The organism is Halomonas sp. M4R1S46, assembly GCF_025725685.1.
Taxonomy (GTDB): domain Bacteria; phylum Pseudomonadota; class Gammaproteobacteria; order Pseudomonadales; family Halomonadaceae; genus Halomonas.
In genome coordinates this window covers 3,334,174-3,785,711 of record NZ_CP107008.1, presented here as the reverse complement: position 1 = coordinate 3,785,711, position 451,538 = coordinate 3,334,174, and the positions used below count along the sequence as shown (strand labels likewise).

Here is a 451,538-nt window from a genome sequence, read left to right as displayed (position 1 = left end):
CCGCCTGGCTGGCCACCCACGCTGGCGACGCGCGCGCCGAGCGCAATCTCTACTTCGAGCACGCCGGCCTGGCCCTGGAAGCCGCCGCGAACGGCCTGGGGGTGGCGCTCGGCGATGCCCTGACCGCCTCGGAAGACCTGACGCGGGGGCGGCTGGTGCGCCCCTTCGCCGCGAGCGTGGGCTCGCTCGGCCAGTACGCGCTGGTCTGCGACCGCCAGCGCCTCGAGCGGACGGCGGTCGCGCATTTCATCGACTGGTGCGTCGAGCTTCTCGATACCCCTGAATTCCATTCAAGGGTGGCGCAATAATCGTCGTTGGTGCGTCGCGAGAGGCCGGGCCTAGCATCGGAATACCCCAACAACGAGAAAGAGGTGTTCCATGGCGCGCTTGCTGACCTCCCTGCCCAAGGTCGATGGTTTCCGGCTGCCCGGCGAGTTCGAACCCAAGGCCGGCTGCTGGCTGGGCTGGCCGGAGCGCCCGGACGTGTGGCGCAACGGTGGCAAGCCGGCGCAGTGGGTGTGGGTCGAGATCGCTTCCGCCATCGCCGAGAGCGAGCCGGTCACCGTCTGCGCCTCCGCCGCCCAGTTCGCCAACGCCCGGCGCCTGCTGCCGCCCTCGGTGCGGGTGGTGGAGATGACCTGCAACGATAGCTGGTTCCGCGACAGCGGGCCGGCCTTCGTGGTCAACGACGCGACCGGCGAGGTGCGCGGCGTGGACCTCGAGTTCAACGCCTACGGCGGCCTCGACGGCGGGCTGTACTTTCCCTGGGACAAGGACGACCAGATCGCCCGGAAGGTGCTCGAGATCGAGGGGCTGGACCGCTACCGGGCGCCGTTCATCGCCGAGATGGGCGGCATTCAGTCCGACGGCCAGGGCATCCTGCTGACCACCGAGCAGTGCCTGCTCAACCGCAACCGCAATGGTCATCTGGGCAAGGAAGCGGTCACCCGGCACCTCGAGAACTACCTTGGCGCCGAGCGGGTCATCTGGCTGCCGCGGGGCTGCAAGTTCGACGAGACCGACGGCCATATCGACGACCTAGCCTGCTTCGTGCGCCCCGGCGAGGTGCTGCTGCAGTGGACCGACGACCGCGACGACCCGCAGTGGGAGATCTACCAGGAGGCCTATGAGGTGCTGAAGAGCACCCGCGATGCCCGTGGCCGCGAGCTCACCGTGCACAAGATGCCCCAGCCGCGGGCCCTGGAGTGGACGGCCGAGGAGGCCGCAGGGCTGGACCAGGTCGACGGCACCCACCTGCGCCAGGCCGGCACCCGCATCTGCGCCTCCTACATCAACTACTACGCCGGCAACTCGGTGATCGTGGTGCCGCTGTTCGGCGACCCCAACGATCGCGTCGCCCAGGCCACCCTGGCCGAGCTGTTCCCCCGTCACCGCATCGTCGGCATCGAGGGCTCCCGCGAGATCCTGCTCGGTGGCGGCAACGTCGCCTGCATCACCATGCCCCAGTACGCCGCCCCGACGCCGACCGGCGGCTGAGCCGGCGCGCCCGGCCGTCGCCCCTCGTGCGGCGGCCGTGGCCTTCCCCCCCCAGCTCGACAGACGGCCCCAGCGGCCGCCGGTGTCCCGCCTGTGCGGGGCCGAGGGGGCCCCTGTGGCCGGAACCGACTCGACAACAACCAACAAGCGAGTGAGGTATCCACGATGACACAATCCACCACCGTCCCGGGCGAGACCCGGGGGCTCCCCCGCATCGGCGTCGACCATCCGTTGGCCATCGCCGCCGCCGTGGCGATCAGCTTCGTCGGCAATGCCGTGGTCATGGGCATGCCGCTGATGGTCGGGGCATGGGCCGACTTCCTGCACTTCGACGAGCAGCAGGTGGGCTGGCTGGCCTCGGCGGACCTGGGCGGCATGTTCCTGGCCTCGCTGGCCACCGCCGCCCTAGTGTCGCGCCTCAATCGGCGCCACCTGGCGCTGTTCGGCATCCTGGTGGCCATCGTCGGCAACTACTTGTCGACCCAGTATCAGGACTACCCGTCGCTGCTGGCGATGCGCGTGCTGGCGGGCTTCGGCGGCGGCATCTGCTACTCCACCGGCATCGCCTGCCTGGCCATCACCACCAAGACCGGGCGCAACTTCAGCATCATGATGTTCGGCCTGGTGGCGATCAACGCCATCGAGCTCTACACCATTCCCCACCTGACCGGGGCCTGGGGCATCGACGGCATCTTCCTGGCCTTCTGCGTGGCCTTCGCGCTGTGCCTGGCGGTGCTGCCCGCCCTCTACCCGCACACCCCGTCCGGCGCCGAGAAACCGACCGGCGAGCACGAAGCGGACACCGTCCCGCGCCTGCCGCGTCTACTGCCGTGGTGCTGCCTGCTGGCGGTATCGTGCTTCTATATCACCATCGGTTCGTTCTGGGCGTTCATCGAGCGCGCCGGGGTCGACGCCGGGCTGGGCGATGCCTTCATCGCCAACGTGCTGACCCTGGGCAACGTCTTCACCCTGGCCGGCTGCGTCGCGGCGGTATGGCTGAGCCGTCGCGCCGGCCAGTCGCGGGTACTGATGGCGGCGCTGGTCGGCATGGCCGGGGTGTTGGTGCTGCTGGCCGTGGAAATCTCCGCGACGACCTTCGTCATCGGTACCTTCGGCTTCTGCATCGCCTGGCTGTTCACCGACATCTTCCAGCTCGGCACCCTGAGCCATATCGACGCCTCGGGCCGCTATGCGGCGCTGGTGCCGGCCGCCCAGGGGCTCGCCCAGACCGCCGCCCCGGCGATCGCCGGCTTCCTGCTGGCCCGCGAGCTGGGGTATGGTGCGGTGATGCTGCTCGGCGCGGCGGGATCGCTGGCGGCGCTGTGCCTCTATGCCGTCGTCTACGCCCGGCTGGCGCCCGTGCTGGCCGACGCCGACTAGTCCCCGCGCGGCATGTCGCGCGAACGCCCCGGGGCCCAGGCTCCGGGGCGTTTTCCGTCCCTGGCGGCGTGGCTCAGGGCGTCGTGGCGAGGACCGGGTCGTCGCGGTAGAGCTCGGGGAACAGGCGTTCGAGGTTCGCCACCTTGGGCAGATCGTTGAACACGATGTAGGGCTGGTTCGGGTGGTGATAGGCGTAGTCCTGGTGGTAGGCCTCGGCCGGATAGAAGGCGTCCAGGGGGGAGAGCCGTGTGACGATCGGCCGATCGAAGGCACCCTCGGCGTCGAGCTGGTCGATGTAGGCCTGGGCGACGCGCCGCTGGGTCTCGTCGGCATAGAAGATCGCCGAGCGATACTGCGGGCCGATGTCCGGCCCCTGGCGGTTGAGCTGAGTCGGGTCATGGGCCACCGAGAAGAACACCTGCAGCAGTCGGGCATAGGAGATCTTCTCGGGATCGTAGGTGATGCGCACCGCTTCGGCGTGCCGGGTACGACCGGCGCTGACCCAGCGGTAGTCGGCGGTCCTGGCCGCCCCGCCGCTGTAGCCGGAGACCGCGTCGGTCACGCCGTCGAGGTGCTGGAACACCGCCTCGATGCCCCAGAAGCAGCCGCCGGCGAGCACCACGCTGTGCCGCTCATCGTCCGCGGGAGCGGGGCCGGTGGTGGCCGGCGGCGGCAGGGCGACGGCGCTGCCGGCGGCGTGACCGAGCGGTGAACCGGCGAAGACGACGCCAAGCGCCAGCGCGGTGCCCAGCCCGACGAGGGGCCGACGGGGCAGGGATGATGCGGGCATGGCAAGACTCCTGTGCTGGGGACCATGTCCCACGCTAGGCGCTCGGCCCGGCGAAAATCATCACGATTCGGTCACGCAGCGCGGACTCGCACTCAGCCGCCCTGCTGGCGGGAGACCAGCGCCACGTGGTCGAGGAACAGCCGGAACAGCTGGGACTGGCTCGAGAGATTGAGGCGCTGGTAGATGTGCTTGCGGTGGACCTTGACGGTGCCGTCGCTGATGTCGAGTTCCCGGGCCGCCGACTTGGTGGAGTGGCCGGCCAGCAGCAGGCGCACGATCTCCCGTTCCCGGGCCGTGAGGGCCTCCTGACCGAAGCTGTCGAAGGCGGCCTCCACCGGCTCGCGCTCGGCGAGCCGCTCCTGGAAGCGGTGGCCCTGCCACTTCCAGTACTCGCCGAGCAGCACCTCCAGCACCGGGGCGACATGGCGCAGCGCCTGCAGGCTGCGCCGCGTCAGCCGCGGGGCGTCCTCGCGAAAGCCCAGCGACACCACCATCACCACGTCGGCATCGACCCGGGCGAACAGGCCGAGCTCGTCGGTCAGGCCCAGGCCACGATAGTAGTGGTGGTAGTAGTCGCTGCTCTCGAAGCGGTCCGGGGCCAGTTCACGCAGGCGATAGACGCCACTCGCCAGGCCGTCGTGGACGGCCTTGAAGAAGGGGTCGAGCAGGTAGGCCTGGCTCAGGTAGCGCTCGATGCCCTGCTCGCGACGCTCCGGCGGGTAGTTGTCGTGGATCAGCAGCGGCCGGTGCTGGCCCTGGTAGGTGTTGACCAGGATGGTGTCGAAGCCGGCCAGCTCGTGGAGGGTCTGCTCCAGCAGGGTGGGGAAGCCGACCCCGCCGGCGGCCCGGGTGAGCTGGGCGAGACGCTGGTGCCAGGCCTGGCTGTCGGCCGTGGCGAGCAGGTCAGTGAGGTTCATGGGTAACGGCAGGCTCGAGTGGCGGATCGCCGACTCAGGGTACCACCGGCGGCGCGGCGGGTGACAAGGCACGCGCCGAGCTATGCTCGGGACGATGCGACCGCAAGGACGGGAGGGACATGCGTACGCTGTTGCTGGGCCTGGCGATCCTCGGCCTGCTGCTGGGCATCGGCCTCGACAAGGGCTGGTGGTCGATCCCGCCGGCCTGGAACCCCTGGGCGCCCCTGCGGGTGGCGGCGCCAGTGACGCCGGTGACCCGCTGGAAGCTGGCCCGCCTGGAGGACGATCCCCAGGCCTGTCGGGCCGTGCTGGCCGCGGTGCCCGACGCACGGCTGCGCTACACCGTCCTGGCGGACCATACGCCGGTCGCCGGCTGCCCCCTCACCGATGTCCTGCGCCTGCATCGCGCCGGGGTCGCGTTCGACGAAAGCTTCATCGCCAGCTGTCCGCTGGCCGTGAGCTGGTTGCTCTACGAGCGGCATCGCCTGCAGCCCGCCGCCCGGGAGGTGCTCGGTCAGTCGGTCGTGGCGGTGGAGCACGTCGGCAGCTTCGCCTGTCGCAACATCTACGGACGCGAGCAGGGACGCCGCAGCGACCATGCCGCCGCGGCCGCCCTGGATGTCGCGGCCTTCCGTCTCGGCGATGGACGACGCATCTCGGTGCGCCGGGACTGGGGCGACGAGCGGCCGGCCGGGCGCTTCCTGCGCCGGGCCCAGCAGGGGGCCTGCGGGCTGTTCGGCACCGTGCTCGGGCCAGACTACAACGCGGCGCATGCCGGCCATTTCCACCTCGGCCTGCGCGGGACGGGCGTCTGCCGCTAGGTCGGCCAGACCACATCACTGGCGGTGGCCGGCCTCTGGCCTCATCATGGGGGAATCCGCCACCGTCGCCTTAGTAGCGCTTTGTAGAGAGAGGAGCACCGACCACGCCATGCTGGGATTCCTGCAGGGGGCCGCCTACGGCCTGTTCCTTACGTGCCTGCCCTGGTGCCTGATCGGTCTGGCCAGGCCCCGGCTGGCCCTGCCCACCGAACACCCCACCCGCTGGCAGGTCGTCCTGCGCTACGCCTTCCTGGTGCCCTTCCTCAGCCTGCTGATGTGGCTGACCTCGCTGTGGGGCGGCTTCGATCCCAGCCTCCCGGGCTGGCTGGCGGGGCTGGTCGGCATCGCGGTGGAGATTCCGCTGGAGCGGCGCTGGCGGCGGTTCCGGGCGCGGCGCCACAAGCGCCGGCTCGAGGCGATGCTCGAGGCCGAGGCGAGCCGCCGGCGCGCCGAGGAGGTCCGGCAGGGGCGCGAGGCCGGGGTCGCCGAGCTCGACCCGGCGACCCCGCCGGCCGATGCCGACGAGGTGGTGCAGGCCCTGTGTCGTGCCAAGCGCGAGCTGCTCGAGGCGGGGCGCGAGGACCATGCCGCCCAGGTCGATCGTCTCTATAGCCGCTATCGCCATGTCCTGGGGGTGCTGGGGTCGCGCTTCGACAGCAGTGAGCTGGCCCATGAGCGGGCCCGCTCGCTGGTGGAGGAGGTCTGCCTGGGCGCGGTGGACAACCTCAATGCCATGGTGGCCCAGGCCCGGGGCGTGGCCGGCCTCGACGTCGACTTCGTGCGGCGCCGCCTCGGCCAGGAGGCCGACCGACTGACCGCCAACGAGACCAGCGCGCTGCGCCGGCGCCTGGCGTTGATCGAGGACACCGAGCGCTCGCTGCGTCGCCTCGCGGCCCGTAACGAAGCGGCGCTGACGGCGCTGGACGACACCAGCGTGGCGCTCTCGCGCATCGTCACCGACCGTCCCCGGGCCCGGGTCGGCGCCGACCAGGCCTGCGAGGAGCTGCGCCGCTTCATCGACGGGGCCGAGCGCTACAGCCGCCCCTCACGGTAGGGGCGCCCCCTCGCGAACAGGCCGTTCGCGCAGGGGTCCTAAGCTTTGACTGAGACGTAGAATCGGCAACCAGGGGAGTCCCATGCCATGACCGACGCGCCCAAGCCCGGCAGCCCGCTGTCGCTGCCACCGGTGGAACGCATCGCCGAGGAACTGGAAGGGGCCGAGGCGGCCGCGTCCCGCCACGAGGCCGAGGATCCCGAGCTGGCGGCCATGGCCGACGCCTTCGTCGCGGAGACCCTGGACGACCGGGGGGAGGGCGGGCCCAGCCGGCAGCGTCGCGCGGTGGACGAGATGGGCCTCGAGCTGCAGCAGCAGGCGGCCCGCCAGAGCGAGATGCTCAAGACGCCGCTGCGCCAGCTGGCCGAGCACGGCGAGGAGGGCGGCCCGGTGGCCAAGGCGCTGGTCGAGCTGCGCGAGCGCATGGGCGCCCTGGATCCTCGCCACCATCGCCTGACGCCGGGGCCCCTGGACCGGGTGCTGCGGCTGTTGCCCGGCGTGGGCAGCCGGCTGCAGCGCTACTTCCATCGCTTCGAGACCGCGCAGCAGGCCCTGGAGGCGATCATCGCCGACCTCGAGGGCGGGCGCGACATGCTGGCGCGCGATAACCTGACCCTCGCCGACGACCAGGAGGCCATGCGCCAGACCCTGGTGCAGCTGCAGCGCCAGGTCGCCCTGGGGCGGCTGATCGACCGACGTCTCGAGCGGGCATTGCCCGAGATCGTCGACGCGTCGCGGCGGGCCTTCGTCGAGGAGGAGCTGCTGTTCCCGCTGCGCCAGCGCATCCTCGACCTCCAGCAGCAGCAGGCGGTCTGCCAGCAGGGCGTGCTGGCCCTCGAGGTGATCATTCGCAACAACCGCGAGCTGATGCGTGGCGTGGACCGCGCCATCAACGTCACCGTCTCGGCCTTGAGTGTGGCGGCCACGGTGGCGCTGGCGCTGGCCAACCAGCGCCTGGTGCTGGATCGCATCGAGTCCCTCAATGCCGCCACCTCGGAGACCATCGCCGGAACCGCCCGCGCCCTGCGCCAGCAGGGCGTCGATATCCAGACCCGGGCGGCCTCGGCCAACCTGGACCTCGAGGCCCTGGAAGGGGCCTTCGCCGACGTCATGGCGGCAATCGAGGATCTCTCGCATTACCGCCGCGATGCCCTGCCCCGGCTGGCCGAACAGATCGACCGCCTGGAAGTGCTGTCCCGGGAGGGCCAGACGGCCATCGACCGGCTCGAGTGCGACGGCGGCGAGGCGGCCGAGCGGGCGTCCTGAGGCGACGGGCGCCCCTCACTTGAAGTGTGCGGCGGCCTCCCGGAAGGCCTTGCGCATCCGTTCCCAGGCCTCGTCGGTGCCCTTCTGCAGGTCCGACCAGGCGCCCTCGCCGGCGCGCTGCAGCTCGTCGAGGCGCTGGCGGGCCTCGTCGCGGCGGCGGCGCAGCCGCTCCAGGTCTTCCTGGTGGCGGGCCTGGGTCTGGGCACTGGCCTGTCGGGCCCGGGCCATCAGCTCGTCGATCTCGGCGTTCCACTCATCGAGGCTGGCCTTCAGGCGTTCGATGAACTCGTCTCGCTGGCTCATGCGGCTCTCCCGGTGTTGTCTCCCTCGCTTGTGCTGATCCTTGCGGCCCCGTCGAGTTCCCTCGGTGCCGGGTTCCGGCGGAGATCGCGGTCGTGCCAGTCCGCGTCTGGGCTATCCTGCGGAATGAGGATGGCGACAGCGCCGCCTCGGGGACGTTCCGGCCCTGCCGTGAATGGCCCGACATCCAGGCGGAGATCCGTGAGGAGGACGTCATGAGTAGCGAGGCCCGCAATGTCTTCGTGGTGGGGCTTAACGACTTCAACCGACAGCGTCTCGAGAGCCTGCGTGGCGCCGAGGCCTACCGCTTCCACGGTGTCATCGAGCCCGAGGCGGTCTACGATACCGAGGTCTTCGACATCGCCGCCATGCTGGACGAGGCGACTCGGCAGCTGGAGGCGTTCGAGGGCTCGGTGGATGCCATCGTCGGCTACATGGACTTTCCGGTCTCCACCATGCTGCCGATCCTCTGCGAGCGCTTCGGCACCCGCTCGACCTCCCTGGAGAGCCTGCTCAAGTGCGAGCACAAGTACTGGAGTCGCCGAGTGCAGAAGGAGGTCATTCCCGACTTCATCCCGGCCTTCACGGCCTTCGATCCCTTCGATGACGAGGCCCTGACCCGGATCGGCGAGGCGGGGCTCTACTTCCCCTTCTTCGTCAAGCCGATCAAGTCCTCGGGGTCGCGGCTGGGCTTTCGCATCGACACCCCCGAGGACTTCTACCACGCCATCGAGAGGCTGCGCGAGGACATCGGCCTGATCGCCGACCCCTTCAACACCGTGCTCGAGCATGCCCGGCTGCCGGAGGCGATCGCCGCCGTGGACGGCCACTTCTGCATGGCCGAGGAGATCATCGGGGGCTGGCAGTGCACCGTGGAGGGCTATGTCTTCGAGGGCGAGGTGGTCAGCTACGGGATCGTCGACTCGCTGCGCTACCCCCAGGTGCTGAGCTTCTTCCATTATCGCTACCCCTCGGGGCTGCCCGACCCCGTCCAGGACAAGATGCGCGAGCTCACCGACACGGTGATGCGCCATATCGGCTTCGACAACTCGGCCTTCAATATCGAGTACTTCTGGGACGAGGTGCAGGATCGCATCTGGCTGCTGGAGATCAACACTCGCATCTCCCAGTCGCACTGCAACCTCTTCGAGAAGGTCGACGGGGTCAGCAACCAGCAGGTCACCATCGACCTGGCGCTGGGCCGGCGGCCCGACATGCCGCATCGCCAGGGGGAGTATCCCTTCGCCGCCAAGTTCTTCTATCGGGTGTTCTTCGTCGACGCCCTGGTCACCCGGGTGCCCAGCGAGGCGGAGGTCGCCGAGCTGGAAGCGGCCTTCCCGGGCACCGTGATCGCCCTGCAGGTGGAGGCCGGGCAGCGGCTCTCGACGCTGCCCGAGCAGGACAGCTACAGCTATGCCCTGGCCTATGTGTGGATGGGGGCCGACACCGCGGAGCAACTGCTCGAGAACTACGACCGCCTGATCGCCAGGCTGGTCTTCGAGTTCGATGAGATCGAGGGCTGAAGGAGGAGGAGGACACGGATGCGCATCGTCGATGAGTTTCCCCGCCGGGTCCGGGAAGAGGAGACCTGGATCCCCATGGCGGACGGCACGCGGCTGGCGGCCCGGATCTGGCGGCCGGTGGACGCCGAGGATCACCCCGTGCCGGCGATCCTCGAGTACCTGCCCTATCGCAAGCGCGACCTGACCGCCGCCCGTGATGTCCAGAGCCACCCCTACTGGGCCGGGCACGGCTATGCCGGGGTGCGGGTCGATATCCGCGGCACCGGCGAATCGGACGGCGTGCTCACCGACGAGTACCTGCCCCAGGAGCTCGACGACGGCCTGGCGATCCTCGAGTGGCTGGCCGCCCAGCCCTGGTGTACCGGCGAGGTGGGCATGGTGGGCATCTCCTGGGGCGGCTTCAACGGCCTGCAGATCGCCGCCCTGCGTCCGCCCCAGCTCAAGGCGGTGATCACCCTGTGCTTCACCGATGACCGCTACGCCGACGATATCCACCACATGGGCGGCTGCCTGCTCGGCGACAACCTGTCCTGGGCCTCGACCATGTTCGACGGCAACGCTTGCCCGCCCGACCCCGAACTGGTGGGCGAGGGCTGGCGCGAGATGTGGCGGGAACGCCTCGACGGCAGCGGCCTGTGGCTGGCCCAGTGGCTGTCTCACCAGCGGCGTGACGCCTACTGGAAGCACGGCTCGGTGTGCGAGGACTACTCACGCATCCAGTGCCCGGTCTACGCCATCAGCGGTTGGGCCGACGGCTACTGCAATGCCGTCTTCCGGCTGCTCGCGGGCCTGTCGGTGCCGCGCAAGGGACTGGTCGGGCCCTGGGCCCACAAGTACCCCCACCTGGGCGTGCCCGGGCCGGCCATCGGTTTCCTGCAGGACGCGCTGCGCTGGTGGGACCACTGGCTCAAGGGCGAGGACACCGGGGTCATGGACGAGCCCATGCTGCGCGTGTGGATCCAGGAGTCGGTGCCGCCATCGGCCCGCTATGACGTGCGTCCGGGGCGCTGGATCAGCGAGCCGAGCTGGCCCTCCCCGAACATCCAGTCAAGCTCCTTCCGCCTCACCGTGGGGCATGACCTGCTGCCCGAGGCCGATGGCGTCGACGACGAGGCGGCATTGACGGTGCGTTCGCCGCTGTCGGTGGGGCTCTTCGCCGGCAAGTGGTGCTCCTACAACGCGCCGCCCGACCTGCCCCATGACCAGCGCGACGAGGACGGGGGCTGCCTGATCTTCCAGACGCCGCGCCTCGAGGCGCCGCTGGAGATCTGCGGCCAGCCGAGGGTCGAGCTGGAGCTCGAGGCCGACCAGCCGGTGGCCATGGTGGCACTGCGGCTCATCGACATCGCCGAGGACGATAAGGCCACGCGGGTCTCCTACGGGCTGCTCAACCTCACCCACCGGGATAGCGACGAGTTCCCCGAGCCGCTGGTGCCGGGGCAGCGCTATCGCGTGACGGTCTCGCTGAAGCATATCGCCCAGCAGTTCCCGGCGGGCCATGCCATCCGCCTGTCGGTGTCCACCAGCTACTGGCCGCTGGCGTGGCCGGCGCCCCGACCGGTGCGGCTGACCGTGATCCCCGGGCTCAGCCGGCTGATCCTGCCGGTCCGGGCCCCGCGCCCGGCGGAGGAGGCCGCCCTGCCGGCCTTCGGCGAGCCCGAGGGCGCGCCGCCGATCGCCAAGACCCTGATCCAGCCGACCCAGGAGAGCTGGTGCGTGATCCGCGACCTGGCCAACGACAAGACGACCCTCGAGGTGATCAACGACGAGGGCCGCTACCGCCTCGATGATATCGCTCTGGAGATCGCCGCCCGGGTCACCGAGCGCTACAGCTATGCCTATGGCAGCTACGACAGCGTCAGCGGCTGGACCGAGTGGGAGCGCAGCTTCCGCCGCGGCGACTGGGAGGTGCGTACCCTGACCCGGACCCTGATGACCAGCGATGAGGAGAGCTTCCGGCTGCGCGCCACCCTGGACGCCTGGGAGGGCGAGACCCGGATCTACGCGCGCACCTGGGACGAGACGATTCCCCGGGATCTGGTGTAGCCCCCCGAGATTGCCGACAGGGGGCTGATCCGGGGACAGGCCTTCGAGGGGGCGCTGTAAACCCATCCCTGGCGTAGGCCCCCTCTTCGGCCTGTCCCCGGCGCCTCTGTCCTCAGCCGGTACCAGACCCAGGTGACCAATGGCCGGGGAGAACCGCGGCTGCTATCTTGGCCTCCTTTCTCGACAGGGATGCCCCATGAGCGTGATGACCGCCGGCGCGACGCCCCAGACCTGGGCCTCGCGCAAGGAAATCCTCGGCTGGGCGATGTTCGACTTCGCCAACCAGGCCTATACCCTGCTGATCATCACCGTGGTGTTCGGCGAGCTGTTCACCACGGTGATCGTCGGCGACCGCGGCGACGGCTATCGGCTGGCCAACTTGCTGTGGAGCCTGGCGCTGGCGGTGAGCTACCTGCTGGTGGTGGTCACCGGCCCCCTATGTGGCGCGGTGATGGACTACCAGGCCGCCAAGAAGCGTTTCCTGTTCGTCAGCTACCTGGCCACCGTGGGCGCCACCGCCATGCTCTACTTCGTGGCGCCCGGCTACGTGTGGCTGGGGCTCATCCTGATCGTGGTGTCGAACTACGCCTATTCCCTGGGCGAGTCCTTCATCGCCGCCTTCCTGCCGGACCTGGGGCCGCCGGAGGCGCTGGGCCGCATCTCCGGCTTCGGCTGGGCGCTGGGCTACGTGGGCGGGCTGTTCGCCGCCGGCTTCACCCTGGTGGTGCTGGGCGAGGCCAGCGCCGAGAACTTCGAGCGCATCCGCTGGGTGGGGCCCTTCGCCGCGGCCTTCTTCCTGGTCACCGCCATCCCCACCTTCCTGTGGGTTCGGGAGCGCGGCACTCCCCAGCCGCCGGGCAAGGCCTACCGGGAGATCGCCTGGGAGCGGGTCTCGACGACCCTGCACGAGCTCCGGCGGTTCCGTGACCTGGCCACCTTCCTGGTCTCGCTGCTGTTCTCCATGGCCGGCGTCTACATCATCATCGCCTTCGCCTTCATCTACGGCGCCCAGGTGATCGGCTGGGACGAGTCCATCCGCAACATCATGTTCATCATCGTGCAGATCACCGCGGCCATCGGCGCCCTGGGCTTCGGTTTCATCCAGGATCGCATCGGCACCCGGGTCACCTACCTGATCACCCTGGCGCTGTGGGTGGCGGCGATCCTGGCCATCTGGGCCACGCCGCAACTCACCGCCTGGCTCAATGCCGGGCTGGGGCTCGGCTGGGAGGCCCAGCACCTGTTCCTGGTGGTGGGCTGCCTGGCGGGGCTCAGCCTGGGCTCCAGCCAATCCGCCAGCCGCGCCCTGGTGGGGCTGTTCTCCCCGCAGCGCAAGGCCGCCGAGTTCTTCGGCTTCTGGGGCCTGGCCAACAAGCTGGCCGGGGTGATCGGCATCATCGGGCTGGGCCTGCTGCAGTCGGTGGTCGGGCTGAAGGCCTCCATCCTGCTCTGCGCCGCGCTGTTCATCGTCGCCATCCTGATCTGCCTGGGCGTCAACCAGGCCCGCGGCCAGCAGGCGGCCAGGGACTGGGAGGCACGCAACGGCGCCTCCCAGTCCCCCTAGGCCGGGCGCGTCAGGGCGAAGCGGTCGGTGCAGCGGCTGTAGTCGGCGCCGGCCAGGCGGCCGATGGGGCGCAGGGTCTCGATATCCAGGTGGCGGCCGTTCCAGACCGCGGCGTCGGCATGGATAACCGTCACCTCGGCGAGCACCAGATTGCCGGCCATGGGCCGGTCGCCGAAGCGGATCACCTCGCGAACTCGACAGCCGAAGGCCACCGGGGCTTCCTCGATCCGCGGCACCCGCAGGTCGCCCAGGGGGGCCTTGGTCAGGCCGGCATGGGCAAACTCCTCCTCGCCCCGGGGCAGGCTGGCGCTGGTGGCGTTGAGGGCCTCGGCCAGGGCCTCCCCGCCGATGTGGACCACGCACTCCGCGACCTCGTCGAGATTGTGGATGGTGTCCTTGGCGGCCCCCTCGCCGTTGATCAGGGGAGAGAACGCCAGTATCGGCGGGTCGACGCTGGCCACGTTGAAGAACGAGAAGGGTGCCAGGTTGGCCCGGCCCGACGCGTCCACGGTGGCGACCCAGGCGATGGGACGTGGTGCGATCGCCCCGGAGAACAGCCGATACAGGGTGCCGGCGTCGAGGCCGTCGACGAAGAGGGGGGCATCGCTCATGGGGCGTGTCCTCGGCGTTGGGGAAGGGGCCTCATCCCAGCATGGGCAGGCGCGGGCGTCCAGTGGCATCATGCCAAAGGGGGACGCGACGGGGACGGCGAATGGGCGACGAGCGACACGGGGTGAGGCGCACCGGGCTTGGCATGATGCTGGTGTTCTGGGGGCTGTTCATCGGCCTCGGCAGCTGGTGGCTGCAGGACGTGCTGGTGCGTCGCGAGAACCCCAACGCCCACCTGGTCGATGCCGTGGCCGGCGATACCCTCGCCCTGGAGCGCAACGTCTCGGGCCACTTCGTGGCCACCGGCCGCATCAACGGCGAGCCGGTGCGCATGCTCCTCGATACCGGGGCCACCTACGTGGCCGTGCCCGCCGGCCTGGCCGACCGGCTGGGCCTGACCCCCGAGGGCTCGGCCTGGTTCTCCACCGCCAACGGCCGGGTGCGCGGCCAGCTCACTACCCTCGACGAGATCAGCCTCGGCGGCTTCACCGCCCGCGACGTGCGCGGCTCCATCAGCCCCGGTCTCGAGGAGGGCGGGGTGCTGCTGGGCATGAGCTTCCTCGGTCGCTTCGATATCGAGATTCGCGGCGAGCGGATGGTGTTGCGGCTGCCGCAGCGCGGTGAGGCGCCCTGACTGGCAGGCGGCCGTCGAGACGCTATGCTGGGAGCCGCATTCTCGATGTTGGAGGCCCCATGGCCGTGATCCTGCAGATCCACTTTCCCTTCCCGGGCCCCTTCGGCGAGGCGATGACGGATGCCCTGACGCCGCTGGCCCAGGGCATCAACCAGGAACCCGGCCTGCGCTGGAAGGTCTGGACCGAGTCGGCGGAGCGCCACCTGGCCGGCGGCGTCTACCTGTTCGATGATGCCGCCAGCGCCGAGGCCTACCTCGACAAGCACAGCGCGCGACTGGCCGACATGGGCATCGAGGGCATCCGCGCGGAGATCCTCGAGGTCAACGAGGGCCTGACGGCGATCAACCACGGGCCGCTCGGCGGCTGATCCTCCTGACCCGTCTCGACAAGGAGTCCGCTATGTCATGGATGAACACGCTCGGCCTGCGCTGGCCGATTCTTCAGGCCCCCATGGCCGGCGCCCAGGGCGTCGAGCTCGCGGCCGCCATCGCCGAGGCCGGGGGGCTCGGTGCCCTGCCGGCCGCGATGCTCGGACCGCAGGCGCTGGATGCGGCCCTGCATGACTACCGTGGCCGCACCTCGCGGCCCCTCAACGTCAATGCGTTCTGCCACCGCCTGCCGGTCCCCGATCCCGAGGCGCTGCAGCGCTGGCAGGCCGCGCTCGCGCCCTACTATGCGGAGTACGGACTGGAGGCGCCCGAGCCGCCGGCCGGCCCCGGGCGGCGGCCCTTCGACGATGCGGCCTGTGAGGTGCTGGAAGCTCATCGCCCCGCGGTGGTGAGCTTCCACTTCGGCCTGCCGGACCCCGAACTGCTGGCAAGGGTCAAGGCCTGGGGAGCCTGGGTACTCTCGAGCGCCACCACCGTGGAGGAAGCCCGCTGGCTGGAGGCCCATGGCGCCGATGCGATCATCGCCCAGGGCCTGGAAGCCGGCGGCCACCGGGGCATCTTCCTGAGCGAGGACCTCACCACTCAGGTCGGCACCCTGGCGTTGCTGCCCCAGGTGGTCGAGGCCGTCGACGTGCCGGTGATCGCCGCCGGCGGCATCGCCGGCCCGCGCAGCGTGGCGGCGGCGCTGGCCCTGGGCGCCTCGGCGGTGCAGGTGGGCACGGCCTTCCTGGCGTGCCCGGAGACCACCATCGGCGAGCTTCACCGGCAGGCCCTGACGTCGGACGAGGCCCGTCATACCGCCCTGACCAACCTCTACAGTGGCCGTCCGGCCCGCGGCATCGTCACCCGGCTGATGCGCGAGCTCGGTCCCCTGAGCGAGCTCGCGCCGGCCTTCCCCCTGGCCACGGCGGCCATCGCGCCGTTGCGGGCCGCCGCCGAGGCCGCCGGGCGCAGCGACTTCTCGCCGCTCTGGGCGGGGCAGGACACCAGCGGTTGCCGTGCGGTGCCGGCGGCCGAGCAGCTGCGTTGGCTGGCGGGGGAGTAGGGCTAACGCCGTCAGTCGTCGACAGGTCAATCCATACATACCTGGCCCCCCTCGACGACCTGTCCCCGGCGACTCTCGATGCGATTGTCCTGAGCGGATGAAGGCATACTCTGACGCTCGGGCGGCGGGCTGGTACCATGGATGCATGAACAGTGTCACGTCCGCCACCAGCGCCACGGCCTCCCTGGACGATCCCTTCTACTACCTGGCCAACTTCCAGTACGTGCTGGACTGGGTGGGCGGGCGCCATGGCGACCTGCTGAGCGACGCCGAGCGGGCCTTCCTCGATGCCTTCCCGCGCCTGCCGCGAGCCTCCCGGGCGTTGCTGGTGCGCATGGTGATGCGCAAGGGCGAGCACTTCCGGACCGCCCGGCTCGCCTACGCCGAGATCGGCGATACTGCCGGCGCCCTGGCGCCGCTGGTGGCGGCCGGCTGGGTGGATGCCGACCCGCTGCTGTCCCTCGACGAGCTGTTCCGCCAGCTGCGCCTGCCCGAGCTGCGCCAGGCCCTGGCCGGGGAGATCACCGCCGCCGGGCTGGCTGCGGGCAGCGCCAAGGCCGTGCTGCAGGCGGCGCTGGCGCCGCGGCTGACCGAGTCCCGATCGCTCAGCGACTGGTGGCCCGAGGTGCCCGACGAGGTGGTGCGGCTGGAGGTCATGGCGCTCTGCGACCGCCTGCGACTGATGTTCTTCGGCAACCTGCGCCAGGACTGGGCGGAGTTCGTGCTCGCCGAGCTCGGCCTGCAGCGCTTCGAGACGGTGCCCTTCGCCGCGGATTCCCGGGCCTTCCAGCGTCGGGACGAGGTCGACGCCTACCTGGCCCTGCACCGGCTCCGCGAGCGCCTCGACGACGGCGAGTGCCCGCTGGCCCTGGTGGCCGAGGTGCCGGGGCGGCCCGACAATCCCTGGCTGGCCGCCCGACGCGCCCGGCTGCTGTGGCACCTGGGCCGCGAGGCGGAGCGCCGGGGCGAGGAGGAGACGGCGCTGGGCTGCTACGCCGAGGCCGGCGCCGGCGAGGCGCGCATCCGCCGCTGGCGGCTGCTCGAGCGGCGCGGCGAGCATGCCCAGGCCCTGCAACTGGTCGAGGCGGCCGAGCAGGCGGGCGCGCTCGGCGAGCCGGAGGCGCAGGCCCTGGCGCGCCTGCGTCCGCGGCTGTGCCGCAAGCTGGGACGGCCGCTCCCGCCCGGGGCGCCGGAGCCCCGACCCGCGCGGCTGGACCTGCGGCTGGTGCCGGGACTCGGTGGCGTCGAGCGGACCGTGGCCGAGCATCTGGGGCACGACGCGGCGCCGGTGCACTATGTCGAGAACACCCTGGTTACCGGGCTCTTCGGACTGCTCTGCTGGGAGGCGATCTTCGCGCCGCTGCCCGGGGCCTTCTTCCATCCCTTCCACCATGGACCGGCGGACCTCGGCCGCGCGGACTTCGTGGCCCGGCGCCGCGCTCGCTTCGACGCCTGCCTGGCCGAACTCGACGACGGCCGTTACCGTGACACCATCCGGGCCCGCTGGCAGGCCAAGCAGGGCCTGGCCTCGCCCTTCGTGCACTGGGAGGCGCTGTCCGAGCCGTTGCTCGAGCAGGCACTGGCCTGCCTGCCGGCCGCTCACCTGCGGGCCTGCTTCGAGCGGCTGCTGGCCGATCCCCGGGCCAACCGCGCCGGCCTGCCGGACCTGATCCAGTTCTTCCCCCCGGCCGGACCCGACACGCCCCGCTACCGGCTGATCGAGGTCAAGGGCCCGGGAGACCGGCTGCAGGACAATCAGCGGCGCTGGCTGGCCTTCTTCCATGCTCACGACATTCCGGTGGCGGTGTGCCATGTCGCCTGGGAGACCCCATGAGCGGGGCGAATGCCACGCCGGGCTATCGCGTCGCCGTCCGTGCCCTGTGCGAGTTCACTGCTCGGGAGGGCGACCTGGACCATCGCTTCACCCCGGCGCCCAGCGCCCGGGAGGGCATCGAGGGCCATGCCCGGGTGACGGCTCGGCGCGGCGAGGGCTACGAGGCCGAGCTGCCGCTGGCCGGGCAGCGGGAAGGCCTGGCGGTGGCCGGTCGCGCCGATGGCTATGACCCGGCGGCCAACCGCCTGGAGGAGATCAAGACCCACCGCGGCAGCCTCGCGCGCATGGCCGACAACCAGCGCGCCCTGCACTGGGCCCAGGTGGAGGTCTACGGCGCCCTGCTGTGCGCCGCGCGGGGCCTGCCGCGGCTGACCCTGGCGCTGGTCTACCTGGACATCGCCAGCGGCCGCGAGACCGTGCTGACCCGGGAGGCCTCCGCCGCCGAGCTCGAGGCCGTCCTCGCGCGGCATTGCCGGGATTTCCTGGCCTGGGCCGAGCAGGAGGCGGCGCATCGCGACCACCGCGACACGGCGCTCGCGCGGCTCGCCTTCCCCCACGAAGCCTTCCGCCCCGGCCAGCGCCAGCTGGCCGAGGACGCCTACCGGGCCGCGGCCACCGGGCGCTGCCTGCTGGTGGAGGCGCCCACCGGCATCGGCAAGACCCTGGGGGCGCTGTATCCCACCCTTGCCGCCATGCCCCGCCAGGGGCTCGATCGCCTGGCCTTCCTGACCATGAAGACCCCGGGGCGGCGCCTGGCCCTGGATGCCCTGGCGGCCCTCGGCGCCGCCCAGGGCGAGGGCCGCCTGCCGCTGCGGGTGCTGGAGCTGGTGGCCCGGGACAAGGCCTGCGAGCATCCCGACCGGGCCTGCCACGGCGAGGCCTGCCCGCTGGCCGAGGGCTTCTACGACCGGCTGCCCGCGGCGCGCCGGGCGGCCGTGGCCCGCGGCTGGCTGGACCGGGCCGCGCTGCGCGAGGTGGCCCTCGCCCATCGGGTCTGCCCCTACTACCTGGGCCAGGAGCTGGCACGCTGGTGCGACGTGCTGGTGGGCGACGTCAACAACTACTTCGACGCCAGCGCCCTGATCCATGGCCTGGCCCGGGCCGACGGCATCCGGCTCGGCCTGCTGGTGGACGAGGCCCACAACCTGGTGGAGCGCGCCCGGGGCATGTACAGCGCCGAGCTCGACCAGCGGCGGCTCAACCGGCTGCGCAAGGCCGCCCCGCCCGCCCTGTCGCGGCCCCTGGGCCGCCTGGCCCGGCGCTGGCAGGCCCTGCTGCGCGAGGTCGACGACCGCGACTGGCAGGCCCTGGAGACCATGCCCCGGGGGCTGCTCGGGGCCCTGCAGCAGGCGGTCTCGGCGGTCACCGACTACCTGGGGGAGCATCCGGCGGGCGGCGAGGTGGCGCTGCAGGAGTTCCTCTTCGAGGCGCTGGCCTTCACCCGGCTGGCCGAGGCCTTCGGCGAGCACTCGCTGTGCGAGCTGCGTCGCCCGGGCCGCGGCCGGGCCGTGCTCGCCCTGCGCAACCTGGTGCCGGCGGACTTCCTGGCGCCGCGCTTCGCCACCGCCCACTCGGCGGTGCTGTTCTCGGCCACCCTGAGCCCGCCGGCCTACCACCGCGACCTGCTCGGCCTGCCCGGCGACACCGTCGCCCGCCGGGTGGCTGTGCCCTTCGCCGCCGAGCAGCTCGAGGTGCGGCTGCGTACCGACATCTCCACCCGCCTCCGGGACCGGGAGGCCTCGCTGACGCCCATCGTCGCCGAACTGGCCGACCAGTACCGGCGCCGCCCGGGCCACTACCTGGCCTTCTTCAGCAGCTTCGCCTACCTGGAGGCGGCGCTGGCGCGCCTGCGCGAGGCCTGGCCGGCGATCCCGGTGCGCGCCCAGCATCGTGGCATGGACGAGAGCGAGCGGGAGGCCTTCCTCGCGGGCTTCGACCCGGGGGGCGCGGGGATCGCCTTCGCGGTGCTCGGCGGCGCCTTCGCCGAGGGCATCGACCTGCCCGGGGAGCGGCTGATCGGGGCCTTCGTCGCCACCCTCGGCCTGCCGCCCTTCGACCCCCTCAACGAGGCCCTCAAGGCGCGCCTCCAGGCCCGCTTCGGCCGCGGTGACGACTACGCCTACCGGGTGCCGGGGATGATCAAGGTGGTCCAGGCCGCGGGCCGGGTGATCCGCGGCCCCGAGGATCGCGGCGTGGTGGTGTTGATGGACGACCGCTTCGCCCGCCGCGAGAACCGGGCGCTGCTCCCCGACTGGTGGCGGTTGCACTCGTGTGGCTCGGCCGCCGCCAGCGCGGGCCGATGAGGCGCCGCGGAAACCTAGAAGCGGGTTTCCCAGGTCTCCAGGACTCGCAGCCGCTCGTCGACCAGGTGGATCCGGCGCCACTTGTCGAAGGTCAGGCAGGGGTGGGAGACGCCGAAGGCGACGATGTCGCCGACCCGGACGTCGTCCGCGCCCTCGGGCAGGGCGATGAAGGTGTGCTGGTCCATCAGCCTGGTCACCCGCCAGCCGGCCACCGACAGCGGCGCCTCGACGTCGCCGCCTTCCCGATAGCGCACCAGCGGCTCGGGCGGCTGGTCGACGCCGATGTCGCGCTTGCCGAGCGCCACGATGGCGAGCCCCGGCTCCGGCAGCGACTGCACCTGGGCGTAGACCTCGAGCGCCGGGCGCAGGCCCTCGTGCAGGTCCGGGCGTCGTGACAGCACGCCGCGCTGGGCCTCGCGATAGATGCCGTGGTCATGCACCACGTAGCAGCCCGGGCGCAGCACCGGGGTGAAGCGCCCCTCCAGCCCGCCGTCGCGGAAGGCCTCGGCGATCAGGTCGTACCAGGCCGAGCCCGAGGCGGTGACGATCGGCGCCGCGACGCCCAGCAGCCCCTCCTTCTCCAGCCGCTGGACATCGGCCACCAGGCGCCCGGCATAGGCGCGGATGCCGGCCGCCGGGTCGTCGCCGTGGACCACGCCCTCGTAGCCCTCCAGGCCGGCCAGCGTCAGGCCCGGCCGCGCGGCGATCTCGCGGGCCAGCGCGAGGACCTCCTCGTCGCGGCGGCAGCCGCAGCGCCCGCCGTCCACGCCGACCTCGATCAGCACGGGAAGCGTCAGGCCGGCCTCGGTGAAGAACTCGCCCAGCTGGGCCACGTTGTCGTGTCCGTCCACGGTCACGTAGAGCTCGGCGCCGGCGCGGAGCAGTTCGGCGGCGATGGCCATGTTGGCGCGGCCGACGAGCTGGTTGGCCAGCAGCAGTCGCGTCGCGCCCTCGGCGAAGGCGGCGCGGCACTGGGGCAGGGTGGCCAGGGTGATGCCCCAGGCGCCGGCCTCGAGCTGGCGGCGAAACAGCGCCGGGGTCATGGTCGTCTTGCCGTGGGGCGCCAGTTCGGCCCGGTGACGGCGGGCGAAGTCCTGCATCCAGGCCAGGTTGTGGGCCAGCGGCGCCTCGTGGATGACGGCGGCGGGCAGGCTGACGTCGGCCAGCAGGTCGCGGCCGGTCTCCAGGGTGCCCTTGTGGCCGCCTTGCCAGGCGGGGGACGTCGTCGGCGATGCGTCGGCAGTGGGGTGAGTCATGCGGGGCTCCGGTGAAGGGCGGTGGGTCTCTATCATACGACCGCGATGGTCGACCCGGCGCGTCGTGGACTAGGTTCCTTGTCGGCAATGTTCATGGTTACTGTCAGAGGAAACGCCCCATGAGCCAATGGAGCGGCGTCCTTTCCGGCATCGCCACTCGGCTCAACGCCGCTCCGCGGGGCGCTCGGGGGCGGTGGTGGCGACGTCCTCGTCGGCCTCGAACAGTTCCTCGAGTTCCCGGGCGGCCTGCTGGATGGTCTGCATCTGCTGCTGCTTGTTGCCGAAGACCTCGAGCTGGCGCAGCAGCGCCCGCTCGTCGTGGGGACGGAAGGTGTCGATGGTGTGCTGGGCCTGGTCGCGGGGGATGCCCAGGCCGACCAGCACCTCCCGGGTCAGTTCCAGGCTCGCCGGCATCAGCTCGCGGATGATGTCGTTGACCCCGGCGCGCATCAGCAACTGGGCGTGATAGCGGTCCCGGGCCCGGGCATAGAGGCGCAGGTGGGGAAAGCGTCGCCGGACCCGCTGGACGATGCGCATCGAGGCCTCGATGTCCCCCACCGCCACCACCAGCACCCGGGCCTGGTCGGCGCCGGCGGCCTCGAGCAGGTCCAGCCGCGAGGCATCGCCGAAGTAGACCTCGTTGCCGTAGCGGCGCACGAACGCGACATGGTCGGCGTTGATGTCGAGGACCGTGTAGGGAATCTTCAGCCCCTGCAGGATGCGCCCCATGATCTGACCGAAGCGCCCGAAGCCGGCGATGATGATCTGCGGCGAGGTCTCCGGCGGGCGGTCGAAGTCGCGGCGCGGCCGACGGGTCTTGAACAGCGGGCGCACCAGCCGGGCATGGGCCAGGAAGAGCACCGGGGTGGCGGCCATGGACAGCGAGACCACCAGCACCAGCAGGCCGACCAGCGCCGGGTCCAGCAGGGCGGCGGCGCCGGCCGCGGTGAGCAGCACGAAGCCGAACTCGCCGCCCTGGGAGAGCAGCGCGCCGAGGTTCAGGCCGGCGCGCCAGCCCGTGCCGTAGGCCCGGGCCGCGGCCACCACGCTCAGCCACTTGGCCACCAGCAGCAGCGCCGTGAGGGCGAGGATCAGGCCCGGCCGCTCGGCCAGCAGGCCGATCTGGGCGGTCATGCCCACCGCCATGAAGAACAGCCCCAGCAGCAGCCCCCGGAAGGGCTCGATGTCCGCCTCGATGCTGTGGCGGTACTCCGAGTCGGCCAGCAGTACCCCGGCGATGAAGGCCCCCAGGGCCATGGACAGCCCGGCCAGCTCCATCAGCAGGGCGGCGCCGATCACCACCAGCAGGGCGGTGCCGGCGAACACCTCGCGGCTGCGGGTGGCGGCGGCGAAGCGGAACAGCGGCCTCAGCAGGTAGCGCCCGCCGACGATCAGCCCGGCGAAGGCGCCCACGGCCACCAGCACCTCGCCGAGCAGCGCGAACCAGCCGTCGGCCATGGGCGAGCCGGCGGCCAGCAGCGGGATGACGGCGAGGACCGGGATCGCCGCCAGGTCCTGGAACAGCAGCAGGGCGAAGGCATAGCGGCCGTGGCGGCTGGCGAGCTCGCCACGCTCGCCCAGCAGCTGCAGCACCAGGGGCGTGGAGCACAGCCCCAGGCTGAAGCCCACCACCAGGGCGGCGGAGGGCGCGAGGCCCAGGGCCAGGGCGCCGAGGGTGAGCACGAAGGTGGTCACCGCCACCTGCAGGCTGCCGAAGCCGAACACCGCCTTGCGCATCAGCTTGAGGCGGGCCGGCTTGAGTTCCAGGCCGATCACGAACAGCAGGAAGACGATGCCCACCTGGGAGAACTGCAGCACCGCCTCGGCATCCGGCACCAGGCCCAGCACCGAGGGACCGATGACCACGCCGGCGACCAGGTAGCCGAGTACCTCGCCGAGCCCCAGCCGCTTGACCAGCGGCACGATCAGCACGGCGGCGGCGAGAAAGATCAGGATGTTGTAGAGCAGGTCGATGGCCAAGGCGTCGTCCTTTCGTGGTCGAGTGATCACGCATACCCGAGGGGATCTTACCGCATGGGGCTGCCTCCCTCTCTCCGAACACGTTGCAATAAGCGGGCCATCTCACACCCCGCTCGGGGCTGGGGCGATCCGCGCTGCGGATGACGCGGATCGTTGGCTGGGCGAGAATGCCGGCAAGGCGGGGCGGCGTGCCCCGCGCTACAGGAGAGCCCCGATGCGACTCAACGCCGATTTCCAGGCACGCGTGGTGATCACGCCGGACCAGTATCGCTGGGTGGCCTCGCCCACGCCCGGTGTCGAGCGGATGATGCTCGATCGTGTCGGCGAGGAGGTGGCCCGGGCCACCTCCCTGGTGCGCTATGCGCCGAACAGCCGCTTTCCGCGCCACGAGCATGGCGGCGGCGAGGAGATCCTGGTGCTGGAAGGCGAGTTCGCCGACGAACATGGCACCTACCCGGCGGGCTGCTACCTGCGCAACCCCATCGGCACCTCCCATGCGCCCCGGGTCGGCGAGCAGGGCGCGACGATCTTCGTCAAGCTGCATCAGTTCGCGGCGGCGGACACCGCGCAGACGGTCATCGACACCCGGGTCGGCACCTGGCAACCGGGCCGGGGCAAGGGCGTCGAGGTGATGGCGCTGCACGACTTCGCGGGCGAGCACGTGGCCCTGGAGCGCTGGGCCCCGAACACCCGCTTGCCGCCCCGTGCCCATCCGGGCGGCGAGGAGATCCTGGTGCTCGAAGGCCGATTCCATGACGAGCATGGCGCCTACCCCGCCGGCAGCTGGCTGCGCCGCCCCCCTGGCCGCCGGCATAGTCCCTTCACCGGCGAGGACGGCGCGCTGCTCTACGTCAAGGCGGGCCACCTGCCGCCCGACTGAGGTGCCGGGGCGTGACGGGCGCCGGCAACTCGCCGACGGCCGCGATTGTGCGTTTCATGGCCGCTGTGCTACCCCTATGAGCGGCACTTCGTCGAAGGGAAACGGACAAGGAGGCATCTCATGGGTATCGAAGTCGGTGGCCTGCTGGGCCTGATCTGGCTGATCATCATCATCTGGGCCATCGTCAAGGTGGCCAAGAGCTCGGCGGGTGGCCTGGCCAAGCTGATCTGGATCCTGGTCCTGCTGTTCTTCCCGCTGGTCGGGTTGATCATCTGGTTGCTGTTCGGCCCCAAGGGCTAGCCGGGCTCAGCCTTCCTCATCGGCGGGGGCCTCGCGGTCCAGCAGGGTCGCGAGCGCCTGGCGATGCGCGTCCAGCCGGTATCGTCGTTTGCCCAGGTCCCGCCAGGGATCCGCCTTCTGGCCCAGGCGGCGCAGCAGGTTGCCTAGCGTCCAGTCCCGCGGAGCCGCGCCGCCCTCGACCTCCGACCATGACAAGGGCGTGGCTACCGGGGCGCCCTCCCGCGCGCGTACCGCATAGGGCGCCACCGCAGTGGCCCCGTAGGCGTTGCGCAGCACGTCCAGGAACAGCCGTCCGCGTCGCTGGGCCTTGCGCTGGGCCAGGGTATAGCGGGCCGGCTGGCGCCGGACCAGCACCCGGGCGACATCCCGGGCAAAGCCTCGCACGGCGTCGAACTCCTCGCCGCCGTCGAGTGGCACCACCACGTGGAAGCCCCGTGAGCCGGTCGTCTGCACCCAGGCAGTCATCGACAGTTCCGCCAGGAGGTCGCGCAGATCCAGGGCGGCGCGGCGCACCACGGCGGCATCCTCGGTGCCCTCGGGCGGGTCGAGGTCGAAGATCATCCGGTCGGGATGCTCGAGGTCGTCGGCCGGTGACAGGTACCGATGGGGCGTGATCATGGCCTGGTTCGCCAGGTAGACCAGGGCCGCCCGGGAGTCGATGAGCGGCGCCAGGAAGTGGCCTCCCTCGCGCTTGGGAAAGCGCACCCGTGGGATCCAGCCGGGGAAGTACGCCGGGGCATCCTTCTGGTAGAACCCCTCGCCGTCGAGGCCGTCGGGAAAGCGCTGCAGGCTGACCGGGTGATGGGCGAGGTGCGGCACCAGGGTGGCAGCGACCTTGTCGTAGTAGTCGATCAGGTCGCCCTTGGTCTGGCGGGTCCCGGGGAAGAGCACCTTGTCGCGGTGCGAGATCGCCAGGCTGTGCCCGTCGATGGTGATCGACTCGCCTGCCTCAGGCATCGTCCGTCCCCTCCTCGGCGGCGATCTCCTCCAGGGTGCGCCCACTGACGACCGAGGCGGGCTCGGTGGAGACGGGGTTGCGCCGCGCATCCGCGGCCTCATCGTCGATCTTGACCAGCAGCCAGTCCTTGCCCTTCTCCAGGCGGGTGTGGATCAGCGCATAGCCGCCGCGCAGCTTCTCGCCCTCCAGCCAGATCGTGGCGTGGCCGTCGGCGAGCTGCTCGGCGACCGAGGGCGCGTCCTCGCCCTCCTTGAGGTTGCGGTAGTGGCCGCGGTCCCAGATCAGCACGCGGCCGGCGCCGTACTGGCCCGCGGGGATGACCCCCTCGAAGTCGGCATAGGCGAGGGGGTGGTCCTCGGTGGGAATGGCCAGGCGCTTGACCCGCGGGTCGGTGGAGGGGCCCTTGGGCACCGCCCAGGACTTGAGCACCCCGTCCACCTCGAGGCGGAAGTCGTAGTGGAGGGTGGAGGCGGCGTGCTGCTGGATGACGAAGATCGGCCGGTCGTCGTCCCCGCCGCGGCGGGCCTCCTCGCCCATGGGTTCACGGGTCTGGCGCGGGTCGCGCTTCCGGCGGTAGCGGGCGAGCTTGTCATCGGACGAGGCCATGGCACTCGCTCCTCTCGGGACCTGTCTCCCTCAGTCTAGCGTGCGGGTGTCAGGGGCTGTCCCCTGGCTCGCCCCGCTCGCACTTGACGCAGTCGAGCGCCAGGCCGAGCCGCGAGCGCCGGCCTTCCGCGGTGGTCACCCAGGGGCGCTCGACCCAGGGCGGCTGGTGGCGGACGTGCTGGTTGTGGCCGCAGGCCAGCTCGGCCACCCAGTGGCCGTCGTCGTCGCGGTGATAGCCGATGATCGCCTGGCGCATGGTGAGCTCCTCAATCCTCCGGGGCGGCGTAGAGCCGCAGATGGCCCTCGACCACCGCCTCGATGTCGGCCAGGGTCGCCGCATCGAAGGCCGTCATGCCCAGGCGGCGCAGCAGGGGCTCCCGGCCCACCAGGAAGAACACGACCTGGCCGACCAGGGTGTGGGTCTCGAGGATCACGCGCCGGTCGTCGGGGGCGCGCTCGGTGAGCCGGCCGATCAGGCCGCTCAGGGTCGTCTGGACGACGGCGAACGCCCGTGCCTGGAGGATCTCGAAGGCCTCGCTGGGGTTGACCTGCTCGCGCATCACCAGCAGCAGCCACTGGCGGCAGTCGTCGTCCTCGGCGAAGGTGCGCACCATGCGCCGCACCACGACCCGCAGTTCGGCCAGGGCGGTGTCGCGGTCCGCGGGGGGCGGCGCCACCTCCTCGAGCGCCAGCCGCTGGCGCAGCTGATCGGCGATGTAGCCGGCCGCCGCCAGGTAGAGGCCGTGCTTGTTGTCGAAGTGATAGGCGATGGAGCCGATGTTGGCGCCAGCCTCCTCGGCCAGCATGCGGGTGGTGGTGGCCTTGTAGCCGTGCTCGCCGAACAGCCGGATGGCGGCCTGGATCAGCCGGGCACGGGTGTCGGTGGGCTCGGGTGTAGCGAGTCGGGCCATGACGTCAGGCTCCCCTGGGCGGTGCGCGGGTGTCGATGCCGAAGAAGTGGGTGTAGAGCACGGGGACCACGCCCAGGCTCATGATGGTCCCGACGCCGAGCCCGAAGGCCATGGCCCCGGCCATGCCGTAGAACAGCGGATCGCGGCCGATGATCAGCGGCAGGAAGCCGAGGATGGTGGTGATCGCCGACATCAGGATCGGTCGCAGGCGCCGCGCCGAGGCCTTGACCACGGCGTCACGTCCCGACAGCGCCGAATCCTGGCGCTCGATATCGATGCGGTCGATCAGCACGATGGCGTTGTTGATGATGATGCCGGCCAGGCTGTAGATGCCGAGCAGCACCATGAAGCCGAAGTTGGCCCGGGTGGCGAGCAGGCCCAGCGCCACGCCGACGATCACCAGCGGGATGGTGGCAACGATCACCAGGGGGCGCTTGAAGGAATTGAACTGGGCCACCAGCAGCACGAAGATCAGCCCGAGGCACAGCGGCAGGTTGGCCTGCAGGGCCGCCTGGCCCTCCCTGGATTCCACCACCACGCCGTCGAACTCGAGCCAGTGGCCCGGCGGCAGGGTGGCTTCCAGCGCGTCGAGGGATGTCGCCACCCGCGGCACCATGTCCTCGGCGGTGAGGCGCTGGTGGCGGCCCTCCACGGTGATGGTGCGCACCAGGTTCTCGCGGTCGATGCGGTAGTAGCCGTTGTCGAGTTCGATGTCCGCCACCTGGTTGAGGGGCACGCCGGGCCCGGGGGTGCCCAGCGGATAGACGGTGAGCGACTTGAGCCGGGCGATGCTCTGGCGATGCTCGTCGGCGTAGCGCAGCATCACGGGGATGATGTCGTCGCCCTCCCGGTAGTGGCTGAGGTGGTAGCCGTCGATGGCGCCGGTGAGCGACTGGGCGATGTCCTCGGAGGTGATGCCGGCGTTGCGCGCCCGGGCCTGGTCGACCTCGATGGTCAGCGACGGGATCCGTGCCTCCCAGCTCTGGCGCACGTCGCGAGCGCCGTCGAGGCCGCCCAGGATGGCCTCCACTTCCTGGGCGGCGGCGAACAGCACCTCCCGGTCCGGGCCCTTGACCTGTACCTGCAGCAGGGTGCTGTCCGAGGGGCCGAGGAACATCCGCGTGACCTGGGGCGAGAGGTCGGGGTGGCGGGTGGCCAGGTAGTCGCGGGTGGCGTGGATGACCGCCTCGACCCGGTCGCGGCCGGCCACGTTGAGGACCAGGAAGCCCTTGTTGGGGGAGGGGTCGATGGGCGTCAGCGAGAGCACGAAGCGCGGCCCGCCGAAGCCCGCGTAGGCGGCCACTCCGGTGACGTCGGCGGTCAGCGAGGGGGCCTCGAGCAGCTCGCGACTCAGTGCCTGGACCCGCCGGTCGGTGGCGTTCTCGGCGATGTCCGAGGGGAAGTCGAGGGTCACCAGCACCTGGTTGCGGTCCGAGTCCGGGAAGAACTTCTGGGGTACCAGCTGCATCATCGCCACCCCGGCCACCAGGGTCAGGGCCATGGCGGTCAGGAACAGCCCCCGGTGGTGCAGCATCCGGGCCAGCAGCCGGCCGTAGCGCCGCGATACCCAGCCGAAGGCCCGGTCGGAGAGGTTGGGGCCGCCGTCCGTGGGCTCCCCGGGCGCGGCGGCGCGGCGCGGCGCCTTGAGGAAGCGGTGGCACAATGCCGGGGTCACCGTCAGCGACAGGAACCAGGAGCTCAGCAGGGTGATGGCGATGACGATGGAGATCGAGCGGGTGTACTCGCCGGCGGCGTGCTCGGCGAGCATCAGCGGCAGGAACACCAGGATGGTGGTCAGGCTGGACGACAGCAGCGGCAGCGCCAGCTCGCCGCCGGTCTCCTTCAGCGCCTGATCGCGGCTGCTGCCCGCCTCCAGGCGGGTCTTGAAGTCTTCGGCCACGACGATGGCGTTGTCCACCAGCAGGCCGAGGGCGATGACCAGGGTGGCCAGGCTGGCGCGCTGCAGGGTGATGTCCATCAGGCCCATCACGGCGAGCGTCGCCAGCATCACCGTGGGGATGATCGAGCCGACGATCAGCCCGGTGCGCACGCCGAGGAAGAGGATCACCACCCCCAGCACGATGGCCAGCGTCTGTAGCACGCTCTGGGTCACCCCGTAGACGGCGTTGGCCACCTGCTCGGGCTGGAAGGTCATGATGTCCAGGCGATAGCCCGCCGGCAGGGTGGCGCGCAGCTCGTCCAGCCGCGTCCGGACGGCCCGGCCGTAGTCCAGCACGCTGCGGCCCTCGAGCATGGAGACGGCGAAGACGATGGCCGGCTCGCCGTTGAAGTAGGCCGGCTTGTCCACCGGGTCCTGGTAGCCGCGGCGGATCTCGCCCAGGTCGCGCAGGCGCAGGGTGCCGCCGTCGGGCAGCCGCAGCTCGGTGTCGCCCAGCGCCTCGAGGCTCGTGAACTCGCCGCTGACCTCCAGGGCCAGGCGCTGGTCCCCCGCCTCCAGCACGCCCCCCGGCGGGAAGATGTTGCGCCGCTGGATCTGGGCGGCCAGGTCGCCGGGGGTGAGACCGAGCTCGGCGAGGCGCGCCTCGGCGATGTCGATGAACACGCGCTGGCCCTGTAGGCCCAGCAGCTCCACCTTCTTGGTGCCCGGTACGCCGTAGAGGGCGGCGCGGACGTGCTCGGCGATCTCCTGCTGCTCGGCCTGGGGGAAGTCCTCGGCGGTGAGCGCCGCGGTGACCACCGCCACGTCGCCGAAGTCGTCATTGAACACCGGATCCCGGGTGCCGGCGGGCAGGGCGGGGCGCGCCGCCTCGACCTTCTGGCGTACCTCGTCCCAGATCTGTTCCAGGTCGAAGTAGCGGTCCTGGATCTCGACGTGGAGGATCGAGCGGCCGCGCATCGAGGTCGAGCGAATCTCCTCCACCTCGCCGACGGCACGGATGCTCTCCTCCAGGGGCTTGGTGATGTTCTCCTCCACCTGGGCGGCCGGCAGGCCGGGGAAGGCGGTGGTGACCACCGCCTCGCGCACGGTGATCGCCGGGTCCTCCCGGGCCGGCAGGGTGAAGTAGCTGTACAGGCCGAACAGCATGGCCAGCAGGGTGGCCAGGTAGAAGACGGGCCTTCGGCGGTAGGCGATCTGGCTCAGGTTCATGGCGGCCTCAGTTGTAGCGTTCCGGCCCCTCGCCGAGCAGGCTCACTGCCTGCCCGGCACCGACGAACTCGGCCCCGCGAGCCACGATGCGCTCGCCGGCGGCGAGGTCGCCGCGCACCAGGGCCCGGCCGTCGTCGATCGCCACCACCTCGATTTCGACCCGCTCCAGGCGGCTGGCCTCGGTGATGCGCAACACATGGGCCCGATCCTCTCCCGTGTAGACCAGGGCGGTGAGCGGTACCGGCAGGGTCGCGTCGGCGTCCGGCTCGGCCAGCGACAGCGCCACCTGGGCGGTCATCCCGGAGCGCAGGCCGGCGGGGGGAGCGTCCACGGCCAGGATCACCGGGTAGTCGTTGGAGGAGCGCGGCTGGGTGCCCAGGTGGCGCAGGGTGGCGGGGCTCGCGGCGCCGCCGAGTGCCGGGACGATGACCTCGTGGCGCGAACCTTCCTCGAGGGCGCCGACCAGGGTCTCGGGCACGCTGGTTTCCACCTCGAAGCCTTCCCGGTCGGAAATCACCTCGAGGATCGGCTGACTGGCGCCGACCCGTTCGGCGGGCTCGGCATGGCGCCGGCTCACCGAACCGTCGAAGGGCGCCTCCAGGGCGGTCAGCGTCAGGTCGCGCTCGGCCAGCTCCCGGGCCGCCTCGGCCGAGGCGTGGCGCGACTCGGCGGTGCCCATGGCGGCTCGGGCGGCGTCCAGCCGCGTCTCGCTGACGTAGCCCTTCTCGGCCAGGCTGGCCTGGCGGCGATAGTCCTGGCGCTTCTCGCGCAGCACGGCCTCGGCCTCGCGGAGTTCGGCGCGGCGCTGCCGGGCCACCAGGCGATAGCGCTCGTCGTCGAGTGCCGCCAGCACCTCGCCGGCGGCGAAGCGCTCGCCCACGTCCACAGTCAGGCGGCGGATCTCGCCGGGGATCTCGAAGCTCAGCGAGGTGCGTTCGGCGGCCTTGACCCGGCCCGAGAGGCGGGTGATGGCGGTCCCGTTGCCGGCCTGGATGACGTGGCTATCCACCACCGTGGGCGGCGGCTCGGAGGGTGGTCCAGCCTCCGGCGAGCAGCCCGTGGCCAGCCATGACAGGACGGCCAGCATCCCCCAGAGGGCCGAAAGGCGGTTGAACGGCATGGGCGCGCTCCTCGCATGCGATCGCCGGGCATCGGCATGCCCGAGGCGTTGCCGGCAGTGTATTAATCATTTGATTAAATCGCAATTCCGCCGGACATCGAGTCGCTCCCTGCCGAGGTGTTCCCCTCTAGCCGGGCCCGCCGCCGACGGTTGCCGGGCGCAACGACGGCGCCCCGCCCGGCAGGGCCGGGCGGGGCGTCTCCTTGAGGTCCCGGCCGCTTGCGCCGGGGGATGTCGTGTCGTCAGCTCGAGGCGGTCGGGCTGGTCGCGGGGGTGACGCCGGCCGCGCCCGCGGCCCCCAGGTCGGTGGCGATGGCCTCGTCCTGCGCCTGCCACAGTTCGCGCTCCGCCTCGCTGGCCCTGGGCGAGAACAGCCCGGTCTGCGCATAGATCAGCCCGATCACCGGCGACAGCCAGCAGGCGAAGGCCAGCGGGATGTACAGCAGGTTCTCGACATTGCCCTCGACGATGCCCAGCCCCAGCGCGCTGATCACGAAGGCCCCGCCGGCGTTCCAGGGAATCAGCGGGGAGACCAGGGTGCCGCCTTCCTCGATGGCCCGGGACAGGTTCAGGGTCGAGTAGCCCAGGCCCCGATAGGTGGGCGCGTACATGCGGCCGGGCAGGGCGATGGAGAGGTAGGGGTCGCCGGCGACCAGGTTGGTGGCGACCGAGGTCAGCACCGCCGAGGTCTGCACGCCCTTGAAGCTGCGCACCCGGGTCATGATGGCGCGGATGATCGCCTCCAGGCAGCCGGTCTTCTCCAGCGCGCCGCCGAAGCCCAGGGCGATGAGGATCAGCGAGATGGTCCACATCATCGATTGGATGCCGCCGCGGTTGAGCAGGCTGTCGATGGCGTCGATGCCGGTCTCGATCCCGTAGCCACTGTTGGCGTAGGTGAGCAGGTCATGCACGCCGACCCCTTGAGCGAGCATGGCGGTGACCGCCCCGGCCAGCACGCCGGCGAACAGCGAGGGGATGGGCGGCATGCGCTTGACGGCGAGCACGATCACCAGCAGCGCCGGCAGCAGCAGCCAGGGCGAGATGGTGAAGTTGGCCTCCAGTGCGGCGGTGATGGCCGTGATCTTGTCGAAGGAGGCGGCCTGGTCATCGATCAGGGTGAAGCCCGCCACCAGGTAGATGACGAAGGCGATCAGCATCGACGGGACCGTCGTCGGCATCATGTTCTTGATATGGGAGAAGACGTCGGTACCGGTGACGGCCGGGGCGAGGTTGGTGGTGTCCGACAGCGGCGAGACCTTGTCGCCGAAGAAGGCGCCCGAGACGACGGCGCCGGCGGTCCAGTACACCGGGATGTCGAAGCCCGCGCCGATGCCCATCAGCGCCAGGCCCACGGTGCCCACGGTGCCCCAGGAGGTCCCCAGCGAGACCGAGACCACCGAGCAGAGCAGCATGGCTGCGGCCAGGAAGATGGCCGGCGAGAGCAGCGTCAGGCCGTAGTAGATCAGGGTCGGCACGGTGCCGCTGGCGATCCACACGCCGATGATCATGCCCACGCAGATCAGCACGGACACCGAGGGCAGGGAGACGTGGATGACGTGGAAGACCCCTGCCTCGATATGCTTCCACTTGAACCCCAGCCTGATGCCCACCAGGGAGGTGATGGCCAGGCCGATGGCCAGGGGAATGTGCGGGGTGAAATCGCCGAAATAGAACAGCTGGATGCCGAGCACCAGCAGGGTCAGCACCACGGGGGTCAGGGCCAGTGCCAGACTGGGCTTTTGATACTGTATTGATGTTGTTGTGTCTTTCATGGGGTTGTCCTTCGGTGTGAAGTGCGCTTCGTGGCTTCTTGTTGGTCGTGACGCAGCGAACCGTTGCTTCGCGATCCTCCCTCGTTGCTTGGCGCCCGTGACTGGCGCGGTGTGATCGGTCATGGCCGGCGGTGGATGACCATCCCCTGTCCCGGGGGCCATTCCCGGCCAGAAGGCTGCCGTTCCCGCGAGGTGAGACGCCGAGCCTCACCTGGTGCGGCCTGGCGGTTCCTGCTGAAGCCTTCTAGCCTGATTGTTAGCCACTATGGCTAGGAATTGGCTCTAAAAAATCCTGCTGATATTTACCTTTGTCCTTCATGTGAGGTTCAGATAGGCAATATGGCTAGCAAGGAAGGGCAGCTGGATCGCATCGACCGACGCATTCTCCAGCAACTTCAGGAACATGGGCGACTGCCCATCGTGGAGCTGGCCGCTCGGGTGAATCTCACCAAGACGCCCTGTGCCCAGCGCGTGCGGCGGCTCGAGCAGGCCGGCATCATCCGCGGTTATCGGGCCGACCTGGACCCGCAGCAGTTGGGGGCAGGCCATGTGCTGGTGGTGCAGGTGACCCTGGACAAGACCAGCGAGGATGCCCTCGAGCAATTCAATCGCGCGGTGCGCCTGATTCCCGAGGTGCAGGCCTGCTACATGGTGGCGGGGAATTTCGATTACCTGCTGAAGGTGCGCACCCAGGACATCACGGAGTATCGAGCCGTGCTGGGCCAGCAGATCGGCAGATTGCCGAACGTGCACCAGACTCATTCCTATATCGTGATGGAACTCGTGAAGGACGACGTGACGGTACCGATATCCCTCGATACCCCGTCCCGGGCGGAGTGACACCCGGCGACTCGGGCGGCCGGGAACGACGCGGGCGTCACTGCCCGGCGGGGGCGATGCCGGCGTGCCCCTTGAGGGTTGCGCCCGGGCTCCGGGGCCGCCACCTTGAAGACGAGCGGCTCATCGGGAGGGGAGAGGATGCGACGGGAACGCGAGGGCCCGGAAGGGAGGGAGCGTCGCGGGCCGTCCGTGGTCGGCCTGCTGCTGCTGGTGAATGGCCTGAGCTTCCTGATCGAGATGGCCTTGCCGGGATGGATCTTCCCGCGCCTGGCCCTCTGGCCGCTGGGCCCGGTGCCGGCGGACCTGGCCCTGCCGCCGGACATGCCGCTGGGCGAGTTCCACCTCTGGCAGCTGCTGAGCTACGCCTTCCTCCACGGCAGCCTCTTCCACCTGGGCATCAACATGTTCGTGCTGTGGATGTTCGGCAGCCCGCTGGAGCGTGACTGGGGCAGCCAGCGCTTCGCCGCCTATTACGTCCTCTGCGTGCTGGCGGCGGGGGCGGTGCAGTTGGTGGTGGTATCGACGGGGGCGTACGCCCCCACGGTGGGGGCCTCGGGAGGCGTCTACGCGCTGCTGTTGGCCTTCGGCATGCGCTATCCGAACCAGTACATCCTGCTGCTGATCCCGCCGATCCCGATGAAGGCCAAGTACTTCGTGATCGTCATCGGCCTGGTCGAGCTGTGGTCCGGCATCGCCGGCACCCGCCAGGGCGTGGCCCACTTCGCCCATCTGGCGGGGATGGTGGCGGGGCTGGTCCTGATGCTCGCCTGGCGGCAGCGGCCCCCGCCCGTCGATCGTCGGCACGGGTAGTGGGCGTGCGAGCGGTGCTCGCCCGCCAGGCGCTCCGGGGCGGGGCCTCAGCGCCTCGCCGAGGCGGGTCGCAGGTCGACGCCCCCTTCCCTGCCCGTGAGGGGGTTGTCGGTCATCAGAGGATCAGCAGTTTCAACGGCATCCAGAGCCCCATGGCCAGCATGATCAGGTTTTCGGTCAAGGACACGAACCCCAGGGGAACGTTGCTGTTGCCTCCCACACAGGCACACTTCAGTTCGCGCTTGTCGATATACACGGCCTTGAAGACCGATATGGCGCCCACCGTGCCGATGAATAGTGCCAAGGGAGCGGCGAGCCAGATCAAGGCGCCTGCCAGCATCAGGATGCCGGCCAGGGTCTCGGCGAAGGGGTAGACGTAGCCATAGGGGACATGGCGCTGGGCGAGCAGGTCATAGTTGAGGAACATGGTGCTGAAGCTTTCGATGTCCTGCAGCTTCTGAAGCCCCAGCAGGGTCATGGCGGTGGCAACCGCATACTCCAGCATACGCAATGACACGAGGGTATCACTGGCCGTCCAGCTCACCGCCAGCCCGATCAGCAAGGCGGTCACGAAGATGGCGATGACCGGCTGATAGGTCGTGTCGCTCTCGCCGGGCACGCTCATCCCCAGGTACTCGCGAACCTCCTCATAGCCCCCCACGCGCTCTTCACCGATGTAGACCTGAGGGGTGGTGTCGACACCGGCTTCTTTCTTGAAGTCCTCGATGGCCTCGCGGGAGTCGAGCGTGTGATCGTCTACCCGGTAGCCCTTGCGCTTGAGCAGGTCCACGGTCTTCAGGCCGAACGGGCAGAGATGCTCGTCCGTCTTCATGCGGTACACGCGGGCCGTCTCATGCCGTGAGGACGGTGTTGAAGTGATGGTACTCATCGTCTCCACCTCCTGCGGTATCAAGAGGAAGCTCGGAGCATGCCGAATCCGAGTCCTTGCGCTCCCTGCCGGATGTGGTCATGGTCATCTTGTTGCTGCCAGCCTGGAACCTTTGTGCCACCCACGGGCCAAGCACGTCGCTTCATGATGTCCTGGATCTCGCCCTCCAGGTCAGGGACTCTGTCTCACCGGGCGTGAGGGTCACGGCAGGCCTCTGCCCACCGGGACCTCCTCGGCCCTGTCGAGTTCCTCAAGACCTCCGGGGCGGCCGCCCGGTCAGTGCGAGGGATGCCAGGCGGCAGATGGCTGACGGGTGAAGCGCACCGGCGGGCGATAGCGCTCCTCCCTGGACGCCTGCTCCGGTGCCGGGCGCACGTGCCAGCCTCGGCGGGTCGCCCAGGCCTTCAACTCGCGGTAGTCGAGCAACGGATGCTCCCGGGTATAGGGATTGGGGGACGACGAGGGAAAGGCGTTGGCCACATGGGGATAGTGGGCCAGGGCGACCCCGCCGCCATGGGCCGCCAGGGCGCGTTCCAGGGCCGATTGCCATGCCCGGGGGTCGCGATGGGTGGTGCGTTGGGTTGCATGCATCGGATTGCCCTCCATTGTGTCGCCTGGGACCAGGCGTCGCCCGGGCGGTGCGGCTGCCCGGAACCATGAAAAACGCCCCGCCCGGCGGAACCGGACGAGGCGTTATCATCGGGGTGGAAGCCGGCCGGCGTGAGCCCGGCTTCCGGCCGCGCGAGACCACTGGACGTGCCCGACGACAGGCTCCCGGGGAACGCGGTATCGATTCGCCGGTGTCATCATGCCAAGGCCTCCGCGTGTCGTCATGATCAATCCCAGCTCGGTGCGCCACCCACCTGGTAGTCGGTGACGCGGGTCTCGAAGAAGTTCTTCTCCTTGCGCAGGTCGATGATCTCGCTCATCCACGGGAAGGGATTCTCGGCGCCCGGGAACTGTTCCTTGAGGCCGATCTCCGCCAAGTTGGCCCGGGGCGGAGCGCAGCGGCAGGCCCCCTTCTGGGCAGCAGGCGAGTGCTTGGATGCGACCACGAGAGAGCTGCTGTCGGTGCATCACGCCGCCTGTGGCGTACCGTGGACGTGTATGCGGTTGCCCCCGGACGCCTTGCTGGCGTACATCGCTTGATCGGCGTGAGCGAAGAGGCTTTCGAAACTGTCGCCATGTTCGGGGTAGGAAGCCACCCCGATACTGATCGGTGATGCCTGTTCGTCCGGATCAGTGATCAGGCGATGTAACATCCTCACCGCGCCCCTGGCATCGGTGTCCGGCAGCATGATGACAAACTCGTCGCCACCATAGCGAGCCAGCAGATCGCTGCTGCGCGTGTGGTCCGTGAGCTGTTGGGCCAGGGCCGTGATGATGTGGTCTCCTGCCCCGTGGCCCTGTGTATCGTTGATGTCCTTGAGGCCATCCATGTCGATGACCACGATGCTGTAGGGGCGTCGTGACCGCTTGGCCATCGCGTGAATCGGCTGCACCAGGTCGTTGAAGGCGCGTCGGTTGAACAGGCCGGTCAGGGGATCCCGGCTGGCCATCTCGAGCAGCATGCGATTGGACACCTGGATCCCGTCGACCAGCGCCGATGTCAGGTAACCGACGATGAGGAAGGCGATAAGGTTGATGCTGACGAGGGACAGGTTTGACGGCGCCATGAGGCTCTGGTCGCCAAGCTCGAACAGCAGCAACACGCAGGCACCGATCACCATGACCTCCAGCATGGTGGCCAACACCCCTAGCGTCAGGGCACTGGTCACCACAGCCAGCAGGTAGAGGCTCGTGAGGGGCCCGGAGACCCCCTGGGTGCTGTGGAGAAACCAGGTGATGAAGCCAATCATGACCCAGGTATGGAGGGCCAACAGCCAACGGTGCCGGTTGCCAAAGAACTGCAGCCGGCTGGCGATCAGGCTAAAGCCGAAATAGAGCACCGTGGTGACCAGCAGCCAATGGCTATTCTCATCCGGGGCGCCAATGATCGCCAGGTAGAGGACGATCAGAGTGACGAGCAACCACTCGAGCTGGTGCAGCCCCGTCATGAAGCCCTGAAGCTGGATGCGCCGAGAGTCCCAGGAGAGCGGGGGGAGGGGGTCATTGCCCTTCATTGATTACCCTTCTTGTTGTTTTTCACTGTCAGCCCTGCAACGACCGGATCTCGAGTGAAAAACTCTCATGCGAGGGGCATGGAATCAATCTTTATGCCTCCTGGCGTGTGCGCCCAGGCGCGGGCATGAGGCCGGCGCCAGCGCTGGAGAGGGACTCGTGCGGTCCACGGCTATCGGCTCAGTGTGGGCGCTGCCGGCCCCCGGGGGGCTGGCGGGTGAAGCGCACCGGCGGGCGATAGCGCTCCTCCCCGGATGCCTGCTCCGGTGCCGGGCGCACGTGCCAGCCTCGGCGGGTCGCCCAGGCCTTCAACTCGCGGTAGTCGAGCAACGGATGCTCCCGGGTATAGGGATTGGGGGACGACGAGGGAAAGGCGTTGGCCACATGGGGATAGTGGGCCAGGGCGACCCCGCCGCCATGGGCCGCCAGGGCGCGGTCCAGGGCCGATTGCCATGCCCGGGGGTCGCGATGGGTGGTGCGTTGGGTTGCATGCATCGGATTGCCCTCCATTGTGTCGCCTGGGACCAGGCGTCGCCCGGGCGGTGCGGCTGCCCGGAACCATGAAAAACGCCCCGCCCGGCGGAACCGGACGAGGCGTTATCATCGGAATGGAAGCCGGCCGGCGTGAGCCCGGCTTCCGGCTGCGCGAGGCCACTGGACGTGCCCGACGACAGGCTCCCGGGGAACGCGGTATCGATTCGCCGGTGTCATCATGCCAAGGCCTCCGCGTGTCGTCATGATCAATCCCAGCTCAGTGCGCCACCCACCTGGTACTCGGTGACGCGGGTCTCGAAGAAGTTCTTCTCCTTGCGCAGGTCGATGATCTCGCTCATCCACGGGAAGGGGTTCTCGGCGCCCGGGAACTGCTCCTTGAGGCCGATCTGCGCCAGGCGGCGGTTGCAGATGAAGTGCAGGTACTCCTCCATGATCGCCGCGTTCATGCCCAGCACGCCACGGGGCATGGTGTCCCGGGCGTAGGCGATCTCGAGCTCGGTACCCTCGAGGATCATCTGGGTGACCTCGTCCTGGAATTCCGGCGTCCACAGGTGCGGGTTCTCGATCTTGATCTGGTTGATCATGTCGACGCCGAAGTTCAGGTGCATCGACTCGTCGCGCAGGATGTACTGGAACTGCTCGGCGACGCCGGTCATCTTGTTGCGCCGGCCCATGGACAGGATCTGGCTGAAGCCGCAGTAGAAGAAGATGCCTTCGGTGACGCAGTAGAAGGCGATCAGGTTGCGCAGCAGCTCCTGGTCGGTCTCCGGGGTGCCGGTGTGGAAGTCCGGGCGCGCCAGCGACTGGGTGTGCTTGAGGCTCCAGGCGGACTTGGCCGACACCGAGGGCACCTCGCGGTACATGTTGAAGACCTCGCCCTCGTCCATGCCCAGCGATTCCACGCAGTACTGGTAGGCGTGGGTGTGGATCGCCTCCTCGAAGGCCTGGCGCAGCAGGTACTGGCGGCACTCGGGGTTGGTGATCAAGCGGTAGACTGCCAGCACCAGGTTGTTGGCCACCAGCGAGTCGGCGGTGGAGAAGTAGCCCAGGCTGCGCTCGACGATGCGGCGCTCGTCTCCGGTGAGGCCGTCCGCGCTCTTCCACAGCGCGATGTCGGCGTTCATGTTCACTTCCTGGGGCATCCAGTGGTTGGCGCTGCCGTCCAGGTACTTCTGCCAGGCCCACTCGTACTTGAAGGGCACCAGCTGGTTGAGGTCGGCGCGGGCGTTGATCATGCGCTTGTCGTCGACGTCGATGCGCGCCGCCCCCACTTCCAGCTCTTCGAGGCCGGCGGCCACGTCGAGCTCCTCGAGGGACTGCTTGGCGCGGGCCACGCGGTCCTGGTCGGCGACCTGGTAGGCGCCGGCGCTGTCGCGGACCTCGGCGGCGGGCGCCTCGGCCTTGGGCGCGGCGGGCTGCGGTGCCGGCTGGGGGGCCTCGGCCGGCTGGTCGGCGACCGCGGTATCGTCTTCGTGGAACTCGTTCCAATCGATCATGAGTCGTCCTGTCCTGTTGCTGGTGGCGTCAACGCATGACACCGGTAGCTAAACTGTGCGGGCCCCGGGCAGCTCGTTGCCCGAAGCCCGGGGCCGGCGCGGAGCGCCGTTACTGGCAGGCCTCGCAGCCCAGCTCGTCCATGTCGCCCGCCGAGGGCGCCCGGGAGCCGCTGCCGCCCTTGCCCTGCAGGAAGTCGTCGATGCCCTTGGGCTCTCCATGCGCTGAGGGCTCCGGCTTCGGCTCCGGGGCGGCGGAGGGGGCCGGGCCCGCGCCGGGCGAGGCGTTGCTGACGGCGTTGAGGTTGCCGCGGTCCACGGTGGATTTCTCCACCGAGGTGGCGCCCAGGGCGCGCAGGTAGTAGGTGGTCTTGAGGCCGCGGAACCAGGCCATGCGATAGGTCACGTCCAGCTTCTTGCCGGAGACGCCCTTGATGTAGAGGTTCAGCGACTGCGCCTGGTCGATCCATTTCTGGCGACGAGCCGCGGCCTCCACCAGCCACTTGGGCTCCATCTCGAAGGCGGTGGCGTACTTGGCCTTGAGGTCGGCCGGGATACGGTCGATGGGCTGGACGCTGCCGTCGTAGTACTTGAGGTCGTTGATCATGACCTCGTCCCACAGGCCGCGGTCCTTGAGGTCGTTGACCATGTAGGCATTGACCACGGTGAACTCGCCCGACAGGTTCGACTTGACGAACAGGTTCTGGTAGGTCGGCTCGATCGACTGCGAGACGCCGCAGATGTTGGAGATGGTCGCCGTCGGGGCGATGGCCATGACGTTGGAGTTGCGCATGCCCTGGGCGGCGATCTTCTCGCGGATGCGCTCCCAGTCCTGGGTCGCGGAGGTGTCGACCTCGATGTACTTCTCGCCGCGCTCCTGCTTCAGCTTCTCGATGGAATCGATGGGCAGCACGCCCTGGTCCCACAGCGAGCCCTCGAAGCTCTGGTAGCGACCGCGCTCGGCGGCGAGGTCCGCGGAAGCCTCGATGGCGTGGTAGCTGACCAGCTCCATGGAGCGGTCGGCGAAGCTCACGGCTCCCTCGGAGGCGTAGGCGATATCCTGGGCGTAGAGGGCGTCCTGGAAGCCCATGATGCCCAGCCCCACCGGGCGATGCTTGAAGTTGGAGCGCTCCGCCTGGGGCACCGCGTAATAGTTGATGTCGATGACGTTGTCGAGCATGCGCACGGCGGTACGCACGGTCTTCCTGAGCTTGTCGCCGTCGAACTCACCGTCGGTGACGTGCTGGGCCAGGTTGACGGACCCCAGGTTGCACACCGCGATCTCGTCGGGCGAAGTGTTCAGGGTGATCTCGGTGCACAGGTTGGAGCTGTGGACCACGCCGGCGTGCTGCTGCGGGCTGCGCAGGTTGCACGGATCCTTGAAGGTGATCCAGGGGTGGCCGGTCTCGAACAGCATCGACAGCATCTTGCGCCACAGGTCCTTGGCCTTGACGCGCTTGAACAGCTTGAGCTGGCCGCTTCGGGTCATCTCCTCGTATTCCTGATAGCGCTTCTCGAAGGCGGCGCCGTACAGGTCGTGGAGGTCCGGGCAGGTGGCCGGCGAGAACAGGGTCCAGTCCTGGTCGTCGAAGACCCGCTTCATGAACAGGTCCGGCACCCAGTTGGCGGTGTTCATGTCGTGGGTGCGGCGACGGTCGTCACCGGTGTTCTTGCGCAGCTCGAGGAACTCCTCGATGTCGAGGTGCCAGCTTTCCAGATAGGCGCAGACGGCGCCCTTGCGCTTGCCGCCCTGGTTGACCGCCACGGCGGTGTCGTTGACCACCTTGAGGAAGGGGACCACGCCCTGGGACTTGCCGTTGGTGCCCTTGATGTAGGAGCCCAGCGCACGCACCGGCGTCCAGTCGTTGCCCAGGCCGCCGGCCCACTTGGAGAGCAGGGCGTTGTCGCGGATGGCGCTGTAGATGCTGTCCAGGTCATCCGGGACGGTGGTGAGGTAGCAGGAGGAGAGCTGGCTGCGCACCGTGCCCGAGTTGAACAGGGTCGGGGTGGAGGCCATGTAGTCGAAGCTGGAGAGCAGCTCGTAGAACTCGATGGCCCGCGCCTCGCGGTCGTCCTCGTTGAGCGCCAGGCCCATGGCGACGCGCATGAACATCACCTGGGGCAGCTCGTAGCGCACCTCGTCGCGGTGGATGAAGTAACGGTCGTAGAGGGTCTGCAGGCCCAGGTAGGTGAACTGGGCGTCGCGGGTGTGATCCAGGGCATCGCCCAGGCGCTCGAGGTCGAACTCGGCCAGTCGCGGGTCGAGCTGCTCGAACTCGATGCCCTTCTCGATGTAGGCCTGGAAGGCCGGCTTGTAGTAGTCGGCCATCTCCTGGTAGGTCGCCTCGTCGGCGATGCCCAGGAACGACAGCGCCTCGCGGCGCAGGTTGTCCTGCAGCAGACGGGCGGTGACGTAGGTGTAGTTGGGGTCCTTCTCCACCAGGGTGCGCGCGGTCATCATCAGCGCCTGGGAGACGCCGTCCACCGTCACGCCGTCGTAGAGGTTCTTCAGGGAGTCGTCGACGATCTTGCCCGGCTCGACGTTGGCCAGGCCCTCGCAGGCGTCGAAGACCAGGGTCTCGACCCGGCCCAGGTCCAGCGGGCGGGTGCTGCCGTCGACGGCGGTGACGTTGAGGGTCGGGTGCGGCTTCTCGATGTCGCCGCCGGCCTCGGCGCGGGCGCGGGCGTGCTCCTCGCGGTAGAGCACGTAGGCGCGGGCCACCTTCTGCTCGCCGGCGCGCATCAGCGCCAGTTCGACCTGGTCCTGGATGTCCTCGATGTGGACGGTGCCCCCGTCGGACATGCGACGCTGGAAGGCCTGGGCGATGCCCTCGGAGGCGCGCTGCACGAAGTCGCGCACGCGCGACGAGGTGGCGGCGTTGTCGCCCTCCACGGCGATGAAGGCCTTGCTCAGGGCAACGGCGATCTTGCCGGCATCGAAGGGCACCACATCGCCGGTGCGCTTGATGACACGCAGGGTCTGCGGTGCGGTAACGGAGACGGACGGACGGTCCGGAGTAGCGGTGGTATCCATGGCGCCGGGGTTCCCTACCTTGGTGTGTCGGGTGGTCGAAGGCCGCCGGACGGCGACGGTTGACAGCTATGAGAGTGGTTGCTATGGCACAGGATGTGGTGTCCTCGCCGAGGTCGAGCACAAGATAGTGTGCTTTTGCCCGGTCATCAAGTGGATAACTTGTGGATGAGCTGTGTCCTTCCGGGGGGCGATTTTGACCTTCCCGCCAGCCCGCATGGTTGGGCCTTTCACTGCATTGCAGCAGGGGGACGGGTGAGCGAAGCGGGGGGTTGTCGGGTATCCTTGAGCAACAAGCCGGTCGTACAGCGTGCCGGCGTCCCTGACCAACGGCCCGTCGAGGTAGGCAAAGAAGAATGGACGACAGCGTTGACCCCCACGAGCAGGATCATGTGCTGATCATCGAGGACGATGAGCGGCTGGCCGAGCTGACCCGCGACTACCTGGAGGCCAATGGCTTCCGGGTGACCCTGGAAGCCGATGGCGCCCATGGCGTCGAGCGGATCCTCACCCTGCAGCCGGACCTGGTGATCCTGGACCTGATGCTGCCCGGCGAGGACGGCCTGTCGATCTGCCGCCGGGTGCGCTCGGACTACCCCGGTCCGATCCTGATGCTGACCGCCCGCACCGATGACATGGATCAGGTGCTGGGCCTCGAGATGGGCGCCGACGACTATGTGCCCAAACCGGTCCAGCCGCGGGTGCTGCTGGCGCGCATGCGCGCCCTGTTGCGCCGCCGCGAGCCGAGTGCCGCGAGCGAGGAGTCGCGTCTGAGCTTCGGCGAGCTGGAGATCGACAACTCGACCCGCGAGGCCTTCCTGGCCGGCGAGCGCATCGACCTGACCAGTGCCGAGTTCGACCTGCTGTGGCTGCTGGCCTGCAACGCCGGCCGGGTGCTGACCCGCGAGGAGATCTTCTCTCAGCTGCGCGGCATCAGGTACGACGGCCAGGACCGCTCCATCGACGTCCGCGTCTCGCGCATCCGTCCCAAGATCGGTGACGATCCCAACCAGCCGCAGCGGATCAAGACGGTGCGCAGCAAGGGCTATCTGTTCGTCAAGGACATCTGATGCCTTCCCGCCTTCTGCCAAGGGCCCTGGCCGACAGCACCTTCCTGCGGGTCTATGTCCTCATGGCACTGGCGCTGGTGATGATCTTCGCCCTGGCGCTGCTGGCCATCACCGTGGTCGACAAGGTGCGCCGCCAGCACTACCAGGAGCAGCTGGCCGACGCGCCGATGACGCTGTTCACCGCCCAGCTGTCGGCCCTGCCTTCCGAAGAGCGAGGGGCCTGGCTGGTGCGCCTCGGCGAGCGGCTCGAGATCTCCATGACCCTCCACGACCTGGGCGACGTTCCCGTCGGCTACTTCGCGGGAGCGCGCCTCGAGGCCGGCCATACCCTGGCGCACCAGACGGAGGCCCAGGGCTGGCTGCTGCAACGCAAGCTGCCCGGGGAGCCCCGCCTGCTGCGGGTCGAGCTGGCCAGCCTGACCGAGCACCAGCTGGTGGAGCTGGCCGAACTGCTCGGCGACTGGTTGCTGGCCACCGAGCCGGCCCAGCGCCGGGACAAGCTCGCGATGCTGCAGAGCGCGGCGATCCAGCTGCATCTCTCCGATACCCCGCCCGAGGGCCTCGCGTCTACCCGGCTCGCCGAGCTGGGGGATACCGAGGTGGTGGTGCGCTTGCTGCCGCAGCGCTGGGCGATGTCGCTGTACCTGCGCCTGTCGGACGAGAACGGCGACATGCAGTGGGTGGAGGTGGGCCCCCTCCATGCCTTCGAGCCGCTGCCCGCCTCGCTGCTGCTGCTGCTGTTGATGATGCTGCTCGGCGTGCTGGCGGTGATCATCTACCTGATCGTGCGCAGCGTCGAGGCGCACATGTCACGGCTCGAGCTCGCCGCCACGCGGATCGCCGCGGGTCGCCTGGATACCCGGGTCAAGGTCGAGGGCAGCGACTTCGTGGGACGCCTGGGCATGGCCCTCAACGGCATGGCGGCCCAGGTGCAGTCGCTGCTGCGTGCCCAGCAGGACATGATCCGGGCGGTCTCCCACGAGCTGCGCACGCCGGTGGCGCGCATCCGCTTCGCGGTGCAGATGGTCGAGGACATGACCGACGACCCGGCGGTGCGCCGCCAGCTGCAGGGGGTGGATACCGATATCGCCGAGCTGGACGACCTGGTCGACGAGATCCTCACCTATGCGCGCCTCGGCAGCGAGGCGGCCAACGGGGCCGAGCTGAAGACCACACCGGTGGAGTGTCGGGTGATGGCGGAACGGGTCATCGAGGCGTTGCGTCCGCTGCATGGCCAGCTGGTCATCACCCTGACCCCGGGAGACGAGGTGGAGGCCGCGGTGGAGCCCCGCTACCTGCAGCGGGCCCTGCAGAACCTGGTGGCCAATGCCTGCCGCCATGCCCAGTCCCGGGTGATGATCCGGGTCCACGGCGAGCCGCGGCTGGTGCGGATCGACGTGGAGGATGACGGCCCCGGCGTGCCGGCGGCGGCGCGCAGCGAGATCTTCAAGCCCTTCGCCCGGCTCGACGACAGCCGCGCCCGGCGCTCCGGCGGCTATGGCCTGGGGCTGTCCATCGTGCAGAAGGTCATGGCCTGGCATGGCGGCAGCGTCATGGTGGATGCCAGCCCCACGCTTGGCGGCGCTCGCTTCACGCTGCTGCTGCCCCAGCGCGATCCCCACCCGGACGCCTGAGCCCGGGTCAGGCCGGCTTGATCCCCTCCAGCACCGCGAAGGAGGTCTCCCGGGCGGTGCGCAGGAAGTCCTCCATCCAGGGGGCCTCGCGGGTCTCCTCGCGGATCGCCGCGAACAGCGTGCTCCAGACCCCCGGCTCCCCCAGCGGCACCGCCTTCACGTAGTCCCGCTCGAGGTACTCGGTCAAGGCCCAGTTGGGCAGGGCGCAGACGCCGCGTCCGCTGGCCACCAGCTGCATCATCATGATGGTCAGCTCGGCGGTGCGCACCTCCTTGGGCCTGACCCCGGCCGGCTCGAGGAACTGGGTGAAGACATCCAGCCGCGCATGCTCCACCGGATAGGTGATCAGGGTCTCCTCGGCCAGGTCGGCGGGCACCACGAAGGGCCGGCCGGCCAGGGGGTGCTGGCGGGCCACGGCGAGCAGTCCCTCGTAGCGGAACAGCGGCTCGTAGTGCACCCCGGGCAACGGCTGGGGGTCGGCGGTGATCACCAGGTCGAGCTGTTCCCGGGCCAGGGCGGGCAGCGGCTCGAAGTGGTGGCCGCCGGGGATGTCGATCTCCACTTCCGGCCAGTGGTTGCGGAAGTGATCCACGGTGGGCATCAGCCACTGGAAGCAGCTGTGGCACTCGATGGCCATGTGCAGCCGGCCCTGCTCGTTGCCGGCCAGCCGCGCCAGGTCGCGCTCGGCCATGCGCACCTGGGGCAGGATCTGCTCGGCCAGCGTCAGCAGGCGCAGGCCGGCCCGGGTGAACTCCACCGGACGGGTCTTGCGCAGGAACAGCGGGCTGCCCAGCCGCTCCTCCAGGTCCTTGATCTGGTGGGAGAGGGCGGACTGGGTCAGGTGCACCCGTTCGGCGGCTTCCACCAGGGAGCCGGCGTCGCGCAGGGCGACCAGGGTGCGGAGGTGACGGAGTTCGAGCATGATCCTGAGCTTTGTTCATGTTGAAGATTAATAAGTTTAGTTTGATTCAGGAACGGTGGCTAGCGAGACTGTGTAGCATCATTCATGAAGACAGGGTTTTATCATGATATTGGCTCATGTGCTCGGGTATCCGCGCATCGGCGCCGACCGCGAGCTGAAGAAGGCCACCGAGGCCTACTGGAAGGGCGAGCGCGATCGCGAGGCCCTGGAAGCCGCGGGACGCGAGCTGCGCCATCGCCACTGGGCGGCGCAGCGCGAGGCCGGCCTGGACCTCGTCACCGTAGGCGACTTCGCCTTCTATGATCAGGTGCTCAATGTCTCCCTCCTGCTCGGGGCGGTGCCCGACCGCTTCGGCGCCGGGGACGAGCTGGCCCGCGGCGAGGTGGACCTGGACACCGCCTTCCGCATGGCGCGGGGCCGGGCGCCCAGTGGCGAGCCCGCCGCGGCCTGCGAGATGACCAAGTACTTCGATACCAACTACCACTACCTGGTCCCCGAACTGCACCCGGGCCAGCGCTTCCGCCTGGCCAGCTCGCGGCTGTTCGACGAGGTCGAGGAGGCGAAGGCCGACGGCCACGCGGTCAAGGTGGCGCTGACCGGCCCGCTGACCTGGCTGTGGCTGGGCAAGGCCCGCGGCGAGGCGGCCGAGACCTTCGACCGCCTGAGCCTGCTCGACGAGGTGCTCGAGGTCTACGGCCAGGTGCTCGCGCGGCTGGCCGACCAGGGCGTGAGCTGGGTGCAGCTCGACGAGCCGGCGCTGGTACAGGACCTGCCCCTGGCCTGGCAGCAGGCCTACGAGCGGGCCTATCACCGCCTCCAGGCGGCGCCGGTCAAGCTGCTGCTGTCGACCTATTTCGGCGGCCTGGGCGACAACCTGTCGCTGACCGTGGGCCTGCCCGTGGACGGCCTGCACCTGGACGCGGTGCGCGCGCCCGAGCAGGTCGAGGCCGTGGTCGACCGGCTGCTGCCCCACAAGGTGCTGTCGCTCGGGGTGATCGACGGGCGCAACGTCTGGCGGGCCGACCTGCCCGCGCTGCGCGAATGGCTGGCGCCGCTGGCGGCTCGGCTGGGCGAGCGGCTGTGGCTGGCGCCGAGTTGCTCGCTGCTGCATGTGCCGGTGGATCTGACCGCCGAGATCGAACTCGATGCCGAACTCAAGGGCTGGCTGGCCTTCGCCCGCCAGAAGCTCGACGAGACGGTGTTGCTGGGCCGGGCCCTGGACGCCCGCCTGACGGCCGGGGACGAGGCCCGCCTGGCCGAGACCGGCGAAGCGCTGGCCGCCCGGCGCGCCTCGCCGCGCATCCACCGTCCGGCGGTGGCCGAGCGCCTGGCCGCGGTGACCGCCGCCGACAGCGAGCGGGCCAGTCCCTACGACCGGCGGGCCCGGGCGCAGCGGCGTCACCTCGACCTGCCGCTGTTTCCCACCACCACCATCGGCTCCTTCCCGCAGACCGCGGAGATCCGCCAGGCGCGTCGCGCCCACAAGGCCGGCGAGCTCTCCGGCGCCGACTACGAGGCGCGCATGGAGGCCGAGATCGCCGCGGCGGTGGCCCGCCAGGAGGCGCTGGGGCTCGACATGCTGGTGCACGGCGAGGCCGAGCGCAACGACATGGTCGAGTATTTCGGCGAGCGGCTCGACGGCTTCGCCTTCACCCGCTTCGGCTGGGTGCAGAGCTACGGCTCGCGCTGCGTCAAGCCGCCGATCCTGTTCGGCGACGTGGCGCGCCCGGCGCCGATGACGGTTCGCTGGAGCCGCTACGCCCAGTCGCTCACCGAGCGGCCGATGAAGGGCATGCTCACCGGGCCGGTGACCATCCTGCAGTGGTCCTTCGTGCGCGACGACCAGCCCCGGGCGACGACCTGCCGGCAGATCGCCCTGGCGCTGCGCGACGAGGTGGCCGACCTGGAGGCCGCGGGGATCACCGCCATCCAGATCGACGAGCCGGCGCTGCGTGAGGGACTGCCGCTGCGCAGCGCCGAGTGGCAGGGCTATCTGGACTGGGCCGTGGACTGTTTCCGGCTCGCCGCCGCGGTGGCCGACGACACCACCCAGATCCACACCCATATGTGCTACTCGGAGTTCAACGACATCATCGCCGCCATCGCCGCCCTGGACGCCGATGTCATCACCATCGAGACCTCCCGCTCCGACATGGAGCTGCTCGATGCCTTCCGCGACTTCGACTATCCCAACGAGATCGGGCCGGGCGTCTACGACATCCATTCGCCCAACCTGCCCGAGGTCGACTGGATGGTGGCCCTGATGGACAAGGCCGCCGAGCGCATCGCCGTGGAGCGGCTGTGGGTCAACCCGGACTGCGGCCTCAAGACCCGCGGCTGGGCCGAGGTGGAACCGGCCCTGGCCAATATGGTCGAGGCGGCACGGATACTGCGTAAGCGTCACGGCTGAGCGGTGACGCCACGATGACGATAGCCGCCGGGCGGAGCGAAACCGCCCGGCGGCTGTTATTCTGTGGCGGGCCGCATCCGCCCTGTCGGGGATCGCCGACAGGGACCGGCCGCGCCGAGGAATCTCATCGTACAAGGAGTCATCCCCATGCCGCGTGTCCCGTCTCTGCTGATTGCCCTGCCGTTGCTGATGGCGCTGGGGCTGTCCGGCTGTGTCACCTACGTGAACGCGCCGGCGCCCGAGCCCGCTCCCGAGCCGCCGACGGCGTCCGACGACGGTGCCGAGGGCGAGGCCGCCCCCAAGGCGCCGCTGCTGCCCTCGTCGCTGTTCCCCGGCGAGGCGAACCGGCTGGTCGGCTGGCGCTGCACCCCGGCCCAGGATCTGGTCACCGCCGTCGTCGAGGAGGAGATGCGCCTGTGGTCCGCCCATGGCGCCGCGCGCCTCGAGCCGGCCGTGGTGGCCAGTGGCAGCCGCTATCAGCAGGGCGAGCTGAGTGTCTGGCTGAAGGGCGACGAGGCGCTGGTCGAGAGCCAGCGGGGCCGGTTGGACTGCCGGCAGGACATCGCCATGGACACCCTCACCCGGGACGGCCATCCCGGCGTGATGTTCCACGGCCGGGGCAACGAGCCGGGCTGGCGCATCCAGCTGGCCAACGACGTGCCCCGGATCGACATGTCCCTGGACTATGGCAACCGCCAGGTGACCCTGCCGTACCGGGTGACCACCCTGGACAATGGCGCCGGACGGGTGATCCTGGCCAGTGGCCAGGCGGCGCGCCCCTTCACCCTGCGCATCGAGGCCAAGGCCTGCTTCGACGACATGAGCGGCCAGCCCTGGCCGGCGCGGGTGACGCTGGCCCTGAACGACGAGGTCTATCGGGGCTGTGGCCAGGGGATCGCGCCTTGATTCGTTTTTATCGAAAGGAATGCGCAGTATTTTGCGCTTATCAACGATAAAAACGAACATATAATGGCGATCATTCCTTCGTTAACCCGGTAAGGAGATCGCCATGACCCGCGCCCTCGTTCTGACCTCTTCCATTCTCGCCGGCAACTCCCTGAGCCTGGCCGAGCACTTCCAGGCCGAGGCCGCCGGGGTGGACGGCCTCGAGGTGACCAGCCGTGACCTGGTGGCCGACGACCTGCCGCATCTGACCCAGCCGGAACTCGCCAGCTGGCAACTGCCGGCCGAGGAGCGCTCGGCCGCGCAGCGCGAGCTGGCGGCCCGCTCCGACGGCCTGATCGAGGAGCTGCTGGCCCACGACGTCCTGGTGCTGGCGGTGCCGCTCTACAACCTGGGCATCCCCTCCCAGCTGAAGGCCTGGTTCGACCGCGTGATGCGCGCCGGCAAGACCTTCCGCTACACCGAGAACGGCCCGCAGGGGCTGGTCGAGGGCAAGCGGGCGGTGATTCTCGCGGCCCGGGGCGGTCAGTACGCCGGCAGCGAACTCGACAGCCAGACGCCGCACCTCAAGCACATGCTGGGCCTGATGGGGATCCGCGAGGTGGACGTGGTGTTCGCCGAGGGGCTCGCCATGGGCGAGTCCCAGCGCGAGGCCGCGCTCGCGGAGGCCCGTCACGCCATCGGCGGCCTGGTCGAGCGCCTGGCCTGACTCGCCGTTCGCCGCAACGTCGAGGGGGTGGCCAGCGTGCCACCCCCTCGGCGTGTAGGGCGCGCCTGACCCTCAGCACCGGCCCGGGGCGCTGACGATCCACTGCCGGGGCACGAAGTGGCTGGTGCAGAGCATCGGCTCCGGCGACAGGATGCGCGCGCCCAGTCGGGCCAGGGCGGCTCGGTCGTCGCCTGGCGGCGTCGGCAGCTGGACGGTACGTGCCAGGGGCTGCCAGGCGCCGTCCTGGCGATGGGCGAGGGCGTAGCGGAAGGGATGGAAGCCCGGGAAGCCCAGCCGCAGGTCGGTGGCCACCAGGGTCTCCCGGCCGTCTTGCGTCTCGACCTCGTAGCGCAGGAAGGGACCGGCGAACCAGGCGAGGCGCCGTCCGGCCGGGGCGGCGAGCGCCACGCGGGCCAGGTCGGCGCCCCGGGCATAGGTCTCCGGTTCGGGAGGGTGGTCGCCATCGAACAGGCCGATCAGGGCCTCGTGGTAGTGGTCGCCCTCCACCACGGTGGCCCGCCACAACAGGGTGTTGAAGGGCGTGGGCTGCACCAGCCGGGGTGCCTCCTCCAGCCCCCGCTCGGCCAGCACCGGCGCGAGGCGCGACTCGACCAGGGTCCTGGCGCCCAGGGCGAAGACCAGGTAGGCGCAGGACAGCGCCAGCCCCCAGGCCGGCCCCCGACGGCGGCCGGTGGCCAGGGCCACGGCGATGCCCACCAGCAGCGGCAGCGAGTAGAGCGGGTCGATGATGAAGACGATGGGCCAGGCCACGGGCCGCAGGTCCAGCGGCCACCACAGCTGGGTGCCGTAGGTGGTCAGGGCATCGAGCAGCGGATGGGTCATCAGGCAGAGGCCGAAGAAGGCCGCCCAGCGGCGCAGGCCGATGTCCCGGGCCGGGGCGAGGCGTGTGGCGAGCAGCGTCAGCGCCGCGGCGAGTCCGCCCAGCACGAACAGCGAATGGCTGAAGCCCCGGTGCCGGGTGACGTTGGCCACCGCATCGCCGTAGTCGATCACCACGTCCAGGTCGGGCAGGGTGCCCAGTGCCGCGCCGAGCAGCACGGCCTTGCGCCCCAGGCGGCCACCCAGCACGGTGCCGCCGATCGCCGCGCCCAGGGCCGCCTGTGTCATCGAGTCCATGGTGTCCTCCCGTGGAGCGTCTCGTCGCTCAGGCCAGCGGCCGATCGGCCGGGGGCCGGGCCCAGGCGGGCCCGGCGGCGAGGATGCGGGCCTGCACCGGGCAGTCGTCGCGGTGGGCGCCGGGCAGGTAACCGGTGCTCATCAGGAACTCGCCGACGATCTCGGGGCCGGTGAAGCGAAAGGTGCGCCGGAACAGCTTGACCCAGTCGGCGTGGGGGCGAGGGTGATGCCGCTCGAGCCAGGCCCGGAAGCTGCCGTGCTCGGCCTGGAGGGCCCGGACCACCCCGGCGTTGTGGATGGCGGCATCGATCTTGAGTCGATTGCGGATGATGCCGGCATCGCCGAGCAGCCGCGCCCGGTCGGCGTCATCGAAGGCCGCCACGCGCGCCACCGAGAATCCGGCGAAGGCCTCGTGGAAGGCCTCGCGCTTCTTCAGTACCGTGAGCCACGACAGCCCCGCCTGGTTGATCTCCAGGATCAGCCGCTCGAAGAGGGTGTCGTCGTCGGCCACCGGGAAGCCGTACTCCTGGTCGTGGTAGGGGCCATGAAACGGATGGTCGGGGGCCAGGTCACAGTAGTGGCTCATCGGTCGTCACTCGTCGTCTCGGGATTGGCTTGTCGGCGGAGACTTGTCAGGATGCCCCGGTTCGTCCCCCCTGTGAACAAGGAGATCGTCATGCAATACCTGCACACCATGGTCCGGGTCAGCGACCTCGACGCCGCGTTGCACTTCTACTGCGACCTGCTCGGCCTGCAGGAGGTGCGCCGCAAGGACAGCGAGACGGGGCGCTTCACCCTGGTCTTCCTCGCCGCGCCCGCCGACGAGGCGCGTTCCACGGAGCTCCAGGCCCCGGAACTCGAACTGACCTGGAACTGGGATCCCGAGACCTACAGCGGCGGGCGCAACTTCGGCCACCTGGCCTATCGGGTGGATGACATCTATGCCCTCTGCGAGCACCTCCAGGCGAACGGGGTGACCATCAACCGCCCGCCGCGGGATGGCCACATGGCCTTCGTGAAGAGCCCCGACGGCATCTCGGTCGAGCTGCTGCAGGCCGGCGAGCCGCAGCCGCCGAAGGAGCCCTGGGCGTCCATGGACAACGTGGGGTCGTGGTGAGCCGTTGTGGCGATGGAGGGAGACGTGAGGGGTAAGGAGTGACGAGTGAGGCGACGGTTGCCGCCGGCGGGGAGCTCCGCCGGCGGCGTCGTCATTAGCAGTGCAGGAGGCGTCAGTTGGGGCGCACGGCCATGCGGCCGCTGCCCAGGAAGACCAGCGCCAGGGCCGAGAGGAAGAACATGCCTTGCAGTTCCAGCTGCCAGCCGCCGTTGTCGTTGATCATGAAGACCTCGCCGGTGTGCACCAGCAGGAAGGCCACCAGCATGTTGCCGGCCATCAGCAGCCCGGCGATGCGGGTCTGCCAGCCGACGATGGCCATGATCGGCGCCAGCACCTCGCCGATCAGCACCCCATAGGCCAGGAAGGAGGGCAGGCCGTAGCCCTGGAGCATCCCGCCGATCCAGTCGATGCTGGCCGGGTCGAGCAGCTTGGCCACGCCGTGGAAGAGTATCAGGCCGCCCACGGCGAGGCGCAGGATCAGCTTGCCGAGGGCATCGTTGTGAAGAGCATTGAGCATGAGAGGCGTCCTTGTCGATGGCGATAGTCCCAGCATTGTCCGAAAGACCGGCTTGGGGCAAGCTTGGGTCGCGATGACGTCACCCACTCCCGCTCAAGGAAGATCCCATGCGCCCGTCGTTCCGCCCTCTCCTGTCGTTGACCCTGCTCGCCCTGCTGCTGGCCGGCTGTGCCGGCGGACCGGCCCCGGTGACCGACCCCGCCGACAGCCTCTCCGGCCCGGTGGTGGGGCCGCGCTGGAACCTGCTGCTGGTGGGCACCAGCGACCGGCTCGACCTGCCGACCACGCCCTGGTTCGAGGTCGCCCCGGATGGGCGAGTCAGCGGCCATGATGGCTGCAACCGCTTCACCGGCAGCGTCGAGCTGGGGCCGAACAACCGCATCGAGTTTGGCGAGCTGGCCGCGACCCGCATGGCCTGCCCGCACATGGACCAGTCCGGCCAGGTGACCGCCATGCTCGATACCGCCTATCGTTACCTGATCGACCACGACCGGCTGGTGTTCTTCGGCCCCGACCAGCGGGTTTTGGGTGGCTTCCGCCGCGACGATTGACCCGGAACCGGCGCCGATACGACAAGGGCCCGCCTGTCCAGGCGGACCCTTGTCGCTACATAGGATGTGTAGGAAACGGCTGGTTTACAGGGCGGCGATCTTGTCGCGCTGCTCCACCAGCACCTGGCGGGTGGCCGCGAAGTCCGAAAGCTTGTCGCGCTCCTTCTGCACCACCGCCTCGGGGGCCTTGGCCACGAAGCTCTCGTTGCCGAGCTTCTTCTCGATGCCGCCGATCAGCTTGTCCTGCTTGTCGATCTCCTTGGCCAGGCGGGCGAGCTCCGCGTCCTTGTCGATCAGCCCGGCCATGGGCACCAGCACTTCCATGTCGCCCACCAGTTGCGTGGCCGACAGCGGCGCCTGCTCGGGATCCTCGAGCCAGTCGATGCGCTCGAGCTTGGCCAGCCTGGACAGGAACAGCCGGTTGGCCGCGAGGCGCTCGCGGTCGGCCTCGGAACCCTTGGCCAGCAGGACCTCCAGGGGCTTGCCCGGGGCGATGTTCATCTCGGCGCGGATGTTGCGCACCGCCACGATCACGCCCTTGAGCCACTCGATGTCGCGGGTCGCGGTCTCGTCGATCCGGTCCTCGTCGGCCACCGGCCAGGGCTGGGTCATGACGGAGTCGCCTTCCACCCCGGCCAGCGGCGCCACGCGCTGCCAGATCTCCTCGGTGATGTAGGGCATCATCGGGTGGGCCAGGCGCAGCACGGCCTCGAGCACCCGTACCAGGGTGCGGCGGGTGCCGCGCTTGGCCGCCTCGGAGGCCGTCTCGTCCCACAGCACCGGCTTGGAGAGCTCCAGGTACCAGTCGCAGTACTCGTTCCACACGAAGTCGTAGAGCGCCTGGGAGGCATGGTCGAAGCGGTATTCCTCCAGGGCACGGGTGACCTGGGCCTCGGTCTGCTGCAGCTGGGAGACGATCCAGCGGTCGGCCAGCGACAGCTCGACCTCGCCGGCCTGTCCGTCGAGAGTGGCGCCGCAGTCCTGGCCCTCGGCGTTCATCAGCACGTAGCGCGAGGCGTTCCACAGCTTGTTGCAGAAGTTGCGGTAGCCGTCGAGGCGGCCCATGTCGAACTTGATGTCGCGGCCGGTGGTGGCCTGGGACAGGAAGGTGTAGCGCAGCGCGTCGGTGCCGTGGGGCTCGATGCCGTCCGGGAACTCGCCGCGGGTGGCCTTGGCGATGGCCTTGGCCTTCTGCGGCTGCATCAGGCTGCCGGTGCGCTTCTCGACGAGGCTGTCCAGGTCGATGCCGTCGATCAGGTCGATCGGGTCGAGCACGTTGCCCTTGGACTTGGACATCTTGTGGCCCTGGCCGTCGCGCACCAGGCCGTGCACGTAGACCTGCTTGAAGGGCACCTCGCCGGTGAACTTCAGGGTCAGCATGATCATCCGCGCGACCCAGAAGAAGATGATGTCGAAGCCGGTGACCAGCACGCTGGAGGGGTGGAAGGTCGCGAGTTCGGGGGTGTTCTCGGGCCAGCCCAGGGTGCCGAAGGTCCACAGCCCGGAGCTGAACCAGGTGTCGAGCACGTCCTCGTCCTGGGTCAGGGCGACGTCATCGGCCAGGCCGTGCTTGGCGCGGGCTTCCTCGGCGGTGCGCGCCACGTAGACATTGCCCTCGCCGTCGTACCAGGCCGGGATGCGATGCCCCCACCACAGCTGGCGCGAGATGCACCAGTCCTGGAGGTCGCGCATCCAGGCGAAGTACATGTTCTCGTAGTTCTTGGGCACGAACTCGATGTCGCCGTTCTCCACCGCGGCGATGGCCGGCCCCGCCAGTTCCTCGACGGCCACGAACCACTGGTCGGTGAGCAGCGGCTCGATGACGTCGCCGGAGCGGTCGCCATAGGGCAGGGTGTTGTTGACCGTCTCGACCTGCTCGAGCAGGCCGGCGGCCTCCATGTCGGCGACGATGCGCTCGCGGGCCTCGAAGCGGCCAAGGCCCGCATAGGCGGTCGGCAGGCTGGGGTCGACGTCGGCCAGCGGGCGGCCCTGGAGGTCGAAGGCCTCGGCGCGCTCGAGGACGGCGGCATCCTGGGTGAAGACGTTGATCAGCGGCAGGCCACGGCGCTTGCCGACCTCGTAGTCGTTGAAGTCGTGGGCCGGGGTGATCTTCACGCAGCCGGAGCCCTTGTCCATGTCGGCATGCTCGTCGGCGACGATGGGGATGCGGCGACCCACCAGTGGCAGCATGACGAACTGGCCGACCAGCGAGGCGTAGCGCGGGTCCTCGGGGTTGACCGCCACGGCGCTGTCGCCCAGCAGGGTCTCGGGCCGGGTGGTGGCCACCACCAGGTGCTCCTCGCCGGCGTCGGTGGTCACGCCGTCGGCCAGCGGGTAGCGGAAGTGCCAGAACTGGCCCTGCTGGTCGCGGTTCTCCACCTCCAGGTCGGAGATGGCGGTGTGCAGGGTCGGGTCCCAGTTGACCAGGCGCTTGCCGCGGTAGATCAGGTCCTCTTCATAGAGGCGCACGAAGACTTCCTGCACGGCCTGGTAGAAGCCGTCGTCCATGGTGAAGCGCTCGCGGCTCCAGTCGACGCTGGCGCCCATGCGGCGCAGCTGGCGGGTGATATGGCCGCCGGACTCGTGCTTCCACTCCCAGACCTTGTCGATGAAGGCGTCGCGGCCCAGGTCGTGGCGGGTCTTGCCTTCCTCGGCGGCCACCTTGCGCTCCACCAGCATCTGGGTGGCGATGCCGGCGTGGTCGGTGCCCACCTGCCACAGGGTGTTGCGGCCCTGCATGCGCCGCCAGCGCGTCAGGGTGTCCATGATGGTGTCCTGGAAGGCATGGCCCATGTGCAGGCTGCCGGTGACGTTGGGCGGCGGGATCATGATGGAGAACGGCTCGCCTTCGCCTGTGGGGGCGAAGCGGTTGTCGGCTTCCCAGCGCTCGTACCAGCGGGATTCGATCTGCTCGGGTTGGTAGGTCTTGTCCATGGGGCTTCCGGGTCTTCAGGAGGTGGCGACGACGCGGCACGGCGAGCCGGCTCGGCTCGGCGGTGCGGGACGCGAAAAATGGGGACGATTATAGCCTGCCGGGCCGGTCGGCGTCATGGGCGCGGGGGTGGCCACTCGATCGTGGCGAGGGGCGCCGGGGACAGGTCGTAGAGGGGGTCTTTTGCCATGGATGGCAAAAGTAGCGCCCAGGGAGGGGTTCACAGCGCCCCCTCGTAGACCTGTCGACGGATCAGCCCCGAGCGGCTGGCCCCGAGATTGCTCTGGCATCAGCCGCCGGCGCGCAGATGGTGGGGGGTGACCGGATAGCCGCGCTTCTTGTAGGTCTGCCAGCACTCGCGCTTGGCGGTGAGCACGTCCTGGTGCTGGTTGATGATCTCGGCGACGCGCTCGAAGCGCGAGAACCACTCGGGAATCGCCGGATGCAGGTTGAGCATCGCCTGGACGCCGGCGTCGCCCGGCGGCGGCTCCTGCCAGCCGAGGGTCACCGGCACCGTCTCGGCCTGGTCGCTGCCGAGCAGGGCGTGGGGCAGGTAGGCATCGGGCCGGAAGGTCCACAGCTTGTCGTCCAGCTCCCGGGCCATGGCCTCGTCCTCGGCGTGCAGGTGCAGCCGGTAGCCCTTGCCCACGATGGTCTCGGCCAGCCGGCAGGCGAAGCCGAGGCGGGCCTCCAGGGTGGTCTCGGGGAGTATATAGAAGTCGATGCGGGTCATGGGGCCTCGAAGCCAGGCTGGCCTTTAAGGGCAATCAAGACAATGAGCACGGGGAGCGCTGATTTATGTCGCGAGCGAAGAGAGGCTGGCCGCCGCCGGAGCGCAGCCACCGGAGTGTAGCCTGCTACATGAGGATGGCGAGCACCGCCGGCGGCCAGGATATCGAGCCCAGCAATAAATCAGTGTTTCCCTACACCAGGCGGGTCAGCCAACCACGCGTGTCTTCACTGCGGCCGTACTGCAGGTCGAGCAGGCGGGTGCGCAGGCGCTTGGCGATCTCGTTGTCGCCCTCGGTGGCCAGGCGAATGGTGTCGTCCTCGGTGACCAGCTCGCCCACCGGGGTGATGACCGCGGCGGTGCCGCAGGCAAAGACCTCGATGATCTCGCCGGAGGCCGCCCCCTCGCGCCACTCGTCGATGCTGATCGGGCGCTCCTCGGGTGTCAGGCCCTCGTCGCGGGCCAGGGTCAGCACCGAGTCGCGGGTCACGCCCTCGAGGATGGTGTCGGTGAGGCGCGGGGTGACGATGCGGCCGTCGCGGAACACGAAGAACAGGTTCATGCCGCCGAGCTCCTCGACCCACTTGTTCTCGGCGGCGTCGAGGAAGGCCACCTGGCTGCAGTCGTGGGCCGCGGCTTCCTTCTGGGCCGCCAGGGAGGCGGCGTAGTTGCCGCCGCACTTGGCGAAGCCGGTGCCGCCGGGCGCGGCGCGCTTGTAGTGCGAGGACAGCCAGATGGAGACCGGCTTCACGCCGCCCTGGAAGTAGGCCGCGGCCGGCGAGGCGATGACGTAGTAGTCGACCTCGTGGGACGGGCGCACGCCGAGGAAGGTCTCGCTGGCGATCATGAAGGGCCGCAGGTAGAGGCTCGACTCGTCGGCCTCGCCGGCGGGGGTGGGCACCCAGGCCTGGTCCTGGGCCAGCAGGGCGCGCAGCGAGTCGATGAAGTCCTGGTCGGACAGTTCCGGCAGCGCCAGGCGACGCGCGCTGCGACGGAAGCGCTCGGCGTTCTTCTCGGGACGGAAGGTCCACACCGAGCCGTCGGCATGGCGATAGGCCTTCACGCCCTCGAAGATCTCCTGGCCGTAGTGCAGCACGGCGGCGGCGGGGTCCAGGGTCAGCGGGCCGTAGGGCCTCACCTCGTGGCCGTGCCAGCCGGCGTCCAGGGTCCAGCGCACATGGGCCATGTGGTCGGTGAAGTAGCGACCGAAGCCGGGGTTGGCGAGGATGTCATCCCGGATCGGGGCCACCGTGGCTTGGGTCGACGGCAGCACGGAAAAGCGTTCAATGGACACGGCAAGGGGTCTCCGCAACACACGAGGCGCATCGCGGCGCCTCGGGACGATACTGGAACACCGGGCCCGTGCGGGCCCGGTGCGTTCAAGTCGGCTTGTCACATGAAAAAGTCACCGCCGCGAAAAGGCAACACCTGCCGGCGGCGAAATCAGTCGTCGCCGGCCTCGACCCGGCTGTCGGCCTCCCGGTCCAGCAGGTACTGGGTGAGCAGGCTGACCGGCCGGCCGGTGGCCCCCTTCTGCTTGCCGGACTGCCAGGCGGTGCCGGCGATGTCCAGGTGTGCCCAGGGGAACTGGTCGGCGAAGCGCGAGAGGAAGCAGCCGGCGGTGATGGTGCCCGCCGGGCGGCCACCGATGTTGGCCAGGTCGGCGAAGTTGGACTCCAGCTGCTCCTGGTACTCGTCCCACAGCGGCAGGTGCCAGGCGCGGTCCCAGGCGGTCTCGCCGGCATCGAGCAGGTCCAGCGCCAGGTCGTCGTCGTTGGACAGCAGGCCGGTGGCGTGGTGGCCCAGGGCGATGATCGCCGCCCCGGTCAGGGTGGCGATGTCGACCACGCTGGCGGGCTCGAAGCGCTCGGCGTAGGTCAGGGCGTCGCACAGCACCAGGCGACCCTCGGCGTCGGTGTTGAGCACTTCCACCGACAGGCCCTTGAGGGTCTTGATGATGTCGCCGGGCTTGGTGGCGCGGCCGTCGGGCATGTTCTCGGCGCTGGCGACGATGGCCACCAGGTTGAGCTTCGGCTTGAGGGCGAGCACCGAGGTGACGGCGCCGAACACGCTGGCCGCCCCGCACATGTCGTACTTCATCTCGTCCATGGCCTCGCCGGGCTTGAGCGAGATGCCGCCGGAGTCGAAGGTGATGCCCTTGCCGACCAGCACGTGGGGCGCCTCCTCGGGATCCTCGGCGCCCTGGTAGGTCATGACGATCAGACGCGAGGGTTCCTCGCTACCACGGCCCACGGAAAGCAGCGAGTGGGCGCCGAGTTCCTCCAGGGCCGCCTCGTCGAGGATCTCGGCGCTCAGGGTGCCGCCGGAGTCGGCGGCCATCTGCTCGGCGCGAGCCGCCAGGTAGCGCGGTGTGCAGACGTTGCCGGGCAGGTTGCCCAGGGTGCGGGCCGCGTTGATGCCCTGGCCGATGCCGTCGCCGACCCGGGCGCCCTCGCGGGCCGCCTCGGCGTTGCCGCCCTCGCTGACCAGCAGGGTCACGCGGTCGAGTCTCGGCACCGGGCCGGGCTCGGACTTGAACTCGGTGAAGCGATAGACGGCACGGTGGGCCGCCTCGGCCACCATGCGGGCCTTCCAGTCGCAGGCGCGGTCGGGAACCGGGACGTCGGTGAAGGCCACGGCGGCATCATCCGCCGGCAGCGCCGCCAGGGCGGTGAAGGCGGCGTCCACGGCCTTGCGGAAGGCACCCTCCTGACACTTGTCCCGCGTGCCCAGGCCGACCAGCAGCAGGCGGTCGGCGTTCAGTCCGGGCGCGAAGGGAATCATCTGGACGTTGCCCAGCCTGGCGTTGAAGTCGTCGCGCTCGATCAGCTGGCCGATCAGCCGCTCGCTGGCGTCGTCGAGCTTGGCGGCGGCGGGCAGCAGATCGCCATCCTTGAACACCGGTACCACGAGGCAGGCCGTCTCGATCTTGGCGGGATTGGCCGTCTGAACTGGGAATTCCATGGTGTCTCCACAAGACAAGCGGTGGGGGATTCTGGATAATGCCGGCACGTTGCCGAGTCGTCCCAGTGTACCCCAGGAGCCAGCCGGACTTCACACCGAACTAGCGTGACGGCGGGGCGGCCCTTACGTCCGCGCCTCCACTCGAACGATCGACGCACGCGTCGCGACGGCCTGCGGCGACGATCGGTGACGTCCGACAGGCCCCGGGCGACGCCTCATTGCATGGAAGATGGCCGGGCCGGAGGGCCCCGGGCCGGGAGACAACGTTGATCATATTCCGCTACCTGACCCGCGAGATCCTGCAGACCATGGCCGCCGTGGCCGGGGTACTGCTGCTGGTGATCATGGGCAGTCGCTTCATCCGCTACTTCTCGACCGCGGCCGAGGGCGAGATCCCGGTCGACATCCTCGGCACCCTGATGCTCTACCACCTGCCGGGGTTCCTGGAGCTGATCCTGCCGCTGGCCTTCTTCCTGGGCCTCCTGCTGGCCTACGGCCAGCTCTACCTCAACAGCGAGATCACCGTGCTGGTCGCCTGCGGCACCAGCCCCAACCGGCTGCTGCAGGTGAGCCTGGTGCCCGCCACCCTCGTCGCCCTGCTGGTGGGGGTGTGCAGCCTGTGGCTGACCCCGGCCGGCGCCCTGCACAATGAGGTGCTGCTCGAGGAGCAGCGCAGCCAGCTCGACTTCACGGCCCTGTCTCCCGGGCGCTTCCAGGACTTCGGCGGCGGGCGTACCGCCTACACCGAGGCGCTGACCGACGACCAGAGCCGCATGCGGGAAGTCTTCATCAGCGAGCGCCAGCGACGCAGCGACGGCACTCCCCAGACCGTGGTGACCCGCGCCGGCGAAGGCTACCAGACCGTCGACGAGGACACCGGCAGCCGCTTCCTGGTGCTGGCCGACGGCGAGCGCTACAGCGTCGACCCGGGGCGGGCCCAGGCCGAGCGGCTGGCGTTCGGCACCTATGCCGTGCGCCTGTCGCGGGCCGCCCAGAATCCCGAGCTCGACTCGCCCGAGTATGCCACCACGGCGGCACTGCTCGCCGACGGCGACCCACCCGCCCAGGCCCAGCTGCAGTGGCGACTGGGCCTGCCGCTGATGGTCTTCATCCTGACCCTGCTGGCCATGCCGCTGTCGCGGGTCAACCCCCGCCAGGGACGCTTCGCCAAGCTGCTGCCGGCGATCTTCCTCTACGTGGCCTACCTGAGCCTGCTGCTGGCGGCGCTGGATGCCATCGCCCGGGGCGGCTGGCCCGTGGCGCTGGGCATGTGGCCGATCCATGCCGTCTTCCTGATCATCGGCCTGGGGATGACCCTGCAGGCCCAGCGCAAGGGGATGAGCGGATGATCGCCGACCGTCTCGACCGCTATATCGCACGCAATGTCCTGGGGGCCATCATCGTGGTCCAGGCGGTGCTGCTGGGCCTGGACCTGGTGATCACCTACATCAATGACCTGGGCGACGTGGAGGGCGACTACGGAGCCCTGCAGGTGCTGCTCTACCTGGTCTTCCGGCTGCCCTGGCGCTTCTACCAGTACGCCCCGGTGGGAGTGCTGATCGGCGCCCTGATCGGGCTCGGCAGCATGGCCTCGAGCAACGAGCTCACCGTGATGCGGGCCGCCGGGCGCTCGCTCACGCGGATCCTCTGGGGGGTGATGAAGCCGATCATCCTGGTGATCGCCGTGGTGCTGTTCGTCGCCGAGTTCGTCAGCCCGCGCACCGAGCAGTTCGCCAGCGCCTGGCGGCTGGAGAAGATGCAGGGCGAGGGGGCCGTGCTGACCGAGCGGGGCGGCTGGCAGCGCGAGGGCGACGATTTCTACCGGTTCGGTGCCATCCGCGCGGACCAGGTGGTGCTCGACCTGACCCGCTACCGCTTCGAGGGGCATGAGCTGCGCGAGGCCCTGAGCGCCCGGCGCGCGGTGTGGCGCGACGGCGGCTGGGTGCTCGAGGACGTGGCCGTGACGCGCTTCGAGGAGGGCCGCACCGAGGCGACCCACCAGGCGACCCGGCCCTGGAAGACCCAACTGACCCCGGCCGCGCTCGACCGCCTGCTGCGCGACGTGGAAACCCAGGCGCCCAGCGAACTGTGGGCCTATGCCCGCTACCTGCACGCCCAGGGCCAGCAGACCACCCAGCCGCTGCTGTACTTCTGGCAGAAGATGCTGATGCCGCTGACCATGGCCTCGCTGGTGCTGGTCGCCGCCTCCTTCGTGTTCGGGCCGCTGCGCAGCGTGGCCGCCGGGACCCGGGTGTTCTACGGCGTGATCACGGGCCTGGTCTTCAAGTACCTGCAGGACCTGCTGGGGCCGGCCTCCACGGTGTTCGGCTTCTCTCCCGCCTGGGCCGTGCTGGTGCCCACCCTGATCTGTGCCGGGCTGGGGCTCTACCTGCTCCGCCGCACCGGCTGACCCGGAGAGCCTCCATGCAGCGACGCTTCGATCACCTCGACGATGTCTGGCCCGCCGGCCTGGGGCGCCGCCTCGGCGCCATGCTCTATGATGGCCTGCTGGTGCTGGCCCTGTGGATCGTCATCACCGCCGGCCAGGTGGCGGTGACCCGGCTGGTGATCGGCCTGCCGCCGGAGCAGGTGGGGCTGGGCGCCGCCCAGGTGCTGTCGCTGCGCCTGCTGATGGCGTTATCGGCCTATGCCTTCTTCGCCTACTTCTGGATCCGTGGCGGCATGACGCTGGGCATGCAGGCCTGGCGACTGCGAGTCCAGACCCCCGATGGCCGGTCCATCACCCTGCTGCAGAGCCTGCAGCGCTTCCTCGTCGGGGCGCTGTCCTTCCTGCCCCTGGGGCTCGGCCACCTGTGGGTGCTGTTCGATGCCGAGAAGCGCAGCTGGTCGGACCTCGTCTCGGGAACGCGGGTGGTGGTGCTGCCCAAGGCCACGAAGCGGAAGCCCTGATGGGCGGCCGCCCTCGGCACCCATGGCTGCCTTCGCTGGCGACCTATATCGGCGCCTGCTGATCGAGATGAGAATTTTTCTCAGTCTATGGTTGCGATAGCCCTTGCGAATCATTTACATTCACTCTCATGAACAGCGTGAGGTGATGTCATGTACGTGTGTCTGTGCAAGGGAGTGACCGACAAGGAGATCCGTCGCAGCGTCGAGGACGGCGCGCGCAGCTGGCGGGACGTCCAGCGCGAGACGGGGTGCGGCACCCAGTGCGGCAAGTGCGGCTGCATGGGCAAGGGCATCGCCCGCGAGGCCATCAAGGAAGAGATGAGCATGGCCAACGAGGGCCTCGCCTACGCCGTGTGATGGCAATCGCTATCGTTTTGGTTGGCGTTATCAACACCTTGATTTTATTGCATTTTTCCTGAAATCGCCTAGACTGCCTCGAGGATATGGCGGCGCGCCCCTGCGCGTGCCAAGCTGAAGAGCGACCCTGACGAGTGCAATGAGGTGAAGTCATGAAAGGCGACAAGAAGGTCATCGAGTACCTAAATACCGCTCTTGGCAACGAACTGGTAGCCATCAACCAGTACTACCTGCACGCCAAGATGTTTCAGGACTGGGGCCTGGCGGCGCTGGGCAAGTTCGAGTACGAAGAGTCCATCGACGAGATGAAGCACGCCGACAAGCTGATCGAGCGGATCCTCTTCCTCGAGGGCGTCCCCAACCTGCAGGACTACGGCAAGCTGCTGATCGGCGAGGACACCCGCGAGATGCTCGAGTGTGACCTCAAGCTGGAGCAGAAGGGACGCGACGACTATATCGAGGCGATCGCCTACTGCGAATCGGTGCAGGACTACGTTACCCGCGATCTGTTCAAGTGCATCCTCGACGACGAGGAAGAGCACATCGACAAGCTCGAGACCGAACTCGGGCTGATCGGCAAGGTCGGCCTCGAGAACTATCTGCAGAAGCAGATGCACGCGGCGGAGTGACCCCCGCCGGTCGGCATCGCTTCCCTCACGAGGCGCCCCCGGGGCGCCTTCGTCGTGTGGCCCTCAGGAAAAGGCCTTCTCCAGGGCGAAGCGCGGCAGCGGTTCGCCCTGCACCTCGACGGTCTCCATGAACATCGACAGCGGTCGGACCCAGAGGCCGTAGTCGCCGTACAGGGCGCGGTAGGCCACCAGCGGCTCCTCGGTCTCGCTGTGGTGGGCCACGCCGATCACTTCGTAGAGCGGTCCCTTGTAGTGGCGGTAGATGCCGGGGACGGGATACTGCGCTTCCATCTGCGGACTCCTCGGGTCAGGGGGCGGCGGCGTCACGGGCCAGGCGGGCCAGGGTGCGCGAGGCGGCGACGAAGCCGAAGCTGCCGGTGACGAAGGTGGCGGCGCCGAAGCCCGAGGCGCAGTCGAGACGGGTGGCCTCGCCGGTGCCGGGCTTCTGCAGGCAGACCTCGCCGTCGGCGCCGGGGTAGACCAGCTGCTCGTCGGAATACACGCACTCCACCGAGAAGCGGCGCCTGGGGTTGCGGGAGAACCCATGGTCCCGGCGCAGGCGGGCGCGCACCTTGGCCAGCAGCGGGTCGTGCTCGGTGCGGGTGAGGTCGGCCACGCGGATGCGGGTGGGGTCGGTCTGGCCCCCGGCGGCGCCGGTGACGGTGATCGGCAGCTTGCGCCGCTTGCACCAGGCGATCAGCGCCGCCTTGGCCACCACGCTGTCGATGGCGTCGACCAGGTGGTCGGCGTCCTCGGGCAGGCGGTCGGCGAGATTGGTCGGGGTCACGAAGGCGCTGTCCGCCACCACCTCGATGCCCGGCTGGATGGCCCGGCAGCGTTCGGCCAGCACCTCCACCTTGGGACGGCCGATGGTGCCGTCCAGGGCATGCAGCTGACGGTTGACGTTGGAGACGCAGACATCGTCCAGGTCGATCAGGGTCAGCCGGCCGATTCCGGACCGTGCCAGGGCCTCCACGGCCCAGCTGCCCACGCCGCCCACGCCCACGACCACCACATGGGCGCGGCGGAAGCGCGCCAGGGCGCGGGCACCGTACAGGCGGCGGATGCCGCCGAAGCGCAGCTCGTGGTCGTCGGTGGCGTGGGGGGACGGGTGCAGCAGGGTATCGGTCATGGGCATCGGTGGCGTGTCAGGCGAGGGCGGGTGTGGCGTCCGGCCGCTGGTTCGCGGGCAGGTGGCCCGCCCAGCCGAAGCGCTGGAAGAGGGCGGTCATCGGGGCGTCCAGGGCGCAGCCCAGCGCCAGGCGGCGGCCGTCCGCGGGATGGTCGAAGGTCAGGCCCACGGCCGCGAGCAGCAGCCGGGCACAGTCCAGGTGCTCGGCGAAGAAGCGGTTGTGGTTGCCCTTGCCGTGCTTGGCGTCGCCGATGATCGGGTAGCCGCGGCGGGACAGGTGGCGACGGATCTGGTGGCGCCGACCGGTCAGGGGGCGGGCCTCCATCAGCGAGTAGCGGGCCCGGGGATAGCGGTCGACCTGCACCGGCAGCTCGACGCTGTCCAGCCGCCGCACCTCGGTGACCGCCTCCATGGCCGGCATCTCGGCCTTGGGCCGCCGGCCGTCCTCCTCGCGCAGCGCATAGTCGAGGCGGGCGGCGTCGGGGCCCACGCCGCGCACCACCGCCAGGTAGCGCTTCTCCACCCGGCGTTGCTCGAACGTCTCGGCCAGGCGCGTGGCCGTCTCCGGCGAGAGGGCGAAGATCATCAGCCCCGAGGTGGGGCGGTCGAGGCGGTGCACGGGGTAGACGCGCCGGCCGAGCTGGTCGCGCAGGGCCTGCAGCAGGACATGGCGCTCCCCGCGAGCCAGGGCGGTGCGATGCACCAGCAGGCCGGCCGGCTTGTGCACGGCGACCAGGTGCTCGTCGTGGTAGAGGATGGGCAGCGGTTCCGTCATGGCGCGCTCGAACGGCAGGTGACAACGAGGGCGCCATTGTCGCCGTCCCGGGGCCCGATGTCATCACGGATCTCGGCGGGGCCCACCATGGTCGGCTCGCACAGGCGGGGAAAATACGCGAAGCTGGAAGGCGCCGCTACATGGAGGTCGCCATGAGACACTCGCCCGCCTATCGCCTCGCCGCCACCATCCTGCATGGCTTCGACGAGTACCGGTCGCGATTCAAGGAGATCACCGCCGATGCCAGCCGCCGCTTCCGGGATGCGGCCTGGCGCGAGGCCCAGCTGGCCTCGGCGGAGCGGATCGATCTGTATGACGATAAGGTCCAGATCACCCTGGCGAGGCTCCGGCGGACCTTCGAGGAGGACCAGCTGGTGGACTTCGAGTCCTGGCGGGAGGCCCGTCGCCACTATGCCGACCTGATCAGCCAGCGGCTCGACTACGAGCTGGCCGAGACCTACTTCAACTCGATGTTCTGCTCGCTGTTCCATCATCGCCACATCCGCAACGACTGGATGTTCGTCTATCGCTCCCGAGCGTATGCCGCCCACCACTCCGGCCTCCAGCTGTGTCGGCGCCAGGCGGTGGGCGATGACTGGGAGCAGGCGCTGCGCTGGGCCCTGGCCGAGGCGCCCTTCGAGACGCCCTTCGAGGACCTGGAGCGAGACGCCGCCCTGGGCGGCGATTTCCTGCGTCGCCAGCTGCCCCCGGCGATCCTCGACGATCCCCAGGCCGAGATCGAGTTGATCAAGAGCGTCTTCTACCGCAACAAGGGCGCCTACCTGGTCGGCCGCATTCGCGGCGGCGGCGGGCAGGTGCCGCTGGTGCTGCCGGTGCTCCACGAGGCGGGCGACGGGCTCCACCTGGACACCGTGATCATCGAGCCCGACGAGGTCTCGATCATCTTCTCCTTCACCCGGGCCTACTTCCAGGTCAAGGTCGTGGTGCCCAGCGAGTTCGTCCACTACCTCCAGGAGGTGATGCCCGACAAGCCTCAGGGCGAGCTGTATGCCGCCATCGGTTTCTACAAGCAAGGCAAGACCGAGTTCTTCCGCGCCCTCAATGTCCAGGTGGCCAAGCGCGAGGACCAGTTCCTGATCGCCCCCGGGGTGCGCGGCATGGTCATGGCGGTGTTCGTGCTGCCGTCCTTCCGCACGGTGTTCAAGATCATCAAGGATCGCTTCGACCCCACCAAGGAGATGAGCCACGAGAACGTCCGCGAGAAGTACCGGCTGGTCAAGCGTCACGACCGGGTGGGGCGCATGGCCGATACCCAGGAGTTCTCGAACTTCATCGCCCGCCAGGACCACTTCGACCCGGAATGCCTGGCGCACCTGCTCGAGGTGGCACCCTCCACGGTCTACCTGCGCGGGGACAAGGTGATCATCGAGCACTGCTACACCGAGCGCATGATGACCCCCCTCAACCTCTACCTGCAGGACTGCGACGAGGCCGAGACGCGGGCGGTGCTCAAGGACTACGGCAATGCCATCAAGCAGCTCGCCGCGGCCAACATCTTCCCCGGCGACATGCTGCTGAAGAACTTCGGGGTGACCCGTCATGGCCGGGTGGTCTTCTACGACTACGACGAGATCTGCTATCTCACCGAGTGCAACTTCCGCCACATACCCGAGCCCCTGTACCCGGAGCAGGAGCTGGCCGACGAGCCCTGGTACTCGGTGGGGCCCAATGATGTTTTCCCCGAGGAATTCGGGCCCTTCCTGTTCGCCGACGTGCGCCTGCGCAAGCTGTTCTACACGCTGCACCCGGAGCTGTTCGACGCCGACTACTGGAAGGGGCTGCAGCAGGCCATCCGTGACGGTCGCGTCATCGACGTCTATCCGTACCGCAACAAGCAGCGCTTCAACGCCGACGCCGACAACGGCCTGGTCTACTAGCCCGAATAGGGCACCAAGTTGCTCGCGCCCTCACCCGCGGCTATCCCTCGCAGTGCCCATTCGGGCTGCGGGAGCCCCGTTTACCGGGCGACAACACACCCCCAATACACCCACGCCAGCTCTGCCGCCAGGGTATCCTCATGCCAGCGGGCGGCGTGGATGGGGCCGCGGCGGGCGAGTTCGGCCTTGAGCGCCGGCTCGCTCAGCACGCGGTTGACCTTGTCGGCGAAGTCGTCGTGGCGCTCCTCGGCGATCAGGCAGCCGGCGCCGTCCTCCAGCATGTCGCGAGTGCCCATTACCGCGGTGGAGACCACCGGGGTGCCCAGAGCCAGGGCTTCCAGCAGCACCAGCCCCTGGGTCTCCGTGCGTGACGCGAACACGAACACATCGGCGGCGCGGTAGGCCGCCTGCAGGGGGCCGTCGCGGTCGAGGTAGCCGAGAAAGATCACCGCCTCGCCAAGCCCCGCCTGCTGGGCCTGGCGGGCCAGCGCCGCCTGGGCCGGCCCTTCGCCGGTGATGATCAGCCGGGTGGCGGGGTGCTGGGCCAGCACCCGGGGTAGCATCTCGATCAGAAAGCCGATGTTCTTCTCGTTGGCCGCTCGGCCCACGAAGAGCAGCAGCCTGGCCTCCGATGGCAGGCCGTAGCAGTGGCGGAAATCGCTCGCTTCATGGGGATGGGTAAAGGTCTCCAGCGCCAGGCCGGTGGGGATGATCGCCATGGGCGTGGTGACGCCGTAGCGCTCCAGCGCCTCGCGCATGGCTCGGGAGGGCGCCACCAGGGCATCGAGCTGGTGGCACTGGCGCACCGAGAGGCGGCGGGCGGCGAAGCGCAGCCAGCGACGCGGCAGCCAGCGCACATAGTGGTGCAGGTACTCCTCGAAGAGGGTGTGGTAGGTGGCCACCACCGGAATGCCCAGCCGACGCCCCAGGGCGATGCCGGCGTAGTGGGCCACGAAGGGGGTGTGCACATGGATCAGGTCGAAGGCCTCCGCGGCGAGCTGCGGCGTCAAGGCCATCAGCTCGCGGTAGTGCATCATGCGATCCTCGGGATCGCCTGGCACGCCCCGCGAAGGGATGCGCAGCACCTCCGGCGCGTCGGTCTGCCCCAACGGGTAATCGGGGCAGATCAGGGTCACCGAGTGGCCCTGGTGCTCCAGGCCGCGGCGAAAGCTGGCGATGGAGGTGGAGACCCCGTTGATGCGTGGAAAGAACACATCCGAGACGATCAGGATTCTCAGAGGCCGAAGGCCTGCCTCGGAGGACGGCGTGCTCGTCAGCAGGGCGGTAGCGGCCAGTACCTGCCGGGATACCCGCTCGGCCTGGCCCTGCTGGGGCAGCGCATTGCTGCGAGCCCGCCGGGGCAGCGGCTCTACTTCCGCTGTGCTGAGCGGTTCGCGCGCGCGTCGGGGCATGCTAGGCGACCCTCTTGTGATATTCGGCCTTATGCTTGCGCGCGTTAGTGACGTTTTCGTGACCTCCCCCTGCAGCGCCCTGTGGGCACCGGCTTGGCTGTCATGGCGCGCTATGCTGAAAGCGACCGAGGCGCTTTGCTGCTCTCTCAACCCCAAGGAGAATGCCCATGTTGGATCTCATCTCCCATCCGGCGGGTCATGTCGTGGCGATGAACGCGGGCGGTGTCGTGACGGCCAGGGAACTGCAGCGCGCCATCGATGCCATCGAGGCCGCCAAGCGGGCCCATCCCAGGGTCAGCCTGGTGGTCGAGATCGACGGCCTTCGCTGGCTGACCCTGACCGCCTTGCTGAAGGATATCGGCTACGGTCTGACCCAGCTCGGCGATCTCGAGCACTACCACCGGGCCGCCGTGGTCACCGACCAGGAGTGGGTCAAGCATCTCACCCACCTGGAAGAGCGGCTGTTCAAGGCCGTGGAGGTCCGCACCTTTCCCAAGCGCGATCACGCCGCGGCCATGGCCTGGGCCGGTGAATTACCCAAGGGGGAGCACGAGGACCCCGAAGATGATGGCTACCACGGGGCCTGACCTTGCCGTGCCAGCTCGCCAACCAGGACGCCAGCCGTGGCTGGCGTCTTGCCGCTCAGCCGACACCGACTGTCTATCGAAGTCATCAAGCTCTAGCCGATGGCGAGACAAAGTCTATTGAACTAGGGTGGGTGGTATTGCCGTCAGCAAGCCGGCACGAAAGCGCAGGGTGTAGGGGTATAGGGAAGAGGGCATCAGTGACGCCTTGACCCATGACCGACCTCAGGACAATGCAGCAGTCATGTTCATCTGAGTCATGCAGTCGGCACGGCTATCGGTGAAATCCCGCCTGGCTATATACCTTATCTCATTGCATTTCATCGGGTTGGGGTGTGAGTGACGTGCGGTATGTCCCGAATGAATATGACGGTGCATTCGAGTCAATCAACGAACGTGCAGTCTAATGTCTGTTAGTCGATGGAGCTTACGCCTAGGCAGCTGAGGAGGAGGTGAAATAATGAAACTTACGCATTGCGATGGTAGCTGTCAGTGTGGAGCCGTAGCCTATGAAGTCGATGTAGACCTGGAGAACACCTTCACCTGCAACTGTTCTCGTTGCCAACGCATGGGCTTTGTATTGGCATTTACCTCGGTGGAAAATTTTCGGTTAATTTCTGGGGAAAAGACACTCACCGAGTACCTCTTTAACAAAAAGGCGATCCGTCACCTTTTCTGCAACATCTGCGGTGTTGAGAGTTTTGCCTATGGCGAGATGCCTGATGGGTCTCCAACGGTTGCCATAAACGTCAACTGCTTGTCTGGAGTAGATCCCAGAGCGCTGGATAGTCAGCATGTCGATGGTAAGAGCTTCTAGGCTTGGAGCACCGCCTAACAAGGCCAATCACAATCACCCATGCAAACAACGCGTGGGCTGGACCTCGACGTCGCTCGGCCTGTGTTGGCGGCGTTGGGCTCGAGAAGGTAGAGGGGAACGCTATGACAGAATCGCCAACTCCGCAAATCGTTACACGTGACCAGTGGGAGCGGGCTCGTGCTGAGCTGCTGGTCCGCGAGAAAGCGCACACGCGCGCTGGCGACCAACTGGCTGCGGCTCGGCGACGCCTGCCGATGACGCGGATGGAGCCGCTGACGGTGGTGGGTGCGGACGGTCCGGTCGCTCTGCACGAGGTGTTTGAAGGCCGGCGCATGTTGATCGTGTACCACTTCATGTGGAAGAGGAAGGGCTTGCCCCACCAGCAGTGCGAGGGCTGCACCCACACTCAGGCAGCGATGAACTCCGCCGTCTGCGCCTATCTGGCCGAGCGTGACGTGACCTACGCCGTCTTCAGCAGCGGTCCGTGGGACGAGATCGCCGCCTACCGAGACTTCATGGGCTGGACGACGCCGTGGTACTCGACCGCCGGTTCAGCGGAGGTGCTGGCGACCCGAGACGGTGGCGACGTGCGCTGCTACCTGCGGGGCGACGGCGATCAGGTGTTCCAGACGTATGAAACGACGTTGCGAGGGATCGAGGCCATGATGCCCACGCTGCAGTTGCTCGATCTCACGCCCTTCGGCCGGCAGGAGACCTGGGAGGACTCGCCCGACGGCTGGCCGCAGCAGGACCAGGCCGGATCGTGGTGGCGGCGTGACGGCCGGCCAGTTGCTCAGTGGACGCGTACCGACGTGCCGGTCGAAATAGAAACCAGTTGCTGCACTGGAAAGAGGCAATGACGCCGGACAATCAGATCATGTCGTCCGCAACGGGCGCGGGCAGGGACGGCTTCCAGTTCGTACCAGCCGCCCCATGGCATGGGCGTTAGGCATCATCACCTTCATGAAGGCTACCGGTTATGAGTGTTGAACTTGACCATGCGATCGTTCCGGTTCGGGATAGAAGGGCTGCGGCTGAGTTGCTCGCCTACCTTCTGGACGTTCCTTGGGCCGAGTCGGGGAATGGCCCCTTTTCTCCTGTTTACGTGAACGACGGACTGACCCTGGATTTCGACGAAGCACACGGCGCTTTCCCTGTGCAACACTATTGTTTTCGTGTGGGCGAGGAGGCGTTCGATGGGATCCTGGCCAGAATCAGGGCCAAGGGAATCGAGTACAGAAGTACCCCGCATGGTCCGGTAGATATGGAGATCAATACGCAGCATGGGGGCCGAATCGTGTATTGGAACGAACCTGACGACCATGTATGGGAAGTCTTGACGGTCAGCTATGCCCGGCAACCGCAGCAAGGCATACAAAGTGGTGCCTAACCAGGGCGCTGCATTCCGACGCTTGACCGCTTCCTTCCTTCGCTGCCGCTCCGGTCGGTCGCCGCCGAGCGCGGCTGAGCGCCGTCGTCGGGCGTCATTCACACCCAGAGCGCACCGGGCTGTCGATTACACGGTGTCTCGTTCGACTACTGGGTACTAGAAGGCAAACCAGAGGGATGACCTCATGCGAAGAGTGATTGTCGGCGCCATGGTGTCACTGGATGGCGTCATGCAGGCGCCTGGCGGGCCGCGAGAAGACCCGACCGGCGGATTCAGCTATGGCGGCTGGGTCGCGCCGCTGGCGGACGAGGTGTTCGGCGAAGAGATCGGCAGGATGTTCAGTCAGCGGTTCGACCTGCTGCTCGGGCGGAAGACGTACGAGATTTTCGCCGCGCACTGGCCGTATGCCGAGGAGGGACCCGATGATTCCATCGCCAGAACCTTCAATTCGATCAATAAGTACGTTGCGACCCGCAAGGGCCTGAATCTGACCTGGAAGGGTTCGGTGGCCCTCAGTGACGCGGCGGCCGATGTCGCGAGGCTGAAGCAGGAAGACGGACCAGCACTAGTCACTCAAGGCAGCACCGACCTGATTCGGACGCTGTTTGCGAGCGATCTCGTCGACGAGATCGATCTGTTCATATTCCCCGTCGTGCTCGGGAGAGGCAAGAAACTGTTCCATGATGACGGAAAGCCAGCGGGGTTAAAACTCGTCGCCAGTCGAGTGTCGCCCAACGGTATTGTGATCGCCCGGTATGTGCGTGACGGCGCGGTGAGAACCGGTGACTTCGCCATGGATCCCCCCACGCCGGCGGAAGTCGCACGGCGTGAGAAGCTGCAGCGAGAGGGTTAGCCCGAATATTGCACCAAGTTGCTCGCGCCGGAGTGCCGGACCACCTCGCTTGCCCCTTGATTCCACCGGTCTTTCTCCCTCACTCGACCGTACACCCCGGGACGGCACTCGATCGGGATAAAGCCTGTGAAACCAATTGGCTACGCGATCATCACGGCACCTGATGCAACATTCTGGCTAGCAGTCCGGGGCGAAAAGCCGATGGCAGTCGCCTTGGATGGGACTCATGGCCAGGGCGGCGCATACTAAGCCGCTACGCGGTTTGCCTGCCGCTGAGCGTCCACGTTTGGCATCAAGGGAGGCGCATTGACCATGATCGCATGCCTTGGCTGGGGCTCCCTCGTTTGGGATCCGAGAGAACTCGCCATTCAGCGTCAGTGGTTCGAAGATGGTCCACTCATTCACGTTGAATTCGCGCGGCAGTCTCGAGATGGACGAATCACTCTCGTCTTGACAGAGAGTGCAGGCTCGGTTCGTTCTTTATGGGCGCTCATGGATTCCACCCACCTGGCCTCCGCGAAGTCAGAGCTTCGCAAGCGAGAGGGAGTCCCGGAAAAGAACGAAGCAAAGCATATTGGCTCGTGGTCAGTCGGTCAGCCTGCTCCCGCATTGATCCCTGGTCTCGCCGAGTGGGCTTCATCTCACGGGATGGCTCACGTCATTTGGACGAACCTGCCCCCAACGTTCAACGGGGAAGAAAGAGTGCCTTCTTCTGACCAAGTGGTTCAGTATCTCGCCGGGCTCGTCGGCGCACAACGCGAAGTGGCCGAGCGTTATGTGCGTTTCACGCCAAGGCAGATTGACACCACCTATCGTCGTCGCATCGAAGCGACGCTTCAGTGGACGGCAATCGATGCAAGGCAGTAGTTGCACAGTGCTGCCGAACGAGTCGCTCCAGCGGGCCGGCCAAAAGCGGCGCTGTTGTCCGTCCGCTGAGCTTCAGCCTTTTCCCCGGAGGCCGATGTTGGGCCGTGGTCACTCATCTTCCTCGCCCCCTTCCTCGGCCCCCTCCCGCCAGGTCTCGGTCAGGCGATGGCCAAGCCGCAGCGTGTGCCAGAGGGCGTCAGCATCCTTGATGGATGGTGGGGCTACCTCGGCCTGAGGGGGCCTTCGCCGGGACGCTGGATCGCGTCCATCTGGGGGCAGGGACAGGGGCCACTCAACCGGTGGCCCTCAGGAGGTCGAGCAGATCGCCGTGTCGCTCGGGGTGGGCCACCAGCAGGCTGGCCCACTCGATGGGTGCCGGGTCGCCGGCAAGATCGGTGACCGTGCAGCCCGCCTCCCGGGCGATGACGATGCCAGCGGCGATGTCCCACAGGTCCACCTTGGCCCCCTGGGACCAGAAGGCATCGAAGCGGCCGAGGCCGGCATAGGCGACTTCGAGTGCCGCCGAGCCGGGGACTCGAATGCCCGCCACCCGGGGCATCAGGGTGGTGAGCTGGGCCAGGCTGGTCGGGCAGTCGCCCTTGGCGTGGTAGGGCAGGCAGGTGGCGAGCAGCATCTCGTGCAGGGCCCGCGCGGGCGGCGTCGTGATGCGCTGCGCGCCACGGTAGGCGCCCTGACCGCGCACCGCCCACAGCATCTCGTCCAGCAGCGGCTGATAGACCACGCCATGGGTGAGGGCGTCCCCCTCGGCCACGGCGATGGAGACCGAAAAGTGGGGTACCCGGTGCAGGAAGTTGTTGGTGCCGTCCAGCGGATCGATGATCACCGTGGTATCACCGGCCTGGGCCGGCGTGGCGCCGCTCTCCTCGCCGAGGAAGCCCACCTCGGGGTGGGCCCGACGCACGGTGTCGATGATGATACGCTCCGCCGCCCGGTCGTAGTGGGTCACGAAGTCGGAGGCGCCCTTGCTCTCGAAGTCGATGGCACCGGCGGCGTGGTAGCCCTCGCGCAGCAGCTCGCCGGCCACCCGGGCGGCGTGCTTGAGGGTCTCGATCAGGGTCGGCTGGGTCGGGTCGTTCATGCGCCCTCCTGGAGGTGTTGCCGGTAGCCCGGCTCTCGATGACGGATGGCAGGACGGTAGCGGTGAAAGGTGACGGCGGGACGTCAAGCGCATGTCGCTCGAGTGATGGAGCGGCAGGCCGGGCGCTGCGCTTTCTGGTCGCACTGGGGCCCGGAGTGGTAGTTTCAGGCAGTGGCAAGTCCTGGAAAGAGGGTAGCCGGTTCTGGAAAGTGAGTCGCTGGCGCCCGAGTGGCGAGAGGTGGTGAATGGTGGAGCAGCGTGCGCCGCATCTGGTGGTGCTTACCGGAGCGGGTATCAGCGCCGAGAGCGGCATCCAGACCTTCCGCGCCGCGGACGGCCTCTGGGCCGACCATCCCATCGAGGAGGTCGCCACCGCCGAGGCCTGGGACCGCGACCCCGAGCGCGTGCTGCGCTTCTATGACGCCCGCCGCGACCAGGTGCGCCGCGCCCGGCCCAACGCCGCCCACAAGGCCCTGGCGCAACTCGAGAGCCGCGGCTTCCGGGTCAGCGTGATCACCCAGAACATCGACGACCTCCACGAGCGGGCCGGCTCCCGCCGGGTGCTCCACCTGCACGGCGAGATCCTCATGGCCCGCTCCTCGGTGGACCCGCGCATGCGCTATCCGCTGCGCCGGGGCGGCATTCGCCTGGGGGATGTCTGCGACAAGGGCAGCCAGCTGCGCCCCGACGTGGTGTGGTTCGGTGAGGCGGTGCCACACTTCGCCGATGCCTGCGCGCTCGTCGCCGAGGCCGACCTGCTGCTGGTGGTGGGCACCTCGCTGGCCGTGATGCCGGCCGCCTCGCTGCTCCACCAGGCGCCCCTGGAGGCGCCCTGCGTGCTGGTCGACCCCGAGGCGGCGGCCCTGGCGCCACCGGGCGTGACGCGGATCAGCCGGCCCGCCGGCGAGGGGGTGCCACCGCTGGTGCGCCACTGGCAGCGCGAGGGACGGCTGTGGGTGCCGGAGACGCTGCTCGAGGCGCGCTGAGGCGCCGGTAGCCGCCCCGCAGGGCGTCGACATCCGGCGCGACCCGTGCCACCGCGAGCGGCCCTCGCCGGGGCGATCCGGGTCGGGCATGCTAGAATGCCCGACCCAGTCAGCGATGCTCCTAGATCATGAGTGATACCCGTGACCCGGCGGCCCCGCCCGCCGGCACCGACAGTGCCCACGTCCCCCCGGAGACCGTCGCGGAGTGCGACCCGGCCAGGGGGCTTTCCCGTGACCCCGCCAGCGGGCTCTCCCATGATCCCGCCACCGGTCATCCACGGCCACCGCGGCGGGAGTTCAAGGCCCGCGGCAGCTTCGTGACGCGCTGCGAGGGCTGCAACCTGCCGGCCCTCAACTGCCTGTGTCCCTATCGGGTCCAGGCCGGGAGCCGTGCCAGGGTGTGGCTGCTGACCCACCCCCTGGAGCATCACAAGCCCACCAATACCGGCCGGCTGATCCGCGACGTCCTCCCCGAGACCGAGGTCTTCACCTGGTACCGTACGGCCCCGGATGCGCGGCTGCTGGCACTGCTCGACGATGCCCGCTATGCCCCCTTCGTGATCTTCCCCGACGACCACGAGGACTATGCCCACCGGGTGGTGGGCATGGATCGCGTCATGGCCGAGGTGCACGCGGACAAGGTGCCGGTCTTTATCATCCTCGACGGCACCTGGCGCCAGGCGCGGCGGATCTTCCGCAAGAGCCCCTACCTGGCGTCGCTGCCGGTGTTGCCGCTGGCCACCGAGCGGCTGACCCGCTACCGCCTGCGCAAGCCGGCCTCCGCCGCCCACCTGTGCACCGTCGAGGTCGCCGTGGAGCTGCTCAGGCAGGCCGGCGACGCCGAGGCGGCGGGCATCCTCGACGACTACTTCGACGCCTTCAACGACAGCTACGCGGCCAGTCGCCGCCACGAGAAGCTCGAACAACCGACACCCGCCATGCGACGGCTGCAGGCAAGGGGCGCCTCAGCCGACTGAGGGCGGCCTCAGCCGATGTGCACCCGGCCCTCGGCATAGCGAAGGCCCTTCACCTTGCGCTTGGCGATCAGGTAGCCCAGCGAGATGGGGCCGACCCGCCCCAGCAGCATGGTCACGATCAGGGTCAGCTGGCCGGGGATCGACAGGTCAGGGGTAACGCCGCGGGTGAGCCCCACGGTCCCGAAGGCCGATACCGCCTCGAAGGCCAGGTCGAGGAAACGCTGCCCGGGCTCGGTGATCGTCAGGGCCAGCAGGCAGCCGAAGATCAGCAGCATGCCGGCCAGTGCCACGGCGACGGCCTCCATCACCGTTCCATCGGATAGCGAACGTCCGAAGGCCTCCGGCTTTACCCGACCGCGCAGGAAGGCGCGAGCAACCAGCAGCAGGACCACGAAGGTGGTGACCTTGATACCGCTGGCGGTGGAGCCGGAGCCGGCACCGATGAACATCCACAGCATGGTGAGCAGGGTAGAGGGCGCGGACAGGGCGCCGGTGTCCAGGGTGTTGAAGCCGGCCGTGCGGGGCGTGACGGCCTGGAACCAGGCGGCTTGCAGCTTGGCGCCGAGGGTCTCCAGCCGGCCCAGGGTGGCGGGATTATGCCACTCGAGCAGCAGCACGCTCGCCATGGCAACCAGGATCAGCCACAGCGTGGCGTGGAGCATGATCCGCGCATGCAGCGATATCCCGGTGCCCGGACGCCAGTTCGCCAGTTCGGCGATGACCACGAAGCCGAGCCCGCCGACGATGAACAACAGGCTGATCACGCCGTTGACCAGCGGGTCGGCCACTTCCTGCATCAAGCTGTCCGACCAGACGGAGAAACCGGCATTGTTGAAGGCCGAGATCGCGTGAAAGGCGCTGAGCCAGAGCCCCTTCGCGAGGCCATGGTCGGGCACCCAGGTGAGAGCCAGCAGCAGGGTGCCACACGCCTCCGCGATGAGGGCGAAGGCGATGACCAGTCGCACCATGTGGGCCAGCGCATCGAAGGAGGTATGGTCGAGGCTTTCGCTGATCAGTCGCTTCTGATGCAGTGGCAGTCGCACGCCGAGCAGGACCATCATCATGGCGGCACAGGTCATGAAGCCGAGACCACCGATCTGGATCAGCGCCAGCACCACCCCCTGACCGAACAGGGTGAGTGACGACGTGTCGATCACCCCCAGCCCGGTGACTGTCACCGCCGAGGTCGCGGTAAACAGGGCCTGATGCCAGGCCAGGGGCTGATGGGCGGCGATGGGCTGAAGCAGCAGCAGCGTGCCGACGCTGCTGAGCAGCAGGAAGCCCAGCAGCAGCAGCTCCGGCAGGGAGAAGGTGAGGACCGGCCCATGGGGAAGCCGTCGTATGGGGCGTCTCAGGCGCTCATGCATGCTCCCGCTCCCCGCGTCGCGTGACTCATGGTGGTATATGCCGGTCAGAGATGCCGGCCCAGGCTCCGCAGTTCCTCCAGTTCGCCCAGCAGCACCAGGCTGTCTCGTGGCTTCAGGGCAATATCGCTTCCCGGCGTGCGGATCAGTTCATTGCCCCGTTTGATGGCGATGACCGAGAGGCTCTTGGTGTTCCGGTTCAGGTCGCCCACCGTGGGGAAGGAGGTCTCGAGCTGTTCGGTGGTCTGAAGCTCGACCACGAACTGCCGGTTGCCCAGGTCGATGAAGTCGACCAGGGCGTGATAATGGAGGCTCTCTCCGACCCGTACCCCGATGTCATACTCCGGGTAGACGACGTGATCGGCCCCGAGGCGCTTGAGCAGGCGGTAGTGCGTGTCGGAATGGGCCTTGACCCAGACCTGCCGGGCCTGGTGTTCGCGGACGAGCAGGGTGCAGATCATGCTGGCTTCCAGGTTGTCATCGGTGTCGATGACCACCGCGTCGTATTCGCTCAGGGAGAGCTGACTGATGACCTGTTCATCGGTGATGTCGCCGACGATGGCATGGCTGAACAGATCCGCGTAGTGATCGACACGGGACTCGTCCAGGTCGACCCCCAGCACCTCGTCATGCTGGCGGTGTAGCTCCTGTGCCACCGTGATGCCGAAGAAGCCCAGGCCGAGAATCGCGAACTGGCGTGACATCGTTGCCCCCTTGGTGCGGATGGTGCGCGTCTGCTTGTCCCCTTCCCCCCAGCTGGCATCCTGCCCAGCGGGGCCGTGCCCGTGCTCAGCCGCCGATCAGCGCCCCGGCGATGCGGAAACCGGCGATCCAGGTGCCGGCGGCGGAGCCGAGGGTGGCGGCGAGGAAGACCAGCAGGGTGCGCGAGACGCGGTTGCGCCACCAGCCCTTCAACTGGGTGACGTCATGGCGCAGGGTGGCGAAGTCGCGCACCTTGGGCTTGCGCATGGCGAGTTCCACGCCGGCGGCGACGAAGCCGGCGCCGATGGTGGGATTCAACGAGGTGAGTGGCGCGGCCACCACGGTGGCGGCCACGGTCACCGGGTGCGCCAGGGCCACCAGGGTGGCCGCGCCGGAGAGCACGCCGTTGATCACGAACCACTCCGCCACCAGCTGCCAGCCGAGTTCGGTGTTGCGCGAGAAGCCGATGGCGAAACCGGTCAGCACCAGCACGGTGATCGCCCAGGGCAGGACCTTCCAGGCCTTCGAGCGTGGCGGGGTGGCCTCGAGGGCCTCGCGCTCCGGGGTCGGCGCCTCCGGCAGAGGACGCTCCAGGTGCTCGGCCATGCCCTTGAGATGGCCGGCGCCGATCACCACCAGCACGTGCCGGTAGCGGCCGGGCGGGCACTGCTCGGCCAGGCGCAGCACCATGTAGCGATCCCGCTCGCTGATCAGCGGCGTGTAGAGGGTCTCGGACTCGGCGGCGAACTCGCTGAAGGTGGACTCCAGGACATCGCCCTCCTTGAGCCGCTCGATGTCCGCGGCGGAGATATCCTGGCGCGACAGCACGCCACCGAGCAGCCCCGAGAACAGCGAGAAGCGCTGCCACCAGGGCACGTTGTGGTAGAGGCGCTTGAGGGTCACCCCCACGTCCCGGTCGATCAGCACCAGCGGCAGACCACGGGCCCGGGTCTCCTCCAGGGCGGCGCGCATCTCGGCACCGGGCTCGATGCCCGACTGTTCGGCGAGGCGCTGCTGGAAGGCGCCCAGTGCCAGGCTGGCGGCGACCATGCCGGCCTTGCCCTGGCGGAAGATCTGGAACAGGTCCTGCTCGCCGAGGGCGTCGGGGTTGGCCAGGTTCTGGTGGCGCGAGTCGCACAGCTCGATGGCCACCGCGTCGAACTCGCCGGAGTCGATCAGCGAGCGGACCTCCGCGGCGCTCTCCGCCGAGACATGAGCGGTACCCAGCAGGGTGTAACGGGTCTCGCCCACCCGGAGGGTGCGGCGGGGGCCGCCGGTGGTGGCCTGTTCACGGGGGGCGGTCACGGTGTCCTGGGAGTCGGTCATTGACGCTCGGGCCTGGAGGATGAAGGGTCGATTATCCACGAAGCCCGCCGGCGGGCCAAACCCGCCGCGGGCGCTTGCATCGGGTTTCCTCTACTTGCGCCAGAAGGCCGAGGTGAACAGCACCAGTACGGTGAAGATCTCCAGGCGACCGAGCAGCATGGCCACCACCCGGATCCACTTGGCCAGCATCGGCAGGTCGCCCCGGTATTGAGAGCCGCGCTGGCCCGGCCAGCGCCCAGGCGACCCCACCTGCAGAGCGGCGTCTTCGATCACTTGCGCCAGAAGGCCGGGGTGAACAGCACCAGCACGGTGAAGATCTCCAGGCGGCCGAGCAGCATGGCCACCACCAGGATCCACTTGGCCAGCATCGGCAGGTCGCCCCGGTATTGAGAGCTGCGCTGGCCCGGCCAGCGCCCAGGCGACCCCACCTGCAGAGCGGCATCTTCGATCACTTGCGCCAGAAGGCCGGGGTGAACAGCACCAGCACGGTGAAGATCTCCAGGCGGCCGAGCAGCATGGCCACCACCAGGATCCACTTGGCCAGCATCGGCAGGTCGCCGTAATGTGCGCTGGCCTCGCCCAGGGCGGGGCCCAGGTTGTTGAGCGCCGAGGCCACGGTGGACCAGGCGGTGATCTGGTCGACGCCGGTGGCCATCACGCCCACCAGCATCAGGAAGAACAGCATCACGTAGGCCGAGAAGAACCCCCAGACCGCCTGGGCGATGCCGTCCGGCACGCTGACCTTGCCGATCTTCACGGTGATCACCGCATTGGGGTGGATCAGACGCATCACCTCGCGCATGCCCTGCTTGAGGATCAGAATGATGCGGATCACCTTCATGCCGCCGCCGGTGGAGCCCGAGCAGCCGCCGACGAAGGCCGTCACGAACAGCAGGAAGGGCAGGGCGCCGGGCCAGATCGAGAAGTCGGCCACGGCGAAGCCGGCGGTGGTGGCGATCGAGACCACCTCGAACAGGGCATGGCGCAGCCCCAGGGTGGTCTCGTAGATCTCGGTGAGCCACAGCGAGATCGCGGTGATGGTCACCAGGCCCGCCAGGAACAGCATCAAGAAGCGCGCCTCCGGGTCCTGGAAGTAGTGGGCCACGCTGCGCTGCCGCCAGGCCAGGAAATGCAGGCTGAAGCTCATCGCCGAGATGACCAGGAAGAACACGCAGACCAGCTCGATGGCGGCGCTGTCGAAGTAGCCGATGCTGGCGTCGTGGGTCGAGAAGCCGCCGATGGCCACGGTGGAGAAGCTGTGGCCCAGGGCGTCGAACCAGTTCATGCCGGCGGCCATGTAGGCCAGCATGCAGGTCACGGTCAGGGTGGCGTAGATGTACCACAGCGCCTTGGCGGTCTCGGTGATGCGCGGGGTCAGCTTGGAGTCCTTGAGCGGCCCCGGGATCTCGGTGCGGTACAGGGCCATGCCGCCGACGCCCAGCGTCGGTAGGATGGCCACCGCCAGTACCACGATCCCCATGCCACCCAGCCACTGCAGCTGCTGACGATAGTAGAGGATCGCCTCGGGCAACAGGTCGATGCCGGTGATCACCGTGGCCCCGGTGGTGGTCAGTCCCGAGAAGGACTCGAAGACGGCGTCGGTGGGCGACAGCGCCGAGGCGCCGGTGAGCATCAGTGGCAGCGAGCCGAACAGCCCCAGCACGCTCCAGAACAGCGCCGCGATCAGGAAGCCGTCGCGGGTGCGCAGTTCCCTGCGGGCATGGCGGTTGGGCAGGTACATCATGGCCCCGGTCACCACGGTGATGGCCAGCGCCACCACGAAGGCCTCCCACATGCCGTCGCCGAAGAGCAGCGAGATCAGGATCGGGGGCGCCATGGTCAGGCTGAACATCATCAGCAGCAGACCCAGGATACGCAGGATCATGCGCAGGCTCATGCGGTGGCTCTCCTCGTCGGGTGGGGCGTCGTCCCTGGCGGCATGGCGGTCACTCGGTGCGAGGCTCCATCAGAAGAAGGTCAGGCCGACCTGGAACAGCCGTTCCACGTCGCGGATGCGGCGCTTGTCGATGACGAACAGGATCACGTGGTCACCCGACTCGACCACCACGTCGTCATGGGCGATCAGCACCTCCTTGCCGCGCACGATGGCACCGATGGTGGTGCCGTTGGGCAGGTCGATATCGCCGATGGCCCGGCCCACCACCTTGGAGGACTGGGTGTCGCCGTGGGCGATGGCCTCGATGGCCTCGGCGGCGCCGCGGCGCAGCGAGTGGACGTTGACGATGTCGCCGCGGCGCACGTGGGTCAGCAGGCTGCCGATGGTGGCCTGCTGGGGCGAGATGGCGATGTCGATCTCGCCGCCCTGGACCAGGTCCACGTAGGCGGCGTTGTTGATCAGCGTCAGTACCTTCTTGGCGCCCATGCGCTTGGCCAGCATCGACGACATGATGTTGACCTCGTCGTCGTTGGTCAGCGCGCAGAAGATGTCGCAGTCCTCGATGTTCTCCTCCTCCAGCAGGCGCTTGCTGGTGGCGCTGCCGTGGAGCACCACGGTGCGGTCGAGGCGCTCGGAGAGCTGGGTGCAGCGGTCGAGGCTGTGCTCGACGATCTTCACCTGGTGGCTGTGTTCGAGGTGCTCGGCGAGGCGCTCGCCGATGTTGCCGCCGCCGACGATGATGATCCGCCGGAAGTCCCGCTCCAGGCGCCGGAGCTCGCTCATCACCGCGCGGATGTCACGCCGGGCGGCAATGAAGAACACCTCGTCATCGGCCTCGATGACGGTGTCGCCGCGGGGGATGATCGGCCGGTTGCGGCGGTAGATGGCGGCCACCCGGGTATCGACGCTGGGCATGTGCCGGCGCAGGAAGCCCAGTTCCTGACCCACCAGCGGGCCGCCGTAGAAGGCCTTCACCGCCACCAGCTGCACCAGGCCGCCGGCGAACTCCAGCACCTGCAGGGCGCCGGGGTGCTCGATCAGCCGGCGGATATGATCGGTGACCACCTGCTCGGGACTGATCAGCACGTCGATGGGCACCGCCTCGTGGGCGAACAGCCCCTTGCGGGTCAGGTAGGCGGTGGCACGGACCCGGGCGATCTTGGTCGGGGTGCGGAACAGCGTATGGGCCACCTGACAGGCGATCATGTTGACCTCGTCGGAGTTGGTCACCGCGATCAGCATGTCGGCGTCCTCGCAGCCGGCCTGGCGCAGCACCATGGGGTAGGAACCGGCGCCGGTCACGGTGCGGATGTCGAGCCGGGTGTGCAGCTCGCGCAGCCGATCGCCGTCGGTGTCCACCACCGTGATGTCGTTCTCTTCGCGGGCCAGGTGTTCGGCCAGGGTCCCACCGACCTGGCCGGCGCCGAGGATGATGATCTTCATTGGGTGTCGCTGTCCGCAGGAAGCCGTGGCGGTGCCGTTTTGTGCACCGCAACATGAGTGATGGCCAGCTTAAACCAGCCGCGGATGGAAGAACAGGTCGGCCGCGGGGCCGGCCTCAGTCGAGGGTGAAGCCCACCTTGAGCGTCACCTGCCAGTGCACCACCCGGCCATGCTCGATATGGCCGCGGGTGTCGGTGACCTCGAACCAGCGCATGCTGTGCAGGCTCTCCGAGGCCTTGCTGAGGGCGCTCTGCACCGCGTCCTCGATGCCCGTCTCGGAGGTGCCGGTCAGCTCGATGTGCTTGTAGATATGGTTCATGGTGTCGTCCTTTGGCAGCGAAGGATGGGGCCGCTCAGGCGGCCCGCTTCCTCAGTCTGGCATAGAAGAAGCCGTCATGGCTGTCGAGGCTCGGCAGCAGCTGGCGCCCGGCGCCGGCGGGCCGACCCCAGGCGAGCCCCGTGGGCGTGGTCACCTCGGCGTCGGGGGTGCGCTCGAGGAAGGCCTGGACCTGGTCGGCGTTCTCCTCGGGCAGCACCGAGCAGGTGGCATAGAGCAGGGAGCCGCCCGGCGACAGCAGCGGCCAGAGGTTGTCGAGCAGGCGGGCCTGGAGCTCGGCCAGCCGCGGGATGTCCGAGGGGCGGCGCAGGCGCTTGATGTCCGGGTGGCGGCGGATCACGCCGCTGCCGGAGCAGGGGGCGTCGAGCAGGATGGCGTCGTAGGGAGTGCCGTCCCACCAGTCGCGCTGGGTAGCGTCGCCGTGGGCCAGGGAGGCACTCAGGCCGAGCCGCGACAGGGTGTCCTCGACCCGGGCCAGGCGGGCGTCGTCGCTGTCGATGGCCTGCAGCTCGATGTCGAACAGCTCGAGCAGGTGGGCGGTCTTGCCGCCGGGGGCGCAGCAGGCGTCCAGCACCCGGGCGCCGGGACGCGGGGCGATCACCGGCCCCAGCAGCACCGCAGCGAGCTGGGCCGACTCGTCCTGGACGCTGACCAGGCCCTCCTGGAAGCCGGGCAGGGTGGTCACGTCCCGCGGCGTGTCCAGGGTCAGGCCATCGGGCGCATGCGGGCACAGCCGGCAGCTGATGCCGGGGGCATCGAGGCGGTCGCGGTACATCTCGCGGTCGCCGTGGCGGCGGTTGACCCGCAGGGTCATGGGGCCGGGGCGGTTGTTGGCCTCACAGATGGCCCGCCAGTCGTCCGGCCAGGCCTGGCGGAAGGCCTTGAGCCACCACTTGGGGTGGAGCAGGGCCACGGCCGGGTCCTTGTCGACCTCGGCCTGCAGCGCCGCGGATTCGCGCTGCAGGCGGCGCAGGCAGCCGTTGAGCACCCGGGTGGCCCAGGCCTTGTTGAGCAGGCGGGCGGCGCCGGCGGTCTCGCCCACCGCGGCATGGGCCGGGATGCGCAGGTAGAGCAACTGGTAGATGCCGACCAGCAGCAGGGCCTGGATGTCGGCATCGCGGGCCTTGAAGGGCTTCTCCAGCAACGTCGCGGCCAGGGCTTCCAGCCGCGGCAGGGCCCGGCAGGTACCGAAGCACAGCTCCTTGAAGAGGCTGCGGTCCCGGGCCACCACCTTGTGCTCGTCGAGGTTGTTGAGCGAGCCCTTGCCGGTGATCACCGGGGCGAGCGCCCGGGCCGCGGCGGCGCGCACCGCCAGGCCGTTGTCGAGGGACTTGGAGCGTCCGGCGTGCTGGCTCATGCGCGGGTCTCCCGGTCCGGGGTCCCCAGGCGGGCGCCCGGGGGGAAGCGGTCCGCGCGGGCCTTGAGCAGCTCGCGAACATCGAGGGCCTTGCCGCCCGGCAGCTGGGCCTGGGTCACGCGCAGCACCTGGTCGCCGCCGGGGCCGCAGGCGATACGCAGGGCATCGGGGTCGGGGGCGAGCAGGGTGCCGGGGGCCTCGGGGTCGCCCGCGTCCGGGGCGGCCTCGGCCATCAGCAGGCGCAGGCGGTCCTCGCCCAGCGCGCACCAGGCCACCGGCCAGGGATTGAAGGCGCGGATGCGGGCGGCGAGCGCCTCGGCGGGCTGGCGGAAGTCGAGCTCGGCCTCGGCCTTGGTCAGCTTGGCGGCGTAGGTGACACCGGCCTCCGGCTGGGGCTCGGCGACCAGGCCATCACCGGCCAGGGCCTCCAGGGCCTCGCCAAGCGCCTGGCCGCCGAGGGCGGCCAGGGTGTCATGGAGTTCGCCGCCGGTGGTGGTGGCGGTGATGGGGGTCCGCCGGACCAGCAGCATGTCGCCGGTATCCAGGCCCTCGTCCATCTGCATGATGGTCACGCCGCTCTCGGCGTCGCCGGCCTCGATGGCCCGCTGGATGGGCGCCGCGCCGCGCCAGCGCGGCAGCAGGGAGGCGTGGACATTGAGGCAGCCCAGCCGCGGCGTGTCGAGCACCGCCTTGGGCAGGATCAGGCCGTAGGCCACCACCACCATGAGGTCGGCGTCCAGGTCGGCCAGCTCGGCCTGGGCCTCCGGCGTGCGCAGCGAGGCGGGCTGGTGGACCGGCAGGTCATGCTCCAGGGCCAGCGCCTTGACGGGGCTGGGGGTGAGCTTGCGGCCCCGCCCGGCGGGACGGTCGGGCTGGGTGTAGACGGCGACGACGTGGTGGGGGCTCGCCAGCAGTGACGCCAGGCTCTCGGCGGCGAAGTCGGGCGTGCCGGCGAAGATGACGCGCAGGGGTCGGGACATGGGTCGAGGGCCTTACCGGGATGAATGCCCCTATGATAACGGAGCGGGGCGCAAACGACGAAGGCCGGCGCCCTCAACGGCGCCGGCCTTCTCGTGTCGTGCCCGTGAGGGCCCTGACGCCCTTGGGTTCAGGCGGGCTGGCCCAGCTTGTGGCGCTTCTGCATCTTCTTCATCACCCGGTCGCGCTTGAGCGGCGACAGGTAGTCGACGAACAGCACGCCTTCCAGGTGGTCGCACTCGTGCTGGATGCAGTGGGCCAGCAGGCCCTCGGCCTCCAGCTCATAGGGCAGGCCGTCGCGGCCCAGCGCCTTGAGCTGCACCTTCAGGGCACGCGGCACCTCGGCATAGTACTCGGGGATCGACAGGCAGCCCTCCTGCATCGGCTCGCGCTCGTCGCCGATGGGCGTGTACGTCGGGTTGATCAGCACCAGCGGGGTGCTGCGATCGTCGCTGACGTCCATCACGATCACGCGCCGGTGCACGTCCACCTGGGTGGCGGCCAGGCCGATGCCTTGGGCGTCGTACATGGTCTCGAGCATGTCGTCGACCAGTTGGCGCACCTCGTCGTCGACCGTCTCGACGGCGACCGCCTTGGTGCGCAGCCGCTCGTCGGGGAATTCGAGGATGGGGAGTTTGGCCATGGCGTTGGTGTCACCGTTGTGCTGTCATTCAGGATATGCGGCTATTCTAAAAGCCGGCGACGCGGCGGAAAACCACGAGCCGCGTATCGTATCGATAGCATCAGACTATACCACGGCGGCAGGGTTCCATGCGCCACCGGGGATCACAACGCGGGGGACGCGGGGATGAGGCAGACGAGACGCAGCAAGGTCATGCGGCGCTGGCTGGGGGCGCTGGCGGCGGGGTTGCTGGTGGGCCCCGTGCAGGCCCAGGGCCTGTCCTGGGAGGATGGCCTGAGGGACAGTGCGCCGGACCGCTACACCGTGGTCAGGGGCGATACCCTGTGGGACATCTCCGGGCGCTTCCTGCAGCATCCCTGGCAGTGGCCGGAGGTCTGGCAGGTCAATCCGCAGATCGAGAACCCGCACCTGATCTATCCCGGCGACACCGTCTACCTCTACGACTGCGGCGGCCGGCCCTGCCTGGGCCTGGAGCGGGGCCAGGGGGTGGTCCGCCTCTCCCCGGAGGTGCGCACCGTTCCGCACCGCGAGGCCATCGCGCCCCTCCCGCTGGAGTCGGTGCGTCACTTCCTGCGCGAGCATCGGGTGGTCACTGATCCGGAGCAGCTGGACGAGCTGGCCTATGTGGTGGCCGGCGACGACGGCCGCCTGGTCAGCGGGGCCGGGGACCAGTTCTACGCCCGGGGCCGCGTGGACGGCGGCGGACGCTTCGGCATCTATCGCGTCGGCGAGCACTACCGCGACCAGACCAGCGGCGAGCTGCTCGGCCTCGAGCTGGAGAGTGTCGGCGAGGCCCGCCGGCTGCGCCAGGAAGACGAGATCGCGGTGATGGAGGCCACCAGTTCCCGGGAGGAGATCCGCAGCAACGACATCATCCTGCCGCTGGAAGACCGGGCCCTGACCACCGGGTTCCTGCCGCGGGCCCCGGAGCAGCCGATCGACGGTCGCATCCTGGCGGTGCCCGGCGGGGTGCGCTTCATCGGCCGGCTGCAGGTGGTGGCGCTGGACCGCGGCACCCGCGACGGCCTGGCGGCCGGGCACGTGCTGGCGGTGGAGCAGCGCGGCGAGCTGGTCGACGACCCGCGCACCGGCGAGGCCCTGCGGATGCCCGGCGAGGACGCCGGCCTGGTGATGGTCTTCCGGCCCTACGAGAAGATGAGCTACGGCCTGGTGATGCGGGCCACTCGCACCCTGGCCGTGGGGGACCGGCTGCACAACCCGCGCGCCTCGCTGGGCACGGCGCTGCGCTGAGCCCCGTTTCGCATGGGGCTCGAGGCCAGGGAGTGGCTGCTGCTGTCGCGGCTGCCCGGCATCGGCGCGGCCGGGCTGGCCGAACTCGCCGAGCGGGGGCCGGCCTGGCCGGAGGGCTGGCTGGCGGTGCTGCCCGCGCCGGCCGGCCGTGCCCTGCGCCTGTGGCTCGACCATCCCGGGCGCAGCCCGCTGGGCCCGGGGCTCGAGGCCGACCTGGCCTGGCTCGACGCCGCGGCCGACCGCCACCTCCTGCATCCCGACCACCCCGCCTGGCCGACCCTGCTCGGCCAGATCGCCGACCCGCCGCCGGTGCTCTGGGCCTGGGGGGATCTCCAGGCCCTGGCGCCGCCGAGGCTGGCCATGGTCGGCTCGCGCCGGCCGACCCGGGAGGGCCTCACCAACGCCGCCGGCTTCGCCCGGGAACTCGCCAGGCAAGGCTGGTGCGTGGTCAGCGGCATGGCCCTGGGCATCGACGGCGCGGCCCAGCGGGCGGCCCTGGAGGCCGATGGCTGCAGCGTGGCGGTACTGGGCTGCGGGGCCGATGTGGTCTACCCGGCGCGCCATCGCGACCTCCACGCGCGGTTGCAGGCCAGCGGCGGCCTGCTGGTCACCGAGCATCCCCCCGGTACCGAGGCCCGGGCGGCGTTCTTCCCGCGGCGCAATCGCATCGTCACCGGCCTGTCGCTGGGCGTGCTGGTGGTCGAGGCCGCCGAGCAGAGCGGTTCGCTGGTCAGCGCCCGGCTGGCCAACGAGCAGGGCCGCGAGGTCTTCGCCCTGCCGGGATCCATCCACAACCCCCAGGCCCGGGGCTGCCTGCGGCTGATCCGCGACGGTGCGGCGCTGGTCCGCCAGGTGGACGATATCCTCGACGAGCTCGTGCAGTGGCCCGGTACCCGGCCGGCCGGCGAGGCAGTGGTCACGCCCGCCCCGGCTCGGGAGGACCCGCTGCTGGGCTGGCTCAGCGACACGCCCACGCCGGTGGACGCCCTGGTCGACCTCACCGGCCTCGGGGTCACGGAGTGCCAGCGACGGCTACTGGAGCTGGAGCTCGAGGGCCAGGCGCGGCCGGCCCTGGGCGGCTGGGTGCGCCTGCCGACGCAGCGGTGCCCGTGATAGAATGCCGGCCGTCGTCATCGCACCGGACCCAATGCCATGACCCAGGCCACTCCCCTCGAGACCACCGTGGCCGCCCTGCGCGCGGGCGGCGTCATTGCCTATCCCACCGAAGCCGTCTGGGGCCTCGGCTGTGACCCGGACGACGAGGCGGCCCTGACCCGCCTGCTGCGCCTCAAGGCCCGCGACCCGGCCAAGGGCGTGATCCTGGTGGCCGCCGACATCGGCCAGTTCGCGCCCTGGCTGGAAGGACTGCCGCTGGGCCAGCATGCCCCCCTGGCGGCGAGCTGGCCCGGCCCCACCACCTGGCTGGTGCCCGACAACGGCCGCGCCCTGCCCCTGGTGCGCGGCGCCCATGACCGGGTGGCGTTGCGGGTCAGCGACCACCCGCTGGTCGCCGAGCTGTGCCGGGCCTTCGGCGGGCCGCTGGTGTCCACCTCGGCCAACCGCGCCGGCGAGCCCCCGGCGATGAGCGCCGCCGAGATTCATGCGATCTTCGGCGAGGAACTCGATGCCGTCCTCGATGGCCCCCTGGGCGGCCACGACCGCCCCAGCACCATCCGCGACCTGGCCACCGGCCGGGTGCTGCGCGCCTGAGAACTCATTCCGAAACGTCCGGCGAGATGAGCGCCGGGGACAAGGCGAAGCGAGGGTCTTTTGACCAGGGAAGGCAAAAGTAGCGCCCAAGGAAGGGTTCATAGCGCCCTCGCGCAGGCTTGGCGCCGGAACAGCTCATCTTCCACCCAGGACCCTTCGAATCCCGTTTCGCCCGCTATCAAGGAGGCCCCGTGGCCCACGCCAATCTCGACGACGTCAAGACCTACCTGCTCGATCTCCAGGACCGCCTGTGCGAGGCCCTGGCCGCCGAGGACGGCCGTGCCGGCTTCCGCGAGGACGCCTGGACCCGCGAGGCGGGCGGCGGGGGGCGCTCCCGGGTGATCGAGCACGGCGCGGTGTTCGAGAAGGGCGGCGTCAACTTCTCCCATGTCCACGGCGCCACCCTGCCGCCCTCGGCTACCGCCGCCCGCCCGGAGCTGGCCGGTCGCGGCTTCCACGCGGTGGGCGTGTCCTGGGTGCTGCACCCCGAGAACCCTCATGTGCCCACCAGTCACGGCAACGTGCGCTTCCTGATCGCCGAGAAGGCCGGCGAGGAGCCGGTGTGGTGGTTCGGCGGCGGCTACGACCTGACGCCCTTCTATCCGGTGCGGGAGGACGTGCGCCACTGGCACCGGGTGGCCCGGGACGCCTGCGCGCCCTTCGGCGACGATGTCTACCCGCGCTACAAGGCCTGGTGCGACGACTACTTCTATCTCAAGCACCGCGACGAGACCCGCGGCGTGGGCGGGCTGTTCTTCGACGACCTCAACGAGGGCGGCTTCGCGCGCTGCTTCGCCTTCCAGCAGGCGGTCGGCGACAGCTTCCTCGACGCCTACCTGCCGATCGTCCGGCGCCGGCGCGCCACGGCCTGGGGCGAGCGCGAACGGGACTTCCAGCTCTACCGGCGGGGACGCTACGTGGAGTTCAACCTGGTCTGGGACCGTGGCACCCTGTTCGGCCTGCAGAGCGGCGGGCGCACCGAGTCGATCCTGATGTCGATGCCGCCGCTGGTCCGCTGGGAGTACGACTGGCACCCCGCGCCCGACAGCCCCGAGGCGGAACTCTACGAGCACTATCTGGCGCCCCGGGACTGGTTGGGGGAAGACACTGAATGAGCGTCTGCTCGCCGGAATCGCTGCGTTGCGCGGTGCTCGCATTCCTCACCTATTACTCATAGGCTGCGGATGCTGCGCTCCGGGCGCCTTGCGCTTCCTGGCGCTCGACGGCTTCTTCAGCGCTTCCCGGGACAATATGGAGTTTCCATGACTGACCGTTACTGCGTGTTCGGCCATCCCGTCGGCCATTCCCGGTCGCCGGCGATCCACGCCGCCTTCGCCGAGCAGACCGGCGAGGCCATCGAGTACACCGCCATCGAGGCGCCCCTGGACGACTTCGCCGGGGCCTGGCGCGACTTCGTCGCCGCCGGCGGCCGCGGGGCCAATGTCACCGTGCCCTTCAAGGAGGACGCCTACCGGCTGTGCGACGCGCTGAGCCCCCGGGCCCGACGGGCCGGGGCGGTGAACACCCTGATCCTCGCCGACGACGGCGGCACCCGCGGCGATACCACCGACGGCCTGGGCCTGGTCGCCGACCTGCGGCGCCACGGCGTGGCGCTGGCGAAGGCCCGGGTGCTGGTGCTGGGCGCCGGTGGGGCCGTGCGTGGCGTGCTCGAGCCGCTGCTCGAGGCCGGCCCGGCCCGGCTGCAGATCGCCAACCGCACCGCCGCCAAGGCCCGGGCCCTGGCCGAGGACTTCGCCGACCTGGGGCCCGTGGCCGGCAGCGGGTTCGACGCCGTCGAGGGCCCCTTCGACCTGGTGATCAACGGCACCAGCGCGAGCCTCGGCGGCGAGCTGCCGCCGCTGCCCGACGCCCTGTTCGCCCCGGGGGCGACCGCCTACGACATGATGTACGGCGCCGAGCCCAGCGTCTTCCTGCGCTGGGCCGAGGCGCGCGGCGCCCGCGGCATCGACGGCCTGGGCATGCTGGTGGGGCAGGCCGCCGAGTCGTTCCACCTGTGGCGCGGCGTGCGCCCGGACGTCGCCCCCGTGCTGGAGGCGCTCAGGCAGGCGTTGTAACGCGAGGCAACATCAAGCGCCGAGAGCATTGGGGGGAATCGCCGACAGCACGTTGCTCGGCTTGGCGCGATGATGGGATCGGTAGATGCGCTGGCGCTTATCTCCCCTACGACTGACCCAGCTCCAAGGCTATCGCAGTTGCCTATAGCGAGGGGCGCCGGGGGCAGGCCGTAGAGGAGGTCCTACGCCAGGGGTGAGGAGGATTCCTCCGAACGGGTTGGCCATGGATGGCCAACCCCGGTCCTGCAAGCGGAGCAGGAGGCGAGAGCGCCGCAGGGCGTCGGTAGCGCCCAGGGAGGGGTTCACAGCGCCTCCTCAAAGGCCTGTCGACGGATCAGCCCCGAGCGATCCTGCTATCTGCGATACCCCTGGGCCCGGCTCAGCGGCGCTTGACGTAGAGCCCCACCATGCAGCACGCCAGGCCGGCCAGCGACACCAGCATGCCGCCGTTGACCAGCCAGGGGCGGCGCTCGATCCAGGGCACGAAGGGCTGGGGCGTGTCGCGGCATGCGCCGGCCAGGTAGTCCCAGTGGCCCTGCTGCACCAGCAGGCACTCCCGGACATCGCCCAGCTCCAGGAAATAGATGCCCATCAACACCAGGATGGGCAGGACCAGCAACAGCAGTCCGATTCTCAGCATGCGGCTTCCTTCGGGGCGTCAGGGACGCCCGCAGTTCGGGGTGCGACCGGCCTGGCGGGCCTGCTCGTAGCGGGGCAGGACCTCGGGCATCTGGGCCTCGAGGCCGGCGATGCGCTGGCCGTGGCTGGGGTGGGTGGACATCCACTCCGGGGGCTGGCCGCCGCCGGCGGCGCTCATGTTCCGCCACAGGGCCACGCTGGCGCGGGGATCGAAGCCGGCCTCGGCCATCAGCTGCAGGCCGACCACGTCGGCCTCGCTCTCGTGGCGACGGGAGAAGGGCAGCAGGATCCCGTACTGGGCCCCCAGGCCCAGGGCGGCCATGACCTGCTCGCCGCCGGCGCCCTCCAGTCCCGCCGCCGACGACAGCACCGAGAGGCCGAGGTTGGTGGCGCTCTGGGTCGAGGCGCGCTCGTTGGCATGGTGGGCCAGCACATGGGCGATCTCGTGGCCGATGACCGCGGCCAGCTGATCCTGGTTCTCGGCGATGGCCAGCAGGCCGGTGTTGACCCCCACATAGCCCCCGGGCAGGGCGAAGGCGTTGGCCGACTCGTCCTCGAAGACCCGCACCTGCCAGCCCCCGTCGCGGGCCTGCGGCGGCAGGGTCCGGACGATGGCCTCGGTCACGCACTGCACATGGCGGTAGGGGGCGCCGCCCACGGTGGAGCGCTCCTGCTGGTACTGGGCGAAGGCCTGGGCGCCCATCTGGTCGAGCTGCTGGTCGGACATCAGGGTCAGCTGCGAGCGACCGGTGGGTGAGGTGGTGCAGGCGGCCAGGGCGAGGCTCAGCGCCCCCACGGCCACTCCATGTATCCAACGCATCTGGGCTCCTCCTGGGGCCGCCAGGGGCGGTGCCACTGGACGGCTTGTCACGGTTCGCCACAAGATACCCCGAACGCCCGCGAGGTCAAACCGCGAAACCTGCAACGAAGGAGGAAGTCATGGACGAGGAACTGGCGCGGCGCCTGCTGCAGCTGGTGGAGCGGGTGGAACCCTGGCTGCCGCCGACCCCGGTCGAGATCGACTGGGAGCGCGATATCGCCGCCCTCTGGCAGCGTCATGCCCTGGGCGGGCGCCTGACCCCGGTGCCGCCCCGGGACACCCTGGGCCTGGAGGCGCTGCTGGGCATCGAGCGCCAGAAGCGGGCCCTGGTCGACAACACCCGCGCCTTCCTGCGCGGCCATCCCGCCAACCACGCCCTGCTGTGGGGCGCCCGGGGCAGCGGCAAGTCGTCGCTGGTCCGTGCCCTGCTCAACGACCTGGCCGCGGAGGGCCTGCGGCTGGTGCAGGTCGACCGCCACGACCTGGCCGGCCTGCCGGGCCTGGTCGAGGGGCTGCGCCGCGAACGCCATCGCTTCGTGGTCTACTGCGACGACCTGTCCTTCGAGGGGCACGACGACGCCTACAAGGCGCTGAAGAGCGTGCTCGACGGGACGCTCACCGGTCCGCCCGAGAACGTGCTGCTCTACGCCACCTCCAACCGCCGCCACCTGCTGCCCGAGTCGATGAGCGACAACGACGCCACCCGACTGGTGGGCGACGAGCTGCACCATGGCGACGCCGTGGAGGAGAAGATCTCGCTCTCCGACCGCTTCGGCCTGTGGCTGAGCTTCCATCCCTTCAACCAGGAGGTCTACCTGGAGGCCTGTCGTCACTGGGTCGGGCACCTCGGGACGCCCGCGGACTGGACGCCGGAGGCCCGGGCCGAGGCGATTCGCTTCGCCACCCTGCGCGGTGGGCGCAGTGGCCGGGTGGCGTGGCAGTTCGCCTGCCAGTGGGTGGGCACGCGCCGGCTGCAGGCGTCACCCTGATCCGCCCTGCGGCACCAGCTCGCCGTCCTCGCCCACGGCCATGCGGATCGTCGGGGTCAGCAGGCCGGCGGGCAGTGTCATGCCCAGGCCGCGGAGGTCGCCGGGGGTGATCGCCAGCTCGCTGCCGGCGGGCAGTTCGCCGCGACGGGCGAGCTGGCTGGCGAGTTCCACCACCGGGGCCAGGCGGCGCTGGTCCGTGGCCAGTACATCGAAGGCCACGGGCAGGCGCAGCTTGGCATCGCTGGCGGCGTTGAGGGTCACGTCATCGGCGTAGCGGCCCTCGAGCGTCTCGGCGCCCGGCATGTCCAGGCGCCAGCGGAAGCCGGCCATCTCCACCGGCGGCATGCCGGCGGGCAGGCCGAGGCCCAGGGCCAGGGTGGCCTGCACCGGCAGGCTGCCCGCCCCCAGGCTCGAGGCGATCAGCGAGGTGAGGTCGCTGGTATCCAGGCGGGCGTCGATGGCGTAGGGGCCGATGCGGACCTCCTCCACGCCCAGCGAGGTGACCGCCAGGCGAAAGGCAAACAGGCCGGTCTGGGGCAGCGCCAGGCAGCCGCCGAGCAGGGCGGCCAGGCAGAGGGGCGCCAGCAGGCGCCAGCGGGTCGGGAAGCGACGGGAACGCATCGGGGGTCTCCGGTGGGGGAAAGGGTGAGTCTGCCACAGTCAACGAGGTGGCAGGACCGGCGTATTTGAGGGGTGGCGGCGCGGCGGGTCAAGGGTCGGCGGGAGACGTCGGCGTGCCGCCAAGGCGAAGTTGTCGACCGGAGACGACACCGCCCGGCCCGTGAGCGAGCACGAGCCGGGCGGGGCAGGGCGGGAGGAGCTGGGCGAGGACGTCAGCGACGGCCGCGGCGGGCCTCCTTGGTGCGGTCCAGCTCGCGCTTCTTGGCCTTCTCCCGGTCGCTGGCGCCGGCCAGGTTGTCGTAGGGGTTCTTGCCCGAGCGGAACTCGAAGCGCATCGGCGTGCCACGCACCTTGAGCACCTTGCGGAAGGTGTTGGTCAGGTAGCGCTTGTAGGCCTCGGGCAGCGAGTCCGTCTGGTTGCCGTGGACGACGATGATCGGCGGGTTGCTGCCGCCCTGGTGGGCCATGCGCAGCTTGATGCGCCGGCCGTTGACCATCGGAGGCTGGTGCTGCTCCACGGCGTCCTGGAGGATGTTGGTCAGCCGGTTGGTGGACCAGTGGCTGTTGGCGGAGGCGAAGGCCCGCTCCAGCGAGGGATAGAGGTCGCCCACGCCGGTGCCGTGCAGCGCCGAGATGAAGTGCAACTCGGCGTAGTCGGCGAAGCCCAGGCGGCGCTTGATCTCGGTGCGCATCCGGTCCTTGGCCTCGCTCTCCAGCCCGTCCCACTTGTTGACCGCCAGCACCAGGGCCCGGCCGCTGGTCAGCACGTAGTCGAGCAGGTGCAGGTCCTGCTCGACCAGGCCGCTGCGGGCGTCCAGCACCATGATGGCGACATGGCACTCCTTGATGGCCTCCAGGGTCTTGATGATCGAGAACTTCTCGGCCACCTCGCGGACGTTCTTGCGGCGCCGCACGCCGGCGGTATCCACCAGCACGTAGGGCTTGCCGCGGCGCTCGAAGGGGATCTCGATGGCGTCCCGGGTGGTACCGGCCTCGTCGAAGACCACCACCCGCTCCTCGCCGAGCAGGCGATTGACCAGGGTCGACTTGCCCACGTTGGGGCGACCGATCACCCCGATGCGGATGCCCTTGGTGCCGGTGTCGGCGGGGATGTCCTCGTCGCGCTCGGGGAAGGGCGCGAGCACCTCCTCGATCAGCGCGGTGACGTTGCGGCCATGGGCGGCGGCGATCGGCCGCGGGTCGCCGAGGCCGAGCTGCCAGAAGTCCGCCATGGCGGAGTGCTCTTCCAGGCCGTCGGTCTTGTTGACCACTAGCCAGGTCTTCTTCTGGTTGATGCGCAGGTGATTGGCGATGGCCTCGTCGGCCACGTTGAGGCCGCTGCGGCCGTCGACCAGGAACAGCACGATATCGGCCTCGTCGATGGCCTGCAGCGACTGCTCGGCCATGGCCGCGTCGATGCCTTCCTCGTCGCCGCTGATGCCGCCGGTGTCGATCACCGTGTAGGCCTTGCCGCCGAGCACGCCGTTGCCGTACTTGCGATCCCGGGTCAGGCCCGGGAAGTCGGCGACCAGGGCGTCTCGGGAACGGGTCAGGCGGTTGAACAGGGTCGACTTGCCCACATTGGGGCGGCCGACCAGAGCGATCACGGGGGTCATGGTTGCAGTTCCAGGGCCTCTAGGCTGCCGTCGTCGGCCAGGGCATAGACGCGACGGCCATCGGTGAGCGGGCGGACGCTGATGCCGGAGCCGTCGATCTCGGTGCGGCCGACGACGGTGCCCTCGCGGGCATCGATAAGGTGGAGGTAGCCCTCGAAGTCGCCCACCACCAGGCGGCCGTCGGCGAAGGCCGGGTCGGTGAGCCCGCGGCCCTCGAGGGCCTCGAGACGCCACAGTTCCTCGCCGTTGCCGGCGTTCAGGGCGAGCAGGTGGCTGGCCTCGTCGACCACGAACAGGAAGTCGCCGACCAGCACCGGGGTGCGGTAGCTGGAGACGTCGCGCGACCAGAGGGTCTCGCCGGTGGTGGCCCTGAGGGCCATCAGGCGACCGTTGTAGCTGGTGACGAAGAGTCGGCCGTCCTGGGTCAGCACCGGCTGGCCGGCCAGGTCGACCAGGCGCTCGATCTCGCTGCGGCCCTCGGGCGTGGCGATGCGGCGCTCCCAGAGGGGCTGGCCCACGCGGTTGTCGAGGGTGACCAGGCGGCCGTTGGCCAGGCCGGCGAAGGTGACCTGGTCGATCACCCGCGGGGTGCCGGTGCTGCGCAGGGTCAGCGACGGGCGCGAGGCGCTGTAGACCCAGCGCTCGGCGCCGCTCTCGCGATCCAGGGCGGTGACCTTGCCGTCCACGGCCTGGACCACCAGCAGTTCGCGGTTGGCCTGGGGCGCGGCCAGCACCTCGCTGCTGACCCGGGTGCGCCACAGCACCTCGCCGTCGGCCTGGTCGAGGGCCAGCACCTCGCCGTTGCGGGTGCCCAGGTAGACCCGGCCGGCCACGGCGGTCAGGCCGCTGGAGGCGCCGGCGGAGAGCTCGGTGGTCCAGCGGGGCTCGCCGCTGTCGGCATCCAGGGCCTGGACCAGGCCATGCTGGTCGGCGGCGAAGATGACGTCGCCGTCCTGGGCCGGCGACAGGGGATAGCCGCCCAGGCCCAGGCCGTCGCCGACCTGCTGGTGCCACAGGGTCTCGGTGGTGGTGGTGCCGGCGGTGGCCTGCAGTTCCTTCGGCGGGTACTGGGGCTCCACCTGGCCGGCACAGCCGGCCAGCAGGCCGAGGGCCGCGGTGGCGGCGATCACGAAGCTCGCTTTCATGAGGTGGTCTCCTCGACGCCCAGGTCGTCCAGCTTGAGTTGCACGCCGTACAGCGGCTGGTCGCTCGCCTCGGACAGGCTGAGCGCCTCGCGCCAGGCCGCTCGGGCCGCCTCCCGGTCGCCGAGCATCAGGTGGGCATCGCCGCGGATATCGGCCCGCTGGGCGGCCAGGGGCGCGGGGATCTCGCCGTCCAGGGTGGCCAGCGCCGCCTCGGCGGCGTCGTCGGCGAGCTGCAGGCGGGCCAGGCGCAGCCGGGCCAGGCCCTGCAGGTAGGGCCGAGGGCTCTCGGCGATCAGCCCCTCCAGGGCGGTGCGGGCGGCGGCGGTATCGCCGGCCTGCACGGCCAGGCGGGCGTCCAGCAGCCGGGCCAGGTCGGCATAGAGGCTATCGCCGTGGTCCTCGGTGAGGGTGGTCACCAGGCCGTCGGCCTGCCGGCGGGCGGCCTCGTCGAGGGCGTCCTGGCCGCTCAGGGTGAGCAGCTGCTGGTAGCGCTGGGAAGCCGCCTCGGCCTGGCCGGCCTGGTAGTCCTGCCAGGCCTTCCAGCCGAATACCCCGGCGGCGGCGATCACCGCGCCGAGGATCAGCGAGGTGCCGTTCTCCTTCCACCAGCGCTTGATGGCTTCCAGCTGTTCTTCTTCGGTTCTCAGCTCCGCCACGGGCGGTCTCCTTTGCTGTCCGCGGGCCGTCAGGCGAGGGTGTCGCCTGCCAGCAGGGATGTGAGGGTCGTGGCCAGGTCGGCCTGGGCGAGGCGCTGCTGTTCGCGGTCCTCGCGCAGGAACTTGAGGGTCACGGCGTTCTCGGCGAGCTCGTCCTCGCCCAGCAGCAGGGCCAGGCGGGCGCCGCTCCGGTCGGCCTTCTTGATGCGGCTCTTGAAGCTGCCGCCGCCGCAGTGCAGCTGAAGGCGCAGCCCGGGCAGCGACTCGCGCAGCCGCTCGGCGAGCAGCAGGGCGGCCGGCTCGGTGGCCTCGCCCATCGGCAGCAGGTAGACGTCGAGCTCGCCGCGGGCCGCGTCGGGTACCAGCTCCAGGGTGTCGAGCAGCAGGATCAGGCGCTCGATGCCCAGGGCGAAGCCGACCGCGGGGACCGGCTTGCCGCCGAGCTGCTCGACCAGGCCGTCGTAGCGGCCGCCGGCGCAGACCGTGCCCTGGCTGCCCAGCGCCGTGGTGGTCCACTCGAAGACGGTGCGCGAATAGTAGTCCAGGCCGCGGACCAGGCGCGGGTTGACCTCGTAGCCGATGCCGGCGGCGTCGAGCATGGCGGTGAGCCGCTCGAAGTGGTCCTTCGACTCGGCGTCCAGGTGATCCATCAGCCGCGGCGCATCGGCCAGCATCGGCGCCATGTCGGGGTTCTTGGAGTCGAGGATGCGCAGCGGGTTGCTGGTCAGGCGCCGGCGCGAGTCCTCGTCGAGCAGATCGAGGTGGGCCTCGAAGTAGTCGACCAGGGTGTCGCGGTAGGCCGCGCGGGCCTCCGGCGAGCCCAGGGAATTGAGCTCCAGGGTGACGTGCTCGAACAGGCCGAGCTGCTTCCACAGCCGGGCCGACAGCAGGATCATCTCGGCATCGATGTCCGGTCCCTCGAGGCCGAAGCTCTCCACGCCGACCTGGTGGAACTGCCGATAGCGGCCCTTCTGGGGACGCTCGTGGCGGAACATCGGGCCCTGGTACCACAGCCGCTGGGTCTGGTTGTGCAGCAGGCCGTGCTCCAGGGCGGCCCGCACGCAGCTCGCCGTGCCCTCGGGGCGCAGCGTCAGGCTGTCGCCGTTGCGGTCCTCGAAGGTGTACATCTCCTTCTCGACGATGTCGGTGACCTCGCCGATGGAGCGCTTGAACAGGGCGGTCTGCTCGACGATGGGGGTACGGATCTCGTCATAGCCATAGCGACTCATCAGGGTGCGCACCTGGCCCTCGAAGTACTGCCACAGCGGGGACTGGTCCGGCAGCAGGTCGTTCATGCCACGAATGGCCTGGATCTTCTTGCTCAATGCTTGCTCCTTGAGGGGGTCGTCGGGATCAGGCGTCCCGGGCGATGACGTCCTGTTCGGCCTGCTGCTTCTCCCGGATCTTGTCGCGGATCAGCCGCTCCAGGTCGTCGACCAGGTGGTCGTTGCGCAGCTTGCTGGCCGGCTTGCCGTCGATGTAGACGAGGTTGGCCGGGTCGCCGCCGGTCAGGCCGATGTCGCTCTCCTTGGCCTCGCCGGGGCCGTTGACCACGCAGCCGATGACGGAGACATCGAGCGGCGTCAGGACGTCCTCCAGACGCTCCTCCAGGGCATTCATGGTGCCGATGACGTCGAAGTTCTGGCGCGAGCAGCTGGGGCAGGCGACGAAGTTGATGCCCTTGGCCCGCAGCCTGAGGCTCTTGAGCATGTCGAAGCCGACCTTGATCTCCTCGACCGGGTCCGCCGCCAGCGAGACCCGGATGGTATCGCCGATGCCGTCCATCAGCAGCATGCCCAGGCCGATGGAGGACTTGACGGTGCCCGAGCGCAGCCCGCCGGCCTCGGTGATGCCGAGGTGCAGCGGCTGCTCGATGCGCCCGGCCAGTTCGCGGTAGGCGGCCACGGCCATGAACACATCGGAGGCCTTGACGCTGACCTTGAAGTCGGGGAAGTCGAGGCGCTCCAGATGGTCGATATGGCGCATCGCGGACTCGACGAGGGCCGCCGGGGTGGGCTCGCCGTACTTCTTCTGCAGGTCCTTCTCCAGCGAGCCGGCATTGACGCCGATGCGGATCGGGATGCCGTTGTCCCGGGCGGCGCTGACGACCGCCCGCACGCGGTCCTCGCGGCCGATATTGCCGGGATTGATGCGCAGGCAGTCGACGCCGAGCTCGGCGACGCGCAGGGCGATCCGGTAGTCGAAGTGGATGTCCGCGACCAGCGGGACCTCCACCTCGCGCTTGATGCGGCCGAAGGCCTCGGCGGCGTCCATGCTCGGCACCGAGACGCGCACGATGTCGGCGCCGGCGGTCTCCAGCTGACGGATCTGGGCCACGGTGGCTGCCACGTCCAGGGTGTCGGTGTTGGTCATGCTCTGGACGGAGATCGGGGCGCCGCCGCCGACCGGCACCTTGCCGACGTGGATGCGGCGCGACTGGCGTCTGGTGATGGGCGATGGTGCGTGCATGTCGGACTCATTCTCCCAGGGTGAAACGGGCGACGTTGTTGGCGCCGGCGCGGGACGCCAGATCCACGGACTCGCCGCGCCAGACCAGCTCGACGCCGGTGGCGTTGCCCACGGTCAGGCGGAAGGGCGGTTCGCCTTCGACGCGCGCGGTGGTGCCGGGTTCCTGCAGGCCGACGAAAACGCGCTGGTTGGTGGCGTCGAAGATCTCGGTCCAGGACTGTTCGTTGAAGGTCAGGCGCAGCACGCCGGCGTCGGGCGCCGGGGCCTCGTCGGCCGGTGCAGCCTCCGCCTCGGGCGTGGCCGCCGTGGCCTCGTCGTCGGGCACTGCGGCAGCGCCGGCCGCTTCGCCGGCGTCGGCGGCCGGGGACGATGGCGCGGCGTCGCCCGCGGCGGTGGGTGCCGCCTCGGTCGAGGCCGCCTCGGCGGCGGGTGCCTCCTCGCTGGCGGTGGCGTCATCGTCGGCCTCGGGGGCGGATGTCGCCGCGGCCGGGTCCGGCTCGTCGGCGGCCTCGCCGCCGCCCTGGGTGATGGTGGTGGTGGTGCCGTCGAGGCTGTCCACGGCCACCGGGGCGTTGTCGCCGGGGGTGGGCGGCTGGCTGCCGCCGCGGCTCTGCCACCACATCAGCGTCAGGCCGACCAGGCCGGCGATGACCACCAGGGTAGCCAGGCGGAACATCCAGGCGCCGAGCCGTGAGGGCGGCTTGTTGACCACGTGTACCGGGGTCACCTTGCGCTCGGTGTCGTCGCTGCCGAAGCGTGCCTGATAGGCGGCCAGCACCTGATCGGCGTCGATGCCCAGCAGGTTGGCGTAGCTGCGCAGGTAGCCGCGCCGATAGGTGACGATCGGCACTTCCTCGTAGCTGTCACGCTCCAGGCCGTCGATCACGGCCGGGCGCAGGTTCAGGGCCTCGGCGACCTCTTCGCGTGACAGCTCCATCGCTTCGCGCTCGCGCCGCAGCAGCTCGCCCGGCGAGGCCTGGGGAGCGAAGGCATCGGGCTCCTGTGAATGGGTGTCGCTCATGGCGTGGCATCCTTGTTGAAAATCTCGGGGTCAGGGCGCGCCACGTGAAGCATCCAGCGGGGGCGCGTCGACCTGATCGCCCCGGGCCTGGGCGATGTCGCGGGCCAGGCGGCGGGCCGCCGTGGTGGTGCCGGCCAGGCGCCGGTAGGTCTCGAGCTCGCGCTCGGCGCGGGCATAGTTGCCCTGCTCGTACTCGAGCTCGGCCAGGCGCAGGTAGCTGCCGGGCCGGCGCGGGTCGATGCTCTGGGCGCGCTCCAGGCTCTCGCGCGCGGCCCGGGTGTCGCCGAGCTCCCGCTGGCACTGGCCGAGGTTGGTGAACAGCTGGGCCCGGTTGGCGTACTGGGTGTCTTCGGTGGCCTGCTCGAGCTGCTGGCAGGCCTCGCCGATGCGTCCCTGATCATACAGGAAGGCGGCATAGTTGTTGCGTGCTCGGGTCAGGTCCGGCGCGCTGCGCAGGGCCCGGCGGAAGGTCTCGTCGGCCAGGGCCGCTTCGCCCTGCCGCTGGTAGACCATGGCCATGGCCTGCAGGGCCTCGGGAGCCTCGGGGTCCAGCTCCAGGGCGCGGTCCAGGGCCGACAGGGCCCGGGGCAGGTTGTTGCGCTCCAGGTAGGCCACACCGAGGCGGGTATAGGCCGCCACCGGGTCGGCCGTCTCCGCTGCGGCCGGCGTGCTCGCGCCGGGCTGGGCGGCGCAGCCGGCCAGCCACAGGGCGCTCGCCAGGAGGACGGTGACGGGCAGGTGTCGGAAACCGGGCAGGCGCGGGCGACGGGTCATGGCATCCTCTCTGGTGGCGGGCACCGCCCTCCGCGCGGGGCGTGGGGTGCCTGGCCGATGGTGAAAAAAGGCCCGACCATCAAAGCGTCGTGCCCGGTTGAAGTCAAGGCGGCCCCGGGTCAGTCGGCGTCGAGCTGGATCGACTGGATGTAGCGCTCGTGGCGACGGGTGCGATCCTTGACGCGGCCGACCAGCTGGCCGCAGGCGGCATCGATGTCGTCGCCGCGGGTGGAGCGGATCGGCGCCGTGTAGCCGAGCTCGTAGAGCCACTGCTGGAAGCGCATCACCTGGTTGCGGGACGGCTTCTCGTAGCCCGAGTGGGGGAAGGGGTTGAAGGGGATCAGGTTGATCTTGCAGGGCAGCTCCTCGAGCAGCGCCGCGAGCTCGCGGGCATGTTCCTGCTGGTCGTTGACGCCCTTGATCACCGTATACTCGACGGTGACCATCCGCGTGTCGTCGCACTTGGCCAGGTAGCGCTGGCAGGCGTCGAGCAGGGTGCGGATGTTGTACTTGCGGTTGAGCGGCACCAGTTCGCTGCGCAGCTCGTCGTTGGCGGCATGCAGCGAGATGGCCAGGCTCACGTCGAGCTCGTCGCCGAGGCGGTCGAGCATCGGCACCACCCCGGAGGTGGAGAGGGTGACGCGACGCTTGGAGAGGCCGTAGCCGTTGTCGTCGAGCATCAGTTTCATGGCCGGCACGACGTTGTCATAGTTCAGCAGCGGCTCGCCCATGCCCATCATCACCACATTGGTGACCGGGCGGTTGGCGGTGTCGCGACGCGCCCCGAAGCTGTTGCTGGCGACCCACACCTGGCCGATGATCTCGGCGGCGGTGAGGTTGCGCTGGAAGCCCTGCTTGCCGGTGGAGCAGAAGCTGCAGTCCAGGGAACAGCCGACCTGGGAGGACACGCACAGGGTCCGGCGCTTGCCGTTCTCGGCCGGGATCAGCACGGTCTCCACGTAGCTGCCGTCCTCCACTTCCAGCACCCACTTGCGGGTGCCGTCGCTGGAGGCGCCTTCGTAGACCACGCTCGGGCCCCGGATCTCGGCGACCTCGGCCAGGCGCGTGCGCAGCGCCTTGGACAGGTTGGTCATGGCCGCGAAGTCGGCGCAGCCCTCGTGATGGATCCATTTCATCACCTGCGAGGCACGGAACTTCTTCTCGCCGATGGAGAGGAAGAAGGCTTCCATCTCCTCGCGCGTCATGCCGAGCAGGTTGGTGCGTTGGGGAGCAGTGGTGGCGGTCATGGCAGTCAGCGGGTCGGTGGGGCAGAGCGGGGGTGGGAGACCCCCGCCGGTGACAGGCGATCAGCCGCGCGGGCAGATCTCGCTGTCCTCGAAGAAGTAGCCGATCTCGCGGGCCGCGGATTCCGGCGAGTCGGAGCCGTGGACGGCGTTGGCGTCGATGGACTGGGCGAAGTCGGCGCGGATGGTGCCGGCCTCGGCTTCCTTCGGGTTGGTGGCGCCCATCAGGTCGCGGTTGGCGGCGATGGCGTTCTCGCCTTCCAGCACCTGCACGACCACCGGGCCGGAGGTCATGAAGCCGACCAGGTCACCGAAGAAGGGACGCTCCTTGTGCTCGGCATAGAAGCCCTCGGCCTGCTCCCGGGACAGCTGGAGCATCTTGGCGGCGACGATCTTCAGGCCGGCCTTCTCGAAGCGGCTCTCGATTTCGCCGATGACGTTCTTGGCGACGGCGTCGGGCTTGATGATGGACAGGGTGCGTTCGGTAGCCATGGGGCGTGTCTCCAGTCTGGGAAGGGTCGAGCGGTACAGCCTCGCGCCGCCCCGGGAGGGCCGGGGCGGCGCGAGGCTCGGTATGGTGCGGTCCGGCGCCGGGCGCCGACTGGGCGCAGAGTATACCGCCCCGGGGCGGCAATGGACAATCGCGCGTCCGGCGGGCTCAGACGCTGAAGCTCTCGCCGCAGCCGCACTCGTCCTTGACGTTGGGGTTGCGGAAGCGGAAGTAGCGGTTCAGGCCCTCGGAGACGTAGTCGACCTCGCTGCCGTCGAGCATCTCCAGGGCCTCGGGGGCGACATAGACCCTGACGCCGTGCTCCTCGAAGGCCACGTCGTCGTTGGCGGCCGCGTCGGCGAAATCGAGGACGTAGCTGTAGCCCGAGCAGCCGCTGGGCTTGACCGTGACCCGCAGGCCCAGGCCGTGGCCGCGCTCGTCGAGCACCCGACGGATCTGCTCGGCGGCGGCAGTGGTGATCGAAAGATGCGACATGGTGGTCTCCTGCAAGCGTTATGGGGTCAAGGCGTCTTGCGGCGCAGCCCGATCAGGGCATGGCGCAGCGCCCCGAGCGCCCGGTCGATATCGGCTTCGGTGGTGAAGCGGCCGAAGCTGAAGCGCAGCGAGGCGAGCGCCAGGCGCCGGGGCACGCCGATGCCCTTCAGTACATAGGATGGCTCGACGCTGGCCGAGTTGCAGGCCGAGCCGGTCGACAGCGCGATGTCGCGCAGCGCCATCAGCAGCGACTCGCCGTCGACCCCTTCGAAGGCCAGGTTGAGGATATTGGGCACCGCGCGCTCGACCACGCTGTTGCGGTGGATGCCGCCGAGCTCCTCGAGCCCGGCCAGCAGCCGGTCGCGCAGCGCCCGGATCCGCGCCTGGTCGGCCTCGCCCTCGCGGCCGGCGATGGCGAAGGCCTCGCCCATGCCGGCGATCTGATGGGTCGGCAGGGTGCCCGAGCGCATGCCCCGCTCGTGGCCGCCGCCGTGGATCAGCGCCTCGAGGCGGATGTCCGGGCTGCGCCTCACGTAGAGGGCGCCCACGCCCTTGGGCCCGTAGGCCTTGTGGCCGGACAGCGACATCAGGTCGATGCCGAGGCGCGCCACGTCCAGCGGCAGGCGCCCCACCGCCTGGGCGGCGTCGACGTGGAAGACCGCGCCGCCGGCATGGACGACCTCGGCCAGCGTCGCCAGGTCGTGGATGCTGCCGAGCTCGTTGTTCACGGCCATCAGCGACACCAGCGTCGTGTCCTCGCGCATCGCCGCCCGCAGGGCCTCGGGCGTCACCCGCCCGTCGCGTTCCGGGGTCAGCCAGGTGACCTCGAAGCCCTCCTGCTCCAGGGCCTTGGCGGTGTCGACCACGGCCTTGTGCTCGATGACCGAGGTCACCAGGTGTCGGCCGCGGGCCCGGTTGGCGCGCATGAAGCCGATCAGGGCCAGGTTGTCGGCCTCGGTGGCGCCGCTGGTCCAGACGACCTCGCGGGGATCGGCACCGATCAGGTCGGCGACCTGGCGGCGCGCCCCTTCCACGGCCTGCTCGGCCAGCCAGCCCGGCATGTGGCTGCGCGAGGCCGGGTTGGCGAAGACACCCTCCTGGGTGAGATGGCGGCTCATGACCTCGGCGACCCGGGGGTCGACGGGGGTGGTGGCGGCGTAATCGAGATAGACGGGTGCGCTCATGGGCTCGGTCGGTATCGGGGGTCAGGGCGACGCGGTCGGGATCTGGTCGTCGTCGAGGCGGCGGCGCTGGCGGCCGGCGATGTTCTGAATCTCCTCGCGGCTGGCCAGCTGGCCCAGGGTCACGCCATCGAGGAAGCCGTGGATCTGCTCGGACAGCTCGCTCCACAGGTGGTGGGTGAGGCAGGTGTCGCCCTGCTGGCAGTCCGACAGGCCGCCGCAGCGGGTGGTATCCACCGATTCGTTGACGGCGTCGATGACCCGGGCCACGGAGATCGTCTCCGGGGGCATGGCCAGCAGGTAGCCGCCGCCGGGACCGCGCACGCTGTCGACCAGGCCGCCGCGCCGCAGGCGGGCGAACAGCTGCTCGAGGTAGGACAGCGAGATCTCCTGCCGCCTGGAGATGTCGGCGAGGCTGATCGGGCCCGCGTCGGCATTCATCGTCAGGTCGAGCATGGCGGTGACGGCGTAGCGTCCCTTGGTGGTCAGGCGCATGGAGCATTCACCTCGGCACCGGCGCGGGCGTCGGTTGTCGGTGACTCGGGCCGGTTCCCCGCGAAGGGCCGGGAAGACTCGCCATTATGATAAAGACCCAGTAGTACGGTCAACCATTGCTGCGGCGCTTGCCGACCGCATCCCGGCGGGGCGTCGGCGTCTCGGGCGCGTCGTCACTGGCCGGCTCGGGGCTGGCCTCGGCCGGTGACTGGCCGGCGGGCGTCGGCCGGTCGGTTGCCTCGGGCCGGTTGTCCCGCGGCCCGCAGCAGCCGTCGACGTCCTCGAGGATATTGGCGAAGTCCTCGTCGCGCAGTTCCGGCAGCTGGCCGTCGCGGAAGCCGGCATCGATCTGGCGCAGCGTCGAGCACATGCGCTCGATGCGCTCGTCCACCGCGTGCATGTGATCGAGCATGGCCTGCATGGAGCGGGCCACCGGGTCGGGCATGTCCTGGCTGACGCCGTAGGCATCGAAGCCGAACTTGCGGCGCATGGCCTCGCGGCGCGCCGGGTCGACCTGCAGGGCCTCCTCCTGGTCGGGCTCGCTGCGCTGCACCACCTTGCCGGGAATGCCCACCACGGTGGCGCCCGCCGGTACCTCCTTGGTGACCACCGCGTTGGAGCCGACCTTGGCGCCGGCGCCCACCGTGAAGGGGCCGAGGATCTTGGCGCCGGCGCCGACGATCACGCCGTCCTCGAGGGTCGGGTGGCGCTTGCCCTTGTTCCAGCTGGTGCCGCCCAGGGTCACCCCCTGGTAGAGGGTCACGTCGTCGCCCACCTCCGCGGTCTCGCCGATCACCACGCCCATGCCATGATCGATGAAGAAGCGCCGGCCGATGGTCGCCCCGGGATGGATCTCGATGCCCGTGAACCAGCGCGCCAGGCTCGACAGGGTGCGGGCCAGCCACTTGAGGTTGCGGCACCACAGCCAGTGGGTCATGCGGTGCACCAGCAGGGCGTGCAGCCCCGGGTAGTTGGTCAGCACTTCCAGGAAGTTGCGCGCCGCGGGATCCCGGGCGAATACGCTGTTGATGTCCTCGCGCAGATGTTGAAACATGCGGCGGTCCTTGGGTGGAGGGCGAGAGATTTCCTTCATAGTGGGGGTGCGGCGGGCCGGCTTCAAGCCGGCCGCTCAGCCGTCGTCGCCCCGCTCGGCCTGGCGCTCGGTGGCGGAGAGGATGCCGCGCAGGATATTGAGCTCCATGCGCTCCGGCCGGGCCCTCAGGGTAAAGCGGCGCAGGCGGGCCATCAGCTGGCGCGGCGTGGCCGGGTCGTGGAAGCCGATGGCGATCAGGGTGCGCTCCAGGTGGGCGAAGTAGTGCTCCAGTTCCTCGTGGCTGGCCAGCGGCTGGCCGTCCTCGTCCGCGGCCGGCGCCTCGCCGCTCGCCGGCCGGGCGAGCCAGGCCAGGCGGCACTCGTAGGCCAGCACCTGGACGGCGGCGGCCAGGTTCAGCGAGCTGAACTCGGGGTTGGTGGGGATGTGCACGTGGGCATGGCAACGCTGCAGCTCGGCGTTGGTGAGCCCGCTGTCCTCGCGGCCGAAGACCAGGGCCACGCGGCTCGCCGGCGCGGCCAGCTCGTCCGGCAGCCGCTCGCCCAGCGCCCGTGGCGTGATCATCGGCCAGGGCAGGGTGCGCGAGCGGGCGCTGGCGCCCACCACCAGGGTGCAGTCGGTGACAGCCTCCTCCAGCGTCTCCACGGCGCGGGCCCGGTGGACCAGGGCGTCGGCGCCCGAGGCCCGCGACACGGTATCCGCGGTCAGCGGTTCGCAGCGCGGCGCCACCAGCGCCAGGTCGGCCAGGCCCATGTTGTGCATGGCGCGGGCCGTGCCGCCGATGTTGCCGGGATGGCTGGTGCCGATCAGGACGATGCGGATGCGCTCGAGCATGGGGGACCTGCGTGGTGTTGCCGTGAGTAAAGGGCCCGTAGTCTAGCATGCCGGCCGGGGCCATGGCGTGGCGCGCGGGGCGTGCTTCTGCTAGGATTCGCGCCGACCCGTTCTTTAACACCACCGACTCCCCAAGGCCCGATCATGCATCCGATGGTCCAATTCGCGCTGCGTGCCGCTCGCAGTGCCGGCGAACAGTTCCTGCGCATCCGCGAGCGTATCGAGAACGCCCATGAAGAACACAACCTCGACAGGCTGCTCGAGGACGCCGCCCGCAACGCCGAGACCCTGATCTCCCGTCAGCTGTCCCGTGGCTATCCCCAGCACGGCGTCGTCGGTCGCTATACCCCCCATCGAAGCGGGGAAGGCGAGGGCAGCGATATCCTGTGGCGCATCGAACCCTTCCACGGCTACTCCAACCTGGCCGTGGCCTCGCCCGGCTTCGCGTTGTCGCTGGTATGCCTGGTCAAGGGCCGCCCGGAGCATGCGGTGGTGATCTGTCCCTTCAGCGACGACGAGTACCTGGCCAGCCGGGGCCGCGGTGCCCAGCTCAACGGCAAGCGCATTCGCGTGCCGAAGCGCACGGCGATCGCCGGCAGCCGCATCGCCATGAGCCTGCCGGAGACCTGGCTGCGGCCGCGCCTGCTGCCCGCCTACCTGACCTTGACCCAGCAGCTCGCGCCCCAGATCGAGCTGCAGCGCGCCTCCGGCAGCGGCCTGCTGGATATCGCCGAGCTGGCCGCCGGGCGCGTCGACGTCGCCTTCGTGCCGGGCCTCGAGGAGCAGGACATGCATGTCGGCACCCTGCTGCTCAAGGAGGCCGGGGCGCTGATGGGCACCCCCGACGGCCAGCCGTCGATCGAGGCCGAGGGCCAGCTGATGGCCGCCGGGCCGCGGCTGTTCAAGGCGCTGGTGCAGCAGCTCAAGCCGCACTTCTGAGCGGCGCCCGGCCATGGCCGGGCCGGGTGGCGACCGCCCCACGACGACGCCCCCGCGGCCTGGCCGCGGGGGCGTCTTGCGTTCTGCGGGAGGCGCCGGGCGAGGTTACACCCGGTGACACTCACGGGACTGTTCTGGCCGGCCCAGTGGGTGTAGCTTGGGAGGTGGCCGGCGGTCCGACGACCCCGGCATCATGCGCCCCCGGGGGTCACGCCGCCGGGCCATGAGACCCACCCGCGAGAGGAGTGACGATGCAACCGCTCAGCTATTACTACTACAACGTGCTGGAAAGCCTGGAGAAGCCCTGCGACGTGCCGGCGTTGCACCTCCAGGAGGGCTATGACCTCCTGTATCGCTACGGCGGCCGGGTCGAGATGGACCTGATCCGCCGCGCCGAGCAGGCCAGCGCGAATGGCGAGCCGTACCACTGGCACGAGGCCCTCGATGCCGAACAACAGGACAAGCTGCGTCGTGCCCTCGACGACGGGAACCCGGCGAAGATCCTCAAGGTGATGCAACGTAATGGCTATGCCGGCGTGCTCTACCACCACGCCCGTGAAGCCTACTCGCCCGACGACGCCCAGGGCGTCGCCTAGCCGCACCTCTCGACCCGCCCCGCTCGGGGGCGGGAGATGCAAAAAGCCCCCGGCGCATGCCGGGGGCTTTTTGTGGGCCTGAGTTCGCCGCCCGGGTCAGGGCAGCTCCTCGGCCTCCGGGTCTTCCTTCTTGGCGGGGATCAGGTCCTCGCGCTGCAGCTTGAGCGGCAGCAGCAGGGCCGCGGCCACGTAGATGGACGAGAAGGTCCCGATCACCACGCCGATGATCAGCGCCACGGCGAAGAAGTGGATCATGTCGCCGCCCAGGGTCACCAGCGCCAGCAGCACCAGCAGGGTGGTGCCGGAGGTCGCCAGGGTGCGCGACAGGGTCTGGTTGATCGCCTCGTTGAAGATCGCCGGCATGTCGTCGATGCGCGACTTGCGGATGTTCTCGCGGATGCGGTCGTAGACCACGATGGTGTCGTTGAGCGAGTAGCCGATCACCGCCAGCACCGCCGCCAGCACGGTAAGGTCGAACTCGAAGCCGAACAGCGCGAAGGCGCCGACCACGATGATGACATCGTGCAGCAGCGCCAGCAGGGCGCCGATGGCGAACTTGTACTGGAAGCGGGCCGCCACGTAGAGCATCACGATCCCCAGCGCCACCAGCATGCCCATGCCGCTCTTGTCACGCAGCTGGTCGCCGACCTGGGCGCCGACGAACTCGGCGCGGACCAGCGAGACGTCGCTGCCGGCGTCCTGCAGCAGGGTCACCACCTGGTCGCCGACGCCGGCCTCGAAGGCATGTTGCAGGCGGATCAGCACCTCGGTGGAGGCGCCGAAGGTCTGCACCGCCACGTCCTGGAAGCCGGCGGCCTCGAGGGTCTCGCGCACGCTGGTCAGGGCGGGGGCGCTGGCGAAACGCACCTCCACCAGGGTGCCGCCGGTGAAGTCGAGGCCCAGGTTGAGCCCCAGCAGCAGCAGCGAGGCGATCGACGCCAGCAGCATCGCCGCGGAGATCGCGAAGGCGACTCGGCGCTTGCCCATGAAGTCGAACCGTCGTTGTATCAGGGATTTCATAGGTACCTCTTATATCCAGAGCTTCTTGAGCGGCCTGCCGCCGTAGCACAGGTTGACCATGCCGCGGGTCACCATCAGGGCGGTGAACAGCGAGGTCAGGATGCCCAGCGACAGCGTCACGGCGAAGCCCTTGACCGGCCCGGTGCCGATCGAGAACAGGATCAGCGCCACCAGCAGGGTGGTGATGTTGGCGTCGATGATCGAGGTGAAGGCGCGCTCGTAGCCGGCGTGGATGGCCTGCTGTACCGAGAGGCCGGTGCGCAGCTCCTCGCGGATGCGCTCGAAGATCAACACGTTGGCATCCACCGCCATGCCCAGCGTCAGCACGATGCCGGCGATGCCGGGCAGCGTCAGGGTGGCGCCGAGCATCGACATGGCGGCCACCAGCAGGGTCAGGTTGAGCGCCAGGGCGAGGGTGGCGAACCCCCCGAAGACCTTGTAGCGCACCAGCATGAACAGCACCACCAGCAGCAGGCCGACCTGCACCGAGAGCACGCCGCGCTCGATGTTCTCGGCGCCGAGGCTCGGCCCGATGGTGCGCTCCTGGGCGAAGTAGATCGGTGCCGCCAAGGAGCCTGAGCGCAGCAGCAGCGCCAGCTCGGCCGCCTCGGTGGGCGACTCGAGGCCGGTGATGCGGAAGCTGTTGCCCAGCGCGCTCTGGATGGTGGCCAGGCTGATGATGCCGCGCTCGGTGTAGGGGTCGCGAACGGTGACCTCCTCGCCGTCCTCCATCACCGTGCGCTCGCGGGTCTTGTGCTCGATGTACAGCACCGCCATGTTGCGGCCGATGTTGGTGCGGGTGGCGCGGTTCATCAGGGTGCCGCCGGTGCCGTCGAGGTCGATGTTGACCTGGGGACGGCCGTTCTCGTCGAAGCTGCGGCTGGCGTTGGAGACGCTGTCGCCGGTGATGATCACGTCGCGCATCAGGGTGGCGCTGCGCGAGGGCTCGTTGCGGAACGGGAAGGTCTGGGTCTCGACCTCCGGGGTGTCCGGACGGGCCTCGAGGCGGAACTCCAGGTTGGCGGTGGCGCCGACGATGCGCTTGGCCGCGGCGGTGTCCTGCACGCCGGGCAGCTCGACGACGATGCGATCCGGCCCCTGGCGCTGCACCAGCGGCTCGGCCACGCCCAGCTCGTTGACGCGGTTGCGCAGGGTGGTCAGGTTCTGGTTGATCGCGTAGTCCTGGATCTCGTCCACGGCGGTGTCGGTCAGCGTCATCGCCAGCCCGGCGCCCCGCGAGAGGTCGACGTTGCGATAGTCGAACTCGGGGAACTCGCGGCTGATCAGCCGCCGGGCCTCGCTGCGGTCCTCGGCGTTCATGAAGTCCATCTCGATCGTGCGGCCGTCGATCTCGGTGTTGCGGTAGCGCAGGCGCTCGTCGCGCAGGGTCTCGCGCATGGCGCTGGCATTGACCTCGAGGCGCTGGGTCACCGCGGCCTCCATGTCCACCTCGAGCAGGAAGTGCACGCCGCCGCGCAGGTCCAGGCCGAGGGTCATGGGGGAGGCGGCCAGCGATTCCAGCCAGGCCGGGGTGGACTCGGCCAGGTTCAGGGCCACCACGTAGTCCTCACCCAGGACGTCGCTGATCAGGTCGCGGGCGCGGATCTGGTCGTCGGCGTTGTTGAGGCGGATCAGCACGTTGGCGGGGTTGCGCTCGACGGACTGGATGGCGATGCCGGCATCGCTCAGGGTGGTCTCGAGGCGCTCGAGGCGGCGCTCCTCGAGGGTGATGTCGCCCCGGTCGCTGCTGATCTGCACCGCCGGATCCTCGGGGAAGAGGTTGGGGAGGGAGTAGACCAGGCCGACGAGGAGGACGAGGAGTATCAGCAGATACTTCCACAGGGGATAACGGTTGAGCATGGGAGCCCTGCCCTCAGGTTGCTGATGATGGAGACGGACGCTACGCCATCACGAGCACCGGGCGGAGCCGGTCGGCCGGGCCCCGCCTCGGTGGTCGCAGGGCAGCCCGCAGCGCCAGGGCGACGCGGCGGGCGCGGGTACGCCCGGTCAGATGGACTTGAGCGTGCCCTTGGGCAGGACGGCGGCCACGGCATTCTTCTGCACGTTGACCTCGGTGCCCTCGGCGATCTCCATGGACAGGAACTCGCTGTCGTCGCTGACCTTGGTGATGCGGCCGAGCATGCCGCCGCCGATGACGATCTCGTCGCCCTTGGTCAGGTTGCCGATCAGCTGCTTGTGCTGCTTGGCCCGCTTGGCCTGGGGGCGCCACAGCAGGAAGTAGAAGATCAGCACGAAGCCGACCAGCATCACGATCTGGGCGATGCCGCCACCGGCGGCGCCGGCGTCCTGGGCCAAGGCCGGGGAAATGAAGAAGTCCAGCATGTACGACGATCTCCTGAGTCGCGTGAGAACAAGGTGGCGCCTGGGCGCCGAGCCGCCGGCTCCGAGCCGGCCGGCCGTCAATTCGGTGCGGGGGGGACCGGCAGGCCGCGGCGTGCGTAGAACCCTTCCACGAAGTTCGCCAATGTACCCGCTTCGATTGCACCGCGCAAACCGGCCATCAGGCGCTGGTAATGGCGCAGATTGTGGATGGTATTGAGCATCGAGCCGAGCATCTCGCCGCAGCGGTCGAGGTGGTGCAGGTAGGCCCGCGAGAAGTGCTGGCAGGTGTAGCAGTCGCAGTCCGCCTCCAGCGGGGCGGTGTCGTGGCGGTGCCTGGCGTTGCGGATCTTGACCGTGCCCTCGGCGGTGAACAGGTGGCCGTTTCTCGCGTTGCGGGTGGGCATCACGCAGTCGAACATGTCGACGCCGCGGCGAACCCCCTCCACCAGGTCCTCCGGCTTGCCCACCCCCATCAGGTAGCGCGGCTTGTCGGCCGGCATCCACTCGGGCAGGTAGTCGAGCACCTCGAGCATCTCCGCCTTGGGCTCGCCCACCGAGAGGCCGCCGATGGCGTAGCCGTCGAAGCCGATGGCCTCGAGGCCCTTGAGCGACTGCTCACGCAGCTCGGGATACATGCCGCCCTGGATGATGCCGAACAGCGCCGAGGGCGAGTCGCCGTGGGCGTCGCGGGAGCGCCTGGCCCAGCGCAGCGACAACTCCATGGAGCGCCGGGCCTCGTCGAGGGTGGCGGGGTAGGGCGTGCACTCGTCGAAGATCATCACGATGTCCGAGCCCAGCGAGCGCTGCACGGCCATGGATTCCTCGGGGCCCATGAACACCTTGGCGCCGTCCACCGGGGAGCGGAAGTGCACGCCTTCCTCGGTGATCTTGCGCATCTCGCCCAGCGAGAACACCTGGAAGCCGCCGGAGTCGGTGAGGATCGGCCGGTCCCACTGGGCGAAGTCGTGCAGGTCGCCATGGGCCTCGATCACCTCGGTGCCCGGGCGCAGCCAGAGGTGGAAGGTGTTGCCGAGGATGATCTCGGCGCCGATGCCTTCCACCGACGCGGGCGTCATGCCCTTGACGGTGCCGTAGGTGCCCACCGGCATGAAGGCCGGCGTCTCCACGGTACCTCGGGGGAAGGACAGGCGTCCGCGGCGCGCCCGGCCGTCGCTGGCCAGGGGCTCGAAGGTCATGAAGCATTCGTCTCGCATGGGATCTCTCGAAAGTCGTCAGCGCGTGCGGCCACGCGGTCGCCTGTCGCTCGGCTCAGCGGGCGCGGGTGAGATACATGGCGTCGCCATAGCTGAAGAAGGCGTAGCCCTCGCGGACCGCCTCCCGGTAGGCGGCCATCACCGTCTCGAAGCCGGCGAAGGAGGATACCAGCATCAGCAGGGTCGACTCCGGCAGGTGGAAGTTGGTGACCAGGGCATCGACGATGCGCCACTCGTAGCCCGGGTAGATGAAGATGTCGGTCTCGCCGCTGTAGGGGGCGATCTCGCCGTCGGCGCTCTTCAGGCAGGCCGATTCCAGGCAGCGCACGCTGGTGGTGCCCACGGCGATCACCCGGTTGCCCCGCGCCCGGGCGGCCCGCACCTGCTCGCAGACCGTCTCGGACACCTCGATCCACTCGCTGTGCATCCGGTGCTCGCGGATGTCGTCGGCGCGCACCGGCTGGAAGGTGCCGGCGCCCACGTGCAGGGTGACGAAGGCGCTCTCCACGCCCTTCTCGGCGAGCGCCTCGAGCAATGGCTCGTCGAAGTGCAGCCCGGCGGTGGGGGCGGCCACGGCGCCGTCGCGGCGGGCATAGACGGTCTGGTAACGCTCGCGGTCGCCGAGTTCGTCCTCGCGGGTGATATAGGGCGGCAGCGGCATATGGCCGTGAGCCTCGAGCAGGGCGATCAGCGGCGTCTCGCCGAGGAAGCGCAACTCGAACAGCGCCTCGCGGCGGCCCTCGACCACGGCGCGGATGCCGCCCTCGAATTCGATCTCGGTGCCAGGCCTGGGTGACTTGCTGGCGCGCAGGTGGGCCAGGCCGCGGTGGGCGTCGAGGGGGCGCTCCAGCAGCATCTCCACGCGCCCGCCGCTGGCCTTGTGGCCATGCAGGCGGGCGGGGATCACCCGGGTGTCGTTGAACACCAGCAGGTCGCCGGGGGCGAGCTGCTCGAGCAGGTCGGGGAAGCGACGGTGCGCGAGCCGACCGCTCTGGCCATCGACGCACAGCAGGCGGCAGTCGCTGCGTTGTTCGGAGGGATAGCGGGCGATCAGCGCCTCGGGGAGCTCGTAGTGGAAATCGGCGCGCTGCATGGGGCGTTTCGGTCCGGATGAAGGGAGCATGAACGACGGCTCGGGCCAGCCGTGGCAAGCCGACAAGGATACCGTGTCCCGTGGCCGAAGTCAGGGCCCCCGATTGACCTGCTCCACGGCCCACGTATAATGCCACGCCGTTGCCGGTGTGGCGGAATTGGTAGACGCAGCGGATTCAAAATCCGCCGGGTACAAGCCCTTGTCGGTTCGAGTCCGACCACCGGTACCATGAAATCAAGCACTTACCTCCCTCCATGTGCTTGATCTACATTAGATTCCCCTCACGTGTCAACAAAGTGTCAACGGCGCTTTGCCCTGCTCGGTGGACGTTCTTCCCATCCCAGCCGCTAGGCGAACTGTTGCGCTTAGTACCAAATGACCTGATTGATACGACATTATTCTTAGCGTTTTATGTGAGCGAAGACTACATTTCTAATGTCAGGCAGGAAGCCTTCAGACTCGGTCATGCTAATGGTGAGGCAGCGGCCCCCTTCAGGGGGGTCGCTTTTTTCGTTGAATGGATTATTCGTGGAGCAAACATGATCGCGTCGGCCAGGTGATCCCTCGAGGACCTGGAACAGCCGCGAGATCTCGTCCTCGGTGAGGTAGGTCTGTGGTGCAAGGACAGGTTGGTGCTGCCCAATCGAGACTTTTAAGATATCTCTTACATACCCCAAGAGAATGCCTACTGGTCATTTAAGAAGCCACTGACATTCTTGGGCACTTGCCTGTGCTCCAATTCGAGGCGCTGAATAGAGAATTCTGCTATTTAGTTCCCTGCTAATTTTGCGGCCACTCACCAGTGGCCGTTTTTTTTGTGCAGCGCAGGGCCGGGATCTTGGGGGCGAACTTGATGGCGTCGGCCAGGTGATCTGGGGAGAGGTGGGCATAGCGCATCGTCATGGTGATGGTCTGGTGGCCCAGGATCTTCTGGAGGGTCAGCACGTCACCGCCGTTCATCATGAAGTGGCTGGCGAAGGTGTGCCGCAGGACGTGGGTGCGTTGGCCTCGGGGTAGCTGAATCCCCGCCTCGATGATGGCCGCCGAGAATGGCTCATAGGCGTGTGTGCGGAACAGGCGGCCGATCCTGGGGCCATGCTCGACCAGGGCCCGAAACAGATCCTCAGGAAGCGGGATGGTGCGATTGCGGCGGTTCTTGGTGCCGGTGTAGGTCACTCGACCATCGCGCACCATCTCGGCCCGCAGGGTCTGGGCTTCACTCCACCGGGCGCCGGTGGCCAGGCACAGGCGAGTGATCAGCAGCACGTCGGGATTCGATGACTCCTCGAGGGCCTGGAACAGCCGCGAGATCTCGTCCTCGGTGAGGTAGGTCAGTTCGGGTTCATCCAGGTGCAGGGGCTGGACCTGGGCGAACGGGTTGGACCCTTCCCACTCGCCAAGGCGTGCCAGGCGGTTGAAGACGGCGCGAAGGTGGGCCTGGTCATGATTGGCGGTGTTTGGGTGGATGCCGTCGGCGAGGCGCTGTTTGCGGAATTTCACGGCGTCCGTGGGCGTGATCGTGGCGGCGATCGGGTTGCCCATCATGTCGGCCAGGGCCTGCATCTGGGTATAGCGGCGCTTGCCGTCCTTGAGTGAGATCCCGTGGTAGTCGTACCACAGCTGCACCAGATCCTTGAGGCGGCGACGGTCCCGCTTCTTGGGGGCGTAGGGCTCACCGGATGCTGCCTTGCCACGCACGTAAGACTCGAAGCGCTTGGCCTCGGCCTGGGTCTTGAAGGTCTTGCGCACTCGCCGGCCTTCACGCCCCATGGGCATGATATCGACCTGCCAGCCGGTTTTGACCTTCCTGATCATGCGACCTTCCCGAGCAATCGTCGCTCGATGAGCTTGTCTTCCACCAGCTGCCGGAAGGCGCCGGCCTGGATGCCGCGACGGCGGTAGTAGTGTTCCAGGTCCTCCCACATGCCGGAGCGCTTCAGGTAGTCAATCGCCTGGTGCGTGCCGAAGCCCTGGCGGGCATAGATCGAGATCAGGTTGCCGAAGGCCAGGCAGACGTTCTTCTCGTTTCCCAGGCCGGGGGCCTTGCGGGCGCGCTTGTACAGAAAATGCGGCTCGTGGGCGAAGAAGCGCGGGTCGTCCTGGAACAGCTGCCAGGCGGGGTCGATGAGATCCCGTGAGGCGTCCAGGCGATAGCTCTGCATGGCGCTTCGCCAGATTCCGGTGAGGTGGGGGATCACGTCGGTGAAGCGGTGGAAGCCGTGGGCGTCGTCCAGGACCTCGCCGGTGTCGACGTTGCAGGGGATGCCACGGGCGAACTCGGCCAGCACCGACTGATGAAAGCGCATCTCAATGCGCCACACGTCCTGGTCGGGGTCATAGGGGCGGTCGAACGGGTCATCCCCGGCGGCCTGGCTCCAGATGCCCTCCCAGAAGTGCAGCTTGTCGCGGTGGTGGGCTTCCCGGGTCTTGTTGTAGATGGCGCATTGCAGGGCCCCGGCGGTACCGAACATCAGGGTTTCGCAGCGCCCGTAGGTGGTGGCGATGTTGCCGTGGTCGAAGCTCAGCGAGTCGATGCCGTCGATGCGAGTGATCTTCTTGGAGCGGGTCACGAAGCGGTCCATGAAGTCGCGGGGCGGCTCCCAGCCCTGGACGTCCAGGGCGAGGTGAACGGCGCAGCCGATGTGTTCCACGTGCTCGAGCAGACAGCAAGCGATGAGGTCCATGAACTTCTGGCAGGCGGCGGGCTCGCGTTCCTGGATGTAGTGGGGCGAGAGCTCGATCTTGACGTGGGTGCCCACCTGGTCGGCCTTCACGTGCCGGGCCTGGAAGAACACGATCACGCCGAGGTCGTTGTTCTGCAGGCGGTAGCGGAAGCCGGACCCGGAGGCGCCGGCCCCCACGGCCCAGGTATGGCCGAACAGCTCAATGGTCGCGCCGCGACCCTCCTGGTAGACGCCGATGATCTTGTCGAACTGAGGCAGGCAGGGCAGCCCCCGATAGAGCTGACGGACCGTATCCACTCCCGCGTTCAGCAGGCGGACCCGATCCAGGTGGGCCTGTCCCTTATGGCTGATGAACAGCTTGCCCCACGGGTCCTGCTCGCCCCGTGCCAGTGACTCGACTGAATACCGTTCCCAACGCTTCATTTTGAACATCACCTATTGGTCATTATTGGCAGTTTTCCGCACGTTCCGGCGGGAGTCTGCGAGACGTGTTACAGGGAGGGTCTCGCCGGGCCGCGCATGCGGCGCGGGGATGCGGTCGCAAGCGTCCTCTCCCGCGGCGCACGCGCGGCCCGGTCATCCCAGCGCCCTCAAGACCAGAAGCCCCCACAGGTGCGCCGGGTAGAACCAGCGGGTGAGCCAGCGGGGCAGGCGCATCGGCGGTAGGTGAGTGCTTACGAGGGCGAGGATCCCAAGCACGCCCAAGGCCGCCGATAGCGCCGAGATCGAGGGGCCATATTGGGCCAGTGGCCAGCCCAGGAGCGGCACCAGCCAGAGCGGCGGCCAGCGGATCGCGGCCAGCAAGGCGAGGATCAGTCCCAGGGCCAGCGGGCCGTATTCGACCTGGAACGTGGCGAGGCTGAGGACGCTGCCCAGGACCAGGGCGGCGGGATCGCGGTGCCGGACGGCGGCGACCAGGTAGGCGGCGGCGGCCAGGGTGACGCAGATATTGCCGAGTACTTCCCCACGTAGGGCCATGAACGGCAGTTGCGCGAGCAGGGCGATGAACAGGATGCGGTCGGCGTAGCGGCGGGCGTCGGCGGTGTGCAGGGCGTGCCAGGCGATCATGAAGCAGAACATCGGCAGGGCCAGGCGGCCGACCGTGACGCGCAGCAGCGCGGGTATGTCACCACTCACTAGCCAGAGGCTGGCGTGATCGACGGCCATGGTGGTGATGGCCAGGCCCTGGATGATCGGCAACCAGGTGGGGATGGATCGATTCACGGGGGCGGCGATGGTGATGGCGGTGGTGGTCATAGCGTCAGCACCTCCACCTCGTGGGGCAGGCCCAGCTCCATGGCGTTGAAGCACTCGGGCCGGGTGGTGCGGATGGGCTTGGCGTCCCGGTCGTAGAGCTGACAGCTGTCCTTGAAGATCGAGCCGGCGTGGGCGGTGACCGTCGCCGCTGGTGCAGGGGCGCTGGGGGCGACGGTCGCTGTTGGGCTCGGGGAGGTGTCGGCGGCGGCGTCGGATTCGCCGCCCAGGAACCCCGATACCGAGTTGGCGGCATAGACCACACAGGCCGCCGAGCCGAGGAAGACGAAGGGGGCGATGATCAGGATGCGCGGCAGGCGGCGCTTGCCGGTGTGGATCGACGCCGATTTGTATTCGGCGAACACGGCCTTGGGGTGCTTCCAGATCGACACCTCACAGTCGGCGTCGCCCTTGTGGGTCATGGGGCTGGTGTGACAGATGCCCTCGAAGCGGTAGACCAGGGCGCCGCCCATCTTGCCCCGGCGCATCAGGTGCTCGTGGACCTCGACCAGGGCGCGCACGTCGCTGGTGACCTGGGAGGGGTTCTGGCAGGTGAGGATGAAGTCGATGCCGCGGTGGCGGTGGGTTTCCAGCTCGGCGATCTCGGCAGGGGGCGTGCCGGTGTTGCGGTAGCGGCGCCATCGCTGCTGGCACTCGTCGAGGACGATGATGGCGCCGTCGGGGCAGTCCATCCATTCCTCGGGGATCGGCGCGGCGCGGGTCCAGCCGTTGATGTTGGAGAACACCGGGCGTTCGGGGTGCTCGTCCATCAGCTTGAGGGTCATCCAGATGGCGCGCAGCGTCTTGCCGGCGCCGGGGACGGCGGTGATCAGGTGAATCGACATGTCACTTCCCTCCGGTGATGGCGGCGCTGGGCTTGAGGCTCCAGGCGTTCATGGTGGCGCGGAGCAGCAGGGCCGAGCCGATGGACGATAGGCCGACGTCGAAGCCGGCGAGCTGGATGAACCACAGCACCTGGCCGGACTGGCCGAGGAATGACGACGCTTGCGAGAGCAGGCCGGTGATCACCACGGCGCCGATGGTGGTGAAGACCACCAGGCCGGCGACGCGGGCCATCAGCGAGCCGACCAGGAAGGTGGCGAAGCCGGAGAGGATGGTGACGAGGATGGCGGGCATGGTCAGGTACTCCTCAGGACGATGTAGAGCGAGAGGATCATGCAGACGGCGATCACCGCCCCGCGGATCATCGAGGCGAAGTCACACAGCGGTTGCCAGTCCAGGCTGAGCGAGCCGCCGAACGGCGCGGGGAGCGCAATGGCGGTCGGCCCCGGGCAGCTACCGGACCCCAGGCCGATGTTGTAGTCGGGCAGGGAGTCGATGGTTTCCACCTGCCACTCGGGGGTGACCTCGGCGAAGGGCGGGATCGGCTTGTCCCACTCCTCGAGCTGCTGCTCCGCGGCGGTGTTGCCCTCGGCGTCGGTTTCCGGGTTCGGCAGAGGCTCGGCATTCATCTTGGCGGTCATGTTCTCGGCCCAGCGGGACACGGCCTGGTGGGCCTCGGGCGCGGTCTGGCCGGCGGCGTCGATATTGGAGAAGGGCAGCACCGAGATGGCATCGGCCCAGGGTTCGGGCAGCGCGGCGGGATCTTCCGCCCAAAAGTCGCCGATGATGGAGCCGGGCAGGTGCGGGTCCAGCTGAGGGAGGGCATCGTCCGGGACCGGGGTGACCTCGCCCTCGATGGTTTCGGCATAGTCGCCGGGGGCATATTCGTTCTGGTGAACCGTCTTCGACACGTAATAGGTGGGCCAATAGCCGTTTTCGTCCGGCTCACAGGGGGCGGTCGTGCAGTGCCCCAAAGCGATCACGCGGGATTCGTTGTACCCATAGATCGATGACTTGCCGAGGTGCGCGAAGCCGGCGTAATCCTCGGCGCGACAAAAGGTGCCCTCAGGTGCCCCACTACAGCCGGGGATTGCGGAGAAGTCGTCGTAGGTGGCGCCGTACTCGAATTCCTGATCCGGCTCGGAGAGGGCCGGGTCGTAGAGGCCGTCCTGCTGGGACCAGATGAAGCCGGCGGCGGTGATGGCGATGCCCAGCCCCGGCAGCAGGCGCCCGGCGGTCAGGGCGGCCAGGGCACCCCGGCGCAGGGTTTCCCGGGACACGGCCACGCGGAGCTGCTGGTAGTACTTGGGATCGTTGGCCGAGAAGCGATAGGCCGCCGAGACCTGGGTGGTGATGCTGGAGGCGGTGGAACCTACGGCCTGGACGCCACGGATCTCGGCGGCGGGCGCGGCTAGTGATGAAACAGGAGCCAGAAGGCCGGCAACAAGGCCAGCAATACCAACATACCGGGGGAGAGTTCGAGCATGGGTCATGGCCTCGAGTCCTGTGGGTGAAAGTAAAAGGGCCCCCGTAGGGGCCCGGGGTGGGGCGGTGTGTGATGGCCGGGATCAGCGCATCACGCGGCGGATCAGGAAGAACACCATCACGGTGGCCAGCACCGAGAGCACGGCGATGCCCACGTCGGAGACGGGGCCGGTGGCCGACTCGATGGTGGAGACCAGGCCGGTGGTGTCGATCCCGGTCGTGGTGGTGGCCAGGGCAGAGCCGGACACCAGGGCGGCGGGGACCAGGGCGAGACGGCGGGCGTGCTTGGCGATGAAGCGTTTCATGGTGGTTACCTCATGTGGGCGTGGAGTTGTTGGGCGATGGCCCGGATGGCCCAGGCGGCGGCCCAGACCATTCCGATGGCGAGGGCGACCGAGAGGGCGTCCTCGACACTCAGCCAAGGCTGGGTGCCAGCCTCGACGAGTTCGGCGGCGTCGACCCACTCCAGGGGCTCCAGGCAGGAGCCCGTGGAGGCGTCGAAGTCGCGGCAGACCTGGACCTTCACGACTTGGCGGCCTGCTTGGGCTCAGACGCGGCGGGGGCGGGGGCCTGAGCGGTGGTGGGCTTGCGCACGGCGATGGCGTGCATGGTGATCTTGCCGCCGGTGGTCCTCATCTCGGCGTCGATCTCAAGGTTGCAGGGCATGTGCGCGGCATGGGGGCGGATCTGGTCGAGGATCTCGTAGGGGGCGGAGATCGTGGCGACCTCGTAGCCGACGCGGTTCTCGTTGCTGGCGTCGGCCTCGTTCATGATGGTGAGCTTGGCGCCCTTGACGCCGTTATCCATGGAGTAGCGCATGGCGCCGATCACGCGGGCCTGGATGGTGTTGATCATGGGTCTGTCCTTCCTTTCTGGGCTGCTTGGCTGGTGAGCTGTTCGCAGTGCTCAGCGAGAGCCGCTAGCTCGGTGGTTTCCGGGGACTGACCGTCCAGCTCCCGGCTGTAGTACTCGGCGAGGCGGTAGAGCAGCGCCGCCTTGCCCAGGTCCCGGCCGTGGAGGCAGCGGGCCGCCCGCTCCCTCAAGGCTCTAGGCTCCGGGCAGGGGGCCCCCTGCCGCGCCACCCTGCCCCTCGGTCGAGGTGCACGGCAGTCGACCACGGGCCCCCCATCAAGGCGTCCGGTCGCTGCGCTCCCTTCCGCCTTGACGGGTGCCCCGCTGCCGACTCGGGGAGCCGTGCGACCGATGGGCGACGGGTGACGGGCAGGGGACAACATCAGAGGGCTCCAGAGCCTTGAGAGGCGGGCGCTTCGGTGGAGAGCCCCAGGGCGTGGAGGTCGCCACGCTCCAGGCGGTCGAGGCCGTCCTGGATCAGCAGCTCGCCCAGGGCGGACGGGGTGATGTGGTGCGTGCCGGCCTGGACGAGGTAGCGACCGTAATCGGCGGCGTCCAGGAACACGCGGATCGACTGTTTCTTGCCGGTGGCAGTGGCAGTAGTCATGGGGTGTTCCTCGGGTGGTGGATGGTCAGGCACTGACGCCCTGCGGTTGTCGGGCTGCGACCCTCACGAATCGGAGATTCGTGTCGGTTCGCCGCCGGGGGAGCGGACCCTGGGCGGGGGTGAAAGAGATCAACGTCAACACCAGGGCGATCAGCATCCGCCCAGCGGGCGGCGAGGCATTGCGCCGCGGGCCAGGCATAGCGAGCGTCCTGGTGGCCCGGGTGCAGGTGTGGATAAACCGCCGTCCCGTAAAAAGCGGCCCGCTCGGTCGCCTTGCCGGGGGATCGGGGCAGGGCAGGCGTGGCGACGTCGCGGGCCAAAGGCGCGGGGAACGCAGGGATGCTACGGGGTGAATCGGTAGCAGGACGGGCCGAGGGGGCGGTGTCAGCGGCCGGAGCCTCGTCCAGGGTGTAGGCATCGAAGCCGAGGTAGAACGCCTCGTAGAAGGCTTCATAGACATGGGTGATGAAGGTGCGGGCGGCGGCCTGGGTGGCAAACCCATCAACCGCGATGGTGCCGGCGGTCTTGGGCAGGCGGAGGGTGACGCCGGGGATCTCGAAGCCCTCCAGCTGGTCGGCGGTGATGCGATCCCCGAGCACCACGTCCCAGCCCAGCAGGTCGGAACCGTAGATAAAGCCGTGGTCGTTGCCCGACAGGGTCATCTGGTGAACCTCGCCGTGGAGGTCGACGGGCTCCTGGTAGCTGGGCGCATCAAAGCGGAAGTCGATGAAGGTGCAGCCGTCGGTGGTGCGCTCACGTTCGAAGCGGATATCGAAGCTCATGACCAGTCCTCCTGGGTGAGGCACTGCGCCTGGAGCAGGGCGATATTGACCATGCGGTATTTGCCGACCTTCAAGGCGGGCAGGTGACCGTTGCGAATCTGGCCGTAGACGACCCCTTGTTCGAGGCCGGAGAGCTCGGCGAAACGCTCGATGGTCATCAGGGGCACATGGGCCGGGACCTGGGGCGCTTGTGGTTCTTCCATCGTCGTCACCTGCCTTTGGTTGCCTGTGTTAGGCTTCAGGAGGGTTCAGGAGAGTTATGGGTACTGTGATTAGGGGTACCATAACTGTGGTATATACGACAAATATCGTATAGCAGGCGACATATGTCAAGCGAAAAGAGCTTTTCTGAAAAGCTCAAAGAAATCAGAGATGTAAATGGTCTAGGACGGAAAGCCTTCTCTGACGAGACGGGCATTCCCATCAGGACCATCGAAGGGATCGAGCAACGGGGCACGATCCCTCGGACAGACATTGCCCAGAAAATCTGTAAGCGTTGGCCGGAGTACTCTCTCTGGCTGATGACAGACCAGGTGAACGAGGAAGCGGGGCAGATCAGCCCGGAGATCGAGAAGGCACGGAAGACGCTCAAGCAGACAGGGACGGATACCGACTAGCCAGGAAGGCAGCGGCAAGGTGGTACCAGGGCGGCAGGCTCCAAGGATAGGAGGTCGGCCTTGAGCAGGGAAAAATCTAGCTGTGGATAAAGACGATAAACCACGGAGGGCGGAGCTATGGAACAAGCCATGCAAGAGATTACGAATACTGCCGTGACTTTTTCCATCTATGGGATTCTATTTTTAACAGTTCTCACCATCCTCAGAATTCTATTATCCAGGACTTCTCTTGGTAAGATGTTGCTGGGCGGGAGTAAACGAGAGAAGAGAGACCGGAACTACTCAGAGGAGTTGATGGATCGAGGCGACGCTTACGTTGCCCGTACCCACCTAATGACCCCCGCCGAGCGTGACGTTTTCAAAGTGCTCGAAAAAGCTTATGGCGATAAATACTACATATTTTGTCAGGTTCGTGTGGTTGATCTGATTCAGCCAAATGCTAGAAAGTATCATCCCAAAAGCAAAGAGTTTATGTCTCTTTTTTGGCAGCTTTCGCAATGGCACTTTGACTATGTTTTGTGTGAAAAAGGCGACTTCAAGATATTTTGTGCTTTAGAGCTTGATGATAAAAGTCATGAAAAGGCTGACAGGGTTAAAAGGGATAGGATTATCAATCGGGCTTGTGAAGTGGCTGGAATTGTTCTTAAAAGGATGGAGATAAAACATAAAGACAGTAAAATAGAGGTTGTTTAGTTATGGCTGGATCGTCACGTGCTATTAAGTTGCTTTCGAGCCTGAGATTGAGGTTGAATCGAAGTCCTTTCGCTCACGTTGCTCTAGGTACTTTGTACGGAGGGGGGGTAGGGCTTGCGGTGAGGAGTAATGAAATCTTCCAGGGTGGCGATATCACTCTGCTTTCAGGTGCATCCATAGCAGCAATTTTTAGCTACTTGAATATTGCGACGAGTAGGGAGTCTAAGGTCAGAGACGAGGTCGTGGAAGCAACCAAGACTTTTGAAGAGAAGGTTGTATCAATTGTAGAAAAAGGAAGGAAAGTCATACACTGTGCTCAAGACTATAGTCGCGCAGAAGACAGTCTAAAGCTGGCTAAGAAAAAGTCCAATGAGAACGGAGTCAAGTTTAGGGAGAGCACAAAGGGAATGATTGATGCGCGAACCGCATTGCTTGAGAAGGGAGGAGAGGAATTAGAAAGGAAAAATAGGATAGTAACAGAATACTATAATCATTTAAAAGACATAACGGCTATATATGAATCTGAAAGGAAAGAGGCAAGACAAGATTTTGAAAATAAAAAAGAGAAGCTCAGAGAGGCGATATTTGAAGAAAGCGAGGAGTTTAATTCTTTCTGCACACTAGTAGAGATGCTTAGGCTCTCAGAGGTTGATGATTGTTTGAAGAAAAGCTTTGAGTCTTGTTTTCATCGAGTTGATTCTTATCATCGCCATATTAGAGGTGTTCACGCTTTGTCAGTGAAAGACAATAATGATGAAGTAAGCTGCTTATACAGCGATTTAAATCTTTCCATTGCTGCACTAAAGGCTTTGGTAAGTGTTTCAGAGAACAAAGTACTACCGCTTGAAGGGGGCTCTATAAGCTATAGGAAAAAGCTGAATAACGGATATATGGTACTGGTTTTCATAGTGGCTTTTCTGCTCTCTTATAACTTAAATCCCGATTATTTATCAGCAATCTCTATGCCTCCGTTGAAAGAATGGTAATACTCTGGATCGTATTTAGAGACACTCAATATCCGACCCCGAGGTATGGAGATTATTGGTTCTACAACCTCAGTTTCCACCTCTGGATAGTTTTCATAAGTGATGCCCTGCTCTTCAATGTTGGCAATGTTCTCAGATATGGAGTTCTTTATAGAAAGCCATACCTCGTCATAATCATGATCTATTACAAATGTCCTATCTTTATGGCACCTATGCCCGCTCTTTACAATGAATAACCTTATTGCCTCAACGCCGACACCATTTTCCTGAATAGCAAGAGGGATCTCATCAATTATTCCAACATAGCATTTCCCTTCTTCTACAGTTACTAAAATATACTCAATGTTCACAGATGCCTCTAAAAGTAAATCATCTATATAGCTTTTACTGGAAAATACCTCTGCTGCTTCGTTAGTCGCATTCACAAAGTTGAAAGAGAATTTGTCATGGACATGGCGAAATATGATAGTCAAAAGCAAAGTGCCTACAGCAGCCGAGGTGGTCCTGATGAATAAGGAGCTGTTCTCCGACCCGATCTTTCCATAAAAGGGCACGACCAATGAGGTTTCTATGAATTCAAAAAAGGAGGCTGGCTTAGGAAGGGTAAAAGTATTCTCCCATGCCTTCTTGAAACTTAAGTCTAGCGAAAAAATGCTATAGGCAGCATAAACAAGGGATGTGGCAGCAGGAAAGATGATCTCAGAAAAAATGAAGCCTATGATTAGGCAATAGACGCCGATTTTTGCAGAATTTAGATATATAAGCCACCCTTCATGCTTGTGAACATGAAAGAGAAGCTTAGGGGTGCTGTAAGTGGCGATGATTCCACATATTAGCAGTGCGACAGTGGCAAGAAACATCCCTGTTGCCTTGTGCGTTCGGAACCTAGTTAGGCAGGCTCAGGTTTGTGCTTTCTAATGTCGTGCTGTATGCGGGTTACAATAACGCCCTTGTCAATTTTTAGTGTTTCGTTATTTTGTATCTTGTAAGTTTTTTTGAAAGACTTTCTGTCTTTAAGGGTTTTAGAAGGGAAGGATTTTTCTTTAAGCACTTTGGATCCTTTTAGAAGTGCCATTCTTTCCTCCTTTGAGCATCGCAGGTGGTGCGACGAAAAGCGCTCAGTCTGTTGTCTTATCTTGATTGATTGTGACCCTAGACTAATAAATGTTTATGGTCAATATATTGGGGGTATAAGCTTGTAGAAAATGAGCCTATATCAGAGGGGTGGATGTATGTCAAGCAAATTGTTTTTGGCTATTTTTCACCATATTTTTATAGTTTTTTATAATATGACTATTCATGGGTGCCGTTATCAAAACATTAGCGTTCATATTGTGTCTACGCAGGCATATCGGAATAAGCTAAAACGAGGCTCGGAACAGTGATGAAGGCATGTTTTTGCTGAAACTGTTGACGCCCGCAGTCTCATGGTGCATTCGGTACTCGCTGACATGCCCGCAAGCATGGCAAGCAATGCGGTAGCGGGTGCCCTCTATCGGGTGTAGGTCAAACGCCGCCCAGGAGGGCCCACTGGGTGCCCTGATCTCTGTGGCACCACAGGGGCACATCATCACCCAGCGGCCACTGGGGTCTGGCATCATCGTGATATCGTCCATGGCTGGCTCCCTCCCGTTTCATTAGAATATAGAGATCAAAACCGGGCAGGGATGTAGGCCAACGCTGACAATCGCCGTATAGATGAGATGACCTGGGCCGGAGACAACGCGGTGACGACATCGTGTCTACAGGGCGGTGCCATAGCTAGCCAATATGAGAGAATGATGGGCTGTAAGGGCCTGATTCTGCTAGCAGTAAGCTATAACCTGCTGAATTAGCAGAATCCCATAACCCCTTGATGGAAGGTGTCAACAAGGCGTCAACGGAAGTGACCAAAATAGGCAGGGATTGGCAGGTTCGGCGCTTTGAAGCTTCTGTTTCTGCTTGGCAACGACATGCGTTGGCATACTTTCCTTCGTCTTCAAAATCCGCCGGGTACAAGCTCCTGTCGGTTCGAGTCCGACCACCGGTACCACAAAATCAAGTACTTACCTCCCTCCATGTGCTTGATCTGCATTAGATTCCCATCAAGTTACAAGCCGCTTCCGCCCGATCGCCCGACATGCCTTGCTGCTCTGGGCCTGCTTGCCGCTTAGATCGAAATGCTCTGGGCGGGCCCCAAAAGATTCTTGGCATTGTTGCTTAAGCGATGACTACATTTCTCATGTCAGCGCAGGGAGCCTTCTGACTAGTCATGTTGCGATATCGGCCCTCCCTCGGGGGCCGGTTTTTTTGTTGCGGTGCATCGGATATGGCGCACCGCTCATGTGGTCGCGCGTTGGGTGAGTGGTCGCCACTGCGGACGCGCCCGCCTCAATCGATGCTGGTGTCCCGAATGGCGGCATTGATCAGGCAGTAGAGGCCGTAGCTCGCCAGGCCGAGGGCCACCGCGCCGAGCAGCCAGGGGCCGAAGGGCTGGGCGGCCAGCACGTTTAGCGCGCCCCCGAGGCCTTGGGCCTCGCTGGGGTCGGCCTGCCAGGCTGAAAGGCACAGGAACAGGCCGATCACCTGGAACACCAGGCCGCGGGCCGAGAGACCCCAGCGGGTGATGACGTCTGCCAGCCGGCGTTGCAGCGGCCCCAGGTCCTGGCGGTACCAGTTCCTGATGTAGGTGCGCCGGATGGCCCGCCACAGCTGCCGCACGCCGATGGCGATGAACACCAGGCCGATGGCGAAGATCGCGTAGAGCCCGCCCTGGTGGCTCATCACCAGGGCGGTGCGGTCGCTGGCCGTGTCCTGTCCCGAGGTGCCGGCGGCGTCGCGCAGCAGGTCGATGCAGTAGAGCCCGAGGCTGCCATGAATGAGGCTGCTGATCAGGAACCCAAGGCGCGTGACGAGGCCCTTGGGGCCGCGACCGACGTTCTCGGTATCCAGCAGTGCCTGGAGGAGGCGCCAGGCGGCATAGGCGGCGAGCCCGGCCCCCAGGCCACCGAGCATCAGGTCGCCGAAGGGCTCGCTGGCCAGGCCGTAGAGGGCTTCCCGGGTCCCGACGTTGTCGCCCCCCAGGCCGGTCGCCGCCAGGAAGGCCAGGCCGCCCACCAGCAGATAGACGACGCCCTTGGCGGCGTAGCCCGCCCCGGCCGCGAGAACCACGCCCCGCCTGAGTCGAGTACCGGATTCTGGCATCGTGGGCTCCACGGTCGCTGCCTCAGGCGAGGCCGATGACCACCAGGGTCAGGGTGCCGCCGGTCAGCAGGTAGGCCAACAGCGCCATCAGCCCGTCCTCGGCGAGCAGGGCCAGGCCGAAGAGCGTCAGCGCCAGGCCGGCCCCGTTGGCGGAAAAGGGCACCAGCTCCATCGGCGGCATCGCCAGGCCGATCAGCAGGCAGGTCAGGGCCACCGGGAGGTGGGCCGGGGGGCGGGCGAGCCAGACCAAGCGCGCTCGCAGGAGGCGGTCGACCCAGCACGCGGGGCGCACCATCCAGTTCGTGACCCGCACGAAGCGCTCGCGGGACACCCGTCGCCGCAACAGGCCGCGCGGCAGCCAGATATGCCTCCGGCCGAGCAGCAACTGGGCGGCCACCAGCACCACCAGGCCGGCCATCAGGGTGGGCACCCCGGGGATGTCGCCGAGCAGCGGGGCCAGGGTGACCAGTCCGGCGATCAGCAGGAAGGGCGCGAAGCTGCGCCGCCCCACCGCATCGAGGATCGCTTCCAGGCTCACGTCCTCCCGTCGTCGCCCCGCCTGCTGCACCAGGGCGATCAGCGTCGTGAGGTTGCGTGGGCCGGCCTGGGGCGGCGCTTGCTGGGTGTCATCGGTCATGCGATCCCTGCTGTCCGGGGGAGGGGGTCCAGGGCCCGGCGCCGGTCCTGGCGGCCAGGGTCGCCTGGGCGGCGTCACGACAGTGTAGCCTGGCCGCCCGTGCCGATGCATGCCGATCCTGCCGGGTGGCGGCCCTGTTGTCTGGCCTCGCGATATCGTATGGTAGGCGTCCGGTCCTTCTCTCGTGCTTGCGGGGGGAGGGCTGTTTTCGTTGGTTCCCGGGCGGGCGTCCGTCTGGTCAGGCCTCCCGGATACAGCGGGTCGGCGGTCCGCCCGCCAGCCGGGGCGAGGCCTGGTGCCTCGCGACGATGGCCGAGGGCGCGCCTGCTTTCCTTTTTTCAGTGTCTGGTGATCGACGTCATCTATGGCCGCTTCCGCCAAATTCTTCCAGCAGCTCCTGCGCCATCCCCGCCGGACCCTTCGCCTGCGCTACAGCCAATGGCGCTACGACTACACCCCGGAGTCGCGGGTGCCCGACACCCTGCACACGGCGGTGCTGTTCGTGCCCAAGCGGATCGGGGACGGCATGGCCGTGTTCCCGGTCATCCGGGCGCTGCAGGCCCGCGGGGTGTCCCGCCTGGTCATCGTCGCCTCGAGCTACAACGAGATCGTCTTCCGGCGGCTCGCGGACGAGAGTGTCGAGGTGGTGACCCTCGCCGACGCCAAGGACCTGCGGGCGATGCGTGGCGTGGCCCGCGAGCTTCGCGCCCGCCATGGCCGCGTCGATCTCTGCGTGGAAGGCACCATCCGCGATAACCCGATCACCCGGTGCTTCGTCGGCACCCTGCGGGCACGCTGCAACCTGAAGCTGGGGGCCTCACCGATGCGCTGCTACGCGTCGCTGCGTGGCGAGGCCCAGGCGATGCTGGATCGTGGCGAGGCTCGTCCGCACTGCTGGGCCGACCTGATGCGGGAGGCCGGCATCGCCGAGGTGCGGGGAGCCTATGAGTTTCCGATCGCCGCCGACGACGAGGAACGGGTCCGGCGGAGCGTGGCACCGCTGCGCCCCTATGTCGCCCTCAACCTGGATGGCAGTCATCCGGCGCGCCAGCTGTCCCTCGAGCAGGGGCGGCGGCTTTGCGAACTGCTGCGCGACATCCCGGGCCTGCCCGTGGTGATGGTCTTCGGCCCCGGCGGCGAGGACAAGGCGCGCCGGCTGGCGGCCGACATGCCCGATGTGCACTGCCTGCCGCTGGCGGTGAGCCTGCCGCACAGCGTGGCCATCGTGAAGCATGCCGCCCTGGTGGTGACCCCCGATACGGCGGTGCTGCACATGGCGAGCGCCTGGAATCGGCCGACCCTCGGGCTCTACGCCCGCCCCCAGCGGCGCTGGCGGCCGCTGGCCGAGCACAGCGCCATGATCGAGACCGGCGGCCACCTCGCCGATCTCGACATGCAGGAAGTGGCCCGGGCCCTGGCCGCGTTGCCCGTGGACGAGGGGCGGGGCTGACCCGCCACGCCGCTGGCGCTGTCCCTGGCCGCGGGGATATCGTATGGTGAGATGTGTTGCAGTCCTTCTCCCGTCAGCGGGGGGAGGGCTGTTTGCGTTGGCTCCCGGGAGGGGGTCGGCCCGGACGATACATGGAGGTCAGTGATGACGCAGCGTCCCCCCTTGATCATCAACCGCCTGGATGCCGAGCGCCTGCAGCGCCTGATCGACGAGGCCAGCGGTGACCGCGACGTGGCGGAGGCCCTGGAAGCCGAGCTGCTGCGTGGCGAGGTGGTCGATCCGCAGGAGATTCCCGAGGACGTGGTGAGCATGAACAGCCAGGTACTGTTCACGGACCTGGCGCGCCGGCGACGCAGCATCCGCACCCTGGTCTATCCGCGCGCGCTGCCCGAGACCGAGGATGGCGTCTCGGTGATGGCGCCGGTGGGGGCGGCCCTGCTCGGCCTGCGGGTCGGGGATGTCATCGACTGGCCGCTGCCTGGTGGCGAGCCGGCCCGGTTGCACATCGAGGCGCTCCTCTGGCAGCCCGAGCGGGCCGGGCAGTTTCACCGCTGAGGCCACGCCGCCCACGACCCGAGGAGATTGATCATGCCGTTTTCGCTGTGGATGTCGCTGGCCGCGGTCTGCGCCATGGGGGCCATGTCGCCGGGGCCGAGCCTGGCCCTGGTGCTGCGCCACACCCTGGGCGGCGGGCGCCTGCCCGGGGTGGCGGCGGCGCTGTCCCATGCCCTGGGCGTCGGGCTCTATGCCTTGCTGACCGTCTGGGGGCTGGGGGCGCTGATCGTGCGCTTTCCCCTGCTGTTCCAGGCCATCACCTGGGGCGGGGCGGCCTACCTGGCCTGGCTGGGGATCAAGGCGCTGCGTGCCGGCCGCGCCGGGGCGCTCCGCGCCGAGGCCATGGCCACCTCGGGGAGCCAGGCCGCCCGGGAGGGCATGCTGGTGGCGCTGGGCAATCCCAAGCTGATCCTGTTCTTCATCGCCCTGCTCAGCCAGTTCGTGACGCCGGACATGAGCCTGGCGGCCCGGGCGATCATCGTGCTCACGGCGATGATCATCGATGGTGGCTGGTACGTGCTGGTGGCGGTCAGCCTCTCCCATTCCCGGGTCCTGCCCTGGCTGCAGGCGCGTGCCCACTGGATCAACCGGGCCACCGGCGTGCTGCTGCTGGCGCTGGCGCTGAGAGTGGTCGCCGGCCCCATCGGCTGAGGCTGCGTTGAGGGCGATCACGTGGGCGCCTGGGTCGGGAGGCGGCGAGACTGATACGCTAGGCTTTTCATCTATCGGAAGCCGTGCTGATGAATGAGTCCTCCCCTCATGCCCTGGCGGTATTGCTCGAGGACGATCCGGATGCCGCCGCCGCCCTGGCGGTCCAGTTGCGGGTGCTGGGGGTGGAGACGCGCTACTGCCGGCATTCCCACCACCTGGTCGGCGAGGTGCTGGCCAAGGCGCCACAGCTCGTCGTCATGGGACTGGCGTTCGGCGAGCACGACGGCATTGCGATGCTGCGCCGGCTCGCCGAGTGCCGCTATAGGGGACGGGTCCTGCTGCTCAGCGGCGTCGAGCGCAAGGTGGCGCGCATCGCCGAGCGGCTGGGCGAGGCCCTGGGGCTCAACATGCTGCCCTCCCTGGACAAGCCCATGCGGCTCGGCGAGTTGCGCGAATGCCTGGAGGGCCTGGAGGGGGAGGCGAGCCCCGGGCCGCCCGAGATCCGGCCGCCGTTCTTCCACCAGGAGGAGCTGGAACTGGCCTTTGCCCGCCAGGAGCTGATCCTCCACTACCAGCCCCAGTTCGACCTGGCGACCCGACGGCTGTCCGGCGTCGAGGCCCTGGTGCGCTGGAACCATCCCGAGGCGGGCCTGCTGGTGCCCGGCGACTTCCTGCCGCTGCTGACCCCGGCCCAGAGCCGCTTGCTGACCCGTCGCGTGCTGCAGCTGGCCATGGCCGATGCCGCCCGCTGGCGCGAGGACGGTCTCAACCTGTCGCTGTCGATGAACGTCACCCCCGATGACCTGATGTGCCAGGAACTGGTCTCCCTGGTCCGCAAGGGCTGGCATTCGGCCGGCGGGGCGCCGCTGGTGCTGGAGATCACCGAGACCGCCTCCATGGAGGACGAACTGCTCAGCAGCGAGGTGGCGGCCCGCCTGCACCTCACCGGGCTGGAGGTCTCGGTGGACGACTTCGGCGTGGGGTTCTCGTCCCTGGCGCGCCTGCAGCTGCTGCCGATCAGCGAGCTCAAGGTCGACCGTAGCTTCGTCAGTCGCCTCCACGAGGACCTGCAGGATGCCGCCATCGTCGAGGCCGTGGCGCTGCTCGGGCGGCGACTGGGCATCCGGGTGGTCGCCGAGGGCGTCGAGGACCTGGCCAGCCTGGCGGCCCTGGAGCGCTACGGCTGCACCCACGTACAGGGGTTCGGCCTGGCCCGGCCGATGCCGAGCGAGGGCATCATGGCCCTGGCCCGCGGTGCATCGCCCCTGGAGCGGGCATCGGGGCGTAGTTCCGCTGACAGCGCATGTAAGTGATATGGGTTCTCTCATGTAGGAAATGTCTCACATCGAGGGTGGTTGACTGCGCCTGCGCAAGTCCTTTTTCCTGATGTTCGATGACGATGGTGTCCTTTCGGTGCATTTCCCTTCCTTGCTCTCGCCGGGCGGCCCGGCCTGGGGCCTCCTGCCCCCTTAGGGGTCGTCCCACGAGCCTCATTCGGCTTGGTACCCTCGCGCCCACATTCGGCGATGCCACGGACGGCCGTCCTGACCGGTCGTCCACATGCCGCATCGCCTGCGCCCGACAGGACACGGCTCCGAGAAAAGGGCCGGCCACAGGGGCGTCGCGCCGTCATACGCAGGGAGGAAGCTCGAAGATGGCCAAAGAAGGGTCCGTTGCGCCGAAGGAGCGCATCAACATCAAGTACGTGCCTGCCACCGGGGACCAGCAAGCCGAGACCGAGCTGCCGCAGAAGCTGCTGGTGGTCGGCGACTTCAAGGGCGGCGCCGAGGAAACGCCGATCGAGGAGCGCGACGCCGTCTCGGTGGACAAGAACAACTTCCAGTCGGTGATGCGTGAGGCCGGCCTGGGGCTGCAGGCCAGCGTGCCCAACCGCCTGGAGGAAGAGGACGGGCAGGAGCTCTCCGTGGACCTGAGCTTCCAGTCCCTGGCGGATTTCGCCCCCGACAGCGTGGCGCGCCAGGTGCCCGAGCTGCGTAAGCTCGTCGAGTTGCGCGAGGCGCTGGTGGCGCTCAAGGGACCGCTGGGCAATGTGCCGGCCTTTCGCGAGCGCCTGCAGGCCCTGATCGAGAACCCCGAGGCTCGGGATCAGTTGCTGAGCGAGCTCGAGCTGCTCGACGACGCCCCCTCCCCGGGCGACGCCTGATCCCTTCACGCATGGAAGCGAGGCACCCCTCATGAGCGAATCCACCACCCCTTCCCAGGCCCCCGCCGCCGAGGCCCGCGCCGAGGGATCCCTGCTCGACCAGGTGATGGCCCAGACGCGCATGGCCCCCGCCGACGAGGGCTACGACGTGGCCAAGCAGGGCGTCGCCGCCTTCATCGGCGAGCTGTTGAAGAGCGACGACGGCCAGGCGCAGGTCAACAAGTCGGTGGTCGACCGGATGATCGTCGAGCTGGATCGCAGGATCGGCCATCAGGTCGACGAGATCCTCCACGACCCGGGCTTCCAGCATCTCGAGTCGGCCTGGCGGGGCCTCAAGCTGCTGGTCGACCGCACCGACTTTCGCGAGAACATCAAGCTCAACGTGCTGCACGCCACCAAGGAGGAGCTGCTCGAGGACTTCGAGTTCGCCCCCGAGATCAGCCAGAGCGGCCTCTACCAGCACGTCTATGCGGCCGAGTACGGCCAGTTCGGCGGCGAGCCGGTGGCGGCGATGATCGGTCACTACGATTTCACGCCCTCGACCCCCGACATCAAGCTGCTGCAGTACACCGCCTCGGTGGGCGCCATGGCCCACGCGCCCTTCCTGTCCTCGGTGGCGCCGAGCTTCTTCGGCATCGACAGCTTCGAGGAGCTGCCCAACATCAAGGACTTCCAGGCGATCTTCGAGGGGCCCAAGTACGCCCGCTGGCGCAGCCTGCGCGAGTCCGAGGACGCCCGCTACCTGGGGCTCACCGCGCCGCGCTTCCTGCTGCGCATGCCCTACGACCCGGTCGAGAACCCGGTCAAGACCTTCCACTACGAGGAGTCGGTCAGCGAGAGCCACGACCACTACCTGTGGGGCAATACCGCCTACCTGCTCGCCGAGCGCCTCAACGACAGCTTCGCCAGGTATCGCTGGTGCCCGAACATCATCGGGCCGCAGAGCGGCGGGGCGGTGGAGAACCTGCCGGTGCACACCTACGAGGCGCTGGGGCAGCTGCAGAGCAAGATTCCCACCGAGGTGCTGGTCACCGACCGGCGGGAATTCGAGATGGCCGAGGAGGGCTTCATCTCGCTGACCATGCGCAAGGGCAGTGACAACGCCGCCTTCTTCTCCGCCAACTCGGTGCAGAAGCCCAGGACCTTCCCCAACACGCCCGAGGGGCGCGAGGCCGAGACCAACTTCAAGCTCGGCACCCAGCTGCCCTACATGTTCATCGTCAATCGCCTGGCCCACTACATCAAGGTGCTGCAGCGCGAGCAGATCGGCTCCTGGAAGGAGCGCCAGGACCTGGAGCGCGAGCTCAATACCTGGATCCGCCAGTACGTCGCCGACCAGGAAAACCCGCCGGCCGACGTGCGCAGCCGCCGTCCGCTGCGCGCCGCCTCGGTGCAGGTCGCGGACGTCGAGGGCGACCCGGGCTGGTATCGCGTCTCGCTGGCGGTCCGCCCGCACTTCAAGTACATGGGCGCCAACTTCGAGCTGTCGCTGGTGGGACGCCTCGACAAGGACTGACGCCATGACCGCCTTCAGGGAACGCGACGGGCGGCCCGGCGCGCGGCTCTTCGAGCGCCTGTCGGCACCGGAGCGCCCGGTGCCGACAGGCGAGCGGGCGCTGGAGGCCACCCTGGTCTCCATCAAGCGCCATCTGGTCGACCTGCTCAACAGCCACCCGGGGCACAGCGAGTGTGCCCCGGCGCTGGGCCTGCTGGACTTCAACGACGCCACGCTGGGCGTGCTGGACCTCGAGCTCAAGGTCGAGCGCGCGATCCGCGAGTGCATCGAGCGCTACGAGCCGCGGGTCCGGCGCGTCCGGGTCGAGACCCAGCCCAACGACGGTGACCCGCTGCAGTTGCGCTTCCAGGTCCAGGCCACCCTGGAATTGGGGCGCGACGCCACCGAGACCACCATCGACCTGTTGCTCAACGACAAGCGCTACCAGTGCGTGAACTGAGACCATCATGCTGAACCGCTACTACCGGGACGAGCTCGACTTCCTGAAGCGTCAGGGCCGCGAGTTTGCCGAGGGCAACCCCGGTCTCAGCCGCTTCCTCGCCGAGCAGAGCACCGACCCCGACGTCGAGCGCCTGCTCGAGGGGTTCGCCTTCCTGTCCGGGCGGCTGCGCGAGAAGGTCGATGACGAGTTCCCCGAACTCACCCACTCGCTGATCGGCATGCTGTGGCCCAACTACCTGCGGCCGGTGCCGAGCATGACGGTGGTGCAGTTCGCCCCCCACTGGCACGGCCTGAGCGGCGCCCAGTCGGTGCCCCGCGGCACCTCGCTGGCCAGTCGCGAGGTCGAGGGCACGGCCTGCGGCTTTCGCACCTGCCACGAACTGACGCTCTATCCCCTGGCCCACGACGGGGTCACCGCCCGCCACTCCCGGGAGGCCTCGGTGGTCGAGCTCGACCTGGCGGTGCACAGCGACCAGCCCCTCGATGCCCTGGGGGTGGGCGACCTGCGCCTGCACCTGGGCGGCAGCGGCTACACGGCCCGCACCCTCTACCTGTGGCTGAGCCACTACCTGGCCGGCCTCGAGCTGGAGGTCGACGGCCAGCGGCTGCCGCTGCCCTCCCGCCTGCTGGCGCCGGTCGGCTTCGCCGCCGAGGATGCCCTGCTGCCGTACCCGCGCAACGTCTACCAGGGCTACCGCATCCTGCAGGAGTACCTGTGCTTCCCCGAGGCCTTCCAGTTCTTCGACCTGCAGGGCCTGGGCGATTACCTGCCGCCGCGCCCGGCCGAGCGGCTGACCCTGCGCTTCACCTTTACCCGCACCCTGCCGGCGGATGCCCGGGTGGGGGACGAGAGCCTGGCGCTCTACTGCACCCCGGCGATCAACCTCTTCGCCCATGACGCCGACCCCGTGGACCTCAGCGGCGAGCGCAGCGAGTACCGCATCCGGCCCAGCAGCCGCTTTCCCGCCCACTACGAGGTGTTCAGCGTCGACGACGTCTCGGGCTGGCTGGAGAGCGAGGCCGGGCGCATTCGCGGCGAGCCGCGCCGCTACGTGCCCTTCGAGAGCTTCGAGCACCAGGTCGAGCGCGACCGGGGACGCCAGGCGCTCTACTACCGGGTGCGAGTCCGCGACAGCCTGCGCGGCGACGGCTTCGACCACGACATCGCCTTCGTGCGCGGCGACGAGCAGGCCTGCCTGGGGCTGCGCGAGACCGTCTCGCTGCGCCTGACCTGCTCCAACCGCGAGCTGCCGGAGCGGCTGACCATCGGCGACGTCTGCCGGCCCACCGAGGACAGCCCGGCCTTCGCCGGCTTTCGCAACATCACCCGGCCGACCCCGGCGATGCGCCCGACCCTCGACGGCAGCCTGCTGTGGACGCTGATCTCCAACCTGTCGCTCAACTACCTGTCGCTGCTCGACCGCGACGCGCTGCGCTCGGTGCTGCGCGTCTACGACTTCCGCGCCCTGGTCGACCGCCAGGCCGAGCGCATCGCCCAGCGGCGCCTGGCCGGCATCGTCGACATCCGGACCCAGCCGGTGGACCGGCTCCATCGGGGCCTGCCGGTGCGCGGCCTGCGCTCCGAGATGACCCTGGACCAGGAGGCCTTCGGCGACGAGGGCAGCCTCTTCCTGTTCGCCAGCGTGCTGTCCCGGTTCTTCTCGCTGTACGCCAGCATCAACTCCTTCCACGAGTTGCACGTCACCAACCTCCACAACCGCGAGCGCTACGCATGGACCTTGCAGTCGGGCCAGCAGCCCCTGATGTAGCGCTGGCGCCCCTGGTCGACGGGGCCCGACGCTACGACTTCTACCAGCTGGTCGAGCTGCTCCACCGGCACCACGGCGACGACCTCGAGGGGGACCGCGAGGCCGACCCGGCCACCGAGCGCGTGCGCTTCCAGGCGTCGGCCTCGCTGGGCTTCCCGGGCAGCGACGTGGTCGACCTCGCGCCCCGCGAGACCGGGCGCTACGCCCTGCGCGTCAGCTTCCTGGGACTGCAGGGCGCCCAGTCGCCCCTGCCGGGCTACTACCTGGAGGCGATGGCCCATGCCGACGCCCACCGCGAGGGGGCGGCCGGCGACTTCCTCGACCTGTTCAACCATCGGCTGCTGTCGCTGCTGCACCGTGGTTGGCGCAAGTACCGCCACCACGTGCGCTACCAGGAGGGGGCCGAGGATGGCTTCTCGGCGGCGATCTTCGCCCTGGTCGGGCTGGCCGACGAGCGGCTGCGCGGCGAGACGCCGATCAACTGGAGCAAGATGCTGGCCTATGCCGGCCTGCTGGCCGGTCGCTCGCGCTCGCCGGACGTGGTGGCGGGCATCGTCGGCCACTGCTTCGACCTCGACGGGGTCGAGGTCGAGCCCTGGGTGCTGCGCCGGGTCGAGATCCCGGTGGACCAGCTCAGCCGCACCGGCCTGGCCTGCGCCACCCTGGGCCAGGACATGGTCGCCGGCAGCCGGGTCGACGACATCAGCGGCAAGTTCGCGCTGTGCCTGCGCGGCCTGGACCTGGCGCGCTTCCGCGACTTCCTGCCCGACGGGCGCGATCACCAGGCCCTGCGCACCCTGATCGACTTCGTGCTCCGCGAGCCCCTGGCCTATGACCTGGAACTCGAGCTGCTGGAGAGCGAGGTCCGCCCCATGCGGCTGGGCGAGGGCGGCAGCTGCCAGCTGGGCTGGACGACCTTCGTCCAGCCCGAGGCCGACGCGGCGCCCCGGCGGCGCCGCATCCGCATACAGATGACACGGTGACACACCCATGAACACGACGCCCACGCAGCAGGCCATCACCCTGGTGGTCACCAACAGCGAACGGCTCGAGGGCCGCTCCACCAGCAGTCACGTGTTCCGCGCGCCGGGCGGCACCCTGGGCAGCGCCACGGCCGACGACTGGCTGCTGCAGGACCATGCCGGCCGGGTGCGGCCGGGTCATGCCGAGATCCAGCGCCTCGACGGGCGCTTCTGCCTGGTCGACCGCTGCGGCCAGACCTTCGTCAACGGCGCGACCCTGCCCATCGGCCGCGAGCGACGGGTGGCACTGCGCGACGGCGACGAGCTGCAGGTCGGCGAATACCGGCTGCGCGTGCACCTCGGCGACCGCCAGGCCCACAGCGCCGGCGTGCAGCCCCTGGCGACCCTGGTGGACGAGGAGCACGAGCGACTCGACGCCCCCGAGGCGCCGCCGGCCACGGCCCTCGCCCCGTCGCCCCAGCAGGATCCCCTGGCGGCGCTGGGCGAGGCCTCGCCGGCCCACCGTCACCAGGACCCCATGGCCGCCCTGGCCGACGAGGAGAGCGCCGGCGAGGACGACCCCCACGGCCTGCTCGATGCCCTGGACGGCCGGGGCGAGCCGTCGCCCGCCCCGGCGGCACCGCTGAATCGACGATACGAGGACCCGCACATGGACGAACGGTTGTTGAACGATCTGGAACGCTCGGTCGGCGAGCAGCTCGAGGAACGCTGGCAGGAGCCGGCCGCGGGCGGGGAGGGCGGCCATATCGGCGCCTCGCCGCTGCTCACCACCCTGGGCGGCGAGCTGCGTTTTCGCGACAGCGCCGAGCAGCACGCCTTCCTCGAGGAGGCCGGCCGCACCCTCCGGGCCACCCTGGAAGGGCTGCTGGCGCTGCACCAGGCCCATGACGGCAGCCGCTATCCGCTGCGCGACCGCCGCCTGCAGCCCATCGAGGACAATCCGCTGCGCCTCGGCCAGCCCTACGCCCAGACCCTGACCACGCTGTTCGCGGCCCAGCGCAGCCCGGTGCACCTCTCCGCGCCGGCGGCGGTGGCGGAGTGCCTGGAGCACCAGCAGCAGCACCAGGCCGCCGTCGAGGAGGCCATCGGCGATGCCCTGGGCGCGATCCTCGAGGCCTTCTCGCCGGACGCGCTGCTCAAGCGCTTCCATGCCTACCGCGGCGCCGGCCGCCAGGGCGAGGAAGAGGGCGGCTGGGCCTGGGAGATGTACCGCCACTACTACCAGGAGCTCAACTCCGGCCGCCAGCAGGGCTTCGAGAAGCTGTTCTGGGAGGTCTTCGAGCAGGCCTACGACCAGTCGCTGCGCCGCCAGCAGCGGGAGGGCGCATGACACCTCGTCCCGCCCGGGCCGTGCCCCTGTCCTGTCGCCTGGTCCTCGGGCTGAGCCTGCTGCTGGCGCTGGGCGGCTGCGCCTCGACCTTCGAGGCCGCCGGCAAGACCTACCAGGTGGTGCGCGATCCCGCCATTCCGGTGGGCTATCCGGAGGATCGGCCGTCGCGGGTCGATCTCAGCATGCTCGCCGCCGGCGACGTCAATCCCAACGGCGAGGGGAAGGGCGCGCCGCTGCGCTTCCAGATCCTGCAGCTCAAGGACGACTCCATGCTGATGGCGGCCGACCATCGCCAGCTGCGCGACGACCTGGAGGAGGCCCTCGGCACCAACTACCTGGCCCATGACGACTTCACCCTGCTGCCCGGCCAGTTCAAGTTCTACGAGCCCTTCGAGGTCGAGGAGGACACCCGCTACATCGGCATCATCGCCTTCTATGCCGAGCCGGATCAGGCGCAGTGGAAGAAGGTCGTGCGCATCGACGACCGGGGCCGGGACTATCACCTGCTGGTGCACCTGCACGAGCGCGAGGCCGCGCTGAGGAAGGAGACCTGATGGCCAGTCGCAACCGAGTGGTATGGAGCGAGGGGCTGTTCATCAAGCCCCAGCACTTCCAGCAGCAGCAACGCAGCCTGGAGGGCCTGATCGACAGCCGCCTGCGCGGCGTCGGCGGCCATCTGCACGGCTTCCTGTCCCTGGAGCTCAATGCCGAGTACCTGAGCTTCGGGCGCATCGCCCTGAGCCGCGCCAGCGGCGTGATGCCCGACGGCACCGCCTTCCAGCTGCCCGACGACGACCTGGAGCCCCAGCCGCTGGAGATCAAGGATGCCTCGATCACCAACCAGGTGGTCTACCTCGGCGTGCCGCTGGCCACCGACGGCGTCGCCGAGGTCGGCTGGGAGGCCGCGACGCTGCCGTCGCGCTACCGGGCCGCGTCCCGCGGGGTGCGCGACCTGCACTCCCGGGACGGCGACCTGGCCGACCTCGAGCTGGCGCGGGTCGCCCCGCGGCTGCTGCTCGAGAACGAGGACCGTAGTGCCTATGCCTGCCTGGCCGTGGCGCGCATCCTCGAGCGGCGCCCGGACGGCAGCCTGGTGCTCGACGAGGGCTTCCTGCCGACCCTGCTCAATGTCCAGGCCGCCCCGGTGCTGCAGCGCTTCGTCGGCGAGATGGCCGGGCTGATGCGCGAGCGGGCCCGCAACCTGGCCCAGCGGCTGGCCACCCCCAGCCAGACCGGGGTGGCCGACGTCGCCGACTTCATGCTGCTGCAGTCGCTCAACCGGGCCCAGCCGCGCTTCCAGCACCTGGCCCGGCTCGGCCATCTGCACCCCGAGCGGCTCTACGCCGACATGCTCGAGACCTGCAGCGAGCTGACCACCTTCACCGGCGAGTCGCGGCTGCCGCCGGAGTACCCGGCCTATGACCACGACCATCCCGAGGCCGCCTTCCGGCCGCTGATGCAGAGCCTGCGCCAGTCGCTGTCCACGGTGCTCGAGCCCCGGGCGCTGGCCATCCAGCTGCAGTCCCGGCGCTTCGGCCTGAAGGTGGCGACACTGGCCGACCTCAGCCTGCTCGACGACGCCGACTTCATCCTCGCGGTGCGCGCCGACCTGCCGCCGGAGCGGCTGCGCAAGCTGTTCGTGCAGCAGACCAAGGTGGCCAGCGTCGAGCGCATCCGCGACCTCATCAGCCTGCAGCTGCCGGGCATCCCCCTCGAGCCGCTGCCGGTGGCGCCGCGCCAGCTGCCCTTCCATGCCGGCTACACCTACTTCCGCCTCGACCGGCACAGCGAGGCCTGGAGCATGCTGCGCGGGGCCAGCGGCTTCGCCTTCCATGTCGCCGGCGACTTCCCGGGGCTGGAAATGCAGTTCTGGGCGATCAGGAGCTAAGCCATGAACGAACTCGCCACCCGCGACGACGCCCGGCGCCACGAGGACAGCATCGATGTCCAGGGCCTGGAGCGACTGATCCACAGCCATGCCGGCCACCTGGATGCCGACGAGGACTACTGGTTCCGGCTGCGCGGCCACAGCCTCAACCCGCTGGTGGATGCCGCCAGCTCGCTGCTGGGCATGGTGGTCCGGGTCCGCCAGCTCGACCGGCTCGACGACATCGAGCGCCTCTACCGCCAGGTGGTCGACGAGATCGCCGCCATCGAGGTCGAGCTGACCGAGCAGGGCTACGACCGGCCGACCCTGCTGGCCTATCGCTACGTGCTGTGCTCCTTCATCGACGAGGCGGTGATGAGCACCGACTGGGGGCAGCAGAGCGAGTGGGCGGGCCATTCGCTGCTGGCGCGCTTCCACAACGAGACCTGGGGCGGCGAGAAGGTCTTCTCGATCCTCGCCCGGCTGCGCCAGGAGCCCCGCCGCTATCGCGACATGCTGGCCTTCATCTACCTCTGCCTGTGCCTGGGCTTCGAGGGCCGCTACCGGGTCATGCCGCACGGGCGCGAGGAGTACGAGCAGATCCTGCGCGAGCTCGGTGACCAGCTGGCCGCCCTCGACGAGCCCGACGAGGAGACCCTGACCCGCCCCCTGGACAACGTGGTCACCGCTCCGCGCGGCCAGGGCGACGGCCTGCCGCTGTGGGGCATCGTCGCGCTCTTCGCCCTGGCCCTGTCGGCGGTCTACGCCGGCCTGGCGTGGTCGCTGGACGCCCAGGCCGACCAGGTCGGCCGGCTGCTGGAACGGATCATCAACTAGCCATCGACGGCAACACCGAGGGAGAGACCATGCTCAGGGTAGAGCTACCGGCACTGATCGACCGACTCAACGCCATCGCCCGCCAGGGACTGGAGGCGGCTGCGGGGCTGTGCGCCGAGCAGCAGGCCCCCGAGATCGGCGCCTCCCACCTGCTGCTGGCGTTCGTCGACCAGCCGCTGTGCGATGTGCGGGTGCTGCTCGACGGCGAGGGCATCGCGCTCGCCGAGCTGCGCCGGGCGCTGGCCGAGGATGCCCGGCCGCCCCGCGACCTGGCGGTCACCACGCCGAGCTTCTCGCCGCTGCTGGTCGAGCTGCTGCAGGACGCCTGGCTGCTGGCGAGCACCGAGCTCGATCACCGCGCGCTGCGCAGCGGGGTGATCTTCACCGCCCTGCTGCATCATGCCGGGCGCTACCTGGGGCCGCGCGGCGAGCGGCTGCTGGCCGGCATCAACCGCGAGCGTCTGCGCCGCGACTTCGCCCGGCTGACCCGGGACTCCGCCGAGGCCGCGGTGCCCGGCGCCGAGACCGGGGGCGAGGCCGCGGGGCGCGGCGCAGGCACGGACGACGGCGCCCTGGCGCGCTTCGCCACCTCGCTCACCGAGCAGGCCCGCCGCGGCGAGCTCGACCCGGTGCTGTGCCGGGATGCGGAGATCGACCAGATGCTCGACATCCTCGGTCGCCGACGCAAGAACAATCCCATCGTGGTGGGGGAGGCCGGGGTCGGCAAGAGCGCCGTGGTCGAGGGGCTGGCCTCGCGGATCGTCGAGGGCCGGGTGCCCGCGGCGCTGGCCGGCGTGGAACTGGTGTCCCTGGATCTCGGCGCCCTGCAGGCCGGCGCCTCGGTCAAGGGCGAGTTCGAGAAGCGCCTCAAGGCGGTGATCGAGGAGGTCAAGCAGGCCACCACCCCGACGCTGCTGTTCATCGACGAGGCCCATACCCTGATCGGCGCCGGCAACCCGGAGGGCGGCGCCGACGCCGCCAACCTGCTCAAGCCGGCCCTGGCCCGGGGGGAACTGCGCACCATCGCCGCCACCACCTGGCGCGAGTACAAGAAGCACGTCGAGAAGGACCCGGCGCTGTCGCGGCGCTTCCAGCCCATCGCCCTGGGCGAGCCCAGCGTCGAGGAGGCGCTGGTCATCCTGCGCGGCCTGCGCGACGTCTACGAGGCGACCCACGGCGTGCTGATCGGCGACAGCGGCCTGCGCGCCGCCGCGGAGCTCTCGGCCCGCTACCTGGCCGGCCGCCAGCTGCCCGACAAGGCCATCGACGTGCTCGACACCGCCTGCACCCGGCTCGCCCAGGCCCTGGACACCCCGCCGCGGCGGCTCAGCCACCTCAACAGCGAGCACCTGGCCGCCTGGCGCGAGCGCGACCAGCTCGACCGCGAGGCGCTGCTGGGGCGTTCCCCCGAGGCCGGTCGCCTGGATGCCCTGGACGCGCGCCTGGCGCGGCTGGGCGAGGAGCTGGAGACCCTGGAGACGGCCTGGGGAGAGCAGCGCGACTGCGTCGAGGCCATCCTCGGGCTGCACCGCGCGCTGCTCGATGGCGAGGACGAGGATCTCGAGCGCCGCGACCGGCAGGCGGCGGCCCTGGCCGATCACGAGGCCCGCCTGGCCGAGCTGCAGCAGGAGTTCGCCCTGGTCAACGCCACTGTCGAGGAGGCCCAGGTCGCCCAGGTCATCGGCGACTGGACCGGCGTGCCGGTGGAGCGCATGACCCGCGACGAGCTGGTGCGACTCACCGAGCTGCCGGAGGCGCTGGGCCGGCTGATCAAGGGCCAGGACCTGGCCGTCGAGCGCCTCCACCGCCACCTGCTCACCGCCCGCGCCGACCTGCGCCGCCCCGGACGCCCGCTGGGGGCCTTCCTGCTGGTCGGGCCCAGTGGGGTGGGCAAGACCGAGACCGTGGTGCAGATCGCCGAGAGCCTCTACGGCGGCCGCCAGTTCCTGACCACCATCAACATGTCCGAGTACCAGGAGAAGCACACCGTCTCCCGGCTGATCGGCTCGCCGCCCGGCTACGTGGGCTTCGGCGAGGGCGGCCTGCTGACCGAGGCGATCCGCCAGCGTCCCTACTCGGTGGTGCTGCTCGACGAGGTCGAGAAGGCCCACCCGGACGTGCTCAACCTCTTCTACCAGGCCTTCGACAAGGGCGAGCTGGCCGACGGGGAAGGGCGCGCCATCGACTGCCGCAACGTGCTGTTCTTCATGACCTCGAACCTGGGCCATGACGCCATCGTGCGCCACGCCGACGACCGCGCGGCCATGGACGAGGCCCTCTACCCGGTGCTGGCCGACTTCTTCCGGCCGGCGCTGCTGGCGCGCATGGAGGTGGTGCCCTACCTGCCGCTGTCCCGGGAGATCCTCCACGATATCGTCGGCGCCAAGCTCGCGACCCTGGCCGGGCGCATCCGCGACCGTCACCGCGAGGCCGAGGTGGTGCTCGACCCGGCCCTGGCCGAGGCCATCTGCGCCCGGGCCACGCGCAGCGAGAACGGCGCACGGATGCTCGAGTCGGTGATCGACGGCGAGCTGCTGCCGCCGGTCTCGCGGGCCCTGCTCGAGCGCCTGGCGCGCCGCGAGCCGGTGACCCGGGTGACCCTGGGCGTCGCCGAGGATGGCTTCTCCGCGGAGGTGGCATGACGTGAGCAGGAACGGCGTGCTGCACGGGGAAGGAGCGACCGCGACGGGCCCGGCGCTGGCCGGCATGCGCGAGGCGCTGCGGCTGGTCGAGAGCCGCACGCCGGCCGAGCTGCGCCGGCGCGGCGTCGCGCTGCTGGGCGATGCCCAGGGCCTGCCCTGGGTGCGCTGTCTCGCCCTGGACGCCAGCGGGCGCTGGCTGGGCGGCGACGACGACGACCGACCGTGGCTGGCCTGCGACGACTTCCGCCATCCCTATGCCCACGCCATCCGCCGCGGCGAGCGCCTGGCCCTGGGGCTCGGCGAGGCGCGCTCGCGGCTGGATCACGAGGCCTTCCAGGCGGCGGTCGCCGGGCTGCCCGCGGCCTGGCGCCTGGTCGTGCAGCCGCTGCGCGCCCGCGACGGCCAGCGCGAGTGGCTCGGGGTGCTGGGCCTGGCCGGCCCGGCCGCCGACCTCGAGCCGCTGCTGGCCAGCGCCGACTTCCAGGCCTTCGAGGCGCTGTGGTGCCACCTCTGGGCCTGGCAGGTCCGCCAGCACGACGAGCGCCAGCACCAGGCGTTGCTGCGTGACTCCCTGGCCAAGCTCAACGACGGGGCCCGGCGGCGCGGCCTGAGCGAGCGGCTGGGGCGCGATATCCGCGGCGCCTCGCCGGCCATCCGCGCATTGCGCGACCAGCTGGTGCGCGCCGCCGAGACCCACCTGGCCGTGCTGCTGCAGGGCGAGACCGGCACCGGCAAGGACCTGGTGGCCCGCGGCATCCACCAGGTCTCGTCGCGGGCCGAGGGGCCCTTCATGGCGATCAACTGCGCGGCGATTCCCGAGAGCCTGCTGGAGTCCGAGCTCTTCGGCCATGCCCGGGGCGCCTTCTCCGGCGCCGACCGGGCGCGGGAGGGGCTGCTCGGCCAGGCCGACGGCGGCACCCTGTTCCTCGACGAGATCGGCGACATGCCGCTGGCCCTGCAGGCCAAGCTGCTGCGGGTGCTGGAGAGCGGCCGCTACCGGCCGCTGGGGGCCAGCGAGGAGCGCCGCGTCGACCTGCGCCTGGTGGCGGCCACCCACCAGCCCTTGCATCGCCGCATCCGCGAGGGGGCCTTCCGTGCCGACCTCTACTACCGGCTCGGCCAGTTTCCGCTGGCGCTGCCCGCCCTGCGCGAGCGCCGCGAGGACATCCCCGAGCTGGCGCTGGCCTTCATCGCCGACTTCTGCCGGCGCGAGGGGCGCGAGGACATCGGCCTGGGCCGCGCCGCCCTGCGGGCCCTCGGCGAGCGGGACTACCCCGGCAATGTGCGCGAGCTCAAGAACCTCATCGACTACGCCTGTGCCATGACCCGCGACGGCGAGGACATCGTCCCCGAGGCGCTGCCGCCGGCCGGCCTGCCCCGGGAACCGGCGGAGGCGACGGGCGCCGAGGCCCCGCCGCCGCGGGCGGCCTCCGAGGAGGTCGCCGACCTGCGCCGAGCGCTGCGCGACTACGAGGCGACGCTGATCCGCCAGCGCCTGGCCCGCTTCGACGGCAACCGTTCCCTGGCGGCCGAGAGCCTCGGCCTGCCCAAGCGGACCCTGGCCCACAAGTGCCGACAGCTGCAACTGGATACCCCATGACCGCGACCCTGACGACACGCCATGCCCCCGCGACGGGCGCCACGGGCCGCTGGCGGCTGGCCGGCCTGGCCCTCGCCCTGCTGGCCGGCGCCCCGAGCGTCCAGGCCGAGGACTCGCGTCTCGCCGAGGCCCGGGCCTGTGCCACGCAGAGCTCCCGGCTGGCGCGGCTGCAATGCTACGACGCCCTGTTCCGGGAGACCGCCGAGGTCGCCGATGTCGCCCCGCGTTCGTCCCTGTGGCAGGCCGTGGCCGCCCAGGAGGCCGAGCGGGCCGCCGACGATGTCGGCCTGATGGTGCGCGAGACCCCGGATACCGTGCTGATGAGCGCCCCGGCGCTCGGCACGGTGCCCCCGCGGCCGCTGCTGGTGATCAGCTGCGACGCCGCCATCACCCGTTTCCAGCTGCACCTGAGCGAGCCGCTGGAGGCCCCGCGGGCCCCGCTGCGGCTGCAGGGGACAGGCGTCGCGCTGGACCAGACCTGGCGGGTGCTGGACGGTGGCCATGTGCTCAGCGGCGGCCGCGGGCTGCCGGCCATCGCCACCCTGAAGCGCCTGCTGGGCACGGCGCGACTGACCCTGGCCAGCGAGCGGCCCGCCATCGATGGCCTGCGCTTCGACGTGAGCGGCCTGCGCTCGGCGATCGCCCCGCTGCGCGCCATGTGCCGCTGGTAACGAGGATCCCCATGCGAATCACCCAGGACGCCCAGCTCGAGCCCCTGCTGGCCCCCCTGGCCGACGAGGTCGGCCAGCCGGTGACGGACACCGAGGCCTTCGCCTGGCTCGACGAGGAGATGATGAAGGTCGGCTCGCTGCAGCACGGCGAGGTCGACTGGGCGGGAGCCGAGGCCCGGGCCGCCGGCCTGCTCGCCGACACCGGCAAGGACCTGCGGGTGCTCGGCCACCTGCTGCACTGCCTGCAGCAGGGCGGCGACGCGGTGCGCTTCGCCCTGTCGCTCGCGCTGCTCGACGGCGCCCTCGCGCACTGGTGGACGACGGCCTACCCCTATGCCGGGGTGCGCGGCAGGCGGGCCCGGCCGAAGCTCTTCCAGCAGTTCACCCAGCGCGCGGTGACACTGGCCGGGACGCTCGACTTCCAGGGCGCCGCCGAGGAGCACCAGGCCTGCCGGGACGCGCTGGCGCGGCTGCGTGACCGGGCCGCCGAGCAGGCGCTGCCGGCCCCGGCGCTGGAGGAACTCTCGCGGCTGCTGGACAAGGCCACGCCGGCGGCGGCGAATCCCGCCCCGCCAACGTCCGCCCCGGCATCGTCCGTGGGCGGCGAGGGCCCGCGGGACACCCCCGCCGAGACGGCCGCGACGGCGCCGCGGGCGCCGGAGGCCCGCCTCGAGGCCGGCAACGAGCGGGGCAACCGCCAGGCGCTGCTCAAGATGGCGGACTTCCTCAACGACCAGTCGCCGGGCGAGGCGCTGGGCTACCGACTGCGGCGCCACGCCATCTGGCACACCATCCAGGGGCTGCCGATGACCCGCGACGGCCAGCGTACCGAACTGGCGCCGGTGTCCGCCGACCGCGCCGCGGAGTACCGCGAGGCCGCGGGCGGGCGGCCGACCCTCGCGGACTGGCAGCGCATCGAGAACAGCCTGGCGCTCGCCCCCTACTGGCTCGAGGGCCATCGGTTGAGCGCCGAGATGGCCGACAGGCTGGAGCATCCGCGCTGCGCCGAGGCGATCCGCGACGAGGCCGAGCGCTTCGTGGCCCGGCTGCCGGGACTGGAGGCGCTGACCTTCAGCGATGGCAGTGCCTTCCTCGACCCGGCCACCCGGGAATGGCTCGAGGCGCGCCCCGGTGCCCCGGCGCCATCGGCCGGGGGCGGCGGCGACCCCTGGCAGGCGGGCCTGGAGACCGCCCGGGAGCGGCTGGCGGAGGAGGGGCTGGCCGCCGCGCTGGCGGTTCTCGACGCGGGCCTGGCGGCGGCACGCTCGCCGCGGGAGAGCGTCTACTGGCGCCTGGCCAGCGCCGACCTGCTGCAGGAGGCCGGCCTCGCCGCCCTGGCCCGGCAGCACTATCAGGCACTGCACGACGCCGTGACACCGCTCGAACTCGATCGCTGGGAGCCGGCCCTGCCGGCCCGGCTGGCATCGGCGCTCGAGGCGTGAGGCACGGCGACGCAACGGATTCGACAGGGACGAGGGAGCAAGGCTCATGTGGAGACGAGTGAAGGTCGGCCTGGCTCGCTGGATGCCCGGGATGTCCCGGGCGGAGAGCCAGCTCAACCAGGCACGGGGACACGCCAACCGGGCGAGGGGGCTGAAGCGCCTGGGCATATGGCTGTGGGCTGCCCTGGTGGTGGCCCTGCTGGTGGCGATCTGGTGGCTGGGGCCGCAATGGCAGGCCTTCGGCGGTCGGCCGCTGGGGCCCTGGGTCAATCGCCTGCTGGCCAGCCTGGCGCTGGCCGGCGTGGTCGCGGTGGTGTGGGGCATTCGCCTGGCCCGGCGCCTGCGCACCCTCGACGAGGAGCGTCGCCACGACGAGCAGCGCCAGCTCGACCCGGTGCTCGGCCAGCTCGAGCGCCAGGAGGAGAGCCTGGATGCCACCCTCGAGGAGCTCACCGAGAGCCTCGGCGGCGGCGCCGCTGCCCGCTACAAGCTGCCCTGGTATCTGGTGATGGGCGTGGAGAACGCCGGCAAGACCAGCCTGATCAACCGCTCGGGGCAGAACTTTGCCCTGACCCACGTGATGAAGGCCTCCGGCCAGGGCAAGCGCGGCCGGCTGGGCTTCGACTGGTGGATCGGCGACAAGGCGGTGCTGATCGACCCCGACGGCGAGCTGCTGACCCAGGGCGCGCTGCAGGGCGGCGAGCCGGCGGAGCTCGAGAGCCGGCTGTGGAACCACTTCGTCGACTGGCTGGAGCGCCATCGGGCCCGCCGTCCGCTGGACGGCGTGGTGCTGGTGCTCGACCTGGCGCGGCTCAGCGACGCCCAGGTGGCGGTGCGCAAGGCCTACGCCTCGCTGCTGCGAGCGCGGCTGCGCGAGCTGATGGAGCGGCACGGCAGCCGGCTGCCGGTCTACGTGACCTTCAGCAAGATGGACCTGCTGCACGGCTTCGACGACTTCTTCCGCCACTATTCCCGCGCCGCCCGCCGGGCGCCGCTGGGCTTCACCTTCTCGCCGGCCTCCCTCGACAAGCCCGGCCGCTGGGAGCTCGAGTTCGCCGAGGCCTACGACGGCATGCTCGAGCGGCTCAACCAGAGCCTGCCCGGCCTGCTCGCCGAGTGCCGCGATCGCGAGGAACGCGAGGCGGTGTTCCGCTTCGTGCGCCAGCTCGCCGGCCTGCGCGACGTGCTGCTGGGTTTCCTGGGGGAGGCGCTGTCCAGCGACCGCTTCTCCACCGCGGCCCTGGTGCGCGGTGCCTACTTCACCTCGGTCTACCAGCAGGGCGTGCCGGAGGACCCCTTCGTCGACGCCGCCGCGCGGCGCTACGGCATGACCGACGGCGTGCAGCCGGCGCACCGGGCGGCGCGCTCGGCCCTCTACTTCACCGAGGAGCTGTTCGAGCGCATCATCTATCCCGAGTCGGGGTTGGCCGGCGACAACGCCCGGGCGGCGCGCCGCCGTCGGCGCGTGCGGCGCGTCGCCGGCCTGGCCTGCCTGTTCGTCGGCGCGGCCATGGTCGGCGGCTGGTACCACTTCTACCAGAAGAATGCCCAGGCCCTGGCCGCGGTGGAGGATAAGGCCGAGGCCTTCCTGGCCGTGCGGCCGGGCCAGTGGCACAGCGACGATCCCACCGGCTACGGGCTGCTCGAGCCCCTGGACCGCCTGCTGGACGCCACCCGGGAATTCGGCGACTACCGCTCGCGGCCCTGGCTGCTGGCCGACATGGGCTTCTACCAGGGCCACGAGCTGGGCGTCGAGGTCGACAACGCCTACCTGCAGCTGCTCGAGCAGCAGTTCCTGCCGGTGCTGATGATCGGCATCATGGATGACATGAACCGCGCGCCGGACGGCAGCAACGACAAGCTGGCGCTGCTGCGCATCCTGCGCATGATGGCCGATGCCAGTGGCCGCCAGCCCGAGCGGGTGCATGCCTTCATGGAGGATCGCTGGCAGGAGGCCTTCCCCGGGCAGGGGGATATCCAGCGCCGGCTGCTCGGCCACCTCGACTATGCCCTGGCCTATACCGACCTCGCCGGCCATGCCGCGGCCGGCGACCTCGCGGCCCGCGAGGCCATGGCACCGCTGCGTGGCAGCATCGCGGCGGCCCAGCAGGAGCTCGCTCGTCAGCCCATGGCCGAGCGGGTCTATGCCACCCTCAAGGCCGGCAGCGTCCGGCGCAGCGGGGCCCGGCTGGACCTGCGCTCGAGCGTCGGCTCGGCCTTCAGCCTGGTGTTCATGGCCCGCGACGACGATCCCGACCGGGTGCGCATCCCCGGCCTGCTCACCCGGGACGGCTTCGAGGGCTACTTCCTCGACCAGCTGGAGCAGGCCACCGAACTGGCGCTGATCGATACCTGGGTGCTCGGCCAGCGCGACGACATCGACTTCAGCGAGGCCGACCGGCGCCGCCTGCAGGAGGCGCTCCGCGAGCGCTATGTCAGCGACTATCACGTCACCTGGCGCGAGGCGCTGGCCGATATCCGCCTGGTGCCGCTGCCCGATATCCACCAGGCGGTGCTGGTCGCCGACGGCCTGCTCGGGGCGAGCCGGCCCCTGGACCGGCTGCTCGGCGAGGTCGCCGAGCAGACCGAGCTCTACCCGGAACTGCCGGGGGACGACGCGGCGGCCCAGGAGGCCCTGCAGCGCTCGCCACGCTATCGCCTGGCCAGCGAGATCGCCCGCCACTTCGCCCCGCTCCACGAGCTCACCGAGACTCGCGGCGACAACCCCTCGAACCTCGACGAGATCAAGGCGGCGGTCGCCGACCTGCGGGACTACCTGCGCCGGGTCGATGAGGCCGGGGACCGCGGGCAGAGCGCCTTCATGCTGGCCCGTGACCGCCTCTCGCTGCAGGGCGGCGACCCCATCGCGCGCCTGCAGCGCATCGCCGAGGACACCCCGGCCCCGGTGGGGGGCATGCTCGAGAGCCTGGCCGACCAGAGCTGGCAGCTGCTGATGGCCAGTGCGGTGCGCCACCTGGAGCGCCAGTGGATGGACGAGGTCGTGGCGCCCTTCCAGCAGCGCCTGGCCGGTCGCTACCCGCTGGCCCCCCAGGCCTCCCGGGAGGTGGCGCTGGCCGACTTCGAGGCCTTCTTCGCCCCGGACGGCACGCTCGATGCCTTCTACCAGCGCAACCTCAAGCCCTTCATCGAGGGCGCGCCGGAGGCCCTGCGCACCCGCGGGGGCGACGCGCTGCTGCGGCGCGGGGTGATGGAGGCCATGCAGCGCGCCGAGCGCATCCGCGAGGCCTACCTCAACCGCGACGGCGTGCTCGACGTGGCCTTCAGCCTGGAGCCGCTGAGCCTGAGCGCCGACAAGCGGCGCGGGGTGATCAGCGTCGACGGCCAGCTGATCGACTATGCCCACGGCGTCAGCCGCCGGGTGCCGATGATCTGGCCCAACGGCCTGCGCGACAGCAACGAGAGCCGGGTGACCCTGGTGCCGAGCGAGGTCAACCGCTCGCCGCGCAGCCTAAGCCGCGACGGCCCCTGGGCCTGGTTCCGCCTGCTCGACGAGGCCCAACTGACCGGCGCGGGAGAGCGAGAGCTGGAGCTCCGCTTCCAGATCGACGGCGGCAGCATGCGCTATCGCCTCACCGCCGAGGGGCCGCGCAACCCCTTCACCCGGTCCCTGGTGGCGGGCTTTAGCCTGCCCACCGCCCTGTATGCCGAAGGAGAGCATGACGATGCTGGCGACGCTTAAACGCTGGCTGGGCGCGGGCCCGACCACGGCGCCTGCCGAGGCGCCGGCGGCCGGGACGCACCAGGCCGATTCGGCCCCCGGCCTGGTGCCGGCCGGCGAGGCCGACATTCCCCTGCTACTCGAGGCGGCCCGGCGCGCCGAGGGGGAGGGGCTCTCGCCCTGGGTACTGCGCGACGAGGCCCGCCTGGAGACCCTGCGTCGCTCGCTGGAGTTCGTGGTCCATCGGGGCCTCTGGCTGCAGCGCGAGGCGGGCCAGGTGGCCCATTGGCAGGGGCGCCTGTTGGCCCTGCGCCATGGCGACGGGCCGGTGCTGGGCATGCTGCTGGTCTGCCGCCGCGACGACGAGGCCGCCTGGCAGCTGCGCTTCTTCTTCATCGCCCCGGACTGGCAGGGCCGCGGCCACGGCGCCCGCCTGCTGCTGGCCGCGCGCCGCGAGCTGCGGGGCACGCCGCTGCAGACCCGGTTGCCGCTGGCCGGGGCCGCCCCGACCAGCCTCGAGGCGGCGGGCTTCCGGCGCATGCACGTGGACGCCGGTGGGGTGGCCAGTTTCGAGGCCCCGGCACAGTGGAACGACCAACGCGAACGCACGCGCGGCGCCTGAGCGGCGACGCGCATCGGCAGGAGGACGACGCATGGGACGCAAGTTCGTATTGCTGGGGGATCTCGGCACCGACCACGAGGGCTTTCCCCCCACGCCGGTGACCGCCGGCAGCCCCACGGTGATGATCGACGGCAAGCCGGTGGCCCGTCAGGGCGACCCCCTGGCGCCCCACGACAAGCCGGACCACGGCCCCCACCCGCGCGCCATCGCCGGCGGCTCGGGCAGCATCCTGGTCGACGGCAAGCCCGCCGCCCTCACCGGGCATGCCGTGGACTGCGGCGGCGTGGTGATCGGCAGTGCCAGCGGGGAGGGCAGCTGACATGGCCGACCGTAGCGGACTGCAGTTCACCCTGAGCCTGGCGGGAGCCGGCGAGGCCGACCTGGCGGTGATCGACTTCACCTTTGATGAGGCGCTCTCGGCGCCCTTCCATCTGTGCGTGCGCTTCGCCAGCCGCGCCGCCGACCTCTCGCCGGAGGCGCTCCTCGACCGCCCGGCGAGCCTCACCGTGTGGCAGGACGGCGTCGCCCAGCGCCGGGTCCACGGCATCGTCAGCGAGTTCGGCCGCGGCGACCGCGGCCATCGCCGCAGCCATTACGAGGTGGTGATCCGCCCCTCGCTGTGGCGCCTCTCGCTGCGCCAGAACGCGCGGATCTTCCAGCGCGTCTCGCCGCTGACCATCCTCAACACCCTGTGCGAGGAGCGCGGCCTGACGGACGTGGCCTTCGCGGTGACCCGCGAGCCCGCCGAGCGCGAATACTGCGTGCAGTATCGCGAGACCGACCTCGAGTTCGTCGAACGCCTGGCCGCCGAGGAGGGGCTCTTCTACTTCCATGAATTCGAGGATGCCGACCTCGGCGCCCACCGGCTGGTGTTCGCCGACGATCCCCAGGTGCTCACCGGGCTCGGCGAGCGGACCTACCATCATCGCGCCGGTGGCAGCGCGCCCCGGCGCCACCTGCGCCGGCTGACCCAGACCGCCCGGGTGCGCCCGGCCCGCGCCCAGCTCAAGGACTACAGCTTCAAGCAGCCGGCCTACGGCCAGCTCCACGATCACCAGGGGGAAGCCCTCGAGGCCCACGCCCAGCGTGGCGTCGTTGATAGAGGGTACGAGCACTACGACTACCCGGGTCGCTACAAGGCCGACGCCTCGGGCCAGGCCTTCACCCGCCACCGCCTGGAGCACCTGCGCCACGACGCCCTGACGCTCGACGGCGAGAGCGACCTGCCCGAGCTGGCCCCGGGCACGCGCTTCACCCTGGCCGACCACGACGTGGATGAGCTCAACCGCGGCTGGCAGGTCATCAAGGTGATCCACGAGGGCGAGCAGCCCCAGGCCCTGCAGGAAGATGCCGTCGGCGTGACCGCCGGGGATCGCGATGGCCAGCGCGGGCGGGCAGGCTCGGAAGCCATGACTCGCTACCACAATCGGCTCATGCTCACCCCGGACGACGCCGCCTGGCGCCCGGCGCCGCGGCCCAGGCCGCGGGTCGACGGCCCCCAGGTGGCCTTCGTGGTGGGCCCCGAGGGCGAGGAGATCCACTGCGACGCGCATGGCCGGGTGCGCTGCCAGTTCCCCTGGGATCGCTATGCGGCTCCGGACGAGACGGCCAGCGCCTGGTTGCGCGTCAGCCAGGGCTGGGCCGGCGGCGGCTACGGCATGATGGCGATCCCGCGCATCGGCCACGAGGTGATCGTCTCCTTCCTGGAGGGCGACCCGGACCAACCGCTGATCACCGGGCGCACCTACCACGCGGTGAACCCCCCGCCGTACCCGCTGCCGGAGCACAAGACCCGCACCGTGCTGCGCACCCAGACCCACCAGGGCGAGGGCTTCAACGAGCTGCGCTTCGAGGACCAGCACGACCAGGAACAGATCTGGCTGCACGCCCAGAAGGACCTGGAACTGCTCACCGAGAACGACCGCACCGAGGAGATCCGCCGCGACAGCCACCTCAAGGTCAAGCGCGACCGCATCGGCGAGCTCGACCGCGACGACCACCTCACCGTGCACGGCGAGCGGCGCACCCGGGTCGACGGCGACGACCACCTCAGCGTGGGCCAGACCCGCCACGAGAAGATCGGCCGCGCCCAGCTCGTCGAGGCCGGCAGCGAGGTGCACCACAAGGCCGGCATGAAGGTGGTGGTCGAGGCCGGCGCCGAGATCACCCTCAAGGCCGGCGGCAGCTTCGTGAAGCTCGACCCCAGCGGGGTGACCATCGTCGGCCCCAGCGTGAAGATCAACTCCGGCGGCAGCCCCGGCTCGGGCACCGGGCAGAGCGCCCAGGCGCCGATCCTGCCGGGGGAGGCGACGGAGGAGACGCATGAGGCGATCGAGCCCGTCACCCACGAGGCGCTTCTGTCGGCATCGGCCGAGGAGGCCAGCGTCGTGCAGCTTTGCCAGAAGCAGACCGACGGCAGCTGTCCCCTGGCTGACTGCCCGTGTCGTAACAGGGCGGGCTGATGCGCTACTCGCTGGGGCTTCCGGAGACGGCAGGGCGGCGTTACTGGCTGGTGGAAACCGCCAGCCTGCCGGAGCATGAGGTACTGCGTCGATTCTACGAGGCGGTCGAGGCGCCCGCGTTTCGCTGGCTCTACGAGGGAACGGCGCACGATGCCTTGAAGGATGCCGGCCCGGTCCTGCTGGACGTGACCGAGGCGCCTGAGTTCCTGGCCGAGCGGCTGGACGCCTGGGGCGATATGGCGTCGGTCGTCATCGATGCGCTGCTGTCGATCGATGAGCTGCAGGCCCACCTGGCCGGTTTTGTCACGGCACGACTCGAGCCGGAGGGCGAGGGACTATGGCGCTTTCATGAGCCGATGGCGTTGCACCTGCTGCTGGGGGAGGGGCTGTTGGGCCATGCCCATCGGGCCGCCATGCTCGGCCGCGAGGCGCGCTGGCATTGGCCGATCTGCCGCTGCCATGACGGCTGGCTATTCGAGTCCGCCGTCTCTTATTCCGAGTCGGCCAGTGTGCACTTGCCGCTGACGCTTGAGGCAGAAACGGTAAGGCGATTGTCCGGACTTCAGCAGCTGACGCGCCTCATGCCGGTGCTGGCCGATGCGCTGGATCGCCATGAGCTGCACCGGGACGACGACAGCATCTCTGCGTTGTGGCGGGAACTGGAAAGCTACTGGCATGGCGTGGCCGAACAACGCTTTCCGGTGCGCAAAGCGGCCCAGGCGCTGGCGGAGGCCGAGCGCGAAGCCTCCTCGCTGCACGAATTTCGCGCTCGCATGCAACGGCTGGCATCGACTGAATAGCCAGGCCATCAGGGAATGAGGAAACAGGGAATGTCATCGAACCACGCCTGCCGGCCCCGCAAGCTCTATCTCGAGATCACCGGTCGCCACGGTGATAACGAACAGAATACCTATGCGCTCTATCGGGACGATCAACAAGTCGAAGCGCTGGCCGAGGACATCGCCTCCGAGGGCCGCTACGGGCCCATCGTCGAGACCACCGCCGAGTATCTGGAAGACGAGCTGGCCGATGTCCGCCTCGTGCAATGCGTCGGCGAGATCGAGGTCGAGCTGTTGCCCAGGGGCGAGGTCACCCGGACCGGGCTCGTCCCCAAACAGCGGGACTTTCAGCACAACCTGATGGTCTCCTGCGTGCCGATGCAGTACCTGGATCACGAAGAGATCGCCGCCGGCCCCTGCCGCGGTGGTTTCCTGTACGTGTTCCTCGACGGACGATTGATCCGTGAGCTGGCCATCCGCGTCGCGCCAGGCAAGGCGCCGGTCTTCATCGACAGCGACGTGGCGGGCTACCGCCGACAGGGCGAGGTCCCGGTGGTTCGCGAGTATACCGGGCCGGAACTGGCCAGCCTGCACCTGCCGTTGCGGCTGGATGGCGAGGCCGCCGACGTGCGCCTGGCCTATTCGGACCACCCTTGGCCTTGGGCGCATGTCGTCGAACTCGAGGCCGAGCCGACGCGCATTGAGCAGCGCGCCCAGCCGCTGCCGCTGAACATCACGGCCGTGGCGGCCATGCTGGACGGTCACCTGCGCAACCAGTACGAGCATGACCTGGAGATGGGTAGCGATGAGACGCAGGGCAAGGCGGCCCTGGAATGGCTGCCGCCCATGCGGGATCGCGATCCGCTCTACGAGCAGGCCCGAGGCAGTGCCCGCGACTATCTGGAAGATGTTTCGGGCGAGCAGTGGGCGGGACTGGTCCAGCAGTTGCAGGAGGAGCGGGCCTTCTTCGAGTCCGACGAGCAAGAGGCGTCGGTGCCGGAAATCGATATGCGCCGCCGCCAGCGGGACTTCGCACCGGCCCTGAGATCGACCCTGGTACAGCAGTGGAACAACGTTCGCCGCAGCGACGAGGATCGCGCGGATGACTCACTGCTCGAGTTGATCCCGGAGCCGGCCGCCGGCGAGGACGTCCTCGCATCGCTCAAGGATCAGCAGCTATGCGCGATCTTCCTGCGCGATCCCAAGCGGGCGGTCGATCAGCTGATCGACGATATCCAGGCGAATCAGGAACTGCTCTGGGTGCTCTCCGAGGGCATGAAATACCACCCTCACGGCAAGTCGGCGGAGCTGGTGCTGGCCAACTGCTTCATGCCAAATGGCCCCGATGGCCAAGAGAACCCGGTCTATCTCGACGAGTGGTTCGACCGCCGCCTCGACCGCTCCCGGGAAAGCCTGTTCGCGCGCTTGACCAAGGAAGAGGAGCGTCGCCTGACACGCCTGCGCATGGACGAGAGACTGACGTCGCTGGCCGAGATGCTCGAGGACACATCGCCCGGTGCCTTCGGTGCTGCGCTGCGCGATGCCATGCCGTTCGACGATCTCAATCACCTGGAACCCTATGCCTGGCTGTCGCGATGCCTCGAGCCGCTGATGGCGGGCATGGACTGCCTCGACCCCAAGGCCACGCCCGAAGACGTCAAGCAACTGCAGGCGCCGGCCAGGTGCCGCCAGACGTTGGATGCGCTGTTCCTCGAGGCTTCTCATCCCTTAGCCTATCTGCTGTTCGCGACAGAGCATCGGGAAGGCGACGACTGGGGCGAGAGCCATGCCCGAAACCTGGCGAAGATCTCTCGAGGCGGCACCGGAGTAGCCGATCAGGCAGGCAACGTGGCCACGCACACCGGCGATGCGTTGATTGCCCACCAGCAGCGCCTCGACGAGGAAGCCGGTGACCTGGGAGATGCCATGGGCCAATGGCGAATGGTCCTGAATGGCATGGAATCCGTGGCGACCGCCCTGCTGCCCGGCTTCCTGAATGCCTGGTCTCGCAAACAGCTGGGCGAGCGGCGAATCTCGCTGACGCTGGCCACGGATCTCGCCGACCTCCAGGGGGCGATGATGGGGGGGCTGCCCATTCGCGTGACCGACCAGAAGGGGCGGATCAACATGCTGCTGCCTGATGAGGTTCGCCCGCTGGTCGAGGAGATGGCTCAGGGGGGCGTCGCCATTCAAGCTGCCTCGGCGAATAATGCGCTGGGGGGCGAAGCGGTTTCGACCTCGTCCTCCACCGCTCAACCGCATCGGGTGTCGGGTCAGGTCACCAGCGAGCAGGCCTACCGCTGGACCCAGAGCGGCTATATCGGGCTCTGGTCGGGGCTGGTGGTGCTCGAATTATGGAATCTTTACGATAATGTTCCAGATGCCTTTGATGAAGACAGGAGTCGGCTGGATATTGCCAAAGCTGGTAGTGCGCTTCTCGATGCCACTCTGCTTACGGCACAGGGCCTTAAGCTGGCTAATGTCCGCTGGGGATGGGTTGTACAGGCCAATCAGTTTCTTGATATACGCTTTATTACAAGGCCGGGATGGCAAGAAGCCATGGGCCAAGCTGGCCAGGTCCGAGGTTTAGCCGCGTTTAGTGCGGGGCTCTTGACTGCAACCTTGGTGGCCATCAATGCCTACCAGCTCTATCAGCAGGGGCTGAAAGCCTCGGCCAGGTGGACGGCGGGCGCTAGTGGCGCAATTGCCGTGGGCAGCTATGTAGGCTCTGGCTACGGTCAGGGGTTGGCGAACGCGGCCAGGATGCAGCTGGTGCGCAATCGCTTCCTGCATGGCCTATTAGGCCTGATAGGCACGCCGCGGCCGGTGCCGGTGATGCTGGTCAGCCTCGGGGTGGCGCTGGTCTGCCAATACATGGCCACCAACGCGCGTGACGATCGTTTCTCCCTCTGGATACGCTATGGGCCCTTCGGGCATGAGGGGGATGAGCTGGCCGGTCGGCTCGAGTCCTTGGCGGAGGGTGCCGAGGACGACGAAGATGACGAGCGCTTGGCGGACAAGCACGATTATCTCACCCATCTCGAATCAGCTTCGCCCGAAGAGAGGTATTTCCAGCTATTGCAGGGGCTCTTCCAGGCTCACTTCGAGTTGGTGACGCCCGGAGAACTGATGAATATCGACCCCAGATTCCGTGACTGCGATATCGCCCTGCGGCTTACCTGCCCCGCCTTGCAGTTCGGGGAGTTCTCCTTGCTCATCCCCAACCTGATGGCCGACTATTCGGCCCCGGTACTGGATAGGCGGTTCACCTATCAGTATGCGCCCATGGATCGGCGTCGGCTCTTGGTGGAAGTCGATCAGCGAGACCCCGGCGATGCCACAGTGCGTTATCTTTGCCTGCGGCTGCCTGAGAAATGGCACCGCATGGGCGTGCCTTCGGTGCCGGGCTTTGGCGATGTGCCCGCTGACTGGCTCGCGGCCAATCAGGCAAGCTTCCGTCATGAGCCCGAGTTTCAGAATGCCTACCATCGAGGGGAGTCGCTGGTACGGCTGAGCCTGGAAGACGTCGAGGGCGAGGGCACCATCGACTATTGGGATCCCGCCGAGCGGAAACATCGAGAATTGGACGACCGGGTCAGTCTGCTGGCGCAGCCGGCGAGCCTGACCTGGCGCTGGAACACGCAAGGAGGCATAACATGACCGACGCTGCGCAGCCGGAAGAACAGGAAGGGTACGAGAAGACGGCCTTCACGGCGGATCGTATCCCCCGCCAGGCGCCGCCGCCGCCCAAGGGAAAACTGGGCAAGCTCGGTGAAGCCTTCGATATGGCGCGTTTACCTTGGGGGCATTATGTAGGTATTAACCCTTCGGAATTCGAATATGAATATTTCGGAGAGTGGTATCGTGACTATGAGTATATGGGAGAGCAGGATTTTCATGATTTTAATCATCTGAACGAATTGCGATGGTCAAAGTTTGTCGATGAAGATGTCGGTCTGATCTTTCGCTTCTTTCGCTTCTGGTTTGTTGTTGTTAGTCATGGTTTTAGTTTTATTGGTCCTGGCGGGGGGAAGGGGGGGGGGTGGTTTTTTTCAGCAATAGCTTTCGTTTTGTTGTTAATTGTTATTATTGGCGAGATTTTGCATCCAGGAAGTGGGTCTTTTTTTGATCTGGCCTTAGTCCCGTTAACAGTTTTTGCAGTTTGTGGGTTGGCCACTATATGTAAAATATTATTTGAGAAGTACAGCATTCGTTTCTATAAGAGTAACCAGAACTGGTCTGACGATGTCGCCTTCTGCCGGCGTTCCGGCTTGGTCAAGAGCTTCCAGGGAAACTTCCCCTTCTACGAGTTCGATGCCTTCATTGAAATGAGCGCGGACATGAAGGGTAACCAGTACCATACCCTCAAGGTGCGGCATCGCTATCCGCAGTTCAGCAAGGACAAGCGCAGCGGCCTGCCGTTGGAATTCACCTTCCCCACCGATACTGGCAGCATCGCCGAGCGCTATGCCATGTGGGACATGCTGAGCCGCTTCATGGACGTCAGCCAGCCGCTGCCGGACATTCCCCGGCTCGAGCCGTTTCGCCATCTCGACCCGACCACCCGGGCTTTCGACGAGGTCGGCAAGCGCGGCCGCCCGGCCACCTACTGGCGAGACCTCTACGCCAGCGTGGATGAAAAGGAACTGACACGCCTGCGGTGGGAACATCATGAGAAAGTGAACGCCGCCCCCTGGGGCAGCCGCCCCGACCTGATGGCCCAGTCGGTGCCGGGCTACGAGGACAGCTACACCGCCGAGCCTGAAGACGTCAACGCCTACACGCATGCGCCCACCAAGAATGTACGCTTCGTGGAGCGTCCGGAAGCGGCATCACCGGAAAGCCAGTCAGACCGCAACGATACCTCGCATTGAACATCGAGAGCCTCGGTGGCCGCTCGTTTCACCGAGGCACTGATGCATCGAATATCATATCGCACGGCAAGGATGCTGTGCCCATATTCTTGCCAGGGAAGGCGCGCTGTCGCCTGCTCCGGTGGTAGCGAATCTGGTAGTGGCGACTCTCCTGTCCTTGTAAGTTTGCGTGTCTCCTCTGGCTCTAATCAGTACCTGTCCCTGATTGCTTGTCCCTGATTGCTTCCTGGCTACCTTACTCTTCGGCCGATAGGGCTTGCAGATGGTTCTCCAGGGCGGCCATGCCAGCCGGTACGTCCACCGGGTAACCGAGGGCGTTAAACGTTGAACCGAAGGCATGCAGCGTGCGAAACAGGTTATGCACCCGGCACTGCTCACCCATTTGACCGATGCGTACGATGGGCGGCCCAAAGGAGCCGGCAATCTCAACCCGAAAGTGACGCGAGATGTGGGTGCAGACTGCCTTTGAATTCAGCCCCTCGGGCAAGGCAATACCCACCACAGAATTAAGCCGGGCTTCGGTGGGCACGTAGAGCGACAGTCCCAACGCCTCTATGCCACCCTGCAACGCCAGACTGCTCTTGCGGTGGCGTTGAAAACGACGCTCCAGGGTCTCCTCGCAGACCAGACGCATGGCTTCGTGCAAGGCCAGCAGACCAGACACCGGCGCGGTGTAATGATAGGAGGCTTCATGCCAGAACCGGGTGGCGAGCTGGGCGTCCAGCGTCCAGTGCGGTATCGGCACCGGGCGTTGCAGAATACGCTGCCAGGCGTGTTCGGAGAAGGCGACCAGAGAGACGCCGGGAATCGAGCTCAGGCCCTTCTGGCCACCGGTAATCACCACATCGATGCCCCAGTCGTCCATGTTCAGTTCCATGGTGCTGAGCGTGCAGACAGCATCCACAATGAGGCGGCAGTTGTACCGTTGAGCCAGAGCGCCGATGGCAGCCAGGTCTTTGTTATGGGTGGTGTTCGAGGTCTCGCCCTGAACGATGGTCATCACTTCCGGTTCAAAGGTTTGCAGAATGTCTTCAATGCGACTGACATCGGCTCTGCAACCTTCATCGATCAGCAAGCGCTCAACCTCTCCACCGGCGCGCCGGGCCATTTCGGCCAGGCGCTGTGAGAAGAAGCCATTGCAGACGCACAGTACCCGGGTGTCCTGCCACACCAGGTTGGTAACGGCCATCTCCATTGCGGCCGATCCCGGCCCAGCCACGCCCATCAGCCAGGGCGATTCGGTCTGGAAAATATAACGCCCCATCCGCTTCACCTGATCGATGATTCGCGCCATGGTCTCACCCAGGTGGTTAATGACAATACCATTCGCCGCCGCCACCGGACCAGGAATGGGTACCGGTCCGGCCCCCATCATCAACAGGGGTTCTTCGGGTAGAATCTGGTTAAGGCCATCTATATGGGGAGCTTGAATCATCCTGGGCACGTCCGGCTGGGTAGGGAAACAGTTAGGACTACAGAGCCCATATCATGAGGCGCTAACCCCACCAGAGCAATCACCAGTACGCCCTGTCAGCCTACCCTGCCCGGGCGAAAGGTCTTCTTACCGTCCCCCTGCGCGCACCTGATGTACGGCTACTGGCTTGCGCTGTTTTCCATGAGTGGCATATTCACGCTGGTTGGTCTGGGCTTCTTGGGGGCAGAGGAGGAATTGCTGAGGGCTTCGGACATCGTCTGGATGGCGATTCTCCATCTGGTGGTCTTGCCGGCTCTGGCCATCGGCTATGTCCTCTTCTACCGCGGGGTGCGCCGCCTGGCCGGCTGGCGCAAGGAGACCGTCTTCGTGCCCCGTGGAGGAACGCTTCGGGCAGTCAGGCGCTGGCGAGGCGGCGAAGGCGGCCTATCGCAGCGTGCCCTTTGCCGCTTATTCGGGATAGCCCGGCGCGGCAACCCCCCAGATGTGATGGTTCTCGCGCGCGTTGGCAAGCCACCTGGGGAGGGCTTGGCTAGGATGAAGATATCTCCCTGTCGTGGGCCCTCACGATGCCCCACTCCCACCTTGCCCGGCCGCCCATGCCTCCCGGGCCTGGCTGGCGGCGCCTCATCCGGATCGTCCTTTGCCTGGCACTGTCGTGCCTGGTGGGGGCGCCGGTCGCGGCCCAGGATGCGGCGACGCGCGAGCGCTGGCGCGAGGCCATCGCCGCCTCGCCCTTCGAGGCGCCGCTGAGCGTCGTCTCGGAGGGGCGCGCCTACGGCGTCAGCGGCAGCATCTATGCCCGCATCTCCCGGCCCTTGCCGGTGCTGACGGGGGAGCTCACCTCGGCGGCGGCCTGGTGCGAGATCCTGTTCCTGCACCTCAACGTCGAGGCCTGCCGGTACGAGGCGTCTACCGGCGGGGCCGATGCCCTGAGCGTCCATGTGGGGCGGCGAGGCTTCCAGCCCCTCGAGGAGGCACAGCGTATCGACCTGACCCTGGGGGTCCGGGTGGTGCTTCCCCAGTACCTCTCCCTCGAGCTGTCGGGCGACCAGGGGCCCTACGGTACCCGTGACTTCCGCCTGAAGCTGCAGGCGATGCCGGACGGCGAGGCGGCGAGCCTGGTCCACCTGCGCTATTCCCTGGCCTATGGCACGCCCGCGCGCCTCGCCCTGTGGGCCTACTTCAACTCCGTGGGCCGGGACCGGGTCGGCTTCACGGTGGTGGGGCGCGAGGCGGATGGTTCCCCGCGCTACGTGGGTGGCGTGCGCGGCATGATCGAGCGCAACGTGATGCGCTTCTACCTGGCCCTGGAGGTCCATCTCGCGACGCTCGACCTGCCCGAGTCCGACCGTCTCGAGACCCGCCTGCGGCGCTGGTTCGCGGCGACGGAGCGCTACCCGCGACAGCTCCACGAGCTGGACGAGGCGACCTACCTGGCCCAGAAGCGCCGCGAGCAGGCCCGCCAGCCGGCCCGTTGAGGCGGAGGGCCCGGCGAGGAGGCCGGGGCTTGTTGCCTGGACTAGGCTGGCCTTGGAGAACGTTCGCGTCAGGGAAAAAGGAGGCAGTCATGTTTCACGTAGAGCGCAAGGGCGACGATCGCCTGGATATCACCTTCGCCGGCAAGCTCGACAGCGAGGCCATGCGCGCCGCGCTGGATGACCTCCTCGAGCGGTCGGAGGGCATCGAGCACGGGCGCATGCTGTATCGCGTCGAGGACTTCCACCTGCCGACCCTCGGCGCCATCGGCATCGAGATGTCGCGCCTGCCGGGGCTGTTCCGCTTCATCGGCCGCTTCGACCGAGCGGCGGTCATCGCCGGCCAGGACTGGATCCGGCGGGCCAGCGAGCTGGAGGGCTGGCTGATTCCCGGGCTCACCATCAAGGCGTTCGGGCCGGACGAGGAGGAGCAGGCCGAGGCCTGGTTGCAGGAGGCGCCATGAAGAACCTGTTCGACGAGCTGCCCGCGGTTCTCGACGACGAGGTCTTCGAGGTGCTGGCCCGTAACGACCATGTCACCATCGAGCGCATCGTCTCCCGGGGTCAGGCCTCGCCGGCCGGCGGTGGCTGGTACGACCAGGCCCATGACGAGTGGGTCCTGGTGATGAAGGGGGAGGCCCGGCTCGCCTTCGAGCGGGGCGACGAGGTGCGACTCGGCCCGGGCGACCACCTGGTGATTCCCGCCCACCGCCGACATCGGGTGGCCTGGACGACGCCGGACACCGAGACCGTCTGGCTGGCGGTGCACTACTGAGCCCGGGGCGTCCCGGTCGACGGCAGGTGGGGCTCAGTGCCCGTGGTGGCCGTCGGCGGCGGCGCTGCCCTCGGTGGCGTCCTGTACCCAGACCTCCACCTCGACCTCGCCGCGCTCGGCGAACTCCAGGGTCAGCGGGAAGTGGTCGCCCTCGGCCAGCGGGCCGCGCAGGTCGATCAGCATCAGGTGGTGCCCGCCACCGGGGCGCATCCGTACCGGCGCATCGGGCGTGATGCGCAGCTCCGGCACCGGCCGCATGCGCATGGTGCCGTCCGTCATGGTCATGTGGTGGATCTCGACGACGTCGCTGGCCGGCGAGCGCGCGCCCACCAGCACGGCCGGGCGGTCGCCGGTCACCTCGATGTCGAGATAGGCGCCGCCGGTCATCGCGCCCGGCGGCGTGGGCGTGGCGAAGGGGTGGGCGATGCGCAGGTCCTCGGCCTGTTGCTCGTGGGCGGCGGCCAGGGACGGCAGCAGACCGGTGGCCAGCAGGCAGGCGGCGGCGAGGCGGAACGGGTGACGCGTCATGCGGGCATCCTTGTGAGGCCGTGAACTGGCCTCAGGGTAGCGGGCCGGCCGGGGCAGGCAAGGGGCGCGTTGTCGCAAGGCGACCTGCGCGGATCAGCTCGGCAGGCGGGCGAGGATCGCGTCGAGCGGCGCCTCCCGGGGCAGCACGCCGTAGGCGGGGCTCACCGCCTCGCCGAGCCGCGAACGGCAGAAGGCCTGGCCCAGCGGCGCGGGGGTATGACGCAGCAGCAGGGTGGCCTGCAGGCACTGGGCCAGGCGCTGGGTGAGCCAGCGGGCGCGGGGCTCCAGTGCCTCCGGGGCGTCGCCGAGCTGGCGTTCCAGCTCGGCCAGGGCGCGGTCCAGCTCGGGGGATTCGCCCTGCACCGCGGCGAACTCGCGGGTCATCGCCTCCCGGGCCTCGGGGTGACGCCCCAGCACCCGCAGCACGTCCAGGCAGATCACGTTGCCCGAGCCTTCCCAGATGGAGTTCACCGGGGCCTCCCGGTAGAGCCGCGCCAGCGGCGATTCCTCCACGTAGCCGATGCCGCCCAGGCACTCCATGGCCTCGGCCAGGAAGCCGGGCGCGCGCTTGTTGTGCCAGTACTTGGCCAGCGCCGGCAGCAGGCGGGCCAGGGCGCGCTCGTGGGCGTCGTCCCGCGCCGCGCCGTCGAAGGCCCGGGCGGTGCGCAGGCTGAGGGCGACGCCGGCCTCCACCTCCAGGGCGAGGTCGGCCACCAGGGTGCGCATCAGCGGCTGCTCGGCCAGCCGCTTGCCGAAGGCCTGGCGGCCCTGCACGTGGCGCCAGGCCTCGACCAGGGCCTGGCGCATCATGCCCACCGGCGCGGTGGCGGCATCCAGGCGGGTCTGCTGGACCATCGCCAGGATGGTGGCCACGCCGCGACCGGGATCGCCCACCGCCTCCGCCCAGGCGCCGCGATACTCGATCTCCGCCGAGGCATTGGCGCGGTTGCCGCACTTGTCCTTGAGACGCTGCAGCTCGATGGGATTGCGGCCGCCGTCCGGCGCGAAGCGTGGCACCAGGAAGCAGCCCAGGCCGTCGTCGGTCTGGGCCAGGGTCAGGAAGGCGTCCGACATGGGCGCGCTGCAGAACCACTTGTGCCCGGTCAGCCGCCAGCCACCCTCGACTCGCTCGGCCCGGGTGGTGTTGGCGCGCACGTCGCTGCCGCCCTGCTTCTCGGTCATCGCCATGCCGAAGGTCAGGGCGCTCTTGCGGGGGGCGGGCAGCGCCCGGGGATCGTAGTCCCAGGCCAGCAGGCCCGGCGACCACTGGGCCAGCACGCGCGGCGAGGCGCGCAGCACCGGCATGGCGGCATGGGTCATGGTCACCGGGCAGCAGAAGCCGGGCTCGGCCTGGGTCAGCAGGTAGAGGGCGGCCACGTGGGCCTGGTGGCCGCCACGGCCCTCCTCCTGCCAGGCCACCGCCTGCCAGCCATGGTCCATGGCCAGGTGCATCAGCTCATGATAGGCGGGGTGGTAGACCACCTCGTCGAGGCGACGGCCATGGCGGTCGAAGAGGCGCAATTCGGGGGGATGCCGGTTGGCCGCCTCGCCGAGGGCCTGCACGCGGCGACTGCCGACCTCCCGGCCCAGGGGGGCCAGGCGCCGGGCCACCCAGTCCGGGGCCTCGCGGCGCAGGGCTTCCTGCAGGGGCTGGTCGTCCGCCAGGGCGTCACGGTCCTCGGCCGGGGCGGGCTGGTTGAGCACCTGGTGGGTGGCCAGCCGGTCGCGGGGGGCATGATCCTGCATGGCGCGCCTCCGGTGCACGGGTTGCCTTGAGCATGGTGGCTGCCGGCGGCCCGGTCAAAATCCCCCGGACTGAGGCCGGTGCGGCCCGCCGTTGGGCGCCGCCGCAGGGGCCCGGCCTCACAGCGAGGTGCGCACCGACCACAGCTCCGGGAAGAACTGCAGCTCGAGGGCCTTGACCAGGTAATGGACCCCGGCGGTGCCGCCGGTGCCGCGTCGGTAGCCGATGATGCGCTCCACCGTCTTCATGTGGCTGAAGCGCCACTTCTGGAAGTTGTATTCCAGGTCCACCAGCTTCTCGGCCAGCTCGTAGAGTTCCCAGTGCTGCGCCGTGTCGCCATAGATCTCGGCCCAGGCCGCCTCGACCTCGGGGGAGGCGACGTAGGGCTCCGACCAGTCCCGCTCGAGGTGGCCCTCGGGAATGTCGAAGCCGCGCCGCGCGAGCAACTGCAGGACGATGTCGTAGAGGCTCGGGGCCTGCAGGGCCGCCTTGAGGTGCGCGTAATGGCGCGCATGCCCGCGATGGGCCTCGATCATGCGGGCATTCTTGTTGCCCAGCAGGAACTCGAGCTCCCGGTACTGGAAGGACTGGAACCCGGAGCTCTGGCCGAGCTCGTCGCGAAAGCTCATGTAGTCCGCCGGGGTCATGGTGACCAGCACTTCCCAGGCCTTGATCATCTGCTCCTGGATCCGTGCGACCCGGGTCAGCATCTTGAACGCCGGACGCAGGTTGTCCTGGCGAATGTGCTCGGCGGCGCCATGGGCCTCGTGCAGGCACAGGCGCATCCACAGCTCCGAGGCCTGGTGGATGATGATGAACAGCATCTCGTCATGCTGGTCGGACACCGGATGCTGGCAGTCCAGCAGTCTCTCCAGGGCCAGGTACTGGCCGTAGCTCATGTCCTGGTCCCAGTGGATGCCCTCGCTCTCCAGGTCCACCTGTCGCTTGCGCTCGGTCTCCCGGGCTGGTTCGTCGTGCATCGTCGCCTCCGGATGGTGGGGTTGGGCCGTCACAGGGATATCACTCAGACTGCACGCAAGCGATGATCCGCGCCATCGCCGATACCGGGCGTGACGCTTCGCGCCTGACTGAGTAGGCTGAAGGCATTTCCCCGGAGACCCGTCATGACCGACGATACCCTGGTGTCCCCGCCGCTGCCGGCGCCGCATATCGCCGACGAGAGCATCCAGCTGGTGGATGCCCGCAACCGTCCCTGCGGCAGCGCGTCCCGGGCCACCATGCGACGCTTTCGCTACTGGCATCGCGCCACCTACATCGTCGTGCGCAATCGCCGGGGCGAGCTCTGCGTGCAGCGACGCACCCTGACCAAGGAGGTCTTTCCCGGCGGGCTCGACCTGGCCGCCGGCGGCGTGGTCGAGGCCGGGGAGGCCGTGCACCGCGCCGCCCGCCGCGAACTGGCCGAGGAGCTGGGCATCGAGGGCGTGCCGCTGCGCCATGCCCTGGACTTCACCTATGTCGGCGAGGGCCACCATATCTTCGGCAGCGCCTACCGGGTCGACTACGAGGGCCCCCTGCGCCTCCAGGCGGAGGAGGTCGCCGAGGTATTCTGGCTGCCGCCGGCCGAGGCCCTGGCCCTGGAGGGGGCCACGCCGGACACCCGCCAGGCGGTGGCGGCGATGCTCGCGGCGGGCTGGCTGGAGGATGCCGCGTGAACCGGCCGGTGGCGCGGGAGGGCCTGGCGGCGGTGCTCGCCGGCCTCGAGGGCGTGGTGCTGGGCAAGTCCCGGGAGGTGCGCCTGGCGCTGTGCTGCCTGCTGGCCCGCGGCCACCTGCTGATCGAGGACCTGCCGGGATTGGGCAAGACCACCCTGGCCCAGTCCCTGGCCCGGGTCACCGGCCTCGACATGCAGCGGCTGCAGTTCACCAGCGACCTGCTGCCCGCCGACGTGCTGGGCGTGTCGGTGTTCGATCCCCGCGAGGCCAGCTTCCGCTTCCACCCGGGGCCGATCTTCCACGGCCTGGTGCTGGCCGACGAGATCAACCGGGCCACCCCCAAGACCCAGAGCGCGCTGCTCGAGGCCATGGAGGAGAGCCGGGTCACGGTGGAGGGGGAGACCCGGGACCTGCCCGATCCCTTCTTCGTGATCGCCACCCAGAACCCCCAGGAGCAGGCCGGCACCTTCCCCCTGCCGGAGTCCCAGCTGGACCGCTTCCTGATGCGGCTCTCGCTGGGCTACCCCGACCCCCGGGCCGAGCGCGAGATCCTGCGTGGGCGGGCCGGCCGGGCCACCCTCGAGATGCTGCCGCCGCTGCTCGATGCCGGCACCCTGCGACGCTGGCAGGATCGCTGCGAAACCATCCATGTGGCCGAGCCGCTGTTCGACTACCTCCAGGCCCTGGCCGCGGCCAGCCGCGAGCATCCGGAGCTGTCCTGGGGGCTCTCGCCCCGGGGCGTGCTGTCGCTGCTGCGGGCCGCGCGGGCCTGGGCGCTGCTGGCGGGCCGCGACCACGTGCTGCCCGACGACGTCCAGGCCGTGTGGGTGCCGGTGGCCGGGCACCGGCTGAGCAGCGGGCGCCGCGAGACGGGGGAGGCCGTGGCGCGGCAACTGCTCGAGCGGGTGCCGGTGGTGCGATGACCCTGGCGCGGTCCGCCCCCGTCTCCTGGCGCGAGCGCCTGCGCCGGCACTGGCAAGGCCGCCTGTCCTCGCCGCTGGGCGAGCCCCTGCCCCAGAAACGCCTCTTCCTGCTGCCTACCCGCTTCGGCCTGGGCTGGGCGGCACTGATCCCCGTGCTGGTGCTGTTCGGCATCAACTACCAGAACAGCCTGGCCCATGCGCTGGCCTTCTGGCTCTTCGCCCTGGGGGTGGTGGTGATCCTGCGCGCCTGGCGCAACCTGCTGGGGGTGCGCCTCGCGCTGCGCCTGCCCGCCGAGGTGTTCGCCGGCGGCGAGGCCCGCCTGGGGATCGTCGCCAGCGCCCGGCGACCGCGCACGGCCCTGCGGGTGAGCGCCGAGGGCGGGGCGGCGTGGCTGGACATCCGCGCCGGGCATGGCAAGACCGAGCTGGCCTTGCCGGTCCCGCGGCGCGGGGTGGTCCGGCTGCCGGTGCTGCGGCTGGAGACCCGCTGGCCCCTGGGCCTGGTGCGGGCCATGGCCTGGCAGGACCACGACACCGAGCTGCTGGTCTGGCCCCGTCCCCTGGTGGAGGAGGCGTCCGCGCACCGGCCGGGAGGGCAGGGCCTGGATACCGGGGATTTCGCCGGGCTGCGGCGCTTCGTGCCGGGCGACAACCCGACCCGCCTGGCCTGGAAGCAGTGGAGCCGCACCGGCACCCTGGCCACCAAGGCCTTCGAGGCCCCGCCCCGCGAGAACCTGTGGCTCGACTACCAGGCCTGCCGCGGTGATCCCGAACGTCGACTCTCGGTGCTCTGCGGGCGGGTGCTGGCCCACCATCGGGCCGGCGACCGCTATGGGCTGCGCCTGCCCGGCCAGGTGCTGGCGCCGGGAGAAGGCGAGGCCCACCGCCGGGCCGCCCTCGATGCCCTGGCGCGCTGTCAGCCGCCGGGGCTGTCGGAGCTGTCCCCGTGAGCCGCGCGCGCCGGCCGGCCTCGCCGGTCCTGCTGGCGGACGGGCACCGCCTCGGCGGCGTCATGCTGCGCCAGCTGTTCCTCGGCCAGTGCCTGGTGCTGGCCCTGCACCTGGCCTGGGTGCCGGGCTGGCTGGCGGCGATGGCGGTCGCCGTGGCCGGCTATCGCTATCTCCAGCTGCGCCGCGACCTGCCGCGCGCCAGCCTGGTGCTGCGCCTGGCGGCGGTGGCCGGCCTGGTCCTGGCGCTGTGGGTGCACTACGACGGCTTCGGCGGCATGGAGTCGCTGATCGGCCTGCTGCTGGGCATCTACCTGCTCAAACTGCTGGAGACCCAGAATCGTCGCGATGCCCGGGTCGTGGTGATGATCGGCCTGGTCACGGTGACCGTGGCCTTCCTCCATGACCAGGGCATGCTGATGGCCCTGGCCGCCCTGGTGACGGTGGCCTGGCTGCTGCAGTCGCTGGTCTGGCTGTCGGGGGCCCAGGACGCCCGGCACGCCTGGCGGGAGACCGTCTGGCTGCTGGGACTCTCGGCGCCGCTGATGGCCGTGCTGTTCCTGGTCTTTCCGCGCATGGAGCCGCTGTGGAGCATGCCCCAGATGGGCCGAGCCTCCACCGGGCTCAGCGACCAGATCGCCCCGGGCGACATCGCCGAGCTCTCGCGCAGCGATGCCCGGGCCTTCCGGGTCGCCTTCGAGGGGCCGGCGCCACCCCCGGGCGAGCGTTACTGGCGGGTCTATACCCTCTCGCACTTCGATGGCGTGCGCTGGAGTCGCGCCACGCCGTCGCAGCTCGCGTTGACCCTGGGGCTGCCCCTGTCGCGCTTCGTGCGCGAGGGGCGCCGCACCGCCTGGGGGGCGCCCGGCGGCGAGGCCCCCTACACCCTCGAGCTGCTGCTCGAGCCCGACAGTCGGCCCTGGCGACCCTCCCTGGGGGCTCCCCGCTCGGTCGACTCGCCCCAGCGCTTCCTGGCCGATGGCACCCTGGAGGGCCGGGAGCCGCTGCGGGCCCGCAGCCTGCTGCGACTCGCCAGCAGCGGGGCGCCGCCGGCCTATCCGGACCCCGCCGGCGCGGCCTGGCACACCCTGCTGCCGGCCGAGACCAATCCCCGCACCCGGGCGCTGGCCAAGCGCCTGTGGCGCGAGAGCGGGGCCGACCCGGAACGCTACCTGCGTGCCGTTCTGGCGCGCTTCGGCGAGGCTCCCTTCCGCTACACCCTGTCGCCGCCGCGGCTGACCGGCCGTGACCGCGTCGACGACTTCCTGTTCGCGACCCGGGCGGGGTACTGCTCCCACTATGCCTCGGCGACGGCCGTGATGGCCCGCACGGTGGGCATCCCGGCGCGGGTCGTGGCCGGCTTCCAGGGCGGCGAGCGACACCCCGACGGGCACCTCACCGTGCGCGAGTACGATGCCCATGCCTGGGTCGAGATCTGGCGGGACGGGGCCTGGCGGCGCCTCGACCCCACGGCGGCGATCGCCCCGGAGCGCATCGAGCGGGGCGCCGGGGCCGTGCGCGAGGGGCGCGAGGCCTTCCTGGCGGACGCGCCCTTCTCGCCGCTGCGCCTGCGCGAGATCGGCTGGGCCAACCAGCTGCGCCTGGAGTGGGAGCGGCTGGAGTACCGCTGGCAACGCGGGGTGATCGGCTATCACCGCGAGGCCCGCGATCGCCTGCTGGCGGGACTGCTGGCCGCGCTGGAGGCGTGGCTAACGGCGCTGCGCGCGCTGGGGGCCTGGACGCTCGTCCTGGGAGGCGCGCTGGGCCTGGCTGGGGGGCTGCTCGCCACGCTGGGCCTGCGCGGGCTGTATCGCTGGGCCACCGGGCGGCGGGGCGATGCCTGGCGCATCCAGCGCCTGCAGGCCTGGCTGGCCCGGCGTGGGCGGCCGGCGCTGCCGGGCGAGTCGCCGGCCGCCCACCTGCGGCGCCTGGCCCCCGAGGCCGGCGCCGCCGGGCCGGCGCTGCTGGCCGCTGCCGAGGCGTTCGAGCCGCTGGTCTACGCCCCCCTCGCCGCCTCCGAGCGGCGACGCCTGCGGCGTCGTCTGCGGCGCCGCCTCCGAGAGGTGCGCCGCGATCTGCCGCGGCGGCCCGGTAGCGGCGCCGGGGCTGGCGCCACGGGGCCGGAAGTGGCATCGTGAGGGGACAGATAGCGAGCACGCGCCATGAGCATCCATGATCACGATTGCCGCACCCACCGCGGCGAGCCCTTCAACCTCCGTGCCCTGCGCGGCCAGGTGCTCCTGATCGTCAACGTGGCCAGCAAGTGCGGCTTCACTCCCCAGCTGCGGGACCTCGAGCGGCTCTACCGGCGCTACCGCGACCGGGGGTTCACCGTGCTGGCCTTTCCCTGCAACCAGTTCGCCCACCAGGCGCCGGAGACGGCCCAGGCCTTCTGTGCCTTCGGCGAGCGCGAGTACGGCGTGACCTTCCCGCTGATGGAGAAGATCAAGGTCAACGGTGCGGACGCCCACCCGCTGTTCGTGGAACTCAAGCGCGCGGCCCCGGGCGTGTTCGGCACCGGCATGATCAAGTGGAACTTCACCAAGTTCCTGGTGGGCCGGGATGGCCGGGTGATCCGGCGCTTCTCGCCCCGCGACGGGGCGGAGGTGCTGATCGAGGCCCTGGAGCAGGCCCTCGACGAGCCCTGAGGCGGAGCGCCTCCGTCAGTGTCCGGTCTCGCCCCGGGCCACCGCCACCCGTTCCATCAGTTCGCTCCAGCGATGGCGGGCCATCATGGTGGTCAGCCCCGAGAACAGGGCCCAGCTCTTGCGCCGCCAGCCGGTGAGCCGCAGGTTGTGGGCCACCAGCTGGCGCATCAGCTTGTGGTCGTCGAAGCGACGCCACTCCCCGGCCACCGACATCTGGTGGCGTGCCAGCACCGGCGCCAGCTCCAGGCGGAACACCCACTCCAGCTCGTGCAGCGTCAGGTCATGGCGCTGGATCACCTCGACCATGCGGGCGTAGTCGGTTTCCCGCGGTTCCCGCTCCAGCCACAGTGGCGCCAGGGTCAGCCAAAGCTCGCCGCGCTCGTCGACGAGGGTCTGCGCGTCCATGGGATTCTCCTGCTAGGGGCGTGTCGAGCATCCTGCCCCAGCCGCCCGCATCGCTCAAGGGCGGACAGCCCGGGCCCGGGCCGCTAGAATGTCGCCACTGACGAATGCCATGTAACAGGGCCGCGCCGTGGCGCGCCCCGGAAGCCAAGAAGAGGTCTGTCGTGATCATCAAGCCCAAGGTACGCGGTTTCATCTGCACCACCACTCATCCCGTCGGCTGCGAGAAGAACGTGCTCGAGCAGATCGAGGCGACCCGGGCGCGTGGCCTGGACAAGAGCGCCGGGCCGAAGAAGGTCCTGGTGATCGGGGCCTCCAGCGGCTACGGCCTCTCGGCGCGCATCACCGCCGCCTTCGGCTATGGCGCCGACACCCTGGGCGTGTTCTTCGAGAAGCCGGGCACCGAGAAGAAGCCGGGCACCGCCGGCTGGTACAACGCCGCCGCCTTCGACAAGTTCGCCAAGGCCGAGGGCCTGTACAGCAAGGCGATCAACGGCGACGCCTTCTCCCACGAGGCCCGCGAGAAGGCCATCGAGCTGATCAAGCAGGACCTCGGCCAGGTCGATCTGGTGGTCTACTCGCTGGCCTCGCCGGTGCGCAAGCTGCCGGACAGCGGCGAGCTCAAGCGCTCGGCCCTCAAGCCCATCGGCGAGACCTACCGGGCCACCGCCATCGACACCAACAAGGACACCATCATCGAGGCCGAGGTCGAGCCGGCCACCGAGCAGGAGATCGAGGACACCATCGCCGTGATGGGCGGCGAGGACTGGGAACTGTGGATCGATGCTCTGGATAAGGCCGGCGTGCTGGCCCCGGGAGCCCGGTCGGTGGCCTTCAGCTACATCGGCACCGAGATCACCTGGCCGATCTACTGGCATGGCGCCCTGGGCAAGGCCAAGGAGGATCTGGATCGCGCCGCCGGCGAGATCGACAAGCGCCTGGCCGGGCAGGGCGGTGGTGCCAACGTGGCGGTGCTCAAGTCCGTGGTCACCCAGGCCAGCGCGGCCATCCCGGTCATGCCGCTGTATATCGCCATGGTCTACAAGGTGATGAAGGAGCAGGGCCTGCACGAGGGCACCATCGACCAGCTCAACCGCCTGTTCGCCGAGCGTCTCTATCGTGGTGAAGGGCAGGGCGGCAGCCGCGAGACCGACGAGGCGGGGCGCCTGCGCCTCGATGACTGGGAGCTGCGTGACGATGTCCAGCAGGCCTGTCAGGACCTCTGGCCCCGGGTGACCACCGAGAACCTCTTCGAGATCACCGACTACGCTGGGTACAAGCACGAGTTCCTGAAGCTGTTCGGCTTCGAGCGGAAGGACGTCGATTACGACGCCGATGTGAATCCCGTGGCGGAATTCGATGTCGTAAACCTGTAAGGCCCCGGTTCGCCGGCGGCCTGTCCCGAGATCCGCGAACCCAGGAGGTCGGTATGGATACCAGGGAAAGCAAGACGCCGGAAGAGGAACTGGAGCACTTCAAGGAGGTCAGCCAGCCCGAGGACTACGAGCACCCCGAGCCCGATGAGGACCAGCCCGAGGCGCATCAGGCCCCCCAACGCCTGACCTGGCTGCTGCCGGTGCTCATCGTGGTCGTTGCGGTGGTGGTCATCGGGCTGCTGGTGATCGGCCTCGGCGACTGATCCCGCCGCGCCGGTCTCGTGGCACGACGCCGGGCTCCGGGCCCGGCGTCGGCGTGTCCGGGCGGCTGTCGCGACGGCTGGCTTTGGATAGAATAAGGCCTTTCCCCGCAACGAGAGCGCCCCATGCCCGACTCCCCGATCGCCTCATCGACCATGCCGGTGTCACGGCATGTGGGGGTCGTGGTGTTGCCCGGCTTCTCGCTGCTGGCCCAGGCCTGTGCCACCGAGCCGCTGTTCGTGGCCAATCGCCTGGAGGGACGCAGCCTCTACCGCCTGTCCACCTTCGCCGTCGACGAACGCCCCGTGGCCAGCGCCTCGGGGCAGGCGCTGATGCCCCAGGCCGTCGCCGGGGAGCCCGACCAGGCCCTGGACATGCTGCTGGTCTGCGCCCCCGGGCCGCTCGCGGGCAGCGTGCCGGCGGGCCTGCTCGACTGGTTGCGGCGCCTGGCCGCCGCCCGGGTGGTGCTGGGCGGGATCGGCGGTGGCACCGAGGTGCTGGCCCGGGCCGGGGTGCTCGATGGCTATCGGGCGACCCTGCCCTGGCCGCGCTTCGCGGCCTTCGCCCGGGACTATCCGCGGGTGCGCCTGTCGCAGCAGCTGTTCGAGATCGATCGTGACCGCCTGACCTGTGGCGGCGGCACCGCCGCCATGGACATGATGATGACCCTGGTCGGCAGCCAGCACGGCGGGGAGCTGGCCGAGCGGATCTCGGAGCACTTCGTTCTGGAGCGCATCCGCATGGGTGACGAGCCCCAGCAGGTGCCGCTGCGCACCCGCCTTGGCCATGCGCCCCAGAGCCTGGTGGACGCCGTGGCGCTGATGGAGTCCAACATCGAGGAGCCGCTGACGACCCATGAGCTGGCCGAGCACCTCGGCATCTCGCGGCGCCAGCTCGAGCGACTCTTCAAGAAATACCTGCAGGCGGTACCCAGCCGCTACTACCTCAACCTGCGCCTGCAGCAGGCTCGCAAGCTGCTGCGCGAGAGCGACCGGCCCGCCGGCGAGATCGCCCTGCAGACCGGCTTCTCCTCGGCGGCGCACTTCTCCACCGCCTATCGCAACCACTTCGGCATCACCCCCCGGGAGGAGCGCCTGGGCTGAGCCCGGGTCACGGCCTGGAAGCGGGCCCCTTGCGTGCCAGCAGGGCGCGGAACAGCGAGCCCATCAGCACCGGCCGGTCGGCCTCGATCACGAAGCCGGCGCGCTCCAGCAGCGGCCGGGCCTGGCGGGTGATGTCGGTGGCGATCGCCGAGGTGACCAGGTTCAGCGCCCGCCGGCCGGGGCCGGCCGGGCGCTCGTCGGCCTGGAACTTGTCCATCACGCCCAGCTGGCCATGCTCGGCCAGCACCCGGTGGGCCTCGGCCAGGCCTCGCACCGGGTCCGGCATCACCGCCAGGATCAGGTGCATCACCACCACGTCGAAGTGGCCATCGGGGTAGTGCAGGGCCTCGGCGTCCATCACCTCGCTCTCCACGTCCCGCCCCATGGCCTCGGCGCGGGCGGCCAGGCGCTGCACCATGGCCGGGGACAGGTCGGTGGCATGCAGCTCGATGTCCCGCGGCAGCCAGGGCAGGTCGAGCCCGGTGCCGGCTCCGACCAGCAGCACCCGCATGCCCGGCTGCCAGTGCACCTGGGCCAGCGCCTGGCGGCGCGCCTCGCGAAAGGTGCGCTCGGCGACGTGGTCGTAGAGCGGGGCATAGAGGCCGTAGCGCAGGCGGTTCCAGGCCGTGGTGTTGAGCATCCGGGTATTCTCCTCGAGCAGACCCCTACCATAGCCGATCCCGCGGTGGCGCGTATCGACGGCCGGCCGCACTGCCTTTTTCACAATTCGCCGTCCCATTGCTGAAAGCCCCCCGCCTGGGGGCTCCCTATACTCGAGTGAACTTGGATTCATCCTGACGAGCCTCGGCTCGCGACAACGGAGAGTGACATGACCCAGACCCCGACCCGCACCGATTTCGACCAGTACATGGTGCCCAACTATGCGCCGCAGAAAGCCATTCCGGTGCGCGGCGAGGGCAGCCGCCTGTGGGACCAGGAAGGCAAGGAGTACATCGACTTCGCCGGCGGCATCGCGGTGAACTCCCTGGGCCATTGCCATCCGGTGCTGGTCGATGCCCTCAAGGAGCAGGCCGACAAGCTGTGGCACCTCTCCAACGTCTACACCAACGAGCCGGCCCTCAAGCTGGCCCGCACCCTGGTCGAGCGTACCTTCGCCGACAAGGTCTACCTGTGCAGTTCCGGCGGCGAGGCCAACGAGGCCGCGCTCAAGCTGGCGCGCCGCTGGGCCCACGACACCCATGGTGAGCACAAGCACCGCATCGTCTCCTTCTACCAGTCCTTCCACGGCCGGACCTTCTTCACCGTCAGCGTCGGCGGCCAGCCCAAGTACTCCCAGGGCTTCGGCCCGGTGCCGGGCGGCATCGTCCACGGCGAGTTCAACGACCTCGACAGCGTGCGCGAGCTGATCGATGGCGACACCTGTGCGGTGATGGTCGAGCCGATGCAGGGCGAGGGCGGTATCCTGCCCGCCGACCCCGAATTCCTGAAGGGGCTGCGCGAGCTGTGCGACGAGCACGACGCCCTGCTGGTCTTCGACGAGGTGCAGACCGGTGTGGGCCGCACCGGCTCGCTGTTCGCCTACATGGAATACGGCGTGACACCGGATATCCTGACCAGCGCCAAGTCCCTGGGCGGCGGCTTCCCGGTGGGCGCGATGCTGACCACCGACCGCATCGCCCCGGCCATGGCCATCGGTACCCACGGTTCCACCTACGGCGGCAACGCCCTGGCCTCGGCCGTGGCCCTGGCCGCCGTGGAGCACATCGACACCCCCGAGGTGCTGGGCGGCGTCAAGCAGCGCCACGACCTGTTCCGTGAGCACCTCGAGGCCATCAACCGCAAGCACGGGGTGTTCAAGGAGATCCGCGGCATGGGCCTGCTGATCGGTGCCGAGATGAGCGACGATTACCAGAATCGCGCCAAGGACATCCTGCCGCTGGCCATCGAGGAGGGCCTGATGGCGCTGGTCGCCGGCCCCAACGTGCTGCGCATGGCGCCCTCGCTGGTGATTCCCGAGACCGACATCGCCGAGGGCATGGCGCGCCTGGAGCGGGCGGTCGCCCGGATGGTGGCCGCCCAGTGAGCCTCGGCCACGCCCAGCGAGACCCCGAACCATCCAGTGGAGGCCATGCCATGCTGGTCGTACGTCCCACCCGGCCGGCGGACCTGCCGGCCCTGGAGCGGCTGGCCGGCAGCGCCACGCCGCGCCTGACCAACCTGCCGGCCCACCGGGACCGCCTCGAGGAGCGCATCACGCGCTCCCAGCGCGCCTTCGAGGCCGAGGTGGAGTTCCCCGGTGACGAGCACTACACCTTCGTCCTCGAGGACCTGGAGCGCGGCGAGGTGGTGGGGACCGCCACCGTTCGCGCCCAGGCCGGTGCCCGGGAGGCCTACTACACCTATCGGCAGGAGACCCTCATCCACGCCTCGCAGCAGCTCGACGTGCGCCGCGAAGTGCAGACCCTGTCGCTGTCCCACGAGGTCTCCGAGGCGAGCCTGCTGTGCGCCTACTCGCTGGATCCCCGCTACCGGGGCACCAGCGCCGAGAGCCTGCTGCGCCGCGCGCGGCTGATGTTCATCGCCCAGTATCCTGAGCGCTTCGCCGAGATCCTGGCGATGGCCTTCCCCGGCTACCTCGACGACGACAACCAGTCGCCATTCTGGAACAGCGTGGGCCGCCACTTCTTCGTGCGCGACTACCAGGAGATCAACTACGTGGCCGGGGTGCGCTCGAAGAGCTTCATCGCCGAGGTGATGCCCCAGTTCCCGCTCTACCTGGCGCTGCTCACGCCCCAGGCTCGGGCGGCCATCGGCCGCGAGCATCCGGACCACGAGTCGGCCATGGACGAGATGCTTGCCGAGGGCTTCCTGCGCTCGCGCCACGTCGACATCTTCGACGCCGGCCCGGTGATCAAGGCCGAGCGCGACCGGCTCGAGAGCTTCCGGCGCGCCGCCTGGCACCCGGTGCGCATCCGTCCGGCCCACTCGCTGCCGGATGCCGAGCCGGCGATGGTCGCCAACCAGCGCCTCGGCGACTTCCGTTGCGTGGTGGCGCGCTACGCGCTCTCGCCCACCGGCCAGCTGATGCTGTCGCCGGAGCACGCCGAGCTGCTCGGCGTCGAGGAGGGCCGTGCCGTGCTGGCCGCCCCGCTCACCTTGCCGGGCGACGAGCATGATCCGGGCTACGACGAGGGAGAGCTGTGATGCGCATTCGACCCATTGCCCCGTCCGACCTGGACGAGTTGCAGGCCCTGGCCCGGGAGACCGGGGTGGGCTTCACCTCGCTGCCCGACAACCGCGAGTTCCTGGCCCGGAAGATCGACACCGCGGTGAGCGCCTTCCAGGAGCGCACGCCGGTGGACCAGCGGCTCTACTTCTTCGTCCTCGAGGACGACGAGACCGGCCGGCTGGCCGGCTGCTGCGCCATCGAGGGTCAGGTGGGCCGCGAGGTGCCCTTCTACCATTACCGGGTGGGCACCCTGGCGCACTCCTCGGTGCAGCTCGACCTGCACCGCACCATCGACACCCTGTTCCTGAGCTCTGACCACACCGGCGACGCCGAGGTGGCCTCGCTGTTCCTGCGCCCCGAGTACCGCGGGCGCGACCGTCGCTTCGAGCGCAACGGGGCCCTGCTGTCGATGATGCGCTGGCTGTTCATGGCCGAGTTCCGCGACCGCTTCCCCGACAAGGTGCTGGCGGAGATGCGCGGGGTCTTCGATGCCGAGGGCCGCAGTCCCTTCTGGGAATGCCTGGGCAGCCACTTCTTCCCCCTGGACTTCAATGAAGCGGACAGACTGACGGGGTTAGGACAAAAGAGCTTTATCGGCGAGCTGATGCCCAAGTTCCCGATCTACACCCCCTTCCTCTCCGAGGAGGCCCGGGCCTGCATCGGCCAGGTCCACGAACACACTCGCCCGGCGCTGGCCATGCTCAAGAAGGAGGGCCTGCGCTGGGAGGGCTTCATCGACATCTTCGACGGCGGCCCCACCGTGGAGGCCTATGTCGACGACGTGCGCGGCGTGCGCCTGTCGCGGACCTGCCGGGTGGAGGTCAAGGGCGACGACCTGGCGCCGGCGCCGCGCCCGCGCTGGCTGGCCGCCACCACTTCCATGGCCGGCTTCCGCTCGGCCTGGCTGGGGCGCGGCCCCGATGACGATGGCGTGGTGACGCTGAGCGAGGCCGAGGCCAGGCGCCTCGAGGTCGGCTCCGGCGACACCCTGCGCATACTGGATACCGACGAGGAGGCGTGATGAAGGCGACGCAACGGCTGCTGATCGGCGGCCAATGGCAAGACGGCGAGGCCGAGGCCTTCGCCAAGCGGGACCCGGTCTCGGGAGATCGGCTGTGGCAGGGTAACGCCGCCTCCGGGGCCCAGGTGGGCGCCGCCGTGGACGCGGCCCGCGCCGCCTTCCCGGCCTGGGCGCGTAAGCCCTTCGAGGAGCGCCAGGCCCTGGTGGAGCGCTTCCGCGAGGTGCTGGAGAGCCACCGCGAGGACCTGGCCACGGCCATCGCCGGCGAGACCGGCAAGCCGCTCTGGGAGGCCCGCACCGAGGTCGGCGCGATGATCGGCAAGGTGGCGATCTCCATCCGCGCCTACCAGGAGCGCACCGGCGAGCGCGAGCGCGACCTCGGCGACGCCCGGGCGGTGCTGCGCCATCGCCCGCATGGCGTGATGGCGGTGTTCGGTCCCTACAACTTCCCGGGCCACCTGCCCAATGGCCACATGGTGCCGGCGCTGCTGGCCGGCAACAGCGTGGTCTTCAAGCCCAGCGAGCAGACCCCGTTGACCGCCGACCTGACCCTGCAGTGCTGGCGCGAGGCCGGCCTGCCCGACGGCGTGATCAACCTGGTGCAGGGCGCGGCCCCGGTGGGCCAGGCGCTGTCGGCGCATCCCGGCATCGACGGCCTGCTGTTCACCGGCAGCGCCAAGGTCGGCGGCCTGCTGCAGCGTCAGTTCGCCGATCAGCTCGACAAGATCCTGGCCCTCGAACTCGGCGGCAACAATCCGCTGGTGATCAAGGACGTGCCCGACCAGGACGCCGCGGTGCTGACCATCCTGCAGTCCGCCTTCCTCTCCGGCGGCCAGCGCTGCACCTGCGCGCGGCGCTTGATCGTGCCGGAAGGCCAGGTGGGCGACCATCTGCTGGACGCCCTGTCCGACGCCATCGCTCAGCTGCGCGTGGCCGGCCAGTTCAGCGAGGAGGCCCCCTTCTACGGCGGCCTGGTGAGCGTGGCGGCCGCCGATGGCCTGCTCGCGGCCCAGGACGCCCTCGAGGCCCGGGGCGGCGTCGTGCTGTCGCGCATGGAGCGCCTGGAGGAGGGCACCAGCCTGCTCTCGCCGTCGCTGATCGACGTCACGGGTCTGGAGATTCCCGACGAGGAGCATTTCGGTCCGCTGCTCAAGGTCCATCGCTACCGTGACTGGGACGAGGCGCTGCGGCTCGCCAACGACACCCGCTACGGCCTCTCGGCCGGCCTGATCGGCGGCGAGCGCGCCGACTGGGATGACTTCCTGCTGCGCATCCGCGCCGGCATCGTCAACTGGAACCGCCAGACCACCGGCGCCTCCGGCGACGCGCCCTTCGGCGGCGTGGGCGACAGCGGCAACCATCGCCCGAGTGCCTATTACGCCGCCGACTACTGCGCCTATCCGGTGGCCTCCATGGAGAGCGAGGACCTGCACCTGCCCGACCAGCTGCCGCCGGGGGTGACGCTGTGAGCCAGGAACAGAACCCGACGGTGCGCGAGGTCAACTTCGACGGCCTGGTGGGCCCGACCCACAACTACTCGGGCCTGGCCCACGGCAACGTGGCGTCGATGAGCCACGAGGGCCTGGTGGCCAATCCCCGGGAGGCCGCGCTGCAGGGCCTCGAGAAGATGAAGTCGCTGATGGATGCCGGCTACGCCCAGGGCGTGCTGCCGCCCCAGCAGCGCCCCGACCTGGGCGCCCTGCGCGCCCTGGGCTTCTCCGGCAGCAACGCCGAGGTGCTGGCCCGGGCCGCCGGCGAGGCGCCGCAGCTGCTGCGGGCGGTGTGCTCGGCGTCCAGCATGTGGACCGCCAATGCCGGCACGGTGACGCCGAGCGTCGACGCCGCGGACGGGCGGGTGCACTTCACCCCCGCCAACCTGCAGTCGAGCTTCCACCGCTACCTGGAGCCCGAGACCACCGCTCGGGTGCTGGCCGCGATCTTCCGTGACGAGGCGCACTTCGCCCATCACCCGGTGTTGCCGGCGACCCCGGCGTTCTCCGACGAGGGCGCGGCCAACCATACCCGGCTGTGTGACGAGCACGGCGCGCCGGGGGTGCACCTCTACGTCTATGGCCGCCAGGCCTTCGGCGGCGACGGTGTCGAACCCCGGCGCTTCCCGGCCCGCCAGACCCTGGAGGCCAGCCAGGCGGTGGCCCGCCAGCACGGCCTCACGGAGGCCCAGGCGGTGTTCGCCCAGCAGCATCCCGACGCGATCGATGCCGGGGTCTTCCACAACGACGTCATCGCGGTGGGCAACGGGCCGGTGCTGCTCTACCACGAGACGGCCTTCCGCGACGAGCAGGCCACCCTGGACGCCCTGCGGGCCAGGATGGCCACGCCCCTGATCCCGGTGCGGGTGCCCGTCGAGGCGGTGAGCCTGGACGATGCCGTGGCCTCGTACCTGTTCAACTCCCAGCTGCTCAGCAATCCCGACGGCACCATGACCCTGGTGGTGCCGGGGGAGTGCCAGGAGCGTGAGGCGGTGTGGCGCTGCCTGCAGGATCACCTGCTGGCGGGCCACAACCCGATCGCCGAGGTGGTGGTCAAGGACGTCAAGCAGAGCATGCGCAACGGCGGCGGGCCGGCCTGCCTGCGGCTGCGCGTGGCGCTGTCCGAGGCGGAGCGGGCCGCGCTCTCCGGCCGGGTGCTGTTGGACGATGCCCTGCATGGCGAGCTCATCGCCTGGGTCGAGCGCCACTACCGCGACCGCCTGGCACCGGCCGACCTGGCCGACCCCCAACTGGCCGAGGAGACCCTGGCCGCGCTGGACGAGCTGACCCGCCTGCTGCGGCTGGGCGATGTCTATCCCTTCCAGCGCGACTGAGCCCGGTAGCGTGGAGATGACCCTCCTGGTCCCGCCTGTCGGCGGGACTTTTTTCGTCACCGGGGGCGGATTCGCGGGCCGGGGGCTCGGCGCGGGGCGGGGCGGCGGTTATGCTGGTGGCCGCCGATTCACTGCCCAAGGAGGCCTCCGTGGCCGGTAGCAGCCTGCTGACCCTGATCGATGATATCGCCACCATCCTCGACGACGTGTCCCTGATGACCAAGGTGGCGGCCAAGAAGACCGCCGGGGTGCTGGGCGACGACCTGGCCCTCAATGCCCAGCAGGTCACCGGCGTGAACGCCGACCGTGAGCTGCCGGTGGTCTGGGCGGTGGCCAAGGGGTCGCTGCGCAACAAGGTGATCCTGATTCCCGCGGCGCTGCTGATCAGCGCCCTGCTGCCGCCCCTGGTGACCGTGCTGCTGATGCTGGGCGGGGCCTACCTGTGCTTCGAGGGGGCCGAGAAGCTGGCCCACAAGTTCCTGCACGGCGAGGAGGACGCGGCGGAGCATGCCGAACGGGTCAAGGCGCTCGCCGCCGAGGATGTCGACATGCGCGAGTTCGAGCGGGAGCGCATCAAGGGCGCCATCCGCACCGACTTCATCCTCTCCGCCGAGATCATCGTCATCACCCTGGGCACGGTCGCCGGGGTGGCCCTCGGCCAGCAGGTGGCGGTGCTGGTCGGCATCGCGGCGCTGATGACGATCGGCGTCTATGGCCTGGTGGCGGGCATCGTCAAGCTGGACGACCTGGGGCTTCACCTCAGCCGTCGCGGGGGCGTCCTGGCCGGGCTGGGGCGTGGCCTGGTGGCCGGGGCCCCCTACCTGATGAAGCTGCTCTCGGTGGTCGGCACCGTGGCCATGTTCCTGGTCGGCGGCGGCATCCTCAGCCATGGCATTCCCGCCGTGCACCATGTCGTCCAGGGCGTCGCCGAGGTCGAGCTGGCGGTGCCCGGGCTCGATGCCATCGTCCATGGCCTGGGCCCGATGCTGCTCAACCTGGTGTTCGGCCTCGTCGTCGGGGCCGTGGTGCTGGGTGGGGTGACGCTGTTCCAGAAACTGCGTCGGCGCCGACATGGTGGGTGATCACGGGGAACTCGGTCCCCCGGCGACGCCGGACGCGGAGCGCGACCCGGAGGACGCGGCCGCGATTCCCGGCTCGCCGCGCGTCGACTATCGCGAGGCCATCGAGCGTCGTGGCTTCGTCGCCGATGCGGCCCAGTGGCGGGCGGTCGAGGCGCTGGAGGCGACCTTCCAGGCCCTGGCGAGGGGCGACGAGGCGGTACCCGGCGTCTACCTGTGGGGGTCGGTGGGCCGCGGCAAGACCTGGCTGATGGATCGCTTCCATCGCGCCCTGACGGTGCCGGCCAGGCGCCAGCACTTCCATCACTTCATGCGCTGGCTGCATCGGCGGCAGTTCCAGCTGTCCGGCACTCCCGATCCGCTGCGCCGCCTGGGGGCGGAGCTTGCCGCGGACGTGCGGGTGCTGTGTCTGGATGAGCTCTGCGTCAACGATATCGCCGACGCCATGCTGCTGGGCCGCCTGCTGGGTGCGCTCTTCGAGGAGGGGGTGGTGCTGGTCGCCACCTCCAACCAGGCGCCGGAGCAGCTCTATGCGGACGGCTTCAATCGTGAGCGCTTCCTGCCGGCGATCGAGGCGGTCGTCCGCCATATGGGGGTGGTACACCTGGACGGCGACGAGGACCATCGCCGCCATCCCGGCCTTGGCCTGCGCCGCTACTGGGTGCACGAGTCGGGGCAGTCTTCCCCCCTGGTCGAGGTCTTCGCCAGGCTCAGCGACGGCCAGGCGAGGCGCACGTCGCCGATCGAGCTTGGCCACCGGGCCATTGCGGTGGAGGCGCACAGTGACGACGTGCTGTGGTGCCGCTTCGCGGCCCTGTGCGAACAGCCCCTCTCGGCGCTGGACTTCATCGGCCTCTGCGACCGTTTCCGCCATGTGCTGATCGGCGAGGTCCCGCGTCTCGACGCGGGGCTTCCCGACCGCGACATCGCCCGGGGCACCGAGGATGCCAGCGCCCGGGTCGCCGCCGGCGATCGCGAACTGCCGGCGCTGACCCGACAGGACGACGGCGTGAGGCGCTTCATCGCCCTGGTCGACGAATGCTACGACCGGGGCGTGCCGCTCTACCTCGAGGCACGGGTGCCCCTCGAGTCGCTCTATCGCGATGGCCACCTGGCCTTTCCCTTCCGCCGCACCCTGAGTCGGCTGCGCGAGATGCAACTGGCGCGCTTCGGGCGCGGCTGACGGCCGCCCCGATCGGTGTCATGGCGCGGGCCGGTCGGCGCGCAGCGCCACGGCGGCGTCGCGGGGGACCGCGAACTCGGCCCGCCCCGCCGCGTCCACCGTCACCCGGGTGGCACAGTCATCCAGCAGGTTGCAGTACTCGCCCGCCGGCAGGCCGGTATCGAGCGTGGCCGCCCAGGTCGCCTCGGCCCGGTTCATGGCCACGAAGCCGCGGTCGCCGCGCGCGAAGGCGATGCGCGAGGCGCCGTCCGCCTGCCAGTGGGCGAGCGGGGCGTCGCCGACCGCCTGGCGGAAGCCGACCATGGCGGTGATCTCGGGCCAGCGGTGCTCGCAGACCCAGCCGCGCCGCGCGAGGTCGTCGCGGGCCAGGCAGCCCAGGCCGTCCTCGCCATGCACCCGCCGGGTGCGCCAGCCGTCCTCGGCCACCGCGGGCGGGCCCTGGTCGCCGTTGTCGAAGGTATAGCTCGACATCAGCTTGGGCGTGCCGTAGGGCCAGGCGAGCATGAAGACGTTGGCCAGCGGGTAGAGGGCGTCGCGGTGCATCAGCACCCCGCCGCCCACATGGCCGCGCTGCTTGTCGTGATTGTCGACGAACACCAGGGCCTCGTCGCCGGCCAGCCAGTCGTCGCCCCGGCCCAGCGTCTCGAGGCCGGCCAGGTCACCGCTGGCGATGGCCCGGGCCAGGTGGTGCGAGTAGCCGAACTCGGTGACAGCGGCGGCCGGGGCATACTCCCGCTTCTTGATCGGCTCGCTGCCGGGGTCGATCACCTCCTGGAACACATAGGGGTCGCCCTCGAGGCGGTCGAGTATCGCCGCGACATCCGCCGCCGGCATGTGCTTGGCGGCGTCGATCCGCAGGCCGGCCACGCCGAGGTCGAGCAAGGACTGCAGATAGGCGGCGATGGTGTCGCGCACCGCCTCGCGCTCGGTGGCCAGGTCGGCCAGCCCCAGCAGGTGGCAGGTCTGCACCTCGTCGCGGTCCTGGTAGCCGTGGATCTGGTCGTTGCCGTGACGGCCGCAGTGATGGAAGTCGTCGCGCCGGTACAGCTCGGCGTAGTGGAAGGGGGCGTAGGCGGTGCCGGCGATGCCGACGCCCTCGCCGATGCCGGCCATATGGTTGATCACCCCATCGGCGATGATGGCCACGCCGGCGGCGTCGCAGCGCTCGACCATCTCGGCGAAGGCCTCGCGGTCGCCGCTGCGCGAGGTCAGCGCATAGCTCACCGGCTGGTAGCGGGCCCACCAGGCCCCGTCGACGCCGTCGAGGGCGATATGCTCGTTGGCCGGCGAGACCTGCACGGCGTCGATGCCGGCCGGGCCGAGATGGGTCTCGCACTCGGTGGCGATATCGTCCCAGCGCCATTCGAACAGATGCACCATCACCGCTTGCGCGTCGCCCAGGCGCCGGGGGTCGCCCCGCGATGGGGCGCTGTCGGTGGCGGCCATGGCCGGCGGGGCCGACAGGGCCAGGGTCGCGGCCAGGGCGATCGAACCGGGCAATTGCTGTGCTGTCATGGGCATCCCGTTGTGGTTGTCGTGGAGGGAAGGCATGGTCCGACCCATGCTAGCGGCGAGCATCGAACCTGGCCTCCTCCTGCAGGATGACTGGCTTCCCCCTCCCTACGCCCCACCCATACGCCACCCCTGCGCCCCTCGGGGAGGAGGAAGCCCTGCCCCGGATTGACCAGGCTAGGGGCTATCGGCATCCCGTGCCGCCTGCGCGAGTACGGGGTGACGCCACAACAACACAACACGCCACGACAACACTCGAGGTAGCGACCCATGACCCGACGCCACGCCATCCTCACTCCGCTGCTGGCCGCCAGCCTGAGCGCCGGCGCCGCCCTCCCGGCAATGGCCTTCGAGGACGACAGCCTGACCATCTGGATCGGCGACAACAAGGGCCCCCAGGGCATCCGCGAGGTGGCCGAGCGGTTCACCGCCGACACCGGGATCGCCATCGACATCGTCCACCCCGATGACATGACCAACCGCTTCCAACAGGCGGCGGGCAGCGGCCAGGGGCCGGACATCGTCATCTTCGCCCATGATCGCATGGGTGAGTGGGCCAAGAGCGGCCTGCTGCGGCCAGTGGCGCCGAGCGAGGACTTTCGCGATCGCTACTTCGACTTCACCTGGGACGCCGTCGAGTGGAACGGGGGGACCTACGGCTACCCGATCTCGGTGGAGTCGCTGGGCCTGATCTACAACAAGGCCCTGGTGGAGGAGGCGCCCGAGAGCTTCGCCGAGCTCAAAGAGCTCGATGCTGAATTGGTGAAGGAGGGCAAGAAGGCGATCCTCTTCGATTACGGCGAACCCTACTTCAGCTGGACGTTGTTGGCCGCCAACGGCGGCTACCCCTACCGCAGCTCCGAGACCGGCTATGACGTCGGCGATATCGGCGTCAACAACGCCGGTGCCGTGGAAGGCGCCCGCGTGCTGCGTGAGTTGATCGAGACCGGCGTGCTGCCCGAAGGCACCGACTACAGCGTCACCGACACCCGCTTCAACAAGGGCGAGGTGGCCACCATGATCAACGGTCCCTGGGCCTGGAGCAACCTGGAGAAGAGCGGCATCGACTTCGGCGTGGCGCTGCTGCCCCGGGTCGGCGACCAGCGCGCCAAGCCGATGTTCGGGGTGATGGCCGCGATGATCAACTCGGCCTCGCCCAACGACTTCCTGGCCACCGAGTTCCTCGAGAGCTATCTGCTCGAGGAGCAGGGCCTGCGCACCTTCAACGGCGATGGCTCGTTGGGCGCCATGGCCCACAAGGCCTACCAGCAGGACCTGGAGTCCGATCCGCGGATCGCCGCGACCCTGGAGAACGCCGAACTCGGCGCCCCGATGCCGAACATTCCCGAAATGGGCGCCTTCTGGTCGGCCATGGGGCCGGCGCTGGAGAACATCGGCAGCGGCCGACAGGCTCCCCAGGCGGCGCTGGATGCCGCCGCCGGGCGCATCCGTAACGCCATCGAGTAACGCCTCCCTTCCAGTGCCCAGGTACCCGGCCGGCCATGAACCACCGCCAGGCCGGGGCAGACCGCAGGTGATCCCATGTTTATAACCAATGCCTCGCGCGGCTTGCCGCGCCATCGCTCCCGCTACCCCGCCGAGCGCTATACCCGCTGGGCGCTGCGTGCACTGACGGCACTGCTGGTGCTGGCCACGCTGTGGCTGGTGGTGGCCTTCCACCTGCGCGGCCAGTGGATGTTCTCGCTGCTGTTCCTGGTGCTGGGGGCCAGCCTGGCGATCGTGTTCGGCAGGCGTGAGCTGATGAGTCATCGCTATATCTTCCCGGCGCTCGCCGGGATGGGCGTGTTCGTGATCTTCCCGCTGGTCTATACCATCGGCATCAGCTTCAGCAACTACAGTTCGAGCAACCTGCTCAGCGAGGAGCGGGTGCGAGCCCAGTTCCTCGACCAGACCTACCAGGCCGAGGGTCAGGCCTTCGACTTCCAGCTAGTCCGCGAGGGCAATCGCACGCGCCTCTATCTGGACGCCAGGGGGGCCAGCGACCTGGAAGGCACGCGGCAACTGGTGTCCCGCCCGCTGGCACAGGCCGTGGCAGGGCAACCCCTGGCGGTCGAACCGGCCCAGGCGGCCCCGCCGGGCGAGGCACTGGGCATCCGCGAGGTGATCGCCCTGCGCGACCGCCTGCAGGGCCTGACCCTGGTGACGCCGGACGGCACCGAGCTCAAGATGGCGGGCCTGCGCAGCTTCGCGCCGATACTGCCTCGCTTCGAAGAGAATCCCGACGGCAGCCTGACCGACCTTCGCGACGGCACCACCCTGATCCCCGACCAGGAGACCGGCTTCTTCGTTACCGAGGATGGCGAGCGCCTCACCCCCGGCTGGCCGGTGTCGGTGGGCCTGGACAATTACACCAAGATCTTCACCGACCCGGACATCCGCGGGCCCTTCCTGCAGATCTTCGTCTGGACCTTCGTCTTCGCCGGGCTGACGGTGGTCTCCACCCTGGCGCTGGGCTTCATCCTGGCATCGCTGCTGCAGTGGGATCAGCTCAAAGGCAAGGCCATCTACCGCACCCTGCTGATCCTGCCCTATGCGGTGCCGGCCTTCATCTCGATCCTGATCTTCAAGGGCATGTTCAACCAGAACTACGGCGAGATAAACCTGATCCTCGAGAATCTGTTCGGCATCAGCCCCAACTGGTTCACCGATCCGGCGCTGGCCCGCACCATGCTGCTGATCGTCAACGCCTGGCTCGGGTATCCCTACATGCTGCTGTTGTGCATGGGGTTGATCCAGTCGATCCCCCGCGACCTCTTCGAAGCCTCGGCGGTGGACGGTGGCGGGCCGCTGACCAACTTGTTCAGGATCACCCTGCCGCTGATCCTCAAGCCGCTCACGCCGCTGCTGATCGCCGCCTTCGCCTTCAACTTCAACAACTTCGTGCTGATCGCCCTGCTCACCGAAGGGAGCCCGGACATTCTCGGCGCCAGCACGCCGGCGGGCACCACCGACCTGCTGGTCAGTTACACCTACCGTATCGCCTTCAAGGACGCCGGCCAGCAATTCGGCCTGGCGGCGGCCATCGCCACCATGATCTTCCTGCTGGTGGTCGGCCTGTCGGCGCTCAACCTGCGCCTGTCCAAGGTCAAGGTCTAAGAGGAGTCGTCTCATGGCCATGGTTCAACCCCGTTCCATTCGCACCCGCAGGCTGGGTGCCCATCTGGCCCTGCTGGGCTTCGTCGCCCTGGTGGTGTTCCCGCTGCTGCTGGTGATCTCGATCTCCTTCCGCGAGGGCAACTTCGCCACCGGCAGCCTGATCCCCGAGCGCTTCTCCCTGGAGCACTGGGCGCTGGCCTTCGGCATGCCCTGGGAGCGCCCCGACGGCAGCGTCGTCCAGCCGCCGTTCCCGGTGCTGCTGTGGCTGTGGAACTCGATCAAGGTGGCGGTGGTGTCCTCGTTGATGATCCTGGCGCTCTCCACCACCAGCGCCTATGCCTTCGCGCGCATGCGCTTCAAGGGCAAGGCGCCGATCCTCAAGGGCATGCTGATCTTCCAGATGTTCCCGGCGGTACTGTCGCTGGTGGCCCTCTATGCCCTGTTCGATCGCCTGGGACAGCTGGTGCCCTGGCTGGGCATCAATACCCACGGTTCGTTGATCCTCGCCTCGCTGGGGGCGGTGGCGCTGCACATCTGGACCATCAAGGGCTACTTCGAGTCCATCGACGGTTCTCTCGAGGAGGCCGCCATGGTCGACGGTGCCAGCACCTGGCAGGCCTTCCGCCACATCCTGCTGCCGCTGTCGGTGCCGATCCTGATGGTGGTGTTCATCCTCGCCTTCATCATGTCGATCATGGAGTACCCGATGGCCTCGGTACTGCTGCTCGACGAGGACAAGCTGACCCTGGCCGTCGGCGCCCAGCAGTACCTCGCCGAGCACAACCAGCGCTGGGGTGACTTCGCCGCCGCAGCGGTGCTCTCCGGCCTGCCGATCACCCTGGTCTTCCTGCTCTGCCAGCGCTGGATCGTCGGCGGGCTGACCTCGGGGGGCGTCAAGGGCTGAGCCCCCACCCTGACTTCCTCGTCCCGTCTGGGACTCCCGCTTCCCCGGCCTCGCGCCGGGGTTTTTTTATGTCTGGCGCCGGGACCTCAGGCCAGGGGTCGCCGGACCTCGAGTACGCGCTCGGTAATGCCGAGCAGTCCCTCCGGCTGCCAGGCGCTGCGACCGATGAACAGGCCGGCGACCTCGGGCAGGGCGGCGAGCTCGGCACAGTTGGCGAGGTTGACGCTGCCGCCGTAGAGCACCGGCTGGGGAGTGCCTTGGGACGTGGTCGGCAGCGCCTCGCGGATCCGGCGGTGCATCCAGCCGGCATCCTCGGCCGTGGCGGGAGTGCCGTGCTCACCAATCGCCCATACCGGCTCGTAGGCAATCAGCACGCGGTCCATGGCCTCGTCTGGGACGCCACTCAGGGCGATCCGGCACTGGCGGATCACGGTGTCGGCGGCCACGCCCAGCGCCTTCTCCTCGGCGGTCTCGCCCACGCAGATCAACGGACGAAGCCCCTGGGCCAGAGCGGCCTTGACCTTGCGGTTGATCGCCGTGTCGGTCTCGTTGTAGTACTCGCGCCGCTCCGAGTGTCCCAGCTCGACGATGTCGGCACCGCAGTCCCGGACCATCGGCGGCGACACCTCCCCGGTGTAGGCGCCCGAATCGGCCCAGTGCATGTTCTGGGCGCCCACCATCACCGACGTGTCGGCCAGGGCCCGACACACCTCGCTCAGCGCGGTGAAGGGCGGAATCACGAAGCCTTGCAGTTGCGGGTCGCGCAGCAGTTCGGCGTCCTGCAGGGCGGCGCAGTAGTTGGCGGCCTCGCCCAGCGTCTTGTTCATCTTCCAGCTGGTGCCTACCCAGAATGGCGTGGTCATGATGAGTTTCCTCGTGTGGTCAGTCGGTGTCGTCGATGCCGTAACGGACGTCAGGCGTGGCGGATGCCGTAGTCGCGGATCCACGCGAGCGACGCCTCGGTCCCGGTACTGGGGGTGTACTCCAGCGAGATGAAGCGATCGAAGGCCATGCGCTCCAGCTCGCCGAGCAGGTAGCGGTAGTTGATCTCCCCCGTGCCCGGTTCGTGGCGTCCCGGATTGTCCGCCAACTGGACGAAACCGATGCGATCCAGGTGACCGCGCAGTGTCTCGATGAGCTCTCCCTCGGAGCGCTGCATCTGATAGAAATCGTACTGGATCAATAGGTTGGGATGGTCGACGGCATCCTGAAGGGCCACTGCCTGAGCCGTTTTGACCAGCGGGTAGCCGGGGTGCGTGAGGGGGTTGAGTGGTTCCACCAACAAGCGGATGCCGGCCTGGGCGGTGGCCTCGGCGGCATGGCGCAGGTTGTCGACCAGAGTCCGCTGCTGTAGCTCCTGTGACATGTCCGGGCGCGGATAGCCCAGCGGGCAGTTGAGCTGGCTGGCGCCCAGCCGAGTGGCGATCTCGATGGTGCTGTCGAGCCCCCGCAAGAACTCGGCGGTGCGATCCGGCAGCACCGCGATGCCCCGTTCGCCCGCCTCCCAGTCACCTCCCGGCAGGTTGAAATGAATGATCCCCACGCCGGCCCGGGCCGCGGCATCGCGGATCTCCTCGAGGCGCTCGCAGAACGGATAGGGGTTGTGGAACTCCACGTAGCGAAAGCCCGCGGCACGGGCTCGGGCGAAGCGCTCGAGGAAGGGCACCTCGGTGAACATGAACGTCAGATTGGCGGCGAGCTTGAGCACGCTGACCTCCCGCTTTGTCGTTGTGGGTGGGGCCGTGTCGCCGCATCGTGGCGCCGTCAGGCCCGTTCTGGAGGGGGTTCCGGTGCCGACGCCCGACAGTTGCGGAACGCCTTGACAGCCTCGATAACCTCCTCTAGCGTTATTTTTAACAGCACATGAACAAAATATCAAAACGGAGAGAGCCATGAAAAACCCCACGCCCAGCTATAGCGAGAGCGACCTGGCCCTGAGAGCGGCCTGGCTTTCCTATGTGGGGGGCTATACCCAGGCACAGATCGCCGACCGCCTGATGGTGTCGCGCATGAAGGTGCACCGGCTGATCGCCGCGGCCCACGAGATGGGCGCGGTGCAGGTGTTCATCAAGGGCTCGCCCGAGGCGTTGCTGACTCTGGAAGACGAGCTCAAGCGGCGCATGAACCTCGAGATGTGCTCGGTGGTGCCGGCGATGCCGGTGGAGGAGGAGGCCAACCCCTTCGCTAACCTGGGCATGGCCGCGGCCTACTACCTGAAGAGCCGGCTGGATGCCAAGAGCGTCGAGGTGCTGGGGCTGGGTTGGGGCCGCAGCCTGTCGGAGATGGTCAACTGCCTGCCGCAGATGGACTGCTCGGGACTCAAGATGGTCCCGGTACTGGGCAGCGTGGTGCGCAAGATGGCCCTGAACCCCTATGACGTCATCCATCGCCTGGTCGACAAGACCGGCGGCGAGGGCTACCTGCTGCCGGTGCCGCTGTTCGCCGACACCGCCGAGCACAAGCGTGTGCTGATGGAGCAGCGCAGCGTCCAGGACGTCATCAACATCGCCACCGCCGCCGACCTGACCATGGTGGGGCTGGGCGCGGTGCCGTCGCAGGGCCATTCGTTGCTGATGGAGCTCGGCGAGATAGACGCCGAGGATGCCCGCCGGCTGCACGAGGCCGGCGCCGAGGCGGAACTGCTGGGCCAGTTCCTGGATGCCCACGGCAATCGGGTGGATTCCGAGATCAACGCACGCACCCTCGGGCTCGGCCTCGAGCAACTGCGCGACCACCACATCGTCGCCGTCGCCGGCGGCGAGGAGAAGGTGCGCGCCACCCTCTCGGTGCTGCGCAGCGGGCTGCTCAAGGGACTGATCACCGATGAGGTCGTCGCCCGTGCGGTGCTGGACCTGCTCGACGAGGAGACGGACTAGCCACCACGACCGCAAGCCGAGACGCGCCACAACAACGCCAACAACGGAAGACGCGCATGGCCGACAGGCGAGACGAACATCGCCGGGCCCGACGATCTTCCTCGATGCACCCGGCGCCGCCGCCTCGCCGCACGCCAGCTCACAACAAGAGACAACATCATGTCGAGCCCGACCCACTACAACGCCAACGCGCGCTTCGACACCGGCCCCGCTCGGGAGGTGCCCCATGCAGGATGACGTGATCGTCGGTCTGGATGCCGGCACCTCGGTGATCAAGGCGGTGGCCTTCGATCGCCAGGGCTGCGAATTGGCCAAGACCCAGTGCGCAAATCGCCTCGAGACCCTTCCCGACGGGGGCGTCGAGCAGAGTCTGCCGGGCACCTGGGAGGCGGCCCGGACCACGCTCCAGCGCCTGTTTGCCGAGCACCCGGCGCTCGTTCCGCGGCTGGCCGCCATCGCGGTGACCGGGCAGGGCGACGGCACCTGGATGATCGACGCCGAGGGGCGGCCCGTGGGGGATGCGTTGCTATGGCTCGACAGCCGCGCCAGCGACATCGTCTCCCATTGGCGGGCGACCCGCACCGGGCCCGAGACCTACCGGTGCACCGGCACCGGGCTCAACCAGTCGATCCAGAGCGGCCAGCTGAGCTGGCTCGATCACCACGATCCCGATCGCGTCGCCGCGGCGGCCACCATCTTCCACTGCAAGGACTGGCTGTACTTCTGCCTGACCGGCGACCGCGCCACCGATCCGGCCGAGGCGCTGTGGACCTACGGTGACTTCCGCAGCGGCGACTACTCGGACACGGTGCTCAATGCGTTCGGCCTGGACAGGTACCGCGAGCGACTGCCGCGGATCGTCGACGGCAGCCGCGAGCACGGTGTCCTCGGCGCCGAAGTGGCCCGCCAGATCGGCGTGACCGAGGGCACTCCGGTGGTACTGGCACCGGTCGATATGCTGGCCACGGGGCTGGGCGCCGGGGTCTATGAGCCCGGCAAGCGAGTGGCCTGCAGCATCATCGGCACCACCGGGGCTCACCTGTGCGCGCGCGAGGACTCGCGCGACATCGTGCTCAGCAACCAGTCCTGCTACACCATGCCTTGCGTCGCGCCCGACACCTGGGTCCAGCTGTGTTCCAACATGGCCGCCACTCTCAATCTGGAGTGGTTCCTCAAGGGGCTCAACGAGATGCTCGAGGCGTTGGGAGAAGCGCCGCTGACCGCCGAGGGACTGCTGCCGAGACTCGATGCGGCGCTGGCCACCACCGAGCCGGGGCGGCTGATCTATCACCCCTTCATCTGCGCCAACGGCGAGCGCGGCCCTTTCTTCAACCCCCGTGCCCGGGCCCAGTTCCTGGGCCTCTCCACCGAGGTCAACCATCTGCACATGGTGCGGGCCATCTACGAGGGCGTCGCCTTCGCCGCCCGAGATTGCTACCACGCCCTGGAAGCTCACCCGGAGGAGCTTCGGCTGACCGGCGGCGCCGCCCAGAGCAGGACGCTGTGCACCATCCTCGCCTCGGTGATGGGCGTGCCGGTGCGCACCCTGACGCGGGGCGAAACCGGCGCCGCGGGTGCTGCCATGGTGGCAAGCCTGTGCCTGGGACACCACCGCGACCTGGCCGAGGCCTGCCGGACCTGGGTGACGCCCTTCCTGGCCGAGGAGTGCGTGTCGCCCGATCCCGCCCTGCAGAACCTCTATGAGCGACTGTTCGGGGTCTATCGCCGTTCCCACACCAATTCGGACGGCTTCTGGCGCCATCTCGAGCGCGTCAACGCCGAACGCTGAAGCGGTCCACGTCATTCCCCGACAGGAGATAACAACCATGCTCGATTCATCCGCCCAGCCTCGGACCCGCGACCGCCGGCCGCTCTACGACCTGCTGATCATCGGAGCCGGCATCAACGGCGCGGGCTTCGCCCGGGACGCCGCCGGCCGCGGCCTGTCCGTCGCCCTGTGCGAGAAGGACGACCTGGCCCAGGGCACGTCGTCGCGCAGCGGCAAGCTGATCCACGGCGGCCTGCGCTACCTGGAATACTACGAATTCCGCCTGGTGCGCGAGGCCCTCAAGGAGCGCAGCGTCATGCTCAAGAAGGCGCCGCACATCATCTGGCCGATGCGCTTCGTGCTGCCCCACAGCCCCGAGCAGCGTCCGGCCTGGCTGGTCCGCGCTGGCCTCTTCCTCTACGACCACCTGGGCGGCAAGGACGACCTGCTGCCCGGCAGCCGCGGCCTCGACCTGCGTCGCTGCCCGGAGGGTGAGGCGATCAAGGACGACTATCCCAAGGGCTTCGAATATGCCGACTGCTGGGTGGACGATGCCCGCCTGGTGGTCCTCAACGCGCTCGACGCCGCGCGCCTCGGGGCCAGGGTCTACACCCGCACCGCCTGCACCAGGGCGACCCGACTGGCCGACCACTGGGAGGTCGAACTCACCGATACCCACAGCGGCGAGGTCACCCCCCTCTCCGCCAGGGCGGTGATCAATGCCGCCGGCCCCTGGGTGGACAAGGTGCTCAAGGGCGCCTTCGACCAGGGCGGCAAGGACCGGGTCAAGCTGGTCAAGGGCAGTCACATCGTGCTGCCCAAGCGCTACGCCACCGCCAACTCCTACCTGCTGCAGAACGACGACAAGCGGGTGATCTTCGTCAATCCCTACGAGGGCGACAAGCTGCTGGTGGGCACCACCGACGTCGTCTACGAGGGCGATCCGGACCGGGTGTCCATCGACGAGCAGGAGATCGACTACCTGCTGGGTGTGGTCAATCGCTACTTCGAGACGCCCTATACCCGGGACGACATCCTGACCAGCTTCTCCGGGATCCGGCCCCTTTTCGATGATTCCCAGGACAATCCCTCGGCGGTGACCCGCGACTACGTCTTCGACGTCTCCGACGCCGGTGGCAAGGCGCCGCTGCTGTCGGTGTTCGGCGGCAAGATCACCACTTACCGCAAGCTCGCCGAGCATGGCCTGGACAAGCTCGCGCCCTACCTTCCGGCGATGGGCAGGACCTGGAACGAGACCGCGCCGCTGCCCGGCGGCGACATGCCGGGTGCCGACTTCGAGGCCTTCCTCGAGGGCCTACAGCGCGATTACCCCTGGCTCGAGGAAACCACCGCCACTCGCTACGCCCGCCTCTACGGCACCATCGCCCGGCGGATCCTCGGCGAGGCCAGGGGCTACGCGGACCTGGGCGAGCGCCTGGGGGCCGACCTCTACGCCGCCGAGGCGCGCTATCTGGTCGATCACGAATGGGCGCGCAGCGCCGAGGACATTCTCGAGCGACGCACCAAGCTCTATCTGGTCATGAGCGAGTCGGAGACCGAGCGGGTCGCGGCCTGGGTGAGCCGGCAGATCGGTGCGCCCGAGGGTGCGAGGGCCGCAGCCGGGGTCGACAGCGTCGCCGCCTCCTGAGCCCGACTTGACGCTCACGCCAGTACCGAGATTCCAACAACAAGAGGTCTTTCACCATGAGTGCGTCAACCAATGCCATATCGCTGCCGCGTCCCGGGAAGGGGCGAGGTCTCGCCGCGGCCATCGGCGTCGCGGTCGTCCTGCTGGGCGCCATGGCCCTGGACACCACGGTCGTGACCATCGGCTCCCAGGCGGAGGTCGTCGATGATGGCTTCTCGGCCGAACGTTTCGGGGCGGAGCACTTTCCCGAAGTGCAAGCCAGCGTCGAGGAGCGTGCCGTCGAGGCCTCTGAACTGGCCGCCGCCATCGCCGAGGACAAGGCGGCCGGCGAGCGGTTTGGAGTGGCGGCCGGTATCGGCCCGGTGGTCCCCGTGCGCTTCTCCGGCGTGGTCGGAGAGGGCAAGGCCGGCATCTACACGGTCGATGTCGCCGGCGTTCCCGACGACCTGACGATCCGGGTCCAGACCGGGCCGGCGATCAACGGCACCGACCTGCGGGATGCCACCGGCACCATCAAGTTTGGCCAGTTCACCAACCAGATCGAGTACCAGAACGCCGGCGCGGCGATCAACGACGCGATGAAGGCGCAGGTGCTGGCGAGTCTCGATACCGGAGCGCTGACCGGCCGGACCATCGCGGTCACCGGTGTCTTCAAGCTGATCAACCCGCGCAACTGGCTGGTGACGCCGGTCAGCCTGAGCGTCCAGTGAGCCCGATTTCCCTGAATGACGGATGAGCATGCCATGAACCCGATACTTCAAGAACAAGACGGCACCGACGAGGTCATCCTCTCGGCACGCCATATCGCCAAGTCCTTCGGCAACGTCCATGCCCTGAAATCGGTGAACTTCGATATCCACCGCGGCCAGGTCACGACCCTGTTCGGCGAGAACGGGGCCGGCAAGTCGACGCTGATGAAGATCCTCTCGGGGGTGTTGCAGCCGACCTCCGGCGAGATCCTCCTGGACGGTCGTCCGGTGAGCGTCGCCTCGACCACCGAGGCGCAGCGCCTGGGGATCTCGATCATCCACCAGGAGCTGAGCCTCGCGCCCAACCTCAGCGTGCGCGACAACATCTTCATGGGGCGCGAGCTGGGCGGGTCGACCGGCATCGACTACGCCGAGGAGGAGCGCCAGACGCGTCGGCTGATGGAGGAGCTGGACGAGCCCATCGACCCGCGCACGCCGGTGGAAGACCTACGCCTGGGGCAGCAGCAGATCGTCGAGATCGCCCGGGCGCTATCGGCGAACTCGCGCATCCTGATCATGGACGAGCCGACCTCGGCGCTCTCCGCCTCGGAGGTCGAGGTGCTGTTCCGGGTGATTCGCGACCTCAAGAGCCGTGGCGTCTCGATCGTCTACATCTCCCACCATCTCGAGGAAGCCCTCACGATTACCGACCATGCCGTCGTGCTGCGTGACGGCACCATGACGGCCTATGCCCCGAGCCGGGACATCGACCTGGAGTGGATCGTGAAGAACATGGTCGGCGAGGGTTTCGACCTCGGCTCGCCACCCAGCGGTTACGCCATGGGCGAGGTCGCCCTGTCGCTGCGAGAGGTATCCGTCCCGGACGCCAAGCTGCCCGATCGGTCGGCCGTCGACCGGCTGTCGCTGGACGTGCGGGCCGGCGAGATCGTCTGCATCTACGGCCTGATGGGCGCCGGGCGTACCGAACTGCTCGAGAGCGTCGCCGGCCGTCTTCCCCTGACGGGAGGCAGCGTCGTCCTCGAGGGCCGTGACGTCTCGCGCCTGAGCATCGCCGAGCGCATCGAGCAGGGCCTGGTGCTGGTGCCCGAGGACCGCCAGCGCGACGGGCTCGTGCAGACGATGTCGGTGGGCGAGAACCTGTCGCTGGCCAGTATCGGCGCCTTCACCCGCCGGCTGTTCACCTCGCATCGGGGGGAGCAGGCGGTCGTCGAGGAGTCCATCCGCAACGTGCATATCAAGACCGACGGCGGCAGGGCCGAGATCGGCTCGCTGTCGGGGGGCAACCAGCAGAAAGTCGTCATCGGCAAGATGCTGGCCACCCATCCCGACGTCGTGCTGCTCGACGAGCCCAGCCGCGGCATCGACATCGGCGCCAAGGCCGAGGTCTTCCGGCTGCTCAGCGAGGGCGCCCGGCAGGGCCTGGCCGTGGTCTTCACCACCTCCGAGGTCGGCGAATGCCTGAGCATCGCGCACCGGGTGGTGGTGATGAGCCGCGGCCGGATCGCCGCGGAGTTCGGTGCCGACGTCAGCAAGGCCGAGATCATGGCCGCCTCGGGCGAGGCCGTGGCCGCCTGAGCCAACAACCAGCGGAGTACACAACAATGACCCATGCCAGCCAAGCTCAACGCGACACCCAGCCGAATGCCGGCAGTGGCGGCTTCGACCTGGGGCGCCTGCTGCTCGAGGGCAGGGCGTTCTTCGCCCTGATCGCGATCATCCTCATCTTCTCGATCCTGTCGCCGGTCTACTTCTCGGCGAACAACTTCCTGACCATGTCGTCGCATGTGGCGATATTCGGCCTGCTGTCCACCGGCATGCTGCTGGTGATCCTCACCGGCGGCATCGATCTGTCGGTGGGCTCCACGCTGGGGTTCGCGGGCGTCTTCGCCGGCTTCCTGATGCAGGGGGTGTCGTTCGAGGCCTTCGGCGTCGTGGTCTATCCCCCGGTGTGGGCGGTCGTCGTCCTGACCTGCGCGCTGGGTGCCCTGGTCGGCGCCATCAACGGCGTGCTCATCGCCTACTTCAAGGTGCCGGCCTTCGTCGCCACCCTGGGCATGCTCTACGTCGCCCGCGGCGTCGCCTTGTTGATGACCGATGGCCTCACCTACAACAACCTCGGCGGCAGCCCGGAACTCGGCAATACCGGCTTCGACTGGCTGGGCTTCAATCGGCTGTTCGGCGTACCGGTCGGCGTGCTGATCCTGGCGGCCGTGGCCATCGCCGCCATGCTGGCGCTGTCGCGCACCCCCTTCGGTCGCTGGGTGTATTCCACCGGCGGCAACGCCCGGGCGGCGGAGCTGTCCGGGGTGCCGGTCAAGCGCGTCCAGGTGTCGGTCTATGTGCTGTCGGGGATCTGCGCCGCCATCGCCGGCCTGGTGCTGTCGTCGCAGCTGACCTCGGCGGGGCCGACCGCGGGCACCACCTACGAGCTGACCGCCATCGCCGGCGTGGTCATCGGCGGGGCGGCGCTGACCGGTGGCCGCGGCAACGTGCGCGGCACCCTGCTCGGGGCCTTCGTGATCGGCTTTTTGTCCGACGGGCTGGTGATCATCGGCGTCTCGTCCTACTGGCAAACCGTGTTCACCGGGGCCGTCATCGTGCTCGCCGTGCTGCTCAACAGCATTCAATACAAGGGCCGCAAGACGCCGCGCCCGGCGGCGTCCGACGGTCAGGCGTCTCCCTCACAACGACAGGCGTCTCCCACGCAACAGCAACCGAGTTCCTCGCAACAGCGAGCCGTCGTCTGACGTACGGATATCGCTGTGAAACGCCCAGCCGATGCGTCGGCATTACAACCACAACAGTAAGGAAGGTCCAGCATGTTCAAGAACGCAAAGCGTCTGCTGATCACCGCCCTCGCCGTGAGCGCGCCGCTCTTCGCCGGCGCCGCCGTGGCCCAGGACAAGGGGCTCATCTCGATCATCGTCAACGACAACTCCAACCCCTACTGGTTCACCGAGGGCAAGATCGCCCGCGAGACCGCCGAGGAGTTGGGCTATGAGGCCAACGTGAGCTCCCACAAGGGCGACACCAACGCCGAGAGTCGACAGATCGATACCGCGATCACCAACCAGGCCGAGGCGATAATCCTCGACCCGGCCAACGCCGACGGCTCCATCGGCGCCGTACGCAAGGCCGTCGACGCCGGCATCCCGGTGTTCATCGTCAACGCCGAGATCAACCAGCAGGGCCTGGCCGAGGCACAACTGGTATCCAACAACGCCCAGGGGGCGGCCCTGGGGGCCCAGCAGTGGGTGCAGTACGTCGGTGACGGGGCGTCCTACGTCGAACTCAAGGGCGCGCCCTCCGACAACAACGCTGCGACCCGTTCGAATGGCTATCAGACCGTGCTCAGCCAGTACCCCTCCCTCGAGAAGGTCGGTTCGGATGTCGCCAACTGGGATCGCACCCAGGGCTACAACAAGATGCAGAGCATGCTGCAGGCCAATCCCGACATCCAGGGGGTGATCAGCGGCAACGACGAGATGGCCCTCGGGGCGATCGCGGCGCTCAAGGAGGCCGGCAAGCTCGACGACGTGGTGGTCGGTGGCTTCGATGGCTCGCCCGATGCCATCGATGCGGTCAAGGCCGGCGAGATGGCCTACACGGTCCTGCAGCCGGTGGCCATCTTCTCCGAGCAGGCGGTTCGCCTGGCGGACAGGTTCATCCGCACCGGTGAGACCGGTCTCGGCAGCGAGAAGAAGCTCTTCGACTGCATGCTGGTCACCTCGGACAACGTGGATCGCTACACCGCGCCTTTCGTACTCGCGCAGCAGTAGCCTGCCCCTGGAGGCGGCCATCCCCGCCTCCACGGTTCCTTCCCTCCGTGCCGCCGGGTCCGCCCGGCGGCGCTTGCGTGTTCAGGGGGCTCCTCCCCGTGATCTCGAATCTCGTCCCGACGATGCCAATGAAACGACACTGCCCGGCGCGGGCCGGGCAGTGTCGTGGGAGTTCAGATGGCGCGGCCGTGCGTCAGTCGGCCAGGCCACGGGCCTGGCGGAGGTTTTCCAGCGTCATGGCGCAGGCCTCGGCCGCCTCGCGTCCCTTGGTCACGAAGTGCTCGTGGAAGAACGCCGTGTGGGTGGCGTGCTCGTGGAAATGGTGTGGGGTGAGCACCACCGACAGCACCGGCACCTCGGTGTCGAGCTGGACCCGCATCAGGCCGTCGATCACCGCCTGGGCGACGAAGTCGTGGCGATAGATGCCGCCATCGACCACGAAGCCGGCGGCGACGATGGCGTCATAGCGGCCGCTGTTGGCCAGCAGCTTGGCCTGCAGGGGGATCTCGTAGGCGCCGGCGACGCTGAAGGCCTCGATCCGATCGGCGTCGATGCCGTGCTTCTCGGCGAGGGTGGTGGTGAACGCCTCGCGGGCCTGGCCGACGATATCGCTGTGCCAGCTGGCCTGGATGAAGGCGATGCGGGGGGCGTAACGGGAGGTGGGCTGATTCATGGTTTTCCTCGTTGATATCACCAGAATCAGGGCATGCGGGATCGACCGCCAGGCGCCATCGGCACCCGTCGCTCGAGCCGTTCTCTTCCATCCGGACTATCACCGTCGGCTTCGGAATCACACCGAATCTGCTGACCCCGGTCGTGACCGCGTCGGTGGGGAACCGCACGCCGGCCGTCCCGGGCGCTCGCGGGCTGAGGCGAAAGAGGCCATCACCGCCGGTGGGGACTTTCACCCCGCCCTGAGAACAATGACCGTGGCCAGGCGCCTGTGGTGCCTGGCCACGGTCGGCACATTGTATGCGGCGCCATCAGGCGCCGCCAGTCTCTTCGCCGTCGGCAGCGGGGCTCCGCCGCCGGCCGGATTCCCGATGTCGTTATCAGGCGGCTTGCCGGGTCAGCAGCCGCTCGGTCGCGACGATGACATTGTCGACGCCGAAACCGAAGTGCCGGAACAAGTCTTCTGCCTTGCCGGACTCGCCGAAGGAGCTTATTCCGATCACCTCGCCGTCCAGGCCCGCGTACTTGTACCAGAAGTCACGATGGCCGGCTTCGACGGCGACCCGCGCGGTGACCTCGGCCGGCAGCACCGACTGTCGGTAGGCGGCGTCCTGGGCGTCGAAGGTGTCGCAGGAGGGCATGGAGACCACCCGCACCGCCCGGCCCCGGGCCTCGAGTTCGGCGGCGGCGTCCATGGCCAGGCCCACCTCGGCACCGGTGGCGATGAGGATCGCCTCGGGGGTGCCCTGGCAGTCCTTGAGGACGTAGCCGCCGCGCTGGATATCGGCCAGCTGCCGCTTGTCCCGGGCCTGGTGCGCCAGGCCCTGGCGCGACAGCACCAGGGCGGTGGGGCCGGCCGAGCGCTGGAGCGCCACGTGCCAGGCGGCGGCGGTCTCCACCGCGTCGCAGGGCCGCCAGGTAGACAGGTTGGGCGTGGTGCGCAGGCTGGTCAGCTGTTCCACCGGCTGGTGGGTGGGGCCATCCTCGCCCAGGCCGATGGAGTCGTGGGTGAACACGTACGCCGCGCGCTGGCCCATCAGCGCCGCCATGCGCACGGCATTGCGCATGTACTCCATGAAGATCAGGAAGGTGGCGCCATAGGGAATGAAGCCGCCATGCAGTGCGATGCCGTTCATGATCGCGCCCATGCCGAACTCGCGGACCCCGTAGTGCAGGTAGTTGCCGTCCGGAGAGCCCTTAGCGGGGTTGTCTGAAGAGCCGGCGCTGATCGCCTGGGCGCCGTCCCAGAAGGTCAGGTTCGAGGGCGCCAGGTCGGCGCTGCCGCCGAGCAGCTCGGGAAGCTGCGGTCCGAGGGCATTGAGGCAGTTGAGTGACGCCTTGCGCGAGGCGACGGTCTCGCCGTTGGCTTGGGCCTGCTCGATCAGCGCCGCACTGGTCAGCTCGGCGGGCAGCTCGCCCTTGAGACGGCGTTCGAGTTCGCGGGCCTCGGCGGGGTAGGCCTCGGCGTAGCGGTCGAAGCGGGCGTTCCAGTCGGCCTCACGCGTGGCGCCGTGTTCGCGGGCATCCCAGTCCCGATAGATGGCCTCGGGGATATGGAAGGGGGCGTGCGGCCAGTTCAGACGCTCGCGGGCCGCGGCCACCTCGTCCTCGCCCAGCGCCGCGCCGTGGCATGACTCCTGGCCCTGCTTGTTGGGCGCGCCGAAGCCGATGATGGTGCGACAGACGATCAGGCTGGGCTTGTCGTCCTCGGCGCGGGCCTGCTCGATGGCGGCCTTGACCGCCGCGGGGTCGTGGCCGTCGACGCCGGGGATGACCTGCCAGCCGTAGGCCGCGAAGCGCCCCGCGGTGTCGTCGGTGAACCAGCCCTCGACCTCGCCGTCGATGGAGATGCCGTTGTCGTCGTAGAAGGCGATCAGCTTGCCGAGCTGCTGGGTACCGGCCAGTGAGCAGACCTCGTGGGAGATGCCTTCCATCAGGCAGCCGTCGCCGACGAAGCAGTAGGTGTAGTGATCGACGATCTCATGGCCAGGACGGTTGTACCGGGCGGCCAGGGTGCGCTCGGCGATGGCCATGCCCACGGCGTTGGCCAGGCCCTGGCCCAATGGGCCGGTGGTGGTCTCGACACCCGGCGTATAACCAAGCTCGGGATGGCCCGGAGTGCGCGAGTGCAACTGACGGAAGTGCTGCAGGTCCTCGAGGCCCAGGTCGTAGCCGGTCAGGTGCAGCAGCGAATAGAGCAGCATGGAGCCATGGCCATTGGACAGCACGAAGCGGTCGCGATCGGCCCAGTGGGGATTGGTCGGGTTGTGCTCGAGGTAGTCGTTCCACAGCACCTCGGCGATATCGGCCATGCCCATGGGGGCCCCGGGGTGGCCGGAGTTGGCCTTCTGGACGGCGTCCATGGACAGCGCACGGATGGCGTTGGCCCGTTCGAATCGAGTGGTCATGACGGCATTCCTGTGGTCAGTGGGCGGCGAGACGCTCGGCGATCAGGCGCTCGAGATGTGCCTGATCCTCGGCGAAGCGGCGGATGCCCTCGGCCAGCTTGTCGTTGGCCATGGCGTCCTGGTTGTGGCCCCAGCGGAACGCAGGCTCGCCGAGCGGCGCCGGGCGCTGGCCACGGCCGTCTTGTATCTCGACCCCGCGCGCCACTTCCCCCTCGCTGGCAGACAGCTCCTCGAGCAGCGCCGGCGAGATGGTCAGCCGGGGGCAGCCGGCCAGCGCCAGCACCTGGCCGGTGTTGCGGAAGCTGGCCCCCATCACCACGGTGTCGAAGCCGCCCTGGCTGACCCGCTGGCAGACGCTCCGCACGAACTTCACGCCGGGGTCGGTCTCGGGGGTGAAGTCCTGGCCGGTCGCCTGCTTGTACCAGTCGGTGACCCGGCCGACGAAGGGCGAGACAAGAAAGACACCGGCATCGAAGCAGGCCTGGGCCTGGGCCTCGCTGAACAGCAGGGTCAGGTTGCAGTTGATGCCCTCCTTCTCCAGCACCTCGGCGGCGCGGATGCCCTCCCAGGTGGAGGCCAGCTTGATCAGCACGCGATCCCGCGACACGCCGCGCCGCTCATACAGCTCGATCAGCTCGTGGGCCTTGCGGATGCTGGCGGCCTCGTCGAAGGACAGCTTGGCGGCCACTTCGGTGGAGACTCGGCCGGGCACCACCTGGGCGATCTCGCTGCCCATGGCCACGGCGAGGCGGTCCACGGCGTGTTCGGCCAGGGCCTCGCGGTCTCCGCCCCCGGCCTGGAGCGCCGCCAGCTCCTCGTCGATCAGCGGCTGGTAGTCGGGAAGTTCGAAGGCCTTGAGGATCAGCGAGGGATTGGTAGTGGCGTCCTGGGGCCGGTAACGCCGGATGGCGGTCAGGTCGCCGGTGTCGGCGACCACCAGGGAGAGCTGCTTGAGCGCGTCGAGTCGAGTCGACATGGGTACCTCCTGAGGCGTTGTCGTACGATGCTGTGGTTTTATTTGATCTAAATGTGTTCAAATGATTGGCCCGTTCAGGGGGTGTGTCAAGCTTGCATGGCGTTATCTCATACGACATTGGTCGCATGAATGGAGGGCGTGGCCTTCGGTGTTAATCTATATATTTTTGATTTAAAGCGATTAGTTTTGATTTCTCTCGTGTGTGGCGATGCCTGGCGGTGACCCTGTTCGTATGATCTCTTCCTTTACAAATGTTTGGTTGGTGTTATTTTGATTCCCAGGTCCTGGTCGGCGAGGCAAGTGGCCGGGTCATGATTTCTCATCCATAGAGAGGTAACCGCCATGTCCAGCAACGACACCCCCCTGCGGATCGCCATCGGTGGTGATGAGGCCGCCTTCCAGCTCAAGGAGGTGCTGATCGAGCATCTGGGATCGCTGGGATATGCCGTGGAAGACTTCGGCACCTACAATGCCGAACCGATCCTGTATCCCGATGTGGCGGTCACGGTGGCCCAGGCGATCAGCGAGGGGCGCTTCGACCGCGGCATCCTGGTGTGCGGCACCGGCATCGGCGTGGCGATCGCCGCCAACAAGGTGCCGGGCATTCGCGCCGCCCAGGCTCACGACACCTATTCCGCCGCCAAGGCCAGAACCAGCAACGATGCCCAGATCGTCACCCTGGGCGCGCGCGTGGTGGGGCCGGAACTGGCCAAGAGCATTGTCGAGGCCTTCCTGGCCAACGACTTCCCCGGTGGCCCCTCGACCGCCAAGCTGGCACGCATCCGCGAGTACGAGAGCCGCCCCCGTCTGTGACTTTGGGAGGGGGCCACGACCGTCCAATTGCCTCCCCCCGGGTCGATATGACAAAAGCGTGATGGGCGCAGTGAGCAACAGGAGCCGCCAGCCACCATCCCGGCGCCCATGATCCAGCCAACAAGAGCCAAAGACCCGGCATGTCCCGCGCTACGACGCCGTCGCCACGACCCGAGGGCATGCCTGGCCGCGAGGAAAACAACATGAGTAGCACGGCCATCGAGTATGTCGCGCGGGAGTCCGTCTTCGACCGGATCGGCATCCCGCATGTCCTGCGCTGGGGGTTCCTGGGCGTTCTGATGTTCATGACCGGCAACGGCGTGGAGTCGAACTTCATCGCGCCGCACATGCAGCAGGGGCTCGGCGCCACGGGGGCCGGCCTGGTGCCCACCATCATCACCATGTACGGCGTGGCGGTGATCATCGCCTCCTATCTCTCCGGGACGCTGTCGGACCTGTTCGGCCCCCGGCGCGTGATGTTGTTGGGCTTTTTGGTGTGGATCGCCTTCGAGCTGCTGTTCCTGGTCGCGCTCAACGTCGAGTCGCTGGCGATGGTGTTCATCGCCTACTTCTTCCGCGGGTTCGGCTTCCCGCTGTTCGCCTTCGGCTTCCTGGTGTGGGTCAACGCCATCGTGCCGCGCCAGCGCAATGGTGCCGCGGTGGGCTGGTTCTACGTGATGTTCACCGGCGGCCTGCCGACGCTGGGCACCCTGTTCGCCTACTTCTCGATCCCCGCCTTCGGCGATGGCTTCCTCGGCGAGCGCAGCACCTTGTGGGCCTCGATGGTACTGGTGACCCTGGGCTTCCTGCTGGTATGGCTGGGGGTGCGTGAGCCCACCGGGCGTCGCCGCCTGGCGCCGGCGCACGAGAGCGCGGGTCAGGTGATGGCCAGCGGCCTGAGCCTGACCGCGCGCAATCCGCGTGTGCTCATGGGCTTCCTGGTGCGGCTGATCAATACCGCGCCGGTATTCGGCATGTTCATCATCATGCCGGCGGTCATCGCCGATGAGCTCGGCTGGGGGCAGTCGCGCTGGCTGATGATGACGGTGATCGTCTACGCCGGGAACATCCTGTTCAATGCCGCCTTCGGTGCGCTGGGCGACAAGTGGGGCTGGCAGCGCACGGTACGCTGGTTCGGCGTGATCGGCTCGGCGCTGGGGCTGCTGGCGTGGTGGTACGTGCCGCACCTGGTGCCGGCGGGCTCCGAGTGGGGCTACTACCTGTCGGTGGCGGCGGGCACGATCTTCGGCATCCTGCTGGCCGGGTTCGTGCCCATGGGCGCGATCATGCCGGCGCTGGTGCCCGAGCACAAGGGTGCGGCCATGGCCATGTACACCACCGCCGCCGGCGGGGCCGCCTTTCTCGGCGCCGCCGTGGTGGCCCTGGTGCAGCCCTGGGGCGGCAATGCGGGCGTGGTATGGGTCTTCGTGGCACTCTACGGTGCGGCTTTCGTGATGCTGTCCTGGCTGCGCGTGTCGCAGGACGGTGAGGCGGCAGTGGCCTGATGCCGTCATCGGTGTGGCGCAGCGTCGGCATGGTGGGTCCCCTGCGCCACGCCGTGGCCCGCCGTCATGCGCGGCGGGGCTCGGGGCAGGCGGTGGTCGATATGCTATCGTATGCCGCCCTCCACCACGATATTCGACCACCAGGGACGCGCGGGATGAACGATCGCCAGGACAACGCCGACATCGATCTGATGACCGAGATCGCCACCCTCTACTATGTGGAGGGTGAGACGCAGGAGGTCATCGCCAATCGCCTGGGTATCTCGCGGGTGCGGGTCGGCCGCCTGCTCAAGCGCGCGCAGGCGGAGGGCGTCGTCGATGTGCGCGTGCGCCAGCATCCCGCCGTGAGCGCCGAGATCGAGCAGGAACTCAAGCGCCGCTTCGGCCTCAAGCGGGCGCTGATCGCCCTGGACAACGGCGATGTCGATGTCCAGCGTGCCTCGGTGGCCAGCCTGGTCGCCGACCATCTGTCACGCCGCCTGGAGGACGGCAGCATCGTGGCGGTGGGCATGGGGCGCAACGTCGGAGCGGTGGCCGACAACGCCTTCGATCACGGCGAGCGCCACTGCTCCTTCGTCTGTGCCATCGGCGGCTCGCTGCGGGCCGGCGAGTACATGAACCCGGATCACATCTGCCGGCGACTGGCGCTGAAATACGGCGGCGACAGCGAGACCCTCTATGCCCCCGCCCTGGTGCAGAACGCCGAGTTGCGTGACGCCCTCTACGACAATCCCACCGTACGCCAGACCCTGGACCGGGCCCGGCGCGCCGACGTCGCGCTGATCGGCGTCGGCGACGTCAGCGAGGACAGCAACATGGTGCGCATGGGGTGGTTTTCGCCCCAGGAGATCGCCGAGGCCCGCTTGTCCGGTACCGTGGGCGACATGATGGGCTATGACTTCATCGATATTCATGGCCAGCCGTCGACTACCCCCATGCAGGGGCGCGTCGTCGGCCTGACCATCGGTGACCTGGCGCGTATTCCCGATGTCATCGCCATCGCCAGCGAGAACACCAAGGCGGTGGGCATCCTCGGGGCGCTGCGCACCGGGGTGATCGACACCCTGGCCACCAGCGCCACCAACGCCCACACCATCATTCGCCTCGACGAGGCGACGGCCTCGGAGGGTTGAACCTCATATGGCTCGATCGTCGTACAGCGCCACGCCGCTCAGACGCGACACCTCCCCCAGGTAGTCGCGCAGTTTTGCCGGCATCTACCAAGGGCAGGTTGCGCAGGGCGGGGAAGCGCATGACGTCGTCCCCGCCCAGCAACGACGACGCCCCGGGCGCAAGGCGCACCGGGGCGGGGCGGACAGGGAAGCCTGTCGTTCAGTGGGTGATGCCGGGGATCTCCACCTGTCGCGGGCAGGCCGTCCCGTCCGACGCGAAGAGGTGGCAGTGGTCGCCGGCCAGGCCCAGCACGACGGCCTGATGCTCCTCGAGGTGGGCCAGGCCATCGAGGCGCTGGGTGATCGTGCCCTCGACGCCCTCGACCTGCAGGTGGGCCAGCGTCTCGTAGCCGAGCTTCTCGGCCACCATCAGCCTGGCCGTCATCCGGGCCTCGCCCTGGTCGGGGAGGACGAAGTCTTCGGCGCGAATCCCCAGGGTGGCCGTGTCGCCGGCCTTGAGGCCGCGACCGTCTACCGCCACGGCCAGGGTCTCGCCGGAGGGCAGACGCACGCCGGTGCGCCGCGGGCCCGGGTCGACCACCGTCACCGGCAGGGTATTGATGCGCGGCGAGCCGATGAACTCGGCCACTTCGAGGGACTTCGGGAAGTGGTAGAGCGACAGCGGTGCGCCGACCTGGGCGATGCGTCCGCCGGACAGCAGCACGATGCGGTCGGCGAGTGTCATGGCCTCGACCTGGTCGTGGGTCACGTAGATCATGGTGGCGCCGAGGCGCTTGTGCAGCTCGGCGATCTGCACCCGCATCTCGACCCGCAGCGAGGCATCGAGGTTGGACAGCGGCTCGTCGAACAGGAACACCGCGGGTTCCTTGACCAGGGTCCGGCCGATCGCCACCCGCTGGCGCTGGCCGCCGGAGAGATCCTTGGGCTTGCGTTCGAGCAGCTCGGTCAGCTGCAGGATCCCGGCGGCGTGCTGGACGCGACGCTGGATCTCGGCCTTGTCGGTGCGCGCCAGCTTGAGACCGAAGGCCATGTTCTCGGCCACCGTCATGTGCGGATAGAGGGCATAGGACTGGAAGACCATGCCGATGTCGCGTTCCTGGGGCGGGATCTCGTTGATCCGCTCGCCGTTGAGGCACATCTCGCCACGGCTGATGTCCTCGAGGCCGGCGACCATGCGCAGCAGGGTCGACTTGCCGCAGCCCGAGGGGCCGACGAAGACCACGAACTCGCCGTCGTTGATGGTCAGGTCGATATCCCGCGAGATCTCGACGCCGTCGTAGTCCTTGCCAATGCTTTCGAGTGTCAGACGTCCCATGAGGCTTCCTCCGAATCGGTGGGGCAGCGGGCGATGGCGATGCCGTAGGCCGGCAGGGTGAGAGTGCCGTCCCGCCAATGGCCGTTGACCAGCGCCGGCGCGTCATCGAGGGCGCGCGCGGCGCCTGGGGCCGGCAGCTCGCGGGGAGCGTCGGCGAAGTTCAGCGCCACCAGCAGCCGCTGGCCGGGGTCGCTGGACGGATGGCGACGCTCGAGGCACAGCACCCCGTCGCGCACCGGGTGGTAGCGGATCTCGCCCTTGACCAGGGCCGGCTGGGTGCGGCGGAAGGCCAGGAAGGCCCGATAGGCGTTGAGCAGCGAGTCCGGATCCCGGTCCTGCTGGTCCACGGCCAGGCCCAGGTGGTCATCGGGCACCGGCAGCCAGGGCGTGGCCCGGGAGAAGCCGCCGTGGAGCGCATCGGCCTTCCACGGCATCGGGGTGCGGCAGCCGTCGCGGCCCTGGTAGGCCGGCCAGAAGGTGATGCCGGCGGGGTCGACCAACTGCTCGAAGGCGAGCGTGGCCTCGGTCTGGCCCAGTTCCTCGCCCTGGTAGAGGCAGATGCTGCCGCGCTGGGTCAGCAGGAAGGCCATATAAAGCCGCAGTGCCGCGGCATTGTCCTCGGCCTGCCAGCGAGAGGCCAGGCGGGTCACGTCGTGGTTGCCCAGCGCCCAGCACGGCCAGCCATCCTCGATGCGCGACTCCATCTCGGTGAGGATGCCGCGCAGGTACTCGGGGTCATGGCGCTCACCGAGCAGGTCGAAGGAGTAGGCCATGTGCAGGCGCTCACCGCCCCGGGTGTACTCGGCCATCACCCCCAGGGAGTCATCATCGCCGACCTCGCCGACGCTGGTGGTGCCGGGGTATTCGTCGAGCAGGGCGCGTAGCCGCTCGAGGAAGACCAGGTTCTCCGGCTGGGTCTTGTCGTGGATATGGTGCTGGTAACCGTAGGGGTTGTCCGGGCGTACGCCGATAAAGCCCTCGGCGATCTCCTCGCGCGGCGGATTGTCCTTCAGCTCGCCATGGGTGCAGAAGTTGACCGCATCGAGGCGGAAGCCGTCGACGCCACGCTCCAGCCAGAAGCGCACCTCGCCGAGGATGGCCTGGACCACCGCGGGATGGCGGAAGTTGAGGTCCGGCTGCTCGACCAGGAAGTTGTGCAGGTAGTACTGGCAGCGGCGGGTGTCCCATTGCCAGGCGGAGCCGCCGAAGATCGCCTGCCAGTTGGTGGGCGGGGCGCCGTCGGGCTTGGGATCGGCCCACACGTACCAGTCGGCCTTGGGGTTGTCGCGGCTCGCCCGGCTTTCCTGGAACCAGGGGTGCTGGTCCGAGGTATGCGAGAGCACCTGGTCGATGGTGACCTTGAGGCCGCGGGCATGGGCGGCCTCCACCAGGCGGTCGAAGTCGGCCAGGGTGCCGAACATCGGGTCGACGCCGCGGTAGTCGCTGACGTCGTAGCCGAAGTCCTTCATCGGCGAGGTGAAGAAGGGCGACAGCCAGATGGCGTCGACATTGAGCGAGGCGATGTAGTCGAGCTTGTCGATCACACCCTGCAGGTCGCCGATGCCGTCGCCATTGGCATCCAGGAAGCTGCGCGGATAGATCTGGTAGATCACCGCGCCGCGCCACCAGTCGGCGCCCTGGCGGCCGAGGTATTGGGAAGTGTCTGTGGTCATGAGCCTTGTCCTCGTCGTCGGTCTCGATGTCGGGCTCGCTGGCGCGCCGTTCCGCGGGGCGCCAGCCGCACGGGACGGGGTGTCGCGCCATGGTGCCGGGAGTGCCGACCAGAGAGATCCTCCCGTCGGGGATGAGGCAGGCGTAGGCGGGGGGAGGAGGGGACGAGGGAGCTGGTGGCTACTCTCCCTGGATGCGGGCCAGCAGGTCGCCGGCCAGGGCGATGGCCTCCTCGCGGCGGCGGATGTTCTGCTTCTGGTAGAGGCTGCGGATGTGGGTCTTGATGGTGGTGGGGGCCACCGAGAGCTGCTCGGCGATCTGCTCGTTGGACAAGCCGGCGTGGATCAGCCCCAGGATCTGCCACTCGCGACGGGTCAACGGCGAGGTGCGGATCAGTTCGGGGACGTCGGGGCGAGCGACGATGTCGGCGATCACCGCCTCGTCGAGCATCAGGCGCACGGCGCGGCCGAAGTCGCGCTGGCGGCCGGCCAGTTCGATCAGCCGCTCGGCGCGCGCGCGGGACAGCTCATCGAGCTCACCGCCCTCGAGCAGGGCCCCGAGCATCTCGACCAGCGGCTTGCCCAGGCGCAGGAAGCTGCCGATGAGCCCCGTGCGCGAGGCCAGCTCCAGGGCCACCGTCAGGTGATCCAGTGCCGCCTCCTCGTGGCCGCACTGCCACTCCAGCGCCGCCTGGCACAGGCGGTTGCGGTTGGCGTCGGTGACCAGGCCGAAGCGCTCGGCTTGCGCCTCCAGGGCCTCCAGCAGGGGCCGGGCCTCGTCCGGCCGGTCGAGTAGCATCCGCGCGCGGGCGTGGTTGCGTACGTTGGCCTGGGCGAAGTGATTGCTGGCGGTGTCGGGTTCGGCGGGCGGTGCCTCCCGCAGCCAGCGGGCCACGGCATCGAGGTCGTCGTTGGCCTGCCACCAGGCCAGCAGGGCGGCGTGGGCGTTGGCCCGCCAGTCGATATGGTAGTCGCCCTCGGCCAGTATCTTGCGCAGGCGGCGGATATGGTCGGCGCATTGCGCCTGGTCGCCGCGGGCCAGGGCGACCTTGGCCAGGCCGACATGGCACTGCAGGGTCCAGTGCTCGCCCTGATTGTCGAGCACGGCGATGCCCGCCAGGGCCGCCTGCTCGGCCTCGTCCAGGCGGTGCCATTCCCACAGCAGCTGGCTGCGGATGCGGTAGAGGAACTCGGCGACCGGCAGGCGGTCGAGGCCGCAGTGCTCGATATGCGCGAAGGCGCGCTCCTGGATGTCGAAGGCGGCCTGCAGCCGACCCTGGGCGACCAGGGTCTCCGAATGATGGCACAGCGCCCACAGCATCAGCTGGTCATCGCCGATGTGCTTGGCCTCCTGTTCCACCGCCTGGATGCGGGTCAGCGATTCCTCGAGATGGCCCTGGACGAAGCGTGACTCACAGAGAATGGCGCCGGCCGAGACCGGGGTGGCGGCCAGGTAGCGCGCCGGCAAGGTGAGAGCCTGCTCGGCCAGCGGGGCGGCGCGCTCGGCATCGCCCCGGTTGATCGCCAGTTGCGCGCGCAGGGTGGCGAACTCGGCGGCGAGTTCCTGCCAGGCGGGTTCGTCGAGCTGGGCCTCGATCCAGCCGATGGCCTGGGCGGTACGGTCGAACAGGTACTGGGCGTGGGACACCCAGCCGTGGATCAGCGTGAGGCGCGGCGAGGCGCCGACACGCGGCTCGCCGAGCGTCGCCAGGGCCCGGGCGAGCAGCGCGAAGTGGCCGTGGGCCAGCAGATAGGGGCCCTGATCCTCGATCAGGGTCGCCAGGGCGTCGGGGTCGTCGGCCTCGATGGCCTGGGCCAGCGCCAGGTCGGGGGCGCCCAGCGCCAGCCAGGCCTCGCTGGCGCGGCGATGCAGCTGGCGCTGGGTGTCCAGGCTCAACTCGTGGCGGCGGTGCCGCAGGTACTGTGCGAACAGGGCATGGAAGCGGCACCACTGGTCGTGGGGGTCGGGGCGATGCAGGAACAGGCCGGTCTGCTCCAGGGCCTCCAGGCGCTGTGTGACCCGGTCGCCGTCCAGCAGTCGTGCCACCAGCGGCGGCGAGAATCGCTCCAACACGCCGAGCTGCAGCAACAGTTCCTGGTCGGGGGCGTCGACGCTGGTGTTCAGCAGGTCGTCGAACCAGGCCACGAAGTCCGGATGCGCCCCGGATAGCCGTTCGAGCAGCGCATCGAAACCGGCCCGGGTGGTGGTGCGCTCGATCAGCCAGGCCAGCGCCATCGGCCAACCCTCGGTACGACGCAGGGCGCGTTCCAGACTGACCCGGGTGGGCGGGAAGCTGAGCTGCTCGGCGCACAGGGTCTGCGCCTCCTCGGCGTCGAAGGCCAGCTGCTCCACGCCGATCTCCTCCAGCTCACCGCGCAGCCGCAGGCCGGGGAGTCCCAGGGGCGGCCGGGTGCGCGACACCAGCGTCAGGGTCAGCCAGCGCGGCTGATGGCGCAGCCAGTGGGCGAGCCCCTCGAGGATAGCCGGGTGCCGGAGGTGATCGAAGTCGTCGAGCACCAGCCGGCAGGGCGCGGCCTCGGCGGGCAGGCTGGCCAGCCAGTCGTCGATGCGGTCGCCGAAGGAGACATCGTCATCCGTTGCCGGCAGCGAGACCGCCAGGTGCTCCCGGCACAGCCGGTCGAGGGCCGCGGCGAAGTAGCGGGCGAAGCGGGTCGGGTCGTTATCGCGGGCATCCAGCCGCAGCCAGCTTGCCGTCTGCTCCAGGGCGGGAAGCCGCTCGGCGACCAGGGTGCTCTTGCCGTAGCCCGGTGGTGCCTTGACCAGCAGCACCCGGACGCGCTCGTCGAGGACGAAGTGATCGTTGAGGCGCGGCCGGGCCACCAGCGAAATGGGCAATGGCGGAGTCGCAAGTTTTTCCTGGATCAGCGGCATCGGGACTCCCGAGACGAGCGTGGCTGGCCGGGTAGTATGCCCGACAAGCCGGCAAGACCGGTGATGACTACGACGAAGGTCCTAGGGAGGCCCTGTTGCCACAGGGTCGAGGCGGTATCGCATCACCCTGGATCGGCAGGCGCCGAATCGCCGGCGGGGCTGGCAGGATCACGAGACCCTCGCCCATCACGGCGAGGACGTCCACCTCATGAGCCGGCAGGCGCCGCCGCGCTGAGTCCGCGTCGCGGATCCCTCAGTCGCCGCCCGAGGCGGCCCCGCCGACCATGCCGCTGCGCAGGCCCTCCCGGGGGGACTGCGAGCGGAGATGGCTGGCCACGGCGTCCTCGGGGGTGCCGGCCATCTCGCGGAACATGCCCATGGAGCCGAGCAGGGCGGAGGACTCGTAGGGCACGAAGACTCGCTCGCCTTGCTGGGCCATGGTGGGCAGGGCCTTGATATAGCTCTGGCCCAGCAGGTAGCCCACCACGGTACGCTTGTTCTCCTCGCTGTCGCCGATGGCGCCCAGCACCAGCGTGATCGACTCCTGTTCCCCCTGGGCGCGCAGGATGGCCGACTCCTTGTCGCCCTGGGCGTTGAGGATCGCCGACTCCCGCTGGCCCTGGGCCATGGCGATGGCCGCCGCCTTCTCGCCTTCGGCCTCGGTCACGGTGGCCCGGCGGCGGCGCTCGGCGGCCATCTGCAGGCGCATGGCGGACTCCACCTCCTCGGGCATGGCGATATCCTGTACCTCGACCCGCGAGATCTTCACCCCCCACTTGGAGGCCGCCTCCTCCATGGAGGACTGGATCTCGTTGTTGACCTCGGCACGCGACTCGAACAGCTTGTCGAGTTCCATCTTGCCGACCACCGAGCGCAGGGTGGTCTTGGCCAGCACCTCCACCGCCTGGCTCATGTTCTCCACCTCGTAGACGGCGCGCTTGGGATCAATGATCTGGTAGTAGAGGGCGCCGTTGATGGTGACCGTGACGTTGTCGGTGGTCACCACCGGCTGGCCGGGAAAGTCCATCACCGTCTCGCGACGGTCGATGCGCACCTCGTCGCTGGTGATGGCCTGGTAGTCCTCGCCGAGCTTGCGATAGCGAATCATGGTGATGGCGCGGGGCTGCTCGATGAAGGGAATGATGATGTTGATGCCGCTCTCCAGGAGCCGGTTGAAGGACCCCAGGCGCTCGATGACCATGACCTCGGACTGGCGGACGACCACCAGGCCCTTGGCGATGATCAGGATGCCGATGACGACGATGATCAGGCTGAGAATCAGCCCCGGATTGACCAGGTCCATGCTCATAACTCCTTGGCAGTGGCGAGGCTGACGACGGCGGTGGTGCCGTCGAACTCCTCGAAGATCACGCGGGTCCCCACCGGCAGGGCGGTGTCGTCGCTGCCGGCGAGGCGGATTCGGTAGAAGTCGCCATTGATCTTGATGCCGCAGGCACCGTCGAAGTCGCGCGCCAGGACCGTGAAGGCCCGGCCCTTCTCCACGCCGGTGCCGGTGGTGCCGTAGGCCACGCCCCTGGGCGAGAAGCGGGGACGAATCACCATGATCGCCAGCGGCGCCAGCAGGCCCGAGAACACGCCCATCCCCAGCAGCTGCCATGACAGGGAGAGGCCCAGCGCGGCGAGGGCGGCGGTCAGGGCAGCCGCCACCCCCAGGGCCAGCAGCAGCAGGGCGCCCGAGGTCAACTCGGCGAGCCCCAGCAGCAGGGCAATGGCCAGCCAGGCATAGGCGGGATTCCAGTCCATGTGGGCTCCGTGGTGTCGTGTCTGCGGTGTGGTGGCACCGCCAGCCAGAGGGCGATCGCCTCGTCGGGAGGTCCCCAGGCCATTATTAGCATAATGTGGTGCATTGGACCTGAGAGATTTTCCATGTCGGCTTAACTAGATTGACACCTTGGGGGCGTATCACTTGTGGCCCGTCACCGCCGATCATCAGAGGAAAGACGTCATGGCCTTCAATCGTCGCGCCCATTTCGAGAACGCCGAGAACACTCCCAGCAACCCCGAGGTTCGCTCGCCCATCGGCGAGATCATCGAGCGTCGCTTCTCGCGTCGCGGTTTTCTCAAGGGCGCCGGGTCGGCCGGCCTGGGCGCGGCGGCCATCGGTGCCATGAACCCGCTGGCCGCCGCCATCGCCGCCGAGGGGGGCAACCTCGACCGCTTCGCCTTCGACGAGATCCCCCATGGTGTCGATACCACCCACCATGTGGCCCCCGGCCATGATGCCGAGGTGCTGATCCGCTGGGGCGACCCGCTGTTCGCCGATGCGCCGGCCTTCGACCCGCACAACCAGCACGCCGATGCCCAGGAACGCCAGTTCGGCTACAACAACGACTATGTCGGCTTCGTGCCCCTGGCAGGCCGCCTGGATCGCGGCCTGCTGGTGGTGAACCACGAGTTCACCAACGAGGAACTGATGTTTCCCGGGCTGCCCGGTCCTCAGGACGAGCACGATTTCAGCGGCATCACCGCCGAGATGACCGAGATCGAGAAGGCGGCGCATGGCCTCTCGGTGGTCGAGATCCGCCGCGAGAACGGTCGCTGGAGCTATGTGCAGGACAGCCGCTACAACCGCCGCATCACCCCGCGCAGCACCGAGATCGCCATCGGCGGGCCGGTGGCCGGCCATGCCCGGGTGCGCACCGACGCCGACCCGGAGGGGCGTCGCGTGATCGGCACCCTGAACAACTGCGCCGGCGGCATGACGCCCTGGGGGACCATCCTCACCTGCGAGGAGAACTTCCACGGCTACTTCCTGGGGGACGCGACCCATCACCCGGAGAAGGACAAGCTGGCCCGCTACGGGGTGCCGGGGGCGTCCTACAGCTGGGGCCGTCACGATGCCCGCTTCGATATCACCCGGGAGCCCAACGAGCCCAACCGCTTCGGCTGGGTGGTGGAGATCGACCCGCTCGACCCCGCCTCCACGCCGGTCAAGCGCACCGCCCTGGGCCGCATCAAGCACGAGGGGGCGGCGACGCTGGTCGCCGAGGACGGCCGCCTGGTGGTCTACATGGGCGACGACCAGCGCTTCGACTATGTCTACAAGTTCGTCAGCCGCGACGTGGTCAACACCGCCGAGCCGGCCGCCAACCGCGACCTGCTCGATGACGGCACCCTCTACGTGGCCCGCTTCGATGCCGGGGGCCGCGTGACCTGGCTGCCGCTGGTCCATGGCGAGGGGCCGCTGACCGCCGAGAACGGCTTCGCCAGCCAGGCCGACGTGCTGATCGACACCCGCCTGGCCGCCGATGCCCTGGGCGCCACCCCCATGGACCGGCCGGAGGACATCGCCGCCAACCCCGTCACCGGCGATGTCTACGTGATGCTCACCAACAACCACAAGCGCGGCGAGGACCAGGTCGATGCGGCCAACCCGCGGGCCGAGAACCTCTTCGGCCATGTGCTGGAGATCATCACCGAAGGCCGCCACACCGCCACCGAGAACCGCTGGGATATCCTGGTGCGCTGCGGGGACCCGTCGCAGGGCGAGGTCGGGACGATGTGGAACCCGGCGACCAGCGAGAACGGCTGGTTCGCCTCGCCGGACAACTGCGTGGTGGATGCCCGGGGCCGCCTCTGGGTGACCACCGACCAGGGCGGCAAGTGGCCCAAATCGGGTACCGCCGATGGCGTCTGGGCGCTGGAGACCGAGGGCGAGCGACGCGGGACCGGCAAGATGTTCTTCCGCGTGCCGGTCGGTGCCGAGATGTGCGGCCCCTGCTTCACTCCCGACGATACCGCCCTGTTCGTGGCGGTGCAGCACCCCGCCGCCGACGGCGCCGAGGCCTTCCCGGGGCACTCGGGCCGCTCCAGCTTCGAGACCCCCGCGACCCGCTGGCCGGACTTCGAGGAAGGGGTGCCGCCGCGGCCCTCGGTGGTGGCGATCACGCGTCACGGCGGCGGCACCGTCGGCTGATCGTGACGTTTCCTTCCTGGGGGATCGCTCGGGCGGCCTGCGGGCCGCCCGTTTGCGTTGGCGGGTCATCCCCGGCTGGGCTGCTATGCTGGCGGCAACGACACAGGGAGGATGACGGTGACAGGGGTGGTCTACTGGCTGGACATGGCGGGCGTGATCGTCTTTGCCCTCTCGGGCGTGATACTCGCCTGTCGCTCGCGGATGGATCCCTTCGGCATGCTGGTGCTGGCGGCGGTGACCGCTATCGGCGGCGGTACCCTGCGTGACCTGATACTCGGCGTGCAACCGGTCTTCTGGATCACGGATCCGGCCTACCTGTGGGTGATCCTCGCCACCGTGGCGCTGTCCATCCTCGGCTTCCACTACATCCATCGCCTGTCACGGGTCTTCCTGCCGGTGGCGGATGCCTTCGGCCTGGCGCTGTTCACCGTGATCGGTACCCACAAGGCGTTGACGCTCGAGGCGCCCGGGGTGGTCGCGGTGCTCATGGGCCTGTTGACCGGGGTGGCCGGCGGCATGATGCGCGACGTCCTGGCCCGTCGGATGCCCATGGTGCTGCGCCAGGAAGTCTACGCCATCGCCTCCATCGCCGGCGGCGTGACCTTCGTGGCCCTCGAGACGCTGGGCGGTCCCTTGGGTGTCTCCATCGCGGCCTCGCTCGCCATCACCCTGGGGCTGCGCCTGGCCGCCATCTACTGGCGGCTCGCCCTGCCGGTGTTCGCCTGGGTCGTGGTGGCGCGTCCACCGCCTCCCGAGCAGGCGCCGGCGCCGGGCGAGCCGCCGCCCAAGCCCCTTCGCCCCAAGGCCCGCGTGAAACTCATCCCGCCGAAACGCTCCCGGCGGCGGAAAGGGAAATCGCCATGAGCCGCCTGCTGCACCGGCCGTCGCTGCTGTGGCTTTGGGTCCTGGCCCTGCTGGTCGGCTGCGCCCTCGAGGGCCGGACGACCGCCTGGCCACCCGCCGAGGTGGCGGCCGAGATCCGGGCGACCTACGAGCAGGCGCTACCGACACTGCCGGCCGGCAAGCAGCGCCACTATGCCCAGCGGCTCTATCGGTTGAGCGGGGACGATCGCTACCTGCCCCTCAATCGGGCCTATGGCCAGCGCCTGCTGACGTCCCTGCGCCAGGAGATCGATGGCCTGGCCGAGCCCGGCTATGCCGCGCGACGCGCCCGGGAGAAGGTGGCGGACTACCCCACGCGCTCGTCCAAGCAGCAGCGGCGCAAGCGCATGCTCGGCGAGTGGGGGGAGATCGGCTACGCCAAGAGCCTGGCGTTCCAGCTCACTCAGGCCAGCTACCATGGCCTGCTCGATGAGCAACACCTGCCGGGATACCGCCGGGCGCTCGCCTATCTCGAGAGTGTCGACTTTCGGCCCTTCCTGACCGATCCCGGCGTGATGGAGGTCTATGCCGCCCAAGTGGCCAACCTGGTGTATTACCTCCACCATCTCGGGGTGGCGGATCTGCGTGAGCCGGTCATCGCGGCCTTCCGGCGCCACTATCCACCGGCACGGGATGGTGAACTGTCCCGAGCCTCCTTTCGCAACAAGATCTATGGCATGACGCACTTCGTGATCGCGGCGAGCGACTACTATCAACGACGGGTGCCGAAGGAGGAATTCGACTGGATACTGGCATACTTCGCGTCCCGCCTGGACCGCATCCTGGCCGAGACCAAGGCGGACATCTACACCGAGGTGGGGATCAGCTTCCTGCTGGCGGACCGGGAGGATCACCCGGCGGTGCAGCGGCTACGGGAGGCGCTGGTGAGGGCCTACGATCCCCGGGCGAGGCTGGTGCCATCGGAGAGCGGCGGTACCGACCTGAGCTATGGCGAGCACCGCAACGTGCTGGCGATCATGCTGCTCGACTGGCCGGGTCGCCTGTACCCCGGTCCGTTGCTGGAGTTGCCATCTCAGTAGATTGACTCGGTGGCGACGATGGCTAGTGCGCCTTCGATTTGGGGGGCCAAAGTCGACTGGATGTGCTGATAAAGGGGCATCAGCTCCGCGTGCATATCCTTTTCGACCTGTCTCTGGTCGATGTAGAAGGCACTCCGCTTGCCATGGAATTCGATGGTTTCGCCGACCTTGGTGAAATAAAATCCAGACATCTTGAGAAGGCGAGGAAGCCTTGGATCCATCATGGCGAAGGCGTGGGGGCGTTTCGAGAGCCCGAGAAGGGCGTAGGTCGCCAGGAAGAGGCCAATCACAATCAACGGAAAGGTTTCGCGCTCGGCGTCCGTAAAGGCATGGTTCGTACGGACAATGTTTGCAATTTCTTCGCGTGTTGAGCGTCTTCGGAAAAGCGGGGAAATGGCAAGCCTCGATATCTCGCAGATAGAACTTTGACAGAATCTTGAGGGGTTCAGCGTGCCATGATCAAGGCTATTGCCACCATACTCCTGTAGTGGCAGTGTCTGGGCCCCCCCGCCCTCGCTGGATTGAGGCAGCACGAGCCTTACACAGCCCGCTGCCAGGCCACTTTTCCGATGTTCCACCAAGCACTGGATGGCATGCTCATCATGGACGTCATGCTCTTGGTGCTCTGATGGGTTTTCTGGATGCTCATAGCCCAGTTCTGCACAGTACACGTCGTACCTGAGTCGAAATACGCGCTTGCGGGTTGCATCATCCTGGGCAAGCCTGAAGGTGAATTCGTTACGAAATCTCTCGAGAAGCCGATTGGATACCCGCTGGTTGCGTTCCCTATCAGCCAGATCTCTATATCCCATGCCTTGGTTTCCTTGAGATGGTTTCGTTCGGTTTCTGCATGCCGAAGGTCTTGATAGGTGCGAGGTTTCAAACTGCGTTTTCAAATATTGTTTTCAGCAATTTGGGCTTTCCCAAGTGGAACCCTTGACCATACACGATGCCATAGGAACGTAATATGGGGAGCAAGGATTCGTCATCCACAAATTCGGCAATGGCCTGCTTGCCGAACCCGGCGGCAATATCTGCAATGGCCCGCACGATGACACGGCTGTCTGGGCTGAGGGTCAGGCTGCGGATGAACGAGCCGTCTATCTTGATGTAGTCCACGGGCAGCTGGCCCAGATAGTGGAAGCTGCTGAAGCCCACGCCGAAATCATCCAGGGCGGTGCGGCAGCCCAGGTCCCGAATGGCCTGCAGCACGCCGCGTGCGGTCGCGAAATCGGTGACGGCGGCCGTCTCGGTGATCTCCAGGATCAGATGATGGGGGTCGGCGCCACTGCTGGCCAGTTCTTCGGCAAGGAAGGACTCGAGCCCCCTGTCGTGGAGGGACTGGCCCGAGAGGTTCACCGCCAGGCTGATCCCCTGATCCTGCAACTGTCGCAGGGCCTGCAGGCTGTGGTGCAGCACCCAGCGATCGAGCTGGACGATCATCCCGTTGCGTTCGGCCACGGGGATGAAGTTGGCGGGCGACACAAGGCTGCCGTCGGTCTCGCACATCCGGATCAGCACCTCGTAGTGCTTCACGTCACGGTCCTCGAGCCGGACGATGGGCTGCGCCATCAGCGTGAAGTCGTCATCCTGCAGGGCCTTACGCAGGCGCTCGACCCAGTAGACCCGCTCCTGAAGTTCGTCCTTGGCACTCTCCAGGGTGGAGAGCAGGTGCCAGCGTTGCACGCCACTTTCCTTGGCCTTGTACATGGCAACGTCGGCACTGGCCATCAGGTCGGCGGGAGTCTCGCCGTGAGTCGGGAACTGGGCGATGCCGATACTGGCCACGGCCCGATGGCGGCGACCGCTGGCGGAAAAGCGAAGTCCATCGAGTAACTGGTTGCAATGCTGGGCGATGGCGATGGCCTGGGCGGCGTCGGCATCCTCCAGCAGCAGGGCGAACTCGTCTCCGCCAAGCCTGGCGATGATGCCGCGGTGACCCAGGTTGAGCTGAAGCGTATCCGCGACTTCGCGCAGCAGGCGGTCGCCGGCATGATGGCCGCTGAGCTCGTTGATCTCCTTGAACTGGTCCAGGTCCAGCAGCAGTATGGCGCCCATGTGGCCTTGCTGCAGTGCCAGCTGGATGGCTTCCTGGAAGTAACGACGATTGTAGAGCGAGGTCAGGGGATCGCGTTCGGCCAGCCAGGTCAGGCGCCCTTCGGCGGCCTTGCGCTCGGTGATATCCAGGCCCACGGAAATGCGAGCCATGCTGGCATCGTTGCCGGTCGGCAGGGGAGCGTGGTACCAGACGATGGTATGGACCTGGTTGTCGGGCGTCAGCAGGGTGCGTTCCTCTTGCTGAGGTGCCTCGGTCGTCGCCATGGGAGAATGGCCGGGCGCATCGAAGATATCGTCGAAATGGCGACCGATGAGCACGTCTTCGTCGATATCGAGCATGGAGAGGGTGTAGGCGTTGACCAGGCTGATGCGGCCCACGCCATCCTGGGCGATGATGAACACGCGAGCGGTATCGAGCAGGCTGCCGACGAAATCTCGTTCCTGGGCCAGCTCGTCGACGCGCTCGGCCAGCTGTTCGCCTCTTGCCTGGACCTCTCCCTCGAGCAACTCCAGCTGCCGCGACAACTCCAGGGTGGTGCCTTCCAGAACGTCGATCTCGTCCGGCAGCCGGCGAGTCTTGCCGGGAATGGCCTCCCTGGCCTCGGCGAAGCCACCACGGGCAAGGGAGGGGAGCACGCCGGCGATCCGGCGCAGGCGCGACATGGGGCCCAGCAGGATGATCAGCAGCAGCAGCTCGGCCGCCAGCCAGCCCGCCACGCCGGCGTACAGCAGGGTGCGCGTATCGTGGTTGATGGCCTGGATCTGGGCGGTGATATCGGAGATCAGCAGGAAATAGCCGGTACTGCGCCTGTCCTGATCTTCTTCCATTCGCGACGCCGACAGCTCCAGGTGGCGTCCCTGGTGCTGCAGATAGAACGGGGAATCGGTCAGCCCGGACAGGTTGGTCGCTGCCGAAGCCTGGCGCAGGAAGGGCAGGCTTTCTCGCTGCCCGGTCAACGCCGTCAAATGGCCATTCCAGGCGTCCAGGCGGCGTTCCAGGGGCAAGTCCCTGGCTTCCATGGGGCCCGTCACTAGAAGGGCCACCTCACCACCCGAGACCGACTTCGCCTGGCGGATGACATCGGCCAACGATCGCGACAGGATGACCAGACCCACGCTCTGTCCTTCCACCAGCACCGGAACGGCAGCATACTGCCGGCAGTCGATGGAGCAGCGCAGAGTGGTAAACGGCATCTCGGTGCTCATCACGCGATCCACCCAGGCCTGTACGGGACGCTGATTAGTGGCCAGGTCCTCGCCCCAGTTCCCCATCGCCCGTCCCTGGCGGTTGAAGACCAAAATCTCCTCCACCCCGGCATCGAGCTGCAAGGTCGGCCATTGGGATCTCAGGGCGGCCAGGATGGCATCGTCATCGCCGGACTGCAGCGAGGGGCCGAGTCGGGGAGAGGCCGCCGCCAGGCTGGCCAACTGACGCAGGTTCTCCTCGGAACGGCGCAGCGCCAGCTGGATCTCGCGCTGTTGGCGAGCATGGTGCTGGATTTGGCCTTCCTGGAACTGGCGGGTCAGGTTCCGATGGCCCAGCCCGGTGAACAGCGTGACCAGCACGATCAGAAGGAGGCTGCTGAGCGCGATGACGCGCCAGGTGAGGCTGAGTCGATGTCGGTTTGAGGAGAAGGGTGTGGTGGTCATCTCTCCGATTCCCTGATTCGGATGGGGGGTGTCGCGGAGAGAACGTCAGAAACGTAGCGACATCTGGAAAAGCAGCATGTTCCAGTATCTGTCTGTCTCGCTCGGATCGGGGTTGTCCTGGGCCGGTAGCCAACCGGTGCCATCGACATGATGGTACTCCCCGGAGAGCAACAACCTGGGATGCGGCGTCCACTGAAGGCCGAAGGTCATGTCCTTCGCAAACTGTGAGTGAGCGGGCCCAGCCCCTGCGGCCTCGAAGGCTTTGCCTGAACGGTCATCGCGGTTGCTGATCAAGCTGTCGTAGCGTACTAGCCACTGCCAGTCATCCAGGAAGCGTCGAGTGTATTGGATGTACCAGCTTTCCCCCGTCGTGTCGAAATTGAAGCGTGGATCATTGAAATCCTCCATTCCCGATTCACGCAGGGCATATTCTGTCGTCAGGCTCCAATACTCGGCGTTGTACTGGAGCGACAGGATCCAGGGGCGGAAGTAGAAGTCACCGTCGCTGAGACCGGTCAGGCGCGAGTCGAAATGCGCGCCGACATTGGCGGTGCTCAGGGCTGCGACGATGCGACCGCCGTCGTGTTCGTAGCGGACCTGTCCGATGGCCGAGGTTTCCGGCTCGAGATCGCCGGGGATCCGGTCGAGGCGCAGGGTGCGGCGCAGGTCGTCGCCGGCCTGGACACGTCCCACGCCGGCCTGGAAGCGCAGCGCGCCCTGGGACAGGCGTTCCTCGTAGTAGCCGAGGACCCCATCGGCCGACAGCGCCAGCGACCGGGTACGGTCGAAATAGATCGACTGCGGCAGCAGGATGCTCGGGCGCGTGAAGGCCACATCCCGAGTCTGGTTATAGAAGCCGAACGGGTTCTTGAAGCGGCCGACCTGGACTCCGAAGTTGCGCTGCTGGTTCGACTGGATCTGGTAGTCGATCAGACCATAGTCGAGCTCGGGGCTGGCCTCGCTGCCATCCCCGCCGGCCCGCCGGCTGAGCACCTGGGCCGCAATCAGCACGTCCTCGTGGGGGCGCAGTGACACGTTGGCCCCGATCTCGGTGAACTTGAGGCTGCCTTCGTCGCTACTGCTGGGGCCGAAGAAGTCGTTGTCGTCGGTGATCACCAGCGCCTGGCTCAGGAAGCCATGCAGCTGGAGCGTATCCAGGACCTTCTCTTCCTTGCCGTGTGCCTGGGTGATGGTCGCGAGCAGCGCGGCACCCATGAGCAGGGCGGGGCGCGGCTCACTCCATCGAAATGACTTGGACACGGTCATCCAGATACTCCCTTTGAAGATATCCCAGGGCGCCGGAGGTGCTGGCAATCTGCTCGAGCATCTCCCCCTGGGTGCGAACGCGGTTGGGAGCCTGCCCCGTCCCCGAGAAGACCACCCGGTCCCAGGCCAGCTGAAGCTGGTGGGGGTAGACCGAGAGGCGCTCCTTGACGAAGCGGGCGTGCACCGGGTGGCTACTGGGCAATACGAAGACCCTGGCGGCCTGGCCGTCGGGCCAGGTGCGTTGGCGCATGGCGAAGATGGCCCGGGTGGTATCCCGTGTCAGGTGGTGCGTATCGACATCGGCATTGGCCACCAGCAGCACGTCAGGGTCCTGGGCCATCGCCGAGGGTACGAGGCTCATCAGGCCCCATGCCAGCAGGGTCACGAATCTCAGCCACGCCATGTGCACAGCCTCCTGCGGTCGTCGACAACGCGGAGGAGCGCCGGCAGGCGGGGAGGACTCAGAGATAGAGCTCGCATGGCGTGCTGTACTCGCTCGGCCTGCAGGGCCAGCGGTACCCGGCGGCCCGTGTTGGAAGATGGGGCATTGGTGAGTCGATGACGCATTCCCCCTGCAGCCCGATATCGGGCCTGGTTATTATTGACGTCAGGCTAACCAGGGGCAGCGCTCAGTGCCCAGCCTGAGGTTTTTGCACAGCTTACCTTCATAAACTACATCACGGGAAGGCAATGTACAGGAGGGACTTCAACGAGAATCCTGATTCTGGCGACTAAGCCCGGCGGCTGAGGCCGCCGGGCGCGCGGCTCAGCCGAAAGTGCCAAAGCTGTCCGCGTTGATCCACAGGTGGGCGAGGACGCTGGCGACATAGCCCAGTGCGATCACCGGCGACCAGCGCAGGTGGCCCATGAAGGTGTAGTTGCCGCGGGCCTGACCCATCAGCGCCACCCCGGCCGCGGAGCCGATCGACAGCAGGCTGCCGCCGACACCGGCGGTGAGGGTGATCAGCAGCCAGTGCCCGTGGGACATGTCCGGCTCCATGGTCAGCACCGCGAACATCACCGGAATGTTGTCGACCACCGCCGAGATCACGCCCAGGGCGACGTTGGCCCAGGTGGCGTTCCAGCCGGTATAGAGCGCGTCGGAGAGCAGGCCGAGGTAGCCCATGAAGCCGAGGCCCCCCACGCACATCACCACGCCGTAGAAGAACAGCAGGGTGTCCCACTCGGCTCGGGCGACCCGGTTGAAGACGTCGAAGGGCACCACGCTGCCCAGCTGTTCGAGCATCTTCCAGTCGCCGCGCTGGGTGTAGAGGCTGCGCTTGCGCTCCAGGGAGCGCGGCAGGCTCTGACGCAGGTAGTAGCCGAAGAACTGCAGGTAGCCGAGCCCGGTCATCATGCCCAGCACCGGCGGCAGGTGCAGCAGGGTGTGGTAGCCCACGGCGGTGGCCACGGTGAACAGGAACAGCAGGATGATCCGTCGCGCACCGCGCTTGAGCTGCACGTCCTCCTCGAGGCTCGCCGGGACGCGATTCTTGATGAAGGCGCTCATCACCACGGCGGGGATGATGAAGTTCACGAACGACGGTATCAGCAGCGCGAAGAACTCCTGGAACTGGATGATGCCCGCCTGCCAGACCATCAGGGTGGTGATGTCGCCGAAGGGGCTGAAGGCGCCGCCGGCGTTGGCGGCGACCACGATGTTGATGCAGGCCAGGTTGATGAAGCGCTTGTCGCCCTCGGCCACCTTGGTGACCACCGCGCACATCAGCAGGGCGGTGGTCAGGTTGTCGGCCACCGGCGAGATGACGAAGGCCAGCAGGCCGGTGATCCAGAACAGGGTTCGGTAGCTGAAGCCCTTGCGTACCATCCAGGCGCGCAGGGTATCGAAGACGCGACGCTCGTCCATGGCGTTGATATAGGTCATCGCCACCAGCAGGAAGAGCATCAGCTCGGTGAATTCCAGCAGGGTGGTGCGGAAGGCGTGTTCGGATTCCGCCGAGATCCCGGCCTTGACATAGACCCAGCCGATCAGGCCCCAGATGATGCCGGCCGCCACCAGCACCGGCTTGGACTTGCGCATGTGGATCTTCTCCTCGGCCATGACCAGGGCATAGGCGAGGACGAAGATCACCACGGCCAGCAGGCCGACGAAGGAGGTGGTCAGGTCGAGTTCGCCCTGGGAGGCGAGGGCGGGAGAGGCGAAGGCGACGAGCGAGAGGAAGAGAATCGGAATGCCAGGCCATCGAGCGGGGTGCCTGGGCCGGTTGGGGGAGGAACAGATGGTCTGCATGGCGGCGATCATCCTAAGGGAAGAAAATGAGGGAAAGGGTTCGAAAACGCGCGAATTTTACCATATCGTGCTGAATCGAAACGCTTTCTGGCCTGCCCCTTTGGTAGGGGGCGGAAGCCTTCTGGCGGTTCCCTGACCCCGGACAGCTCGCCGCGATTCGTTCCCCCGCCGGCGGGGAATTTATGGCATCATCTGGCCCTTCCGGCCGAGGCCGGGCGGACCATCGCAACGCCAATGACTCAGGGCAGGCTCAAGACGCATGTTTCTCGATGACTACCACTCGCGCACGGGCTCGCGCCTCTGCATCTCCGCAGAGCAGGCCAGCCGTTTCGCCAAGCGTGTCGCCGGTGACTTCAATCCCATCCATAACCCGGATGCGCGCCGCTTCTGCGTGCCGGGAGATCTGCTCTTCGCCCTGGTGCTGGCGCGCTTCGGCCTCTCCCAGCGCATGACCTTCCGCTTCCTGAGCATGGTCGGGGACGGTGTCCCGCTGACCTTCGCCGAGGACGACGATGGCCTGATTCGCGTGCGTGACGACGACGGCAAGTGCTATCTCGAGGCGGAGCGCAGCGGTGAGGTGACCCACGACGAAGCCGTCGTCGAGGCCTTCACCCGTTGCTACGTGGCCTTCTCGGGGAAGAACTTCCCGCACTACCTCAAGCCGCTGATGGAAGACCAGGGCGTGATGTTCAACCCCAGGCGCCCGCTGGTGATCTACGACAGCATGGGCTTCGCCCTGGAGCGCCTGAACGGCATCGAGCCCGGCCTGGAACTGGTCGACTCCTCCCTGGCGGTGACCGGCAAGCGCGGCGATGCCCTGCTGGAGTTCCGCATCCTCGCCGGCGGCGAGGAGGTCGGTACCGGCTCCAAGAAGCTGGTGGTGAGTGGCCTGTGTCCCTACGACGCCGCGGCCATGGACGAGGTGGTCGAGGAGTTCTACCGGCTCAAGTCGGTCTACGAGGCCGAAGCCTGACCCGGAACGGCCGCCGCCAGACCGACAGCAAGGTGAAGCCTACCTGGCTGCTGGCCGGGCCGGGCAGGAACTGGCACAGCGCCACGAGATCCGCGTAGGCGTGCTCGTCGAGCCAGCCTCGACGGGCGACGAATTCGCTGCGAAAGTCTCCCGGATGGGCGATGGGGCCACCGAAGGCGCTCAGCCCCAGCAGCAGAAAGGCGCGGAAGACCTCGCCGACGCGGTGGGTGTCGGTCATGCGACCTCCCGGCGGTGAAAGGGGAACGGTGCCGGGCCAGGCGAAGGCCGGTGCCACACGCTGCGCGCATTGTCTCGTCAAAGGATGACCAAGCGATGATACGAACGCTACTGGTGAGCGGCGACGGCCGGGTCATGCAGGGAGGCGAGGAGCTGATCGCGCACTGGCGCGACGAGGCGGGAAGCCGTATCTGGATCGACCTGCAGGGCGAGCCCCCGGAGCGCGAGCGCGCCATGCTGGAGGCCTTCGGCGGCCATCCCCTGGCCATCGACGATGCCCAGCGTGAACGTCATCCACCGAAGATCGAGGAATTCGAGGATCACACCCTGATCCTCTATCGCGGCATCTCCTCCTTCGATGCCGAGCTGAACTACGTGCCCCAGCAGGTCGCCTTCCTCCTCGGCGAGCGCTTCCTGATCAGCCTGCACCCGGGGCTGGCACTGAGCATCGACCGTCTCCGGGAACACGAGGGCAGCACCCTGCTCAAGCGCTCGCCCGAACACGTGGCACTGCGGGTCATGTACGCCTCCGCCGGCTACTACCTGAACAGCCTGCTGGAATTCGAGAACCAGCTCAGCGACCTGGAGGATGCACTGATCGACGATGGCAGCGATGCCCTGATGCGCCGGGTCATCGCCTTTCGCTCGCGGCTGGTCAAGATGCGCCGGGTCTTCAGCTACCATCTCGGCATCACCCAGGAACTCACCGCCTATGACTATGCGCACCTGCCCCGCGACGAGGAGGAGACCCTGCACGCCATCAATGACGTGCACGAGCGCTTCGAGCGGTTGCATAGCCTGACCCAGATGTACTACGACATCTGTGGCGACCTGATCGACGGCTACATCTCGCTCTCGTCGCACCAGCTCAACCGCACCATGCGGGTGCTGACGGTGATCACCGCCATCTTCGTGCCCCTGACCTTCATCGCCGGCATCTACGGCATGAACTTTGCCCACATGCCGGAGCTGGCCTACCGCTACGGCTACTTCCTGGTGCTGCTGGTGATGCTCGCCATCGGCCTCGGCCTGCTGTGGGTGTTCCGGCGCATGAAGTGGCTATGAGTCGCGGCTCCTGCGACGGGGTGGGGCAAAAGGACGCAGCCGGGCGGTCGCCGCCGCCTCGATTCCGCCGCCCTGGCGTGGCAAGTCGTTGATTCCACTGCCAGGGAGGGGGCCCCGCCGGCCTGGCGGGCCTCGCCGCGTTGAGGGCGGCGGTTGGCCCGGCGGGTCTTGGACCTTAGTCTCGGTCTACCCATCCCCTTTCGGACCCGACCATGCACCCCCAGCGAGAGCAACTGCATAACGAGCTCCACGCCCGCCCGTCGATCTACTTCTCGGAGCCGGCCCATCTCCACCACTACGCCTTCCTCGACACCGACGGTGTCTGCGACGGCATCATCACGCGCCTCTGCGAGCTGGCGGGAACCAGCCTTGCCCCCGATGCGGTGCAGGGCATCCTCACCCTCGAGGAGGGGCAGGTGCTGAAGTGGGAGCGGCATACCGAGTTCTTCACCCTGACCCTGATGGTGCCCCGGACACCCGACGGGGAGATCTGGCCGCCGCCCCCGCCGCGCCTGGCCGAGATCGCCGAGGCCCACCGGGAGGCGCTGATCAACGCCACCGTGATCCTGGTCGAGTCGGAGGCCTCCTGGGGCAGCGACACCGGGGCCTGCGGGTTTCGCGACCCCGCCGGGTCGCGCATCGGCGGTGGCGATGCCGCGGTGTGGAGCGACTTCCGCCTCGATGCGCATGGCGTGAACCGGCTGCTGATCGTCAATCGTGCCCTCAACGACTTCCGCCTGGGTCGCATGGCGCGGCGCCTGCTGGAGATCGAGACCTACCGCATGATGGCCTCGCTGGCGCTGCCCCAGGCCAAGCGGCTCGGGACCGAGCTGGCGGGGTTCGAGGCCGAGCTGGGCGAGCTCTCCGATCGCAATGCCGAGGACGACTCCGAGGGGCCGCGTCCGCTGCTGGGTGCCATCGCCTCGCTCTCCGCTCGCCTGGAGCGCAGCGGCGCCCGCAGCCGTCACCGCTTCAGCGCCACCGAGGCCTACGCCAGGATCGTCTTCACCCGGGTGGAGGAACTGCGCGAGACCCGAGTCGGGGACTGCCAGCGGCTGGGCGTCTTCCTGATGCGCCGCTTCCTGCCCACGGTGCGCTACTGCGCCGCGGTGGACCGCCGCCAGGAGCAGTTGGCGGCGAACGTGGCGCGCCTCAACGACCTGCTGCGGACTCGTGCCCAGGTGGAGATCGAGGAACAGAACGCCGAGATGCTCAAGAGCCTCAATGAGCGCACCAGCAGCCAGCTGAAGATCCAGAAGGCCGTCGAGGGCCTGTCGATCATCGTCATCAGCTACTACATCTTCAGCCTGATCAAGCTCGCCCTGGGGAGCCTCGGGGCCCTGGGCATGCCCATGGAGCCGCGCGTCGCCGTCGGGGTGTTCGGCCCGCTGGCGGTGCTGGTCATCGGGGGGCTGGCGTGGCGGATATGGCGGGTCAAGCAACACTAGGCGGGTCTGCTGCCGGCCGGGCAGGCCGGCAGCGGGGTATCGTCGGGCTCACTTCAGGTAGACCTGGCCTTGCTCGTAGAGGCCGCGGCAGTCGTTGGCGTCGTGGTAGCGGTCCTCGTCGATGTTGAGCGAGTGCACCCCGGGGCCGCCGAAGCGTGGATCGTCGCACTCGCCGTCGTTGGCCCAGCGGCTGGTGTTGTCGCCCCACTCGATGCCGCCGGCACTGCTTCCCGAGCTGGCGCCGCTGGCGCCCCAGGACGGGCTGGCCTCGGAGATGTTGAGGGTGGCGTCCTGCAGCTCGCCGGCGGCATGGGTGCCGACCCAGATGTTGTAGTTGCCGGATGGCGGGTTGTGCCACTTGATGCCCGGATTGGTGCCGGCCGCGGTGGAGTAGTCGTCGTTGCAGTGCCAGTTGCCGGCGCCGTCGTAGACCACCAGGGTGGTGTCGGCCGGGGACTCGACGAAGATGCTCAGCACGTGCTGGCCGGCCTCGTAGTTGAGGTCCAGGTCGGGCTTGTCGCTGACGTGGCCGCTGCAGTTGGGACCCGCCTCGCCGGCGGAGCGGTTGCCGCCCGCACTGAGGCTGGTGCGGTGCGGGTCGGGCTGGAACCCGGAGACGAGGTTCACGGTGCCGTAGGATGGGGTGGCTTCCCAGTCCAGGGCCTGGGCACCCGCCGTGTAACACAGCAGTGGAAGGGCCACGAGCGCAGCCTTGCGATAGATCGACATAATCCCTTTTCCCTTGCGATGAGAGTCCGTGCGCGTGGCGCACCCGGATAATATGGCCAAGGCCCCGGGGAATGTCACGCCGTGTGACGCTCGCCGCCGACCGGGCGCTGTGCCGCGCGAGGCGATGCTGTCGCCGCCAGTCGCAGTCGCTCCAGTCGCGCATACAGGTACTCGGTGAAGAAGCCATGCATCAGGAAGCGCTGACCGAGGTTCCAGGGCCCCAGCAGGTAATGCGGGTACTTGTTGTAGGCCATCTCGGCCAGGCTCGGGTCGCCGATCAGCTGGCCGATGCGGATGGCCAGCGATTGGTCCAGGTTGAAGCCGTTGATGGCGTCGCGGTACTCCTCCCGGGTCAGCAGCAGGCAGAACAGGCACATGAACAGCCCATGGGCACTCTCGAAGTCCAGCACCTGGGTGCGCCGCCGGCGGACCCTGAAGTCCGCCATCGCGATCGGCCGCCAGTGCGTCCAGCGCAGGGCTTCCGTGGCCAGCGGGGCCGGGCGCGGCCGCCAGTGGCCCATTGCCGCGAAGGCGCGGAACAGCTCCTGGTCGTGGTCGACGAAGGTCGCTTCCCGCATGTCCCGGATACACCGTGGGTAGAGCGTCATAGGGGCGATGTCCGCCACCTCGCCGTTGTCCACCAGGAAGTTGATCACGTTCGACTCGGTGGCGAAGTGCCGCAGGATCAGCAGGTTGGCCTCGGGGCTGACCGCATGGGTGCAGAACCAGCAGATCAGCCGCTGCAGCAGCCCGTGGGCCCGGAACTGCGGCAGCGGCAGTCGCTTGAGGAACCAGATCACATGCAGCAGCGCCCCCAGCAGCCCCTGCAGCAGCGGGCGCAGCCACCAGCGGGTCGGGCGCTCGAGATCGGCGAGCCACTGGCGCATGGCCTCGGGCTCGATGGGCAGCGAGTCATCGACTTCCAGGGCCCGCAGGAAGGGGCTGCGACGGCTAGTCATGGTCCACCTCCTCGAGCTGCAAGGCATAGAGCCGGGCCACGACCCGGGCGGTACGCAGGATGGCCCGGCGGTCGGCCGCGTCGCGGCAGACCCGGTCGAGCAGGGCATAGAGCTTGTCCAGGTGGGCGTCGTCGTTCTCGCCGTGATAGCGCATGAAGCGGGTGTGGCCGCCATCGCCGCCGGTGGCCGCCTCGACTCGGCGCGCCCAGTCGGCAGCCATCTTCTGGCCCAGTCCCTCGATGATCCACATGGCGCCGATCAGGTCCACGGGGTTGGGCTGGCTCGCCCGGTACATCATGAAGGCGTGCAGGGCCTCGCTGCCGGCGTTGCGCTCGCCCTCGACGATGGCCCGGCGCTCGCCGCCGGCTGCCACGTAGTCGGCCTCCAGCAGCTCGTAGTCGCGGTGCTCCTCCCGGACATGCTCGATCACCAGCGAGCGTACGTCGGCGAAGTCGCGATCGAAGCTCGAGGCACCGCGGGTGATCCAGCGCGCGCCCTCCACCACCTGCTGGCGCAGGTGCAGCAGCAGCCGGCGATAGTCCTCCAGGGGGAAGCGGCCGCGCTCGAGGCGCTGGATCACGGGGACGCGGCCCAGCTGGCGCTCGAAATCGAACCAGATGCGCATCAGCCCCTGCAGACAGTCCTCGCCGGCCCGGGCGGCCATGGCGCCGTTGCCGATGGTGGTGCGATGCTCGGCGTCGATGGCGTAGTGGCGCTGCCGGATGCCATTGGACTCGAGGATGCGCCGCTTCAGCCGGCTGGGCTTGCCGTGGACCCGGCCGGGTAGAGCAGGCACAGCAGGATCGGAATGCCGACCTGCACGCCCATCAGCGAGTGGACCAGCGACTCCTTGAGCCCCGAGGTCGCCTCGATGCGGGTGGCCCGGTGGCAGCACCAGTCGACGAAGCCGGCGATGCCCCACAGCGGCAGGAAGACATACAACAGGACCTGAATCAGTAGCGAATGCGTATCCATCAGCGAACCTCGCGGCGGCGTCGATGGTGAGGGGGTTTTGAAACGGTGTTCGATAAACAGCCTAGCTGGCTCGGCCGGAAATGCAAACGGTTGTTTGAATCTCGTCGAGCCGTCGGCATGCACACCGCCAGGCCCCCGGGCGTCCGCATCGTGTTGAGCGTCGGCGTGGCGTCTTCGGCACGGGGCACTATGCTGGAGTCAGCCCTCGGGCTTCACGTTCATCCGTCACCCTTCGGGAGGTGCACCATGACGACCACGATGTTTTCCGCGGCATGCCTTGGACGGGGCCTGCTGTTGGCCCTGCCTCTGGTGGCTGGCACGGCCCTGGCCAGTGAGGGCCATGACCTGACCTTCCAGGGCGATGCCAGCTTCAACGGACCGCACGGCGGCCAGGCGGTCCAGGCGGCGCTGGTGGACACGGCCAGCGGCGAGACCATCGCCGTGAAGACCGGCGAGGTCTCCGCCGACGGCGATCCGGCGTTCTCGTTCGAATTCCCCGGCGTGCTGCAGGAGGGCGGCAGCTACGCCGTCCACTACTGGATCGATTCCAACTTCGGCGGCGGCAACGCCGGCAACTGCGATCCCATGGAAAACGACCACCAGTGGAGCGTGGCCATCGAGGCGGGCGGCGAGGCCACCACCCATGTGGAGAGCCACGATCCCTCCGCCCTGACGGCCGTCTGCGATACCTTCCAGTAGTCCAGCCACGCTGGCCTCTCATGACCGCGGGCCCGGTGACGACCGGGCCCGCATCACTAGGGGTTGAGTCTCCCCTGTCGACCGGTGACTTCCAGGCGTCCTGCCTCGACGCCTGGACGCTCCCTATCCCGGGATCACCAGGGCCGGCGGAAGCGCATCGCGGTGCAGACCCGCTCCCGCGACATCTGCACCGCCGCCGCGCGCGGCAGCTGGCCCTCGGCCTTGGCCCGGCCGAGCACCTCGTCGAGGTTGTGGCGGATCTGCTCCTCGATACGGGCCAGGGCCTCGCCCTGGCTGCCGTTGGCGTGCTCGACCGCGGCGCAGATGACGCCGCCGGCGTTGACGATGAAGTCCGGCAGCACCAGCACGCCCCGCTCGGCGAGTCGGCGCTCGGCCTCCTCGGTCGCGGGGATGTTGGCGCCCTCGGCCACCACCCTGGCCCGGAGCCGGTCCACGTTGCCCTCGTGGAGCACATCCGGTCGCGCCGCGGGAATCCACACCTCGCACTCGACATCGATGATGGCCTCCCGATCGCGGGCCTCGCCGTCCCGGAACTCGGCCACCGCGTGGCCCTCGTGCTTCCAGTCGATCAGGGCCTGCACGTCGAGGCCCTCGGGGCAGACCAGGGTCCCGGCGGAATCGCTGACCGCCACCAGTACGGCGCCGCGCTCGGCCAGGTAGCGCGCCGCGTGCCGGCCCACCGCGCCGAAGCCCTGGATGGCGATCCGCGCCCCCGCGAGGCGAAAGCCGCCGTGGGTCTGGGCCTCCTCGATGGCCGCAGCCAGGCCGAAGCCCGTGGCGCCGATCTCGTCCAGGGGGATGCCGCCGAGCTCCCGGGGCAGGCCCACCGCGCGGCCGGTCATGTCGTGGACCCAGGCCATGGCGATCTCGTCGGTGCCCATGTCGGGGCCGGGAATGTAGTCCGTGATCTCGCGGATCGCGTAGCCGTAGGCGCGCATCAGCCGCTCCTTGTCGGCGGTGGGCATGCGGGGATCGGCGAAGATCACCGCCTTGGCACCGCCGTGGGGCAGGCCGGCCGAGGCGTTCTTCAGCGTCATGGAGCGGGCCAGACGGGCGCACTCCTCAAGGCTCACGTCCGGGGCCATGCGCGTCCCGCCGATCGCCGGGCCGGCCGCGACGTTGTCGATCACCAGGATGGCGCGCAGCCGGGTGGCGGGATCATGCAGGTAGAGGACCTTCTCCGGTCCCAGGTCGTCGGTCAGGTCGAAGGCGTCGCTCATGTGCCGATCCTCCAGGAGGGGCCTTTCTTCAAGCTAGCAGGCCTGGGCATGGAACCCATGACGGAGCATATCGGAACGACGTCCCTCGGAATTCCCGCGGGCCATCGTGGTCCCTACTCTAGCGTGAAGAGTCGCCCCGCACGGGGGACGGCAGGGGCGCCAGCCGGCGCAACCGGCGTCGGGCAGTCGCCCGGGAGGTGAGATGAACATTCGTGATGCCACCAAGGCCCATGCCAGGGACCTGGCCTACCTGATCAACCTGGCGGGCGAGGGCTTGCCCGAGTACCTGTGGGGGCAGATGGTCACGGGCAACGAGACGCCGATGGACGTGGGCGAGCAGCGCGCCGCCCGGGAGGAGGGCGGCTTCAGCTACCGGCACGCCAAGGTCTGCCTGCAGAAGAAGAGGCTGCTGGGGATGATCCTGGACTACCGGCTGCCGGCCCCCTACGACCTCGATGACCTCGACGACCGTCCGCGCGTCGTCCAGCCATTGCTGCGCCTCGAGGCCCAGGCGCCGGGCAGCTGGTATATCAATGCCATCGCCACCTACAAGGCGGCGCGGCGCCGGGGCGTGGCCAGCCTGCTGATGGCCCAGGCCGAGGCCTCGGCCATCGCCGCCGGTTGCACCGAGATGAGCCTGATCGTCGCCTCCGAGAACCACGTGGCCAGGACCTTCTACGAGCACCAGGGCTTCCGCGAGACGGCCTCGCTGCCGATCGAGCCCTACCCCGGCGGCAAGCACGGCGGCGACTGGCTGCTGATGACCAAGCGCATCGATGCGGCCTAGCGCCGGGCAGGCGGCTCACGGCCCGAAACGCGCTCCCCCATGACCGGATGGTCCCTCCGAACGCCTTCGCCGGTATCCGCATCCCCGGCCGGTCGTGGGTAGGGGATGCCTCCCGGGGTGTCCAGCGGTGTCCTGTCGCCGGGTCTGCCGTTAGTCGGGCGCCTTGGCCTCCAGCCCGTCCTGCAGCTTGCCCAGCAGGGCATTGAGGGTCCGCTGCTCCTCGCGGCTCAGCGTCGCCAGCGCCCGGGCCTCGTTGTTCACGTGCTGCGGCAGGGCCTCGTTCACCAGGTCGAGGCCGGCCTCGGTCAGGGTCACCAGCATGCTGCGCCGGTCGGCGGGATTGGGCTGGCGGGCGATCAGCCCGGCCTTCTCCAGGCGATCCAACTGGTTGGTCATGCCCCCCGACGAGAGCATCAGCACCTCGAAGAGCTGGGTCGGGGTCAGCGCGTAGGGGGCGCCGGCCCGGCGCAGGGTCGCCAGCACGTCGAACTCCCGGGGTTGCAGGCCGCGGGCCTTGAAGAAGGGCTCCAGGTATTGGTGGCTGAGGTGCCGGCCGACGGTGGTCAGCCGCGCCGTCAGCTCCATGGGCAGCAGGTCCAGGTCGGGCATTTCCTGGCGCCACTGGTCGATCGCAACACTGACTCGGTTCATGGGGGCTTGCTACCTATTTATCTTGATACTAAGATTCTTTTTATCGTGATACACGATGCCAAGCTATAGGAGCACAAGGATGACCAACGCCCTCGTCGGACACAAGCGCCGCGATCGCCGCGGGCTCAAGGCCCTGGGCTGCCTGCTGCTGGTGGGGACCCTGCTGGCCATGTCGCTGACCGTGGCCAAGTTCGCCGATGCGGCGGTCCTGCCACGCCTGACCTTCCTGATGGCGGCCCTTGCCAGCGCGAGCGGCTGCCTGCTGCTGATCGCACTGCCCAGGCGCGGCGAGTGGCGCCTCGATCGCCGGGTGCTCGAGTATGCCGCCGTCGCCGGCAGCCTGCTGGCGCTGCCCAATGCGCTCGGCTTCCTGGCGGTGCGCCACGTGGGGGCGGGGTTCATCTCGCTGAGCTTCGCCTTCCCCATCCTGGTGACCTGGCTGCTGGCCGTGCTGCTGCGCCTCGAGCCCCTGCGCGGGGATCGCCTGGTCGGCGTGCTGCTGGGGCTTTCCGGCGGCATCGTGCTGGCCCTCTCCAAGGCCGGCACCGGCGGCGGACCGCTGGGCTGGTCGCTGCTGGTCCTGCTGATGCCGCTGGCCCTGGCCCTGGGCAACATCTATCGCACCCTGCGCTGGCCGGCGGACGTCCCGCTGGTGTACCTGACCGCGCTGGTGCTGGCCGGGGCCGCCCTGACCCTGCTGCCGTTCAGCCTGGCCATGGAACCCGGGCGCCTCGGCGAGCTGTTCGCCTCGCCGGCGGGCCTCGGATTGCTGGGGCTCGAGGTGGCGGTGTTCACCGTGCTCTACCGATTCTTCTTCATCCTCCAGCGACTGGCCGGTCCGGTGTACCTCAGCCAGATCGGCACGGTGGCGGCCACCGTGGGCACCGCCGTCGCCGTGCTGGTACTGGGCGAGCCCACCCCGCCCAACCTGGCGCTGGCCGCCGGCCTGGTGGTCGCCGGCACCCTGATCTTCCAGCGCGGCGCCACCCGGCCGGCGAGGCCCGCGCCGGAGGCGTCCTGCTCTGCACGTCCCTGATGCCAGCCCGTTCCCTTGACACCCCCGGAGGTCACCGCATGTCCCTCGATACCGCCCTGCACTGGCGCTACGCCGCCAAGCGCATGAATGGCCAGCGCATTCCCGAGGCCACCCTGGAACGCATCCTCGATGCGGCCCACCTCGCGCCGTCCTCCTACGGCCTGCAGCCCTACTCGGTGGTGGTGGTCGACGACCCGGCGCTGCGCGAGCGCTGTCGGCCCGCCGCCTTCGACCAGCCCCAGATCAGCGAATGCTCGCACCTGCTGGTGTTCGCCACCTGGGAGACGAGCGGGGCGACCGAGGTCGATGAACTGATCCGCCTGATGGCCCGGGAGCGCGGGCTCGATGAGCCGCGCCTCGCGGGCTATCGCGACACCCTGAAGGGCGTGGTCAATGGCTTCGAGACCGCCGAGGCCCGTCGGCACTGGGCGGCCAAGCAGGCCTACCTGGCGATGGGCATGGTGCTGGCCGCGGCCGCCCTGGAGCGGGTCGATGCCACGCCCATGGAGGGTTTCGACCCAGCGGCCCTGGACGCCGTGCTCGGCCTGGAGGCGCGCCGGCTGCGCAGCGCCGTGGTGGTGGCGCTGGGCTACCGTGACGCGGACGCCGACTGGCTCGCCGGCCTCAAGAAGGTGCGCTGGCCGAGGGAGCGGGTGATCGCCCGGGTGGCCTGAGCGCGAGTGGCCCGGACCGGGGCGCCCTCCGCGGGGCTCCCCGGCCCGGGGCGATCGGGGGGCTGCGGGTCAGCGGTCCGCGCGCAGGCGGGCCTCCATCTCCGCCTCGGCCTCTAGGCTCTCCCGGTCGCGGAAGATCGTCGCCACCGCCAGCAGGCGGTCCTCGGCGATGAAGCGCGCGGTGAAGTCGTGGGCCGCGGGGTCGCCGTCGGTCTCGATGCGCTCCCAGTGGGTGGCATGCCCCACGTAGTTGATGCCGATATCGTAATGCTGGCTCCAGAAGAAGGGCACGGCGGCCCGGGCATCGCCGGCGCCGAGGATGTTGCGGGCGGCGCGCTGCCCCTGGCGCTGAGCCACCGTCCAGTGCTCGATGCGCACGCGCTCGCCGCTGATCGGGTCCGGCCAGCGGGCGCTGTCGCCGGCGGCATAGATGCCCGGCACGCTGGTCTCCAGGGTGTCGCTGACCCACACGCCATCGTCCACCGCGAGGCCCGCCGCCTCGGCCAGCGCGGTGCGCGGGCGCACGCCGATGCCCACCACCACCAGGTCGGCGTCGAGGCGCTGGCCGCCCTCGAGCTCGACCGCGTCGGCGGTGATGCCCGCCACGCGTTCCTCCAGGTGGAAGACCACCCCCTTCGACTCGTGCAGCCCGCGGATGAAGTCGCCCAGCGTCTCGCCGAGGACCCGCTCCAGGGGGCGCGCCTCGGGGGCGACCACCCGCACCTCGAGCCCGCGCTCGCGCAGCGACGCCGCCACCTCGAGGCCGATGAAGCTGGCGCCGACCACCACGGCGCGCCGGGCGCCGGCCTCGACGGCGGCGATCAGCGCCTCGCTGTCGGCCTGGCTGCGCAGGGTATGCACGTGGGGCAGCTCGGCACCGGGCACCGTCAGGCGCACCGGCTCGGCGCCGGTGGCCAGCAGCAGCGCCCCGTAGCCGAGGATCTCGCCGTCGGCGAGCCGCAGCCGCGAGGCCTCGGGCTCGATCGCCGCCACCTCGGTGGCGAGCCGCAGGGTGATGTCGTGCTGCGCATAGAAGTCATCGCCGCGCAGGGGAAGCCAGGCGGCCTTCGCCGTGCCGGCCAGGTAGTCCTTGGAGAGGTTGGGGCGGTCGCAGGGCGGGGCCGCATCATCGCTGACGATCGTCACCGGCCCCGTGTAGCCCTGGCGGCGCAACATCTCCGCGGCGGCCTCGCCGGCCGCCCCGCCGCCGACGATCACCACCGAGGACGGCGAGCGGGCCGGGTGACGCTTCGGCCCGGGCTCGGCACGCTCCCGCACGATCACCCGGTCGCCGACCACCTCGGTATTCCAGCAGGCCAGGCCGTCCAGCGCCGGGGCGGCCAGGGCCTCGCCGCTGCGCAGGCTGAAGCAGGCGTGGTGCCAGGGGCAGCGCAGGGTATCGTCGACGATCAGGCCGTCGCCGAGCGGCGCGCCATAGTGGGTGCAGCGGGCGCCGACGGCGTGGAAGTCGCCGCCGCTGCGGGCGAGCAGCACGGCCTTCTCGCCGACATGGCCGGTGATCATCTCGCCCTCGGCCAGCTCGCTCAGTTCGATGCCGGCGGCCAGGTCCGGGCCGCCCGGGGTCTTGTCGGCACTCATGGCGATCTCCTGCGAATGAAGGGACGTCACGAGTCACTATAGGCGTCGGACCGGGCGCCCGTCGGCCTCGATCGAGCGCAGGCAATTTTCGGACATTGCCTAGGGCTTCACCTTGCCGCGCAGCGCCTTGGTCTTGCCCTTCTTGACCTTCTTGTCGACCCGACGGCGCTGGGAGCCCTTGGTGGGGCGGGTCGGCTTGCGGGCCTTCTGCTGCTTGATGGCGCGGCGGATCAGCTCGCGCAGGCGGGCGAGGGCGTCTTCCTTGTTCAGCTCCAGGGTGCGGTGGCTCTGGGCCTTGATGATCACCACCCCCTCCTTGCTGATGCGCTGGTCGGAGAGCGCCATCAGCCGCTCCTTGTAGAAGGGCGGCAGGCTGGAGGCGGGGATGTCGAAGCGCAGGTGGACGGCCGAGGCGACCTTGTTGACGTTCTGCCCACCCGCGCCCTGGGCGCGGATCTGGGTGATCTCGATCTCGTGCTCGACCAGCTCCACGGTGTTGGAGATACGCAGCATGGCAACCTCGTCGTCTGGGGGCTCAGGTATCCCGGCGCAGGGGGTCGAGGAGCTCGCTCAGCCCGTTGTGGTCGATCTCGTGCATCAGTTGCAGCAACCGGCCGATCTGCCCCTCGGGAAAGCCCTCCCGGGCGAACCAGTTGAGGTAGGGGCCGGGCAGGTCGGCGATCAGGGTGCCCGCGTGCTTGCCGAAGGGCATGCGCAGGGTGACCAGCCGTTCCAGGTCTTCGGGGTTCACGGGGCTCGCTCCTCGTTGCGCTGGGGTGCGGTAAGCATGGCGTGGCAGCTTACGGCACCGGGCCGCCGCCGGCCAGGCCAGTCGGCCTATCCTTCATGCTAGGCTTGGCGTTTCCGCGCGACGCGCCGTCTACCGAGTGGTCCGCGACAGGCAACCGACAGGGAGGAAGCAGCATGACGACACTGGTCATCGGCGCCAACGGCCAGATCGGCCGCCAGTTCTGCGAGCTGGCCCAGGCGGCCGGGGTGCCCATCAAGGCCATGGTCCGCCGCGAGGCGCAGCGCGCCTGGTTCGAGGAGCGCGGCATCGACACGGTGGTGGCCGACCTGGAGGGCGACTTCCGCCACGCCTTCGCGGGCTGCGACCAGGTGCTCTTCACCGCCGGCTCCGGCCCCCACACCGGCCCCGACAAGACGCTGCTGATCGACCTCTACGCCGCGACCCGCGCCGTCGACCTGGCACGCGAGCTGGGGCTTTCGCGCTTCGTGATGGTCAGCGCCCTGCGCGCCGAGGATCCCCAGGCCGCACCGGAGAAGCTGCGCCCCTACATGGCCGCCAAGTTCGCCGCCGACGCCTACCTGCGCAGTGCCGGCGTGCCGCACCTGATCCTCAAGCCCGGGCGGCTGACCGACGCGCCCGCCACGCGCAGGGTCGCCACCTCGCTGGAGGAGAGCGGCGGCGAGAACACCGTGTCGCGGGCCAACGTGGCCCATGCCTTGCTGCACCTGGTGCAGGCGCGGGCGCTGGTCGACCGGGAGTTCCACCTGCTGGACGGCGAGCGTGCGATTGCCGAGGCCCTGGCCTGAGCCGCCCCGCCACCCGGCCCCCCAGAGGAGACACCGCCATGACAACGCCAGACCCCGCGGCGGCCCTCGCCGTCCGGGCCCGTCGGGTGCTCGAGCTGGCCCCCGAGAGCCTGCTGCCGATGACCTACCAGCAGCTCGCCGAGGCGCTGGGGCTCGCCCCGCCGCGGACCATCCAGCGCGTCGCCCAGGCGCTGGAGGCGCTGATGGGGGAGGACGCCCGCCGGGGGCGCCCCTTCATCGCCGCCCTGGTGGTCAGCCGGCGAGGCGAGGGCCTGCCGGCGCAGGGCTTCTTCGACCTCGCCGTGGAGCTGGGCCGCTTCCCGACCGATCCCTCGGCCCACGCCGAGGCCTGGCGGGACGAGTTCCGGCGCGCGCTGGCGGGGCGCGGCGAGCCTCGCGGCGGAGAGGCATGATGGTCTCGGCCGAGCACGCCACCATCGCTCCCTTTCCACCCCGCGCCTGGTGACGCCGCCCCCCTGACACGAGGAGTCGCCCGACTGGGCCGAGGGCTTCGCCGCGTCAGCTCACATCTGCGCGGTCAGGTAATTCTCGCGGCCCACCAGCCTGATCAGCCGGAGCTGCTGCTCCAGCCAGTAGGCGTGGTCCTGCTCGGTGTCGGTGAGCAGCGGCATCAGCACGGTGCGGGTCTGGAAGTCGCGCTCCCGCTCGCACAGGGCGATGGCGGCCTTCAGGGCGTCGCCCACCTCGTATTCCAGCTGCAGGTCGTTGGCGAGCATCTCCTCCACGTCCTGGCCGATGCGCACCGGGGTGCGGGTGTGGATATCGGGCTTGCCCTCGAGGAACAGGATCCGCTCGATCAGCTGCTTGGCATGGCCCTTCTCGTCGTCGAACTCGTGGGCGATGCGCTCGTGGAGCTTGTTGAGGCCCATGTCGGCGTACATCTCGGCATGGATGAAGTACTGGTCCATGGCGGCGAGTTCGGCGGCGAGCAGTCCGTTCAGGGCGTCGATGATCTCGGGGTTGCCTTTCATGGGGATCCTTTCCTGGCGCAGGGGATGTCAGGACGGTATCCTAGGCAGAACCGCGTCGCTGGTCAAATTTTCCTTTAAATTCATATGGTTGAGACTGCCTTTGCGTGCGATTCGCAATTCGTTTCACGGCGCGGTGGTGCCATCGACCCGCCGACCCAGCGCCTCCAGGTAGGCCTGGATGCGCGCCGCATTGGTGCCGAGGTCGTTCTTGCCGACCCGGGAGGCGGAGCGCATGTCGACCCTTACGCCGTCGTCCGTCTCCGTCAGGCGGATCACCACGTCGTCCCGGAAGCCGAACCAGCGGGTGGTGGCGGTGGCCTCGATCCGCTTCGGCTCGACGGCGGCGATCTCCCAGCCCAGCTCCCGGGCCATGGCCTCGGCGGCGGCCCGGACCTCGCCGAGCGTGGCGTCCAGGGTGAGCGGCCCGAGCCGCGGGTAGCCGGTCCGCTGCTGGCGGGCGGTGGCCTCGCCAGGGTAGGCCACGGCGTTGGGCGCCGCCTCCCGGGCGGTCACCAGGGCCTCGAAGGCGGGCGGGTTCTCCAGGTCCGTGGTGATGTCGTGGATCGGCGGCACGCTGCGGGCGAGCTGCATCAGCTGGGCCGGCAGCGCCACCAGGCTCGCCCCGGCGACGATCACCAGGGTACCCACCAGCGCGACCCGCCAGCGCCGGCAGACCATGGCGACGACCAGCGCCACCAGCCCCACCGCGCCGGCGCCGATCGCCAGATGCGCGCCCTGACGCAGCCACGCGAAGGAGGTGGAGAGCGACACCAGGTCGAGCCGGTAGGCCGGCCCCGCGCCGCCCAACAGCAGGGCGGCCACGATCAGCAGGATCACCGCCAGCCAGGCGAGGCGCGTGGGCCACTTGCCGCCGCGCCGGCGCGGCTTGAACATCAATGACATGGTGGGTCCTTCCCCTTTGGTCCTCACAGGCCCTCAGCATACGTGCTGGACCGCTATCCTGCCGACCGTTCCCGGGCGAGCGATCGTCCCGGGATGCTAGGCTGGCGGAGTCGCCATGCCGGCTCCGTTACGATGCCTGCTACAGGGGAGACGCCTGCCGATGCCATTCGTCCGTGGACCTGCCGCCGTGATCCGTGACGCCGGCCCGAGGGACGCCCGCGACATCGCCCGCATCCACGTGGGCGCCTGGCACGATGCCTATGCCGGCATCGTGCCCGAGGGCTACCTGAGGCGACTCTCGGCGATGCGCTTCACCCGACGCTGGCTCGCTTCGCTGGCGGCCACGCCGGGCGGCACCCTGGTGGCCACGGCGGCCGGTGGCCGCGTGGTGGGCTGGGTCGCCATGGGACCCAGTCGCGACGAGGACGCCGCCGATGCCGGAGAGGTCTACGCCATTTACCTGCGGGCCGAGCAGTGGGGGCGTGGTGTGGGCCGGGCGCTGCTGGCCGCCGCCGAGCGGCGGCTGGCGGGGGACGGCCACCGGCTGGCCAGCCTCTGGGTGCTCGAGGCGAACCAGCGGGCGCGGCGCTTCTATGCACGGCTCGGCTACTCGCCGGATGGCCGCCGGGCATCCCTCCGGCTCGGCGGCAAGGAACTGCATGAACTGCGCTACCGCAAGCCGTTGCGGTGATCGGGTGCGGAGATCGGTAATCGGGGACGTACCCCCTATCGGCCGAGCGATCTCTGCTAGCCTGACAAACGGGTAATCGGGGACGGGCGGGTAATCGGGGACGTACCCCTATCGGCCGCAGGGAGTGGGGAGGGAGTATGCAAACCATTGGGCTGATCGGCGGCATGAGCTGGGAATCGACCCAGACCTATTACCGCCTCATCAATCAGCAGGTGAGAAATCGACTGGGCGGTCTGCACTCGGCCAGGCTGGTGCTCTACAGCGTCGACTTTGCCGAGATCGAGCCCCTGCAGCTCCGTGGCGACTGGGACGCCGCCGCCGAGATCCTCGGCTCAGCGGCCCAGGCGGTGAAAGCCGCCGGGGCAGACTTCCTCGTGCTCTGCACAAACACCATGCACAAGGTCGCCCCACAGATAGAGCGCGTGGTAGAGGCTCCCCTGCTGCATATCGCGGATGCCACGGCCAGCGTACTGGCGAGCGACGGCGTGACGTGCGTGGGGCTTCTGGGAACCCGGTTCACGATGGAGCTGGCGTTCTACCGCGAAAGGCTCGAGGCGCGCGGCATCGAGGTGCTGGTACCCGATGCGGCGCAGCGGGAGGTGATTCACGCCGTCATCTTTCAGGAACTCTGCCAGGGGGTGATCAAGCCTGAATCGAAAGTCGCCTACCTCGGGGTGGTGGACTCCCTGGCCCAGCGAGGCGCCCAGGGAGTGATTCTGGGCTGTACCGAGATGGGACTCTTGATTCAGGCGGGGGATACCGCGGTCACGCTCTACGACACCACGGAAATCCATGCCGAGCAGGTCGTGCGCCTGGCGCTGGGGGAAAGCTGATCCTCCGGGAGCGTCCCATCGAGGCAGGGCGGCTGCCTGAGGGGGGCTCCCGGCAGGGTCACTTGAAGCGGGAGCGGGCGGACTTGATGGAGTCACTCAGAGACTCCCAGGCGCGCTCCGCGCCGGCCTTGACGTCGTCCCAGGCGTCGTCACTGGAATGGCGCAGCTCGTCGAGCTTCTGGCGCATCTCGTCACGTTTCGCCTCGAGCCGATCGACCTCCTTCTCCTGCTCGATACGTGCATCGGCCTCGGCACCCCGGGCCCGCGCCTTCAGCTTGTCCACCTCGGCCTGCAGTTCATCCAGCTTGGCGCGCAGCTTCTGTTCGTAGGCATTCCTGTCGCTCATATGGGAGTACTCCTTTCCGTCTACCGGTATGGGGAACCTTGAAGATAGCCTGTCATGGGGCGACAAGGCGCCGACGATTCAGGGTGGCATACCGCGTCGGGGCGGTTGCAAGGACGTGGCACTCCCGCTCTCCACCATCGCTGGAGGGTGGTCCGCCATGCCGGCGACGCTGAAGGCCTGGGTGGACCTGGTGGTGCGCATGGGGCGCACGGTGGACTATGACCCGAGCCGGCCGGACGACCCCTTCACGCCCCTGCTGGCCGACCGGCCGCGTCACGCGATCATCCTGTCGTCACGGGGCGGCGCCGGCTTCGAGCCCGGCGGCGAGCTGGCCCACATGAATCACCTGGAACCCGGCCTGGCCACGGCGCTGGAATTCATCGGCATCAGCCGTATCCACCGGGTGGCGATCGAGCATCAGGAAGAAGGTGGGGAACGGCTGGCCGCCTCCCTCGAGGCGGCAGAGCGCCGGGTGGATGGGCTGATCGCCCGGCTGCAGGCGCGGCATCAGGCCAGCCGGGAGGCGGCGGTGACGGCCTGAGGGGCGACCACCGTGGAGTGATCGGGGACGAGTGATCGGGGACGGACCCTGAGGGATCCCCCGGGGCTGTCCCCCCCGAATTCCGTGGCGTTCCTTTGTAGATTTCAGGGCTCTCCATTCGACTACCAGATATCACCACCCACGAACTGAAAGGAGAATGGAGATGCTGCTCAGCAACAAGAATGCCGTGATTTATGGGGCTGGCGGGGCTATCGGTCGTGCGGTTGCCCTCGCGTTTGCCCGGGAGGGAGCAGGCGTCTTCCTCGCCGGCCGCACGCTTTCAAAGCTCGATGCGGTCGCGAAGGAAATCTCCATGGCGGGCGGCGTAGCTGAGACGGCGGTTGTCGACGCGCTCGACGAACAGGCCATAGAAGCGCACGCCGCCGAGATCATCCGCAAGGCGGGACTTATCGATATCTCGTTCAATGCCATCGGCATGGACGACGTTCAGGGCACCCTGCTCGTCGAGATGTCGCTCGAGGATTTCGCCCGCCCGATCAACAGGGCGACGCGGTCGCAGTTCCTGACGGCCACCACCGCGGCGCGGCATATGGCCAGGCAGGGGGCGGGCGTGATTCTGATGCTCACGGCGACACCCGCGCGCCTGGCCATTCCACACTGCGGGGGGTTCGGCGTGGCGTGTGCGGCGCTGGAAGGCTTATGCCGACAACTCGCCGCTGAGGTTGGGCCCGAAGGCGTGCGGGTGGTTTGCTTGCGTTCGGCCGGCTCCCCGGAGTCGATCCCCGAAACGATGGATATTCACGCCGCCGCCGGCAAGGTGACACGAGATGACTTCATCGCCTCGCTCGAAGAGATGACCTTGCTCAAGCGTTTGCCGGCCCTGGCCGAGGTCGGCGACATGGCCGCCCTCATGGCGTCAGATCATGCAAGTTCGATGACCGGGACAGTCGCAAACATGACCTGCGGTGCGATCGTCGACTAACTGTAGGGTCCCGGATGATCAAATGAGCTACAGGAGTTATCGCCGCTGAGTCGGCGAATCCTGGCCAATTCCGCAATAATGTCCAAGCCCGTGGCCTGGGCCAGGCCTAAGCTATGCCTGAGTGGCGTTCCGGGAGGCAGGCATGGCGAAGCAATTCAGTCGGTTCGACTACTTCAAGAGCCGGCATATCCCCGAGCTTACGGTGCTGCAGGCGGCGCTGAGCGATTTCAGCTACGACCGTCATGCCCACGAGGAGTACGCCTTCGGCGTCACTCTCGCCGGGCGGCAGGATTTCTTCAGCGGCGGCCAGTTCCACCGCAGCCCGCCGGGCAACGTCATCCAGTTCAATCCCGAGCAGGTGCACGATGGGCACCCGGGGGGCGACAGCGCGCTGGGGTATGTCATGACCTACGTGCCTTCCGCCCACCTCGAGGCACTGTTTGCCGATGCGGCGGGATGCGAGCGGGCCGGCAGGTTCCGATGCGGCGAGACCCTGATTGCGGATCCCGAGTTGCGCCGTGCCATCCTGGACCTCGCTCATCTGGTGACCCATCAGGAGGGCACGCGCATCGATCAGGAGCACGCCCTCTACCGAGTGGCGACCCGCCTCGTTCAGCGTGCCGGCAATCATCGGCCGGACGGCAGGCCGAGCCGGCCCGATGCGCTGCTGCTGCGGGCCAAGGACTACATCCTCGCGCACCTCGAAGACGATGTATCGCTGGACGATATCAGCCAGGCCGCCCACCTCTCGAAGTACCACTTCCTGCGCCTGTTCCGGCAGCAGTTCGGCATCACGCCGCACCAGTATGTGCTCAACTGCCGGGTCAATGCCGCGCGCACCCTCCTGGCGGCGGGGGCGGCACCCAATCAGGTGGCCTTCCGCTATGGCTTTACCGACCTCAGCCATTTCAATCGCCGCTTCAAGCGCATCTATGGCATGACGCCCCTCCAGTACCAGCGCAGCGTCAGCCGATAACCCGAGGCTTCCCCATGTTAGAGATCGTCGCCTATGCCCTGGGCGTCATGTACACGCCTGGGCCCGTGAACCTGCTCGGCCTGAATGCGGGCCTCAACGGCCAGGCCAGAACCTCCCTCGGCTTCTTCGTCGGGGTGGGGCTGGCCATGCTGGTACTCTTCCTGGCGTTCGGCTGGCTCGGTGCGGCCTGGGTGCGCGGCGACATGCTCGCCGTGGTGGGGGCGCTGGGATGCGCCTATATCCTCTACTTCGCCATCAAGGTCGCCCGCTCGAGTATCGACCCGGGGGCCATTCGCCAGGCGTCACGCGTGCTGAGCTTTCGCGATGGCCTGATCATGCAGCTCTGCAATCCCAAGGGCATGATCGCGACCCTGCCGATCGCTACGATCCAGTTCCCCGCCGCCGGCATCCATGGCGCGAGCCTGGTGCTCTGGTCGCTGGGGCTGGCGGCGCTGGCCTTCGGCGCCCCCGGCAGCTATGCGCTGATGGGCGCCGTGGTCGGGCAGCGCATCGAGAACCCGACGATTCTCAAGGGCTTCAGCCTGGCGATGGCGGCACTGCTGGTGTGGGTCGCGTTATCCATCAGCTACGAGCACGTGTGGCTGCCGCTGGCAGCGGGCGGGCCTTGAAGGGACCTTGCGAAGAAAGGGGCCTCGCAACGCCGGCTCGACGCGGCGCGGGCAGGGTCTTATTGGCGCCTCTAGCAGGCCGTCTGACAGCCTCGCTCCCGCCGTCTAGGCTGGCTGGTGGATGGGGCGCATCCGACCGGCGAATGCGGCAGGGAGGGTGCGTTGCTCGACCACGCCAGGGACACAGCAGCCGAGGTGACGGATGAAGGTCAAGCGCATCATGGCCAACACGGCCACGGAAGATCTCGACAGGGCGGAGGCCTTCTACGGGGGCCTCCTGGGCCTGGAGCGGCTCATGGATCACGGCTGGTTTCGCACCTACGGCTCGGACGAGCGGATGCGGGTCCAGGTGAGCTTCGGCACGGAGGGCGGCTCGGGAACGCCAGTGCCCGACCTCTCCATCGAGGTCGACGATCTCGAGGCGGCGCTGGTGCGCTTCGAGGAGGCGGACATACCCATCGAATACGGCCCCGTCAGCGAACCCTGGGGCGTGCGGCGCTTCTACGTCCGCGATCCGTTCGGCAAGCTCGTCAATATCCTGCAGCACGAGTGAGTGCGCCGGGGCAGGACGCGGGCAATTTTCGTTTCATCAGCGGTGCGCTGTCGCTGCCGTGTCACGACGAGGCCAGTTAACGTCTCGTGCGGGGCGACTGGCCGATGAGAGGGGCATGGCGAAGCGGGCCGAGTATGCCCATGATGATGGGCCGAACTTTCAGGGTGGTGAGTGGTTGTCATGGTGATATACGTTGCGTTTTTCCTGATCTTCGTCGGTGTGACGCTCGCGCTCTATCAGGTGTACAGCGTGCACTACGCGATCAACTTCGAGGACGAGGAGGAGCGTCCGGAGCGGGTCAACCAGGCCCTGAAGTCGTTGACCGACGAGGCTCGGGGGTGTGCCGGCGGCGAGCCGTCGCCGGGCTTCGTGCAGGCGGTGCGGCGCATCTTCGGTAGCGGCGTCGATGCGCGCCTGGTGCTGGCGGCGGTCGCATCCGGCAAGCAGAAGGCTTTCGCGGAGCCGCTGCTGCGACGGAAGCGGCGGATCGAGACCAACGGCGAGCTGAGAATCGCGCACCTGCCGTTCTGGAAGACCCGCCCGCCGGCCCGCTACCGGCGGGGGCCGGTGTTGATGATCGTCATGGCCAGCAGCCTTCTGGCGCTTTTCTGGGGCGCGGCGAGCATCTTCACGGCGGCCTATCCGGTGGCAGCTCCCTCGCTGGCCTGGGCCAACAACGTGTTCGTGCTGGCGGCACTGGTCTATGCGTCGGCGCTGCTGGCCCATGGGGCCTCGAAGCTGGACCTCTACCTGCACGATATCCAGCAGATCGGCCGACTGAACCGGCGCGTGAACGGTTCAGAAGGCGTCGAGCAATTCGCCTAGTCGCTCCATGGCCGCATTCCCTGCCCCTGCGCCGCTTCCATCGGCCGGCCGGCGCCACCCCCCCCTGCCGATGGCCAACGCATGGCCAAGGTCCAGATCCAGTGACAGCCCCCGCCATGCCCCCTAAGCTGGCGGAAGTGCCACCCACGCCAGGAGGCCGACATGGCCGATCATACCGATACCTCGCGCATCACCCTCCACCCGCATGATCGCCGGGTGAGGATCTTTCACGGCGATATCCTGATCGCCGACACCCGAAACGCCATCGAACTGCGCGAGCGCGGCTATCCACACCGGCAATACCTGCCCAGAGAGGATGTGGACATGTCGAAACTCTCGGTGTCGTCCACCGTGACCCACTGCCCCTTCAAGGGCGATACCACCTACTACTCGCTCGTCGATAACGTCGATGTGGCTTGGAGTTATGACCAGCCGATCGAAGAGATGAAGGACATTGCCGGGAGGCTGGCGTTCGATGCCGACAAGGTCGTGGAAAGGGTGGCGTGACGTCGGCTTTCGAACCACCGTGGATACATTGGCAGATGCTGCCGGCACGATAAGCCGATGGCAGAGCGCGCTGTCGAGTTCACTGTCGGGGGTGGCAGCGGCAGGGGGGCGTGATGCCGACGACGTTGATAGGCATAGACTGCGCGACCGATCCTGCGAAGGTGGGCTTGGCACTCGGACGGTTCGAGGGCGGAAGCAGCGTAGTCGAGGACGTACAGCGAGGCGCTGCCGGCCGTCATCCGGCCGATATCATCGTCGGTTGGCTAGAGGAGTAATCGGGGACGTACCCCTATCGGCCTGCCGCGGCTTCGCGATGAAGTGAGTGCGCCGCGCGCCTGGCTCAGGACGCGGTGCCCTCGAACGCCTCGGGGTAGCGCCGCTTCGCCCGCAACAGGCGCCAGATGGTGATGGCGTTGGTGATCACCACCAGCGCCTCGGCCAGCGAGCCGCCCACGGCCCCCGCCAGCAGGTGGCTGAACAGCCAGGCTACCGCCGCCAGCCCCAGCATTACCCGCATGGGAATGCCGCGCAGCAGGAACATGCCCACCGTGCCCAGCAGCATGGCCACCACCGCGGGCAGGTCCGCCCAGCCCTGCCAGGTGACCAGCGCGGCCACGCCGCTGGCCGCCAGCACGCCGGCCATCACCGCTTTGCTGCCCGGGTAGCGACGGGCCAGGGCGATGCGGGCGATCACCAGCACGGTCAGCGCCGCCGCGGTCCAGCTCTGCAGGAACAGGAACTGCAGGGCGAAGGCGACGTTGGCCGAGATCAGCAGCACCAGCAGGCGCTCGTCCTGCTTGCTGGCGAAGGCGGCGATACACAGCAGCAGGGCGGCCAGGCCGAAGACCTGGCCGGCGAGGGCGGTGGGACTCTCCAGCATCGGGCATCCTCTCGAGTGAGCAGACGCCCAGCATAGCCGCTCCGACGGCGGTTGACGCAAGCCGCCGCTGCCGCGCATCTTGTCGGGACCCCACCGCGCAGAAGAGCTACGACGAAGGCGGCTGCCCCATCGGCGCGGTGATCATCGACAACGCCACCCGGCGCCACCCGCTGATCTGCCTATTCGGACAGACGCCGATTCTCCTTCGCGGCGCCGGCGGGCTCACTCGTACTTGTGCTGCCAGCCCTTGACCGCGATCTGCTCCTTGAGCAGCTCCAGCATGTCCACCAGCACCTGCTCGGTGATCTGTTCGCTATGGGGGTCGGTGCGCAGCCAGGCATCGAAGCCGCTCTCGGCCAGGTGCTCCACCAGGGCGGAGAACTCCGCCGACCGCAGGCCTTCCAGGGCCTCGTCGACCAGGCGGCAGGCCAGGTCGGAGAGCGAGGCCTCGAGCCCCCGGGCCAGCTGGCTGCCCAGCGGCAGGCGCCCGAGCCGCTTGAGCTCCGGGCTCTCCGCCAGGGTGCGGCCGACCAGGCCGCGCACGTAGCGCAGGGTATCGTCGCGGCTGTGGGCATAGGCGTCGCCCGCCATGGCCTCCAGCCGCTGGCTGATCTCACGGATCAGCGCCTGCTTGCGGGGCCGCACCACCCGCTCCATCAGCGGGGCGGACAGCCCGTCGCCGGCGCGGATCTCGTTCTGGACGTTGTCGAGCATGCGGATGGCGATGCGGTCGGTGAGCTCCTCCAGCAGGATGTCGTAGTACTTGGCGACCACGCCGTAGAGGTACCAGCGGCGCACGTCGATCAGGCCCATGCGCTGCAGGCGGTGCAGCAGCGAGATGACGCGCAGGATGCGCAGCAGCCGGAAGCCGCCCAGCGGGATGCAGCCGAGCACGTCGTACCAGTGCACGAAGGGATAGAAGAACCAGCGGTGGTAGTGCCGCTCGGCGATGGCCACCGCCCAACCCAGCAGTACGTCGAGCAGGAAGATGGCCACGAACGCCAGGTCGATGGTGAGGAAGTTGGCATGGATATGCCGGTCGTAGGCGCCGTGCAGGCCGGGGGCGACGGCTTCGAAGGCAGCGTTCAGCGGTGGCAGCAGTAAGAGACTGTCGAACAGCAGCAGGGCCAGGTTGGCGATCACCAGCACGATGATGAGCAGATCCCACACCAGGTGGGCCCGCTCCAGGGCGGGCGAGGTCGTGCGGGTGGTGGGCATGGCGCCTCCTTGAGCGGTTCCGGAACGTCCCTTCTTCACCCAGCCTAGCGCGTCAACAGCCCTTGGCCGATCGCCTCGCCGAGGCGGTCGACGGCGGCGGCCAGCTTCTCGTCGATGACATGGAGATACTCCGTCCAGTCGTCGACGTGGTGCAGCTCCGCCTTGCCGTCCGAGATGCCGCGCAGCACCACCAGCGGCACGTCGTAGCGCGTGCAGGCACGCAGGCAGGCATAGCTCTCCATGTCCACCATGTCGGCGGCGATGGCGGCATAGGCCGAACCCGAGACGATATTGGCGCCGGTCGACAGCGACGCCTCACGAATCCCGGGAATGCGCAACGGCAGGGGAAGGATCGCCGGCAGGTCGAGAAAGGGCGTGACGCCCGTCTCGAAGCCCAGCGGCGAGGCATCCATGTCGCGGTAGGCGACCGAGGTCGCCTGATAGACCTCGGTCTGCTCGAGATCCCGGCTGCCCGCCGAGCCCAGCGATACCACCAGGTCCGGCAGGCGCCCGCTCGCGTTCAATTCGGCAAGCGCGGCGGTGAGTTCCACCGCCGCCTCGACCGGCCCCACGCCGGTCATGAAGGGGTCGAAACGCCTCCTGAGATGCGGGCCGTATTCGGCGTCGGCCGCCATCACGAAGAGGATCTTCCAGCCGCCCAGGTCTGTCAGCGGCGCCGGTGCGCGATGTCCTGCACTCATCCTTCGATCCTCCCTCGGCTCATGGCCGCCTTCATCGTGCCTGTCGTGGGCGTGATCGGCTTGGCCTCGTCGCCGGCCAATCGCTTGATGATGGTACGGATACTGGGTTGCTCGGACACCATGGCCTCTCGCTCAAGGGCGTCGTGAATGGGTAGGGGCAGGAATAGCGGGAAAAGAGCAAGACAGCAAGAACGCGCAAGGTCGACGAAGCCAAGCCGTGCCCATCGAGTACGGCCCCGTCAACTCGATGCGCCAAAGTACGGGAAAACTCGTACTCCAGTGCTAGGCTGAATCTCAGAACACCATAACGATACCGCCAGTGCGCAGGGAGCCACCATGGCAACGGATTCCCCGAACCCCGTAGCGATCTGCACCCGCACGATCGCAGGGAGGGTAATACCCGGCGACTCCCTACATCCCGGCATACAAGGGTGAATGACCGAGAGCGCGCCATATCAGGCCTCTCGGAGAATGGAAATCACCAACGCGTAGGGAGTGACCATGGGTACCGCAGCAGCGAGTCAAAACCTTCAATATGGTTTTCCGACCCCGGGCCCTCAAGATCCCACCGGGCAACGGGTCATGGACCATGTGTTTTTCCTGTCCAATTCTGCGTGGAAAGCCGCCAGAGAGGAGAATGCTTATGACTATGTGGTGGTGGGGACCGGCTTTTGCGCCCTGGCGTTTGCCCAGCGTGTCCTGGAGGCCAACCCTCACAGCCGTATCCTGATGATCGAGCGCGGCGCCTTTTTCCTTCCGGAACACTTCCAGAACCTTCCCTTGCCCTTCAAGGACACCCTGGGGGGACTCTCCGAAACCTTCCCCTGGACCCTGTCCGCCACCACGGCCCTGGGGCAGGATGGCCCCGTCCGTTGGCAGCACGGCATGGTGCCCTTCTTCGGTGGCCGCTCCACGCTGTGGAGTGCCTGGTGCCCCCGGCCGAACGGTGACGAGCTGGTTGGTTGGCCGCCAGCCACCATCGAGGCCGCCCGGCGTAACTTCGAGACGGCCGAAGCCCTGCTGCGCGTGCAGAAGGCCGACCAGATCGACCTGGAGCGCAGCACGGAAGAGCTACGCGTCATCGGGAAGGGTCGGCCCGTGTATGGTCCCCTGCAGCAGTGCATCCAATCGCTGCTACGAGAAAAGGGAAAAGGTGTCGACGGCATCTATCGGACCCAGGCGGCGCCCTTGGCATCCGCCGCGGAAAACGTCAACGGCATCGACTTCCAGAAGTATTCCACACCGGGCGATATCCTGGCGTTGGCCGACAAGCAGGCCAGGCTGCACGCCGCCGGCAAGGGCGCCAGGCTGGATATTGTCACCGATTGCACGGTCGAGAAGATCCAGCAACAGGAGATCGATGGTGCTCGCCAGGCCACCGCCCTGGAAACCTCCCGAGGCGTGCTGCCCCTGGGAGCGGCGCAGCTGATTCTGGCCATGGGCACCCTGCCGCCCACCACCCTCCTGCGTAATTCCTTCCCGGATACCCAGACGCTCGGTGAACGCTTTTCCGCGCACTTCATCAGCTCCATCGTCGCGCGGGTTCCCAAGTCGTCACTGGACCCGCAAGGGCACTTTGGCGACCTGGAGTTGAGTGCCTGTTACGTTGCCGGTGTGGCCGACGACAGCTATGAACAGCAATTCCATATTCAGCTCTCGTCGTTGTGGGATGTGAACCCGGCGAAGAACGCGGGCACGGCATTACGCTACATGCCGGATGTGGTGGCCACCGCGTCGCAGGCCCAGCTGCAATCCTCCGAAGGCTATGTGGTATTCGTCTGCGCGGTGCTGGGGGAGCTGGATTACGATAACCCGGATTCCTGGTTCCTGCGCAATCACCAGGATGGCAATGTCACCACCAACTCGTTGCTGCAGGTCAGGGAAAGCTCCCGGGATTATCGGACCTGGGACGCCATGGATGAGGCCACCTTCGGTATCCTGGAAGACGTCCTGTCGCCGGAGGACGCCGCTCGGGTGGAGTACTGGCATGGCGACCCGGATCAGGGGGAGTGGAGTTCCGAGCGCCCTGGCCGGCACCAGCGACGGGTCGATGCCCTGGTTCATGAAAGCTCCACCCTGTACCTGGGGGAAGAGGAGTCCGCCCCCGTGGATCTGAACTATCGCTTCAGGGGCAGCAACAACGTGTATGTAACGGGCGGTGGACTGTGGCCACGCGGCGGTTCCTGGAACCCGACGATGACCATGGTGGCCCTGGCACAGGACCTGGCGGATAAACTGGAAGGCGCGAAATAGCCTGGCTTGCCATGGGTTGCCTCGGCTCAGTGTACCGCCTTGACGGGGCGTCCACCGCTCCTGGGCAGGATCGAGCGGCCAGCGTCGAATATTCGCCTGCTAGGCTGAAGGGAGGTTCCCACACCGCCGCCGGGAGGACGCCAGGGAACCAGGCGCGCGAGACAGCGGCGGGAGGAGGTTTACCATGCCTTGCAGAGCACGCTATGCCCATGGCGGCTGGCTGGGCGTCGCCCTGGGGCTCTGCCTGGCGGCCCCCCTGGCCGTCGCCGAGGTTTGGGAAGCCAGCGGTGAGTGGCGCCGGATGGCACCGCTACCCGAGGCGCGCACCGAGGTCAGCGTGGCCACCGACGGCGAGCGCATCTTCCTCGCCGGCGGCTTCCAGCAGGCCGGTGAGCGCGACGCCACGGCGCCGCGCACGCTCTTCGTCTATGACCCCGGCGACGACCGCTGGGAGGCCCTCACGGAGCTGCCGCGTGGCGTCAATCACGCCGGCTTCGAGTATCACGACGGCCGGCTCTACGTGATCGCCGGCTACGACGAAGCCAGCTTCACCCCCACCGACGCCTTCCATATCTACGACATCGACACGGATAAATGGCGCCAGGGGCCGGCGCTCCCCACCCCGCGGGGCGCCTTGGCCACGGCCGTGCTCGACGGGCGCATCCACGCCATCGGCGGCACCACGCACGGCCGGGAGGATGTCGGCGTCCACGAGGTCTACGACCCGCAACGCGACGCGTGGAGCCGGCTCGCGGCCATGCCCACCCCGCGCAACCATCACCGTGCCGCCGAGATCGACGGTCGCATCGTCGTGCTCGCCGGCCGCGACGACTCTACCTTCCGCCTGACCACCAACGAGATCTACCACCCGGAGGACGATCGTTGGGAGGAGGGCGCCCCGGTGCCCACCGGGCGCAGCGGGGTCGCCGTGACGGCGCTCGACGACTGGGTCTACCTGTTCGGCGGCGAGACCTTCACACCCGAGCGGCGCACCTTCGACGAAGCGGAGCGCTACCATCCGGAGGAGGACCGCTGGGAGCGCCTGCCCGCCATGCCCACGGCCCGCCACGGCCTGGATGCGGCGGCGGTGGAGGGGGCCATCTACGTCATCGCCGGCGGCCCGGAGGCCGGCTTCGCCTTCTCCGACGTCAACGAGCGGCTGATTCCCGATGACTGAAGCTCGCCTCTCCGTTGATCCCATGCATGGGACAAACCATTCTTTGGTGCTAGGCTGAATCTCACAACCATAACGACATTGCCCATACGCAGGGATGGCACCATGGCAACGGCTTCCACCGAGCCCCGCATCACCCTGCACCCGCACGACCGCCGGGTGCAGGTGACCATCGGCGACACCCTGCTCGCCGACACCACCCGTGCCGTCGAACTCCGCGAACGCAGCTATCCACAGCGGCAATACGCTCCACGCGACGATATCCGGATGGGCCTGTGAACTTCAAATCTTGCGTCGGAGAAAGCAAATGCATATAGCCGGCGGGCTTTACCGCGAGTTGTGCTGTGTACCCTTGTGGAATGCTGTGTTTGGCTCAGGAGGCCGTGCAGCGGCAGCAGTTTCGGCTCTTTCAAAGAGCAGCACTCTCCACGCTTACTCACAAAATTTTGGCAGTGAAGATGCCATGTCACTAGAGATGCTGGGGATCGATATATGCCTCAGCCCGCGTCCAACTGATATTGTTGTTGCATACTTCCATACGCTTTCACGACCAAACATCCAACCTCCTCCTGATGAGATCGAGCGTCAGCCACCGCTTCAAGTTAGTGGGGAGGCCGTGCTGCGCTTCGGGTTTCTCGAAGGAGATGCCATTGTAGATGCGCACCGCGCCGTCTACGACCCGCAGACTTGGCGAAACCCGGCCTCGTTTAGCGAGAATGGTTCGGTCGCGAGAGAGCTGGCGATTGTGCTCAATGAACTCGAGCTTCGATCTGCGACGGGGATTGATGAGCTTAGCTCAGCAGCTTCGCGCCTCATGGAAAGCGAGGGCGCTACCGTCATTGTCGCTAAAGGAGGGGTTCGAGGTGCAATGGTTTTTGAAGGTGGTAGTCGTGCTGCACACGTCCCTGCCTACCGCTCGTCGCGTGTGTTCAAGATCGGTACTGGCGACGTATTCAGCGCGATTTTTGCGCATTATTGGGCTGAGGGGGGGCTGCCGGCGATGGAGGCCGCCGATATGGCTTCGCGTTCGGTCGGGGCCTACTGTAGCTCCAGTCGGCTGCCACTCCAAGATGACATACTTCGTTATCAGGTGCCGGTAAAATCTGCTGCTGCAGGTATGGTCGCGCTTGAAGGTTCGATCGACACAATTGGGCAGCGCTACACCATGGAAGAGGCGAGGTTCTTACTGCGCGAGCTCGGCGTAGAGGTCACTAGTCCGATATTGGATGGCACCACCTCTAGCACCTCCACCGCAGCGGTACTCGTGCTAGCTGACGGGCTTGGTGAAGAAGCTGCCGAACTGGCACAGTGCGCAAAAGCTGCGGGAACCCCTGTTGTGGTTCTTCATGAAAGCGGGGCGCGAGCAATGAGCACATCAATCGGGGAGGCCGGTGTTACGATTACCGATGATTTTGTCTCAGCGCTTTATTTTGTCGCTTGGGCCGCAGCAGAGCGCGTCTAACTTAAAAATAAAAAACTCAGTTGGAGTTCAAACAGCGCATGGCAGATGTCTACATCGTATACGCGAGTGAAGATCATATGGTTGCCGAAAAGCTGCACGGACTCCTTTCGGAGCGTTGGGATGCCTGGTGGGACGACAAGATTACCGGGCCCTTTGCTAAGGCAATTGAGACGGAGATTCCGAAGGCGGGCTGCATCGTTGCTCTTTTCTCTGCCTCCTCGCGGAACAAGGGCACTGTCACGGATGAATTGAGACTTGGCGAAAAGAATAACATTGAGCTCCTGCCCGTCCGACTTGATGACAGTGATCCGCCCTATTCCTTCGGTTCTTATAGTTGTACCGACCTCCGAGGCTGGAATGGTGAGGCCAATCATCCCGGATTTTTGCAACTGCAGCGGCGTTTAGTAAGCGTTGTTCCGCCTAGAGACAGGCCTCAAAGGCCACCCGCGATTGCCAACGGCAAGGTGTTACTACCGACACTCTTTCTGTCAGTCTCGTCGCATGAGACGCAGCTCGTTCCGGGTGAGGCTCTGCAGGCGCTCCGTGTCTTTGAGGCACCGACTATCCTCATCTCGGCCTACGATTTGGTTGCCCGGCGGAAACCACAGGCATTGATCGACGAACTAACGGAGTACCGGAAAAATGGCGGATTTGTTCTGGTAGACTCTGGAAACTACGAAGCGTCCCGCTTGGGCACTCGGAGGTGGAAGAAGCATGATTTAAAAGAGGTGCTTACTCAGGTCCCGCATGACTGGGCATTCTGCTTTGACATAATGAAACCAAAACAAAATCCGGACCGCGCCATTGACGAGATCGTCAAGGCGGTAGAGCATGACAGGTCATTCACTGACGCTTCTGTACTCCCGATTATACACGCTCCAAGTCAGAAGAAGGGAGGATACAAGCTCGGCCACATTCCACGGATCGCCCGCGAAGTCGCAGATCGGCTTGAGCCCCAGCTCATCGCCATTCCGGAACGCGAGCTTGGCCCCGGCCTTATTGCTCGCGCTAGAATGGTCCAATCTATTAGGGAAGAGCTGAGCAAGCTGCCCTTCTACCAGCCTCTCCATATTCTTGGAACGGGGAATCCTTGGAGTATCGCGGTCCTGGCCGCTGCGGGTGCAGATACCTTCGACGGCCTCGAATGGTGCCGGATGGTAGTCGATCGCGTCTCGCACCGGCTCCATCACTTCCAGCATTTTGACTTCTTCAAATTTCAGACTGAGGTGACCGATTCATCTATCGCAAGAGAAGCACTAGAAGATCCGGCTGTCGATTTTGGTGGTAAGGTCGCGTTTCATAATCTAGATTACTTCACCAGCTTTGTGGAAGATATGAGAGAAGCTGTTCTTGAGGATAATATGGAGGCATTTGTGGTAGGGTTGACCGGATGGGATATGGTCAGTCACCTTAAGAAACAGATCCCGGGGCTATTCAAATGAACGCATACGATTCCAGGAAACTGTCGAGTGCCGTCGCGGCCATTTGCCCGGACGTCCGGGCTCGTGTGGCCCAACCCGCCAAGCCGCCGGACGAGCGGCGCTTGTGGTGGGAATTGTCATCTTGCGTCTTGAGCAGCCAGGTTCCCTACTCCCTCGCAGTCGCTGCTGCCGACGCGATCGATGCTGAGGGACTCCTCCTTGCTGAATGTTGTGATTCAGAGTCACTAACACAATGCCTCGTCGAGGTGCTGAGCATGCCCCTATCAGTAGCGGGTCGGCCCCGCTCATATCGCTTTCCTGTGGCACGCGCCCGGCACTTGGCTTCAACCCGTGCAGCAGTCACTTTGGAGGCAGGTTCGCTTCGTGCTCTTGTCGGGAATTTTAGCGATCCCTCACAAGCCCGAGCTTGGTTCGTTGCTTACGCGCCGGGGATGGGGCCTAAACAAGCGAGTATGTTCTTGCGCAACGTGGGTGTGAGTTACGATCTAGCCATCCTCGACCGACACGTACTGAATTACATGACAGCACTCGGTATCTATTCTGGAACTAATCTTTCTATAGCCAAGCTTGCTAAATACCACCAGTCTGAGGCCGTGCTCCGCGATCATTCCAGCAACCTAAATTGCCCGGTGGGCCTGCTGGATTGGGCGATATGGATTGTCATGCGTGTGGCGAGCCGAAAAGTGGAGCCTGTTAAAATATGAGCATCGTCACACTTGTTTCGGGTGGGCTCGATTCGACCCTCGCCGCTAAGCTCGCGCAGGAAGAAGGTCTGCGCCAGCACCCATTGTTTATCAACTATGGCCAGCGATCCTGCAACCAGGAGTTGGCGGCCTGCCACCGGGCGATGGCCGGACTGAACTTGCCTGAGCCAAAGGTTGCGGACCTCTCCGGCTTTGGTATGCTTATTCGCACGGGCCTCACTGACGTCAATCTTCATATAGTCGAAGATGCATTCACGCCTGGGCGCAACATGTTATTTCTCTTGACGGCTGCGGCCCATGCATACCAAGTTGATGCCGATGCCGTCTCAATCGGGCTTCTCCACGAGGATACTAGCCTGTTTCCTGACCAAACCCATGCATTCCTTCGTGATGCCGAGCGCATGATTGCACGCTGCATGGGCAGAAGCATCAGAGTGCTCGCTCCGCTCGCTTCCTTCCACAAATCGGACGTTGTCGCGCTCGCCCACGGTAAAGGTATAAGGGATACCTATTCTTGCCACATGGGTGGAGAAGAAGCCTGCGGTGGATGCATCGCGTGCAACGAGTTCAAGTTTGAGGAGACTTGAGATGGGTGGTAGCAGTGGTGGTGGGTGGAATAGACTTGGGGACATACGGGCCCTTGAGGAGAAGGCAAGAGCGGCGCTCCAAGGCGGAAAACGAAATGTATTCATCAGTTTCGCGACTGAGGACATGGATGAGGTGAACCTGCTTCGGGCCCACGCGAAGAATGAGAACAGCGATATCGAGTTCAGCGACCACTCAGTACGTAAACCTTATGACAGCGAGCAAGCAGAATATATTAGACGTAAGATTGGGGAGCGAATCGCCCGCTCTTCAACCACTGTGGTTTATATCTCAGAGAACACAGTACAGAGCCGGTGGGTTTCTTGGGAAGTCCAGAAGAGCCTTGAGCTCGGTAAGCGCGTAATTGCGGTCCATCCAGGCGAGGGTTTTGAGGGAAGGAAGCCCGACTGGCTCGCCGGAAATATTAAGATTGTACCATGGGCCAAGCTGGCTGATGAATTGAAGTAGTAGGAGGTATATCTTGCTAAGAAACCCTATATCGAGCTTTATGTTATGAAAGTTCGTAGCTCCATTACACCTTCTGTTGCGGTTCTCGCTGGTCGGCGGATTGACGCACAGGATGCTGATGTCTTGCGCTTCCCACTCGCAGAGGCCGAACATGTAGCCTATAAGATTTTCCGGTGCTTCCAGCAGGAATGCGTCGAACATCTTATCTGTTCAGCTGCATGTGGCGCAGATATTATCGCCCTAGAAGCAGCAGAAAAGCTTGCGATCCCAGCCACGCTTGTGCTTCCCTTTACTTCCTGTATCTTCCGTGAAATATCCGTAACCGACCGACCTGGAGGCTGGGGTGAGCGCTTCGACCATTTGGTGGCGTTGGCTCGCGACCGTGGTGGTCTAATCGAACTCGGGTTAGACGTCAGCGATGAACGCGCCTTTTCTGCAGCCAATGACCGGATCATTCAAATAGCGAGCACAACCGGAATCTACCGGCGACTCGCTTTTGTAGTCTGGGAAGGTCTGTCCCGGGGGCAGGGCGATTCTACCGCTGAATTCCTTGACATGGCTCTCTCGTGTGGTTTCGAAAGGAGAGTCGTGTTGACGAGGAGAGAGCATTGAGGATCAAGGACAAACTCCTTCGCCTTTTCTATGGTGCCGACACGATGGCGGTGGCCGAGAATCTTTGTGAACCTTCTCTTGTTGCCAATAGGAACGTTGGTGGTCGCGCTGCGATTGTATTCGTCCATGGCTTTCATGGTGACGTGGTTGCGACGTGGGCGTCATTCGTAATGCAGTTGCTCAGCGATAACCGTTTGAATGACTGGGACGTCTATAGCGCCGGCTATCCGACAAATCTTTCTATTGATCTTCCTATTTGGACCTCGGATCCAGAGATTCGCCTGATCGCTGCTGGGTTGGCGACGAAGTTGAAGCACACTCCACTTGACCAGTACGGAGCTGTTGCCCTCGTCGCCCACAGCATGGGAGGGCTCGTTATTCAACGAGCAATCCTCGATTGCGAAGAACTGGGACAGCGACTGACACATGTAGTGCTCTACGGAACTCCAAGTGCGGGTCTATCAAAAGCGGTTGTTGGTGCTCGTCTTAAGCCACAGGCTAGAGATATGCGCGCCGGCAGCAGTTTTATAACTGGGCTTCGTAATGAGTGGAAGGAGAGGATTGGTGAGTACCCACCCTTCTCGTTTACTGTCGTTGCAGGAGAAACCGATGCCTTTGTCCCAGCGTCGTCATCGATTGATCCTTACCCACAGGCGCAACAGGCTGTTGTGCCGGGCAGCCATCTTGAAATAGTGCGGCCAGATTCAACTGACCACCCTTCCTATCAGCTACTGTATAAGACGCTGACCGGCGCGCGTGGGGCCCGTAGCGCTGTTGAAAGTGCAAGACTGGCGGTCGAGCATAATGAGTTCGATCGTGTGATCGAGCTCTTGATGCCGGGCAGGGAGGGGTTAGACTCTAGCGCCATCGTTACCCTTTCGCTTGCTCTCGAAAGTGTTGGCCGAAAGGACGAAGCAATGAACGTTATCGAGCAGTGGAACCGCTCTAGCGGCAGCTCCTCGCTTGATCCGATTGGTGTATTGGCGGGGCGGTTGAAACGTTGTTGGCTCGTCTCGCGCCAGCAACGAGACTTGGATCGGGCACTTGAGCTTTATACTGAGGGGCTGGAGCGAGCCGAGTCCGTCTCCGATCATCGCCAGGCTTATTATCATGCTATTAACTTGGCTTTCCTTCTTCTAGAGATGGGGCCGCCTGATGGACCTGTCCCTGTTGAGGTAAAAGATCTTGCGAGAAGAGCTCTTGATCACGTAGATGCATCGCATGAATCCCAGTGGAGTTTAGCCACCAAGGGAGAGGCTAGTCTTATGCTCGGTCAGCTAACGGCTGCTGAGGATGCCTATCGAATGGCTCGAAAACAAGCGAAGATGCTACGTGAATGTGATTCTATGTACATGCAGGCTGTGACGGTCGCTGCACGCGTGTTCGGCGAACAAGGCACAGACGCGATAGAAAAGATTTTTGGAACGGACAAGGATTGCTAATGTTAGATTGGTCACAGATGGAACGTTGTTACAGTTTAGTTAGCATATAAAAACGTCGAGGCGAGTATGAGAGACAACCGGAAGCTGTGCTTCGTGGTGATGGGGTTCGGCAAGAAAACTGACTTTGAAACGGGAAGAACGCTTGATCTCGATGCAACCTACGAAGGGATTATCCAGCCTGCGGTTGAAGCAATAGGGCTGCGCTGTATTCGTGCTGACGAGGTCATGCATTCCGGCATCATCGACACTGAGATGTACGAGATGTTGCTGCGCGCCGACTTGGTAATTGCTGATATCTCTACTGGTAACGTTAATGCTATTTATGAGCTGGGCGTCCGCCATGCGCTACGGCCGAATTCGACCCTAGTGATGAAGGAGGACAAAGGGCGACTTTATTTTGACTTAGACCACGTCAGCACCTTCCAGTACCAACATCTTGGAGAGGATATCGGTGCACGCGAGGCGGTACGTGCGTCGCGTGAGCTGCGGAGCCTTATCGAGGAGGTGCTCGTGGCTCAGCAGCCAGATAGTCCGGTCTATACCTACCTCCCTAAGCTGCAGCAGCCTCAGCTGACCGATGATGAATTTGCCGAGCTCCTAGACGAAAAGGAAGCTGAGCAAGAGCGTTTATCCAGCTACATGCGGGCTGGCGAAACGGCAAGAGAAGACAGCCGTCATGGTGATGCCGTTACGGCATACATGGCCGCAGATCAGCTCAAGCCAAACGACCCATTCATTATTCAGCAGCTTGCGCTTGTCACCTACAAGTCTAAGCAACCATCCGAGTTCTCTGCACTTGTAAATGGGTTGCAGATTATTTCAGTTCTGCATCCTGAGAATTCAAACGACCCAGAGACACGAGGTATAACAGGAGCTATGCATAAGCGGCTATGGCTATTAACCGGAGACAAGGCTCAGCTTGATGCCGCCATTCTCCACTACGGACGTGGTTTTGAGTTTCGACGCGATTACTATAATGGTGAAAATCTTGCGGCCTGTTATGACTTTAGATCAAGCTTGCAAACTGATCCGGATGAAGCGAAATACGACCGGATGAGTGCGCGCAAGGTCCGAGAGGTGATTCTCACTGAGCTTGACGAAGCTTTGGCGCAACCATCTTTTGAGGAACGGCCTGACCGTCGATGGGTTTATGCATCGTTGGCTAATTGCTCATACGGTATTGGTAAGGTGGAAAGTGGTGAGGGCTTTGAGAAAAAGTTTCGGAACGAAAAGCCCGCTCAGTGGGAAGTTGAAACATTCGAATTAGGTAAGCAACATGCTTTAAGTGTTTGCTAAAAGTCTCAAGAGGTGTTATATAGGGAAAGTAACTGTTGGCAAGGAAGTGGCAAGAGATTGGCGTTTCTTCACGCCAGTCCCTTGCGTTGTTTTTGTGAGTACAGGGGTTAAATCTGTGAGTCAAGTTTTATCTACTTGTTGTAGAGTTCCCAGAGTCCAGTTACTACCGTTTTTTTGTTCCATCCAACGCTTTTTTCTGATGCTTCAGCAACAATGCTGGATTTTCGCTGTGACCCCCAAGGGTTGATGGCTAGAATAGGTTTTTTATATTCTCTAGCACCATCAATTTCTTTTTGAATCCATTTGCTGTAGTTGGCATACATTCCCGTTGGTATCGCAATCACATGACTTCTGCGAATCTGGTTAAATAAGGCCTCTTTTAACAGCTTGTCATTGGAGGCGTTATGGATGGGGTCGCTTTTTGGCACAGAGTAATCTTTGAAGTCCAGATCTGTATCCCCTGAAGACCATTCAATGTCAAATATCCACCCGGCTAGCGTGTTGTAGTGCCCGGAGTGGGCCCATGCGTGGCTAATGAAAACATGTATTTGCTTCGTGGCCATTAGTCCCCCTCGTTTGTGTGAAAGCTTGCACGCTTTTATAAGTACGTGTCTGAAGAGAAGTTTTGGCTTTTTGAGCGGCTAGTAATTTTCGATTTTTCCTTTGCTTAACCCACTCACCCTCGAAACCTTCCGTAACACTGCCTCATCCAGCATGCCGCGTCCAGTCTCCACCACGGTGAGCCAGTCGCGGGCGCGGGTGATGCCGGTGTAAACCAGCTCCCGCGTCAGGATGGGGTTGGGGGCGTCGGGGAGCAGCAGGGCGGTGTGGGTGAACTCCGAGCCCTGGGACTTGTGCACCGTCATGGCGAAGACGGTCTCCACCGCCTGCAATCGGCTGGGTAGCACCCATTTGATCCTGCCGCTGCCGTCGCTGGCGGGGAAGGCGACGCGCAGCAGCTTTCTGCTTGGCTGGCGGGCATCGGGCAGCGCCAGGGTGATGCCGATATCGCCGTTCATCAGCCCCAGGCCGTAGTCGTTGCGGGTGACCAGCACCGGGCGCCCTTCGAACCAGCCCTGTTCCAGCTCCAGGTCGCTGGCCTGGAGCCAACCGGCGCGGCGCAGGGCACGGCCGATGCGCGGGTTCAGGCCTTCGATGCCCCAGGGGCCCTTGCGGAGCGCGCAGAGCAACTGGAACCGGCCGTGGGCGTCGAGCACGGCGCGGGCCCAGTCGTCGAACGGCTGGCGGTCCTCGCCTTCGCCGAAGCTCGTCTCGCTGGGGCGCCGGGTGCGCAGCACCTCCAGGTAGTGGCGATAGCCGAGCGGCGGCGCCACCGGTTCGCCGCGGCGGTCGTGGCGGCCCTGGCCGCCGTCGACGAAGCCGGCCGGGTGGCCCTCCACCACCAGCTTGTCCAGCGCCGGGTCGTCGGCCTCATTCAGGCGCAAGCGGGCCAGGTCGGCGTAGGCCGGCGTGTGCTCGAATACCTCGCGCACGGCGCGGCGCTTCTCCTTGGCCGTATGGTCAGCATCCAGCGGCTGGTTGACCGCCTCGGCGAGCCGGCCGATGCCACTGGCGGCATCGAAGCGGTGGCTCACCCGCAGCATGGCGATGGCCTGGTCCAGCGGCTGGCCCTGCACGTCGCGGTACGGCGCGGGCAGCGGCGTGCCGGTGGCGGCCTCCAGCCAGTCGGCAGTCTCGGGCGTGTAGTGGCCGCCTTCGGCGCGCTGGCAGAGGTCGCCGAGCACGGCGCCGGCCTCCACCGAGGCGAGCTGGTCCTTGTCGCCGAGCAGCACGAGGCGGGCGCGGGAGGGCAGGGCGGTGAGCACCGCCGCCATCATCTCGATATCCACCATCGAGGCCTCGTCGATCACCAGCACGTCCAGCGCCAATGGGTTGCCGACGTGGTGGCGGAAGTGGCGGGTATCCGGGCGCGAGCCGAGCAGCCGATGCAGGGTGGTGACCTCGGTGGGAATGGCCTCGCGCAGGGTCGGGATATCCACACCCTGTTGGCCCACGGCGCCGGCCAGTTCCACCAGCGAGAGGCCCTTGACCTGCCCGGCGATGGAGTCGTTGAGGCGTGCGGCGGCCTTGCCGGTGGGGGCGGCCAGGCGGATGCGCAGCGGGCGCGCGCTGGGCGGGTCGGCGCGGCCCAGCGCCAGGGCCTGGAGCAGGGCGAGCAGCTTGACCACGGTGGTGGTCTTGCCGGTGCCGGGGCCGCCGGTGATCACCGCGAAGGGCGAGCGGGCGGCCAGGGCACAGGCGATTTTCTGCCAGTCGAGGGTGGCCGTGGTGGGGAAGAGGGCGTCGAGGGCGGTGGCCAGGGTGGCGGCGTCATCGGCAGGGGCATCCAGCCGGGCGGCGATGCGGGCGCGGATCTCCTGCTCGTACTGCCAGTAGCGGCGCAGGTAGAGGCGGGGGCCTTGGTGTTGATGACCAGGCGCGGTGGCGCCGCGCACCAGCGGGGTGTGGCCGGGGGCGCCCTGTGTGCCGTCGGCGACCAAGGCGGGATGAGTGAGCGCTTCCTGCCAGGCCACCAGGGTCAGGCCGCCGAGCACTTCGCTGGGCAGCGGCGGCGGGTCGCTGAGGTCGTCGCCCTCCGGCGGCAGCGAGAGGGCCAGGTCGGGGGCCTCCAGGGTCGCCGCCAGGTCGAGGCACACATGGCCACGGCCCAGCTGGTGGCTGGCCAGGGCCGCGGCGAGCAGCAGCGGCGCCGGGGCGTCGGGGACCTCGCGGTGCAGGAACACCGCCAGGGCGCGGTCCAGGGCACGCAGCCAGCCGCGCGCCACCCAGCGCTCGAGCAGGGCAAGCAGCGCCGCCGTGTCCCCCAGGGCGGGATGGGCCTCGGGGGGCTCTGGCTTGGGTGGCTCTGGTTCTAAAGGTCCGGGCAGGTCGTCGAACAGGTCCTTCATGCCGGCGCCTCCGCGTTCTGAGTGGTCGCCGTCGGCCCCTGGCCCTGGAAGAGCGCGTCCAGCGTCTCGATCAGCGCCCGCGGCGGGCGCTCGGAGTGCACGCCGCGGCCATCGCTGGTCGTGGCGGGGCCGACCCCGCGCAGGAAGACGGTCAGCGAGCCGCCGATATGGCGGTCGTAGTCGTAGTCCGGCAGGCGCGCCTTGAGCAGCCGGTGCAGGGCCAGCAGGTAGAGGGCGGCCTGCAGGTCGTAGCGCTTCTCGGCCATGGCGTCGCGCATGGCCGCGGGGGTGTAGGCGTCGTCGTCCGGCCCCAGGTGGTTGGATTTCCAGTCGAGCACGTAGTAGCGCCCCCGGTGTTCGAAGACCAGGTCGATGAAGCCCTTGAGCATGCCGTTGAGGGTGTCGGTATCGAGCGCCGGCCGCGCCGCGCCGGCGAGCGTGTAAGCACTCACGGGGGCGTCCAGCGCCAGGGTCGAGACTCGGTGTGAGGCGAACCAGAACTCCATCTCCACCTGGTAGGCGCCGAGCTCGCCGAGCCGCATCGCCCCGGCGTCGGGCAGCGGCAGCGGGGTTTCCAGCAGCCCGCCCAGCCAGCCGTTCAGCGACTCGAGCCAGGCGGTCCAGCCGCGCAGCTGGGTGCGGCGGGCCAGCATGTCCTCGCGCAGGGCGGCGTCCTCGCCGGCGCGGGCGAAGCCGTGCTGGCCGGCCCACTCCAGCAGGCCGTGGAGGAAGGTGCCGGGCCCCGGGCCGCGCGGGAAGCGGTGCAGGCTGTGGGTCCGGGGCGGGGTGGCGGCGTCGCGGGGCTCGTCCATCACCTCGAAGGCGGTGGCCTCCAGCGGCGTGCTGGGCTCGGGGAGGGTGACTGTCTGCCGGGCGCTCGTGGGTGAGTGAGTGCTTGCCGGGGCGCCTGGCGGTGCCTGAGCCTCCAGGGGCTGGGGTTCGAGGATGGCGCCGCTGGTGCGCAGCGCCGAGTAGCTGGCGATCCACCACTGCTCCCGGGCCGGGCGGCCGGGCACCCGGGCCTCGCCCAGTGCCTCGGCCGCTTCCGCCGGGGTGAAGAGCTCGGCGGTGGCGGGGGGCGCCGGCTGGAGGGCGATGGCGGGCTCGTTGCCCTGGAGGGCGGCCAGGGCCTCGCCCAGGGTTTCCGGGGCGATCGGTTCGCCGTTGCTCAGCAGCTGGCCCAGTGCGCCGGCTTCCAGCCCCTTGAGCGGGGCGATGCCCAGCCAGGTGGCGTGGCGGGCGCGGGTCAGCGCCACATAGAGCTTGCGCAGGTCCTCGCCCAGGCGTTCGCGGTCGGCGATGGCCAGGGTCGCATCACTGGCGGTGAGGCTCAGCCGCAGCCGTCCCTCGGCGTCGTGCCAGCGCAGCGGCGAGTCGTCGGCCTTGGTGGCGCGGTGGTTGCCGATGAACGGCAGGAACACCAGCGGGTACTCCAGCCCCTTGGACTTGTGGATGGTGATCACCTGCACCAGGTCGGCGTCGCTCTCCAGGCGCAGCTTGTGGGCCTCGCCCTGGTCGTCGGGGGCGGCGATGGCCTCGGCCAGGAAGCGGATCAGCGCATGCTCGCCGTCGAGCTCCTGGCTGGCGTGCTGCAGCAGCTCGCCCAGATGCAGCAGGTCGGTGAGGTACCTTTCTCCCTCGCTGGCGGGGCCGGCGGCCAGCAGCCGGCCGGGCACCTCGAAGTCGCTCATCAGCCGGCGCACCAGCGGCAGCACGCCCTGGCGCTGCCACAGGCGGTGGTAGTCGCGGAACTGCAGCACCCGCGCCTCCCAGGCCAGCTCGTCCTGCTGCAGGTGGTCGAGGGCGGCCAGGTCGAGCCCCAGGCTGGGGGTGGCCAGGGCCGCGCGCAGCAGGCGCTCGTCCTCGGGATCGGCGCAGGCGCGCAGCCAGGCATCGAGCTCGACGGCCATGGGCGAGGCGAACACCTTGTCCTTGTCGGAGAGGTAGACGCTCTTCACCCCGCGCCGGGCCAGGGCGCGGCGGATCTCGCGGGCCTCATTGATGCCGTTGACCAGCACCGCCATATCCGAGGGCGCCAGTGCCTGGAGGGTCCCGCCATCGCTGAAGCCCGCCGCGCCGCGCCGGCCCCGCTCCAGCAGGGTGACCATCTGCGAGGCGCAGCGCTCGGCCATCTCGCCCATATAGGCGGTCTTGGAGAGCGCCTCGTCGGCCTCCAGTTGCCACAGGGTCATGGCCGGCTGGGGTTGGCCGTCGACGACCAGGGCATCCTTCCGGCCTTTCGCCTTGACCGGCACGAAGGGCACCGGATTGCCGCCGTCGTCCTGCTTGAACAGGAAGGCCCCGGGCGGGTGGGTCTCGGCGAATGCGAAGCAGCGGTTCACCGCGGCGACCATGGTCGCGCTGGAGCGGTAGTTGGTGCCCAGGGTGACGTGGCGGCCCGCCGTGTCGCGGCGTGCCTGCAGGTAGGTGTAGATGTCGGCGCCGCGGAAGGCGTAGATCGCCTGCTTGGGGTCGCCGATCAGGAAGACGCCCGTGTCGTGAGAAGAGCCGCGGGCGTTGTCGGCCAGGCGGTAGACCCGATCGAAGATGCGGTATTGCACCGGGTCGGTATCCTGGAACTCGTCGACCAGCGCCACCGGGAACTGCTGGCGAATCCGCAGCGCCAGGGCCTCGGCCCCAGGGTCTGAGTGTGCCCCGGCCAGCGCCCGGTCGAGGTGGCTGAGCAGGTCGTTGGGGCCCATCTCGGCGCGACGCTCCTGCTCGCGCTCCAGGCGCGCCCGGCACCACTGCACGGCGTGGATCAGCAGGTCGGCGCGGGGCTCGGGCAGGGCGTTCAGTGCCTCGGGCAGCGCGGCCAGGGCCTCCCAGGCCTCCGGCACCGGGGGCGTGCCCTCCTTCCAGATCTCCGCCATGCCCGCCGGGGTCAGGCGCTTCCAGGCGGCGTCGGTGAGCGCCGGGCGGGTTGCCTCGCCCTGGCACCACTCGCGCAGGGCGCCCAGCCAGTTGGCGCGGCTTCGGGCATTGAAGCTCTGCCCCTTGAAGGCCTTGCGCTTGGCGGCGTCCTCCAGGGCCGGCACCAGTTCGTCGAGCCAGGCGGTCCAGGGCGCCTTGAGCTCATTGAGGCGGGCGTCGCGCTCGGCCCGGGCGGCGGCCAGGGTCTCGGCGGGGGGCGGGGCGCTGTGGCTAAGCGCGTCGCTTTCCGGCAGCAGCTTGCGTACGGCGGCATAGAGCGAGCGCCGGCCCTCGGTGGGGGCCTCCCAGTACTGGGTGATCTCGGCCAGCGCCTCGGCGTCCAGCGGGTAGTAGAAGCTGCGCCAGTAGTCGCGCACCACCTCCTGCTCGAGCTCGCCCTGGTCGGTCTCCAGCTCCAGCGAGAAGAGGCTGCCGCTGTCAAAGGCGTGCTCGCGCAGCATGCGGTAGCACCAGCTGTGGATGGTGGAGACGGCGGCCTCGTCCATCCACTCGGCGGCCAGCTGCAGGCGCCGCGCACAGGCCGGCCAGCCGGCCGGGTCGTACTGATCGCGCAGGGCGATCAGTAGCGGGTCCGCGAATTGGGCGGAATTGGGGTCTGTCCCCGATTGGAAGACCTCGGCGGCCTCGACCAGCCGGGCGCGAATCCGCTCGCGCAGCTCCTGGGTGGCGGCGTTGGTGAAGGTCACCACCAGGATCTCCGGCGGGGTCAGCGGGCGCGCAAAGGCCGTTTCGTCCTCGGCGTGGCGGGCGCCGAGCACCAGGCGCACGTAGAGCAGGGCGATGGTGAAGGTCTTGCCGGTGCCGGCGCTGGCCTCGATCAGGCGGCTGCCGTGCAGCGGAAACGTCAGCGGATCGAGCTCGACGGGCTGCGCATCGCTCATTTGCCATCTCCCCCGTTTTTATCCCCTTTAAGGGCCAGATAGAGCGGTGCCAGCAGCCGCTCGGTCAGCGTGGCGAAGTCGAGGCGCTCACCATCATCGGCCGGCGCGGCGGCCATCAGGGCGGTGAAGTCGGGCCAGCGGTGGGCCAGGTAGGGGTTGCGTTCGACCTCGCCGGCCACGAAGCCGTCGCCCTCGTAGGCCTTGCGGGCGGCCTGCCAGGCGTCGCTGGCGGGGCCATTGCTGGCGATCGAGCCGTCGTGCCGGTCGACCTTGCCGAGCCAGGCGAAGGCGGCCTCGACAGCCATCGGCAGCGGCTCGCGCATGCCGGCCTGCCAGGCGCCGATCAGCTCGCCGAGGCGCTGCCGGGCGGTGTCGGCCTCCAGCGGCGGCAGGGTGACGTGGCCGGCCTTGGAGAGCAGTTCGGTGGTCAGCGGGGCCTCGAGGTTGCCGGCCAGGTGGGCGACCCAGGGGCGCACCAGCTGCGCCCAGCGGTACTGGGGCCGGCCGCGGCCCTGGCTGATCAGGCTGCTGCTGAGCAGCAGCAGGCGGCAGCGCCGGCCTGCGTCGTCCACGTGCAGCTGGTCCAGCCAGTCCTCCAGCGGCGGGGCGTTGCGGGTGGGCAGTTCGAGACGCACCGGCTCGGGCTCTTCCACGGCGTGGGGCCAGGCGTCGAGCGCCTGACGGTAGGCCTCGAACAGCGCCTCCATGGGTTTGGCGAGGCTCTCGCGCATGCGCTCGGCGAAGGCGCCCATGGCCAGCACCCCCTGGCCCTCCAGGCGCATCAGGGTATCGTGGAGCGCCTGCTCCCGGGGGCGGCCCTCGTCGATGGCGAGGCGCTGGGCCTGTATCAGGGCGTCCTGCAGCTGCCAGTGGGTCAGGCCATCGAGGGTGAAGGGCTCGTTGTCGAGGCTGGTGACGTCCTCGCGCTCGAGGAAGACCTTGAGCCGGGTAGTAAAGAAGGCCTTGGCGGGATCCCTCAAGAAACTGCCCAACTGCATGAGCGTCATCGGGTTTTCCTGTTCGAAGTCGCCCAGTTGAGCGGCTTCCTCCGCTGGCGCAGCCTTGCTATGCACGTCGCGCCACTCATGGGCGTAGGTGAAGAGCCGCTTGTCGGCGACGCTGCGCGCATCCTGCTCCTGTGGGTTGGGAAAATAGGCGCGGCTGAACGGCTGCAGTGGGTGCTCGGTGGTCAGTGCGGCGAGCAGCTTTCCATCCTGAACGTCGCCATCCACGGTATGCCAACCGGCGGCCAGGTGGTCGCGCAGCTGGCCGACCAGCACCGAGGGCGGCTTCTCGGCGTTGTCGACGATGCTGCGGCCCACCCAACTGACATAGAGCTGGCGGCGCGCCGAGAGCAGCGCCTCGAGGAACAGGTAGCGGTCGTCCTCGCGGCGCGAGCGGTCGCCGGGGCGGTAGTCGCCGTGCATCAGGTCGATGTCCAGCGGCGGCTGGTGGCGCGGGTAGTCGCCGTCGTTCATGCCCAGCAGGCAGACCCGCCGGAAGGGGATGGCGCGCATCGGCATCAGGGTGGCGAAGTTGACCGCCCCGGCCAGGAAGCGCTGGGAGAGGCTGTGCTCGTCGATCTGCGCCAGCCAGTGCTCGCGCACCACCGAGAGGGGCAGTTCGCGGGTCAGGCCGGCCTCCCGGGCGCTCTCCTGGAACTCCTGCAGGCCCTGCTCCAGGCGCGCCAGCATCAGGCTGTCGGCGGCATCCTCGGCGCTGAAGCAGGCCTCCAGCAGCTCGCGCAGTACCGCCACCCAGCCCTCCACGTCATGCGACTCGCGCAGTCGATGCCACTGGGCCTCGAGGGTCTCCAGCAGCTGCGCCAATGGGCCGGCCAGGCCCGCCTCCAGGCCGCCGATATCGTCGAAGGGCTCGATGCCCTGCCAGGCACCGCCACTGTTGCCCACCGCGTAGCCGAGCAGCAGCCGGCGCAGGCCGAAGGCCCAGGTGTTCTGGGTGAGGCCCTCGGGCAGGTCGAGGCTGCCGCGCTGGCGGGCGTCGAGCCCCCAGCGAATGCCGGCGCCCTCGATCCAGCGGGCCAGCGTCGGCAGGTCCTCTTCGACGAGGCCGAAGCGGGCGCGCAGCGCCGGCACCTCCAGCAGGTCGAGCAGGTCGCTCACCGCGAAGCGCAGCTCTGGCAGGCGCACGAGCTTCTCCAGCGCCACCAGCAGCGGCTGGCGGTGACGGTCGGCCTGGTCGGAGAGGGTGAAGGGGATGTATCGCGGATCGTCGCTGGAGTGCTGCCCGCGCTCGTATTGACCGAAGACGGCCTGGATATGCGGGGCGTAGTGGTCGATGTCCGGCACCATGACGATGATATCCCGGGGCCTGAGCTCCGGATCATCGCTGAAGGCGGCCAGCAGCTGGTCGTGGAGGATCTCCACCTCGCGCTGGGGGCCGTGGGCGACGTGGAAGACGATGGAGTCGTCGCGGGTCGGGTCCACCGCCGGCCAGGTGTCGCGGGTCTCGGCCAGCGGGCGCAGGGCGCGGATATCGTCCTGCAGTTGCTGCAGCAGCAGGCCCGGCGAGTCGTCCGGCACGCAGGGCTCGAAGAGGTCGATGCGCAGCGCCTCGCGTTCGAACAGCCCCTCGTAGCGTTGGCTGTCGTCGTGCTCGTCGAGCAGGCGCAGGTAGTCGCGGCCCTGCTTGCCCCAGGCGGCCAGCAGCGGCTGGGCGTGGAGGTGCAGGGCCTCCTCGCCGTCGCCGTCGCCCAGCACGTCGAGGCGCTCGGGCATGCCTTGCTTGCGCCGCTGGCGCCGGCGTTCGGCCCTCAGCAGCTCCTTGTGCTCGATGATATCGGCCCAGTAGTGCTCGCAGGGGTTGTGCACGCAGAGCAGCACCTGGCTGACCCGGGCGATGGCGGCCAGCGCCTCCAGGGCCTGGCTGGGCAGCGAGGAGATGCCGAACACCACCACCCGGCGCGGCAGATCACGGGGCCGATTCTCCAGCGTGAGCGATTCGGCGGCCTCGAGGAAGCGCCGATGCACCCGGGCGCGGCTGGAGTCGATGCCGGCCGCGCCCTGGGCGGTGTCCACGTCGGCGCATGGCGACCGCCGCTGTTCCGCCACATCGTGGCAGATGGCACGCCATAGCGCGGGCTGCCAGCGCTGGGCCTCGTCCAGCGGCCGGGCCTCGCCGCGGGCGGAGATCAGCACGTCCTCGCCCGCCGCCCAGGCGTCCAGCCAGTCGGCGCGATAGACCTGGTACTGGTCGAAGAGGTCGGCGAGGCGTTCGGCGAGCTGGTGATGCTTGCGCAGGTCGGCGTCGTCTTCCAGGAAGCGCGCCAGGGGGGCGAAGGCCGGCTGATCGAGCAGCCCCGGCAGCAGGCGCAGCAGCCGCCACACCAGCCGCGACTTGTCGAAGGGCGAGGTGGCCGGCACCGCATCAACGTCGCCCTCGGCATGCTCCAGCACCGCCCGGTAGGCCTGCCACAGGAAGCGCGCCGGCAGGGTGACGTCGAGCGCCGCGGCGATGCCCGCGCCGCCCTGGGCGGGATCCTCGGCCAGGGCGAGCTTCAACCACTGGCCGATGCCGTTGCTCTGCACCAGGATCGTCTCGTTCTCCAGGGGGCCGAGCGGATGGCGCTTCATCCACTCCACCGCCAGGCAGCGCAAGGCCTCCAGGCGGTTGCCGTGGATGACCATGAAGCCGGGGGCGAGCTCGGGGCCCTGGCGGGCGGTGAGGGGCATGGCGGTTCCTTCGCATGGTCCGTCTGGGGGCCATGGTGCCATAAATGCCGTCTTGCAGTGCTACGAGCGTGCGGCCTTGCCGATCGTGTCTCGGTCGAACGCGGCGGCCTCGTTCAGCAGCCAGTCGATGAAACCTGCGACCGCAGGCGGTGCCTCCCCGGCCGGGGGCACCAGCAGGTCGTAGGTCATGGGGGAGGGCAGGACATGGCGCCCGCCGAAGGGGCGAACGAGCACCCCGCTTTCCAGCCGATCCATGGCGACCGGGTGATTGGCCAGCATGATGCCCCGTCCGGCGATGGCCTGATCCATGGCCAGGCCGAACAACGAGTAGCGGCGTTGCGGTGGGGTCACCCTGTCGCCGACGCCCGCGGCATCGAGCCACGCCTGCCAGCCGGGAAAGGCGATGCCCTGACGTGATTCCCAGGCGACTTCCAGCAGGGTGTGATTGGCCAGATCGGCGGGTTCCATGGGGCGATCTTCCCGCTCCAGCAGTGACGGGGCGCAGACGGGAAACAGCTCGTCGCCGAACAGGCGGTGACTCTTCACCTCCGGCCAGGGGCCACGGCCGTAGCGAATCGCCAGGCGAGCGCCATCGCCCTGCCAGGCGGGTATCGTCAACGACTGGCTGGCATCCAGGGAGATGTCGATACCGCCCACCCTGGCGTCGAAATCCGCCAGGCGGGGCAGTAGCCACAGCTGCATGAAGGACGGCGGGGCGCTGAGCGTCAGCATGGGGGCACGCCGCGCACGCTCTTGTGCGGCCATGACGCCGGCGGCAATGCGCTCGAGGCCGCTATCGATGTCCCTGGCCAGCTGTCGTCCGGCCTCGTTCAAGTGCACGCCATTGGCGTGTCGAGCGAAGAGCGAAATTCCCAGCCGCGCTTCGAGCTGCTTGATCTGACGGCTTACCGCGCCGGGGGTGACGCCCAAGTGGCTGGCGGCGCTCTTGAAACTCTCGGTACGCGCCGCCTCGGCAAACGCCCGTAGCGCATTCAGGGGGAGGCGCTCGATCTTCATGGGATGATTTTTCCTGAGCCTGGACCCCCAGATTAATCGTTTGGCGCCTGCGACCACAACTGCTCAACTTGGCACCATTCACTGCCAAGGGGGCAACATGCAACCTACCAAGCCGTTGAGTAATGCTATGGCACCGGGGGGATGCGCCACGGCGCGTCGGCACCTGGACATGCAGGCCAGTGCCTTGATGGTGCTGTTCTGTCTGGCGCTGGGGTTTCAGCAGGTGGCCATCAAGATGGTCGCGATGGATATCTCGCCGCTGGCACAGATTGCGCTGCGATCGTCTCTCGCGGCGTTATTGGTGGTGGCGCTGGCATGTCGGCAAGGCATTCGATTGGCCGATATTCGCGCCCACCTGGGACCAGGCATGCTGGTGGGGCTGGGATTTACCGCGGAATTCGTGTTCGTGGCATGGGGGCTGAACTACACGCTGGCATCGCATATGTCGGTGTTCCTCTACACGGCCCCGGTGTTTGCGGCCCTGGGGTTGCATCTGCTGGTGCCGGGGGAGCAATTGACGAGGCGCCAGTGGACGGGCGTCGGGCTGGCCTTCGGCGGGATGGTGCTCGCCATGGCGCCTGCCACCGATATCGAGAATGCCGCTGACATCCTGCGGGGCGATATCCTGGGGTTGCTGGCCGGCCTCTCCTGGGCCGCGACCACGCTGGTGATACGACGCTCTTCCCTGTCCGAAGCGCCACCGGTCCAGACGCTGTGTTACCAACTCGCCATCGCCGGGCTCCTGTTGCTGCCCGCGACCGCGCTGCTTGGCGATCTCGGCCGCCTCCAGGCGACCGGTGCCGTGGTGGCCAGCCTGGCCTTCCAGACGCTGGTGATCTCCCTGGCCGCGCTACTGCTCTGGTTTGCGTTGCTGAGGCGCTATTTCGCCTCGCAACTGGGGAGCTTCTCGTTCCTGTCACCCGTGTTCGGCGTGCTGTTCGGCGCGCTGCTGCTCGGCGAACCTTTGACGATCAATTTCCTCGTGGGCGGTCTCGCCTTGCTGATCGGTCTGCTGGTCGTGACGCGTTAGAGGGGCCCTCCGGTCGCTCAACGCGGGCGGCGCTGGCGCTGCCCGGGAAACCATTAGAGCCAATACGTCGGCCAGCGTCGCTCGGTTCCCAGGTTGTTGATCAGCAGCGCCACCAGCACCAGGCTCGCCGAGCCCGCCAGCACCGGCATCAGCAGGAAGTCATAGCCGACGGCGCCGGACATCATCACCACCAGCGGGTTGGCGCCCGCCGGGGGGTGCACTACCCGCAGCGCCTGCATGGCGGCGATGGCCACGCCGACGCCGACCGCCATGGCCAGCGGTCCGGCGCCCAGCACTTGCATGACGACCAGGCCGACCAGTGCCGAGACCAGGTGGCCGCCGACCACGTTGCGGGGCTGGGCCAGCGGCGCGCCCGGGGCGGCAAACAGCAGCACGCAGGTGGCGCCGAAGGGCGCCATCAGCAGCGGCACCTCGGTGAGCCGGGTCAGCCAGGCCACCAGGCCGATGCCGCTGATGCCGCCGATCAGGCCGGTGAGGATCTGGAGGGTATCGGGGCGCGCCGGCAGGGTGCCGCCGCCCTTCATCTTGTGGAGCATGGGAATCGCCTCGTCGGGGTTATGTACAGACAGGTCTGTACAGTAGTAGCATGAGCTCATTGAAGCAAGTCATCCGATGACGAGGAGGTTCGTTCATGGCCAAGCGCGATGACATCCTGGCGACGGCGACCCGGCTGTTCGGGGAGTACGGCTATCACGCGGTCGGTGTGGACCGGATCCGCGACGAGGCCGGGGTCTCGAAGATGACGCTCTATCACCACTTCGCCGGCAAGGAGGCGCTGGTGGAGGCGGTGCTGGCCCAGCGTCACGAACGCTTCATGGCCTCCCTCACCGAGGCGGTCGAGTCGGCGGGCACGGCGGAGGCACGGCTGCGTGCCGTCTTCGACTGGCATGCCCGCTGGTTCGCCTCCGAACACTTCCACGGCTGCATGTTCCTCAAGGCGACCGAGGAATACGCCCGGGAACCGGCCTCCCTGCTGGCGCTCTCGCGGCGGCACAAGGCCGGGGTGAAGGAGCTGGTCGAGGACATCCTCGCCGAGCTGCGGGGTGAGGCGGCGCCGGGGCTGGCGCGTCTCGTCCAGGTGACGCTGGACGGCATGATCGTCAACGCTTACCTGTTCGGGCCGGATGCCGTGGACGACGCCTGGGCGGCGCTGGCGCCCCTGCTGGGGCTGGATAGCCGGCCATTGAACCGCGAGGGCGAGGCGGACTGGACGCGCCCCTGAGCGCGCCGCCGTGCTGGCCTGCCCGGCCCATCGGCGTCACCATGGGATGAATCGCAAGACGGGAGCCTGCCGCATGGATACCGAGCGTTTCGAGCTCGACGCCCCGATCGGCGTGATCGCCGACACCCACGGCACCCTGCGCGACGAGGCACTGGCGCTGCTCGAGGGCTGCGGGCTGATCGTGCATCTCGGCGACGTGGGCGGCCGGGCGCAAGACGAGGCGATCCTCGCGCGGCTCGCCGAGCTGGCGCCGCTCTTCGCCGTGCGCGGCAACGTCGACACCGCGCCCTGGGCCGAGCGGCTGCCCTGGCACCGGGAGCTGGTGGTCAACGGCTGGCGGCTGCACCTGGTGCACGATATTGCCGCCTTCGATCCCGCCACGCCCTGCGACGCCGTGCTCCACGGCCACTCCCACAAGGCGCGCAACGAATGGCGCGACGGCCGGCTGTGGTTCAACCCCGGCGGCGCAGGCCGGCGCCGTTTCTCGCTGCCGCTGACCCTGGGCCAGCTGTGGGCCGACGAGACGGCCCTGCGCGGCGCCATCCTGCACCTACCGCTGTAGGCGCGAAACGACCCCCTCGCCGTCAGCGCTTCGCGTCCTGTGCCACGAAGGCCGCCTTGGCGGCGGTCATCGCGTTCATCGCCGCGGGAATGCCGGCATACACCGCCACCTGCATGACGATCTCGACCAGCTCATCGCGGGTCACCCCGGTGTGCAGCGCCGCGCGCATATGGAATTCCAGCTGGCCCGGCGCGGTGCCCATGGCGCCGAGCATCGCCACCGTCAGCATCTCGCGAGTCTTGAGGTCGAGGTTGTCGCGGGAGACGACATCGGCGAAGGCGAAGCCCAGCAGGATCTCGGTGGCGTCGGGATCAAAGTCGTCCAGGTTGCGCGCGACCCTGGCCGGGGCGCTCGGCTCCAGGCGCGCCAGCAGGGCCAGGGCGTCGTCGCGGCGACGGGAATGAGCATCGCTCATGCGTTCACTCCCTTCATGCCTTCCGCGGTATAGCGCTCGCCGGTCACCGGAAGACGGGCGGTGATCGCTTCCAGCCGCTGTCGCTCCTCCGCTGTCAGGGGGATGCTGGCCGCCGCGGCATTCTCCTCGAGATAGCGCTGTTGCTTGGTGCCTGGAATCGGCACGATATCGGGTCCCTTGGAGAGCAGCCAGGCCAGGGACAGCTGGGCCGAGGTGCAGTCTTTCTGCGCCGCCATGTCCGCGATCGCCTCGGCGATCCGACGGTTGGCCGCCATCGCCTCGTCCGTGAAACGGGGCAGGTGGGGTCGAAAATCGCCATCGCCGAACGCCGCCTTGTCCTGGAAGCGCCCGGTCAGGAAACCGCGGCCCAGGGGTGAGTAGGGTACGAAGCCGATGCCGAGCTCTCGGCAGGTGGGCAGCACCTCGTCTTCCACCTCTCGCGTCCATAGCGAGTATTCGGTCTGGACGGCGGTGATCGGATGCACGGCGTGGGCCCGCCGCAGCGTCTCGGCGCTGACCTCGCACAGGCCGAGGCGGGCGATCTTCCCGGCGTCGACGAGTCGCGCCAGCCCGTCGATGGTCTCCTCGATCGGCCGCTCGGGGTCGAGGCGATGGACATAGTAGAGATCGATCTGCTCTACTCCGAGCCGACGCAGTGAGGCCTCACAGGCCTCGCGGGCATAGGTCGCACTGTTGTCCAGGCTGCGCCGGTACTCTCCGGGATTTCGCACGATGCCGAACTTGGTCGCGATCTTCACTCTGGACGAGGTATTCGACAGGAAATCACCGATCAGGGCTTCATTATGGTGTGAGCCATACATGTCGGCGGTGTCGAAGAAATCCACCCCGAGATCGACCGCCCTGGCCAATACACGCCGGGATTCCCTGTCGTCGCGCGGGCCGTAGAATTCGCTCATGCCCATGCAGCCCAGGCCGATGGCCGAGACCGACAAGTCTTTTCCGAGTATGCGCCTCTGCACTCTTCATCCTCCTGGCCTGGTGAGTTGCGGAAAGTGTCGGCAGGCAGAATTGCACAGAGCCAAGGGAGGAAAAATGCACGACTCCGGAAAGGGGATTTCCAGGAATGAAAAGCCCGCCTCGAGCCGGGTCAACTGGAACGATGCCCGCGCCTTTCTCGCCGTGGCGCGTCTCGGCACCTTGAGCGGCGCGGCGTCGACGCTCGGTGTGGGCGTGGCGACCCTGGCGCGACGCATCGAGCGCCTGGAAACGACCATGAAGGTGCCGCTCTTCGTCCGCCAGCAGTCGGGCTATCGGCTCACCGCGGAAGGGGAAGCTCTCGTCCCCAGGGCCGAGGCCCTCGAGGCCGCTGGTAATGCCTTCGCCTCGGGCGTTGAAGACGGGAGTTCGATGAGGGGGCGGGTCGGATTGGCCACCGCCGAGAACCTGGCGACCCGCCTGATCCTGCCGGCCCTGCAGACGTTCCGGGAGCGCTATCCCGGCCTTGCGATCGATCTCGTCACGGATATCTCGACCGCCAACCTGCATCGCCGGGACGCCGATCTGGCCATCCGCATGGTCAAGCCCGAGCGGGGCAACGTGTCGTTCAGGCGGCTGGGCACCCTGGGCTATGGGCTCTATGCCAGCGCCGACTACCTGGCGCGGCGCGGGGCCGAATCTGAAGCGGACGGTTTCGACGACGATGCCTTTATCACCTGGAATGAGCGGCAAGCCCACCTGCCCGCCGCCCAGTGGGTGGCACGTATCCTCCAGGGACGAGTTCCCGCGCTCACCACGACATCGCTCCACACCCAGGTCGTGGCGGCCTCGGCGGGGCTCGGGCTGGCAGTGCTCCCGCACCTGATTGCGCGTGATACCGGCCTGGTCTGCCTCGATGCGGACCTCGGCGTCGAGCAGGACATCTATCTGGTCATCCAGACCGACCTGTCGCGCGCGCCGCGCGTCCGGGCGCTGGCCGACTTCCTCGGCGAGCTGGTCATCGATCATCGCGAGCGGCTGGAAGCGCCAGGGCACTGAGGCAGATGCATCCTGCACGGGACGTCTGTAGCCCCGGATCTCGCCAGAACTGCGTCATTGGCGGCTTCCTGTGGTGGCGCGGGCCGCTCAGCCCAGCGCGAAGGGCACCTCGCCGGCCTCGTGGGCCAGCAGCCACTGCTTGCGGCCGATGCCGCCGGCATAGCCGGTGAGGCGGCCGTCGCTGCCGATCACCCGGTGGCAGGGCACCACGATGGCCAGCGGGTTCTTGCCGTTGGCCGCGCCCACCGCACGCTGGCCGCCCTTGCAACGCAGCTGTTCGGCGATCTCGGCGTAGCAGCGGGTCTCGCCGAAGGGGATGGTTTCGAGCGCCTGCCAGACGCGGCACTGGAAGTCGGTGCCCTCGGGCGTCAGCGGCAGGTCGAAGGCCTGGCGCGTGCCGGCGAAGTATTCGGCGAGCTGGGCGCGGGCGCGCTCGGTGAGTGCGTTGGGACGGGCCGGCGCGTCGGCTTCCATGACGAAGGCGACCTCGGTGAGGCCGGCGGTCGTGGCTCGCAGGCGGATCAGGCCAAGGGCGTCGGTCTCCGGCGGCTGGTAGTAGTCCAGGGCGTTGTCAGTCATCGGCTTGGCTCCTTGGTGCTTGCGGTTGGAGTTCTTGAGACCAGAGCTGCAGGGTCAGGTAGCTGCGCCAGGGCGAGGCACTCGCCGGGTCGGCGCCGTCGAGCCGGGGCAGTGCCCGGCGCACGCCGGCATCGCCGGCCAGCCAGATATCGGGGTGGCCGGTGCCACGCAGGGCCGCGTAGTTCGCCGTCCAGGGCCCAATGCCCTTGAGCGTCGTCCAGGCGGCCGGGTCGTCGCTCGCGTCGCCGTCAGCGTACCAGCTTGCGAAGCGGCGCAGGGTCTCGCGGCGTGTGTTCGGCATGGCGAGAAAGGCCAGGTCGCTGCCGGCGACGGTGGCGGGCGTGGGGAAGTGGCAACGATCCTCCCCCGCGGGCTCGCCGAGTGCCGCCACCAGGCGGGTGACCAGCCGGCGGGCGGCGCCGATCGCGACCTGCTGGCCGAGGATGGCCCGCACGCCGGCCTCGAACGGTGACCAGACGCCGGGCAGGCGCAGTCCCTCGGTCAGCGCGAGGCCGGGCAGGGCATGGCTCAGGTGGGCCTCGATGGTGACGGTGTCGGCGTCCAGGTCGAGCACCCGTCGGATGCGCCGCACCACCGGGGCCAGGGCATGCAAGTCGTCGAGCTCGAGGCGGACCCGGAAAGCATGGCGGTCGGGGAGGTGCTCGGCGGTGTACTGGCCCAGCGCCTCGCCCCAGCGGATGCAGCGGCCGTAGTGCCGCTCGCCGACCCACTCCAGGCCCTCGATGGCGCGGCTGGCATGGAAGTCGCGCAGCGGCTCCCAGGCGTAGGGCGGGCGATAGGCCAGCTGGAGCGTCAGGCCCTCGGCGGGTTCGCCGGTGCGACGGCGCAGGTCGCGGGGCGCCAGGCCGATGCGGGTGCGAAAGGCGTCGTTGAAGCGGCGCAGGCTATGGAAGCCGCTGGCATAGGCGATGTCGGTGACCGGCAGGGTGGTCTGGTGGAGCAGCTGCTTGGCGAACAGGCACTGGCGATGCTGGGCATAGGCCTTGGGCGAGACGCCGATGCGCTGCTGGAAGAGCCGGCGCAGGTAGCGCTCGCCGATGCCCAGGCGGTCGCAGAGTGCCGTCAGCGTTCCCTCCTGCAGGGCGCCCTCGTCGATCAGCCGCAGGGCACGTTCCAGCGTCGTGTGGGTGCCGCGCCAGGCCGGCGAGTCCGGGGCGCTGTCCGGGCGGCAGCGCAGGCAGGGGCGAAAGCCGGCCTCCGCCGCGGCCAGGGCGCTGTCGAAGTAGCGCACATTGCGCTCACGGGGGGGCGTCGCCGGGCAGACCGGTCGGCAGTAGATGCCGGTGGTGGTCACCCCGACGAAGAAACGGCCGTCGAAGCGGGCATCCCGGGCCAGGCGGGCCTGGCGGCACTGGGCGGGGTCCAGCATGGCGGCGCTCCTCGGCGTGGGTGTCTGCCTTCCAGTGTATCGCCTGGAGCAGTGACGACTAGCCGGAATCGGAACCGGAGGCCGCGGTCAGTGCCGAACGATCTCGCCCTGTCCGGCGAACCGGCCGATGGCCTGGGAGGGCCGCTCGCCGAAGCGCTTCTGGTAGTCCCTGGAGAAGCGGCCGAGCTGCAGGAAGCCGCAGTCCATGGCGATGCTGGAGACGCTCTCCCGCGGGCCGGCGTGCTCGAGGCGGCGTTTCACCCAGTCGAAGCGCAGGTTGCGGAAGTGGGCGATGGGCGCGGCGCCGAAGTGGGCATGGAAGTCCTGGTAGAGGCGCTCCCGGGAGACGCCGGAGAGCTTCTCGAGATCTTCCAGCGTGAGCGGCTGGTCGAGGGACTCGCGCATCATCGCGTCGAGCTGGTCGAGGTAGCCCGGACGCTCCTGCTGGCGGCCGAGCAGCTCTCCCGAATAGTTGTGGGGCTGAGCATAGAGCAGGCTGGTGATCAGGCTGTTCTCGAAGTTGCCCCACACCTCGGGAAGGTCGCACAGCGAGCCCTCGGCGCCGAGCAGCTCCTGCAGGTGGGCGACCATTTTCCACCAGTCGCCGAGATGGCCCTCGAGGGGCATCCGCGGGTCGAAGATCACCGGCGCCGTCACCTTCCGCCCGAGCAACTGGCCGAGACGGTGATGCACGGCCTCGCGGGACAGCCGTACCAGCTGCTTGCGGCAGTCCTCGCCGATGTTCAGGTGCAGCGGCTGGTGGGGCGAGATGATGGCTCCCACTCGGGTGTCCGAGGCGAATTCCTGGCGCGCATACTCGATGTGCTGCTCGCCGGACAGCGGCAGGCTGATGCTGTAGCTCTGGGCCAGGTCGTCGACCTTGATGGTGACCCGGGTCGCGTACTCGATGATGCCGATGGCCACGTTGCCGAGCGCCGTGCCCTCGTGGCGGAAGGCCAGGTCGCGGGGCCGGGGTACCTCGAGCCGGTGGGGGCCATTGATGCCGCGCATCCAGCGACAGGCGTCGGCGGGCTCGTGGATCAGGGTGGCGATCCTGCGCCGGGGCGATGCGTGGGGCGCGAGTGTCATTCGGTCTCCTCGCCTCTCGGGGCCGGCCGCTGCTCACGGCTTCTTGTGGGGTCGTCGGAACCCGTCGTCAGAGGCCTTGTTGTTCGCATGTCGGTATGTTGTGCGTATTGCGAACTTTGTTGTCGGATTATAGCACCTTTATGCCACATCTCCATTGGCCTGGGCCAAGGTACGGGCGGCTTTTCACTGGGGGCGCGACTAAAGTCTAGGCGCTTCGGCCGGCCTGGCCGGCGGGTTCCTGCGCGACGCCGAAAAAGTGCATAGCCTTGGCCGAAGAAGCGAATAGTGGCGAGGCGAGGGCCTGCCTAAGTTGGGTCACACCACGACAAGCAACAAGACGGTGATGACCGATGACCGCACTACGCTCTATCCCCGAGTGGCAGCAATTCGTCGAGAACTGTCTCGATTTCCGCCCCGATGACGGCGTCTACCAGATGGCCCGGGAAATGTTCACCGACGAGGCGCTGTTCGATCTCGAGATGGAACTGATCTTCGAGAAGCAGTGGATCTTCGCCTGCCACGAGAGCCAGATTCCGAACAACAACGACTTCATTACCATGCAGGCCGGTCGCCAGCCGATGATCATCGCCCGCGACGCCAAGGGGCAGCTGCGGGCCCTGGCCAATACCTGCCAGCACCGCGGCGCGACCCTGGTGCGCACCGAGTGCGGCAACCAGTCCACCTACACCTGCCCCTTCCACGCCTGGTGCTACAAGTCCGACGGCCGCCTGGTCAAGGTCAAGGCGCCGAGCGAGTATCCGGCGGACTTCGACAAGGCGAGCCGCGGCCTCAAGCAGGCCCGTATCGCCAGCTACCGGGGCTTCGTCTTCATCAGCCTCGACGCCGAGGGCACCGAGAGCCTCGAGGACTTCCTCGGCGATACCCGCTTGTTCTTCGACATGATGGTCGAGCAGGCCGAGGACGGTGAGCTGGAGGTGCTGCCGGGCAAGTCCACCTACACCTTCAACGGCAACTGGAAGCTGCAGAACGAGAACGGCCTCGACGGTTATCACGTCAGCACCGTGCACTACAACTACGTCTCCACCGTGCAGCACCGCCGCGAACTCGAGGCGCAGAAGAGCGGCGGCGGGGACACCCTCGACTACAGCAAGCTGGGCGCCGGCGACAAGGACACCGACGACGGCTGGTTCTCCTTCGCCAACGGCCACAGCCTGCTGTTCAGCGACATGCCCAACCCCCAGGTGCGTCCCGGCTACGCCAGCGTGATGCCGCGCATGCTCGAGCAGCATCCCCAGGAGCGCGCCGAGTGGACCATGCACCGCCTGCGCAACCTGAACATCTACCCGAGCCTGTTCTTCATGGACCAGATCAGCTCGCAGCTGCGCATCGTGCGTCCGGTGGCCTGGAACAAGACCGAGGTCATCAGCCTGTGCCTGGGCGTGAAGGGCGAGTCCGACGCCGACCGCGAGAACCGCATCCGCCAGTTCGAGGACTTCTTCAACGTCTCCGGCATGGGCACCCCCGACGACCTGGTGGAGTTTCGCGAGCAGCAGCGCGGCTTCCAGGCGCGTGCCTCCCGCTGGAGCGACATCTCCCGGGGTCACCAGGACTGGCAGTACGGCGAGACCCACAACAGCCGGGTGCTCGGCATCAAGCCGGTGATCACCGGCACCGAGTTCACCCACGAGGGCCTCTACGTCAACCAGCACGGGACCTGGCAGCGGCTGCTGCTCGAGGGCCTCGAGAAGAAAGCACTCAAGCTCCAGGAGGTGTAAGCCATGAATCTTCAGCAATCCATCGAGCAGTTCATGTACCGCCTGGCCGAGCTCTGCGATGACCGCGACTGGGACGGCTACCTCGACCAGTTCGCCCCGGAGTGCGAATTCCACATCCCGCAGTGGAAGAACGAGGACGAGGTCACCCGCGACCCCAAGCGCGAGATGTCGCTGATGTACTACGCCGACCGCACCGGCCTCGAAGACCGCGTCTTCCGCCTGCGCACCGGCAAGTCCGCGGCCTCGACCCCGCTGCCGCGGACCCTGCACCTGATCGACAACGTGCGCTGCGAGCAGCAGGGCGACGGCATCGTCCAGGTGCGCGTCAACTGGGTGACCCACTTCCATCGCTTCGGCGAGAGCGGCCACTTCTTCGGCACCGCCGATTACACCCTGCGTGGCGAGGGCGATGGCTGGAAGGTCCTGCGCAAGCACAGCGTGCTGCTCAACGACAAGATCGATTCCGTGCTGGATTTCTACCACGTCTGAGTTTCGCTGGAGGGCGAGTCATGCATAACACAGCCGCCATCGTCTTTCGGGACGGCACCACGCGCTTCGTCAAGGTCGACGACAACGAGCTGCTGATGGACGCCGCCCAGCGTCACGGGGTCAACCTGCCGGTGGACTGCCGGGAAGGGGTCTGCGGGACCTGCCGCTGCCTGCGCGAGGCCGGCGAGGTCGATGTGGAGTACATCGACGAGGAGGCGCTGACCGAGGAGGAGATCGCCGAGGGCCATGTGCTGGCCTGCCAGACGCGACTGCGCTCCGCCCACGGCTCCTTCTATTTCGACGTGGACTCCGGCGTGTGCAGCGTGGCCACCGAGGTGCACGACGCCACCGTGAGCGCCGTGGAGCCGGTCTCCGATGCGGCCGCCATCCTCGAGATCACCCTCGACGATCCCGCCCAGGCACTGCAGTTCCTGCCCGGGCAGTATGCGCGCCTCGAGATCCCGGGCACCGACGCCTGGCGGGCCTACTCCTTCGCCACATCTTCGGTGAAGGAGGGCCGGCTGCGCTTCCTGATCCGCCTGCTGCCCAGCGGGGTGATGAGCGACTACCTGCGCGAGCGTGCCAGGCCGGGCGACGCCATCTCCCTGGAGGCCCCGCTGGGCGCCTTCTACCTGCGCGAGGTGCAGAGCCCGCTGCTGATGGTGGCGGGGGGCACCGGCCTCTCGGCCTTCCTCGGCATGCTCGAGCAGCTCGAGGAGGCGGGCGATTGCAGCCAGCCGATCCGGCTGTGCTACGGCGTGACCCAGGAGGCCGACCTCAGCGAGCTCGACCGCCTGGATCGCTTCACCGAGACGCTGCCGGACTTCGCCTACGAGACCGTGGTGATGAATCCCTCGGAGGCCTGGCAGGGCAGGAAGGGCGTGGTCTGCGACCTCTTCGACCTCGACTTCCTGGCCCGGCCCTTCGATGCCTACCTGTGCGGGCCGCCGCCGATGATCGAGGCCTCGAAGCAGTGGCTCGAAGCGCGCGAGGTCGGCGAACACCGGCTGTTCTTCGAGAAGTTCGTCTCGAGCTGAGCTCGCTTCGGCCGGTGGGCGACCCGCCGCCGGCCGGAGCCCACCCGACCATCACCCCCTTAGCGGTGGCCCTCGGCGCGCCGCCTGGAGACCCCGATGTCCGACATCCTGATCCACGAGATCGAGACCCTGCTGGTCGACCTGCCGACCATCCGGCCGCACAAGCTGTCGATGACCACCATGGCCTGCCAGACGCTGGTCATCATCCGCCTGCGCTTGTCCGACGGCACCGAGGGCCTGGGCGAGGCCACCACCATCGGTGGCCTCGCCTACGGCCCGGAGAGCCCCGAGGGCATCAAGCAGACCATCGACACCTACCTGGCGCCGTTGCTGGTCGGCCAGCCGGCCCACAACCTCAACGCCCTGCGGGCGCGCCTGGATCGCCATGCCCGCGGCAACAGCTTCGCCAAGTCGGGGCTCGAGACCGCGCTGCTCGACGCCGAGGGCAAGCGCCGCGGCCTGTCGGTGGCGGAACTGCTGGGTGGGGCCCGCTGCAATCACCTGCCGGTGCTGTGGACGCTCGCCAGCGGCGACACCCGCAAGGACATCGACGAGGCCTTCCAGCGCCTCGAGGAGCGCCGTCACTGCGACTTCAAGCTGAAGATCGGCGCCAATCCGGTGGACCAGGACGTGCGTCACGTCGGCGCCATCAAGGCGGCGCTGGGTGACCGGGCGAGCGTGCGGGTCGACGTCAACCAGGCCTGGGACGAGGCCACCGCGGCCCGCGGCATCGACGCCCTGGAGGCCGCCGGGATCGATCTCATCGAGCAGCCAATCCCGGCCCGGGAGTTCGCCGGCCTGACCCGGCTGGCAAGCCGCTTCGTGGTGCCGATGCTGGCCGACGAGGCGGTCCACGACGCTCGCGACGGCTTCACCCTCGCGGCCGGCGGCTTCGGTGATGCCTTCGCGCTGAAGATCGCCAAGGCCGGCGGGCCGCGCAGCGTGCTGGAACTGGCCCACGTGGCCCGGGCGGCCGGCGTGAGCCTCTACGGCGGCACCATGCTCGAGGGTACCATCGGCACCGCCGCCTCCCTGCATGCCTGGGCGACCCTCGGCGAGCTGACCTGGGGCACCGAGATGTTCGGCCCCCTGCTGCTCAAGGACGACATCGTCGCCAAGCCGCTCCATTACCACGAGTTCGGCGTCGACCTGCCGGCCGGCCCCGGCCTCGGCATCACCCTCGACGAGGACAAGCTCAACCACTATCGGCGCCGCGACTGAGCCGCGCCCTGCATCCCAAGGAGACGCCCATGCTCTTCCAGGTGGAAATGACCGTGAAGCTGCCGCCGGACATGCCGGCCGAGCGGGCCGCCGAGATCAAGACGACCGAGAAGGCCTACGCCCAGGAGCTGCAGCGCGCCGGCAAGTGGCGGCACCTGTGGCGGGTCGCCGGCAGCTACGCCAACGTCAGCATCTTCGACGTGGAGGACAACGCCGAACTGCAGGAGATCGTCTCGAACCTCCCGCTCTTTCCCTACATGGAGATCAGTGTCACGCCGCTGTGCCGTCACCCGTCCTCGATCCGCGAGGACGACAGCTGAACCCCGGCCCCGCCGGTCGCCAACGACACGACAATAACCGAGGAAACGACCATGACCGTGAAGATCTTCGATACCCCCGAAGTCCAGGACTTCCTGAAGACCGTCGCCGGCTTCGAGCAGGCCGGCGGCAGCGAGCGCGCCAAGCGGATCCTGCATCGCCTGCTGTCCGATCTCTACCGGCTGATCGACGATTTCGACGTCAGCCCCGAGGAGTTCTGGGGCGCCGTCAGCCAGCTCAATGCCCTGGGCAAGGACACCCAGTTCGGCCTGCTGGCGCCGGGGCTCGGCTTCGACCACTACCTGGACATGCGCATGGACGCCGCCGATGAGCAGGCCGGCCTGACCGGCGGTACCCCGCGCACCATCGAGGGCCCGCTCTATGTGGCCGGCGCCCCCGAGGCCGAGGGCTTCGCGCGGATGGACGACGGCCGCGACACCGAGGCCGAGGTGATGTGGCTGACCGGCCAGGTCCGCGACGTGAACGGCAACCCCGTCCCCGGCGCCAAGGTCGAGATCTGGCACGCCGACACCAAGGGCAACTACTCCTTCTTCGATCCCGCCCAGTCGGAGTACCACCTGCGCCGCACCATCCATGCCGACGCCGACGGCCGCTACGCGGTGCGCAGCATCATTCCCTCCGGCTACGGCTGCCCGCCGGGCAGCCCGACCCAGCAGGTACTCGACCTGCTCGGCCGCCATGGCCAGCGTCCGGCGCACATCCACTTCTTCATCTCGGCGCCGGGTCACAAGCACCTGACTACCCAGATCAACCTGGCCGGCGACCCCTACACCTGGGACGACTTCGCCTTCGCCACCCGCGATGAGCTGGTGATCGACGCCAGGCGCATCGAGGATGCCGCCGAGGCCGACAAGCGCGGCCTGGCAGGCCCCTTCACCGAGGTGGTGTTCGACGTCGAGCTGGCTCGGACCGACGCCGCCGAGCTGCAGAGCCGTCACAAGCGCCCGCGCGCCCTGGAAGACGCCTGAATCCCCTTGCGGGAAAGTCGGCCCTGCGGGGACGGCTGAATCACTACAACAAGAGAGACCACCCCCATGAACACGCTCAAGACCCTGATGACGGCCGCCGTGGCGGCGTCGCTTTCCGTCACCGCCTTCACCGCCCAGGCCCGCGACTTCCGGCTCGGCCTGATCACCCCCCAGCCGCACATCTGGACCCAGGAGGCCGAGGGCTTCGCCGAGACCCTGGCCGAGCGCTCCGGCGGCGAACACAACGTCAGCATCTTCCCCGCCCAGCAGCTGGGCACCGAGGCGCAGATGGTCCAGCAGCTCCAGGCGGGCTCCCTGGACATGGCCTTCCTGACCATCGCCGAGATCTCCAACCGCATCCCGGACTTCGGCGCCCTCTACGCGCCCTTCCTGGTCGAGGACATCGATCACGCCGCGGCCCTGCTGCGTTCGGACACGGCCGAGGGCCTGCTCGACAAGATGCCGGCCCAGGCTGGCCTGGTGGGCGTGGGCTACGGCATGGCCGGCATGCGCCAGATCCTCAGCCGCGAGCCCATCGCGTCGGCCGAGGACCTGAGCGGTCTCAAGGTACGCATCACGCCCTTCGACCCGATCCGCGACTTCTACACCGCCGCCGGCGCCGCACCCACGCCCTTGCCGCTGCCCGCGGTCTATGACGCCCTGGCCAACGGCCAGGTCGACGCCATCGACATGGATTACGATTCCATCCGACTGCTCAAATTCTACGAGCAGGCCGAGAACCTGGTGATCTCCAACCACATGATGTTCCCCATGGTGGCGGTGATCTCCGGGCGCGTCTGGGCGCAGCTCGACGGCGAGGATCGCGAGATGATCCGCACCGCCATGGCCGAACATGCCGACAACGTCATGGCCCGCTTCCAGGAGAACCACGCCGCCTGGGGCGAGGACCTGCGCAGCCAGGACATCACCGTCACCGATATCGGTCCCGCTTTCTTCGCCGATGCGATCGCCGAGTGGGAAGGCGTCTGGGCGCCCAGGGCCCCGTCGCTGGCCAAGCTGCGCGAGACGGCCGCCGAGCTGGCCGACTACTAAGAGCTCCTTAACAACAGGCCCAGCGAGATGAGCGCCGGGGACAAGCCAGCGCGAGGGTCTTTTGGCCAGGGGTGAGGCGGAAGAAGAAGAACATCCAGTGGATGTTCTTCCCGCCGAACGGGTTGGCCATGGATGGCCAACACAGGCCCTGCAAGCGAAGCAGGATGCGAGAGCGCTGCAGGGCAAAAGTAGCGCCCATGGATGGGTTTACAGCGCCCTCGCGACGGCTGGGCGCCGGAAAAGCTCATCGCTTGCGTCAAGTTGTGAAAGAAGCCATCGCCCTGGAGGATGTCATGCTCAAACGACTCTCGGACGGTCTCGTCCGCTGTGAGGCGGCGATCGCCGCGACACTGGCCGCGCTGATCAGCCTGCTGATCCTGCTCAACATCGCCACCCGCTCGCTCGGCCATGCCCTCTACTGGACCGACGAACTGGCCATCCACGCCATGATCTGGATGACCTTCTTCACCACCTCGGCGGTGCTCAAGCGCCGCGAGGGTGTCGCCGTGACCCTGCTGGTCGATGCCCTGCCGAACGGCATGCGCCAGGGGCTGCACCTGTTCGTCGATGCCATGGTGCTGTTCTTCGCGCTCTTCCTGGCCGTGCTGTGCTGGCGCTGGTACGACCCGGCGACCCTGTGGGCCACCGGCTTCGATATCCAGGCCTTCCAGGGGGAGACCTTCAACTTCATGTATTCCGAAACCTCGCGCACGCTGGGCATTCCCAAGTTCTGGGCCTGGCTGTGCCTGCCCATCTTCGCCGTCTCGCTGAGCCTGCATGCCGTCGTCAACCTGATCGACGGCCTCAAGGGCCTGGTGAGTGCGGAAAGGAGGCTCGCATGACTCTCGTCGTCTTCGCCGTCCTGCTGCTGGGCGCGGTGCCCATCGCCCTGGTGCTGGCGCTCACCGCCGCCTGGTACATCGCCGATTCGGGCAACTCCCTGCTGTTCGCCTCCTATCCCCAGCAGCTGTATGGGGCCATCGAGAACTACGGCCTGCTGGCCATCCCGCTGTTCATGCTCGCCGGCGAGCTGATGAACGAGGGCGGGCTGACCCGGCGGCTGATCGACCTGGCGCGGATCCTGGTCGGCGGCTTCCGCGGCGGCCTGGTCTACATCAACCTGGTCGCCAACATGATGATGGCCGCCATCGTCGGCTCGGCGGCCTCGCAGATCGCCATCATGTCCCGGGCCATGGTCCCGGCCATGGAAGCCGACGGCTACGACAAGCCCTTCGCCGCGGCCATCACCGCCGCCGGTGGGCTGCTGTCGCCGATCATCCCGCCGTCGATGCTGTTCGTGCTCTACGGGGTGATGGCCCAGGTGCCCATCGCCGACATGTTCATCGCCGGCATCATCCCGGGGCTGCTGATGGGCGGGCTCTTCTTCCTGGCCATCGCCGCGGTGGGACTGGTACAGCAGTATCCCCAGGGCCAGTGGCCGAGTCGCGCGCAGGCCAAGCGCTTCCTGCTGATGGGCCTGCCGGCCCTGAGCATCCCGCTGATCATCATCGGCGGCATCCTCGCCGGCCTGGCCACGCCCACCGAGTCCGCGGCCCTGGCCTCGCTCGCCGCGCTGCTGATCGGTCGCTTCGTCTACCGCGACCTGACCTTCGCCCGCCTGCCGGAGATCCTCAAGCGCACCGCCTTCAATGCCGGCCTGGTGATCATGCTGATCGCCGCCGCCGGGGTGTTCGGCTGGGTGATCGTCTACGAGCAGCTGCCACAGATGGCCGCGGCCTGGATCGCCTCGTTGACCACCGACCCCTTCCTGTTCCTGCTGCTGGTAGTGGGCATCCTGCTGCTGGTGGGGATGATCGTCGACGGTATCGCCGCGCTGATCCTGGTGGTGCCGATCCTGCTGCCGATCGCCCAGAACCAGTTCGATATCACCGCCTTCCAGTTCGGCGTGGTGGTGTGCCTGACCCTGGTGCTGGGGCTGCTGACGCCGCCGGTGGGGGCGGGGCTCTTCATCGGCTCGTCGATGACCGGGGTGCCGCCGCTGAAGATCTTCCGAGCGCTGTGGCCCTTCCTGCTGATGAGCTTGCTGGCGCTGGTGCTGCTGGCCTGGCAGCCCTGGCTGACCCTGGCGCTGGTGTGAAACCAAACCCACCGAGAAGAGGAGGAGAGCATTCCCCCTGACTGGACAGTGACCATGATCCGGCCGGGAGAGCATACCGGGAGTGGTGTTGCTTCAAGCGTCCGGCCGGATCCCTCGACAATAATCAGACAAGATCAAGGAAGTTTTTCAGTATGAGAATAAGAAAGGTGCTTTCCTGCGCGGCTCTGACAGCCGGTTATATCGGGGCGGCCTCCGCCTCCAGCGATATCGATCTGATCCTGCATGATGCCAAGGTCCGCACGATGGATGACGCCATAGGCGTCGTGGAAGCCGTGGCAATATCCGGCAACCGGGTGTCGGCCGTCGGGAGCAACGAGGAAGTGCTGGCCTTGCGGGATGACGGGGTCCGCGTCATAGATCTCGATGGCAGGACCGTGATTCCCGGGCTTGTCGATACCCATCTGCACCTCGATGAAGTCGGCGAAAACCTCCAGAAGATCCAGACGAACGACCTGAGGAGCCTGCAAGTTCTCCTCGGCAGGATCGCCGCGGAAGCGGAACGGCTCTCCGACGGTGGGTGGATCGTCGGTGCATCGGACTGGCATGAGAGTCAACTGGAGGAGAATCGCTTTCCCAGCCGGGAGGAACTCGATGAGGTGGCGCCCGATAACCCGGTATTCCTTCGTCGGGGTGGCATCAATGCAGTGATTAACTCCAAGGCGATGGAGGTCGCTGGCATCGACGAGGAGGATGCTGATCCCCCGGGTGGCAAGTATGACCGTGACGAGAGCGGTCGTTTCTCGGGTTGGATACAGAGCTTCTCGAAGGTCAATGAAATCGCCGGCTTGCTGCCCGCTCCTTCGGAAGAGCAAGTGCGGTCCAACTTTCTTGCCGCCATGCAGGCCCTCTCCAGCAAGGGGGTGACGACCGTCAGGTCACAGCATGTCTCTCCGGATCACTTGGCATCCTGGCGAGCCATCGTCGATGATGGTGGGCATAGCCTGCGGGGGGTGGCGATGATGTCCATCAATCCGCGTGCTCCTCTGGAGCAGGACATCGCCTCGCTCGAAGAGCATGGCATCTCGCCGGGTATGGGGGATGATGACCTGCGCGTGGGTGGGCTGAAGGTGACCCATGATGGTGGGGTGGAAACCGCCTTGCTGAGGGAAGAGTACACGAACATTCCCGGTTTCAAGGGGATTGAGGTGACTCCCCTCGAAAAGGTAGAGCGACTCTCGGCCTATGCCTGCGAAAATGGTTGGGGACTTTCCGTTCACGCAATCGGTGGCCAGGCGATCACCAATGTCCTGAATGCCTGGAACGAGTTGAATGATGAGTGTTCGCTAGCCGACCTCGGCTGGGGGCTCGAGCACCCATACCTCCCCAATGCGTCCGATATCGAGCTGATGCGGGAGCTGAGCGTGACACCCCATACTCAGGCTCCGCATAACTATACCCTGGGCGCTGGATTCCTGGAGTTCTGGGGGGAAGAACGCACCCACCGCTCCATTCCCAACCGCACCTATATCGATGCCGGCGTGTTGCCCGCGGCAGGCACCGACTCTCCCGTGGCCCCCTTCGATCCGTTCCTCTCCATGTGGGTAGAGGTCACCCGCCAGACGGCTGCTGCGGGCGTGCTGGGGGCTGAGGAGGCCGTCACTCCCCTGGAGTCCCTGAAGATGCATACCATCTGGGCCGCCCAAGGGTTGGGCATGGAGGATCGTATCGGCTCCATCTCCCCCGGCAAGTATGCCGACATGGTGGTGCTCTCGGATGACCCTCTCTCCGTGGCACCGGAAGAGCTCAGGAAGATCTCCGCCGATTGGACCTTCTTCTCGGGAGAGGCGGTACACCAGCCTTAGCCTTCGGAATCAAACTAAGGAAGTGAGCCCGTAGGCCGGCATCAATGATGATGAGTGATTGAGCAGGGAGACGCCATCTGTTGATGCCGGTATAAAAATTCATCCGTGCAATAAGGAGGTGCTGTACAGAGGTAACAACGAGAAGTTTTTTGCTGGGCTTAGTGTTTCAATAAAACAATCTAGGAATTCATTAATGAAGTTTAAGAAAAATATATTGCTGGCAGCCATGCTGCCGGCCGGATTGGTTCTTGCTCAAAATTCAGTTGCTTACAATGTGGTGCCGGCCGGCCAGCCGGTCGTGACCGGTGAGCCGAGCCGTGTCGGGGCTCCCTGGAATCACCGCTCCACATTCAATATTCCGGGGACGCAGACGGACATAGCCTTCGGCGGCTATATCAAGCTAGATGCCCTGTATGACTTTGATTATGACCAGTGGCTGGTGACAGATCCGTTCTCCGTGGCGAATGAAAACAACAAGACCACTGGGAGGACGACTTTCACGGCCGCCGAGAGCCGGCTCAACTTCCGGACGCAGACCCACACGGAACACGGCACTATCAAGACCTATGTGGAAGGGCACTTCATTCCTGACGAGTCCTTCAATCTGCGTCATGCTTATGGGGAGTATGGTGGTTTCCTGGCGGGCAAGACATGGAGCAACTTCATGCAGATGGTCGGCTCGCCACGCACCCTCAAGCTGGGGAACCCCCTGGGCTATACCTTCGAGCGCCAGCCTCAGGTGCGCTATACGCTGCGCGGGGATGACGGTTTCTTCGCCGTGGCGCTGGAAGATTCCGATACGCCGCTCGTCTCCGACGCGGGCGTTCCCGCCTCGTCAGAGTCACGTCTCCCTGATCTGACGGTGCGCTATCAGTACGGCCATAGCTTCGGCATTTCAGGGGTCGTACGTGAGCTGGCGACCAATGAGTATCTCGCCAACACCGACGACAGCACCCTGGGGTATGGGGTCGCGGCTCGGGGCGCCCTCCCCCTTGGCAGTCGTCTGGTGCTGAAAGGTAACACCATGGTGGGCACCGGCCTGGGCAACTATCTCAATGTGATCCCCGAGGGGGCCGAGGCGATGCGCACCCCCGATGCCATTATTCTGGGTGACAAGCTCGAGAGTGTCGACTTTCAGAGCTATGGCCTGTCCCTGGAGTATCGCTGGGAAGATGGTTGGTCGAGTGCCATCGGCAGCTCCTATGTTACGCAAGATCTCCCGGAGAACGTGGCCGGTCTCCAGGAATTTGCCGATAGCATCCAGTTCTCTTACGCGAACCTTATCTGGGATATCAACGAGCAGCTGGCGGTCGGTGTGGAATATCAGTACACCAATCTCGAGCGGCTGGATGGTGAAAGCATCGATGCGAACCGTATCCAGGCTAGCGCGCTCTTTCATTTCTAATGGCATGAGCTGACAGATAACGTTCTATGCCCTGAGTGTGTCCCTTTAATCCTTGGGGATATTGCTTGCTTTGTGCCAGCCATGAGGTTGGCACTTTTTTATTTCGCTGGAGTTGACTGGTCTTCATCGCTCCGCCTGGTTGACAGCCAGGAGATTGAGAGGGGAAAGCTCGATGTCAGCACAACATATCGTAGTGGAGGCGGCGCTGGGCGAGTCCTGCGAGTCTCATCGTGACAACCTCGAGTCCGCCTACCGGAACGCCTTGGTGGCCCTGCTCGGGCAGCTCAAGGGCGCGGGACGCTCCCCGGCGGCCCTGCACCACCTGACGGTGCGCTCGCCGGGTGGCCGGCTGAATCCTCATGCCTGGGCCTGCGACCGGCTCTGGCGGGAGGTCTTCGGCGGCTTCAAGCCGGCCGGCTTCGCCGTCGAGGCGACCCAGGGAGCCCGCATCGCCTTGGTGGCGACCCTGGGCGAGCCGCCGGACTCGGTGCCGGACGAGCCAGCGGTCTGGCACGGCCTGACCGCCTCCCAGATCAACGCCGCCTATAGCGCCCGGGCGGCCGTGCCCGATCACCTGGAGATCTTCGAACGCTGGCGGGAGGCGGGCGATCGGTTCCTGGCGGACCATGAGGTCCGTCGCGACCTGGCCTACGGCGAGGATCCGCAGCAGCGCTTCGACTTCTTCCCCGGCTCGCGGCCGGCCGCCCCGCTGCTGGTGTTCATCCACGGCGGCTACTGGCAGGCCATGGACAAGGCCGAGCACGGCCAACTGCTACGGGGCCACCTGGATGCGGGCTGGGCTCTGGCCGTGCTCAACTACCGCCTGTGCCCCGAGGCCACGATCGCCGACCAGGTCCAGGACGTGCGCGAGGCCCTGCGCCACCTCTGGCACCAGGCGGAGGGCTATGGCATCGACCGGCACCGCATCCAGGTCGGCGGCCATAGCGCCGGGGGCCACTTGGGGGCCTGCCTGGTCAGCACCGACTGGCCGGACCTGGACCCCGCCATGCCGTCCGATCCCATCCGCTCCGCGCTGCTGGTCAGCGGGCTGTTCGAGCTCGAGCCGATGCGCCACATGAGCTTCGGGGCGCTGCTCGGCCTGCCGGACGCCGAGACGGCCCGGGCACTGAGCCCGAGGTTCGCCACCCCCAACCCCGGCTTGCGGCTGCAGCTGGCCGTTGGCGAGCGGGAGAGCGCGGCATTCCACTGGCAGTCTCGGGAACTCGCCCGGCGCTGGGGGGCGCACCTCGAGGGCATCCAGGTGTCGAGCGTGCCCGGCACCCATCACTTCTCGGTGATGGAGACCCTGGCCGAGGGTCGGCTGCTCGAGGCGTCGCTGAGCCTGATGTGAGCATCCCGGCCAGGCACCCGGGTAAGGTCGCAACGCTCGGCGACGGTGTTACGCTCAGAGATAGACGCGGCCTGCAGGTCAGCCGCGAGGGAGGGAGGGGCATGTCCCTGGTCGATCTACTGGCGGAAGCCCATATCCGGAAGGCGCTCGATGGCGGCGAGCTGGACCACCTGCCCGGCCGCGGCCAGCCGCTGCACCTGGACGACGACAGCCTGGTCCCGGAGGAGCTGCGGGCCGGCTATCGGCTACTCAAGAACGCCGGCTTCCTGCCGCCGGAACTGGAGCTGGTGCGCGAGATCCGCGAGGTGGAGAGCCTGATCGCGCGACTGGACCATGGCAAGGAGCGCAACCGGGCCTGCGCCCGTCTCAACCTGTTGCGCAGCCGGCTGCGATCCCGGGGACGTGAGCCGAGCCTGCTGCTCGAGCGCGGCGAGTACCGGGACAGGCTGCTCCGGCGTCTGGACGATGAGGGCTGACGCCGCCGTGTCGGGCCGCGCTGGTCGGGAACCCAGCGAGGCGGCGGCCCGGGCGAGCGCCCAGGCCGTGGGTGGAGGCTATCCCCGCCACACCGGCTGGCCGATGGAAGGGGATCAGGCGTGATCCACGATGCCGCTGGCGCCCGCGCCATGGGCACAGTGGCCGCAGCAGTAGAGCGCCTCGCCGTGCTGGACGCCGTGGCCGATGATCCGGATGCCGCAGGCGGCGCATTCGGGGGCCAGCTTGTGGATCGCGCATTCGAAGCAGTCGAAGGTGTATTCGGTGCCGTCCTTGATCACCTGAAAGGAATCGTCATAGCCGTTGCCGCAGGTGTCACAGGTGCCCATGGCCTTCTCCTCTTGGTCTTCCCCTGGCTGGTGTATCGTCTCCGGACTGCCTGGAGTATGGGTCACGGCCAACCGGCTTGCCATCGGCACCCGGGGGATCACGGGTACAGGCCGGGACAGGACGCTCAGCCCTGAACCCGTGAACCCGTGAACCCGTGAACCCGGGGCCTATCTCATGATCGCCATCATGGTGGTGAGTCGGGTAGGCGCACTATGCTGTTCTCATGGTTGCCGTCGCGGACGCTCGACGCAGCCGAGTCCTGGCCGGCCGTGGGGGCGAGCATTTCCTCTCGGCGCATCATGTGCCCCGGTGGGTTGAGCAGGCGAGGAGGGCGGAATGACACGTCATGCACGCATCGTGATCCTCGGGACCGGCACGGCCGGGCTCAGTGCCTTCAAGCAGGCCTCCGAGACCACCGACGACATCCTGCTGGTGGATCCCGGTCCCCTGGGCACCACCTGTGCCCGGGTCGGCTGCATGCCTTCCAAGGCCCTGCTGAAGCTGGCCCGGGACGTGGACGCCTCCCGGCGCCTGGTGCGGGAAGGGTTCGTCGCCGGCCCACTCGGCGAGATCGACGATGCCGCCGTCCTGGCCCAGGTGCGCCGGTTGCGCGATCGCTTCGCGGCCGGCCCGACCGCCGCCGTGGAGAAGCGAGGCGACCGCTACATCCGGGCCCCGGCCCGTTTCGTTGGCCCCGACACCCTGGATCTGGACGGCGAGCGGGTCAGTGCCGACGCCATCATCGTCGCCACCGGCAGCGCACCCTTCGTGCCCGAGACCTGGCGGGCGCTCGGTCCTCGCCTGTTGACCAGCGATAGCGTGTTCGACCTCGAGCGTCTGCCCAGGCGACTCGCCGTGGTGGGGCTCGGCCCCATCGGCGTGGAACTCGGCCAGGCGCTGGCGATGCTGGGCGTGGAGGTGCATGCCTTCGGCCTGGACGACCGGGTGGGGGGGCTCAAGGACCCCGAGGTCAACGCCGCCGCCTGCCGGGCCCTGGGGCGCTCCCTGCACCTGCATACCGGGCATGAGGTGGAGCCCGAGCCCACCGACGACGGCGTGCTGGTCCGCTTCGGCGAGGAAGCCTTCGAGGTGGATGCCGTCCTTGCCGCCATGGGGCGACGGCCCCGGGTGGCCTCGCTCGGCCTGGAGGCGCTGGGGCTTCCGCTGGGGCGCAACGGCCTGCCCGAGCTGGACCCTCGCCGGCTGCGCGCCGGCGACACCCCGGTGTACTTCGCCGGCGACGTCAACGACGTGATCCCGCTGATGCACGAGGCCGCCGACGAGGGGCGCCTGGTCGCCTACCATGCCCTGAACCCCGACGCCGAGTGCCTGACGCGCCGCACGCCCCTGGCCATCGTCTTCACCGAACCGGAGATCGCTCAGGTCGGGCTGGCCTTCGACGAGCTCCCCAGTGAGGCCCTGATCGGGAGCAGCGACTTCGGCAAGCTGGGCCGGGCGATCATCATGGACGACCGCGGCGGCCCCCTGCGGGTCTATGCCGACCGGGACGGGCGCCTGCTGGGGGGCGAGATGGCGGTCACCGGCGCCGAACACCTGGGACATCAGCTGGCCTGGCTGATCCAGCGCCAGGTGACGGTCGAGGAAGCGCTCCTGCTGCCCTTCTACCATCCGGTGCTCGAGGAAGGGCTGCGTTCCGCCCTGCAGGACCTGCGCCGTCAGCTGCCGGAGTCGGCCAGGCGGCCGGATCTGCCCTTGTGTGGCCACCAGGACGATCCGTTGCCGGGTATCTGAGGAAGGAGGTGGAGGCGGGGTCGCTATCCGGCCTCGACCTTCAGCGGCCCGTTGGTCTTGAGCGACTCCATGGCCACCTGCGTCGCGATGTCGTGGAGGCCCTCCATCGGGCTCACGGCCTCGGCGAGGAACCGCGACAGCGCCCCCAGGCTCTCCACCATCACCTTGAGGATGAAGTCGTGGCTGCCGGTGACGGTATGGCACTCGATGACCTCCTCCCGGGCCAGCAGGGCCGCGACGGCCTCCCGGGGCGTGTGCATGCGCCGCTTGTCCACCGAGATGAAGATGAAGGCCGTCACCGCCAGGCCCAGGGCCGCCGGGTTCAGACGCAGCGAATAGCCCTCGATCACCCCCTCCTGCTCGAGCCGCGCGATGCGTCGCGAGCACTGGCTGGCGGAGAGGGCCACCGCCTCGGAGAGGGCGCCGAGGGTGAGGCGAGCATCCCGCTGCAGGGCATGCAGGATCTTCAGGTCGAAGCGGTCCAGGGCAAGCATTTTTCTTTCGGTAAGGGGTTTGTGCAAGGATTTTGCATAACGGTGCGCCAGGACAGCGAAGAACGCAACCCTTCTCCACCCGTCGCCGCCTAGAATACCGATACTCCTTCTCATACCGGCACGTCACGGAGAATTCGACATGAGGGTGACCCTCGACCACGCTCGCGACCTCGACCGCCAGGACCCCCTGGCGGGCTTCAAGCAGCACTTCGCCCTGCCCGAGGGCGTACTCTACCTCGACGGCAACTCCCTGGGCGCCCAGCCCGGGGCCGCCCGCGACGCCGTGGCCGCGACCCTGGACCAGTGGCGCGACGAGCTGATCAAGGGCTGGAACCAGGGCTGGTTCGATGCCCCGGAGCGCCTCGGCAACAAGCTCGCCCCCTTGGTCGGGGCCGGCGAGGGCGAGGTGGTCGTCACCGACAACATCACCCTCAACCTCTTCAAGCTGCTCGGCTACCTCACCGGCCAGCGGACCGACGGCCGACGCGTGGTGCTCAGCGAGGGCGGCAACTTCCCCACCGACGGCTACATCGCCCAGGGCTTCTGTCGCCTCACCGACCACGAGCACCGCGTCCTGCCCGAGGGCGCCGACCTGGCCGCGCACCTGGACGGCGTGGCCGTGGTGGTGCTCAGCGAGGTCAACTACCGTACCGGCCGTCGCCGCGACATGGCGGACACCACCCGGCTGGTTCACGCCCATGGCGCCGAGGTCGTCTGGGACCTGGCTCATTCGGCCGGGGCCCTGCCGGTGGCGCTCCACGATAGTGGGGCGCGCTATGCGGTGGGCTGCACCTACAAGTACCTCAACGGTGGTCCCGGGGCCCCGGGCTTCCTGTATGTCCGCCGCGACAGCCAGGGGGAGGGCTGGCAGCCCCTCTCCGGCTGGCATGGCCACGCCGCGCCCTTCGCCTTCGACGCCGACTATGCGCCGGCGGCGAACATCACCCGCTTTCGCACCGGCACCCACTCGGCGCTGGCCTACAGCGCCCTGGAGGCCTCCCTGGCGATGTGGGCCGACGTCGACATGCCGGCCCTGCGCGAGAAGAGCCTGGCGCTGACCGAGCTGTTCCGCGAGTGCCTGGCCGACGTGCTGGCGGACTACGGCATCGAGGACATCACCCCGGCGGCGGAGGCACGCGGCAGCCAGGTATCGCTGGTGGATACCGAGCACGGCTATGCCATCGTCCAGGCGCTGATCGCCCGCGGGGTGATCGGCGACTATCGCGAGCCGGGCCTGCTGCGCTTCGGCTTCACGCCGCTCTACCTGAGCCATGAGGATGTCTGGCAGGCGGCCCGCCACTTCCGCGAGGTGGTGGAAGGCGGCGAGTACCGGGACCCGCGGTTCAGCGTTCGCGCCGCCGTGACCTGACCCGGGAGCCCATGCGATGACCCGCGACGCCCTGGAGCGCGACTACTCGCCGAGCCGCTACGCCCGCGACTTCGCCGCCACCCTGGCCCGCCAGGCGGCCGAGGGGGCCGCCCTGGTCGAAGTCCATCGGCCGGCGCGGCTGCGCTATGCCGACGATCCCGAGGGCTGCACCGACCTCTTCCTGCCGGCCGGGCCGGGGCCCTGGCCGCTGATGGTGTTCATCCATGGTGGCTACTGGCAGGAACTGGATCACACCGCCACCGACTTCCTGGCCGCGCGCTACCTGGCCCGGGGCATGGCCTTCGCCTCGCTGGGCTATGGCCTGGCGCCACGGGTCTCGATCGAGACCATGATCGCGCAGTGCCGTCAGGGCCTCGCGGCAGCGGTGGACGCGGTGGTGGAGCAGGGCGGCGTCGCCCGGCGGGTGCTGGGCGGGCACAGCGCCGGCGCCCAGCTGGCCTGCCGAGTGTCCGCCGCCGAGGCGTGCTCGCCGGACGGCGTGACCATCGACGCGCTGCTGCTGGTCAGCGGCGTCTACGACCTGACGCCTCTGGTCGACACCTACGTCAACGCGCCCCTGGGACTCGACCCGGCCCGCGCGCGTTCGCTGAGCCCGCTGTTCGACGATCTCTCGGGCCTGCCGCCCACGGAGTTGCTGGTCGCCGAGCACGATACCCCCGCCTTCCGGAGCCAGGCGCTCGACTTCCGGGCCGCGGTGCTGGCCGCCGGCGGCGCGGCCCGGCTGCGCGACCTGCCGGGCCGCGATCACTTCGACATCCTCGACCATCTCTAGACCGCCGAAGGCGGCAACCACAACAACGACGGCGGAGTCGTGGAGCGACTCCCTATGGATCCTTTCGCCATGAACAAGACAAGAGCACAGTTCTCCTCCCGCTTCGGCTTCCTGATGGCCGCGGCCGGCGCCGCCGTGGGCCTCGGCAACGTCTGGAGCTTCCCCTCCATGGCCGCCAACAACGGCGGCGGCGCCTTCCTGCTGCTGTATGTGGTGATGGCCTTCGTCCTGGCCTATCCGGCGCTGATGGCCGAGCTGACCCTGGGACGCCATGCCCAGAGCGGGGTCATCCAGGCCATGTCGCGAGTCGGCGGTAGCGGCACCGCCGGTCGCCTGGGCGCCGCTATCGGGGGGCTGGCCATCCTCACCGCCTGCCTCGGCCAGGCCTTCTACGCCATCGTCACCGGCTGGCTGATCGGCTTCACGGTGACGCCACTGCTCGACGTACTGGGCCTCGACGCCTGGGCCACGATCTTCGGCGAGGGCGGCTTCTGGAAGGACTGGTGGCTGGCCTGCGCGGCCATGCTGGTGACCGTCGCGGTGGTGCTGGCCGGCGTCAACAAGGGCATCGAACGCTGGTCCAAGCGCCTGATGCCGCTGCTGATCGTGCTGATGCTGGTGCTGATCGGCGTGGTCATGACCCTGCCCGGGGCCGCCCAGGGGCTCGTCGCCTACCTGGTGCCGGACGTCTCGCGAATCGATGGCCAACTGGTGGTGGACGCCATGGGCCAGGCCTTCTTCTCGCTGTCCATCGGCGTCGGCGCCATGGTGATCTACGGCTCCTACCTGAGCCGGGATGCCCACCTGCCCAGGACCGGTGCCCAGGTGATGTTCATCGACATGGGCGTGGCCTTCATCGCCGGCATGCTGATCGTGCCGGCGATGTTCGTGGCCGACGAGCTGGGAGTGGGTATCTTCGATGCCAGCGGGCAGCTGCAGAGTTCCACGACCCTGCTGTTCGACGTCATGCCGGCGATGTTCGATGCGCTCGGCGGGCTGGGGACGGGGCTCGAGATCCTGTTCTTCGCCCTGCTGTCGATCGCCGCCCTGACCTCGATGTTCCCGGTGCTCGAGGTGCCGGTCGCCACCCTGGCGGAGACCGGCCGCGTCTCGCGCACTTGGGCGACCCTGCTGATGGGCGGGCTGATCTTCGCCGTCTCGACGCTGATCCTGATGCACTTCGAGGTGCTCTTCGGCTTGGCGATCCAGGTCACCATCAGCTACAACATGCCGCTGATCGGCGCCCTGGTGTGCCTCTACGTGGGCTGGCTGTTGTCGCGCAACGCCAAGCTCCAGGAGCTGCGCCGGGGCGCGCCGGAGATCGAGCAGGGCCTGTTCTGGAAGCTGTGGCCCTGGTACATCCGCTTCGTCTGCCCGGTGTTGCCGTTGGTGGTGCTGGTCAACAGCCTCTAGGCTTGCCGGTGGTGGCGCCGCCTGCTTGACTGGCCTGGGTCGCCGGAGGGCGGCCCTCGTCCCGCAATGGAGCCTCGCATGTCGCAACCGCTCACCCGTCACAACCGTCCCCGCCAGGTCCTCGATGCCATCACCGCCGCCAATGCCGGCCTCTCCGCCGAGGATCGCGCGGCCAAGTACGCCAAGCTGGCGGAATCGCCGTATCGCTTCTTTCGCGGCACCAACCACCTCTACTGGGCCGATGTCTGGCACGACTGGCGCTTCGCCCTCTACGGCGGCCTGCCGGAGACCCAGACCTGGCTGCAGGGCGACGCCCATGCCTACAACTTCGGCGCCTACGGCCACCACGACGATGCCGTGCGCTACGGCATGGACGACTTCGACGATGCGCTGATCGGCGACTACCAGTACGACCTCTGGCGCCTGGCGATCAGCCTGGTGCTCGACGCCCGGGAGAACGCGGAACTCTCCGGCAAGGGCACCCGCAAGGCCCTGGATGCCCTGGTGGAGGCCTATGTGGACGAGCTGGGTGGGCATGTCCGCGGCGAGGAGCCCCTGGCGGTGACCCTGGAGACCGCCAGGGGGCCGCTCGCGCCCTTCCTGGAGAAGGTCGCCGCCAAGCGCAGCCGGGCGAAGATGCTCGAGAAGTGGACGACCCCCGATGACGAGGGCCGTCGCTTCGCCGAGCGGCCGGACAAGCTGGCCCGGTTGCCGGCCCACCAGGCCAGCCAGCTGCGCAAGGCCATCGAGGAGGAGTACCGCCAGACCCTGCGTGGTACGCGTGCCGAGGCCGAGGGGGACCACTTCCGGGTCAAGGACCTGGCGCGGCGGCTCGACGCCGGGACCGGGTCGCTGGGGCTCGAGCGCTTCTACGTGCTGATCGAGGGCGGCCGGGACCACGAGCACGACGACGTCATCCTCGACGTCAAGCAGCAGACGCCCCCGGAGGGCTGGCGGCTGATGAACGCCGCCGAGAAGCGCGCCTGGCGCCGCGCCTTCCCCCACGAGGGCGCGCGCCACGCCGCGGCCTTCAGCGCCATCGCCGAGCACCCGGACCTCTACCTGGGCTGGCTGCACCTGGGCGAGACGGTGTTCTCGGTGCGCGAGCGCTCGCCCTTCAAGGACGACTTCCCGACCCACAAGCTCGACGGCGCCAAGCCCTACCGCAAGCTGGCCCGACAGTGGGGCCGGATCCTCGCCCGCGAGCACCTGCGCGGCGCCCGGGCGTTGCACCCGGACGACCCGGCGCGCTTCGCGCGCAGCGTCTGCGCGCGGATCGAGGGGCGGCAGGACCATTTCATCGCCATGGTGGCGACCCTGGCGCTGAGCTATGCCGACTGCGTCGGCCAGGACTATCGCACCTTCGTGGAGGCCGAGGCGACGGTCGAGGAGGAGGAGGGGGCGACGGCCGGCTAGCGGTAGTCGCCGCTCAGCAGCCGGCCGGCTGCCGGCACACGGGGCGCCAGGTCGAGGGCCCTGAGCATCCGGAAGGCGGTGCAGGTGGCGGCGGAGACCACCGGCAGTCCCAGGCTGTCCTCCACCGTCTGGATCGCCGCCAGCGACGGCATCTGCACGCAGGCCGACAGCACCACGGCGTCGGCCTCGCGAAGGTCCAGGCGGCCCACGATGTCGACCAGGGCCATGGGATCACGGCGACCGACCTCCAGGTTGTCGGGGATCTCCAGGGCGATGCTGTCGACCACCCGGATGCCCTCGGCCTCGATGTAGTCCACCACCATCCGGGTCAGCGGCTTCATGTAGGGCGTGATGATGGCGACGCGCCGGGCGCCCAGCGCCGCCAGGCCCTCGGTGAGGGCACCGGCGCTGCTGACCACCGGGGCCGGCTGGCCGTTGGCGACGGACACCTCGTGCAGGCGTCGCTGGGAGTCGCGGTGATAGCCCCGGCCACGGCTCATGATCGCCACCAGGCAGGCATAGCCCATCACGTCGACCGCGGCGTCGGAGAGCTCCAGGGCGCAGCGCTCGGACTCATCGTCCATGGCCGCGAGCTCCTCGCGGGTCACCTGCTTCATGCGCATGCGACTGGAATGGAAGGTGAAGCGCTCCGGCGCCACCGCCTCCCGGGCGCGCAGCAGCGCCGGGATCTCGGTCTCCATGGTGGTGTTGGAGCTCGGCACGATCTGGCCGATGCGATAGGCCGTGACAGGCATGGCGGTTCCTCTCGGTCGGTGTGATCAGGATGCGGCGTAGGTGTCCTGGAACTGCTGTCGCAGCTGGTTCTTCTGCACCTTGCCCATGGTGTTGCGCGGCAGCTCGTCGACGAAGAACACCCGCTTGGGCTGCTTGTACCTGGCCAGCCGGCCCGCCAGCGATTCGATGACCCTGGCCTCGTCGATCTCGGCGCCGGGGCGCGGCACCACCACGGCGGTCACGCCCTCGCCGAAGTCGGGGTGCGGCACGCCGATCACGGCGGACTCGTCGACCCCGTCGAGCTCGTCGATGATCTGCTCGATCTCCTTGGGGTAGACGTTGTAGCCGCCGGAGATCACCAGGTCCTTGTCGCGGCCGACGATCTGCACGTAGCCGTGCTCCTCGATCCGGGCCAGGTCGCCGGTGATGAAGAAGCCGTCCTCGAGCAGTTCCTCCCGGGTCTTCTCGGGCATCCGCCAGTAGCCGATGAACACGTTGGGCCCGCGTACCTGGAGCATGCCGATCTCGCCGTCGGCGACGGGCTCGCCGGTCTCGAGGTCGGTGATGCGGATCTCCACGCCGGGCAGTGGCCGGCCCACGGTGCCGGCGATGCGCCGCCCGTCGTAGGGATTGGAGAGGTTCATGTTGGTCTCGGTCATGCCATAGCGCTCGAGGATGGCGTGGCCGGTGCGCTGCTCGAAGGCCTGATGGGTCTCGGCGGTCAGCGGCGCCGAACCGGAGACGAACAGGCGCATGTTGGCGGTCATCTCCCTGGTCAGCCGCGCGTCCTGCAGCAGGCGCGTGTAGAAGGTCGGCACCCCCATCATGACGGTGGCCCGCGGCAGCTCCTCGAAGATCACGTCGGCATCGAAGCGCGGCAGGAACAGCATGCTGGCGCCGGACATCATCACCACGTTGCAGGCCACGAACAGGCCGTGGGTATGGAAGATCGGCAGGGCGTGGATCAGCCGGTCGGCCTCCGTGAAATGCCAGCTCGCCACCAGCGCCTCGGCGTTGGAGCGCAGGTTGTCATGGGTCAGCATGGCCCCCTTGGAGCGCCCGGTGGTGCCCGAGGTGTAGAGGATCGCCGCCAGATCGCGCTCGCCGCGGGGCACGATGTCGTCGCGCGGGGTGGCCGTCTCGACCTGCGCCATCAGGCTGCCGTCGCCCCCGGTGCCGAGGCTCTCGGCCGCCGGGCAACCGCATTCCCCGGCGATCTGCCGGGCGGTGTCGAGGTCCCGGGGACGGCACACGAACAGCGCGGGCTCGGCGTCGCCCAGGAAGTAGCGGATCTCCTCGCCGGTGTAGCCGGTGTTGAGCGGCAGGTAGACGCCGCCGATGCGCAGGCAGGCCAGGTACAGCAGGACGGTCTCGGGGCTCTTGTCGACCTGCACGGCGACGCGGTCGCCGGGGGTCACGCCCAGTGCGGTCAGGGCGCCCGCCAGGCGGGTCGTCGCCGCCAGGGCCTGGGCATAGGTGTAGCCGCGCCCCTCGCGGGTGATGATGAACTCGGCGTCGCCCCGGCCTTGCATGCGGCGAGCCAGGGTGTCGAAGAGGTTGTGGGTCATTTTGCAGTCTCTCCCTTGAGCAGTTTGCGGGCGCGCCGGTCGAGGTCGCGGATGCCCGAGGCGTGGGCGATGGTGCCGTCGGTGCTGTATTGCTCGTGATTGCGTTCGATGTCGTCGAGCACGTAGAGGTAGTTGACCATCAGGCCGGCGGCCTGGCGCAGGCCCTTCGCGGACACGTCGCCCAGCCAGTTGATGCGATGCAGCTCCGCGCCGTTGCCGAGGTGGAAGCGGGCCACCGGGTTGAGCGGCAGGCCACGGCGGTTCTTCTCGCGCAGCAGGTAGTGCGCGGCCAGCGGCTTGACGACCTCCTCGAGCGCGGCGGCCCGTTCCGGGTCCCGGTGCCAGTCGTCGGCCTCGAGAGCCGCGAGGGTCCGGCGCGCGTCGCCGGCGAGCGGGGCGTCGTCGCCCAGGCAGGTGGTCTCGAGCCACTGCCGGAAGCCGGGTACCGGTGACAGGGTGACGAAGTGGCGCAGCCTGGGCAGTTCCTGCTTCAGTTCCTGGACGACCTGCTTGATCAGGAAGTTGCCGAAGGAGATCCCGCGCAGGCCGGTCTGGCAGTTGCTGATGCCGAAGAAGGCCGCGGTGTCGGCGGCGTCCGATACCTCGACATCGTTGTCGTGGCCGTGGAGGATCGCCTGGATCTGGTCGGGCAGGCCCTTGTTCAGGGCGACCTCGACGAAGATCAGCGGCTCGTCGCCGATCGCCGGGTGGAAGAAGGCGAAGCAGCGGCGGTCGCGGGCGTCCAGGCGCCGCCGCAGGTCGTTCCAGTCCTGGATCTCGTGGACCGCCTCGTAGTGGATGATGCGCTCGAGGATGGCGGCGGGGGTGTTCCAGTCGATGCGCTTGAGCACCAGGAAGCCGCGGTTGAACCAGGAGGCGAACAGGTGCGCGAAGTCGGCATTCAGCGCGCCCAGCTCGGGATGCTCGGGCAACAGCGGCAGCAGGTCCTCGCGCATGCGCACCAGCTCATGGGTGCCGCCGCTGGTCAGGTTGAGCCGCCGCAGCACCTCCTGGCGACTCGGCTCGCAGGCATCGAACAGCGCCTGCAGGGCGCGGTTGTCCCGCGAGTCCCGATACCGGGCATAGGCCTGGTCGATGCGCTCGGGATCCGCGGAGAAGTCCTCGGTGAGGCGCTCGAAGAAGCGCCGCTTCTCCTGGTCGTCGAGCCGTGAGTAGAGCTCCAGGCAACGCCCGGCGAGGGTGATGCTCGACGCCTCGCCGTCGCTCTCCAGCAGCGCCCTGCAGGACTCGGCCAGGCGACCATGGCTGGCCGGCAGTCGCTCGTCGCTGCGCCGCCGACGCAAGGCATCGCGCTGGGTGATGGTGCTGAACATTTCCTGGAGGAAGCTCATGTTCATGGCGGATCGCCCCTTATGAGTGGCTCATGATCAGGTCGGGCAGCCAGGTGGCGATGCCCGGGAAGAAGCACAGCAGGACGATGCCCAGCACCATGCACAGCGCATAGGGGAGGCTCCCCATCAGGATGTCGCGCAGCTCGATGTCCGGGGCGATGCCCTTGATGATGAAGAGGTTGAGGCCCACCGGCGGGGTGATCAGGCCGATCTCCAGGTTGATGGTCAGCACCACCGCGAACCAGTAGGGGTCGAAGTTGGCCGCCAGGATGATCGGCAGCAGGATCGGCGCGGTCATCACGATCACCGCCACCGGGGGCAGGAAGAAGCCGGCCACCAGCAGGAAGAGGTTGATGATCGCCATCAGGACCCAGCGATTGACCTCGAGGTCGGCGATCGCCCCGGCCACCGTCTGGGTGATGAACAGCGACGACAGGGCGAAGGCGAAGATCTCGGCCGCGGCGATGATCAGCATGATCATCACGCTCTCGCGCAGGGCATCGCGCATGATCAGCGTGAGTGGCTTCACCTGCCACATGCGGTAGACCAGGATCGCCAGCGCCAGGCACAGGAAGGCGCCGGCCCCGGCCGCCTCCGAGGGCGTGGCGACGCCGCCGTAGAGGGCGAACAGGATGCCGCTGACCACCACCAGGAAGGGCACCACCCGCACCAGCGCCTTGAGGTTGCCCTCGACGTTCTGCTTGACCTGGTGGGCCGCCGCCGCCAGCGGGCTCGGGGTGCCATAGCCGCCGGCCAGCTTGCAGGCGATCAGCGTCCAGGCCATGAACAGCCCGGCGAGCATCAGCCCGGGCAGGGCGCCGGCGATGAACAGGCGGCCGATGGAGGTCTCGGTGGAGATGCCGTAGACGATCATGGTCACCGAGGGCGGGATCAGGATGCCCAGGGTGCCACCGGCGGCGATGCAGCCGGCGGCGACGCCATCGGGATAGCCGCGCTTGCGCATCTCGGGAATGCCCAGCTTGCCGATCGCCGCACTGGTGGCCGGCGAGGAGCCCGACAGGGCGGCGAAGATGGAGCAGGCGCCGATGTTGGAGATCGCCAGGCCGCCGGGCATCCTGCCCAGCCACAGGTCGAGGGAGCGATACAGGTCGCGCCCGGTGGGCGAGGAGGCCACGGCGGCGCCCATCAGGATGAACATGGGGATCGCCACGAAGCCGAAGGAGGCGATGCTGCTGAAGAAGGTCTCGCCGAAGTAGGTCAGCTCGCCCATGCCGCGGTCGAGCACCAGGGCGGCGAGCGCGACACCGCCCAGGGCGAAGGCGATGGGGGTGCCGATCGCCATCAGCACGAACAGGGCGACGATGACCAGGATACCGCTGGTGACTGGATCCATAATCAGGACTCTCCGCGTAGGATTTCCGCCAGGTACTGCAGCGTGAGCAGGCTGATGCCGAGGGGCAGGGGCAGCAGGGCCGGCCACAGCGGGGGGTTCCACACCGTGCCGGTGGTCCAGCCACCGTGGTAGGCCTCGAGGAGGTAGTGCCAGCCGCCGTAGGTCAGGGCGGCACAGAAGCTCAACCCGACCAGCGACGCGACCAGCTGCATGGCCCTGCGGGGCCAGCCGCCGAGGGCATCGGGAAGGACCGTGACCGCGACATGGCCGCCGGTCATCAGCACATAGGGGGCGCCGAACAGCATGGCGCCGGTGATGGAGAAGATGGCGAACTCGGTCTGCCAGATGGTGCTTTCCTCCAGCACGTAGCGCATGAAGATCATGTGGCAGACCGCCAGCACGCCCGCCAGCAGCAGGACGCTGGCGAGGACGGCGACCGCGGCCGACAGGCGGTCGAGCACACGGATGTAGGTGCCGATCACGCCCCGGCTGGGCGCAACCGCGTGACTTGGACTGTGATCCATGGAACACCCCGGCGTCGGTGGGTGGAGGGCTGCCTCGGTCGAGGCAGCCGGGGAGTGGTGCGAGGGGTCACTCGACGGCCAGGGCCGCGTCGATCAGTGCCTGTCCGTTGGGGACGTTCTCGGCGAAGGTCTTGTAGGAGCTCTGCTTGGCGATCTCCAGCCAGGCGTCGTAGTTCTCCTCGCTCATGGTCACGACCTCGACGCCGTGCTCCTCGTAGACATCCACCAGCTGCTGGTCGAGGGCGGCGGCCTCGTCGGCGAAGTACTCCTCGGCCTTCTGGCCCGCCTCGGTGAGGGCCTGCTGCTGTTCCTCGTTGAGCTGGTTCCAGCTCTGCTCGGAAATCAGGATCGGCTCGTACATGAACCACAGGGCGTTCTCGCCCGGGGCGGTCAGGCAGTCGACCTGCTCGTAGATGCGGTAGGAGACGAACGAGCCGGAGGAGGTGTTGGCGCCGTCGAGCACGCCGGTCTGCATGGCGGTGTAGATCTCGGAGGACGGCATCGAGGCGATCGACGCGCCGGCGGTGGCCAGCATCTCGTCGAAGGCCGGGCCGGCGGCGCGCATGGTCTGCCCCTCGACCGTGTCCGGGGCGGTGATGCAGCGCATGTTCGAGGCGAAGCCCCCCGCCAGCCAGGCGTCGGAGAGCACCCGGGCCCCGGCGTCGTTGATCACCTGCTTGATCATGTCCATGAACTCGGAGTCGTTGAGGCGCTGGGCACGTTCGTGGCTGCGCACCAGGCCGGGCATCAGGGTGGCCGAGAACTCCGGGTGACGGCCGCTGGCGTAGTCGAGGGGCAGCGAGGTCATGTCGAGGCGGCCGCGCACCAGCGCCGGCCACTGCTCCTTGGCCTTGAACAGCGACTGGCCGGGATGGACCTGGATCTTCAGGTCGACGTCCGCGGCGGCGACCTCGTCGGCGATCAGCTGCACCATCTCGTCACGCACGTCTCCCTGGCCGCCGGGGAACTGGTGGGAGGCACGCAGCACGGTTTCCGCCGAGGCGGCACTGCTGAAGGCGAGGGCCAGCGAGAGGGTGGCAACGCTGGATGCGATCGGGGTTTTCATGGCGTCTCCTGAGAGATTGTTGTTGTGTGATATATATCAGCTCGGCTGATGTATACTTCTTATAGGCTTGACATATACTAGTGTCAAACGCCGCGGGACTAGACCATAGTGGCAATAGACCGCGGCGAATCGGCGTTCCACTGCAAGGGAGGTGGCCTGTGAGCGGCGCGAAACGATCGAACGCCCAGCGACTCAAGGACTCGCTGGAGGACGACATCATCAACGGGCGACGCCTGCCCGGCGAGCGGCTCGATCCCGAGGCCCTGGGCCGGGAATACCAGGTCTCGCGCACCCCGGTGCGCGAGGCGATCCAGCAGCTGGTGGCCAGCGGCCTGGTCACGGTGACGCCCAAGAAGGGCACCTTCGTGGCGAAGATCGGCATCGACCAGCTGATCGAGATGTTCGAGGTCATGGCGGAGCTGGAGGGCATGTGCGGCCGCCTGGCGGCCCGGCGGATCACCGGGGGCGAACTCGCCGAGCTGCGCGAGGCCCTGGAGCGCTGCGAGGCCGCCGCCCGGGGCGGCGATCCGGACGAGTACTACTACGAGAACGAGGGCTTCCACCACGCCATCTACACGGCGAGCCACAACGGCTTCCTGGCCGAGGAGGCCCGCCAGCTGAAGCAGCGGCTCAAGCCCTACCGTCGCATGCAGCTGCAGGTGCGCCACCGCATGGGCACCTCGCTGGACGAGCATCGGCGCATCCTTGCCGCCATCGAGGCAGGGGAAGCGGAGCAGGCCGAGCATATCCTGAGGGAGCACGTGCTGATCCAGGGCGAGCGCTTCAGCGACTTCGTGTCCAGCGTCAGGGCCCTCGAGCGGCAGGGGGCGGCCCTGGTGCCGTGAGCCGCTCGCGGCGGCGACGCTGGCTATGTTCCGGACGGGGGGCTTGGCCTACGCTGAGGGTAAAGCCGGTCGGCGGTGCCATCGCAGGCGTCCGCGGGGCCGGCGGCGAGGGCAGACCGCCATCGCATCGCGATCCGGGTGAGGGCCGCCGCCATGCAGGATTCCCCCATTCACCTCTTGCTGGTCGAGGACAATCCGCTTCACAGCAAGCTGATCCAGCGGCTGCTCGCCGCCGATACCCAGCTCGACTGCGATGTCGAGGCCGTGGACAACCTGGCCGACGGGCTCACGCGGCTGGTCAAGGGCGGGCTGGACCTGGTGCTGCTCGACCTGGTGCTGCCCGACAGCGAGGAGCTGGAGACGCTGTTCCGCGTGCGCCTGGTGGCGCCCCAGGTGCCGGTGGTGGTGCTGACCAGCCTCGACGACGTCAAGCTGGCCGCCCGGGCGGTGGAGTCCGGCGCCTACGACTACCTGGTCAAGACGCACCTCAAGGGCGTGGCCCTGGGGCGGGCGATCCGCTACACCCTGTCCCGCGCCCGGGCTCGCGGGGGCGAGTGGGACTCGCCGATGTTCCGCCTGGCCCAGCAGCAGTTCCTCAAGGCCGCCCAGTACATGGGCCTGGACGACAACATCCGCCAGCGGCTGCTGTTCCCCCAGCGCACCCAGATGGTCAGCTTCCCCTTCTTCCGCGACGACCGCGCCCAGGTGGAGACCGTCTTCGGCTATCGGGTGCAGCATGTGCTCACCATGGGCCCGACCAAGGGCGGCATCCGCTACCACGAGGACGTGGACCTGGGCGAGGTCGCCGCCCTGGCGATGTGGATGACCTGGAAGTGCGCGCTGATGAAGCTGCCCTTCGGCGGCGCCAAGGGCGGGGTCCGGGTCGACCCCACCACCCTCAGCGACCGCGAGCTGCAGCGCCTGACGCGCCGCTACACCACCGAGATCATCGACATCATCGGCCCCGAGAAGGATATCCCGGCCCCGGACATGGGCACCGACGAGCGGGTCATGGCCTGGCTGATGGATACCTACAGCCAGCAGGTCGGCCATACGGTGCCCACCGTGGTCACCGGCAAGCCGGTGGTGCTGGGCGGCTCCCTGGGGCGCAAGGAGGCCACCGGGCGCGGCCTGGTGTACCTGATCGAGGCCTCGGCGGCGCACCTGGGCATCGAGCTTGCCGGCGCCACGGCGGTGATCCAGGGCTTCGGCAACGTCGGCAGCCACACCGCCATCTTCCTCGCCGCTCTCGGGGTGCGCATCGTCGGCGTCAGCGATGCCTCCACCGGCCTCTATTGCCGCGATGGCCTCTCGGTGGAGGCGCTGCTTGCCTACGTGGCCGAGCATCGGGTGTTGGCGGGCTACCCCGATGCGGAGGCGATCAGCAACGCCGAACTGCTCGAGCTGCCCTGCGATGTGCTGGTGCTGGCGGCCCTGCAGAGCCAGGTGACGGTCGAGAACGCCGCCCGCCTGAATTGCCGGCTGCTGGCCGAAGGCGCCAACGGGCCCACCACCCTCGAGGCGGACGACATCCTCGCCGACCACGACGTCTTCGTGCTGCCGGACATCCTCGGCAATGCCGGGGGGGTGACGGTGTCCTACTTCGAGTGGGTGCAGGGCATGCAGAACCTGATGTGGAGCCACGAGGAGATCAACCGCCGACAGCAGGCGATCCTGCTGGACGCCTTCGAGCGCACCCTGGGACGGGCCGAGGAGAACCACCTCGACATGCGTACGGCGGCCCTGATCGAAGGCGTCACGCGGGTCACGGAGGCCAAGCTGCTGCGCGGCGTCTTCCCGTGAGGGCCCGGGAGGAGACGAGATGAACGGGGAGACCGGGGCAGGCGACCGCCGTGGGCTCAACGATCCGGCGGCCTTCCTGCGCCTGATCCAGGCCATCACCCGGGCGGCCAACGAGGCCATGCGGGTCGACGACGCGCTGCGTCATGCCCTCCAGGAGGTCTGCCGGCACACCGGCTGGGCAATCGGCCATGCCTGGTTGCTGGCCGACCCCGCCACCGGGGAGCTGGTCTCGACCCGGCTCTGGTATCCCGACGACGATCAGGCCTTCGCGGTCTTCCGGCGCCTCACCGAGGCGGCCCGCTGGGGGGACAGCGGGGGGCTGGTCGAGCGCGTCCAGAGTCGCGGCGCGCCGGTCTGGATTCGCGATGTCACCCAGGATCCCGACTTCCAGCGCGCACAACAGGCCCGCGACATCGAGGTGCGGGCCGGGGCCGCCTTCCCGGTGCTGGTGGGCGACGAGGTGGTCGCGGTGCTGGAGTTCTTTGCCGAGTGCACCATGGCGCCGGATGACGCCCTGATGGAGGTGATGGCCCAGACCGGCACCCAGCTGGGCCGGGTGATCGAGCGCGAGCGGGCCGACCGGGCCCTGCGCGAGAGCGAGCGCCGCCTGGCGACCCTGATGGACAACCTGCCCGGCATGGCCTATCGCGGCCTGAACGATCGCGACTGGACCATGGAATTCGTCAGCGAGGGCAGCCGTGAGCTGACCGGCCATGCGCCCGAGGCGTTGATCCAGGGGCAACCGACCTATGCCGAGCTGATCCATCCCGAGGATCGCGAGGGCCTGTGGGAGGCGGTCCAGGCCGCGCTGGACGAGCGCCGTCCCTTCCAGGTCGAGTACCGCATCCAGGCGCGGGACGGCACCGTGAAGTGGGTCTGGGAACAGGGCTGCGGTGTCTTCGACGAGGCCGGCGAGCTCCAGGCGCTGGAAGGCTTCATGACCGATATCTCCGAGGAGCGCCTGAGCCGTCAGGTGCTGGCCGCCCAGGTGGAGGAAACCGAGGTCGAGCGGAGCCGGGCGGAGGCCACCCACCACCAGCTCAGCGAGGCCCTCGAGGCGATTTCCGAGGGGTTCACCCTCTACGATGCCGAGGATCGGCTGGTCGTGTTCAACAATCGCTTCCGCGATGACTACTCGGGCGTGGCGCAGGTCGTGGAACAGGGCGTGCGCTTCGAGACCCTGATCCGTACCGCCGTCGAGACCGGTGCGATCGATCTCGGCGGCATGGATCCGGAAGCGTGGATCGCGCGGCGCCTGAAGCGGCGGCGTAACCCGGGAGCGCCCTTCACCTTCCGCCGCACCGATGGCAAGCAACTGCAGGTGAGCGAACGCCGCACCCGCGACGGCGGGGTCGTGGCCATCTACACCGACATCACCGAGCTGGAGGAACAGCGCGAGAGCCTCGAGGAGCAGGTGGCGATGACCGAGGCCGCCCAGGCCCGCGCCGAGGCGGCGCATGCCCAGCTGACCGAGGCCCTGGAGTCGATCGCCGAGGGCTTCGCGCTGTTCGACGCCGAGGATCGGCTGGTGCTGTTCAATTCCCGCTTCAAGGAGCATTTCGTCACCCCGGGGGACGTGGTCCAGCCGGGCCTGCGCTTCGAGGAGCTGCTGCAGGCCGTGGTCGACAGCGGCTACACCCCGCGGGACTTCCCCTCCGGGGAGGCCTTCATCCGCGCGCGCCTGGCGCAGCACCGCCATCCCGCCGGGCCCTTCCAGTTCACCCGCAGCGACGGCGTGTGCGTGCAGATCAGCGAGCACCGGACCGCCGAGGGCGATCATGTGGGGGTCTACTCGGATATCACCGAGCTGGAGCACCACCGCCAGCGCCTGGAGGAGATGGTCGCCGAGCGCACCGCGGCCCTGCAGGCGACCACCGAGCAGCTGCGTGCCTCCCAGGTCGAGCTGCGCCGGGCCCGGGACGAGGCAGAGCAGGCCAGCCTGGCCAAGAGCGAGTTCCTGGCCAACATGAGCCACGAGATCCGCACGCCGATGAACGGGGTGATCGGCATCGCCGAGCTGCTGGAGCGCACCGCGCTCACCGAGCAGCAGGCCGACTACGTGGCGATCATCCAGAAGTCCGCCGACACCCTGCTGGGGCTGATCAACAACATCCTCGACTTCTCGAAGATCGAGGCGGGCCGTCTCGAGCTGGAAACGACCGACTTCATTTTGCGCGATACCCTCGGCGACACCCTGCAGACCCTGTCCCTGCAGGCCGACGAGAAGGGCCTGGAGCTGGCGGTGCACATCCCGCCGGAGGTGCCCGACCGGGTACGCGGCGACCCGGTGCGCCTGAGGCAGGTGGTGGTCAACCTGGTCGGCAACGCCATCAAGTTCACCGAGGCCGGCGAGATCGTGGTCGACCTGGCCATCGAGTCTCTCGACGACAGCCGGCTGCGTCTGGGTTTCGAGATCCTCGATACCGGGGTCGGCATCCCCGAGGCCAAGCGCCGGCAGATCTTCGAGGCCTTCAGCCAGGCCGATACCTCCACCACCCGGCAGAGCGGCGGCACCGGGCTGGGCCTGTCCATCGCCGCCCAGCTGGTCAGCATGATGGGGGGACGCATCGAGGTCGACAGCGGCCCCGAGGGGCGAGGCAGCCGCTTCGTGTTCGCCATCGATCTCGGCCTGTCCGACCAGCGCCTGACGCGGCCCTCGCATCCCAGCGAGCTGCACGGCCGGCCGGTGCTGGTGGTCGACGACAATGCCACCAACCGCCGCATCCTCGAGGAGATCCTGCTCAGCTGGGGCATGCGTCCCACCGTGGTGGCGAGCGGCGCCGAGGCCCTCGCCGCCATCGACGAGCGGGAGGCCCGTGGCGAGACCTTCTCGCTGGCGCTGCTCGACGTGATGATGCCGAGGATGAACGGCCTGGAACTGGCCGGGCGCCTTCGCGAGCACCCGGCCCACGCCGACATGCCGATCCTGATGCTCTCCTCGGGCGGTCGCTCCGGCGACGTCGAGCAGCGTCGACGGCTGCGCATCTCCCGCCTGCTGCTCAAGCCGGTCAAGCAGTCGGAGTTGCTCGATGCGGTCGGCGAGGTGCTGGAGATCGGCAGTGTCCGCCGCCGGCCCGCCGTCGGGGACGAGACGCGGCCGGCGACGGCGGGCGGACGCCGCGTGCTGCTGGTGGAGGACGGGATCACCAACCAGCGGGTGGCGACGGATCTGCTGCACCAGCGTGGCCACCGGGTCGAGCTGGCCGAGAACGGTCGCGAGGCGCTGGATGCCGTGCGGCGTCATGCCTTCGACGTGGTGCTGATGGATATCCACATGCCGGTGATGGATGGCCTGGCGGCCTCCCGGGCGATCCGCGAGCTCGAGCGGGACCGCGGCGGGCGTGTGCCGATCGTGGCGATGACGGCGAGCGCCACCAAGGAGGATCGCCAGCGCTGCCTGGCGGCGGGCATGGATGACTTCGTGACCAAGCCCTTCCGCGCCGCCGAGCTCTATGCCGCCGTGGAGGAGGTCGCGAGCCCGGGGGCGGCGCCCGCCAGCACCCCGCCGACGCCGCCGAGGCCTGCGACCCCTGAACCGGACTCGCCGGTTTGCCTGGACTGGCAGACGGCCCTGGACAATCTCGACGGCAACCGGGCACTGCTGGCCGAGATGGTCGAGATCTTCCTCGAGGAATGCCCCCAGCTGCTGCAGGCGATGGAGACCGCCCTGGGCGAGGGCGATGCCCGGACGCTACGCCGTCATGCCCATACCCTCAAGGGATCGGCCCGGGTGGTGGGCGGCCAGGCTGCGGGGGAGGCCGCCCTGTCTCTCGAGACCCTGGCCCGGGACGGCGAGCTGGAGCGCGCCGGGCCGGCCCTCGAGGCGCTGCGGCAGGCCGTGGCGGAACTGACCCCGCTGCTCGAGGCGGCACGGCGCGGCTAGCCGGGCGGTATATCCGGGTTGTCTCCTAAACTGAAGTTGTCATCGGCCGTTCTATACGGGAGCGGTATATGGGTTCGATCATCGAGCGCGATGCCTTCACGGCAGCCGATTTCCGGCTGTTCGGCAGGCGCCTGAGGGCCAGCCTCGGCATCCTTCGGGACGTGCTGGCCCAGCCCGGGTTCGGCGTCGGTCCCGCGACGATCGGCGCGGAGCTGGAGGCCTATATCACCGATGGCGACGGCCGGGTGCTGAACATCAACCAGACGCTCGTCGACGAGCTCCAGGATCCCCAGCTGCAGCTCGAGCTGAACCGCTACAACATCGAGTACAACCTGGCGCCCCTGTCGCTGCAGGGCTGGCCCCTGCATGCCCTGGAACAGCAGCTGCTGCAGGTGCTGGCCCGGCTGCAGTCGGCCGCCGCGGCCCACCGGGGGTGCATCATTCCCATCGGCATCCTGCCCACCCTGCGTGCCGAGGACCTCGGCGAGCACGCCATGACCGATCTGCCGCGCTACCGGGCGCTCGAGCGGGAGCTCAAGCGCCTGCGCGGCGAGGATTTCAGCGTCGAGATCCACGGCGACGACACCATCCGGGTGAGCAGTTCCCATGTGGTGCTGGAGGGGGCCAACACCTCCTACCAGCTGCACCTGCGCGTGGCCCCCGAGGACTATGCCGACACCTTCAACACCATCCAGCTGGTGACCCCGCTGGTGCTGGCGCTGGGCGCCAACTCGCCGCTGTTCCTGCAGCACTGCCTGTGGGAGGAAACCCGCATCGCCCTGTTCAAGCAGGCGGTGGACTGTCGCATGCGCGGCAGCGGGCGCTGGCGCCAGCCGTCCCGGGTATCCTTCGGCCAGGGCTGGGTGCGCCGCAGCGCCTGGGAGCTGTTCGCCGAGACGGTCGCCCTGCACCAGCCGATCATGCCCGTCAACGGCGAGGGGCCGCTGGCGGGCTGGCAGCCCGGCGCCGGGGCACCGGCCCTGGCGGAGCTGCGCCTGCACATGGGCACCGTCTGGCCCTGGAACCGGGCCGTCTACGACCCCGCCTTCGGCGGGCACCTGCGGGTGGAGATGCGCGCCCTGCCGTCGGGCCCCAGCGCCGTGGACATGGTGGCCAACACCGCCCTGCTGCTCGGGCTGGTGGCCGGGCTGCGGGAGGACATCGACGACTGGCTGAGTGCCATGCCCTTCCGCTATGCCGAGTACAACTTCTATCGCGCCGCCCAGCATGGCCTGGCGGCGCGGCTGCTGTGGCCCCACCGCCGCCACCACCGGCTCGAGGAAATCGCCATCGTGACCCTGGTCGAGCGCCTGCTGCCCCATGCCAGCCGGGGCCTGCGCGCGCTGGGCGTGGCGGAGGCCGACAGCGCGCCCTACCTGTCGGTCATCGAGCATCGCCTGGCTGCGCGCCTCAACGGGGCCCGCTGGCAGCGCGAGGTGCTGCAGCGCTTCGAGCGGCAGGGGCTCGAGCGCCTCGACGCCTGTCATCGGATGCTGGCGCGCTATGGCGAGGCGTCGCTGGCCAATCGGCCGGTGGCCAGCTGGTCGAGGGAGGTGTGAATGGCCGCGCTGCGCTTGCCCGTCCTCCGTGACCCGCCCATCGACCACGACGACGTGGGGACCTGGGTGGAGTCCCTGGGCGAGGCCACCTGGATCGTCCTGTCGGGGGCCGACGACCGGCGCTGCCGGGTGATCACCACCCTGCTGCACGGCAACGAGCCCTCCGGGGTCCTGGCGCTGCACCGCTGGCTGGCGGAGCGCCCCCGGCCGCGAACGCGGCTGGCGGTGCTGGTGGCCAATGTCGAGGCGGCCCTGACACCGCCGCACTTCACCCACCGCAGCGTGCCCGGCGGGCGCGACCTCAACCGCTGCTTCCGGCCTCCCCACGAGGGCGCCGGCGGGGCGCTGGCCCGGGCCATCGTCGAGGATCTCCAGGCCTGGGCCCCGGAGTGTGTCATCGATCTGCACAACACCTCGGGCAATGGTCCCTCCTTCGCCGTCGCCACGCTGCGCGATCCCTGGCTCGAGCGGCTGGCGGGCCAGTTCTGCGAGCGGCTGATCGTCACCGACTTCCGGCTGGGCAGCCTGATGGAGCTGCCCCTGGTCGTATCGGGGCTCGCCGGCTGCCCGATGCTCACCCTGGAGTGCGGGGGCGCCCTGCAGCCGGAGGCGCGGACGGTGGCCGGCAGCGTCTATCGCCGCCTGGCCGAGTGGCCGGAGCTGGGCGAGCTGGTGCCCAACCCCGACCTCGACATCCTGGTGCACCCCCTGCGGGTAGAGCTCAGGCCCGGGGTGAGCATCGCCTATGGCCGCGAGCCCGAGCCCGGGGTGGACGTGACGCTGTGGGCCCGCATCGACGAGCACAACCGCGGCCTGACGCTGCCGGACACCTTCCTGGGCTGGCTGGGGGAAGGGGGGCTGGCCGGGCTGCAGGCCCGCGACGCCCAGGGCCGGGACCGTCTCCCGGAGCTGCTCTGCGAGCGCCAGGGGCGACTCTATCCCCGTGGCCCGATGCGCCTGTTCATGGCCACCACCAACGTCGAGATCGCCCGCAGCGACTGCCTGTTCTATATCGTGCCGCTGTAAGCCGCGGCCTGCCGTGGCATTACCTCAGCGGTATCGCTCGGGGCTGATCCGTCGACAAGCCTGCGAGGAGGCGCTGTGAATACCTCCCTGTACGCTACCGACGCCCTGCGGCGCTCTCGCGTCCCGCTCCGCTTGCAGGTCCGGTGCTGGCCATCCATGGCCAGCCCGTTCGGAGCCGTGCTCCTCACCCCTGGCGTAGGACCTCCTCTTCGGCTTGTCCCCGGCGCCCCTCGTCAGCCCCAACTGCGATAGCCCTGGTCATCGACCGGGGAATGTTGGCCGCGATCGCCTGTCCCTGTAGGGTAGGCGAGCGCTCAACCGAGGAGGCGTCATGTTCCCGAGCTTTTCCCTTCGCTATGCCCGGCTGCCGGCGCGGCTGCGGGCCGATTGCCTGCCGACGCCCGTGACCGAGCCTCGCCTGGTGGCCTTCAACCGTGAACTGGCCGACGAGCTGGGCTTCGATGTCGAGGACTTCAACGCCGAGCGCGCCGCCGAGGTGTTCGCCGGCAATGCCGTCCCCGAGGGGGCCGAGCCGCTGGCCATGGCCTACGCCGGCCACCAGTTCGGCAACTTCGTGCCCCAGCTCGGCGACGGCCGGGCGCTGCTGCTGGGCGAGGTGGTCGATCGGCGGGGACGCCTGCGTGACCTGCAGCTCAAGGGCTCGGGCCGCACCCCCTTCTCCCGGGGCGGCGACGGTCGCGCCCCCCTGGGACCGGTGCTGCGCGAGTATCTGGTCAGCGAGGCCATGCACGCCCTGGGCATTCCCACCACCCGAGCGCTGGCCGCGGTGACCACCGGCGAGCGGGTCTTCCGGCGCATCCCCGAGCCCGGCGCGGTGCTGACCCGGGTCGCCGCCAGCCACCTGCGGGTGGGCACCTTCCAGTACTTCGCGGCGCGGCGCGACAGCGAGGCCGTGCAGCTGCTCGCCGACGAGGCGATCGACCGCCACTATCCCGACCTGGCCGAGAGGCCGGCGGACGAGCGCTACCTGGCCCTGCTCGAGGCCGTGGTGGGGCGCCAGGCCGAGCTGGTGGCCCGCTGGATGGGCATCGGCTTCATCCACGGCGTGATGAACACCGACAACACCTCGATTTCCGGCGAGACCATCGACTACGGCCCGTGCGCCTTCATGGACGCCTATGACCCGCGCACCGTGTTCAGCTCCATCGACGAGCGCGGGCGCTATGCCTACCTCAACCAGCCGGTCATCGCCCAGTGGAACCTGGCGCGCTTCGCCGAGACCCTGTTGCCGCTGATCGATGACGACAGCGATCGCGCCATCGCGCGGGCGACGTCGGTCATCGAGGCCTTCACCGAGCGCTTTGATTCCTGCTGGCAGGCGGTGCTGCGCGCCAAGCTGGGGCTGGCCACTCGGGAGGAGGGCGACGGCGCCCTGGCCCAGGACCTTCTCGATGCCATGCAGGCGGCCCGGGCCGACTTCACCCTGGCCTTTCGCCGGCTGGCCGATGCCCTGGACGGCGCAGAGGGCAAGGCCCGCCTGGCCGAGCTGTTCGACGACCGCGAAGCACTGGATGCCTGGCTGTCGCGCTGGCGGCAGCGCCTCGCCCGGGAGGACGTCGACGAGGCGGAGATCGCCCGTCGCCTGCGTGGCACCAACCCCGCGGTGATCCCCCGTAACCACCGGGTGGCGCAGGCCCTGGCGGCGGCCGCCGAGGACGACGACTTCGCGCCCTTCGAGGCGCTGCTGGCGGTGATCACCCGGCCCTTCGAGGCGCCCGCCGGCGAGGTCGACTACACCCGGCCGCCCCATGACCACGAGAAGGTGCTGCGGACCTTCTGCGGCACCTGAGCCTCGGCGTCATTCGGCCGTGGCCACCGCCGCGAGGCCGGGTTGGGGCATCGACGTGTCTCCAGCGAGGGCGATGGTACGGTCACAGCTGTGGTGGATCAGCTCGCGATCATGGCTGACCAGCAGCAGGGCACAGTCGCGCTCCCGGGCGAGCTCGGTCATCAGCGGCAGGATGTCGCGCTGGGTGAGCGGGTCCAGGCGCGAGGTGGGCTCGTCGGCGAACAGCAGCACCGGGTCGAGCAGCAGCACCCGCAGCAGCGAGAGGCGCTGCAGCTCGCCGCCCGAGACCTCGCCGGGCCGCCGCGAGAGCAGCGCCGGCGAGAGCCGGAGGCGTTCCAGCAACGGCGGCACCCGGTCGCGGTCCAGGCGGTGGCGCCGGAGCAGGTCGTCCACCAGGGTGCCCAGGGTCCAGTGCGGGGCGAAGGCCGCCGGCGGGTCCTGATAGAGCTTCTGGAAACGATGCGCCGCGATGCCGGCGGCGCGCTCCACGCTCCCGCGGTCCGGCCGCCCCAGGCCGAGCAGCAGGTTGCCCAGGGTGCTCTTGCCGCACCCGGAGGGGCCAGTGATGCCGACCACCTCCCCCGGCGACAGCGAGAACGACAGCCCCTCGAACAGCCGCCTGCCGCCCAGCGCCTTGCCCAGCCCACGGACCCGGAGCACCGGCTCGCCGGCGGCGCGCGGGGACGTGTCGCGGGCCGGCCATTCGGCCGGGTCGGCGGCCAGCAGGCGTCGGCCGAAGTCGCTGCGCGGCCGATGCAGCACCTCGGTGGCGTCTCCTTCCTCCACGCAGCGCCCGTCGCGCAGGATCATCACTCGCCCGCCCAGGCGCCTGGCGACCCGGATGTCGTGGGTGATGGTGAGCAGCATGCCGCCGCCGCGCTGGGCCTCCTGCAGCAGCGAGACCACCTCGTCGCGCCGGTCGGCATCCAGCCCCTTGGTGGGCTCGTCGGCGATCACCAGCCGCCCACCGGCCGCAGTGGCGGCGGCGAAGGCGAGGCGTTGCGCCATGCCGCCGGACAGCTCGCTCGGCAGGCGGCGTGCGGCCTGGCCGAGCCCCAGGCGTTGCAGCGCCCGCCGCGTGCGCTCGCGGGCCCGGCTATCGTCGTCGCCGGCGACGAAGCGGTAGGTCTCGCGGACCTGCTCGCCGGCGCGCATCAGCGGGTCCAGGGCGTGCCAGGGCTCCTGGGGCAGCAGCACCAGCTCGCGCCCCCACAGCCGCCGGCGTTCGCCAGGCGGCAGGTCGAGCAGCTCCCGACCGTCGAGCCGGACCTCGCCGTGGGCCTCGAGGCCCGCGGGCAGGGTGCCCATGATCGCCTGGGCCAGGAGGCTCTTGCCCGCGCCGGTCTCGCCGAGCAGGGTCAGGTTCTCGCCGGCCTGAAGGCGGAAGGTGCAGGGGGCGACCAGGCAGTCGTCGCCGGCCCGGACACCGAGATCGATGGCGTGAAGTGTCATTGGGGTTCCCTTCCGGCCAGCAGTTGGCAACCCAGCACCAGCAGGAAGAGCACGGCGATGGGTTGCAGGATGATCCACGGCGCTTCGCGGTAGTAGGGCAGCAGTTCGGTCATCATCAGGCCCAGCTCCGCGGTGGGCGGCTCCAGGCCGATGCTCACGAAGCCCAGGGCGGCGAGCGCCAGGATGGCGTTGGCGGCGCCGAAGGCCGCGATCGTCAGTACCCCCGGGGCCAGTTCAGGCCACAGGTGGCGTCGCAGCAGGTAGCCGTGGCCGAAGCCCAGCAGCCTTGATGCCTGCAGTTGGGGCGAGGCGGCCAGGCTGCGGGTGGTGGCCCGCACCACGCGGAAGTACTCGACCCACAGCACCAGGGCGATGCCGACGTAGAGGGCCCAGAACTGCCCCGGGGCGATGGCGGCCAGCAGCAGCACCAGCAGCAGGCCGGGCAGGGCCAGCACGCAGTCGGCGACCAGTCCCAGGGCGCGGTCCGTCCAGCCGCCGCGCCAGCCGGCCAGCACGCCCAGCAGCACGCCGGGCAGCGCGGCGCTCAGCACGCTCACCAGCGCCATCCCGGTGGACAGGCGGATGGCCGCCGCCATGCGGGCGAGCTGGCTGCGCCCCTGGTGATCGGTGCCCAGGGGCTCGGCCAGGCTGGGGCCGGCCAGGGTGTTCATCAGGTCCTGACGGGCCGGGTCCAGCGGCACGGCCAGCGGCAACAGCCAGGCGACGGCCAGCAGGGCGAGCAGCAGGCCGGCGCCCCAGCGCCGGGCGTGGGGCAGGGCCCGCCAGCGCGAGGGAAGCAGGGAAAGCGTCGCGATCATGCCTGGCGCCTCCGGGGATCGATGAGCAGGCAGGTCAGGTCGACCAGGGTGTTGAGGGCCACGAACAGCAGCCCCATGGCGAGTGCGGTGCCCTGGACCATGGGCACGTCCCGGGCGACCAGGGCGTGCACCAGGGCGTGGCCGATACCGGGCCAGGCGAACAGCGATTCCACTACCACCACGCCCTCGATCAGATAGACCAGCTGCACGCCCAGATAGGCCACCACGGGCACGCCGGCATTGCGCAGGCCGTGCCGCCGGAAGGCGAGCCACGCTGACAGCCCCTTGGTGCGGGCGAAGGCATAGAAGGGCGAGCGGGCGACGCCGGCCATGGCGTTGCGCGCCACCCGGGTCGACACGGCGGCGAGCCCCAGGGCCAGCGCCAGCGCCGGTAGCCAGACATGGGCCGCGCCGCCGTGGCCGGCGGCCGGGAGCCAGCCGAGGCCGACCGAGAAGACCATGATCAGCAGCAGGCCGATCACGAAGGAGGGCAGCGAGCGCAGCAGGACGGCGCCGAGCAGGTTGGCGCGGTCGAGCCAGCCGTCCCGGCGCAGCCCGGCGAGCAGGCCCAGGGGCGGGCCGATCAGCAGGGCCAGCAGCACGGCGACGAGCGCCAGGTCCAGGGAGTGGCCGAGCTGATGGCGGACCTCGCTCCATACCGCCTCGCCGCTGACCAGCGAGTGGCCGAGGTCGAGGCGCGCCAGGTCGCCCAGCCAGTGCAGGTAGTCGCCCAGGGGCGAGCCGCCCAGGGCGAGCTCCCGCGCCACGGCCTCGGCGGCGTCGCGGTCGACGTTCTCGTAGCCGTAGCGGCCGGCGGCGATGCGGTAGGCCATGTCGCCGGGCAGTGCCCGGGTCAGCAGGAAGGTCAGGGTGCCGACGCCCCAGGCCACCAGCCCCGCCTGCCACAGGCGGCCGAGCAACAGCGAGGTCAGGCGGTTCATGTCTCGCTCCAGCTGAGGTCGGTGAGGCGGTAGCTGCGCTCCAGGGGGTCGAGGCTGAAGCCGTCGAGCCGGTCGTTCACCGCGGCGGTCTGCTGGTACCAGGCGACGGGAATCACCGGCAGCGCCGCGTCGAGCAGTTCGGCGACGGCATGGGCCTGGTCGCGTCGCGCCTCGCCCGGCGGCGTCTCGGTCAGCGACTCGAGAAGCGCGGTCAACTGCGGATCGGACCAGTTCATGGCGCCCCAGTCACCGCCCTCGGGGCCGAAGTCCTCGCGCAGGGTGGCCAGCGGGTCCGGCACCAGGCCGTAGTTGCGCGCCATCAGCCCCATCTCCAGGGAGCCGTCGTGATGGCCGGCCGGGATCTCGCTGGCGTTGCCGACGTTGACCGAGACATCGACGCCCAGCTCGCGCCACTGGTCCTGCAGGGCGGTGGCGATGATCGGCAGCTCCGGGCGGTCGGCGAAGGTGGTCAGGGTCAGTGCCAGGCGCCGGCCGTCGCGGGTGCGGATGCCGTCATCGCCGAGGGTCCAGCCCTGGTCGTCGAGCAGCGTCCGGGCGGCATCGAGATCCCGGGCCGGGGTCGCCGGCTCGCGCCGATGCCAGTCCGCCAGGGCGGGGGGGAAGAGCTGGTTGGCCGCGGCCTCGGGGGTGCGCATCACGCCCCGGGCGATGCCCTGGCGATTCACGGCCAGGCTCAGGGCGCGGCGTGTCGAGGTGTCCGCCAGGGCCGGGTGGGCCGCGTTCAGCTTCACCGTGACCGTGCGCGGCAGGGGGGTGGTGGCCAGCGTCAGGTTCGGCTGCCGCGCCAGGCGCAGGCGGCTGGCCGGGTCGAGGGTGAAGACGACGTCGGCGTCGCCGCTCTGGGCCATCAGGGCGCGGGTCTCGCCGCGGGGTGCGGCCAGGTAGCTGGCCGCCTCGATGCTCGCCGGCTCGCCCCAGTAGTCATCGAAGCGCTCCACCGTCAGGCGCTGGGGCGTCTGCAGGGCGGTGACGGCATAGGGGCCGGTGCCGATGACGGCGACGGCGTCGCCGTCATCGTCGAAGGCGGCCGGGGCGAGGATCTGGGTCGAGCTGTGGGCCAGCAGGGCCGGCAGCAGGGCGTAGGGGCGCGAGAGACGCAGGACCACCGCCTGCCCATCGGCCTCGATCGCTTCGATGGGCGCCTGGGAGAGCATGCCGGGGCGGGCGGCGGCACGCTCGAGGGCCGCCACGACGCTCTGGGCCGAGAGCGGCGACCCGTCATGGAAGCGCACGCCCTCACGCAGCACGAAGCGCCAGCGGTGACCCTCCGGTGAGGGCTCCCAGCGCTGGGCCAGGCCGGGGACCAGCCGGCCTTCCCGGTCGGTGTCGACCAGGGTCTCGGCGACCTGCATGCGCAGGAAGACGTGCCCGGCGCGGGAGGGATCGGCGCTGTTGATCTCCCAGGGAGCGACGATATCGAGGCGGTCGTCGGCGAGGGTCGTCTGCGAGGAAAGGCCGGCGATCAGCCCGGCCGTCAGGGTCGCGGCGAGTAGCCTGGGCAGCATGAGTAGAGACTCCTGAAGCGTTATGAGATAACATTGCGGGAGCAGGCTTTTTAAATGATATAACATAACAAGTCCAGTCCGGATCGTATCGCGGGAGTCGACACGGCCGGGGCGGGGTCGCAATGGGATGTGCCAGGCGACGTGGATGGCGGTGACGGGCGAGAGACGAGCCGGGCCCGTGGTGGCGGGCAGGACGTAAGCGAGCCATGAACGCACCGCGCCGGCCCTCGGGCCGGCGCGGTTGCCGTGGCAGGAACCCGCCGCCGAAGCGGCGGGGGAAACGGCGATCAGGCCAGATCGAAGCGGTCGGCGTTCATCACCTTGGTCCAGGCCGCCACGAAGTCCTTCACGAACTTCTCCTGGTTGTCGTCCTGGGCGTACACCTCCGCGTAGGAGCGCAGGATGGAGTTGGAGCCGAACACCAGGTCGATGCGGCTGGCGGTCCACTTCACCTGGTCGCTGTTGCGGTCGCGAATCTCGTAGAGATTGTTGCCCACCGGCTTCCAGGTGTTGCCCATGTCGGTCAGGTTGACGAAGAAGTCGTTGGTCAGTTGACCTTCCCGCTCGGTCAATACGCCGTGGTGACTGGAGCTAGCATGGTTGGTGCCCAGCACGCGCATGCCGCCGATCAGCACGGTCATCTCCGGCGCGGTCAGGCCCATCAGTTGGGCGCGATCGAGCAGCATCTCCTCCGGCTTGACGACATACTCCTGCTTCTGCCAGTTGCGGAAGCCATCGGCCAGCGGCTCCAAGTACTGGAAGGACTCGGCGTCGGTCATCTCGTCGCTGGCGTCACCGCGGCCCGGTGCGAAGGGCACCAGGATATCGTGGCCGGCGGCCTTGGCGGCCTTCTCGATGCCCACACTGCCGCCCAGCACGATCACGTCGGCCACGCTGGCGCCGCTGTCGGCGGCGATCTTCTCGTACACCCCCAGGACCCTGGCCAGGCGCTGCGGCTCGTTGCCCTCCCAGTCCTTCTGCGGGGCCAGGCGAATACGGGCGCCGTTGGCGCCGCCGCGCAAGTCGGAACCGCGGAAGGTGCGTGCGCTGTCCCAGGCGGTGCTGACCATCTCGGCGATGGAGAGGCCGCTCTCGGCGATCCGCTGCTTGACCGCCTCGACGGAGTAGTCGGTGCTGCCGGCCGGTACCGGATCCTGCCAGACCAGGTCCTCCCTGGGGGCTTCCGGACCGATGTAGCGGGACTTGGGTCCCAGGTCGCGGTGGAGCAGCTTGAACCAGGCCCGCGCGAAGGTGTCCTGGAAGTAGCCCGTGTCCTTGCGGAACGCCTCCATGTACTTCCGATAGCTGGGGTCCATCTTCATCGCCATGTCCGCATCGGTCATGATGGGATTGTGGCGAAGGGAGGGGTCGCTGGCATCGACCGGCTTGTCCTCCTCCTTGATGTCGACGGGCTCCCACTGGTTGGCGCCGGCGGGGCTCTTCTTCAGCTCCCACTCGTGGTCGAGCAGCATGTCGAAGTAGCCCATGTCGAACTTCGTCGGGTACTTGGTCCAGGCGCCCTCGATGCCGGAGGTCACCGCATTGGCGGCCTTGCCCTGCATGTTGGGGTTCTTCCAGCCCAGGCCCTGCTCCTCGACGTCGGTCGCCTCGGGTTCCGGGCCCAGCGCGGCGGCATCACCGTTGCCGTGGGTCTTGCCCACGGTATGGCCACCGGCGGTCAGTGCAGCGGTCTCCTCGTCGTTCATCGCCATCCGCTTGAAGGTCTCGCGAACCTGCTCGGCGGACTTGAGCGGATCCGGCTGGCCATTCACGCCTTCCGGGTTGACGTAGATCAGCCCCATCTGCACCGCGGCCAGGGGGTTCTCCATGGTGTCGGGCTGGTCGACGTTGCCGTAGCGCTCGTCGGAGGGGGCCAGCCACTCCTTCTCGGCGCCCCAGTAGATGTCCTTCTCGGGGTGCCAGATGTCCTCGCGGCCGAAGGAGAAGCCGAAGGTCTTCAGGCCCATGGATTCGTAGGCCACGTTGCCGGCCAGGATGATCAGGTCGGCCCAGCTCAGCTTGTTGCCGTACTTCTTCTTGATCGGCCACAGCAGGCGGCGCGCCTTGTCCAGGCTGACGTTGTCGGGCCAGGAACTGATCGGCGCGAAGCGCTGGTTGCCGGTACCGCCGCCGCCGCGGCCGTCGGCGATGCGGTAGGTGCCGGCCGCGTGCCAGGACATGCGGATCATCAGGCCGCCGTAGTGGCCCCAGTCGGCCGGCCACCAGGCCTGACTGTCGGTCATCAGGTCGTGGAGGTCCTGCTTGAGCGCATCGAAGTCGAGCTTCCTGACCTCGTCGCGATAGTTGAAGTCCTCGCCCATCGGGTCGGACTTGCGGTCATGCTGATGGAGGATGTCAAGGTTCAGGGTTTCCGGCCACCAGTCGGTGTTGGAATGACCGTTGGCGGTCTGGCCTCCGTGCATCACTGGACACTTGCCGGCGGTGCTGTGTTGTTCGTTGCCCATCTCTACTCTCCAGTCGTCACGATGTTGGGTGGTGCTGAATCCCCTGGCCACAGCGGATGGCTCCCTGCCAGGGCAATGCACTGACCGAACCGGGGGGGGCTCACGGCGTCAGTGGTTGGGGGCGTCACCCATCCCTCTACCCCAAGCTTAGTGCCGAGCCTCACGGCTTCCATTTTTCTTTGTCGAAGGCGTCGATAGCCAATCTTTATCATGAATCCTGCATACACGCTGCAGCCCGCCGTGGCGGTCAGGCGCGGGGAGCGGCCTCGGGGATCACCAACTGGCGTGACTCGCCCATCAGGAAGTCGCGGTTGGCCTCCAGCGCCTCGCGCAGGAAGTCCCAGAGCAGCCGCACCCGGGCCAGGCGTCGCTGCTCCTGGCGGGCGGTGATCCAGAACTGGCGCACCACCTCCACCTCGTCTTCCAGAACGTTGATCAAGGCCTCCGAGGTACTCGCCATGAAGCAGGGCAGCACCGCCAGACCGGTGCCGGCGAGGGCGGCGGCATGCTGGGTGGTCACGCTGGTGCTGCGCATGGCGAAGTGCGGGCCGGGCTGGCCCACCACCGCCGGGTCCAGTAACGGGTCCAGGTAGCTGAGCTGCTCGCTGAAGATCAGGTCGTCCACATAGCCGATCAGCCGATGCCGGCCGAGCTCGGCGAGCCGGCGCGGGGGGCCGTGCCGGTCCAGGTAGTCGCGGCTGGCGTAGAGGCGCAGCCGGTAGTCGCACAGCCGCGAGATCACCAGGCCCGGGCTGACCGGGCGCTCGATGGTGATGGCGAGATCCGCCTCGTGACGGCTCAGGTTGACCACCCGGGGCAGGGCCAGCAGGTCCAGGGTGACGCCGGGATGGCGGGCACAGAAGGCGGAGAGCAGCGGCGCGATGACCCAGGTGCCGAAGCCCTCGGTGACCCCCAGGCGGATCTGGCCACCGATCTGGTGGTCCTGGTCGGCGAGGCTCTCGCCGGCCTCGAAGGCATGGCGGGCCATCTCCTCGGCATGGGCGAGCAGCTGCTGGCCGGCCTCGGTGAGCTGATAGCCGTGGGTGCTGCGTTCGAACAGCTGAGTGTTCAGGCGCTGCTCGAAGCGCCGGGTGCGCCGTGACAGGGTGGAGTGGTCGACCCCCAGCCGTCGGGCGGCGTCGGTGAGGCGCTCGCTGCGGGCCACCTCGAGGAAGAATTGGATATCCTGCCAGTCGAGCATCGTGTGCCCCTCGCCGTCGCATGGGTTGTGTATTCATGCACAAACAATGTGCCTGAGTGCCCGTTGCCGTGTCAGCCACCGACTGGATAGACTCGAAAGCATCAGGCTTCGTGCCGATATGCACATAAAGTCGAACACGGCCATCCTACAATCACAACCTCTTCAGGAGCATGCCCATGTCCGTTCGCGAGATTCCCCTCTACATCGATGGTCAGGCGGTCCCGTCCCAGAGCCAGGAGTGGCGTGACGTGGTCAACCCGGCCACCCAGGACGTGGTCGCCCGGGTGCCGTTCTGCACCGCCGAGGAGGTCGACCGGGCCGTGGCCAGCGCCAAGGGGGCCTTCACGGCCTGGCGCAAGGTGCCGCTGGCCAAGCGCCAGCGCATCATGCTCAAGTTCCAAGCGCTGATTCGCGAGCACACCGAGGAGCTGGCCGCGCTGATCACCGAGGAGCACGGCAAGACCCTGCCCGATGCCGCCGGCGAGGTGGGCCGCGGCCTGGAGGTGGTGGAGCACGCCTGCTCGATCACCTCGCTGCAGCTCGGCGAGCTGGCCGAGAATGCCGCCAGCGAGGTGGACGTCTACACCCTCAACCAGCCGTTGGGCGTGGGCGCCGGCATCACCGCCTTCAATTTCCCGATCATGCTGCCCTGCTTCATGTTCCCGCTGGCCATCGCCACCGGCAACACCTTCGTGCTCAAGCCCTCCGAGCAGGATCCGAGCTCGACCATGCGCCTGGTGGAACTGGCCCATGAGGCCGGCGTGCCGGCCGGCGTGCTCAACGTGGTGCACGGCGGGCCGGAGGTGGCGAACCAGATCGCCGACCACCCGGACATCAAGGCGCTCTCCTTCATCGGCTCCACCCATGTCGGCACGCAGCTCTACCGTCGCGCCAGCGAGGCCGGCAAGCGCATGCAGTCGATGATGGGCGCCAAGAACCACTGCGTGATCATGCCCGACGCCAACCGCAGCCAGGCCATCCACAACCTGCTGGGCTCCGCCTTCGGCGCCGCCGGCCAGCGCTGCATGGCCAACTCGGTGGTGGTGCTGGTGGGCGAGGCCCGGGCCTGGCTCGACGACATCGTCGACGGTGCCCGCAACATGAAGGTGGGACCCGGCATCCAGAAGGACGCCGACCTGGGCCCGCTGGTGTCCCCGGCGGCCAAGGATCGCGTCATCCGCCTGATCGACGCCGGCGAGCAGGAGGGCGCCAGCCTGCTGGTCGACGGTCGTGGCCACGAGGTGGAAGGCTATCCCCACGGCAACTTCGTCGGGCCCACCGTGTTCGCCGACGTCAGCGCCGAGATGACCATCTACCGCGAGGAGATCTTCGGTCCGGTGCTCTGCGTGGTGAGCGTCGAGACCCTGGACGAGGCCATCGAGTTGATCAACGCCAACCCCAACGGCAACGGCACCTCCATCTTCACCAACTCCGGCTGGGTGGCGCGCCGCTTCGAGACCGACATCGACGTCGGCCAGGTGGGCATCAACGTGCCGATCCCGGTGCCGGTGGCCTACTTCAGTTTCACCGGTTCGCGCGGCTCCAAGCTCGGCGACCTGGGCCCCAACGGCAAGCAGGCGATCGCCTTCTGGACCCAGACCAAGACGGTCACCGCCCGCTGGTTCGAGCCGGAGAACGTCTCCAGCGGCATCAACAGCACCATCTCGCTGCACTGACCTCAGTCCCGCGATGACCGTGGCCCCGTCTCGAGAGAGGCGGGGCCGTTTTTTATCTCAAGGGATGGCACTAAGGGAAGCGCTGATTTATGTCGCGAGCGAAGAGAGGCTGGCCGCCGCCGGAGCGCAGCAACCGGAGTTGACTGACTGCTCAATGAGGATTGCGTGTACCGCCGGTGGCCAGGATGGCTAGGTTCGTTCCCGACGAACCCACGCACTTCCCACGTCCCTGTGGGTCGTCGAGCGCAGCAATAAATCAGCGTTTCCCTAACGCTCGGGCACCCCGAGGGTGGCGAACAGCTCCGCGAGCTCCGGGGTCTCCCGCTGGGCCTGCAGGAGCGTGGGATCCTCTACCGAGAAGCGACCCGCCGCGACTCGCAGGTAGGGCTGGCCGGTCGCCGCGTCGACGAAGCGGACCTCCGGCACCTTGGCGATGCATTGCTTGAGGAAGGCACAGTTCCTGCCGATCGCCAGGCTGTCATCGTCGGGATAGACCTCCGCCGGGCATGTCGCCCGGGTGTTGATCTTCTTGTAGCGGTCGATGTTGACCAGGCCCAGGGGCGCCAGGATGTGCAGCACCTCGCGATTGCCATAGGCGATGGTCGTCGGCGGGGTGTGCTTGGGGACGCTGTTGTCGAGGAAGACGTACTCGAGCCGGGGATGCCGGCTGTCCAGCCACTTGAACAGCAGCCTGGGCATGCCGTCATAGGCTTCCACGCAGTGCCCCAGGAAGTCCTCCACCGCCTTGTACCGTCCCCGCGTCAAGCCGCGCTCCCAGCCGCGTTCCACCGTCGCCTCCGGCGGGGTGACGATGAAGTAGAAGTACATGGTGGCGACATGTTTCGCATAGGTGGCATCCAGGAGCCGCGGCACCCTGTCCAGGGAGAAACTGTCGAAACGGAACCGGTCGATCAGCAGGTTCGGGATGGAGCGCTCACGCTGGGCCTTGTCGCGGATGTAGCGGTCCAGCTTGGCATCGATGAGCTTGACCTCCTTGCCGGCCAGGCGGCCGGCATACTTGTAGGCCTCGCCCAGGGCGTCGTAGTCGAGGAGGAGGCGGCGCCAGATGTCGGGGGAGACGGTGCCGTACTGGTCCGGCTGGATGCCCTGGTCCCGCAGCGTGTCCTTCAGCAGGGGGCGCAGGGAGCTCTTGCCGGCCGCCGAGGCCCCCTTGAGGCTGATCAGGATCGGCTCGCTGGCACAGGGGAGTCGAGCATAGCCCTCGACCTGGATGGCCCGCGCGACATGGGGGGCGATCTTCCGGCCGAGGTGGCGGCTGCCGAAGTCGTTGCACACATGCTGGGTGATCAATCGTGCCAACAGTTCCCGGTCCACCCCGATATGGCCCTGGGTGCCGCCGATCGAATTCAGGACACGATAAGTGCTCTTGTAGATGGCTCGCTCCAGCTCGGCTCGCGCGGCCAGCCCCGTGTCCTTGATGCCCTGGATCACGTCATGGTGCCGTTCCTCGAGGGACCGACGGTCCGTCTGCCGTGGCGGGGTACGGCGTCTGCCAAACCATCGGGACAGCAACGAGCCTGGCTCGGGCTCGGCCTCCTGCGGCTCGGGAGCGAAGGCCGCGGCGAGAATGTCGCCCACCCGGCCGTGGATCTCGTCATACAGTCGGGCATATTCCTGCCGAAGCGCCGGCAGATGGGGGGCCAGGTAGTCGGACAGGATCTTGAGGGCGATGTCGCGAAAGTGCTGGCCCAGCAGCTCTTCTTCTTCCCCCTCGAGGACCACGACATCGGCCGTCACCTGCACGATCACCTCGTGCAGCACCAGGCGCTCCGCCCGGAACGCGACCAACTCCTCTTCCGCGAGGCCGGTGAGGGCTCTCAGCTCGGGGATGTCGGCAAGGCGGGAATAGACATTGGCCGTATGATGAATCGTCTCCAGGGCCTGGTGACGCCTGGGCAGGTCGGCCTCCAGGCCGGGGTTCCACGCCGAAAACTCGGGACCAGCTCGATCGGGCATACCGGAAGTCCAGCCTGCTGTGTCGTGTCGGGGCCTGATGGCGGCTCGTCGGGCACCGCTTCGCGGGCCTGGCCGCCCCGGCCGGGTAGGAGGGCCGGCCCCCCAATGCCGCGATAGTGGCCGACCCGGCCTCGTGGGGCAATCCCCTGCGGATGCTCGGGAAAGGAATCGCTCCATTGTGATGAGCGGCTGGACAAGGTGGCTGACGTTGACGTTAGCTGTCGATGATCGCTCGTCACAAGACCCACAATGCCAGGAGCCGCCATGACCGCCGCCATCAGCCGCTTTCCCGTCCCCGAACGCCTCGAGGACCTGCCCGCCGACATCCGCGACGCCATCCTGGCGGTGCAGGAGAAGGCCGGCTTCGTGCCCAATGTCTTCCTGATGCTGGCCCACCGGCCCGACGAGTTCCGGGCCTTCTTCGCCTACCACGATGCCTTGATGGAGCGGGAGTCCGACACCCTCACCAAGGCCGAGAAGGAGATGATCGTGGTTGCCACCAGCGCCCGCAATCGTTGCCTGTACTGCGTGGTGGCCCATGGCGCCCTGGTGCGCATCTACAGCAAGGACCCCCTGCTGGCCGACCAGGTGGCGGTCAACCATCGCACCGCGCCGATAAGCGAGCGTCACCGGGTGATGCTCGACTTCGCGCTGTACTGCGGCCTGGAGGTGGGCGAGCTCACCGACGACTGGGAGACGCGCCTCACCGAAGCCGGCTTTACCCGGGAGGATATCTGGGACATCGGCGCCATCGCCGCCTTCTTCGCCCTCTCCAATCGCCTGGTGACGCTTACCGCGACCCCGCCCAACGAGGCGTTCTACCTGATGGGCCGGGTGCCGAGGGAACAGTAAGGGCGCTGGCGTGTGCCGCCCCGCCAAGGTAGCGTGGTGCGGGGAAAACCGGAGAGAGGAAACCATGGTGGCAGAGCGACAGGCCTGGACGGACCAGGATCGGCTGCAGGTGCTGTCCCTCTATTGTCGGCTGACGTTTGGACAATTGCACAAGCGTCGGCCGGAGGTCATCGAGCTGGCCGAGCGTATGGGACGTTCGGCCAACTCCGTGGCGATGAAACTCACCAACTACGCGAGTCTCGATCCGGAGGTCCAGGCCTTGGGGAAGAAAGGCCTTACTGGTGCCTCTCGACAGGACCGCTTGCTCTGGCAGCGATTTATCGCCGACCCAGAGCCAGTGGCGAAGGAGTGCGAGGCAGCCTGGGCGGCACTTGAGGTCAACGAGCCGGCAGAGGGCGCAAGGGTCGAGAACGACGCCGACTTCACTGGCCAAGAGACGACTGGCCTGCAGAAGCGACGCATCGGCCAGCCTCTCTTCCGCAAGGCGGTGATGATCCGCTATGACACGCGCTGCGTGATCACGGGCCTGCGCCACGAAGACCTGCTGATCGCCAGCCATATCGTGCCCTGGCAGTCGCAGCCCGAGTCGCGACTCGACCCGGCCAACGGGCTCTGTCTCAATGCCCTGCACGATCGTGCCTTCGACAAGGGGCTGCTGGCTATCGATGAGCGGGATCGCATCCGCATCTCGTCGGAGCTGAGCGCAGAGGGTGTCGTGGGCCACCTGAAACACCAGCTACAGGACCTCGATGGCCGGCCATTGCGTCTGAAGGCCGAGGCCTTTCCCGATCGCGGCTATCTGGCCTGGCACTACCGGGAATGTTTTCGCCGGTAATGTCTTAGGCAATGTCCGAAAAGTGCCTGTGCTCGGCTATACGGCGTTAAAAATCGGCTCGTGCGCGAGCCGTTGCTCCTGCAGCAGCAATCGCCCCTCCCGCATCGGGCCCTCGAACAGGGCTACCCGCAGGCGCAGCAGGCGTTCGCTGACCCGGTTGTCGAAGGCGGCGTGGGGCTCGGCGAATCTCCGGTGCGGGTGCCCGGGGCGTGTTCCCTGGCTTCGGAGAAGGGCACGGCGGCTTTCCGGCGGCTGGTCGTTCGACATCGGACACTGTTATGTCATGCTGGCGTGTGAACGCGATATCGGCGAGTCGGCCGTCACTTGAGGTTCATCCAACACGATTCATTCACTGTCGCCAGGGGAGTCCCGCTCGACCGGATATTGCATCCGGCGGGGGCTGAGAGAGCGCTCGGCGCTGACCCTGGACCTGATCCGGTTCATGCCGGCGGAGGAAGCGCGACATGCCTTACCTGACGTCAGCCGTGCTTGGCGCGGCGCTGCTGTGTTTCACCGTGCTGGGCCTGCGGGCGCGGCGCGCCGACGGGCCCCTCGACGATTACGTCACCGCCCGCAACTCCCAGACGGCCTCCAGCCTTGGGCTCTCCTTCCTGGCCTCCGGCATGGGGGCCTGGATCCTCTTCGCCCCGCCGGAGATCGGCGCCTTCGTGGGTCCCGTGGCCCTGGCCGGCTACGCCATCGGCTCGGCATTGCCGTTCATCGTGCTGGGCCTGTTCGGGCCGGCCATCCGCCGGCGCCTGCCGGAGGGCCGCAGCATCGGCGAATACGCCGAGGCCTGCTTCGGGGCCGGGGTGCGGCGCTGGGTGTCGCTGGTATCCATCCTCTACATGGCCTGCTTCCTGGCCGCCGAGCTCACCGCCATCGGCGCCATCACCGGGCTGTTGTCCACGGTGCCGCCCGCGCTGGTGGTGATCGGGGTGGCCCTGGCCACGCTGCTCTACACGGCGCTGGGCGGCCTGCGCGCGAGCCTCGCCACCGATCGCTGGCAGGCCTGGCTGCTGCTGGCGCTGCTGGCCGTGGTCGGCGGGGTGGCCCTGGTCCGCCTGCCGGCGCTGCCGGCGGAGGCCGCGATGCCGTCGATCCCCACCGTCGACGCCCTGTCCGTGGCCCTGACCCTGGTGATCGCCGTCACCGCGGCGAACCTCTTCCACCAGGGCTACTGGCAGCGGGTCTGGGCGGCCCGGGACGCCCGGGCGCTGGGTCGTGGCGCCTGGCTGGGCGGCGCCGTCACCGTGCTGGTGGTGGCGGTGGTCGGCGGCCTCGGCATCCTCGCCGCCATGAGCGGGCTCGCCCTGGGCGAGCCGCCGATCCCCTTCTTCGCGCTGCTGGCCGGGGCGCCGGACTGGCTGGCGCTGCCGGCGCTGGTGCTGGCGGTGACCCTGGTCGCCTCCAGCGTGGATACCCTGCAGAACGGCATCGCCTCCCTGGTGGTGGCCGGGGCCGGGCGGCGGGGCCTGTCCCTGCCGGTGGCGCGCTGGGTCACGGTGGCGCTGATGGTGCCGGTGGTGGCCATCGCCCTGCAGGGGCTCTCGGTGTTGCGGCTGTTCCTGATCGCCGACCTGCTGTGCGCCGCCATCGTGGTGCCGGTGCTGCTGGGCCTGTGGTCACGGATGAGCGCCGCCGCGGCCCTGGCCGGCGGCGTGGCCGGCCTCGCCGGGGCCGTGCTGCCGGGCTGGCTGGCCAGCGGCAGCCTCGTGGCGGGCCTGCTGGCGGCGAGCTTCCCGGCCGGCGTGCCGACGCTGCCGCCCTTCCTCGGGGCGCTGCTCGCCTCCACCCTGGTCGGCCTGCTGGTGGCCTGGTGGCGACCGGCCCGGGCGTCGCATGCCACCTGAGCATTTGCCAGGCGGGGGGATGACGGCCACCCTCTGAAGGTCACCCGACCGAACAGAGGACGTCGCGTCATGAGCGATACGCCACAGGATCCGCGCCGCCGCCATTCCGCCCCGGTGGTGGATGGCGTCGGCAAGTCGGCCAGCCGCGCCATGCTGCGTGCGGTGGGCTTCACCGATGCCGACTTCGCCAAGCCCCAGGTGGGCATCGCCTCCACCTGGAGCCGCGTCACCCCCTGCAACAGCCATATCCATGAGCTGGCCGAGCAGGCCAGCGCCGGCGCCGATGCGGCCGGCGGCAAGGGCGTGATCTTCAATACCATCACCATCTCCGACGGCATCGCCAACGGCACCGAGGGCATGAAGTACTCGCTGGTGTCCCGGGAGGTGATCGCCGATTCCATCGAGACGGTGGCCGGCTGCGAGGGCTTCGATGGCCTGGTGGCCATCGGCGGCTGCGACAAGAACATGCCCGGCTGCCTGATCGGCCTGGCGCGGCTCGACCGGCCCAGCGTCTTCGTCTACGGCGGCACCATCCTGCCCGGCGAGGGACACACCGACATCGTTTCGGTGTTCGAGGCCATGGGCGCCCACAGTCGCGGCGATCTCGACCTCATCGAGGTCAAGCAGATCGAGGAGACGGCGATCCCCGGCCCCGGCGCCTGCGGCGGCATGTACACCGCCAACACCATGGCCTCGGCCATCGAGGCCCTGGGCATGAGCCTGCCCGGCAGCTCGGCGCAGAATGCCGTGTCCCGGGCCAAGCACGGAGACAGCCGGGCGGCGGGGGAGGCGGTGCTGACGCTGCTCGAGCACGACATCAAGCCCTCGGACATCATGACCCGCGAGGCCTTCGAGAACGCCATCACCATGGTCATCGCGCTCGGCGGCTCCACCAACGCGGTGCTGCACCTGATCGCCATGGCCGATGCGGTGGGCGTGCCGCTCACCCTCGGCGACTTCACCGAGATCGGGCGGCGGGTGCCGGTGCTCGCCGACCTGCGGCCCAGCGGCCAGTACATGATGAGCGAGCTGGTCGAGATCGGCGGCATCCAGCCGCTGATGAAGACCCTGCTCGAGGCGGGGCTGCTGCATGGCGACTGCCTGACCGTGACCGGGCGGACCCTGGCGGAGAACCTGGCGGACGTCGCGCCCTACCCCGAGGGCCAGACGATCATCGCCCCCCTCGAGGCGCCGCTGAAGGCCGAGAGCCACCTGCGCATCCTGCACGGCAACCTGGCCCCGCAGGGCGCGGTGGCCAAGATCACCGGCAAGGAGGGCATCCGCTTCTCCGGCACGGCCCGGGTGTTCGGCTCCGAGGAGGAGGCCCAGGCGCGCATCAACGACGGCAGCGTGGTGGCCGGCGAGGTGGTGGTGATCCGCTACGAGGGTCCCCGCGGCGGGCCCGGCATGCGCGAGATGCTCACTCCCACCTCGGCGATCATGGGACGCGGGCTCGGCAGCGAGGTGGCCCTGATCACCGACGGCCGCTTCTCCGGCGGCAGCCATGGCTTCGTGGTCGGCCATGTCACCCCCGAGGCCTTCGACGGCGGGCCCCTGGCGCTGGTCGAGGACGGCGACACCATCACCATCGATGCCGAGGCCGACACCCTCGAGGTGGCCCTCGACGATGCCGAGCTCGCGCGTCGCCGGGCCGCCTGGCAGCCGCCGGCACCGCGCTATACCCGCGGGGTGCTGGCCAAGTATGCCCGCACGGTCAGTTCCGCCTCGACGGGGGCGGTGACCGACCGGCCGGTATAGCGCCATGCACCGGGTCCGTGCCGCCGGGCGCGCGACCCGGCCGGCGCTGCTGCTGGCGCTGGTGCTGCTGGCAGGCTGCGCCAGCGCACCGGCCTGGCGGGCGGCAGCCCCGCCCGACCGGGGGCACTGCCTGGCCCTGCTCACCGCCTTCGATGCCGCGGTGGGCGGGGCGGGCGTCGGTGATGCCGGCCGGGCCCGGGTCGCCGGCTTCCCCTACCTGCGCACCGATCGCCTGCTGGCGAGCTTCGCCCCGGAGCTGCGCCATCAGCCCGACGCCCCGCGCTATATCGACTGGCTCGGGCGGATGCGGCGGGGCGATGCCGAGGCGCGGCGGATCGAGGCCGCCAACCTGCCGGCCCCGGCACGCCAGCGCCTGACCCGGCGCACCGGTGGCGAGGCGCCGGCCGCGGCGGCCAACGCCTGCGCCGACCGGCTGCTGGCCGAGGAGCTGCTGGGGCCGGAGGATGGCCCGGCGCGGGCGGCGCTGCGCGAGGCCGCGGTCGCGCCCGATCACTATGTGGATACCTGGCGGGTGCTGGGGCTCTATCCCCTCACGCGGGTCGGGCTGTCCCTGGGCTATGGGCGCTGGCGGAACGACTACCTGGCCGGCTTCGACGGGCCCTTCCCGCCCCGGGGCGAGGCGCGACGCTACGCGCCCGAGCTGCCGGAGGGGCCGTCGCTGGACGGCGAGTCCGCCGCCCGGCTGGTGCGCGAGGCACCGCGCGGCCCCCTGGGGCTGGTCGACCTCGACGATGACGCCCTGCGGCGCCTGGCGGCGCACCACGCGCCGGTGTTCGCCATCGAGACCCGGGGCCATGACGACCGCCTCGGCGCGCCCGTCTGGCGGCGGGGCCCGGCGGGACCGCTGCCGGCGGTGGACACCAATCGGCCGGTGGCCGACGTGCGCCTCGCCCATACCCGCTTCCGGGGGCATGTCCTGCCGCAACTCGTCTATACGGTGTGGTTTCCGGCGCGGACCCGGCTGGGGGCCTTCGACATCCTCGGCGGACGCCTGGACGGGGTGGTGTGGCGGGTGACCCTGGGGCCCGATGGCCGGCCGTTGATCCATGACAGCATCCACGCCTGCGGCTGCTATCACCTCTTCTTCCCGGTACCGCCGCTGCGCCGGGTCCCGGTGGCGGCGGATCGCGACCTGCGTGAGGCACCACTGACGCCGGCATATACGCCGCCGCGGCTCCCGGGGCAGCGGCTGGCGCTGCAACTGGCGGCGGCCAGCCACTACCTGGTCGGCCTGGAAGCGGTCGATGACGCCGTCAGTGCCGACGCCAGTTATGCCCTGCGCTTGACCCGCTCGCCGCCGCGCTACGGGCGTCGCTCCCTGGCGTTGCCGGACGGCGGGCGACGCAGCCTCTTCGGGCCCGAGGGGATCGTGGCGGGGACCGAGCGCCTCGAGCGCTTCCTGCTGTGGCCCGCGGGCATCCGCAGCCCCGGGGCCATGCGCCAGTGGGGCACCCACGCCACGGTGTTCGTCGGCCGGCGCCACTTCGATGCGCCCTTCCTGTTCGAGGAGGCCTTCGAGTGGCCTCGCTGACGCGCCGTCCTTGGCGAACCGTCAGGGCTCGCTGGTCGCGGTATGCCGCAGGCGCAGCCGGGCCCGCAGGTGGCGGGCGAGGATGTCCACGCCGATGTTGAGCAGGGCGGTGATGACGATCAGGATCAGGGCCTGGTCGAAGCGGATCTCCTGGATGGCGCTGTCCACGTAGAAGCCCAGGGTGGCGATGCCGAGGATGCCGAGGATGGCCGTCTCGCGCATGATGATTTCCCAGCGGTAGAAGAGGAAGGCCAGGAAGGGGCCATAGAGCCGCGGGGTGAGCTCGAAGGCATAGCGCTCGACGCCGCGGGGGGCATCCGGGCGCAAGGCGATGGCGTTGCTGCGTCGGCCGATCAGGTGGCCGATGATGCCGCCGTTGTGGATGGCCAGCGCCACCACCGCCGGGAGCATCGAGGGGCCCCAGAGCTGGAGCAGGATGAAGGCCAGCAGGTATTCCGGGGTCGAGCGCAGGATGACCAGCAGGGTGTGCCCCAGCGCGCCGCTCAGGCGGTTGCTGAAGTGCCGCGAGGCCAGCGGATAGAGGGCCAGGGTCAACAGGCCGGTGACCACCAGGGCGACCTGGGTCAGGATCAGGGTGTTCCAGATGCCGGGCAGCGCCTGGTCGGCGAGCAGCTCGCCGAGCCACGGCAGCAGCCCGTCGAGGCCCTCGCCCCGGCGCAGCGGGGCGGGGACGATGTCCTCGGTGAAGAAGCGCGACACGTTCTGCCAGCGGATCGGCAGCCCGCTGCCCAGCAGGAAGGGGGCGGCGAGCAGGTAGAGGGGCAGCAGCCGCGGGCGGACCCATAGCTTGAGCGTGGCGATCAGCCCATAGAACAGCAGCAGCAGCGCCCCCACCGTGGCGTACTGGCCCTGGGAGAAGGACGAGTCCAGGTAGAAGCCGAGGGTGGGAATGCCCACGAAGCCCAGCACGGCGCTGGAGCGCAGCCCGCACTCCAGCCGGTAGGCGGTGTAGCTGACCAGATGGGGCCAGGCCTGGCTGATGCGCGTGTAGGCCAGCGCCGAGATCACCCCGGTGCCGTGCGGGAGGATTCGGGAGGGCTCGGGGTCGGTCTCCTCGAGGATCTCGGCATAGACCTTGGCGAAGACCCCGGCATAGGGGAGGGCGATGGCCAGGACGCCGGTCAGCGGGTGCAGCCCGAAGAACTGCAGGAAGATCAGCGCCCAGAACAGCTCATGGATGGCCCGGACGAAGGCGCAGAGGGTCCGCACCGTGCGGTGGCGGAACACCAGCGCCAGGAGCATGCCGGCCGCGGCCCCCAGGCCGACGCCGACGAAGGCGAAGGCCAGGGTGCGCAGGATCGCCTCGCCCAGGTAGTCCACGGCGGTGAAGTCCGGCTGGACCACCCCCAGCAGGAGACGGCCCAGTTCCCCCCAGGGGTCGTGGGCGCTGATCCGGAAATCGGCCAGGAAGGTGCAGGCGATGGCCAGGACCACGAAGCCCAGGCTGGTGCGAACGGTGGGCGAGTGCCACATGGCCGCCTTCCCTGTCCGGTAGGAATCCATCTCGTGACGTGCCTCTTTCCCCTTCAGTACAGGACCCGCAGGTCCTGGGGACTGAGTGCATGGCTGGGGGCATCCAGGGCGATGGTGCCATCGGCGATGCCGATCACCCGGTCGGTGTAGCGCAGCGCCAGTTCCACGTCGTGCATGGCCAGCACGGCGGTGGGGTAGGCCTCGGTCAGCGCCGCCATCACCGTCTCCGACAAGGGGCCGTCGAGCGCCGAGACCGGCTCGTCGGCGAGCAGCAGCTCGCCCTGCTGGTGGATCGCCCTGGCCGCCGCGACCCGCTGGCGCTGGCCGCCGGAGAGTTCGCCGCTGGCTGTCCAGCACTTGTCGGCGATGCCCAGTTGCTCCAGCAGGGGAAGGATCATGGCCACGTCGCGGCGGAAGGGACGCACCAGGCTCGCCAGGTTGTACCAGGCGGGGCGCCCGGCGAGCCGGCCCATGAAGACGTTATGGAAGACACTCAGCGACGGCACCAGGCCCAGCTCCTGGGGCATCAGGGCCACGCCCTGGCGTTGCCAGTGCCGGTGCATGATGCCGAGCAGCGTCGACTTGCCGGCGCCGCTCTTGCCCACCAGCGCGACCCGCTCGTTCGGGGCCAGGGTGATGCTCAGCGGGCCGAGGACCCGCTGCGTGCCGTAGTCGGCGACGATATCGGTGAGTGCCAGGGAGTCCATCAGTCGAGGATGTCGAGCTGCCGGCCGACCTCGCGGATGACCTCGTAGTCGTCGTTGCTCACGGGGATGAAGCCGGACCGCGGGAAGCTCTCGAGCAGCGCCGGGTCGTCCATGTCGAGCAGCGCCTGCTGGACGCGATCGGCGAAGCCCTCGCCGAAGCGCTCATCGACGTCGCCACGGATGCTCCACTGGTAGTCCGGGTAGGTCGGGGTCTCCCAGACGACCCTGACGCTGTCGGTATCGATGTGGCCGGCCTCGACCTCGTTCTCCCAGACGGTGTAGTTGAGCGCCCCGAGCTGATAGGCCCCGGTGGCCACCAGCGAGGCGGTGCGGCTGTGGTTACCGCTGAACCCGACACGGGAGAAGGTCGCCTCCGGCGCCTCGCCGAAGGCCTCGCGCAGGAAGTGCTCGGGCATCAGCCGTCCGGAGGTGGAGCCCTTGGAGCCGAAGGTGAAGGTCATGCCGCGCATGGCGTCGACCAGCCCGGCGCCTTCCTCCAGGCCCGTGCTCTCGTGGGCGATGAAGTAGGTCCGGAATCGGGCGTCCTCGACGCCCTGGGCCAGGGCCCGGGAGCCCGGCACTCGCTCGCGGGCCTGGACGCCGGAGAGGCCGCCGAACCAGGCCAGCTGCACCTGGTCGTTGCGGAAGGCGCTGACGGCGGCGGCATAGGACTTCACCGGCACGAAGCGCACCTCGACGTCGAGCTGGTCCTCGAGGTAGTCGGCGACCTTCTCGAAGCGCTCCTGCAGCCGAGTCTCGTCCTCGTCGGGGATGGCGGTGAACACGAAGGGCTCCGCGGCACCGGCCAGGGGGGCGGCCAGGGCCAGCGACAGGGCGAGGGTCAGGCGTCCGAGCATGGGGTTCTCCTTCAGAGATGTGGCGAGCAAACCGACATGTTACCCAAACGCCCGGAGCTTTCCGATCCGGTCATGTACCGACCTCAGCGCGCGCAGGTGCGAAAGCCGGCCAGGACATCCTGTCGGTCTGGCGTGAAGAAGTTGCGATAGCCGTTGTGGATCAGCCGCGAGCGGGTGGCCCAGGCCCCGCCGCGCAGCACCCGGCGGCCCTCGGCGAACCAGGGCGCGGAGTAGTCGCGGTAGAGGTCGGGTTCGAAGCCCGGGAAGGGGCCGAAGGGCGAGGCCGTCCACTCCCAGACGTTGCCCAGCATCTGGCGGCAGCCGAAGGCGCTGTCGCCCTCGGGCAGCGCCGCCACGTCGAGGCACCCCAGCTGCCAGCCGTCCAGGTTGGCGAGCCGGCCGTCGGGGGGGGCCTCGCCCCAGGGGTGGCGGCTCTTGCCCGGGGCGAGCGACCGGCCGTCGGGGCCGGGCTCACGGCTGGCGGCGACCTCCCACTCGGCCTCGCTGGGCAGGCGCCGGCCGGCCCAGCGACACCAGGCCTCGGCCTCGTGGAAGCTGACATGCACCACCGGCCGGTGAGGCGCGAGCGGCTGCCAGCGATCGAAGCGGCGTTCCTCCCAGCCGCCGGCGGCGGCCTTGCGCCAGTACAGGGGCGCCTGCAGGTCGCGTCGCTCCCGCCATTCCCGGCCGGCCGGGCTCCACAGCTCGGGTCGGGCATAGCCATCGTCGTCGACGAAGGCGGCGAACTCGGCGTTGGTCACCGGCGCCCGGGCGATGGCGAAGGGGGCGACCTCCACCTCCATAGGCGGCTTCTCGTTGTCGAAGCGGAAGGGCACGGCGTCGTCGGAGCCCAGCCGGTGCCGTCCGCCGGGAACGGCGACATCGCCGGGCAAGGCTCCGGCCGGCGCGTCGAGGGGCGCCTGCCCCGGGGGCGGCGATCCCAGTGCGGGCGGCGGGTCGCCCAGGGTCTGGCGGGTATAGACGAAGGCCTCGCCGTGCATGTCCTCGTGCAGGGTGGTGAGCTGGTAGACATAGCTCTGGGCGGCACTGGCCAGGCCACCGGGCAGGCGTTCGAGCATGGCCCGCTGGACCCGGGCCAGGTAGTCCAGCGTCTCCTCGCGGGAGGGCAGGGGTAGCGCCCAACGCTCGTCGTGGGCGATGCTGCTGGAATCGAACAGCCGGTCGGCGCCGGGGAGCCGGTAGTCGGGCAGGCCATACAGCCCGCGCAGGGCGAAATGGTCATGGAAGTAGCCCAGGTGGCCGAGCTCCCACAGCGGCGGGTTGACGATGGCCAGGCAGGGACCGAGCTCGCGGACCTCGAGAAGATCCCGCATCAGGGCCAGGCTACGGTCACGGGCCTCGGTGAGCATCGCCGCCAGCTCGTCGGCGGCTCGCGGTGGCGTTGGTGGTGTGGCGATCATGCCGACCTCATCAAGGGAGTGGGGATGTGCTGAAGGTGACGCTGGTGACGCCCGCGGGGCGAGGATCGCGGGCCGGCAACCGGGCCACGGCGACCCGCTGGGCGCGACGCCTGCGCGAGCTGGGCTGCCGTGTGCGCCTGGCGGCGCCGGAGGATGCCCCGGCCACCTGGTGCTTCGGGGGCCAGCCGCCGGACCTGCTGTTCGCCCTGCATGCCTGGCGCAGCCATGCGGCCATTCGGGCCTGTCGCGAGACCTTCGCCTGCCCGGTGATCGTGGTGCTGACCGGGACCGACGTCTACCGCTTCCAGCATAGCCACCCCGAGGTGTTCCTCGACAGTCTCGCGTCCGCGGATGTCCTGGTCGGCCTTCACGACTGCCTGGAGGAGGACCTGCCGACGCGCTTCCATCCGCGCCTGCACGTCGTGCACCAGTCGGCGCTGCCGCTGCCGTCACGGGCCCCGGGGCCCAATGAGCGCACCTTCGACGTGCTGGTGGCCGGCCACCTGCGCGAGGAGAAGGATTCGCTGCGCACGGCCCTGGCCCTGCGCGACCTGCCGCCGACCTCGCGGCTGCGGGTCGTGCAGCTCGGCGGCGCCTGCAGCGACGACTGGACCCGGGCGGCGCGCGACGAGATGGCCCGCAACCCGCGCTTCCGCTGGCTCGGCGACCGGCCTCGCTGGCGGGTACGTCAGTGGATGGCCCGCTCGCGGCTGATGGTGATCAGCTCGCGCATGGAGGGGGGCGCCAACGTGGTCAGCGAGGCCTGCGTGGCCGGTCTGCCGGTCGTGGCCTCCCGCATTCCCGGCAATCGCGGCCTGCTGGGCGAGGACTATCCCGGCTACTTCCCGGTGGCCGACACCCGGGCCCTGCGCGAATGCCTGCTGCGCGCCGAGCGGGAGCCGGCGTTCCTCGAGACCCTGCGCCGTCATGTCGACGCCCGGGCGCCGCTGTTCCGCGTCGAGGCCGAGCGGGAGGCCTTGGCCGGCGTGCTTGCCGCCTGCGGCCTCGCCCCCTAGAGCGTATTTCCAAACTTCCGGTGGTAATGGGCGCCGGGGACAAGACGAAGCGAGGGTCCTTTGCCAGGGATGGCAAAGGTAGCGTCCAAGGAGGGATTCATAGCGCCCTCGCGAAGGCTTGTCGCCGGAAAGACTCTCTTCTTACCAAGTCGGGTTTTGAAAAGAGTTCATAGTCTTCACTCCCTCAGCGCGATGGGTTCCAGCGCCTCGCCGGCGTCGAGGACGCGGCCGATGATCGCGGCCTGGGGGTAGCCCCGGGCATGCAGCGCGGCGAGGCAGGTCTCGACGCGTTCCGCCGGCACGCTGGCCAGCAGGCCGCCGGCGGTCTGGGGGTCGAACAGCAGCGGGTAGCGCGGGTGCCCGACCCAGGATGCCTGGTCGCGAATGGCCCGGCGCAGGCGCACGTTGGCCGGCTGCAGCGAGCTCAGGATGCCGGCGGCGACGGTCTCCTCGGCGCCCTCGAGGATCGGCAGGGCCGCCAGGTCGAGCTCGGCATCGACGTCCGAGGGGCGCGTCATCTCCACCAGGTGGCCGAGCAGGCCGAAGCCGGTGAGGTCGGTACAGGCGGTGGCCCCATGCTCGCGCAGGCAGGTCGCGGCCTCGCGGTTCGAGAGGCACATGCTCTCCAGCGCGGCATCGATCCAGCGCCCCCGGGCCCCCAGCCGGGCATGGGCGGCGAACAGGGTGCCCGTGCCGATGGGCTTGGTGAGCACCAGCAACTGGCCGGGGCGCAGGCCGCCCTTGGTCAAGGCATTGTTGCCTTCGGCATCGATCAGGCCGTTGACGGCGAACCCCAGGGCCAGCTCGCGGCCCTCGCCGGTATGGCCGCCGACCAGCGCGCAGCCGGCCGCGTTGAGCACCTCGACGGCGCCGGCCATCATCTGGAAGACGGTATCCTCGACCTTGGCCTCCAGGCCCTGGGGCACCGTGGCGACGGCCGTGGCGGTCTGGGCCTCGGCGCCCATGGCGAAGATGTCGCCCAGGGCGTGGTTGGCGGCCACCTTGCCGAACACATAGGGGTCGTCGATGAAGGCGCGGAAGAAGTCCACGGTATGCACCATGGCCTTGCCCGGCGGCACTTCCACCACGGCGGCATCGTCCGGGGCGTGCAGGCCGACCACGACCTCCTCGCGCGCCACCGGTTGCAGGGTCGCGAGGGCGCGGGACAGGGTCGTGGCGCCGACCTTGGCGCCGCAGCCACCGCAACGCATGGCGATGGCCGAGATGGCCTGGGCGTTTTCCTCCTCGTCGAGGGCCACCCGGCTCGGCGCGGGCGCCTGCCGGTCGCCTTCCGCCATGGGCGGCAGGTCGTTGAAGCGGGCCATGAAGCGCCGGTCGATCCAGTCCTTCCAGCGCCAGACCCAGTCGCCGACCAGGCAGAGCCCGCCACGCGAGGCCACGGCATGCCGATCGCCGGTGCTGATCAGCGCCAGCCACCGAGCCTGGGGGGGATAGGGCCGGAGCGGCCGCCCGGTCACGGCCGCGCGCAGGTTATCGGCCAGCGGGCGGCCCTGGCGCACGGCGAAGACCCCGGCCTTCTCGCGGGGATGGTTGACCTGGTGGGCGATATCGCCGGCGGCGAAGATACGCGGGTCGCTCAGCGACTGCAGGGTGTCGCCGACCTTGATGAAGCCGTCGTCGTCGAGGTCGAGCCGGGTGTCGCGCAGCCAGGCGGCACCGCTGGCGTTGGTCACCCAGACGATCTCGTCGGCGTCATGCCAGGTGCCGTCGGCGCCCTGCAGCCGGCCGGTGTCGACGGCGGTGATGTCGGTGCCGGTATGCACGGCGACGCCCCGGGCACGGAGCCGCTTCTGGAAGTGGGCGCGGACGCGGGCATTGTGCGTCGGCAGGAGCTGCTCGCCACGGGTGAAGAGGGCGAAGACCAGCTCGTCCGGATCGCGGCCCCGTTCGGCGAGCTCGCCGCGCAGGCGATGCTGCATGGCCAGCAGCAGCTCGACGCCGCCGGCACCGCCGCCGACCACGGCGATGCGCGTGATGCCGGGGTGGTGGGTCACGCGCTCGAGCAGCGTCTGCCAGCGGTCGTTGAAGCGATGGATGGGCTTGACCGGCACGGCGTGCTCCCCGGCCCCCGTGACCGTGTCCACTCGCGGCGTCGAGCCGATGTTGATCGATAGCCGGTCGTAGGGCACCGGGGGCCGCGTGCGGCAGAGGACGCGCTGCCCCTCATGGTCGATGCCGATCGCCTCGTCGCGCAGGAAGCGCGCCCCGGCGTACTCCGCCAGTCGGCGCAGGTCGATATGCACCTCGTCATAGGCGTAGTGACCGGCGATGTAGCCCGGCAGCATGCCGGAGTAGGGGGTATGGGAATCTCGACAGATCAAGGTCAGCCGCACCCCGGGTTCGGGCCGCATGGCGAAACGCTTGAGCACGCCGACGTGGCTGTGGCCGCCGCCGACCAGCACGATATCGCGTAACACCGGTTGCTGCGGTTGCTGCATGGCCTGGCTCACTCTAGATTGAGGTGACGATCGCCTTGTCGGTCCAGTCTAAAGCCATTCCGGCCATGGGGCGCGATCCTGGTGCTCGATGTCGTGCCGGTCGCCCGTCGCCAGCGAGGGTCTTCGATGTCCACTGCCGTGCGTTTCCATGACCAGCATGTCGACGAGACGGGGCCTTCGTTTCGCGACGAGGTGATCGCCGGGCTGGGCCTCGAGCGCAAGCGCCTCTCGCCCAAGCATTTCTATGACGAGCGCGGTTCCCGGCTCTTCGAGGCCATCTGCCGTCAACCCGAGTACTACCTGACCCGCACCGAGGAGGGCATCCTGGCCTCGGCCGCCGAAGAGATCGCCGCCATCGTCGGGCCGGAGTCGCTGCTGGTCGAGCTGGGCAGCGGGGCCAGTCGCAAGGTCAGGCTGCTGCTGGAGGCGGTACGGCCGCGACGCTACCTGGGCGTCGATATCTCGCGCGACTTCCTGCTCGAGAGCACCCGCCACCTGGCGGCGGACTACCCCTGGCTCGAGGTGCATGCCGCCTGGGCCGACTTCTCGCGTCGTCTGCGCTTGCCGAGCGGCATCGCGGGGCGGCGCGTGGTGGCCTTCTTCCCCGGTTCGAGCATCGGCAATTTCGCGCCGCCCGAGGCCGAAGCCTTTCTCTCCGGCCTGCGCCGGGCGTTGCCGGCGGGCAGCGGGGTGCTGATCGGGGTCGACCTGATCAAGGATCGGCACACCCTCGAGGCGGCCTACAACGATGCCGCCGGGATCACGGCGGCGTTCAACCTGAACCTGCTGGAGCGGATGCGTCGGGAGCTCGGGGCCGAGGTCGACCCGGCCGCCTTCCGCCACCTGGCGTACTACCACGAGGCCGCGTCACGCATCGAGATGCATCTGGTCAGTCGGCAGGCCCAGCTGGTGCGGGTGGCCGGGCGGCAGTTCCCCTTCGCCGCCGGCGAGACCCTGCATACCGAGAATTCCTGCAAGTACAGCGTGACGGGCTTCCAGGCGCTGGCGCGGAGAGCCGGCTATCGGCCGACGGCGCTGTGGACCGATCGCCGGGCGCTGTTCAGCATCCATTACCTGGCGCTGGCCTGAGCCCGACGCGCCGGCCGTCACCCTGACATGCCGGGGCTCCCCTGGTGCACGGTGCCAGCGTGTCGCGGGCCCGACGCGTATCGGGGCGGGCTGTCGATCAGAGGCACGAACGGCCAGCGGTCGCTGGCCGTTCGGTTCTGTCGGTCGGCGTCGGGAGGCCGTCCGTCGCCGCGGTCTACTGCGAGGTGGCGGAGCGCATCATGTCCTCGAAGGTCATGGCATCCTCGGGCAGTTCGAAGACCTCGGCATCCGGTGCGCTATCGGAGAGACGGGTGATGCGGAAGCGCTCGCCGAAGCGCAGCATGCCGAGGCCGCGTTCCTCGAGGGTGGTGGCGATGGGGTCGGGCTCGCCGGTCATGGACTGCTGGTAGGCGTGGAAGGAGGTCATCAGTTCCCGGACCTGGGGGTTCTCGCTGAGCACCATCTTGTCGTCATGGGCACTGCCGGCCTTGTCGGTCCACTGCAGGCGGTAGACCTCGCCCTCGAGGCCGGCGATGGTCTCCGTCTCGCCGGTGGCTTCCAGGGCCTCGACGGTGCTGGCCTGCTGGCTGGCGATGCCGGCGCTGGCCTGGTCGCTGCCCATGCCCTCCGCCATCTCGCGGAGCCTGGCCATGTCCATGACCATCGTCTGGCCCTGCATCTGGCTGACCATGTAGCCCTTGCCGTCCTTGAGCAGCATGAAGCCCGCCTGGGCCTGCTGGGGGAAGTCCATGCGCAGGTCGTCGCCTGCCCAGTTGACCTCCATGGTGGCGCTGCCCTGGTCGGAGCGGGTCTCCAGAGTGGCCTGCCCATCGGCGAGGACGGGCAGCGAGGCGGCCAGCAGCAGGCCGGTCACGAGGTATCGCATGTGGGGATCTCCCTATGTCTCGAATCCATGAAGGCCGGCAGTCGCATGGGTGCCGGCCTTATAGCCTGACCCGTTCGGACGGGGCGGCCGAGGGCTCAGGGTGGGGTGAGCTGGGGGTCGATGGTCCGGCGCAGCGTCTGGAGCTCGTCGAGGGTGAGTTGCTCGAGACGACCGGAGAGGAGGTCGCTGATCTTCTGCATCGGGATGCCGGCGCGGCGGGCGATGTCGCGGTTGCCCAGATCCGATACGGCGATCAACCGGGTAATGATGCGCATGAGGCGAGTGCGTTGTTCCAGATCCCTGACATCGAGGTCAGGGCACCTTCGCGGAGGGTCGAGAAATTCCGCGGCGGTCGAGGGGCTTGCCGTGCTCATGATGCTCCAAGGGACAGAATCGACGAATACAGCATGCAGCCTTTTTGCCGGTTTCGCCAGTGTCGTGACGGGGGGGATGGGTCGGTGGTGGGGCCGGGGCGCCGCAAGGCGCTGCGTGACGGGCCTTGTCTATCAGGATAGGGTGATGAATGCGACCAAAGTGGAGGTTGGCTACCCGGAAAGTCGACTTGTAGGGGCGAGGGACCTGGGTTACTTTTTGTCGACACTTTTAATAAAAGTATTAATTTATATAAAAAATCAAACTCACTGATGAGGGGGAGTGGCATGAACGAGACGTCGTCCACGGAGACGCACCTGACGCGGGTGCTGGCCCGCAAGGATGTGCTGGCCCTGGCCTTCGGCGCCATGATCGGCTGGGGGTGGATCGTGCTGACCGGCAGCTGGATCCAGTCCGCCGGCAGCCTCGGCGCCATCACCGCCTTTCTGCTCGGCGGGGTGGTGATCGTGCTGGTGGGACTGACCTATGCCGAGCTGGCCTCGGCGATGCCCCAGGTCGGCGGCGAGCACGTCTACAGCTATCGCGCCATGGGGCATTTCGCCTCCTTCCTGTGCACCTGGGCCATCACCCTGGGCTATGTCAGCGTGGTGGCCTTCGAGGCCGTGGCGCTGCCCACCGTGGTGGAGCATCTCTTCCCGGACTATGCGGTCGGCCAGCTCTGGACCATCGCCGGCTGGGACGTGAAGGCCACCTGGGTGGCGGTCGGGGTGGCCGGCTCCGTGGTGATGATGGCGATCAACTATCTCGGCGTGCGCACCGCCGCCCTGGTGCAGAAGGTGGTCACCCTGCTGATCCTGGCGGTGGGCATCATGTTCATCAGCGGGGCGTTGTTCGAGGGCAGCACCACCACCATGGACCCGCTGTTCAACGTCGAGGAGGGCGTGATCGGCGGCATCATGACGGTGATCATCATGGTGCCCTTCATGTTCGTGGGCTTCGACGTCATTCCCCAGGCCGCCGAGGAGATCAACCTGCCGTTCAAGGAGATCGGCCGGGTGCTGATGATCTCGGTGATCCTGGCGGTATTCTGGTATGCCTTCATTATCCTCGGTACCGCCCTGATGCTCGACCCCGCGGCCCTGGCCGAGAGTTCCCTGGCGGTGCCGGATGCCATGCAGGCGGCCTTCCAGGCGCCCTGGGCCGGCAACCTGATGATCCTGGCCGGCATCGCGGGCATCATCACCAGCTGGAATGCCTTCTACATCGGTGGCTCCCGGGCCATCTACGCGCTGGCGCATTCCGGCATGCTGCCGGCCTTCCTCGCCAGGTTGCATCCCCGGCACCGCACGCCCACCAACGCCATCCTGCTGATGGGCCTGCTCTCCAGCATCGCGCCCTTCTTCGGTCGGCCGGCGCTGGTCTGGCTGGTGGTCGCCGGTGGCCTGGGCATCGTCATCGCCTACCTCTTCGTGTCGCTGTCCTTCGTGATGCTGCGCCGGCGTGAGCCGGACCTGGCGCGTCCCTTCCGGGTGCGTCGCGGCAAGACCGTGGGCGCGCTGTCGGTGATCCTGTCGCTGGCACTGGTCGGCATGTACCTGCCCGGCAGCCCCTCGGCGCTCTCCACCATCGAGTGGGCCATGTTCGCCGGCTGGATGCTGCTCGGCCTGGCGCTCTACGGCTGGTCGCGGGCCCGCTATGGCGTGGCCTACAGCGACACCATGATGCAGCGCGAGCTGGCCGGCGCCGAGTCCGGCGCGGGACGCTGAGCGTCGCTATCGGCTCTGCCAGCTCCGAGCCCCGGCCCGTCAGGGCCGGGGCTGTTGCCGGAGTGCCGCCCCCGCCAGCATCGGGCGCTCGGGTTCATGACATTACGTCATCAACAGCCCGGAAGAAAAATCGATATGTCTCGCTGATTGACCCGCTCAGATTCGACCATTGCCTACAATAAATAATTGGCGCAATGACATCCTTGGCGATCGGCAATGTCACCCGGCCAAGCCTCCTGGGGCTTCCGGAGTCGTACGCCTCGATGTCCCGGCCAGACAACAGGAGGCAATCATGAGCACAGCCAACCGCGGCGTCGTCTACAAGGGCCCGGGAGAGGTCGCCGTCGAATCCATCGCCTATCCGGAACTCGCCCTCGGCAACCGCAAGTGCCAGCACGGCGTGATCCTCAAGGTGGTCACCACCAACATCTGTGGCAGCGACCAGCACATGGTGCGTGGCCGCACCACCGCGCCCCCCGGCCTGGTGCTGGGTCACGAGATCACCGGCGTGGTCATCGAAGCCGGCCGCGACGTCGAATTCATCCGCCCGGGCGACCTGGTCTCGGTGCCGTTCAACATCGCCTGCGGCCGCTGCCGCAACTGCAAGGCCGGCCAGACCGGCATCTGCCTCAACGTCAACCCGGCGCGTCCCGGCGCCGCCTACGGCTACGTCGACATGGGCGGCTGGGTCGGTGGCCAGACCGAGTACGTCATGGTCCCCTATGCCGACTTCAACCTGCTGAAGTTCCCGGATGCCGACCAGGCGATGGAGAAGATCAAGGACCTGACCCTGCTGTCCGATATCTTCCCCACCGGCTTCCACGGCTGCGTGACCGCCGGCGTCGGCCCGGGCTCCACCGTCTACATCGCCGGCGCCGGCCCGGTGGGCCTGGCCGCCGCGGTCTCCGCCCAGCTGCTGGGCGCCGCCTGCGTGATCGTCGGCGACATGATCGAGGAGCGCCTGGCCCAGGCCCGCAGCTTCGGCTGCGAGACCCTCGACCTGACCCAGGACGGCGACATGGCCGACAAGATCGAGGCGATCCTCGGCGAGCGCGAGGTCGATGCCTTCGTCGACTGCGTCGGCTTCGAGGCCCACGCCTGCGGCCACAACCACGGCAAGGAGGCGCCGGCCACCGTGTTGAACTCGGCCATGTCGCTGACCCGCGCCGGCGGCCAGATCGGCATCCCGGGGCTGTACGTGACCGAGGACCCGGGCGCGGCCGACGAGGCGGCCAAGCACGGTGCGCTGAGCATGCGCTTCGGCCTCGGCTGGGCCAAGTCGCATTCCTTGCATACCGGTCAATGCCCGGTGATGCAGTACCATCGGCCGCTGATGCAGGCGATCCTGTTCGACAAGGTCAAGATCGCCGATGCGGTCAACGTCCAGATGATCACCCTGGACGAGGCGCCGCAGGGCTATGCCGACTTCGATGGCGGCGCGGCCAAGAAATTCGTCATGGACCCCCACGGCAGCGTGGCGGCTTGATTGAGCCTTGAATCGAACGGCCTCGCTCAGTAATGAGCGAGGCCGTGTTCATTCTGTTGATCTCGATCAGCCTCTATCGCTCGCTGCTCCGGGAGCCGGTGGCGACGGCGGTGCCGGTGCCTCGGCAGCATCTCTCAGAGACGGGGCCCGGCCACAGGCTCTGAGCCATTGGCGAGAACACTCTCACGCCAACCAACGAGGCCCGGCCAATGCCGGGCCTCGTTTCGTTGGCTCCCGCCTGTTGGGTTACGCCATTGTGTTGATGTTTTTTAAAAATATAGATATTTTATGAGGGATCGATGCTCGAGACCATGGAGACCCCCGATGACCGCGCTGACTCGCCTTCCCGACACCGCCATGCCGCTGCCCGCCGACCTCCAGGGCTTCACCCTGGCGCCGTCCCCCCAGTCCCCGCGGCTGCTGCAGCTGACCGTCTCCCGTGAAGTGGTCGAGGCCTTCCTGGCCGCTGTGGTCGACTGGCCCGTCCAGGCCCTGGAGTACAAGTCCATGCTGCGCTTCCGGGTGGCCAGGATCCTCGACGACCTGTGCGGCAATACCCTGCAGCCGGTGCTGATCAACACCCTGGTGGATCGGCAGACGGGGGGCCTGCAGGTCACGCCCGAGGGCCTCGATGACGTCGAGCAGGCCGACGAGATGGTCAAGTTCGCCACCGCCGTGGCCCACCTCATGGGGCGTTCCAACTTCGACGCCATGAGCGGCCAGTACTATGCGCGCTTCGTGGTCAAGAACGTCGACGCGTCGGACAGCTACCTGCGCCAGCCGCATCGGGTGATGGAACTGCACAACGACGGCACCTTCGTCGAGCAGAACACCGACTACGTGCTGATGATGAAGATCGACGAGCAGCACATGCAGGGCGGCGACTCGCTGCTGTTGCACCTGGACGACTGGGAGGACCTGGCGCGTTTCCACCGCCATCCGCTGGCGCGTCGCGAGATGCGCTGGACCGCGCCGCCCAGCAAGAACGTCGCGCGGGATGTCTTCCACCCGGTGTTCGATGTCGACGCCGAGGGGCGGCCGATCATGTCCTACATCGATCAGTTCGTGCAGCCTCGGGACTTCGAGGAGGGCAACTGGCTGTGCGATCTCTCCGAGTCCCTGGAGGGGAGCCCGGCGATCCTCTCGGTGCCCAACCCGGTGGGCAGCTTCCTGTTGATCAACAACCACTTCTGGCTGCATGGCCGGGATCGCTTCACGCCGCACCCGGACCTGCGCCGGGAGCTGATGCGCCAGCGTGGCTACTTCACCCACGCCAGGACGCTGCGCGAAGCGCGTCGGCTGTGAGGCGCAACGCCCCGACCGATGGGTTACCCTGACGAAGCCACGCCGTCACCACCGGCGTGGCCGTCGCATCAGAACAACGAGGACGGCATGTACGATTTCATCATCATCGGCGGCGGCATCCTGGGCATGTCCACCGCCATGCAGCTCAAGCACGCCTACCCGGATCGCCGCATGCTGGTGGTGGAGAAGGAGGCAGGCGCGGCTCGCCACCAGACTGGTCACAACAGTGGCGTGATCCATGCCGGCGTCTACTACACGCCGGGCAGCCTCAAGGCCCGCTTCTGCCTGGCCGGCAACCGCGCCATCCGGGAGTTCTGCGACGCCCACGACATCGCCTACGACATCTGCGGCAAGCTGCTGGTGGCCACCAATGACCTGGAGATGCAGCGCATGAAGGCGCTGTGGGAGCGCACCGCCGCCAACGGCCTGGAGCGGGAATGGCTGGAAGCCGAGGCGCTCGCCGAGCGAGAACCCAATATCACGGGCATCGGCGGCATCTTCGTGCCCTCCAGCGGCATCGTCGACTTTGCCGCCGTGACCCGGGCCATGGCCGCCGAGTTCGAGCGGATGGGCGGCGAGATCCGCTACGGGACCGAGGTCACCGCCCTGGAGGAGCGTCGCCGGGAGGTGGTGGTGACCACCGGTGCCGGCGAGTTCACCGGTCGTTACCTGGTGACCTGCTCGGGACTGATGGCCGACCGGGTAGTGCGCATGCTGGGCCAGGATCCCGGCTTCACCATCTGCCCGTTCCGCGGCGAGTACTACCGGCTGCCCGAGCGGCACAACGATATCGTCAACCACCTGATCTACCCGATCCCGGATCCCGCCATGCCGTTCCTCGGCGTGCACCTGACGCGGATGATCGACGGCTCCGTCACCGTCGGCCCCAATGCCGTGCTGGCCTTCAAGCGCGAGGGCTATCGCAAGCGCGACGTCTCGCCCCGCGACCTGGCGCAGATGCTCACCGACCCCGGCATCCTCAGGGTGCTGGGTCGCAACCTGCGCCCCGGCCTCGCCGAGATGAAGAACTCGCTGCACAAGCGGGGCTATCTGGAGCTGGTGCGCAAGTACTGCCCGAGCCTGAGCCTCGACGACCTGGGCGACTATCCCGCCGGGGTCCGCGCCCAGGCGGTCTCCCGCGACGGCAGGCTGGTGGACGACTTCCTGTTCGTGAACACCCCGCGCACGGTGAACGTGGGCAACGCCCCGTCGCCGGCGGCCACCTCGGCGATCCCCATCGGGGCGCATATCGTCGAGAAGGTGAAAGAGCAGGTCGAGGACTGAGGTTTCTCGCCGCCGGCGGCCTTTTCGCGTCAAGTAGCGGCATGCGTGCCGCCAGGGGAGCCGCTTCCGGCGGTGGTGACATGGCCGGCGAGGCACCCCGGGACGGGCAGGGGGCGCGAGGTCACATTCGAGGCGAATCCCGGGGGGCGCCCGGTGGCGCAACGCGCTTCAGGACATGGTTGGCCATCCCCTTCGCCAGCTCATCCTCGCCGCAGAAGATACAATCGATGGCTTCCCTGGCCAGCAGCCTGGCGTCGTCCTCGCTCTGGGCGCGCACCGCCACTTCGATGTCGGGATTCAGCGTTCTCGCCGTCCCGGTCATCTGATGCACGTCGAGGGTATCGGAAATGGCGACGACCAGCATGGCAGCACGGGCGATGTGCGCCTGTATCAGCACGGCGGGCTCGGCGGCGTTTCCCGAGACGGCCGCGATATCCTGCTGGCGCAGCGATTCCACCAGTTCCCGGTTCTGTTCGACCACGACGAACGGGATACCCTGTCTGCCAAGCGCGTCACCGATCTGTCGTCCGACGCGACCATAACCGACCAGGACCACTTGTCCCTCGAGGTAGCGCTCTTCGGTCGACAGGGGGAGCTCGGCGAAGGGGTCCTGGCGTTGATCCAGTTGACGGGCCAGGCGGGAATTTTCCAGCACCTTGTTACGCAGCGGCTCGATCAGGCCGAAAATCATGGGATTGAGCGCGATCGAAATCAAGGCGCCGGCCAGGATCAGGCTCTGTCCTTCGGCGGTTAGCAGGCCCAGTGACATGCCGAGACCGGCCAGGATGAAGGAAAATTCCCCGATCTGGGCGAGGCTCGCGGCCACGGTGAAGGCCGTGCTGAGTGGATAGTGAAAGGCGATGACCAGCAAGGCGGCGGCGACGGACTTGCCGACGATGATGATGGCCACGACGCCGATCACGCGAAGCGGGCTGTCGATCAGCACGCCAGGCTCGAACAGCATGCCCACGGAGACGAAGAACAGCACCGCGAAGGCGTCACGCAGCGGCAGGGATTCTTCCGCCGCCCGGTGGCTGAACGTCGATTCCCGCATGACCATGCCGGCGAAGAAGGCGCCGAGCGCGAAGGACACGCCAAAGAGTTCGGCGGCACCGAACGCGATGGTGATCGCCGCCGCAATGACGGCGAGCGTGAACAGCTCCCGGGAGCCTGTCCGGGCCACCAGCCACAGTACCCAGGGCATGACGCGGCGTCCCACGACCAGCATCAAGGCCACGAAGGCGCCGACCTGCAGGAACGTCAGGCCCAGGGCCCGCCAGAGGGGAGACTGGAGGGAACCGTCTGTCTCGGTACCGCCGAGCATCCCGGCCAAGGGGGGGAGCAGCACCAGCACCACCACCATGGCCAGGTCTTCCACGACCAGCCAGCCGACCGCGATGTGGCCATTCATCGACGCGAGGATCCCGCGGGCTTCCAGCGCCTTGAACAGCACCACCGTGCTGGCCACCGACAGCGAGAGGCCGAACACCAGGCTACTACCGAGCCCCCAGCCCCAGGCCCCCGCGAGGGCCATGCCCAGGAGCGTCGCCACCGTCATCTGGGCAATGGCGCCAGGCAGCGCCACATGCTTGACCGAGAGCAGATTATCCAGGGAGAAGCGCAGGCCCACGCCGAACATCAGCAGCATGATGCCCAGCTCGGCCAGCTGACTCGCGGTGCCCATGTCGGCCACGTAGCCCGGCGTGGCCGGCCCGATGGCGATGCCCGCCACGAGATAACCCAGCAGAGCGGGAAGCTTCAATTTTTCGGCGAGGATGCCGAGCACCAGGGCGAGACCCAAGCCTGCGGCCAACGTCGTGATGAGTGTCGTGTCGTGCGGCATGGCCCCTGCGTCGCTGTGATAGCCGTTGGTTGGGCGTCAATTCAGATCATGTCCTCGAAGGTCCAGGCTGGACCCAGTATATGTCCAATCCTTCGGTGGAGACTCGCTCCCGCGGCTCGCCGCACGAGCCGGGATGGTTCGGGTTTTGCCGAAAGTATTAGGGAACGTAGAAATATTACCTGGCCCCGACGTCAGGGGGCTGCTAGCGTCTTTCCTGGCGGTGAGCGAAAGCCTCGCCTACAACAAGGACAACGTTATATCGATTCGCGACGGAGGATCCTTCATGCGAGCACTCAAGTATGCCCTGGCGGCCTCGCTGCTGGTGGCGGCCCCCGCGGCCCTGGCCCAGCAGCAGCTATCCATCGCCACCGGCGGCACCGGCGGCACCTACTACCCCTATGGCGGTGGCCTGGCCGAGCTGATCAACGAGCATGTCGAGGGCTACGACGCCGTGGCCGAGGTCACCGGCGCCTCGGTGGAGAACATGGGGCTGGTCTGGCGCGGCGACTCCGACCTGGCGCTGGCCCTGGCCGATACCGTCTACCAGGCCTACAACGGCACCGGCGACTTCGAGGGCCGCCAGCTGGAGAACATCCGGGCCCTGGCGTCGATCTACCCCAACGCCGTGCAGATCGTCACCCTGGCGGATTCCGGGATCGAGTCGCTGTCCGACCTCGAGGGCAAGACGGTCTCGGTGGGGGCGCCGGGCAGCGGCACCGAGCTCAATGCCCGGGCGGTGCTCGAGTCCAACGGCATCACCTATGACGACATCGATGCGCGCCGCCTCAACTTCAACGAGACCGCCGATGCCATCCGCGACGGCGATATCGACGCCGGCTTCTGGAGCGTCGGGCCGCCCACCAGCTCGATCCTCAACCTGGCCACCACCCGCGATATCCGCCTGATCGGCCTGACCGACGAGGAAGTGGCCAACGCCAAGGGTGAGGAGCCGGTGTTCGCCGCCTACCAGCTCAAGGCCGGGCTCTACGAGGGCATGGAGGACGCGGTGCAGACCATCGGCGTGCCCAACGTGCTGGCGGTGAGCAGCGAGATGGACGAGGAGCTGGCCTACCAGATCACCAAGACGCTGTTCGAGCAGACCGACCAGCTGATCGCCATCCACCCGGCGGCCAACGACACCACCGTCGAGTTCAGCGTCGAGTCCACGCCCGTCGCCTTCCATCCCGGCGCGCTGCGCTACTACGAGGAGGTGGGCGCCGAGATCGCCGATCATCAGCGTCCCTGAGGGGGCGTCGACGTGGCGCTGATCATCAAGGGGCGGGCCGTCTGGCCCGCCCCCTTGCTGTGGCTGATACTGGGGCTAGCCTCGCCGGCCCTGGCCGACGCCGGGTGCCCGGCCTACGAACTGTGGGTCCGCGATGCCCAGGGCCAGGCCCTGGTACGGCTGCCGATGCCGGAAGGGGCCGGCTGGTGCCTGGCCTGGAACCACTCCGTGGAGGGCTTTCCCGTCCACGACTGCTATCGCAATCGGGGCGGGCACATGGTGCTCGAGCGCAGCCACCTGCCGGACTTCGCCGCCGGCCTGGATCACATTCCGGGGCGTGGTCGCCAAGTCTCCGATGGGGAAGGGGGCTACTGGATCGAGGAGATCGACGAGCCGGTGCCCGGCGATCGCTACCGCCTGCGGGTGGGCGCCAGGCGCGTCGATCATCGCCTGGTGCGCCACGGCGAGCCGAGCCTTGCCACCCTGCTGGCCCGGGCGGCGGACCACGGCTGCGGGCCGCGTCGCCCCGGCGACGACCCGGTGGTGATCAGCCTCAGCGAGCGGGCCGCCCACCAGCGCGTGACCCTCTCCCTGGAGCCCACCCTTCCCTGACGCGGTCCGCCACGGGCGGGCCCCAACCAAGCGAGTGAGACGCTATGAGCGATTCGGGCACCTCTCCCGTCATTCCCGGCAGCCAGGCCCCCCATTCCCGGCGGGTGCTGTGGCTGATCAGCCTGGTGGCCGTGGCGCTGTCGCTGTTCCAGCTGTATTCCGCCGGTATCCAGCCCCTGGGCCTGTTCTACCAGCGCAGCATTCACCTGGCGCTGATCATGATGCTGGCCTTCCTGATGTTTCCGGTCTTTGGCCCTCGGCACCCACGGGGCCTGATCGGCGGGGCGATCGACCTGGTGTTCTTCGCCGGCGCGGTGATCACCGGCGGCTACCTGGTGCTGTTCCTCGACGAGATCATCAACCGCGCGGGTTTCTGGAGCCAGACCGACATCGTGATCGGCTGCATCGCCACCGTCACCGTGCTCGAGGCGAGCCGGCGGGCGGTGGGGCTCGGCATGACGATCATCGGCATCCTGGCCATCCTCTACGCCTTCTCCGGGCCCCGGGGCGAGCTGCCCTGGCTCGGCGAGTTCCTGCCGGGGATCCTCGAGCACCGCGGCTACAACCTGGATCGCCTGGTGGGGCAGCTCTACCTGGGGCAGGAGGGCATCTTCGGTCTGCCCATGGGCGTGGCGGCCACCTATATCTTCATCTTCGTGCTGTTCGGCGCCTTCCTGGAGATTACCGGCGCCGGCAAGTTCTTCATCGACCTGGCCTATGCCGCCACCGGCCGGCAACGCGGCGGGCCGGCCAAGGCCGCGGTCATCGCCTCGGCCGGCATGGGCTCGATCTCCGGCAGCGCCATCGCCAACGTGGTGACCACCGGGGCCTTCACCATCCCGCTGATGAAGCGCCTGGGCTACAAGCCTCACCAGGCGGGGGGGATCGAGGCGGCCGCGTCCACCGGTGGCCAGATCATGCCGCCGCTGATGGGGGCCGGCGCCTTCCTGATCGCCGAGTACACCCGCATGCCCTACCTCGACGTGGTCAAGGTCAGCGTCCTGCCGGCGATCATGTACTTCTCCACCGTCTACCTGTTCGTGCACATCATCGCGCTCAAGCAGGGCATGCAGGGCATGGCCCGGAGCGAGCTGCCGCAGATGCGCGACGTCATGGGCGCCGGCTGGCACTTCCTGCTGCCGCTGGCGGTGCTGGTATGGCTGCTGGTGATGAACATGTCGCCGATGCGGGTGGGCTACTACGCCATCCTCACCATGCTGGCGGTGGCGGCGGCTCGCTTCGCGGTGTGGTTCTTCTTCGTCGCCCCGAAGCGCGGCGAGCCGGTCACCGGGCCGGCCCTGGCACTGGCGGTGCGCAACGGTGGACTCAAGGTCATCGAGGGCCTCGAGCTCGGGGCACGCAATGCCGTGGCGGTGTCGATGGCCTGTGCCGTGGCGGGGATCATCGTCGGGGTGGTGGGCCTGACCGGCCTGGGCCTCAAGTTCTCGGCGATGATGATGGCCTTCTCCGGCGGCAACCTGCTGCTGGCGCTGGTGATGGTGCTGCTGGCCAGCCTGGTGCTGGGCATGGGGCTGCCGGTTACCGCCAGCTACATCGTGCTGATCGTGCTGGTGGGCCCGGCGCTGACCGCGGAGTTCGGCGTGCCGCTGCTGATCGCCCACCTGGTGGTGTTCTGGTACTCCCAGGACTCCAACGTCACCCCGCCCATCGCGCTGGCCGGCTTCGCCGGGGCGGCCATCGCAGGGGCCAAGCCCATGGACACCGGCTTCCAGGCCTGGAAGTTCGCCAAGGGGCTCTACCTGATCCCGTTGTTCATGGTCTATAACCCGGAGATCATCATGGGCGGGCCGCTGCCGCTGCTGGTCTGGAGCGCGCTGACCGCCTTCCTCGCCCTGGGCGCCTTCGCTGCCGCCCTGGAGGGCTATCTGTTCACGCGGATGTCGGTGCCGGTGCGGCTGGTGCTGCTGCCGGCCATCGTCGCCGTCTTCTATCCGAGCCTCATCGCCGAGGCGGCAGGCGCCGCGGTGATGGCGCTGGCCATCGCCGGCAACTGGGTGGCCAGCCGGCGGCAGGCGCTGGCCGCCGGCTAGCCTCGCCGGCCATCCACGCACCAGGCCCCGCCCGGACGAGCCGGGCGGGGCCTGGTGCATTGGGGAGGAGGGTTACTGGGTCGCGGTGGTCGTGTCGCCCTCGCTCGGTGTGGTGGGCTCCTGCATCTCGGTGGCCTGCTCGTCGATCGCCTCCATGCTCTCGCCGGAGGCCTCGCTGGAGGCCGCGCCGGTCTCGTCATCGGACTGGAGCACGTCCTGCTGGGCCTCCTGCAGGCTCTCGTCGCCGGAGGGCCCGCTGGTCACCGGTTCCAGCACCAGGGTGATGGGCCCCTGCTCGGCGTCGGGGCCGACCTCGACCTTGTGGCGTTCCTTGGTGGTCCAGCGCAGGTTGCCGTCGCCATCGCGCAGCGTCGCCTGCAGGACATGGGCGTGGTGGGCGGTCACGGCCGAGGCGTCGTAGTCGAGGGCGAACTCGACGGGCTCGCCGTCCTCGGGAGTCACCGTGGTCTCGGTGATCACGGTGGCGGGGGCATCCGCCAGGGCCACGTCCTGCAGCCTCACCGTCACCTCGGCCTCCTCCGGCAGCGGGGTCTCGGTGGCGGCGAATTCCAGCATGCCCTGCAGGGTCCGGCTGGCCTGCTGTTCGGCGTCCTGGGACTGCTCGGCCTGGCTGGTGGTCTCTTCCTGGGGCTGATCGGCCTGGCTGGTGGTCGCGTCCTGGGCGGCCTGCTCGGTGTCCTCACCGTTGTCGCAGCCGGCCAGGGCCAGGGTGCCCGTGAGGGCGGCAGCAATGAAAAGATGGCGCTTCATGGTCGTTCTCCTTCGGCACGGTGTCCTTGTGGACGATATCCATGTGGATAGGGTAGGTCGCGTTCCCATTGACCGCTTGTCCATGACCCTAGCAAGCCAATGCGCAGGAAGGTTGAAACCTGCTGTCGCCCGTCCGCGACGCTTCCCGGTGACGACGCCCCCGTGCCGCCCGGCGTCGGGGAGAGGTAGGCGCCGTGCGGCTCTGCTAGAATATCGGCCTTCCAAATTGTCACCCGCCCGCGGCATCGACCGCGGCGGCGTCATTGCCCGTTCTCGAGGAGCCCTGGATGCCTGCATCGAACGAGTCGCCACGCGTCGGCGTGATCATGGGGTCGAAGTCCGACTGGCCGGTCATGGAGCATGCCGTCGACATGCTCGAGCGCCTGGGGGTGCCCTACGAGACCCGCGTGGTCTCGGCCCATCGCACCCCGGACCTGCTGTTCGACTATGCCAAGTCCGCCGCCGAGCGCGGCCTCTCGGTGATCATCGCCGGGGCCGGCGGGGCCGCCCATCTGCCCGGCATGGTGGCCTCCCAGACGGCCCTGCCGGTGCTCGGCGTGCCGGTGGAGTCCAAGGCCCTCAAGGGCCTGGATTCGTTGCTCTCCATCGTGCAGATGCCCGGCGGCATCGCCGTGGGCACCCTGGCCATCGGCAAGGCCGGCGCCACCAACGCCGGGCTGATGGCGGCCCAGATCGTCGGGCTGCAGGACGACGGCGTGCGTGCCGCCGTGGAGGCGTTCCGCGCCGAGCAGACCCGGACGGTGCTGGACAATCCCGATCCGCGGCCCAATCCCTGATCGAGAGACGAGTGAGGACACCAAGATGAAAATCGGCGTATTGGGGGCCGGCCAGCTCGGCCGGATGCTGGCCCTGGCGGGCTATCCGCTGGCCAACCGCTTCACCTTCCTCGACACCACCGGCCATCCCAGCGCCGGGATCGGCGAGGTGATGATCGACACCGACCAGCGCCACCTCGAGGAGTTCCTCGAGCGCGTCGACCTGGTCACCTACGAGTTCGAGCACCTGCCGGTGTCGCTGGTCCAGGCCATCGAGGAGCACAAGCCCGTGCATCCCTCCAGCGAGGCGATCCGGATCTGCCAGAACCGCGCCGAGGAGAAGGCGCTGTTCGATCGCCTGGGCATCCCCACCCCGGCCTATCGCCTGGTGGAGAGTGCCGAGGCGCTGGAGGCCGCGGCCCGGGAACTGGGCACGCCGGTGGTCGCCAAGTCGGTGACCGAGGGCTATGACGGCAAGGGCCAGGCGGTGCTCAAGGATCCGGCCGAGGCCGCCGACGCCTGGCATGCCATCAACCATCCGCGGCTGATCGTCGAGGCCTTCGTCGACTTCGTGCGCGAGGTGTCGATCATTGCCGTGCGCGGCCGCGACGGCGAGGTGGCCTTCTACCCGATGGCCGAGAACGTCCACGTCGATGGCATCCTGCGCTACTCGGTGGCGCCCTTGCCCGACCTCGACGCGGCCATCCAGCAGACCGCCGACGGCTATATCCGCGCGTTGCTCGACGAGCTCGACTACGTGGGGGTGCTGACCCTGGAGCTCTTCCAGACCCGCGACGGCGGCCTGATGGCCAACGAGATGGCGCCCCGGGTCCACAACTCCGGGCACTGGACCATGGACGGTGCGGTGACCAGCCAGTTCGAGAATCACCTGCGGGCCATCCAGGGCCTGCCGCTGGGCGACACCGCCGCACGGCTGCCGACCTGCATGGTCAACGTCATCGGCCGCGAGGGTGAGACGGCGGCGCTGCTCGGGATCGAGGACGCCCACCTGCACCGCTACGACAAGAGCGAGCGCCCCGGCCGCAAGCTGGCCCACGTCAACCTGGTGGCGCCGACCCATGACGCCCTGCTGGAGAAGGTCCGGGCCTGCGCGGCCCTGCTGCCGGAGGCCCCGGCGCCGCGCTTCAGCTTCGAGTGACGCCCCTCCCGGCGACACGAAGGCCGCGCCCATCGGGCGCGGCCTATTGCGTCGTGGAGCCTTCCTCGCCCCTCACTCCTCACGCTTTACCCTGCATCTCCTACCCCATCAGCAGCCGGCTCGCCAGCCCGCCCCCGGTGAGCAGCAGCGCGAACAGCGTCAGCGCCAGGATGAAGGGGCACAGGCCCAGCGAACTCGCCGGCGGCCACGACCTGGGCGACCTCGTGGACGGTGGCGCCGATATAGATGCCGTAGAGGCCTTCCTCCATGCCCAGCAGCGGGTAGAGCAGGGGATAGACCAGCACCGCGGCGGCGCCGCAGATGGCGCTGCCGGCGCTGGTCAGCAGGGTGGTCTCCCGGTCCATGCCCAGCACCCGGCGGTCGACCTGCGGCTGCGCCTGCGCAACACCTTCGAGGTGATCACCGACGTGCTGCGCCGCACCTTCTCGCTGGTCTGGCAGCCGGAGCGCTACCGCAGCCCGCTGTGGCAGGCCTTCAAGGTGTTCCTCGTCGAGGCCCGGGCCTCAGGCGAACCCGCCGGCGAGCCATAGCCACAGGGCGATGGCCGCGAAGTGCCCGGGGTACCAGCCGAGCCACAACCGTCGCGGCATCTGGAAGGGTACGGCCGGGGCCAGGCGGTGCGCGCCGGCGGCGAGTAGCAGGATCGCCAGGCAGGTGGCGACGGTGAACGACTTGGCCATGTCGGAGCTGTTCATCAGGCCGGCCACCATCAGTACCGGCAGGGCCATGGCGGTGGCGGCGAGACGCGCGCCGAGGCCGTCACCGGCGCCGTGGAGGGCCTGCATGGCGACCATGTAGAGCGGGATCATCAGCAGGCCCAGGTGGCCGTACTCGACCCAGGGCCCGGCCGCGGCCCAGACGGCGACGGCGAGGCCGGCCTCGGCGGCCAGCCGGGGGCCACCGAGGGCGCCGCGCGCGAGGCGTCCCCTCAGGGCCTGCAGCCAGGTGCCGCCGGTCAGCCCCAGGGAGAGGGTGAAGCAGATGTTGAGGATCAGGCCGTCCGCCGCGCGGGGCATCAGCATGTAGGGCAACTGGGCGACCAGGCCGATCACCAGGATGCGTCGCGCGTAGCCTAGCGGGTTGCGGGTGTTGAAGAGCCCGTGCCAGGCGACCATGGCGGCGAACAGCGGAAAGGCGATCCGCCCCAGGGAGGCGTCCGCCCAGCCCAGGCCCCAGCGCTCCGGGGCCACGTAGCGTGCCAGGTGGTCGATGGTCATGGTGACCAGGGCCAACCACTGGCCCCAGCCGGTCCAGGTCGAGGCGGGTCGGGGAGGCGCCAGGGGCGCGCTTGCGGCTTCCGTCATCTTGCCCTCCGGTGGGTGACGATTGACGGCGATTGACAGGTCCGGCCGCGCGGAGTTCCCTGAGGGCTGGCCAGGGGAGGGGTGATGATGCGAGGCGGGTTCGGGTTCGATCTGCGCAGTCTGGAAATCTTCGTCGAGACCCTCGAGCGGGGCAGCCAGACGGCCGCGGCCGAGCACCTGGGTCTCAAGCAGTCGTCGGTGTCGCAGAGCCTGGCCAACCTGGAGGAAGCCCTGGGCGTGATCCTGCTGGACCGGCACTCCCGGCCCCTGGAGGCGACCGGGGCCGGGCGCTTCTTCCATGACCGGGCCAAGCGCTTGCTCGAGGAGGCCCGCGCCACCCGCCGCGAGCTTCAGGGCGGCGCCTTCGGCCAGCTGCACCAGGTGCGCATGGCGCTGGTGGACTCCCTGGCCACCGCCGTCGGCCAGCCCCTGCTCGAGGTGATCCGTCGCCATACCGCCGACTACACCCTGACCACCGGGCTCTCGCACATGCACGGCCATGCGCTGCTGACGCGGCACGTGGACATCATCATCTCCGACGACCGGCTGGAGAACTACGACGGCCTGGAGCGCCATGCGATCCTCGGCGAGCCCTTCGTGCTGGTGCTGCCCGGCGACTGGCAGGGTCCGGTGGACAACCTGCGCTGGCTGTCTCGGCAGCTGGACTTCGTGCGCTATACCCCCCACTCGCTGATCGGCCAGACCATCGAGCGTCACCTGCGACTCAACCAACTGGAGCTGCCGGCCCGCCTGCACCTGGACAACACCTACGCGGTGCTGAGCCTGGTCGCCGGCGGTGCCGGCTGGACCATCACCACCCCCCTGTGCCTCTACCAGGCCGGCCTGGATCGCCTCCACGTCCAGGCCGTGCCCCTGCCCACCGCGCCCCTGCGCCGGGACCTGACCCTGGTGGCGCGTCGCGACGAGCTGGGCGGCCTGCCGGGCCAGCTGGCCCGGGACAGCCGGCGGCTGCTCGAGCGGTGTTTCCGCGGCGAGTTGCAGCGCCACCTGCCCTGGGTGGTGTCCCACCTCGACGGTCTCTGAGCCCTGGTCGCCTGCCCCATCGTGGGGCCGAATCGCCCAGTGATGCGCCTCGGGCGGGCAGTATCGATTTTTCCTATAGTCGCGGTGTCGGCCGGACCGATGCTGTTTGCGGCCTTGTTCAGGGGGGCGCCACACTGGCCCAGGCTCCTGGCAATTCCCGGTCGTGGGACCCGCTCCCACCCACCCACCCAGACAATGACAAGCACAAGGGGTATTCGATGAGCTCTTCCCACCCCACCACCTCGGTGGACTACGAATCGGTCGACGAGGCCTACCTCGACAAGCGCAAGCTGAAGAAGGGCGCGGCGGGCTGGATCCTGCTGGCCAGTCTCGGCGTCTCCTACGTGATCTCCGGCGACTATGCCGGCTGGAACTTCGGCCTCGCCGCCGGCGGCTTCGGCGGCATGCTGGTGGCCACCGTGCTGATGGCGATCATGTACACCGCCATGGTGCTGTCGATCGCCGAACTCTCCTCGTCCCTGCCCACCGCCGGCGGCGGCTACAGCTTCGCGCGTCGCGCCCTGGGCCCCTGGGGCGGGTACGTCACCGGCACGGCGATCCTACTGGAATACGCCATCGCGCCGGCGGCCATCGCCATCTTCATCGGCGGCTACGTCAACGAACTGATCGGCCTCAACGGGCCCCTGGTCTATGCCGCCTTCTATGCGCTGTTCGTCGGCATCCACCTGTGGGGCGCCGGCGAGGCATTGAAGATCATGATGGGCATCACGGCACTCGCGGTGGTGGCCATCCTGGTCTTCGTGGTCGGCATGCTGCCGCACTTTCGCGTCGACAACCTCTTCGATATCGCGCCCAGCGCCGGCGTCGCGGGGGCCTCGGCCTTCCTGCCCGAGGGCTTCATGGGCATCTGGGGGGCGCTGCCCTTCGCCATCTGGCTGTTCCTGGCCGTGGAGGGCGTGCCCCTGGCGGCCGAGGAGGCCGGCGATCCGGGCCGCGACATGCCGCGGGGCATCATCACCGCCATGCTGGTGCTGCTGGTGTTCGCCGCCTGCGTGCTGCTGCTGGCCCCCGGCGGGGCCGGGGCGGCGGCCATGAGCGAGCATGCCGCGCCGCTGGTCGGCGCCCTCCAGGCGGTCTACGGCCGCGATTCCTGGGCGGCCGGCTTCGTCAACCTGGTCGGCCTGGCCGGGCTGATCGCCTCCTTCTTCTCGATCATCTACGGCTACTCCCGCCAGACCTTCGCGCTGTCCCGGGCCGGCTACCTGCCGCGCTGGCTGTCGGTCACCGGCGAGCGCAAGGTGCCCTACCTGGCACTCATCGTGCCCGGCGCCATCGGCTTCCTGCTGTCGCTGACCGGCAAGGGCGACCTGATGATCACCATGGCCGTGTTCGGCGCCACCATCTCCTACGCCATGATGACGCTGTCGCACCTCCTGCTGCGCCGCCGCGAGCCGGACCTGGCGCGCCCCTACCGCACCCCGGGCGGGATGCTGACCTCGGGCGTGGCCTTCGTCCTGGCGATCGTCGCCTTTCTCTCGACCTTCGTGGTCAGCGTCGAGGCGGCGCTCTGGTCGGCGGTGTTCTACGCCATCATGCTCGCCTACTTCGGCGTCTACAGCCGCCACCACCTGGTGGCCCAGGCACCGGAGGAGGAATTCGCGGCCATCGCCCTGGCCGAGCAGGAGCTGTCGGACGAAGAACCGGCCCCGGGCACGGTCTAACTCACACCACCCGACACGCCGGGCCCGGCACGGGCTCGGCAGAGAATCCAACAACAACAGAGCCAACGAGGAGCCCACGATGAGTGGAATGCAGGCGAGAGACATCAAGACCGCGGAGGACGCCCGGCGAATCGTCGAGGAACGCGGCCTGAGCCACGTCAAGGTGGGCATGTTCGACATCGACGGCGTGATGCTCGGCAAGTACATGCAGGCCAGGAAGTTCGTCTCGGCCCTCGAGGACGGTTTCGCCTTCTGCGACGTGGTGCTGGGCTGGGACAGCAAGGACGAACTCTACGACAACGTCGCGTTCACCGGCTGGCATACCGGCTATCCCGACGCCCCGCTGCAGATCATCCCGGAGAGTTGCCGCGAGCTGCCCAGTGAAGGCGGCGGCATGCTGCTGTTCCTGGCCGACTTCGCCGGCCCCGCCGCCGACATCTGCCCCCGGGGGCTGCTCAAGCGCGTGCTTGAGCGGGGCCGCGAGATGGGCTACGACGCCTTCGGCTCCCTGGAGTACGAGTTCTTCCTGTTCCAGGAGACCCCCGAGTCGGTGCGCGAGAAGGGCTTTCGCAACCTGAGGCCGCTGACCCCGGACATGATGGGCTACTCGATGCTCAGGAGCTCGGTGCACAGCGAGCTCTACCACGAGCTGCTGGCGCTGTCCGAGACCATGGACTTCCCCATCGAGGGCCTGCACACCGAGACCGGCCCCGGCGTGCTCGAGGCGGCCATCGCCGTGGACGACGCCCTGGCCGCCGGCGACAAGGGCGCGCTGTTCAAGACCTTCACCAAGGTCTGGGCCCAGCGCCGCGGCCTGATGGCCACCTTCATGGCCAAGTGGTCGCCGGACTACCCGGGCCAGAGCGGCCATATCCACCTCTCGCTGCGCGAGCGCGACTCGGGCCGCTCGGCCTTCTTCGATGCCGACAAGCCCTACCGGATGAGCGACATCCAGCGCCACTTCGTGGCCGGCCAGCAGCAGCTGATGCCGGAGTTCCTCGCCCTGTTCGCGCCCACCATCAACAGCTACACGCGGCTGATCCCCGGCTTCTGGGCGCCCACCGAGGCCACCTGGGGCGTGGAGAATCGCACCACGGCGCTGCGGGTGATCCCCGGCGGCGACGCGTCCCAGCGGGTCGAGTACCGCCTGGGCAGCGCCGACGCCAACCCCTACCTGGCGCTGGCCGCGGCCATCGGCGCCGGCCTGTACGGCATCGAGCACCGCCTGGAGCCCGACGAGCCGGTCAAGGGCAATGCCTACGAACTGGACCATCCCGACCACCAGGCGCTACCCGCCACCCTCTGGGAGGCCGCCCAGCGGCTCAAGGCCTCCGAGGCGGCCAGGGCACTGTTCGGGGATGCCTTCGTCGAGCACTTCGCCGCCACCCGCGAATGGGAGGAGCGGCAGTTCCGCAAGCACATCACGGACTGGGAGCTGGATCGCTACTTCGAAATTATCTGAGCGCCGAGCGGCGCCGGGGATAGGTCGTAGCGGGGGGCTTCTTCCAGGGGTGAGGCGGAAGGAGAAGAACATTCTGTGAATGTTCTTCCCGCCGAACGGATTGGCCATGGATGGCCAACCCCGGCCCTGCAAGCGGAGCAGGAGGCGAGAGCGCCGCAGGGAAGAAGTAGCGTCCAAGGAGGGATTCACAGCGCCCCCGCGGAGACCTGTCGCCGGGTCAGCCGCGGTGACTCACCCGTGCGACCCACGATTCTTGGCAGTGACACAAGAGGACCGACAAGGTATGGCAATACAACAGACGATTTCCCCGGTGGACGGCTCGGTCTATGTCGAGCGCGAGCTGGCCGACCCGGCTCGGGTGGAGGCGACCCTGGAGCGGGCGGTGGCCGCCCAGCGCGCCTGGCGCGAGACGCCGCTGAGTGAGCGCGGCCGTTACTGCTCGGCGATGGTCGATGCCATCGTCGCCCGGCGCGACGCCCTGGCCGAGGAGCTGACCTGGCAGATGGGCCGGCCGATCGCCGCCGGCGGCGGCGAGATCGGCGGCTTCGAGGAACGCGCCCGCGGCATGATCGGCCTGGCCGAGGGCGCCCTGGCCCCCGTCGCGCTGCCCGACAAGCCCGGTTTCACCCGCTACATCACCCGCGAGCCCCTGGGCGTGTCCTTCATCGTCGCGCCCTGGAACTTCCCCTTCATGACCGCCGTGAACGCCATCGTGCCGGCGCTGATGGCCGGCAATGCGGTGATCCTCAAGCACTCGGCCCAGACCCCGCTGTGCGCGGAGCGCCTCCAGGAGGCCTTCGATGCGGCCGGCCTGCCCGCGGGCGTGTTCCAGCACCTGCACCTGTCCCATGCGGCCACCGAGGCGCTGATCCGCGACCCGCGCATCGACCACGTCTCCTTCACCGGCTCGGTGGGCGGCGGCGCCATGGTCGAGCGCAACGCCGCCGGGCGCTTCATCGCCACCGGCCTGGAACTGGGCGGCAAGGATCCGGCCTATGTGCGTGCCGACGTCGACCTGGACGCCGCCGTGCCCGGGGTCATGGACGGGGCCTTCTTCAACTCGGGGCAGAGCTGCTGCGGGATCGAGCGGATCTACGTGCATCGCGAGATCTTCGACGACTTCATCGAACGCGCGGTGGCCTGGGTTCGCCAGCTGCGCCTGGGCAACCCCACCGACCCGGCGACGACCCTGGGCCCGGTGGTCAAGCCGGCCGCCGCGGACTTCGTGCGCGGCCAGGTCGAGGAGGCCGTGGCCGCCGGCGCCAGGGCCTGGATCGACCCCGGCGACTTCCCGCTGTCGCGGCCGGGCAGCGCCTACCTGGCGCCCCAGCTGCTGACCGGAGTGGATCACTCCATGCGGGTGATGCGCGAGGAGAGCTTCGGCCCGGTGGTGGGCATCATGCCGGTGGACTCCGACGACGAGGCCGTGACCCTGATGAACGACAGCGACTTCGGCCTGACCGCGGCGGTCTTCACCCGCGACATCGCCACCGGCGAGGCGCTGGCGCGGCGTCTCGAGGCGGGCACCGTCTTCACCAACCGCTGCGACTACCTGGACCCCGAGCTGGCCTGGACCGGCGTCAAGCAGTCCGGGCGCGGCTGCTCGCTGTCGCGGCTGGGCTACGAGACCCTGACCCGGCCCAAGTCCTTCCATCTGAAGCATGCATAAATCGCTTGAAGCTGGAAGAGCGCCGCTTCGCGGCTGGAAGCTGGAAGAAAACCCGACCCGGCTCCGCCGGGAGCTGTAAGCCTTAAGCTTGAAGCTGGAAGAAAAACCTTGACGCAGGGGTTGGTGGCAAGCTTCCAGCTCGGATGAAACGAGGTCATCATGAGCCAAGACGATATGAGTCGATTCACCACGGGCTGGAACTATCCGGCCCAGATTCTCACCGGCGTGGGCCGCGCTCGGGAGCTGCCGGCGGCCTGCCGGGCGCTGGGCATGCGCGCGCCGCTGCTGATCACCGACCCGGGCCTGGCCGGCCTGCCGATGGTCCAGGCTCTGGTGGACGCCTGCGCCGAGGCCGGCCTGGCGATCGCCGTGTTCAGCGGGATCAAGGGCAACCCCACCGGGCGCAACGTCGCCGACGGGGTATCGGCCTTCCGCGAGGGCGACCACGACGGGGTGATCGCCCTCGGCGGCGGCTCGGGGCTGGACGCCGCCAAGGCGGTGGCGTTGATGGCCCGCCAGCGCGACGACCTCTCGCTGTGGTCCCTGGAGGACGTCGGCGACAACTGGCGCCATGCCGACGGCGACGCCGTGGCCCCGGTGGTGGCGGTGCCCACCACCGCCGGCACCGGCTCGGAGGTAGGCCGCGCCTCGGTGATCACCGACGAGGAGGCCCACGTCAAGCGCATCATCTTCCATCCGGCCATGGTGCCGGCGACGGTGATCCTCGACCCCGAGCTGACCACCGGCCTGCCGCCGGCCATCACCGCGGCGACCGGCATGGACGCGCTGTCGCACTGCATGGAGGCCTGGTGCTCGCCCAACTACCATCCCATGGCCGAGGGGATCGCCGTGGAGGGCATGCGGCGCATCCGCGATCACCTGCCCCAGGCCTATCGGGACGGCGGCGACCTCCAGGCGCGCATGAACATGCTGGTGGCCTCGATGATGGGGGCCACGGCCTTCCAGCGCGGCCTCGGCGGCATGCATGCCCTCGCGCACCCCCTGGGCGCCCTCTACGACGCCCACCACGGCACCCTCAACGCGGTGCTGATGCCCTATGTGCTGCGGGCCAACGAGCGAGCCATCGGCGAGCCCATGGTGCGCCTGGGGCGCTATCTCGATCTTCGCCAGCCGGGCACGGTAGCGGTCATCGACTGGGTGCTCGAGCTACGCGAGCGGCTGGGCATCCCGCATACCCTCGCCGCCCTGGACATCGACGCCGCCCAGGCCGAGCGGGTGGGGGAGATGGCCCTCGCCGACCCGTCCTCGGGCTCCAATCCGATCGCCTTCGGGGCCGGCGAGTACCGGGACATCTTCGTGCGGGCCGTCGAGGGCCGCCTCTAGGCCGCGGCTTCGGGCGGCTAAGACAGACAGGGAGACAGGCCGATGCGCATCGGACTGCTGCAATGCGATGACGTGGCGCCAGAGTTGCGCGACCGGCATGGCAATTACCCGGCCATGTTCGAGCGGTTGTTCACTGCGGTGGACCCGACCGTCGAGTTCCGCGTCTGGCGCTGCCTGGATGGCGAGCTCCCCGATGACCCGGACGCCGTGGATGCCTGGCTGACCACCGGCTCCAGGTTCGGGGTCAACGACGGCCTGGCCTGGGTCGAGGACCTGTGCGGCTTCGTGCGCCGGCGCTGGGCGGCCGACCAGCCACTGGTGGGCATCTGCTTCGGCCACCAGCTGATCACCAAGGCCCTGGGCGGCCGGGTCGTGAAGAGCGAGCGGGGCTGGGGCGTGGGCATGTCCTTCAACCGGGTGAGCGGCCGCGCCGCGTGGATGGAGCCCTGGCAGGAGGGCCTGGACCTGGTGGTCAGCCACCAGGACCAGGTGGTGGCGCCGCCCCCCGACGCCCGGGTGCTGGCCGGCAGCGACTTCTGCCCGATCTACCTGATGCAGGTGGGCGGCCACTTCCTCGGCGTCCAGGGCCACCCGGAGTTCGCCAAGCCCTACTCGGCGGACCTGATGGCCCTGCGTCGCGACCAGGTCGGCAGCCAGCGGGTCCGGGAGGGCCTGGCCTCGCTGCATGCCCCGGTGGACGATGCGCTGATGGCGCGCTGGATCCTCGAGTTCATGCGTCAGGCTCAGGACGCCAGGGTCCGTTCTTGATCCAGGGCGGTCTTGGAGCGCTGGCTTTTGATGTGCGCCAGGCATGGCGCGCAGCGCCTGACTGGCGCTGTTCCCGAGGGTGGTGCCTCGGGATGACTTGGGGGTGAAAGTCCCCTGCACGCCCGGCAAGGGGAAGTGCTAGCCGACGGCAAGGGTGTCTCCCGCGAGGGGGAATCTGAAGGCAGCTCGAGGCAAAACGCTGGCCTGACGAACAGGAAGCGGATATGAGGCGTCATGGCGGGGTGAGATGGCATCAATCATCAAAGCCCAGTACTTGCACGGAACGCCATGACGTAAATCCGACAGGCATAAGCGGGAAGGTCGCGCGTCTTACCCTGGGAGGTCTGGTGGTCTGCCACGGTGCTACCGGCGTCGAGAGGCGGCGGGATGGGCCACCAGACGTCAGCAGAGGCCATAGTAAGTGCCGGTTCACCGCGGCACCAAGGGCCGAACATGAAGAACCGCGAGTAGGCGATGACGTCTCGAGGATCGATCATGAAGACAGAAAGCGGCGCTGATACCGCCACCCACCCAGAGGGGCAGGGGCAGCACCCCGAGTCTCGGCCGGTGGGCGTCGAGACGGTCCCGGCGTCGTCATCGTGGACGAAAGCGGAGCCCGCCCCGCTCATGGAGGCCGTGGTAGAGAAGGCTAACATGGCGCGGGCTTACCGGAGGGTGGTCGCCAACAAAGGCGCGCCGGGTGCCGATGGCATGACGGTGGAGCAGTTGGCTGACCACCTGAAACAGCACTGGCCGACGCTGCGCGAGCGGCTGCTGGCCGGTGAGTACCACCCCAGCCCAGTCCGAGCCGTCGAGATCCCCAAGTCCAAGGGCGGGACACGACAGCTCGGCATCCCCACGGTCACCGACCGGCTGATCCAGCAGGCGCTGCTGCAGGTGCTGACGCCGCTCTTCGATCCGAGCTTCTCCGCATCGAGCTACGGCTACCGCCCCAAACGCAGCGCCCAGCAGGCTGTCGCGGCGATGAAGACCCATGTCACGGCCGGCCACCGCTGGGTGGTCGACCTCGACCTGGAAGCCTTCTTCGACCGAGTGAACCACGACCTGCTGATGGCGCGGGTCGCGCGCCGCGTCCGCGACAAGCGGGTGTTGCGCCTGATCCGTCGTTATCTGGAAGCCGGTCTGTTCCAGGACTGCCAGGCCGCGTCACGCCGGCAGGGAACGCCCCAGGGCGGACCGCTCAGCCCGCTGCTGGCCAACATCCTGCTGGATGACGTGGACAAGGAACTGGAGCGCCGCGGTCACCGCTTCTGCCGCTACGCCGACGATATGCAGGTGTATGTCAGGAGTCGGCGAGCGGGCGAGCGCGTCATGGCCAGCCTGAGTGATTTTCTCGAGAGCTCGCTCAGGCTGACGGTCAATCGTGACAAGAGTGCGGTGGAGCGGCCTTGGAACCGGGGGTATCTGGGCTACACGCTGACCCGGCACAAGCTGCCGAAGCTGACGCTGGCCAAGGCCAGCCTGCCACGCTTGATGCAGCGTGTCCGCGAGATCCTCAAGCGTGGCAGGGGACGCCATATTCGGCGCGTCACGAGGGAGTTGGCCCCCGTCCTGCGGGGCTGGGCCAGTTACTTCAGTCTCGTCGATGTGAAGCGCCCGCTGGAAGCGCTGGATGGGTGGATACGCCGCCGGTTACGCGACGTGGTCTGGCGGCAATGGAAACGCCCGCGGACCCGGCGCCGTAAGCTTCTGGCACTGGGTCTGGACGACTATCGGGCGTGGAAGTCAGCCGGGAATGGGCGAGGCCCCTGGTGGAATGCCGGTGCTTCGCACATGAATCAGGCCCTGCCACGGAAGTGGTTCGATCGGCTGGGCCTGATCTCGGTACTCGATACGGTAAGAGGGCTTAGCCGTTCTTCGTGAACCGCCGTGGTACGGAACCGTATGCCCGGTGGTGTGAGAGGACGGGGGAGGCGACTCCCCTTCCTACTCGATGCCTTACCGGCCTGGCACCGGGGGTATAGGCTCATCACGCAACCAGATTGCACCATGCGGTATCAGCGACAGTGTGATGGCAGCCTATCGACGGGTCTTGGTCAAGACTCCCAGGATGATCAGGAAAAAAGTTGCCCGCTGGGCAACATCTTGCTCGATCCGGGCAGGATGTTGCCTAATCTCATTGAGCTCTTGGCGGCCTGGCTTTTCTAACTAATTGATATGGTTGGCAAGTAGGAGGAGTGGCATAGGGCCTGCTCCCTGAAGGGTGTCCATCGGACATCGTCATTCATCGTCAAGGAGCAGACCCATGCCCACGCCGTGTTATATCAGCATCGAAGGCCAGACCCAGGGCAACATCACCGCCGGTGCCTTCACCCCCGAGTCCGTCGGCAACATCTACGTCGAGGGTCACGAGGACCAGATGCTGGTGCAGGAATTCAAGCACATCGTCACCGTCCCCACCGACCCGCAGTCCGGTCAGCCCTCCGGTCAGCGTGCCCACAAGCCGTTCATCTTCACCGTGGCCCTGAACAAGGCCGTGCCGCTGATGTACAACGCCCTGGCCTCCGGCGAGATGCTGCCCAACGTCGAGCTGAAGTGGTACCGCACCTCCGTGGAGGGCAAGCAGGAGCACTTCTTCACCACCACCCTGACCGACGCCACCATCGTCGACATCAACCTGCGCATGCCCCATGCCCAGGACATCAACAAGTCCGAGTTCACCCAGCTGATGGATGTCTCCCTGGCCTACCGCAAGATCGACTGGGAGCACACCGTCGCCGGCACCTCCGGTTCCGACGACTGGCGCGCGCCCATCGAGGCCTGAGGCCTCGCGTCAGCGACGGTGCCCACACCAATGCTCGCGCCGGCGGGCACCGTTGTCGCCGCCAGGGCCCCGGCCCTGGCGGCGGCAGGCGTCAGCGTTTGCCCATAGCCCTTGTCAGCGATCGCTTACGCATGCCGCCGATGCCTTGTCTCGGCGACGCGCTCGCGTAACCTACCCCTGCCGTTGGCCATCCGACGCCGGCGGACCACGGAACGGATACGGCCTCCAGGAGGGACGCCATGCCCCAGCCCAAGGGACTGCACTTCACCCTGAGCCTCGCCGGCGTCGCTCGTGAAGCGGGCGAGGCCGAGCCGGCGGTGATCGACTTCACCCTTGAGGAGGCGCTCTCGGCGCCCTTCCACCTGCGGGTGCGCTTCGCCAGCCGCGCCGCCGATCTCTCGCCGGAGGCGCTCCTCGACCGCCCGGCGAGCCTCACCGTGTGGCAGGACGGCGTCGCCCAGCGCCGGGTCCACGGCATCGTCAGCGAGTTCGGCCGCGGCGACCGCGGCCATCGCCGCAGCCATTACGTGGTGGTGATCCGCCCCTCGCTGTGGCGCCTCTCGCTGCGCCAGAACGCGCGGATCTTCCAGCGCGTCTCGCCGCTGACCATCCTCAACACCCTGTGCGAGGAGCGCGGCCTGACGGACGTGGCCTTCGCGGTGACCCGCGAGCCCGCCGAGCGCGAATACTGCGTGCAGTATCGCGAGACCGACCTCGAGTTCGTCGAACGCCTGGCCGCCGAGGAGGGGCTCTTCTACTTCCATGAATTCGAGGATGCCGACCTCGGCGCCCACCGGCTGGTGTTCGCCGACGATCCCCAGGTGCTCACCGGGCTCGGCGAGCGGACCTACCATCATCGCGCCGGGGGCACCGCGCCCCGGCGCCACCTGCGGCGGCTGACCCAGACCGCCCGGGTGCGCCCGGCCCGCGCCCAGCTCAAGGACTACAGCTTCAAGCAGCCGGCCTACGGCCAGCTCCACGATCACCAGGGGGAAGCCCTCGAGGCCCACGCCCAGCGTGGCGTCGTTGATAGAGGGTACGAGCACTACGACTACCCGGGTCGCTACAAGGCCGACGCCTCGGGCCAGGCCTTCACCCGCCACCGCCTGGAGCACCTGCGCCACGACGCCCTGACGCTCGACGGCGAGAGCGACCTGCCCGAGCTGGCCCCGGGCACGCGCTTCACCCTGGCCGACCACGACGTGGATGAGCTCAACCGCGGCTGGCAGGTCATCAAGGTGATCCACGAGGGCGAGCAGCCCCAGGCCCTGCAGGAAGATGCCGTCGGCGTGACCGCCGGGGATCGCGATGGCCAGCGCGGGCGGGCAGGCTCGGAAGCCATGACTCGCTACCACAATCGGCTCATGCTCACCCCGGACGACGCCGCCTGGCGCCCGGCGCCGCGGCCCAGGCCGCGGGTCGACGGCCCCCAGGTGGCCTTCGTGGTGGGCCCCGAGGGCGAGGAGATCCACTGCGACGCGCACGGGCGGGTGCGCTGCCAGTTCCCCTGGGACCGCTACGCCGAACCCAACGAGACGGCCAGCGCCTGGTTGCGCGTCAGCCAGGGCTGGGCCGGCGGTGGCTACGGCATGATGGCGATCCCGCGGATCGGCCACGAGGTGATCGTCTCCTTCCTGGAAGGTGACCCGGACCAACCGCTGATCACCGGGCGCACCTACCACGCGGTGAATACGCCGCCGTACCCGCTGCCCGAGCACAAGACCCGCACCGTGCTGCGCACCCAGACCCACCAGGGCGAGGGCTTCAACGAGCTGCGCTTCGAGGACCAGCACGACCAGGAACAGATCTGGTGGCATGCCCAGAAGGACCTGGAGCTGCTGACCGAGAACGACCGCACCGAGGAGATCCGTCGCGACAGCCACCTCATGGTCAAGCGCGACCGCATCAGCGAGCTCGACCGCGACGACCACCACACCGTGCACGGCGAGCGCCGCGAGAAGAGCGATGGTGCCCAGCACCTGACCATCGACGGCAGCCTGCACCTCAGCGCCGGCCAGGCCTGGCTCACCGAGAGCGGCCGCGAGCTGCACATCCAGGCCGGCCAGAAGGTGGTGCTGGAGGCCGGCAGCGAGCTGACCCTGGCCGCTGGCGGCAGCTTCCTCAAGGTCGACGGCGGCGGCATCACCATCAGTGGCCCCAGCGTGAAGGTGAACGCCGGTGGCAGCCCCGGCAGCGGCACGGGGCAGGGCGCCCAGGCGCCGCTGCGGCCGGGGCACGCCGAGCCGGAGGTGCATGAGGCGATTGCGCCCACCGCCCTGCCCCAACTGCTCGAGTACCGGCTCTCGGAAGCGGCGTTGATGCCGCTATGCGGCAAGATCAGCGAGACCCAGTGCAGCCGGGAGGATTGCCCATGCCTGAATGGCTAGCGCGACTGCCCGAGCGGGCTCGCATCAGTGGCGAGCCCGAGGCCTGGCTGTCGACCGAACGCCCCCTCGTGATGGTGCTCGACCAGCGCCGTGCCTCCGAGGCGAGCCGTGAGCTACTGGGGCGCGAGGGCGTCCACGAGCACGTGCCGCTCTTCGCCGCCACGCCGCTGGCCCCGCTGCTGGAGGCCGGCCCCTGGTGCCTGCGCCTCGAGGCCGACAGCGAGGCCTGGCGCGGCGGTGAGGCCCTGTGCCGGGAGCGTCGCCTGGGCTGGTGCTGTCAGCCGCCTTTGAATGTCGCCTTTGCCGACCTGATCGCTCACTTGCAGCGCCTGTTCGTCTGGGCGGATCCCCAGGGCGGGCAGTCGCTGGTCAACCTGCAGGACCCGGCGGCCCTGACCGCCCTGCTGGGCAGCGCCGAGCCCGTGATGCTGGCGCGAATCCTCGCGCCGCTCGGCGAGCTCGCCACACCCACGCCCCAAGGGCGCTGGCAAGCCTGGCGGGACATCGAACCAGGGGAGGCTTCGGACGCCTCGCCACGCTTGACGCTCGACATGGAAGCGGCGCTGAAGGCGGCGCCCCAGGCCTGGTTCCTGGCCGAGCGGCTCGGACTTCGCCTCGATGAGGTCGACGCCGCCTGGCTGGAGGGGCTGGCCGTGCTCAACCGGCACGGCATCACGCGGGCTCGGCATCTGGACAGCCTCCTGCCGCTCTTGCGGCAGGCGGGATGGCGCGAGCATCGCGACATTCGCGAGGCCCTCGAGTCGGCGCAGCCGGCCTGGCGGAAGGTCAAGGCCCTTCGCGAACGGATGGAGACGCTTCAGGCACAGGACAGGGACACGCTCGAATGGACTATGTGATCAAGGATGGCGATACCCTGAGTGAGCTGGCCGAGGCACGCGATGTGTCGGTCGAGGAGTTGCTGACCCTGAACCCGGACATCGGCGATCCGGACCTGATCCTGCGCGACGGGACCCTGAAACTGCCCGATGCGGCGGCCGCGGCGGCAGGGTCCAAGCCGGGCGACTGGGTCGCGGAGGAGGCTCCTGCCGAACCCACTGCACCGGCGCCCATGGTGCGTCAATTACCTCACTTCGAACCGCCGCCCCCGGCAGGTGGCGAGATTCAGTGCGCCGCCTCGCATCCCTGCCAAGACGACGTCTGGGCCGATGTCCTCTACCTGACCGGTACCGGCACCTTCTGGCTATTGACCCAGAGCGCAGCCGAGTCGCTGCATGAGGCGGCAGATGAGCTGGCCGCCTGGATCGAGGTGGAAGATCCGGAGGCGCGGCAGGTTCACTTGAACGAAGATGCCGGCCTGATGGAATGCTTTCTGCCGGCGCGCCCGGAAAACTTCCTCGACGAGGCCGAGCGGCAACAGTGCCGTGATGTGTTAAGTCGCCTGGCCGAACTGACCGGAGAGTCGGAGGGGGATGCCGCCCGCCGCGCGGCAGAGCACGAGCGCCTGACCGAGAACCCCTGGTTCTGGGTGTCACCGTTGATCGTGTCGGCGGCCTATTTTCAGGAGCGGGCTCAATACCCCGAGGAAACGCGGCTCGTCGAGGAACTCAACGCGCTCTATCGCAAGGGACGCGAGCGGGCAGAGGCGCAAGGCTATGTCATCGAGGGGAGTCGCTATTACGGGCCCTGGGAAGACGATATCACCGAGGCCCTGGAGACCTACCGCCGCTGTCGAGGGCGGGTCGTGGGCGACGCCATCTCCGTGACTCAGCCTGGCGAGCTGCTCCCGCTTCAGGAAGCCCTCAAGGAGTACCAGGCCTTCCTCGCCGACTGCGAAAGCATGTCGCCCAAGGATTCCTCCCGCTGCACCGCCATCGCAGACTATTTTTCCGATCGCGTCGAGCAGATGAGCGATGACCTCAAGGCCTATCGAGACAGCATCGTGGCGCTCGCGACGCTGGGCATCGCCACTCCCGAGTGGGCCCTGGCGGACCCGGCACTCAAGACCTCGCGAGCGGGCCTCGACCCCGGCATCGATGCCTTCAATCACTACAACCGCCTGCTCAAGGAGGCGGTGGCGATCTATGATGCCGTCGATGCCAGGCTGGAAGAGTGGACGACGGCCACCGCCGGCAACGCTGCCCTGCCGATGCACCTCTTCGCGCAGGAGCGGCGACGTTTCGAACGCTTGACCTCGCAGCTTGATGCACTCTACGACACGGCCACCCAGGCGGTGGCGGCCATGCAGCCCCAGCGTGTGCTGTTCTGGCAGGCCGATATCGAAGATCAACGCCATGCCCTGGGGTACGAGAAGCAGAGCATCGACGTGCTGGTGCGCAAGGATTTCCCGCTGCGCGAGTTCAGCTCGCCCCAGGGGGCGCGTGCGCTGAGCCATCTCAGCCTGCATCAGCTCCAGCGAGACATGAGCGAGGACGAGCGACAGGCATTGAAGCGCCAGCTCACGGCCGATGGGGCACTGCCTGCCACGCTCTGGGAGGCCCCGGAAACCGCCTTGTCGCAGTGGCTGCAACGTCAGGGCTGCGAGAAGATCGAGCGGCGGGCCGAGTGGTTCGATGAAGGCCTCGGGTTCTTCCGGCCGGAGGCGTTCTTCCAGTATCTCGACGACCAGGCGCATGAGGTGGCATCACTGCGGGACGACAGCGCCAGGTCGCAATGGGGCGAGGCTCTGCAGCGCATGCTGTTTACCGGCCCGGCCCGCGAGACGCTGCGTCTCTTCGACGCCAGTGCCCAGGCGCAGATGCTGCGCTTGGTCGGCATGCCTCATGGTGAGCTGAATCAGGCGCTGTCCCACGAGTTCGAGGAGTCACTGACGCTGTTCGAGCGGGACGCCAGCCTGGAGCTGTTCGACACCAAGCTGGAAAACAGCGTCGGCGGACAGTTGGGCGCCGAGCAGAAGCGGCAGGGAACCCTGGAAAGGCAGAACGACGGCTGGCAGGCCGGGCAGGATCATGGCGCCGGTGTGAAGGCCGGCTTCCAGTGGGAACTCAAGGGCACCTGGAGCCTCGCTCGGGGCGAAATCAGCCTGGGCACCCTGCATCTTCCGGGGGAAGATGAGGCCGCTCCCTTCGACGCGATCCTGGCCAACCGCAATGGGGAAAGGCGCAGCATGGGCTGCTACTCCATCCGCATGGAGTTGGTGGCCAAGGGCTTCGCCGGGGCCAGCGTGGCCCTTGGCGCCGAGACCGGTCTGGCGTTCAACGAGAAGGGACTGCAGTTGACTGGCGTCGAGTGGGCGCAGCGTGAGGCCGAAGGGGCGACCCTCAAGGCCTTCGCCGGCGCCACGCTGGGGTTGCAGACCCAGTGTGCAATGCGCTGGCAGCCGCCCGAGGATATCACCCGGCAGCTTCCGCAGCTGGCCGACCAGGACTGGCTCAGCCTCAAGACACAGCACCGTGACCTGGACCAGTGGCGTACCTTCGGGCAGGCCCTGCTGGGTGGGGAGGTCGGCGTGGGCATCGGGGCCGAGCTGGGATTCCGGCTGGGGCTTCGCAATGGCAGGTTCGTGGCCTATGCCAAGGCCAAGGTATTCGCCGGCGTCACGGTCGGTGGGAAGGTCGCCGTCGAACTGGACCTTCAGCAACTGGATCTCTGGCTGATGATGATCGGCCAGGCCCTGCGCGACAATGACTATGGCTTCATCGACTGGGTCGATGAGGACGCCTTCGAGAGCATCAGCCAGCTGACCTATCTGGCCACTACCACGCTGTTGGACGTGGGGCTGCTGGCCGCACGAGGCAGGGACGGCATTCGGCGGCTCTATAACCAGCTGACCCAGAGCGATCGTGCGGGGATGGTGGCTTATGTGATCGTCAGGCGTATGGGAAGCGACCGGGAGCAATTAGCTGCCTGGGTGCAGCATCTTCCCCCCGAAGCGCTGGGGCCGTTGCTGAACGTGCTGGCCACCCGGCCGGGGTTCTGGGGCTATACGGTGGGAGACGAGGACTTCAGCCGTGACGCCGCCATCGACCTGCAGCAGATCGCCATCGCCCAATGCCTGGAGTGGATCGAGCAAGGCCATCTCGATGGGCGGTATCGTCGCAGCGCCGCCCAGCGATTGTTCGAGAAGGCCGTGGCTAGGATGTCGGCCGATGGTGAATATGCCGGTGCCGAGGGCAGCGATAATGACAGCAATAATAGTGCTGCCCGTGGGCGGGCCTATTGCGAGAACCGCCATCGACTGGATCAATTTATGTCGCAATCCTTAACCAACGATGGCCAAGCTGCAGCGGCACGCAAACTATACCGTAGTATCGCTAACGATCTTGGCCACAATATTGATGCCTATTGCCAGCTGGTGACGACACCAGGCGGCACACACGTGACCTACCGGGAGTCGTAAGGATGCGCCTTGCCCACTGTTTTTTCGCCATCATATTGTTGATCCTGCCCGGCATCGCCGCCGCCCTCGAGCCCGATGTGCAGGCCGCCAAGGAGGAAGGCATGCGTCTCTATGGTCTTGGCATCTCGGCAGAGACAATTCCCTATCTAGAGCCCGCCGCCGAGGCCGGCGATGTGGAGGCCATGTACTACTTGGGAGAGGTGCATCGGCTACGTCACATGGGCCTGACTGAAGAGGCCATGGACTGGTATCTGAAGGCCGCCGAACGGGGGGATCCCTATGCCATGCTGCGCCTGTTCCGGGGCGGCGCCTGCATCGCCGGTGACGAGTGTCCTGAGGATGCCGAGGGCTGGCGGGAGAAGGCCCTGGCCGAGACCCTGCCCAAGGCCGAGGCAGGCGATACCGATGCGATGTACGCTCTCAACTACGTCTATCGCGCCCTGGACGAGGACGGCGAGGCACAGGACTGGCTGCAACGGGCTGCTGAGCAGGGCAATCCGGCGGCCCAGACCCGGCTGGGCAAGTATATCCTCGATGGCCAGGGCTGGTACTTCCTGGAGTCTCGCCGACTAGAGGCTGCTGAGGAATGGTTTCTTAAGGCCGCTGAGCAGGATTATGTGCCAGCGATGAGCAATTTATCTGACGTCTTAGAAAAGTTGGATGATCATGATCAGGCTTGGAGCTGGAAGGTTAGAGCTTCTGATAACGGTCATGTGGATGATCGTTTGACGTTAGGTTGGTGCTATCTCAATCCTGAAGAGTTGAACGGAGAAACAAGTGTTGATGTTTGCAGCAACAAGAGAGATATAGTGAAAGGCTGGGCCATATTGACGGCCATGAAAAGAGAAATAGGGCTTCGGGTTGCTGAAAGGGTCCTTGAGTGGAATGAGGACAAACTTAATGACCGACAGAGGAATGAAGCGGAAGCTCTAGCCGATGAATGGCTAAATAAGCAGCCTCCTCTATCTAACTTCCCCCCCCGTTTTGGCTTCTAGAGTGCAGCGCTCATGGCCCACTGCGCTGCTAATCACGGCATGGCTGGTATGTCCTCTGTCGGCCTCTGCCCTCGAGCCCGAGGTTCAGGCCGCCAAGGAGGAAGGCATGCGTCTCTATGGTCTTGGCATCTCGGCAGAGACAATTCCCTATCTAGAGCCCGCCGCCGAGGCCGGCGATGTGGAGGCCATGTACTACTTGGGAGAGGTGCATCGGCTACGTCATATGGGCCTGACTGAAGAGGCCATGGACTGGTATCTGAAGGCCGCCGAACGGGGGGATCCCTATGCCATGTTACGGTTATTTCAGGGCGGCGCCTGCATCGCCGGGGACGAGTGCGCGGAGGACGCCGAGGGCTGGCGAGAGAAGGCCCTGGCCGAAACCCTGCCGAAGGCCGAGGATGGCAATACCCAGGCCATGTACGCGCTCAACTACGTCTATCGCGCCCTGGACGAGGACGGCGAGGCCCGGGACTGGCTGCAACAGGCCGCCGAAGAGGGCAACCCGGCAGCCCAGACTCGCCTCGGCAAGTATATCCTCGATGGCCAGGGCTGGTACTTCCTGGAGTCTCGCCGCCTGGAGGCCGCCGAAGCGTGGTTTCGCAAGGCGGCTGAGCAGAGGTATGTGCCGGCGATGGCGCAGTTATCCAACGTTTCTGTCAGGTTGGAAGAATACGATCAAGCATGGAAATGGATGATCGAGGCTTCTCGTGGAGGACACGTTGATAAGCGCTTAGGTGAGGGATGGTGCTACCTTGAGCCTGATCGCGATGAAAAGTGCCGAGTAGAACAGGATAAGATTAAAGGCTGGGCCATACTGACGGCGATGGAGCAGGAAACTGGATTGCGGGCTGCAGAGAGAGTCCTCGAATGGAATGAGGACGAACTTAATGACCGACAGAAGCATGAAGCGGAAGCTCTAGGTTCTGTCTGGAAAGTCGGCACGTAGGCAGCGGTCTATGCACGCCAGGCATACCATGGCCCGGAAGCTGCTGGCCAACTTGTCGTAACGGGTGCAGACCCGGCGTAGTTCTTTGATCCAACCGAAGCAGCGCTCAATGATGTTTCGCTCCCGATACCGGGGCTTGTCAAAGCCCCTCGGAGCACCAGGGCGCGGTTTTCGCTTCATCTTGCGCCGGGCAATGATCGGCTTCATGCGATGCCGGTCGCAGTAGCGGCGAAGCGGGTCGCTATCGTAGCCCTTGTCCGCCACGATGAAGCGGCAACGCTTGCGAGGCCTGCCCTTGGCCCCAGGCAGATGAACGTTCTCCATGGTGGGAATGAAGTGCCGCGTATCCGAGTCCTGTCCCGGCGACAGCGTGAAGGTCAGCGGCCAACCATGCCGGTCACAGAGCATGTGGATCTTGGTCGTCAGGCCGCCTCTACTCCGTCCCAGGGCATGGTCTACGGGTTCGTGCTGTCCCCCTTTTTGCCGCCCCCAGAGGCGGCCCGGGTGGCGCGGATCGATGTCGAATCGATCATCCAGGTGTCCAGATCCATCAGGCCATCCTCTCGCAGGCGAAGTTGGAGGCGCGCCAGAATTGCCTCGAAGGTGCCATCATCGCGCCACTGACGGAAACGGTCATAGACGGTCTTCCAGGGGCCGTAGCGCTCTGGCAGGTCTCGCCACTTGGCGCCCGAGCAGAGGATCCAGAAGATGCCGTTCAACACCTGGCGGTCATCGCGACGGGGACGGCCCGTCCTCTGCGGCGGCGAGACGATGTCTTCGATGAGGGCCCAGCCGTTGTCGGAGATCTCGTAGCGTCCTGCCATGGGTCACCTATGCTGCTGAGGCATAGGTGACATTAGCAAATTCGAGTTTTCGGACAAAGCCTAGCCGATGAATGGCTAAATAAGCAGCCTCCTCTATCTAACTTCCCCCCTTTTGGCTTCTAGAGTGCAGCGATCATGGCCCGCGGCCTTGCTGATCGTGGCATGGCTGGTATGTCCTCTGTCGGCCGCCGCCCTCGAGCCCGAGGTTCAGGCCGCCAAGGAGGAAGGCATGCGTCTCTACAATATTCACCACTCGACGGCGGCCTTGCCCTATCTCGAGCAGGCTGCCGCGCGCCCCTCGAGGCAGGACAATACGCCGTGTCGGCTCTCATGCTAGCTTCGCCCTGAGATGTGGGATGCGTGCCACGCCGGAGCACGGCACGACGCCACCCTCCTATCGACCGCCATCGGCGCACCAGGACGAGTGATTGAATCGACCATGACCCGGGTGCTCAGCGACCTGCCGCCGACCTCGGCGGCCCTGATCCTGTTGGGGGTACTGCTGTCCTCGAGCATCTTCGCCGATGCCGTGGCGAGCCGGACCCGGTTGCCGAGGATCTCGCTGCTGGTGATGGTGGGCGTGGGCGTGGCGATCGTCCAGCAGCTGTGGCTGGAGGCGCCGGACGCCCGTCCCCTGGACGGGCTCGGCGAGCCCCTGGTGCAGGTGGCCCTGGTGATGGTGGCCTTCCTGCTGGGCGGCGAGCTGACCCGGGAGCGGCTGCGGTTGACCGGGCCGCTGATCCTGATCGTCTCGCTGTCGGTCATCGTGGTGGGCGCGCTCGCCGTAGGCCTTGGCCTGCTGGCGATGGGCTTTCCCCTGGTGGTGGCGGTCTCGCTGGCCGCCATCTCGGTGGCCACCGACCCCGCCGCGGTCCAGGAGACGGTGCATGCCAGCGGCGACACCCGCCTGCGGGCGCGGCTGCTGCTGGGCATCGTGGCCATCGACGATGGCTGGGGCATCGTCGTCTTCGGCCTGGCCATGGCGGCGCTGGGCTGGATGCTGAGCGGTGCCGGCGGAGGCGAGCGGGCGCTGCTCGAGGCGGCCTGGGAACTGGGCGGTGCCGTGCTGCTCGGCACCCTGATCGGCCTGCCCGCCGCCTGGTTGACCGGCCGCCTGGCCCCGGGGGAGCCGACCCAGGTCGAGGCCATTGCCCTGATCCTGCTGCTGGCCGGCGTGTCATCCTGGCTCGGCGTCTCGTCGCTGCTCGCCGCCATGGTCACCGGCGTGCTGGTGGCCAACCTGTCGCGCCATCACACCCGCTCGTTCAACGAGATCGAGCATATCGAGTGGCCCTTCCTGGTGTTCTTCTTCGTGCTGTCCGGGGCCAGCGTGGATCTCCAGCGCCTCGACGAGGCCCTCGGTCTGACCCTGGCCTATATCCTGCTGCGCCTGGTGGGGCGGCTGCTCGGCGGCCTGCTGGGCGTGCGCCTGGCCCGGGAACGCCAGGCCGACCTGCCGCGCAATATCGGCCTGGCGCTGACACCGCAGGCCGGGGTGGCCATGGGCATGGCCCTGCTGGCCGCCGAGCGTTTCCCCGAGCATGGCGCCGTCCTGCTCTCGACGGTGGTGGGCGCGACGGTGGTCTTCGAGATCCTGGGCCCGGTGCTGGTGCGTCGCGTCCTGCGTTGAGTCCTCAGCGGTGGGGAAGGCGCAACAGCCGCATGCCGTTGGCCACCACCAGCAGGCTCGCGCCCATGTCGGCGAACACCGCCATCCACAGGGTGGCCTGGCCGGTGAAGGCCAGCACCAGGAACACCGCCTTGAGGCCCAGGGCGACGACGATGTTCTGGATCAGCACCCGGCGCGTGGCCCGGGATAGGCGCAGGAAGGTCGGCAGCTTGCCCGGGTCGTCGTCCATCAGCGCCACGTCGGCGGTCTCGATGGCGGCGTCGCTGCCGGCGGCGCCCATGGCGAAGCCGATGTCGGCCCGGGCCAGCGCCGGGGCATCGTTGATGCCGTCGCCGACCATGCCGGTCACCCCGCGGCTGCCGAGGGCCTCGATGGCGGCCAGCTTGTCCTCGGGCAGCAGCCCGCCCCGGGCCTCGTCGATCCCCGCCTCGGCGGCGATGGCGGCCACCGCCGGGGCGGCGTCGCCGGAGAGCACCAGCGTCTTCACGCCCAGGTCGTGCAGGGCCTCGATGGCAGCTTTGCTGCCGGGCTTGAGGGTATCGCGCAGGGTGAACAAGGCCCGCACTCGCCGGCCATCGCCCAGTAGCACCACGCTGTCGCCTTCGCGCTGCAGGGCCTCCAGGCGAGTCTCGAGCACCGCGCTGGCCAGGCCGCGTTCGGCCATCAGTCGGCGGTTGCCCAGCCACAGGGCCTCGCCGTCGACCTCGCCCTCCACGCCCAGGCCAGGGCGCTCCCGCAAGGTCTCCACCTCCGCCTCGCCGCTGTCGGTGGCCAGCGCCTGATGCAACGCCCGGGACACGGGGTGGGTGGAGCGCCCGGCCAGGCTGGCCGCCTGCCGGGCCAGCGGAGCCCGTTCGGCGGTATCGACCGGGTACCAGTCGGCCAGCCGCGGCTCGCCGCGGGTCAGGGTGCCGGTCTTGTCCAGGGCCAGCCAGGCGAGCCTGTGGCCCTGTTCGAGGAAGCGCCCGCCCTTGATCAGGATGCCGCCCCGGGCGGCGGCCGAGAGGGCGCTGACGATGGTCACCGGGGTGGAGATCACCAGCGCGCAGGGGCAGGCGATCACCAGCAGCACCAGGGCGCGGTAGACGCCATCGAGCCAGGCACCAGGGAAGAGCAGCGGCCAGGCGACGGCGGTGAGGACGGCGAGGCCCAGCACCGCCGGGGTGTAGATCGCGGAGAAGCGGTCGATGAAGCGCTGGGTGGGGGCCCGGCTCGACTGGGCGGCCTCCACGGCATGGATGATCCGCGCCAGGGTGGTGTCGTCGGCCGGGCGGGTGGTGCGGTAGTCGAAGTCGCCGTGGCGGTTGATGGTGCCGGCATAGACGGCCTCGCCCGGGCCCTTGTCCCGGGGCATGCTCTCGCCGGTGATCGGCGACTCGTCCAGGGTGGGCTCGCCGCGGACGATCTCGCCGTCCAGGGGCAGGCGCTCGCCAGGCAGGACCCGCACCAGCTCGCCCACGGCGACCGCCGCGGCGGCGACGTCCTCCCAGCCCCCATCCGGGGTCTGGCGGCGTGCCTGGTCGGGGGCGCTGTCCAGCAACGACCGGATGGCGCCCCGGGCGCGATCCAGTGACCGCGCCTCGAGGCGTTCGGCCAGGGTGAAGAGCACCATCACCATGGCGGCCTCGGCCCAGTGGCCGATGAGCAGGGCGCCGGTCACCGCCAGGCTCATCAGCGCATTGATGTTGAGGCTGCGGTGGCGCAGCGCCACCCAGCCCTTGCGCCAGGTGGGCAGGCCGACCAGGGCAATGGCGCCGAGGGCCAGTGTGGGCGAGAGCCAGGCGCTACCCGGCCAGCCGGTCCAGCCGATCAGCTCGGCCGCCAGCGCCAGGCCGATGGCGAGCGCCATCCGGCCCCAGGGCTCGGCACGGGTCGCGGGCGGCTCGGCCGCTTCGTGCTCGGGGCGCGGGGTCATCCCCAGCTCGCGGATGCGCCGGTCGAGATCCGCCGGGTCGGCGCCGCGATGGTGGACGCTCAGCACTCGGTTCATCAGGTCGAAGTCCAGGCCGGCGACCCCGGGCGCCTCGGCCAGCGCCTTGCGCAGCAGGGCCTCCTCGGTGGGGCAGTCCATCTCCGCGATGCGCAGGCGCAGGGTGGTCGTGCCCGGCGGGGCGGCGGCGGCCCGGCGAGGCGCCTCGGCCGCTTCACCGCAGCAACCGGCATGGTGGGAATGGGCGTCGGACATCTCGGGCTCCGTCTGGGGTGTCTTGTGCGATGACACACCCTGTAGGCACTATAGGGTCAAGTCCTCAGCGGAGCCCAGCATGAAAATCGGCGAACTGGCCCGACGCACCGGCTGTCGCGTCGTCACCATCCGCTACTATGAGCGTGAGGGGTTATTGCCCGAGCCCGTGCGCAGCCAGGCCAACTACCGCCTCTACGGCGAGGCCCATGCCGAACGGCTGGCCTTCATCCGCCACTGCCGGGCGCTGGACATGACGCTGGGCGAGATCCGCGCCCTGCTGGACTGCCACGATCATCCCGAGCGGCCCTGCCAGGACGTCAACGACCTGATCGATGCCCACCTCGACCACGTGGCGGCACGCATCGCCCAGCTCCAGGCTCTGGAGCGCTCTCTCCTGGCGCTGCGCGCCCGCTGTCGGGGACAGCGATCCGCCGGCGAGTGCGGGATCCTCAATGCCCTGGCGCATCCCTCGACGGAGACGATTGATGGCGTCTCCGGTGACAGCGAGGCCCATGTGCCGGGCGTGCATCCCCGCGTCTGAGTGCTCGGCGAGGCGCCCCCCTGGAAACGATGGCCCCAACGCCAACGGCCCCGACATCGTCGGGGCCGTTGGCGTTTGAGGCGGTCGTGACGATCCACGCGCCGATGGCTTCGTTTCGCCACGCCGGTAGTTCGATGAGGCGAAAGGATTCGGACATCAACGGGAGATGAAAGTGCGCAGCTTGTCGCATATGGGCTTGTTTTGTTCGTATTTAGTGCCAGTGCTGACCCGGCTTTGTGAGAGGTTCTTAAAGAGCTTGCTAACCAAGGGAATCTGAAATGAAAAAAACAATGCTGGCGACGAGCGTCTCCCTGGCGCTGATGGCGACCGCTTCGCAGGCCTGGTCGGACGTCCGGACACTGAAGTTTCACAGCGGGCTGGCAGAATCGCGCCCCGAGGCGGCGTATCTGGAGCGCTTCTCCGGCCTGGTCGAGGAGTATTCCGATGGGCAGTTGCAGGTCGATGTCTACCACGCGGGCTCGCTCGGCCTGAAGGAAGCCGACATGCTGCGCATCATGCAGCGCGGCATGGTCGATATGGCACTGATGTACGGGGAGTACTACAACCGCGATGCTCCGGCAATGGCCTCGGTCTATGCCCAGGGGGCCATCACCGAAGCGGAACAGCATCTCGATATCCTGCCCACCCTGCGCGAGCTGTATCGTGAAGGCTATGCCGACTGGGGCGTCCACACGGTCGGTGGCGTCGTCGCTCCCGTGTTCGATGTGGGCCTGCACTGCAAGGAGCCGGTCAATACCCTCGAGGACCTGAGCGACAAGAAGGTGCGGGTCTGGTCGGGTCACCTCGTCGAGACCTTCGATCGCCTCGGCATCTCGGCCCAGGTGATTCCCCAGAACGACATGTATCTGGCTCTGCAGACCGGGGTCGTGGACTGTGCCTACTACCTGTCGACCGTGGCCAAGACGGTCTCGCTGCAGGAAGTGACCGACTACGAAGCCTACCTCCATCCCTGGGCAGCCTCTCCCTGGATGTTCGGGGTCAGCGATCGCACCTGGAACAGCCTGGACGAGCAGCAGCAGCAGATCCTGACCCGTGCCGGCGAGGAGATCTGGCAGGAGACCCGCGACAAGGCGGTGGATCCGGAGCGCGAGGCCGAGGCACGCGAGGAGCGCGAGGCCATGGGCATCACGGTCCTGTCGGCGTTCTCGGACGAGGATGTGCAGACCTTCGTGGATGCGGCCTGGGAGGCCTGGCATGAGATGGCCAGCGAAGCCGGCGACGACGGCATTCGCTACTACGAGACCGTGACCAGCGAGCTTCAGAGCGATTCCCAGTAGGTCCTCATCGAGAGAGGCATTTGATGAAAGTCTTGTCTGCATGGTTAGACAGACTGGTATATGGGGTATTCCTGATAGGCGTGTGTGGAGGGGTGTTCATGACCGGCCTCGTGCTGGTCAGCACCCTGATGAGATATCTCGCCGGGAGTCCCATCGGGTTTTCCGATGAGCTTTCCGGCCTGCTGTTTCTTTCCCTCTCGTTCCTGTCGCTGCCCCATGTGCTGAATACCAGTCAGCACATTCGCATCGATCTTCTGGTGCGTACCCTTTCCCCCCCACTGGCCGTGGCAGCCGATATCTTCGCCAATGCGATCTTCGTCGCCTTCGCCGGAATCTTTGCCTACCAGGCCTGGGACTTCATGGCATTTTCCCTGCAAATCGGGGCGCGTTCCGAAATCAGCGGTGTCCTGCTGTGGCCCTGGATGGCGCTGATGCCGCTGTCGATGCTGCTGTGTATCCTGATCGTCGCAAGAAACGGGTTGCGAGGCCTTGCCCGCAGCGACGATGAACCATCCGAGGAGGGCCTGTCATGAGTTGGGCGATTCTAAGCGCCGGCCTGCTGGTCTTTCTGGGCAGCGGCGCCGTGCTGGGGGCGGCCCTTGGGCTGACCGGGTTCATCCTGCTGCATTTTCAGGCCGGCGGCGCGTCGGCCCTGGCGATCAACTCGGCGTGGAACCTGCTGACCGAGTTCACGCTCAGCGCCGTACCGCTGTTCATCTTTCTCGGCGACATCCTGCTGGCCAGCGGCGTTTCCACCCGGGTCTACAACGGCCTGACGCCGCTCTTCCGGCGGATTCCGGGCCAGCTGCTGCATACCAATATCGCGGTCTGCACGCTGTTCGGCGCGGTGAGCGGTTCCAGTACCTCCACCGCGGCGGCGATCGGTTCGGTCGGCTACCCCGAGCTGAGTCGGCGCGGCTATTCGCCGAGCATGATCGTGGGCTCGCTGGCGGCGGGCGGCACGCTCGGGCTGCTGATTCCTCCCAGCCTGGCGCTGCTGATCTACGGGGCGACCCAGAACGTGTCGATCGGCAAGCTGTTCCTGGCGGGCATGTTGCCCGGCCTGATGATCGCCCTGGCGTTCTTCTGCTGGATCATGGTGCGCTCGAGCCTCGGCTCTTCGGTCTCGCCGCCGCGAGAGGAGAAGATGGACTGGGGAGCCGTGGGCCGTGGCCTGCTGGAAGTCTGGCCCCTGCCGATTTTGATCTTCTTCGTGCTCGGCACCATCTACATGGGCATCGCGACGCCCACCGAGGCGGCGGCCCTGGGGGTGACGGCCAGCATCGTGCTCGGCTTGACCTGGGGGGATCTCGACCTGAAGAAGCTGTGGGGAGCCTTCAAGCATGCGTCGATGATGTTCGGGGCCATTGCGATGATCCTGATCGGCACCGTGATCCTGTCCCAGGCGGTGAGCCTGCTCGGCTTGCCCAGGGCCGCGGTCGATGCCATCGCCGGCCTGGGGCTGGATCGCTATGGCATCCTGTTGATGATCGTGCTCGTCTACCTGCTGCTCGGCTGCTTCTTCGACGGGATCTCCCTGCTGCTGATGACCCTGCCCATCACCTTCCCGATGGTGACCAGCCTGGGCTTCGATCCCGTCTGGTTCGGCGTCATCGTGACGCTGCTGATGGAGATCGGCATGATCACGCCGCCGGTGGGGCTTAATCTGTTCGTGCTCTGCTCGATCACCCACAACGAAGTGGCGTTGCCCGATGCCGCCTGGGCCTCGTTGCCCTACTGGATGATCCTGCTGGGCGCCGTGGGCATCTTCACGGCGTTCCCGAATCTGATTCTCTGGCTACCCAATCTGCTATAGGCAGACACTCTCGGCGGCCGGCGAGAAACCGGCCGTCGAAAGCAGGCGGGTCGCCTTCGTACTGTTCGAGCATTTCTCCCTGATGGCCTTCACCGGTGGGCTGGATGCCTTGGTGACGGCCAATCTGGTCAAGGCGTCGGTGGAGTACGAGGTCACGGTTGTCAGCGTCGACGGTCGCCGGGCGATGAGCGATCTGGGAATCGAGGTCGCCGTCGATGGGTCTTTGGACGACCTCCAGGAGGATGAGCTCGACGGCCTCATGCTGTGTGGCGGGTATCGCCTCGAGCTGCCGTCGTCTCCCTCGCTCGGGGGCAAGCTGCGGGCCGCGGACTATGCGGGGTGCGTTCTGGGAGGGCTGTGGACTGTCGAGAGGAGATCGCGACAGAGGCCGTCTTTCCGGCTAGACAGGTGGCGGCCCCTGTCTCCAGGGGCCGCGAAGCGTGGCGGTAGCGTGAGGAGCCTTACTCGCCGAAATACTCGGCGTAGATCTCCTCGTAGGTGCCGTTCTCCTTGAGGGTGGCCAGCGCCTCGTTGAAGGCCTGGGCCAGCTCCTCGTCACGCTGGCGGAAGGCGATGCCGAAGCCTTCGCCGAAGTACTCCTTGGGCTCGGTGATCATCTCGCCCACCACCTTGTAGTTGCCGGCCTCGCTGTCGAGCAGGGTGGACTTGCCGATCGGGAAGTCGAGGAAGACGGCGTCGAGACGGCCGGAATCCATGTCCAGCACCATGTCGTCGGCGGTGGCGTAGCGGTTCACATCGGCCACGTCGCCGTACATGTCGGTCACGTAGTTGTCCTGCAGGGTGCCGCGCTGTACGCCGATGGTCATGCCCTCGAGGGTCTCGTCGGACGGGGTGCCGATCTCGACATCCTTCGGCGCGAACCAGGCCGACGGCGGGGTGATGTAGGGGTCGGAGAACAGCACCTGCTCGCGACGCTGCTCGTTGATGGTCATCGACGACATGATGGCGTCGTACTTGCGCGCCCGCAGGCCGGGGATGATGCCGTCCCAGCCCTGGACGACCCACTCGCACTGGATGCCGATCTCGGCACACAGGGCATTGCCCAGTTCGATGTCGAAGCCGGTCAGCTCGCCATCGGGGGTCCGGTATTCCATGGGCTCGTAGGGCACGTCGACGCCGATGCGGATGTCGCGGACCTCGGCGTTGGCGCTGCCGGCGATCATGGCGGCGCCGAGCACGCCGAGGCTCAGGATCTTCTGGAACTTCATGGGTGTTTCCCCTTGTTGTTGATGGTTTCACCTTATGGGTGATGACCCGCCCACGATAGCCGATGCCGGGGCGGGTCGAAAGGGCCGGGTCGAACGGTAGTTCCCAACGCTTGTTTTACGCTGTCTCAGCCGCTCGCCGGCTTGAGATGGGCCAGCAGGCGCTTCTCCAGGTAGCGGAACAGGTAAAGGATGGCGAAGGTCAGGCACAGGTAGATCGCCGCGACGAACAGGAAGGCGTCGAAGGGCGCATAGAAGCGGGCATAGACGAAGCGTGCCGCCCCGGTCAGGTCCATGATGGTCACCACGCTGGCGATGGCGCTGGCGTGGAGCATGAAGATCACCTCGTTGCCGTAGGCGGGCAGGGCGCGGCGGAAGGCGCTGGGCAGCACGATGCGCCGCATCATCAGGGACCAGGACATGCCATAGGCCCGGGCGGCCTCGATCTCGCCCCTGGGCGTGGCCTTGATGGCGCCGCGGAAGATCTCGGTGGTGTAGGCGGCGGTGTTGAGGGTGAAGGCGATCAGCGCCGGGACGAAGGGCTTCTCGAGGATCACCCACAGCCAGGTCTCCTGGATTCCCTCGACGAACACCACGCCGTAGTAGATCAGGTAGAGCTGCACCAGCAGCGGGGTGCCGCGGAACACGTAGCAGTAGAGGAAGATCGGCAGGCGCAGCCAGGCCTTCCGGGACCCGCGGCCGATGGCCAGGGGCACCGCCAGCACCAGGCCGATGAGCAGCGACAGGAACACCAGCTGGACGGTGGTGGTCAGGCCCTCGCCGTAGTACGACAGCGTCTGCAGGGTGAAGATGCTGTTGTCGGCCAACTGGGCCTCGAGCCAGTTCATCAGGGCGTCCATCAGTCTGCCTCCCCGTAGCCGATGTCATAGCGCTTCTGCAGCCGCGCGAAGCCCCATTCGGAGACGCTGGCGATCAGCAGGTAGATGGCGGCGACGATGATCATGAAGGTGAAGGGCTCGCGGGTGGCCTTGGACGCCTCGGCCGCGACGCGAACCATGTCGGAGAGCCCGATCACCGAGACCAGCGCGGTGGTCTTGAGCAGCACCATCCAGTTGTTGGAGAGCCCGGGCAGGGCGTGGCGCATCATCTGCGGGAAGCGGATGCGCCGGAACACCAGCCAGTGGCTCATGCCGTAGGCCCGGCCGGCCTCGATCTGGCCGCTGTCCACGGCCATGAAGGCGCCGCGGAAGGTCTCGCCCATGTAGGCGCCGAAGATCAGGCCGATGGTGATCACCCCGGCGACGAACTCGTTGACGTTGATGAAGATATCGATCTCGAACTGGGTGTAGAGCCAGTCGGTGAACATGTTGATGCCGATCTGGCCGCCGAAGAACAGCAGCATCATCAGCACCAGGTCGGGCACGCCGCGGATGATGGTGGTGTAGAGGGTGCCGAGGCGGTGCAGCCACCAGTGGCGCGACATCTTCGCGCTGGCGGTGAGCAGGCCGAGGATCACCGCCAGGATCAGCGACAGGATCCCCAGCTCGATGGTGATCAGGGCGCCTTCCGCGAGGCGGGGGCCGTAGCCATGCAGGTCGATCATGTGTCTCTCCTTCTCCCGGGCCGGCCCATCAGTGCTTGGGCGCCAGGAACTGCTTGAGGCGCTCGGACTTGGGATTGCCGAGGACCTCGGCGGGTGGCCCGGCCTCCTCGACCTGGCCCTGGTGCAGGTAGATGACCTGGGTGGAGACATCCCGGGCGAAGGCCATCTCGTGGGTGACCACGATCATGGTGCGGCCTTCCTCCGCGAGGTCGCGCATGACCTTGAGCACGTCGCCGACCAGCTCCGGGTCCAGCGCCGAGGTGGGCTCGTCGAACAGCATCACCTCCGGGTCCATGGCCAGCGCCCGGGCGATGGCGCCGCGCTGCTGCTGGCCGCCGGAGAGCTGGGCCGGGTAGTAGTCGGCGCGCTCGGCCAGGCCGACCCGCTCGAGCAGCGCGCGGGCGTGTTCGGTGGCCTCCTGCCTGGACTTGCCGAGCACGTGTATCGGTGCCTCGATGACGTTCTCCAGCAGCGTCATGTGGGCCCAGAGGTTGAAGCTCTGGAAGACCATGGAGAGCTTGGCGCGCATGTTGACGACCTGCTTCCAGTCCGCCGGCTCGCGACCGTGGCGGGTCTCCTTGAAGCGGATCTGCTCGCCATGGACGAACAGCTCGCCCTCGTTGGGCTGCTCCAGCAGGTTCATGCAGCGCAGGAAGGTGCTCTTGCCGGACCCGGAGGCGCCGATCAGGGTGATGACGTCACCCTTGTGGGCCTGCAGGGAGAGTCCCTTGAGGACTTCGGTGTCGCCGAAGCGCTTCTTGATGTTCTGCACTTCCAGCGGGATCGGGGTATCGGCCATGAAACGGGCTCCAGTTCAGGGGGTCGCCTAGCGGGCACAGGACAACGCGGCTGGTGCGAAAAAAGGGGGGCGATTCTAACAGGCCCGGGGCGCGACGGCAGGCGGTGTTGTCCGTTTGGTCATGCGACCTTCGTCTAGGTTGTAATGGCTTGTTGTCATGAAATGTCTCCAGGTTATTGTTGTTCTTTGGCATTTCTTGTTGCTGGAAGGCGATTGTCGTGGCGATCGTTCGCCCGGCCGAGCGGGCTCGGTCAGCTTGTCCCTGGCGCCGGCACCGCCGTCACCAGCAGCGCGGCCCGGGCGCCGATCTCCACCCTGGCGTTGGGGAAGACCACCCGCAGTGGTGTCTCGCCCACGCGGCAGGGGCCGGCCTCGGCATCCTCGGCCAGCAGGGTGCCGGGGGCGAACTCGGTGAAGTTGGGCGTATCGTCGGCAAAGCACAGCCGGAAGTCCCGGGAGGCGCGCTCGAGCTCGTGCTCGACGCGGAAGAAGGCCATCGCCGCGGCCGGCCGGGTGGCGGGGGAGCGCCCCTCCAGCAGCGCCGCCAGCAGCCGTCCCATGGGCGCCAGGGGCGCGAGGTCGTTCTCGCCGAAGGGCCGGGCCCGACCCAGCTCCAGGGTGAAGGCCTGGGCACCGTGGTAGTGCTTCGAATAGTGGGAGAAGGTCCAGCTGTGGCAGTGCTGGTGCAGCACGGCCTGGATGCCGGCGCCGGCCAGCCACTGCCACTGCTCGGGCGTCGTGATCGCCTCGGCATGCGGTTCGACGGCGAAGCGCGGATACTGGCTGTCACGGATCGCCGTGTGCAGGTCGTAGTGGAGGCGGGGGCGGTCGCCGTGCTCGGCGAAGAAGGCGTCCACCGCGCCCATCAGCGTCCGGGCGCGGTCGGGCTCGTCACCGGCCGCGTCGAGGCCGCGCCGGAATAGCCGGTTGAGGTTGGTCGCCACGAAGCGCTCGCCGGCCCGGATGGCCGCCGGGTTGCCGAGGATCACCAGCACCGGCGTGGCCAGGGTCAGCTGGCCGGCCTCCAGGTGAGCCAGGAGCTCACCCAGCAGTTCGATGGGGGCGGTCTCGTTGCCGTGGATCCCCACCGAGAGCACCAGGGCCGGGGCGTCCGCGGCCGGCGCCGACGGGATCAGTTCCAGCAGGCCAGGCGCCGGGATCCGGTAGCGTCCTCCGGGAAGCTCTCCCTCCACCGCGGCGCCGGGCTCGCCGGCGAGGCTCCTGTCCAGCCACTCAGCCAGCATGACGCGGGCCTCCGGTGGCGGCGGTCGAGACGCGGGGCAGGGTGTCGCGTCGGACGGCATGGGGCGAGGCAATCATGTCGGTCCTTGTCTTGTCGCTATTCTTGGGCTGTGGGCCACCTTCTGCCCTGCGTGGCTCGGGCTCAAGAGGCCCTGTCGGCAGGATGAAAAAGGCGGGTGCGATCCTGTAACTCGCCCCGCGGGCACTCCGGCTCAGGGCGCTCGACGCCAGGGGGTACAACCTGCACGACACCCTGGCAGATGGCCGGGTGCGGATCCTCGCCGGAGCATGGGGGCGGGACTGACCGTTCGTCGGCGTCGAATCCCGGCGTCGAAAGGCTTCGTCTTGCCGCTCGATGGCTGCGACTAGACTGGTGGCGGAATGCCATCGCAACGCGCCTCCCGGGCGCGGCTCCTCGAGCTCGACCACGCGAGCAAGAGGCGGTATCCATCCATCGACAGGAGGCAGGACCATGACCAAGGTACTGGTGCTCTACTACTCCATGTACGGCCATATCGATACCCTGGCCCGGGCGGTGGCCGAGGGGGCCGGTCGGGTCGCCGGTGTCGGGGTCGACGTCAAGCGCGTGCCCGAGACCATGGACCCGGAAGCCTTCGCCAAGGCCGGCGGGCGGACCTTCGACACCGCCGAGGCGTCGCCGGCCGAGCTCGCCGACTACGATGCCGTGCTGTTCGGCACCCCGACCCGTTTCGGCAACATGTCCGGCCAGATGCGCACCTTCCTCGATCAGACCGGCGGCCTCTGGGCCAAGGGCGCGCTGCGCGGCAAGGTGGCCAGCGTCTTCACCTCCACCGGCACCGGCGGCGGCAACGAGTCCACCATCCTCACCGCCTGGACGACCCTGGCCCACCACGGCATGGTGATCGTGCCGATCGGCTACGGGCTCGAGGCCCAGTTCGATATCTCCGAGGTCAAGGGCGGCTCGCCCTATGGCGCCGCGACCATCGCCGGCGGCGACGGCTCGCGACAGCCGAGCGACACGGAACTCGACCTGGCCCGCTTTCAGGGCGAGCACGTGGCCGGCATCGCTGCGAAGCTGGCCGGTTGAGTCGGACGCCGCGTCACCCGCCCGGGCGCGACGCGGGGCGTCGTCCTCTCAGTCCCCGGCGACGATGCGCGCCGCGATGGCCTGACCCAGGCCGGCGGTGGTGCCCCGGCCGCCGAGGTCCGGGGTCAGCACCGCGGGGTCGCCCTCGGCGAGCACGGCCTCGATGGCGGCGAGGATGGCCGCGCCGGCCTCGGCGTGACCGAGGTGCTCGAGCATCATCGCGCCGGACCAGATCTGGCCGATGGGGTTGGCGATGCCGCGCCCGGCGATATCCGGGGCGCTGCCGTGGACCGGCTCGAACAGGCTCGGGAAGTGCCCCTCGGGGTTGATGTTGGCCGAGGGGGCCACGCCGATGGTGCCGGTGCAGGCGGGCCCCAGGTCGGAGAGGATATCGCCGAACAGGTTGCTGGCCACCACCACGTCGAACCAGTCGGGATGCAGCACGAAGTTGGCGGTGAGGATGTCGATGTGGAACTTGTCCACATCGACCTCCGGGTAGCGCTCGGCCATGGCCGCCACGCGCGTGTCCCACCAGGGCATGGTGATGGCGATGCCGTTGGACTTGGTGGCCGAGGTGAGCTTTTTCCGAGGGCGGGTGGCCGCCAGGTCGAAGGCGTACTTCAGCACGCGATCGACGCCGGTGCGGGTCATCACCGTTTCCTGGATCACCACCTCGCGCTCGGTGCCTTCGAACATGGTGCCGCCGACGCTGGAATACTCGCCTTCGGTGTTCTCGCGCACCACGTAGAAGTCGATGTCACCCGGGACACGGCCCGCCAGCGGGCTCTCGATGCCGGGCAGCAGGCGGCAGGGACGCAGGTTGACGTACTGGTCGAACTCGCGGCGGAACTTGAGCAGCGAGCCCCACAGCGAGATGTGATCCGGCACCTTGTCCGGCCAGCCGATGGCACCGTAGAAGATGGCGTCGAACGTGACCAGGGTCGCGTGCCAGTCGTCGGGCAGCATCTGGCCATGTTCCAGGTAGTAGTCACAGCTGGCAAAATCGAAGGCGGTCAGGTCCAGGTCGATGCCGAACCGTCCGGCGGCGGCCTCGAGGGCGCGCACGCCCTCGGGCATGACTTCGGTGCCGATGCCGTCACCGGCGAGCACGGCGATGCGATGGGTCATGGGAGTTCCTCCAGGGGCTGGGTCGGGGCGTCCAGTCAGGGCTATTGCAGTTAGCCTTGGCGCTCGAAGCTGCTCCGTCGACAGGTCTGCGAGGGGGCGCTGTGAACCCCTCCCTGGGCGCTACCGACGCCCTGCGGCGCTCTCGCATCCTGCTCCGCTTGCAGGACCGGTGCTGGCCATCCATGGCCAGCCCGTTCGGCGGGGTCCGCCTCACCCATGGCGTAGGACCCCCTCTTCGACCTGTCCCCGTCGCCCCTCGCCACCCAACTGCGATTGCCCTGGGCGTCCAGTCTAACCCTGCACATTCCGGAGATAATCGGGGTAAAATGAAATCCATTGTTGAGCATGAGTGGAGAGTGCGGTGCCCCCCCTGGACGACCTGGCCTTCTTCCAGCAGCTGGCTCGGGCCGGCAGCCTGACCGCCACCGCGCGGGAGCTGGGCCTGTCGCTGTCGGCGGTCAGCAAGCGGCTCAAGCAGCTCGAGGCGCGCCTCGGCGTCGCCCTGGCGACCCGCACCACTCGACGCCTGACGCTGACCGCCGAGGGCGAGCTCTACCTGGCCCGGGGGGGAGCGATCCTCGAGGAGCTTGTCGAGCTGGAGGAGACCCTGGCCGACCACCGGGCCGAACTCTCCGGCCCGCTGCGCATCAACGCCACCTTCGGCTTCGGGCGGCGCCATGTGGCGCCGCTGCTGTCGGCCTTCTGTCGGCGGCACCCGCGCCTCGAGGCCGCCCTGGAGCTGACCAACTTCCCGGTGAGCCTCGCCGACCAGGGCTTCGATATCGGCATCCGTGTCGGCGAGCCGCCGGATTCGCGGCTGGTGGCGCGGCGCATCCTGGCCAGTCGTCGTGTCCTCTGTGCCTCCCCGGCCTATGTGGCGGCCATGCCGCCCCTCGACTCGCCCGCCGACCTGGCGGCGCACCCCTGCCTGGTGCTGCGCGAGAATGCCAGCGACTATGCCCTGTGGCGCTTCGAGCGTCGCGACGGCCCGCGGGAGGAGCGGGCGGTGAAGGTGTCCGGACCGCTGGCCAGCAACGATGGCGAGGTCATCCGTCGACTGGCACGGGACGGCCATGGCGTGGCGCTGCGCTCCTGGTGGGACGTGCACGAGGACCTGGCCGCGGGGCGCCTGGTGGAGGTATTGCCGGGCTGGCGGGGCGTGCGTGCCGACTTCCATGCCGTGTATGATCAGCGCCGCCACATCCCGCTGCGGATCCGTGCCTTCATCGCCTATCTTGAGCAGGAGATGGCCGGTCGCGTGCCCCCCGTCGCCCGGCCGACCACGACAGGAGAGTCGTCAACGTGAATGTGCTGATGTTCACCAACACCTATCTGCCGATCGTGGGTGGGGTCAGCGAGTCCGTCCAGCGCCTCAAGCGCCAGCTCCAGGCCGCGGGGCACCGCGTGCTGGTGGTGGCCCCGCGCCTGGCGGGCCAGCCCGCCGACGAGGCCGACGTGGTGCGGGTGGCGGCGGTCCAGCACTTCAATGGCAGCGACTTCTCCCTGCCGGTGCCGATCCCGGGCCAGCTGTTCGATGCCATCGAGGCCTTCGAGCCGGACCTGGTGCACGCCCACCATCCCTTCCTGCTGGGGGACACCGCCGCCCGGGCGGCCGAGACCTATGGCCTGCCCCTGGTCTTCACCCATCACACCCTCTACGAGCACTACACCCACTACGTGCCCGGCGACTCGCCGCGCATGCAGCGCTTCGCCATCGCCCTGGCCACCCAGTACACCTGGCTGTGCGACGAGGTCATCGCGCCCAGCGAGAGCATCCGCGGCCTGCTGGTCGAACGCGACGCCAATCCGGCGATCCGCGTGGTGCCGAGCGGCGTGGACACCACGCGCTTCGCCCTGGGCAACGGCGAGGATTGCCGGCGCCGCCTGGGCATTCCCGCCGGGGCCTACGTGATCGGTCACCTGGGGCGGCTGGCCCGGGAGAAGAACCTGATCTTCCTGGCCGAGGCCGTGACCCGGGCCCTGGTCGCGCTGCCGGCGGCGCATTTCCTGGTGGTCGGCGACGGCGATGCCGCCACACGCATGCAGGCGATCGCCGAGGCCGCGGGGGTGGCCGGGCGCCTGCACTTCACGGGGCGCCTCGAGGGCCAGGGGCTGATCGATGCCTACCATGCCATGGACGTCTTCGCCTTCGCCTCCCACAGCGAGACCCAGGGCATGGTGGTGGCCGAGGCCATGGCCGCGGGCCTGCCGGTGGTGGCGGTCCGCGCCCCGGGCGTCGTCGAGGTGGTCAAGGACGGCGAGAACGGCCGACTGCTGGCCGGGGACGATGCCGCGACCATGGCGGCGGCACTGGTCGAACTCGCCGCGCCGGCGCGGCGCCTGTCGCTTCGCGAGGGGGCGCTGGCCACCGCGGCGGATTTCGACGAGCGGCTGTGTGCCGAGCGTTGCCTGGCGGTCTATCGCGACGTCATCGCCCGGGGCGGGCCCTTCACCCATGCCGACGATGGCGGCTGGGACCGGGTGCGCGGGCGGCTCGGCGCCGAATGGCAGATGCTGCGCTATCGGGGACGGCTGCTGCGTCACCTGGTCCAGGAAGAATGGGAGCAGGATCGCCCGTCCTGGTGGCCGGGCGGGCGCCACGACGAGCCGGAGCTGCCGCCCAAGTGAGTCCCCGCCTCAGCGCCGCCGGCGCCGCTCGGCCCAGCGCTTGAGCCCATACAGCAGGGCCACCCCGGCGAGCAGGCCGACCAGCGAGAAGAACACCTCCTGGCGACTGTCTGCCGTGGCGAGCTCCCCGAGTTGACTGCCCAGTAGCGTGACCCCGGCGAGCCCCGGAATGATGCCCAGCGTCGAGCCGATCATGTAGTCGCGAAAGCGCAGGTGGAAGGCCCCGGCCATCATGTTGGTGAGGGTGAAGGGCGCCAGCGGTAGCAGGTTGACCAGCGTCATGGTGCGGATGCCGCGACCGGACAGGTAGCGGGACAGGCCCTTGAGGTGCTTGCCGCCGTGGCGCAGCAGGGCGTCGCGGCCCAGCCGGCGGCCCACCCACCAGGTCAGCACCGAGGCCGCCAGGGTGCCGGCCAGGGCATAGCCGAAGCCCCACCAGGGACCGAACAGCAGGCCGGTCAGTGCCACCAGCAGGCTCAGCGGAAACATCACCAGCGAGGCGCCGGCATAGACCGCCATCACCACCAGCACGGCCCAGGGGGTATCGCGCCAGGCCACCGAGCCCCTGGCCAGGGCCATCAGGCTGTCGAGGGTGAGCAGGTCCTGCATGGCGAGCCATTGCCACAGCAGGCCCAGGCCGACGAGGACGAGCAGGGCGATGAAGAGGATTCCGAGGGAACGGGGCATGGGGCGAGGGGCTTCCTGGTGGGCGTCGCCACAGCATACGGCAGCGCGCCCGGCGGCCAAAGCGGCCGCCGGGAATACCGGCTCAGAGGCTCGCCTTCACCGCCGGCCAGGACCCCCAGGCGGGCGCGCACGCCGTTGGCGATCCGCGACGAGACGCGCGTGAGCCAGTCGTTATGCCGGGTAGTGCGAAGGGGGGAATGCGTCGTGTCGCCAGGGCGGATCCTGGCGGAAATAGCGCGTCAGCAGCGCGTAGAGTGCCGGATAGGCGGCGTGCAGGATGCCGGGGGCCGTGAAGAAGTATTCGCAGGCCACCGCGAAGCATTCGCCCGGGTGACTGGCGGCATAGTCGTCGATGGGGGTGGCCTCGCCGCGGGCGAGCCGGGCCTGGAGATCGTCCCAGACCGCGGTGAATTCTCGGTGCCAGTCCTGGGGCGAGATGTCGCCGGGCAGCGGCGGAAAGCCGTCGGCGTCCAGGGAGTTGGCCATGTCCAGCTTGTGGGCCAGCTCATGGATCAGCACATTGAAGCCATCCAGACCGCCGCTGGCCATCAGGTCGGGATAGGCGACCACCACCGGGCCCTGATGGGAGGTCTCGCCGACGCGCTGGTCGTCGTACTCGTGCATCACCCCGAATGCGTCCATCTCCTCCACGCGACGCTGGAAGGCATCGGGCAGGATCAGGATCTCGTGGACATTGGCGAAGGCATCGCGATGTTCCCCCTCGGACCAACCCAGCGTCAGCAGGCAGGCCTGGGCGGCGATGGCCAGCCGGTCCGCGACGTCGAGGCTCAGCGCCTCGGCCAGCGAGGGGTGCCGGCTCAGGCGCTTGGCGTGGGCGAAGCGCCAGGCCCGATGGCCGAGGCGGGTGGCCGCCGGCTCCGGCACGGCCGCGAGCAGCGGCAGCCGCGTCCGGGCCTCCCGCCAGTCGGCCTCGGGAAAGGGATGGCGCGTCTCGAACCAGGCATTGCGCCAGCGTCTCAGCCTGCCGATCACGCCCTCAGCTCTCCTCCAGGCCGGTGCGGCCTCCGGACTTCCAGGACCAGTCCCGCAGGCGCAGGTCGAAGAGATCCTGGCGGCGGTCCTTGAGGTTGGTCACCGAGCCCTCGTTGCGCACCACCGTCAGGCGGGTCAGGTCCAGGTCCGAGAACATGATCATCTCGGTGTTGGGTGTGGTCTCGGCCAGCACGGCGTCGTGGGGGAAGGCGAAGTCCGAGGGCGAGAACACCGAGGACTGGGCGTACTGGATCTCCATGTTCTCGATGGAGGGGACGTTGCCGACGCTGCCGCACAGCACCACGTAACACTCGTTCTCGATGGCCCGCGCCTGGGCGCAGTGGCGCACCCGCAGGTAGCCGTTCTTGGTGTCGGTCCAGAAGGGCACGAAGAGGATGTCCATGTCCTGGTCGGCGAGCAGCCGCGAGAGCTCCGGAAACTCCACGTCGTAGCAGATCAGGATGCCCACCCGGCCGGCATCGGTCTCGAACACCTGCAGCTCGTCGCCGCCCTCGATCACCCAGTCGCGCCGTTCCTGGGGGGTGATGTGCAGCTTGGTCTGGCACTCCAGGGTGCCGTCCCGATGGCACAGGTAGGCGACGTTGTAGAGACGGCCGTCGGCCTGTTCCTCGATCATCGAGCCGGCCACGATGTTGATGTTGTAGGCCACCGCCATGCGCGACAGCTCGGTCTTGAAGCCCTCGGTGAACCCCGCCAGGAAGCGGATGGCGGCGATCTGGTCCTGCTGGGCGGCGCGGTCCTGCAGGCCCATCAGGGGGGCGTTGAACAGCTCCGGGAAGACGGCGAAGTCGCTCTGGTAGTCGGCCAGGGCGTCGACGAAGTACTCCACCTGCTGCAGCACCGCCTCCACCGTGGCGAACTCGCGCATCTGCCATTGGACGCTGCCGACCCGGACCTGGGTGGGGCGGGTCTCCAGCACCCGCTCGGCCGGCTCGAAGAGGATGTTGTTCCACTCCAGCAGGGTCGCGTAGCCCTGGGACTTCTCGTCCTCGGGCAGGTACTTGCGCAGCAGGCGCTTGACCTGGAAGTCGTTGGCCAGCTGGAAGGAGAGGATGGGGTCGTGGAGCTCCTTGCGGGCCACCTTGTCGATGTACTCGGTGGGCGAGAGCTCCTCGGCATGCTGGTGGTACTGCGGGATGCGCCCGCCGGCGAGGATCGCGCGCAGGTTCATCGAGCGACACAGCTCCTTGCGGGCCTCGTAGAGGCGGCGACCCAGGCGGTAGCCACGGTAGTCCGGGTGGATCAGCACGTCCAGGCCGTACATGGCGTCGCCCTGCGGATCGTTGAGGATGATCTCGCGCTGGTCGATCAGGTCGTCGTACTGGTGGGGGTTGGAGAAGTCGTCATAGTCGACCCGCACGGTCAGGGCCACGCCGACCAGCTGGCCGTCGTCCTCGATGGCGATCTGGCCGTCGGGGAATTCCTGGATCAGCTTCTCGATGGTGTGTTCCGGCCAGGCGCCGCCGATGTCGTGGTAGACGGCGTCCATCAGCGCCTTGAGCTGCGGGTAGTCGTCCGGCGTCAGGTTGCGCAGGTTCAGGTGAAGCTCATCGAGGGACATGGCGCTTGGGTTCCTGATCGAGAATGTCCCGCCGAGTCTACCATGCGCCCGGGGAATCGGCCGCGACACGCCGGGGCCGGGCGGCCCGCCTGACCTTGGCGGCGGGGTTCATCCGGGTGACGTCATCGCGCTGGCTGATCATGGGGCTGTCCTCCGGGTGGCCCATCAGCGCAGCTGGCTGTCCTTGCTGCCGCGCCGATTGTGTCCGGCGCCCGGGCCCCGCCGCTTGTCCCGCTCCGCCTGGCAGTCGAGGCAGAGTCGCACCCCGGGAACGGCCTGTCGGCGCGCCTCGGGGATCGGTTCCCCGCACTCGTCGCAGTGACGGGCACTCTCGCCGCGGGGCAAGGCACGCCTCGCCCGCTCGAGCTCGTCGCGCACGCTGTCGTCGATCTGCTGCTGCACATCGCCGTCTTTCGACCAGCCACCGGCCATGATGGTCTCTCCGCAAAGGCACCGTGATAGGCAACCTAGCTTGCCAAATCGGCGGGATCGGCGCCATGGGGCCGATCCCGCCAGTCACGTTGGACGTTGCTTCTTCAGCTGCGCCGCAAGCGCAGCTCGCCATTCAGCGCCTTGATGATGGTGTAGCACATCAGCAGCATCACGACGGAGAACGGAATCGCCGTCGCCGTCACCCCCGCCTGCAGCGCCGACAGGCCGCCGCCGATCAGCAGCACGATGGCGATCAGGCCCTCCACCGTGGCCCAGAACATGCGCTGGGGCCGGGGTGCGTCGACCTTGCCGCCGGCGGTGATGGTATCGATCACCAGCGAGCCGGAATCGGACGAGGTGACGAAGAAGATCAACGCCAGAATGATGCCGAGGGTGGACATCAGGCCCGACAGCGGCAGTTCATTCAGCATGCCGAACAGCGACAGCTCGGGGCTGTAATTGTCGATCACATAGTCCTTGACCAGGCTGTTGGCGGGGTCGGCATAGAGCTGATCGAGCGCGGTGGCGCCGAAGACGCCCATCCAGATGAAGATGAACAGGCTGGGAATCAACAGCACGCAGACCACGAATTCCCGAACCGTGCGACCCCGCGACACCCGGGCGATGAACATGCCGACGAACGGTGCCCAACTGACCCACCAGGCCCAGTAGAAGATCGTCCAGGCCTGGCGATAGGCATCATCGTCACGACCGAAGGGCGCCGACAAGGGGATGAAGTCCGTCACATAGGTCGAAAGCCCCGTCCAGAAGCCGTTCAGGGCCACCAGGGTCGGGCCGGCGAACAGCACGAAGAAGAAGAACAAGACGGCCATGATCATGTTGATCTCGGAGAGCTTCTTCACACCGCCCTCGAGCCCGCGCCAGACCGACACCAGGGCCACCGCCGTCACCAGCACGATGACGATGACCTGGGTGGTGGTGTTGACGTCCAGGCCGAAGACGAAATTCATCCCCGCATTGGCCTGCTGGGCGCCGAGCCCGAGCGACGTGGCCAGACCGAACAGGGTGGAAAACACCGCCAGGATGTCGATCAGATGTCCCGGCCAACCCCAGACGCGATCGCCGAGGATCGGGAAGAACGCCGAGCGGATGGAGAAGGGCAGGCCCTTGTTATAGGTAAAGATGCTCAGGGCCAGGGCCATCACCACATAGACGGCCCAGCCATGGATGCCCCAATGAAGATAGGTGCCGGCAATGCCCAGGGCGGTGGCTTCGGGAATGGCCTCCGGGTTCAGTTCGCCATCGGCCCCGAACGGCGAGGCAATGCCCAATGGCAGGGAGACGTTGGCATGATAGACCGGCTCCAGCACACCGAAGAACAGCAGGCCGATGCCGATGCCGGCGGCGAACAGCATGGCGAACCAGGACAGATAACCGTGCTCCGGTCGGGCATCGGGGCCGCCCAACCGGACCTTCCCATAGGGCAGGACGACGAGCGCCAGGCAGAACAGGATGAAGAAATCCACCACGATCATGAAGTACCAGTCCAGCGTCCCGGTGGAGAAGGCGACGATGGACTGGAAGATGCTCCCCGCCCGCTCCGGAAACACCAGGGTGAGCACAATGAACAGCACCGAGGCGAGCGCCGAGACGACGAAGACCCGGTTGTGGATATCGAAGTCGAAGGGCCCCAGTTGGCCTTCGATATTGTCCTGGCCGACGGTGTAATCCGTTTGCATGTCGCTGGACACCGGGGGCGATGCCGATTTGCTTGGGCTACTCATGATATGCCTCTCCTTATTATAAATTTATGAAAGTTCAGGGTTTTCCTTATGCTTGCATGGCCCTGGATACGGCGGTCCGGTCCAGTCGGCATGGAAGGGGGCCATGGGGTGGTCGATGACGGTCCGGGTATCGATCCGGGCCGATCCGGGTAAGACGGCGGTGGGGGCGGTCCATGCGCCCGCTCGGGTTGCGTGTGACGTTGTGCCATGGGGATCGCCTCTTACATTGTTATCACGTTGTCATGTATCTGATCATTGTGGAGCAGAGTCGCGCGTGTCAGACGGGCCGCGACATCGGGCTTGAGCCAGGCGAGCAGGTCATCGGTCCCCCCCTGAAGGATCATCAGCACGGTACCGGTCAGGCCAGCCATGGCGTCGCGGTGCACCGGGGGCTGGTGCCGCATCCAGCCAAGGAAGGGCAGCCAGCGCTGCTGGCTGCGCTGGCTCGTCGGCGATTCGCGAGCGAGCGACGGCATCGGCATTACCGATCGTCGGTCACATGCGGGAAGCGGGAACGCGCCTCGAGGTCATCCAGGTCGATGGTGTTGCGCATGTACTGGACGCTGGCATCGAAGAACGGCTGGTGATCCCAGGGAGTCACCTTGCCCTTCATGTTGGCGCGGGCGACCAGCTTGCGGCGCCGCTGGCTGTCGAGCACCTCCTGGTGCAGCTTCTCGATGTCCCAGCGGCTTGCCACCTCGTCGCGGAACTGCTTGCGCAGGTCCTGATGCTCCGGGTTTTCTGCCAGGTTGGTCAGTTCCTGCGGGTCGGCCTCGAGGTCGAACAGCTGGTCGGGGTCCGGCGCGGAATGGACGAACTTGTAGCGTCCCCGGCGGATCATCAGCAGCGGGGCGATGGCGCCTTCGCCGCAGTATTGGCCGATCACCTCGTCATGGCCGCCCGTACCGGTCAGGTGCGGGTTCAGGCTGCGGCCATCGATGGGCACCGCATACTGCGGGGCCTGGCCGTCATTGGCCCACTCGCTGAAGGTCGGCAGCAGGTCCATGGTGGAGACGGACTGCTTGACCCGGCCGGCGGTGAAGCGACCCGGCGCATGCACGATCATCGGCACCCGGGCGGAGCCTTCGAACCAGCTCATCTTGTACCACAGGCCCCGCTCGCCGAGCATGTCGCCGTGGTCGCCGGAGAAGACGATGATGGTGTCCTCGGCAAGGCCGCTGTCCTCAAGGGCCTGAAGCACCTTGCCGAGCTGGTCGTCGACGTAGCTGATGGCCCCGTAATAGGCCCGGCGCGCATTACGGATCTGCTCGTCGTTGATGGTGTCCTCGTCGCACTGGTAGACGTGACGCAGACGCTTGGAGTGCGGGTCCATCAGCTCGCGCGAGTAGGGCACCTCGGGCATGTCGATCTCGTCATGCTCGTAGCGGTCCCAGTACTCCTGCGGAATGGTGTAGGGGTCGTGGGGGTGGGTCAGCGAGACCGTCAGGCAGAAGGGGCGGTCCTTGTCACTGCGCGCATAGTCGTAGAGGAAGCGCTGGGCGCGGAAGGTCACCTCGTCATCGAAGTCGAGCTGGTTGGAGCGCACGCAGGGCCCGGCCTGGGTGACCGAGGACATGTTGTGGTAATAGCTCGGGCGCTTCTCGAAGTTCTCCCAGTCGACGTACCAGCCGAAGTCGGCCGGGTAGATGTCGCTGGTCAGGCGTTGTTCGAAACCGTGGAGCTGGTCCGGGCCGCAGAAGTGCATCTTGCCGGATAGTGCTGTCAGGTAGCCGGCGTCACGCAGGTAGTGGGCGAAGGTGGGCGTTTCGGCGGCCAGCTCGGAAGCGTTGTCGAAAGCGCCGATCCGCGAGGGCAACTGGCCGGCCATCAGGACGAAGCGCGATGGCGCGCATAGCGGGCTGTTGCAGTAGGCCGAGTCGAAGACCACGCCTTCTTCGGCCAGGCGGGAGAGATTCGGGGTCTTGGTGACCTTGTGGCCATAGAAGGGCAGCGACGGAGCGGCCATCTGATCCGCCATGAGGAACAGGATATTCGGCTGCTTATCGGTCATCGGGGGGCTCCCATGCGTTGTCAGGGGTGGGTGGCGAAGCTTGCCCCAGTCTCTCTGCTAATCTTGTGCCCTGTAAACACGGTGATTTTTTATGATTGGGATTATTTGTACTAATGTCATTGACGAGTAGGCGAGTGTCGCCCAACGGCCTGCGGGTCTTCGAGTCGGCGGCCCGCCATCTGAGCTTTACCGCGGCGGCGGAGGAGCTGCGTTCCACCCAGTCGGCCGTCAGCCAGCAGGTGCGGGGGCTCGAGGAGCAGCTCGGCCTGCGGCTGTTCGATCGCGTCTATCGCGGCGTGCGGCTGACCGAGCCGGGACAGGCCCTGTTCGGAGCCGTCCAGGAGGGGTTCGCGACCATCGAGAAGACGATCGATCGTCTGCAGCAGCGCCATCGCAACCCGCGGCTGACCATACTCACCGATTTCTCGCTGGCCTCGTACTGGCTGTTGCCTCGCCTGCCGGCCTTCCGTGAACGGCACCCGCATATCGACGTGCGGATCATGACCAACCAGGGCGTCTTCGACTGGCGGGGGCAGGAAGTCGATATCGCCATCGTGTTCGGCGACCGGCGGGGCCTGGAAGGGGTGCCTCGGTTGCTCGACGAGGAGGTGTTTCCGGTGTGCAGCCCCGGCTTCCTGGAGGAGTTCGGCCCGATCGACGACCTGGCACGCCTGAGCGAGGTGCCGCTGCTGACGTTGACCGCCGACCAGGGCCAGAGCTGGCTGGATTGGCCGGGCTACTTCGAGCGGCTGGGAGGACAAGTCCATCAGGCCCCGTCGGAGCTGATCTTCAACAACTATACGCTGCTGGTGCAGGCGGCGATCGCCGGGCAGGGGGTCGCGCTCGGCTGGCGGGGGCTGGTCGATGACCTGCTCGAGCGTGGCATGCTGGTGGGACTGGAGGGGCTGAACCTGAGGACCCCCAACGGCTACGGCATGATCGATGTCCACCCGGAGGACCGCAGCCCCGCCAAGCAGGCCTTCCAGGACTGGGTGCTGTCCAATTGAGGCGAGAGGCCGGGCCGCCGGTGTGCGCCAACGAAAACCCCGGCGGCGCCGGGGTTCGAGGACATGCCGGGGACAGGGATCAGGCCAGGGTTGCCACCGCGGCCTTCGCTACCTGGGCGTCCTGGTCGGCCTTGACGCCGGAAACGCCTACGGCGCCGATCACCTGGCCATCGATAACCACCGGTACGCCGCCCTCCAGGAGCCCCTCCAAGGGGGCGGAGAGGAAGGCGGTGCGACCGTTATTGATCATCTCCTCGAAGAACTGGGTCTCCTTGTGGCTGAACGCGGCGGTGCGGGCCTTCTGGGCGCTGATCTTGGCCGTCATCGGCGAGGCTCCATCCAGACGGCGCAGGCCGAGCAGCTCGCCGCTGTCGTCGACGATCGAGACGGTGATGTTCCAGTGGTTCCGCTCCGCCTCTCGTTGAGCGGCGTCCAGAATGGCGTTGACCTCGTTGAGGCCCAGGATGCACTTGGTCTTCATGTCACTCTCCTTCAGGGTCTAGTTCTTGGGTTTCAGACGTGGCACTCGAGTGCTCGGGGGACGAGGTGCGCTCCAGCACCTCATCGACGATCTCGATCCAGTGGCGCACCGGGGTGCGACCCGCGCCGGCCAGGTGGGTCTGGCAGCTGAATGTATAAGCGCTGTCGCGATCATGTGATCGCCTCGTCGACGATCTCGATCCAGTGGCGCACCGGGGTGCGACCCGCGCCGGCCAGGTGGGTCTGGCAGCTGAATGTATAAGCGCTGTCGCGATCATGTGATCGCCTCGTCGACGATCTCGATCCAGTGGCGCACCGGGGTGCGACCCGCGCCGGCCAGGTGGGTCTGGCAGTTGAATGTATAAGCGCTGTCGCGATCATGTGATCGCCTCGTCGACGATCTCGATCCAGTGGCGCACCGGGGTGCGACCCGCGCCGGCCAGGTGGGTCTGGCAGCTGAATGTATAAGCGCTGTCGCGATCATGCGATCGCCTCGTCGACGATCTCGATCCAGTGGCGCACCGGGGTGCGACCCGCGCCGGCCAGGTGGGTCTGGCAGCCGATATTCGCTGTCACGATCACCTCTGGACTGCCCGCTTCCAGGGCATCGAGCTTGTTGTCGCGCAGCTGGGTGGCGAGTTCCGGCTGGGTCACGGAGTAGGTGCCCGCCGAGCCGCAGCAGAGGTGGGCGTCCTGCACCGGCGTCAGCGGGAAGCCGAGTCGGGCCAGCAGGGCGTCGACGCTGCCGCCGAGCTTCTGGGCGTGCTGCAGGGTACAGGGGCAATGGAAGGCCAGGCGCTTGTGCTCGCGCAGGGTCAGGCGCTCCAGGTTCTCCTCGCGCAGGATCTCCACCAGGTCCTTGGCCAGGGCACTGATGCGCTCGGCCTTCTCGACGTAGTCGGGATCGTCGGCCAGCACCTCGCCGTACTCCTTGACCATCGCCCCGCAGCCGCTGGCGGTCTGCACGATGGCTTCGCAGCCGGCCTCGATATGTGGCCACCAGGCGTCGATGTTGGCGCGCATGCGGGCCCGCCCGGCCTCCTGGGCGTTGAGGTGGTAGTCGATGGCCCCGCAGCAGCCGGCCTCCGGGGCCGGGGTCAGGCCGATGCCGAGGCGGTCGAGGACCCGGGCGGTGGCGGCATTGGTGTTGGGCGACAGGCCCGGCTGCACGCAGCCCTCGAGGATCAGCATCTGCCGTGTATGGCGGCCGCCCTCGGGACGCGTGCCGGCGTCCACCGGGACCGGCGGCATCTTGCTGCGGAGGGTGCCCGGCACCAGGGGGCGGAACACCTGGCCCATCCTGAGCAGCGCCTTGAAGCGAGCGGGGTCCACCAACGCCTTGCGCAGCCCGAGGCGCAGCGCGCGGTCGGGGACGGAGCGCGGCACCCGCCGCTCGATCTCGGCGCGGCCGATGTCGAGCAGCTTGTGGTATTCCACCCCGGACGGACAGGTGGTCTCGCAGTTGCGGCAGGTGAGGCAGCGATCCAGGTGCAGCCGGGTTTCCTCGGTGACGTTGTCGTCGTCGGGATTCTCCAGCATCTGCTTCATCAGGTAGATGCGCCCGCGCGGGCCGTCACGCTCGTCGCCCAGCAGCTGGTAGGTGGGGCAGGTGGCATTGCAGAAGCCGCAGTGCACACAGGTGCGCAGCACGCGGTCGGCCTCGCGGATATGTGGCTGCTGGAGATCCTGTTCGGTGAAGTGCGTCTGCATCTCATAGCTCCGCGTAGAGTCGGCCCGGGTTGAAGATGCCCTTCGGGTCCAGCTCGGCCTTGAGGCGGCGATGGTACTTCGCCATCCCCGGGGCCAGCGGGGAGAAGGGGGCGGCGGCGCCCGGGGTCAGGCAGGTGGCATGCCCGCCGACGCTGGCGCAGACCTCGCGCAGGGTCTCGGCGGGCAGCTCGCTGCGCAGCCAGCGCTGGGCGCCGGCCCAGTCGTGGAGCATGACCTCCTCGTCGAGGCCCTCGGCCTCCAGCCGCGCCCGCTGGGGGAGCGAGAGCCTCCACAGCGGGCGAGCGTCGTCACCGGAAAAGAAGGCCAGGCGCTGCTCGCGCAGTGCGTCCCAGAAGTCGGCCGCGAGCGCCTCGCCGCCGAGACGCTCGCGGGTGGCGGCCACCGAGCCGGGGCCGCCCTCCAGTCGCAGGTGCAGGGCGCCGGCCTGCCAGGCGGCGGCGGTCAGCGGCAAGGGCTGGCGCCCCCACTCGGCCAGGCGCTGGCGGGCCTGGTCCAGGGGCATCTCGAGGCGCAGGCTGTGGCTGGCCGACGGCCTGGGCAGCACCTTGAGGGTGACTTCGGTGAGCAGGCCCAGGCTGCCCTGGGCGCCGACCATCAGCCGGGAGAGGTCGTAGCCGGCGACGTTCTTCATCACCTCGCCACCGAAGCGCTGCTCGTCCCCGGCATGGGTGATCACCCGGGCGCCCAGCACGAAGTCGCGCACGGCGCCGGCCCAGGGGCGTCGCGGGCCGGACAGGCCGGTGGCGGCCATGCCGCCGACGGTGGCGGCGTCGCCGAAGTGGGGCGGCTCGAAGGGCAGCATCTGGCCGTGCTCGGCCAGCGCCGCCTCGAGCTCGGCCAGCGGTGTGCCGGCACGCACCGAGACGATCAGTTCCACCGGGTCATAGCGGGTGATGCCGCGGTGTTCGCGGGTGGAGAGGGCCTCGCCCTCCACCGGGCGGCCATAGAAGGCCTTGGTGTCGCCGCCGACGATGCGCAGCGGCGTGCCGTCCACGCCGGCCTGCCGGATGCGCTCTCCCAGGCCCTCGCTGATATCCCGGTCCCGGGTCGGGTTCGTGGTGTTGGCCATGGTGACTCCTCAGAAACGCGGCAGCTCGGGGTGCGGCAGTTCACCGCCGTGCACGTGCATGGCACCGAACTCGGCGCAGCGGGCCAGGGTCGGGATGTTCTTGCCCGGGTTGAGCAGGCGCTCGGGGTCGAAGGCCGCCTTCACCGCGTGGAAGGTGGTCAGCTCGCGACTGCTGAACTGGGCGCACATCTGGTTGATCTTCTCGCGGCCCACGCCGTGCTCGCCGGTGATCGAGCCCCCGGCCTCGACGCACAGCTCGAGGATCTTGCCGCCGAGGTCCTCGGCCTGCTCCAGCTCGCCGGGGCGGTTGGCATCGAACAGGATCAGCGGGTGCATGTTGCCGTCGCCGGCATGGAAGACGTTGGCGACCCGCAGGCCGAACTGCTCGGACAGCTCACTGATGCCCTGCAGCACGCGGGGCAACTCGCGGCGCGGGATGGTGCCGTCCATGCAGTAGTAGTCCGGCGACATCCGGCCCACCGCGGGGAAGGCGTTCTTGCGCCCGGCCCAGAACAGGGCGCGCTCGGCCTCGTCGTGGGCCTGCTGGATGTCGGTGGCGCCGGCCGCCTCGAGCACCTCGCGCACCCGGGCGCAGTCGTCGTCGACGTCGGCCTCCACGCCGTCCAGCTCGCACAGCAGGATGGCCTCCGCCTCGACGGGGTAGCCGGCATGGATGAAGTCCTCGGCGGCGCGGATCGCCAGGTTGTCCATCATCTCCAGGCCGCCGGGGACGATGCCGGCGGCGATGATGTCGCCCACGGCGCGGCCGGCCTTGCCCACGTCGTCGAAGCTGGCCATCAGCACCTTGGCGGTCTCCGGCTTGGGCAGCAGCTTGACGGTGATCTCGGTGACCACCCCGAGCATGCCCTCGGAGCCGTTGATCAGGGCCAGCAGGTCGAAGCCCGGGGCATCCAGGGCCTCGCTGCCGAGGGTCAGGCGTTCGCCCTCGATGGTGATGATCTCGACCTGCATCACGTTGTGCACGGTCAGGCCGTACTTCAGGCAGTGCACGCCGCCGGCGTTCTCCGCCACGTTGCCGCCGATCGAGCAGGCGATCTGCGAGGAGGGATCCGGCGCATAGTAGAGCCCATGGGGGGCGGCGGCCTCGGAGATGGCCAGGTTGCGCACGCCGGGCTGGACCCGGGCGGTGCGGGCGTCGGGGTCCACGACGAGGATCCGGTTGAAGCGCGACATCACCAGCAGCACACCCTGCTCCAGGGGCAGGGCGCCCCCGGAGAGGCCGGTACCGGCGCCGCGGGTGACCACCGGCACGCCCAGTTCCCGGCAGCCCTCGAGCAGGGCCTCTACCTGGTCGAGGCTCTCCGGCAGGGCCACCAGCATGGGCAGCACGCGATAGGCGGCCAGGCCATCGCACTCGAAGGGATGCAGGTCTTCCTCGCGATGGAGCAGGGTCAGGCCGGGAGCGGCCTGCTGGAGGCTGGCGAGCACCTCCGCCTTGTCCCGGCGAGGCAGCTCACCATCGAGTCGCGCGTCGAAGTGGATATTCATGACGGCTCCGAGAAACGGGAATGAATCCAGTATGGGGTCAATGGTATGGAAATGTCTTCCATAAATATATGGAAGGGACGCCGGTCATCTTGCCGCGGCGCCGCGGCCGTCGACGGGGCGACGTGGCCCCGCCGGTCGGCGGGGCCGTGGCTCAGCTCAGCCGCAGCAGGGGGGTGAAGGCCAGAAGCGCCAGGAGAGTGTCGGGCATCGGTGGAGGTCCCTCATCGATGATGATGTCGTTGGCCGCCGCCGGGGCGGCATGGGCGAACCTTACGGCCAGACACCGGGCTTGACCATGTCGGGTAAATTGGTATGACCAAAGAGTCCATGGCGATGCTTTTTCCTGAACGCTCTGAGAGGCATTGTGATTCAATGAGTTGAAGGGAGATGGCCGAGACGGGTCGGTTCCGCAGCGGGGGCGGCGGTTATACCAATGGACAAGGGGCAGGGGGCCGGCGGGTCGATGGCGGCGGCCGGCAAAGCCTGGCACTATCGGGGAACTCCCCTCACCGGATGCAAGGAGTCGGTATGACACGGGTGCTCTACGAACTCTGCGGGATGGACGAGTCGCTGCGGTTCTCGCCGTACTGTTGGCGGGTCCGTTATGCCCTGGCCCACAAGGGGCTGGACGTCGAGACACGCCCCTGGCGCTTCACCGACAAGCAGGCGCTGGCCTTCGCCGACCACGACAAGGTGCCGGTCCTCGTCGACGGCGACGAGGTGGTCACCGACAGCTATGCGATCCTGCGCTACCTGGATCGCGCCTATCCCGAGGCACCGCTGCTCGGCGAGCCCCTGGCCGATGCCCGGGGGCGCTTCTTCAAGCACTATGCCGAGCGCGCGCTGGCGCCGGCGATGATGCGCACCATCATCATGGACCTGTTCAATGCCGTGCATCCCGACGACCGCGCCTACTTTCGCGAGTCCCGCGAGACGCGTTTCGGTCGCACCCTGGAGGAGTTCCACTCCCCGGCCAAGGGCCTGGCCCAGCTCGACGCGGCCCTCGCCCCGTTGCGTGGACGCTTCGAGGAGGCCGATTTCCTGGATGGCGAGGCCCCCGCCGGTGCCGACTATCTGGTGTTCGGCTTCTTCATGTGGGCGCGCTGCGTCTCCAGCGCCGACCTGGTCTCCAATGCCGACCCGGTCCATGCCTGGGTCGAGCGCATGCTCGACCGGCACGACGGCCTCGGTCGTCGGGCCACGCGCGTGACCGATATCGAGGGCGCCTACCGCTGAGTCCACACGCTGGCGGTTCTCGCGACGATGCCCGGCCCCGGCCGGGCATCGTCGTGTGGGGGAATGAGGCAAGAAAGTGGTCCGCAGGATGTTGCGATGCACAAAACAGCCTGCTATGTTGCAATGCAACACCGGCGCTTGGCCCGGTATCCCCACCATCACGGAGGTGTGCGATGAGCAAGGCAACGACCGACAAGACCACCGAACAGTTCGAGTCCCTCTTTGTGCAACCCATGCGGTCCTATGCCGCGCTGAACCTGGAATATGCCGAGAAGCTGGTGTCCACCCAGTTCGACTCGGCTCGCGCCCTGACCGACCTGGGCCTGGCCCAGGCGCGCGGCTGGCTCGAGGTCAAGGATGCCGACGGCGTCCAGAAGGCCATGGAAGGCCAGCAGAAGGTGCTCCAGGACCTCGGCGAGCGCGTCAAGAGCGACTCCGAGGCGCTGATGAGCCTCGGCCAGGAGTATGTCCAGAAGGGGCAGAAGCTGGTCGAGGAGCAGGTCAAGGCCGCCAGCACCCGCTGACCTCCCGAGGCACTGCAAGCAAGGGGCCCTTGCCGGGCCTTGCGGGTCATCGCCTGACGGCGGTGGCCCGTTTTTTTCGTCTGGCGGACGCGGTCAGGCCCCGTCGGGGTCAGCCGTGCTCGGTGCCCAGTAGCCGGATCACCTCGTCGTCGCTCACCTGCCCGAAGTTGGCGAAGAACTGGCCGACGGCGCCGAAGTTGGCCGGGGCGAGCAGGCACACCACCTCGTCGGCGAGCCGTTCCAGGCGTGCCACGGTCTCCGGGGGCGCCGCCCCCACGGCGGCGATCAGCCGGGCCGGATGGCGCGGGCGCAGGCTGCCCAGTGCCGTGGCCATGGTGGCGCCGGTGGCACTGCCGTCGTCGACCACCACCACGATGCGCCCGGCGGGGTCGATGGGGGCGCGCACCGGCGTGTAGCGGCGGCGACGCTCCTCGATCAGCGCCTGCTGGGTCTCGATTTCCCGGGTGATGGCCGACTCCGGGTAGTGACCGGCCGCCGGCTCGAGCTGGACGCGGTCCTGTTCGCCGACCGCGCCGATGGCGTATTCCGGGTTGCCCGGGGCGCCGATCTTCCTCACCAGCACCACGTCCAGTTCCCCCTCCAGCTCGTCGGCGATCAGCCGGCCCATGGGCACCCCCCCTCGGGGAATCGCCAGGATCAGGGGGTCGCGCCCTCGCAGGTGCTCAAGCCGTTGCACCAGTCCCTCGGCAGCCTCCAGTCGATCGCGGAACATCGTGGAATCCCCTCGTGCAGACCATCTCTTTACTAGTGTAGTCGTGACGGGGGCCGTCCCGGCCGCAGGACGGCTGCCCACGCGCGGGGCGGACAGCCGGCGTGACCAGCAGGGTCAGGCCGCCCGGTCCTCCAGCCGGAAGCCGGCGATGCGATTGATCTGCTCGATGGCGGTGCGACGCTCCTCGGCGGGGTCGTTCTCCAGGCGCGTCTCGAAGGCCGCGAGGATGGCATGTCGATCGCTGCCCTTGACGGCCATCACGAAGGGAAAGTCGAACTTGGCCTTGTAGTCGGCGTTGAGGCGCTCGAAGCGTGCCATCTCCTCGGGGGTGCACTGGTTGAGGCCGGCACCGGCCTGCTCCCGGGTGGAATCATCGGTGAGCTCGCCGGCGATGGCCGCCTTGCCGGCCAGGTCGGGGTGGGCGCGGATGACCTCGAGCTGGCGCTCGGCGCTCGCCTCCCGCAGGACCCGGCCCATGGCCTCGGCCAGGCCCTGGGGGCTGTCCTGGGTGCTGTCGAGGCCCCGCTCCCAGGCGAGCTCGGCCACCCAGGGCGAGTGCTCGTAGATGTCGCCGTACTGCGCGACGAAGTCGGCCTGGCCCAGCTCGCTGGGCCGCGGGGAAAGGATCTTGCCGCTCATGATGTGACCTCCTTGCGGTGTTTGGGTCATGACAGGAATAAACTGTATACAAAAAATGCTTTGAAATGTACCCCTTTTGTGGCTAATACTGTTGGCATAGGGTCTGCTCCCGAGGGGGCAAGGGCACATCAACCCGCCGGTCCGTCGCACTGGCCGGCCGCAACGCACCACAGGAGGGACGCATGGGACGCCTGACCACCCACGTGCTGGATACGTCACTGGGCCGCCCGGGAGAGGGCATCCGCATCGAGGTCTATCGCCTCGAGGGCGCTGACCGCACTCGTATCACCGAGGTCGTCACCAATGACGACGGGCGCTGCGATGCGCCGATCCTGGAGGGAGAGGCCTTCGCCGCGGGCGAATACGAGCTGGTCTTCCATGCCGGGGACTACCTCGACCGCCAGGGCGTGGCCGGCGAGGCGCCGCGCTTCCTCGACGTGATTCCGCTGCGCTTCGGCGTCGCCGATGCCTCCCAGCACTATCACGTGCCCCTGTTGCTGTCGCCGTACAGCTATTCCACCTACCGCGGCAGCTGAGCCCTGGCCCTGACTCCAGACAACAATCGCATAATTCCAACGAGGCCTGACCGATGGAAGCCTACTTTCTGGACTTCGCCAACCTCCTGCTGAGGTGGCTGCACGTGATCGCCGCCGTGGCCTGGATCGGCGAGTCGATCTACTTCGTCATGCTGGACAACGGCCTGCGACCGCCCAAGGCCGCCGAGGACCAGCGCAAGGGCGTGTTCGGCGAGATGTGGGCGGTGCATGGTGGTGGCTTCTACCACAACCAGAAGTACGCCAGCGCCCCGGAGAAGCTCCCCGAGGACCTGCACTGGTCGTTCTGGAAGGCCTACACGACCTGGCTGTCCGGCTTTGGCCTGTTCGTGCTGCTCTACATGGCCAATCCCGGCTTCTACCTGGTCAATCCGGGCAGCGACTGGGCATGGGCCGCCAACCTGAGCGGCTGGCAGGCCAACGTGGTGGCCCTGCTGTTCCTGCTCTCGGGTTGGGTGGTCTATAACGAGATGTGCAAGCGCATCAGCCCCAACATGGAGCGCGATGGCCTGCTGAGCCTGGCCGTGGCGGTGATGATGGTGGTGGTGGCCTACCTGAGCACCCAGATATTCGCGGGCCGCGCCGCCTTCCTGCTCACCGGCGCGGTGATGGCCACCGCCATGTCGGCGAACGTCTTCTTCTGGATCATCCCGGGCCAGCGCCGCATGGTGAAGGCCATGAAGGCCGGCGAGACCCCCAACCCCATCGACGGCAAGCGTGGCAAGCAGCGCTCGGTGCACAACACCTACTTCACGCTGCCGGTGGTGCTGCTGATGCTCAGCAACCACTACTCCTTCACTTATACCCATGAGCTTTCCTGGGTGATCATGTCGCTGTTCATCTTCGCCGGGGCCCTGATCCGCCAGTTCTTCGTGCTGATGCACGCCGGCCATCTCAAGCCCGCCTACCCGGCGGCGGGGGTCGCCTTGATCCTGGTGGCGGTGTGGGTCGGGGCACCCACCGCGGGCAATGCCACCGCCGCCGCCACGGCCAGCACCGAGGCCGCCGGGGGCGAGGAGGCGCCGGCCGACACCGAAATGGTGGCCCAGGGCGAGGCACTCGAGGAGGTGCACGCCATCATCACCGAACGCTGCGTGTCCTGCCATGCCCAGAACCCCGAGCATGCCGGCTTCTCGGCGGCACCGGCGGGGGTGATCCTGGACACCCCCGAGCAGATGCTGCGCCAGGTCGACCAGATCAAGCAGGTGGTCGCCAGCGGCTACATGCCGCTCGGCAACATCACCCAGATGACCGACGAGGAGCGTGCGAAGATCGCCGCCTGGACCCCGTGAGGTGACGGCGGACCGTCTCGCCCGGTGACCACCGCCCGCCTATTTGGCGGGCGGTGGTCGTGTCGGGGAGCGGAAAGCGTATACAATGACCGGCATATCGGGTTTTCACGGAGGCGAGCAGTCCATGAACCAGCGTCAGGTCGTTGACGGGGGCAAGTCCAGCGACGGCGGCGGTCGCCCCGGCAAGAACGGCGACGGCGCCGAGCGTCACGAGGCGATCTACCAGTCGATCAGCGATGCCATCATCGAGCATCGCCTCAAGCCCGGTGCGCGGCTGCGGGAGGATGCCCTGGCCGAGGTCTTCGGCATCAGCCGTACCGGCATCCGCAAGATCCTGCAGCGCCTGGCCCTGGAGCAGCTGGTGACCCTGACCCCCCGCCGCGGCGCCAGCGTGACGCGGCCCACCGCCGACGAGGCCAAGGATGTCTTCGATGCCCGGCAGATGGTCGAGTGCGGCCTGATGCCCGAGGTCGCCCGGCGCATCACCGCCGAGGATGCCCAGTCGCTGCGCGAGATGGCGGCCCGGGAGCGCGAGGCGCTCCGGGCCGGCGAGCAGAGTGCCGCCATCAAGCTGTCCGCGGCCTTTCATGGCCGCCTGGCACGGATCTCCGGCAACGCCACCCTGGCGGCCTTCGTCGAGCGCCTGTGCTCGCGCTCCTCGCTGATCCTCGCGGTGTACGGCAACGCCGGCCACCTGGGCTGTGAATCCCACGACCACGACGACCTGGTGGGCTACCTGGTGAGCGGCAACGGCGAGCGCGCCCAGGCCTTCATGAGCCGCCACCTCAAGGCCATCGAGGCCTCGCTGTCCATCCATGCCGAAGAGGACGAGGCCCCGGACCTGTTCGAGATCTTCTCGGGGTGACCTGGTCCCCGTCGGCGTTGCAAGGCCGATGAGGCGCACCATACTGAGGGCCATACCTCCGTCCTGCGGGTGGATTGCCCCATGCCGTCCGATGAGTTGCCCTACGACATCGCGCTGGAGCGGGTCTATGCGGAATACGTCCGGCTCAGTGGGATCTGCCACGACTACATCAGGAATGCCCTGGGCGATATCCGCCTGATCGTCGCGATCGGGGCCCTGCTGGTCTGGGATCCGCTGGCGCGGCTCCTCGAACTGGAGGTCCGTCTCCACCAGCCGGTGACTCCCGTCGGCTTCCTGGTGCTGCTGCTGGTCATCGTCCTGGTGATGTTCTATGACCTGCTCAAGCAGTCGATCTTCTTCCACTTGTCGCGGCTGCGTGAGCTCGAGCGGGTGCTCAATCGGGACCTCGGCGAGCAGGGCGAGCTGTTCCATCTCGCCGGCGGCTGGCCTGGCTGGTTCTGCCGCCGCCAAGCCGTCGTGGCCCCCCTAGTCCCGCCATGTGGAGAACCCCGAGAGCCGGACCTCGATCGGATTCTCTCGAGCTGAGCTGGGCCTCATACGCCCTACACGGAACAAGCCAGTCGGCCCTGGCCGACTGGCTTGCTGGTTGGCATGAGCGCGCCGGATGGTGCCGGGCGTCGGAGTTACTGCTGTTGCGCGGCGCGAGCCTCCTCGATGGAGGCCAGCATGGCCTCGAGCAGGGCGATACCCTCCTCGCCATACTTGTCCTCGATGACCTGGCGAACGGCCGGCTGAGCCTTGGTGGCGAAGGCCTCACGCTGTTCCGGCGTGATGGTGTTCACCTCCATGGAGTCGGCGAGCTTGGGCAGGCCCTGCTCGGAGGCCTCGATGATCCGCGACATGGCGCGGCCGGATTCGACGGCGACCTTGGAGGCCCAGTCGATGATGCGCCGATGCTCCTCCGGCAGGCCGTTGTAGAAGTCCTGATTGACGAACCAGACATAGGGCGTGATCAGGTGATTGCTGATCGTCAGGTAGTCCTGGACCTCGTCGAACTTGGCGAAGGCGGTCTGCTGGATGGGGTTCATCTGACCATCGGCGACCCCGGTCTGAAGGGCGGTATACACTTCCGCCCAGGCGAGTGGCGTGGCCTGGGAGCCCATCGAGTTGATCATGGCCTCGTGGGTGGGCAGCGTCATGGTGCGGATCCGCAGTCCCTCCATGTCCTCGGGGGAGGAGATGGGTTTCTGAGAGTTGGTGAACTGGAAGAAGCCGCCGCTGTCCAGCAGGCCGAGCACCTTGAGCCCGGTCTCCTCATGGATGTCCTGGGCCAGCATCTGGCCGAAGTCACTCTCCAGCGAAATGACCTCGTTGGCCACGCCGATGTTCGGGAAGGCGAAGGGGATATCGAACACGCCGATCTTCGGATAGTGCTCGGCCACGCCGCCGGCGGTCGAGATCGAGGATTCGATGATGCCCTGGCGGACCTGGGCGATGGCCTCGGCATCCTTGCCGAGCTGTCCGGCGGGATAGATGGTGACCTCGATCTCGCCGTTGCTGGCCGTCTCGGCGAGCTGCTTGAACACCGCCGACATGGCGCCGGCGTTGCTGGCCATGGCCTCCGGTGGATTGACGTGGGCGATACGCATGGTGGTCTCGGCGGCCGAGGCAGCGCCGGCGATGCCCAGGGCCAACCCAAGGCCGGCCAGTGTCGTGGTGATGCGGGTCTTCATGGTCTCTCTCCTGCGGTGTTGTTGTTGCTGTCGCGGGTGGGTGGAGGAGCCCCGCCCGTGGTCGGGCCGGGGCGGGAAGGTGACGCCTAGCTCGCCAGCCCCAGCAGGCGAGGGATGGTGAGCGCGATCGGCTCCCAATAGGCCACGGCCATCAGCACCGCGACCTCGACCACGATGAAGGGCCACAGGGACTTGGTGATCGCCTCGATGCGCTCGCCGGTGACCGAGGCCAGGACGAACAGGCAGGCGCCGACCGGTGGCGTCATCAGCGAGATGGTGAGGGCGAGGATGATGATCATGCCGGCATGCACCGGGTCCAGGCCGATGGTCAGGGTCAGCGGGCCGAGCACCGGGGCGAGGATGATCAGGGCGGCATTGATGTCCATGAACAGCCCGATGATCAGCAGCAGGGCGACGATCATGGTCACCACCACGGCCGGATTCTCGGAGACGGACAGGAAGCCGGCGGCGATCAACTGGGGGATCTGGTTGAAGGTCATCCACCAGCCGAGGATGGTGGCCGAGGCGATGATCAGGAAGATCACGCCGGTGATCAACGCCGTGCGCGCCAGCATCTCGTACATGTCCTTCCAGGTGATGTTGCGATAGATCACGCCACCCACCACCAGGGCATAGAGCACCGCCAGTGCCGCGGCCTCGGTGGGCGTGGTGATCCCCGTCAGGATGGCGCCGAGGATGAAGACCGGCAGGATCAAGGCCAGCAGGCTGCCGCGGAACTCCTTGAGGATCAGGGTGAGGCTCGGCCGCTGATCGGACTTGGGCAGCCCCAGGCGACGCCCGGTGGCGGCGATCAGGCACATGCACACCAGGCAAAGCAACAGGCCAGGAATGATGCCGGCGGCGAACAGCCCCGCGATCGAGACACCCATCAGCGAGCCATAGATGATGGCCAGGGTGGAGGGGGGGATGATCGGACCGATGATCGAACCCGCCGCGGTGACGGCGCAGGCATAGGGACCGGTGTATCCGGCCTTTTTCATCGCCGGGACCAGGGTGTTGCCGAAGGCCGCCGCGTCCGCCGTAGCCGAGCCGGTGAGACCCGCGAACAGTACCGAGGCCAGCATGTTGGAGTGGGCCATCCCACCGCGCAGCCAGCCCACCAGGGCCTGGGCGAAGTTGACCAGGTTCATGGTCAGGCCCGAACGGTTCATGATCTCGCCGGCCAGGATGAAGAAGGGCATGGCGAGAAACGGGAAGAGATTGAGCCCGGAGAAGAAGCGGTCCGGCACCATGGCCAGGAAATGGCCGCCGCCCATGTCGATGATGCCGATCAGGCCGGCCACGCCGAGCACGATGCCTACCGGCATGCCGAGTATCAGGAGTCCGAAGAAGACGATGGCTACGATGATCATGACGTTACCTCAGGCGCGTTCCGCCGCGGGGTGCGGGTCAGGGGCGAAGAAGTCGTAGATGGCGACCATCACGAATTGCAGGCAGGCCAGGCCCGAAGCCACCGGAATGATGATGTAGGGATAGCCCCGAGGCATGCCGAAGATCATCGTCAACTGCGAGAAACCGCGTTCCACGTAGCCCAGGCCATAGATGAACATGAAGGCGAAGAAGGCGAAGCCGATCACGTCGAAGCTCAGGGCCAGGAGTTTACGCATCGGGCGCGGGAAACGGTCGAACAGGATCAGCACGCCGACGTGCTGCCGATAGCAGATGCCGGTCGAGATGGCGAGGAGCGCGACCCAGATCATCAGGTAGCGGGCCAGTTCCTCCGTGAAGGTGAGATTCCAGGGCAGGACGTAACGGGCCAGGATCCCCAGCCATACATCGAGAACCAGCACGATCACCAAGACCACGCACAACCGCTCGACCCAGCGGTTGAGGGACCGGCTCATTGCCAGCGCCTTGAGGCTGACCTTTTCCACCTTTCTCCTCCTCGGACACGACGAGGGTTCGCCGGACCTTTTGGTTGTCATTGTAGCTTCAGGTTTAAAACATGGATTTCGGGTTGTCAATTTATTTGGTCTTGTTGTTTCAGTGTCGACCCAGCTCCCTTGCCGGCAGTGTCGTTGGCCGGCGAGTCGAGCAGGAGGTTTGTTAACTTCATGATATATAAGATGTTTGAATAGGAACGAGTGCTTGTATACGAAGATATTGACGGATATGCCTTGCAGTGACAGGCGGTTGGTATACGATATTTAATGAAACAATAATTTCTTTGCTTGGTATCATTGAAAATATCGTACTGTCAGGGATGGCGACCCTTGCCGTCCCGTCGATTCGGTATCAGAGGGATGATGACACCGTCACCAGGGAATCCTCCTGTTGTCGGCGGCGGGCGATCTGACTGGGCTGGTCACCAAGGGAGGAAAGAATGCAGGATGAGTCGAATCAACGCGCCCGGATCTGGCAGGGAGGACTGCTGGCGCTGCTGGCCACCACGATCTGGGCAGGCAACTTCGTCGCCGCTCGGGCCGCTTCGGCCAGCATCGATCCCATCGCTCTCGCCTTCCTGCGTTGGAGCCTGGCCTCGGCATTGCTGTTGCCATTCGTGGCGAACCGGTTGCTTGCGGCCCGGCGGGCTCTGGCAGTGAGCTGGAAAGGGATCGTGGTGGCCTCCTTCTTCGGCATCACCGCCTTCAATACCAGTGTCTACATCGCCGGGAACCATATCGGTGCCACCCATATGTCCCTGGTGAACGCCGCCGCACCGATCCTCATCCTCTTGCTGTCGGTGAGTCTCCTCGGAGAGCGGGTGTCCTGGGTAGGGATTCTGGGCATGCTGCTGGCGGCCGGCGGCATCCTGTTGTCTGCGCGGGATGGAGGCTCCGCCGATCTGACCGTGGACATGGGGCGTGGGCTGGCTTGGATGACCCTGGCGGCCAGTTGTTTCGCGATCTACACGGTGATGTTTCGGCGGTTACTCGGGAGGCTGCCCTTCATGGTGTTGGTCGGGAGTTCCTTCCTGATGGGAACCTTGCTGCTGCTCCCGCTATTCGCCTGGCGAGTCGCCGTCGTGGGCATGCCGGAATGGAGTGGCCAGAACCTCTTTCTCATCGGGTATGCGGGCATCGCGGCGTCGTTGGTGGCGTTCGTCTGCTGGAACCGGGCCGTGGCGCTGATCGGTGCCGCTCAGGCCGGATACGTCTATTACCTGGTGCCGTTTCTGAGTGCGGCCCTCTCGGTCGTCTTTCTCGGTGAACTGCCGGGCCCCTGGACACTGGTCGCCGCCCCCCTGGTGGTCCTGGGCATCGTGCTCGCGGTCCGCGATGGAAGGCGCTAGTCGCCGCGAGGACGCCGGTCAGTCGAAGTCACGGACCTGTTCGTGGGCGATCTCGATGTCCTCCAGGCGAACGCGGCCCGACTTGCCGGCCAGTCGCACCGCCTGGACGCTGAGGTAGTGGATGAGCCCCATGGGGCCGACATAGGTATGGAAGAGGAAGCTGCTCGAGATGTCGCAGCTGAGCGTCCAGGTGGCGAGGGGTTTCTTGTCGCTGGACAGCGAGTCCGTCAGATAGAGCACGGGCACCCCTCGCTCATGGGCGGCGTGCATGACGCGCTCGAGCTCCGGGACACGGCGACGCATGCCCACCGCGATCAGGAGATCGTCTTCTCCGAACTCCGTGACATGCTCGCCGAACGTTTCCCCGGGATGGGGCAGCAGGTGGACCTGCTGCCGGAACTGAATGAACTGCCAGCGTGCATAGGCGGCCATGAAATAGCTGTTTCGAAAGCCGATTAGCCAGATGCGGCGCGCCTCGACGATGCGGTGCAGGGCGGCCTCGATGTCCGCCTCATTCAGTTGCTCGAAGGTGCGCGTCAGGGCCGCGACATGATCGCTCAGGAACGACTGGCTCTCCGAGGGCAGCGGCGACGAGTCCTGCTGACGTTCATGCAGATAGATCGGTGAACCCCACTGCTTGATGTCGCGGACCAGGCGGCGAGCCTCCTCGAAGTTGGTAAAGCCTAGCCGCTTGAAGAGCCGCGATGCGGCGGCCTTGGAAACGCCTGCTAGCCTGGCCAGTTCGGTGGCGTTATAGGCCGATAGCTCGCCCGGGAAATCGAGGATCAGCTCGGCGAGCTTGCGCTCGCTGGAGGGTAACTCGGAGAGGTGTGCCTGGATCCTGGCTTCCAGGGATCGGGGTCTTTCCGGGCTGGTCGGGGCCTTGCCGTTCATCATCGGTCCTCTTGGCAGCGAGGCGTTGTGGCGTGTCATGCGATTACAGTGGGAGACGACATCACGCCCATCGTTTCCTCAACCTAACACAGAAGCGCCGGCCCTGAAATTTCAATTTCAGGGCCGGCGACTAAAGTGGCCGTCTGATTGGCCCGGGTTCGTCGTCCACCTTGCGGGAACGGGCCGGCCTCATTCCGCTAAGCGAGCGCCCTGCGTCGCGGCGCCGTGGCCACGCATCAGCAGATAGTAGAAGAGCCCGCCCAGGGCGGCGCCGATCAGCCAGGCATAGCCGCCGAGCGCCTCGAGCGCCGGGACCCACACCGAGGAGATCGAGAACAGGGCGGCCAGGGCGAAGGCGCCGATGGCCCGCTTGTTCCAGCCCTTGACGTAGTAGTAGGCCCCGTCGGGGTCGGCGGAGAACATGTCCTGGATGTTCAGGCGCTGGCGCTTCACCAGGTAGTAGTCCACCACGATGATGCCGTAGAAGGGGGCCACGATGGCTCCCAGGGCATTGACGAAGCCGGCGATGCCGATCTGGCTGATCACCGAGACCCACAGCGCCCCGACGAAGAAGGCCACCACCGCGGTGATCAGCCCGCCGATACGGAAGCTGATCCTGCGCGGGAAGAGGTTGGCCAGGTCATAGGCCGGCGGGATGAAGTTGGCGACCAGGTTGATGCCCACGGTGGCGGCGAAGAAGGTGATCGCGGCGATGATCGTCAGCGGCAGGGAATCGACCCGCTCGATGATGTCCGAGGGATTGGTCAGGGTCTCGCCGAACAGCGCCAGGGTGCCGGCGGTGATGATCAGCGCGATGAAGGAGAAGAAGGCCACGTTGAGCGGCAGCCCCAGCAGGTTGCCGAGCTTCATCTGCTTCTCGCTCTTCACGAAGCGCGAGAAGTCACCGAAGTTGATCACCACGGCGGCGAAGTAGGCGATCATGGTGCCGGTGATCGCCAGGAAGGCGGTCACGGCGTTGCCTTCATACTCGCTGCTGCCGCTGAAGATGGTGCTCACCGCAGGCAACAGCTCGCTGCCGGCCTGGAACCAGACGATGATCATCAGCGCCACCATCACCACATAGACCATGGGGCCGGCCCAGTTGAGGAAGTGCTTGATCTTGTCGATGCCTTGCCAGAACAGCGCCATCTGGAAGAACCAGACGATCACGAAGGACACCCAGCCCACGGCGGACATGCCCAGCCAGGATCCACCGGGATCGCCGATGAGCGCGGTGATCAGCAGCGCCACCGCCGTGGAGGCGAAATAGGTCTGTACCCCGTACCAGAAGATGCCGATGATGGCACGCAGCATGGCCGGGAAGTTGGCCCCGCGCACCCCCATGCTGGATCGGATCATCACCGGGAAGGGCACGCCGTACTTGACGCTCGGCTTGCCGGTCAGGTTGACCAGCACCATTACCACGAAGCCGGCGAGGATGATCGCCGCCATCACCGCCCAGCCGTTGAGGCCGTAGGAGATGAACAGCGAGGCCGCCAGGGTGTAGCCGAACAGGCTCTGGATATCGTTCGACCAGACGTTGAAGATCTCGAACCAGCCCCAGGAGCGGTTGGCTTTCTTGATCGGTGCCAGGTCGTCGTTGTAGAGGCTGCGGTCGATGTGCCGGATTTCCAGCTCTTGGTCCGTCATGTCCGTCATGAGAGTGGCCTTGCCTTCTTATTGTCGGGAAAGGCCCTCCCGGTGGGGAAGGCCACGGAGTGGGTGATGCCATCACCCTCATTGTAGGGGGAGCGCGCCGGCAGGGCGCCGGTCACTCGCCCTGAAGGGTCGCGACGGCCGCACGGGCCGCGGCATTGACGGCGACGACCAGCGGGACCTCGAAGCGGGGCTGAAGCCGGAGGGCAGAGGCCGACAGCGGACCACCGCCCATGATCACGGCCTGGGCTCCGTCCTCGTCGATGGAGGCCTGCACCGCTTCCGCCAGGGCTGCATCGAGAGCCTCGGGCGATTGCACCAGCTCGGTGGGATCGCCGGGGGTGACCCTGACGCCACGGTAGAGGTGCTCGTAGCCGAGGGACGCGGCCTTCTGGCGGAACGACTCGATGAGCGCCTCGTCCGGGGTGACGGTGACGATGCCGAACGCCCGGTCGCCACGCGCGGCCTCATGGAACACCTCCTCGCCGATGCCGAAGACCGGGGTGTCGACGGCGGCGCGCAGCTCCTCGAGCCCGGGGTCACTGAAGGCAGAAACGATGATGGCCGCGACCCGTTCGTCTTCGGCCGCCTCGACGCCAATCTCGACCACGCCTGGCACGGCATCGATCATGTCCTGGGGGGTGGTCAGCAGTGGCGGGGCGTCACGATTGCTTCTACCGACCACGGTCGCCACCCCCTGGGTCTCTAGCCGGGCCAGTTCGACCATCGATTCGGTGGCGGCATCGTTCGAGTTGGGGTTGATCAGGGTAATGACTCTGGCCTCGGCGGCGCTCTCCATGGCGTTATCTCCCTCGGCCTGGGTGAGGGGCGACAGCAGGCAGAGGGCCAGGAAGCCACCGGTGATGAGACCGACACGGGAGGTGGGTGAGGGAAATGCGAGCATGCGGGAGTCTCCTTCTTGGAGTGATCCATGCAGGAAGTGCAAGGGGCGTTATCGCTTGTCGTGGGAGGTGATCGCCCCCGCCCGGCGTATGCCGGACGGGGACGGTGGGGTCATTGGCAGAAGCGCTGGCAGGGGGCCCAGTGCTTCATCAGCAGGTAGTAGGTGAGGCCGGCCGGAATCAGGCTGGCGTACCAGGACACGGACGAGAAGCTCAGGGCGACCACGGCGCCCACGGCGGTGGCGATCAGGGCCGCGTGGTTCACCCCGCGATAGGGACCGTTCTCGTCATAGAGCTTGCCGAGATCCAGGGTGCGGCGGCGGATCAGGTAGTAGTCGACCACCAGGATGGCGAAGATCGGGCCCAGGAAGGCGGAGTAGGTCTGCACGAACAGTTGCAGGCCGGCAGCGGAGTCCGGCTGCACCAGTTTCCAGGGGAAGGTGGCGAAGGCCAGCAGGCCGACGATCACGGTGGCCACCTGGAACTTCATCTTGAACACGTCCATCAGCACATAGGTCGGCGGCACCACGTTGTTGAGCACGTTGGTGGTGACCTGGGCGAAGGCGATGAACAGCAGGGTGGTCATCAGCAGCGGGGTGTTGTCCACGGCATTGGCAAACACCTGGATGGGGTCGGCGGTGCCGGTGGCCTCGGAGACCATGAAACCGATCAGGCCCATGAACAGGGTGCAGGGCAGGATCGACATGGCGTAGATGGTGGTCAGCAGCCCCGGGCCGGTGCCCTTCTTGTGCTCGCGGGCATAATCGCTGACGTTGAGCATCATGGTGCTGTAGATGCCCAGGAACAGCATGGTGGCACCCCAGAACGGCAGGCCCCAGGAGCCTTCCATGGTCAGCACGCTGGCGGAGAGTTCGTCACCGTAACGCTGCACTGTGGCGTAGAACATGTAGACCAGCGAGGCGAGGATGAAGGCACTGCCGATGTTCTCGAGCCATTTGATGCCCTGGAAGCCCATCACCGACAGGCCGATCTGCAGGAACTGGAAGGTGATGAAGTAGAAGATCAGGTTATCGAAGCCGAACAGGGTCGCCGAGACCATGTTCAGGGCGCCGGCACCGATCCAGCTCTGGAAGCCATACCAGACGATGGCGGGTACGGCGCGCACCAGCCCCGGCAGTCGGGTGCCGGAGAAGCCGAAGGCGCTGCGCGCCTGGACCATGAAGGGGATGCCATACTTGTAGCCGGCGGCGCCGTTCAGGGCCAGGGCGATACCGATCACGAAGCAGCCGATGGCGATGGCCAGGGTGGCCTGGACCAGGTTCAGGGTGCCGACCACGCTGGAGCCCATGGCGAAGGTGCCAATGGAGACGCAGCCGCCGAACCAGGCCAGGAAGTAGGAGGCCCGCCCCATGATACGGGTCTGCTGGGGCGCCAGGGACTCCTGGCCGGGAGCCTTGTGGCCCGAGATGGCCTCCGGGGGAGCCGTGCCGGCCTGGGTGGCCGGGTTGTGGGGAGTGGAGTTGCTCATCGTCGTGTCCTCGCAAGTGTCTGCTTGACTTGTGGTTATCTCCGGGGCCTGGCCCTGGAGGTCGCTTGCGGCTTGGCGTGCGCCTGTGGCGTCTTGTGGTTATGGGTTTCAGGAAGAACTACGTAGAAAACGTGCCGGTCAACGGACGGGCTGCAGATTCGAGAAACGCTTGAACTCGCCGGTAAAGGACTTGGGCCGGGGGAAGGCCAGATCGCCGTGCTTGCTAGTGCCTAGTCCCAGGCCGACCAGCGCCTCGGTCAGCTTGACCGCGGCGGTGACGCCCTCGACCACTGGCAGTCCCACAGCCTCGCCGATCTCGTCGGTCAGGTCGGCCATGCCGCCGCAACCCAGCACGATCGCGCCGATGCCGTCCTCATCGCGGGCCCGGCGGCCCTCGTCGATGATCCGGGAGAGAGCGGCATCGGCGTCGTCCTCGAGGTCGAGCACCGGGATCTCGGCGGCCCGCACCCGACGACAGTGATGACGGAAGCCGTATTGCTCGAGCAGGTGCTCGGCGATGATGCCGGTGCGCCCGAGGGTGGTGACCACCGAGAAGCGGGTGCTGATCAGGGCAGCCATGTGGAAGGCGGCCTCGGCGATGCCGATCACCGGGGCCCGGGTCAGCTCTCGCGCCGCCAGCAGGCCGGGGTCGCCGAAGCAGGCGATGATGTAGGCATCCACCCCGTCGCGCTCGCCGGCCATCACCTCCTCCAGCACACCCACGGCGCTGATGGCTTCGTCGAAGTGGCTCTCGATGGAGACCGGGCCGTGGGCCGGCTGGGTGGCGGTGATGACGGTGCCCGGGGCGGCGATCCCCTGGGCGGCGGTGCCGATGGTATCGGTCATGCCTTGAGTGGTATTGGGGTTGATGACGCGGATCTGCATCGAGGTCTCCCGTTGTCGCGTTATTATTGTGAACAAGGAAAATGCTTCTTGTACACAAAGTAGGCCGGGCTGGCGCGCAAATCAAGCCCGGCATGCTTCGCGGTGCTTCCAAAATCTCACTGAAAAACAGCAACATAAAGTATTATTAGGGAAAAGTTCTGCGCCCCATTAATTGTGTACATTAGTTGTAAGATTTTCTTCCGGTTAAAATGGATACATTAAAAATTAAAAGTGAGTACATTTCGGGCGGTTCCGCATGCCGGCCATAACCCCAGGCCGCATGCGGGGTCAGCGATCGGCTCGATGGCCCCGCCGGGCGCCGCTGCGAGCACCGTCGCCACGCCTCGGCGGGAACCGGATTGGCGGCGGTACCGATCACTGGCCATGAGGGTTGATTTTTTGTATACAAAAATGGAGTCTGTGGAGCAGGCCCCCTTCCCGGCCGGAGGACACGAGATGCGCCTGCTGATGCTCAACGGCAATACCAACACCGCCATGACCGACGCCATGGCCTCCCGGGCCAGGGCCTTTCTCGGGAGTGCGGTCGCGATCCGCGCCGAGACGGTGGGGCAGGGCGTACCCTATATCGCCTCGCGACGGGACTGCGCCCTGGCCGGGGCCGGCCTGGTGGCGAGCCTCGAGGGGCGATCCGCGGCGGATCACGACGCCGTGCTGCTGGCCTGCTTCGGCGAGCCGGGGCTGGCGGCGGTCCGCGAGGTCAGTCCGGTACCGGTCACCGGCATGCTCGAGGCCTCGGTGTTGTCGGCGATGCAGCTGGGGGCGCGTTTCTCGATCATCACGCCGGGGATGCGCTGGCCGCGCATGATCGAGGATGCCCTGCATCAGCTGGGCGCGACCCGCCACTGTCTGGGCATCACTCCCGTGGTGATCGACGACCTGGCCCTGCCCGAGCAGCGTGGCCAGGCACGGGCGCGGGTTCAGGCGGCGGTGGCGGATCAGCAGGCCCGGCTCGCCCCGGACGCGATCATCGTCGGCGGTGCCGCCTTCGCCGGGCTGACGGATGAGCTGGAAGTGCCGTCCGAGGTACGGCTCGTCGACTCCCTGGATGCCGCCCTGGCCCAGAGCCTGGCGCTGATGTACCTGACCAGGGCTCAAGCCACTTGCAAGTAGAGTGGGTACACCCTATTCTTACTTTGTATACACTGAATGTCGTCCAAGCTGACGTTGACGTGTCGCCGGGCGATAGAGAACAAGAAGGAAGCCTGCCATGACTTCGACGACACGACGCGATTATCCCCGCGACCTGATCGGCTACGGGGCCACTCCCCCCCAGGCCAACTGGCCCGGCAAGGCGAGGATCGCCGTCCAGTTCGTGCTCAATTACGAGGAGGGCGGCGAGAACTGCGTGCTCCATGGCGACAGTGGTTCCGAGCAGTTCCTGTCCGAGATCATCGGTGCCGAGGCCTATCCCGATCGCCACCTGAGCATGGAGTCCATCTACGAGTATGGCTCCCGGGCGGGGGTGTGGCGGATCCTGCGCGAGTTCGAGCGTCGTGGCCTGCCGCTGACCGTGTTCGGCGTGGCCATGGCCCTGGAGCGTAACCCCGAGGTCGCCCAGGCCTTCAAGGAGCTGGGTCACGAGATCGCCTGCCACGGCTATCGCTGGATCCACTACCAGCAGGTGCCCGAGCACATCGAGCGCGAGCACATGCAGCGGGCCATCGAGATCTTCGAGTCGCTCTATGGCGAGAAGCCGCTGGGCTGGTATACGGGTCGTGACAGCCCCAATACCCGTCGCCTGGTGCTCGACGAGGGCAGCTTCCTCTACGACAGCGACTATTACGGTGACGACCTGCCGTTCTGGACCCGCGAGGTGGACAGCCAGGGCCAGACACGGTCGCACCTGGTGGTGCCCTACACCCTGGATACCAATGACATGCGCTTCGCCGCGCCCCAGGGCTTCAACACCGCGGATCACTTCTTCACCTACCTGCGCGATGCCTTCGATGTCCTCTACGCGGAAGGCGAGGACACGCCGAAGATGCTCTCGGTGGGCATGCACTGCCGGTTGCTCGGGCGCCCCGGGCGCTTCCGCGCGCTGCAGCGCTTCCTCGACCATATCGAGGCCCACGATCGCGTCTGGGTCACGCGGCGGGTGGACATCGCCCGTCACTGGGCCGAGCACCACCCGGCTCCCCGGGGCTGAGGCGAGCCCGGATGGCAGTCCTGGTGGCTCGCACAACGACAGGCGCCGTGCCCGGTTCCCGAGCGGGAGTCGGGCATCGGGCACGGCGCCTGGTGGGGGCTGTCAGCCGGTGGCGGGGAGGCTCAGCCGACCCACTGGGTGGCCTGGGCGAACATCAGGAAGCTCAGGGAAATCAGCACCCAGGTGCAGAACAGCGGGAAGAAGAACTTGACCCACTTCTGCCAGGGCACCCCGGCGATGGCCAGCGTGGCCATGAAGTAGCCGGAGGTCGGGTAGAGGATGTTGCCGATGCCGTCGCCGAGCTGATAGGCCAGCACCGCGGTCTGGCGGGTCACGCCGATCAGGTCGGCCAGCGGGCTCATGATCGGCATGGTGACCAGGGCTTGACCGCTGCCGGACGGCACCACGAAGTTGAAACCGAGCTGGGCGAAATACATGCCGATGGCCGACAGCAGGGTGGGCAGCTCACCGACCAGGTTGCCCAGGCCGTAGACCAGGGTGTCCATGATCTGGCCATCCTCGAGTACCACGGCGACGCCACGCGCGATGCCGGCGATCATGGCCCCCACCAGCACGTCGCGGAAGCCCTTGTTGAAGCCTTCGCAGATATCCTCGGTGGACAGGCCGGCGATCAGGCCGACGACGATGCCCATGACGATGAACAGGCCGGCCATCTCCATCATGAACCAGCCCTGCGCCAGCACCCCGTAGACCAGCAGGCCGAGGAAGCCGAAGGTGGCCAGGGCCGCCCATTTCTGACGGGTGTTGGCGACCAGGGCCCCCTCGTCGGTGGCATGCTGGAAGTGGATGCGCTTCTCGGCCTCGGTGGCGTCATCGGCCATCAGGCTGAGTTCGGGGTTGCGGCGTACCCTGCGTGCATAGCGCATGACGAAGAAGATGCCGGCGCCCAGCACGGCGGCGAAGGCCAGGGCGCGCAGACCGAAGCCGGAGTACAGCGGCAGGTTGGACAGCTGCTGGCCGAGCCCCGTGTTGATGGGGTTGAGGATGCCGGTGGTGAAGCCCGCGGTGGTGGCGCACAGCGCCACGGCGGCGGCGGTCACCGAGTCGAAGCGCAGCGCGATCATCAGCGGCAGGATGACCGGCACATAGACCAGGGCCAGTTCCTGGGTGCCGATGATCGTGGCGATGACGGCGAACACGGTCATCAGCACGGGGATCAGCAGCAGGCTCTGGTTGGCGAACTTGCGGCTCAACTTGTCGACGCCGATCTCGATGATGCCGGTGCGGTGCAGCACCATGAACATGCCGCCGATCATGAAGGTGAAGAACACCACCTGGCCGGCGCTCATCAGGCCGTTGGGAATCGCCAGCATGAAGTCGACCAGGCCGACCGGTGTCGACTCGACGAACTGGAAGGAGGCGGCGTCGATGGTGATACGCCCATTGGGACCGGGGATGCGCTCGTACACGCCGGCCGGCACGAAGTAGGTGGCGATCGAGGCCAGGGCGATGAAGACGAACAGGATCACATAGATATGGGGTATCCGAAGCGCTTTCTTGGGCTTGTTGTCGGCGACTTCGGCTGCACAGGCTTGAGGTTGTTGAGACATGCGGGACCTCGGGTTGTTGTTGAATCTCGGGGGAGCCGCATCATCGCCCTTGCCGGGCGGATGGGCTCGGGGCATCGCGTGGGTACCGGTCGCTGAGGGGGGTGCCGGTCCTCACGAATGAAGTGGTCACTTGATTAGTCGCGACCGACACTGTGGGTCGCGTGCTCTGTCGTGCGTCCTCCTCCTCGGCTGTCGGGTCATTGCCGGATTGAAGCTCAATGTGGAAGGAATTTCCACAATTATTTTTTCATCAATCTGTCGATGTTGAAATTTATGTTTCGGCGGCTAAGATGGTCGTACGGGCTGACCCGAAGGTCAATGGCCGTTTCTGGAGAGGTCCCGCCTCGAGCTCGGCCCCCGTCGCCATTGGCAGTCCGTCCAGATCGTCTGCCATGCCCGGGAGGGGTGGTCATCTCACAGAGAGGAGGTTGTATGCTGGAACTCGAGGCCCGTCCCCTGACGCCTGAGGCCTTCGCGCCCTTCGGCGACGTGATCGACACCCGTGCGTCCGACTACTTCCACATCAATGCCGGCCGCACCCGGCGCTACCACGACCTGGCCAGGGTGGAGATCCTGGGTGACCAGGCCCGGGCGCTGATCAGCATCTTCGTCAGCCAGCCGGTCGAGGTGCCGCTCGAGCTGTCGTTCCTGGAACGCCATCCGCAGGGCAGCCAGGCCTTCGTGCCGATGCACGAGGAGCGCTTCCTGGTGGTGGTGGCGCCCCCTGGCGATGCCATCGACCCCAGCGAGGTACGTGCCTTCGTCACCGACGGCCGCCAGGGGGTCAACTACCGGGCCGGTACCTGGCACGCCATCCAGTCGGTGCTGGGGCGCGAGGGCGAGTTCCTGGTGGTGGATCGTGGCGGCGAGGGCAACAACTGCGACGAGTACCCCATCGACATCCGCGTGACCCTGCCGGAAGGCGAGGCCGTCGCGTCTACCCGCGAACAAGAGGAAACCCCATGAGTCAGCGTCAGTACTATGCCCCCCAGGGCGGCCACCCCGGCCAGAAGGTGATGACCACCGACCGTGCCATGTTCACCGAGGCCTTCGCGGTCATTCCCAAGGGCGTCTATCGTGACATCGTCACCAGCAAGCTGCCTCACTGGGAGAACACGCGCCTGTGGGTGCTGTCGCGTCCGCTGTCCGGCTTCGCCGAGACCTTCTCCCAGTACATCATGGAGGTCTCTCCCGGCGGCGGCAGCGAGCGGCCCGAGACCGACCCGGGCGCCGAGGGCGTGCTGTTCGTGGTGGAGGGCGAGATGGTGCTGACCCTGGCCGGCGAGAAGCATCGTATGGAGCCCGGCGGCTACGCCTTCATCCCGCCGAGCAGCGACTGGCAGCTGCGCAACGAATCCGACGCCCCGGTGCGTTTCCACTGGATCCGCAAGGCCTACGAATACGTCGACGGCATCGAGGTGCCCGAGGCCTTCGTGGTCAACGAGAACGACATCGCGCCGACGGTGATGCCGGACTGCAACGAGGTGTGGGCCACCACCCGCTTCGTCGACCAGGAGGACCTGCGTCACGACATGCACGTGACCATCGTCACCTTCCAGCCCGGCGGCGTGATCCCCTTCGACGAGACCCACGTCATGGAGCACGGCCTCTACGTGCTCGAGGGCAAGGCGGTCTACCACCTCAACCAGCAGTGGGTCGAGGTCGAGGCCGGCGACTACATGTGGCTGCGCGCCTTCTGCCCGCAGGCCTGCTATGCAGGCGGGCCGGGCCCCTTCCGTTACCTGCTCTACAAGGACGTCAACCGGCACATGGCGCTGCCTTACAGCAAGCGCCGCTGATCGGCCTGCGCACGGCAATGGAAACGACGACACCCGCCCTTCGGCGGGTGTCGTCGTGTTCGGAAAAGAAGGGCATCTCACACATCGGCAATCGATGAGCTTTCCCGGCGACAAGCCTTCGCGAGGGCGCTGTAAACCCCTCCATGGGCGCTACTTTTGCCATCCCTGGTCAAAAGACCCTCGCTTCGGTTTGTCCCCGGCGCTCATCTCGTCGAGCGTCTAGAAATGGACTCTTAGAGAGCTCGATGTCAGCCGCGATTGATATCGGTGATGGATTCGCCGGTGTGCTGGACGTGGTCGGCCAGCAGGCGCCGGGCGCGTTCGCCGTCCCGGGCCTTGAGCGCCTCGAGGATGGCGCGGTGCTCGTCGGTGGATTCCTGCCAGCGGCCGATGCGGTCCAGCGCCAGGTATCGGGCCCGCTCCAGGCGGCCGAGCAGGCGGCGATGGGTCTCCTCGAGGACCGGGTTCTTGGCGCCCGCCACCAGCTGGGCGTGGATGCGCTGGTTGAGTTCGAAGTAGGCGTCCCGGTCGCCCTTCTCGTGGAGCTTCTCGAGACGCTCCTGGAGGGCCTCGAGCTGCTTGAGTTCGGTGTTGGTCATGCGCTCGGCAGCCAGGCCCACGGCCAGGCTCTCGATGCCGGCTTCCACCTCGAACAGGTGCTCGAGCTCCCGGGGATCGATGCGGGTGACCACGGCGTTGCGGTTGCGGCGGGTCGCGATCAGTCCCTCGCTGGCCAGCATGCGCAGGGCCTCGCGCAGCGGGGTCCGCGAGATACCCAGCTGCTCGCACAGCGCCGGCTCGACGATCCGCTCACCCGGTGCCAGCTCGCCGTGCACGATCATTCGCTGCAGGATGTGATAGGCCTCCTGGGCGAGCGAGGTGGTCTGGATGCGTCGCCGGTTGGCGGTATCGTCGGCGACGGGCGCCTCGGTGTCCGTGGTCATGGGCATGGTCTCCTTGGGTCGACGGATGGAATCCCCTCGGGCCCGATATGCTTTCAGTATACGGTGCACCGCTGTGGGGCGGAAAGGCCGCCGGGTAGGCCGCGGCGGCCGGTTTGGTCAGCTCTGGGGATCGTCCAGTGGTTCCAGGAACCCCTTTCATGGCCCGACGGAAGCGATGGGCTTTTCCGGCGCCAAGCCCCGGAGTGCCGGACCATCGCGAGGGCGCTGTAGACGCTCGGCGGGAAGAACATCCACCGGATGTTCCACTCTTTCCGCCTCGCCCCTGGTCAAAAGACCCTCGCTCCGCCGTGTCCCCGGCGCTCATCTCATCAGCTATGCGAATAGGTGCTTTACGGGGCACTTGCGGGTGCCGCGGGAGCGTCTCCTCTGTGGCGGGGCGAAAAAGCGGCGGCCCGGGTTATCAGGCGCCCTGCGTGGCGAGTGGCTGGCGGCCGACCAGGCGCGACAGGGCCTCGGTCAGGCCGCGGCAGTCCTTGGTGGGAGGCGCGGCGAAGCTGCCGCCGCTGGGCGCGGCGGGGGCCAGGTCGACCATGGCCTGGGCCTGGTGGAGGGCGCAGGTCACCCCGTCCAATGCCGGCACCGGGAGGCGTTCGGACACGCTCCGGGCCAGGCCGGCCAGGGGCGCGCCGGCCAGGATCAGCACGTCGGCGCCGTCGTCGGCCACGGCGCGCTCGGCCAGTGCCACCAGGCGCTCGCCCTGGTCCTCCTGGACGCGGCCGATATGGGCCAGCGGCTCGTCCAGCGCGCGGATGCTGGCCAGGCGGTCGGCGAAGCCGTGGGCGGCGATGGTCTCCCGGTACCAGGCCTGGATGCGCTGGGAGATGGCGATCACCGAGAAGCGGCTGCCCTGCTGGCAGGCGCTGACCAGGGCGGCCTCGGTCATGCCCACCACCGGGATGGGCAGGATCTCGCGCAGCGCGGTGAGGCCGGGGTCGCCGAAGGCGGCGACCACCACCGCGTCGTGCTCTGCATGCGCCTCGGCGGCGACCTGCATGGCGGCATAGCCGCCGATCTGGGCCTCGGCCCGGGTCTCGATGTAGGCCACGCCGAACGGCGCGGTGGCCATGGTCAGCTCGGTGCCGGGCCGGGTGCTGCGCCGTGCCTCGGCCTCGATCAGGCGGGTCACGTCCGTGGAGATGTTGGGGTTGATGACCAGAAGTTTCATGGCGTGTTCTCTTGTCGTTCCTGGTTGGCGTCGGTGTTCCGGGCGCAGGGGCCCGGCCCCGCCCCTTGGGGCGAGGACGCGCGTCGTCGTTATTTCGTTTCTCGGGGTGGTCAGTAGCCCAGGGCGCGGGGCAGCCAGGTGACGATGCCGGGGAAGGCGATGCAGGCGATCAGCACCACGTACTGGAAGGCGATGAACGGCCAGGCGCTCTTCATCAGCTCGTTGAGGCTGAGGTTGGAGATGCCGCACATCACGAACAGCAGTACGCCCACCGGCGGCGTCATCATGCCCACCACCAGGTTCATCACGAACAGGAAGCCGAACAGCAGCGGATCGATGCCGTAGGCCAGGGCGATGGGCGCCAGCAGCGGCACCAGCATGATGTAGGCGGCGTTGGACTCGATGAACATGCCCACTCCGATCAGCAGGGCCATGACCAGCAGCAGGAACATCAGCGGATCGGAGGTGACGCCCTGGATCCAGCTGGTGAGCTGCATCGGAATCAGGTCGATGGTGAAGGCGAAGGTCATGGTCGAGGCGAAGGCGATCAGGGCACCGACCATGGCGGCGGTCACCGCCGCGTTGAACATCGCCTTGGGCAGGTCCGACAGGCGCAGCTGGCGGGTCACGAAGAAGCCGATCAGCAGGGCGTAGACCACGGCGATGGCGGCCCCCTCGGTGGGGGTGAAGGCGCCGGCGACGATGCCGCCGACCACCACGATGGGCATCAGCAGGATCGGCAGGGCGCGCCAGGTCTGGACCAGGACGTGCTTGAGCCCGATCTCGCCGCCGGCCAGCGGATAGCCCCGGCGCATGGCGATGAAGCTGGCCAGGCCCATGAAGCCCACCGCCAGGATGACGCCGGGCACCACGCCGGCCATGAAGAGCCCGCCCACCGAGACCGAGGAACCGGCCATCAGGGCGTAGACGATCATGGCGTTGCTGGGCGGGATGATGGCGCCCAGGTTGGCGGCCGAGGCGACCACGGCGCTGCTGTAGCCGGTGTCGTACTGCTGGCGCATGGAGGGCACCAGCGAGCTGCCCAGGGCGCTGGCGCTGGCCACGGCGGCGCCGCTGACCGCGGCCAGCACCATGCCGGCGACGATGGCGACGTGGGCCAGGCCGCCATGGACGCGGCCGATCAGCGAGTTGGCGAAGTCCACCAGGCGCTGCAGGATGCCGGCGGCGACCATCAGCTCGCCGGCCAGCATGAACAGCGGGATGGCCATCAGCGGGAAGCTGTTGACCGAGTGCATCATGCGCTGGGGCAGCACGGCGAAGTCCATGCCGCCGATGTAGAGGCCGACCAGCGAGGCCAGGCCCAGGGCGAAGGCCAGCGGCATGCGCAGCAGGGCGAAGCCCAGGAAGGTGAAGATGATGGCCGGGGTCATGAGTCGTTCCCTCCTTGACGGCCGGGGGGCGCGCTGGGCAGCGGTTCCAGCCGACAGGCCTGGGCGATCAGATGCAGGCAACCGTGGCCGGCACAGATCAGCACGGCGATGTAGAAGACGGCGGCGGTGATCGGCAGGGTCGGCATCAGCTCCTGCCACTTGTCGGCCACGGCGCCGAGGCTGATCCAGAACAGCGCCGCCATGAACACGGCGGCAATCAGCGCCATCAGCTGCGCCAGCCGGTCCTGGAGGGCCTTGGGCAGCAGGCCGACCAGGGCGTCGATGCCCACATGGATGCCCACCTTGATGCCATGGGGGATGGCCAGGAAGATCGCCCACACGAAGAACAGGCGCGACAGCTCGTCGGCGGAGTCGATGGAGGTGCCGAGCACGTAGCGGGCGAACACCTGGGCCGAGACCAACACGGTCATCACCGCCATGGCCACCAGGATGGCGAAGTAGGAGGTGCGATCGAGCAACGCCAGGCCATGCAGGAAATGGCGCTTGAAGGGGCTGGAGGCATACGCCTCCAGCCGGTGCCAGACGGGTGTCATGACGCGAGCTCCTCGAGCACCCGGTCGACGATGTCCGCGCCGATCTTGTCGCGCAGGTCATCGACCACGCCCTGGCTGGCCTCACGCAGGGCGCTGCGGGTCTCGTCGCTGATCGGGGTGAACTCCATGCCCCGCTCGATCAGCGTCTCGCGGGCGGCCTCGTCCTCCTCGGCGGCGGTCTGACGCTGCCAGGCCACGGCCTCGTCCATGGCGGCCTGCACGGCCTGCCGCTCTTGCTCGCTCAGCGACTCGAACTTGTCGCGGTTGGCGGCCACCACGATGTAGTCGTAGAAGTGCCCGGTGTCGGAGAGGTGCTGCTGGACCTCGTCGAGCCGCTTGGTGCTGATGATGCTGTAGGGGTTCTCCTGGCCGTCCAGCACGCCCTGCTGCAGGGCCCCGTAGACCTCGTTGATGTCCATGGAGACCGGGTTGGCGCCGATGGCGCGGAAGGTATCCAGGTGGGTCTGGTTGGGTTGCAGGCGGATCTTGAGGTCCTGGAAGTCTTCCAACGACTCGAGGGGGCGCACGTCGTTGGTGACGTGGCGGAAGCCCAGCTCCATGTAGCCCAGGGCGGTGAAGCCGGCCTCGGCGAGCTTCTCGTCGAGCAGCTCGCCGATCTCGCCGTCGATCAGCGCGAAGGCGTCCTCGCGATTGTCGAAGGCGAAGGGCAGGCTCAGGGCCTCGAGCTCCGGTACCGTGCGCGACAGATAGGAGACCCCGATCCAGGTGCCCATGATGGCGCCGGAGGCGACCTGGTCGACGTTCTCGCCGGCGCCACCGAGCTGCATGTTGGGGAACAGCTGGGCGGTCAGCTCGCCGTCGGTGCGCTCGGCCAGTTTCTCCTGGAAGATCTCCATGGCGCGGCTGCTGGAGTGGTCATCGGTGAAGTTGCCGCCGAAGCGCAGGGTGTCGGCGCTGGCCATCAGCGGCGAGCCGAGACCGAGGGCGAGCAGCAGGCTGGTGGAGATCCGGGTGATGCGCGTTGTTGTTGTCATGTGGTTTTCCTTCGCGGTGGGTGGCGGTGGATGCGCCTGGGGCGCGGTCAAGGAAAACCATAGGTCAGGATATGGATAAATACAAAATACAGAATACTATTTTTTTATTAATACATAAAAATCAAGGTGTTGAATCTTTGTATTTATCGGCATTGTCCGTCTCGTTGTGCCGAACCACGCCCTCAGCCGCCGCCCAGCCCCTGGATCACCGCATCGCCGGTCCGGCGCATGTGCTTGCGCATGGCGCATGACAGGGCCTCGCCGTCGCGAGCCTCCAGGGCGGCCAGTATCTCGCCGTGCTCCCGGGCCGACTCCTCCCAGCGTCCCAGCTGGAGGTTCGCCGCATAGCGGGCCCGGGTGACCTTCACCGTCAGCGATGTCTCCAGCTCGAGCAGCACGGCGTTGCCGGCGATCTCGGTCAGTCGCCGGTGCAGCTGCTGGTTGAGCGCGAAGTACTCCGGCCGCTCCTGGCGGCGGTAGTGGGACATCATCCTCTGGTGCAGCTCGCGGATCTCCGCGACCTCGGCCTCGCCGGCGCGGCTGGCCAGCAGCCGTCCGGACAGCCCCTCCAGTTCCACCATGACCTCGAACAGGTCGGCGACTTCCCCGGGCTCCACCTCGGTCACCTTGGCGCCGCGGTTGGGCAGCAGTTCGACGAGCCCTTCGTTGGCCAGCACCTTGAGCGCCTCGCGCAGCGGCGTGCGGGAGACCTCGAAGGTCTCGCAGAGCCGTTTCTCCGAGATTCGGCTACCCGGCGGCAGCTCGCCCTCCAGCACCATCTCGCGCAGGCGCTCGGCGACCACCTCGTAGAGCGACAGGCGCCGTAGTCGCGGCTGCGGCGGGGTGTCCTGGCGGGTGGCGAGGTCGGTGGTGTCGTCCATGGAATCTCCTGCGGGTGTCGCGGCCGAGGTGGGGAGCGGGCCGTGGGATGAAAAGTGTACTTGCAAAATCTCGGACTTGTGCAACGCTTGGGTTCGTGTATTTTGAATTCAAAATGCAGAATACGATAAAAACAAGGATTTCGCCCATGAACCGAACCCTCATCGGCATGCTGACGCCGTCCTCCAATACCGTGTTGGAGCCCCTTACCGCGGCCCTGCTGCACGAGCTGATGCCCGAGGTGACCGCCCACTTCCAGCGCTTCACAGTCAGGGAGATCTCGTTGAGCGAAGCGGCGCTCGCGCAGTTCGATCCCGCCCCGCTGCTGGAGGCCGCCCGGCGGCTCAACGACGCGCGTATGGACGTCATCGCCTGGAACGGCACCTCGGCCAGCTGGCTGGGCTTCGAGACCGATCGCAAGCTGTGCGCCGCCATCACCGAGACCACCGGGGTGCCGGCCACCACCAGCGTACTGGCGCTCAACGAGGTGCTCGAACGCAGCGGGGTGACCCGGCTGGGACTGGTGACGCCCTACCTCGACGACATCCAGGCGGCGATCGTCGCCAACTATGCAAGGGCGGGCATCGAGGTGGTCGCCGAGCGCCACCTGAACGATCGCGGCAACTTCTCCTTCTCCGAATACGACGAGGCCACCCTGGCGCGGATGGTGCGCGAGGTGGCAAAGGCCAGGCCCCAGGCCATCACCATCCTGTGCACCAACCTGCGCGGCGCGGGCATCGTCCCCGAGCTGGAGCAGGAACTCGGTATCCCCATCTACGACTCGGTCAGCGTCACGGTGTGGAAGACGCTGGCCCTGGCCGGCGTCGATCCCGCCCGGATCGCGGGCTGGGGGCAACTGTTCCAGGACCCGCGCCTGTCGGCGCAGGCCCGGGAGGAGCTAACGCGTATCTCGTAGATGCGATTTTGATAAAGGCTCTTAGACAGGCAAGACGCAACGGCAAGACCACCACCAACAATCCCAATCAAGAGGTGACCCGATGCCAACCATGACTCCCAAGGCAATCGCAATGGGCGGAACGCTTGCCGCCGGCATGCTGCTCGGCGGGCTGGCCCAGGCCGAGACCATGCTGCGTACGGTCGGCAACTTCTCCGGCAACAAGCTTCACGTGGAAGAGGTCGAGCGGCCCTTCTTCAGCGAGCTCGACGCCCGCGACGACCTGGCGGTCGTCTACAACCCCATGGACGCCATCGGCGTCGAGGCGGCCGACGCCCTGCGGCTGATCCGCTCCGGCGCCTTCGACGTGATGTCGGTGCAGATCGGCATGGCCTCGCGAGACGAGCCCTTCTTCGAGGGTATCGACCTGGCGGGCGTGGCCTCCGGTCTCGATGCGCAGCGCGAGGCGGTCGACGCCGTGCGTGAGACGTTCGATGCGCGTCTGCAGGAACGCTTCAACGCCAAGCTGATGACGCTCTGGCCCTTCGGGCCGCAGATGATGTTCTGCAACGGCGACATCGACGACGTCGCGGACCTGGAGGGCAAGAAGGTGCGCGTCTTCACGCCCTCCATGTCGCGCCTGGTGGAAGGGCTCGGGGCGACCCCGGTGACCCTGCAGTTCAGCGAGGTCTACCTGGCCCTGCAGCGCGGCGTGGCCGACTGCGGCGTGACGGCGCCTTCCGCCGGCAACAACGGCAAGTGGCCCGAGGTCACCGACACCTT

Annotated in this window: 410 protein-coding genes, 1 tRNA gene, 2 pseudogenes and 2 riboswitches (2 of these 415 only partly in view); of the genes and pseudogenes, 220 read left to right on the top strand and 193 right to left on the bottom strand. The window is 68.2% G+C overall.

The window, feature by feature from the left end; all coding sequences use genetic code 11:
- From OCT48_RS17515 to OCT48_RS17505, 3 genes are all read left to right on the top strand, one after another.
- On the top strand, nt 1-308 hold the end of the coding sequence (locus tag OCT48_RS17515; protein WP_263590416.1) for a LysR substrate-binding domain-containing protein. It extends 604 nt beyond the left edge of the window; 308 of the gene's 912 nt are visible here — the last part of the coding sequence; its start codon lies off the left edge, out of view; it ends in the stop codon at nt 306-308.
- Nucleotides 309-378: 70 nt separating this feature from the next.
- Entirely contained in the window at nt 379-1,497 is a 1,119-nt protein-coding gene (gene aguA / locus OCT48_RS17510; RefSeq protein ID WP_263590415.1) for an agmatine deiminase, read from the top strand.
- A 165-nt stretch (nt 1,498-1,662) separates the two neighbouring features.
- Complete coding sequence (locus OCT48_RS17505; protein ID WP_263590414.1) at nt 1,663-2,877, top strand: MFS transporter; 1,215 nt, start codon at nt 1,663-1,665, stop codon at nt 2,875-2,877.
- 73 nt (nt 2,878-2,950) lie between these two features.
- Here the strand turns inward: OCT48_RS17505 and msrA are convergent, their stop codons facing one another.
- Both msrA and OCT48_RS17495 read right to left on the bottom strand, forming a co-directional pair.
- Nucleotides 2,951-3,667, bottom strand: coding sequence for a peptide-methionine (S)-S-oxide reductase MsrA (gene msrA / locus OCT48_RS17500; protein WP_263590413.1), 717 nt, complete (start codon nt 3,665-3,667; stop codon nt 2,951-2,953).
- 92 nt (nt 3,668-3,759) lie between these two features.
- Nucleotides 3,760-4,584: a helix-turn-helix transcriptional regulator gene (locus OCT48_RS17495; RefSeq protein WP_263590412.1), complete on the bottom strand. Its 825-nt coding sequence runs from the start codon at nt 4,582-4,584 to the stop codon at nt 3,760-3,762.
- A gap of 119 nt (nt 4,585-4,703) precedes the next feature.
- On the opposite strand from OCT48_RS17495, the gene OCT48_RS17490 reads away from it, so the two are divergent.
- The 3 genes from OCT48_RS17490 (at nt 4,704) to OCT48_RS17480 (ending at nt 7,725) form a co-directional block, all read left to right on the top strand.
- Complete coding sequence (locus tag OCT48_RS17490; RefSeq protein WP_263590411.1) at nt 4,704-5,405, top strand: extensin family protein; 702 nt, start codon at nt 4,704-4,706, stop codon at nt 5,403-5,405.
- A 109-nt stretch (nt 5,406-5,514) separates the two neighbouring features.
- Nucleotides 5,515-6,459, top strand: coding sequence for a cobyrinic acid a,c-diamide synthase (locus OCT48_RS17485; protein ID WP_263590410.1), 945 nt, complete (start codon nt 5,515-5,517; stop codon nt 6,457-6,459).
- Between the two features lie 87 nt (nt 6,460-6,546).
- Nucleotides 6,547-7,725 carry a toxic anion resistance protein gene (locus tag OCT48_RS17480; protein ID WP_263590409.1) on the top strand — a complete coding sequence of 393 codons (1,179 nt, stop codon included), beginning with the start codon at nt 6,547-6,549 and terminating at the stop codon, nt 7,723-7,725.
- A gap of 15 nt (nt 7,726-7,740) precedes the next feature.
- Here the strand turns inward: OCT48_RS17480 and OCT48_RS17475 are convergent, their stop codons facing one another.
- Nucleotides 7,741-8,028, bottom strand: a complete 288-nt coding sequence (locus OCT48_RS17475) for a hypothetical protein (protein WP_183384314.1) — start codon at nt 8,026-8,028, stop codon at nt 7,741-7,743.
- Between the two features lie 212 nt (nt 8,029-8,240).
- On the opposite strand from OCT48_RS17475, the gene OCT48_RS17470 reads away from it, so the two are divergent.
- From OCT48_RS17470 to OCT48_RS17460, 3 genes are all read left to right on the top strand, one after another.
- Nucleotides 8,241-9,548, top strand: coding sequence for an ATP-grasp domain-containing protein (locus tag OCT48_RS17470; protein ID WP_263590408.1), 1,308 nt, complete (start codon nt 8,241-8,243; stop codon nt 9,546-9,548).
- An 18-nt stretch (nt 9,549-9,566) separates the two neighbouring features.
- Entirely contained in the window at nt 9,567-11,594 is a 2,028-nt protein-coding gene (locus tag OCT48_RS17465; RefSeq protein WP_263590407.1) for a CocE/NonD family hydrolase, read from the top strand.
- A 196-nt stretch (nt 11,595-11,790) separates the two neighbouring features.
- Complete coding sequence (locus OCT48_RS17460; protein WP_263590406.1) at nt 11,791-13,158, top strand: MFS transporter; 1,368 nt, start codon at nt 11,791-11,793, stop codon at nt 13,156-13,158.
- Here the strand turns inward: OCT48_RS17460 and OCT48_RS17455 are convergent.
- On the bottom strand, nt 13,155-13,769 hold the full coding sequence (locus OCT48_RS17455; RefSeq protein WP_263590405.1) for a flavin reductase family protein: 615 nt from the start codon (nt 13,767-13,769) through the stop codon (nt 13,155-13,157). The two genes, OCT48_RS17460 and OCT48_RS17455, sit on opposite strands and share 4 nt — an antisense overlap.
- A gap of 101 nt (nt 13,770-13,870) precedes the next feature.
- Here OCT48_RS17455 and OCT48_RS17450 point away from each other — a divergent pair, with 101 nt between their 5' ends.
- The 5 genes from OCT48_RS17450 to OCT48_RS17430 all read left to right on the top strand — a co-directional run bounded on the left by OCT48_RS17450 (nt 13,871) and on the right by OCT48_RS17430 (nt 19,973).
- On the top strand, nt 13,871-14,401 hold the full coding sequence (locus OCT48_RS17450; protein WP_263590404.1) for a TIGR02281 family clan AA aspartic protease: 531 nt from the start codon (nt 13,871-13,873) through the stop codon (nt 14,399-14,401).
- 59 nt (nt 14,402-14,460) lie between these two features.
- Nucleotides 14,461-14,769 (top strand): monooxygenase, encoded by a 309-nt coding sequence (locus OCT48_RS17445; protein WP_263590403.1) that lies wholly within the window; start codon nt 14,461-14,463, stop codon nt 14,767-14,769.
- 32 nt (nt 14,770-14,801) lie between these two features.
- On the top strand, nt 14,802-15,836 hold the full coding sequence (locus OCT48_RS17440) for an NAD(P)H-dependent flavin oxidoreductase (protein WP_263590402.1): 1,035 nt from the start codon (nt 14,802-14,804) through the stop codon (nt 15,834-15,836).
- A 145-nt stretch (nt 15,837-15,981) separates the two neighbouring features.
- Nucleotides 15,982-17,670 (top strand): VRR-NUC domain-containing protein, encoded by a 1,689-nt coding sequence (locus tag OCT48_RS17435; RefSeq protein WP_263590401.1) that lies wholly within the window; start codon nt 15,982-15,984, stop codon nt 17,668-17,670.
- Complete coding sequence (locus OCT48_RS17430) at nt 17,667-19,973, top strand: ATP-dependent DNA helicase (RefSeq protein ID WP_263590400.1); 2,307 nt, start codon at nt 17,667-17,669, stop codon at nt 19,971-19,973. Before OCT48_RS17435 ends, OCT48_RS17430 begins: the two co-directional genes overlap by 4 nt.
- Nucleotides 19,974-19,987: 14 nt before the next feature.
- Here the strand turns inward: OCT48_RS17430 and OCT48_RS17425 are convergent, their stop codons facing one another.
- On the bottom strand, nt 19,988-21,229 hold the full coding sequence (locus tag OCT48_RS17425) for an amino acid deaminase (protein WP_263590399.1): 1,242 nt from the start codon (nt 21,227-21,229) through the stop codon (nt 19,988-19,990).
- Nucleotides 21,230-21,391: 162 nt separating this feature from the next.
- Nucleotides 21,392-23,209 (bottom strand): monovalent cation:proton antiporter-2 (CPA2) family protein, encoded by a 1,818-nt coding sequence (locus OCT48_RS17420; RefSeq protein ID WP_263590398.1) that lies wholly within the window; start codon nt 23,207-23,209, stop codon nt 21,392-21,394.
- 214 nt (nt 23,210-23,423) lie between these two features.
- On the opposite strand from OCT48_RS17420, the gene OCT48_RS17415 reads away from it, so the two are divergent.
- Nucleotides 23,424-24,089: a cupin domain-containing protein gene (locus OCT48_RS17415; protein ID WP_263590397.1), complete on the top strand. Its 666-nt coding sequence runs from the start codon at nt 23,424-23,426 to the stop codon at nt 24,087-24,089.
- 120 nt (nt 24,090-24,209) lie between these two features.
- The gene (locus tag OCT48_RS17410; RefSeq protein ID WP_183384325.1) at nt 24,210-24,389 is read left to right on the top strand and encodes a PLDc N-terminal domain-containing protein; all 180 of its coding nucleotides are present in this window, start codon (nt 24,210-24,212) and stop codon (nt 24,387-24,389) included.
- Between the two features lie 6 nt (nt 24,390-24,395).
- Here the strand turns inward: OCT48_RS17410 and ligD are convergent, their stop codons facing one another.
- The 7 genes from ligD to nhaC all read right to left on the bottom strand — a co-directional run bounded on the left by ligD (nt 24,396) and on the right by nhaC (nt 32,865).
- On the bottom strand, nt 24,396-25,346 hold the full coding sequence (gene ligD, locus OCT48_RS17405; protein ID WP_263590396.1) for a non-homologous end-joining DNA ligase: 951 nt from the start codon (nt 25,344-25,346) through the stop codon (nt 24,396-24,398).
- Complete coding sequence (locus tag OCT48_RS17400; protein WP_263590395.1) at nt 25,339-25,953, bottom strand: DNA polymerase ligase N-terminal domain-containing protein; 615 nt, start codon at nt 25,951-25,953, stop codon at nt 25,339-25,341. Before OCT48_RS17400 ends, ligD begins: the two co-directional genes overlap by 8 nt.
- Nucleotides 25,954-26,002: 49 nt before the next feature.
- Nucleotides 26,003-26,209 (bottom strand): DUF3565 domain-containing protein, encoded by a 207-nt coding sequence (locus tag OCT48_RS17395; protein ID WP_263590394.1) that lies wholly within the window; start codon nt 26,207-26,209, stop codon nt 26,003-26,005.
- Nucleotides 26,210-26,219: 10 nt separating this feature from the next.
- Complete coding sequence (locus OCT48_RS17390) at nt 26,220-26,864, bottom strand: CerR family C-terminal domain-containing protein (RefSeq protein ID WP_263590393.1); 645 nt, start codon at nt 26,862-26,864, stop codon at nt 26,220-26,222.
- 4 nt (nt 26,865-26,868) lie between these two features.
- Nucleotides 26,869-29,973 (bottom strand): efflux RND transporter permease subunit, encoded by a 3,105-nt coding sequence (locus OCT48_RS17385; RefSeq protein ID WP_263590392.1) that lies wholly within the window; start codon nt 29,971-29,973, stop codon nt 26,869-26,871.
- Nucleotides 29,974-29,980: 7 nt separating this feature from the next.
- A complete protein-coding gene (locus OCT48_RS17380) occupies nt 29,981-31,093 on the bottom strand; it encodes an efflux RND transporter periplasmic adaptor subunit (RefSeq protein ID WP_263590391.1) in 1,113 nt (370 codons plus the stop codon).
- A 242-nt stretch (nt 31,094-31,335) separates the two neighbouring features.
- The gene (nhaC, locus tag OCT48_RS17375) at nt 31,336-32,865 is read right to left on the bottom strand and encodes a Na+/H+ antiporter NhaC (protein WP_263590390.1); all 1,530 of its coding nucleotides are present in this window, start codon (nt 32,863-32,865) and stop codon (nt 31,336-31,338) included.
- A gap of 339 nt (nt 32,866-33,204) precedes the next feature.
- Here nhaC and OCT48_RS17370 point away from each other — a divergent pair, with 339 nt between their 5' ends.
- The gene (locus OCT48_RS17370) at nt 33,205-33,705 is read left to right on the top strand and encodes an Lrp/AsnC ligand binding domain-containing protein (RefSeq protein ID WP_263590389.1); all 501 of its coding nucleotides are present in this window, start codon (nt 33,205-33,207) and stop codon (nt 33,703-33,705) included.
- A gap of 138 nt (nt 33,706-33,843) precedes the next feature.
- Nucleotides 33,844-34,515: a rhomboid family intramembrane serine protease gene (locus OCT48_RS17365; protein ID WP_263590388.1), complete on the top strand. Its 672-nt coding sequence runs from the start codon at nt 33,844-33,846 to the stop codon at nt 34,513-34,515.
- A gap of 115 nt (nt 34,516-34,630) precedes the next feature.
- On the opposite strand, the gene OCT48_RS17360 is transcribed toward OCT48_RS17365, so the two are convergent.
- From OCT48_RS17360 to OCT48_RS17330, 7 genes and pseudogenes are all read right to left on the bottom strand, one after another.
- Entirely contained in the window at nt 34,631-35,404 is a 774-nt protein-coding gene (locus OCT48_RS17360) for a glutaredoxin (RefSeq protein ID WP_263590387.1), read from the bottom strand.
- A 276-nt stretch (nt 35,405-35,680) separates the two neighbouring features.
- Nucleotides 35,681-35,995, bottom strand: coding sequence for a hypothetical protein (locus tag OCT48_RS17355; RefSeq protein ID WP_263590386.1), 315 nt, complete (start codon nt 35,993-35,995; stop codon nt 35,681-35,683).
- Nucleotides 35,996-36,240: 245 nt separating this feature from the next.
- A pseudogene (locus tag OCT48_RS17350) lies at nt 36,241-36,390 on the bottom strand (ribonucleotide-diphosphate reductase subunit beta); the annotation flags it as partial.
- A gap of 90 nt (nt 36,391-36,480) precedes the next feature.
- Nucleotides 36,481-37,527: a GGDEF domain-containing protein gene (locus tag OCT48_RS17345; RefSeq protein WP_263590385.1), complete on the bottom strand. Its 1,047-nt coding sequence runs from the start codon at nt 37,525-37,527 to the stop codon at nt 36,481-36,483.
- Between the two features lie 178 nt (nt 37,528-37,705).
- Nucleotides 37,706-38,020 (bottom strand): hypothetical protein, encoded by a 315-nt coding sequence (locus OCT48_RS17340; protein WP_263590384.1) that lies wholly within the window; start codon nt 38,018-38,020, stop codon nt 37,706-37,708.
- A gap of 245 nt (nt 38,021-38,265) precedes the next feature.
- On the bottom strand, nt 38,266-39,516 hold the full coding sequence (locus tag OCT48_RS17335) for a ribonucleotide-diphosphate reductase subunit beta (RefSeq protein WP_263590383.1): 1,251 nt from the start codon (nt 39,514-39,516) through the stop codon (nt 38,266-38,268).
- A gap of 109 nt (nt 39,517-39,625) precedes the next feature.
- Nucleotides 39,626-42,547, bottom strand: coding sequence for a ribonucleoside-diphosphate reductase subunit alpha (locus tag OCT48_RS17330; protein ID WP_263590382.1), 2,922 nt, complete (start codon nt 42,545-42,547; stop codon nt 39,626-39,628).
- 353 nt (nt 42,548-42,900) lie between these two features.
- Between OCT48_RS17330 and OCT48_RS17325 the strand changes: the two genes are divergently transcribed.
- Nucleotides 42,901-43,614, top strand: a complete 714-nt coding sequence (locus OCT48_RS17325; protein ID WP_263590381.1) for a winged helix-turn-helix domain-containing protein — start codon at nt 42,901-42,903, stop codon at nt 43,612-43,614.
- Complete coding sequence (locus tag OCT48_RS17320; protein WP_263590380.1) at nt 43,614-45,248, top strand: ATP-binding protein; 1,635 nt, start codon at nt 43,614-43,616, stop codon at nt 45,246-45,248. The genes OCT48_RS17325 and OCT48_RS17320 overlap by 1 nt, the downstream gene beginning before the upstream one ends.
- A gap of 7 nt (nt 45,249-45,255) precedes the next feature.
- On the opposite strand, the gene OCT48_RS17315 is transcribed toward OCT48_RS17320, so the two are convergent.
- On the bottom strand, nt 45,256-46,170 hold the full coding sequence (locus OCT48_RS17315; RefSeq protein WP_263590379.1) for a LysR family transcriptional regulator: 915 nt from the start codon (nt 46,168-46,170) through the stop codon (nt 45,256-45,258).
- Between the two features lie 103 nt (nt 46,171-46,273).
- Here OCT48_RS17315 and metE point away from each other — a divergent pair, with 103 nt between their 5' ends.
- The 3 genes from metE to OCT48_RS17300 all read left to right on the top strand — a co-directional run bounded on the left by metE (nt 46,274) and on the right by OCT48_RS17300 (nt 50,192).
- Nucleotides 46,274-48,580: a 5-methyltetrahydropteroyltriglutamate--homocysteine S-methyltransferase gene (gene metE, locus OCT48_RS17310; RefSeq protein ID WP_263590378.1), complete on the top strand. Its 2,307-nt coding sequence runs from the start codon at nt 46,274-46,276 to the stop codon at nt 48,578-48,580.
- A gap of 147 nt (nt 48,581-48,727) precedes the next feature.
- Nucleotides 48,728-49,486: a COG3650 family protein gene (locus tag OCT48_RS17305; protein WP_263590377.1), complete on the top strand. Its 759-nt coding sequence runs from the start codon at nt 48,728-48,730 to the stop codon at nt 49,484-49,486.
- A 103-nt stretch (nt 49,487-49,589) separates the two neighbouring features.
- Nucleotides 49,590-50,192 (top strand): FMN-dependent NADH-azoreductase, encoded by a 603-nt coding sequence (locus tag OCT48_RS17300; RefSeq protein ID WP_263590376.1) that lies wholly within the window; start codon nt 49,590-49,592, stop codon nt 50,190-50,192.
- Between the two features lie 72 nt (nt 50,193-50,264).
- On the opposite strand, the gene OCT48_RS17295 is transcribed toward OCT48_RS17300, so the two are convergent.
- Both OCT48_RS17295 and OCT48_RS17290 read right to left on the bottom strand, forming a co-directional pair.
- Entirely contained in the window at nt 50,265-51,329 is a 1,065-nt protein-coding gene (locus tag OCT48_RS17295; RefSeq protein WP_263590375.1) for a metal-dependent hydrolase, read from the bottom strand.
- Between the two features lie 28 nt (nt 51,330-51,357).
- Complete coding sequence (locus OCT48_RS17290; protein ID WP_263590374.1) at nt 51,358-51,915, bottom strand: DNA-3-methyladenine glycosylase I; 558 nt, start codon at nt 51,913-51,915, stop codon at nt 51,358-51,360.
- Between the two features lie 90 nt (nt 51,916-52,005).
- On the opposite strand from OCT48_RS17290, the gene OCT48_RS17285 reads away from it, so the two are divergent.
- Nucleotides 52,006-52,446: a VOC family protein gene (locus tag OCT48_RS17285; protein WP_263590373.1), complete on the top strand. Its 441-nt coding sequence runs from the start codon at nt 52,006-52,008 to the stop codon at nt 52,444-52,446.
- Between the two features lie 112 nt (nt 52,447-52,558).
- Here OCT48_RS17285 and OCT48_RS17280 read toward each other — a convergent pair whose 3' ends face one another.
- Nucleotides 52,559-52,963 carry a DoxX family protein gene (locus tag OCT48_RS17280; protein ID WP_263590372.1) on the bottom strand — a complete coding sequence of 135 codons (405 nt, stop codon included), beginning with the start codon at nt 52,961-52,963 and terminating at the stop codon, nt 52,559-52,561.
- A gap of 107 nt (nt 52,964-53,070) precedes the next feature.
- Between OCT48_RS17280 and OCT48_RS17275 the strand changes: the two genes are divergently transcribed.
- Nucleotides 53,071-53,514: an META domain-containing protein gene (locus tag OCT48_RS17275; protein ID WP_263590371.1), complete on the top strand. Its 444-nt coding sequence runs from the start codon at nt 53,071-53,073 to the stop codon at nt 53,512-53,514.
- Nucleotides 53,515-53,598: 84 nt separating this feature from the next.
- On the opposite strand, the gene OCT48_RS17270 is transcribed toward OCT48_RS17275, so the two are convergent.
- The 4 genes from OCT48_RS17270 to OCT48_RS17255 all read right to left on the bottom strand — a co-directional run bounded on the left by OCT48_RS17270 (nt 53,599) and on the right by OCT48_RS17255 (nt 60,140).
- Entirely contained in the window at nt 53,599-56,448 is a 2,850-nt protein-coding gene (locus OCT48_RS17270; protein ID WP_263590370.1) for a valine--tRNA ligase, read from the bottom strand.
- Between the two features lie 287 nt (nt 56,449-56,735).
- Nucleotides 56,736-57,179, bottom strand: coding sequence for a DNA polymerase III subunit chi (locus OCT48_RS17265; RefSeq protein ID WP_263590369.1), 444 nt, complete (start codon nt 57,177-57,179; stop codon nt 56,736-56,738).
- 190 nt (nt 57,180-57,369) lie between these two features.
- Nucleotides 57,370-58,470, bottom strand: a complete 1,101-nt coding sequence (locus OCT48_RS17260; protein WP_263590368.1) for a branched-chain amino acid aminotransferase — start codon at nt 58,468-58,470, stop codon at nt 57,370-57,372.
- Between the two features lie 149 nt (nt 58,471-58,619).
- Nucleotides 58,620-60,140 carry a leucyl aminopeptidase gene (locus tag OCT48_RS17255; protein WP_263590367.1) on the bottom strand — a complete coding sequence of 507 codons (1,521 nt, stop codon included), beginning with the start codon at nt 60,138-60,140 and terminating at the stop codon, nt 58,620-58,622.
- A gap of 266 nt (nt 60,141-60,406) precedes the next feature.
- Here OCT48_RS17255 and lptF point away from each other — a divergent pair, with 266 nt between their 5' ends.
- The 5 genes from lptF to bfr (OCT48_RS17230) all read left to right on the top strand — a co-directional run bounded on the left by lptF (nt 60,407) and on the right by bfr (OCT48_RS17230) (nt 64,036).
- The gene (gene lptF, locus OCT48_RS17250) at nt 60,407-61,489 is read left to right on the top strand and encodes an LPS export ABC transporter permease LptF (protein WP_263590366.1); all 1,083 of its coding nucleotides are present in this window, start codon (nt 60,407-60,409) and stop codon (nt 61,487-61,489) included.
- Nucleotides 61,486-62,550, top strand: a complete 1,065-nt coding sequence (gene lptG / locus OCT48_RS17245; protein WP_263590365.1) for an LPS export ABC transporter permease LptG — start codon at nt 61,486-61,488, stop codon at nt 62,548-62,550. Before lptF ends, lptG begins: the two co-directional genes overlap by 4 nt.
- Before the next feature lie 14 nt (nt 62,551-62,564).
- Nucleotides 62,565-63,050 carry an RDD family protein gene (locus OCT48_RS17240; protein ID WP_263590364.1) on the top strand — a complete coding sequence of 162 codons (486 nt, stop codon included), beginning with the start codon at nt 62,565-62,567 and terminating at the stop codon, nt 63,048-63,050.
- A gap of 150 nt (nt 63,051-63,200) precedes the next feature.
- Entirely contained in the window at nt 63,201-63,407 is a 207-nt protein-coding gene (locus tag OCT48_RS17235) for a (2Fe-2S)-binding protein (protein ID WP_263590363.1), read from the top strand.
- Nucleotides 63,408-63,559: 152 nt separating this feature from the next.
- Entirely contained in the window at nt 63,560-64,036 is a 477-nt protein-coding gene (gene bfr / locus OCT48_RS17230) for a bacterioferritin (RefSeq protein WP_263590362.1), read from the top strand.
- Nucleotides 64,037-64,099: 63 nt separating this feature from the next.
- Here bfr (OCT48_RS17230) and OCT48_RS17225 read toward each other — a convergent pair whose 3' ends face one another.
- Genes OCT48_RS17225 through OCT48_RS17215 form a run of 3 tightly spaced genes read right to left on the bottom strand, consistent with a single transcriptional unit; the run spans nt 64,100 to nt 65,943 of the window.
- Entirely contained in the window at nt 64,100-64,327 is a 228-nt protein-coding gene (locus tag OCT48_RS17225) for a DUF1653 domain-containing protein (protein WP_183384867.1), read from the bottom strand.
- A gap of 16 nt (nt 64,328-64,343) precedes the next feature.
- The gene (gene tcdA, locus OCT48_RS17220; RefSeq protein ID WP_263590361.1) at nt 64,344-65,168 is read right to left on the bottom strand and encodes a tRNA cyclic N6-threonylcarbamoyladenosine(37) synthase TcdA; all 825 of its coding nucleotides are present in this window, start codon (nt 65,166-65,168) and stop codon (nt 64,344-64,346) included.
- Nucleotides 65,169-65,184: 16 nt separating this feature from the next.
- Entirely contained in the window at nt 65,185-65,943 is a 759-nt protein-coding gene (locus OCT48_RS17215; protein WP_263590360.1) for a pseudouridine synthase, read from the bottom strand.
- A gap of 152 nt (nt 65,944-66,095) precedes the next feature.
- Between OCT48_RS17215 and aceK the strand changes: the two genes are divergently transcribed.
- Entirely contained in the window at nt 66,096-67,841 is a 1,746-nt protein-coding gene (gene aceK / locus OCT48_RS17210) for a bifunctional isocitrate dehydrogenase kinase/phosphatase (RefSeq protein WP_263590359.1), read from the top strand.
- Between the two features lie 80 nt (nt 67,842-67,921).
- Here aceK and OCT48_RS17205 read toward each other — a convergent pair whose 3' ends face one another.
- Nucleotides 67,922-69,253 carry a glycosyltransferase gene (locus tag OCT48_RS17205; RefSeq protein WP_263590358.1) on the bottom strand — a complete coding sequence of 444 codons (1,332 nt, stop codon included), beginning with the start codon at nt 69,251-69,253 and terminating at the stop codon, nt 67,922-67,924.
- A 167-nt stretch (nt 69,254-69,420) separates the two neighbouring features.
- Here OCT48_RS17205 and OCT48_RS17200 point away from each other — a divergent pair, with 167 nt between their 5' ends.
- The 6 genes from OCT48_RS17200 (at nt 69,421) to OCT48_RS17175 (ending at nt 73,764) form a co-directional block, all read left to right on the top strand.
- Nucleotides 69,421-69,840, top strand: a complete 420-nt coding sequence (locus OCT48_RS17200) for an STAS/SEC14 domain-containing protein (protein WP_263590357.1) — start codon at nt 69,421-69,423, stop codon at nt 69,838-69,840.
- 457 nt (nt 69,841-70,297) lie between these two features.
- Complete coding sequence (locus tag OCT48_RS17195; protein ID WP_263590356.1) at nt 70,298-70,654, top strand: GFA family protein; 357 nt, start codon at nt 70,298-70,300, stop codon at nt 70,652-70,654.
- Nucleotides 70,655-70,776: 122 nt separating this feature from the next.
- On the top strand, nt 70,777-71,514 hold the full coding sequence (locus tag OCT48_RS17190) for a DUF899 domain-containing protein (RefSeq protein ID WP_263590355.1): 738 nt from the start codon (nt 70,777-70,779) through the stop codon (nt 71,512-71,514).
- Between the two features lie 119 nt (nt 71,515-71,633).
- Nucleotides 71,634-72,044: a VOC family protein gene (locus OCT48_RS17185; RefSeq protein ID WP_263590354.1), complete on the top strand. Its 411-nt coding sequence runs from the start codon at nt 71,634-71,636 to the stop codon at nt 72,042-72,044.
- A gap of 184 nt (nt 72,045-72,228) precedes the next feature.
- Complete coding sequence (locus OCT48_RS17180) at nt 72,229-72,897, top strand: dihydrofolate reductase family protein (protein WP_263590353.1); 669 nt, start codon at nt 72,229-72,231, stop codon at nt 72,895-72,897.
- A 306-nt stretch (nt 72,898-73,203) separates the two neighbouring features.
- On the top strand, nt 73,204-73,764 hold the full coding sequence (locus OCT48_RS17175; protein ID WP_263590352.1) for a hypothetical protein: 561 nt from the start codon (nt 73,204-73,206) through the stop codon (nt 73,762-73,764).
- 292 nt (nt 73,765-74,056) lie between these two features.
- On the opposite strand, the gene OCT48_RS17170 is transcribed toward OCT48_RS17175, so the two are convergent.
- Nucleotides 74,057-74,863, bottom strand: a complete 807-nt coding sequence (locus tag OCT48_RS17170) for an inositol monophosphatase family protein (RefSeq protein WP_263590351.1) — start codon at nt 74,861-74,863, stop codon at nt 74,057-74,059.
- Nucleotides 74,864-75,108: 245 nt separating this feature from the next.
- Between OCT48_RS17170 and OCT48_RS17165 the strand changes: the two genes are divergently transcribed.
- On the top strand, nt 75,109-75,849 hold the full coding sequence (locus tag OCT48_RS17165; RefSeq protein WP_263590350.1) for an SIR2 family NAD-dependent protein deacylase: 741 nt from the start codon (nt 75,109-75,111) through the stop codon (nt 75,847-75,849).
- A 128-nt stretch (nt 75,850-75,977) separates the two neighbouring features.
- Complete coding sequence (locus tag OCT48_RS17160; RefSeq protein ID WP_263590349.1) at nt 75,978-76,826, top strand: tRNA-uridine aminocarboxypropyltransferase; 849 nt, start codon at nt 75,978-75,980, stop codon at nt 76,824-76,826.
- Between the two features lie 8 nt (nt 76,827-76,834).
- On the opposite strand, the gene OCT48_RS17155 is transcribed toward OCT48_RS17160, so the two are convergent.
- The 11 genes from OCT48_RS17155 to def all read right to left on the bottom strand — a co-directional run bounded on the left by OCT48_RS17155 (nt 76,835) and on the right by def (nt 86,873).
- Nucleotides 76,835-78,193: a TrkH family potassium uptake protein gene (locus tag OCT48_RS17155; RefSeq protein WP_263590348.1), complete on the bottom strand. Its 1,359-nt coding sequence runs from the start codon at nt 78,191-78,193 to the stop codon at nt 76,835-76,837.
- Between the two features lie 44 nt (nt 78,194-78,237).
- Nucleotides 78,238-78,894 carry a potassium channel family protein gene (locus OCT48_RS17150; protein WP_263590347.1) on the bottom strand — a complete coding sequence of 219 codons (657 nt, stop codon included), beginning with the start codon at nt 78,892-78,894 and terminating at the stop codon, nt 78,238-78,240.
- A gap of 85 nt (nt 78,895-78,979) precedes the next feature.
- Nucleotides 78,980-80,218: a TraB/GumN family protein gene (locus OCT48_RS17145; RefSeq protein ID WP_263590346.1), complete on the bottom strand. Its 1,239-nt coding sequence runs from the start codon at nt 80,216-80,218 to the stop codon at nt 78,980-78,982.
- 90 nt (nt 80,219-80,308) lie between these two features.
- Nucleotides 80,309-80,491: a hypothetical protein gene (locus OCT48_RS17140; protein WP_263590345.1), complete on the bottom strand. Its 183-nt coding sequence runs from the start codon at nt 80,489-80,491 to the stop codon at nt 80,309-80,311.
- Complete coding sequence (locus OCT48_RS17135; protein WP_263590344.1) at nt 80,488-80,670, bottom strand: hypothetical protein; 183 nt, start codon at nt 80,668-80,670, stop codon at nt 80,488-80,490. Before OCT48_RS17135 ends, OCT48_RS17140 begins: the two co-directional genes overlap by 4 nt.
- Nucleotides 80,667-82,115 (bottom strand): TrkH family potassium uptake protein, encoded by a 1,449-nt coding sequence (locus OCT48_RS17130; RefSeq protein WP_263590343.1) that lies wholly within the window; start codon nt 82,113-82,115, stop codon nt 80,667-80,669. Before OCT48_RS17130 ends, OCT48_RS17135 begins: the two co-directional genes overlap by 4 nt.
- Before the next feature lie 69 nt (nt 82,116-82,184).
- Nucleotides 82,185-83,558 carry a Trk system potassium transporter TrkA gene (trkA, locus tag OCT48_RS17125; RefSeq protein WP_263590342.1) on the bottom strand — a complete coding sequence of 458 codons (1,374 nt, stop codon included), beginning with the start codon at nt 83,556-83,558 and terminating at the stop codon, nt 82,185-82,187.
- A 115-nt stretch (nt 83,559-83,673) separates the two neighbouring features.
- The gene (locus OCT48_RS17120; RefSeq protein ID WP_263590341.1) at nt 83,674-83,877 is read right to left on the bottom strand and encodes a dodecin; all 204 of its coding nucleotides are present in this window, start codon (nt 83,875-83,877) and stop codon (nt 83,674-83,676) included.
- Nucleotides 83,878-83,911: 34 nt separating this feature from the next.
- Nucleotides 83,912-85,252, bottom strand: coding sequence for a 16S rRNA (cytosine(967)-C(5))-methyltransferase RsmB (gene rsmB, locus OCT48_RS17115; RefSeq protein ID WP_263590340.1), 1,341 nt, complete (start codon nt 85,250-85,252; stop codon nt 83,912-83,914).
- Nucleotides 85,249-86,232, bottom strand: a complete 984-nt coding sequence (gene fmt, locus OCT48_RS17110; protein WP_263590339.1) for a methionyl-tRNA formyltransferase — start codon at nt 86,230-86,232, stop codon at nt 85,249-85,251. The genes rsmB and fmt overlap by 4 nt, the downstream gene beginning before the upstream one ends.
- Before the next feature lie 128 nt (nt 86,233-86,360).
- A complete protein-coding gene (def, locus tag OCT48_RS17105; protein ID WP_263590338.1) occupies nt 86,361-86,873 on the bottom strand; it encodes a peptide deformylase in 513 nt (170 codons plus the stop codon).
- Between the two features lie 165 nt (nt 86,874-87,038).
- Between def and OCT48_RS17100 the strand changes: the two genes are divergently transcribed.
- From OCT48_RS17100 to aroE, 5 genes are all read left to right on the top strand, one after another.
- A complete protein-coding gene (locus tag OCT48_RS17100) occupies nt 87,039-88,124 on the top strand; it encodes a LysM peptidoglycan-binding domain-containing protein (protein WP_263590337.1) in 1,086 nt (361 codons plus the stop codon).
- A 12-nt stretch (nt 88,125-88,136) separates the two neighbouring features.
- Entirely contained in the window at nt 88,137-89,237 is a 1,101-nt protein-coding gene (dprA, locus tag OCT48_RS17095) for a DNA-processing protein DprA (protein WP_263590336.1), read from the top strand.
- Nucleotides 89,238-89,276: 39 nt separating this feature from the next.
- Nucleotides 89,277-89,834: an L-threonylcarbamoyladenylate synthase gene (locus tag OCT48_RS17090; RefSeq protein ID WP_263590335.1), complete on the top strand. Its 558-nt coding sequence runs from the start codon at nt 89,277-89,279 to the stop codon at nt 89,832-89,834.
- A 191-nt stretch (nt 89,835-90,025) separates the two neighbouring features.
- The gene (gene hemF, locus OCT48_RS17085) at nt 90,026-90,949 is read left to right on the top strand and encodes an oxygen-dependent coproporphyrinogen oxidase (protein ID WP_263590334.1); all 924 of its coding nucleotides are present in this window, start codon (nt 90,026-90,028) and stop codon (nt 90,947-90,949) included.
- Between the two features lie 147 nt (nt 90,950-91,096).
- On the top strand, nt 91,097-91,909 hold the full coding sequence (aroE, locus tag OCT48_RS17080) for a shikimate dehydrogenase (protein WP_263590333.1): 813 nt from the start codon (nt 91,097-91,099) through the stop codon (nt 91,907-91,909).
- 379 nt (nt 91,910-92,288) lie between these two features.
- Here the strand turns inward: aroE and OCT48_RS17075 are convergent, their stop codons facing one another.
- Nucleotides 92,289-92,549 carry a hypothetical protein gene (locus OCT48_RS17075; RefSeq protein WP_263590332.1) on the bottom strand — a complete coding sequence of 87 codons (261 nt, stop codon included), beginning with the start codon at nt 92,547-92,549 and terminating at the stop codon, nt 92,289-92,291.
- An 18-nt stretch (nt 92,550-92,567) separates the two neighbouring features.
- On the bottom strand, nt 92,568-93,368 hold the full coding sequence (locus OCT48_RS17070) for a M48 family metallopeptidase (RefSeq protein WP_263590331.1): 801 nt from the start codon (nt 93,366-93,368) through the stop codon (nt 92,568-92,570).
- Nucleotides 93,369-93,487: 119 nt separating this feature from the next.
- Here OCT48_RS17070 and OCT48_RS17065 point away from each other — a divergent pair, with 119 nt between their 5' ends.
- Complete coding sequence (locus OCT48_RS17065) at nt 93,488-94,357, top strand: ATP-binding protein (protein WP_263590330.1); 870 nt, start codon at nt 93,488-93,490, stop codon at nt 94,355-94,357.
- On the opposite strand, the gene OCT48_RS17060 is transcribed toward OCT48_RS17065, so the two are convergent.
- The 15 genes from OCT48_RS17060 to trmJ form a co-directional block, all read right to left on the bottom strand.
- Complete coding sequence (locus OCT48_RS17060; protein ID WP_263590329.1) at nt 94,349-94,978, bottom strand: hypothetical protein; 630 nt, start codon at nt 94,976-94,978, stop codon at nt 94,349-94,351. The two genes, OCT48_RS17065 and OCT48_RS17060, sit on opposite strands and share 9 nt — an antisense overlap.
- A 212-nt stretch (nt 94,979-95,190) precedes the next feature.
- Nucleotides 95,191-96,594, bottom strand: a complete 1,404-nt coding sequence (gene der, locus OCT48_RS17055) for a ribosome biogenesis GTPase Der (protein WP_263590328.1) — start codon at nt 96,592-96,594, stop codon at nt 95,191-95,193.
- Nucleotides 96,591-97,739 (bottom strand): outer membrane protein assembly factor BamB, encoded by a 1,149-nt coding sequence (gene bamB, locus OCT48_RS17050; RefSeq protein ID WP_263590327.1) that lies wholly within the window; start codon nt 97,737-97,739, stop codon nt 96,591-96,593. Before bamB ends, der begins: the two co-directional genes overlap by 4 nt.
- Nucleotides 97,736-98,395: a YfgM family protein gene (locus OCT48_RS17045; RefSeq protein ID WP_263590326.1), complete on the bottom strand. Its 660-nt coding sequence runs from the start codon at nt 98,393-98,395 to the stop codon at nt 97,736-97,738. Before OCT48_RS17045 ends, bamB begins: the two co-directional genes overlap by 4 nt.
- 29 nt (nt 98,396-98,424) lie before the next feature.
- Entirely contained in the window at nt 98,425-99,720 is a 1,296-nt protein-coding gene (gene hisS / locus OCT48_RS17040) for a histidine--tRNA ligase (protein ID WP_263590325.1), read from the bottom strand.
- Between the two features lie 28 nt (nt 99,721-99,748).
- Entirely contained in the window at nt 99,749-100,864 is a 1,116-nt protein-coding gene (gene ispG, locus OCT48_RS17035; protein WP_263590324.1) for a flavodoxin-dependent (E)-4-hydroxy-3-methylbut-2-enyl-diphosphate synthase, read from the bottom strand.
- A 7-nt stretch (nt 100,865-100,871) separates the two neighbouring features.
- On the bottom strand, nt 100,872-101,885 hold the full coding sequence (locus OCT48_RS17030) for a RodZ domain-containing protein (RefSeq protein ID WP_263590323.1): 1,014 nt from the start codon (nt 101,883-101,885) through the stop codon (nt 100,872-100,874).
- A 30-nt stretch (nt 101,886-101,915) separates the two neighbouring features.
- Nucleotides 101,916-102,659, bottom strand: a complete 744-nt coding sequence (gene pilW / locus OCT48_RS17025) for a type IV pilus biogenesis/stability protein PilW (protein WP_263590322.1) — start codon at nt 102,657-102,659, stop codon at nt 101,916-101,918.
- A gap of 119 nt (nt 102,660-102,778) precedes the next feature.
- Nucleotides 102,779-103,906: a 23S rRNA (adenine(2503)-C(2))-methyltransferase RlmN gene (gene rlmN / locus OCT48_RS17020; RefSeq protein WP_263590321.1), complete on the bottom strand. Its 1,128-nt coding sequence runs from the start codon at nt 103,904-103,906 to the stop codon at nt 102,779-102,781.
- A gap of 60 nt (nt 103,907-103,966) precedes the next feature.
- Nucleotides 103,967-104,395: a nucleoside-diphosphate kinase gene (ndk, locus tag OCT48_RS17015; RefSeq protein ID WP_263590320.1), complete on the bottom strand. Its 429-nt coding sequence runs from the start codon at nt 104,393-104,395 to the stop codon at nt 103,967-103,969.
- A 166-nt stretch (nt 104,396-104,561) separates the two neighbouring features.
- Complete coding sequence (locus OCT48_RS17010) at nt 104,562-104,888, bottom strand: HesB/IscA family protein (protein ID WP_263590319.1); 327 nt, start codon at nt 104,886-104,888, stop codon at nt 104,562-104,564.
- Nucleotides 104,889-104,914: 26 nt separating this feature from the next.
- Nucleotides 104,915-106,072 carry an aminotransferase class V-fold PLP-dependent enzyme gene (locus tag OCT48_RS17005; RefSeq protein WP_263590318.1) on the bottom strand — a complete coding sequence of 386 codons (1,158 nt, stop codon included), beginning with the start codon at nt 106,070-106,072 and terminating at the stop codon, nt 104,915-104,917.
- Between the two features lie 21 nt (nt 106,073-106,093).
- On the bottom strand, nt 106,094-106,564 hold the full coding sequence (locus OCT48_RS17000) for an Rrf2 family transcriptional regulator (RefSeq protein WP_263590317.1): 471 nt from the start codon (nt 106,562-106,564) through the stop codon (nt 106,094-106,096).
- Between the two features lie 109 nt (nt 106,565-106,673).
- Nucleotides 106,674-107,618 (bottom strand): serine O-acetyltransferase, encoded by a 945-nt coding sequence (gene cysE / locus OCT48_RS16995; protein ID WP_263590316.1) that lies wholly within the window; start codon nt 107,616-107,618, stop codon nt 106,674-106,676.
- A 75-nt stretch (nt 107,619-107,693) separates the two neighbouring features.
- Nucleotides 107,694-108,449 (bottom strand): tRNA (cytosine(32)/uridine(32)-2'-O)-methyltransferase TrmJ, encoded by a 756-nt coding sequence (trmJ, locus tag OCT48_RS16990; protein WP_263590315.1) that lies wholly within the window; start codon nt 108,447-108,449, stop codon nt 107,694-107,696.
- A gap of 144 nt (nt 108,450-108,593) precedes the next feature.
- Here trmJ and OCT48_RS16985 point away from each other — a divergent pair, with 144 nt between their 5' ends.
- Together OCT48_RS16985 and OCT48_RS16980 are read left to right on the top strand one after the other, a co-directional pair.
- Nucleotides 108,594-109,388 carry an inositol monophosphatase family protein gene (locus OCT48_RS16985; RefSeq protein ID WP_263590314.1) on the top strand — a complete coding sequence of 265 codons (795 nt, stop codon included), beginning with the start codon at nt 108,594-108,596 and terminating at the stop codon, nt 109,386-109,388.
- 251 nt (nt 109,389-109,639) lie between these two features.
- On the top strand, nt 109,640-109,984 hold the full coding sequence (locus OCT48_RS16980) for a hypothetical protein (protein WP_263590313.1): 345 nt from the start codon (nt 109,640-109,642) through the stop codon (nt 109,982-109,984).
- Between the two features lie 96 nt (nt 109,985-110,080).
- Here the strand turns inward: OCT48_RS16980 and secF are convergent, their stop codons facing one another.
- The 5 genes from secF to queA all read right to left on the bottom strand — a co-directional run bounded on the left by secF (nt 110,081) and on the right by queA (nt 115,654).
- The gene (gene secF, locus OCT48_RS16975) at nt 110,081-111,004 is read right to left on the bottom strand and encodes a protein translocase subunit SecF (RefSeq protein WP_263590312.1); all 924 of its coding nucleotides are present in this window, start codon (nt 111,002-111,004) and stop codon (nt 110,081-110,083) included.
- A 9-nt stretch (nt 111,005-111,013) separates the two neighbouring features.
- Nucleotides 111,014-112,864, bottom strand: a complete 1,851-nt coding sequence (gene secD / locus OCT48_RS16970) for a protein translocase subunit SecD (protein WP_263590311.1) — start codon at nt 112,862-112,864, stop codon at nt 111,014-111,016.
- Between the two features lie 147 nt (nt 112,865-113,011).
- Nucleotides 113,012-113,347, bottom strand: coding sequence for a preprotein translocase subunit YajC (gene yajC / locus OCT48_RS16965; protein WP_183384913.1), 336 nt, complete (start codon nt 113,345-113,347; stop codon nt 113,012-113,014).
- A gap of 77 nt (nt 113,348-113,424) precedes the next feature.
- Nucleotides 113,425-114,561, bottom strand: coding sequence for a tRNA guanosine(34) transglycosylase Tgt (tgt, locus tag OCT48_RS16960; protein WP_412031020.1), 1,137 nt, complete (start codon nt 114,559-114,561; stop codon nt 113,425-113,427).
- Between the two features lie 55 nt (nt 114,562-114,616).
- On the bottom strand, nt 114,617-115,654 hold the full coding sequence (gene queA, locus OCT48_RS16955) for a tRNA preQ1(34) S-adenosylmethionine ribosyltransferase-isomerase QueA (RefSeq protein WP_263590310.1): 1,038 nt from the start codon (nt 115,652-115,654) through the stop codon (nt 114,617-114,619).
- A 142-nt stretch (nt 115,655-115,796) separates the two neighbouring features.
- Between queA and OCT48_RS16950 the strand changes: the two genes are divergently transcribed.
- Nucleotides 115,797-115,883, top strand: a tRNA-Leu gene (locus OCT48_RS16950).
- A gap of 551 nt (nt 115,884-116,434) precedes the next feature.
- On the opposite strand, the gene OCT48_RS16945 is transcribed toward OCT48_RS16950, so the two are convergent.
- The 12 genes from OCT48_RS16945 to OCT48_RS16890 all read right to left on the bottom strand — a co-directional run bounded on the left by OCT48_RS16945 (nt 116,435) and on the right by OCT48_RS16890 (nt 124,364).
- The gene (locus OCT48_RS16945) at nt 116,435-117,469 is read right to left on the bottom strand and encodes a tyrosine-type recombinase/integrase (RefSeq protein ID WP_263590309.1); all 1,035 of its coding nucleotides are present in this window, start codon (nt 117,467-117,469) and stop codon (nt 116,435-116,437) included.
- Nucleotides 117,466-118,761, bottom strand: a complete 1,296-nt coding sequence (locus OCT48_RS16940; protein ID WP_263590308.1) for a hypothetical protein — start codon at nt 118,759-118,761, stop codon at nt 117,466-117,468. Before OCT48_RS16940 ends, OCT48_RS16945 begins: the two co-directional genes overlap by 4 nt.
- Before the next feature lie 153 nt (nt 118,762-118,914).
- A complete protein-coding gene (locus tag OCT48_RS16935; RefSeq protein WP_263590307.1) occupies nt 118,915-119,595 on the bottom strand; it encodes a conjugal transfer protein TraX in 681 nt (226 codons plus the stop codon).
- A complete protein-coding gene (locus OCT48_RS16930) occupies nt 119,592-120,437 on the bottom strand; it encodes a zonular occludens toxin domain-containing protein (RefSeq protein ID WP_263590306.1) in 846 nt (281 codons plus the stop codon). The genes OCT48_RS16935 and OCT48_RS16930 overlap by 4 nt, the downstream gene beginning before the upstream one ends.
- Before the next feature lies 1 nt (nt 120,438).
- Complete coding sequence (locus OCT48_RS16925) at nt 120,439-120,729, bottom strand: hypothetical protein (RefSeq protein WP_263590305.1); 291 nt, start codon at nt 120,727-120,729, stop codon at nt 120,439-120,441.
- Between the two features lie 2 nt (nt 120,730-120,731).
- On the bottom strand, nt 120,732-121,928 hold the full coding sequence (locus OCT48_RS16920) for a virulence factor TspB C-terminal domain-related protein (RefSeq protein ID WP_263590304.1): 1,197 nt from the start codon (nt 121,926-121,928) through the stop codon (nt 120,732-120,734).
- Between the two features lie 75 nt (nt 121,929-122,003).
- A complete protein-coding gene (locus tag OCT48_RS16915) occupies nt 122,004-122,225 on the bottom strand; it encodes a major capsid protein (protein WP_263590303.1) in 222 nt (73 codons plus the stop codon).
- Nucleotides 122,226-122,230: 5 nt separating this feature from the next.
- Complete coding sequence (locus OCT48_RS16910) at nt 122,231-122,446, bottom strand: hypothetical protein (RefSeq protein WP_263590302.1); 216 nt, start codon at nt 122,444-122,446, stop codon at nt 122,231-122,233.
- The gene (locus OCT48_RS16905) at nt 122,443-122,775 is read right to left on the bottom strand and encodes a hypothetical protein (protein WP_263590301.1); all 333 of its coding nucleotides are present in this window, start codon (nt 122,773-122,775) and stop codon (nt 122,443-122,445) included. The genes OCT48_RS16910 and OCT48_RS16905 overlap by 4 nt, the downstream gene beginning before the upstream one ends.
- 379 nt (nt 122,776-123,154) lie before the next feature.
- Nucleotides 123,155-123,379 (bottom strand): hypothetical protein, encoded by a 225-nt coding sequence (locus tag OCT48_RS16900; RefSeq protein ID WP_263590300.1) that lies wholly within the window; start codon nt 123,377-123,379, stop codon nt 123,155-123,157.
- The gene (locus OCT48_RS16895; RefSeq protein WP_263590299.1) at nt 123,376-124,161 is read right to left on the bottom strand and encodes a hypothetical protein; all 786 of its coding nucleotides are present in this window, start codon (nt 124,159-124,161) and stop codon (nt 123,376-123,378) included. The genes OCT48_RS16900 and OCT48_RS16895 overlap by 4 nt, the downstream gene beginning before the upstream one ends.
- The gene (locus OCT48_RS16890; protein WP_263590298.1) at nt 124,158-124,364 is read right to left on the bottom strand and encodes a DNA-binding protein; all 207 of its coding nucleotides are present in this window, start codon (nt 124,362-124,364) and stop codon (nt 124,158-124,160) included. Before OCT48_RS16890 ends, OCT48_RS16895 begins: the two co-directional genes overlap by 4 nt.
- Nucleotides 124,365-124,487: 123 nt before the next feature.
- Here OCT48_RS16890 and OCT48_RS16885 point away from each other — a divergent pair, with 123 nt between their 5' ends.
- The 3 genes from OCT48_RS16885 to OCT48_RS16875 all read left to right on the top strand — a co-directional run bounded on the left by OCT48_RS16885 (nt 124,488) and on the right by OCT48_RS16875 (nt 126,457).
- Entirely contained in the window at nt 124,488-124,778 is a 291-nt protein-coding gene (locus OCT48_RS16885; RefSeq protein WP_263590297.1) for a helix-turn-helix domain-containing protein, read from the top strand.
- 117 nt (nt 124,779-124,895) lie between these two features.
- Entirely contained in the window at nt 124,896-125,471 is a 576-nt protein-coding gene (locus tag OCT48_RS16880; RefSeq protein WP_263590296.1) for a DUF2726 domain-containing protein, read from the top strand.
- Between the two features lie 2 nt (nt 125,472-125,473).
- A complete protein-coding gene (locus tag OCT48_RS16875) occupies nt 125,474-126,457 on the top strand; it encodes a hypothetical protein (protein WP_263590295.1) in 984 nt (327 codons plus the stop codon).
- On the opposite strand, the gene OCT48_RS16870 is transcribed toward OCT48_RS16875, so the two are convergent.
- The 4 genes from OCT48_RS16870 to OCT48_RS16855 all read right to left on the bottom strand — a co-directional run bounded on the left by OCT48_RS16870 (nt 126,415) and on the right by OCT48_RS16855 (nt 130,277).
- Nucleotides 126,415-127,317: a hypothetical protein gene (locus OCT48_RS16870; RefSeq protein WP_263590294.1), complete on the bottom strand. Its 903-nt coding sequence runs from the start codon at nt 127,315-127,317 to the stop codon at nt 126,415-126,417. The genes OCT48_RS16875 and OCT48_RS16870 overlap by 43 nt on opposite strands.
- 29 nt (nt 127,318-127,346) lie before the next feature.
- Nucleotides 127,347-127,532 (bottom strand): hypothetical protein, encoded by a 186-nt coding sequence (locus OCT48_RS16865; RefSeq protein ID WP_263590293.1) that lies wholly within the window; start codon nt 127,530-127,532, stop codon nt 127,347-127,349.
- Between the two features lie 1,295 nt (nt 127,533-128,827).
- Complete coding sequence (locus tag OCT48_RS16860) at nt 128,828-129,640, bottom strand: DUF1206 domain-containing protein (protein WP_263590292.1); 813 nt, start codon at nt 129,638-129,640, stop codon at nt 128,828-128,830.
- Nucleotides 129,641-129,662: 22 nt separating this feature from the next.
- A complete protein-coding gene (locus OCT48_RS16855) occupies nt 129,663-130,277 on the bottom strand; it encodes an exopolysaccharide biosynthesis protein (RefSeq protein ID WP_263590291.1) in 615 nt (204 codons plus the stop codon).
- Nucleotides 130,278-130,641: 364 nt separating this feature from the next.
- Here OCT48_RS16855 and OCT48_RS16850 point away from each other — a divergent pair, with 364 nt between their 5' ends.
- From OCT48_RS16850 to OCT48_RS16735, 24 genes are all read left to right on the top strand, one after another.
- On the top strand, nt 130,642-131,727 hold the full coding sequence (locus OCT48_RS16850) for a glycosyltransferase family 9 protein (RefSeq protein WP_263590290.1): 1,086 nt from the start codon (nt 130,642-130,644) through the stop codon (nt 131,725-131,727).
- Nucleotides 131,728-131,871: 144 nt separating this feature from the next.
- Nucleotides 131,872-132,282, top strand: a complete 411-nt coding sequence (gene rnk / locus OCT48_RS16845) for a nucleoside diphosphate kinase regulator (protein WP_263590289.1) — start codon at nt 131,872-131,874, stop codon at nt 132,280-132,282.
- A 33-nt stretch (nt 132,283-132,315) separates the two neighbouring features.
- A complete protein-coding gene (locus OCT48_RS16840) occupies nt 132,316-132,933 on the top strand; it encodes a LysE family translocator (RefSeq protein ID WP_263590288.1) in 618 nt (205 codons plus the stop codon).
- Nucleotides 132,934-133,022: 89 nt separating this feature from the next.
- A complete protein-coding gene (locus OCT48_RS16835) occupies nt 133,023-134,246 on the top strand; it encodes an EAL domain-containing protein (RefSeq protein WP_263590287.1) in 1,224 nt (407 codons plus the stop codon).
- Between the two features lie 341 nt (nt 134,247-134,587).
- Entirely contained in the window at nt 134,588-135,097 is a 510-nt protein-coding gene (gene tssB / locus OCT48_RS16830; protein WP_263590286.1) for a type VI secretion system contractile sheath small subunit, read from the top strand.
- Between the two features lie 31 nt (nt 135,098-135,128).
- Entirely contained in the window at nt 135,129-136,613 is a 1,485-nt protein-coding gene (tssC, locus tag OCT48_RS16825; RefSeq protein WP_263590285.1) for a type VI secretion system contractile sheath large subunit, read from the top strand.
- Nucleotides 136,614-136,617: 4 nt separating this feature from the next.
- On the top strand, nt 136,618-137,052 hold the full coding sequence (tssE, locus tag OCT48_RS16820) for a type VI secretion system baseplate subunit TssE (RefSeq protein ID WP_263590284.1): 435 nt from the start codon (nt 136,618-136,620) through the stop codon (nt 137,050-137,052).
- Nucleotides 137,053-137,059: 7 nt separating this feature from the next.
- Nucleotides 137,060-138,823, top strand: a complete 1,764-nt coding sequence (gene tssF, locus OCT48_RS16815; RefSeq protein WP_263590283.1) for a type VI secretion system baseplate subunit TssF — start codon at nt 137,060-137,062, stop codon at nt 138,821-138,823.
- Entirely contained in the window at nt 138,787-139,806 is a 1,020-nt protein-coding gene (gene tssG / locus OCT48_RS16810; RefSeq protein WP_263590282.1) for a type VI secretion system baseplate subunit TssG, read from the top strand. Before tssF ends, tssG begins: the two co-directional genes overlap by 37 nt.
- Nucleotides 139,807-139,813: 7 nt before the next feature.
- Nucleotides 139,814-141,136, top strand: a complete 1,323-nt coding sequence (gene tagH / locus OCT48_RS16805) for a type VI secretion system-associated FHA domain protein TagH (RefSeq protein ID WP_263590281.1) — start codon at nt 139,814-139,816, stop codon at nt 141,134-141,136.
- On the top strand, nt 141,133-141,690 hold the full coding sequence (gene tssJ, locus OCT48_RS16800; RefSeq protein WP_263590280.1) for a type VI secretion system lipoprotein TssJ: 558 nt from the start codon (nt 141,133-141,135) through the stop codon (nt 141,688-141,690). Before tagH ends, tssJ begins: the two co-directional genes overlap by 4 nt.
- Nucleotides 141,690-143,024, top strand: coding sequence for a type VI secretion system baseplate subunit TssK (gene tssK / locus OCT48_RS16795; protein ID WP_263590279.1), 1,335 nt, complete (start codon nt 141,690-141,692; stop codon nt 143,022-143,024). The genes tssJ and tssK overlap by 1 nt, the downstream gene beginning before the upstream one ends.
- A 3-nt stretch (nt 143,025-143,027) precedes the next feature.
- The gene (gene icmH, locus OCT48_RS16790) at nt 143,028-143,840 is read left to right on the top strand and encodes a type IVB secretion system protein IcmH/DotU (protein WP_263590278.1); all 813 of its coding nucleotides are present in this window, start codon (nt 143,028-143,030) and stop codon (nt 143,838-143,840) included.
- 29 nt (nt 143,841-143,869) lie between these two features.
- On the top strand, nt 143,870-146,482 hold the full coding sequence (gene tssH, locus OCT48_RS16785; protein WP_263590277.1) for a type VI secretion system ATPase TssH: 2,613 nt from the start codon (nt 143,870-143,872) through the stop codon (nt 146,480-146,482).
- 1 nt (nt 146,483) lies between these two features.
- Nucleotides 146,484-148,082 (top strand): sigma 54-interacting transcriptional regulator, encoded by a 1,599-nt coding sequence (locus tag OCT48_RS16780; protein WP_263590276.1) that lies wholly within the window; start codon nt 146,484-146,486, stop codon nt 148,080-148,082.
- Complete coding sequence (vasI, locus tag OCT48_RS16775; RefSeq protein WP_263590275.1) at nt 148,079-148,753, top strand: type VI secretion system-associated protein VasI; 675 nt, start codon at nt 148,079-148,081, stop codon at nt 148,751-148,753. Before OCT48_RS16780 ends, vasI begins: the two co-directional genes overlap by 4 nt.
- Nucleotides 148,754-148,764: 11 nt before the next feature.
- On the top strand, nt 148,765-150,195 hold the full coding sequence (gene tssA, locus OCT48_RS16770) for a type VI secretion system protein TssA (RefSeq protein WP_263590274.1): 1,431 nt from the start codon (nt 148,765-148,767) through the stop codon (nt 150,193-150,195).
- A 46-nt stretch (nt 150,196-150,241) separates the two neighbouring features.
- Nucleotides 150,242-153,895, top strand: a complete 3,654-nt coding sequence (gene tssM, locus OCT48_RS16765; protein WP_263590273.1) for a type VI secretion system membrane subunit TssM — start codon at nt 150,242-150,244, stop codon at nt 153,893-153,895.
- A complete protein-coding gene (locus OCT48_RS16760) occupies nt 153,879-154,496 on the top strand; it encodes a GNAT family N-acetyltransferase (protein WP_263590272.1) in 618 nt (205 codons plus the stop codon). Before tssM ends, OCT48_RS16760 begins: the two co-directional genes overlap by 17 nt.
- 31 nt (nt 154,497-154,527) lie before the next feature.
- A complete protein-coding gene (locus OCT48_RS16755) occupies nt 154,528-154,815 on the top strand; it encodes a type VI secretion system PAAR protein (protein ID WP_263590271.1) in 288 nt (95 codons plus the stop codon).
- 1 nt (nt 154,816) lies between these two features.
- Nucleotides 154,817-156,958 (top strand): type VI secretion system Vgr family protein, encoded by a 2,142-nt coding sequence (locus tag OCT48_RS16750; RefSeq protein ID WP_263590270.1) that lies wholly within the window; start codon nt 154,817-154,819, stop codon nt 156,956-156,958.
- Nucleotides 156,958-157,758: a DUF4123 domain-containing protein gene (locus OCT48_RS16745; RefSeq protein ID WP_263590269.1), complete on the top strand. Its 801-nt coding sequence runs from the start codon at nt 156,958-156,960 to the stop codon at nt 157,756-157,758. Before OCT48_RS16750 ends, OCT48_RS16745 begins: the two co-directional genes overlap by 1 nt.
- Before the next feature lie 30 nt (nt 157,759-157,788).
- Complete coding sequence (locus tag OCT48_RS16740; RefSeq protein WP_263590268.1) at nt 157,789-161,397, top strand: hypothetical protein; 3,609 nt, start codon at nt 157,789-157,791, stop codon at nt 161,395-161,397.
- Nucleotides 161,394-162,611 (top strand): hypothetical protein, encoded by a 1,218-nt coding sequence (locus OCT48_RS16735; protein WP_263590267.1) that lies wholly within the window; start codon nt 161,394-161,396, stop codon nt 162,609-162,611. The genes OCT48_RS16740 and OCT48_RS16735 overlap by 4 nt, the downstream gene beginning before the upstream one ends.
- A gap of 235 nt (nt 162,612-162,846) precedes the next feature.
- Here OCT48_RS16735 and OCT48_RS16730 read toward each other — a convergent pair whose 3' ends face one another.
- Complete coding sequence (locus OCT48_RS16730) at nt 162,847-164,046, bottom strand: pyridoxal-phosphate-dependent aminotransferase family protein (RefSeq protein WP_263590266.1); 1,200 nt, start codon at nt 164,044-164,046, stop codon at nt 162,847-162,849.
- Nucleotides 164,047-164,612: 566 nt separating this feature from the next.
- Here OCT48_RS16730 and OCT48_RS16725 point away from each other — a divergent pair.
- The 3 genes from OCT48_RS16725 (at nt 164,613) to OCT48_RS16715 (ending at nt 166,296) form a co-directional block, all read left to right on the top strand.
- Nucleotides 164,613-165,524 carry a hypothetical protein gene (locus tag OCT48_RS16725; protein WP_263590265.1) on the top strand — a complete coding sequence of 304 codons (912 nt, stop codon included), beginning with the start codon at nt 164,613-164,615 and terminating at the stop codon, nt 165,522-165,524.
- Between the two features lie 89 nt (nt 165,525-165,613).
- A complete protein-coding gene (locus tag OCT48_RS16720; RefSeq protein WP_263590264.1) occupies nt 165,614-165,985 on the top strand; it encodes an STAS/SEC14 domain-containing protein in 372 nt (123 codons plus the stop codon).
- Nucleotides 165,982-166,296 (top strand): cupin domain-containing protein, encoded by a 315-nt coding sequence (locus tag OCT48_RS16715; RefSeq protein WP_263590263.1) that lies wholly within the window; start codon nt 165,982-165,984, stop codon nt 166,294-166,296. Before OCT48_RS16720 ends, OCT48_RS16715 begins: the two co-directional genes overlap by 4 nt.
- Nucleotides 166,297-166,329: 33 nt before the next feature.
- Here the strand turns inward: OCT48_RS16715 and OCT48_RS16710 are convergent, their stop codons facing one another.
- The 3 genes from OCT48_RS16710 to kynA form a co-directional block, all read right to left on the bottom strand.
- On the bottom strand, nt 166,330-166,824 hold the full coding sequence (locus tag OCT48_RS16710) for a copper chaperone PCu(A)C (protein WP_263590262.1): 495 nt from the start codon (nt 166,822-166,824) through the stop codon (nt 166,330-166,332).
- A gap of 93 nt (nt 166,825-166,917) precedes the next feature.
- On the bottom strand, nt 166,918-168,570 hold the full coding sequence (locus OCT48_RS16705; RefSeq protein ID WP_263590261.1) for an acyl-CoA dehydrogenase family protein: 1,653 nt from the start codon (nt 168,568-168,570) through the stop codon (nt 166,918-166,920).
- A 117-nt stretch (nt 168,571-168,687) separates the two neighbouring features.
- Nucleotides 168,688-169,548, bottom strand: coding sequence for a tryptophan 2,3-dioxygenase (gene kynA / locus OCT48_RS16700; RefSeq protein WP_263590260.1), 861 nt, complete (start codon nt 169,546-169,548; stop codon nt 168,688-168,690).
- Nucleotides 169,549-169,692: 144 nt separating this feature from the next.
- On the opposite strand from kynA, the gene OCT48_RS16695 reads away from it, so the two are divergent.
- The 5 genes from OCT48_RS16695 to OCT48_RS16675 are packed head-to-tail and all read left to right on the top strand — an operon-like array spanning nt 169,693 to nt 174,759.
- Complete coding sequence (locus tag OCT48_RS16695; protein ID WP_263590259.1) at nt 169,693-170,241, top strand: NUDIX hydrolase; 549 nt, start codon at nt 169,693-169,695, stop codon at nt 170,239-170,241.
- The gene (locus tag OCT48_RS16690; RefSeq protein ID WP_263590258.1) at nt 170,238-171,164 is read left to right on the top strand and encodes an AAA family ATPase; all 927 of its coding nucleotides are present in this window, start codon (nt 170,238-170,240) and stop codon (nt 171,162-171,164) included. The genes OCT48_RS16695 and OCT48_RS16690 overlap by 4 nt, the downstream gene beginning before the upstream one ends.
- On the top strand, nt 171,161-172,114 hold the full coding sequence (locus OCT48_RS16685; protein WP_263590257.1) for a DUF58 domain-containing protein: 954 nt from the start codon (nt 171,161-171,163) through the stop codon (nt 172,112-172,114). The genes OCT48_RS16690 and OCT48_RS16685 overlap by 4 nt, the downstream gene beginning before the upstream one ends.
- Complete coding sequence (locus OCT48_RS16680; protein ID WP_263590256.1) at nt 172,111-174,249, top strand: DUF3488 and transglutaminase-like domain-containing protein; 2,139 nt, start codon at nt 172,111-172,113, stop codon at nt 174,247-174,249. The genes OCT48_RS16685 and OCT48_RS16680 overlap by 4 nt, the downstream gene beginning before the upstream one ends.
- 24 nt (nt 174,250-174,273) lie before the next feature.
- Complete coding sequence (locus OCT48_RS16675; RefSeq protein WP_263590255.1) at nt 174,274-174,759, top strand: glutathione peroxidase; 486 nt, start codon at nt 174,274-174,276, stop codon at nt 174,757-174,759.
- Nucleotides 174,760-174,774: 15 nt separating this feature from the next.
- On the opposite strand, the gene OCT48_RS16670 is transcribed toward OCT48_RS16675, so the two are convergent.
- Nucleotides 174,775-175,164: a hypothetical protein gene (locus OCT48_RS16670; protein WP_263590254.1), complete on the bottom strand. Its 390-nt coding sequence runs from the start codon at nt 175,162-175,164 to the stop codon at nt 174,775-174,777.
- A 161-nt stretch (nt 175,165-175,325) separates the two neighbouring features.
- Here OCT48_RS16670 and fabV point away from each other — a divergent pair, with 161 nt between their 5' ends.
- The 3 genes from fabV (at nt 175,326) to OCT48_RS16655 (ending at nt 177,901) form a co-directional block, all read left to right on the top strand.
- A complete protein-coding gene (gene fabV / locus OCT48_RS16665; RefSeq protein WP_263590253.1) occupies nt 175,326-176,537 on the top strand; it encodes an enoyl-ACP reductase FabV in 1,212 nt (403 codons plus the stop codon).
- 53 nt (nt 176,538-176,590) lie between these two features.
- Nucleotides 176,591-176,800, top strand: a complete 210-nt coding sequence (locus OCT48_RS16660; protein ID WP_263590252.1) for a hypothetical protein — start codon at nt 176,591-176,593, stop codon at nt 176,798-176,800.
- 123 nt (nt 176,801-176,923) lie between these two features.
- A complete protein-coding gene (locus OCT48_RS16655) occupies nt 176,924-177,901 on the top strand; it encodes a GlxA family transcriptional regulator (RefSeq protein ID WP_263590251.1) in 978 nt (325 codons plus the stop codon).
- A 7-nt stretch (nt 177,902-177,908) separates the two neighbouring features.
- Here the strand turns inward: OCT48_RS16655 and OCT48_RS16650 are convergent, their stop codons facing one another.
- Nucleotides 177,909-178,541, bottom strand: a complete 633-nt coding sequence (locus tag OCT48_RS16650; RefSeq protein ID WP_263590250.1) for a class I SAM-dependent methyltransferase — start codon at nt 178,539-178,541, stop codon at nt 177,909-177,911.
- 189 nt (nt 178,542-178,730) lie between these two features.
- On the opposite strand from OCT48_RS16650, the gene OCT48_RS16645 reads away from it, so the two are divergent.
- From OCT48_RS16645 to zapE, 7 genes are all read left to right on the top strand, one after another.
- The gene (locus OCT48_RS16645; protein WP_263590249.1) at nt 178,731-179,945 is read left to right on the top strand and encodes an aspartate aminotransferase family protein; all 1,215 of its coding nucleotides are present in this window, start codon (nt 178,731-178,733) and stop codon (nt 179,943-179,945) included.
- Nucleotides 179,946-179,995: 50 nt separating this feature from the next.
- Nucleotides 179,996-181,066: an arginine N-succinyltransferase gene (locus OCT48_RS16640; protein WP_263590248.1), complete on the top strand. Its 1,071-nt coding sequence runs from the start codon at nt 179,996-179,998 to the stop codon at nt 181,064-181,066.
- The gene (gene astA / locus OCT48_RS16635) at nt 181,066-182,112 is read left to right on the top strand and encodes an arginine N-succinyltransferase (protein WP_263590247.1); all 1,047 of its coding nucleotides are present in this window, start codon (nt 181,066-181,068) and stop codon (nt 182,110-182,112) included. Before OCT48_RS16640 ends, astA begins: the two co-directional genes overlap by 1 nt.
- Nucleotides 182,112-183,581 carry a succinylglutamate-semialdehyde dehydrogenase gene (gene astD / locus OCT48_RS16630; RefSeq protein WP_263590246.1) on the top strand — a complete coding sequence of 490 codons (1,470 nt, stop codon included), beginning with the start codon at nt 182,112-182,114 and terminating at the stop codon, nt 183,579-183,581. The genes astA and astD overlap by 1 nt, the downstream gene beginning before the upstream one ends.
- The gene (gene astB, locus OCT48_RS16625; protein ID WP_263590245.1) at nt 183,578-184,936 is read left to right on the top strand and encodes an N-succinylarginine dihydrolase; all 1,359 of its coding nucleotides are present in this window, start codon (nt 183,578-183,580) and stop codon (nt 184,934-184,936) included. Before astD ends, astB begins: the two co-directional genes overlap by 4 nt.
- 149 nt (nt 184,937-185,085) lie before the next feature.
- On the top strand, nt 185,086-186,018 hold the full coding sequence (locus OCT48_RS16620) for a DUF808 domain-containing protein (protein WP_263592640.1): 933 nt from the start codon (nt 185,086-185,088) through the stop codon (nt 186,016-186,018).
- Complete coding sequence (zapE, locus tag OCT48_RS16615; RefSeq protein ID WP_263590244.1) at nt 186,008-187,198, top strand: cell division protein ZapE; 1,191 nt, start codon at nt 186,008-186,010, stop codon at nt 187,196-187,198. Before OCT48_RS16620 ends, zapE begins: the two co-directional genes overlap by 11 nt.
- An 18-nt stretch (nt 187,199-187,216) precedes the next feature.
- Here the strand turns inward: zapE and OCT48_RS16610 are convergent, their stop codons facing one another.
- Nucleotides 187,217-188,713, bottom strand: a complete 1,497-nt coding sequence (locus OCT48_RS16610) for an alpha-amylase (RefSeq protein WP_263590243.1) — start codon at nt 188,711-188,713, stop codon at nt 187,217-187,219.
- Nucleotides 188,714-188,980: 267 nt separating this feature from the next.
- On the opposite strand from OCT48_RS16610, the gene malE reads away from it, so the two are divergent.
- The 3 genes from malE to malG all read left to right on the top strand — a co-directional run bounded on the left by malE (nt 188,981) and on the right by malG (nt 192,731).
- A complete protein-coding gene (gene malE / locus OCT48_RS16605) occupies nt 188,981-190,177 on the top strand; it encodes a maltose/maltodextrin ABC transporter substrate-binding protein MalE (RefSeq protein WP_263590242.1) in 1,197 nt (398 codons plus the stop codon).
- A 75-nt stretch (nt 190,178-190,252) separates the two neighbouring features.
- Nucleotides 190,253-191,827 (top strand): maltose ABC transporter permease MalF, encoded by a 1,575-nt coding sequence (gene malF, locus OCT48_RS16600; RefSeq protein WP_263590241.1) that lies wholly within the window; start codon nt 190,253-190,255, stop codon nt 191,825-191,827.
- A gap of 13 nt (nt 191,828-191,840) precedes the next feature.
- On the top strand, nt 191,841-192,731 hold the full coding sequence (gene malG, locus OCT48_RS16595) for a maltose ABC transporter permease MalG (RefSeq protein ID WP_263590240.1): 891 nt from the start codon (nt 191,841-191,843) through the stop codon (nt 192,729-192,731).
- Between the two features lie 86 nt (nt 192,732-192,817).
- Here the strand turns inward: malG and OCT48_RS16590 are convergent, their stop codons facing one another.
- A complete protein-coding gene (locus OCT48_RS16590; RefSeq protein ID WP_263590239.1) occupies nt 192,818-193,594 on the bottom strand; it encodes a triose-phosphate isomerase in 777 nt (258 codons plus the stop codon).
- 50 nt (nt 193,595-193,644) lie between these two features.
- Entirely contained in the window at nt 193,645-194,439 is a 795-nt protein-coding gene (locus OCT48_RS16585) for a hydroxypyruvate isomerase family protein (protein ID WP_263590238.1), read from the bottom strand.
- 184 nt (nt 194,440-194,623) lie between these two features.
- Between OCT48_RS16585 and OCT48_RS16580 the strand changes: the two genes are divergently transcribed.
- The 7 genes from OCT48_RS16580 to OCT48_RS16550 all read left to right on the top strand — a co-directional run bounded on the left by OCT48_RS16580 (nt 194,624) and on the right by OCT48_RS16550 (nt 203,512).
- Nucleotides 194,624-195,607, top strand: coding sequence for a sugar-binding transcriptional regulator (locus OCT48_RS16580; protein ID WP_263590237.1), 984 nt, complete (start codon nt 194,624-194,626; stop codon nt 195,605-195,607).
- 226 nt (nt 195,608-195,833) lie between these two features.
- The gene (locus OCT48_RS16575; RefSeq protein ID WP_263590236.1) at nt 195,834-197,396 is read left to right on the top strand and encodes an FGGY-family carbohydrate kinase; all 1,563 of its coding nucleotides are present in this window, start codon (nt 195,834-195,836) and stop codon (nt 197,394-197,396) included.
- 37 nt (nt 197,397-197,433) lie between these two features.
- Entirely contained in the window at nt 197,434-199,023 is a 1,590-nt protein-coding gene (locus OCT48_RS16570; RefSeq protein WP_263590235.1) for a glycerol-3-phosphate dehydrogenase, read from the top strand.
- Nucleotides 199,024-199,079: 56 nt separating this feature from the next.
- Nucleotides 199,080-199,733, top strand: coding sequence for a DUF2291 family protein (locus OCT48_RS16565; protein ID WP_263590234.1), 654 nt, complete (start codon nt 199,080-199,082; stop codon nt 199,731-199,733).
- Between the two features lie 33 nt (nt 199,734-199,766).
- Nucleotides 199,767-201,308, top strand: a complete 1,542-nt coding sequence (locus tag OCT48_RS16560; RefSeq protein WP_263590233.1) for a sugar ABC transporter ATP-binding protein — start codon at nt 199,767-199,769, stop codon at nt 201,306-201,308.
- Nucleotides 201,309-201,334: 26 nt separating this feature from the next.
- Nucleotides 201,335-202,480: an ABC transporter permease gene (locus OCT48_RS16555; RefSeq protein ID WP_263590232.1), complete on the top strand. Its 1,146-nt coding sequence runs from the start codon at nt 201,335-201,337 to the stop codon at nt 202,478-202,480.
- A gap of 72 nt (nt 202,481-202,552) precedes the next feature.
- The gene (locus tag OCT48_RS16550; protein WP_263590231.1) at nt 202,553-203,512 is read left to right on the top strand and encodes a D-ribose ABC transporter substrate-binding protein; all 960 of its coding nucleotides are present in this window, start codon (nt 202,553-202,555) and stop codon (nt 203,510-203,512) included.
- A 193-nt stretch (nt 203,513-203,705) separates the two neighbouring features.
- Here the strand turns inward: OCT48_RS16550 and OCT48_RS16545 are convergent, their stop codons facing one another.
- From OCT48_RS16545 to tal, 3 genes are all read right to left on the bottom strand, one after another.
- Entirely contained in the window at nt 203,706-204,185 is a 480-nt protein-coding gene (locus OCT48_RS16545) for a 6,7-dimethyl-8-ribityllumazine synthase (RefSeq protein WP_263590230.1), read from the bottom strand.
- 75 nt (nt 204,186-204,260) lie between these two features.
- Nucleotides 204,261-204,438, bottom strand: a riboswitch (FMN riboswitch).
- Nucleotides 204,439-204,564: 126 nt separating this feature from the next.
- The gene (gene tkt / locus OCT48_RS16540; RefSeq protein WP_263590229.1) at nt 204,565-206,592 is read right to left on the bottom strand and encodes a transketolase; all 2,028 of its coding nucleotides are present in this window, start codon (nt 206,590-206,592) and stop codon (nt 204,565-204,567) included.
- Nucleotides 206,593-206,608: 16 nt separating this feature from the next.
- A complete protein-coding gene (tal, locus tag OCT48_RS16535; protein WP_263590228.1) occupies nt 206,609-207,568 on the bottom strand; it encodes a transaldolase in 960 nt (319 codons plus the stop codon).
- A 342-nt stretch (nt 207,569-207,910) separates the two neighbouring features.
- On the opposite strand from tal, the gene rpiB reads away from it, so the two are divergent.
- The 3 genes from rpiB to OCT48_RS16520 all read left to right on the top strand — a co-directional run bounded on the left by rpiB (nt 207,911) and on the right by OCT48_RS16520 (nt 211,019).
- Complete coding sequence (rpiB, locus tag OCT48_RS16530) at nt 207,911-208,381, top strand: ribose 5-phosphate isomerase B (RefSeq protein ID WP_263590227.1); 471 nt, start codon at nt 207,911-207,913, stop codon at nt 208,379-208,381.
- Nucleotides 208,382-208,584: 203 nt separating this feature from the next.
- Complete coding sequence (locus tag OCT48_RS16525) at nt 208,585-209,886, top strand: RbtT/DalT/CsbX family MFS transporter (protein WP_263590226.1); 1,302 nt, start codon at nt 208,585-208,587, stop codon at nt 209,884-209,886.
- A gap of 155 nt (nt 209,887-210,041) precedes the next feature.
- Nucleotides 210,042-211,019, top strand: a complete 978-nt coding sequence (locus OCT48_RS16520) for a sugar-binding transcriptional regulator (RefSeq protein ID WP_263590225.1) — start codon at nt 210,042-210,044, stop codon at nt 211,017-211,019.
- Nucleotides 211,020-211,218: 199 nt separating this feature from the next.
- Here the strand turns inward: OCT48_RS16520 and ugpC are convergent, their stop codons facing one another.
- The 5 genes from ugpC to OCT48_RS16495 form a co-directional block, all read right to left on the bottom strand.
- Nucleotides 211,219-212,334 carry a sn-glycerol-3-phosphate ABC transporter ATP-binding protein UgpC gene (ugpC, locus tag OCT48_RS16515; RefSeq protein ID WP_263590224.1) on the bottom strand — a complete coding sequence of 372 codons (1,116 nt, stop codon included), beginning with the start codon at nt 212,332-212,334 and terminating at the stop codon, nt 211,219-211,221.
- A complete protein-coding gene (locus tag OCT48_RS16510; RefSeq protein ID WP_263590223.1) occupies nt 212,322-214,007 on the bottom strand; it encodes an alpha-amylase family glycosyl hydrolase in 1,686 nt (561 codons plus the stop codon). Before OCT48_RS16510 ends, ugpC begins: the two co-directional genes overlap by 13 nt.
- 178 nt (nt 214,008-214,185) lie before the next feature.
- Nucleotides 214,186-216,897, bottom strand: a complete 2,712-nt coding sequence (malT, locus tag OCT48_RS16505; RefSeq protein ID WP_263590222.1) for an HTH-type transcriptional regulator MalT — start codon at nt 216,895-216,897, stop codon at nt 214,186-214,188.
- 253 nt (nt 216,898-217,150) lie between these two features.
- On the bottom strand, nt 217,151-218,200 hold the full coding sequence (locus tag OCT48_RS16500; RefSeq protein WP_263590221.1) for an SPFH domain-containing protein: 1,050 nt from the start codon (nt 218,198-218,200) through the stop codon (nt 217,151-217,153).
- A 2-nt stretch (nt 218,201-218,202) separates the two neighbouring features.
- Nucleotides 218,203-218,661 carry an NfeD family protein gene (locus OCT48_RS16495; protein WP_263590220.1) on the bottom strand — a complete coding sequence of 153 codons (459 nt, stop codon included), beginning with the start codon at nt 218,659-218,661 and terminating at the stop codon, nt 218,203-218,205.
- 202 nt (nt 218,662-218,863) lie between these two features.
- Here OCT48_RS16495 and OCT48_RS16490 point away from each other — a divergent pair, with 202 nt between their 5' ends.
- The 3 genes from OCT48_RS16490 to OCT48_RS16480 all read left to right on the top strand — a co-directional run bounded on the left by OCT48_RS16490 (nt 218,864) and on the right by OCT48_RS16480 (nt 222,756).
- Nucleotides 218,864-220,834: a PhoX family protein gene (locus OCT48_RS16490; protein ID WP_263590219.1), complete on the top strand. Its 1,971-nt coding sequence runs from the start codon at nt 218,864-218,866 to the stop codon at nt 220,832-220,834.
- Nucleotides 220,835-220,951: 117 nt separating this feature from the next.
- Nucleotides 220,952-221,698, top strand: a complete 747-nt coding sequence (locus tag OCT48_RS16485; RefSeq protein ID WP_263592639.1) for a trimeric intracellular cation channel family protein — start codon at nt 220,952-220,954, stop codon at nt 221,696-221,698.
- The gene (locus OCT48_RS16480) at nt 221,695-222,756 is read left to right on the top strand and encodes a DUF3541 domain-containing protein (RefSeq protein WP_263590218.1); all 1,062 of its coding nucleotides are present in this window, start codon (nt 221,695-221,697) and stop codon (nt 222,754-222,756) included. Before OCT48_RS16485 ends, OCT48_RS16480 begins: the two co-directional genes overlap by 4 nt.
- On the opposite strand, the gene OCT48_RS16475 is transcribed toward OCT48_RS16480, so the two are convergent.
- From OCT48_RS16475 to nhaD, 5 genes are all read right to left on the bottom strand, one after another.
- Nucleotides 222,750-223,568, bottom strand: coding sequence for a PEP-CTERM/exosortase system-associated acyltransferase (locus OCT48_RS16475; protein WP_263590217.1), 819 nt, complete (start codon nt 223,566-223,568; stop codon nt 222,750-222,752). The two genes, OCT48_RS16480 and OCT48_RS16475, sit on opposite strands and share 7 nt — an antisense overlap.
- A 67-nt stretch (nt 223,569-223,635) precedes the next feature.
- A complete protein-coding gene (locus OCT48_RS16470; RefSeq protein ID WP_263590216.1) occupies nt 223,636-226,464 on the bottom strand; it encodes an EAL domain-containing protein in 2,829 nt (942 codons plus the stop codon).
- Nucleotides 226,465-226,509: 45 nt separating this feature from the next.
- Nucleotides 226,510-227,730 (bottom strand): hypothetical protein, encoded by a 1,221-nt coding sequence (locus tag OCT48_RS16465; protein ID WP_263590215.1) that lies wholly within the window; start codon nt 227,728-227,730, stop codon nt 226,510-226,512.
- Entirely contained in the window at nt 227,699-228,133 is a 435-nt protein-coding gene (locus tag OCT48_RS16460; protein WP_263590214.1) for a hypothetical protein, read from the bottom strand. The genes OCT48_RS16465 and OCT48_RS16460 overlap by 32 nt, the downstream gene beginning before the upstream one ends.
- 363 nt (nt 228,134-228,496) lie before the next feature.
- Nucleotides 228,497-229,981 carry a sodium:proton antiporter NhaD gene (gene nhaD / locus OCT48_RS16455; RefSeq protein WP_263590213.1) on the bottom strand — a complete coding sequence of 495 codons (1,485 nt, stop codon included), beginning with the start codon at nt 229,979-229,981 and terminating at the stop codon, nt 228,497-228,499.
- Between the two features lie 259 nt (nt 229,982-230,240).
- Between nhaD and OCT48_RS16450 the strand changes: the two genes are divergently transcribed.
- Complete coding sequence (locus OCT48_RS16450; RefSeq protein WP_263590212.1) at nt 230,241-230,954, top strand: DUF3581 domain-containing protein; 714 nt, start codon at nt 230,241-230,243, stop codon at nt 230,952-230,954.
- Nucleotides 230,955-230,982: 28 nt separating this feature from the next.
- Here the strand turns inward: OCT48_RS16450 and OCT48_RS16445 are convergent.
- A pseudogene (locus tag OCT48_RS16445) lies at nt 230,983-231,192 on the bottom strand (chromate transporter); the annotation flags it as partial.
- Between the two features lie 95 nt (nt 231,193-231,287).
- Here OCT48_RS16445 and OCT48_RS16440 point away from each other — a divergent pair.
- Together OCT48_RS16440 and OCT48_RS16435 are read left to right on the top strand one after the other, a co-directional pair.
- Nucleotides 231,288-232,256 (top strand): magnesium transporter CorA family protein, encoded by a 969-nt coding sequence (locus OCT48_RS16440; protein WP_263590211.1) that lies wholly within the window; start codon nt 231,288-231,290, stop codon nt 232,254-232,256.
- A 212-nt stretch (nt 232,257-232,468) separates the two neighbouring features.
- A complete protein-coding gene (locus OCT48_RS16435) occupies nt 232,469-233,704 on the top strand; it encodes a DUF3422 domain-containing protein (RefSeq protein WP_263590210.1) in 1,236 nt (411 codons plus the stop codon).
- A 48-nt stretch (nt 233,705-233,752) separates the two neighbouring features.
- On the opposite strand, the gene OCT48_RS16430 is transcribed toward OCT48_RS16435, so the two are convergent.
- The 4 genes from OCT48_RS16430 to OCT48_RS16415 all read right to left on the bottom strand — a co-directional run bounded on the left by OCT48_RS16430 (nt 233,753) and on the right by OCT48_RS16415 (nt 236,367).
- Nucleotides 233,753-234,406, bottom strand: coding sequence for a hypothetical protein (locus OCT48_RS16430; RefSeq protein ID WP_263590209.1), 654 nt, complete (start codon nt 234,404-234,406; stop codon nt 233,753-233,755).
- A 101-nt stretch (nt 234,407-234,507) separates the two neighbouring features.
- A complete protein-coding gene (locus OCT48_RS16425; RefSeq protein ID WP_263590208.1) occupies nt 234,508-235,392 on the bottom strand; it encodes a DUF6999 family protein in 885 nt (294 codons plus the stop codon).
- Complete coding sequence (locus OCT48_RS16420; RefSeq protein ID WP_263590207.1) at nt 235,385-236,188, bottom strand: iron-containing redox enzyme family protein; 804 nt, start codon at nt 236,186-236,188, stop codon at nt 235,385-235,387. The genes OCT48_RS16425 and OCT48_RS16420 overlap by 8 nt, the downstream gene beginning before the upstream one ends.
- Entirely contained in the window at nt 236,143-236,367 is a 225-nt protein-coding gene (locus OCT48_RS16415; RefSeq protein ID WP_263590206.1) for a hypothetical protein, read from the bottom strand. The genes OCT48_RS16420 and OCT48_RS16415 overlap by 46 nt, the downstream gene beginning before the upstream one ends.
- Before the next feature lie 246 nt (nt 236,368-236,613).
- Between OCT48_RS16415 and OCT48_RS16410 the strand changes: the two genes are divergently transcribed.
- Entirely contained in the window at nt 236,614-237,066 is a 453-nt protein-coding gene (locus tag OCT48_RS16410; RefSeq protein ID WP_263590205.1) for a hypothetical protein, read from the top strand.
- A gap of 134 nt (nt 237,067-237,200) precedes the next feature.
- Here the strand turns inward: OCT48_RS16410 and OCT48_RS16405 are convergent, their stop codons facing one another.
- Entirely contained in the window at nt 237,201-238,307 is a 1,107-nt protein-coding gene (locus OCT48_RS16405; protein WP_263590204.1) for a Glu/Leu/Phe/Val family dehydrogenase, read from the bottom strand.
- Nucleotides 238,308-238,509: 202 nt separating this feature from the next.
- Between OCT48_RS16405 and OCT48_RS16400 the strand changes: the two genes are divergently transcribed.
- Nucleotides 238,510-239,094: a GNAT family N-acetyltransferase gene (locus OCT48_RS16400; protein WP_263590203.1), complete on the top strand. Its 585-nt coding sequence runs from the start codon at nt 238,510-238,512 to the stop codon at nt 239,092-239,094.
- A 150-nt stretch (nt 239,095-239,244) separates the two neighbouring features.
- On the opposite strand, the gene OCT48_RS16395 is transcribed toward OCT48_RS16400, so the two are convergent.
- Nucleotides 239,245-239,745 (bottom strand): MarR family winged helix-turn-helix transcriptional regulator, encoded by a 501-nt coding sequence (locus OCT48_RS16395; protein WP_263590202.1) that lies wholly within the window; start codon nt 239,743-239,745, stop codon nt 239,245-239,247.
- Between the two features lie 79 nt (nt 239,746-239,824).
- On the opposite strand from OCT48_RS16395, the gene OCT48_RS16390 reads away from it, so the two are divergent.
- Nucleotides 239,825-240,781: a DMT family transporter gene (locus OCT48_RS16390; RefSeq protein WP_263590201.1), complete on the top strand. Its 957-nt coding sequence runs from the start codon at nt 239,825-239,827 to the stop codon at nt 240,779-240,781.
- A gap of 38 nt (nt 240,782-240,819) precedes the next feature.
- Nucleotides 240,820-241,455, top strand: coding sequence for an NAD(P)H-dependent oxidoreductase (locus OCT48_RS16385; RefSeq protein ID WP_263590200.1), 636 nt, complete (start codon nt 240,820-240,822; stop codon nt 241,453-241,455).
- A gap of 69 nt (nt 241,456-241,524) precedes the next feature.
- Here OCT48_RS16385 and OCT48_RS16380 read toward each other — a convergent pair whose 3' ends face one another.
- From OCT48_RS16380 to OCT48_RS16370, 3 genes are all read right to left on the bottom strand, one after another.
- A complete protein-coding gene (locus OCT48_RS16380; protein ID WP_263590199.1) occupies nt 241,525-243,054 on the bottom strand; it encodes an FAD-dependent oxidoreductase in 1,530 nt (509 codons plus the stop codon).
- Between the two features lie 99 nt (nt 243,055-243,153).
- Nucleotides 243,154-243,567, bottom strand: a complete 414-nt coding sequence (gene arfB / locus OCT48_RS16375) for an alternative ribosome rescue aminoacyl-tRNA hydrolase ArfB (protein ID WP_263590198.1) — start codon at nt 243,565-243,567, stop codon at nt 243,154-243,156.
- 22 nt (nt 243,568-243,589) lie between these two features.
- The gene (locus OCT48_RS16370) at nt 243,590-243,805 is read right to left on the bottom strand and encodes a DUF3820 family protein (RefSeq protein ID WP_263590197.1); all 216 of its coding nucleotides are present in this window, start codon (nt 243,803-243,805) and stop codon (nt 243,590-243,592) included.
- Nucleotides 243,806-243,978: 173 nt separating this feature from the next.
- Here OCT48_RS16370 and OCT48_RS16365 point away from each other — a divergent pair, with 173 nt between their 5' ends.
- Together OCT48_RS16365 and OCT48_RS16360 are read left to right on the top strand one after the other, a co-directional pair.
- A complete protein-coding gene (locus OCT48_RS16365; protein ID WP_263590196.1) occupies nt 243,979-244,611 on the top strand; it encodes an SDR family oxidoreductase in 633 nt (210 codons plus the stop codon).
- A gap of 38 nt (nt 244,612-244,649) precedes the next feature.
- Nucleotides 244,650-245,024, top strand: coding sequence for a hypothetical protein (locus OCT48_RS16360; protein WP_263590195.1), 375 nt, complete (start codon nt 244,650-244,652; stop codon nt 245,022-245,024).
- Nucleotides 245,025-245,135: 111 nt separating this feature from the next.
- Here OCT48_RS16360 and bfr (OCT48_RS16355) read toward each other — a convergent pair whose 3' ends face one another.
- The gene (bfr, locus tag OCT48_RS16355) at nt 245,136-245,603 is read right to left on the bottom strand and encodes a bacterioferritin (RefSeq protein ID WP_263590194.1); all 468 of its coding nucleotides are present in this window, start codon (nt 245,601-245,603) and stop codon (nt 245,136-245,138) included.
- Between the two features lie 123 nt (nt 245,604-245,726).
- Complete coding sequence (locus OCT48_RS16350; RefSeq protein ID WP_263590193.1) at nt 245,727-246,506, bottom strand: DUF1499 domain-containing protein; 780 nt, start codon at nt 246,504-246,506, stop codon at nt 245,727-245,729.
- A gap of 160 nt (nt 246,507-246,666) precedes the next feature.
- On the opposite strand from OCT48_RS16350, the gene OCT48_RS16345 reads away from it, so the two are divergent.
- Together OCT48_RS16345 and OCT48_RS16340 are read left to right on the top strand one after the other, a co-directional pair.
- Nucleotides 246,667-247,197 (top strand): GNAT family N-acetyltransferase, encoded by a 531-nt coding sequence (locus OCT48_RS16345; RefSeq protein ID WP_263590192.1) that lies wholly within the window; start codon nt 246,667-246,669, stop codon nt 247,195-247,197.
- A gap of 137 nt (nt 247,198-247,334) precedes the next feature.
- Nucleotides 247,335-248,030: an aspartate/glutamate racemase family protein gene (locus tag OCT48_RS16340; protein WP_263590191.1), complete on the top strand. Its 696-nt coding sequence runs from the start codon at nt 247,335-247,337 to the stop codon at nt 248,028-248,030.
- A 58-nt stretch (nt 248,031-248,088) separates the two neighbouring features.
- Here the strand turns inward: OCT48_RS16340 and OCT48_RS16335 are convergent, their stop codons facing one another.
- Nucleotides 248,089-248,376 (bottom strand): coiled coil domain-containing protein, encoded by a 288-nt coding sequence (locus OCT48_RS16335; protein ID WP_263590190.1) that lies wholly within the window; start codon nt 248,374-248,376, stop codon nt 248,089-248,091.
- A 157-nt stretch (nt 248,377-248,533) separates the two neighbouring features.
- On the opposite strand from OCT48_RS16335, the gene OCT48_RS16330 reads away from it, so the two are divergent.
- The 7 genes from OCT48_RS16330 (at nt 248,534) to OCT48_RS16300 (ending at nt 253,350) form a co-directional block, all read left to right on the top strand.
- Nucleotides 248,534-248,917, top strand: a complete 384-nt coding sequence (locus OCT48_RS16330; protein WP_263590189.1) for an NAD(P)H-dependent oxidoreductase — start codon at nt 248,534-248,536, stop codon at nt 248,915-248,917.
- Nucleotides 248,918-249,080: 163 nt separating this feature from the next.
- On the top strand, nt 249,081-249,860 hold the full coding sequence (locus OCT48_RS16325; protein WP_263590188.1) for an SDR family NAD(P)-dependent oxidoreductase: 780 nt from the start codon (nt 249,081-249,083) through the stop codon (nt 249,858-249,860).
- A gap of 142 nt (nt 249,861-250,002) precedes the next feature.
- Complete coding sequence (locus OCT48_RS16320) at nt 250,003-250,836, top strand: AraC family transcriptional regulator (protein WP_263590187.1); 834 nt, start codon at nt 250,003-250,005, stop codon at nt 250,834-250,836.
- A gap of 14 nt (nt 250,837-250,850) precedes the next feature.
- Entirely contained in the window at nt 250,851-251,465 is a 615-nt protein-coding gene (locus tag OCT48_RS16315; RefSeq protein WP_263590186.1) for a LysE family translocator, read from the top strand.
- 202 nt (nt 251,466-251,667) lie between these two features.
- Nucleotides 251,668-252,018, top strand: a complete 351-nt coding sequence (locus OCT48_RS16310; protein ID WP_263590185.1) for a VOC family protein — start codon at nt 251,668-251,670, stop codon at nt 252,016-252,018.
- A gap of 180 nt (nt 252,019-252,198) precedes the next feature.
- Nucleotides 252,199-252,843: a hypothetical protein gene (locus OCT48_RS16305; protein WP_263592638.1), complete on the top strand. Its 645-nt coding sequence runs from the start codon at nt 252,199-252,201 to the stop codon at nt 252,841-252,843.
- Between the two features lie 162 nt (nt 252,844-253,005).
- Nucleotides 253,006-253,350 carry a DUF427 domain-containing protein gene (locus OCT48_RS16300; protein ID WP_263590184.1) on the top strand — a complete coding sequence of 115 codons (345 nt, stop codon included), beginning with the start codon at nt 253,006-253,008 and terminating at the stop codon, nt 253,348-253,350.
- A gap of 340 nt (nt 253,351-253,690) precedes the next feature.
- Here OCT48_RS16300 and OCT48_RS16295 read toward each other — a convergent pair whose 3' ends face one another.
- From OCT48_RS16295 to OCT48_RS16285, 3 genes are all read right to left on the bottom strand, one after another.
- Entirely contained in the window at nt 253,691-254,230 is a 540-nt protein-coding gene (locus OCT48_RS16295) for a YgjV family protein (protein ID WP_263590183.1), read from the bottom strand.
- 222 nt (nt 254,231-254,452) lie between these two features.
- Nucleotides 254,453-255,448 carry an ion transporter gene (locus OCT48_RS16290; protein ID WP_263590182.1) on the bottom strand — a complete coding sequence of 332 codons (996 nt, stop codon included), beginning with the start codon at nt 255,446-255,448 and terminating at the stop codon, nt 254,453-254,455.
- A 44-nt stretch (nt 255,449-255,492) separates the two neighbouring features.
- Nucleotides 255,493-256,149, bottom strand: a complete 657-nt coding sequence (locus OCT48_RS16285) for a 5'-methylthioadenosine/S-adenosylhomocysteine nucleosidase (RefSeq protein ID WP_263590181.1) — start codon at nt 256,147-256,149, stop codon at nt 255,493-255,495.
- A gap of 582 nt (nt 256,150-256,731) precedes the next feature.
- Between OCT48_RS16285 and OCT48_RS16280 the strand changes: the two genes are divergently transcribed.
- The 11 genes from OCT48_RS16280 (at nt 256,732) to OCT48_RS16235 (ending at nt 267,587) form a co-directional block, all read left to right on the top strand.
- Nucleotides 256,732-258,402 carry a GMC oxidoreductase gene (locus OCT48_RS16280; RefSeq protein ID WP_263590180.1) on the top strand — a complete coding sequence of 557 codons (1,671 nt, stop codon included), beginning with the start codon at nt 256,732-256,734 and terminating at the stop codon, nt 258,400-258,402.
- A gap of 184 nt (nt 258,403-258,586) precedes the next feature.
- Entirely contained in the window at nt 258,587-259,579 is a 993-nt protein-coding gene (locus OCT48_RS16275; protein WP_263590179.1) for a Kelch repeat-containing protein, read from the top strand.
- 102 nt (nt 259,580-259,681) lie between these two features.
- Nucleotides 259,682-259,855: a DUF427 domain-containing protein gene (locus tag OCT48_RS16270; RefSeq protein ID WP_263590178.1), complete on the top strand. Its 174-nt coding sequence runs from the start codon at nt 259,682-259,684 to the stop codon at nt 259,853-259,855.
- A gap of 28 nt (nt 259,856-259,883) precedes the next feature.
- Nucleotides 259,884-261,038, top strand: a complete 1,155-nt coding sequence (locus OCT48_RS16265; protein ID WP_263590177.1) for a carbohydrate kinase family protein — start codon at nt 259,884-259,886, stop codon at nt 261,036-261,038.
- 38 nt (nt 261,039-261,076) lie between these two features.
- A complete protein-coding gene (locus tag OCT48_RS16260) occupies nt 261,077-262,480 on the top strand; it encodes a toll/interleukin-1 receptor domain-containing protein (protein WP_263590176.1) in 1,404 nt (467 codons plus the stop codon).
- On the top strand, nt 262,477-263,184 hold the full coding sequence (locus OCT48_RS19630) for a hypothetical protein (protein WP_412031019.1): 708 nt from the start codon (nt 262,477-262,479) through the stop codon (nt 263,182-263,184). The genes OCT48_RS16260 and OCT48_RS19630 overlap by 4 nt, the downstream gene beginning before the upstream one ends.
- Nucleotides 263,181-263,771: a 7-cyano-7-deazaguanine synthase gene (locus tag OCT48_RS16255; RefSeq protein WP_263590175.1), complete on the top strand. Its 591-nt coding sequence runs from the start codon at nt 263,181-263,183 to the stop codon at nt 263,769-263,771. Before OCT48_RS19630 ends, OCT48_RS16255 begins: the two co-directional genes overlap by 4 nt.
- A gap of 1 nt (nt 263,772) precedes the next feature.
- Nucleotides 263,773-264,237, top strand: coding sequence for a TIR domain-containing protein (locus tag OCT48_RS16250; RefSeq protein ID WP_263590174.1), 465 nt, complete (start codon nt 263,773-263,775; stop codon nt 264,235-264,237).
- 45 nt (nt 264,238-264,282) lie between these two features.
- Nucleotides 264,283-264,849, top strand: coding sequence for a hypothetical protein (locus OCT48_RS16245; RefSeq protein WP_263590173.1), 567 nt, complete (start codon nt 264,283-264,285; stop codon nt 264,847-264,849).
- Entirely contained in the window at nt 264,846-266,291 is a 1,446-nt protein-coding gene (locus OCT48_RS16240; RefSeq protein ID WP_263590172.1) for a tetratricopeptide repeat-containing protein, read from the top strand. The genes OCT48_RS16245 and OCT48_RS16240 overlap by 4 nt, the downstream gene beginning before the upstream one ends.
- A 66-nt stretch (nt 266,292-266,357) precedes the next feature.
- Nucleotides 266,358-267,587, top strand: a complete 1,230-nt coding sequence (locus OCT48_RS16235; RefSeq protein WP_263590171.1) for a tetratricopeptide repeat-containing protein — start codon at nt 266,358-266,360, stop codon at nt 267,585-267,587.
- 131 nt (nt 267,588-267,718) lie between these two features.
- Here OCT48_RS16235 and OCT48_RS16230 read toward each other — a convergent pair whose 3' ends face one another.
- From OCT48_RS16230 to OCT48_RS16210, 5 genes are all read right to left on the bottom strand, one after another.
- On the bottom strand, nt 267,719-268,150 hold the full coding sequence (locus tag OCT48_RS16230) for a TIR domain-containing protein (RefSeq protein ID WP_263590170.1): 432 nt from the start codon (nt 268,148-268,150) through the stop codon (nt 267,719-267,721).
- A 78-nt stretch (nt 268,151-268,228) separates the two neighbouring features.
- Nucleotides 268,229-270,496: an exodeoxyribonuclease V subunit alpha gene (gene recD / locus OCT48_RS16225; RefSeq protein WP_263590169.1), complete on the bottom strand. Its 2,268-nt coding sequence runs from the start codon at nt 270,494-270,496 to the stop codon at nt 268,229-268,231.
- Entirely contained in the window at nt 270,493-274,311 is a 3,819-nt protein-coding gene (recB, locus tag OCT48_RS16220; protein WP_263590168.1) for an exodeoxyribonuclease V subunit beta, read from the bottom strand. The genes recD and recB overlap by 4 nt, the downstream gene beginning before the upstream one ends.
- Nucleotides 274,308-278,003: an exodeoxyribonuclease V subunit gamma gene (gene recC, locus OCT48_RS16215; protein WP_263590167.1), complete on the bottom strand. Its 3,696-nt coding sequence runs from the start codon at nt 278,001-278,003 to the stop codon at nt 274,308-274,310. The genes recB and recC overlap by 4 nt, the downstream gene beginning before the upstream one ends.
- A 60-nt stretch (nt 278,004-278,063) precedes the next feature.
- The gene (locus OCT48_RS16210; RefSeq protein ID WP_263590166.1) at nt 278,064-279,020 is read right to left on the bottom strand and encodes a LysR substrate-binding domain-containing protein; all 957 of its coding nucleotides are present in this window, start codon (nt 279,018-279,020) and stop codon (nt 278,064-278,066) included.
- A 169-nt stretch (nt 279,021-279,189) separates the two neighbouring features.
- On the opposite strand from OCT48_RS16210, the gene OCT48_RS16205 reads away from it, so the two are divergent.
- On the top strand, nt 279,190-280,050 hold the full coding sequence (locus tag OCT48_RS16205) for a DMT family transporter (RefSeq protein WP_263590165.1): 861 nt from the start codon (nt 279,190-279,192) through the stop codon (nt 280,048-280,050).
- Nucleotides 280,051-280,103: 53 nt separating this feature from the next.
- Here the strand turns inward: OCT48_RS16205 and OCT48_RS16200 are convergent, their stop codons facing one another.
- On the bottom strand, nt 280,104-280,607 hold the full coding sequence (locus OCT48_RS16200) for an HPP family protein (protein ID WP_263590164.1): 504 nt from the start codon (nt 280,605-280,607) through the stop codon (nt 280,104-280,106).
- 95 nt (nt 280,608-280,702) lie between these two features.
- On the opposite strand from OCT48_RS16200, the gene OCT48_RS16195 reads away from it, so the two are divergent.
- On the top strand, nt 280,703-281,293 hold the full coding sequence (locus tag OCT48_RS16195) for a TetR/AcrR family transcriptional regulator (RefSeq protein WP_263590163.1): 591 nt from the start codon (nt 280,703-280,705) through the stop codon (nt 281,291-281,293).
- 73 nt (nt 281,294-281,366) lie between these two features.
- Complete coding sequence (locus OCT48_RS16190; protein ID WP_263590162.1) at nt 281,367-281,855, top strand: metallophosphoesterase family protein; 489 nt, start codon at nt 281,367-281,369, stop codon at nt 281,853-281,855.
- A gap of 22 nt (nt 281,856-281,877) precedes the next feature.
- On the opposite strand, the gene OCT48_RS16185 is transcribed toward OCT48_RS16190, so the two are convergent.
- A complete protein-coding gene (locus OCT48_RS16185) occupies nt 281,878-282,270 on the bottom strand; it encodes a carboxymuconolactone decarboxylase family protein (RefSeq protein WP_263590161.1) in 393 nt (130 codons plus the stop codon).
- Complete coding sequence (locus OCT48_RS16180; RefSeq protein WP_263590160.1) at nt 282,267-283,250, bottom strand: aldo/keto reductase; 984 nt, start codon at nt 283,248-283,250, stop codon at nt 282,267-282,269. The genes OCT48_RS16185 and OCT48_RS16180 overlap by 4 nt, the downstream gene beginning before the upstream one ends.
- 73 nt (nt 283,251-283,323) lie before the next feature.
- Between OCT48_RS16180 and OCT48_RS16175 the strand changes: the two genes are divergently transcribed.
- Nucleotides 283,324-284,265 (top strand): LysR family transcriptional regulator, encoded by a 942-nt coding sequence (locus OCT48_RS16175; RefSeq protein WP_263590159.1) that lies wholly within the window; start codon nt 283,324-283,326, stop codon nt 284,263-284,265.
- 87 nt (nt 284,266-284,352) lie between these two features.
- Here OCT48_RS16175 and OCT48_RS16170 read toward each other — a convergent pair whose 3' ends face one another.
- The 3 genes from OCT48_RS16170 to OCT48_RS16160 form a co-directional block, all read right to left on the bottom strand.
- A complete protein-coding gene (locus tag OCT48_RS16170; RefSeq protein WP_263590158.1) occupies nt 284,353-284,844 on the bottom strand; it encodes a methylated-DNA--[protein]-cysteine S-methyltransferase in 492 nt (163 codons plus the stop codon).
- Nucleotides 284,837-286,234, bottom strand: a complete 1,398-nt coding sequence (locus OCT48_RS16165) for an AlkA N-terminal domain-containing protein (protein ID WP_263590157.1) — start codon at nt 286,232-286,234, stop codon at nt 284,837-284,839. Before OCT48_RS16165 ends, OCT48_RS16170 begins: the two co-directional genes overlap by 8 nt.
- Nucleotides 286,235-286,321: 87 nt before the next feature.
- Complete coding sequence (locus tag OCT48_RS16160) at nt 286,322-287,323, bottom strand: AraC family transcriptional regulator (RefSeq protein WP_263590156.1); 1,002 nt, start codon at nt 287,321-287,323, stop codon at nt 286,322-286,324.
- Between the two features lie 350 nt (nt 287,324-287,673).
- Here OCT48_RS16160 and antA point away from each other — a divergent pair, with 350 nt between their 5' ends.
- From antA to OCT48_RS16095, 13 genes are all read left to right on the top strand, one after another.
- Nucleotides 287,674-289,059: an anthranilate 1,2-dioxygenase large subunit gene (gene antA, locus OCT48_RS16155; RefSeq protein WP_263590155.1), complete on the top strand. Its 1,386-nt coding sequence runs from the start codon at nt 287,674-287,676 to the stop codon at nt 289,057-289,059.
- 3 nt (nt 289,060-289,062) lie between these two features.
- Nucleotides 289,063-289,548 (top strand): anthranilate 1,2-dioxygenase small subunit, encoded by a 486-nt coding sequence (gene antB / locus OCT48_RS16150; RefSeq protein WP_263590154.1) that lies wholly within the window; start codon nt 289,063-289,065, stop codon nt 289,546-289,548.
- Nucleotides 289,549-289,568: 20 nt separating this feature from the next.
- Complete coding sequence (gene antC / locus OCT48_RS16145; protein WP_263590153.1) at nt 289,569-290,585, top strand: anthranilate 1,2-dioxygenase electron transfer component AntC; 1,017 nt, start codon at nt 289,569-289,571, stop codon at nt 290,583-290,585.
- A gap of 96 nt (nt 290,586-290,681) precedes the next feature.
- Nucleotides 290,682-291,806: a muconate cycloisomerase family protein gene (locus OCT48_RS16140; RefSeq protein WP_263590152.1), complete on the top strand. Its 1,125-nt coding sequence runs from the start codon at nt 290,682-290,684 to the stop codon at nt 291,804-291,806.
- Nucleotides 291,807-291,835: 29 nt separating this feature from the next.
- Complete coding sequence (gene catC / locus OCT48_RS16135) at nt 291,836-292,126, top strand: muconolactone Delta-isomerase (RefSeq protein WP_263590151.1); 291 nt, start codon at nt 291,836-291,838, stop codon at nt 292,124-292,126.
- A 51-nt stretch (nt 292,127-292,177) separates the two neighbouring features.
- On the top strand, nt 292,178-293,113 hold the full coding sequence (catA, locus tag OCT48_RS16130) for a catechol 1,2-dioxygenase (protein WP_263590150.1): 936 nt from the start codon (nt 292,178-292,180) through the stop codon (nt 293,111-293,113).
- A gap of 66 nt (nt 293,114-293,179) precedes the next feature.
- Nucleotides 293,180-294,166, top strand: coding sequence for a TRAP transporter substrate-binding protein (locus OCT48_RS16125; protein WP_263590149.1), 987 nt, complete (start codon nt 293,180-293,182; stop codon nt 294,164-294,166).
- Between the two features lie 293 nt (nt 294,167-294,459).
- Nucleotides 294,460-295,008, top strand: coding sequence for a TRAP transporter small permease (locus tag OCT48_RS16120; protein WP_263590148.1), 549 nt, complete (start codon nt 294,460-294,462; stop codon nt 295,006-295,008).
- Nucleotides 295,005-296,264, top strand: coding sequence for a TRAP transporter large permease (locus tag OCT48_RS16115; protein ID WP_263590147.1), 1,260 nt, complete (start codon nt 295,005-295,007; stop codon nt 296,262-296,264). Before OCT48_RS16120 ends, OCT48_RS16115 begins: the two co-directional genes overlap by 4 nt.
- Before the next feature lie 152 nt (nt 296,265-296,416).
- The gene (locus OCT48_RS16110) at nt 296,417-298,087 is read left to right on the top strand and encodes an amidohydrolase (RefSeq protein WP_263590146.1); all 1,671 of its coding nucleotides are present in this window, start codon (nt 296,417-296,419) and stop codon (nt 298,085-298,087) included.
- A 193-nt stretch (nt 298,088-298,280) separates the two neighbouring features.
- Nucleotides 298,281-299,492 carry a porin gene (locus OCT48_RS16105; protein WP_263590145.1) on the top strand — a complete coding sequence of 404 codons (1,212 nt, stop codon included), beginning with the start codon at nt 298,281-298,283 and terminating at the stop codon, nt 299,490-299,492.
- 172 nt (nt 299,493-299,664) lie between these two features.
- On the top strand, nt 299,665-300,843 hold the full coding sequence (locus OCT48_RS16100; protein WP_263590144.1) for an alpha/beta hydrolase: 1,179 nt from the start codon (nt 299,665-299,667) through the stop codon (nt 300,841-300,843).
- A 101-nt stretch (nt 300,844-300,944) separates the two neighbouring features.
- Entirely contained in the window at nt 300,945-301,319 is a 375-nt protein-coding gene (locus tag OCT48_RS16095) for a DnaJ family domain-containing protein (protein ID WP_263590143.1), read from the top strand.
- A gap of 114 nt (nt 301,320-301,433) precedes the next feature.
- Here OCT48_RS16095 and OCT48_RS16090 read toward each other — a convergent pair whose 3' ends face one another.
- Complete coding sequence (locus OCT48_RS16090) at nt 301,434-301,667, bottom strand: hypothetical protein (RefSeq protein ID WP_263590142.1); 234 nt, start codon at nt 301,665-301,667, stop codon at nt 301,434-301,436.
- A 337-nt stretch (nt 301,668-302,004) separates the two neighbouring features.
- Between OCT48_RS16090 and OCT48_RS16085 the strand changes: the two genes are divergently transcribed.
- On the top strand, nt 302,005-303,420 hold the full coding sequence (locus tag OCT48_RS16085) for a dihydrolipoyl dehydrogenase (RefSeq protein ID WP_263590141.1): 1,416 nt from the start codon (nt 302,005-302,007) through the stop codon (nt 303,418-303,420).
- 23 nt (nt 303,421-303,443) lie between these two features.
- Here OCT48_RS16085 and OCT48_RS16080 read toward each other — a convergent pair whose 3' ends face one another.
- Nucleotides 303,444-303,914 (bottom strand): Lrp/AsnC family transcriptional regulator, encoded by a 471-nt coding sequence (locus OCT48_RS16080; RefSeq protein WP_263590140.1) that lies wholly within the window; start codon nt 303,912-303,914, stop codon nt 303,444-303,446.
- A 139-nt stretch (nt 303,915-304,053) separates the two neighbouring features.
- Here OCT48_RS16080 and kynU point away from each other — a divergent pair, with 139 nt between their 5' ends.
- The 4 genes from kynU to OCT48_RS16060 all read left to right on the top strand — a co-directional run bounded on the left by kynU (nt 304,054) and on the right by OCT48_RS16060 (nt 308,905).
- The gene (kynU, locus tag OCT48_RS16075; protein WP_263590139.1) at nt 304,054-305,283 is read left to right on the top strand and encodes a kynureninase; all 1,230 of its coding nucleotides are present in this window, start codon (nt 304,054-304,056) and stop codon (nt 305,281-305,283) included.
- A 16-nt stretch (nt 305,284-305,299) separates the two neighbouring features.
- Complete coding sequence (locus tag OCT48_RS16070) at nt 305,300-306,076, top strand: alpha/beta hydrolase (protein ID WP_263590138.1); 777 nt, start codon at nt 305,300-305,302, stop codon at nt 306,074-306,076.
- A 69-nt stretch (nt 306,077-306,145) separates the two neighbouring features.
- On the top strand, nt 306,146-307,489 hold the full coding sequence (locus tag OCT48_RS16065; RefSeq protein WP_263590137.1) for a sodium-dependent transporter: 1,344 nt from the start codon (nt 306,146-306,148) through the stop codon (nt 307,487-307,489).
- A gap of 78 nt (nt 307,490-307,567) precedes the next feature.
- A complete protein-coding gene (locus OCT48_RS16060) occupies nt 307,568-308,905 on the top strand; it encodes a DUF2252 domain-containing protein (protein WP_263590136.1) in 1,338 nt (445 codons plus the stop codon).
- On the opposite strand, the gene OCT48_RS16055 is transcribed toward OCT48_RS16060, so the two are convergent.
- The 6 genes from OCT48_RS16055 to dctP form a co-directional block, all read right to left on the bottom strand.
- Nucleotides 308,902-309,660 (bottom strand): Asp/Glu racemase, encoded by a 759-nt coding sequence (locus OCT48_RS16055; RefSeq protein WP_318152528.1) that lies wholly within the window; start codon nt 309,658-309,660, stop codon nt 308,902-308,904. The two genes, OCT48_RS16060 and OCT48_RS16055, sit on opposite strands and share 4 nt — an antisense overlap.
- Before the next feature lie 24 nt (nt 309,661-309,684).
- On the bottom strand, nt 309,685-311,208 hold the full coding sequence (locus OCT48_RS16050) for a malonate--CoA ligase (RefSeq protein WP_263590135.1): 1,524 nt from the start codon (nt 311,206-311,208) through the stop codon (nt 309,685-309,687).
- Nucleotides 311,205-312,566, bottom strand: a complete 1,362-nt coding sequence (locus tag OCT48_RS16045; RefSeq protein ID WP_263590134.1) for a malonyl-CoA decarboxylase — start codon at nt 312,564-312,566, stop codon at nt 311,205-311,207. The genes OCT48_RS16050 and OCT48_RS16045 overlap by 4 nt, the downstream gene beginning before the upstream one ends.
- A 13-nt stretch (nt 312,567-312,579) precedes the next feature.
- Nucleotides 312,580-313,914, bottom strand: a complete 1,335-nt coding sequence (locus OCT48_RS16040; RefSeq protein WP_263590133.1) for a TRAP transporter large permease — start codon at nt 313,912-313,914, stop codon at nt 312,580-312,582.
- 2 nt (nt 313,915-313,916) lie between these two features.
- Entirely contained in the window at nt 313,917-314,438 is a 522-nt protein-coding gene (locus OCT48_RS16035) for a TRAP transporter small permease subunit (RefSeq protein WP_263590132.1), read from the bottom strand.
- A gap of 67 nt (nt 314,439-314,505) precedes the next feature.
- On the bottom strand, nt 314,506-315,504 hold the full coding sequence (gene dctP / locus OCT48_RS16030) for a TRAP transporter substrate-binding protein DctP (RefSeq protein WP_263590131.1): 999 nt from the start codon (nt 315,502-315,504) through the stop codon (nt 314,506-314,508).
- Between the two features lie 158 nt (nt 315,505-315,662).
- Between dctP and OCT48_RS16025 the strand changes: the two genes are divergently transcribed.
- The 6 genes from OCT48_RS16025 to OCT48_RS16000 all read left to right on the top strand — a co-directional run bounded on the left by OCT48_RS16025 (nt 315,663) and on the right by OCT48_RS16000 (nt 326,430).
- Nucleotides 315,663-316,349 carry a GntR family transcriptional regulator gene (locus OCT48_RS16025; RefSeq protein WP_263590130.1) on the top strand — a complete coding sequence of 229 codons (687 nt, stop codon included), beginning with the start codon at nt 315,663-315,665 and terminating at the stop codon, nt 316,347-316,349.
- Nucleotides 316,350-316,502: 153 nt separating this feature from the next.
- A complete protein-coding gene (locus OCT48_RS16020; protein WP_263590129.1) occupies nt 316,503-318,152 on the top strand; it encodes a Glu/Leu/Phe/Val dehydrogenase dimerization domain-containing protein in 1,650 nt (549 codons plus the stop codon).
- Nucleotides 318,153-318,171: 19 nt separating this feature from the next.
- On the top strand, nt 318,172-322,035 hold the full coding sequence (locus tag OCT48_RS16015; RefSeq protein WP_263590128.1) for a response regulator: 3,864 nt from the start codon (nt 318,172-318,174) through the stop codon (nt 322,033-322,035).
- A 68-nt stretch (nt 322,036-322,103) separates the two neighbouring features.
- Nucleotides 322,104-323,594 (top strand): hypothetical protein, encoded by a 1,491-nt coding sequence (locus OCT48_RS16010; protein ID WP_263590127.1) that lies wholly within the window; start codon nt 322,104-322,106, stop codon nt 323,592-323,594.
- Nucleotides 323,595-324,620 carry a succinylglutamate desuccinylase/aspartoacylase family protein gene (locus OCT48_RS16005; RefSeq protein ID WP_263590126.1) on the top strand — a complete coding sequence of 342 codons (1,026 nt, stop codon included), beginning with the start codon at nt 323,595-323,597 and terminating at the stop codon, nt 324,618-324,620.
- A 331-nt stretch (nt 324,621-324,951) separates the two neighbouring features.
- Nucleotides 324,952-326,430, top strand: a complete 1,479-nt coding sequence (locus OCT48_RS16000) for a protein adenylyltransferase SelO (RefSeq protein WP_263590125.1) — start codon at nt 324,952-324,954, stop codon at nt 326,428-326,430.
- 9 nt (nt 326,431-326,439) lie between these two features.
- Here OCT48_RS16000 and OCT48_RS15995 read toward each other — a convergent pair whose 3' ends face one another.
- From OCT48_RS15995 to OCT48_RS15970, 6 genes are all read right to left on the bottom strand, one after another.
- The gene (locus tag OCT48_RS15995; RefSeq protein WP_263590124.1) at nt 326,440-327,882 is read right to left on the bottom strand and encodes an ABC transporter ATP-binding protein; all 1,443 of its coding nucleotides are present in this window, start codon (nt 327,880-327,882) and stop codon (nt 326,440-326,442) included.
- On the bottom strand, nt 327,879-328,700 hold the full coding sequence (locus tag OCT48_RS15990) for an ABC transporter permease (protein WP_263590123.1): 822 nt from the start codon (nt 328,698-328,700) through the stop codon (nt 327,879-327,881). The genes OCT48_RS15995 and OCT48_RS15990 overlap by 4 nt, the downstream gene beginning before the upstream one ends.
- Nucleotides 328,697-329,641, bottom strand: coding sequence for an ABC transporter permease (locus tag OCT48_RS15985; RefSeq protein ID WP_263590122.1), 945 nt, complete (start codon nt 329,639-329,641; stop codon nt 328,697-328,699). Before OCT48_RS15985 ends, OCT48_RS15990 begins: the two co-directional genes overlap by 4 nt.
- Complete coding sequence (locus OCT48_RS15980; RefSeq protein WP_263590121.1) at nt 329,638-331,167, bottom strand: ABC transporter substrate-binding protein; 1,530 nt, start codon at nt 331,165-331,167, stop codon at nt 329,638-329,640. Before OCT48_RS15980 ends, OCT48_RS15985 begins: the two co-directional genes overlap by 4 nt.
- A 287-nt stretch (nt 331,168-331,454) precedes the next feature.
- Nucleotides 331,455-333,632: a catalase/peroxidase HPI gene (gene katG / locus OCT48_RS15975; protein WP_263590120.1), complete on the bottom strand. Its 2,178-nt coding sequence runs from the start codon at nt 333,630-333,632 to the stop codon at nt 331,455-331,457.
- 247 nt (nt 333,633-333,879) lie between these two features.
- Nucleotides 333,880-334,833: a LysR family transcriptional regulator gene (locus OCT48_RS15970; protein WP_263590119.1), complete on the bottom strand. Its 954-nt coding sequence runs from the start codon at nt 334,831-334,833 to the stop codon at nt 333,880-333,882.
- A 176-nt stretch (nt 334,834-335,009) separates the two neighbouring features.
- Here OCT48_RS15970 and OCT48_RS15965 point away from each other — a divergent pair, with 176 nt between their 5' ends.
- Nucleotides 335,010-336,509 carry a CoA-acylating methylmalonate-semialdehyde dehydrogenase gene (locus OCT48_RS15965; protein WP_263590118.1) on the top strand — a complete coding sequence of 500 codons (1,500 nt, stop codon included), beginning with the start codon at nt 335,010-335,012 and terminating at the stop codon, nt 336,507-336,509.
- Between the two features lie 267 nt (nt 336,510-336,776).
- Here the strand turns inward: OCT48_RS15965 and OCT48_RS15960 are convergent, their stop codons facing one another.
- Nucleotides 336,777-338,486 carry a zeta toxin family protein gene (locus OCT48_RS15960; protein ID WP_263590117.1) on the bottom strand — a complete coding sequence of 570 codons (1,710 nt, stop codon included), beginning with the start codon at nt 338,484-338,486 and terminating at the stop codon, nt 336,777-336,779.
- Nucleotides 338,487-338,750: 264 nt separating this feature from the next.
- On the opposite strand from OCT48_RS15960, the gene OCT48_RS15955 reads away from it, so the two are divergent.
- The 5 genes from OCT48_RS15955 (at nt 338,751) to OCT48_RS15935 (ending at nt 345,336) form a co-directional block, all read left to right on the top strand.
- Complete coding sequence (locus tag OCT48_RS15955) at nt 338,751-339,338, top strand: peroxidase-related enzyme (protein ID WP_263590116.1); 588 nt, start codon at nt 338,751-338,753, stop codon at nt 339,336-339,338.
- A 64-nt stretch (nt 339,339-339,402) separates the two neighbouring features.
- A complete protein-coding gene (locus OCT48_RS15950) occupies nt 339,403-340,173 on the top strand; it encodes an HNH endonuclease (protein WP_263590115.1) in 771 nt (256 codons plus the stop codon).
- Between the two features lie 350 nt (nt 340,174-340,523).
- Nucleotides 340,524-340,648, top strand: a riboswitch (TPP riboswitch).
- Entirely contained in the window at nt 340,638-342,026 is a 1,389-nt protein-coding gene (locus OCT48_RS15945) for a sodium:solute symporter family transporter (RefSeq protein ID WP_263590114.1), read from the top strand. (Overlaps the previous riboswitch by 11 nt.)
- Nucleotides 342,027-342,095: 69 nt before the next feature.
- The gene (gene ilvD, locus OCT48_RS15940; protein WP_263590113.1) at nt 342,096-343,784 is read left to right on the top strand and encodes a dihydroxy-acid dehydratase; all 1,689 of its coding nucleotides are present in this window, start codon (nt 342,096-342,098) and stop codon (nt 343,782-343,784) included.
- A 4-nt stretch (nt 343,785-343,788) separates the two neighbouring features.
- Nucleotides 343,789-345,336 carry a hypothetical protein gene (locus tag OCT48_RS15935; RefSeq protein WP_263590112.1) on the top strand — a complete coding sequence of 516 codons (1,548 nt, stop codon included), beginning with the start codon at nt 343,789-343,791 and terminating at the stop codon, nt 345,334-345,336.
- Nucleotides 345,337-345,357: 21 nt separating this feature from the next.
- Here OCT48_RS15935 and OCT48_RS15930 read toward each other — a convergent pair whose 3' ends face one another.
- The 4 genes from OCT48_RS15930 to senA all read right to left on the bottom strand — a co-directional run bounded on the left by OCT48_RS15930 (nt 345,358) and on the right by senA (nt 349,815).
- Nucleotides 345,358-346,830 carry a PhnE/PtxC family ABC transporter permease gene (locus tag OCT48_RS15930; RefSeq protein WP_263590111.1) on the bottom strand — a complete coding sequence of 491 codons (1,473 nt, stop codon included), beginning with the start codon at nt 346,828-346,830 and terminating at the stop codon, nt 345,358-345,360.
- Nucleotides 346,831-346,883: 53 nt separating this feature from the next.
- Nucleotides 346,884-347,537 (bottom strand): ATP-binding cassette domain-containing protein, encoded by a 654-nt coding sequence (locus OCT48_RS15925; RefSeq protein ID WP_263590110.1) that lies wholly within the window; start codon nt 347,535-347,537, stop codon nt 346,884-346,886.
- Complete coding sequence (locus tag OCT48_RS15920; RefSeq protein WP_263590109.1) at nt 347,537-348,394, bottom strand: putative selenate ABC transporter substrate-binding protein; 858 nt, start codon at nt 348,392-348,394, stop codon at nt 347,537-347,539. Before OCT48_RS15920 ends, OCT48_RS15925 begins: the two co-directional genes overlap by 1 nt.
- An 83-nt stretch (nt 348,395-348,477) precedes the next feature.
- Nucleotides 348,478-349,815 carry a selenoneine synthase SenA gene (gene senA, locus OCT48_RS15915; RefSeq protein ID WP_263590108.1) on the bottom strand — a complete coding sequence of 446 codons (1,338 nt, stop codon included), beginning with the start codon at nt 349,813-349,815 and terminating at the stop codon, nt 348,478-348,480.
- A 26-nt stretch (nt 349,816-349,841) separates the two neighbouring features.
- Here senA and senB point away from each other — a divergent pair, with 26 nt between their 5' ends.
- Nucleotides 349,842-350,831 (top strand): selenoneine biosynthesis selenosugar synthase SenB, encoded by a 990-nt coding sequence (senB, locus tag OCT48_RS15910; protein ID WP_263590107.1) that lies wholly within the window; start codon nt 349,842-349,844, stop codon nt 350,829-350,831.
- Between the two features lie 176 nt (nt 350,832-351,007).
- Here the strand turns inward: senB and selD are convergent, their stop codons facing one another.
- Nucleotides 351,008-353,290: a selenide, water dikinase SelD gene (selD, locus tag OCT48_RS15905; protein WP_263590106.1), complete on the bottom strand. Its 2,283-nt coding sequence runs from the start codon at nt 353,288-353,290 to the stop codon at nt 351,008-351,010.
- Nucleotides 353,291-353,416: 126 nt separating this feature from the next.
- On the opposite strand from selD, the gene egtD reads away from it, so the two are divergent.
- A complete protein-coding gene (gene egtD / locus OCT48_RS15900; RefSeq protein ID WP_263590105.1) occupies nt 353,417-354,379 on the top strand; it encodes an L-histidine N(alpha)-methyltransferase in 963 nt (320 codons plus the stop codon).
- Nucleotides 354,380-354,554: 175 nt separating this feature from the next.
- On the opposite strand, the gene OCT48_RS15895 is transcribed toward egtD, so the two are convergent.
- Together OCT48_RS15895 and OCT48_RS15890 are read right to left on the bottom strand one after the other, a co-directional pair.
- A complete protein-coding gene (locus OCT48_RS15895) occupies nt 354,555-355,226 on the bottom strand; it encodes a hypothetical protein (RefSeq protein WP_263590104.1) in 672 nt (223 codons plus the stop codon).
- Nucleotides 355,227-355,321: 95 nt separating this feature from the next.
- Nucleotides 355,322-355,600, bottom strand: coding sequence for a helix-turn-helix domain-containing protein (locus tag OCT48_RS15890; protein ID WP_263590103.1), 279 nt, complete (start codon nt 355,598-355,600; stop codon nt 355,322-355,324).
- Between the two features lie 285 nt (nt 355,601-355,885).
- On the opposite strand from OCT48_RS15890, the gene OCT48_RS15885 reads away from it, so the two are divergent.
- The 4 genes from OCT48_RS15885 to lhgO all read left to right on the top strand — a co-directional run bounded on the left by OCT48_RS15885 (nt 355,886) and on the right by lhgO (nt 361,400).
- Complete coding sequence (locus OCT48_RS15885; RefSeq protein WP_263590102.1) at nt 355,886-357,325, top strand: APC family permease; 1,440 nt, start codon at nt 355,886-355,888, stop codon at nt 357,323-357,325.
- Nucleotides 357,326-357,617: 292 nt separating this feature from the next.
- Complete coding sequence (gene fdhA / locus OCT48_RS15880) at nt 357,618-358,811, top strand: formaldehyde dehydrogenase, glutathione-independent (RefSeq protein ID WP_263590101.1); 1,194 nt, start codon at nt 357,618-357,620, stop codon at nt 358,809-358,811.
- Nucleotides 358,812-359,135: 324 nt separating this feature from the next.
- Nucleotides 359,136-360,116: a glutarate dioxygenase GlaH gene (glaH, locus tag OCT48_RS15875; protein ID WP_263590100.1), complete on the top strand. Its 981-nt coding sequence runs from the start codon at nt 359,136-359,138 to the stop codon at nt 360,114-360,116.
- A gap of 87 nt (nt 360,117-360,203) precedes the next feature.
- Nucleotides 360,204-361,400 carry an L-2-hydroxyglutarate oxidase gene (lhgO, locus tag OCT48_RS15870; RefSeq protein ID WP_263590099.1) on the top strand — a complete coding sequence of 399 codons (1,197 nt, stop codon included), beginning with the start codon at nt 360,204-360,206 and terminating at the stop codon, nt 361,398-361,400.
- A gap of 121 nt (nt 361,401-361,521) precedes the next feature.
- Here the strand turns inward: lhgO and ybaL are convergent, their stop codons facing one another.
- Nucleotides 361,522-363,243: a YbaL family putative K(+) efflux transporter gene (ybaL, locus tag OCT48_RS15865; protein ID WP_263590098.1), complete on the bottom strand. Its 1,722-nt coding sequence runs from the start codon at nt 363,241-363,243 to the stop codon at nt 361,522-361,524.
- A gap of 283 nt (nt 363,244-363,526) precedes the next feature.
- Here ybaL and OCT48_RS15860 point away from each other — a divergent pair, with 283 nt between their 5' ends.
- From OCT48_RS15860 to OCT48_RS15850, 3 genes are read left to right on the top strand one after another with little or no spacing between them, the layout of a single operon-like run.
- Nucleotides 363,527-364,489 carry a TAXI family TRAP transporter solute-binding subunit gene (locus tag OCT48_RS15860; protein WP_263590097.1) on the top strand — a complete coding sequence of 321 codons (963 nt, stop codon included), beginning with the start codon at nt 363,527-363,529 and terminating at the stop codon, nt 364,487-364,489.
- A gap of 12 nt (nt 364,490-364,501) precedes the next feature.
- Nucleotides 364,502-365,080: a DUF1850 domain-containing protein gene (locus tag OCT48_RS15855; protein ID WP_412031018.1), complete on the top strand. Its 579-nt coding sequence runs from the start codon at nt 364,502-364,504 to the stop codon at nt 365,078-365,080.
- Between the two features lie 44 nt (nt 365,081-365,124).
- Nucleotides 365,125-367,131: a TRAP transporter permease gene (locus OCT48_RS15850; protein WP_263590096.1), complete on the top strand. Its 2,007-nt coding sequence runs from the start codon at nt 365,125-365,127 to the stop codon at nt 367,129-367,131.
- A gap of 72 nt (nt 367,132-367,203) precedes the next feature.
- Here the strand turns inward: OCT48_RS15850 and OCT48_RS15845 are convergent, their stop codons facing one another.
- Nucleotides 367,204-367,902, bottom strand: a complete 699-nt coding sequence (locus OCT48_RS15845; protein ID WP_263590095.1) for a YbaY family lipoprotein — start codon at nt 367,900-367,902, stop codon at nt 367,204-367,206.
- Between the two features lie 287 nt (nt 367,903-368,189).
- Between OCT48_RS15845 and purE the strand changes: the two genes are divergently transcribed.
- Nucleotides 368,190-368,699 (top strand): 5-(carboxyamino)imidazole ribonucleotide mutase, encoded by a 510-nt coding sequence (purE, locus tag OCT48_RS15840; RefSeq protein WP_263590094.1) that lies wholly within the window; start codon nt 368,190-368,192, stop codon nt 368,697-368,699.
- A gap of 25 nt (nt 368,700-368,724) precedes the next feature.
- A complete protein-coding gene (locus tag OCT48_RS15835) occupies nt 368,725-369,837 on the top strand; it encodes a 5-(carboxyamino)imidazole ribonucleotide synthase (protein WP_263590093.1) in 1,113 nt (370 codons plus the stop codon).
- An 86-nt stretch (nt 369,838-369,923) separates the two neighbouring features.
- Here the strand turns inward: OCT48_RS15835 and OCT48_RS15830 are convergent, their stop codons facing one another.
- A complete protein-coding gene (locus OCT48_RS15830) occupies nt 369,924-370,202 on the bottom strand; it encodes a putative sulfate exporter family transporter (protein WP_263590092.1) in 279 nt (92 codons plus the stop codon).
- A gap of 63 nt (nt 370,203-370,265) precedes the next feature.
- Here OCT48_RS15830 and OCT48_RS15825 point away from each other — a divergent pair, with 63 nt between their 5' ends.
- Entirely contained in the window at nt 370,266-370,388 is a 123-nt protein-coding gene (locus OCT48_RS15825) for a hypothetical protein (RefSeq protein ID WP_263590091.1), read from the top strand.
- Here OCT48_RS15825 and OCT48_RS15820 read toward each other — a convergent pair.
- Nucleotides 370,362-371,162 carry a conjugal transfer protein TraX gene (locus OCT48_RS15820; protein ID WP_263590090.1) on the bottom strand — a complete coding sequence of 267 codons (801 nt, stop codon included), beginning with the start codon at nt 371,160-371,162 and terminating at the stop codon, nt 370,362-370,364. The two genes, OCT48_RS15825 and OCT48_RS15820, sit on opposite strands and share 27 nt — an antisense overlap.
- Nucleotides 371,163-371,246: 84 nt before the next feature.
- Between OCT48_RS15820 and OCT48_RS15815 the strand changes: the two genes are divergently transcribed.
- The 13 genes from OCT48_RS15815 (at nt 371,247) to OCT48_RS15755 (ending at nt 390,562) form a co-directional block, all read left to right on the top strand.
- Complete coding sequence (locus OCT48_RS15815; RefSeq protein WP_263590089.1) at nt 371,247-372,206, top strand: LysR family transcriptional regulator; 960 nt, start codon at nt 371,247-371,249, stop codon at nt 372,204-372,206.
- A gap of 218 nt (nt 372,207-372,424) precedes the next feature.
- A complete protein-coding gene (gene eat / locus OCT48_RS15810; RefSeq protein ID WP_263590088.1) occupies nt 372,425-373,888 on the top strand; it encodes an ethanolamine permease in 1,464 nt (487 codons plus the stop codon).
- A 79-nt stretch (nt 373,889-373,967) separates the two neighbouring features.
- Nucleotides 373,968-375,350 carry a glutamine synthetase family protein gene (locus tag OCT48_RS15805; RefSeq protein WP_263590087.1) on the top strand — a complete coding sequence of 461 codons (1,383 nt, stop codon included), beginning with the start codon at nt 373,968-373,970 and terminating at the stop codon, nt 375,348-375,350.
- Nucleotides 375,351-375,633: 283 nt separating this feature from the next.
- Nucleotides 375,634-377,019, top strand: coding sequence for an aldehyde dehydrogenase family protein (locus tag OCT48_RS15800; protein ID WP_263590086.1), 1,386 nt, complete (start codon nt 375,634-375,636; stop codon nt 377,017-377,019).
- 159 nt (nt 377,020-377,178) lie between these two features.
- Nucleotides 377,179-378,363, top strand: a complete 1,185-nt coding sequence (locus OCT48_RS15795; protein ID WP_263590085.1) for an iron-containing alcohol dehydrogenase — start codon at nt 377,179-377,181, stop codon at nt 378,361-378,363.
- A 42-nt stretch (nt 378,364-378,405) separates the two neighbouring features.
- Nucleotides 378,406-379,131, top strand: a complete 726-nt coding sequence (locus OCT48_RS15790) for a glutamine amidotransferase-related protein (protein ID WP_263590084.1) — start codon at nt 378,406-378,408, stop codon at nt 379,129-379,131.
- 495 nt (nt 379,132-379,626) lie between these two features.
- Entirely contained in the window at nt 379,627-381,015 is a 1,389-nt protein-coding gene (gene ltrA / locus OCT48_RS15785) for a group II intron reverse transcriptase/maturase (RefSeq protein WP_263589980.1), read from the top strand.
- A 382-nt stretch (nt 381,016-381,397) separates the two neighbouring features.
- Entirely contained in the window at nt 381,398-381,916 is a 519-nt protein-coding gene (locus OCT48_RS15780) for an Hcp family type VI secretion system effector (protein ID WP_126483821.1), read from the top strand.
- 239 nt (nt 381,917-382,155) lie between these two features.
- Nucleotides 382,156-384,303, top strand: a complete 2,148-nt coding sequence (locus tag OCT48_RS15775) for a type VI secretion system Vgr family protein (RefSeq protein WP_263590083.1) — start codon at nt 382,156-382,158, stop codon at nt 384,301-384,303.
- Nucleotides 384,288-385,160, top strand: coding sequence for a DUF4123 domain-containing protein (locus OCT48_RS15770; RefSeq protein ID WP_263590082.1), 873 nt, complete (start codon nt 384,288-384,290; stop codon nt 385,158-385,160). Before OCT48_RS15775 ends, OCT48_RS15770 begins: the two co-directional genes overlap by 16 nt.
- Complete coding sequence (locus OCT48_RS15765; protein WP_263590081.1) at nt 385,148-388,621, top strand: LysM peptidoglycan-binding domain-containing protein; 3,474 nt, start codon at nt 385,148-385,150, stop codon at nt 388,619-388,621. Before OCT48_RS15770 ends, OCT48_RS15765 begins: the two co-directional genes overlap by 13 nt.
- Before the next feature lie 2 nt (nt 388,622-388,623).
- On the top strand, nt 388,624-389,616 hold the full coding sequence (locus OCT48_RS15760) for a tetratricopeptide repeat protein (RefSeq protein WP_263590080.1): 993 nt from the start codon (nt 388,624-388,626) through the stop codon (nt 389,614-389,616).
- A 106-nt stretch (nt 389,617-389,722) separates the two neighbouring features.
- Complete coding sequence (locus OCT48_RS15755; RefSeq protein ID WP_263590079.1) at nt 389,723-390,562, top strand: tetratricopeptide repeat protein; 840 nt, start codon at nt 389,723-389,725, stop codon at nt 390,560-390,562.
- Here the strand turns inward: OCT48_RS15755 and OCT48_RS15750 are convergent.
- Nucleotides 390,533-391,386 (bottom strand): IS5 family transposase gene (locus tag OCT48_RS15750; protein WP_263589241.1). Its coding sequence is split into 2 segments (ribosomal slippage): nt 390,533-391,044 and nt 391,044-391,386, totalling 855 coding nucleotides; the frame shifts between segments, so codons are not numbered across the junction. The two genes, OCT48_RS15755 and OCT48_RS15750, sit on opposite strands and share 30 nt — an antisense overlap.
- Before the next feature lie 439 nt (nt 391,387-391,825).
- On the opposite strand from OCT48_RS15750, the gene OCT48_RS15745 reads away from it, so the two are divergent.
- Nucleotides 391,826-393,016 carry a cation:proton antiporter gene (locus tag OCT48_RS15745; RefSeq protein ID WP_263590078.1) on the top strand — a complete coding sequence of 397 codons (1,191 nt, stop codon included), beginning with the start codon at nt 391,826-391,828 and terminating at the stop codon, nt 393,014-393,016.
- Between the two features lie 4 nt (nt 393,017-393,020).
- Here the strand turns inward: OCT48_RS15745 and OCT48_RS15740 are convergent, their stop codons facing one another.
- Entirely contained in the window at nt 393,021-395,201 is a 2,181-nt protein-coding gene (locus OCT48_RS15740; protein WP_263590077.1) for a heavy metal translocating P-type ATPase, read from the bottom strand.
- 79 nt (nt 395,202-395,280) lie between these two features.
- On the opposite strand from OCT48_RS15740, the gene cadR reads away from it, so the two are divergent.
- From cadR to OCT48_RS15715, 5 genes are all read left to right on the top strand, one after another.
- Nucleotides 395,281-395,742 carry a Cd(II)/Pb(II)-responsive transcriptional regulator gene (gene cadR, locus OCT48_RS15735; RefSeq protein WP_263590076.1) on the top strand — a complete coding sequence of 154 codons (462 nt, stop codon included), beginning with the start codon at nt 395,281-395,283 and terminating at the stop codon, nt 395,740-395,742.
- 278 nt (nt 395,743-396,020) lie between these two features.
- Nucleotides 396,021-397,040, top strand: a complete 1,020-nt coding sequence (locus tag OCT48_RS15730; protein ID WP_263590075.1) for a TRAP transporter substrate-binding protein — start codon at nt 396,021-396,023, stop codon at nt 397,038-397,040.
- A gap of 98 nt (nt 397,041-397,138) precedes the next feature.
- Nucleotides 397,139-397,573 carry a TRAP transporter small permease gene (locus OCT48_RS15725; RefSeq protein ID WP_263590074.1) on the top strand — a complete coding sequence of 145 codons (435 nt, stop codon included), beginning with the start codon at nt 397,139-397,141 and terminating at the stop codon, nt 397,571-397,573.
- The gene (locus tag OCT48_RS15720; protein WP_263590073.1) at nt 397,570-398,856 is read left to right on the top strand and encodes a TRAP transporter large permease; all 1,287 of its coding nucleotides are present in this window, start codon (nt 397,570-397,572) and stop codon (nt 398,854-398,856) included. Before OCT48_RS15725 ends, OCT48_RS15720 begins: the two co-directional genes overlap by 4 nt.
- Entirely contained in the window at nt 398,846-399,370 is a 525-nt protein-coding gene (locus tag OCT48_RS15715) for a DJ-1/PfpI family protein (RefSeq protein WP_263592635.1), read from the top strand. Before OCT48_RS15720 ends, OCT48_RS15715 begins: the two co-directional genes overlap by 11 nt.
- Here the strand turns inward: OCT48_RS15715 and OCT48_RS15710 are convergent.
- From OCT48_RS15710 to OCT48_RS15690, 5 genes are all read right to left on the bottom strand, one after another.
- A complete protein-coding gene (locus tag OCT48_RS15710; RefSeq protein ID WP_263590072.1) occupies nt 399,318-400,085 on the bottom strand; it encodes a transporter substrate-binding domain-containing protein in 768 nt (255 codons plus the stop codon). The two genes, OCT48_RS15715 and OCT48_RS15710, sit on opposite strands and share 53 nt — an antisense overlap.
- A 125-nt stretch (nt 400,086-400,210) precedes the next feature.
- A complete protein-coding gene (locus tag OCT48_RS15705; protein WP_263590071.1) occupies nt 400,211-400,942 on the bottom strand; it encodes an ABC transporter permease in 732 nt (243 codons plus the stop codon).
- Entirely contained in the window at nt 400,942-401,646 is a 705-nt protein-coding gene (locus OCT48_RS15700; RefSeq protein WP_263590070.1) for an ABC transporter permease, read from the bottom strand. The genes OCT48_RS15705 and OCT48_RS15700 overlap by 1 nt, the downstream gene beginning before the upstream one ends.
- A gap of 28 nt (nt 401,647-401,674) precedes the next feature.
- Entirely contained in the window at nt 401,675-402,445 is a 771-nt protein-coding gene (locus tag OCT48_RS15695; RefSeq protein ID WP_263590069.1) for an ABC transporter ATP-binding protein, read from the bottom strand.
- Nucleotides 402,446-402,696: 251 nt separating this feature from the next.
- Nucleotides 402,697-403,689, bottom strand: coding sequence for a succinylglutamate desuccinylase (locus OCT48_RS15690; protein ID WP_263590068.1), 993 nt, complete (start codon nt 403,687-403,689; stop codon nt 402,697-402,699).
- Between the two features lie 470 nt (nt 403,690-404,159).
- Between OCT48_RS15690 and wrbA the strand changes: the two genes are divergently transcribed.
- Nucleotides 404,160-404,756: an NAD(P)H:quinone oxidoreductase gene (gene wrbA / locus OCT48_RS15685; RefSeq protein WP_263590067.1), complete on the top strand. Its 597-nt coding sequence runs from the start codon at nt 404,160-404,162 to the stop codon at nt 404,754-404,756.
- Nucleotides 404,757-404,804: 48 nt separating this feature from the next.
- Here wrbA and OCT48_RS15680 read toward each other — a convergent pair whose 3' ends face one another.
- Nucleotides 404,805-405,884, bottom strand: coding sequence for a tartrate dehydrogenase (locus OCT48_RS15680; RefSeq protein ID WP_263590066.1), 1,080 nt, complete (start codon nt 405,882-405,884; stop codon nt 404,805-404,807).
- 361 nt (nt 405,885-406,245) lie between these two features.
- Between OCT48_RS15680 and OCT48_RS15675 the strand changes: the two genes are divergently transcribed.
- Together OCT48_RS15675 and OCT48_RS15670 are read left to right on the top strand one after the other, a co-directional pair.
- Nucleotides 406,246-407,190 (top strand): LysR family transcriptional regulator, encoded by a 945-nt coding sequence (locus OCT48_RS15675; RefSeq protein ID WP_263590065.1) that lies wholly within the window; start codon nt 406,246-406,248, stop codon nt 407,188-407,190.
- A complete protein-coding gene (locus OCT48_RS15670) occupies nt 407,187-408,512 on the top strand; it encodes a glycosyltransferase (protein ID WP_263590064.1) in 1,326 nt (441 codons plus the stop codon). Before OCT48_RS15675 ends, OCT48_RS15670 begins: the two co-directional genes overlap by 4 nt.
- Nucleotides 408,513-408,521: 9 nt before the next feature.
- On the opposite strand, the gene OCT48_RS15665 is transcribed toward OCT48_RS15670, so the two are convergent.
- From OCT48_RS15665 to betC, 7 genes are all read right to left on the bottom strand, one after another.
- Entirely contained in the window at nt 408,522-409,199 is a 678-nt protein-coding gene (locus tag OCT48_RS15665; RefSeq protein WP_263590063.1) for a TVP38/TMEM64 family protein, read from the bottom strand.
- 171 nt (nt 409,200-409,370) lie between these two features.
- Complete coding sequence (locus tag OCT48_RS15660) at nt 409,371-410,192, bottom strand: zinc-dependent peptidase (protein WP_263590062.1); 822 nt, start codon at nt 410,190-410,192, stop codon at nt 409,371-409,373.
- A 4-nt stretch (nt 410,193-410,196) separates the two neighbouring features.
- The gene (locus tag OCT48_RS15655) at nt 410,197-411,774 is read right to left on the bottom strand and encodes a bifunctional GNAT family N-acetyltransferase/carbon-nitrogen hydrolase family protein (RefSeq protein WP_263590061.1); all 1,578 of its coding nucleotides are present in this window, start codon (nt 411,772-411,774) and stop codon (nt 410,197-410,199) included.
- Nucleotides 411,775-411,939: 165 nt separating this feature from the next.
- Nucleotides 411,940-412,206 carry a DksA/TraR family C4-type zinc finger protein gene (locus tag OCT48_RS15650; RefSeq protein WP_263590060.1) on the bottom strand — a complete coding sequence of 89 codons (267 nt, stop codon included), beginning with the start codon at nt 412,204-412,206 and terminating at the stop codon, nt 411,940-411,942.
- Nucleotides 412,207-412,310: 104 nt separating this feature from the next.
- Complete coding sequence (locus OCT48_RS15645) at nt 412,311-413,951, bottom strand: BCCT family transporter (protein WP_263590059.1); 1,641 nt, start codon at nt 413,949-413,951, stop codon at nt 412,311-412,313.
- 221 nt (nt 413,952-414,172) lie between these two features.
- Entirely contained in the window at nt 414,173-414,427 is a 255-nt protein-coding gene (locus OCT48_RS15640) for a hypothetical protein (RefSeq protein ID WP_263590058.1), read from the bottom strand.
- Nucleotides 414,428-414,432: 5 nt separating this feature from the next.
- Complete coding sequence (gene betC, locus OCT48_RS15635) at nt 414,433-415,962, bottom strand: choline-sulfatase (RefSeq protein WP_263590057.1); 1,530 nt, start codon at nt 415,960-415,962, stop codon at nt 414,433-414,435.
- Nucleotides 415,963-416,096: 134 nt separating this feature from the next.
- On the opposite strand from betC, the gene OCT48_RS15630 reads away from it, so the two are divergent.
- Nucleotides 416,097-416,969 (top strand): choline sulfate utilization transcriptional regulator, encoded by an 873-nt coding sequence (locus OCT48_RS15630; RefSeq protein WP_263590056.1) that lies wholly within the window; start codon nt 416,097-416,099, stop codon nt 416,967-416,969.
- A gap of 79 nt (nt 416,970-417,048) precedes the next feature.
- Here OCT48_RS15630 and OCT48_RS15625 read toward each other — a convergent pair whose 3' ends face one another.
- The 4 genes from OCT48_RS15625 to glcD all read right to left on the bottom strand — a co-directional run bounded on the left by OCT48_RS15625 (nt 417,049) and on the right by glcD (nt 421,758).
- A complete protein-coding gene (locus tag OCT48_RS15625) occupies nt 417,049-417,450 on the bottom strand; it encodes a heme-binding protein (protein ID WP_263590055.1) in 402 nt (133 codons plus the stop codon).
- 479 nt (nt 417,451-417,929) lie between these two features.
- Entirely contained in the window at nt 417,930-419,159 is a 1,230-nt protein-coding gene (gene glcF / locus OCT48_RS15620; RefSeq protein WP_263590054.1) for a glycolate oxidase subunit GlcF, read from the bottom strand.
- Nucleotide 419,160: 1 nt separating this feature from the next.
- On the bottom strand, nt 419,161-420,249 hold the full coding sequence (gene glcE / locus OCT48_RS15615) for a glycolate oxidase subunit GlcE (RefSeq protein WP_263590053.1): 1,089 nt from the start codon (nt 420,247-420,249) through the stop codon (nt 419,161-419,163).
- A 9-nt stretch (nt 420,250-420,258) separates the two neighbouring features.
- Nucleotides 420,259-421,758 carry a glycolate oxidase subunit GlcD gene (gene glcD, locus OCT48_RS15610; RefSeq protein WP_263590052.1) on the bottom strand — a complete coding sequence of 500 codons (1,500 nt, stop codon included), beginning with the start codon at nt 421,756-421,758 and terminating at the stop codon, nt 420,259-420,261.
- Nucleotides 421,759-422,286: 528 nt separating this feature from the next.
- On the opposite strand from glcD, the gene OCT48_RS15605 reads away from it, so the two are divergent.
- Together OCT48_RS15605 and OCT48_RS15600 are read left to right on the top strand one after the other, a co-directional pair.
- On the top strand, nt 422,287-422,994 hold the full coding sequence (locus OCT48_RS15605) for a glutathione S-transferase family protein (RefSeq protein WP_263590051.1): 708 nt from the start codon (nt 422,287-422,289) through the stop codon (nt 422,992-422,994).
- A gap of 173 nt (nt 422,995-423,167) precedes the next feature.
- Nucleotides 423,168-423,518 carry a phasin family protein gene (locus OCT48_RS15600; protein ID WP_263590050.1) on the top strand — a complete coding sequence of 117 codons (351 nt, stop codon included), beginning with the start codon at nt 423,168-423,170 and terminating at the stop codon, nt 423,516-423,518.
- Between the two features lie 109 nt (nt 423,519-423,627).
- Here OCT48_RS15600 and OCT48_RS15595 read toward each other — a convergent pair whose 3' ends face one another.
- Complete coding sequence (locus OCT48_RS15595) at nt 423,628-424,251, bottom strand: phosphoribosyltransferase (protein ID WP_263590049.1); 624 nt, start codon at nt 424,249-424,251, stop codon at nt 423,628-423,630.
- Nucleotides 424,252-424,365: 114 nt separating this feature from the next.
- Complete coding sequence (uraD, locus tag OCT48_RS15590) at nt 424,366-424,890, bottom strand: 2-oxo-4-hydroxy-4-carboxy-5-ureidoimidazoline decarboxylase (RefSeq protein ID WP_263590048.1); 525 nt, start codon at nt 424,888-424,890, stop codon at nt 424,366-424,368.
- A gap of 182 nt (nt 424,891-425,072) precedes the next feature.
- On the opposite strand from uraD, the gene uraH reads away from it, so the two are divergent.
- The 4 genes from uraH to OCT48_RS15570 all read left to right on the top strand — a co-directional run bounded on the left by uraH (nt 425,073) and on the right by OCT48_RS15570 (nt 428,147).
- Nucleotides 425,073-425,426: a hydroxyisourate hydrolase gene (gene uraH / locus OCT48_RS15585; protein WP_263590047.1), complete on the top strand. Its 354-nt coding sequence runs from the start codon at nt 425,073-425,075 to the stop codon at nt 425,424-425,426.
- A gap of 53 nt (nt 425,427-425,479) precedes the next feature.
- Nucleotides 425,480-426,736, top strand: coding sequence for a urate hydroxylase PuuD (locus tag OCT48_RS15580; protein WP_263590046.1), 1,257 nt, complete (start codon nt 425,480-425,482; stop codon nt 426,734-426,736).
- A 124-nt stretch (nt 426,737-426,860) separates the two neighbouring features.
- Nucleotides 426,861-427,601, top strand: coding sequence for a GntR family transcriptional regulator (locus tag OCT48_RS15575; RefSeq protein ID WP_263590045.1), 741 nt, complete (start codon nt 426,861-426,863; stop codon nt 427,599-427,601).
- Between the two features lie 81 nt (nt 427,602-427,682).
- Entirely contained in the window at nt 427,683-428,147 is a 465-nt protein-coding gene (locus OCT48_RS15570) for a hypothetical protein (RefSeq protein WP_263590044.1), read from the top strand.
- Between the two features lie 98 nt (nt 428,148-428,245).
- Here the strand turns inward: OCT48_RS15570 and OCT48_RS15565 are convergent, their stop codons facing one another.
- From OCT48_RS15565 to OCT48_RS15555, 3 genes are all read right to left on the bottom strand, one after another.
- On the bottom strand, nt 428,246-429,295 hold the full coding sequence (locus OCT48_RS15565) for a DctP family TRAP transporter solute-binding subunit (RefSeq protein WP_263590043.1): 1,050 nt from the start codon (nt 429,293-429,295) through the stop codon (nt 428,246-428,248).
- 86 nt (nt 429,296-429,381) lie between these two features.
- Nucleotides 429,382-430,668: a TRAP transporter large permease gene (locus tag OCT48_RS15560; RefSeq protein ID WP_263590042.1), complete on the bottom strand. Its 1,287-nt coding sequence runs from the start codon at nt 430,666-430,668 to the stop codon at nt 429,382-429,384.
- Between the two features lie 9 nt (nt 430,669-430,677).
- Nucleotides 430,678-431,190, bottom strand: a complete 513-nt coding sequence (locus OCT48_RS15555; protein WP_263590041.1) for a TRAP transporter small permease — start codon at nt 431,188-431,190, stop codon at nt 430,678-430,680.
- A 449-nt stretch (nt 431,191-431,639) separates the two neighbouring features.
- Between OCT48_RS15555 and OCT48_RS15550 the strand changes: the two genes are divergently transcribed.
- Nucleotides 431,640-432,548 carry a DMT family transporter gene (locus tag OCT48_RS15550; protein ID WP_263590040.1) on the top strand — a complete coding sequence of 303 codons (909 nt, stop codon included), beginning with the start codon at nt 431,640-431,642 and terminating at the stop codon, nt 432,546-432,548.
- Nucleotides 432,549-432,566: 18 nt separating this feature from the next.
- Here the strand turns inward: OCT48_RS15550 and OCT48_RS15545 are convergent, their stop codons facing one another.
- The 5 genes from OCT48_RS15545 to OCT48_RS15525 form a co-directional block, all read right to left on the bottom strand.
- Nucleotides 432,567-433,481: a MurR/RpiR family transcriptional regulator gene (locus OCT48_RS15545; RefSeq protein ID WP_263590039.1), complete on the bottom strand. Its 915-nt coding sequence runs from the start codon at nt 433,479-433,481 to the stop codon at nt 432,567-432,569.
- Nucleotides 433,482-433,631: 150 nt separating this feature from the next.
- On the bottom strand, nt 433,632-435,092 hold the full coding sequence (locus OCT48_RS15540) for an NCS1 family nucleobase:cation symporter-1 (protein ID WP_263590038.1): 1,461 nt from the start codon (nt 435,090-435,092) through the stop codon (nt 433,632-433,634).
- 121 nt (nt 435,093-435,213) lie between these two features.
- Nucleotides 435,214-436,002, bottom strand: a complete 789-nt coding sequence (locus OCT48_RS15535) for an aspartate/glutamate racemase family protein (protein WP_263590037.1) — start codon at nt 436,000-436,002, stop codon at nt 435,214-435,216.
- 110 nt (nt 436,003-436,112) lie between these two features.
- The gene (locus tag OCT48_RS15530) at nt 436,113-437,489 is read right to left on the bottom strand and encodes an NCS1 family transporter (protein ID WP_263590036.1); all 1,377 of its coding nucleotides are present in this window, start codon (nt 437,487-437,489) and stop codon (nt 436,113-436,115) included.
- A 138-nt stretch (nt 437,490-437,627) separates the two neighbouring features.
- Nucleotides 437,628-438,374 carry an aspartate/glutamate racemase family protein gene (locus tag OCT48_RS15525; RefSeq protein ID WP_263590035.1) on the bottom strand — a complete coding sequence of 249 codons (747 nt, stop codon included), beginning with the start codon at nt 438,372-438,374 and terminating at the stop codon, nt 437,628-437,630.
- A 456-nt stretch (nt 438,375-438,830) separates the two neighbouring features.
- Between OCT48_RS15525 and OCT48_RS15520 the strand changes: the two genes are divergently transcribed.
- Nucleotides 438,831-439,505, top strand: coding sequence for an aspartate/glutamate racemase family protein (locus tag OCT48_RS15520; RefSeq protein ID WP_263590034.1), 675 nt, complete (start codon nt 438,831-438,833; stop codon nt 439,503-439,505).
- A 97-nt stretch (nt 439,506-439,602) separates the two neighbouring features.
- Nucleotides 439,603-440,541 carry an allantoinase PuuE gene (puuE, locus tag OCT48_RS15515; RefSeq protein WP_263590033.1) on the top strand — a complete coding sequence of 313 codons (939 nt, stop codon included), beginning with the start codon at nt 439,603-439,605 and terminating at the stop codon, nt 440,539-440,541.
- Between the two features lie 122 nt (nt 440,542-440,663).
- On the opposite strand, the gene OCT48_RS15510 is transcribed toward puuE, so the two are convergent.
- Nucleotides 440,664-442,112 carry a YfcC family protein gene (locus OCT48_RS15510; protein WP_263590032.1) on the bottom strand — a complete coding sequence of 483 codons (1,449 nt, stop codon included), beginning with the start codon at nt 442,110-442,112 and terminating at the stop codon, nt 440,664-440,666.
- A 432-nt stretch (nt 442,113-442,544) separates the two neighbouring features.
- Between OCT48_RS15510 and OCT48_RS15505 the strand changes: the two genes are divergently transcribed.
- Nucleotides 442,545-443,078: an ureidoglycolate lyase gene (locus OCT48_RS15505; RefSeq protein WP_263590031.1), complete on the top strand. Its 534-nt coding sequence runs from the start codon at nt 442,545-442,547 to the stop codon at nt 443,076-443,078.
- The gene (locus OCT48_RS15500) at nt 443,075-443,911 is read left to right on the top strand and encodes a bifunctional allantoicase/(S)-ureidoglycine aminohydrolase (protein WP_263590030.1); all 837 of its coding nucleotides are present in this window, start codon (nt 443,075-443,077) and stop codon (nt 443,909-443,911) included. The genes OCT48_RS15505 and OCT48_RS15500 overlap by 4 nt, the downstream gene beginning before the upstream one ends.
- A gap of 248 nt (nt 443,912-444,159) precedes the next feature.
- Here the strand turns inward: OCT48_RS15500 and OCT48_RS15495 are convergent, their stop codons facing one another.
- From OCT48_RS15495 to OCT48_RS15470, 6 genes are all read right to left on the bottom strand, one after another.
- Complete coding sequence (locus OCT48_RS15495; protein WP_263590029.1) at nt 444,160-444,855, bottom strand: GntR family transcriptional regulator; 696 nt, start codon at nt 444,853-444,855, stop codon at nt 444,160-444,162.
- 421 nt (nt 444,856-445,276) lie between these two features.
- On the bottom strand, nt 445,277-446,041 hold the full coding sequence (locus OCT48_RS15490) for an aspartate/glutamate racemase family protein (RefSeq protein ID WP_263590028.1): 765 nt from the start codon (nt 446,039-446,041) through the stop codon (nt 445,277-445,279).
- Nucleotides 446,042-446,151: 110 nt separating this feature from the next.
- Nucleotides 446,152-447,432, bottom strand: a complete 1,281-nt coding sequence (locus tag OCT48_RS15485; RefSeq protein WP_263590027.1) for a TRAP transporter large permease — start codon at nt 447,430-447,432, stop codon at nt 446,152-446,154.
- Complete coding sequence (locus tag OCT48_RS15480; protein ID WP_263590026.1) at nt 447,429-447,986, bottom strand: TRAP transporter small permease; 558 nt, start codon at nt 447,984-447,986, stop codon at nt 447,429-447,431. The genes OCT48_RS15485 and OCT48_RS15480 overlap by 4 nt, the downstream gene beginning before the upstream one ends.
- Nucleotides 447,983-448,981, bottom strand: coding sequence for a TRAP transporter substrate-binding protein (locus OCT48_RS15475; protein WP_263590025.1), 999 nt, complete (start codon nt 448,979-448,981; stop codon nt 447,983-447,985). The genes OCT48_RS15480 and OCT48_RS15475 overlap by 4 nt, the downstream gene beginning before the upstream one ends.
- A gap of 182 nt (nt 448,982-449,163) precedes the next feature.
- Nucleotides 449,164-449,862: a GntR family transcriptional regulator gene (locus tag OCT48_RS15470; protein WP_263590024.1), complete on the bottom strand. Its 699-nt coding sequence runs from the start codon at nt 449,860-449,862 to the stop codon at nt 449,164-449,166.
- A 146-nt stretch (nt 449,863-450,008) separates the two neighbouring features.
- Between OCT48_RS15470 and OCT48_RS15465 the strand changes: the two genes are divergently transcribed.
- Nucleotides 450,009-450,776 (top strand): aspartate/glutamate racemase family protein, encoded by a 768-nt coding sequence (locus OCT48_RS15465; protein WP_263590023.1) that lies wholly within the window; start codon nt 450,009-450,011, stop codon nt 450,774-450,776.
- Nucleotides 450,777-450,888: 112 nt separating this feature from the next.
- Nucleotides 450,889-451,538, top strand: partial view of a TRAP transporter substrate-binding protein gene (locus OCT48_RS15460; RefSeq protein ID WP_263590022.1) — the 5' portion only. 373 nt of this gene lie beyond the right edge of the window; only the first 650 of its 1,023 coding nucleotides appear in the window; it begins with the start codon at nt 450,889-450,891; its stop codon lies beyond the right edge, outside the window.

Bases quoted from the DNA above. Each gene is read 5' to 3' on its own strand.
- aguA (WP_263590415.1), top strand. From the start codon at position 379: ATGGCGCGCTTGCTGACCTCCCTGCCCAAGGTCGATGGTTTCCGGCTG.
- OCT48_RS17505 (WP_263590414.1), top strand. From the start codon at position 1,663: ATGACACAATCCACCACCGTCCCGGGCGAGACCCGGGGGCTCCCCCGC.
- msrA (WP_263590413.1), bottom strand. From the start codon at position 3,667: ATGCCCGCATCATCCCTGCCCCGTCGGCCCCTCGTCGGGCTGGGCACC.
- OCT48_RS17495 (WP_263590412.1), bottom strand. From the start codon at position 4,584: ATGAACCTCACTGACCTGCTCGCCACGGCCGACAGCCAGGCCTGGCAC.
- OCT48_RS17490 (WP_263590411.1), top strand. From the start codon at position 4,704: ATGCGTACGCTGTTGCTGGGCCTGGCGATCCTCGGCCTGCTGCTGGGC.
- OCT48_RS17485 (WP_263590410.1), top strand. From the start codon at position 5,515: ATGCTGGGATTCCTGCAGGGGGCCGCCTACGGCCTGTTCCTTACGTGC.
- OCT48_RS17480 (WP_263590409.1), top strand. From the start codon at position 6,547: ATGACCGACGCGCCCAAGCCCGGCAGCCCGCTGTCGCTGCCACCGGTG.
- OCT48_RS17475 (WP_183384314.1), bottom strand. From the start codon at position 8,028: ATGAGCCAGCGAGACGAGTTCATCGAACGCCTGAAGGCCAGCCTCGAT.
- OCT48_RS17470 (WP_263590408.1), top strand. From the start codon at position 8,241: ATGAGTAGCGAGGCCCGCAATGTCTTCGTGGTGGGGCTTAACGACTTC.
- OCT48_RS17465 (WP_263590407.1), top strand. From the start codon at position 9,567: ATGCGCATCGTCGATGAGTTTCCCCGCCGGGTCCGGGAAGAGGAGACC.
- OCT48_RS17460 (WP_263590406.1), top strand. From the start codon at position 11,791: ATGAGCGTGATGACCGCCGGCGCGACGCCCCAGACCTGGGCCTCGCGC.
- OCT48_RS17455 (WP_263590405.1), bottom strand. From the start codon at position 13,769: ATGAGCGATGCCCCCCTCTTCGTCGACGGCCTCGACGCCGGCACCCTG.
- OCT48_RS17450 (WP_263590404.1), top strand. From the start codon at position 13,871: ATGGGCGACGAGCGACACGGGGTGAGGCGCACCGGGCTTGGCATGATG.
- OCT48_RS17445 (WP_263590403.1), top strand. From the start codon at position 14,461: ATGGCCGTGATCCTGCAGATCCACTTTCCCTTCCCGGGCCCCTTCGGC.
- OCT48_RS17440 (WP_263590402.1), top strand. From the start codon at position 14,802: ATGTCATGGATGAACACGCTCGGCCTGCGCTGGCCGATTCTTCAGGCC.
- OCT48_RS17435 (WP_263590401.1), top strand. From the start codon at position 15,982: ATGAACAGTGTCACGTCCGCCACCAGCGCCACGGCCTCCCTGGACGAT.
- OCT48_RS17430 (WP_263590400.1), top strand. From the start codon at position 17,667: ATGAGCGGGGCGAATGCCACGCCGGGCTATCGCGTCGCCGTCCGTGCC.
- OCT48_RS17425 (WP_263590399.1), bottom strand. From the start codon at position 21,229: ATGACTCACCCCACTGCCGACGCATCGCCGACGACGTCCCCCGCCTGG.
- OCT48_RS17415 (WP_263590397.1), top strand. From the start codon at position 23,424: ATGCGACTCAACGCCGATTTCCAGGCACGCGTGGTGATCACGCCGGAC.
- OCT48_RS17410 (WP_183384325.1), top strand. From the start codon at position 24,210: ATGGGTATCGAAGTCGGTGGCCTGCTGGGCCTGATCTGGCTGATCATC.
- ligD (WP_263590396.1), bottom strand. From the start codon at position 25,346: ATGCCTGAGGCAGGCGAGTCGATCACCATCGACGGGCACAGCCTGGCG.
- OCT48_RS17400 (WP_263590395.1), bottom strand. From the start codon at position 25,953: ATGGCCTCGTCCGATGACAAGCTCGCCCGCTACCGCCGGAAGCGCGAC.
- OCT48_RS17395 (WP_263590394.1), bottom strand. From the start codon at position 26,209: ATGCGCCAGGCGATCATCGGCTATCACCGCGACGACGACGGCCACTGG.
- OCT48_RS17390 (WP_263590393.1), bottom strand. From the start codon at position 26,864: ATGGCCCGACTCGCTACACCCGAGCCCACCGACACCCGTGCCCGGCTG.
- OCT48_RS17385 (WP_263590392.1), bottom strand. From the start codon at position 29,973: ATGAACCTGAGCCAGATCGCCTACCGCCGAAGGCCCGTCTTCTACCTG.
- OCT48_RS17380 (WP_263590391.1), bottom strand. From the start codon at position 31,093: ATGCCGTTCAACCGCCTTTCGGCCCTCTGGGGGATGCTGGCCGTCCTG.
- nhaC (WP_263590390.1), bottom strand. From the start codon at position 32,865: ATGAAAGACACAACAACATCAATACAGTATCAAAAGCCCAGTCTGGCA.
- OCT48_RS17370 (WP_263590389.1), top strand. From the start codon at position 33,205: ATGGCTAGCAAGGAAGGGCAGCTGGATCGCATCGACCGACGCATTCTC.
- OCT48_RS17365 (WP_263590388.1), top strand. From the start codon at position 33,844: ATGCGACGGGAACGCGAGGGCCCGGAAGGGAGGGAGCGTCGCGGGCCG.
- OCT48_RS17360 (WP_263590387.1), bottom strand. From the start codon at position 35,404: ATGAGTACCATCACTTCAACACCGTCCTCACGGCATGAGACGGCCCGC.
- OCT48_RS17355 (WP_263590386.1), bottom strand. From the start codon at position 35,995: ATGCATGCAACCCAACGCACCACCCATCGCGACCCCCGGGCATGGCAA.
- OCT48_RS17345 (WP_263590385.1), bottom strand. From the start codon at position 37,527: ATGAAGGGCAATGACCCCCTCCCCCCGCTCTCCTGGGACTCTCGGCGC.
- OCT48_RS17340 (WP_263590384.1), bottom strand. From the start codon at position 38,020: ATGCATGCAACCCAACGCACCACCCATCGCGACCCCCGGGCATGGCAA.
- OCT48_RS17335 (WP_263590383.1), bottom strand. From the start codon at position 39,516: ATGATCGATTGGAACGAGTTCCACGAAGACGATACCGCGGTCGCCGAC.
- OCT48_RS17330 (WP_263590382.1), bottom strand. From the start codon at position 42,547: ATGGATACCACCGCTACTCCGGACCGTCCGTCCGTCTCCGTTACCGCA.
- OCT48_RS17325 (WP_263590381.1), top strand. From the start codon at position 42,901: ATGGACGACAGCGTTGACCCCCACGAGCAGGATCATGTGCTGATCATC.
- OCT48_RS17320 (WP_263590380.1), top strand. From the start codon at position 43,614: ATGCCTTCCCGCCTTCTGCCAAGGGCCCTGGCCGACAGCACCTTCCTG.
- OCT48_RS17315 (WP_263590379.1), bottom strand. From the start codon at position 46,170: ATGCTCGAACTCCGTCACCTCCGCACCCTGGTCGCCCTGCGCGACGCC.
- metE (WP_263590378.1), top strand. From the start codon at position 46,274: ATGATATTGGCTCATGTGCTCGGGTATCCGCGCATCGGCGCCGACCGC.
- OCT48_RS17305 (WP_263590377.1), top strand. From the start codon at position 48,728: ATGCCGCGTGTCCCGTCTCTGCTGATTGCCCTGCCGTTGCTGATGGCG.
- OCT48_RS17300 (WP_263590376.1), top strand. From the start codon at position 49,590: ATGACCCGCGCCCTCGTTCTGACCTCTTCCATTCTCGCCGGCAACTCC.
- OCT48_RS17295 (WP_263590375.1), bottom strand. From the start codon at position 51,329: ATGGACTCGATGACACAGGCGGCCCTGGGCGCGGCGATCGGCGGCACC.
- OCT48_RS17290 (WP_263590374.1), bottom strand. From the start codon at position 51,915: ATGAGCCACTACTGTGACCTGGCCCCCGACCATCCGTTTCATGGCCCC.
- OCT48_RS17285 (WP_263590373.1), top strand. From the start codon at position 52,006: ATGCAATACCTGCACACCATGGTCCGGGTCAGCGACCTCGACGCCGCG.
- OCT48_RS17280 (WP_263590372.1), bottom strand. From the start codon at position 52,963: ATGCTCAATGCTCTTCACAACGATGCCCTCGGCAAGCTGATCCTGCGC.
- OCT48_RS17275 (WP_263590371.1), top strand. From the start codon at position 53,071: ATGCGCCCGTCGTTCCGCCCTCTCCTGTCGTTGACCCTGCTCGCCCTG.
- OCT48_RS17270 (WP_263590370.1), bottom strand. From the start codon at position 56,448: ATGGACAAGACCTACCAACCCGAGCAGATCGAATCCCGCTGGTACGAG.
- OCT48_RS17265 (WP_263590369.1), bottom strand. From the start codon at position 57,179: ATGACCCGCATCGACTTCTATATACTCCCCGAGACCACCCTGGAGGCC.
- OCT48_RS17255 (WP_263590367.1), bottom strand. From the start codon at position 60,140: ATGGAATTCCCAGTTCAGACGGCCAATCCCGCCAAGATCGAGACGGCC.
- lptG (WP_263590365.1), top strand. From the start codon at position 61,486: ATGATCGCCGACCGTCTCGACCGCTATATCGCACGCAATGTCCTGGGG.
- OCT48_RS17240 (WP_263590364.1), top strand. From the start codon at position 62,565: ATGCAGCGACGCTTCGATCACCTCGACGATGTCTGGCCCGCCGGCCTG.
- OCT48_RS17235 (WP_263590363.1), top strand. From the start codon at position 63,201: ATGTACGTGTGTCTGTGCAAGGGAGTGACCGACAAGGAGATCCGTCGC.
- bfr (WP_263590362.1), top strand. From the start codon at position 63,560: ATGAAAGGCGACAAGAAGGTCATCGAGTACCTAAATACCGCTCTTGGC.
- OCT48_RS17225 (WP_183384867.1), bottom strand. From the start codon at position 64,327: ATGGAAGCGCAGTATCCCGTCCCCGGCATCTACCGCCACTACAAGGGA.
- tcdA (WP_263590361.1), bottom strand. From the start codon at position 65,168: ATGACCGATACCCTGCTGCACCCGTCCCCCCACGCCACCGACGACCAC.
- OCT48_RS17215 (WP_263590360.1), bottom strand. From the start codon at position 65,943: ATGACGGAACCGCTGCCCATCCTCTACCACGACGAGCACCTGGTCGCC.
- aceK (WP_263590359.1), top strand. From the start codon at position 66,096: ATGAGACACTCGCCCGCCTATCGCCTCGCCGCCACCATCCTGCATGGC.
- OCT48_RS17205 (WP_263590358.1), bottom strand. From the start codon at position 69,253: ATGCCCCGACGCGCGCGCGAACCGCTCAGCACAGCGGAAGTAGAGCCG.
- OCT48_RS17200 (WP_263590357.1), top strand. From the start codon at position 69,421: ATGTTGGATCTCATCTCCCATCCGGCGGGTCATGTCGTGGCGATGAAC.
- OCT48_RS17195 (WP_263590356.1), top strand. From the start codon at position 70,298: ATGAAACTTACGCATTGCGATGGTAGCTGTCAGTGTGGAGCCGTAGCC.
- OCT48_RS17190 (WP_263590355.1), top strand. From the start codon at position 70,777: ATGACAGAATCGCCAACTCCGCAAATCGTTACACGTGACCAGTGGGAG.
- OCT48_RS17185 (WP_263590354.1), top strand. From the start codon at position 71,634: ATGAGTGTTGAACTTGACCATGCGATCGTTCCGGTTCGGGATAGAAGG.
- OCT48_RS17180 (WP_263590353.1), top strand. From the start codon at position 72,229: ATGCGAAGAGTGATTGTCGGCGCCATGGTGTCACTGGATGGCGTCATG.
- OCT48_RS17170 (WP_263590351.1), bottom strand. From the start codon at position 74,863: ATGAACGACCCGACCCAGCCGACCCTGATCGAGACCCTCAAGCACGCC.
- OCT48_RS17165 (WP_263590350.1), top strand. From the start codon at position 75,109: ATGGTGGAGCAGCGTGCGCCGCATCTGGTGGTGCTTACCGGAGCGGGT.
- OCT48_RS17160 (WP_263590349.1), top strand. From the start codon at position 75,978: ATGAGTGATACCCGTGACCCGGCGGCCCCGCCCGCCGGCACCGACAGT.
- OCT48_RS17155 (WP_263590348.1), bottom strand. From the start codon at position 78,193: ATGCATGAGCGCCTGAGACGCCCCATACGACGGCTTCCCCATGGGCCG.
- OCT48_RS17150 (WP_263590347.1), bottom strand. From the start codon at position 78,894: ATGTCACGCCAGTTCGCGATTCTCGGCCTGGGCTTCTTCGGCATCACG.
- OCT48_RS17145 (WP_263590346.1), bottom strand. From the start codon at position 80,218: ATGACCGACTCCCAGGACACCGTGACCGCCCCCCGTGAACAGGCCACC.
- OCT48_RS17130 (WP_263590343.1), bottom strand. From the start codon at position 82,115: ATGAGCCTGCGCATGATCCTGCGTATCCTGGGTCTGCTGCTGATGATG.
- trkA (WP_263590342.1), bottom strand. From the start codon at position 83,558: ATGAAGATCATCATCCTCGGCGCCGGCCAGGTCGGTGGGACCCTGGCC.
- OCT48_RS17120 (WP_263590341.1), bottom strand. From the start codon at position 83,877: ATGAACCATATCTACAAGCACATCGAGCTGACCGGCACCTCCGAGACG.
- rsmB (WP_263590340.1), bottom strand. From the start codon at position 85,252: ATGAGCCAGCACGCCGGACGCTCCAAGTCCCTCGACAACGGCCTGGCG.
- fmt (WP_263590339.1), bottom strand. From the start codon at position 86,232: ATGTCCCGACCCCTGCGCGTCATCTTCGCCGGCACGCCCGACTTCGCC.
- def (WP_263590338.1), bottom strand. From the start codon at position 86,873: ATGGCCAAACTCCCCATCCTCGAATTCCCCGACGAGCGGCTGCGCACC.
- OCT48_RS17100 (WP_263590337.1), top strand. From the start codon at position 87,039: ATGAGGCAGACGAGACGCAGCAAGGTCATGCGGCGCTGGCTGGGGGCG.
- dprA (WP_263590336.1), top strand. From the start codon at position 88,137: ATGGGGCTCGAGGCCAGGGAGTGGCTGCTGCTGTCGCGGCTGCCCGGC.
- OCT48_RS17090 (WP_263590335.1), top strand. From the start codon at position 89,277: ATGACCCAGGCCACTCCCCTCGAGACCACCGTGGCCGCCCTGCGCGCG.
- aroE (WP_263590333.1), top strand. From the start codon at position 91,097: ATGACTGACCGTTACTGCGTGTTCGGCCATCCCGTCGGCCATTCCCGG.
- OCT48_RS17075 (WP_263590332.1), bottom strand. From the start codon at position 92,549: ATGCTGAGAATCGGACTGCTGTTGCTGGTCCTGCCCATCCTGGTGTTG.
- OCT48_RS17070 (WP_263590331.1), bottom strand. From the start codon at position 93,368: ATGCGTTGGATACATGGAGTGGCCGTGGGGGCGCTGAGCCTCGCCCTG.
- OCT48_RS17065 (WP_263590330.1), top strand. From the start codon at position 93,488: ATGGACGAGGAACTGGCGCGGCGCCTGCTGCAGCTGGTGGAGCGGGTG.
- OCT48_RS17060 (WP_263590329.1), bottom strand. From the start codon at position 94,978: ATGCGTTCCCGTCGCTTCCCGACCCGCTGGCGCCTGCTGGCGCCCCTC.
- der (WP_263590328.1), bottom strand. From the start codon at position 96,594: ATGACCCCCGTGATCGCTCTGGTCGGCCGCCCCAATGTGGGCAAGTCG.
- bamB (WP_263590327.1), bottom strand. From the start codon at position 97,739: ATGAAAGCGAGCTTCGTGATCGCCGCCACCGCGGCCCTCGGCCTGCTG.
- ispG (WP_263590324.1), bottom strand. From the start codon at position 100,864: ATGCACGCACCATCGCCCATCACCAGACGCCAGTCGCGCCGCATCCAC.
- OCT48_RS17030 (WP_263590323.1), bottom strand. From the start codon at position 101,885: ATGAGCGACACCCATTCACAGGAGCCCGATGCCTTCGCTCCCCAGGCC.
- pilW (WP_263590322.1), bottom strand. From the start codon at position 102,659: ATGACCCGTCGCCCGCGCCTGCCCGGTTTCCGACACCTGCCCGTCACC.
- rlmN (WP_263590321.1), bottom strand. From the start codon at position 103,906: ATGACCGCCACCACTGCTCCCCAACGCACCAACCTGCTCGGCATGACG.
- ndk (WP_263590320.1), bottom strand. From the start codon at position 104,395: ATGGCTACCGAACGCACCCTGTCCATCATCAAGCCCGACGCCGTCGCC.
- OCT48_RS17010 (WP_263590319.1), bottom strand. From the start codon at position 104,888: ATGTCGCATCTTTCGATCACCACTGCCGCCGCCGAGCAGATCCGTCGG.
- OCT48_RS17005 (WP_263590318.1), bottom strand. From the start codon at position 106,072: ATGAGCGCACCCGTCTATCTCGATTACGCCGCCACCACCCCCGTCGAC.
- OCT48_RS17000 (WP_263590317.1), bottom strand. From the start codon at position 106,564: ATGCGCCTGACCACCAAGGGACGCTACGCCGTCACCGCCATGCTCGAC.
- cysE (WP_263590316.1), bottom strand. From the start codon at position 107,618: ATGTTTCAACATCTGCGCGAGGACATCAACAGCGTATTCGCCCGGGAT.
- trmJ (WP_263590315.1), bottom strand. From the start codon at position 108,449: ATGCTCGAGCGCATCCGCATCGTCCTGATCGGCACCAGCCATCCCGGC.
- OCT48_RS16985 (WP_263590314.1), top strand. From the start codon at position 108,594: ATGCATCCGATGGTCCAATTCGCGCTGCGTGCCGCTCGCAGTGCCGGC.
- OCT48_RS16980 (WP_263590313.1), top strand. From the start codon at position 109,640: ATGCAACCGCTCAGCTATTACTACTACAACGTGCTGGAAAGCCTGGAG.
- secF (WP_263590312.1), bottom strand. From the start codon at position 111,004: ATGAAATCCCTGATACAACGACGGTTCGACTTCATGGGCAAGCGCCGA.
- secD (WP_263590311.1), bottom strand. From the start codon at position 112,864: ATGCTCAACCGTTATCCCCTGTGGAAGTATCTGCTGATACTCCTCGTC.
- yajC (WP_183384913.1), bottom strand. From the start codon at position 113,347: ATGCTGGACTTCTTCATTTCCCCGGCCTTGGCCCAGGACGCCGGCGCC.
- tgt (WP_412031020.1), bottom strand. From the start codon at position 114,561: ATGCGAGACGAATGCTTCATGACCTTCGAGCCCCTGGCCAGCGACGGC.
- queA (WP_263590310.1), bottom strand. From the start codon at position 115,654: ATGCAGCGCGCCGATTTCCACTACGAGCTCCCCGAGGCGCTGATCGCC.
- OCT48_RS16945 (WP_263590309.1), bottom strand. From the start codon at position 117,469: ATGATCAGGAAGGTCAAAACCGGCTGGCAGGTCGATATCATGCCCATG.
- OCT48_RS16940 (WP_263590308.1), bottom strand. From the start codon at position 118,761: ATGAAGCGTTGGGAACGGTATTCAGTCGAGTCACTGGCACGGGGCGAG.
- OCT48_RS16935 (WP_263590307.1), bottom strand. From the start codon at position 119,595: ATGACCACCACCGCCATCACCATCGCCGCCCCCGTGAATCGATCCATC.
- OCT48_RS16930 (WP_263590306.1), bottom strand. From the start codon at position 120,437: ATGTCGATTCACCTGATCACCGCCGTCCCCGGCGCCGGCAAGACGCTG.
- OCT48_RS16925 (WP_263590305.1), bottom strand. From the start codon at position 120,729: ATGCCCGCCATCCTCGTCACCATCCTCTCCGGCTTCGCCACCTTCCTG.
- OCT48_RS16920 (WP_263590304.1), bottom strand. From the start codon at position 121,928: ATGACCCATGCTCGAACTCTCCCCCGGTATGTTGGTATTGCTGGCCTT.
- OCT48_RS16915 (WP_263590303.1), bottom strand. From the start codon at position 122,225: ATGAAACGCTTCATCGCCAAGCACGCCCGCCGTCTCGCCCTGGTCCCC.
- OCT48_RS16905 (WP_263590301.1), bottom strand. From the start codon at position 122,775: ATGATCAACACCATCCAGGCCCGCGTGATCGGCGCCATGCGCTACTCC.
- OCT48_RS16900 (WP_263590300.1), bottom strand. From the start codon at position 123,379: ATGACTACTGCCACTGCCACCGGCAAGAAACAGTCGATCCGCGTGTTC.
- OCT48_RS16895 (WP_263590299.1), bottom strand. From the start codon at position 124,161: ATGAGCTTCGATATCCGCTTCGAACGTGAGCGCACCACCGACGGCTGC.
- OCT48_RS16890 (WP_263590298.1), bottom strand. From the start codon at position 124,364: ATGGAAGAACCACAAGCGCCCCAGGTCCCGGCCCATGTGCCCCTGATG.
- OCT48_RS16885 (WP_263590297.1), top strand. From the start codon at position 124,488: ATGTCAAGCGAAAAGAGCTTTTCTGAAAAGCTCAAAGAAATCAGAGAT.
- OCT48_RS16880 (WP_263590296.1), top strand. From the start codon at position 124,896: ATGGAACAAGCCATGCAAGAGATTACGAATACTGCCGTGACTTTTTCC.
- OCT48_RS16875 (WP_263590295.1), top strand. From the start codon at position 125,474: ATGGCTGGATCGTCACGTGCTATTAAGTTGCTTTCGAGCCTGAGATTG.
- OCT48_RS16870 (WP_263590294.1), bottom strand. From the start codon at position 127,317: ATGTTTCTTGCCACTGTCGCACTGCTAATATGTGGAATCATCGCCACT.
- OCT48_RS16865 (WP_263590293.1), bottom strand. From the start codon at position 127,532: ATGGCACTTCTAAAAGGATCCAAAGTGCTTAAAGAAAAATCCTTCCCT.
- OCT48_RS16860 (WP_263590292.1), bottom strand. From the start codon at position 129,640: ATGCCAGAATCCGGTACTCGACTCAGGCGGGGCGTGGTTCTCGCGGCC.
- OCT48_RS16855 (WP_263590291.1), bottom strand. From the start codon at position 130,277: ATGACCGATGACACCCAGCAAGCGCCGCCCCAGGCCGGCCCACGCAAC.
- OCT48_RS16850 (WP_263590290.1), top strand. From the start codon at position 130,642: ATGGCCGCTTCCGCCAAATTCTTCCAGCAGCTCCTGCGCCATCCCCGC.
- rnk (WP_263590289.1), top strand. From the start codon at position 131,872: ATGACGCAGCGTCCCCCCTTGATCATCAACCGCCTGGATGCCGAGCGC.
- OCT48_RS16840 (WP_263590288.1), top strand. From the start codon at position 132,316: ATGCCGTTTTCGCTGTGGATGTCGCTGGCCGCGGTCTGCGCCATGGGG.
- OCT48_RS16835 (WP_263590287.1), top strand. From the start codon at position 133,023: ATGAATGAGTCCTCCCCTCATGCCCTGGCGGTATTGCTCGAGGACGAT.
- tssB (WP_263590286.1), top strand. From the start codon at position 134,588: ATGGCCAAAGAAGGGTCCGTTGCGCCGAAGGAGCGCATCAACATCAAG.
- tssC (WP_263590285.1), top strand. From the start codon at position 135,129: ATGAGCGAATCCACCACCCCTTCCCAGGCCCCCGCCGCCGAGGCCCGC.
- tssE (WP_263590284.1), top strand. From the start codon at position 136,618: ATGACCGCCTTCAGGGAACGCGACGGGCGGCCCGGCGCGCGGCTCTTC.
- tssF (WP_263590283.1), top strand. From the start codon at position 137,060: ATGCTGAACCGCTACTACCGGGACGAGCTCGACTTCCTGAAGCGTCAG.
- tssG (WP_263590282.1), top strand. From the start codon at position 138,787: ATGGACCTTGCAGTCGGGCCAGCAGCCCCTGATGTAGCGCTGGCGCCC.
- tagH (WP_263590281.1), top strand. From the start codon at position 139,814: ATGAACACGACGCCCACGCAGCAGGCCATCACCCTGGTGGTCACCAAC.
- tssJ (WP_263590280.1), top strand. From the start codon at position 141,133: ATGACACCTCGTCCCGCCCGGGCCGTGCCCCTGTCCTGTCGCCTGGTC.
- tssK (WP_263590279.1), top strand. From the start codon at position 141,690: ATGGCCAGTCGCAACCGAGTGGTATGGAGCGAGGGGCTGTTCATCAAG.
- icmH (WP_263590278.1), top strand. From the start codon at position 143,028: ATGAACGAACTCGCCACCCGCGACGACGCCCGGCGCCACGAGGACAGC.
- tssH (WP_263590277.1), top strand. From the start codon at position 143,870: ATGCTCAGGGTAGAGCTACCGGCACTGATCGACCGACTCAACGCCATC.
- vasI (WP_263590275.1), top strand. From the start codon at position 148,079: ATGACCGCGACCCTGACGACACGCCATGCCCCCGCGACGGGCGCCACG.
- tssA (WP_263590274.1), top strand. From the start codon at position 148,765: ATGCGAATCACCCAGGACGCCCAGCTCGAGCCCCTGCTGGCCCCCCTG.
- tssM (WP_263590273.1), top strand. From the start codon at position 150,242: ATGTGGAGACGAGTGAAGGTCGGCCTGGCTCGCTGGATGCCCGGGATG.
- OCT48_RS16760 (WP_263590272.1), top strand. From the start codon at position 153,879: ATGCTGGCGACGCTTAAACGCTGGCTGGGCGCGGGCCCGACCACGGCG.
- OCT48_RS16755 (WP_263590271.1), top strand. From the start codon at position 154,528: ATGGGACGCAAGTTCGTATTGCTGGGGGATCTCGGCACCGACCACGAG.
- OCT48_RS16750 (WP_263590270.1), top strand. From the start codon at position 154,817: ATGGCCGACCGTAGCGGACTGCAGTTCACCCTGAGCCTGGCGGGAGCC.
- OCT48_RS16745 (WP_263590269.1), top strand. From the start codon at position 156,958: ATGCGCTACTCGCTGGGGCTTCCGGAGACGGCAGGGCGGCGTTACTGG.
- OCT48_RS16740 (WP_263590268.1), top strand. From the start codon at position 157,789: ATGTCATCGAACCACGCCTGCCGGCCCCGCAAGCTCTATCTCGAGATC.
- OCT48_RS16735 (WP_263590267.1), top strand. From the start codon at position 161,394: ATGACCGACGCTGCGCAGCCGGAAGAACAGGAAGGGTACGAGAAGACG.
- OCT48_RS16730 (WP_263590266.1), bottom strand. From the start codon at position 164,046: ATGATTCAAGCTCCCCATATAGATGGCCTTAACCAGATTCTACCCGAA.
- OCT48_RS16725 (WP_263590265.1), top strand. From the start codon at position 164,613: ATGCCCCACTCCCACCTTGCCCGGCCGCCCATGCCTCCCGGGCCTGGC.
- OCT48_RS16720 (WP_263590264.1), top strand. From the start codon at position 165,614: ATGTTTCACGTAGAGCGCAAGGGCGACGATCGCCTGGATATCACCTTC.
- OCT48_RS16715 (WP_263590263.1), top strand. From the start codon at position 165,982: ATGAAGAACCTGTTCGACGAGCTGCCCGCGGTTCTCGACGACGAGGTC.
- OCT48_RS16710 (WP_263590262.1), bottom strand. From the start codon at position 166,824: ATGACGCGTCACCCGTTCCGCCTCGCCGCCGCCTGCCTGCTGGCCACC.
- OCT48_RS16705 (WP_263590261.1), bottom strand. From the start codon at position 168,570: ATGCAGGATCATGCCCCCCGCGACCGGCTGGCCACCCACCAGGTGCTC.
- kynA (WP_263590260.1), bottom strand. From the start codon at position 169,548: ATGCACGACGAACCAGCCCGGGAGACCGAGCGCAAGCGACAGGTGGAC.
- OCT48_RS16695 (WP_263590259.1), top strand. From the start codon at position 169,693: ATGACCGACGATACCCTGGTGTCCCCGCCGCTGCCGGCGCCGCATATC.
- OCT48_RS16685 (WP_263590257.1), top strand. From the start codon at position 171,161: ATGACCCTGGCGCGGTCCGCCCCCGTCTCCTGGCGCGAGCGCCTGCGC.
- OCT48_RS16675 (WP_263590255.1), top strand. From the start codon at position 174,274: ATGAGCATCCATGATCACGATTGCCGCACCCACCGCGGCGAGCCCTTC.
- OCT48_RS16670 (WP_263590254.1), bottom strand. From the start codon at position 175,164: ATGGACGCGCAGACCCTCGTCGACGAGCGCGGCGAGCTTTGGCTGACC.
- OCT48_RS16660 (WP_263590252.1), top strand. From the start codon at position 176,591: ATGGATACCAGGGAAAGCAAGACGCCGGAAGAGGAACTGGAGCACTTC.
- OCT48_RS16655 (WP_263590251.1), top strand. From the start codon at position 176,924: ATGCCCGACTCCCCGATCGCCTCATCGACCATGCCGGTGTCACGGCAT.
- OCT48_RS16650 (WP_263590250.1), bottom strand. From the start codon at position 178,541: ATGCTCAACACCACGGCCTGGAACCGCCTGCGCTACGGCCTCTATGCC.
- OCT48_RS16645 (WP_263590249.1), top strand. From the start codon at position 178,731: ATGACCCAGACCCCGACCCGCACCGATTTCGACCAGTACATGGTGCCC.
- OCT48_RS16640 (WP_263590248.1), top strand. From the start codon at position 179,996: ATGCTGGTCGTACGTCCCACCCGGCCGGCGGACCTGCCGGCCCTGGAG.
- astA (WP_263590247.1), top strand. From the start codon at position 181,066: ATGCGCATTCGACCCATTGCCCCGTCCGACCTGGACGAGTTGCAGGCC.
- astD (WP_263590246.1), top strand. From the start codon at position 182,112: ATGAAGGCGACGCAACGGCTGCTGATCGGCGGCCAATGGCAAGACGGC.
- zapE (WP_263590244.1), top strand. From the start codon at position 186,008: ATGGTGGGTGATCACGGGGAACTCGGTCCCCCGGCGACGCCGGACGCG.
- OCT48_RS16610 (WP_263590243.1), bottom strand. From the start codon at position 188,713: ATGACAGCACAGCAATTGCCCGGTTCGATCGCCCTGGCCGCGACCCTG.
- malE (WP_263590242.1), top strand. From the start codon at position 188,981: ATGACCCGACGCCACGCCATCCTCACTCCGCTGCTGGCCGCCAGCCTG.
- malF (WP_263590241.1), top strand. From the start codon at position 190,253: ATGTTTATAACCAATGCCTCGCGCGGCTTGCCGCGCCATCGCTCCCGC.
- malG (WP_263590240.1), top strand. From the start codon at position 191,841: ATGGCCATGGTTCAACCCCGTTCCATTCGCACCCGCAGGCTGGGTGCC.
- OCT48_RS16590 (WP_263590239.1), bottom strand. From the start codon at position 193,594: ATGACCACGCCATTCTGGGTAGGCACCAGCTGGAAGATGAACAAGACG.
- OCT48_RS16580 (WP_263590237.1), top strand. From the start codon at position 194,624: ATGAAAAACCCCACGCCCAGCTATAGCGAGAGCGACCTGGCCCTGAGA.
- OCT48_RS16575 (WP_263590236.1), top strand. From the start codon at position 195,834: ATGCAGGATGACGTGATCGTCGGTCTGGATGCCGGCACCTCGGTGATC.
- OCT48_RS16570 (WP_263590235.1), top strand. From the start codon at position 197,434: ATGCTCGATTCATCCGCCCAGCCTCGGACCCGCGACCGCCGGCCGCTC.
- OCT48_RS16565 (WP_263590234.1), top strand. From the start codon at position 199,080: ATGAGTGCGTCAACCAATGCCATATCGCTGCCGCGTCCCGGGAAGGGG.
- OCT48_RS16560 (WP_263590233.1), top strand. From the start codon at position 199,767: ATGAACCCGATACTTCAAGAACAAGACGGCACCGACGAGGTCATCCTC.
- OCT48_RS16555 (WP_263590232.1), top strand. From the start codon at position 201,335: ATGACCCATGCCAGCCAAGCTCAACGCGACACCCAGCCGAATGCCGGC.
- OCT48_RS16550 (WP_263590231.1), top strand. From the start codon at position 202,553: ATGTTCAAGAACGCAAAGCGTCTGCTGATCACCGCCCTCGCCGTGAGC.
- OCT48_RS16545 (WP_263590230.1), bottom strand. From the start codon at position 204,185: ATGAATCAGCCCACCTCCCGTTACGCCCCCCGCATCGCCTTCATCCAG.
- tkt (WP_263590229.1), bottom strand. From the start codon at position 206,592: ATGACCACTCGATTCGAACGGGCCAACGCCATCCGTGCGCTGTCCATG.
- tal (WP_263590228.1), bottom strand. From the start codon at position 207,568: ATGTCGACTCGACTCGACGCGCTCAAGCAGCTCTCCCTGGTGGTCGCC.
- rpiB (WP_263590227.1), top strand. From the start codon at position 207,911: ATGTCCAGCAACGACACCCCCCTGCGGATCGCCATCGGTGGTGATGAG.
- OCT48_RS16525 (WP_263590226.1), top strand. From the start codon at position 208,585: ATGAGTAGCACGGCCATCGAGTATGTCGCGCGGGAGTCCGTCTTCGAC.
- OCT48_RS16520 (WP_263590225.1), top strand. From the start codon at position 210,042: ATGAACGATCGCCAGGACAACGCCGACATCGATCTGATGACCGAGATC.
- ugpC (WP_263590224.1), bottom strand. From the start codon at position 212,334: ATGGGACGTCTGACACTCGAAAGCATTGGCAAGGACTACGACGGCGTC.
- OCT48_RS16510 (WP_263590223.1), bottom strand. From the start codon at position 214,007: ATGACCACAGACACTTCCCAATACCTCGGCCGCCAGGGCGCCGACTGG.
- malT (WP_263590222.1), bottom strand. From the start codon at position 216,897: ATGCCGCTGATCCAGGAAAAACTTGCGACTCCGCCATTGCCCATTTCG.
- OCT48_RS16500 (WP_263590221.1), bottom strand. From the start codon at position 218,200: ATGGACCTGGTCAATCCGGGGCTGATTCTCAGCCTGATCATCGTCGTC.
- OCT48_RS16495 (WP_263590220.1), bottom strand. From the start codon at position 218,661: ATGGACTGGAATCCCGCCTATGCCTGGCTGGCCATTGCCCTGCTGCTG.
- OCT48_RS16490 (WP_263590219.1), top strand. From the start codon at position 218,864: ATGGCCTTCAATCGTCGCGCCCATTTCGAGAACGCCGAGAACACTCCC.
- OCT48_RS16480 (WP_263590218.1), top strand. From the start codon at position 221,695: ATGAGCCGCCTGCTGCACCGGCCGTCGCTGCTGTGGCTTTGGGTCCTG.
- OCT48_RS16475 (WP_263590217.1), bottom strand. From the start codon at position 223,568: ATGGGATATAGAGATCTGGCTGATAGGGAACGCAACCAGCGGGTATCC.
- OCT48_RS16470 (WP_263590216.1), bottom strand. From the start codon at position 226,464: ATGACCACCACACCCTTCTCCTCAAACCGACATCGACTCAGCCTCACC.
- OCT48_RS16465 (WP_263590215.1), bottom strand. From the start codon at position 227,730: ATGACCGTGTCCAAGTCATTTCGATGGAGTGAGCCGCGCCCCGCCCTG.
- OCT48_RS16460 (WP_263590214.1), bottom strand. From the start codon at position 228,133: ATGGCGTGGCTGAGATTCGTGACCCTGCTGGCATGGGGCCTGATGAGC.
- nhaD (WP_263590213.1), bottom strand. From the start codon at position 229,981: ATGCAGACCATCTGTTCCTCCCCCAACCGGCCCAGGCACCCCGCTCGA.
- OCT48_RS16450 (WP_263590212.1), top strand. From the start codon at position 230,241: ATGTTTCTCGATGACTACCACTCGCGCACGGGCTCGCGCCTCTGCATC.
- OCT48_RS16440 (WP_263590211.1), top strand. From the start codon at position 231,288: ATGATACGAACGCTACTGGTGAGCGGCGACGGCCGGGTCATGCAGGGA.
- OCT48_RS16435 (WP_263590210.1), top strand. From the start codon at position 232,469: ATGCACCCCCAGCGAGAGCAACTGCATAACGAGCTCCACGCCCGCCCG.
- OCT48_RS16425 (WP_263590208.1), bottom strand. From the start codon at position 235,392: ATGACTAGCCGTCGCAGCCCCTTCCTGCGGGCCCTGGAAGTCGATGAC.
- OCT48_RS16415 (WP_263590206.1), bottom strand. From the start codon at position 236,367: ATGGATACGCATTCGCTACTGATTCAGGTCCTGTTGTATGTCTTCCTG.
- OCT48_RS16410 (WP_263590205.1), top strand. From the start codon at position 236,614: ATGACGACCACGATGTTTTCCGCGGCATGCCTTGGACGGGGCCTGCTG.
- OCT48_RS16405 (WP_263590204.1), bottom strand. From the start codon at position 238,307: ATGAGCGACGCCTTCGACCTGACCGACGACCTGGGACCGGAGAAGGTC.
- OCT48_RS16400 (WP_263590203.1), top strand. From the start codon at position 238,510: ATGAACATTCGTGATGCCACCAAGGCCCATGCCAGGGACCTGGCCTAC.
- OCT48_RS16395 (WP_263590202.1), bottom strand. From the start codon at position 239,745: ATGAACCGAGTCAGTGTTGCGATCGACCAGTGGCGCCAGGAAATGCCC.
- OCT48_RS16390 (WP_263590201.1), top strand. From the start codon at position 239,825: ATGACCAACGCCCTCGTCGGACACAAGCGCCGCGATCGCCGCGGGCTC.
- OCT48_RS16385 (WP_263590200.1), top strand. From the start codon at position 240,820: ATGTCCCTCGATACCGCCCTGCACTGGCGCTACGCCGCCAAGCGCATG.
- OCT48_RS16380 (WP_263590199.1), bottom strand. From the start codon at position 243,054: ATGAGTGCCGACAAGACCCCGGGCGGCCCGGACCTGGCCGCCGGCATC.
- arfB (WP_263590198.1), bottom strand. From the start codon at position 243,567: ATGCTGCGTATCTCCAACACCGTGGAGCTGGTCGAGCACGAGATCGAG.
- OCT48_RS16365 (WP_263590196.1), top strand. From the start codon at position 243,979: ATGACGACACTGGTCATCGGCGCCAACGGCCAGATCGGCCGCCAGTTC.
- OCT48_RS16360 (WP_263590195.1), top strand. From the start codon at position 244,650: ATGACAACGCCAGACCCCGCGGCGGCCCTCGCCGTCCGGGCCCGTCGG.
- bfr (WP_263590194.1), bottom strand. From the start codon at position 245,603: ATGAAAGGCAACCCCGAGATCATCGACGCCCTGAACGGACTGCTCGCC.
- OCT48_RS16350 (WP_263590193.1), bottom strand. From the start codon at position 246,506: ATGTCATTGATGTTCAAGCCGCGCCGGCGCGGCGGCAAGTGGCCCACG.
- OCT48_RS16345 (WP_263590192.1), top strand. From the start codon at position 246,667: ATGCCATTCGTCCGTGGACCTGCCGCCGTGATCCGTGACGCCGGCCCG.
- OCT48_RS16340 (WP_263590191.1), top strand. From the start codon at position 247,335: ATGCAAACCATTGGGCTGATCGGCGGCATGAGCTGGGAATCGACCCAG.
- OCT48_RS16335 (WP_263590190.1), bottom strand. From the start codon at position 248,376: ATGAGCGACAGGAATGCCTACGAACAGAAGCTGCGCGCCAAGCTGGAT.
- OCT48_RS16330 (WP_263590189.1), top strand. From the start codon at position 248,534: ATGCCGGCGACGCTGAAGGCCTGGGTGGACCTGGTGGTGCGCATGGGG.
- OCT48_RS16325 (WP_263590188.1), top strand. From the start codon at position 249,081: ATGCTGCTCAGCAACAAGAATGCCGTGATTTATGGGGCTGGCGGGGCT.
- OCT48_RS16320 (WP_263590187.1), top strand. From the start codon at position 250,003: ATGGCGAAGCAATTCAGTCGGTTCGACTACTTCAAGAGCCGGCATATC.
- OCT48_RS16315 (WP_263590186.1), top strand. From the start codon at position 250,851: ATGTTAGAGATCGTCGCCTATGCCCTGGGCGTCATGTACACGCCTGGG.
- OCT48_RS16310 (WP_263590185.1), top strand. From the start codon at position 251,668: ATGAAGGTCAAGCGCATCATGGCCAACACGGCCACGGAAGATCTCGAC.
- OCT48_RS16305 (WP_263592638.1), top strand. From the start codon at position 252,199: ATGGTGATATACGTTGCGTTTTTCCTGATCTTCGTCGGTGTGACGCTC.
- OCT48_RS16300 (WP_263590184.1), top strand. From the start codon at position 253,006: ATGGCCGATCATACCGATACCTCGCGCATCACCCTCCACCCGCATGAT.
- OCT48_RS16295 (WP_263590183.1), bottom strand. From the start codon at position 254,230: ATGCTGGAGAGTCCCACCGCCCTCGCCGGCCAGGTCTTCGGCCTGGCC.
- OCT48_RS16290 (WP_263590182.1), bottom strand. From the start codon at position 255,448: ATGCCCACCACCCGCACGACCTCGCCCGCCCTGGAGCGGGCCCACCTG.
- OCT48_RS16285 (WP_263590181.1), bottom strand. From the start codon at position 256,149: ATGAGTGCAGGACATCGCGCACCGGCGCCGCTGACAGACCTGGGCGGC.
- OCT48_RS16280 (WP_263590180.1), top strand. From the start codon at position 256,732: ATGGACCATGTGTTTTTCCTGTCCAATTCTGCGTGGAAAGCCGCCAGA.
- OCT48_RS16275 (WP_263590179.1), top strand. From the start codon at position 258,587: ATGCCTTGCAGAGCACGCTATGCCCATGGCGGCTGGCTGGGCGTCGCC.
- OCT48_RS16270 (WP_263590178.1), top strand. From the start codon at position 259,682: ATGGCAACGGCTTCCACCGAGCCCCGCATCACCCTGCACCCGCACGAC.
- OCT48_RS16265 (WP_263590177.1), top strand. From the start codon at position 259,884: ATGCATATAGCCGGCGGGCTTTACCGCGAGTTGTGCTGTGTACCCTTG.
- OCT48_RS16260 (WP_263590176.1), top strand. From the start codon at position 261,077: ATGGCAGATGTCTACATCGTATACGCGAGTGAAGATCATATGGTTGCC.
- OCT48_RS19630 (WP_412031019.1), top strand. From the start codon at position 262,477: ATGAACGCATACGATTCCAGGAAACTGTCGAGTGCCGTCGCGGCCATT.
- OCT48_RS16255 (WP_263590175.1), top strand. From the start codon at position 263,181: ATGAGCATCGTCACACTTGTTTCGGGTGGGCTCGATTCGACCCTCGCC.
- OCT48_RS16250 (WP_263590174.1), top strand. From the start codon at position 263,773: ATGGGTGGTAGCAGTGGTGGTGGGTGGAATAGACTTGGGGACATACGG.
- OCT48_RS16245 (WP_263590173.1), top strand. From the start codon at position 264,283: ATGAAAGTTCGTAGCTCCATTACACCTTCTGTTGCGGTTCTCGCTGGT.
- OCT48_RS16235 (WP_263590171.1), top strand. From the start codon at position 266,358: ATGAGAGACAACCGGAAGCTGTGCTTCGTGGTGATGGGGTTCGGCAAG.
- OCT48_RS16230 (WP_263590170.1), bottom strand. From the start codon at position 268,150: ATGGCCACGAAGCAAATACATGTTTTCATTAGCCACGCATGGGCCCAC.
- recD (WP_263590169.1), bottom strand. From the start codon at position 270,496: ATGAAGGACCTGTTCGACGACCTGCCCGGACCTTTAGAACCAGAGCCA.
- recB (WP_263590168.1), bottom strand. From the start codon at position 274,311: ATGAGCGATGCGCAGCCCGTCGAGCTCGATCCGCTGACGTTTCCGCTG.
- recC (WP_263590167.1), bottom strand. From the start codon at position 278,003: ATGCCCCTCACCGCCCGCCAGGGCCCCGAGCTCGCCCCCGGCTTCATG.
- OCT48_RS16210 (WP_263590166.1), bottom strand. From the start codon at position 279,020: ATGAAGATCGAGCGCCTCCCCCTGAATGCGCTACGGGCGTTTGCCGAG.
- OCT48_RS16205 (WP_263590165.1), top strand. From the start codon at position 279,190: ATGCAGGCCAGTGCCTTGATGGTGCTGTTCTGTCTGGCGCTGGGGTTT.
- OCT48_RS16200 (WP_263590164.1), bottom strand. From the start codon at position 280,607: ATGCTCCACAAGATGAAGGGCGGCGGCACCCTGCCGGCGCGCCCCGAT.
- OCT48_RS16195 (WP_263590163.1), top strand. From the start codon at position 280,703: ATGGCCAAGCGCGATGACATCCTGGCGACGGCGACCCGGCTGTTCGGG.
- OCT48_RS16190 (WP_263590162.1), top strand. From the start codon at position 281,367: ATGGATACCGAGCGTTTCGAGCTCGACGCCCCGATCGGCGTGATCGCC.
- OCT48_RS16185 (WP_263590161.1), bottom strand. From the start codon at position 282,270: ATGAGCGATGCTCATTCCCGTCGCCGCGACGACGCCCTGGCCCTGCTG.
- OCT48_RS16175 (WP_263590159.1), top strand. From the start codon at position 283,324: ATGCACGACTCCGGAAAGGGGATTTCCAGGAATGAAAAGCCCGCCTCG.
- OCT48_RS16170 (WP_263590158.1), bottom strand. From the start codon at position 284,844: ATGACTGACAACGCCCTGGACTACTACCAGCCGCCGGAGACCGACGCC.
- OCT48_RS16165 (WP_263590157.1), bottom strand. From the start codon at position 286,234: ATGCTGGACCCCGCCCAGTGCCGCCAGGCCCGCCTGGCCCGGGATGCC.
- OCT48_RS16160 (WP_263590156.1), bottom strand. From the start codon at position 287,323: ATGACACTCGCGCCCCACGCATCGCCCCGGCGCAGGATCGCCACCCTG.
- antA (WP_263590155.1), top strand. From the start codon at position 287,674: ATGACCGCACTACGCTCTATCCCCGAGTGGCAGCAATTCGTCGAGAAC.
- antB (WP_263590154.1), top strand. From the start codon at position 289,063: ATGAATCTTCAGCAATCCATCGAGCAGTTCATGTACCGCCTGGCCGAG.
- antC (WP_263590153.1), top strand. From the start codon at position 289,569: ATGCATAACACAGCCGCCATCGTCTTTCGGGACGGCACCACGCGCTTC.
- OCT48_RS16140 (WP_263590152.1), top strand. From the start codon at position 290,682: ATGTCCGACATCCTGATCCACGAGATCGAGACCCTGCTGGTCGACCTG.
- catC (WP_263590151.1), top strand. From the start codon at position 291,836: ATGCTCTTCCAGGTGGAAATGACCGTGAAGCTGCCGCCGGACATGCCG.
- catA (WP_263590150.1), top strand. From the start codon at position 292,178: ATGACCGTGAAGATCTTCGATACCCCCGAAGTCCAGGACTTCCTGAAG.
- OCT48_RS16125 (WP_263590149.1), top strand. From the start codon at position 293,180: ATGAACACGCTCAAGACCCTGATGACGGCCGCCGTGGCGGCGTCGCTT.
- OCT48_RS16120 (WP_263590148.1), top strand. From the start codon at position 294,460: ATGCTCAAACGACTCTCGGACGGTCTCGTCCGCTGTGAGGCGGCGATC.
- OCT48_RS16115 (WP_263590147.1), top strand. From the start codon at position 295,005: ATGACTCTCGTCGTCTTCGCCGTCCTGCTGCTGGGCGCGGTGCCCATC.
- OCT48_RS16110 (WP_263590146.1), top strand. From the start codon at position 296,417: ATGAGAATAAGAAAGGTGCTTTCCTGCGCGGCTCTGACAGCCGGTTAT.
- OCT48_RS16105 (WP_263590145.1), top strand. From the start codon at position 298,281: ATGAAGTTTAAGAAAAATATATTGCTGGCAGCCATGCTGCCGGCCGGA.
- OCT48_RS16100 (WP_263590144.1), top strand. From the start codon at position 299,665: ATGTCAGCACAACATATCGTAGTGGAGGCGGCGCTGGGCGAGTCCTGC.
- OCT48_RS16095 (WP_263590143.1), top strand. From the start codon at position 300,945: ATGTCCCTGGTCGATCTACTGGCGGAAGCCCATATCCGGAAGGCGCTC.
- OCT48_RS16090 (WP_263590142.1), bottom strand. From the start codon at position 301,667: ATGGGCACCTGTGACACCTGCGGCAACGGCTATGACGATTCCTTTCAG.
- OCT48_RS16085 (WP_263590141.1), top strand. From the start codon at position 302,005: ATGACACGTCATGCACGCATCGTGATCCTCGGGACCGGCACGGCCGGG.
- OCT48_RS16080 (WP_263590140.1), bottom strand. From the start codon at position 303,914: ATGCTTGCCCTGGACCGCTTCGACCTGAAGATCCTGCATGCCCTGCAG.
- kynU (WP_263590139.1), top strand. From the start codon at position 304,054: ATGAGGGTGACCCTCGACCACGCTCGCGACCTCGACCGCCAGGACCCC.
- OCT48_RS16070 (WP_263590138.1), top strand. From the start codon at position 305,300: ATGACCCGCGACGCCCTGGAGCGCGACTACTCGCCGAGCCGCTACGCC.
- OCT48_RS16065 (WP_263590137.1), top strand. From the start codon at position 306,146: ATGAACAAGACAAGAGCACAGTTCTCCTCCCGCTTCGGCTTCCTGATG.
- OCT48_RS16060 (WP_263590136.1), top strand. From the start codon at position 307,568: ATGTCGCAACCGCTCACCCGTCACAACCGTCCCCGCCAGGTCCTCGAT.
- OCT48_RS16055 (WP_318152528.1), bottom strand. From the start codon at position 309,660: ATGCCTGTCACGGCCTATCGCATCGGCCAGATCGTGCCGAGCTCCAAC.
- OCT48_RS16050 (WP_263590135.1), bottom strand. From the start codon at position 311,208: ATGACCCACAACCTCTTCGACACCCTGGCTCGCCGCATGCAAGGCCGG.
- OCT48_RS16045 (WP_263590134.1), bottom strand. From the start codon at position 312,566: ATGAACATGAGCTTCCTCCAGGAAATGTTCAGCACCATCACCCAGCGC.
- OCT48_RS16040 (WP_263590133.1), bottom strand. From the start codon at position 313,914: ATGGATCCAGTCACCAGCGGTATCCTGGTCATCGTCGCCCTGTTCGTG.
- OCT48_RS16035 (WP_263590132.1), bottom strand. From the start codon at position 314,438: ATGGATCACAGTCCAAGTCACGCGGTTGCGCCCAGCCGGGGCGTGATC.
- dctP (WP_263590131.1), bottom strand. From the start codon at position 315,504: ATGAAAACCCCGATCGCATCCAGCGTTGCCACCCTCTCGCTGGCCCTC.
- OCT48_RS16020 (WP_263590129.1), top strand. From the start codon at position 316,503: ATGCAGGATTCCCCCATTCACCTCTTGCTGGTCGAGGACAATCCGCTT.
- OCT48_RS16015 (WP_263590128.1), top strand. From the start codon at position 318,172: ATGAACGGGGAGACCGGGGCAGGCGACCGCCGTGGGCTCAACGATCCG.
- OCT48_RS16010 (WP_263590127.1), top strand. From the start codon at position 322,104: ATGGGTTCGATCATCGAGCGCGATGCCTTCACGGCAGCCGATTTCCGG.
- OCT48_RS16005 (WP_263590126.1), top strand. From the start codon at position 323,595: ATGGCCGCGCTGCGCTTGCCCGTCCTCCGTGACCCGCCCATCGACCAC.
- OCT48_RS16000 (WP_263590125.1), top strand. From the start codon at position 324,952: ATGTTCCCGAGCTTTTCCCTTCGCTATGCCCGGCTGCCGGCGCGGCTG.
- OCT48_RS15995 (WP_263590124.1), bottom strand. From the start codon at position 327,882: ATGACACTTCACGCCATCGATCTCGGTGTCCGGGCCGGCGACGACTGC.
- OCT48_RS15990 (WP_263590123.1), bottom strand. From the start codon at position 328,700: ATGATCGCGACGCTTTCCCTGCTTCCCTCGCGCTGGCGGGCCCTGCCC.
- OCT48_RS15985 (WP_263590122.1), bottom strand. From the start codon at position 329,641: ATGAACCGCCTGACCTCGCTGTTGCTCGGCCGCCTGTGGCAGGCGGGG.
- OCT48_RS15980 (WP_263590121.1), bottom strand. From the start codon at position 331,167: ATGCTGCCCAGGCTACTCGCCGCGACCCTGACGGCCGGGCTGATCGCC.
- katG (WP_263590120.1), bottom strand. From the start codon at position 333,632: ATGGGCAACGAACAACACAGCACCGCCGGCAAGTGTCCAGTGATGCAC.
- OCT48_RS15970 (WP_263590119.1), bottom strand. From the start codon at position 334,833: ATGCTCGACTGGCAGGATATCCAATTCTTCCTCGAGGTGGCCCGCAGC.
- OCT48_RS15965 (WP_263590118.1), top strand. From the start codon at position 335,010: ATGTCCGTTCGCGAGATTCCCCTCTACATCGATGGTCAGGCGGTCCCG.
- OCT48_RS15960 (WP_263590117.1), bottom strand. From the start codon at position 338,486: ATGCCCGATCGAGCTGGTCCCGAGTTTTCGGCGTGGAACCCCGGCCTG.
- OCT48_RS15955 (WP_263590116.1), top strand. From the start codon at position 338,751: ATGACCGCCGCCATCAGCCGCTTTCCCGTCCCCGAACGCCTCGAGGAC.
- OCT48_RS15950 (WP_263590115.1), top strand. From the start codon at position 339,403: ATGGTGGCAGAGCGACAGGCCTGGACGGACCAGGATCGGCTGCAGGTG.
- OCT48_RS15945 (WP_263590114.1), top strand. From the start codon at position 340,638: ATGCCTTACCTGACGTCAGCCGTGCTTGGCGCGGCGCTGCTGTGTTTC.
- ilvD (WP_263590113.1), top strand. From the start codon at position 342,096: ATGAGCGATACGCCACAGGATCCGCGCCGCCGCCATTCCGCCCCGGTG.
- OCT48_RS15935 (WP_263590112.1), top strand. From the start codon at position 343,789: ATGCACCGGGTCCGTGCCGCCGGGCGCGCGACCCGGCCGGCGCTGCTG.
- OCT48_RS15930 (WP_263590111.1), bottom strand. From the start codon at position 346,830: ATGTGGCACTCGCCCACCGTTCGCACCAGCCTGGGCTTCGTGGTCCTG.
- OCT48_RS15925 (WP_263590110.1), bottom strand. From the start codon at position 347,537: ATGGACTCCCTGGCACTCACCGATATCGTCGCCGACTACGGCACGCAG.
- OCT48_RS15920 (WP_263590109.1), bottom strand. From the start codon at position 348,394: ATGCTCGGACGCCTGACCCTCGCCCTGTCGCTGGCCCTGGCCGCCCCC.
- senA (WP_263590108.1), bottom strand. From the start codon at position 349,815: ATGATCGCCACACCACCAACGCCACCGCGAGCCGCCGACGAGCTGGCG.
- selD (WP_263590106.1), bottom strand. From the start codon at position 353,290: ATGCAGCAACCGCAGCAACCGGTGTTACGCGATATCGTGCTGGTCGGC.
- egtD (WP_263590105.1), top strand. From the start codon at position 353,417: ATGTCCACTGCCGTGCGTTTCCATGACCAGCATGTCGACGAGACGGGG.
- OCT48_RS15895 (WP_263590104.1), bottom strand. From the start codon at position 355,226: ATGCGATACCTCGTGACCGGCCTGCTGCTGGCCGCCTCGCTGCCCGTC.
- OCT48_RS15890 (WP_263590103.1), bottom strand. From the start codon at position 355,600: ATGAGCACGGCAAGCCCCTCGACCGCCGCGGAATTTCTCGACCCTCCG.
- OCT48_RS15885 (WP_263590102.1), top strand. From the start codon at position 355,886: ATGAACGAGACGTCGTCCACGGAGACGCACCTGACGCGGGTGCTGGCC.
- fdhA (WP_263590101.1), top strand. From the start codon at position 357,618: ATGAGCACAGCCAACCGCGGCGTCGTCTACAAGGGCCCGGGAGAGGTC.
- glaH (WP_263590100.1), top strand. From the start codon at position 359,136: ATGACCGCGCTGACTCGCCTTCCCGACACCGCCATGCCGCTGCCCGCC.
- lhgO (WP_263590099.1), top strand. From the start codon at position 360,204: ATGTACGATTTCATCATCATCGGCGGCGGCATCCTGGGCATGTCCACC.
- ybaL (WP_263590098.1), bottom strand. From the start codon at position 363,243: ATGCCGCACGACACGACACTCATCACGACGTTGGCCGCAGGCTTGGGT.
- OCT48_RS15860 (WP_263590097.1), top strand. From the start codon at position 363,527: ATGCGAGCACTCAAGTATGCCCTGGCGGCCTCGCTGCTGGTGGCGGCC.
- OCT48_RS15850 (WP_263590096.1), top strand. From the start codon at position 365,125: ATGAGCGATTCGGGCACCTCTCCCGTCATTCCCGGCAGCCAGGCCCCC.
- OCT48_RS15845 (WP_263590095.1), bottom strand. From the start codon at position 367,902: ATGAAGCGCCATCTTTTCATTGCTGCCGCCCTCACGGGCACCCTGGCC.
- purE (WP_263590094.1), top strand. From the start codon at position 368,190: ATGCCTGCATCGAACGAGTCGCCACGCGTCGGCGTGATCATGGGGTCG.
- OCT48_RS15835 (WP_263590093.1), top strand. From the start codon at position 368,725: ATGAAAATCGGCGTATTGGGGGCCGGCCAGCTCGGCCGGATGCTGGCC.
- OCT48_RS15830 (WP_263590092.1), bottom strand. From the start codon at position 370,202: ATGGACCGGGAGACCACCCTGCTGACCAGCGCCGGCAGCGCCATCTGC.
- OCT48_RS15820 (WP_263590090.1), bottom strand. From the start codon at position 371,162: ATGACGGAAGCCGCAAGCGCGCCCCTGGCGCCTCCCCGACCCGCCTCG.
- OCT48_RS15815 (WP_263590089.1), top strand. From the start codon at position 371,247: ATGATGCGAGGCGGGTTCGGGTTCGATCTGCGCAGTCTGGAAATCTTC.
- eat (WP_263590088.1), top strand. From the start codon at position 372,425: ATGAGCTCTTCCCACCCCACCACCTCGGTGGACTACGAATCGGTCGAC.
- OCT48_RS15805 (WP_263590087.1), top strand. From the start codon at position 373,968: ATGAGTGGAATGCAGGCGAGAGACATCAAGACCGCGGAGGACGCCCGG.
- OCT48_RS15800 (WP_263590086.1), top strand. From the start codon at position 375,634: ATGGCAATACAACAGACGATTTCCCCGGTGGACGGCTCGGTCTATGTC.
- OCT48_RS15795 (WP_263590085.1), top strand. From the start codon at position 377,179: ATGAGCCAAGACGATATGAGTCGATTCACCACGGGCTGGAACTATCCG.
- OCT48_RS15790 (WP_263590084.1), top strand. From the start codon at position 378,406: ATGCGCATCGGACTGCTGCAATGCGATGACGTGGCGCCAGAGTTGCGC.
- ltrA (WP_263589980.1), top strand. From the start codon at position 379,627: ATGAAGACAGAAAGCGGCGCTGATACCGCCACCCACCCAGAGGGGCAG.
- OCT48_RS15780 (WP_126483821.1), top strand. From the start codon at position 381,398: ATGCCCACGCCGTGTTATATCAGCATCGAAGGCCAGACCCAGGGCAAC.
- OCT48_RS15775 (WP_263590083.1), top strand. From the start codon at position 382,156: ATGCCCCAGCCCAAGGGACTGCACTTCACCCTGAGCCTCGCCGGCGTC.
- OCT48_RS15770 (WP_263590082.1), top strand. From the start codon at position 384,288: ATGCCTGAATGGCTAGCGCGACTGCCCGAGCGGGCTCGCATCAGTGGC.
- OCT48_RS15765 (WP_263590081.1), top strand. From the start codon at position 385,148: ATGGACTATGTGATCAAGGATGGCGATACCCTGAGTGAGCTGGCCGAG.
- OCT48_RS15760 (WP_263590080.1), top strand. From the start codon at position 388,624: ATGCGCCTTGCCCACTGTTTTTTCGCCATCATATTGTTGATCCTGCCC.
- OCT48_RS15755 (WP_263590079.1), top strand. From the start codon at position 389,723: ATGCGTCTCTATGGTCTTGGCATCTCGGCAGAGACAATTCCCTATCTA.
- OCT48_RS15745 (WP_263590078.1), top strand. From the start codon at position 391,826: ATGACCCGGGTGCTCAGCGACCTGCCGCCGACCTCGGCGGCCCTGATC.
- OCT48_RS15740 (WP_263590077.1), bottom strand. From the start codon at position 395,201: ATGTCCGACGCCCATTCCCACCATGCCGGTTGCTGCGGTGAAGCGGCC.
- cadR (WP_263590076.1), top strand. From the start codon at position 395,281: ATGAAAATCGGCGAACTGGCCCGACGCACCGGCTGTCGCGTCGTCACC.
- OCT48_RS15730 (WP_263590075.1), top strand. From the start codon at position 396,021: ATGAAAAAAACAATGCTGGCGACGAGCGTCTCCCTGGCGCTGATGGCG.
- OCT48_RS15725 (WP_263590074.1), top strand. From the start codon at position 397,139: ATGACCGGCCTCGTGCTGGTCAGCACCCTGATGAGATATCTCGCCGGG.
- OCT48_RS15720 (WP_263590073.1), top strand. From the start codon at position 397,570: ATGAGTTGGGCGATTCTAAGCGCCGGCCTGCTGGTCTTTCTGGGCAGC.
- OCT48_RS15710 (WP_263590072.1), bottom strand. From the start codon at position 400,085: ATGAAGTTCCAGAAGATCCTGAGCCTCGGCGTGCTCGGCGCCGCCATG.
- OCT48_RS15705 (WP_263590071.1), bottom strand. From the start codon at position 400,942: ATGGACGCCCTGATGAACTGGCTCGAGGCCCAGTTGGCCGACAACAGC.
- OCT48_RS15700 (WP_263590070.1), bottom strand. From the start codon at position 401,646: ATGATCGACCTGCATGGCTACGGCCCCCGCCTCGCGGAAGGCGCCCTG.
- OCT48_RS15695 (WP_263590069.1), bottom strand. From the start codon at position 402,445: ATGGCCGATACCCCGATCCCGCTGGAAGTGCAGAACATCAAGAAGCGC.
- OCT48_RS15690 (WP_263590068.1), bottom strand. From the start codon at position 403,689: ATGCTGGCTGAGTGGCTGGACAGGAGCCTCGCCGGCGAGCCCGGCGCC.
- wrbA (WP_263590067.1), top strand. From the start codon at position 404,160: ATGACCAAGGTACTGGTGCTCTACTACTCCATGTACGGCCATATCGAT.
- OCT48_RS15680 (WP_263590066.1), bottom strand. From the start codon at position 405,884: ATGACCCATCGCATCGCCGTGCTCGCCGGTGACGGCATCGGCACCGAA.
- OCT48_RS15665 (WP_263590063.1), bottom strand. From the start codon at position 409,199: ATGCCCCGTTCCCTCGGAATCCTCTTCATCGCCCTGCTCGTCCTCGTC.
- OCT48_RS15655 (WP_263590061.1), bottom strand. From the start codon at position 411,774: ATGTCCCTCGATGAGCTTCACCTGAACCTGCGCAACCTGACGCCGGAC.
- OCT48_RS15650 (WP_263590060.1), bottom strand. From the start codon at position 412,206: ATGGCCGGTGGCTGGTCGAAAGACGGCGATGTGCAGCAGCAGATCGAC.
- OCT48_RS15645 (WP_263590059.1), bottom strand. From the start codon at position 413,951: ATGAGTAGCCCAAGCAAATCGGCATCGCCCCCGGTGTCCAGCGACATG.
- OCT48_RS15640 (WP_263590058.1), bottom strand. From the start codon at position 414,427: ATGCCGTCGCTCGCTCGCGAATCGCCGACGAGCCAGCGCAGCCAGCAG.
- betC (WP_263590057.1), bottom strand. From the start codon at position 415,962: ATGACCGATAAGCAGCCGAATATCCTGTTCCTCATGGCGGATCAGATG.
- OCT48_RS15625 (WP_263590055.1), bottom strand. From the start codon at position 417,450: ATGAAGACCAAGTGCATCCTGGGCCTCAACGAGGTCAACGCCATTCTG.
- glcF (WP_263590054.1), bottom strand. From the start codon at position 419,159: ATGCAGACGCACTTCACCGAACAGGATCTCCAGCAGCCACATATCCGC.
- glcE (WP_263590053.1), bottom strand. From the start codon at position 420,249: ATGGCCAACACCACGAACCCGACCCGGGACCGGGATATCAGCGAGGGC.
- glcD (WP_263590052.1), bottom strand. From the start codon at position 421,758: ATGAATATCCACTTCGACGCGCGACTCGATGGTGAGCTGCCTCGCCGG.
- OCT48_RS15605 (WP_263590051.1), top strand. From the start codon at position 422,287: ATGACACGGGTGCTCTACGAACTCTGCGGGATGGACGAGTCGCTGCGG.
- OCT48_RS15600 (WP_263590050.1), top strand. From the start codon at position 423,168: ATGAGCAAGGCAACGACCGACAAGACCACCGAACAGTTCGAGTCCCTC.
- OCT48_RS15595 (WP_263590049.1), bottom strand. From the start codon at position 424,251: ATGTTCCGCGATCGACTGGAGGCTGCCGAGGGACTGGTGCAACGGCTT.
- uraD (WP_263590048.1), bottom strand. From the start codon at position 424,890: ATGAGCGGCAAGATCCTTTCCCCGCGGCCCAGCGAGCTGGGCCAGGCC.
- uraH (WP_263590047.1), top strand. From the start codon at position 425,073: ATGGGACGCCTGACCACCCACGTGCTGGATACGTCACTGGGCCGCCCG.
- OCT48_RS15580 (WP_263590046.1), top strand. From the start codon at position 425,480: ATGGAAGCCTACTTTCTGGACTTCGCCAACCTCCTGCTGAGGTGGCTG.
- OCT48_RS15575 (WP_263590045.1), top strand. From the start codon at position 426,861: ATGAACCAGCGTCAGGTCGTTGACGGGGGCAAGTCCAGCGACGGCGGC.
- OCT48_RS15570 (WP_263590044.1), top strand. From the start codon at position 427,683: ATGCCGTCCGATGAGTTGCCCTACGACATCGCGCTGGAGCGGGTCTAT.
- OCT48_RS15565 (WP_263590043.1), bottom strand. From the start codon at position 429,295: ATGAAGACCCGCATCACCACGACACTGGCCGGCCTTGGGTTGGCCCTG.
- OCT48_RS15560 (WP_263590042.1), bottom strand. From the start codon at position 430,668: ATGATCATCGTAGCCATCGTCTTCTTCGGACTCCTGATACTCGGCATG.
- OCT48_RS15550 (WP_263590040.1), top strand. From the start codon at position 431,640: ATGCAGGATGAGTCGAATCAACGCGCCCGGATCTGGCAGGGAGGACTG.
- OCT48_RS15545 (WP_263590039.1), bottom strand. From the start codon at position 433,481: ATGACACGCCACAACGCCTCGCTGCCAAGAGGACCGATGATGAACGGC.
- OCT48_RS15540 (WP_263590038.1), bottom strand. From the start codon at position 435,092: ATGACGGACCAAGAGCTGGAAATCCGGCACATCGACCGCAGCCTCTAC.
- OCT48_RS15535 (WP_263590037.1), bottom strand. From the start codon at position 436,002: ATGCTCGCATTTCCCTCACCCACCTCCCGTGTCGGTCTCATCACCGGT.
- OCT48_RS15530 (WP_263590036.1), bottom strand. From the start codon at position 437,489: ATGAGCAACTCCACTCCCCACAACCCGGCCACCCAGGCCGGCACGGCT.
- OCT48_RS15525 (WP_263590035.1), bottom strand. From the start codon at position 438,374: ATGCAGATCCGCGTCATCAACCCCAATACCACTCAAGGCATGACCGAT.
- OCT48_RS15520 (WP_263590034.1), top strand. From the start codon at position 438,831: ATGCGCCTGCTGATGCTCAACGGCAATACCAACACCGCCATGACCGAC.
- puuE (WP_263590033.1), top strand. From the start codon at position 439,603: ATGACTTCGACGACACGACGCGATTATCCCCGCGACCTGATCGGCTAC.
- OCT48_RS15510 (WP_263590032.1), bottom strand. From the start codon at position 442,112: ATGTCTCAACAACCTCAAGCCTGTGCAGCCGAAGTCGCCGACAACAAG.
- OCT48_RS15505 (WP_263590031.1), top strand. From the start codon at position 442,545: ATGCTGGAACTCGAGGCCCGTCCCCTGACGCCTGAGGCCTTCGCGCCC.
- OCT48_RS15500 (WP_263590030.1), top strand. From the start codon at position 443,075: ATGAGTCAGCGTCAGTACTATGCCCCCCAGGGCGGCCACCCCGGCCAG.
- OCT48_RS15495 (WP_263590029.1), bottom strand. From the start codon at position 444,855: ATGACCACGGACACCGAGGCGCCCGTCGCCGACGATACCGCCAACCGG.
- OCT48_RS15490 (WP_263590028.1), bottom strand. From the start codon at position 446,041: ATGAAACTTCTGGTCATCAACCCCAACATCTCCACGGACGTGACCCGC.
- OCT48_RS15485 (WP_263590027.1), bottom strand. From the start codon at position 447,432: ATGACCCCGGCCATCATCTTCACCTTCCTGGGCTTCGCCCTGCTGCGC.
- OCT48_RS15480 (WP_263590026.1), bottom strand. From the start codon at position 447,986: ATGACACCCGTCTGGCACCGGCTGGAGGCGTATGCCTCCAGCCCCTTC.
- OCT48_RS15475 (WP_263590025.1), bottom strand. From the start codon at position 448,981: ATGACAACAACAACGCGCATCACCCGGATCTCCACCAGCCTGCTGCTC.
- OCT48_RS15470 (WP_263590024.1), bottom strand. From the start codon at position 449,862: ATGGACGACACCACCGACCTCGCCACCCGCCAGGACACCCCGCCGCAG.
- OCT48_RS15465 (WP_263590023.1), top strand. From the start codon at position 450,009: ATGAACCGAACCCTCATCGGCATGCTGACGCCGTCCTCCAATACCGTG.